This window comes from Burkholderia sp. SIMBA_051 (assembly GCF_046534915.1).
In the GTDB taxonomy this organism is placed as follows: Bacteria; Pseudomonadota; Gammaproteobacteria; order Burkholderiales; family Burkholderiaceae; genus Burkholderia; species Burkholderia ambifaria.
The window spans coordinates 1-460325 of record NZ_JAWRXS010000007.1 but is presented as its reverse complement, the minus strand read 5'-3'; the positions used below and the strand labels follow the sequence as shown (position 1 = coordinate 460325).

The 460325-nt window shown below is 66.9% G+C and carries 416 protein-coding genes, 6 tRNA genes, 1 other RNA gene, 3 pseudogenes and 1 riboswitch (1 of these 427 running past the window's edge); of the genes and pseudogenes, 240 read left to right on the top strand and 186 right to left on the bottom strand.

Features of this window, described 5'->3' with window-relative positions; genetic code table 11:
* The 10 genes from murD to lpxC all read left to right on the top strand — a co-directional run.
* Positions 1-327, top strand: the 3' portion of a protein-coding gene (gene murD, locus SB771_RS20250) for a UDP-N-acetylmuramoyl-L-alanine--D-glutamate ligase (RefSeq protein ID WP_011655891.1). 1182 nt of this gene lie to the left of the window's left edge; 327 of the gene's 1509 nt are visible here — the last part of the coding sequence; its start codon lies off the left edge, out of view; the stop codon is at positions 325-327.
* Entirely contained in the window at positions 324-1607 is a 1284-nt protein-coding gene (gene ftsW / locus SB771_RS20245) for a putative lipid II flippase FtsW (protein WP_006752441.1), read from the top strand. Before murD ends, ftsW begins: the two co-directional genes overlap by 4 nt.
* Entirely contained in the window at positions 1604-2707 is a 1104-nt protein-coding gene (murG, locus tag SB771_RS20240) for an undecaprenyldiphospho-muramoylpentapeptide beta-N-acetylglucosaminyltransferase (protein ID WP_011655892.1), read from the top strand. The genes ftsW and murG overlap by 4 nt, the downstream gene beginning before the upstream one ends.
* 79 nt (positions 2708-2786) lie before the next feature.
* Positions 2787-4184, top strand: coding sequence for a UDP-N-acetylmuramate--L-alanine ligase (gene murC / locus SB771_RS20235; RefSeq protein ID WP_175661554.1), 1398 nt, complete (start codon positions 2787-2789; stop codon positions 4182-4184).
* A 1-nt stretch (position 4185) separates the two neighbouring features.
* On the top strand, positions 4186-5127 hold the full coding sequence (locus SB771_RS20230) for a D-alanine--D-alanine ligase (protein ID WP_126227109.1): 942 nt from the start codon (positions 4186-4188) through the stop codon (positions 5125-5127).
* 19 nt (positions 5128-5146) lie between these two features.
* Positions 5147-5899 carry a cell division protein FtsQ/DivIB gene (locus SB771_RS20225; protein ID WP_006752446.1) on the top strand — a complete coding sequence of 251 codons (753 nt, stop codon included), beginning with the start codon at positions 5147-5149 and terminating at the stop codon, positions 5897-5899.
* Between the two features lie 26 nt (positions 5900-5925).
* Positions 5926-7158, top strand: coding sequence for a cell division protein FtsA (gene ftsA, locus SB771_RS20220; RefSeq protein ID WP_006752447.1), 1233 nt, complete (start codon positions 5926-5928; stop codon positions 7156-7158).
* A 191-nt stretch (positions 7159-7349) separates the two neighbouring features.
* Positions 7350-8546, top strand: coding sequence for a cell division protein FtsZ (ftsZ, locus tag SB771_RS20215; protein ID WP_006752448.1), 1197 nt, complete (start codon positions 7350-7352; stop codon positions 8544-8546).
* A 198-nt stretch (positions 8547-8744) separates the two neighbouring features.
* Positions 8745-9251, top strand: a complete 507-nt coding sequence (locus tag SB771_RS20210) for a peroxiredoxin (RefSeq protein ID WP_011655895.1) — start codon at positions 8745-8747, stop codon at positions 9249-9251.
* Between the two features lie 240 nt (positions 9252-9491).
* A complete protein-coding gene (gene lpxC, locus SB771_RS20205; RefSeq protein WP_006756824.1) occupies positions 9492-10409 on the top strand; it encodes a UDP-3-O-acyl-N-acetylglucosamine deacetylase in 918 nt (305 codons plus the stop codon).
* Positions 10410-10488: 79 nt separating this feature from the next.
* Here the strand turns inward: lpxC and SB771_RS20200 are convergent, their stop codons facing one another.
* On the bottom strand, positions 10489-10968 hold the full coding sequence (locus SB771_RS20200) for a DUF721 domain-containing protein (protein WP_006756825.1): 480 nt from the start codon (positions 10966-10968) through the stop codon (positions 10489-10491).
* A 267-nt stretch (positions 10969-11235) separates the two neighbouring features.
* Here SB771_RS20200 and secA point away from each other — a divergent pair, with 267 nt between their 5' ends.
* The 4 genes from secA to SB771_RS20180 all read left to right on the top strand — a co-directional run bounded on the left by secA (position 11236) and on the right by SB771_RS20180 (position 16760).
* Positions 11236-14031, top strand: coding sequence for a preprotein translocase subunit SecA (gene secA, locus SB771_RS20195; RefSeq protein ID WP_165750833.1), 2796 nt, complete (start codon positions 11236-11238; stop codon positions 14029-14031).
* A gap of 143 nt (positions 14032-14174) precedes the next feature.
* Positions 14175-15416: a bifunctional glutamate N-acetyltransferase/amino-acid acetyltransferase ArgJ gene (argJ, locus tag SB771_RS20190; protein WP_165750834.1), complete on the top strand. Its 1242-nt coding sequence runs from the start codon at positions 14175-14177 to the stop codon at positions 15414-15416.
* Between the two features lie 19 nt (positions 15417-15435).
* Entirely contained in the window at positions 15436-16305 is an 870-nt protein-coding gene (locus SB771_RS20185; protein WP_175661553.1) for an ATP-binding protein, read from the top strand.
* A complete protein-coding gene (locus SB771_RS20180; RefSeq protein WP_175661552.1) occupies positions 16302-16760 on the top strand; it encodes an NUDIX domain-containing protein in 459 nt (152 codons plus the stop codon). Before SB771_RS20185 ends, SB771_RS20180 begins: the two co-directional genes overlap by 4 nt.
* 58 nt (positions 16761-16818) lie before the next feature.
* Here the strand turns inward: SB771_RS20180 and SB771_RS20175 are convergent, their stop codons facing one another.
* The 9 genes from SB771_RS20175 to SB771_RS20135 form a co-directional block, all read right to left on the bottom strand.
* Positions 16819-17022 carry a DNA gyrase inhibitor YacG gene (locus SB771_RS20175; protein WP_006754989.1) on the bottom strand — a complete coding sequence of 68 codons (204 nt, stop codon included), beginning with the start codon at positions 17020-17022 and terminating at the stop codon, positions 16819-16821.
* A 28-nt stretch (positions 17023-17050) separates the two neighbouring features.
* On the bottom strand, positions 17051-17806 hold the full coding sequence (zapD, locus tag SB771_RS20170; RefSeq protein ID WP_165750835.1) for a cell division protein ZapD: 756 nt from the start codon (positions 17804-17806) through the stop codon (positions 17051-17053).
* A 109-nt stretch (positions 17807-17915) separates the two neighbouring features.
* Complete coding sequence (gene coaE / locus SB771_RS20165) at positions 17916-18524, bottom strand: dephospho-CoA kinase (protein WP_175661551.1); 609 nt, start codon at positions 18522-18524, stop codon at positions 17916-17918.
* Positions 18525-18608: 84 nt separating this feature from the next.
* Complete coding sequence (locus SB771_RS20160; RefSeq protein ID WP_175661550.1) at positions 18609-19520, bottom strand: prepilin peptidase; 912 nt, start codon at positions 19518-19520, stop codon at positions 18609-18611.
* A gap of 44 nt (positions 19521-19564) precedes the next feature.
* Positions 19565-20770, bottom strand: a complete 1206-nt coding sequence (locus tag SB771_RS20155) for a type II secretion system F family protein (RefSeq protein ID WP_175661549.1) — start codon at positions 20768-20770, stop codon at positions 19565-19567.
* A gap of 5 nt (positions 20771-20775) precedes the next feature.
* Positions 20776-22053, bottom strand: a complete 1278-nt coding sequence (locus tag SB771_RS20150; RefSeq protein ID WP_175661548.1) for a GspE/PulE family protein — start codon at positions 22051-22053, stop codon at positions 20776-20778.
* Positions 22054-22135: 82 nt separating this feature from the next.
* Positions 22136-23425: an HlyC/CorC family transporter gene (locus SB771_RS20145; RefSeq protein WP_165750840.1), complete on the bottom strand. Its 1290-nt coding sequence runs from the start codon at positions 23423-23425 to the stop codon at positions 22136-22138.
* Between the two features lie 149 nt (positions 23426-23574).
* Positions 23575-23651: transfer RNA gene (locus tag SB771_RS20140), tRNA-Pro, on the bottom strand.
* 146 nt (positions 23652-23797) lie between these two features.
* On the bottom strand, positions 23798-24793 hold the full coding sequence (locus SB771_RS20135; protein ID WP_006752232.1) for a polyprenyl synthetase family protein: 996 nt from the start codon (positions 24791-24793) through the stop codon (positions 23798-23800).
* A 210-nt stretch (positions 24794-25003) separates the two neighbouring features.
* On the opposite strand from SB771_RS20135, the gene rplU reads away from it, so the two are divergent.
* The 4 genes from rplU to proB all read left to right on the top strand — a co-directional run bounded on the left by rplU (position 25004) and on the right by proB (position 28115).
* Complete coding sequence (rplU, locus tag SB771_RS20130) at positions 25004-25315, top strand: 50S ribosomal protein L21 (RefSeq protein ID WP_006025184.1); 312 nt, start codon at positions 25004-25006, stop codon at positions 25313-25315.
* 24 nt (positions 25316-25339) lie between these two features.
* Positions 25340-25603, top strand: coding sequence for a 50S ribosomal protein L27 (gene rpmA, locus SB771_RS20125; protein WP_006476999.1), 264 nt, complete (start codon positions 25340-25342; stop codon positions 25601-25603).
* A gap of 190 nt (positions 25604-25793) precedes the next feature.
* Entirely contained in the window at positions 25794-26906 is a 1113-nt protein-coding gene (obgE, locus tag SB771_RS20120; RefSeq protein ID WP_012363039.1) for a GTPase ObgE, read from the top strand.
* A gap of 90 nt (positions 26907-26996) precedes the next feature.
* Positions 26997-28115 (top strand): glutamate 5-kinase, encoded by a 1119-nt coding sequence (proB, locus tag SB771_RS20115; protein ID WP_006752234.1) that lies wholly within the window; start codon positions 26997-26999, stop codon positions 28113-28115.
* 121 nt (positions 28116-28236) lie between these two features.
* Here proB and SB771_RS20110 read toward each other — a convergent pair whose 3' ends face one another.
* Positions 28237-28845, bottom strand: a complete 609-nt coding sequence (locus tag SB771_RS20110; protein WP_175661547.1) for a CNP1-like family protein — start codon at positions 28843-28845, stop codon at positions 28237-28239.
* Positions 28846-28858: 13 nt separating this feature from the next.
* On the bottom strand, positions 28859-29509 hold the full coding sequence (locus SB771_RS20105; RefSeq protein ID WP_011655908.1) for an RNA pyrophosphohydrolase: 651 nt from the start codon (positions 29507-29509) through the stop codon (positions 28859-28861).
* 218 nt (positions 29510-29727) lie between these two features.
* Here SB771_RS20105 and SB771_RS20100 point away from each other — a divergent pair, with 218 nt between their 5' ends.
* Both SB771_RS20100 and SB771_RS20095 read left to right on the top strand, forming a co-directional pair.
* Positions 29728-31464, top strand: coding sequence for a proline--tRNA ligase (locus SB771_RS20100; protein ID WP_175661546.1), 1737 nt, complete (start codon positions 29728-29730; stop codon positions 31462-31464).
* 21 nt (positions 31465-31485) lie between these two features.
* Entirely contained in the window at positions 31486-32088 is a 603-nt protein-coding gene (locus SB771_RS20095) for a MarC family protein (RefSeq protein WP_105834688.1), read from the top strand.
* A gap of 79 nt (positions 32089-32167) precedes the next feature.
* Here SB771_RS20095 and SB771_RS20090 read toward each other — a convergent pair whose 3' ends face one another.
* Positions 32168-32719 carry a hypoxanthine-guanine phosphoribosyltransferase gene (locus SB771_RS20090; RefSeq protein WP_006756843.1) on the bottom strand — a complete coding sequence of 184 codons (552 nt, stop codon included), beginning with the start codon at positions 32717-32719 and terminating at the stop codon, positions 32168-32170.
* 94 nt (positions 32720-32813) lie between these two features.
* The gene (ffh, locus tag SB771_RS20085; RefSeq protein WP_006752240.1) at positions 32814-34181 is read right to left on the bottom strand and encodes a signal recognition particle protein; all 1368 of its coding nucleotides are present in this window, start codon (positions 34179-34181) and stop codon (positions 32814-32816) included.
* Positions 34182-34270: 89 nt separating this feature from the next.
* On the opposite strand from ffh, the gene SB771_RS20080 reads away from it, so the two are divergent.
* From SB771_RS20080 to SB771_RS20050, 7 genes are all read left to right on the top strand, one after another.
* Positions 34271-35164 (top strand): inner membrane protein YpjD, encoded by an 894-nt coding sequence (locus SB771_RS20080; protein ID WP_105834690.1) that lies wholly within the window; start codon positions 34271-34273, stop codon positions 35162-35164.
* 13 nt (positions 35165-35177) lie between these two features.
* Positions 35178-35486, top strand: coding sequence for a PP0621 family protein (locus SB771_RS20075; protein ID WP_175661545.1), 309 nt, complete (start codon positions 35178-35180; stop codon positions 35484-35486).
* Positions 35483-36073 carry a 1,6-anhydro-N-acetylmuramyl-L-alanine amidase AmpD gene (gene ampD, locus SB771_RS20070; RefSeq protein ID WP_175661544.1) on the top strand — a complete coding sequence of 197 codons (591 nt, stop codon included), beginning with the start codon at positions 35483-35485 and terminating at the stop codon, positions 36071-36073. Before SB771_RS20075 ends, ampD begins: the two co-directional genes overlap by 4 nt.
* Before the next feature lie 465 nt (positions 36074-36538).
* The gene (locus SB771_RS20065; protein WP_175661543.1) at positions 36539-39538 is read left to right on the top strand and encodes a ribonucleoside-diphosphate reductase subunit alpha; all 3000 of its coding nucleotides are present in this window, start codon (positions 36539-36541) and stop codon (positions 39536-39538) included.
* A gap of 359 nt (positions 39539-39897) precedes the next feature.
* The gene (locus SB771_RS20060; protein WP_175661542.1) at positions 39898-41109 is read left to right on the top strand and encodes a ribonucleotide-diphosphate reductase subunit beta; all 1212 of its coding nucleotides are present in this window, start codon (positions 39898-39900) and stop codon (positions 41107-41109) included.
* An 83-nt stretch (positions 41110-41192) separates the two neighbouring features.
* The gene (locus SB771_RS20055) at positions 41193-41519 is read left to right on the top strand and encodes a hypothetical protein (RefSeq protein WP_165750844.1); all 327 of its coding nucleotides are present in this window, start codon (positions 41193-41195) and stop codon (positions 41517-41519) included.
* Between the two features lie 28 nt (positions 41520-41547).
* Positions 41548-42210, top strand: coding sequence for a histone H1-like DNA-binding protein (locus tag SB771_RS20050; RefSeq protein ID WP_006758914.1), 663 nt, complete (start codon positions 41548-41550; stop codon positions 42208-42210).
* A gap of 230 nt (positions 42211-42440) precedes the next feature.
* Here the strand turns inward: SB771_RS20050 and SB771_RS20045 are convergent, their stop codons facing one another.
* The 10 genes from SB771_RS20045 to SB771_RS20000 all read right to left on the bottom strand — a co-directional run bounded on the left by SB771_RS20045 (position 42441) and on the right by SB771_RS20000 (position 50788).
* Positions 42441-42914 (bottom strand): glycine zipper 2TM domain-containing protein, encoded by a 474-nt coding sequence (locus SB771_RS20045; RefSeq protein ID WP_006752247.1) that lies wholly within the window; start codon positions 42912-42914, stop codon positions 42441-42443.
* Between the two features lie 19 nt (positions 42915-42933).
* On the bottom strand, positions 42934-43872 hold the full coding sequence (locus SB771_RS20040; RefSeq protein WP_012363046.1) for a carbohydrate kinase family protein: 939 nt from the start codon (positions 43870-43872) through the stop codon (positions 42934-42936).
* A 94-nt stretch (positions 43873-43966) separates the two neighbouring features.
* The gene (gene tpx, locus SB771_RS20035) at positions 43967-44470 is read right to left on the bottom strand and encodes a thiol peroxidase (protein WP_175661540.1); all 504 of its coding nucleotides are present in this window, start codon (positions 44468-44470) and stop codon (positions 43967-43969) included.
* Between the two features lie 72 nt (positions 44471-44542).
* Positions 44543-45991 (bottom strand): DUF3426 domain-containing protein, encoded by a 1449-nt coding sequence (locus SB771_RS20030; protein WP_175705056.1) that lies wholly within the window; start codon positions 45989-45991, stop codon positions 44543-44545.
* Positions 45992-46036: 45 nt separating this feature from the next.
* Complete coding sequence (prmA, locus tag SB771_RS20025) at positions 46037-46939, bottom strand: 50S ribosomal protein L11 methyltransferase (RefSeq protein WP_105834694.1); 903 nt, start codon at positions 46937-46939, stop codon at positions 46037-46039.
* Between the two features lie 2 nt (positions 46940-46941).
* On the bottom strand, positions 46942-48309 hold the full coding sequence (gene accC, locus SB771_RS20020; RefSeq protein WP_006752252.1) for an acetyl-CoA carboxylase biotin carboxylase subunit: 1368 nt from the start codon (positions 48307-48309) through the stop codon (positions 46942-46944).
* Positions 48310-48394: 85 nt separating this feature from the next.
* Positions 48395-48868, bottom strand: coding sequence for an acetyl-CoA carboxylase biotin carboxyl carrier protein (gene accB / locus SB771_RS20015; protein ID WP_011655921.1), 474 nt, complete (start codon positions 48866-48868; stop codon positions 48395-48397).
* Between the two features lie 66 nt (positions 48869-48934).
* Positions 48935-49387: a type II 3-dehydroquinate dehydratase gene (aroQ, locus tag SB771_RS20010; protein ID WP_006756005.1), complete on the bottom strand. Its 453-nt coding sequence runs from the start codon at positions 49385-49387 to the stop codon at positions 48935-48937.
* A 194-nt stretch (positions 49388-49581) separates the two neighbouring features.
* A complete protein-coding gene (locus tag SB771_RS20005) occupies positions 49582-50136 on the bottom strand; it encodes a TlpA family protein disulfide reductase (protein ID WP_175661538.1) in 555 nt (184 codons plus the stop codon).
* 7 nt (positions 50137-50143) lie between these two features.
* Entirely contained in the window at positions 50144-50788 is a 645-nt protein-coding gene (locus SB771_RS20000; protein WP_165750847.1) for a UDP-N-acetylmuramate--alanine ligase, read from the bottom strand.
* Positions 50789-51010: 222 nt separating this feature from the next.
* Here SB771_RS20000 and mpl point away from each other — a divergent pair, with 222 nt between their 5' ends.
* The 18 genes from mpl (at position 51011) to SB771_RS19910 (ending at position 70951) form a co-directional block, all read left to right on the top strand.
* The gene (mpl, locus tag SB771_RS19995) at positions 51011-52396 is read left to right on the top strand and encodes a UDP-N-acetylmuramate:L-alanyl-gamma-D-glutamyl-meso-diaminopimelate ligase (protein WP_175661537.1); all 1386 of its coding nucleotides are present in this window, start codon (positions 51011-51013) and stop codon (positions 52394-52396) included.
* The gene (locus tag SB771_RS19990; RefSeq protein ID WP_175661536.1) at positions 52393-52962 is read left to right on the top strand and encodes a YqiA/YcfP family alpha/beta fold hydrolase; all 570 of its coding nucleotides are present in this window, start codon (positions 52393-52395) and stop codon (positions 52960-52962) included. Before mpl ends, SB771_RS19990 begins: the two co-directional genes overlap by 4 nt.
* Before the next feature lie 81 nt (positions 52963-53043).
* The gene (locus tag SB771_RS19985; RefSeq protein ID WP_175661535.1) at positions 53044-55134 is read left to right on the top strand and encodes an RNB domain-containing ribonuclease; all 2091 of its coding nucleotides are present in this window, start codon (positions 53044-53046) and stop codon (positions 55132-55134) included.
* Positions 55131-55997, top strand: coding sequence for a shikimate dehydrogenase (aroE, locus tag SB771_RS19980; protein ID WP_175661534.1), 867 nt, complete (start codon positions 55131-55133; stop codon positions 55995-55997). The genes SB771_RS19985 and aroE overlap by 4 nt, the downstream gene beginning before the upstream one ends.
* A 14-nt stretch (positions 55998-56011) precedes the next feature.
* Positions 56012-56749, top strand: coding sequence for a monofunctional biosynthetic peptidoglycan transglycosylase (gene mtgA / locus SB771_RS19975; protein WP_175661533.1), 738 nt, complete (start codon positions 56012-56014; stop codon positions 56747-56749).
* A 434-nt stretch (positions 56750-57183) separates the two neighbouring features.
* The gene (locus SB771_RS19970; RefSeq protein WP_175661532.1) at positions 57184-58794 is read left to right on the top strand and encodes a S10 family peptidase; all 1611 of its coding nucleotides are present in this window, start codon (positions 57184-57186) and stop codon (positions 58792-58794) included.
* 82 nt (positions 58795-58876) lie between these two features.
* Complete coding sequence (locus SB771_RS19965; RefSeq protein WP_175661531.1) at positions 58877-59281, top strand: EF-hand domain-containing protein; 405 nt, start codon at positions 58877-58879, stop codon at positions 59279-59281.
* 336 nt (positions 59282-59617) lie between these two features.
* The gene (locus tag SB771_RS19960; RefSeq protein ID WP_006755792.1) at positions 59618-60517 is read left to right on the top strand and encodes an IclR family transcriptional regulator; all 900 of its coding nucleotides are present in this window, start codon (positions 59618-59620) and stop codon (positions 60515-60517) included.
* Entirely contained in the window at positions 60514-61539 is a 1026-nt protein-coding gene (locus tag SB771_RS19955; RefSeq protein ID WP_175661530.1) for a 2-dehydro-3-deoxygalactonokinase, read from the top strand. Before SB771_RS19960 ends, SB771_RS19955 begins: the two co-directional genes overlap by 4 nt.
* Positions 61540-61561: 22 nt before the next feature.
* Positions 61562-62239, top strand: a complete 678-nt coding sequence (locus SB771_RS19950) for a 2-dehydro-3-deoxy-6-phosphogalactonate aldolase (RefSeq protein ID WP_175661529.1) — start codon at positions 61562-61564, stop codon at positions 62237-62239.
* Entirely contained in the window at positions 62239-63018 is a 780-nt protein-coding gene (locus SB771_RS19945; RefSeq protein ID WP_041491315.1) for an SDR family oxidoreductase, read from the top strand. The genes SB771_RS19950 and SB771_RS19945 overlap by 1 nt, the downstream gene beginning before the upstream one ends.
* Positions 63019-63120: 102 nt before the next feature.
* Positions 63121-64116, top strand: a complete 996-nt coding sequence (locus tag SB771_RS19940) for an arabinose ABC transporter substrate-binding protein (protein WP_006755510.1) — start codon at positions 63121-63123, stop codon at positions 64114-64116.
* A gap of 68 nt (positions 64117-64184) precedes the next feature.
* Positions 64185-65696 (top strand): L-arabinose ABC transporter ATP-binding protein AraG, encoded by a 1512-nt coding sequence (araG, locus tag SB771_RS19935; protein WP_175661528.1) that lies wholly within the window; start codon positions 64185-64187, stop codon positions 65694-65696.
* Positions 65697-65786: 90 nt separating this feature from the next.
* Positions 65787-66803 carry an L-arabinose ABC transporter permease AraH gene (araH, locus tag SB771_RS19930; protein WP_012363061.1) on the top strand — a complete coding sequence of 339 codons (1017 nt, stop codon included), beginning with the start codon at positions 65787-65789 and terminating at the stop codon, positions 66801-66803.
* A gap of 23 nt (positions 66804-66826) precedes the next feature.
* On the top strand, positions 66827-67642 hold the full coding sequence (locus SB771_RS19925; protein WP_175661527.1) for an SDR family NAD(P)-dependent oxidoreductase: 816 nt from the start codon (positions 66827-66829) through the stop codon (positions 67640-67642).
* An 80-nt stretch (positions 67643-67722) separates the two neighbouring features.
* A complete protein-coding gene (locus tag SB771_RS19920; RefSeq protein ID WP_175661526.1) occupies positions 67723-68784 on the top strand; it encodes an aldose 1-epimerase in 1062 nt (353 codons plus the stop codon).
* Between the two features lie 39 nt (positions 68785-68823).
* On the top strand, positions 68824-69651 hold the full coding sequence (gene pyrF / locus SB771_RS19915) for an orotidine-5'-phosphate decarboxylase (RefSeq protein WP_011655939.1): 828 nt from the start codon (positions 68824-68826) through the stop codon (positions 69649-69651).
* 241 nt (positions 69652-69892) lie between these two features.
* The gene (locus SB771_RS19910; protein ID WP_126227140.1) at positions 69893-70951 is read left to right on the top strand and encodes a haloacid dehalogenase-like hydrolase; all 1059 of its coding nucleotides are present in this window, start codon (positions 69893-69895) and stop codon (positions 70949-70951) included.
* 74 nt (positions 70952-71025) lie between these two features.
* On the opposite strand, the gene SB771_RS19905 is transcribed toward SB771_RS19910, so the two are convergent.
* From SB771_RS19905 to thiL, 3 genes are read right to left on the bottom strand one after another with little or no spacing between them, the layout of a single operon-like run.
* The gene (locus SB771_RS19905) at positions 71026-71526 is read right to left on the bottom strand and encodes a CinA family protein (RefSeq protein WP_012363065.1); all 501 of its coding nucleotides are present in this window, start codon (positions 71524-71526) and stop codon (positions 71026-71028) included.
* A 32-nt stretch (positions 71527-71558) separates the two neighbouring features.
* Positions 71559-72104, bottom strand: a complete 546-nt coding sequence (locus SB771_RS19900) for a phosphatidylglycerophosphatase A (protein ID WP_011655942.1) — start codon at positions 72102-72104, stop codon at positions 71559-71561.
* Positions 72094-73128 (bottom strand): thiamine-phosphate kinase, encoded by a 1035-nt coding sequence (gene thiL / locus SB771_RS19895; protein ID WP_175661525.1) that lies wholly within the window; start codon positions 73126-73128, stop codon positions 72094-72096. Before thiL ends, SB771_RS19900 begins: the two co-directional genes overlap by 11 nt.
* Positions 73129-73228: 100 nt before the next feature.
* Between thiL and SB771_RS19890 the strand changes: the two genes are divergently transcribed.
* From SB771_RS19890 to SB771_RS19875, 4 genes are all read left to right on the top strand, one after another.
* Positions 73229-75571: an NADP-dependent malic enzyme gene (locus SB771_RS19890; protein ID WP_279607089.1), complete on the top strand. Its 2343-nt coding sequence runs from the start codon at positions 73229-73231 to the stop codon at positions 75569-75571.
* A 376-nt stretch (positions 75572-75947) separates the two neighbouring features.
* Positions 75948-76379 carry a ribonuclease gene (locus SB771_RS19885; RefSeq protein WP_006753299.1) on the top strand — a complete coding sequence of 144 codons (432 nt, stop codon included), beginning with the start codon at positions 75948-75950 and terminating at the stop codon, positions 76377-76379.
* Between the two features lie 16 nt (positions 76380-76395).
* A complete protein-coding gene (locus SB771_RS19880) occupies positions 76396-76959 on the top strand; it encodes a barstar family protein (RefSeq protein WP_006753300.1) in 564 nt (187 codons plus the stop codon).
* Positions 76960-77183: 224 nt separating this feature from the next.
* Positions 77184-77891, top strand: a complete 708-nt coding sequence (locus SB771_RS19875) for a hypothetical protein (protein WP_175661523.1) — start codon at positions 77184-77186, stop codon at positions 77889-77891.
* A gap of 106 nt (positions 77892-77997) precedes the next feature.
* On the opposite strand, the gene SB771_RS19870 is transcribed toward SB771_RS19875, so the two are convergent.
* The 3 genes from SB771_RS19870 to speE form a co-directional block, all read right to left on the bottom strand.
* The gene (locus tag SB771_RS19870) at positions 77998-78765 is read right to left on the bottom strand and encodes a 16S rRNA (uracil(1498)-N(3))-methyltransferase (RefSeq protein WP_175661522.1); all 768 of its coding nucleotides are present in this window, start codon (positions 78763-78765) and stop codon (positions 77998-78000) included.
* A gap of 17 nt (positions 78766-78782) precedes the next feature.
* Positions 78783-79199, bottom strand: a complete 417-nt coding sequence (locus SB771_RS19865; protein ID WP_175661521.1) for a VOC family protein — start codon at positions 79197-79199, stop codon at positions 78783-78785.
* Positions 79200-79401: 202 nt separating this feature from the next.
* Positions 79402-80259, bottom strand: coding sequence for a polyamine aminopropyltransferase (speE, locus tag SB771_RS19860; RefSeq protein WP_175661520.1), 858 nt, complete (start codon positions 80257-80259; stop codon positions 79402-79404).
* Positions 80260-80476: 217 nt separating this feature from the next.
* Between speE and tkt the strand changes: the two genes are divergently transcribed.
* Positions 80477-82549 carry a transketolase gene (gene tkt / locus SB771_RS19855; protein WP_175661519.1) on the top strand — a complete coding sequence of 691 codons (2073 nt, stop codon included), beginning with the start codon at positions 80477-80479 and terminating at the stop codon, positions 82547-82549.
* An 88-nt stretch (positions 82550-82637) separates the two neighbouring features.
* Positions 82638-83648: a type I glyceraldehyde-3-phosphate dehydrogenase gene (gene gap, locus SB771_RS19850; protein WP_175657212.1), complete on the top strand. Its 1011-nt coding sequence runs from the start codon at positions 82638-82640 to the stop codon at positions 83646-83648.
* A 77-nt stretch (positions 83649-83725) separates the two neighbouring features.
* Here gap and SB771_RS19845 read toward each other — a convergent pair whose 3' ends face one another.
* Entirely contained in the window at positions 83726-84445 is a 720-nt protein-coding gene (locus tag SB771_RS19845) for a FadR/GntR family transcriptional regulator (protein WP_126227148.1), read from the bottom strand.
* 245 nt (positions 84446-84690) lie between these two features.
* Between SB771_RS19845 and SB771_RS19840 the strand changes: the two genes are divergently transcribed.
* From SB771_RS19840 to SB771_RS19830, 3 genes are all read left to right on the top strand, one after another.
* Positions 84691-86013: a C4-dicarboxylate transporter DctA gene (locus SB771_RS19840; protein WP_011655952.1), complete on the top strand. Its 1323-nt coding sequence runs from the start codon at positions 84691-84693 to the stop codon at positions 86011-86013.
* A gap of 105 nt (positions 86014-86118) precedes the next feature.
* Positions 86119-87126, top strand: a complete 1008-nt coding sequence (gene alc / locus SB771_RS19835) for an allantoicase (RefSeq protein WP_175661518.1) — start codon at positions 86119-86121, stop codon at positions 87124-87126.
* A 14-nt stretch (positions 87127-87140) separates the two neighbouring features.
* Positions 87141-87665, top strand: coding sequence for an ureidoglycolate lyase (locus tag SB771_RS19830; RefSeq protein WP_012363078.1), 525 nt, complete (start codon positions 87141-87143; stop codon positions 87663-87665).
* Positions 87666-87890: 225 nt separating this feature from the next.
* Here the strand turns inward: SB771_RS19830 and fur are convergent, their stop codons facing one another.
* Entirely contained in the window at positions 87891-88319 is a 429-nt protein-coding gene (gene fur / locus SB771_RS19825; protein WP_006753314.1) for a ferric iron uptake transcriptional regulator, read from the bottom strand.
* A gap of 141 nt (positions 88320-88460) precedes the next feature.
* Between fur and SB771_RS19820 the strand changes: the two genes are divergently transcribed.
* From SB771_RS19820 to SB771_RS19780, 9 genes are all read left to right on the top strand, one after another.
* A complete protein-coding gene (locus tag SB771_RS19820) occupies positions 88461-89258 on the top strand; it encodes an outer membrane protein assembly factor BamE (protein WP_105834717.1) in 798 nt (265 codons plus the stop codon).
* 65 nt (positions 89259-89323) lie between these two features.
* Positions 89324-90121: a 4-hydroxy-tetrahydrodipicolinate reductase gene (gene dapB / locus SB771_RS19815; RefSeq protein ID WP_175661517.1), complete on the top strand. Its 798-nt coding sequence runs from the start codon at positions 89324-89326 to the stop codon at positions 90119-90121.
* 19 nt (positions 90122-90140) lie between these two features.
* Complete coding sequence (locus tag SB771_RS19810; RefSeq protein ID WP_006755943.1) at positions 90141-90809, top strand: MotA/TolQ/ExbB proton channel family protein; 669 nt, start codon at positions 90141-90143, stop codon at positions 90807-90809.
* Positions 90810-90831: 22 nt separating this feature from the next.
* On the top strand, positions 90832-91284 hold the full coding sequence (locus tag SB771_RS19805) for an ExbD/TolR family protein (protein WP_126227153.1): 453 nt from the start codon (positions 90832-90834) through the stop codon (positions 91282-91284).
* Between the two features lie 280 nt (positions 91285-91564).
* A complete protein-coding gene (gene leuS, locus SB771_RS19800) occupies positions 91565-94159 on the top strand; it encodes a leucine--tRNA ligase (RefSeq protein ID WP_175661516.1) in 2595 nt (864 codons plus the stop codon).
* Positions 94160-94197: 38 nt separating this feature from the next.
* Positions 94198-94749: an LPS assembly lipoprotein LptE gene (lptE, locus tag SB771_RS19795; protein ID WP_011655959.1), complete on the top strand. Its 552-nt coding sequence runs from the start codon at positions 94198-94200 to the stop codon at positions 94747-94749.
* A gap of 18 nt (positions 94750-94767) precedes the next feature.
* Positions 94768-95862 carry a DNA polymerase III subunit delta gene (gene holA / locus SB771_RS19790; RefSeq protein WP_011655960.1) on the top strand — a complete coding sequence of 365 codons (1095 nt, stop codon included), beginning with the start codon at positions 94768-94770 and terminating at the stop codon, positions 95860-95862.
* 133 nt (positions 95863-95995) lie between these two features.
* Positions 95996-97267: a glutamate-5-semialdehyde dehydrogenase gene (locus SB771_RS19785; RefSeq protein ID WP_175661515.1), complete on the top strand. Its 1272-nt coding sequence runs from the start codon at positions 95996-95998 to the stop codon at positions 97265-97267.
* Positions 97268-97284: 17 nt separating this feature from the next.
* On the top strand, positions 97285-97707 hold the full coding sequence (locus tag SB771_RS19780) for a CopD family protein (RefSeq protein ID WP_011655962.1): 423 nt from the start codon (positions 97285-97287) through the stop codon (positions 97705-97707).
* Positions 97708-97812: 105 nt separating this feature from the next.
* Here the strand turns inward: SB771_RS19780 and SB771_RS19775 are convergent, their stop codons facing one another.
* Positions 97813-98661 carry a MurR/RpiR family transcriptional regulator gene (locus SB771_RS19775; protein ID WP_050013824.1) on the bottom strand — a complete coding sequence of 283 codons (849 nt, stop codon included), beginning with the start codon at positions 98659-98661 and terminating at the stop codon, positions 97813-97815.
* A 292-nt stretch (positions 98662-98953) separates the two neighbouring features.
* Between SB771_RS19775 and edd the strand changes: the two genes are divergently transcribed.
* The 4 genes from edd to SB771_RS19755 all read left to right on the top strand — a co-directional run bounded on the left by edd (position 98954) and on the right by SB771_RS19755 (position 103554).
* Positions 98954-100810 carry a phosphogluconate dehydratase gene (edd, locus tag SB771_RS19770; protein ID WP_105834723.1) on the top strand — a complete coding sequence of 619 codons (1857 nt, stop codon included), beginning with the start codon at positions 98954-98956 and terminating at the stop codon, positions 100808-100810.
* 19 nt (positions 100811-100829) lie between these two features.
* Positions 100830-101456, top strand: coding sequence for a bifunctional 4-hydroxy-2-oxoglutarate aldolase/2-dehydro-3-deoxy-phosphogluconate aldolase (gene eda / locus SB771_RS19765; RefSeq protein WP_175661514.1), 627 nt, complete (start codon positions 100830-100832; stop codon positions 101454-101456).
* Positions 101457-101674: 218 nt separating this feature from the next.
* Positions 101675-103036 carry a GntP family permease gene (locus SB771_RS19760; RefSeq protein WP_011655965.1) on the top strand — a complete coding sequence of 454 codons (1362 nt, stop codon included), beginning with the start codon at positions 101675-101677 and terminating at the stop codon, positions 103034-103036.
* A gap of 14 nt (positions 103037-103050) precedes the next feature.
* The gene (locus tag SB771_RS19755) at positions 103051-103554 is read left to right on the top strand and encodes a gluconokinase (protein WP_006753807.1); all 504 of its coding nucleotides are present in this window, start codon (positions 103051-103053) and stop codon (positions 103552-103554) included.
* 69 nt (positions 103555-103623) lie between these two features.
* On the opposite strand, the gene SB771_RS19750 is transcribed toward SB771_RS19755, so the two are convergent.
* Positions 103624-104271 (bottom strand): TetR/AcrR family transcriptional regulator, encoded by a 648-nt coding sequence (locus SB771_RS19750; RefSeq protein ID WP_175661513.1) that lies wholly within the window; start codon positions 104269-104271, stop codon positions 103624-103626.
* Between the two features lie 267 nt (positions 104272-104538).
* On the opposite strand from SB771_RS19750, the gene SB771_RS19745 reads away from it, so the two are divergent.
* Complete coding sequence (locus tag SB771_RS19745; RefSeq protein WP_175657201.1) at positions 104539-105960, top strand: NAD(P)/FAD-dependent oxidoreductase; 1422 nt, start codon at positions 104539-104541, stop codon at positions 105958-105960.
* A 115-nt stretch (positions 105961-106075) separates the two neighbouring features.
* On the opposite strand, the gene purB is transcribed toward SB771_RS19745, so the two are convergent.
* On the bottom strand, positions 106076-107464 hold the full coding sequence (gene purB / locus SB771_RS19740) for an adenylosuccinate lyase (RefSeq protein WP_105834726.1): 1389 nt from the start codon (positions 107462-107464) through the stop codon (positions 106076-106078).
* Between the two features lie 345 nt (positions 107465-107809).
* Between purB and SB771_RS19735 the strand changes: the two genes are divergently transcribed.
* The 6 genes from SB771_RS19735 to SB771_RS19710 all read left to right on the top strand — a co-directional run bounded on the left by SB771_RS19735 (position 107810) and on the right by SB771_RS19710 (position 113697).
* Positions 107810-108763 (top strand): LysR substrate-binding domain-containing protein, encoded by a 954-nt coding sequence (locus SB771_RS19735; RefSeq protein ID WP_006755145.1) that lies wholly within the window; start codon positions 107810-107812, stop codon positions 108761-108763.
* Between the two features lie 265 nt (positions 108764-109028).
* Entirely contained in the window at positions 109029-110315 is a 1287-nt protein-coding gene (locus SB771_RS19730) for a Glu/Leu/Phe/Val family dehydrogenase (RefSeq protein ID WP_011655970.1), read from the top strand.
* Positions 110316-110579: 264 nt separating this feature from the next.
* On the top strand, positions 110580-111473 hold the full coding sequence (locus SB771_RS19725; RefSeq protein WP_166726363.1) for a glutamate/aspartate ABC transporter substrate-binding protein: 894 nt from the start codon (positions 110580-110582) through the stop codon (positions 111471-111473).
* An 84-nt stretch (positions 111474-111557) separates the two neighbouring features.
* Positions 111558-112298, top strand: a complete 741-nt coding sequence (locus SB771_RS19720; protein ID WP_175661512.1) for an amino acid ABC transporter permease — start codon at positions 111558-111560, stop codon at positions 112296-112298.
* Positions 112298-112975, top strand: coding sequence for a glutamate/aspartate ABC transporter permease GltK (gltK, locus tag SB771_RS19715; protein WP_011655973.1), 678 nt, complete (start codon positions 112298-112300; stop codon positions 112973-112975). Before SB771_RS19720 ends, gltK begins: the two co-directional genes overlap by 1 nt.
* A complete protein-coding gene (locus SB771_RS19710) occupies positions 112972-113697 on the top strand; it encodes an amino acid ABC transporter ATP-binding protein (protein ID WP_006755150.1) in 726 nt (241 codons plus the stop codon). Before gltK ends, SB771_RS19710 begins: the two co-directional genes overlap by 4 nt.
* Before the next feature lie 111 nt (positions 113698-113808).
* On the opposite strand, the gene SB771_RS19705 is transcribed toward SB771_RS19710, so the two are convergent.
* Positions 113809-119064, bottom strand: coding sequence for an autotransporter outer membrane beta-barrel domain-containing protein (locus SB771_RS19705; RefSeq protein WP_175661511.1), 5256 nt, complete (start codon positions 119062-119064; stop codon positions 113809-113811).
* Between the two features lie 45 nt (positions 119065-119109).
* Between SB771_RS19705 and SB771_RS19700 the strand changes: the two genes are divergently transcribed.
* Positions 119110-119385 (top strand): hypothetical protein, encoded by a 276-nt coding sequence (locus SB771_RS19700; RefSeq protein ID WP_175661510.1) that lies wholly within the window; start codon positions 119110-119112, stop codon positions 119383-119385.
* A gap of 335 nt (positions 119386-119720) precedes the next feature.
* Here the strand turns inward: SB771_RS19700 and SB771_RS19695 are convergent, their stop codons facing one another.
* Complete coding sequence (locus tag SB771_RS19695) at positions 119721-120638, bottom strand: class II glutamine amidotransferase (RefSeq protein ID WP_175661509.1); 918 nt, start codon at positions 120636-120638, stop codon at positions 119721-119723.
* Positions 120639-120841: 203 nt separating this feature from the next.
* Between SB771_RS19695 and pyrC the strand changes: the two genes are divergently transcribed.
* Together pyrC and rnpB are read left to right on the top strand one after the other, a co-directional pair.
* Positions 120842-121906: a dihydroorotase gene (gene pyrC / locus SB771_RS19690; RefSeq protein ID WP_175661508.1), complete on the top strand. Its 1065-nt coding sequence runs from the start codon at positions 120842-120844 to the stop codon at positions 121904-121906.
* 65 nt (positions 121907-121971) lie between these two features.
* Positions 121972-122383, top strand: an RNA gene (gene rnpB, locus SB771_RS19685) — RNase P RNA component class A.
* A 70-nt stretch (positions 122384-122453) separates the two neighbouring features.
* Here rnpB and SB771_RS19680 read toward each other — a convergent pair.
* Positions 122454-122918, bottom strand: coding sequence for an OsmC family protein (locus tag SB771_RS19680; protein WP_072465471.1), 465 nt, complete (start codon positions 122916-122918; stop codon positions 122454-122456).
* Between the two features lie 435 nt (positions 122919-123353).
* Positions 123354-123653, bottom strand: a complete 300-nt coding sequence (locus tag SB771_RS19675) for a hypothetical protein (RefSeq protein WP_175661507.1) — start codon at positions 123651-123653, stop codon at positions 123354-123356.
* A 313-nt stretch (positions 123654-123966) separates the two neighbouring features.
* Between SB771_RS19675 and rplM the strand changes: the two genes are divergently transcribed.
* The 3 genes from rplM to erpA all read left to right on the top strand — a co-directional run bounded on the left by rplM (position 123967) and on the right by erpA (position 125375).
* Positions 123967-124395 (top strand): 50S ribosomal protein L13, encoded by a 429-nt coding sequence (rplM, locus tag SB771_RS19670; protein WP_009687896.1) that lies wholly within the window; start codon positions 123967-123969, stop codon positions 124393-124395.
* Between the two features lie 11 nt (positions 124396-124406).
* Entirely contained in the window at positions 124407-124799 is a 393-nt protein-coding gene (rpsI, locus tag SB771_RS19665; protein ID WP_006751887.1) for a 30S ribosomal protein S9, read from the top strand.
* Positions 124800-125003: 204 nt separating this feature from the next.
* Positions 125004-125375 carry an iron-sulfur cluster insertion protein ErpA gene (erpA, locus tag SB771_RS19660; RefSeq protein WP_006751888.1) on the top strand — a complete coding sequence of 124 codons (372 nt, stop codon included), beginning with the start codon at positions 125004-125006 and terminating at the stop codon, positions 125373-125375.
* 107 nt (positions 125376-125482) lie between these two features.
* On the opposite strand, the gene SB771_RS19655 is transcribed toward erpA, so the two are convergent.
* Positions 125483-126631, bottom strand: coding sequence for an anhydro-N-acetylmuramic acid kinase (locus SB771_RS19655; protein ID WP_175661506.1), 1149 nt, complete (start codon positions 126629-126631; stop codon positions 125483-125485).
* A 142-nt stretch (positions 126632-126773) separates the two neighbouring features.
* Here SB771_RS19655 and tyrS point away from each other — a divergent pair, with 142 nt between their 5' ends.
* The 3 genes from tyrS to SB771_RS19640 are packed head-to-tail and all read left to right on the top strand — an operon-like array spanning position 126774 to position 129156.
* Positions 126774-128015, top strand: coding sequence for a tyrosine--tRNA ligase (tyrS, locus tag SB771_RS19650; RefSeq protein WP_006759920.1), 1242 nt, complete (start codon positions 126774-126776; stop codon positions 128013-128015).
* Positions 128012-128470 (top strand): D-aminoacyl-tRNA deacylase, encoded by a 459-nt coding sequence (dtd, locus tag SB771_RS19645; protein ID WP_012363101.1) that lies wholly within the window; start codon positions 128012-128014, stop codon positions 128468-128470. The genes tyrS and dtd overlap by 4 nt, the downstream gene beginning before the upstream one ends.
* A gap of 23 nt (positions 128471-128493) precedes the next feature.
* Positions 128494-129156 (top strand): histidine phosphatase family protein, encoded by a 663-nt coding sequence (locus SB771_RS19640; protein WP_175661505.1) that lies wholly within the window; start codon positions 128494-128496, stop codon positions 129154-129156.
* Between the two features lie 121 nt (positions 129157-129277).
* On the opposite strand, the gene SB771_RS19635 is transcribed toward SB771_RS19640, so the two are convergent.
* The 9 genes from SB771_RS19635 to SB771_RS19595 all read right to left on the bottom strand — a co-directional run bounded on the left by SB771_RS19635 (position 129278) and on the right by SB771_RS19595 (position 138582).
* Entirely contained in the window at positions 129278-130222 is a 945-nt protein-coding gene (locus tag SB771_RS19635; protein WP_175661504.1) for an oxygenase MpaB family protein, read from the bottom strand.
* A 24-nt stretch (positions 130223-130246) separates the two neighbouring features.
* The gene (ruvB, locus tag SB771_RS19630) at positions 130247-131311 is read right to left on the bottom strand and encodes a Holliday junction branch migration DNA helicase RuvB (RefSeq protein WP_175661503.1); all 1065 of its coding nucleotides are present in this window, start codon (positions 131309-131311) and stop codon (positions 130247-130249) included.
* A gap of 120 nt (positions 131312-131431) precedes the next feature.
* A complete protein-coding gene (gene ruvA / locus SB771_RS19625) occupies positions 131432-132013 on the bottom strand; it encodes a Holliday junction branch migration protein RuvA (protein WP_011655984.1) in 582 nt (193 codons plus the stop codon).
* 153 nt (positions 132014-132166) lie between these two features.
* Positions 132167-132718, bottom strand: coding sequence for a crossover junction endodeoxyribonuclease RuvC (ruvC, locus tag SB771_RS19620; RefSeq protein ID WP_006751896.1), 552 nt, complete (start codon positions 132716-132718; stop codon positions 132167-132169).
* Positions 132719-132869: 151 nt separating this feature from the next.
* On the bottom strand, positions 132870-134435 hold the full coding sequence (purH, locus tag SB771_RS19615; protein ID WP_011655985.1) for a bifunctional phosphoribosylaminoimidazolecarboxamide formyltransferase/IMP cyclohydrolase: 1566 nt from the start codon (positions 134433-134435) through the stop codon (positions 132870-132872).
* 45 nt (positions 134436-134480) lie between these two features.
* Positions 134481-134714: a Fis family transcriptional regulator gene (locus SB771_RS19610; RefSeq protein ID WP_006476892.1), complete on the bottom strand. Its 234-nt coding sequence runs from the start codon at positions 134712-134714 to the stop codon at positions 134481-134483.
* Positions 134711-135778 (bottom strand): tRNA dihydrouridine synthase DusB, encoded by a 1068-nt coding sequence (gene dusB / locus SB771_RS19605; protein ID WP_012363107.1) that lies wholly within the window; start codon positions 135776-135778, stop codon positions 134711-134713. The genes SB771_RS19610 and dusB overlap by 4 nt, the downstream gene beginning before the upstream one ends.
* A 159-nt stretch (positions 135779-135937) precedes the next feature.
* Positions 135938-137116: a UbiH/UbiF/VisC/COQ6 family ubiquinone biosynthesis hydroxylase gene (locus SB771_RS19600; RefSeq protein WP_175661502.1), complete on the bottom strand. Its 1179-nt coding sequence runs from the start codon at positions 137114-137116 to the stop codon at positions 135938-135940.
* Between the two features lie 71 nt (positions 137117-137187).
* Positions 137188-138582 carry an aminopeptidase P N-terminal domain-containing protein gene (locus tag SB771_RS19595; RefSeq protein ID WP_175661501.1) on the bottom strand — a complete coding sequence of 465 codons (1395 nt, stop codon included), beginning with the start codon at positions 138580-138582 and terminating at the stop codon, positions 137188-137190.
* Positions 138583-138767: 185 nt separating this feature from the next.
* On the opposite strand from SB771_RS19595, the gene SB771_RS19590 reads away from it, so the two are divergent.
* Positions 138768-139382: a glutathione S-transferase family protein gene (locus SB771_RS19590; RefSeq protein ID WP_041489763.1), complete on the top strand. Its 615-nt coding sequence runs from the start codon at positions 138768-138770 to the stop codon at positions 139380-139382.
* 105 nt (positions 139383-139487) lie between these two features.
* Here SB771_RS19590 and SB771_RS19585 read toward each other — a convergent pair whose 3' ends face one another.
* From SB771_RS19585 to SB771_RS19570, 4 genes are all read right to left on the bottom strand, one after another.
* The gene (locus SB771_RS19585; RefSeq protein ID WP_165750885.1) at positions 139488-141107 is read right to left on the bottom strand and encodes an FMN-binding glutamate synthase family protein; all 1620 of its coding nucleotides are present in this window, start codon (positions 141105-141107) and stop codon (positions 139488-139490) included.
* 112 nt (positions 141108-141219) lie between these two features.
* The gene (gene mnmA / locus SB771_RS19580; RefSeq protein ID WP_175661500.1) at positions 141220-142374 is read right to left on the bottom strand and encodes a tRNA 2-thiouridine(34) synthase MnmA; all 1155 of its coding nucleotides are present in this window, start codon (positions 142372-142374) and stop codon (positions 141220-141222) included.
* The gene (locus SB771_RS19575; RefSeq protein WP_006751904.1) at positions 142371-142880 is read right to left on the bottom strand and encodes an NUDIX hydrolase; all 510 of its coding nucleotides are present in this window, start codon (positions 142878-142880) and stop codon (positions 142371-142373) included. Before SB771_RS19575 ends, mnmA begins: the two co-directional genes overlap by 4 nt.
* A 382-nt stretch (positions 142881-143262) precedes the next feature.
* Complete coding sequence (locus SB771_RS19570) at positions 143263-144183, bottom strand: LysR family transcriptional regulator (RefSeq protein ID WP_175661499.1); 921 nt, start codon at positions 144181-144183, stop codon at positions 143263-143265.
* A gap of 85 nt (positions 144184-144268) precedes the next feature.
* Between SB771_RS19570 and SB771_RS19565 the strand changes: the two genes are divergently transcribed.
* Positions 144269-145192: a carbon-nitrogen hydrolase family protein gene (locus SB771_RS19565; protein WP_126227175.1), complete on the top strand. Its 924-nt coding sequence runs from the start codon at positions 144269-144271 to the stop codon at positions 145190-145192.
* 83 nt (positions 145193-145275) lie between these two features.
* On the opposite strand, the gene SB771_RS19560 is transcribed toward SB771_RS19565, so the two are convergent.
* From SB771_RS19560 to SB771_RS19525, 8 genes are all read right to left on the bottom strand, one after another.
* Positions 145276-145962, bottom strand: coding sequence for a helix-turn-helix transcriptional regulator (locus tag SB771_RS19560; protein ID WP_006751907.1), 687 nt, complete (start codon positions 145960-145962; stop codon positions 145276-145278).
* Positions 145963-146035: 73 nt separating this feature from the next.
* Positions 146036-146446: a VOC family protein gene (locus tag SB771_RS19555; RefSeq protein ID WP_165750890.1), complete on the bottom strand. Its 411-nt coding sequence runs from the start codon at positions 146444-146446 to the stop codon at positions 146036-146038.
* Positions 146447-146742: 296 nt separating this feature from the next.
* Positions 146743-148041: a class I SAM-dependent RNA methyltransferase gene (locus SB771_RS19550; protein WP_175661498.1), complete on the bottom strand. Its 1299-nt coding sequence runs from the start codon at positions 148039-148041 to the stop codon at positions 146743-146745.
* 167 nt (positions 148042-148208) lie between these two features.
* Positions 148209-150332 (bottom strand): site-specific recombinase, encoded by a 2124-nt coding sequence (locus tag SB771_RS19545; protein ID WP_175661497.1) that lies wholly within the window; start codon positions 150330-150332, stop codon positions 148209-148211.
* Positions 150333-150831: 499 nt separating this feature from the next.
* Positions 150832-151566 (bottom strand): membrane integrity-associated transporter subunit PqiC, encoded by a 735-nt coding sequence (locus SB771_RS19540; protein WP_175661496.1) that lies wholly within the window; start codon positions 151564-151566, stop codon positions 150832-150834.
* Positions 151563-153182, bottom strand: coding sequence for an intermembrane transport protein PqiB (locus SB771_RS19535; RefSeq protein WP_011655999.1), 1620 nt, complete (start codon positions 153180-153182; stop codon positions 151563-151565). The genes SB771_RS19540 and SB771_RS19535 overlap by 4 nt, the downstream gene beginning before the upstream one ends.
* Positions 153175-153804 carry a paraquat-inducible protein A gene (locus tag SB771_RS19530; protein WP_012363120.1) on the bottom strand — a complete coding sequence of 210 codons (630 nt, stop codon included), beginning with the start codon at positions 153802-153804 and terminating at the stop codon, positions 153175-153177. The genes SB771_RS19535 and SB771_RS19530 overlap by 8 nt, the downstream gene beginning before the upstream one ends.
* A complete protein-coding gene (locus SB771_RS19525) occupies positions 153801-154463 on the bottom strand; it encodes a paraquat-inducible protein A (protein ID WP_175661495.1) in 663 nt (220 codons plus the stop codon). The genes SB771_RS19530 and SB771_RS19525 overlap by 4 nt, the downstream gene beginning before the upstream one ends.
* Positions 154464-154721: 258 nt before the next feature.
* Between SB771_RS19525 and SB771_RS19520 the strand changes: the two genes are divergently transcribed.
* The 4 genes from SB771_RS19520 to SB771_RS19505 all read left to right on the top strand — a co-directional run bounded on the left by SB771_RS19520 (position 154722) and on the right by SB771_RS19505 (position 157933).
* A complete protein-coding gene (locus SB771_RS19520) occupies positions 154722-155282 on the top strand; it encodes a cytochrome b (RefSeq protein ID WP_175661494.1) in 561 nt (186 codons plus the stop codon).
* An 8-nt stretch (positions 155283-155290) separates the two neighbouring features.
* Positions 155291-155851: a YceI family protein gene (locus SB771_RS19515; protein WP_175661493.1), complete on the top strand. Its 561-nt coding sequence runs from the start codon at positions 155291-155293 to the stop codon at positions 155849-155851.
* A 65-nt stretch (positions 155852-155916) separates the two neighbouring features.
* Complete coding sequence (locus SB771_RS19510) at positions 155917-156498, top strand: YceI family protein (RefSeq protein WP_041491319.1); 582 nt, start codon at positions 155917-155919, stop codon at positions 156496-156498.
* Positions 156499-156655: 157 nt separating this feature from the next.
* On the top strand, positions 156656-157933 hold the full coding sequence (locus tag SB771_RS19505; protein ID WP_175661492.1) for an MFS transporter: 1278 nt from the start codon (positions 156656-156658) through the stop codon (positions 157931-157933).
* Between the two features lie 98 nt (positions 157934-158031).
* On the opposite strand, the gene secF is transcribed toward SB771_RS19505, so the two are convergent.
* The 5 genes from secF to queA all read right to left on the bottom strand — a co-directional run bounded on the left by secF (position 158032) and on the right by queA (position 164140).
* Positions 158032-158982, bottom strand: a complete 951-nt coding sequence (secF, locus tag SB771_RS19500; protein ID WP_011656006.1) for a protein translocase subunit SecF — start codon at positions 158980-158982, stop codon at positions 158032-158034.
* Between the two features lie 18 nt (positions 158983-159000).
* The gene (gene secD / locus SB771_RS19495; protein ID WP_011656007.1) at positions 159001-161022 is read right to left on the bottom strand and encodes a protein translocase subunit SecD; all 2022 of its coding nucleotides are present in this window, start codon (positions 161020-161022) and stop codon (positions 159001-159003) included.
* A gap of 118 nt (positions 161023-161140) precedes the next feature.
* Positions 161141-161464, bottom strand: a complete 324-nt coding sequence (yajC, locus tag SB771_RS19490) for a preprotein translocase subunit YajC (RefSeq protein ID WP_006476868.1) — start codon at positions 161462-161464, stop codon at positions 161141-161143.
* Between the two features lie 258 nt (positions 161465-161722).
* A complete protein-coding gene (gene tgt, locus SB771_RS19485) occupies positions 161723-162910 on the bottom strand; it encodes a tRNA guanosine(34) transglycosylase Tgt (protein WP_175661491.1) in 1188 nt (395 codons plus the stop codon).
* A gap of 162 nt (positions 162911-163072) precedes the next feature.
* Positions 163073-164140, bottom strand: a complete 1068-nt coding sequence (gene queA, locus SB771_RS19480) for a tRNA preQ1(34) S-adenosylmethionine ribosyltransferase-isomerase QueA (protein WP_175661490.1) — start codon at positions 164138-164140, stop codon at positions 163073-163075.
* Between the two features lie 167 nt (positions 164141-164307).
* Here queA and recG point away from each other — a divergent pair, with 167 nt between their 5' ends.
* From recG to ubiA, 6 genes are all read left to right on the top strand, one after another.
* Complete coding sequence (gene recG, locus SB771_RS19475) at positions 164308-166683, top strand: ATP-dependent DNA helicase RecG (protein ID WP_175661489.1); 2376 nt, start codon at positions 164308-164310, stop codon at positions 166681-166683.
* A 148-nt stretch (positions 166684-166831) separates the two neighbouring features.
* Entirely contained in the window at positions 166832-167791 is a 960-nt protein-coding gene (locus tag SB771_RS19470) for a LysR substrate-binding domain-containing protein (protein WP_012363132.1), read from the top strand.
* Positions 167792-168224: 433 nt separating this feature from the next.
* Positions 168225-170411 (top strand): catalase/peroxidase HPI, encoded by a 2187-nt coding sequence (gene katG / locus SB771_RS19465; protein ID WP_175661488.1) that lies wholly within the window; start codon positions 168225-168227, stop codon positions 170409-170411.
* A 104-nt stretch (positions 170412-170515) separates the two neighbouring features.
* Positions 170516-170689 (top strand): hypothetical protein, encoded by a 174-nt coding sequence (locus SB771_RS19460; RefSeq protein ID WP_175661487.1) that lies wholly within the window; start codon positions 170516-170518, stop codon positions 170687-170689.
* A gap of 119 nt (positions 170690-170808) precedes the next feature.
* Complete coding sequence (gene dpsA / locus SB771_RS19455) at positions 170809-171297, top strand: non-specific DNA-binding protein DpsA (protein WP_011656014.1); 489 nt, start codon at positions 170809-170811, stop codon at positions 171295-171297.
* 280 nt (positions 171298-171577) lie between these two features.
* Positions 171578-172450, top strand: a complete 873-nt coding sequence (gene ubiA / locus SB771_RS19450; RefSeq protein ID WP_011656015.1) for a 4-hydroxybenzoate octaprenyltransferase — start codon at positions 171578-171580, stop codon at positions 172448-172450.
* A gap of 93 nt (positions 172451-172543) precedes the next feature.
* On the opposite strand, the gene proC is transcribed toward ubiA, so the two are convergent.
* The 6 genes from proC to SB771_RS19420 all read right to left on the bottom strand — a co-directional run bounded on the left by proC (position 172544) and on the right by SB771_RS19420 (position 179681).
* Positions 172544-173356 (bottom strand): pyrroline-5-carboxylate reductase, encoded by an 813-nt coding sequence (gene proC, locus SB771_RS19445; protein ID WP_175661486.1) that lies wholly within the window; start codon positions 173354-173356, stop codon positions 172544-172546.
* Positions 173357-173406: 50 nt separating this feature from the next.
* Entirely contained in the window at positions 173407-174105 is a 699-nt protein-coding gene (locus SB771_RS19440; RefSeq protein ID WP_175661485.1) for a YggS family pyridoxal phosphate-dependent enzyme, read from the bottom strand.
* Between the two features lie 134 nt (positions 174106-174239).
* A complete protein-coding gene (gene glcF / locus SB771_RS19435; RefSeq protein WP_011656018.1) occupies positions 174240-175466 on the bottom strand; it encodes a glycolate oxidase subunit GlcF in 1227 nt (408 codons plus the stop codon).
* Positions 175467-176555, bottom strand: coding sequence for a glycolate oxidase subunit GlcE (gene glcE, locus SB771_RS19430; RefSeq protein ID WP_126227188.1), 1089 nt, complete (start codon positions 176553-176555; stop codon positions 175467-175469). It lies immediately after the preceding gene.
* A 185-nt stretch (positions 176556-176740) separates the two neighbouring features.
* Positions 176741-178234 (bottom strand): FAD-linked oxidase C-terminal domain-containing protein, encoded by a 1494-nt coding sequence (locus SB771_RS19425; RefSeq protein WP_011656020.1) that lies wholly within the window; start codon positions 178232-178234, stop codon positions 176741-176743.
* Positions 178235-178271: 37 nt separating this feature from the next.
* Positions 178272-179681 carry an FAD-binding oxidoreductase gene (locus SB771_RS19420; protein WP_175661484.1) on the bottom strand — a complete coding sequence of 470 codons (1410 nt, stop codon included), beginning with the start codon at positions 179679-179681 and terminating at the stop codon, positions 178272-178274.
* 140 nt (positions 179682-179821) lie between these two features.
* On the opposite strand from SB771_RS19420, the gene SB771_RS19415 reads away from it, so the two are divergent.
* Both SB771_RS19415 and hmpA read left to right on the top strand, forming a co-directional pair.
* Positions 179822-180367, top strand: a complete 546-nt coding sequence (locus tag SB771_RS19415) for a cob(I)yrinic acid a,c-diamide adenosyltransferase (RefSeq protein ID WP_175661483.1) — start codon at positions 179822-179824, stop codon at positions 180365-180367.
* 94 nt (positions 180368-180461) lie between these two features.
* Complete coding sequence (hmpA, locus tag SB771_RS19410; protein WP_175661482.1) at positions 180462-181670, top strand: NO-inducible flavohemoprotein; 1209 nt, start codon at positions 180462-180464, stop codon at positions 181668-181670.
* Positions 181671-181748: 78 nt separating this feature from the next.
* Here the strand turns inward: hmpA and SB771_RS19405 are convergent, their stop codons facing one another.
* From SB771_RS19405 to SB771_RS19380, 6 genes are all read right to left on the bottom strand, one after another.
* Positions 181749-182138 (bottom strand): type II toxin-antitoxin system VapC family toxin, encoded by a 390-nt coding sequence (locus SB771_RS19405; protein WP_105831906.1) that lies wholly within the window; start codon positions 182136-182138, stop codon positions 181749-181751.
* Positions 182135-182404 carry a type II toxin-antitoxin system Phd/YefM family antitoxin gene (locus tag SB771_RS19400; protein WP_059574295.1) on the bottom strand — a complete coding sequence of 90 codons (270 nt, stop codon included), beginning with the start codon at positions 182402-182404 and terminating at the stop codon, positions 182135-182137. The genes SB771_RS19405 and SB771_RS19400 overlap by 4 nt, the downstream gene beginning before the upstream one ends.
* Before the next feature lie 123 nt (positions 182405-182527).
* Positions 182528-183601 (bottom strand): 3-deoxy-7-phosphoheptulonate synthase AroG, encoded by a 1074-nt coding sequence (gene aroG / locus SB771_RS19395; protein ID WP_006752725.1) that lies wholly within the window; start codon positions 183599-183601, stop codon positions 182528-182530.
* 445 nt (positions 183602-184046) lie between these two features.
* Entirely contained in the window at positions 184047-185513 is a 1467-nt protein-coding gene (gene tldD, locus SB771_RS19390) for a metalloprotease TldD (RefSeq protein WP_012363145.1), read from the bottom strand.
* A 93-nt stretch (positions 185514-185606) separates the two neighbouring features.
* Complete coding sequence (locus SB771_RS19385; RefSeq protein WP_126227194.1) at positions 185607-186434, bottom strand: carbon-nitrogen hydrolase family protein; 828 nt, start codon at positions 186432-186434, stop codon at positions 185607-185609.
* 51 nt (positions 186435-186485) lie between these two features.
* On the bottom strand, positions 186486-190682 hold the full coding sequence (locus SB771_RS19380) for a YhdP family protein (protein ID WP_175661481.1): 4197 nt from the start codon (positions 190680-190682) through the stop codon (positions 186486-186488).
* A gap of 227 nt (positions 190683-190909) precedes the next feature.
* On the opposite strand from SB771_RS19380, the gene glnE reads away from it, so the two are divergent.
* Positions 190910-193711: a bifunctional [glutamate--ammonia ligase]-adenylyl-L-tyrosine phosphorylase/[glutamate--ammonia-ligase] adenylyltransferase gene (gene glnE / locus SB771_RS19375; protein ID WP_175661480.1), complete on the top strand. Its 2802-nt coding sequence runs from the start codon at positions 190910-190912 to the stop codon at positions 193709-193711.
* A 118-nt stretch (positions 193712-193829) separates the two neighbouring features.
* On the opposite strand, the gene recN is transcribed toward glnE, so the two are convergent.
* Positions 193830-195479 carry a DNA repair protein RecN gene (recN, locus tag SB771_RS19370; RefSeq protein ID WP_011656032.1) on the bottom strand — a complete coding sequence of 550 codons (1650 nt, stop codon included), beginning with the start codon at positions 195477-195479 and terminating at the stop codon, positions 193830-193832.
* Positions 195480-195498: 19 nt separating this feature from the next.
* Positions 195499-196401, bottom strand: a complete 903-nt coding sequence (locus SB771_RS19365) for an NAD kinase (protein ID WP_006752731.1) — start codon at positions 196399-196401, stop codon at positions 195499-195501.
* Between the two features lie 130 nt (positions 196402-196531).
* Between SB771_RS19365 and hrcA the strand changes: the two genes are divergently transcribed.
* The 3 genes from hrcA to SB771_RS19350 all read left to right on the top strand — a co-directional run bounded on the left by hrcA (position 196532) and on the right by SB771_RS19350 (position 199270).
* Positions 196532-197554, top strand: coding sequence for a heat-inducible transcriptional repressor HrcA (gene hrcA, locus SB771_RS19360; protein ID WP_011656033.1), 1023 nt, complete (start codon positions 196532-196534; stop codon positions 197552-197554).
* Positions 197555-197691: 137 nt separating this feature from the next.
* Positions 197692-198756, top strand: coding sequence for a ferrochelatase (hemH, locus tag SB771_RS19355; RefSeq protein ID WP_175661479.1), 1065 nt, complete (start codon positions 197692-197694; stop codon positions 198754-198756).
* 106 nt (positions 198757-198862) lie between these two features.
* Complete coding sequence (locus SB771_RS19350) at positions 198863-199270, top strand: RNA-binding S4 domain-containing protein (protein WP_006761205.1); 408 nt, start codon at positions 198863-198865, stop codon at positions 199268-199270.
* Here the strand turns inward: SB771_RS19350 and SB771_RS19345 are convergent.
* Positions 199242-199403 carry a hypothetical protein gene (locus tag SB771_RS19345; RefSeq protein WP_006752735.1) on the bottom strand — a complete coding sequence of 54 codons (162 nt, stop codon included), beginning with the start codon at positions 199401-199403 and terminating at the stop codon, positions 199242-199244. The two genes, SB771_RS19350 and SB771_RS19345, sit on opposite strands and share 29 nt — an antisense overlap.
* Positions 199404-199756: 353 nt before the next feature.
* Here SB771_RS19345 and grpE point away from each other — a divergent pair, with 353 nt between their 5' ends.
* From grpE to SB771_RS19320, 5 genes are all read left to right on the top strand, one after another.
* The gene (gene grpE, locus SB771_RS19340) at positions 199757-200302 is read left to right on the top strand and encodes a nucleotide exchange factor GrpE (protein WP_006752736.1); all 546 of its coding nucleotides are present in this window, start codon (positions 199757-199759) and stop codon (positions 200300-200302) included.
* A 10-nt stretch (positions 200303-200312) separates the two neighbouring features.
* Positions 200313-200753, top strand: a complete 441-nt coding sequence (locus SB771_RS19335) for a thioredoxin family protein (protein ID WP_175661478.1) — start codon at positions 200313-200315, stop codon at positions 200751-200753.
* A gap of 146 nt (positions 200754-200899) precedes the next feature.
* Positions 200900-202852 (top strand): molecular chaperone DnaK, encoded by a 1953-nt coding sequence (gene dnaK, locus SB771_RS19330; RefSeq protein WP_011656038.1) that lies wholly within the window; start codon positions 200900-200902, stop codon positions 202850-202852.
* A gap of 253 nt (positions 202853-203105) precedes the next feature.
* Positions 203106-204242: a molecular chaperone DnaJ gene (gene dnaJ / locus SB771_RS19325; RefSeq protein WP_011656039.1), complete on the top strand. Its 1137-nt coding sequence runs from the start codon at positions 203106-203108 to the stop codon at positions 204240-204242.
* A 4-nt stretch (positions 204243-204246) separates the two neighbouring features.
* On the top strand, positions 204247-206166 hold the full coding sequence (locus tag SB771_RS19320) for a chorismate-binding protein (RefSeq protein WP_175661477.1): 1920 nt from the start codon (positions 204247-204249) through the stop codon (positions 206164-206166).
* 150 nt (positions 206167-206316) lie between these two features.
* Here SB771_RS19320 and panB read toward each other — a convergent pair whose 3' ends face one another.
* From panB to hda, 6 genes are read right to left on the bottom strand one after another with little or no spacing between them, the layout of a single operon-like run.
* Positions 206317-207132: a 3-methyl-2-oxobutanoate hydroxymethyltransferase gene (gene panB / locus SB771_RS19315; RefSeq protein WP_175661476.1), complete on the bottom strand. Its 816-nt coding sequence runs from the start codon at positions 207130-207132 to the stop codon at positions 206317-206319.
* 42 nt (positions 207133-207174) lie between these two features.
* Positions 207175-207861 carry a deoxynucleoside kinase gene (locus SB771_RS19310; RefSeq protein WP_175661475.1) on the bottom strand — a complete coding sequence of 229 codons (687 nt, stop codon included), beginning with the start codon at positions 207859-207861 and terminating at the stop codon, positions 207175-207177.
* Positions 207858-208400, bottom strand: coding sequence for a 2-amino-4-hydroxy-6-hydroxymethyldihydropteridine diphosphokinase (gene folK, locus SB771_RS19305; RefSeq protein WP_006750662.1), 543 nt, complete (start codon positions 208398-208400; stop codon positions 207858-207860). The genes SB771_RS19310 and folK overlap by 4 nt, the downstream gene beginning before the upstream one ends.
* Positions 208401-208435: 35 nt before the next feature.
* Complete coding sequence (gene pcnB, locus SB771_RS19300) at positions 208436-209986, bottom strand: polynucleotide adenylyltransferase PcnB (RefSeq protein WP_175661474.1); 1551 nt, start codon at positions 209984-209986, stop codon at positions 208436-208438.
* A gap of 5 nt (positions 209987-209991) precedes the next feature.
* Positions 209992-210669, bottom strand: coding sequence for an HAD family hydrolase (locus tag SB771_RS19295; protein WP_011656045.1), 678 nt, complete (start codon positions 210667-210669; stop codon positions 209992-209994).
* Positions 210670-210680: 11 nt separating this feature from the next.
* On the bottom strand, positions 210681-211415 hold the full coding sequence (gene hda / locus SB771_RS19290) for a DnaA regulatory inactivator Hda (protein WP_006760485.1): 735 nt from the start codon (positions 211413-211415) through the stop codon (positions 210681-210683).
* 247 nt (positions 211416-211662) lie between these two features.
* Here hda and purM point away from each other — a divergent pair, with 247 nt between their 5' ends.
* Positions 211663-212718: a phosphoribosylformylglycinamidine cyclo-ligase gene (gene purM / locus SB771_RS19285; protein ID WP_006750666.1), complete on the top strand. Its 1056-nt coding sequence runs from the start codon at positions 211663-211665 to the stop codon at positions 212716-212718.
* 106 nt (positions 212719-212824) lie between these two features.
* Positions 212825-213220 (top strand): YybH family protein, encoded by a 396-nt coding sequence (locus SB771_RS19280; protein ID WP_175661473.1) that lies wholly within the window; start codon positions 212825-212827, stop codon positions 213218-213220.
* 39 nt (positions 213221-213259) lie between these two features.
* Here the strand turns inward: SB771_RS19280 and tet are convergent, their stop codons facing one another.
* On the bottom strand, positions 213260-214453 hold the full coding sequence (gene tet / locus SB771_RS19275) for a Tet(A)/Tet(B)/Tet(C) family tetracycline efflux MFS transporter (RefSeq protein WP_175661472.1): 1194 nt from the start codon (positions 214451-214453) through the stop codon (positions 213260-213262).
* A gap of 62 nt (positions 214454-214515) precedes the next feature.
* Here tet and tetR point away from each other — a divergent pair, with 62 nt between their 5' ends.
* On the top strand, positions 214516-215151 hold the full coding sequence (gene tetR, locus SB771_RS19270; protein WP_175661471.1) for a tetracycline resistance transcriptional repressor TetR: 636 nt from the start codon (positions 214516-214518) through the stop codon (positions 215149-215151).
* Positions 215152-215169: 18 nt separating this feature from the next.
* Here tetR and miaA read toward each other — a convergent pair whose 3' ends face one another.
* Entirely contained in the window at positions 215170-216144 is a 975-nt protein-coding gene (gene miaA, locus SB771_RS19265; RefSeq protein WP_175661470.1) for a tRNA (adenosine(37)-N6)-dimethylallyltransferase MiaA, read from the bottom strand.
* A complete protein-coding gene (mutL, locus tag SB771_RS19260; protein WP_175661469.1) occupies positions 216141-218126 on the bottom strand; it encodes a DNA mismatch repair endonuclease MutL in 1986 nt (661 codons plus the stop codon). The genes miaA and mutL overlap by 4 nt, the downstream gene beginning before the upstream one ends.
* Positions 218127-218299: 173 nt before the next feature.
* Between mutL and SB771_RS19255 the strand changes: the two genes are divergently transcribed.
* Positions 218300-218983 (top strand): DedA family protein, encoded by a 684-nt coding sequence (locus tag SB771_RS19255; RefSeq protein WP_041491321.1) that lies wholly within the window; start codon positions 218300-218302, stop codon positions 218981-218983.
* A gap of 78 nt (positions 218984-219061) precedes the next feature.
* Here the strand turns inward: SB771_RS19255 and SB771_RS19250 are convergent, their stop codons facing one another.
* Positions 219062-219874, bottom strand: coding sequence for a mechanosensitive ion channel family protein (locus SB771_RS19250; protein ID WP_126227209.1), 813 nt, complete (start codon positions 219872-219874; stop codon positions 219062-219064).
* A 331-nt stretch (positions 219875-220205) separates the two neighbouring features.
* On the opposite strand from SB771_RS19250, the gene SB771_RS19245 reads away from it, so the two are divergent.
* From SB771_RS19245 to SB771_RS19145, 21 genes and pseudogenes are all read left to right on the top strand, one after another.
* On the top strand, positions 220206-221009 hold the full coding sequence (locus SB771_RS19245; protein ID WP_175661468.1) for an ABC transporter permease: 804 nt from the start codon (positions 220206-220208) through the stop codon (positions 221007-221009).
* Entirely contained in the window at positions 221006-221668 is a 663-nt protein-coding gene (locus SB771_RS19240) for an ABC transporter ATP-binding protein (RefSeq protein WP_006750676.1), read from the top strand. The genes SB771_RS19245 and SB771_RS19240 overlap by 4 nt, the downstream gene beginning before the upstream one ends.
* A gap of 4 nt (positions 221669-221672) precedes the next feature.
* Positions 221673-222767, top strand: coding sequence for a lipopolysaccharide biosynthesis protein (locus SB771_RS19235; protein WP_233465671.1), 1095 nt, complete (start codon positions 221673-221675; stop codon positions 222765-222767).
* Between the two features lie 127 nt (positions 222768-222894).
* Positions 222895-224685: a polysaccharide biosynthesis/export family protein gene (locus tag SB771_RS19230; RefSeq protein ID WP_175661467.1), complete on the top strand. Its 1791-nt coding sequence runs from the start codon at positions 222895-222897 to the stop codon at positions 224683-224685.
* Between the two features lie 134 nt (positions 224686-224819).
* Positions 224820-226004 (top strand): non-hydrolyzing UDP-N-acetylglucosamine 2-epimerase, encoded by a 1185-nt coding sequence (gene wecB / locus SB771_RS19225; RefSeq protein WP_341770293.1) that lies wholly within the window; start codon positions 224820-224822, stop codon positions 226002-226004.
* A 45-nt stretch (positions 226005-226049) separates the two neighbouring features.
* Complete coding sequence (wecC, locus tag SB771_RS19220) at positions 226050-227363, top strand: UDP-N-acetyl-D-mannosamine dehydrogenase (protein WP_244096812.1); 1314 nt, start codon at positions 226050-226052, stop codon at positions 227361-227363.
* Between the two features lie 71 nt (positions 227364-227434).
* A complete protein-coding gene (locus tag SB771_RS19215; protein WP_175661464.1) occupies positions 227435-231658 on the top strand; it encodes a glycosyltransferase in 4224 nt (1407 codons plus the stop codon).
* A gap of 132 nt (positions 231659-231790) precedes the next feature.
* Complete coding sequence (locus SB771_RS19210) at positions 231791-235195, top strand: heparinase II/III family protein (RefSeq protein ID WP_175661463.1); 3405 nt, start codon at positions 231791-231793, stop codon at positions 235193-235195.
* Between the two features lie 3 nt (positions 235196-235198).
* The gene (locus tag SB771_RS19205) at positions 235199-236602 is read left to right on the top strand and encodes a hypothetical protein (RefSeq protein ID WP_175705055.1); all 1404 of its coding nucleotides are present in this window, start codon (positions 235199-235201) and stop codon (positions 236600-236602) included.
* A 27-nt stretch (positions 236603-236629) separates the two neighbouring features.
* On the top strand, positions 236630-240022 hold the full coding sequence (locus SB771_RS19200) for a heparinase II/III family protein (RefSeq protein WP_244096811.1): 3393 nt from the start codon (positions 236630-236632) through the stop codon (positions 240020-240022).
* A 22-nt stretch (positions 240023-240044) separates the two neighbouring features.
* Positions 240045-242567 carry a DUF6270 domain-containing protein gene (locus SB771_RS19195; RefSeq protein WP_175661461.1) on the top strand — a complete coding sequence of 841 codons (2523 nt, stop codon included), beginning with the start codon at positions 240045-240047 and terminating at the stop codon, positions 242565-242567.
* A 64-nt stretch (positions 242568-242631) separates the two neighbouring features.
* On the top strand, positions 242632-243633 hold the full coding sequence (locus tag SB771_RS19190; protein ID WP_175661460.1) for a glycosyltransferase: 1002 nt from the start codon (positions 242632-242634) through the stop codon (positions 243631-243633).
* A complete protein-coding gene (locus SB771_RS19185; protein WP_244096810.1) occupies positions 243630-244430 on the top strand; it encodes an SGNH/GDSL hydrolase family protein in 801 nt (266 codons plus the stop codon). Before SB771_RS19190 ends, SB771_RS19185 begins: the two co-directional genes overlap by 4 nt.
* The gene (locus tag SB771_RS19180) at positions 244331-246631 is read left to right on the top strand and encodes a capsular polysaccharide biosynthesis protein (RefSeq protein WP_244096809.1); all 2301 of its coding nucleotides are present in this window, start codon (positions 244331-244333) and stop codon (positions 246629-246631) included. The genes SB771_RS19185 and SB771_RS19180 overlap by 100 nt, the downstream gene beginning before the upstream one ends.
* 227 nt (positions 246632-246858) lie before the next feature.
* A complete protein-coding gene (locus tag SB771_RS19175; RefSeq protein WP_175661458.1) occupies positions 246859-248082 on the top strand; it encodes a capsule biosynthesis protein in 1224 nt (407 codons plus the stop codon).
* Positions 248069-248854, top strand: coding sequence for an SDR family NAD(P)-dependent oxidoreductase (locus tag SB771_RS19170; protein ID WP_175661457.1), 786 nt, complete (start codon positions 248069-248071; stop codon positions 248852-248854). Before SB771_RS19175 ends, SB771_RS19170 begins: the two co-directional genes overlap by 14 nt.
* A 1-nt stretch (position 248855) precedes the next feature.
* Positions 248856-250391, top strand: coding sequence for an LTA synthase family protein (locus SB771_RS19165; protein WP_175661456.1), 1536 nt, complete (start codon positions 248856-248858; stop codon positions 250389-250391).
* Positions 250388-257948: pseudogene (locus tag SB771_RS19160) on the top strand (type I polyketide synthase). The gene SB771_RS19165 and the pseudogene SB771_RS19160 overlap by 4 nt, the downstream one beginning before the upstream one ends.
* A 47-nt stretch (positions 257949-257995) precedes the next feature.
* The gene (locus tag SB771_RS19155; protein WP_175661560.1) at positions 257996-258913 is read left to right on the top strand and encodes a UDP-3-O-acyl N-acetylglycosamine deacetylase; all 918 of its coding nucleotides are present in this window, start codon (positions 257996-257998) and stop codon (positions 258911-258913) included.
* Between the two features lie 66 nt (positions 258914-258979).
* Positions 258980-260305 carry an aminotransferase class I/II-fold pyridoxal phosphate-dependent enzyme gene (locus SB771_RS19150; protein ID WP_175661454.1) on the top strand — a complete coding sequence of 442 codons (1326 nt, stop codon included), beginning with the start codon at positions 258980-258982 and terminating at the stop codon, positions 260303-260305.
* Positions 260305-260982, top strand: a complete 678-nt coding sequence (locus SB771_RS19145) for a GNAT family N-acetyltransferase (protein ID WP_410721195.1) — start codon at positions 260305-260307, stop codon at positions 260980-260982. Before SB771_RS19150 ends, SB771_RS19145 begins: the two co-directional genes overlap by 1 nt.
* Positions 260983-261003: 21 nt before the next feature.
* On the opposite strand, the gene SB771_RS19140 is transcribed toward SB771_RS19145, so the two are convergent.
* Positions 261004-261837, bottom strand: a complete 834-nt coding sequence (locus SB771_RS19140; protein WP_175661452.1) for a class II glutamine amidotransferase — start codon at positions 261835-261837, stop codon at positions 261004-261006.
* Between the two features lie 157 nt (positions 261838-261994).
* Entirely contained in the window at positions 261995-262324 is a 330-nt protein-coding gene (locus tag SB771_RS19135) for a carboxymuconolactone decarboxylase family protein (RefSeq protein ID WP_105831886.1), read from the bottom strand.
* Positions 262325-262454: 130 nt separating this feature from the next.
* On the opposite strand from SB771_RS19135, the gene SB771_RS19130 reads away from it, so the two are divergent.
* The 8 genes from SB771_RS19130 (at position 262455) to SB771_RS19095 (ending at position 269695) form a co-directional block, all read left to right on the top strand.
* The gene (locus SB771_RS19130; protein WP_175661451.1) at positions 262455-263405 is read left to right on the top strand and encodes a cupin domain-containing protein; all 951 of its coding nucleotides are present in this window, start codon (positions 262455-262457) and stop codon (positions 263403-263405) included.
* Positions 263406-263509: 104 nt separating this feature from the next.
* Positions 263510-263953, top strand: coding sequence for an inner membrane protein YiaA (gene yiaA, locus SB771_RS19125; RefSeq protein WP_175661450.1), 444 nt, complete (start codon positions 263510-263512; stop codon positions 263951-263953).
* 139 nt (positions 263954-264092) lie between these two features.
* Entirely contained in the window at positions 264093-265157 is a 1065-nt protein-coding gene (locus SB771_RS19120) for a glycosyltransferase (RefSeq protein ID WP_165750940.1), read from the top strand.
* A 63-nt stretch (positions 265158-265220) separates the two neighbouring features.
* On the top strand, positions 265221-266237 hold the full coding sequence (locus SB771_RS19115) for a hypothetical protein (RefSeq protein ID WP_244096808.1): 1017 nt from the start codon (positions 265221-265223) through the stop codon (positions 266235-266237).
* Positions 266234-266983 (top strand): hypothetical protein, encoded by a 750-nt coding sequence (locus SB771_RS19110; RefSeq protein WP_011656061.1) that lies wholly within the window; start codon positions 266234-266236, stop codon positions 266981-266983. The genes SB771_RS19115 and SB771_RS19110 overlap by 4 nt, the downstream gene beginning before the upstream one ends.
* A complete protein-coding gene (locus SB771_RS19105; protein WP_175661448.1) occupies positions 266980-268137 on the top strand; it encodes a hypothetical protein in 1158 nt (385 codons plus the stop codon). Before SB771_RS19110 ends, SB771_RS19105 begins: the two co-directional genes overlap by 4 nt.
* Positions 268134-268751 (top strand): phosphatase PAP2 family protein, encoded by a 618-nt coding sequence (locus tag SB771_RS19100; protein WP_126227216.1) that lies wholly within the window; start codon positions 268134-268136, stop codon positions 268749-268751. Before SB771_RS19105 ends, SB771_RS19100 begins: the two co-directional genes overlap by 4 nt.
* Positions 268748-269695, top strand: a complete 948-nt coding sequence (locus SB771_RS19095) for a fatty acid desaturase family protein (protein WP_011656064.1) — start codon at positions 268748-268750, stop codon at positions 269693-269695. Before SB771_RS19100 ends, SB771_RS19095 begins: the two co-directional genes overlap by 4 nt.
* Positions 269696-269855: 160 nt before the next feature.
* On the opposite strand, the gene SB771_RS19090 is transcribed toward SB771_RS19095, so the two are convergent.
* The 9 genes from SB771_RS19090 to SB771_RS19050 all read right to left on the bottom strand — a co-directional run bounded on the left by SB771_RS19090 (position 269856) and on the right by SB771_RS19050 (position 276429).
* Positions 269856-269932: transfer RNA gene (locus SB771_RS19090), tRNA-Lys, on the bottom strand.
* A gap of 109 nt (positions 269933-270041) precedes the next feature.
* Entirely contained in the window at positions 270042-270791 is a 750-nt protein-coding gene (ybgF, locus tag SB771_RS19085; RefSeq protein ID WP_175657152.1) for a tol-pal system protein YbgF, read from the bottom strand.
* Positions 270792-270810: 19 nt separating this feature from the next.
* Positions 270811-271320 (bottom strand): peptidoglycan-associated lipoprotein Pal, encoded by a 510-nt coding sequence (pal, locus tag SB771_RS19080; protein ID WP_006753270.1) that lies wholly within the window; start codon positions 271318-271320, stop codon positions 270811-270813.
* Between the two features lie 17 nt (positions 271321-271337).
* A complete protein-coding gene (gene tolB / locus SB771_RS19075) occupies positions 271338-272633 on the bottom strand; it encodes a Tol-Pal system beta propeller repeat protein TolB (protein WP_006753269.1) in 1296 nt (431 codons plus the stop codon).
* A 108-nt stretch (positions 272634-272741) separates the two neighbouring features.
* The gene (tolA, locus tag SB771_RS19070) at positions 272742-273809 is read right to left on the bottom strand and encodes a cell envelope integrity protein TolA (protein WP_175661446.1); all 1068 of its coding nucleotides are present in this window, start codon (positions 273807-273809) and stop codon (positions 272742-272744) included.
* On the bottom strand, positions 273806-274255 hold the full coding sequence (gene tolR, locus SB771_RS19065; RefSeq protein ID WP_006753267.1) for a protein TolR: 450 nt from the start codon (positions 274253-274255) through the stop codon (positions 273806-273808). Before tolR ends, tolA begins: the two co-directional genes overlap by 4 nt.
* Before the next feature lie 10 nt (positions 274256-274265).
* On the bottom strand, positions 274266-274943 hold the full coding sequence (gene tolQ, locus SB771_RS19060) for a protein TolQ (protein WP_006753266.1): 678 nt from the start codon (positions 274941-274943) through the stop codon (positions 274266-274268).
* A gap of 144 nt (positions 274944-275087) precedes the next feature.
* Entirely contained in the window at positions 275088-275573 is a 486-nt protein-coding gene (gene ybgC, locus SB771_RS19055; RefSeq protein ID WP_011656070.1) for a tol-pal system-associated acyl-CoA thioesterase, read from the bottom strand.
* Between the two features lie 109 nt (positions 275574-275682).
* Positions 275683-276429: an SDR family NAD(P)-dependent oxidoreductase gene (locus SB771_RS19050; RefSeq protein WP_175661445.1), complete on the bottom strand. Its 747-nt coding sequence runs from the start codon at positions 276427-276429 to the stop codon at positions 275683-275685.
* Between the two features lie 180 nt (positions 276430-276609).
* A riboswitch (ZMP/ZTP riboswitch) is annotated at positions 276610-276710 on the top strand.
* A gap of 137 nt (positions 276711-276847) precedes the next feature.
* Here SB771_RS19050 and glyA point away from each other — a divergent pair.
* From glyA to SB771_RS19015, 7 genes are all read left to right on the top strand, one after another.
* Complete coding sequence (gene glyA / locus SB771_RS19045) at positions 276848-278095, top strand: serine hydroxymethyltransferase (RefSeq protein WP_269016571.1); 1248 nt, start codon at positions 276848-276850, stop codon at positions 278093-278095.
* A 6-nt stretch (positions 278096-278101) separates the two neighbouring features.
* Positions 278102-278581: a transcriptional regulator NrdR gene (nrdR, locus tag SB771_RS19040; RefSeq protein ID WP_006754597.1), complete on the top strand. Its 480-nt coding sequence runs from the start codon at positions 278102-278104 to the stop codon at positions 278579-278581.
* 153 nt (positions 278582-278734) lie between these two features.
* Positions 278735-279295: a GspH/FimT family pseudopilin gene (locus tag SB771_RS19035; protein WP_175661071.1), complete on the top strand. Its 561-nt coding sequence runs from the start codon at positions 278735-278737 to the stop codon at positions 279293-279295.
* Positions 279292-279708: a hypothetical protein gene (locus SB771_RS19030; RefSeq protein ID WP_175660898.1), complete on the top strand. Its 417-nt coding sequence runs from the start codon at positions 279292-279294 to the stop codon at positions 279706-279708. The genes SB771_RS19035 and SB771_RS19030 overlap by 4 nt, the downstream gene beginning before the upstream one ends.
* Positions 279692-280531, top strand: coding sequence for a PilW family protein (locus SB771_RS19025; RefSeq protein ID WP_175660899.1), 840 nt, complete (start codon positions 279692-279694; stop codon positions 280529-280531). Before SB771_RS19030 ends, SB771_RS19025 begins: the two co-directional genes overlap by 17 nt.
* A gap of 106 nt (positions 280532-280637) precedes the next feature.
* A complete protein-coding gene (locus tag SB771_RS19020) occupies positions 280638-281186 on the top strand; it encodes a pilus assembly protein (protein WP_175660900.1) in 549 nt (182 codons plus the stop codon).
* Complete coding sequence (locus SB771_RS19015; RefSeq protein ID WP_175660901.1) at positions 281183-281638, top strand: type IV pilin protein; 456 nt, start codon at positions 281183-281185, stop codon at positions 281636-281638. The genes SB771_RS19020 and SB771_RS19015 overlap by 4 nt, the downstream gene beginning before the upstream one ends.
* 102 nt (positions 281639-281740) lie before the next feature.
* Here the strand turns inward: SB771_RS19015 and SB771_RS19010 are convergent, their stop codons facing one another.
* The 3 genes from SB771_RS19010 to SB771_RS19000 form a co-directional block, all read right to left on the bottom strand.
* A complete protein-coding gene (locus SB771_RS19010) occupies positions 281741-282184 on the bottom strand; it encodes a DUF3318 domain-containing protein (RefSeq protein ID WP_175660902.1) in 444 nt (147 codons plus the stop codon).
* 43 nt (positions 282185-282227) lie between these two features.
* Positions 282228-282617 carry a phage holin family protein gene (locus SB771_RS19005; protein ID WP_105832615.1) on the bottom strand — a complete coding sequence of 130 codons (390 nt, stop codon included), beginning with the start codon at positions 282615-282617 and terminating at the stop codon, positions 282228-282230.
* Positions 282618-282740: 123 nt separating this feature from the next.
* The gene (locus tag SB771_RS19000; RefSeq protein WP_006754606.1) at positions 282741-283043 is read right to left on the bottom strand and encodes a YqjD family protein; all 303 of its coding nucleotides are present in this window, start codon (positions 283041-283043) and stop codon (positions 282741-282743) included.
* Between the two features lie 315 nt (positions 283044-283358).
* Here SB771_RS19000 and SB771_RS18995 point away from each other — a divergent pair, with 315 nt between their 5' ends.
* On the top strand, positions 283359-283997 hold the full coding sequence (locus tag SB771_RS18995) for a peroxiredoxin (RefSeq protein ID WP_012363183.1): 639 nt from the start codon (positions 283359-283361) through the stop codon (positions 283995-283997).
* 122 nt (positions 283998-284119) lie between these two features.
* Here the strand turns inward: SB771_RS18995 and SB771_RS18990 are convergent, their stop codons facing one another.
* Positions 284120-285307, bottom strand: coding sequence for an acyl-CoA dehydrogenase (locus tag SB771_RS18990; protein ID WP_175660903.1), 1188 nt, complete (start codon positions 285305-285307; stop codon positions 284120-284122).
* A 212-nt stretch (positions 285308-285519) separates the two neighbouring features.
* Between SB771_RS18990 and SB771_RS18985 the strand changes: the two genes are divergently transcribed.
* Together SB771_RS18985 and SB771_RS18980 are read left to right on the top strand one after the other, a co-directional pair.
* A complete protein-coding gene (locus tag SB771_RS18985; RefSeq protein ID WP_175660904.1) occupies positions 285520-286311 on the top strand; it encodes an IclR family transcriptional regulator in 792 nt (263 codons plus the stop codon).
* Positions 286312-286439: 128 nt separating this feature from the next.
* A complete protein-coding gene (locus SB771_RS18980; protein WP_006754610.1) occupies positions 286440-286850 on the top strand; it encodes a GFA family protein in 411 nt (136 codons plus the stop codon).
* 171 nt (positions 286851-287021) lie between these two features.
* On the opposite strand, the gene SB771_RS18975 is transcribed toward SB771_RS18980, so the two are convergent.
* Positions 287022-287825, bottom strand: a complete 804-nt coding sequence (locus SB771_RS18975; RefSeq protein WP_012363186.1) for an EAL domain-containing protein — start codon at positions 287823-287825, stop codon at positions 287022-287024.
* Positions 287826-288210: 385 nt separating this feature from the next.
* Here SB771_RS18975 and SB771_RS18970 point away from each other — a divergent pair, with 385 nt between their 5' ends.
* Genes SB771_RS18970 through fahA form a run of 5 tightly spaced genes read left to right on the top strand, consistent with a single transcriptional unit; the run spans position 288211 to position 294173 of the window.
* Positions 288211-289887, top strand: a complete 1677-nt coding sequence (locus SB771_RS18970; RefSeq protein WP_175660905.1) for an FAD-dependent oxidoreductase — start codon at positions 288211-288213, stop codon at positions 289885-289887.
* 46 nt (positions 289888-289933) lie between these two features.
* Positions 289934-290164, top strand: a complete 231-nt coding sequence (locus SB771_RS18965; protein WP_006760629.1) for a DUF2783 domain-containing protein — start codon at positions 289934-289936, stop codon at positions 290162-290164.
* A complete protein-coding gene (locus tag SB771_RS18960) occupies positions 290161-291522 on the top strand; it encodes an MFS transporter (protein ID WP_175660906.1) in 1362 nt (453 codons plus the stop codon). The genes SB771_RS18965 and SB771_RS18960 overlap by 4 nt, the downstream gene beginning before the upstream one ends.
* A gap of 15 nt (positions 291523-291537) precedes the next feature.
* Entirely contained in the window at positions 291538-292872 is a 1335-nt protein-coding gene (gene hmgA, locus SB771_RS18955; RefSeq protein ID WP_175660907.1) for a homogentisate 1,2-dioxygenase, read from the top strand.
* The gene (fahA, locus tag SB771_RS18950) at positions 292869-294173 is read left to right on the top strand and encodes a fumarylacetoacetase (RefSeq protein ID WP_175660908.1); all 1305 of its coding nucleotides are present in this window, start codon (positions 292869-292871) and stop codon (positions 294171-294173) included. The genes hmgA and fahA overlap by 4 nt, the downstream gene beginning before the upstream one ends.
* Before the next feature lie 138 nt (positions 294174-294311).
* Here the strand turns inward: fahA and SB771_RS18945 are convergent, their stop codons facing one another.
* The 5 genes from SB771_RS18945 to SB771_RS18925 form a co-directional block, all read right to left on the bottom strand.
* Complete coding sequence (locus tag SB771_RS18945; RefSeq protein ID WP_175660909.1) at positions 294312-295472, bottom strand: MFS transporter; 1161 nt, start codon at positions 295470-295472, stop codon at positions 294312-294314.
* 217 nt (positions 295473-295689) lie between these two features.
* Positions 295690-296460 carry a 5,6-dimethylbenzimidazole synthase gene (gene bluB / locus SB771_RS18940; protein ID WP_175660910.1) on the bottom strand — a complete coding sequence of 257 codons (771 nt, stop codon included), beginning with the start codon at positions 296458-296460 and terminating at the stop codon, positions 295690-295692.
* Positions 296461-296584: 124 nt separating this feature from the next.
* A complete protein-coding gene (locus tag SB771_RS18935; RefSeq protein WP_126227232.1) occupies positions 296585-297583 on the bottom strand; it encodes a 2-hydroxyacid dehydrogenase in 999 nt (332 codons plus the stop codon).
* Between the two features lie 30 nt (positions 297584-297613).
* On the bottom strand, positions 297614-298600 hold the full coding sequence (locus tag SB771_RS18930) for a LysR family transcriptional regulator (RefSeq protein WP_126227233.1): 987 nt from the start codon (positions 298598-298600) through the stop codon (positions 297614-297616).
* 348 nt (positions 298601-298948) lie between these two features.
* On the bottom strand, positions 298949-299149 hold the full coding sequence (locus tag SB771_RS18925) for a hypothetical protein (RefSeq protein ID WP_175660911.1): 201 nt from the start codon (positions 299147-299149) through the stop codon (positions 298949-298951).
* 211 nt (positions 299150-299360) lie between these two features.
* On the opposite strand from SB771_RS18925, the gene SB771_RS18920 reads away from it, so the two are divergent.
* A complete protein-coding gene (locus SB771_RS18920) occupies positions 299361-300572 on the top strand; it encodes a pyridoxal-phosphate-dependent aminotransferase family protein (RefSeq protein WP_175660912.1) in 1212 nt (403 codons plus the stop codon).
* 60 nt (positions 300573-300632) lie between these two features.
* Here the strand turns inward: SB771_RS18920 and SB771_RS18915 are convergent, their stop codons facing one another.
* Complete coding sequence (locus SB771_RS18915; RefSeq protein WP_175660913.1) at positions 300633-301568, bottom strand: helix-turn-helix domain-containing protein; 936 nt, start codon at positions 301566-301568, stop codon at positions 300633-300635.
* 133 nt (positions 301569-301701) lie between these two features.
* Between SB771_RS18915 and SB771_RS18910 the strand changes: the two genes are divergently transcribed.
* Complete coding sequence (locus SB771_RS18910; protein ID WP_175660914.1) at positions 301702-302598, top strand: DMT family transporter; 897 nt, start codon at positions 301702-301704, stop codon at positions 302596-302598.
* 330 nt (positions 302599-302928) lie between these two features.
* Here the strand turns inward: SB771_RS18910 and SB771_RS18905 are convergent, their stop codons facing one another.
* Positions 302929-304143 (bottom strand): MFS transporter, encoded by a 1215-nt coding sequence (locus SB771_RS18905; RefSeq protein ID WP_011656096.1) that lies wholly within the window; start codon positions 304141-304143, stop codon positions 302929-302931.
* 348 nt (positions 304144-304491) lie between these two features.
* Here SB771_RS18905 and xdhA point away from each other — a divergent pair, with 348 nt between their 5' ends.
* The 4 genes from xdhA to SB771_RS18885 all read left to right on the top strand — a co-directional run bounded on the left by xdhA (position 304492) and on the right by SB771_RS18885 (position 309698).
* Positions 304492-306072, top strand: coding sequence for a xanthine dehydrogenase small subunit (xdhA, locus tag SB771_RS18900; protein ID WP_175660915.1), 1581 nt, complete (start codon positions 304492-304494; stop codon positions 306070-306072).
* A 17-nt stretch (positions 306073-306089) separates the two neighbouring features.
* Positions 306090-308453 carry a xanthine dehydrogenase molybdopterin binding subunit gene (gene xdhB, locus SB771_RS18895; RefSeq protein WP_175660916.1) on the top strand — a complete coding sequence of 788 codons (2364 nt, stop codon included), beginning with the start codon at positions 306090-306092 and terminating at the stop codon, positions 308451-308453.
* An 84-nt stretch (positions 308454-308537) separates the two neighbouring features.
* On the top strand, positions 308538-309200 hold the full coding sequence (gene xdhC / locus SB771_RS18890) for a xanthine dehydrogenase accessory protein XdhC (protein ID WP_175660917.1): 663 nt from the start codon (positions 308538-308540) through the stop codon (positions 309198-309200).
* A gap of 96 nt (positions 309201-309296) precedes the next feature.
* Positions 309297-309698, top strand: a complete 402-nt coding sequence (locus tag SB771_RS18885; protein ID WP_105832631.1) for a polyketide cyclase — start codon at positions 309297-309299, stop codon at positions 309696-309698.
* 42 nt (positions 309699-309740) lie between these two features.
* Here SB771_RS18885 and SB771_RS18880 read toward each other — a convergent pair whose 3' ends face one another.
* The 3 genes from SB771_RS18880 to SB771_RS18870 form a co-directional block, all read right to left on the bottom strand.
* Entirely contained in the window at positions 309741-310688 is a 948-nt protein-coding gene (locus tag SB771_RS18880; RefSeq protein ID WP_126227245.1) for a LysR family transcriptional regulator, read from the bottom strand.
* A 68-nt stretch (positions 310689-310756) separates the two neighbouring features.
* Positions 310757-311395: a 2-hydroxychromene-2-carboxylate isomerase gene (locus tag SB771_RS18875; protein ID WP_006752404.1), complete on the bottom strand. Its 639-nt coding sequence runs from the start codon at positions 311393-311395 to the stop codon at positions 310757-310759.
* 91 nt (positions 311396-311486) lie between these two features.
* Positions 311487-312959, bottom strand: a complete 1473-nt coding sequence (locus SB771_RS18870; protein WP_011656102.1) for a TAXI family TRAP transporter solute-binding subunit — start codon at positions 312957-312959, stop codon at positions 311487-311489.
* A 464-nt stretch (positions 312960-313423) separates the two neighbouring features.
* On the opposite strand from SB771_RS18870, the gene SB771_RS18865 reads away from it, so the two are divergent.
* The 3 genes from SB771_RS18865 (at position 313424) to SB771_RS18855 (ending at position 316297) form a co-directional block, all read left to right on the top strand.
* Positions 313424-313789 carry a BON domain-containing protein gene (locus SB771_RS18865; RefSeq protein ID WP_006759602.1) on the top strand — a complete coding sequence of 122 codons (366 nt, stop codon included), beginning with the start codon at positions 313424-313426 and terminating at the stop codon, positions 313787-313789.
* Between the two features lie 245 nt (positions 313790-314034).
* Positions 314035-316122 (top strand): D-(-)-3-hydroxybutyrate oligomer hydrolase, encoded by a 2088-nt coding sequence (locus tag SB771_RS18860; protein ID WP_175660918.1) that lies wholly within the window; start codon positions 314035-314037, stop codon positions 316120-316122.
* 22 nt (positions 316123-316144) lie between these two features.
* Positions 316145-316297 carry a hypothetical protein gene (locus tag SB771_RS18855; protein ID WP_175660897.1) on the top strand — a complete coding sequence of 51 codons (153 nt, stop codon included), beginning with the start codon at positions 316145-316147 and terminating at the stop codon, positions 316295-316297.
* Positions 316298-316477: 180 nt separating this feature from the next.
* On the opposite strand, the gene SB771_RS18850 is transcribed toward SB771_RS18855, so the two are convergent.
* The 4 genes from SB771_RS18850 to SB771_RS18835 form a co-directional block, all read right to left on the bottom strand.
* Entirely contained in the window at positions 316478-317266 is a 789-nt protein-coding gene (locus SB771_RS18850; protein WP_011656104.1) for a sulfite exporter TauE/SafE family protein, read from the bottom strand.
* A gap of 344 nt (positions 317267-317610) precedes the next feature.
* Positions 317611-318345, bottom strand: coding sequence for a DsbA family oxidoreductase (locus SB771_RS18845; protein ID WP_175660919.1), 735 nt, complete (start codon positions 318343-318345; stop codon positions 317611-317613).
* Between the two features lie 93 nt (positions 318346-318438).
* Positions 318439-319233 carry a transcriptional regulator gene (locus tag SB771_RS18840; protein WP_175660920.1) on the bottom strand — a complete coding sequence of 265 codons (795 nt, stop codon included), beginning with the start codon at positions 319231-319233 and terminating at the stop codon, positions 318439-318441.
* Positions 319230-320192, bottom strand: a complete 963-nt coding sequence (locus tag SB771_RS18835) for an ornithine cyclodeaminase family protein (protein WP_175660921.1) — start codon at positions 320190-320192, stop codon at positions 319230-319232. The genes SB771_RS18840 and SB771_RS18835 overlap by 4 nt, the downstream gene beginning before the upstream one ends.
* A 380-nt stretch (positions 320193-320572) precedes the next feature.
* On the opposite strand from SB771_RS18835, the gene SB771_RS18830 reads away from it, so the two are divergent.
* The 10 genes from SB771_RS18830 to groL all read left to right on the top strand — a co-directional run bounded on the left by SB771_RS18830 (position 320573) and on the right by groL (position 328655).
* Positions 320573-321352, top strand: coding sequence for an ABC transporter substrate-binding protein (locus tag SB771_RS18830; protein WP_012363209.1), 780 nt, complete (start codon positions 320573-320575; stop codon positions 321350-321352).
* A 67-nt stretch (positions 321353-321419) separates the two neighbouring features.
* The gene (locus tag SB771_RS18825; protein WP_175660922.1) at positions 321420-322664 is read left to right on the top strand and encodes an NAD(P)/FAD-dependent oxidoreductase; all 1245 of its coding nucleotides are present in this window, start codon (positions 321420-321422) and stop codon (positions 322662-322664) included.
* Between the two features lie 277 nt (positions 322665-322941).
* Positions 322942-323301, top strand: a complete 360-nt coding sequence (locus tag SB771_RS18820; RefSeq protein WP_175660923.1) for a hypothetical protein — start codon at positions 322942-322944, stop codon at positions 323299-323301.
* Between the two features lie 58 nt (positions 323302-323359).
* On the top strand, positions 323360-323875 hold the full coding sequence (locus tag SB771_RS18815) for a sigma-70 family RNA polymerase sigma factor (RefSeq protein ID WP_006753920.1): 516 nt from the start codon (positions 323360-323362) through the stop codon (positions 323873-323875).
* Positions 323875-324657, top strand: coding sequence for an anti-sigma factor family protein (locus SB771_RS18810; protein WP_175660924.1), 783 nt, complete (start codon positions 323875-323877; stop codon positions 324655-324657). The genes SB771_RS18815 and SB771_RS18810 overlap by 1 nt, the downstream gene beginning before the upstream one ends.
* A 28-nt stretch (positions 324658-324685) precedes the next feature.
* Positions 324686-325120: a quinol oxidase gene (locus SB771_RS18805; protein ID WP_175660925.1), complete on the top strand. Its 435-nt coding sequence runs from the start codon at positions 324686-324688 to the stop codon at positions 325118-325120.
* Positions 325117-325749 carry a LolA family protein gene (locus tag SB771_RS18800; RefSeq protein ID WP_175660926.1) on the top strand — a complete coding sequence of 211 codons (633 nt, stop codon included), beginning with the start codon at positions 325117-325119 and terminating at the stop codon, positions 325747-325749. Before SB771_RS18805 ends, SB771_RS18800 begins: the two co-directional genes overlap by 4 nt.
* 44 nt (positions 325750-325793) lie before the next feature.
* Positions 325794-326303, top strand: coding sequence for an SRPBCC family protein (locus SB771_RS18795; RefSeq protein ID WP_175660927.1), 510 nt, complete (start codon positions 325794-325796; stop codon positions 326301-326303).
* Positions 326304-326674: 371 nt separating this feature from the next.
* Positions 326675-326968 carry a co-chaperone GroES gene (gene groES / locus SB771_RS18790; protein WP_004186661.1) on the top strand — a complete coding sequence of 98 codons (294 nt, stop codon included), beginning with the start codon at positions 326675-326677 and terminating at the stop codon, positions 326966-326968.
* A 46-nt stretch (positions 326969-327014) separates the two neighbouring features.
* Entirely contained in the window at positions 327015-328655 is a 1641-nt protein-coding gene (groL, locus tag SB771_RS18785; RefSeq protein ID WP_006759587.1) for a chaperonin GroEL, read from the top strand.
* Positions 328656-328825: 170 nt separating this feature from the next.
* Here the strand turns inward: groL and SB771_RS18780 are convergent, their stop codons facing one another.
* The gene (locus SB771_RS18780; protein WP_011656116.1) at positions 328826-329692 is read right to left on the bottom strand and encodes a hydroxymethylpyrimidine/phosphomethylpyrimidine kinase; all 867 of its coding nucleotides are present in this window, start codon (positions 329690-329692) and stop codon (positions 328826-328828) included.
* 256 nt (positions 329693-329948) lie between these two features.
* On the opposite strand from SB771_RS18780, the gene SB771_RS18775 reads away from it, so the two are divergent.
* From SB771_RS18775 to SB771_RS18740, 8 genes are all read left to right on the top strand, one after another.
* Positions 329949-330119, top strand: a complete 171-nt coding sequence (locus SB771_RS18775; protein ID WP_004186709.1) for a rubredoxin — start codon at positions 329949-329951, stop codon at positions 330117-330119.
* 105 nt (positions 330120-330224) lie between these two features.
* Positions 330225-331550 carry a hypothetical protein gene (locus SB771_RS18770; protein ID WP_175660928.1) on the top strand — a complete coding sequence of 442 codons (1326 nt, stop codon included), beginning with the start codon at positions 330225-330227 and terminating at the stop codon, positions 331548-331550.
* Between the two features lie 182 nt (positions 331551-331732).
* Positions 331733-332311, top strand: coding sequence for a YqgE/AlgH family protein (locus SB771_RS18765; RefSeq protein ID WP_006751106.1), 579 nt, complete (start codon positions 331733-331735; stop codon positions 332309-332311).
* Complete coding sequence (ruvX, locus tag SB771_RS18760) at positions 332308-332757, top strand: Holliday junction resolvase RuvX (protein ID WP_011656118.1); 450 nt, start codon at positions 332308-332310, stop codon at positions 332755-332757. Before SB771_RS18765 ends, ruvX begins: the two co-directional genes overlap by 4 nt.
* Positions 332744-333271, top strand: a complete 528-nt coding sequence (gene pyrR, locus SB771_RS18755) for a bifunctional pyr operon transcriptional regulator/uracil phosphoribosyltransferase PyrR (RefSeq protein ID WP_175660929.1) — start codon at positions 332744-332746, stop codon at positions 333269-333271. The genes ruvX and pyrR overlap by 14 nt, the downstream gene beginning before the upstream one ends.
* Positions 333272-333345: 74 nt before the next feature.
* A complete protein-coding gene (locus SB771_RS18750; RefSeq protein ID WP_006751103.1) occupies positions 333346-334377 on the top strand; it encodes an aspartate carbamoyltransferase catalytic subunit in 1032 nt (343 codons plus the stop codon).
* A gap of 61 nt (positions 334378-334438) precedes the next feature.
* The gene (locus tag SB771_RS18745; protein WP_175660930.1) at positions 334439-335716 is read left to right on the top strand and encodes a dihydroorotase; all 1278 of its coding nucleotides are present in this window, start codon (positions 334439-334441) and stop codon (positions 335714-335716) included.
* Positions 335717-335735: 19 nt separating this feature from the next.
* The gene (locus tag SB771_RS18740) at positions 335736-336593 is read left to right on the top strand and encodes a lysophospholipid acyltransferase family protein (protein WP_175660931.1); all 858 of its coding nucleotides are present in this window, start codon (positions 335736-335738) and stop codon (positions 336591-336593) included.
* A gap of 31 nt (positions 336594-336624) precedes the next feature.
* Here SB771_RS18740 and SB771_RS18735 read toward each other — a convergent pair whose 3' ends face one another.
* Positions 336625-337464 (bottom strand): symmetrical bis(5'-nucleosyl)-tetraphosphatase, encoded by an 840-nt coding sequence (locus tag SB771_RS18735; RefSeq protein ID WP_175660932.1) that lies wholly within the window; start codon positions 337462-337464, stop codon positions 336625-336627.
* Positions 337465-337809: 345 nt separating this feature from the next.
* On the opposite strand from SB771_RS18735, the gene rfbB reads away from it, so the two are divergent.
* The 19 genes from rfbB to SB771_RS18640 all read left to right on the top strand — a co-directional run bounded on the left by rfbB (position 337810) and on the right by SB771_RS18640 (position 364206).
* Positions 337810-338871 carry a dTDP-glucose 4,6-dehydratase gene (gene rfbB, locus SB771_RS18730; protein WP_175660933.1) on the top strand — a complete coding sequence of 354 codons (1062 nt, stop codon included), beginning with the start codon at positions 337810-337812 and terminating at the stop codon, positions 338869-338871.
* An 11-nt stretch (positions 338872-338882) separates the two neighbouring features.
* Positions 338883-339776: a glucose-1-phosphate thymidylyltransferase RfbA gene (rfbA, locus tag SB771_RS18725; RefSeq protein WP_138848164.1), complete on the top strand. Its 894-nt coding sequence runs from the start codon at positions 338883-338885 to the stop codon at positions 339774-339776.
* Complete coding sequence (gene rfbC / locus SB771_RS18720; protein WP_175660934.1) at positions 339761-340312, top strand: dTDP-4-dehydrorhamnose 3,5-epimerase; 552 nt, start codon at positions 339761-339763, stop codon at positions 340310-340312. The genes rfbA and rfbC overlap by 16 nt, the downstream gene beginning before the upstream one ends.
* Entirely contained in the window at positions 340305-341207 is a 903-nt protein-coding gene (gene rfbD, locus SB771_RS18715) for a dTDP-4-dehydrorhamnose reductase (protein ID WP_175660935.1), read from the top strand. The genes rfbC and rfbD overlap by 8 nt, the downstream gene beginning before the upstream one ends.
* A 140-nt stretch (positions 341208-341347) precedes the next feature.
* Entirely contained in the window at positions 341348-342793 is a 1446-nt protein-coding gene (locus SB771_RS18710; RefSeq protein WP_175661072.1) for a mannose-1-phosphate guanylyltransferase/mannose-6-phosphate isomerase, read from the top strand.
* Entirely contained in the window at positions 342793-343587 is a 795-nt protein-coding gene (locus SB771_RS18705) for an ABC transporter permease (RefSeq protein WP_126228789.1), read from the top strand. Before SB771_RS18710 ends, SB771_RS18705 begins: the two co-directional genes overlap by 1 nt.
* Positions 343587-344807, top strand: a complete 1221-nt coding sequence (locus tag SB771_RS18700) for an ABC transporter ATP-binding protein (protein ID WP_126227265.1) — start codon at positions 343587-343589, stop codon at positions 344805-344807. The genes SB771_RS18705 and SB771_RS18700 overlap by 1 nt, the downstream gene beginning before the upstream one ends.
* A complete protein-coding gene (locus SB771_RS18695) occupies positions 344804-346219 on the top strand; it encodes a class I SAM-dependent methyltransferase (protein WP_175660936.1) in 1416 nt (471 codons plus the stop codon). Before SB771_RS18700 ends, SB771_RS18695 begins: the two co-directional genes overlap by 4 nt.
* Before the next feature lie 58 nt (positions 346220-346277).
* Positions 346278-347747 (top strand): PfkB family carbohydrate kinase, encoded by a 1470-nt coding sequence (locus SB771_RS18690; RefSeq protein ID WP_341770289.1) that lies wholly within the window; start codon positions 346278-346280, stop codon positions 347745-347747.
* Between the two features lie 389 nt (positions 347748-348136).
* Positions 348137-351793, top strand: coding sequence for a glycosyltransferase (locus SB771_RS18685; protein WP_175660938.1), 3657 nt, complete (start codon positions 348137-348139; stop codon positions 351791-351793).
* Positions 351794-351853: 60 nt separating this feature from the next.
* Complete coding sequence (gmd, locus tag SB771_RS18680; protein WP_126227269.1) at positions 351854-352888, top strand: GDP-mannose 4,6-dehydratase; 1035 nt, start codon at positions 351854-351856, stop codon at positions 352886-352888.
* Positions 352866-353783 (top strand): NAD-dependent epimerase/dehydratase family protein, encoded by a 918-nt coding sequence (locus tag SB771_RS18675; RefSeq protein ID WP_175660939.1) that lies wholly within the window; start codon positions 352866-352868, stop codon positions 353781-353783. Before gmd ends, SB771_RS18675 begins: the two co-directional genes overlap by 23 nt.
* Complete coding sequence (locus SB771_RS18670; protein ID WP_175660940.1) at positions 353780-354931, top strand: glycosyltransferase family 4 protein; 1152 nt, start codon at positions 353780-353782, stop codon at positions 354929-354931. Before SB771_RS18675 ends, SB771_RS18670 begins: the two co-directional genes overlap by 4 nt.
* Positions 354932-354956: 25 nt before the next feature.
* On the top strand, positions 354957-356033 hold the full coding sequence (locus SB771_RS18665; protein WP_175660941.1) for a glycosyltransferase family 4 protein: 1077 nt from the start codon (positions 354957-354959) through the stop codon (positions 356031-356033).
* A complete protein-coding gene (locus tag SB771_RS18660; RefSeq protein ID WP_175660942.1) occupies positions 356030-357220 on the top strand; it encodes a glycosyltransferase in 1191 nt (396 codons plus the stop codon). The genes SB771_RS18665 and SB771_RS18660 overlap by 4 nt, the downstream gene beginning before the upstream one ends.
* Positions 357221-357670: 450 nt before the next feature.
* Complete coding sequence (locus tag SB771_RS18655; protein ID WP_175660943.1) at positions 357671-358636, top strand: UDP-glucose 4-epimerase family protein; 966 nt, start codon at positions 357671-357673, stop codon at positions 358634-358636.
* Between the two features lie 5 nt (positions 358637-358641).
* The gene (locus SB771_RS18650) at positions 358642-359658 is read left to right on the top strand and encodes an MraY family glycosyltransferase (RefSeq protein ID WP_175660944.1); all 1017 of its coding nucleotides are present in this window, start codon (positions 358642-358644) and stop codon (positions 359656-359658) included.
* A 12-nt stretch (positions 359659-359670) separates the two neighbouring features.
* The gene (locus SB771_RS18645; protein WP_175660945.1) at positions 359671-361554 is read left to right on the top strand and encodes a polysaccharide biosynthesis protein; all 1884 of its coding nucleotides are present in this window, start codon (positions 359671-359673) and stop codon (positions 361552-361554) included.
* 303 nt (positions 361555-361857) lie between these two features.
* A complete protein-coding gene (locus SB771_RS18640; protein ID WP_244096793.1) occupies positions 361858-364206 on the top strand; it encodes a protease pro-enzyme activation domain-containing protein in 2349 nt (782 codons plus the stop codon).
* Between the two features lie 118 nt (positions 364207-364324).
* Here the strand turns inward: SB771_RS18640 and SB771_RS18635 are convergent, their stop codons facing one another.
* The 5 genes from SB771_RS18635 to SB771_RS18615 form a co-directional block, all read right to left on the bottom strand.
* Positions 364325-365431 (bottom strand): MraY family glycosyltransferase, encoded by a 1107-nt coding sequence (locus tag SB771_RS18635; RefSeq protein ID WP_012363239.1) that lies wholly within the window; start codon positions 365429-365431, stop codon positions 364325-364327.
* Between the two features lie 27 nt (positions 365432-365458).
* Positions 365459-366481, bottom strand: coding sequence for a UDP-glucose 4-epimerase GalE (gene galE, locus SB771_RS18630; protein WP_105831558.1), 1023 nt, complete (start codon positions 366479-366481; stop codon positions 365459-365461).
* Positions 366482-366495: 14 nt separating this feature from the next.
* Positions 366496-367632, bottom strand: coding sequence for a glycosyltransferase family 4 protein (locus tag SB771_RS18625; protein WP_175660947.1), 1137 nt, complete (start codon positions 367630-367632; stop codon positions 366496-366498).
* 62 nt (positions 367633-367694) lie between these two features.
* Positions 367695-368519, bottom strand: coding sequence for a glycosyltransferase (locus SB771_RS18620; protein WP_175660948.1), 825 nt, complete (start codon positions 368517-368519; stop codon positions 367695-367697).
* Positions 368516-369772, bottom strand: a complete 1257-nt coding sequence (locus SB771_RS18615) for an oligosaccharide flippase family protein (RefSeq protein ID WP_126227281.1) — start codon at positions 369770-369772, stop codon at positions 368516-368518. The genes SB771_RS18620 and SB771_RS18615 overlap by 4 nt, the downstream gene beginning before the upstream one ends.
* A gap of 242 nt (positions 369773-370014) precedes the next feature.
* On the opposite strand from SB771_RS18615, the gene SB771_RS18610 reads away from it, so the two are divergent.
* The 4 genes from SB771_RS18610 (at position 370015) to waaA (ending at position 374930) form a co-directional block, all read left to right on the top strand.
* Positions 370015-371409 (top strand): phosphomannomutase/phosphoglucomutase, encoded by a 1395-nt coding sequence (locus tag SB771_RS18610; RefSeq protein WP_012363244.1) that lies wholly within the window; start codon positions 370015-370017, stop codon positions 371407-371409.
* A 174-nt stretch (positions 371410-371583) separates the two neighbouring features.
* A complete protein-coding gene (gene waaC, locus SB771_RS18605; RefSeq protein WP_011656151.1) occupies positions 371584-372579 on the top strand; it encodes a lipopolysaccharide heptosyltransferase I in 996 nt (331 codons plus the stop codon).
* 61 nt (positions 372580-372640) lie between these two features.
* The gene (locus SB771_RS18600; RefSeq protein ID WP_175660949.1) at positions 372641-373525 is read left to right on the top strand and encodes a Kdo hydroxylase family protein; all 885 of its coding nucleotides are present in this window, start codon (positions 372641-372643) and stop codon (positions 373523-373525) included.
* 37 nt (positions 373526-373562) lie between these two features.
* A complete protein-coding gene (waaA, locus tag SB771_RS18595; protein ID WP_175660950.1) occupies positions 373563-374930 on the top strand; it encodes a lipid IV(A) 3-deoxy-D-manno-octulosonic acid transferase in 1368 nt (455 codons plus the stop codon).
* A gap of 60 nt (positions 374931-374990) precedes the next feature.
* Here waaA and ureG read toward each other — a convergent pair whose 3' ends face one another.
* From ureG to hemN, 17 genes and pseudogenes are all read right to left on the bottom strand, one after another.
* Complete coding sequence (gene ureG, locus SB771_RS18590) at positions 374991-375638, bottom strand: urease accessory protein UreG (RefSeq protein WP_011656154.1); 648 nt, start codon at positions 375636-375638, stop codon at positions 374991-374993.
* Between the two features lie 14 nt (positions 375639-375652).
* Positions 375653-376333, bottom strand: a complete 681-nt coding sequence (locus SB771_RS18585) for an urease accessory protein UreF (protein ID WP_175660951.1) — start codon at positions 376331-376333, stop codon at positions 375653-375655.
* Positions 376320-376940 (bottom strand): urease accessory protein UreE, encoded by a 621-nt coding sequence (gene ureE, locus SB771_RS18580; protein ID WP_175764168.1) that lies wholly within the window; start codon positions 376938-376940, stop codon positions 376320-376322. Before ureE ends, SB771_RS18585 begins: the two co-directional genes overlap by 14 nt.
* A gap of 17 nt (positions 376941-376957) precedes the next feature.
* The gene (gene ureC / locus SB771_RS18575; RefSeq protein WP_011656157.1) at positions 376958-378664 is read right to left on the bottom strand and encodes an urease subunit alpha; all 1707 of its coding nucleotides are present in this window, start codon (positions 378662-378664) and stop codon (positions 376958-376960) included.
* A 29-nt stretch (positions 378665-378693) separates the two neighbouring features.
* Positions 378694-378999 (bottom strand): urease subunit beta, encoded by a 306-nt coding sequence (locus tag SB771_RS18570; protein WP_012363251.1) that lies wholly within the window; start codon positions 378997-378999, stop codon positions 378694-378696.
* Positions 379000-379013: 14 nt separating this feature from the next.
* Complete coding sequence (gene ureA / locus SB771_RS18565) at positions 379014-379316, bottom strand: urease subunit gamma (protein ID WP_006406310.1); 303 nt, start codon at positions 379314-379316, stop codon at positions 379014-379016.
* Between the two features lie 245 nt (positions 379317-379561).
* On the bottom strand, positions 379562-380437 hold the full coding sequence (locus SB771_RS18560; RefSeq protein WP_175660953.1) for an urease accessory protein UreD: 876 nt from the start codon (positions 380435-380437) through the stop codon (positions 379562-379564).
* Positions 380438-380641: 204 nt separating this feature from the next.
* Positions 380642-380731: pseudogene (locus tag SB771_RS18555) on the bottom strand (ABC transporter ATP-binding protein); the annotation flags it as partial.
* 18 nt (positions 380732-380749) lie between these two features.
* Positions 380750-381442, bottom strand: coding sequence for an urea ABC transporter ATP-binding subunit UrtE (gene urtE / locus SB771_RS18550; protein WP_006752107.1), 693 nt, complete (start codon positions 381440-381442; stop codon positions 380750-380752).
* A 4-nt stretch (positions 381443-381446) separates the two neighbouring features.
* Positions 381447-382304 carry an urea ABC transporter ATP-binding protein UrtD gene (gene urtD, locus SB771_RS18545; protein ID WP_175660954.1) on the bottom strand — a complete coding sequence of 286 codons (858 nt, stop codon included), beginning with the start codon at positions 382302-382304 and terminating at the stop codon, positions 381447-381449.
* The gene (gene urtC / locus SB771_RS18540; RefSeq protein ID WP_175660955.1) at positions 382301-383485 is read right to left on the bottom strand and encodes an urea ABC transporter permease subunit UrtC; all 1185 of its coding nucleotides are present in this window, start codon (positions 383483-383485) and stop codon (positions 382301-382303) included. The genes urtD and urtC overlap by 4 nt, the downstream gene beginning before the upstream one ends.
* A gap of 1 nt (position 383486) precedes the next feature.
* Complete coding sequence (gene urtB, locus SB771_RS18535; RefSeq protein WP_175660956.1) at positions 383487-385106, bottom strand: urea ABC transporter permease subunit UrtB; 1620 nt, start codon at positions 385104-385106, stop codon at positions 383487-383489.
* Positions 385107-385247: 141 nt separating this feature from the next.
* Entirely contained in the window at positions 385248-386555 is a 1308-nt protein-coding gene (gene urtA / locus SB771_RS18530; protein ID WP_105831568.1) for an urea ABC transporter substrate-binding protein, read from the bottom strand.
* Between the two features lie 367 nt (positions 386556-386922).
* Positions 386923-387246: a rhodanese-like domain-containing protein gene (locus SB771_RS18525; protein ID WP_410721813.1), complete on the bottom strand. Its 324-nt coding sequence runs from the start codon at positions 387244-387246 to the stop codon at positions 386923-386925.
* An 11-nt stretch (positions 387247-387257) separates the two neighbouring features.
* The gene (locus tag SB771_RS18520; protein ID WP_011656163.1) at positions 387258-387914 is read right to left on the bottom strand and encodes a protein-L-isoaspartate O-methyltransferase family protein; all 657 of its coding nucleotides are present in this window, start codon (positions 387912-387914) and stop codon (positions 387258-387260) included.
* A gap of 104 nt (positions 387915-388018) precedes the next feature.
* The gene (locus tag SB771_RS18515) at positions 388019-388276 is read right to left on the bottom strand and encodes a hypothetical protein (RefSeq protein ID WP_006752100.1); all 258 of its coding nucleotides are present in this window, start codon (positions 388274-388276) and stop codon (positions 388019-388021) included.
* Positions 388277-388348: 72 nt separating this feature from the next.
* Positions 388349-389740: an oxygen-independent coproporphyrinogen III oxidase gene (hemN, locus tag SB771_RS18510; RefSeq protein ID WP_175660957.1), complete on the bottom strand. Its 1392-nt coding sequence runs from the start codon at positions 389738-389740 to the stop codon at positions 388349-388351.
* A gap of 170 nt (positions 389741-389910) precedes the next feature.
* Between hemN and SB771_RS18505 the strand changes: the two genes are divergently transcribed.
* From SB771_RS18505 to SB771_RS18495, 3 genes are all read left to right on the top strand, one after another.
* Positions 389911-390228, top strand: coding sequence for a YkgJ family cysteine cluster protein (locus SB771_RS18505; protein WP_043173643.1), 318 nt, complete (start codon positions 389911-389913; stop codon positions 390226-390228).
* 134 nt (positions 390229-390362) lie between these two features.
* Entirely contained in the window at positions 390363-390944 is a 582-nt protein-coding gene (locus SB771_RS18500; protein ID WP_006752097.1) for a DUF1439 domain-containing protein, read from the top strand.
* A gap of 80 nt (positions 390945-391024) precedes the next feature.
* A complete protein-coding gene (locus SB771_RS18495; RefSeq protein WP_175660958.1) occupies positions 391025-391855 on the top strand; it encodes an undecaprenyl-diphosphate phosphatase in 831 nt (276 codons plus the stop codon).
* 115 nt (positions 391856-391970) lie between these two features.
* Here SB771_RS18495 and trmB read toward each other — a convergent pair whose 3' ends face one another.
* The gene (gene trmB / locus SB771_RS18490; RefSeq protein WP_175660959.1) at positions 391971-392738 is read right to left on the bottom strand and encodes a tRNA (guanosine(46)-N7)-methyltransferase TrmB; all 768 of its coding nucleotides are present in this window, start codon (positions 392736-392738) and stop codon (positions 391971-391973) included.
* A gap of 356 nt (positions 392739-393094) precedes the next feature.
* Here trmB and SB771_RS18485 point away from each other — a divergent pair, with 356 nt between their 5' ends.
* From SB771_RS18485 to SB771_RS18475, 3 genes are all read left to right on the top strand, one after another.
* Entirely contained in the window at positions 393095-394456 is a 1362-nt protein-coding gene (locus tag SB771_RS18485; protein ID WP_175660960.1) for a P-loop NTPase fold protein, read from the top strand.
* Positions 394457-394894: 438 nt separating this feature from the next.
* The gene (locus SB771_RS18480) at positions 394895-395050 is read left to right on the top strand and encodes a recombinase family protein (RefSeq protein ID WP_175660961.1); all 156 of its coding nucleotides are present in this window, start codon (positions 394895-394897) and stop codon (positions 395048-395050) included.
* A 99-nt stretch (positions 395051-395149) separates the two neighbouring features.
* On the top strand, positions 395150-396208 hold the full coding sequence (locus SB771_RS18475; protein ID WP_175660962.1) for a hypothetical protein: 1059 nt from the start codon (positions 395150-395152) through the stop codon (positions 396206-396208).
* Positions 396209-396648: 440 nt separating this feature from the next.
* Here SB771_RS18475 and SB771_RS18470 read toward each other — a convergent pair.
* Positions 396649-396723 (bottom strand) — tRNA-Gly (locus SB771_RS18470).
* A 294-nt stretch (positions 396724-397017) separates the two neighbouring features.
* On the opposite strand from SB771_RS18470, the gene SB771_RS18465 reads away from it, so the two are divergent.
* Positions 397018-397362, top strand: a complete 345-nt coding sequence (locus SB771_RS18465; protein WP_175660963.1) for a cupin domain-containing protein — start codon at positions 397018-397020, stop codon at positions 397360-397362.
* Between the two features lie 63 nt (positions 397363-397425).
* Here the strand turns inward: SB771_RS18465 and SB771_RS18460 are convergent, their stop codons facing one another.
* The 4 genes from SB771_RS18460 to SB771_RS18445 all read right to left on the bottom strand — a co-directional run bounded on the left by SB771_RS18460 (position 397426) and on the right by SB771_RS18445 (position 398726).
* On the bottom strand, positions 397426-397638 hold the full coding sequence (locus tag SB771_RS18460; protein ID WP_341770290.1) for a helix-turn-helix domain-containing protein: 213 nt from the start codon (positions 397636-397638) through the stop codon (positions 397426-397428).
* Between the two features lie 83 nt (positions 397639-397721).
* Entirely contained in the window at positions 397722-397928 is a 207-nt protein-coding gene (locus tag SB771_RS18455; protein ID WP_006752092.1) for a hypothetical protein, read from the bottom strand.
* Positions 397929-397937: 9 nt separating this feature from the next.
* Positions 397938-398150 (bottom strand): 30S ribosomal protein S21, encoded by a 213-nt coding sequence (rpsU, locus tag SB771_RS18450; protein WP_175660965.1) that lies wholly within the window; start codon positions 398148-398150, stop codon positions 397938-397940.
* A gap of 291 nt (positions 398151-398441) precedes the next feature.
* Complete coding sequence (locus SB771_RS18445) at positions 398442-398726, bottom strand: hypothetical protein (RefSeq protein WP_011656171.1); 285 nt, start codon at positions 398724-398726, stop codon at positions 398442-398444.
* A 484-nt stretch (positions 398727-399210) separates the two neighbouring features.
* On the opposite strand from SB771_RS18445, the gene SB771_RS18440 reads away from it, so the two are divergent.
* A complete protein-coding gene (locus SB771_RS18440; RefSeq protein ID WP_175660966.1) occupies positions 399211-400371 on the top strand; it encodes an enolase C-terminal domain-like protein in 1161 nt (386 codons plus the stop codon).
* 4 nt (positions 400372-400375) lie between these two features.
* Here the strand turns inward: SB771_RS18440 and SB771_RS18435 are convergent, their stop codons facing one another.
* The gene (locus tag SB771_RS18435) at positions 400376-401131 is read right to left on the bottom strand and encodes a DeoR/GlpR family DNA-binding transcription regulator (protein ID WP_126227298.1); all 756 of its coding nucleotides are present in this window, start codon (positions 401129-401131) and stop codon (positions 400376-400378) included.
* 81 nt (positions 401132-401212) lie between these two features.
* Between SB771_RS18435 and SB771_RS18430 the strand changes: the two genes are divergently transcribed.
* Positions 401213-401818 carry an NUDIX domain-containing protein gene (locus SB771_RS18430; RefSeq protein WP_175660967.1) on the top strand — a complete coding sequence of 202 codons (606 nt, stop codon included), beginning with the start codon at positions 401213-401215 and terminating at the stop codon, positions 401816-401818.
* A 79-nt stretch (positions 401819-401897) separates the two neighbouring features.
* Positions 401898-402791: an SIR2 family NAD-dependent protein deacylase gene (locus tag SB771_RS18425; RefSeq protein WP_175660968.1), complete on the top strand. Its 894-nt coding sequence runs from the start codon at positions 401898-401900 to the stop codon at positions 402789-402791.
* A gap of 34 nt (positions 402792-402825) precedes the next feature.
* Here the strand turns inward: SB771_RS18425 and SB771_RS18420 are convergent, their stop codons facing one another.
* A complete protein-coding gene (locus tag SB771_RS18420; protein WP_175660969.1) occupies positions 402826-404037 on the bottom strand; it encodes a S53 family peptidase in 1212 nt (403 codons plus the stop codon).
* A gap of 160 nt (positions 404038-404197) precedes the next feature.
* Positions 404198-404422: a hypothetical protein gene (locus tag SB771_RS18415; RefSeq protein WP_105831579.1), complete on the bottom strand. Its 225-nt coding sequence runs from the start codon at positions 404420-404422 to the stop codon at positions 404198-404200.
* A 25-nt stretch (positions 404423-404447) separates the two neighbouring features.
* Between SB771_RS18415 and crcB the strand changes: the two genes are divergently transcribed.
* Positions 404448-404834 (top strand): fluoride efflux transporter CrcB, encoded by a 387-nt coding sequence (crcB, locus tag SB771_RS18410; RefSeq protein ID WP_041491104.1) that lies wholly within the window; start codon positions 404448-404450, stop codon positions 404832-404834.
* A 24-nt stretch (positions 404835-404858) separates the two neighbouring features.
* A complete protein-coding gene (locus tag SB771_RS18405) occupies positions 404859-405209 on the top strand; it encodes a DUF190 domain-containing protein (protein WP_011656179.1) in 351 nt (116 codons plus the stop codon).
* A gap of 10 nt (positions 405210-405219) precedes the next feature.
* Here the strand turns inward: SB771_RS18405 and SB771_RS18400 are convergent, their stop codons facing one another.
* Both SB771_RS18400 and SB771_RS18395 read right to left on the bottom strand, forming a co-directional pair.
* A complete protein-coding gene (locus SB771_RS18400; protein WP_011656180.1) occupies positions 405220-405783 on the bottom strand; it encodes a YggT family protein in 564 nt (187 codons plus the stop codon).
* Between the two features lie 76 nt (positions 405784-405859).
* On the bottom strand, positions 405860-406789 hold the full coding sequence (locus tag SB771_RS18395; protein WP_175660970.1) for a Rossmann-like and DUF2520 domain-containing protein: 930 nt from the start codon (positions 406787-406789) through the stop codon (positions 405860-405862).
* 511 nt (positions 406790-407300) lie between these two features.
* On the opposite strand from SB771_RS18395, the gene SB771_RS18390 reads away from it, so the two are divergent.
* Positions 407301-407591 carry a hypothetical protein gene (locus tag SB771_RS18390; protein ID WP_041491105.1) on the top strand — a complete coding sequence of 97 codons (291 nt, stop codon included), beginning with the start codon at positions 407301-407303 and terminating at the stop codon, positions 407589-407591.
* Positions 407592-407694: 103 nt separating this feature from the next.
* On the opposite strand, the gene SB771_RS18385 is transcribed toward SB771_RS18390, so the two are convergent.
* Both SB771_RS18385 and SB771_RS18380 read right to left on the bottom strand, forming a co-directional pair.
* On the bottom strand, positions 407695-408366 hold the full coding sequence (locus tag SB771_RS18385; protein ID WP_011656183.1) for a LysE family translocator: 672 nt from the start codon (positions 408364-408366) through the stop codon (positions 407695-407697).
* Between the two features lie 34 nt (positions 408367-408400).
* Positions 408401-409957, bottom strand: a complete 1557-nt coding sequence (locus SB771_RS18380) for a UbiD family decarboxylase (protein WP_126227305.1) — start codon at positions 409955-409957, stop codon at positions 408401-408403.
* Between the two features lie 596 nt (positions 409958-410553).
* On the opposite strand from SB771_RS18380, the gene SB771_RS18375 reads away from it, so the two are divergent.
* Positions 410554-411672 (top strand): transglycosylase SLT domain-containing protein, encoded by a 1119-nt coding sequence (locus tag SB771_RS18375; RefSeq protein ID WP_011656185.1) that lies wholly within the window; start codon positions 410554-410556, stop codon positions 411670-411672.
* A gap of 108 nt (positions 411673-411780) precedes the next feature.
* Here SB771_RS18375 and SB771_RS18370 read toward each other — a convergent pair whose 3' ends face one another.
* From SB771_RS18370 to SB771_RS18330, 9 genes are all read right to left on the bottom strand, one after another.
* Positions 411781-412977: a pyridoxal phosphate-dependent aminotransferase gene (locus SB771_RS18370; RefSeq protein WP_006754955.1), complete on the bottom strand. Its 1197-nt coding sequence runs from the start codon at positions 412975-412977 to the stop codon at positions 411781-411783.
* Between the two features lie 70 nt (positions 412978-413047).
* Positions 413048-413485 (bottom strand): transcription antitermination factor NusB, encoded by a 438-nt coding sequence (nusB, locus tag SB771_RS18365; RefSeq protein WP_006754954.1) that lies wholly within the window; start codon positions 413483-413485, stop codon positions 413048-413050.
* The gene (ribH, locus tag SB771_RS18360) at positions 413482-413997 is read right to left on the bottom strand and encodes a 6,7-dimethyl-8-ribityllumazine synthase (protein WP_006754953.1); all 516 of its coding nucleotides are present in this window, start codon (positions 413995-413997) and stop codon (positions 413482-413484) included. The genes nusB and ribH overlap by 4 nt, the downstream gene beginning before the upstream one ends.
* A gap of 52 nt (positions 413998-414049) precedes the next feature.
* Entirely contained in the window at positions 414050-415192 is a 1143-nt protein-coding gene (gene ribBA / locus SB771_RS18355) for a bifunctional 3,4-dihydroxy-2-butanone-4-phosphate synthase/GTP cyclohydrolase II (protein ID WP_011656189.1), read from the bottom strand.
* Positions 415193-415379: 187 nt separating this feature from the next.
* Positions 415380-415898, bottom strand: a complete 519-nt coding sequence (locus SB771_RS18350; RefSeq protein ID WP_012363273.1) for a DUF1993 family protein — start codon at positions 415896-415898, stop codon at positions 415380-415382.
* 182 nt (positions 415899-416080) lie between these two features.
* Positions 416081-416710 carry a riboflavin synthase gene (locus SB771_RS18345; RefSeq protein WP_175660971.1) on the bottom strand — a complete coding sequence of 210 codons (630 nt, stop codon included), beginning with the start codon at positions 416708-416710 and terminating at the stop codon, positions 416081-416083.
* A 14-nt stretch (positions 416711-416724) separates the two neighbouring features.
* Positions 416725-417846 carry a bifunctional diaminohydroxyphosphoribosylaminopyrimidine deaminase/5-amino-6-(5-phosphoribosylamino)uracil reductase RibD gene (ribD, locus tag SB771_RS18340; RefSeq protein ID WP_175660972.1) on the bottom strand — a complete coding sequence of 374 codons (1122 nt, stop codon included), beginning with the start codon at positions 417844-417846 and terminating at the stop codon, positions 416725-416727.
* Between the two features lie 12 nt (positions 417847-417858).
* Entirely contained in the window at positions 417859-419142 is a 1284-nt protein-coding gene (gene hemL, locus SB771_RS18335; protein ID WP_011656193.1) for a glutamate-1-semialdehyde 2,1-aminomutase, read from the bottom strand.
* 186 nt (positions 419143-419328) lie between these two features.
* On the bottom strand, positions 419329-419781 hold the full coding sequence (locus SB771_RS18330) for a hypothetical protein (protein WP_011656194.1): 453 nt from the start codon (positions 419779-419781) through the stop codon (positions 419329-419331).
* Between the two features lie 268 nt (positions 419782-420049).
* Between SB771_RS18330 and SB771_RS18325 the strand changes: the two genes are divergently transcribed.
* Entirely contained in the window at positions 420050-421267 is a 1218-nt protein-coding gene (locus tag SB771_RS18325) for a Bcr/CflA family multidrug efflux MFS transporter (protein WP_105831586.1), read from the top strand.
* Between the two features lie 91 nt (positions 421268-421358).
* Here the strand turns inward: SB771_RS18325 and SB771_RS18320 are convergent, their stop codons facing one another.
* From SB771_RS18320 to zwf, 3 genes are all read right to left on the bottom strand, one after another.
* Entirely contained in the window at positions 421359-423287 is a 1929-nt protein-coding gene (locus SB771_RS18320) for a bifunctional transcriptional regulator/glucokinase (protein WP_105831589.1), read from the bottom strand.
* The gene (gene pgl / locus SB771_RS18315; protein WP_175660973.1) at positions 423265-423945 is read right to left on the bottom strand and encodes a 6-phosphogluconolactonase; all 681 of its coding nucleotides are present in this window, start codon (positions 423943-423945) and stop codon (positions 423265-423267) included. The genes SB771_RS18320 and pgl overlap by 23 nt, the downstream gene beginning before the upstream one ends.
* Before the next feature lie 87 nt (positions 423946-424032).
* Positions 424033-425502: a glucose-6-phosphate dehydrogenase gene (gene zwf, locus SB771_RS18310; RefSeq protein WP_012363282.1), complete on the bottom strand. Its 1470-nt coding sequence runs from the start codon at positions 425500-425502 to the stop codon at positions 424033-424035.
* 429 nt (positions 425503-425931) lie between these two features.
* Here zwf and SB771_RS18305 point away from each other — a divergent pair, with 429 nt between their 5' ends.
* From SB771_RS18305 to SB771_RS18290, 4 genes are all read left to right on the top strand, one after another.
* Entirely contained in the window at positions 425932-427179 is a 1248-nt protein-coding gene (locus SB771_RS18305) for an ABC transporter substrate-binding protein (protein WP_011656199.1), read from the top strand.
* Positions 427180-427317: 138 nt separating this feature from the next.
* The gene (locus tag SB771_RS18300) at positions 427318-428256 is read left to right on the top strand and encodes a carbohydrate ABC transporter permease (RefSeq protein ID WP_011656200.1); all 939 of its coding nucleotides are present in this window, start codon (positions 427318-427320) and stop codon (positions 428254-428256) included.
* The gene (locus SB771_RS18295) at positions 428246-429103 is read left to right on the top strand and encodes a carbohydrate ABC transporter permease (RefSeq protein ID WP_006750821.1); all 858 of its coding nucleotides are present in this window, start codon (positions 428246-428248) and stop codon (positions 429101-429103) included. The genes SB771_RS18300 and SB771_RS18295 overlap by 11 nt, the downstream gene beginning before the upstream one ends.
* A 112-nt stretch (positions 429104-429215) precedes the next feature.
* The gene (locus tag SB771_RS18290) at positions 429216-430331 is read left to right on the top strand and encodes an ABC transporter ATP-binding protein (RefSeq protein WP_006750822.1); all 1116 of its coding nucleotides are present in this window, start codon (positions 429216-429218) and stop codon (positions 430329-430331) included.
* 85 nt (positions 430332-430416) lie between these two features.
* Here the strand turns inward: SB771_RS18290 and SB771_RS18285 are convergent, their stop codons facing one another.
* From SB771_RS18285 to trxB, 3 genes are all read right to left on the bottom strand, one after another.
* The gene (locus SB771_RS18285; RefSeq protein ID WP_175660974.1) at positions 430417-431040 is read right to left on the bottom strand and encodes a trimeric intracellular cation channel family protein; all 624 of its coding nucleotides are present in this window, start codon (positions 431038-431040) and stop codon (positions 430417-430419) included.
* On the bottom strand, positions 431027-431806 hold the full coding sequence (locus SB771_RS18280) for a Smr/MutS family protein (protein ID WP_175660975.1): 780 nt from the start codon (positions 431804-431806) through the stop codon (positions 431027-431029). Before SB771_RS18280 ends, SB771_RS18285 begins: the two co-directional genes overlap by 14 nt.
* A 135-nt stretch (positions 431807-431941) precedes the next feature.
* A complete protein-coding gene (trxB, locus tag SB771_RS18275; RefSeq protein WP_006750825.1) occupies positions 431942-432904 on the bottom strand; it encodes a thioredoxin-disulfide reductase in 963 nt (320 codons plus the stop codon).
* A 301-nt stretch (positions 432905-433205) separates the two neighbouring features.
* Between trxB and SB771_RS18270 the strand changes: the two genes are divergently transcribed.
* The 3 genes from SB771_RS18270 to SB771_RS18260 all read left to right on the top strand — a co-directional run bounded on the left by SB771_RS18270 (position 433206) and on the right by SB771_RS18260 (position 437821).
* Positions 433206-435515, top strand: a complete 2310-nt coding sequence (locus tag SB771_RS18270; RefSeq protein WP_175660976.1) for a DNA translocase FtsK — start codon at positions 433206-433208, stop codon at positions 435513-435515.
* A 46-nt stretch (positions 435516-435561) separates the two neighbouring features.
* Positions 435562-436251: an outer membrane lipoprotein chaperone LolA gene (gene lolA / locus SB771_RS18265; protein WP_006750827.1), complete on the top strand. Its 690-nt coding sequence runs from the start codon at positions 435562-435564 to the stop codon at positions 436249-436251.
* A 259-nt stretch (positions 436252-436510) separates the two neighbouring features.
* Positions 436511-437821 (top strand): replication-associated recombination protein A, encoded by a 1311-nt coding sequence (locus tag SB771_RS18260; protein ID WP_012363288.1) that lies wholly within the window; start codon positions 436511-436513, stop codon positions 437819-437821.
* A gap of 37 nt (positions 437822-437858) precedes the next feature.
* On the opposite strand, the gene SB771_RS18255 is transcribed toward SB771_RS18260, so the two are convergent.
* On the bottom strand, positions 437859-438125 hold the full coding sequence (locus SB771_RS18255) for a DUF2164 domain-containing protein (RefSeq protein WP_006750829.1): 267 nt from the start codon (positions 438123-438125) through the stop codon (positions 437859-437861).
* Between the two features lie 252 nt (positions 438126-438377).
* Between SB771_RS18255 and serS the strand changes: the two genes are divergently transcribed.
* The 4 genes and pseudogenes from serS to SB771_RS18235 all read left to right on the top strand — a co-directional run.
* Positions 438378-439679, top strand: a complete 1302-nt coding sequence (gene serS / locus SB771_RS18250) for a serine--tRNA ligase (protein ID WP_175660977.1) — start codon at positions 438378-438380, stop codon at positions 439677-439679.
* A gap of 114 nt (positions 439680-439793) precedes the next feature.
* A tRNA-Ser gene (locus tag SB771_RS18245) sits at positions 439794-439884 on the top strand.
* Positions 439885-440275: 391 nt separating this feature from the next.
* A complete protein-coding gene (locus SB771_RS18240; RefSeq protein WP_244102780.1) occupies positions 440276-440977 on the top strand; it encodes a phosphatase PAP2 family protein in 702 nt (233 codons plus the stop codon).
* Positions 440976-441188 (top strand): annotated as a pseudogene (locus tag SB771_RS18235) (methyl-accepting chemotaxis sensory transducer); the annotation flags it as partial. The gene SB771_RS18240 and the pseudogene SB771_RS18235, both read left to right, overlap by 2 nt.
* A 30-nt stretch (positions 441189-441218) precedes the next feature.
* Here the strand turns inward: SB771_RS18235 and SB771_RS18230 are convergent.
* Complete coding sequence (locus tag SB771_RS18230; protein WP_175660978.1) at positions 441219-442379, bottom strand: alkane 1-monooxygenase; 1161 nt, start codon at positions 442377-442379, stop codon at positions 441219-441221.
* A gap of 539 nt (positions 442380-442918) precedes the next feature.
* On the opposite strand from SB771_RS18230, the gene SB771_RS18225 reads away from it, so the two are divergent.
* The 5 genes from SB771_RS18225 to SB771_RS18205 all read left to right on the top strand — a co-directional run bounded on the left by SB771_RS18225 (position 442919) and on the right by SB771_RS18205 (position 446206).
* On the top strand, positions 442919-443572 hold the full coding sequence (locus SB771_RS18225) for a GNAT family N-acetyltransferase (RefSeq protein ID WP_229061854.1): 654 nt from the start codon (positions 442919-442921) through the stop codon (positions 443570-443572).
* A gap of 157 nt (positions 443573-443729) precedes the next feature.
* Positions 443730-444494 (top strand): septum site-determining protein MinC, encoded by a 765-nt coding sequence (minC, locus tag SB771_RS18220; RefSeq protein WP_105831597.1) that lies wholly within the window; start codon positions 443730-443732, stop codon positions 444492-444494.
* 59 nt (positions 444495-444553) lie between these two features.
* The gene (gene minD / locus SB771_RS18215; RefSeq protein WP_006750835.1) at positions 444554-445369 is read left to right on the top strand and encodes a septum site-determining protein MinD; all 816 of its coding nucleotides are present in this window, start codon (positions 444554-444556) and stop codon (positions 445367-445369) included.
* Positions 445370-445381: 12 nt separating this feature from the next.
* Positions 445382-445636 (top strand): cell division topological specificity factor MinE, encoded by a 255-nt coding sequence (gene minE / locus SB771_RS18210; protein ID WP_006750836.1) that lies wholly within the window; start codon positions 445382-445384, stop codon positions 445634-445636.
* A 168-nt stretch (positions 445637-445804) separates the two neighbouring features.
* Complete coding sequence (locus SB771_RS18205; protein WP_175660979.1) at positions 445805-446206, top strand: YXWGXW repeat-containing protein; 402 nt, start codon at positions 445805-445807, stop codon at positions 446204-446206.
* A 117-nt stretch (positions 446207-446323) separates the two neighbouring features.
* On the opposite strand, the gene SB771_RS18200 is transcribed toward SB771_RS18205, so the two are convergent.
* Complete coding sequence (locus tag SB771_RS18200) at positions 446324-447901, bottom strand: chloride channel protein (protein ID WP_175660980.1); 1578 nt, start codon at positions 447899-447901, stop codon at positions 446324-446326.
* A 169-nt stretch (positions 447902-448070) separates the two neighbouring features.
* Between SB771_RS18200 and waaC (SB771_RS18195) the strand changes: the two genes are divergently transcribed.
* Positions 448071-449069, top strand: a complete 999-nt coding sequence (gene waaC, locus SB771_RS18195; protein ID WP_175660981.1) for a lipopolysaccharide heptosyltransferase I — start codon at positions 448071-448073, stop codon at positions 449067-449069.
* Between the two features lie 48 nt (positions 449070-449117).
* Here waaC (SB771_RS18195) and SB771_RS18190 read toward each other — a convergent pair whose 3' ends face one another.
* The 9 genes from SB771_RS18190 to rph form a co-directional block, all read right to left on the bottom strand.
* Entirely contained in the window at positions 449118-449297 is a 180-nt protein-coding gene (locus SB771_RS18190) for a hypothetical protein (protein ID WP_006750841.1), read from the bottom strand.
* Between the two features lie 104 nt (positions 449298-449401).
* Entirely contained in the window at positions 449402-450715 is a 1314-nt protein-coding gene (locus SB771_RS18185; RefSeq protein ID WP_175705036.1) for an MFS transporter, read from the bottom strand.
* 311 nt (positions 450716-451026) lie between these two features.
* Positions 451027-451515 (bottom strand): TonB family protein, encoded by a 489-nt coding sequence (locus SB771_RS18180; protein WP_041491108.1) that lies wholly within the window; start codon positions 451513-451515, stop codon positions 451027-451029.
* A 242-nt stretch (positions 451516-451757) separates the two neighbouring features.
* Positions 451758-452051 carry a hypothetical protein gene (locus SB771_RS18175; RefSeq protein ID WP_126227322.1) on the bottom strand — a complete coding sequence of 98 codons (294 nt, stop codon included), beginning with the start codon at positions 452049-452051 and terminating at the stop codon, positions 451758-451760.
* A 157-nt stretch (positions 452052-452208) separates the two neighbouring features.
* Entirely contained in the window at positions 452209-452610 is a 402-nt protein-coding gene (locus SB771_RS18170; RefSeq protein ID WP_165751030.1) for a hypothetical protein, read from the bottom strand.
* A gap of 151 nt (positions 452611-452761) precedes the next feature.
* Positions 452762-452849: transfer RNA gene (locus tag SB771_RS18165), tRNA-Ser, on the bottom strand.
* Positions 452850-452891: 42 nt separating this feature from the next.
* Positions 452892-454106, bottom strand: coding sequence for a radical SAM family heme chaperone HemW (gene hemW, locus SB771_RS18160; protein WP_126227324.1), 1215 nt, complete (start codon positions 454104-454106; stop codon positions 452892-452894).
* A gap of 34 nt (positions 454107-454140) precedes the next feature.
* The gene (gene rdgB, locus SB771_RS18155; protein ID WP_175660983.1) at positions 454141-454779 is read right to left on the bottom strand and encodes an RdgB/HAM1 family non-canonical purine NTP pyrophosphatase; all 639 of its coding nucleotides are present in this window, start codon (positions 454777-454779) and stop codon (positions 454141-454143) included.
* Positions 454772-455512 carry a ribonuclease PH gene (gene rph / locus SB771_RS18150; RefSeq protein WP_006756186.1) on the bottom strand — a complete coding sequence of 247 codons (741 nt, stop codon included), beginning with the start codon at positions 455510-455512 and terminating at the stop codon, positions 454772-454774. The genes rdgB and rph overlap by 8 nt, the downstream gene beginning before the upstream one ends.
* A 174-nt stretch (positions 455513-455686) precedes the next feature.
* Between rph and SB771_RS18145 the strand changes: the two genes are divergently transcribed.
* The 4 genes from SB771_RS18145 to SB771_RS18130 all read left to right on the top strand — a co-directional run bounded on the left by SB771_RS18145 (position 455687) and on the right by SB771_RS18130 (position 460067).
* Positions 455687-456610: a YicC/YloC family endoribonuclease gene (locus tag SB771_RS18145; protein WP_006750849.1), complete on the top strand. Its 924-nt coding sequence runs from the start codon at positions 455687-455689 to the stop codon at positions 456608-456610.
* Positions 456611-456691: 81 nt separating this feature from the next.
* Positions 456692-457375: a guanylate kinase gene (gene gmk / locus SB771_RS18140; protein ID WP_006750850.1), complete on the top strand. Its 684-nt coding sequence runs from the start codon at positions 456692-456694 to the stop codon at positions 457373-457375.
* A 58-nt stretch (positions 457376-457433) separates the two neighbouring features.
* On the top strand, positions 457434-457637 hold the full coding sequence (gene rpoZ / locus SB771_RS18135; RefSeq protein ID WP_006756189.1) for a DNA-directed RNA polymerase subunit omega: 204 nt from the start codon (positions 457434-457436) through the stop codon (positions 457635-457637).
* Between the two features lie 63 nt (positions 457638-457700).
* Complete coding sequence (locus tag SB771_RS18130; protein ID WP_126227327.1) at positions 457701-460067, top strand: RelA/SpoT family protein; 2367 nt, start codon at positions 457701-457703, stop codon at positions 460065-460067.
* A 181-nt stretch (positions 460068-460248) separates the two neighbouring features.
* Here SB771_RS18130 and SB771_RS18125 read toward each other — a convergent pair.
* A tRNA-Arg gene (locus SB771_RS18125) sits at positions 460249-460325 on the bottom strand.

Genomic DNA, 460325 nt, shown 5'->3' with positions numbered 1-460325 from the left:
GTGCTGATCGCGGGCGGTGACGGCAAGGGGCAGGATTTCGCGCCGCTCGTCGCGCCCGTCGCGCGGTGGTGCCGCGCGGTGATGCTGATCGGCCGCGATGCGCCGGCGATCCGCGACACGCTCGCCGAGACGGGCGTGCCGCTTGCCGATCACGCGACGCTCGAGGCGGCGGTGCATGCGGCGGCCGAGCTCGCGGAGCCGGGCGACGCGGTGCTGCTGTCGCCCGCGTGCGCGAGCCTCGACATGTTCAGGAACTACGCCCACCGCGCTGACGTGTTCCGCGCGGCCGTGGACGAAATCGCCATCGACAAAGGAGCGACGACATGAGCTGGTCCGATCGCCTCGTCTCCCGTTTCAACGACCGGCGCGGCACCGGCGGCAATGCCGCGGGCGGCCGCGTCGCGTCGGCCACGCGCGCCGCGACGGGCGGCCTCGCCAGCGTCGTCAACGGCGTGCGGCCGAGCCGCTCGCGGATGCTCGATTTTGACTACTCGCTGCTGTGGGTCGCGATCGCGTTGCTCGGGCTTGGCGTCGTGATGGTGTATTCGGCGTCGATCGCGATGCCCGATTCGCCGAAATACGCGGCGTATCACGATTACGCGTTCCTGATGCGTCACTGCGTGTCGCTCGGCGTCGCGTTCATCGCGGCGGTGATCGCGTTCCGCGTACCGGTGTCGACGTGGGACAAGTACGCGCCGCATCTCTTCCTGATCGCACTCGTCGGGCTCGTGATCGTGCTGATTCCGCACGTCGGCAAGGGCGTGAACGGCGCGCGCCGCTGGATTCCGCTCGGCATCACGAACATGCAGCCGTCGGAAATCATGAAGCTCGCGGTGACGATCTACGCGGCGAACTACACGGTGCGCAAGCAGGAATACATGCAGAGCTTCGCGAAGGGCTTCCTGCCGATGGCGTTCGCGGTCGGTCTCGTCGGCGCGCTGCTGCTGCTCGAGCCGGACATGGGCGCGTTCATGGTGGTCGCCGCGATCGCGATGGGCGTGCTGTTCCTCGGCGGCGTGAACGGCAAGCTGTTCGGCGGCCTCGTCGCGACGGCGGTCGGCACGTTCACGATGCTCGTGTGGCTGTCGCCGTGGCGTCGCGAGCGGATCTTCGCGTATCTCGATCCGTGGGACGAGCGCTATGCGCAAGGCAAGGCATACCAGCTCACGCACTCGCTGATCGCGTTCGGCCGCGGCGAGTGGTTCGGCGTCGGCCTCGGCGGCAGCGTCGAGAAGCTGAACTACCTGCCCGAAGCGCATACCGACTTCATCCTCGCGGTGATCGGCGAGGAACTCGGCTTCGTCGGCGTGCTGGTCGTGATCCTGCTGTTCTACTGGATCGTGCGCCGCGCGTTCGAGATCGGCCGCCAGGCGCTCGCGCTCGACCGCACGTTCGCGGGCCTGACGGCGAAGGGCATCGGCATCTGGTTCGGTGCGCAGACGTTCATCAACATGGGCGTGAACCTCGGCCTGCTGCCGACCAAGGGCCTGACACTGCCGCTCGTGAGCTACGGCGGTTCGGGCATTCTGCTGAATTGCGTCGCGCTCGCGGTGCTGCTGCGGGTCGATTATGAAAATCGCGTATTGATGCGCGGAGGGAAGGTATGACCGCGTCGCGACGCACGCTGATGGTGATGGCAGGCGGCACCGGGGGCCACGTGTTCCCGGGGCTCGCTGTCGCGCACCGGATGGAAGCGGCGGGCTGGCGCGTCGTATGGCTCGGCAATCCGGCCGGGATGGAAGCGACGCTCGTGCCGAAACACGGCATTCCGATGGAATACGTGCGCTTCGGCGGACTGCGCGGCAAGGGCCTGAAGACCAAGCTGACGCTGCCGTTCAACCTGCTGCGCGCGTGCTGGCAGAGCCTCGGCGCATTGCGCCGCGTGCGGCCCGACGTCGTGCTCGGGATGGGCGGCTACATCACGTTCCCGGCGGGCGTGATGGCCGCGCTGTCGGGCCGTCCGCTCGTGCTGCACGAGCAGAATTCGATTGCCGGCCTCGCGAACAAGGTGCTCGCGAAATTCGCGAAGCGCGTGCTCGTCGCGTTCCCCGGCGCACTGCCGCACGCGGAATGGACCGGCAACCCGATTCGCGCGGAACTTGCGCGCACGGAAACGCCCCAAGCACGCTATGCATCGCGCAGCGGCCCGCTGAACCTGCTGGTGGTCGGCGGCAGCCTGGGCGCGGCCGCACTGAACGAAGTCGTGCCGCGCGCGCTGGCGCTGCTGGCGCCGGGCGAGCGCCCGCGCGTCGTGCACCAGGCCGGCGCGAAGCACATCGACGCGTTGAAGGCGAATTACGAAGCGGCCGGTTTCGCGGGCGGCGACGCCGTGCGGCTCGTGCCGTTCATCGACGACATGGCCAGCGCGTACGCGGCGGCGGATCTCGTGATCTGCCGGTCCGGCGCGATGACGGTGTCGGAGATCGCGGCGGTGGGCGTGGCGGCGCTGTTCGTGCCGTTCCCGTACGCGGTCGACGATCACCAGACGACCAACGCCGCATTCCTCGCCGATGCGGGCGCGGCGGTGCTGGTGCAACAACGCGACCTGTCGGCCGAGTTGCTCGCCGACTGGCTGCGCAGCCAGTCGCGTGCATCGCTCGCGGACATGGCGGAACGTTCGCGCTCGCTGGCCAAGCCCGAGGCCACCGACGAAGTCGCGCGCATCTGCGCGACGGTGGCCGGCGCGAACCTGGAAGAAATCAAATGAAACAACCCCTACGCTCACTTCGTTCGCTGTCACCCAAGGGGGCGGTCAGCCTTCTTGGGGCGGCCCGGCGGAGGCTGACATGAAACACATCGTCAAACAGATTCATTTCGTCGGGATCGGCGGCGCGGGCATGAGCGGCATCGCCGAAGTGCTCGTCAACCTCGGCTACGAGGTCAGCGGCTCGGACCTGTCGCGCAACGCGGTGACCGATCGGCTCGAGGCGCTCGGCGCGCGGATCTCGATCGGCCACGACGCGGCGAACATCGCGGGCGCGAACGCGGTCGTCGTGTCGACGGCCGTGCGCTCGGACAATCCCGAAGTACTGGCCGCACGGCACCAGGGCGTGCCGATCGTGCAGCGCGCTGTGATGCTCGCGGAGCTGATGCGCCTGAAGCAGGGGATCGCGATTGCCGGCACGCACGGCAAGACCACGACGACGAGCCTCGTCGCGAGCGTGCTCGCGGCGGGCGGCCTCGATCCGACCTTCGTGATCGGCGGCCGGCTGATCAGCGCCGGCGCGAACGCGCGGCTCGGCACGGGCGACTTCATCGTCGCCGAGGCCGACGAGTCGGACGCGTCGTTCCTGAACCTGTATCCGGTGATCGAAGTCATCACGAACATCGACGCCGACCACATGGACACCTACGGCCACGATTTCGCGCGGCTCAAGCAGGCGTTCATCGAATTCACGCAGCGCCTGCCGTTCTACGGCAGCGCGGTCGTGTGCGTCGACGATCCGAACGTGCGGCAGATCATCCCGTTCATCTCGAAGCCGGTCGTGCGCTACGGCCTGTCGCCGGATGCGCAGGTGCGCGCCGAAGACATCGACGCGCGCGACGGCCGCATGCACTTCACGGTGATCCGCGAAGGCCGTGCGCCGCTCGCGGTGGTGCTGAACCTGCCGGGCCTGCACAACGTGCAGAACGCGCTCGCGGCGATCGCGATCGCGACCGATCTCGGCGTGTCGGACGACGCGATCCAGCAGGCGCTGGCGGAATTCAACGGCGTCGGCCGGCGCTTCCAGCGCTACGGCGAGGTGCCGAGCGCGGACGGCGGCCAGTACACGCTGATCGACGACTACGGCCACCACCCGGTCGAGATGGCCGCGACGGTCGCGGCCGCGCGCGGCGCGTTTCCGGGCCGCCGCCTCGTGCTGGCATTTCAGCCGCACCGCTACACGCGCACGCGCGACTGTTTCGACGATTTCGTCAACGTGCTGTCGACGGTCGACGCGCTGGTGCTGACGGAAGTCTATGCCGCCGGCGAAGCGGCGATCGCGACGGCCAACGGCGACGCGCTGTCGCGTGCGCTGCGTGCGGTGGGGAAGGTCGACCCGGTGTTCGTCGCGTCGGTCGACGACGTGCCGGACGCACTGGCGGGGGTCGCCCGGAACGGCGACGTGGTGATCACGATGGGCGCGGGTTCGATCGGCGGCGTGCCGGCGAAGATCGTGCAACACATTCAACAGAAGGCATGACATGAGCGGGATCGATCCGAAACGTTTCGGCAAGGTGGCAGTGTTGTTCGGCGGCGAATCCGCCGAGCGCGAGGTGTCGCTCACCTCGGGCCGCCTCGTGCTGCAGGGCCTGCGCGACGCGGGCATCGACGCGCATCCGTTCGACCCGGCCGAGCGGCCGCTGTCGGCGCTGAAGGATGAAGGCTTCGTGCGCGCGTTCAACGCGCTGCACGGCGGCTATGGCGAGAACGGCCAGATCCAGGGCGCGCTCGATTTCTACGGGATCCGCTACACGGGCAGCGGCGTGCTCGGCTCGGCGCTCGGCCTCGACAAGTTCCGCACGAAGCTCGTGTGGCAGCAGACGGGCGTGCCGACGCCGCCGTTCGAGACGGTGATGCGCGGCGACGACTACGCGGCGCGCGCGACGGACATCGTCGCGAAGCTCGGCCTGCCGCTGTTCGTGAAGCCGGCGAGCGAAGGCTCGAGCGTCGCGGTGCTGAAGGTCAAGACGGCTGACGCGTTGCCCGCCGCACTGTCGGAAGCCGCGACGCACGACAAGATCGTGATCGTCGAGAAGAGCATCGAAGGCGGCGGCGAATACACCGCGTGCATCGCCGGCGATCTCGATCTCCCGCTGATCAAGATCGTGCCGGCGGGCGAGTTCTACGACTACCACGCGAAGTATGTCGCCAACGACACGCAGTACCTGATTCCGTGCGGGCTGCCGGCGGCGCAGGAAACCGAACTGAAGCGCATCGCGCGCCGCGCGTTCGACGTGCTCGGCTGCACCGACTGGGGCCGCGCGGATTTCATGCTCGACGCGGCCGGCAACGCGTATTTCCTGGAAGTGAACACGGCCCCCGGGATGACCGACCATTCGCTGCCGCCGAAGGCCGCGCGCTCGATCGGCATCAGCTATTCGGAGCTGGTCGTGAAGGTGCTGTCGCTTACGCTCAACGATTGACGCAGGAACGGAACGACGTATGTGGAACAACGTTCGCCAACTCAACCTTGCCGCCAGCGCGCTGTACGCGCTGCTGCTGCTCGTGTTGGCGGCGGCCGGCTGCTACTGGCTGATCCAGCGTCCGACGTTCGCGTTGCGCGAGATCCGGATCGACGGCGACACCGAGCACATCAACTCGCCGACGGTGCGCGCGGGCGTGGTCGGCCGGCTGAAAGGCAATTTCTTCACGGTCGATCTCGACTCGGCGCGGGCCGCGTTCGAGCAGATGCCGTGGGTGCGTCACGCGAGCGTGCGCCGGGTGTGGCCGAATGCGCTGGCTGTCACGCTCGAGGAGTACAAACCGCTCGGGACCTGGGGCAGCGCGCAGCTCGTGAGCGTCGACGGCGAGCTGTTCACCGCGAACCAGGGCGAGCTCGATCAGGAGCTGCCGGCGTTCGACGGCCCGGAGGGCAGTGCGAAGGAAGTCGTCACGCGGTATCGCGACTTCGCGAATTGGTTTGCGCCGCTGAAGGCGGCGCCGGAAGAAGTGACGCTGTCGGCGCGCTACGCGTGGACGGTGAAGCTGTCGAACGGCATGCAGGTCGAACTGGGCAAGGAGCGCACCAGCGAGACCCTGCATGACCGGAGCCAGCGCCTCGTCGCCGCATGGCCGGCCGTCACGGAGCGTTGGGGCAACGACATCGAGTACGCGGACCTGCGTTATCCGAACGGATTCGCGATTCGTGCGGCAGGCATGCGGTTCCTGACCGATACCGACAAGCGCAAGAAGTAACGAGAGATCACACGCAAGAGCACTTTATGAGCAAAGACTACAAGGATCTGCTGGTTTCCCTCGACATCGGCACGTCGAAGGTCGTGGCCATCGTCGCCGAGCTGAAGGGCGAAGGCCATTACGAGGTCATCGGCCTCGGCCAGAGCGAATCGAAAGGTCTGAAGAAGGGCGTGGTGGTCAACATCGAGGCCACCGTGCAGTCGATCCAGCGCGCGCTCGAGGAAGCCGAGCTGATGGCCGACTGCAAGATCACCAACGTGTTCACGGGGATTGCCGGCAGCCACATCCGCAGCTTCAACTCGAGCGGGATGGTCGCGATCAAGGACAAGGAAGTCACGCAGACCGACGTCGCGCGCGTGATCGAGACCGCGAAGGCGATCAACATCCCGACCGACCAGCAGGTGCTGCACATCCTCACGCAGGAATTCATCATCGACGGCCAGGAAGACGTGCGCGAGCCGATCGGGATGAGCGGCATCCGCCTCGAGGTGAAGGTGCACATCGTGACGGGCGCGGTCAGTGCCGCGCAGAACATCGTCAAGTGCGTGCGCCGCTGCGGGCTGGAAGTGAACGACCTGATCCTGCAGCCGCTCGCGTCGTCGCTGGCCGTGCTGACGGAAGACGAGAAGGATCTCGGCGTGGTGCTGGTCGACATCGGCGGCGGCACGACCGACATCGCGATCTTCGCCGAAGGCGCGATCCGCCATACCGCGGTGATTCCGATCGCCGGCGACCAGATCACGAGCGACATCGCGATGGCGCTGCGCACGCCGACGCCGGACGCGGAAGACATCAAGGTCGGCTACGGCATCGCCAAGCAGGCGCTCGCCGATCCGGACGAGATGGTCGAAGTGCCGGGCCTCGGCGAACGCGGTCCGCGCACGCTGTCGCGCCAGGCGCTTGCGGCGGTGATCGAGCCGCGCGTCGAGGAACTGTTCTCGCTCGTGCAGCAGGTCGTGCGCGAGTCGGGTTACGAAGAACTGCTGAGCTCCGGCGTGGTCATTACCGGCGGGGCTTCGATGATGCCGGGCATGGTCGAGCTCGGCGAAGACATTTTCCTGAAGCCGGTGCGCATTGGCGCGCCGGAATACGCGGGCGGCCTCGCCGACGTCGTGCGCAATCCGCGCTATTCGACGGCGATGGGCCTGCTCGTCGAAGGCAGTGCGCAGCGCATGCGCGGCCGCAAGGTCGCCGTGCAGTCCGGCAACGCGGGGCAGATCTTCTCGCGGATGAAGGAATGGTTCCTGAGTAATTTTTGAGTACCCCACGGCTCGGTACGCCGAGCCTGCCCCCGACGGGGGCCAGGAAAACGCGGGGCGGCCCGACGTTGTCCTGAGGATGAACCGAATCGAAATTCGCGCCGGTGCCGGCGGCTGGCGCGCGACAGGGGGTTGCCCGATCTCCTGCCGAATAACGGCCGAGTAGTCTTATTTTCTTGACGGAGGCAACAATGGAATTCGAAATGCTGGAAACCGAAACCAACGGCACCATCATCAAGGTGGTCGGCGTTGGCGGCGCTGGCGGCAATGCCGTTCAGCACATGATCAACCGCGGCGTGCAGGGCGTCGACTTCATCGTGATGAACACGGACGCCCAGGCGCTGTCGCGTTCGCGCGCATCGTCGGTGATCCAGCTGGGCAACACGGGCCTGGGCGCCGGTGCGAAGCCGGAAATGGGCCGTGCCGCGGCGGAAGAAGCGCGTGAGCGCATCGCCGATGCACTGCGCGGCGCGCACATGGTGTTCATCACCGCTGGCATGGGCGGCGGCACGGGCACGGGCGCGGCGCCGGTGGTCGCGCAGATCGCGAAGGAGATGGGCATCCTGACGGTTGGCGTCGTCAGCAAGCCGTTCGAATTCGAAGGCGGCAAGCGCATGCGCGTCGCGGAGGCAGGCTCGCAGCAACTGGAGGATCACGTCGACTCGCTGATCGTCGTCCTGAACGACAAGCTGTTCGACGTGATGGGCGATGACGCCGAGATGGACAAGTGCTTCCAGTGCGCGGACGACGTGTTGAACAACGCGGTCGCGGGCATTGCCGAAATCATCAATGTCGATGGTCTCGTGAACGTCGACTTCGAAGACGTGAAGACGGTGATGGGCGAGCAGGGCAAGGCGATGATGGGCACGGCGACGGTCGCCGGCGTCGATCGCGCACGCCTCGCGGCGGAACAGGCCGTGGCGAGCCCGCTGCTCGAAGGCGTCGATCTGTCGGGCGCGCGCGGCGTGCTGGTCAACATCACGTCGAGCCGTTCGCTGCGCCTGTCGGAAACGCGCGAAGTGATGAACACGATCAAGAGCTACGCGGCGGAAGATGCGACGGTGATCTTCGGTGCGGTGTACGACGACGCGATGGGCGATGCACTGCGCGTGACGGTCGTGGCGACGGGTCTGGGCCGTGCGGCGAAGAAGCAGCAATCGGCTCCGATGACGCTGCTGCGCACGGGTACCGACAACCAGCCGGTCAGCGCGGTCTCGCACGGTTACGCGCAGCCGCAACACGTCAGCACGGCCGACTACGGCGCGCTCGATACGCCGGCGGTGTGGCGCAATTCGCGCGAAACCGCGGCATCGCACGTGCAGGCGCTGCAGGAGAAGGGTGTCGATACGTACGACATCCCGGCTTTCCTGCGCAAGCAGGCTGACTGACGACGCACACAGGCGAAGCCGCGGCGCAATCGCTGAGATTGCCGCGGTAACGCCGGCGTGACGGATGCCACGGACCACGACAGGCCGCGTCGGATGCGACGCCGGGCCGGGAAACGTGCCCTCTTCGCATGAGCGGAGCGGGATGGGACGTGCTGTCCGCAATACGCTGAAAAACCGTATCGCTATGAGGGACCAGCCATGATTCAAGTGGGCGACGCGCTGCCCGACGCGCAATTGTTCGAGTTCATCGACGACGCGCGCGCAGGCTGCACACTGGGGCCGAACGCCTTCAGCGTGCGCGACCAGGTGGCGGGAAAGCGGGTGGTGATCTTCGGATTGCCGGGTGCTTTCACGCCGACCTGTTCGGCGCAGCATGTGCCGGGCTATGTCGAGCACGCCGAGCAACTGCGCTCGGCGGGCATCGACGAGCTCTGGTGCGTGTCCGTCAACGACGCATTCGTGATGGGCGCATGGGGACGTGATCTGCACACCGCGGGCAAGGTGCGCATGATGGCGGACGGCAGCGCTGCTTTCACTCATGCGCTGGGACTGACGCAGGATTTGTCCGCGCGTGGCATGGGAATCCGTTCCCTGCGCTACGCGATGGTGGTCGACGACGGTGTGGTCAAGACGCTGGCCGTCGAAGCGCCGGGCAAGTTCGAAGTGAGCGATGCGGCGAGTGTTCTCGCGACGTTGACGTCCTGATCGTGCGGTGCGCCGTTGCCTGCCGGCAACGCTGCTCACCGCCGTCGGGGCAGTTGTAACACGGGCCGATGACCGGAAACGCCTCCGTTCCGGGCATTGGCCCGTCCCGTATCGGCGCGGGTAAACAGTCGAAACAGATTGATACGCAGTTTCCAACAGCGTTGAATAGGGAATTACGCTATAATCTCACCTATCGAATATAACTCCTGATTGATATTCTCAATCAAGTTGAAGAAGACCATGCTGAAGCAGCGCACCATCAAATCGATCGTGAAGACCGTGGGTATCGGTCTGCACTCGGGCCGCAAGGTTGAACTGACGCTCCGTCCGGCCGCGCCGGGCACGGGGATCGTTTTCTCGCGCGTCGACCTGCCCACGCCTGTCGACATTCCGGCATCCGCGATGTCGATCGGCGACACGCGGCTCGCGTCGGTGCTGCAGAAGGATGGCGCGCGCGTGTCGACCGTCGAGCACCTGATGTCGGCGTGCGCCGGCCTCGGCATCGACAACCTCTATGTCGACGTGACGGCCGAGGAAATCCCGATCATGGACGGCAGCGCCGCGTCCTTCGTGTTCCTGATCCAGTCCGCGGGCATCGAAGAGCAGAACGCGCCGAAGCGCTTCATCAAGGTGACCAAGCCGGTCGAAATCCGCGACGGCGACAAGTTCGCGCGTCTCGAGCCGTATTTCGGCTTCAAGCTGAAGTTCACGATCGACTTCCGTCATCCGGCGGTCGACAAGACCGGCCAGGAACTCGAGGTCGACTTCGCGAACACGTCGTACGTGCGCGAGATCGCGCGCGCGCGCACGTTCGGTTTCGCCCACGAAGTCGAAATGATGCGCGAGCTGGGTCTTGCACGCGGCGGCAGCATGGACAACGCGATCGTGCTCGACGAATACCGGATCCTGAACAACGACGGGCTGCGCTACGACGACGAGTTCGTGAAGCACAAGATGCTCGACGCGATCGGCGACCTGTACGTGGTTGGCCATCCGCTGCTGGCGTCGTACACGGCATACAAGTCGGGTCACGGGCTGAACAACGCGCTGCTGCGCGAACTGCTAGCCCACGAAGACGCGTACGAGATCGTCACGTTCGACGATCCGCAGGCCGCGCCGAAAGGGTTTGCGTTCGACGCGCAGACGGCCTTCGCCTGATCGGCGTTCGTCACGGGCGAATAAAAAAAGCGACCTTCGGGTCGCTTTTTCGTTGGGCGGTGCGCGGTCGACGGAGCGCTCAGCGCGACGACTTCGCGCCGTGCCGCGCGGCCATCCGCGCGAGCGCGGCCTGCAGCGGCGACGGCTCGAGGTGATCGGCGAGTTCGCGCAACGCGGCGGCGCCGACGGTCGTCATGCGCGCCTGCTTCACGTGCGGCGGCTCCGGCGCATCTTTCGGTCGCACGCGCACGCGCAGCGCCGACACCGGCCAGCCGCGTTTCTGCAGTTCGGCGAGCAGCCGCGGCTCAACCTGCCGCAGCCGGGCAGCGAGCGCATTGTGCGCGGCAAAGAGGGTCAGGGTGCCGTCCTTGATCGAGCCCGGTTCGACATGATTCGCAAGATAGTCGGGCAGGAGCGCGGTGAGGTCGCGCTGCAGCGAGGCCACCTGTTCGACGCCGGCGCGCAGCGCGGCGAACGCGTCGGTGCGGTTGAGCACTTCGGACACGGGTTGGGGGCGATACGCGGAGAGCGGGCCGAAACGCTTGGAAAATCGGTTCATCGAGGCATTGTTCGGGCGCGCACGTGCGCGGACGTTGACGCCGATTGTACCCGCGCCGGCGCGCGCACGGGCGGCTTTCGGGCCGTGCGCCCGGCGGCCCGCGCGGGTTCGCCTGGCGGCGCGCGTCCAGCCGGCACACGGGCGCATGCGTCCCCGCGTGCTAAAATTCCTCGTTTGATTCCACTAATTCGCTAAGCCGCCGAGGCTCGGGCGTCGGGGCGCGCAACACGCGCCGGGCGCCGGTGCTGCGACGCAGGATCCGATCCGATGACAACCGGTTTTCTCCAGAAAATTTTTGGCAGCCGCAACCAGCGGCTCGTCAAGCAATATCAAAAGACCGTCGAGACGATCAATGCGCTCGAAACGCAGATCGAGCAGCTGACGGACGACCAGTTGCGCGGCAAGACGGACGAGTTCCGCCAGCGGGTCGCGGCCGGGGAGTCGCTCGACAAGCTGCTGCCCGAGGCGTTCGCGGTCTGCCGGGAGGCGAGCCGCCGCGTGCTGAAGATGCGCCACTTCGACGTGCAGTTGATCGGCGGCATGGTGCTCCACTACGGCAAGATCGCGGAAATGCGCACCGGCGAGGGCAAGACGCTCGTCGCGACGCTGCCCGTGTACCTGAATGCGCTGGCTGGCCGCGGCGTGCACGTCGTGACGGTCAACGACTACCTCGCCCAGCGCGACGCCGAATGGATGGCGCGTCTGTACAACTTCCTCGGTCTGTCGGTCGGCATCAACCTGTCCGGCATGGAGCACGAGCAGAAGCAGCAGGCCTACGCGTCGGACATCACCTACGGTACGAACAACGAGTTTGGCTTCGACTACCTGCGCGACAACATGGTCTACGAGACCGAAGCGCGCGTGCAGCGGGCACTGAACTTCGCGGTCGTCGACGAAGTGGACTCGATCCTGATCGACGAGGCGCGTACGCCGCTGATCATCTCGGGCCAGGCCGAAGATCACACCGAACTGTACGTGCGGATGAACGCGCTGCCGCCGCTGCTCGAGCGCCAGATCGGCGAGGAGAAGGCCGACGGCACGGGCGTCGAGAAGCCGGGCGACTACACGCTGGACGAAAAATCGCGCCAGGTGTTCCTGACGGAGTCGGGCCACGAGAAGGCCGAGCGACTGCTCGCCGAGTGGGGCCTGATCGGTGAGGGCGAGAGCCTGTACGCGCCGCAGAACATCACGCTGATGCACCACGTGTACGCGGCGCTGCGCGCGCACACGCTGTTCTACAAGGACCAGCACTACGTCGTGCAGAACGGCGAAGTGGTGATCGTCGACGAATTCACGGGCCGCCTGATGGCGGGCCGCCGCTGGTCCGACGGCCTGCACCAGGCGGTCGAGGCGAAGGAACACGTGAAGATCCAGAGCGAGAACCAGACGCTCGCATCGATCACGTTCCAGAACTACTTCCGGATGTACGCGAAGCTCGCGGGCATGACGGGGACGGCGGACACCGAAGCGTACGAATTCAACGAGATTTACGGCCTCGAGACGGTCGTGATCCCGACCAACCGCCCGCCGAAGCGGATCGACAAGCAGGACCAGATCTACAAGACCGCCAAGGAGCGCTACGACGCGGTGATCCGCGACATTCGCGAGTGCTACGAGCGCGGTCAGCCGGTGCTGGTCGGCACGACGTCGATCGAGAACTCGGAACTGCTGTCGCACCTGCTGAAGCAGGCCGGGCTGCCGCACGAAGTGCTGAACGCGAAGCAGCACGAGCGTGAAGCCGCGATCGTCGCGGAAGCCGGCCGTCCGAAACGCATCACGATCGCGACCAACATGGCCGGCCGCGGTACCGACATCGTGCTCGGCGGCAACGCCGAGAAGCAGGCGGCGTTCATCGAAGCCGACGAAGCGATCCCGGCCGACGAAAAGGCGCGCCGCATCAAGCAGCTGCACGACGAGTGGGAGACGCTGCACGAGCAGGTGAAGGCCGCGGGCGGCCTGCACATCATCGGCACCGAGCGCCACGAATCGCGCCGGATCGACAACCAGCTGCGCGGCCGTGCAGGCCGTCAGGGCGACCCGGGTTCGTCGCGCTTCTATCTGTCGCTGGACGACCCGCTGCTGCGCATCTTCGCGGGCGACCGCGTGCGTTCGATCATGGATCGCCTGAAGATGCCCGAAGGCGAGGCGATCGAGGCCGGCATCGTCACGCGTTCGATCGAATCCGCGCAGCGCAAGGTCGAAGCACGCAACTTCGACATCCGCAAGCAGCTGCTCGAATACGACGACGTGTCGAACGACCAGCGCAAGGTGATCTACCAGCAGCGCAACGAACTGCTCGAAGCCCACGACATCACCGAGACGATCTCGGCGATGCGTCACGGCGTGATCACCGAAGTCGTCCGCCAGTTCGTGCCGGAAGGCAGCATCGAGGAACAGTGGGACGTGCCCGAGCTCGAGGAAGCGCTGCGCAACGACTGGCAGCTCGACCTCGCGATCCAGGAAATGGTGAACGAGTCGTCGTCGATCACCGCCGACGAGATTCTCGACGCCGTGACGACCGCCGCCGACGAGCAGTACGAGGCCAAGGTCGCGATGGTCGGCCGCGAATCGTTCAGCGCGTTCGAGCGTTCGGTGATGCTGCAGACGGTCGACCGCCTCTGGCGCGAGCACCTCGCGGCACTCGACCACCTGCGCCAGGGCATCCACCTGCGCGGCTATGCGCAGAAGAACCCGAAGCAGGAATACAAGCGCGAAGCGTTCGAGCTGTTCGCCGCGATGCTCGATGCGATCAAGCAGGAAGTCACGCGCATCGTGATGAACGTGCAGATCCAGTCGCCCGAGCAGCTCGAGGAAGCCGCCGAGCAGATCGAGGAGCGCAGCGGTCATCTCGAGAACGTCGAGTACCAGCACGCCGACTACGCGGAATCCGGCGCGCCGGTGGCGAACGTCGCGGCCGCCACGGCGGCCACCGCGACGGCGGACATGGTCGGCAGCGCGATGACCCACGGCCACGCCGGCGAGCTGCCGAAGGTCGGCCGCAACGACCCGTGCCCGTGCGGCAGCGGCAAGAAGTACAAGCAATGTCACGGGAAGCTGTCATGATCGGCGGCGGCGCGCATCGGCGTGCCGCTTCATCCGCAGCTTTCGAGTCAGTGAAGTGAGTTGCGGCGGCCGCTCGTGCGGCCGTCGGTTCTTCCAATCAATGCCGGCGCGTGCCGGCATTTTCCATCCGGCAGGTGTGCCCCATGGCTGTCAATTTTCCGTCGATCGATCCCGCCCAACTGCATCCCGTCGCCGGCGTCACGCTCGGCTGGGCGGAAGCGAACATCCGCAAGCCGAATCGCAAGGACGTGCTGGTCATTTCCGTCGACGAAGGGGCGACGGTCGCCGGCGTATTCACCGAGAACCGCTTCTGCGCCGCTCCGGTGATCGTATGCCGCGAGCACCTGGCCATCGTGCGTGCGGGCGGCGCGGGCATCCGTGCGCTCGTCGTGAATACGGGCAATGCGAATGCGGGCACCGGCGAGCCGGGCCTCGCGCACACGCGCGAAACCTGCGCGGAACTCGCGCGCCTCGCGGGCATCGACGCTGCCCAGGTGCTGCCGTTCTCGACCGGCGTGATTCTCGAGCCGCTGCCGATCGACCGCCTGAAGGCAGGGCTGCCGGCCGCGCTCGCGAACCGCCAGGCCGCGAACTGGTACGACGCCGCGCAGACGATCATGACGACCGATACGCTGCCGAAGGCCACGTCGCGCCAGGTGACGATCGACGGTCACACGGTCACGCTGACGGGCATCAGCAAGGGCGCGGGCATGATCAAGCCGAACATGGCGACGATGCTCGGCTTCCTGGCGTTCGATGCGAACGTCGCGCAGCCGGTGCTCGACACGCTCGTGAAGGAAGTGGCCGATCGCTCGTTCAACTGCATCACGATCGACGGCGACACGTCGACCAACGACTCGTTCATCCTGATCGCGTCGGGCAAGAGCACGCTGCCCGCGATCACGTCGACCGACTCGCCGGCCTATGCGGCGCTGCGCGAAGCGGTCACGCAGGTCGCCCAAGTGCTGTCGCAGCTGATCGTGCGCGACGGCGAAGGCGCGACGAAATTCATGACGGTGCAGGTCGAAGGCGGCAAGAGCGTCGCCGAGTGCCGCCAGATTGCCTACGCAATCGGTCATTCGCCGCTGGTGAAGACGGCCTTCTACGCTTCCGACCCCAACCTGGGCCGGATTCTCGCGGCGATCGGCTATGCGGGCGTCACGGATCTCGACGTCGACAAGATCGATCTCTATCTCGACGACGTGCTCGTCGCGAAGGCCGGCGGCCGCAACCCGGCTTACCAGGAAGAGGACGGCCAGCGCGTGATGAAGCAGAGCGAAATCACGATCCGCGTGCTGCTCGGCCGCGGCGACGCGCAGGCTACCGTCTGGACGTGCGACCTGTCGCACGATTACGTGAGCATCAACGCGGATTACCGCTCCTGATCGGGAGCGCTCGGACGACATGGACAAGCTCGAACAGTTTCTGACGCGTGCCGAAGCGCTGCTCGGCCGCCTCGAGGGGATGCTGCCGCCCGCACCGGCGGCTGTCGACTGGAATGCCGCCACCGCGTTCCGCTGGCGCAAGCGCCAGGGGCGCGGCTATCTGCAGCCGGTGCCGGCCGCGTCGTCGATCACGCTCGACGACCTGCACAACATCGATCGGCAGAAAGGGCTGATCGAACAGAACACGCGACAGTTCGTGCAGTGCAAGCCGGCGAACAACGTGCTGCTGACCGGTGCGCGCGGTACCGGCAAGTCGTCGCTGATCAAGGCGTGCCTGAACGCCTATGCGAAGGACGGGCTGCGCCTGATCGAAGTCGACAAGGACGACCTGCACGATCTCGGCGACATCGTCGACCTGATCGCGAAGCGTCCGGAGCGGTTCATCGTGTTCTGCGACGATCTGTCGTTCGAGGAAGGCGAATCGGGCTACAAGGCGCTGAAGGTCGCGCTCGACGGCTCGATCGCCGCGCAGTCCGACAACGTGCTGATCTACGCGACGTCGAACCGCCGCCATCTGCTGCCCGAGTACATGAGCGACAACGAGTCGTACAAGCATCTGCCGGACGGCGAGATCCACCCCGGTGAAGTCGTCGAGGAAAAGATTTCGCTGTCGGAACGCTTCGGCCTGTGGGTCAGCTTCTACCCGTTCAAGCAGGACGACTATCTCGACATCGTCGCGCACTGGCTGCGCCATTTCGGCTGCGCGGACGGCGAGATCGAGACGGCGCGCGGCGACGCGCTCGTGTGGGCGCTCGAGCGCGGTTCGCGCTCGGGACGCGTCGCGTGGCAGTTCGCGCGCGATTGGTCGGGTCGCAAGGAGCAGGCATGAGCACGGATTCCGCAGTGGGCGCCGTGCGCGCGCCTGACGGCCGCAAGGTGACGGAAGTCGCGGTCGGCGTGATGGTACAGCCCGGCGAGCCGGTCGGCCGCTGCCGCTACCTGCTTGCGCAGCGGCTGCAGGGCAAGCCGTACGAGGGCTACTGGGAGTTCCCGGGTGGCAAGCTGGAAGCCGGCGAGAGCGTCGAGGACGCGCTGGCGCGCGAGCTGCACGAGGAACTCGGCATCGTCGTTACCGCCAGCCACCGCTGGCATACGCTCGAGCACGACTATCCGCATGCGTACGTGCGGCTCTATTTCTGCAAGGTGACGGGCTGGACGGGCGAGCCGCACAGCAAGGAAGGCCAGGCGTTCGTGTGGCAGCAACTGCCGGTCGACGTCGCGCCGCTGTTGCCGGCGGCGCTGCCGGTGCTGGCATTGCTCGAGAAGGAAGCGGCGTCGCAATGACGCCGCGGCGGCTCGCCTGAAAAGCGGGCCGCATCCGCCTGCGGGTGCGGCGCGCCGCTCAGCTGTCGCGGCGGCCGTCGGTGCCGTCTTCTTCCTCGGACGACGGACCTTCGTCGGAGGACCCGCCGATCCGGTACTTTTCCGCGGCCCAAGCGCCGAGGTCGAGCTGCTTGCAGCGGGCCGAACAGAACGGGCGGAACTTGTTTTCAGGTGTCCAGCGCACTTCTGCGCCGCACGAAGGACATTTCACAACGGTAGTCATACGAAAGCGTCGAACCGGCGCGGGGCCGTTACAGATTGCAGAGTGTCAGATGGAACGGCACGTCGATGTCCACCGCGCGCGGCCGCACGTCGCCGTCCTGCATGGTGAACCGTACCCACAGCATGTATTTGTTGGCGCTCGCTTCGGGGATCACGCGCAGTTCCGGCGGCACGCGCACCTGCATCAGCTGGTAGCTGCGCCCCGACAGCATCTGCTGGTAGCTGCCCTGCATCGCCATCACCTTCGACGCCTGACCCGATTCGCGAGCGAGCCGCAGCACGATTGCCGCCGCGTCGCGCAGCGGCAGCAACGGCATGATCCATTTCGCGATGTCGTGGCGCCGCTGTTCCGCGGGCCATTGCTGCCACGCATAGTACGACGGTAGATCGAACTTGCACGTGCCGCCGGGAATTACCGCGCGGCTGCGGATGCTGGCGAGCCACTCGTTGTCGACCAGGTGCTGCCCGGTCTTGCCCTGCATCTGCGCAAGATTGGCGAGCGTCTGCTCGATTTCACCGAGCACGGCTTCGAGCGCATTCTGTTCGATGCCCGGATTGCCGCGAAAGGGAGCGAGCGTCTGGCGCTGACGTTCGAGCTCCTTCATCAGATCCGATTTCAGGTCCGCGCGGCCCGTGACCTCGGCGATTTCGAACAGCGTCGTCAGCGCGACGTGATGTTCACGCGGGTCCTCCTGAGCCAAAAAGAACGCGAAGCGCTCGAACAAGTCTTCGAGGCGCAACAGCGTGCGAATTCGCTCGTTGAACGGATACTCGTAAAGAATCAAGCGCGCTCGCCTCTCGGGGTAGGAATTGAAACAATGCAGGACATTCTAATGCTCACTCTCTACCCTAGCAACGCGCCAATTTCGTACACCATCACGATTGCGGCGGCGGTCAGTGCGCGGCGGCCGCGAATCCGAGATAGCGTTGGTGCAGTGCGTCGACCTGCGCGGCAAGCATATCGGGCGCCGTTGCATCGTTGACGATCACGTCGTCGGCCGCCGCGAGACGCGCTTCACGCGTCGCCTGTCTTGCGATGATCGCTTCGACCTGTTCGCGCGTGAAACCATTGCGCCGCATCACACGTGCGATCTGCGTTTCGACCGGACAGTCGACGACCAGCACGCGATCGCAGCGCGCCTTCCAGTTACCTGACTCCACGAGCAGCGGTACGACGAAGATCACGTACGGGCCCCGCGCTTCACGGGCCTCGCGATCGGTCTCCGCGCGGATCAGCGGATGCGTGATCGCTTCCAGGCGCCGGCGTGCGTCGTCGTCGCTGAAAATCAGTGCGCGCATCTTCGTGCGATCGAGCGAACCGTCGGCCGCGACGAAGTCCGGCCCGAATGCGCGTTCGATCGCCGGCATCGCGAGACCGGCCGGCGCGGTGATGCGGTGCGCGATCAGGTCGGTATCGACGAGTGATGCACCGCGTGCGGCGAACAGGTCGGCGACGGTCGTCTTGCCGCTGCCGATGCCGCCGGTGAGTCCTATTGCAAACATGTGAGCCTCCGCCGGGCCGCCACGAGGAAACGAACCTCCTCCCCGCGACGCAGCGAACGAGTCGGACGGGATCGGTGCGTCATGTCAGCCGCCGAGCGCCAAATAGAAAGGGGTGCCGAAAAACAGTGTCGCGACGCCGCCGGCCGCGAGGAACGGGCCGAACGGAATCGGCTCCTCGAAGCGCATGCGCCCGCGCCAGGTCGCGACGAGCCCGACGATCGCGCCCGTCACCGCGGCGAACAGCACGACCTGCGGCAGCGCGGCCCAGCCCATCCATGCACCGAGCGCGGCGAGCAGCTTCAGGTCGCCGAAGCCGATGCCCTCGATGCCACGCAGCCATTTGAACAGCCAGTAGATCGACCACAGGAACAGGTAGCCGGCCATTGCGCCGACCACGGCTGAACGCAGCGACGTGAACGTGCCGCCGAGGTTCAGTGCGAGCCCTGCCCACAGCAGCGGCAGCGTCATCGAATCGGGAAGGTAGCCGGTCTGGATGTCGATCGCGCTCATCGCGAGCAGCGCGGCGCAGAGCCCGAACGCGGCGAGTGCGGCGGCGGTGGGGCCGAACGCGGCGAGCGAGCCGGCGGCGAGCAGCGCACCCGCGACCTCGACGAGCGGATAGCGCACGCCGATCGCATGGCCGCACTGGCGGCAGCGTCCGCGCAGCATCAGGTAGCTGACGAGCGGGATGTTTTCCCACGCGCGCAGCACGTGGCCGCAGTGCGGACAGGCGCTGCGCGGGCGCCACAGATCGTAGTGCGGCGGATAGCCGTCATCGGGCGCCGCGTTCGCGCTGCCCGTCGCTTCGGCGATTTCGGCCTGCCATGCGCGCTGCATCATCACCGGGATCCGGTGCGCGACGACGTTCACGAAGCTGCCGACGCACAGCCCGAGCACGACGGCGAATGCGTACTGCACCGCGGGCGGCAGCATCGCCAGCGCGAGCAACGTGCTGTCGGGCGAATCAAAAACGGTGGTCAGGGGCGCGGGCGTCATGGGCTCGGGTTCGGGCTTGAAAGGCGACAGAATCGGTTGCGATGCTACACCACGTTGCCCAGCTGAAGGATGGGCAGATACATCGCGATCACGAGGCCGCCGACGAGGGCACCCAGCACGATCACGATCAGCGGCTCGCCGAGCGCGGCGAGCGCATCGAGACGCGCATCGAGCTGACGCTCGCAGAGCGCGGCGATGTCGGCGAGCATCGTGTCGAGTGCGCCGGTTTCCTCGGCGACGGCGATCGGCTGTACCACGTCGTCCGGGAAGCAGCCTGCCGCGTGCATCGCATCGGCCAGCCGCGCGCCGCGCAGCACGCGCGCGGCGATTTGCGCGGTGGCCTGCTCGAACACCGGGTGGCCGGCCGTGCGTTCGAGCGTGGCGAATGCATCGGCGAGCGGTACGCCGGCACCGAGCAGCGTGGCAAGCGAGCGGCACCAGCGCGCGGCCGCGAACCGCGTGAGCGCGCTGCCGACCAACGGCGCATTCAGCACGTGCCGCGCAGCCCTGTAGCGCAGCGACGGCGAGCGCCGCAGCGCGTGGCGTGCGACGAGCCCCGCCACCGCGGCGCCGGCGACGAACGTGCCGCCCCACGCCGATGTCGCGGAGGACAGGGCGAGCAGCGCGCGGGTCGGCGCCGGCAGTGCTGCGCCGAAGCCGTCGAAGATCTGCCGGAACGTTGGCACGACCCAGACCATCAGCGCGGCCGAGATCGCCAGCGCGAACACGATGACGGCGACCGGGTACGCGAGTGCGGCCCACAGCTTGCGCCATTGCGCGTCGGCGCGTTCGCGGTGCTCCGCGACGCGGGTCAGCACGATGCCGAGCGCTCCCGATGCTTCGCCGACCTCGATCAACTGGCGATACAGCGTGCCGAACTGGGACGGATAGCGTGCCAGCGCGGCGGCGAAGCGCTGCCCGCCGACGATCTCGCGTGCGAGACCCGCGGCGATGCGCGGGAGCCCGTCGCGCGTGCGGGTGCGGGCAAGCATCTCGAGCGACGGAGCGAGCGGCAGCCCGGCTTGCAGCAGGCTCGCGAGCTGACGCGTGAAGCGCGTGACCTCGCGTGTGCCGGCCGCCGGCGGCCGGGCCGTGCCGCGGATGTCGAGCGACAGCACCGCGACGCCGTCGCGCGCGAGCGCCGCACGTGCGGCGGCTGCATCGAACGCGATGACGTTGCCGCGGCACGGCGTGCCGTCGCGACGACGGCCGCGCCACGCGAAGCGGGTTTCGTGAGGCGGCGCATGCATGGCGATTACGCGTCGGGCGTCGCGGCCAGGGCTTCCGCGACGCTCGTCGTGCCGTCGCGAACGTGCGCGAGTGCCGCGTCGCGCAGACTGCGCACGCCTTCGGCCGCCGCGCATTGCGTGAGCGTACCGACGCTTGCGCGCGCGACGATGCGTTCGGCCATCTCCGGTGAAACCGGCATCGTCTGATGCAGGCCGATGCGGCCTCGATAACCGATACCGTGACAGGCGGCACAGCCGCGTGCGACGAACGGGCGCCATCCGGATGCCAATGCCGCCGGATCGCAACCCGCATCGCGCAGCGCGTGCGCCGGCGCGTCCGAACGCGCGCGGCAGCTCACGCATAGACGCCGCACGAGCCGTTGCGCGGTGACGAGGCGCAATGCGGCGGCTAGGTTGTACGGCGCGACGCCGATATCGAGCAGTCGCGCGACAGCGGCCGGCGCATCGTTCGTATGCAGCGTCGACAGCACGAGGTGCCCGGTCTGCGCAGCCTTGATCGCAACGTCGGCCGTCTCCGCATCGCGAATCTCGCCGACCATGATGACGTCCGGATCCTGCCGCAGCAGCGCGCGCAGCGCCGTGGCGAAGGTCAGCCCGGCTTTCTCCGCCACGCCGACCTGGTTGATGCCGTCGAGCTGAATCTCGGCCGGATCCTCGACCGTGCATACGTTGTGCGCGTCGCGATCGAGCATCTGCAGCGCGCAGTAGAGCGACAGTGTCTTGCCGCTGCCGGTCGGGCCGGTGACGAGCACGAGACCGTGCGGCGCGCGTATCGCGGCCTCCATCGCCGCGGCCTGTCGCGCGTCGAAGCCGAGGCGCGCGAGCGTGAGGTCGGGCGGCAGCGTTTCGAGGCGGCGCAACACGAGTTTCTCGCCGAACAGCGTGGGCAGCGAACTGACCCGGTAATCGCCTCGCAGGCCTGCGTCGACCGCGATGCGCAGCCGGCCGTCCTGCGGAAGCCGGCGCTCGGCGATGTCCATGCGTGCGAGCACCTTGATGCGCGTCACGAGCGCGTCGCGCAGATGGACGGGCGGTCGCGCGTGTTCATGCAGGACGCCGTCGATGCGCAGGCGAATGCGCCAGCCTGCTTCGAATGGCTCGACGTGGATATCGGACGCGTCGCGCACGCGGGCGGCGTGCAGCGTGTCGGTCAGCAGCCGTACGGCGGGCGAGTCGTCGAGTTGCGCCGCATCGAGCGAATGGGGCGGGTCGGCGGCCGATGCGTCGGTGGAGGCAGGGGGCCGCTGCATGTGTAGCGGCGCCCCGGGAGGTGGGAAGTGCATGTGAGCCGGCGCTCGGCCGCCTGTTGATCGTGACCGGTCAATGGTCGCGTATCGGGGGCGGCGCCGACAGTCGGCCGTTCGGCTAGCGCGCGACGGCGCGTGAGCGCGTGCTGCGCGGCTTGAAGAGCTTGACGGTGCGCACGGCCTGGTCGTCGCTGCGCATGACTTCGAGCATCACGTCGCGGATTTTCAGGCAAACGTCGCCGTCGGGAATTTCCTCGAGGATCTCGAGGATCAGGCCGTTCAGCGTCTTCGGCCCGTCGGTCGGCAGTTGCAGATGCAGCCAGCGGTTCAGTTCGCGCAGCGGCATCCTGGCGGCGACGATGCATTCGCCGTTTTCATCCCAGCCGCCCGCGCGTTCGCCGCGCGGCATCGACGTCGTGAATTCGCCGATCAGTTCCTCGATGATGTCCTCGGGCGTGACGAGCCCTTCGAGCTCGCCGTACTCGTTGACGACGAGCGCGGTGCGCTGCCGGCTTTCCTGGAAATACTGCAGCTGCTGGACGACCGGCGTGCCTGACGGCACGTAGTACGGCTCCGCGAGCAGCGTGCGCAACGTTTCGCGGTCGAAATCCTGGTTGTGCAGCGCGGTGAGCGTCTTGCGCACGTGCAGCACGCCCAGCACCTTGTCGATGTCGCCTTCATAGACGACCAGTCGGTTGTGATAGCAGGTCTCGAGTTGATGCAGGATGTCGTCGAGCGGCGCGTAGAAGTTGAGCGACTCGATCTGGCGGCGCGGCACCATCACGTCGTCGACCGTGATGTTCTCGAGGTCGAACAGATTGAGCAGGATGCTGCGGTGCTTGGTCGGCATGAAGCTGCTCGACTCGAGCACGATCGCGCGCAGTTCGTCGGCCGACATCCGTTGGTCGCGGCCCTTCTTCGTATTAATGCGCAGCACCCAGAGCACGCCGTTCGCGAGCGCGTTGACGAACCAGACGATCGGCTTGAACACGCGCATCAGCGGCGCGATCACGAGACTCGCGGGCAGCGCGATGCGCTCGGGAAAGGTCGCGCCGACGATCTTCGGCGCGATTTCCGCGAACACGATGATCAGGAACGCGACGATGCCGGTCGCGATCGACAGCGCGAGGTTGTTACGGCCGAACGTGTGGAGCGCGAGCGACGTCGTGAGGACCGGGATGATCGTGTTGAATAGGTTGTTGCCGATCAGGATCACGCTGAGCAGCAGGTCGGTGCGCGTGAGCAGACCTTGCGTGGTCTTCGCGCCGAGCACGCCCTGGCCGGCGAGATGCTTCAGCCGATGACGGTTGAGCGCCATCATCGCGGTCTCGGAAATGGAAAAGAAGCTGGAGCAGAGGAGAAGCAGGAAGACGGCGCCGATTTGCGCCCATAAGGGAATTTGGTCCACGCGTCAGAATGGGCAGTGAAGGACAGGGATGGAGGGAATATAGCAGAGGCCGGCGGCCGTGATGTGTCGCGCGCGGCACGAGGGCCCGCGCGATCAGGCTAAAGCAGGCAAAAAAAAACCGTGCACGCGGTGCACGGTTTTTTTAAATCTGGTCGGGGTGAGAGGATTCGAACCTCCGGCCTCTACGTCCCGAACGTAGCGCTCTACCAGGCTAAGCTACACCCCGATTTGGACTCTTCCGACTTCGCCGTCTTCTTCAAGACCGCTGCGTCGTCGAGCAAGAACATAACTATAGCGATGTTTTTTTAAAAAGGGAATACCTTGGCGAAGAATTTTTTCGAGGCAGGATATCGCCTCGTGTTTTCCGCGAGCTTACGACTGCCGCGACGTCGAGTACGAGCACAACGCGAGCAGGCTTTCCTTGTAGATCGAATCCGGGAACGCGGTGATCGCGGCTGCAGCGGCCTGTGCTTCCTGGCGCGCGCATTCGAGCGTATGGTCGAGCGCGCCCGAGCGCGTGATCGCATCGAAAATCGTGTCGAAGCGATCGGTGCCGCCTTGTTCGATCGCCTCGCGGGCGAGCGCCGACTGTTCGGGCGTGCCGCGTTCGATCAGATAGATGAGCGGCAGCGTCGGCTTGCCTTCGCGCAGGTCGTCGCCGGCGTTCTTGCCCATCGCTTCGGCCGTGCCCGCGTAGTCGAGCCAGTCGTCCATGATCTGGAACGCGGTGCCGATCCGGCGGCCATATTCGGCCGCGGCGGCTTCGGTCGGCGCATCGGCGCCCGCGAGCACCGCACCGAGGCGGGCCGATGCTTCGAACAGCTTCGCCGTCTTGTAACGGATCACCTGCATGTAGCGTGTCTCGTCGACGTCCGCGTCATGCATGTTCAGCAACTGCAGCACTTCGCCTTCGGAAATGATCGTCGTCGCTTCCGACAGGATTTCCATCACGCGCATCTTGCCGACGCCGACCATCATCTCGAACGAGCGCGAATACAGGTAGTCGCCCACCAGCACGCTCGCCGCGTTGCCGAACAGCGCGTTGGCCGTCTGGCGGCCGCGCCGCAGCTCGGATTCGTCGACGACGTCGTCATGCAGCAGCGTGGCCGTGTGGATGAACTCGACGACGGCGGCCAGCACGTGCCGCTGGTGCGACGTCTCGCCGAGCGCGCCGGCGACGAGCAACAGCAGGGCCGGACGCAGCCGCTTGCCGCCCGCGCCGATGATGTACTCGGCGATCTGGTTGATCAGCAGCACGTCGGACGCGAGGCTTTGCCGGATAACGCGATTCACCTGCTCCATGTCGCTTGTGATCGGGGCGAGCAGGTGGGCGGCGCTGAGGGTGGGGGAGGCGGTGGACGACGACATGATGATCGAAATGGGTGATGCGGCGGATTATAAGTCCAATCCGCGATATCCCGGTCTGTCGGACGCGCGCGCACCGTGATTTTGGCCGTCCGGCCAGGGCCTGCGCGCGGCAATCGCGGATCGGCTTTGACTTGGGTGCTAAGCCCATGTATAATCACGTGTTTTCCGCGCGTGGTGTGCGGAAAATTTGGATCCAGAGTGAGGTTCTCAATGTACGCGGTCATAAAAACCGGCGGCAAGCAGTACAAGGTTGCCGTTGGCGAAAAACTCAAAGTAGAACAGATACCGGCTGACATTGACGCTGAAATCACGCTCGACCAGGTTCTCGCAGTGGGCGAAGGCGAATCGATTAAGTTCGGTACGCCGCTGGTCAGTGGGGCTTCCGTCAAGGCCACCGTTGTGTCGCACGGTCGTCATGCCAAGGTCACCATCTTCAAGATGCGTCGCCGGAAGCACTACCAAAAGCACGGCGGCCACCGCCAGAACTACACTGAGCTGCGCATCGACGCGATCAACGCGTAAGCGCCTCGGTAAAGGAGCAATCAGATGGCACACAAAAAGGCAGGCGGCTCTTCCCGGAACGGCCGCGACTCCGAGTCGAAACGTCTCGGCGTGAAAGTGTACGGCGGCCAGGCGATCAACGCTGGCGGCATCATCGTGCGTCAGCGCGGTACGCGCATGCACGCTGGCGAGAACGTCGGCATGGGCAAGGATCACACCCTGTTCGCGCTGGTCGACGGTCACGTCAAGTTCGCGACCAAGGGCGCGGACAAGAAGCATCTGGTCATCGTTGTCCCGGCGGCTGCCTAAGTTAGTTAGGCACCCACGGGCTTCGTAGCCGAAAGGCCCCGCAGTCTTCGCGGGGCCTTTTTTTATTTGGCCGCCGGGCGCATGTGCGCGCCGGCGGCTGTCGCGAAGCGGCGGGCAATCGGCCGAACGGCAGATTGTTCAAGCGTGCCGGCGCGCGGCACAATAGCGGAAATACTGGTCGGAGTAACGAATGAAGTTCATTGACGAAGCACGAATCGAAGTCATCGCCGGCGACGGAGGTGATGGGAGCGCGTCGATGCGCCGCGAAAAGTTCGTTCCGTTCGGCGGGCCGGACGGCGGCGACGGCGGCCGGGGCGGCAACGTCTACGCGATTGCCGACCGCAACATCAACACGCTGATCGACTACCGTTACGCGAAGAAGCACCTGGCGCGCAACGGCGAGAACGGTCGCGGCTCGGATTGCTATGGCAAGGGCGGTGACGACGTCACGCTGCGCATGCCGGTCGGCACGGTCGTGACCGACATGGATACCGGCGAGCTGATCGCCGACCTGACCGAGCACGGCCAGCAGGTGATGCTTGCGCAAGGCGGTGCGGGCGGTCTCGGCAACCTGCATTTCAAGTCGAGCACGAACCGTGCGCCGCGCCAGAAGACCGACGGCAAACCGGGCGAACGGCGCATGCTGCGGCTCGAGCTGAAGGTGCTCGCCGACGTCGGGCTGCTCGGCATGCCGAACGCCGGCAAGTCGACCTTCATCTCGTCGGTGTCGAACGCGAAGCCGAAGATCGCCGACTATCCGTTTACGACGCTCGCGCCGAACCTCGGCGTCGTGCGGGTCGGCCCGAGCAAGAGCTTCGTGATCGCCGACATCCCGGGGCTGATCGAAGGCGCCGCCGAAGGCGCGGGCCTTGGCCACCAGTTCCTGCGACATCTGCAGCGCACCGGCGTGCTGCTGCATCTCGTCGATCTGGCCCCGTTCGACGAAAACGTCGACCCGGTCGCGGAAGCGAAGGCGATCGTCGGCGAACTGCGCAAGTACGACGAGGCGCTCTACGAGAAGCCGCGCTGGCTCGTCCTCAACAAGCTCGACATGGTGCCGGAAGACGAGCGTGAAGCGCGCGTCGCCGATTTTCTCGCCCGCTTCGAGTGGGACGGCCCGGTGTTCGAGATTTCGGCGCTGACGGGCCAGGGCTGCGAAGCGCTGTGCTACGCGATCTACGATTACCTCGCCGAGCATTCGGACGCGCATCGCGCGGCGGAAGAGGAAGATCTGGCCACGGACGTGCGGTTCCGCGACGCGCCGCCCGCCGATGGCGGGGCCACGCCCGGCGGCGACGCCTGAGCGGACCCGAAACGCACCGGGCATCGCGCCCGGTGCCGGAATTCAATCGCGCCCGGCCGGGCAGGCATCAGATACAGGAGACGGCGCACGATGCGTTCGATCATCGCGGATTCGAAGCGATTGGTGGTGAAGGTGGGCTCGAGCCTCGTGACCAACGACGGCAAGGGGCTCGATCATGCTGCAATCGGCCGCTGGGCGGCCCAGATCGCCGCGCTGCGCGCGCAGGGCAAGGAAGTGGTGCTCGTCAGTTCGGGTGCGATTGCCGAAGGGATGCAGCGGCTCGGCTGGAGCAAGCGTCCGCGCGAGATCGACGAGCTGCAGGCTGCCGCCGCGGTCGGCCAGATGGGGCTCGCGCAAGTCTATGAAAGCCGCTTTACCGAGCACGACATCCGCACCGCGCAGATCCTGCTCACGCACGCCGACCTCGCGGATCGCGAACGCTACCTGAATGCGCGCTCGACGCTGCTGACGCTGCTGCGGCTCGGCGTCGTGCCGATCATCAACGAGAACGACACGGTCGTCACCGACGAAATCAAGTTCGGCGACAACGACACGCTCGGCGCGCTCGTCGCGAACCTGATCGAAGGCGATGCGCTGATCATCCTGACCGACCAGTCGGGGCTGTTCACCGCCGATCCGCGCAAGGATCCGAACGCGACGCTCGTCGCGGAAGCCAGTGCGGGCGCGCCGGACCTCGAGGCGATGGCGGGTGGCGCAGGTTCGAGCCTCGGCCGCGGCGGGATGCTGACGAAGATCCTCGCGGCGAAGCGCGCGGCGCATAGCGGCGCGAACACCGTGATTGCGAGCGGCCGCGAAACCGACGTGCTGGTGCGGCTCGCGGCCGGCGAGGCGATCGGCACGCAGCTGATCGCGCGCACCGCGCGGATGGCCGCGCGCAAGCAATGGATGGCCGATCACCTGCAGGTGCGCGGGCACGTCGTGATCGATGCGGGCGCGGTCGAGAAGCTGACGGCCGGCGGCAAGAGCCTGCTGCCGATCGGCGTGATCGGCGTGCAGGGCGCGTTCGCGCGCGGCGAGGTCATCGCCTGCGTCGGCCCCGACGGGCGTGAAGTGGCGCGCGGCCTCACGAACTACAGCAGCGCGGAAACGAAGCTGATTCATCGCAAGCCGAGCGGCGAGATCGAGACGGTGCTCGGCTACATGCTGGAGCCGGAGCTGATTCACCGCGACAACCTCGTGCTGGTGTAACGGTTCGGCCCGGCGTCGCGAGACAGCCCAAAAGCCAAAAAGCAAAAAAGCCCGCATTTGCGCGGGCTTTTTCGTTGCGACGGGGCGGCGCAGGACCGGCCAGGCGGCCTGCGTTGCGCCGTCAGCGCAGCTGGCTCATCGCCGTGCGGTGGAACTTGATGTTCTCGATGATCTGCTTGGTCGTGCCCTGCGGCATCTTGTTCGAGCAGAAGTAGTCCTGGTACAGCGCCGAGTGATACGAGTTCAGTTCGCCGTTCTCGATGCGACGCCAGTCGTTCTCGACCGTGCGGTCCCAGCCGTCGTGATCCGAATTCAGGCCTGCATACTGACGCCATTCGTAGGTGTCGCAGCGGATGCCTTCGTAGTTCACGTTGCGCGCGCCGGCCGGGCTCGTGATGACGACTGCGTAGCGCACGATGCCGTCGGTGCCGACCGCGAGCGACTTCGCATCCACGAAGAACTTGAGCGGCGTGTTCTGCGACACGGTGAAGGGCAGCAGGTCGCCCGCTTGCGGCAGGGCCGGCAGCGTGTCGACCGGGTTTTCCTTCCACTCACCCTTACGGTCGAGCAGATAGACGAACTCGCTGTCGTCCTTGTTGGACGGCGCTTTCGAATTGGCGCAACCGGCCAGCGTGGCCGCAGCGACAACCGATGCGAGCGCGAGAGCAATCGCTTTCAATATGCATTCCTCGTAAAAAAAGGGCGCGACACCAAGGTCGCGCCCGGTCATGCAGTCCGACTCGTCATTTGCCGACGATCACGCGGGGCGGCATCTCATCGAGCGTGCTCGCCTCCACTTCGATCTCCGAACAGACCACCGATGTGTCGACAATCGTCAGCGTCTGCTGGGACTGCGTGCCGATCACGCGCGGATAGCGCGACGACGGACGCGGCCCCTGCGGCTTGTCGGCTCGCTGCGCCGGGCGGCGCAGGAAGCGTGACAGTTCCGTCAGCGCCAACTGATAGACATCCCGCTTGAACTCGATCACCGCATCGAGTGGCACCCAGTACTCGTTCCAGCGCCACGCATCGAACTCCGGGTGATCGGTCGCGCGCAAGCAAATGTCGCAATCGCGTCCGACCATCCGCAGCAGGAACCAGATCTGCTTCTGGCCGCGGTAATGGCCGCGTACTTCGCGTTTGATGAACTTGTCAGGCACCTCGTAACGCAACCAGTCGCGGGTGCGGCCGATTATCTTGACGTGTTCCGGGTGCAGGCCGGTTTCCTCGTGCAGCTCCCGGTACATCGCCTGCATGGGGGTCTCGCCGTACTTGATCCCACCTTGAGGAAACTGCCAGGAATGCTCGCGGAGCCGCTTGCCCCAAAACACCTCGTTGCGCGCGTTCAAGAGGATGATGCCGACGTTCGGGCGAAAGCCTTCACGATCCAGCATACAACCACCTTCGAATCCTTTAAAATTGCTTTGATTATAAACAGATAACGGGCGCTGCGCACCGTGACGGAGCGAATCCGCGCGGGGTACGGCGGCTGAATTGTCCCTGATTTGTCTGCTACGTCATCTGCGCCATCGTCGTTCGTCGCGCGCAGCTTTTTCACCTTGAAACTTTTTCGGGCGCCCCGCCTGGGGGCGCCGTATTTGGAACCGTCCGCATGAAAGCTTCCCGTTTCTTTATCGGCACCCTCAAAGAAGCACCGGCCGACGCAGAGATCGTCAGCCACAAGCTGATGGTGCGCGCCGGCATGATCCGTCGTGTCGCCGGCGGCATCTATAACTACCTGCCGGTCGGCCTGCGTTCGATTCGCAAGGTCGAAGCGATCGTGCGCGAGGAAATGAACCGGGCAGGCGCCATCGAGCTGCTGATGCCGGCCGTGCAGCCGGCCGAGCTGTGGCAGGAGTCGGGCCGCTGGGAGCAGTACGGCCCCGAGCTGCTGCGCTTCAAGGACCGCAAGGACAACGACTTCGTGATCGGGCCGACGCATGAGGAAGTCGTCACCGACATCGCGCGCAACCAGATCAAGAGCTACCGGCAGATGCCGGTGAACTTCTACCAGATCCAGACGAAGTTCCGCGACGAGATCCGTCCGCGCTTCGGCGTGATGCGCGGCCGCGAATTCCTCATGAAGGACGCGTATTCGTTCGACAAGGACACGGCCGGCCTGAACGAGTCGTATCGCAAGATGTACGACGCGTACGTGCGCATCTTCACGCGCCTCGGCCTCGAGTTCCGGGCGGTCGCGGCCGACAGCGGCTCGATCGGCGGCAACTTCTCGCACGAGTTCCACGTGATCGCCGATACCGGCGAGGACGCGATTGCCTACTGCCCGACGTCCGACTTCGCGGCGAACATCGAAGCGGCCGAAGCGCTGCCGTTGATCGCCGAGCGTGCCGCGCCGGCCGAAGCGATGGAGAAGGTCGCGACGCCCGGCAAGGCGAAGTGCGAAGCGGTCGCCGAACTGCTGGCGATCCCGCTCGAGCGCACGATCAAGTCGATCGTGCTCGCCACCGAAAACGAAGGCGCCGAGCCGACCATCTGGCTCATCATGCTGCGCGGCGACCACGACCTGAACGAGATCAAGGTGTCGAAGCTGCCGGGGCTGAAGAACCACCGCTTCGCGACTGAGCAGGAAATCGTCGACTGGTTCGGCACGCCGCCGGGCTATCTCGGCCCGGTCGGCACGAAGAAGCCGGTGAAGGTGATCGCCGATCGCACGGTCGCGAACATGAGCGATTTCGTCGTCGGCGCGAACGAGGTCGACTATCACATCGCGGGCGTGAACTGGGGCCGCGACCTGCCGGAACCGGAAGTCGCCGATGTGCGCGACGTGAAGAAGGGCGATCCGTCGCCGGACGGCAAGGGCACGATCGACATCTGCCGCGGCATCGAAGTCGGTCACGTGTTCCAGCTCGGCACCAAGTATTCGGAAGCGATGGGCGCGACGTTCCTCGATGAATCGGGCAAGCCGCAGCCGATGCTGATGGGCTGCTACGGCGTCGGCATCACGCGGATTCTCGGCGCGGCGATCGAACAGAACTTCGACGACCGCGGCATCATCTGGCCCGAGTCGATCGCGCCGTTCGAGGTCGTGCTGTGCCCGATGGGCTACGATCGCAGCGACATGGTCCGCGAGGCCGCCGACAGGCTGTACGCGGAACTGGCCGCCGCCGGCATCGACGTGATCCTCGATGATCGCGGCGAGCGCCCGGGCGTAATGTTCGCCGACTGGGAACTGATCGGCGTGCCGCATCGCCTGGTGATCGGCGAGCGCGGCCTGAAGGAAGGCAAGATCGAGTACCAGGGCCGCCGCGACGCGGAGGCGACGCTGCTGCCGGCGGACGAGGCTGCGGCGACGGTGACGGAGAAGATCCGCGCCGCGCTCGCGCACTAAGCGCCGCGACCGGGGGACACGGTGGAATACACCTTCCTGTCGGCCACCGTGCTCCTCGTGCTGATTACGGATCCGCTCGGCAACATCCCGCTGTTCATCACGGCGATGCGGGACGTGCCGCGCGAGCGGCGCGTGAAGCTGATCCTGCGCGAGGTGGGGATCGCGTTCGTGATCCTGCTGTTCTTCATGGTGGTCGGCGACCGCTTCCTGCGGATGATGAGCCTCACCGATCTGTCGCTGCGGCTCGGCGGCGGGATCGTGCTGTTCCTGATCGCGCTGCGGATGATCTTTCCGCATCCGGACGGCGCGCTCGGCACCGATCCGCGCGCGGGTGGCGAACCCTTCATCGTGCCGCTCGCGATTCCCGCGCTTGCCGGGCCGTCCGCGCTCGCGACGGTGATGCTGCTGACGTCGCAGGCGCCGGGCAAGATGTTCGAGTGGGTCGGCGCGCTGACGGTCACGATGATCGTCTGCGCGATCACGCTGGTGCTGGCCGAACGGATCCAGCAGTGGCTCGGCGAGCGGACCGTTGCGGCGTTCGAGCGGCTGATGGGCCTCGTGCTCGTCGCGATCTCGGTCGAGATGCTGCTGGCCGGCATCCGGGCGTTCGTGCACCAGCTGTAGCACGGGTGGCGCGGCCGATGAAAAAAAGCGGCGCTCCGGGAAACCGGAGCGCCGCTTTTCTTTATTGCAGGCCGGGCGGTCAGACGTTCGCGGTCAGCGCGCGGATCGTCGGCAGGTTGCGCCAGTAGCCTTTCGCGTCCATCCCGCAGCCGAACACGTAGCGGTCCGGCACCGGGAAGCCGCAGAAGTCGGGATGCAGCGGTTTCGCCTTCGCGAGCGTCTTCTCGCACAGCACGGCGGACATGAAGCGCGTCGCGCCCATGTCGAGGATGCGGTCGCGGATCGCGGCCATCGTCTCGCCTTCGTCGAGGATGTCGTCGAGCACGAGCACGATCCGGTCCTTCACCGATTCGCGCGGCGCGACGCGCCAGTGCATCTCCGGGCTGCCCTGCGTCGTGTTGCGGTAGCGGGTCAGGTGGATGTAGTCGAATTCCAGCGGGAAATCGAGGCGCGGCAGCAGCATCCCGGTAAACACGGCGGCGCCGCCCATCACCGAAAGAACGAGCGGGAACGCGTCACCGATCTCGGCGCGGATCGCGTCGGCCATCCTGGAGATCGAAGCATTGACGGCGTCTGCCGAGACGATCTCTTCGGAGTGGTCGAAAATGTGGAGGGCTTCTTCGCGGTTCATGTGTTCTGGCGAGCAGTCGGTATACAAATAAGAATGAAGCAGAACGGACGGCGCGCGCTACAGCAAAAACCCGCGCGCCGGCCGATGGGCGCGATCAGCGCATGCCGGGCATCATGCCCTTCAGGCCGCGCATCATCTTCTGCATGTTGCCGCCCTTCAGCTTCTTCATCATCGTACGCATCTGGTCGTACTGGTTCAGCATCCGGTTGACTTCCTGCACCGGCACACCCGCGCCGGCCGCAATGCGGCGCTTGCGCGTCGCCTTGATGATCTCGGGTTTCGCGCGCTCGGCGGGCGTCATCGAGCTGATGATGCCTTCCATCCGGCGGATCGACTTCTCGGCCTGGCCCATGTCGGCACCGGCCGCTGCCTGCTGGAATTGCGCGGGCAGCTTGTCCATCAGCGACGACAGGCCGCCCATGTTCTTCATCTGCGAGATCTGCGCGCGGAAATCGTTCAGGTCGAAGTCGCCGCCTTTCTTTACCTTGTCGGCGAGCTTCTGCGCGGCCTGCACGTCGACGCCGCGCTGCGCTTCCTCGACCAGCGCGAGGATGTCGCCCATGCCGAGGATCCGGTTCGCCATGCGATCCGGGTGGAACACCTCGAGGCCGTCGAGCTTTTCGGCGACACCGACGAACTTGATCGGCTTGCCGGTGATGTGGCGCACCGACAGCGCGGCACCGCCGCGCGAATCGCCGTCGAGCTTGGTCAGCACGACGCCGGTGAGCGGCAGCGTGTCGTTGAACGCCTTCGCGGTGTTGACCGCGTCCTGGCCGAGCATCGCGTCGACGACGAACAGCGTTTCAGCCGGCTTCAGCGTGCCGTGCAGCGCGGCGATTTCCTGCATCATCGCCTCGTCGATACCGAGCCGGCCGGCCGTGTCGACGATCAGCACGTCATGGTAGTGGCGCTTCGCCCAGTCGACGGCCGCGACCGCGATGTCGACGGGCTTCTGGTCCGGCGTGGACGGGAAGAAGTCGGCGCCGACCTGTTCGCTCACCGTTTTCAACTGCATGATGGCGGCCGGGCGATACACGTCGCACGAGACCGTCAGCACCTTTTTCTTGTGCTTCTCGCGCAGCAGCTTCGCGAGCTTGCCGACGGTCGTGGTCTTGCCGGCGCCCTGCAGACCCGCCATCAGGATCACGGCGGGCGGCGTGACCGCGAGGTTCAGCTCGGCGGCCTTGCCTTCGTAGTCGCCGCCGATCACGGCGGTCAGTTCCTTCTGGACCACGCCGACGAGCGCCTGACCCGGCGACAGGCTGCTGATCACTTCCTCGCCGAGCGCCTTTTCCTTGACCTTGGCGATGAATTCGCGCACGACGGGCAACGCGACGTCGGCCTCGAGCAGCGCGAGACGCACCTCGCGGAGCATTTCCTGGGTGTTCGCCTCGGTAAGCCGGGCCTCGCCGCGCAGCGTCTTGACGACGCGCGCCATCCGTTGAGTGAGATTGTCGAGCATGGGGAGCGTTGGACAGTGGGGCCCGAAGGCGCAACGGAACCGAACAAAGGGAGCCGTCGCGGGAAGGGGGCCTAGTGTAAACTTCGAACATGGATATTGTACTGTATGCCCTCACCGCATTCCTGTACGGCGGCCTCGCCGTCGCAGGCTGGCGCACGCACCGCCAGGGCGCGACGCCGCTCGTCGCGAGCGTGCCCGCCGTGCCGGTTCCGGCGTCCGCCGCGTCGGGGATGAGCGCGGCCGGCCGCGCGCTGCTGTTCGCGGCGCTCGTCGCGCACGGCGTGCTGCTGCACATGACGATCTTCCCGCACGACGCGATGATCTTCGGGTTCGCGTTCGCGTTGTCGGCGATGTTCTGGCTCGGCGCCGGCATCTACTGGATCGAGAGCTTCTTCTTCCCGCTCGACAGCCTGCGCCTGCTGGTGCTGCCGCTCGCGTGCGGCGCGTCGCTGCTGCCGCTGCTGTTCGGCGGCGTGCGGGTGCTGCCTTATGCCGCGGCGCCGCTGTTCAAGATGCACTTCCTGATCGCGAACATCGCGTACGGCCTCTTTGCGATCGCCGCGCTGCACGCGGTCCTGATGCTGATGGTCGAGCGGCGCCTGCAGTCGCTCAGGAGCGGCGGGCGCGACGGCTCGACCGGCTGGATCGCGAGCTGGCTCGAAACGCTGCCGCCGCTGCTCACGCTCGAGAAGCTGCTGTTCCGCCTGATCGGCGCCGGCTTCGTGCTGCTGACGCTGACGCTCGCATCGGGGATCCTGTTCAGCGAGCAGGTCGATGCACGCGCGATGCGGCTCGATCACAAGACCGTGTTTGCGGTGCTGTCGTGGCTGATGTTCGGCGGCCTGCTGGTCGCCCGCAAGACGTCGGGCTGGCGCGGGCGCGGCGCCGCGCGCTGGGTGCTCGTGTCGTTCGCGGCGCTGCTGCTCGCGTATGTCGGCAGCCGGTTCGTTTTCGAGGTGCTGCTGCACCGCTCCGTGGTTTGAACGCAGGTTTCCGATGCGACAGATTCTTCTCCTGATTCTTCTTCTCTTCGCGGGCTCGTGGCTTGCGCGCAAGCTGCGCCAGGCCCAGGAGCAAGCGCACGCGCGCACCGGCCGCGGTGACGGCGCCGACGCGCCCGGCGGCGCGGGTGCGGCACGCCCGAACGGCGGCACGCGCTCGCTACCCGAGCCGATGGTGCGCTGCGCCGAATGCGGCGTGCATGCGCCGAAGGGCGACGCCGTCGCCGCGGGCGGCGAATACTTCTGCAGCACCGACCATGCGCGGCGCCACGGCGCACGCGCGAGCGGCCACGACGCGCGATGAGCGACGCAGCGCTGCTGTCGGTCGACGCACACGGCTGGGTGCGCGAAGCGCGCCACGCGCCGTCGCCGAATTTCGAGGCGCGGCCCGCGGGCGCGGTGCCGACGCTCGTCGTCGTCCACAACATCAGCCTGCCGCCCGGCGAGTTCGGCGGCGACGCGATCGAGTCGCTGTTCCTGAATCGCCTCGATTGCGATGCGCATCCCTATTACCAGAGCCACCTGCGCGGCGTGCGCGTGTCCGCGCACTTCCTGATCCGCCGCGACGGCGAACTCGTGCAGTTCGTGTCGTGCGACGAGCGCGCGTGGCATGCGGGCTCGTCGGAATTCTTCGGCCGGCCGCGCTGTAACGACTTCTCGATCGGCATCGAGCTCGAGGGCGCGGACGACGTGCCGTTCGACCCGGCGCAGTACGCGACGCTCGGCGTGCTCGCCCGCACGCTCGCCGCGCGCTACCCGATCGATGCGGTGGCCGGGCATTCCGACGTCGCGCCGGGCCGCAAGACCGACCCGGGTCCGCATTTCGATTGGCAACGCTTCGCAGGCGATGCCGGCTTTTCGGCCGAATACTTTCCTTTCCGTCAGCACTGAGCGCAGGGTTTTCGAGCCCGCGAAAAAAATTTTTCCGACCAATGCCTTGTCACGTCTGCGCCTGCGCGGGGCGGGGGTGATGTCAATACCTTCAGCGCAAATTATCCGTTTTGACCTCGTCCGAATGTCCACTATACTTGGTGCCAGTTGAGCGGTTCTGTACTAGATATAGTGTGTGTCGCAGGGGAAACCCGAGCGGCACCGGCCGGCGGCCAACGCCGGCGGACAGGGTTCTCAGGGCGGCGCGCCAGGGCCGGGCGGTCCGGGCGTCGCGATCAAGCGCAGCGAACTTCGACGGGGCAGGGGTACACATGACGAAGCACACGACCGGCTCGGTTGTCGCGCATCGACCGCACCGGCGTCCCCGCCGCATCGCTCGCCTCTTACCGCTCGCGCACTCCATCGCGCAGCGTTCGTTTTAATCCGCGGTTCTCTCCGCACCATCCAACACCAGGAGCTTTGCACATGCAAACCACCGACAACGCGACGTCCCAGTACGAGAGCGCCTCGAGCCGTCCGCTCGGCGGGACCGAACAGGGCGCGAAGGCGCTCGCGCCGCAGGCCACGTTCGCCGACTACAAGGTGATCCGCCGCAACGGCAGTGTGGTGTCGTTCGAGCCTTCGAAGATCGCGATCGCGGTGACCAAGGCTTTCCTGGCCGTCAACGGCGGGCAGGGCGCGGCATCGGCGCGCGTGCGCGAGCAGGTCGAGCAGCTCACGCACAACGTCGTGCGCGCGCTCGTGCGCAGCCGTCCGAACGGCGGTACGTTCCATATCGAAGACATCCAGGATCAGGTCGAACTCGCGCTGATGCGCGGCGGCGAGCACAACGTCGCGCGTGCGTACGTGCTGTATCGCGAGAAGCGTCACCTCGAGCGCCAGCACGCAGGCGAAGAAGCGGCCGCAGCGGGCGGCGAGGCGAGCGCGGGCATCAACGTGGTCGACAACGGCGTCGCGCGCCCGCTCGACATGAACGCGCTGCGCGAGCTGATCGTGTCGTCATGCGCCGGTCTCGGCGCTGCGGTTAACCCTGACCCGATCGTCGCGGAGACGGTGAAGAACCTGTACGACGGCGTGCCGATGAGCCAGGTCTACGACTCGGCGATCCTCGCGGCGCGCACGATGATCGAAAAGGACCCGGCGTACAGCCAGGTCACGGCCCGCATCCTGCTGCACACGATCCGCCGCGAGATCCTCGGCGAGGAAGTGCTCCAGGCCGAGATGGCGACCCGCTACACGGAATACTTCCCGCAGTTCCTGAAGCGCGGCGTCGATGCCGGCCTGCTCGACGACAAGCTGCTGCAGTTCGACCTGAAGCGTCTCGGCGAAGCGCTCGACGCGAACCGCGACCTGCAGTTCGGCTACCTCGGCCTGCAGACGCTGTACGACCGCTACTTCCTGCACGTCGAAGGCACCCGCATCGAAATGCCGCAGGCATTCTTCATGCGCGTCGCGATGGGCCTGTCGCTGAACGAGATCGACCGCGAAACGCGCGCGATCGAGTTCTACAACGTGCTGTCGAGCTTCGACTTCATGAGCTCGACGCCGACGCTGTTCAACTCGGGCACGCACCGCTCGCAGCTGTCGTCGTGCTACCTGACGACGGTCGCGGACGACCTCGACGGCATCTATGAAGCGCTGAAGGAAAACGCGCTGCTGTCGAAGTTCGCCGGCGGTCTCGGCAACGACTGGACCCGCGTGCGTGCGCTCGGCTCGCATATCAAGGGCACGAACGGCAAGTCGCAAGGCGTGGTGCCGTTCCTGAAGGTTGTCAACGACACGGCCGTCGCGGTCAACCAGGGCGGCAAGCGCAAGGGCGCGGTGTGCGCGTACCTCGAATCGTGGCACCTCGACATCGAGGAGTTCCTCGAGCTGCGCAAGAACACCGGCGACGACCGCCGCCGCACGCACGACATGAACACGGCGAACTGGATTCCCGACCTGTTCATGAAGCGCGTGATGGAAGGCGCCGACTGGACGCTGTTCTCGCCGTCGACCTGCCCGGATCTGCACGACAAGTTCGGCGCGGAGTTCGAGGCGGCTTACACGGCTTACGAAGACAAGGTCGCGCGCGGCGAGATCAAGCTGTTCAAGAAGATCCCGGCGCAGCAACTCTGGCGCAAGATGCTCGGCATGCTGTTCGAAACGGGCCACCCGTGGATCACGTTCAAGGATCCGTGCAACGTGCGTTCGCCGCAGCAGCACGTCGGCGTCGTCCATTCGTCGAACCTGTGCACGGAAATCACGCTGAACACGAGCGACACCGAAATCGCGGTGTGCAACCTGGGCTCGGTGAACCTCGTCGCCCACCTGGTGAAGCAGGCCGACGGCAGCTACGCGCTCGACCACGACAAGCTCAAGCGCACGATCAGCGTCGCGATGCGCATGCTCGACAACGTGATCGACATCAACTACTACGCGGTGCCGAAGGCGCGTAACTCGAACCTAAAGCACCGTCCGGTCGGCATGGGCATCATGGGCTTCCAGGACTGCCTGCACCTGCTGCGCACGCCGTACGCGTCGGAAGCGGCGGTCGAGTTCGCCGATCGCTCGATGGAAGCGGTCTGCTACTACGCGTACTACGCGTCGACCGAGCTGGCCGAGGAACGCGGTCGCTACTCGAGCTACCGTGGCTCGCTGTGGGATCGCGGCATCCTCCCGCAGGACACGCTGAAGCTGCTGACGGAAGCACGCGGCGGCTACGTCGAGGTCGACACGTCGGAGTCGCTCGACTGGACGACGCTGCGCTCGCGGATCGCGGCACACGGCATGCGCAACTCGAACTGCGTCGCGATCGCGCCGACGGCGACGATCTCGAACATCATCGGCGTGTCGGCGTGCATCGAGCCGACCTTCCAGAACCTGTACGTGAAGTCGAACCTGTCGGGCGAGTTCACGGTGGTCAACGAGTACCTCGTGCGCGACCTGAAGGAACGCGGCCTGTGGGACGAAGTGATGGTCGCCGACCTGAAGTACTTCGACGGCATGCTGTCGCGCATCGACCGCATCCCGGCCGACCTCCGCGCGATCTACGCGACCGCGTTCGAAGTCGACCCGACGTGGCTGGTCGAAGCGGCATCGCGTCGCCAGAAGTGGATCGACCAGGCGCAGTCGCTGAACATCTACATGGGCGGCGCGTCGGGCAAGAAACTCGACGAGGTCTACAAGCTCGCGTGGCTGCGCGGTCTGAAGACGACCTACTACCTCCGCACGATGGCGGCGACGCACGTCGAGAAGTCGACGGTCGCGCACGGCGCGCTGAACGCGGTGCCGACGGGCGGTGCGGGCGGCTCGAGCAGCGGCGGCGCGCAAGGCGCGGCAGGCGGTTTCGGTGCGGCAGGTGGCGATGCATCGTCGGGCGCGGTCAATGCGGCAGCGGCGCTGGCGCCGGTCGAAGCAGACGGTCCGGTATGCACGATGCGTCCGGGCGATGCGGGTTTCGACGAGTGCGAAGCCTGCCAGTAACGCAGCGCGTATGAACTAAGGTTCGTGCGGCGCGCACGACAACCGATGGAGGTTGAAGTGTGCGCCGCTCTCAACTAAAAAAATGATAAGGAATCTGTAACGCGGCATTCGCGTTGCAGGCAGTGACGAGCGATCGAAACATCCCCGACGACGTCGCGTTTCGATCAGCGTTCGATGCGTCGAGCGCACCTCGCGATACATGTGCGACACGCGTCGCGCTCTGCATGAACGACGATGCGTTGCTCAAAGTGTTGTATCGAGGTCGCAACGCGAATCGAAAAAAGGATTTTTCGTGAGCGAACCCTTTTATCGCTCAGGAAAAGATGGTACAAACCGTTCTAAATTGATGGTGAGAATTTATGCTCAACTGGGATGACGAGAAGACTGCCGTAACCCCCGCGAGCGGAGCGCAGCAGAACGCGTTGCGCACCTCCGCTGGGATGGCTGTCGGACTGCAGGCGACAGCGCCTGCCGCCCATCAGGCCCGCGACATTTTCGAAGGCGATCTCGCGGTGCCGCCGCAAGCATCGGCTGTTCCCGCTGCGGGTTCGGAAGCGCGGGTCAACGTTGCGGACAAGCGCATCATCAACGGCCAGACTGACGTCAATCAGCTGGTGCCGTTCAAGTACAAGTGGGCGTGGGAAAAGTATCTGGCCGGTTGCGCGAACCACTGGATGCCGCAGGAAATCAACATGTCCCGCGACATCGCACTGTGGAAGGACCCGAACGGTCTGACCGAGGACGAGCGCCGCATCGTCAAGCGCAACCTCGGCTTCTTCGTGACGGCCGATTCGCTCGCCGCGAACAACATCGTGCTCGGCACGTACCGCCACATCACGGCGCCCGAGTGCCGGCAGTTCCTGCTGCGCCAGGCGTTCGAAGAGGCGATCCACACGCACGCGTATCAATACATTGTCGAATCGCTCGGTCTCGACGAAGGCGAGATCTTCAACGCGTACCACGAGGTCACGTCGATCCGCGCGAAGGACGAATTCCTGATCCCGTTCATCCACACGCTGACGGATCCGGCCTTCAAGACCGGCACGCTCGAAGCGGACCAGAAGCTGCTGAAGTCGCTGATCGTGTTCGCCTGCATCATGGAAGGCCTGTTCTTCTATGTCGGCTTCACGCAGATCCTCGCGCTCGGCCGCCAGAACAAGATGACGGGTGCTGCAGAGCAATATCAGTACATCCTGCGCGACGAGTCGATGCACTGCAATTTCGGCATCGACCTGATCAATCAGATCAAGCTCGAGAACCCGCATCTCTGGACCGCGGAATTCCGCGCCGAGATCCGCGAGCTGTTCAAGCAGGCTGTCGAACTCGAATACCGCTACGCCGAGGACACGATGCCGCGCGGCGTGCTGGGTTTGAACGCGTCGATGTTCAAGAGCTATCTGCGCTTCATCAGCAACCGCCGTTGCCAGCAGATCGGCCTCGACCCGCTGTATCCGAACGAGGAAAACCCGTTCCCGTGGATGAGCGAGATGATCGACCTGAAGAAGGAACGCAACTTCTTCGAGACGCGTGTGATCGAGTATCAGACGGGCGGCGCGCTGTCCTGGGAATAACCCGCAGCAGCGAACCCGTCACATGATGTGAGCAGCCGGCGGCCTCTCGGCCCCGGCCCAAGGTTTAGGAGCAAGAACGCCTGATGCAAAGCATGCCCGGTGCCTTAACGGCCCAACGACATGATCGGCACTTTGCGAACCCTTCAGTGGGATGGGCAAACTTCCCTCCGGAAAAAGCGGACGGCCGTGTGGCGGTCCGCTTTATCAAGCGATTAGGGGTAGCGGCGCGAGGTGCGCCGGCTACCGACTTGATTTGGCGCGCGAGGCCATGGGGTCACGCGCGCCATACCGTATTCATTAGCGTAAGCGCGCGGTATCCGCGTACGCCGATGAATAGCCCGCTTCGAAGCGCACGTGCTGAACAGCGTCCGCGGGAAGCGGGTTTTGACGAAGGGTGTAGTTTGAACTGACTCTCATCTGAACCTGAAGGAGAACAACATGGCTACTGCCAAGAAAAAACCGGCTGCGAAGAAGGTTGCCGCCAAGAAGACCGTTGCGAAGAAGGCTGCTCCGGCCAAGAAGGCTGCCGCGGTGAAGAAGGTTGCTGCCAAGAAGGTCGCGGTGAAGAAGGTTGCCGCGAAGAAGGCAGCACCGGCGAAGAAGGCCGCTGCGAAGAAGGTTGCAGCCAAGAAGGTCGCAACGAAGAAGGTTGCAGCCAAGAAGGTCGCTGCGAAGAAAGTCGCGGTGAAGAAGGTTGCCGCGAAGAAGGCAGCACCGGCGAAGAAGGCCGCTGCGAAGAAGGTTGCAGCCAAGAAAGTCGCAGTGAAGAAGGTTGCTGCGAAGAAGGCAGCACCGGCGAAGAAGGCTGCTGCGAAGAAGGCCGCGCCGGCGAAGAAGGCTGCCGCCAAAAAGGCTGCGCCTGCGAAGAAGGCCGCTGCGAAGAAGGCTGCGCCTGCCAAGAAGGCTGCCCCTGCGAAGAAGGCTGCCGCACCGAAGGCTGCTGCCCCGGCGAAGAAGGCTGCTGCTCCGAAGAAGGCCGTCGTGAAGAAGGCTGCACCGGCAACCACCGCGTCGACCGCATCGGTTGCGCCGGCATCGGGCGTGAAGACCGCGCTCAACCCGGCAGCGGCATGGCCGTTCCCGACCGGCAGCCGTCCGTAATCGCGGCTGGCCAGTACCACCCGGACACTCATGCGGTGTCCGTGGGTTGAGTAGCGCTACTCAATCGATCCCGCCATCTGGCTCAGGTGGCGGGATTTTTTTCGTCCGTATTCATCGAAGCGCCGACCAGCGGCCGGCGGCCGGCAGCGAATAGCGGACGAAAAAAAAACGCATGTGCAGCTTCGCACATGCGTTCGACCGCGGCTTGCGCCGCGTGCTGAGGATGCTCGTTAGTGCGTGACGCGCGTGACGCCGCCGCTCGACAGCAGTCGCACACGCTCGCCGGCGCGGAACATTTCGCCGCTTGCCGCCTGCGTGATCGAGCGCAGGTCGCCGTTATCGAGGCGCACGGTGATTTCGACACCGTTCGCCGTGCCGAGGTTTTCGCCGACCGCGTTGCCCGCGACCGCGCCGACGAGGCCGCCCGCAATGGCCGTCAGGATCGACCCCTTGCCGCCGCCGATCGCGCTGCCCGCGACCGCGCCGAGTGCGCCGCCGCCGAGCGTGCCGATCGCGCTGCCGCCGCCGTCGGACTGGATGCGCACCGCACGGACGCTTTCGACCGTGCCCATGCGGACGGTCTGCTCGCGCTGCGCCTGGCCGACGCTATAGACATCCGCCGAGCCCGGCGCCGTGAAGCAGCCGGCGAGCGTCAGCGTGGCGGTCAGCATGGCCGCGAGCGTGAGGGTTTTTTTGGTCAACATCTTTGCTCTCCCACAATATTCATTTGAGACTGTACCCGAAGGCAGCCTCGAAGCGCGCGTCGATTTCGGCGCGCGTCAGTGCGTAAGTCTGGGGCCCCTGGTGGGCAATCTTGATCGAGCCCATCAGGCTCGCGAGACGGCCCGTGGTTGCCCAGTCGAGGCCATTCTCGATGCCGTACAGCAGGCCGCCCCGGAAGGCGTCGCCGCAGCCGGTCGGATCCACGACACGTTCTGCTTGCACGACCGGAATCTGTTCTTCGCCGTTTTTGTGAAGAATGGTCGAGCCGTGCTCGCCGCGCGTGATGATCAGCGCCTGAACCCGGCTGGCGATGTCCTGTTCGGACCAGCCCGTCTTGTCGCTGACGAGCTTGCCCTCGTAGTCGTTGACCGCGACAAAGGTCGCGAGTTCAATGATGCGGCGCAGCGTCGCACCGTCGAACAGCGGCAGGCCCTGGCCCGGATCGAAGACGAACGGGACGCCGGCCTTCGCGAACTGCTCGGCGTGCTGGACCATCCCGTCGAAGCCGTCCGGCGCGACGATGCCGAGCTTCACGCCCGCCACTTCGTCCGCGCGGTTCAGGTGCGACACCATCATCGCGCCCGGGTGGAATGCGGTGATCTGGTTGTTGTCGAGATCGGTCGTGATCATTGCCTGCGCGGTGTGCGTTTCGGGCACCACGCGCACGCTGGCCTTCGACAGGCCGAGGCTGTCGAGACGCTCGAGATAGCGATCGGCGTCGTTCGCGCCGACCGTCGCCATGATGCGCGCGTCGCCGCCGAGCATGTGCAGCGCGTAAGCGATGTTCCCCGCGCAACCGCCGAATTCGCGACGCATCGTCGGCACGAGGAAGCTCACGTTCAGAAGGTGAACCTGGTCGGGCAGGATGTGCTCGCGAAACCGGCCTTCGAAGGTCATGATGTTGTCGTAGGCGAGCGAGCCGCAAATCAGCGTAGTCAAGGCGTGCGTTCCTGTAGAGAGCAAAGGGGAGCGGCCACCCGAGCGGCGCGCGCAGGCCGTCCGGCCTCGCGCGGCAGGGTCGGGTGGCAGCGGATTACTTCAGTGCGGCGAGCGCTGCGTCGTAGTTCGGCTCGTCCTTGATTTCGTCGACGAGCTGCGCGTGGATCACCTTGTCCTGCGCGTCGAGCACGACGACCGCGCGGGCCGTCAGGCCGTTCAGCGGGCCGCTCGTCACGTCGACGCCGTAGGCGTTTGCGAAGGCGCGGCCGCTGCGGAACGTCGAAGCCGTCACGACGTTCGCGAGGCCTTCGGTCGTGCAGAAGCGCGTGGCGGCGAACGGCAGGTCGCCCGACACGACGACCACGACCGTGTTGTCGAGCGACGACGCGGCTTCGTTGAACTTGCGGGTCGACGTCGCGCAGGTCGGCGTGTCGAGGCTCGGGACGATGTTCAGCACCTTGCGCTTGCCGGCGAAGCTGGCGAGCGACAGATCGGCGAGGTCCTTGCCGACCAGCTTGAAGTCGGGGGCTTGCGAGCCGACGGCCGGGAACGTGCCGGCGAGATCGATCGGGTTGCCACCCAGCGTAACTTTGCTCATGTTCGTGCTCCGAAATAGCGCGCCGCTGCGGCGCGCGGGTTGAGACGGCGCGCATGCGCGCGCCGCGGGGCGTCACGGATAGAAGATCTGGACGCGGAAATTCGAGGCGGGCGTGCCGTTCGTGTCGAGGCGGACGACCATCGTCTGCGTCGTGCCGGGCGGCAGCCCGGCGTCGATCGGCGTGCCCGGGCGCACGTAGTCGCGCGGTGCGAGCACGCGGCGCACGGTCACGTGATTCGTGTCGTCGAGCAGCGTCAGCTCGAGCGACGGATAGGCGAGCGCGACGCGGTAGCGGTTCGTCAGCGGCACCTTCAGCTCGAGCGTGCGCGGGCCGTCGATCTGGCGCAGGTCGGTCGCGTCGAGCCGCAGGCCGTCAATCGCGCGCGGCGGCGTGAGTCTGCAGCCGAGCGGCGCGCACGCCTGCCGGAACCAGCTCTGCGTGACCGGCCAGTAGATCATCACGGTTTCGCGCTGCCACCACGCGAGCTGCGCGACAAGCAGCACCGCGAGCGCCGCGGCGACGAGCCCGCCGAAAAAGCCGCCGAGCATCCCGCGTCGCGGCGGCGCGCCCGTCTCCCGCGTCTCGCGCGTCACGGCGAAATGCGGGCGGTCGTCATCGGTTAGCGCGGCGGGGAAGGGGACGGCCGGTTGGACGACCGGTTGGGCGGCCGGTTGGATGTCCGGTTCGGCGGCCGGTTCGCTGGCGGCCGCGGTCGGTGCGGTCGGTGCGGGCGCGCGTTCGTCGGCGTGGATGTCGGGTTCGGATGCGGGTGCCGATTCGAGTTCGGATACGGCTTGCGCCGGCCTGAACGCGAAGCGCGGTTCGCGCGGTGCGTGCTCGTCGTCCGGTACTGCGAAGCGCGCATTGCCCACCGGTTCGGCGGGCTCCGCTGCGGCTGGTTCGGCCGACGGCGTGTGCGCGACGAAGCGCGGTTCGCGCAAGTCGGGCTCGGCAGTGGGCGCGGCGAACGACGTGCCCGACGCGTCGGTTTCGTGCAGCGTCGCGTCCGGCTCGGCCGCTTGCGTGTGCGCGGCGTCCAGCTCGGCAGGGGCGGAGGCAATCGGTGCGGGCGTGCCGGAAAGGCGCACGACACCGGCTTCCGTGGCCGGCAGCGCGAGCGGCACCAGTGGCTCGGCGCGCACGGTCTGCACCGTGTGCTGCAACGATGGATCGACGCCGGCATCGAGCCACGGCGCCCACATGTCCCAGCCTTCGGGCTTGTAGTCGATACCGGACGCCGGCTCGACCGGGGCGTCGGTGGCGAAGAGCCGCGAGGGTGCGGCGTCGGGTGCGGCGTCGGGTGCGGCGTCGGGTTGCGGGGCGGCGGCGCCCGGCCCGGCCGGTGCCGCTTCGGTCAGCGCCGGGTCGGGCTGCCGCGCCGGATCGGGTACGAGCGACTGCGAGGCGTTGAAGACCTGCTGGCAGTGTCCGCAGCGCACGAGCCCGTCATGCAGCGAGAGCTGTTCCTGCTGCAGCCGGAAGACGGTTTCGCAATGAGGGCAGCGCGTCGCAAGAAGCATGTCGAGCCGGGCGGCCTGCTGGCCAGAGTGAAGGACAGCGCTATTCTAATGGCTTTCGCGCCGGGTTCCGGCGAGGCATACCCAACCTTCGTGTTCGCGCCAGACCGAGATGTCGACGTAGCGCGCATAGACGGCCGCGACTTCGTCCGCCTGGCGCGCGAGCACACCCGACAGCGCGATGCGCCCGCCCGGTTTCACCTTCGACGCGAGCATCGACGCCATCAGCTTCAGCGGGTTCGACAGGATGTTCGCGACGACGATGTCGAATTCGCCGGCCGGGCACGCGTCGGGCAGCCCGTACGTGACTTCCGCATGGTTGCGTTCGCTGTTCTGCCGCGCCGATTCGACCGCCTGCGGATCGATGTCGATGCCCACCACGGGGTTCGCCCCGCATTTGCGCGCGAGGATCGCGAGAATGCCCGAGCCGCAGCCGTAGTCGAGTACCGACTGGCCGGGCTTCACCGACTGTTCGAGCCATTCCATGCACAGACGGGTGGTGGGGTGGCTACCGGTGCCGAACGCGAGACCGGGGTCGAGTTCGAGGATCAACGCGTCGGGGTCGGGCGCGTCGTGCCACGACGGCACGACCCAGATGCGCTCGCCGATCGGAATCGGCTCGAATTGCGACTGCGTGAGCCGCACCCAGTCCTGTTCCTCGACTTCGCGCACGTCGAACTTCGGGGTTTCGGCGACGCCGATGTCGTTCACGGCCGCCGCGAGCAGCACGGCCGGCTCGTGATCGGGCGACAGCAGCGCGATCACGCGCGAGTGCTGCCACGCGGTGCGATCGGGAACCAGGCCGGGCTCGCCGAAGAGCGGCTGTTCGTCGGGCGTGTCGGCGTCGGCGTCTTCGACGGACACCGACAGCGCGCCGAGTTCGAGCAGCGCGTCGGACAGCGCCTCCGCATGCTCACGGGCCAGTTCGACGACGAGTTCGCGATAGCTCATGCTTACGCTTCTTCCGGTGCGACCTGCTGCTTCTGGGCGAGCCGGTGTTCGAGGTAGTGGATGCTGGTGCCGCCTTCGACGAACTTCGAGTCGATCATCAGCTCGCGGTGCAGCGGGATGTTCGTGTGGATGCCTTCGACGACCATTTCCGACAGCGCGATGCGCATCCGGCGGATCGCCTGGTCGCGTGTCGCGCCGTAGGTGATCAGCTTGCCGATCATCGAATCATAGTTCGGCGGCACGAAATAGCCATTGTATGCATGCGAGTCGACGCGCACGCCGGGGCCGCCCGGCGTATGCCACGACGTGATCCGGCCCGGCGACGGCGTGAACTTGAACGGATCTTCCGCGTTGATCCGGCATTCGATCGCATGTCCGCGGAACTGGATGTCGCGCTGGCGCAGCGCGATCTTCTCGCCGGCCGCGATGCGGATCTGTTCCTGCACGATGTCGACGCCGGTGATCATCTCGGACACCGGGTGCTCGACCTGCACGCGCGTGTTCATCTCGATGAAGTAGAACTCGTTGTTCTCGTACAGGAATTCGAACGTGCCCGCGCCGAGGTAGCCCATCTTCTTGCACGCGTCCGCGCAGCGGTCGCCGATGCGCTCGATCAGGCGGCGCGGAATGCCGGGCGCCGGCGCTTCCTCGATCACCTTCTGGTGACGGCGCTGCATCGAGCAGTCGCGCTCGCCGAGCCAGATCGCGTTCTTGTGCGCGTCGGACAGCACCTGGATTTCGATGTGGCGCGGGTTCTCGAGGAACTTCTCCATGTACACCTGCGGGTTGCCGAACGCACGGCCGGCTTCCTCGCGGGTCATGTTGACCGCGTTGACGAGCGCGGCCTCGGTGTGCACGACGCGCATGCCGCGCCCGCCGCCGCCGCCCGCTGCCTTGATGATGACCGGATAGCCGATCGTGCGCGCAATCTTGACGATCTCCTTCGGATCGTCCGGCAACGCGCCTTCCGAGCCCGGCACGCACGGCACGCCGGTCTTGATCATCGTCTGCTTCGCGGTGACCTTGTCACCCATCATGCGGATCGTTTCCGGGCGCGGCCCGATGAACGTGAAGCCCGACTGCTCGACGCGCTCCGCGAAATCGGCGTTCTCCGACAGGAAGCCGTAGCCGGGGTGAATCGCTTCGGCATCGGTGACTTCCGCGGCGCTGATCAGCGCGGGCATGTTCAGGTAGCTCAGGTTCGACGGGGCGGGACCGATACAGACGGCTTCGTCCGCGAGGCGCACGTACTTGGCTTCCTTGTCGGCTTCCGAGTAGACAACCACCGTCTTGACGCCGAGTTCGCGGCACGCGCGCTGGATGCGCAGCGCGATTTCACCGCGGTTGGCAATGAGGATTTTTTCAAACATAGCGAGTATTCGTCTCTTCGAGGGGCGCGCGAACGGCGCCTGGCGAGCATCGGCGGCGCGCGGCCGGCAGGGCCGCGCGGCGGAGTTAGCCGATCACGAAAAGCGGCTGGCCGTATTCGACGGCCTGGCCGTTCTCGACGAGGATTTCCTTGACCACGCCGGCCTTGTCCGACTCGATCTCGTTGAGCAGCTTCATCGCTTCGATGATGCAGATCGTCTGGCCTTCCTTGACCGTGTCGCCCACCTGGACGAACGGGTCGGCGCCCGGCGACGGCGCGCGATAGAACGTGCCGACCATCGGCGACGTCACGACGTGGCCCTGCGGGACGGCCGGTGCGGCTGCCGCGCCTGCGGCCGGCGCGGCGGCGCCGTCGGTCGGCAGCGCGGCCGACGGAGCGGGCGCGCTGACCTGCGGGGCAAACCCAGCCGTCTGCTGCACGTAGACCGGCGGCGCGTTCTTGACGATGCGCACCTTGCCTTCACCTTCCGTGACTTCCAGCTCGGAGATGCCGGATTCGGAAACGAGGTCGATCAGAGTTTTCAGCTTACGAAGATCCATCGGGAATTCCCCTTTCAATACGTGAAAGCGCCGGTTAGGGGCCGGCGCTGAATCTAGATCGCGAAATCAGCCGCGCGACGCGCCTTGCAGCTTGTCCAGCGCGTACTCGAGCGCGTACAGATAACCTTTCCAGCCGAGCCCGCAGATGACGCCTTCGGCCTGGTCGGAAAAGTAGGAGTGATGCCTGAACGCTTCGCGGCGGTGCACGTTCGACAGGTGAATCTCGACGAACGGGATGCCTACGCCGGCGATCGCATCCCGGATCGCGACGCTGGTGTGCGTATACGCGGCGGGATTGATCAGGATGAAATCGGTCTGTTCCTCCCGCGCGGCCTGGATGCGGTCGACGAGCGCGCCTTCATGGTTGCTCTGGAACGACGACAGCTCGGCGCCGGCTTCCTGCGCCCGCGCGGCAAGCGCCTGATCGATCTGCGCGAGCGTGACGCGGCCGTACACCTCCGGTTCCCGGGTGCCGAGAAGGTTCAGGTTGGGGCCGTGCAGCACCAGCAATCGTGTCATGGTCGCTTCTATTTCTGCGGAATTGCGCGAACTTTAGCGCTATTTAGAGAAATTTGTCTAGTTTTGCCGAACGGCCGAGCGCGCCGGACCTGCAAGAATTACCGGCAGGACCGCAAAGTATCAGCGAATTTCCGTGAAATTGCGGCGATCCACGCACAAATCGCCGCCAACGTGCGGGCGGCCGTTCAGGGCGATCACAGCGCGTCGAGCGTCTTTCTCAGCTCGGCCGGCTGGATTTGTCCTAATTTTGTCTCGCGAATCTTGCCGGTTTCGTCGATGACGACCGTAAACGGCAGCGCGCCGGCCGTATTTCCGAAATTTCGGGCCAGATCGGCGCCCGCATAACCGCTGACGAAAACCGGATAGTCGACCTTCACCTTCTGGAGAAAGTTCTTCACGTTCTGGTCGGAATCGACGCCGATCCCGATGAAGCGAATGCCTTTCTGCTTGTATTGATGCGACAGCGCGACGAGCTCCGGCATCTCCTCCACGCACGGGCCGCACCACGACGCCCAGAAATTGACCACGACCTTCTGGCCCTTGAAGGAGGCGAGCGATGCCGGCTTGCCGTCGACGCCGGTCAGCGACGCGGCCCACAACTGGTCGACCGGGTTGCCCTGCGCGGCGGGTGCCGCGACAGCGATACCGTCATCGGCGCTGCCGCCGCGGAACCAATGGCCGGCGGCGAGCCCGCCGGCGACGGCGGCGGCCGCGACCACCGCGAGCGCCAACATGCGTTTCGTCATCATCGTTGAATCATTCCGGTTCGGAAGGAGCGTTGCTGGCCTCGAGCAGCGCGCGCAATGCGGTGGCGTCCGCGCGCGCGACCCGGCCGCGCGCGTCGGCCTTGACCGCGCCGCGCAGGTCGTCGCTCGCGTAGAGCGCGACGTGAATGCCGATCGCGTCCACGTCGCGCCGCGGGCGCCACAGGAAGCTGAGCGTCTCGACGTCGGCGCGGCCGGCGAAATGTCGCGTCTCGGACACGTCGTACTGAACGTTCTGGTTCAGCAGGTAGATCGCGACGTCCTTCGGGTTGTCGGTGAATATCTGCAAATGGATGTCCGAATGCTCGTTCGCGGTGCCGTGCAGCACCGCGCCCGTCACATACGGATTGAACTCGGCGAGCCGACGCATCCAGTCGAGCGCGAGCTCGCGCAGGCGGCGCAGTTCGTCCGGCTGCGTGTCGCTCTGGAACAGCGCGAGGTACTCGCGCAGTTCTTCTTCGATCAGATCGTTATCCGGCAGCCATTCGCCGGCAACGCGCGCATCGCCGAATAGCTGGCGCGCGGCCTTGCGCTTCGCGCTGGCGTAATCGAGGCCGTCCTCCGCGATCAGGCGGGCGGCGGACTGGGCGATTTCCTCGCGGGCGCGCCGCGGGTCGACAAGAGGTTTGCGAGACATGATCCGGCAATCATACTCGATCGCCGTCGCGCCCGAACGCGGTGCCGGTGCGTGCCGGGCGGCGTCCGCGATCCTCGTTCGGGCCGCCGGGCACGGCGGGGCGTCAGTTACAATGGCGGTCTTTGTGTCGCGGCGAAAGTCGTTGGCCGGGCGGCCTGTCCGGCGTGCCGCAGACCTTCCTTTCCGAATCGACGGCGCCCGGCGGCGCGAAAGCATTCATCTATGCACATCCACATTCTTGGCATCTGCGGCACCTTCATGGGCGGTCTTGCCGTGCTCGCGCGCGAGGCGGGCCACACGGTGACGGGTTGCGACGCGGGCGTCTATCCGCCGATGAGCACGCAGCTCGAGGCGCAGGGCATCACGCTGATCGAGGGCTACGGCGCCGAGCAGATCGACCTGAAACCCGACCTGTTCGTGATCGGCAACGTCGTCACGCGCGGCAACCCGCTGATGGAGGCGATCCTCGATCGCGGCCTGCCTTACGTGTCCGGCCCGCAATGGCTCGGCGAGCACGTGCTGGCCGGCAAGTGGGTGCTGGCGGTCGCGGGCACGCACGGCAAGACGACCACGTCGTCGATGCTCGCGTGGCTGCTGGAAGATGCCGGCCTGAACCCGGGCTTCCTGATCGGCGGCGTGCCGCTGAACTTCGGCGTGTCGGCCCGGCTGACCGATTCGAGCTTCTTCGTGATCGAGGCCGACGAATACGATACGGCGTTCTTCGACAAGCGCTCGAAGTTCGTCCACTACCGGTCGCGCACCGCGGTGCTCAACAATCTCGAATTCGATCACGCGGACATCTTCCCGGATCTCGCCGCGATCGAAACGCAATTCCATCATCTCGTGCGTACCGTGCCGGGCGTCGGCCGGCTCGTGACCAACGGCCGTTCCGACGCGCTGGAGCGCGTGCTCGCGCGCGGCTGCTGGAGCGAGGTCGAGCGCTTTGGCGTCGACGGCGGCTGGCAGGCGCTGCCGGCCGAGGACGGCGTGCCGGTCGACGAACGGTTCGCGGTGTATTCGCAGTCGGAGCGCGTCGGTGAAGTCGCGTGGCAGGTGCAGGGCGACCACAACCGGATGAACGCGCTCGCGGCGATCGCGGCCGTGCGCCACGTCGGCGTGCCGCCCGCGCAGGCCGCCGAATCGCTCGCATCGTTCCGCAACGTGAAGCGGCGCATGGAAGTGCGCGGCAGCATCGACGGCGTGACCGTGTACGACGACTTCGCGCACCATCCGACCGCGATCGAAACCACGATCGCCGGCCTTCGTGCGCGCATCGGCCGTCAAAATTCCCGCATTCTCGCGGTGCTCGAGCCGCGCTCGAACACGATGAAGCTTGGCGTGATGAAGGCGCAACTGCCGGCCAGCCTCGCGGACGCCGATCTGGTGTTCGGCTATGGCGCGCCTGCCGGGCGCGACGTGCTCGGCTGGAACCTGGCCGACGCGCTCGCACCGCTCGGCGACAAGGCCCGTGCGTTCGACGATCTCCATCTGCTGGTGAAGTCGGTCGTCGAGGCCGCGCGTCCGGGCGACCACGTGCTGGTGATGAGCAACGGCGGCTTCGGCGGCGTGCACCAGAAGCTGCTCGACGCGCTCGGGAGCCGCGCGTGATCCTGTACCTGCACGGGTTCCGGTCGTCGCCGGAGTCGCAGAAGTCGCGGCTGCTCGCCGCGCGCATGGCGGAGCTCGGCCGCACGCACGAGTGGCGCTGCCCGTCGCTGTCGGTGTCGCCGCTCGATGCGATCGCCGTGGCGGAAGCCGAGGTGGCCGGGGCGCGCGACGTGACGGTGATCGGCAGCTCGCTCGGCGGCTACTACGCGACCTGGCTGGCGGAAAAGCACGGCTGGAAGGCGGTGCTGCTGAATCCGGCGATCGTGCCGCAACGCGATCTCGAACAGTATCTGGGCGAACAGCCGTTGTGGCACGGTGGCGGGTCGATCGTCGTCGAACGCCGTCACCTGCAGGAGCTCGATGCGCTGCGCGTGCCGGCGATTTCGCTTCCGGAGCGCTACTATCTGTTCGCGGCGACGGGCGACGAAGTGCTGGACTACCGCGAGATGCTCGCCCATTACCCGGGCGCGAAAACGCGCGTGATCGAAGGCAGCGATCACGGAATCAGCGAATTTGCCGACTATGTCGACGACGTTCTCGCTTTTTGCGACGACACGACGTCATGAGCCCGGCGTCATGCCGATCGAATTCCCATCATCATGCGGCGCCGCCAATGCGGCGCCCGGCAGTCTGAACGAGAGTACTGAGTGAACGTTTTCTTCGAGGAATCGGGCAGTTTCAAGGCGGGCAGCGTGCTGTCGCGCCAGGGCGACGCGTTTCAGGTCGAGTTGCCCGGCGGGCGGCGGGCGAAGGTGCGCGCGAAAGACGTGCTGATCGAATTCGAGAAGCCGGCCGCGAGCGAACTGATGCAGGAGGCCGACACGGCCGCGCAGCAGATCGACCTGGATTTCCTGTGGGAATGCGCGCCGGCGGAGGAATTCACCTACACGGCGCTTGCCGCGGAATACTTCGGCGCGACCTACGGCGCGGTCGAGCGCGCGGCGCTGGTGCTGCGGCTGCACGGCTCGCCCGTCTACTTCCGCCGCAAGGGGCGCGGCCAGTACCAGCGCGCGCCGGAAGATCAACTGAAGATGGCGCTTGCGTCGCTCGAGCGCAAGCGCCAGCAGGCGCTCGTCCAGGTCCAGTATGAAGAGGAGCTGAAGGCCGGCAAGCTGCCGGAGGCGTTCGCGGGCAAGGTGCTCGGGCTGCTGACGCGGCCGGACAAGAATTCGATCGAATACAAGGCGCTCGAGGCGGCGGCCGGCGCGCGCGGCGTGTCGCCGGCGCGGCTGATGCTCGACTGCGGCGGCGTCGCGTCGGCGCGTGCGCTGCACGAGGCGCGCTTCCTCGCGGAATTCTTCCCGCACGGCACGGGCTTTCCGCCCGTCACGGTCGGCCCGCTGCCGGACGACCTGCCGCGCGCCGACGTCGAGGCGTTCTCGATCGACGACGTCACGACGACCGAAATCGACGACGCGTTCTCGGTCGAGCACCTGGCCGACGGTCGCGTGCGGATCGGCGTGCACATCGCGGCGCCGGCGCTCGGCATCGTGCGCGGCGACGCGGTCGATGCGATCGCGCGTACGCGCCTGTCGACGGTCTACATGCCGGGCGACAAGATCACGATGCTGCCGGACGACGTCGTCGACGTGTTCACGCTGAAGGAGGGCGACTACCGCCCGGCGCTGTCGCTGTACATCATCGTCAACCGCGAGACGCAGGACATCGTCGCGAACGAGACGCGGGCCGAGCTCGTATTCGTGAAGAGCAACCTGCGCCACAACACGCTCGACGAGCTCGTCAACGAAGAGACGCTCGCGGCCGGCACCGGCGACTACCCGCACAAGGACGACATCGCCGTGCTGTGGCCGCTCGCGCAGGCGCTGTTCGAGAAGCGCCAGGTCGCGCGCGCGGGCTATGGCCTGAAGCGCGAGGTGCAGCGCAACACCGACTACAACTTCTACGTCGAAGGCGAGCACGTGACGATCACGCCGCGTCGCCGCGGGTCGCCGCTCGACCTGATCGTGTCGGAGCTCGCGATCCTCGCGAACTCGACGTGGGGTGCGTTCCTGCACGATCACACGGTGCCGGGCATCTACCGCTCGCAGCGCGGCTTCGGCGCGCCGGGCCCGAAGCGCACGCGGATGCAGACGACGGCCGCGCCGCACGAAGGCCTCGGCGTCGCGCAGTACGCATGGAGCACGTCGCCGCTGCGCCGCTACGTCGACCTCGTGAACCAGTGGCAGCTGCTCGCGTGCGTGCAGCACGGCGTCACCGCGAAGCTCGCCGCGCCGTTCAAGCCGAAGGACGCCGACCTGTACGCGGTCGTGCAGGGCTTCGACGACACCTATACCGCGTACGCCGACTACCAGCGCCGGATGGAATACTTCTGGTGCCTGCGCTGGCTCGCGCAGGAGCAGAAGAAGCAGGTCGTGGCGAGCGTCGTGAAGGGCGATCTCGTGCGTCTCGAGGAAATTCCGCTGCTGCTGCACGTGCCGGGGCTCGGCGTGCATGCGCGCGGCACGCGCGTGCTGCTCGACGTGATGTCGCTCGACGAGCTGACGATCGAGGCGTCGGTGCGGCTGCTGAACGTGCTCGACGCGCCGACCGTGACGAGCGGCGACGCGGCCGAGGACGAAGACGAAACCGAAGGCGGCGACGACACGCTGGTCGATGCGGAAGACGCGTCGGCGCAAACCGAGGCCGAAGCGCTGGCCGAATCGGACGGCGCGGCGGCCGAAGGCGGCGATGCCGCGACCGGCAACGGCCAGGCCAGCGAAGAGGGCCGCGCATCATGACCGCGATCGCGCCGACGAGCGGCCCCGACCGCTACGTGGTGTTCGGCAACCCGGTGGCGCACAGCAAGTCGCCGTTCATCCATGCGCAATTCGCCGCGCAGACGGGCGAGGCGATCACTTACGAGCACCGGCTCGCGCCGGTCGATGGCTTCGAGGCCGCCGTGCGCGCGTTCGTCGCCGAAGGCGGGCGCGGCGCGAACGTCACCGTGCCGTTCAAGCTCGACGCGCATGCGCTCGCCGACACGCTGTCGCCGCGCGCGGCGGCGGCCGGCGCGGTAAACACGCTGCGTTTCGACGCCGACGGCCGCATTTACGGCGACAACACCGACGGTGTCGGCCTCGTGCGCGACATCGAGTCGAATCTCGGCGTGTCGCTCGCCGGCGCGCGCATCCTGCTGCTCGGCGCGGGCGGCGCCGCCCGCGGCGTCGTGCTGCCGATGCTCGAGCGCGCACCGCTGTCGATCACGATCGTGAACCGCACCGCGAGCAAGGCCGAGACGCTCGTCGGCCAGTTCACGCAGGCCGCGCACGATGCGGGCTGCGTGCTGGCGGGCGGCGGCCCGAACACCGTCCGTGCCGAACCGTACGACGTGATCGTCAACGCGACGGCCGGCAGTCTCGATGCGGCGCTGCCGGAGTGCGACGCCGCCGCGTTCGGCGCGGGCACGCTGGCCTACGACATGATGTACGGCGCGCAGCCGACCGTGTTCATGCAGCATGCGGCGTCGCTCGGCGCGCGCACGGCCGACGGTCTCGGCATGCTGGTCGAGCAGGCGGCCGAATCGTTCTTCATCTGGCGCGGCGTGCGGCCGGACGGCGCACCCGTGCTGGCCGCGCTGCGCCAGGCGCTCGCGGCGGCCTGAGCGGAGCGCGGCAGGTGGCGGCGGTAGGCGGCATGCGGCGCACGCGCACGGTCAGCCCGACCCGCTGGATCGTCTATGCGGGTTCGGTGTTCGCGGGCGCGTGGCTCGCGACGCAGCTGTTCTATCTCGTGCAGATCGCGCTGTGGTCGTTCATCAATCCCGGTTCGACCGCGTTCATGCGTACCGACGCATGGTGGCTGTCGCGCGACAAGCCGCCCGCGCAGGTCCAGCACCAGTGGGTGCCGTACGACCAGATCTCGCGCAACCTGAAGCGCGCGCTGATCGCGTCGGAGGATTCGACCTTCGCGACCAACAACGGCTACGACGTCGACGCGATCCTGCAGGCGTGGGAGAAGAACAAGGCGCGCGGCCGGATCGTCGCGGGCGGCTCGACGATCACGCAGCAGCTCGCGCGCAACCTGTTCCTGTCGCGCGAGAAAAGCTACATCCGCAAGGGGCAGGAGCTGATCATCACGTGGATGCTCGAGACGGTGCTCGACAAGGAGCGGATCTTCGAGATCTACCTGAATTCGGTCGAATGGGGCCGCGGCGTGTACGGCGCCGAGGCCGCCGCACGCTATTACTACAGGATTCCCGCGAGCCGGCTCGGCGCGTGGCAATCGGCGCGCCTCGCGGTGATGCTGCCGAAGCCGCGCTGGTTCGACGCGCACCGCGGCTCGGCCTACCAGGCGCAGCGCGCGGCCGTCATTGCCCGCCGGATGGGCGCGGCCGAGCTTCCGCAATCGCAGTGAGGCAGTGAGCGGCGCGCTCGCGCCGTTGCGTTGTCCATTCCGTCGCCAGCGCGCGATTGGTGCGCTGCAGCGCATGCGTATCGCCCGCATTTCGGGTCGCATTGTTTAGACGAAATCATCTATTTCGCTTTACTGAGCAATCCCCGCAGCCGCGCGGTTTTGTTTGCCGATATGGCACGAAATCCGCACGGTTTCTCCGTTTCAACGGTCACGCGCCACGCGCTGAAAGCCGGCTGAAAAACGATGGTGTGCGAATCGAAGCATTCCTGAAAGGTGTGCGCCGCACCGACCTTCGCTCGAATATTTCCAAATTTTTCAAAGCCGACCCGCTCGCGTATATTGGCCAGCGCCTCGGCTTATCGGCCGCAATCGAGGCGGGGGGCGGCGTACCCGGCTGCTCGACACAAAAAACATTCGAGAGAAGGAAAGCAACGATGCCAGCGAGCAAAGCGAAGCTGTTGTTGGGAGTTGTGTTCTCTTCGCTGATTCTGACGGCCTGTAACGACGACGTGACGTCGTCCGCCGCAACAGGTGCCGCCAACTCAGCCGATCCCGCCGCTCAGGTGGACAGGCCGTACAACGATCCCAACAGTTATTCGTCGAGCGCGACCGCGTCGCTCGACGCGTCCGCCGCGGTCGAGAAGGCCGCCGTCACCCATCACCAGATCACGCTGAACGGCCAGACGATCCGCTACACGGCCACCGCCGGCCACCTCGTCGCGCACAATCCGCAGACGGGCGCGCCCGAAGCATCGTTCTTCTACATCGCGTACACGGCCGACAACCAGCCTGCTGCGAAGCGCCCCGTCACGTTCCTGTACAACGGCGGCCCCGGTTCCGCATCGGTGTGGCTGCATCTCGGCTCGTTCGGTCCGAAACGGATCCAGACGGGCGACCCGAACGCGAACACGTCGACGTTCCCGTTCGTCGACAACGCGGAAAGCCTGCTCGATACGACCGACCTCGTCTTCGTCGATGCGATCGGCACCGGCTTCTCGGAAGCGATCGCGCCGAACACGAACCAGACGTTCTGGGGTGTCGACCAGGACGGCGGCGCGTTTCGCGATTTCGTGATGCGCTACCTCGCCGTGAACCAGCGCAACGATTCGCCGAAATACCTGTTCGGCGAATCGTATGGCACGCCGCGCACCGACGTGCTCGCGAACCTGCTCGAAACCGCCGGCGTGAAGCTCGCCGGCATCGTGCTGCAGTCGTCGATCCTGAACTACAACGCGAACTGCGACATGGCGAGCGACTACATCGGCAACTCGAACAATGGGTCGAGCCCGGTGAGCTGCGCGGGGTTCGTGCCGTCGTACGGCACCGTCGGCGCGTATTACCAGCTCGACAATCCGAACCCGTCGAGCCTGCCGCAGTATGCGGACCAGATGCGGCTGCTGACGGCCGGCAGCTACGCGCCCGCCGTGAACGCGTATCTCGCGAGCCACACGCCGCCTCCGCCGACGCTCGTCACGACGATGGTGAATTCGACCGGCGTGAAGCAGGCGCTGTGGAATGCGGACTTCAACGTGGTCCCGACGTTCTTCGACAACAGCTTCCAGGTGGCGCTGATCCCGGGCACGCTGATCGGCCGCTATGACGCACGCGTGAACGTGCCGTCGTCGAGCCCGCTCGCGGCCGACGGCGACCCGTCGAGCACGTTCATCACGAAGCCGTTCACCGACACGATCGGCAGCTACCTGCCGAACGTGCTGAAGTACAGCGCGCAGTCCGCGTATTCGCTCAGCAGCAACGCGATCAATACGTGGGACTGGTCGCACGACGGCCTCGCGATGCCCGACACGATCCCCGATCTCGCCGCGGCGCTGACGCTCAATCCGTCGCTGAAGGTGCTGTCGCTGAACGGGTATCACGACATCGCGACGCCGTTCTACCAGACCGAGCTGGACCTCGCGCGGCTCGGGTCGCAACCGAACCTGACGATCAAGGACTATCAGGGTGGACACATGGTCTATCTCGACGATACGTCGCGTCCGCAGGAGAAGGCCGACCTCGTGACCTTCTACAACGCGGCCGCGCATTGATGCGATGGGCGGGCCTGGCGACGCGCGCGTGGCCGCGCCGTTCGCCGGCCGTCGACGACCTCATTCCAGACTGGAGCCTGACATGAAGAAACGTTTCATCGTCGTTGCCGCGGCGCTTGCATGCGCCGGCGCTGCAACATCCGCATCCGTGTCCGCGTTCGCGCAGGCGAGCGACGCCGCGACCCCGGCGCGTGCGCGCCAGGCGCAGCTCGGCGATCCGTACGTGCCGCCGGCCGCGCGCAAGCCGACCGCCGGCACGCAGACGACGGGCGCCGCGCTGCACGCGCAGGTGGTGCGCAAGCTCGCGCAGCAGTTCGGCGCGGCCGATACGCAGAACACCGGTTCGATCACCGAAGCGCAGGCGCGCGCGGCGGGCCTCGGCTATGTGGCAAACCACTTCCGGCAGATCGACGCGAGCGGCAGCGGCCGCGTGTCGTTCTCCGACGTGCAGCGCTACATGCAGGCGCGCAGCACGACCCAGCAGTAGGCGCGGCGCGCATGGATAACGGGGGCGGAACCCGCAGCGCGTCGGGTTCCGCCCCCGTGCACGTGGCGCGGCCGTTTCGGCGCGATCGCCGGCTTTTCTCATTATCTGGACAACGCATTCAAATATTGGAGACGAGTGCGTGCGCTCCTACAATCCGAAGCACATCGACAGCTTCGGACCCACGCATCGCGCGGCGCCCGACGCACACGGAGACACCTTCCATGAAGTTCGCCGGGCGCTTTCCTCGGTGCATCGACCGCCGCGTTGCCGCGACGCCCGACCTCGTTCCGGCCTCGCGACCGCCGCTTCACCGATTCCGTTGAAGAAGCCCGTTCCATGACCAAGATGCCCGATTCCCTTGCTCTCGACGCCCGGCGTGCGACGCCGGACGATGCGCCGCTGACCGACAGCATCGGCGCGACCAGCACGCCGCTCGATCTCGCCGCGCAGCAGGCCGGCACGCAGACGCTGTTGCGCGGCCTCGCGATCCTCGAAGCGATCGCGAACGGCGCGCGCGACATGCGTGCGATCGGCGCCGCGCTCGGCACGACGCGCAGCACGACGCACCGTCTCGTCAGCAGCCTCGTGCAGGCGCGCTACCTGCGACAGGTGCAGGGCGGTTACCTGCTCGGCCCGAAGCTGATCGAGCTCGGCACGATCGCGCTTGAGCAGATGCCGCTCACGGCGGTCGCGCGGCCGCACCTCGAGGCGCTCGCGGAAGCGACGCTCGACACGATTCACCTCGGCGTGCGCGACGGCGACGACGTGCTGTACATCGACAAGATTCCCGGCACGCGCGGCCTCGAGATGCGTTCGCGCGTCGGCCACCGGATGCCGCTCGCATCGACCGGCATCGGCAAGGCGATGATGCTCGACCTCGATCCGGACGTGTGGCGCTCGCTGTTCGAAGCCGCGCGCCGCGCGCTGGCCGGCGTCAATTTCAAGCCGGACAACCGCCCCGAGACGAGCGCGTTCCTGCAGCGCATGGCGCACTACGCGGCCGGCGGCTACACGTTCGACCTCGAGGAAAACGAGGCGTCGATCCGCTGCGTGGCCGCGCCGATTCGCGACGCGTCGGGCGCGGTCGTCGCGGCCGTGTCGGTCGCGAGCACGATTCCGTACATGCCGCACGATCGGATGGATGAACTGATTCCGCTCGTGCAGCGTGAAGCGCGAGCCATTTCCGCTGAACTGGGCTGGAGCCCGCCGCAAGGTACCCGCAGGATCAAACGATGACCCATCCGACCCGGACCGCTCCGGACGCCAACTCCGCCGCCCCGTCGCTGATTGCGCTCGACTGGGGCACGACGTCGCTGCGCGCGTATCTGTTCGATGCGCACGGCGCGCTGCTCGACACGCGCAGCCGCGCGGCGGGCGTGATGCACGTGCCGGCCGGCGGCGCGCGTGCGTTCGACGTCGTGTTCGAGGAAGCGTGCGGCGACTGGCTCGACCGCGCGCCCGGCGTGCCGGTGCTGGCCGCCGGGATGGTCGGCAGCGCGCAGGGCTGGCGCGAGGCGCCGTACGTCGCGGTGCCGGCCGGCGCCGATGCGCTGGTCGCGGGCCTCGTCACGGTGACGACGGCGCGCGGCACGGCGGTGTCGATCGTGCCGGGCGTGATCGCGACGGGCGAATTGCCTGACGTGATGCGCGGCGAAGAAACGCAGATATTCGGCGCACTCGCTAACGATTCTCTGCTTGATGCTGATCGTTCAGGGCTACTGATCGGATTGCCGGGCACGCATGCGAAGTGGGCGTGGGTGAAGGACGGGCTCATCGAGCGCTTCCAGACCTTCATGACGGGCGAGCTGTTCGCGGCGCTGCGCGATCACACGATCCTCGGCCGCACGATGCGCGCGAGCCCGACGCCCGACCGCGCGGCATTCGCGCGCGGCGTCGCGGTCGCCCGCGGCGCGCAGCGCGCGGGGCTGCTCGCGACGATCTTCAGCACACGCACGCTCGGCCTGACCGACCGGCTCGCGCCTGATGCACAGGGCGACTACCTGTCCGGCCTGCTGATCGGCCACGAACTCGGCGCGCTCGACGCGATGCTCGCGGAACGCGGTGTCGCGCTCGCGAACCAGCCGCTGCTGCTGATCGGCGACGACGGATTGTGCGCGCGCTATGTCGATGCGCTGCAGGTATTCGGCTGCCTGCATGCGCGCGTCGTCGCGCAGGCGACCGAGCGCGGCCTGTGGTGGATCGCATCGCGTGCCGGACTCGTGCGCGCGGACGGCGAACCCGTCTGCGCCGATCAATGAACCGATTGAAGAGGAACTCTCGATGTCGTCCGAACTGACCTTGCCCGCGCCGTACACGCCGCATCCCGCGTTGATGCGGGCGTTCGACGCATGCCCGCTGATCGCGATCATGCGCGGCATCACGCCCGCCGAAGCGGCCGACCACGGCCTTGCGCTGCACGAAGCCGGCGTGCGGATCGTCGAGGTGCCGCTGAACTCGCCCGATCCGTTCGACAGCATCGCGGCGCTGCGCCGCGCGTTGCCGGACGACATGATCGTCGGCGCGGGCACCGTGCTGCGCGCCGAATTCGTCGACCGCGTGCAGGACGCCGGCGGCACGCTGATCGTGATGCCGCACAGCGACGCGGCCGTGATCCGCCGCGCGCGCGAGCGGGGGCTCGCGAGCGCTCCGGGCGTCGCGACGCCGACCGAGGCGTTCGCCGCGCTCGCGAACGGCGCCGACGTGCTGAAGATGTTCCCGGCCGAGCAGCTCGGCGTGTCCGTCGTGAAGGCGTGGCGCGCGGTGATCGACCGCGCGGTGCCGCTGCTTCCGGTCGGCGGGATCACGCCGGACAACATGCAGCCGTTCCTCGCGGCCGGTGCCAACGGCTTCGGCCTCGGCTCGGCGCTGTACCGGCCCGGCCAGTCGGCGGACGCGACGCTCGCGAATGCGCGCGCGTTCCAGGCCGGCCTGCGCGCGGCGCTGGGCGGAGCCGCATGATGGGACGTCTCGCGGGCAAAGTCGCGGTGGTGACGGGCGCGGGCCGCGGGATCGGCGCCGCGATCGCGCAGGCGTTCGCGCGCGAGGGCGCGGCCGTCGCGCTCGTCGACCTCGACTTCCCGCAGGCGCAGCGCACGGCGGCCGCGATCGCCGCCGGCATCGACGGCGCGCGCGTGCTCGCGCTGCACGCGGACGTCGCGCGGCAGGACTCGGTGCGCGACGCGTTCGCGCAGACCGAAGCGGCGCTCGGCCCGCTCGACGTGCTGGTGAACAACGCCGGCATCAACGTGTTCGCCGATCCGCTGACGATGACGGACGACGATTGGCGCCGCTGCTTCGCGGTCGATCTCGACGGCGTGTGGCACGGCTGCCGCGCGGCGCTGCCCGGGATGGTCGAACGCGGTCGCGGCAGCATCGTGAACATCGCGTCGACGCATGCATTCCGGATCATCCCCGGCTGCTTTCCGTACCCGGTCGCGAAACACGGCGTGCTGGGCCTCACGCGCGCGCTCGGCATCGAATACGCGGCGCGCAACGTGCGGATGAACGCGATCGCGCCCGGCTACATCGAGACGCAGCTCACGCGCGACTGGTGGGATGCGCAGGCCGACCCGGCCGCGGCGCGCGCCGAGACGCTCGCGCTGCAGCCGATGAAGCGGATCGGCAAACCGGAGGAAGTCGCGATGACGGCCGTGTTCCTCGCGTCCGACGAGGCGCCGTTCATCAATGCCGCGTGCATCACCGTCGATGGCGGGCGCGCGGCGCTGTACCACGATTGACGCAACGATTCGAAAGACCGCACGTGCGACGGCCGCGCGCACGCTGCGTCGAAACCAACAAGCGGCTGCATCCCGTTCGATGAAGACAAGGAGACACTGGAGATGAAACGCAGAACGTTCGTAACGCTGGCCGCCGCCGCGGCGGTGGTGATGGGCAGTCCGGTCGCGCACGCGGCCGATCCGGTCAAGATCGGCTTTCTGGTGAAGCAGCCGGAAGAGCCGTGGTTCCAGGACGAATGGAAATTCGCCGAGATGGCCGCGAAGGACAAGGGCTTCACGCTCGTGAAGATCGGCGCGCCGTCGGGCGAGAAGGTGATGAGCGCGATCGACAACCTGTCCGCGCAGAAGGTGCAGGGCTTCATCATCTGCACGCCCGACGTGAAGCTCGGGCCGGGCATCGTCGCGAAGGCGAAGTCGCACAACCTGAAGATGATGACGGTGGACGACCGCCTCGTCGACGGCGCGGGCAAGCCGATCGAGTCGGTGCCGCACATGGGCATTTCCGCGTACAACATCGGCAAGCAGGTCGGCGACGGCATCGCGGCCGAGATCAAGAAGCGCGGCTGGAACATGAAGGAAGTCGGCGCGATCGACATCACGTACGAGCAGCTGCCGACCGCGCACGACCGCACGAGCGGCGCGACCGACGCGCTGGTGGCGGCCGGCTTCCCGAAGGCGAACGTGATCGCGGCGCCGCAGGCGAAGACCGACACCGAGAACGCGTTCAACGCGGCGAACATCGCGCTCACCAAGAACCCGCAATTCAAGCACTGGGTCGCCTACGGCCTGAACGACGAAGCCGTGCTCGGCGCGGTGCGCGCGGCCGAAGGGCGCGGCTTCAAGGCGGACAACATGATCGGCATCGGCATCGGCGGTTCCGATTCGGCGCTCAGCGAATTCAAGAAGCCGCAACCGACGGGCTTCTACGGCACCGTGATCATCAGCCCGAAGCGCCACGGCGAGGAAACCTCGGACCTGATGTACGCATGGATCACGCAGGGCAAGGCACCGCCGGCGCTGACGCTGACGACGGGCATGCTCGCGACGCGCGACAACGTGTCGAAGGTGCGCGACGAGATGGGGCTCGCATCGAAGTAAGCGGCTTGCCGGCTGCCGCGGCGATGCGGCAGCCGGCGATCGATGGATCTGCAAAGTGGGGAGACGACGTGTCAGCGGCACTGCGTTTTGACAATATCGGCAAGGTATTTCCCGGCGTGCGCGCACTCGACGGCATCTCGTTCGACGTGCATGCGGGCGAGGTGCATGGCCTGATGGGCGAGAACGGCGCGGGCAAGTCGACGCTGCTGAAGATTCTCGGCGGCGAATACCAGCCCGACGCGGGCAGCGTGCTGGTCGACGGCCAGCCCGTGCATTTCTCGAGTGCGGCCGCGTCGATCGCGGCCGGCATTGCGGTGATTCACCAGGAACTGCAGTACGTGCCCGACCTGACGGTCGCGGAGAACCTGCTGCTCGGCCGCCTGCCGAACGCGCTCGGCTGGGTGAAGAAGGGCGAGGCGAAGCGCCATGTGCGCGAGCGGCTCGCCGCGATGGGCGTCGATCTCGATCCCGACGCGAAGCTCGGGCGGCTATCGATCGCGCAGCGGCAGATGGTCGAGATCTGCAAGGCGCTGATGCGCAACGCGCGCGTGATCGCGCTCGACGAGCCGACGAGCTCGCTGTCGCATCGCGAGACCGAGGTGCTGTTCAAGCTCGTCGACGACCTGCGCGCGCAGGGCCGCGCGCTGATCTACATCTCGCACCGGATGGACGAGATCTACCGGCTGTGCGATGCATGCACCATCTTCCGCGACGGGCGCAAGATCGCGTCGCACGAATCGCTCGCCGACGTGCCGCGCGAGCAGCTCGTCGCCGAGATGGTCGGGCGCGAGATTTCGGACATCTACCATTACGCGCCGCGCGCGCTCGGCGACGTGCGGTTTTCGGCCGAAGGCGTCGACGGCCCGGCGCTGCGCGAACCGGCGAGCTTCTCGGTGCGCGCGGGCGAGATCGTCGGGTTCTTCGGGCTGGTCGGCGCGGGGCGCAGCGAACTGATGCGGCTCGTGTACGGCGCGGACCGCCGGCGCGCGGGCGAGCTGACGCTCGACGGCAAGCGCATCGACGTGAAGCGCACCGGCGACGCGATCCGCCACGGCATCGTGCTGTGTCCGGAGGACCGCAAGGAAGAAGGGATCATCGCGATGGCGTCGGTCGCGGAGAACATCAACATCAGCTGCCGCCGCCATTCGCTGCGCGCCGGGCTCTTCATCGACCGCAAGGCCGAGATCGAAACGGCCGACCGCTTCATCCAGCGGCTGAAGATCAAGACGCCGAACCGCCGGCAGAAGATCCGCTTCCTGTCGGGCGGCAACCAGCAGAAGGCGATCCTGTCGCGCTGGCTCGCGGAGCCCGACCTGAAGGTCGTGATCCTCGACGAGCCGACGCGCGGGATCGACGTCGGCGCCAAGCACGAGATCTACGACGTGATCTACCGGCTCGCGGAGCGCGGCTGCGCGATCGTGATGGTGTCGTCGGAACTGCCGGAAGTGCTCGGCGTGTCCGACCGCATCGTCGTGATGCGCGAGGGCCGCATCGCGGGCGAGCTGTCACGCGCGCAGGCGAACGAGCATGCGGTGCTCAGCCTCGCGCTGCCGCAGACGAGCGTCGCCGAGGCGGCCTGACGCGGTGTCAGGTCGCCGCGGGCGATGCAGGATATTCGAATCGATCACGCGCGGCGCGGGCCGCGCGACGCAGGAGCAGGAGACACAACCATGCAAGTCCGGGAAAACCTCGCCAGCGCAGCCGTGAAGCCGTCGGCCGACGCGCTGGTTCCACAGCAGAGCGACCGCCAGAAGTGGTGGCAGCACCTCACCGAATACAGCCTGATCGCGATCTTCGCGGTGATGTTCCTGACGATGTCGCTGACGGTCGATCACTTCTTCTCGATCGACAACATGCTCGGCCTCGCGCTGTCGATCTCGCAGATCGGGATGGTCGCGTGCACGATGATGTTCTGTCTGGCCTCGCGCGACTTCGACCTGTCGATCGGCTCGACCGTCGCGTTCTCCGGCGTGCTGTGCGCGATGGTGCTGAACGCGACCGACAACACGTTCGTCGCGATCATCGCGGCAGTCGCCGCCGGTGCGGCGATCGGATTCGTGAACGGCGCGGTGATCGCGTACCTGCGCATCAACGCGCTGATCACGACGCTCGCGACGATGGAAATCGTGCGCGGGCTCGGCTTCATCGTGTCGAAGGGGCAGGCGGTCGGCGTGTCGTCGGACACGTTCATCGCGCTCGGCGGGCTGTCGCTGTTCGGCGTATCGCTGCCGATCTGGGTCACGCTCCTGTGCTTCATCGTGTTCGGCGTGCTGCTGAACCAGACTGTCTACGGCCGCAATACGCTCGCGATCGGCGGCAACCCGGAGGCGTCGCGCCTCGCGGGGATCAACGTCGAACGCACGCGCGTGTACATCTTCCTGATCCAGGGCGCGGTGACGGCGCTCGCCGGCGTGATCCTCGCGTCGCGCATCACGTCGGGCCAGCCGAACGCCGCGCAGGGCTTCGAGCTGAACGTGATCTCCGCCTGCGTGCTCGGCGGCGTGTCGCTGATGGGCGGCCGCGCGACGATCTCGGGCGTCGTGATCGGCGTGCTGATCATGGGCACCGTCGAGAACGTGATGAACCTGATGAACATCGACGCGTTCTACCAGTACCTGGTGCGCGGCGCGATCCTGCTCGCAGCCGTGCTGCTCGACCAGCTGAAGAACCGCGGCGTACGCGACTGACCGATTCCACGGAGACGATTCGCATGACCATCGAAACTTCCGCGCAGGATTCGCGCGCCGCGAGCGACGCGCGTTATGCGCGCTACCCGAGCCTCGCGGATCGCGCGGTGCTGATCACGGGCGGCGCGACCGGGATCGGCGCGGCGTTCGTCGAGCACTTCGCGCGGCAGGGCGCGCGCGTCGCGTTCGTCGATCTCGACGCGCAGGCGGGCCAGGCGCTCGCGGAGAGCCTCGCGCAGTTGCCGGAGGTACGCCACGCGCCGCTGTTCCTGCCGTGCGACCTGACCGACATCGACGCGCTGCGCCATGCGATCGACGCGCTCCGCGCGCGGATCGGCGCGATCGCGGTGCTCGTGAACAACGCGGCGAACGACACGCGCCACGCGATCGCCGACGTGACGCCCGCGTCGTTCGACGCAGGCATCGCCGTGAACCTGCGCCACCAGTTCTTCGCCGCGCAGGCGGTGATCGACGACATGAAGCAGCGCGGCGGCGGCGCGATCATCAATCTCGGCTCGATCAGCTGGATGCTGAAGAACGGCGGCTATCCCGTCTACGTGATGGCGAAGGCGGCCGTGCAGGGGCTCACGCGCGGGCTCGCGCGCGATCTCGGCCCGTTCGGGATCCGCGTGAATTCGCTGGTGCCCGGCTGGGTGATGACCGACAAGCAGCGCAAGCTGTGGCTCGACGACGCGGGCCGGGCGGCGATCAAGGCGGGCCAGTGCATCGACGCCGAGCTGCTGCCGGACGATCTCGCGCGCATGGCGCTGTTTCTCGCGGCCGACGACAGCCGGATGATTACCGCGCAGGACGTGGTGGTCGACGGCGGCTGGGCCTGATTGTAGGTATGGGTGTCGGGGTTCGCTCGGCACCGTGCGACGACCTGTATCGTTTCATCGACGAAGGAAAGGAGTTCACCATGACCGCCACGTCCTCGCGCACCTTGTCGTCCACGAGCCAGTCGCGCCGCGCGCGTCTGGCTGCCGCCGCGCAGCCGGTCAGCGCCGGCCCGCAGACCGCCGCGTTCGCGCAGGGCGTCGGCGCCGCGCATGCGGCGGCCGTCACGCTGTCGAACGCGGCGCTGCGGCTCGACGTGCTGCCGCACCTCGGCGGCGGCATCGCGCGCTTCGACTGGCGCGGCGACCACGGCGCGCTGGTGCCGGTGTTCCGCCGCTGCGAGCATCCGGAAACGGTCACGGACCCGAACGAACTCGCGTGCTATCCGCTGCTGCCGTATTCGAACCGGATCGGCAACGGCCGCTTCGAATGCGACGGGCGCAGCGTCGCGGTGCCGCGCAATCGTCGCGACGAGCCGCTGCCGATTCACGGCGACGGCTGGCTCGCGCCGTGGCAGGTGGACGACGCGACCGACACGACGCTGCAACTGTCGCTCGATCGCGCGAGCGGCGCGCCGTATGCGTTTCGCGCGATCCAGTCGTTCGCGCTCGACGACACGACGCTGTCGATCGCACTGACGATCGAGAATGCGGGGCGCGCGCGGCTGCCGTTCGGTCTCGGCGTGCATCCGTTCCTGGTGCGCGACGCCGTGACCGAGCTTGCCGCGGCCGCGGGCGGGCTGTGGCTGTCGGGCGCCGATTTCCTGCCGGTGCGGCACGTGAGCGTGCCGCCGGCCTGGCAGTTCGGCGTCGCGTATCCGTTGCCGGCGACGCTCGTCAATCATGCGTTCACCGGCTGGGGCGGCCACGCGGCGGTGAGCTGGCCGCGCCGCGGGCTGTCGCTGACGGTGGCGGCCGACGCCGATGCGTACGTGCTGTATACGCCGCCCGGCGAGGATTTCTTCTGCTTCGAACCCGTCGATCATCCGATCAACGCGGTGAATTTGCCCGGGGGTGCCGCCGCGCACGGCATGACGCTGCTCGCGCCGGGCGAGCGGCTCACGCGGCGTTTCGCGTTCACCGTCGAGCGGGCCGATACACGCGTCGATGCGGCCGCGCGCGAAGGGCGCCGGCGACGCGGGTAAAATACGCGGTCTACCAACGGTTTGCCGCGAGTATCCGCCATGTCTTCCCCGCTTACTTTCATCGAATCGCTGCGCGCCGCGTGGCAGCGCACGAATTCGCTGCTGTGCGTCGGCCTCGATCCCGAGCCGTCGCGCTTTCCCGTGCAGTTCGACGGCCAGCCCGACGCGATCTTCGAATTCTGCCGGCAGATCGTCGACGCGACCGCGCCGTATGCGAGCGCGTTCAAGCCGCAGATCGCGTACTTCGCCGCGCATCGCGCCGAAGACCAGCTCGAGCGCCTGATCGCGCACATCCACCTCCAGCATCCGGGCCTGCCCGTGATCCTCGACGCGAAGCGCGGCGACATCGGCAGCACCGCCGAGCAGTACGCGCGCGAGGCGTTCGAGCGCTATCGCGCGGACGCCGTCACCGTGAACCCGTACATGGGCTACGACTCGGTCGAGCCGTACTTCGAGCATGAAGGCAAGGGCGTGATCGTGCTGTGCCGCACGTCGAACCCGGGTGGCTCGGATCTTCAATTCCTCGACACGAACGGCCGGCCGCTGTACCAGGTCGTGGCCGATCTCGCGGCGAACAAGTGGAACGCGAAGAACGGCCAGCTCGGCCTCGTGGTCGGCGCGACGTTCCCGAACGAAATCGAGATCGTGCGCGGGATCGTCGGCGACATGCCGCTGCTGATTCCCGGCATCGGCGCGCAGGGCGGCGACGTGGAGGCCACCGTCAACGCGGGCCGCACGGCCGACGGCACCGGGATGATGATCAACTCGTCGCGCGCGATCCTGTATGCGAGCAAGGGCGAGGATTTCGCCGAAGCCGCGGCGCTCGCCGCGCAGAAGACGCGCGACACGATCAACGCGCATCGCTGACATACCGGCCGCCCGTCCGGGCGGCCTTTCACCGCCGCGCCCGCATTCGCGGGCCGCGCGCGTGCCTCCCGCGTGCCTCCCGCGTGCCGCCCGCGTGCCGCCTGCGCCTGCCGCATTGGCGCACGTGAACAACTTCCCGTCGCTTCCCACCGCATGCCCGCGCCGCAATCGCGCGATGCTGCCGGGGATCAGGCCCTCGTCATCGATTTGTCACCACACTGTCACGAAAGGGAGCGACGTCATGCCCAAGCTGTCCCGCCGTATTCTGAGCGCGCTTGCCGCGTCGTTGTGCATGTCGTTCGCCCACGCGGCGGACCTGTCGCACTGGCCGGCGGACAGCGCGAAGGCGCTGAACGCGATGATCGCCGCCCATGCGAATCGCGGCGACTACGCGGTGTTCGACGCCGACAACACGACCTACCGCTACGACCTCGAGGAATCGCTGCTGCCGTATCTCGAGAACCGCGGCGTGCTCACGCGCGACTCGCTCGATCCGTCGCTGAAGCTGATCCCGTTCAAGGATTCCGCCGACTACAAGGAATCGCTGACGAGCTACTACTACCGGCTTTGCGAGATCGACGACCTGGTCTGCTACCCGTGGATCGCGCAGGCGTTCGCGGGGCTGTCGCTCGCGGATCTGAAGCGCCACGTCGACGCGATGCTCGCTGACGGCAAGCCGGTGCCGATCCGCTACTGGCAGGGCGACAAGGTCGTCGACGGCGCCGCGAATCCGCCGCGCTTCTTCCGCGGCATGCAGGAGCTGTACAACGCGCTGCGCGAGAACGGGATCGAGGTCTACGTGATGACCGCCGCGCACGAGGAGCTCGCGCGGCTCGTGCTGTCCGATCCGAAGTACGGCTACAACGTGAAGCCGCAGAACGTGATCGGCGTGACGACGCTGCTGCGCAACCCGGCGACGGGCGCGCTGACGACGTCGCGACTGCAGATCAAGGCCGGCAAGTACGACGAGGCCGCGAACCGCAACCTCGTGATCACGCCGTTCCTGATGAACCCGATGACCTGGTACGAAGGCAAGCTCGGCTCGATCGTCGGCTGGATCGACCAGTGGAAGAAGCCGGTGCTCGTCGCGGGCGACACGCCGACGTCCGACGGCTACATGCTGCTGAATGCGACCGACGTCGCGCGCGGCGGCGTGCGCGTCTGGGTCAACAAGAAGGACAAGCAGATGGCGCAGATCCGCGCGTGGTCGGACGAATCGGCCGCGAAGCAGAAAGCGCTCGGCCTGCCGGTGACGGCGGACAAGAACTGGATCGTCGTGAAGCCCGACGCGATCCAGTAAGCGGGGAGGGCGCCGGCCGCCGCTGCCGTTGCGGCGGCAAATCGGCGTTGATTCGGCCTTTAATCAGCCTTCGCTCAGCCTTCGCGCTCGTCGAGCAGCTTCAGCAGCCCGCGCAGCGCATGCGCGGCGGCCTGCGTGCGAATCTGCTCGCGGTCGCCCTTGAACACGCGCGTCTCGACGTCGGTATGCAGCCGGTTGCTCCACGCGAACGACACGGTGCCGACCGGCTTTTTCTCGCTGCCGCCCGCCGGGCCGGCGATGCCGGTCACGGACAGCGCGACCTGCGCGCGGCTGTTGCGCAGCGCGCCTTCGGCCATCGCGCGCGCGACCGGCTCGCTGACGGCGCCATGTTTGTCGATCAGGTCGGGCGGCACGCCGATCATCTCGATCTTGGCCTGGTTCGAATACGTGACGAAGCCGCGCTCGAACCACTGGCTGCTGCCGGAGATGTCGGTGATTGCCGCGGCGATCATGCCGCCCGTGCAGGATTCGGCGGTGGCGAGCGACAGGTGCTCGTCACGCAGCTTGTTGCCTGCGCGGATCGCAAGCTGATGGACGACGGAATCGGTTGGCATGCGCGTCGGGAAACGGGAGTCGGGAACAACGGTCAGCTGACGGCGGAGCGCCACAGGGCGATCACGAGCAGCGTCATGAACGCGGCGATCAGGTCGTCGACCATGATGCCGAGCCCGCCTTTCACGCGACGATCGAAATAGCGGATCGGCGGCGGCTTGAGCATGTCGAAGAAGCGGAACACGACGAACGCCCACAACTGGCCGATGAAGGTCGCGGGCGTGACGAACAGCATCACGAGCCAGATCGCGACGATCTCGTCCCAGACGACGGCGCCCGGATCGGTCGTGCCCATCCTGCGCGCGGTGAAGCCGGTGATCCACGTGCCGGCGACGAACCCGACCGCGATCAGCGCCCACCATTCGGGCACCGTCAGGTAGCCGTTCAGCACGACGAACGTCAGCCACCCGAACAGCGAGCCGAACGTGCCGGGCATGAACGGCGCGAGCCCGCTGCCGAAGCCGAGCGACACGATGTGCGCCGGATGCGACAGCATGAAGCGCACGGTGGCGCGCTGCGGCGCGTTCCGGGCGGCGCCGGGTGCGGCCGCGTTCGGTGCGGTCGTCGGGTCAGTCTGCATGGAAGTGGTCGAAACCGTGCAACGTGAGAGTCAGGGGCGTGCCGGCGGCGTCGCGCCACGCGATCGCGGGCTGCTCCGACGGCGAGGACAACGCGTGTATTGTACCGACTCGCGTGACCCGAACGCCGCTGCTTGCACCCGCCGCCTCGACCGCCGCGCGGGCCGCAACCGGTGCCGTGAAGCACAGTTCGTAGTCGTCGCCGCCGGCCAGCGTGCAGCGCCGCTGCACGTCGGGCGGCAATGTCGCGAGCGCGGCCGAGCGCGGCACCGCGTCGGCGTCGATGTCGGCGCGCACGTTCGAGCGGGTCAGGATGTGCTGAAGGTCGCCGGCGAGGCCGTCCGAGATGTCGAGCGCCGCATGCGCGACGCCCGCGAGTGCCATCCCGAGCGCGATGCGCGGCTCGGGACGCTCGAGCGCCTGCCGGAACGCGGCGGCTTCGGCCGCGCCGGCGCTCCATTCGCCGCGCGCGAGGCCGAGCCCCGCGCGGGCGTCGCCGAGCGTGCCGGACACCCACACATCGTCGCCGTCGCGCGCGGCATCGCGCCGCAGCGCCGCATCCGGCGCGACTTCACCGAACACGGTCACGCACAGGTTCAGCGGCCCGCTCGTCGTGTCGCCGCCGATCAGCTCGCAGCCGAACCGTTCGGCGAGCGCGAACAGCCCGTTGCTGAACGCCTCGAGCCACGCGGCGTCGGCGCGCGGCAGCGCGCACGCGAGCGTGAACGCGCGCGGCTCGGCGCCCATCGCCGCGAGATCCGACAGGTTGACCGCCAGCGTCTTGTGGCCGAGCGCGTCGGGCGCGACATCGGCAAAGAAATGGCGGCCTTCGACCAGCATGTCCGTCGAAATGGCCAGCAATTTTCCGGATCGCGGCGCGATCAGCGCGCAATCGTCACCGATGCCGAGCGTCGACGCACGTGCGCCGCGGGCCGCGCGGCGCGCGAAGAAGCGATCGATCAGCGAAAACTCGGACAAGGCGGCTGGCACGGCGGATGGACCTGGAAGCGGTGAAAGGAACGGCATTGTACGCAGCGAACGGCGCCGTTCCTGCACCGTTCAGACCATTTTTGTCGCGGCTGTCGCACCCGAATCGCCGGTCTGGCGGCCTTGGATTGGCGCTACAATGCCGTCGAACAGTTATTCTAATCCGCCCGCCAAGAGACACATGTCGACCCAAGCCTCCTCCAAAGCCAAGCTCCGCGAAGCCGCTCTCGATTATCACGAATTCCCGACTCCCGGGAAGATCGCGATCGCCCCGACCAAGCAGATGATCAACCAGCGCGACCTCGCGCTCGCGTATTCGCCGGGCGTCGCGTATGCGTGCGAGGAGATCGTCGAGAACCCGCTGAACGCCGCGCGCTTCACCGCGCGCAGCAACCTGGTCGGCGTGGTCACGAACGGCACCGCGGTGCTCGGGCTCGGCAACATCGGCCCGCTCGCGTCGAAGCCGGTGATGGAAGGCAAGGCCGTCCTGTTCAAGAAGTTCGCCGGTATCGACGTGTTCGACATCGAACTGAACGAGTCGGACCCGCACAAGCTGGTCGACGTGATCGCCGCGCTGGAGCCGACCTTCGGCGGGATCAACCTGGAAGACATCAAGGCGCCGGACTGCTTCATCGTCGAGCGCGAAGCGCGCAAGCGGATGAAGATCCCGGTGTTCCACGACGACCAGCACGGCACCGCGATCGTCGTGGCCGCGGCCGTCACGAACGGCCTGAAGGTCGTCGGCAAGGACATCAAGAAGGTGAAGCTCGTCGCGTCGGGCGCCGGTGCGGCCGCGCTCGCGTGTCTGGACCTCCTCGTCGACATCGGGCTGCCGATCGAGAACATCCTGGTGACCGACCTGGCCGGCGTGGTCTACAAGGGCCGCACCGAGCTGATGGATCCGGACAAGGAGCGTTTCGCGCGCGAAACCGAAGCCCGTACGCTGGCCGAAGTGATCGAAGGCGCGGACATCTTCCTCGGCCTGTCGGCCGCGGGCGTGCTGAAGCAGGAGATGGTGAAGGGCATGGCCGAGCGCCCGCTGATCCTCGCGCTCGCGAACCCGACGCCGGAAATCCTGCCGGAACTGGCGCTCGAAGTGCGCCCCGACGCCGTGCTGGCCACCGGCCGCACCGACTATCCGAACCAGGTCAACAACGTCCTGTGCTTCCCGTTCATCTTCCGCGGTGCGCTCGACGTCGGCGCGACGACGATCACGCGTGAAATGGAGATCGCGGCCGTCAACGCGATCGCCGAGCTCGCGCAGCAGGAGCAGAGCGACATCGTCGCGACCGCATACGGCATTCAGGACCTGTCGTTCGGGCCCGACTACCTGATTCCGAAGCCGTTCGATCCGCGCCTGATCGTCAAGATCGCGCCGGCCGTCGCGCAGGCCGCGATGGACGGCGGCGTCGCGACGCGCCCGATCGAGGACATGGAGGCGTACCGCGTTCACCTGCAGCAGTTCGTGTATCACAGCGGCACGACGATGAAGCCGATCTTCCAGATCGCGCGCGCCGCGCCGGGCGAGAAGAAGCGCGTGGTGTTCGCGGAAGGCGAGGAAGAGCGCGTGTTGCGCGCCGTTCAGATCATCGTCGACGAGAAGCTCGCGACGCCGATCCTGATCGGCCGCCCGTCGGTGATCGAGCACCGTATCCAGCGCTACGGCCTGCGCCTCACGCCGGGCACCGATTTCACGGTCGTCAACACCGAGCACGACGAGCGCTACCGCGACTTCTGGCAGACATACTACAAGATGATGTCGCGCAAGGGCATCAGCGAGCAGCTGGCGCGCGTCGAGATGCGCCGCCGCACGACGCTGATCGGCTCGATGCTGGTGAAGAAGGGCGAAGCGGACGGGATGATCTGCGGCACGATCAGCACGACGCACCGCCACCTGCACTTCATCGACCAGGTGATCGGCAAGCGCCCGGGCTGCAGCGTGTACGCGGCGATGAACGGCCTCGTTCTGCCGGGTCGCCAGATTTTCCTGGTCGATACGCACGTGAACGTCGATCCGACGCCGGAGGAACTCGCCGAGATCACGATCATGGCTGCGGAAGAAGTGCGCCGGTTCGGCATCGAGCCGAAGGTCGCGCTGGTGTCGCACTCGAATTTCGGCACGAGCAACGCCCCTTCGGCGAAGAAGATGCGCGATACGCTCGCGATCCTGCAGGAACGCGCGCCGGAGCTGAAGGTAGACGGCGAAATGCACGGCGACGTGGCGCTCGACGCGGCGCTGCGCAAGGAAATCCTGCCGGAATCGACGCTCGAAGGCGACGCGAACCTGCTGATCCTGCCGAACATCGACGCCGCGAACATCGCGTACAACCTGCTGAAGACGGCCGCCGGCAACAACATCGCGATCGGGCCGATCCTGCTGGGCGCGGCGCAGCCGGTGCACGTGCTGACCGAATCGGCGACGGTTCGCCGCATCGTCAACATGGCGGCGCTGCTGGTCGCCGACGTGAACGCCGCACGCTGAGCCGGGATGAACGCGCGGCCCCGGTCAACCGGTGCCGTGCGTCGGGCGAAATTGTAAACAAAAGCAAAAAGAGGCGTGCCCGCACGGGCACGCCGTCAGGTAGGGCGCAAACGCGCTTCCTATAAGCAACAGCAGCATCTCTCCACTCCGGGTAGCGAGCGTGGCAAGGAGGCAGGGTCTTGCCATGCGAGAGATACCGCCGATATTTTATCCTATGCAAGATAAATGTAGTCTTATTTCGGTAAGAAATGCGCGATTTCGGGCTGCGCCAGGCTTTCGATTCCCAAACGAACATTGATTCGCAAGGACAATAGCGCTACGCTAACGCCTTTGGTTGGTCGTCAACTACTTGATTTAACAGCGGGAACCCTGGTTCATGGCACGCAAGTGGCTCCGCAACGGCGCGCTGGCGTCCGTCTTCGCGATGTTCGCGATGGGTATCGTCGGTACACCGACGGGCAGTCTGGTTTCCGCCGCTTACGCACGGCAGGCCGTTTCGGCCGACCTGGCCGTCGGCGGGGTCGATACGATCCCGACCGCCCGTCTGCCGCGCGAGGGCGTGACCACGCTTGGCCTGATCGGCGCCGGTGGCCCCTATCCGTACGAGAAAGACGGCGTCGTCTTCGGCAACCGCGAGCGGATTCTGCCGAAGGCGAAGCGCGGCTACTACCACGAGTACACGGTGCCGACGCCGCGCGCACGCAATCGCGGCGCGCGCCGCATCGTCTGTGGCGGGCCGTTGCGCCGGATCGACAACTGTTATTACACGGACGACCACTACAACAGTTTTAAACGTATTGTTGAATGACTTCGGGATGAATGGCATGAGCGACTCCATCTACGCGCACGACACGGCGGGGGCGGAACTGTTCGCGGCCGGCGACGGCAATCTGTTCCAGCGCGTGATGCAACTACACGCGGTGGCGCAGGCCGGCGGCGCGTCGGAGCAACAGGAAGCCGAGCCCGGGCTTTCATCGAACGAGGAGCCTATGAGCCTTTTCACGACCGTGCGACCCAACCTCGTGCAGTCGATCCGCGCGTTCCGCGTGCAGGATCTCGCCGACGAAGCCAGCCGGCTCGGCCAGCATTTCCTGTACGCGTATTGCGGCGCAGCGCAGTCGAAGCAGGAGGTGATGGAGACGATCGCGACGTCGTTCCTGTTTCCGAAGCATTTCGGGAAGAACTACGACGCGCTGTACGACTGCCTGACCGACCTCGTCGCGAAGGCCGGCGCGCAGCCCGGTTTCGTGATCGTCCTCGAAGGGCTGCCGATCGCGCAGAAATTCGACAAGGAAGGGCGCGAGACGCTGCTCGACGTGTTCCGCGAAGCCGCCGAGTTCTGGGCCGAGCGCAAGGTCGCGTTCCGCGTGTTCTATTCGTTCGCATAAGCGCGTATCCGTCGGCCGCGCACCTGCGGTCGATCTGCCGAAAAGCCCGCGTCGAGCGGGCTTTTTTGCGTCCGCGCGACGCCGGCGGCCCGGTGCGGCGCGTTGCGCATCGGCATCGGCCTTTCACCGGCCCCCTTTTTTCGAGACAATTCCCGCCGGCCCGGCTGCGGCAGCCGTCACGTCGGGCGCGTACAACAATCCATCGAGAGAGGGCCGTTTCCCCCATGAATATTTCCCGTTCCCTGCGCGTCGCCGCGTTGCCGCTGCTGATCGCCGCGGGCGCCGCGCATGCCGCGCCGCTGACCGCCGAGCAGACCGTCGATCTCTATATCGGCGCATTCGTCAACGGCGACGTGTCGAAGGCCCGCGCATTCAACGACGCGGTACGCAAGAGTTACGACGGCAAGGATGCGCTCGACGTCGGCGTTCTGTCGACGCTCGGCGAGTCGATGAGCAAGGATATGGCCGACGGCTTGCTGGCGCCGATGCCGCCGAAGATGAGTGCCGCGTTGCGTCCGTCGGTCGAGAGCATGGCCGCCGCGTATCAGCGCGCGCTCAATCGCTCGGCGTGCAAGGCGACCGGATCGTCGCAGCGACCGAACTCGTCCATCGAGGGCCAGACGATCGCGACGGTCGAATTCGCGTGTCGCGTCGCGGACCCGGGGCCCGGCGGGCGGGCGCTGCAGGCGAAGCTCGGTAATGGTCGCCTGAACAACGACGCGGCACGGATTGCCGCGTTCAAGGCGATTTTCTCGGGCATGGCGCAGGTCCTGGATGAGGCCCCGGTGACGCACGCCGTGACGGGCAAGATCGACCTTTACAGCCTGGAGGGCGGCTGGGCGACCGGCAGCCCGCAAGACGTGCTGACGCCGGTGCTCGAGGCGTTGTCCGACGCGCTGCCGGACGGGGCGCCGAGCGACAAGTCGCGATAAGCGGCAGCATGCCCGCGGGGGCGCCGGCCGCGTAGCGCGGCCGCGGCGCGGCGATGGGCGGATCGGGAAGCGCCGTGCCGCGTCGGGGCCCGGCACGGCCCGCTCGTCACCACCCCCCCCAGCGTGCCGCGAGCGCGGCGAGCACGGCCGCACCGGCCGTCTCGGTGCGCAGCACGCGGGGCCCGAGCGACAACGCGGTGAACCCGTGCGCGCGGGCCGCGTTTTCCTCGTCCGGCGACAGTCCGCCTTCCGGCCCGATCAGCAGCGTGACGGCTGCCGCGGGCGGCGCGTCGGGCAGCGACGCGAACGGGATGCTCGCGCGCGGCGACAGCAGCAACCGCAGTTCGCCGTCGGCCGGCGCGGCCGGCAGCGTGTCGAGCCACGCGCCGAAGCCGCGTACCGGCGCGACGTCGGGCACGCGGTTGCGTCCGCATTGTTCGCACGACGCGCGCACGACGCCGCGCCAGTGCGCGACGCGCTTGTCCGCGCGCTCGCCCGACAGTTTCACGACGCCGCGCGCGGTCGACAGCGGCATGACCGCCGCGACGCCGAGCTCGACGGCTTTCTCGATGACCCAGTCCATCTTGTCGCCGCCGGCGATGCCCTGCGCGAGCGTCACGCGATAGGGCGGCTCGGCCTCGGCCGGGTCGAACGCCTCGATCTGCGCGAGCGCGTTGCGCTTGTCGATCTCGACGAGTCGCGCGCGGTACTGTCCGCCGCTGCCGTCGAACAGCGCGAGCGTGTCGCCGGGCTGCAGCCGCAGCACCTGCGCGTGACGCGCGACATCGGCCGGCAGCGTGAGCGTCGCATCGGCGCGCAGCGCCGCTTCGACGAAAAAGCGCGGCACGGCCGCGGTGGTGGTGGCTTCACTCATGTTGGGCGCGGCTCCGTTCATGCGCTCAGGCGGCAACCGAGCGCCCACCGGTAGCCGTTGAGATCCTCGATCTGCGCGAAGCGGTCGCCCCAGAACTGGTCCTGCGGCGCGGTCAGCGACTTCGCGCCCGCGTCGAGCGCGCGCTGCCAGGTCGTGTCGACGTCGTCGACATACAGATAGAACGCTTGCGGGGCGGTTGCGTCCGCACTCTTCGGCGTGAGCGCGGTCGAGCCGAACGCGCCTTCGGGCGCGAACATCACGATCAACTGCCCGCGGTAGGTCATCTCGACGTGCATGATCGCGCCGTCTTCATCGTGGACGTCGCGCAGCTCGAAGCCGAATGCGGCCTGGAAGAATTCGATGGCCGCCTGCGCATTGCGCACGGCCAGATAGGGTGTCAACCAAGGCACGTTGGCCGGACGTGGATCGGTCATGAAAATCTCCTGTCGAACAGTGTTGGCGCTCGAGCGGCTACGCCGTCCCATGCTTTGCGGTCCAACGGGTATTGGCGGCCGGTCTCGCCCCATGTCGCGGACATTTGGGCGGGCCCCCGGAGTCGTTTCGGGCCTGAGCGTCGCAGGCCGAGCGCGGGAGAACGCGCGACCTGCCTGCAGAACGATGCGTTCGCCTGTCAGCTCAGCGGCGAGCGCCCAGTGTATCGCGCAGCGCGCACGGCAGGGCAAAGAGGGCCGCATGAAGTCGCGCATCGTAGTAGCGCAATCCCTGCACGTGGCGTTCGGCGAGGCGTTCGTCGACGTCGTGCGCGAACAGCGCGGCCGCATCGAGCGTATCGCTCGCGATCGCCATCAGCCATTGGGAGCCGTACAGCGGCACATGCGCGGACAGCGGATCGACGACCGCGAAGCTCGCACGCAGGTCGTCGAGCAGCGCGGCGATGCGCGCCGCGTGGAACTCCGGCGAGCCGAGGTGCATCGAGATCGCGCCGCACGGCGTGAGGATCCGCTTGAGTTGCGCGTAGAACTCGCGCGTATAGAGGCCGGCCGCGGGCGAATCGGGCGGCGTGAGGTCGAACACGACGAGATCGAAATGCTCGATGGTCGACGTGACGAAATGCGCGGCGTCGCCGATCACGACCTCGACGCGCGGGTCGTCGAGTGCGCCCTGGTGCACGTCGTCGAGATAGCGGCGCGCCATGCCGACCACTTCGTCGTCGAGCTCAGCGACGACGACCCGCTCGATGCACGCGTGCTTGAGCAACTGGCGCGCGGCGCCGCCGTCGCCGCCGCCGAGCACGAGCGCCTTCTTCGGGCACGGATGCGCGAGTGCGGCCGGGTGCGTCATGCACTCGTGATACACGAATTCGTCGCCGACCGACGTCATCGGCCGGCCGTCCAGCGTAAACAGGCGGCCGAGCTGCGGCGTTTCCCAGACTTCGATGCGCTGGTGCGGCGACGCGACGTGCGCGAGCCGGCGTGCGTTCGGGAATCCGTAGGCGGCGTTGGGCGTGGGATGGAAGAGAAGGGTCGTGCTCACGGGCGGGCGGCTCGGGGCGGGCAGTTCTGACGTCTGAATTATAGGAGGCGCGCGCTCGTGCGGAAAAGCGTGCCGGAACACCGCGCATCGACAAGGGAAATGTCAGCCCATCTGTTAAAATGACGAGCTTTGCAGCCCCGTCCGTAGGCTCCGTCCGCTTCGCGTCCGTCAGGCGCCGCACCGCGCGCCGGGGAACGATTGACGCTCGAGCTTCCGGATGCCGCCGTGCCCCCGTTTCCTCGACTCGTTCTCCGGACTCGACATGACGACTTCGTCTCCCGCCTCTACCACTCTGATGGCCAACGCGATCCGTGCGCTCGCGATGGACGCCGTCCAGCAAGCGAACTCCGGCCACCCCGGCATGCCGATGGGCATGGCCGAAATCGGCGTTGCGCTCTGGTCGCGCCACCTGAAGCACAACCCGACGAACCCGCACTGGGCAGACCGCGACCGGTTCGTGCTGTCGAACGGCCATGGCTCGATGCTGCTCTACTCGCTGCTGCACCTGACCGGCTACGACCTGCCGATCGAAGAGCTGAAGAACTTCCGCCAGCTGCACTCGAAGACGCCGGGCCACCCGGAATACGGCATCACGCCGGGCGTCGAGACGACCACCGGCCCGCTCGGCCAGGGTCTGGCGAACGCGGTCGGCATGGCGCTCGGCGAAGCGCTGATGGCCGACGAGTTCAACCGTGACGGCGCGAAGATCGTCGATCACCACACGTACGTGTTCCTCGGCGACGGCTGCCTGATGGAAGGCATCTCGCACGAAGCCTGCTCGCTCGCGGGCACGCTGAAGCTGAACAAGCTGATCGCACTGTACGACGACAACGGCATCTCGATCGACGGCGACGTCGTCAACTGGTTCCACGACGACACGCCGAAGCGCTTCGAGGCATACGGCTGGAACGTGATCCCGAACGTGAACGGCCACGACGTCGACGCGGTCGACGCGGCCATCGCGAAGGCTAAGCTGTCGGACAAGCCGACGATGATCTGCTGCAAGACGGTGATCGGCAAGGGCGCGGCGACCAAGGCCGGCGGCCACGACGTGCACGGCGCGGCGCTCGGCGCGGAAGAAATCGCGAAGACGCGCGAAGCGCTCGGCTGGAAGTGGGAGCCGTTCGTGATTCCGCAGGAAGTCTATGCGGCCTGGGACGCGAAGGAAGCCGGCAAGCGTGCCGAGACCGAATGGGACGCGACGTTCGCGCAATATCGCGAGAAATTCCCCGCGGAAGCCGCTGAATTCGAGCGCCGGATGGCCAACAAGCTGCCGGCCGACTGGGCCGAGAAGGCCGCGGCGATCATCGCCGGCGCGAACGAGCGCGCCGAGACGGTCGCGACCCGCAAGGCTTCGCAGCAGGCCATCGAAGGGCTCGCCGCCGCACTGCCGGAACTGCTCGGCGGCTCGGCCGACCTGACCGGCTCGAACCTGACCAACTGGAAGGCATCGAAGGCGGTGCGCGCGAATCCGGAAGGCGCGGGCGTGCTGCTCGGCAACCACATCAACTACGGCGTGCGCGAATTCGGCATGAGCGCCGCGATCAACGGCCTCGCGCTGCACGGCGGCCACAAGCCGTTCGGCGGCACGTTCCTGACGTTCTCCGACTACAGCCGCAACGCGCTGCGCGTCGCGGCGCTGATGAAGGTCCCGTCGATCTTCGTGTTCACGCACGATTCGATCGGCCTCGGCGAAGACGGTCCGACGCACCAGTCCGTCGAGCACGTGTCGAGCCTGCGCCTGATCCCGAACCACGACGTGTGGCGTCCGGCCGACACGGTCGAGACGGCCGTCGCATGGACCCACGCGGTCGCTGCCGACCGTCCGTCGAGCCTGATCTTCAGCCGCCAGAACCTCGCGTTCAACCCGCGTACCGATGCGCAGATCGCGAACATCGAGAAGGGCGGCTACGTGCTGAAGGACTGGGACGAAGAGATCGTCGCGCGCAAGATCATCCTGATCGCGACGGGCTCGGAAGTCGAGCTCGCGATGAAGGCCGTCGAGCCCCTCGCGCAGCAGGGCATCGCGGCCCGCGTCGTGTCGATGCCGTCGACCAACGTGTTCGATCGCCAGGACGCCGAATACCGTGAGCGCGTGCTGCCGCACGGCGTGCGCCGCGTCGCGATCGAAGCGGGCGTGACGAGCTTCTGGCACAAGTACGTCGGCCTCGAAGGCGGCGTCGTCGGGATCGACACGTTCGGCGAATCGGCACCGGCCGGCGTGCTGTTCAAGTACTTCGGTTTCACCGTCGAGCACGTCGTCGAGACCGCGAAGGCCGTGCTGGCCTGAAAGCATACGCGACGCGCGCCACCCCTCGCGCGCGTCGCACCGTGAAGCTGCACGTAACTAATTTTTTTCAGCCATCAGGAGATAGACCATGACGATCCGCGTCGCAATCAACGGCTACGGCCGCATCGGCCGCAACACGCTGCGCGCGTTTTATGAAAACGGCAAGAAGCACGATCTCGAGATCGTCGCGATCAACGACCTGGGCGACGCGAAGACCAACGCGCACCTGACCCAGTACGACACCGCGCACGGCAAGTTCCCGGGCGACGTGTCGGTCGACGGTGACTACCTCGTCGTGAACGGCGACAAGATCCGCGTGCTGGCCAACCGCAACCCGGCAGAACTGCCGTGGGGCGAGCTCGGCGTCGACGTCGTGATGGAATGCACGGGCTTCTTCACGACGAAGGAAAAGGCGAGCGCGCACCTGAAGGGCGGCGCGAAGAAGGTGATCATCTCGGCGCCGGGCGGCAAGGACGTCGACGCAACGATCGTCTACGGCGTGAACCATGACGTGCTGAAGGCCGAGCACACCGTCATCTCGAACGCATCGTGCACGACGAACTGCCTCGCGCCGCTCGTCAAGCCGCTGAACGACCGCATCGGCCTCGAAACCGGCCTGATGACGACGATCCACGCTTACACGAACGACCAGGTGCTGACGGACGTCTATCACGAAGACCTGCGTCGCGCGCGTTCGGCCACCCACAGCCAGATCCCGACGAAGACGGGCGCTGCGTCGGCCGTCGGCCTCGTGCTGCCGGAACTGAACGGCAAGCTCGACGGCTACGCGATCCGCGTCCCGACGATCAACGTGTCGATCGTCGACCTGTCGTTCATCGCGAAGCGCGACACGACGGTCGAGGAAGTCAACGCGATCATGAAGGAAGCATCGGAAGGCTCGCTGAAGGGCATCCTCGGCTACAACGACGCGCCGCTGGTCTCGATCGACTTCAACCACAACCCGGCTTCGTCGACGTTCGACGCAACGCTGACCAAGGTGTCGGGCCGCCTCGTCAAGGTGTCGAGCTGGTACGACAACGAGTGGGGTTTCTCGAACCGCATGCTGGATACGGCAGTCGCATTCGCGAACGCGAAGTAATCCCGCACGTTGCGTGACCGCCGCATGGCGGCCTGCGCGGCGAACGAGCCCGGCCCGGTTTTTCCGGCCGGGCTTTTTTATTTCGCGGGAAGGGCCGCGACGGTGCCGGCGGACGGCGTCGGAAAGAAGATGCCCGCGCGCTGCGCGGCATTCGCGATGTGCGTCTCGATCGCGAGGCCGGCCGCGGCCGCATCGCGGGCGATCAGCGCGTCGAGGATCGCGCGGTGCTCGTGCCACGTCGACAGCAGCAGCTCGCGCCGGTAGAACGGCATGCGCTGGCTTTCCTTCATGATGTCCGCGCTGCTGCGCAGCACCGACTCGATCGCCGCGTTGCCGGCGAGATGGATGATCCGCATGTGGAAGTCGAAGTCGAGCCGCGACGCTTCGTCCAGCTCGCTGTCGGTGAGCGCGACGTGCAGGTCGGCGAGGTTGTCCTCGAACCATGCGATGTCGTCGTCGCTGACGACGTGCGCGGCCATGCGCGCGGCGAACCCTTCGAGCGCATAGCGCATCTGGTACGTGTCGGGCGGCGACGACTGTTCGGCGAACTGCCATGGATGGGCGGCGCTCGCCTGCGCGCTTTCGACATAGACGCCCTTGCCGGCGCGGATGCGCAGCATCCCGAGCGCCTCGAGCGTGGAGAGCGCCTCGCGCAGCGACGCACGGCTGATCTCCAGCTCCTCGGAGAGCTGGCGCTGGGCCGGCAGCAGGCTGCCGACCGGATAGACGCCTGCCTCGATCCGGTCGCGGATCGTCGCGATGGCGGCGTCGGTCACGGTGTGCGGAACGTTTTTCATGATGTGAGCGTTTGGCCGGTCTGACCGGCATTGTAATCCGCACGCGTGCGGTGCATCGGCGCCCTACGGGTAAGCCACGATCGGCCCCCGTTTGGTGCGTCGGAAATTCGGGGCGAGGGGGGCGGGAAATCCCTATTTTGATCGTCCTTGACGCCACTATATCGGCTTCCTACTATCCACCATAACATCACTGGTCTTACCAGTATGAACAGACGAAACTGCAACCGTTGGATCGGGAGAGCGCCGTGTCGAAATTCCTCAATTCGCTGTTTGGCCGGGTAGTCGTCGCATTGATACTGGGGGTCGCGCTCGGCGCGTTCTTCCCGCATTTCGCCGAGTCGCTGCGACCGCTCGGCGACGGCTTCCTGAAGCTCATCAAGATGGTCATTGGCCCGATCGTGTTCTGCGTCGTGGTGAGCGGGATGGCCAATGCGGGCGACCTGAAGAAGGTCGGCCGGGTCGGCCTGAAGGCCGTCATCTACTTCGAGGTGATGACCACGCTCGCGCTCGGCATCGGGCTCGTACTCGCATGGCTCACGCGCCCGGGCGTCGGGATGAACATCGACCTGCGCTCGCTCGATGCAGCGTCGCTCTCGTCGTACGCGAAGAACGCCGAAAGCCTGAAGGACACGGCCGGCTACCTGATGAAGATCATCCCCGAGACCGCGATCGACGCGTTCGCGAAGGGCGACATCCTGCAGATCCTCGTGTTCGCGGTGCTGTTCGGCTCCGCGCTGTCGCTGCTCGGCGACAAGGCGCAGCGCGTGAACAGCCTGATCGAGGAACTGTCGCACGTGTTCTTCCGCATCATCGGCTTCATCATCAAGCTCGCGCCGCTCGGCGTGCTCGGTGCGATCGCGTTCACGACCGGCAAGTACGGCGTCTCGTCGCTCAAGCAGCTCGGCTACCTCGTCGCGGTGTTCTACCTGAGCTGCATCGTGTTCGTCACGGTCGTGCTCGGCGTGGTGATGCGTCTCGCGGGCTTCTCGGTGTTCAAGCTGATCCGCTACCTGCGCGAGGAGCTGTCGATCGTGCTCGGCACGGCATCGTCGGACGCGGTGCTGCCGCAGGTGATGAGCAAGCTCGAATACATGGGCATCAAGGATTCGACGGTCGGCCTCGTGATCCCGACCGGCTATTCGTTCAACCTCGACGGCTTCTCGATCTACCTGACGCTCGCCGTGCTGTTCATCGCGCAGGCCACCAACACGCCGCTGTCCACGCATGACCTGATCGTCGTGCTGCTCGTGTCGCTCGTCACGTCGAAGGGCGCGCACGGGATTCCGGGCTCGGCGATCGTGATTCTCGCGGCGACGCTGTCGGCGATTCCCGCGATTCCGGTGCTCGGCCTCGTGCTGATCCTGCCGGTCGACTGGTTCGTCGGCATCGCCCGCGCGCTCACCAACCTGATCGGCAACTGCGTCGCGACGGTGGTCGTCGCGGTGTGGGAGAACGACATCGACCGGGCCCGCGCGACGCGCGTGCTGAACCGCGAGCTGCGCTACGTGGCGGTCGACGCGCAGGGCAGCAGCGCACCGGTCGCCGGCGACCAGGCTCACGCGCTCTGAGCATCACGCGCGCGCAGCGGCTTTCCCTGGCCGCTGCGCGCGATCGCATTTCCCGCGGCCGGCGCCACGACGCGCCTGCCCATTTCGAAAAATAGTGGAGACGACATGGCAGCCCCCATCCTCGATCCGAACGCGCCGGCCTTCACGCGGCGCTACATGAACCTCGCCGATCCGCGCCTGGGCGCGCAGGCGCTCTTCGCGAGCGACGAATTCTTCGCGCCGAAGGAGCGCATGCTCAATCCCGAGCCGGCCGTCTTCATCCCCGGCAAGTACGACGATCACGGCAAGTGGATGGACGGCTGGGAAACGCGCCGCAAGCGCACCACCGGCCACGACTTCTGCGTGGTCCGGCTCGCGCGGCCGGGCGTGATCTACGGCGTCGATCTCGATACGAGCCACTTCACCGGCAACTTCCCGCCGGCTGCGTCGATCGACGCATGCGCGGTGGACGGCGACACGCCGCCGGACGACGCCGAATGGCGTACGCTCGTGCCCGCGACGACGCTGCAGGGCAATTCGCATCACTATGTCGGCGTCGATGACGCGCAACCGGTCACGCACCTGCGCGTGAACCTGTATCCGGACGGCGGCCTCGCGCGCCTGCGCGTGTACGGCCAGCCGCAGCGCGACTGGCGCCACGTGCCGGCGGGCGAGCTCGTCGATCTCGGGGCGATCGAGAACGGCGGCTACCTGGTGGCCGCGAACAACCAGCACTTCGGCCCAGCCTCGCAGATGCTGATGCCGGGGCGCGGCGCGAACATGGGCGACGGCTGGGAAACGCGGCGCCGCCGCGAGCCCGGCAACGACTGGGCGATCGTCGCGCTGGCGCGGCCGGGCATCATCCGGCGCGTCGAGGTCGATACGGCATTCTTCAAGGGCAACTTTCCCGACCGCTGTTCGCTGCAGGCCGCGCGGGTCGCGGGCGGCACCGACGACTCGCTCGTCACGCAGGCGATGTTCTGGGCCGAACTGCTCGGCGAGCAGAAGCTGCAGATGGACCACGTGCATACGTTCGACCAGCTCGCGGCACTCGGCCCCGTCACGCACGTGCGCTTCAACATCTTCCCGGACGGCGGCGTGTCGCGCCTGCGTCTGTGGGGCGAGCCGGCTTGAAGGAGGGCAACGGCATGAGCGGACCCCATATCCTGCGCGTCGAGCGCCTGACCCGCGAAGCGTTCGCGCCGTTCGGCGACGTGATCGCGCTCGAAGGCGCGCGGCATTTCCCGATCAACGGCGGCACGACCGAGCGCTTTCACGATCTCGCGACGATCGACGTCTGCGCGGACGGCGGCCGGCCGCTCGTCAGCGTGTTTCGCGCGCAGCCGCGCGCGCTGCCGGTCGCGATCACGCTGATGGAGCGCCATCCGCACGGCAGCCAGGCGTTCATCCCGCTCGCGGCTGTGTCGCGCTACGCGATCGTCGTCGCGCCGGCCGGCGAGTTCCGGCCCGACGCGATGCGCGCGTTCCTCGCCGAAGGCTGGCAAGGCGTGAATTACGCGAAGGGCGTCTGGCACCATCCGCTGCTCGCGCTCGATGCGGTGAGCGACTTCGTGATCGTCGACCGCGGCGGCCCGCAGCCGAACTGCGACGAGATTCCGCTCGACGACGCATGGGCGCTGGAGTTCGAGCCGGCCTGCGCGAGCGCGACCTGACGCACGGCGAAGGGCGGCATCGGGCGTTGATCGTCAGGCGTCAATCTCGGGCGTCGACGATCGCGCGGCGGCTGCACGGCCCGCCGCCGCACGCTCGATTGAAAACATCGTTCCGACCCGGCCCGCAGGCCACCCGCGGGCCGTTTTTCATTCCGGCGCCGAAAACAACACGGCCCGGGCGGCGGGATGCCGGCCGGGCCGTCGCATGGGGTGCGAAGGGTTCGATCAGTGCTTGCGGTGCGGGCAGTTCTCCGTCGTGCACGAACCGTACATCGCGAGCGAGTGTTCCTGGAGCCGGAAGCCGCGTTCCTTCGCGATGGCCTGCTGGCGGCTTTCGATCTCGGCATCGAAGAACTCCTCGACGCGGCCGCAATCGAGGCAGACGAGGTGATCGTGGTGCGAACCTTCATTCAATTCGAACACGGCCTTGCCGGATTCGAAGTTGCTGCGCGTGAGCAGGCCGGCCTGCTCGAACTGCGTCAGCACGCGGTAAACGGTGGCGAGCCCGATGTCGAGCTGCTCGTTGAGCAGGTTGCGGTAGACGTCTTCGGCAGTCAGGTGACGCACCGGGCTTTGCTGGAAGATCTCGAGAATCTTGAGGCGCGGTAGGGTGGCCTTTAGCCCGATATTCTTGAGATCCGTCGGATTGGTCATGGCTAGGCATCCCTAGAGTACAATGCAGGGCTTCATGTTACCGGCTTTTCGCCGTTCCAGAAACACGCGCGGCTCGCGACGCGGGCCTGCACGGTGACGGAAATGTTCCCGGAATCTCTTTCGCACTTTCAGAGGAGTCGCATGCGGAGTGCCATCATCGCTGCCGCCGCCGTTGCCGCGCTGGCTGGTTGTTCGTCGTACGACAGCGTGACGCAGCGTATCGCGCAGAGCATCACGCCCTATCGGATCACCGTCGTGCAGGGCAACTTCGTGTCGCAGGAGAAGGCCGCGCAGCTGCAGGCCGGCATGACGCGCGAGCAGGTCCGCGCGCTGCTCGGCACGCCGCTGCTGGCCGACATGTTCCATGCCGACCGCTGGGATTACCTCTTTTACTTCAAGCGCGGCTCGACGTCCGTCGTCCAGCAGCGCGATCTCGTGCTGACGTTCGCGAGCGATCGCCTCGCGAGCTGGACCGGCGCCGACAACCTGCCTTCCGAGCTCGACCTGCTGGCCGATATCGACGGCGACCGCGGCGGCAAGAAGGCGAAGGCCGCGGCCGAGGCGAAGCGGGCGGCCGAGGCGGCTGCCGCCGCGAGCGCCGCGCAGGCTGCCGAGGCCGCGAGCCCGTCCACCGGGCTGGCGTCCGGTGCGGTGGTCGACCAGGATGCGAACGCCCAGGCGGCGCGCGCGGCGAACCGCGCGACCAACCAGGTATCGGGGCAGGGCTCGGCCAGCCGCCGCTTCACGCCGTCCGCGCAGGCTTCGGGCGGCGCGCCGGTGCCGGGCGGCCAGCCGCCGGGCGCCGCGCCGGCGATCCAGCCGCAGTTCCAGTTCCATCGCCCGCCGCAGCCGAACGCGTCGAACGAAGCGGCGCCGCCGGTCGGCCCGCAAGGCTCCGACAACCTGCAGAACCAGCCGCTCACCGCGCCGGCCCAGTAAGCGTCCGGCGTGCGGAAACAGGGCGGCATGCGCCGCCTGCCTTTAGACCTGTCGTGTAGAAAGCCATGAAGATTGCGATTGCCGGTGCATCGGGCCGTATGGGCCGGATGCTGATCGAAGCCGTTCTCAACGATTCCGACGCGCAGCTCGTCGGCGCGCTCGACCGCGCCGGTTCGCCGTTCCTCGGCCAGGACGCGGGCGCGTTCCTCGGCAAGGAAACCGGAGTCAAGCTGACCGACGACCTCGATGCCGTGTTCGCGCAGGCCGACTACCTGATCGATTTCACGCGGCCGGAAGGCACGATCGCGCACGTCGCGGCCGCGCTGCGCCACGACGTGAAGCTCGTGATCGGCACGACCGGCTTCACCGCCGAGCAGAAGGCCGAGCTGCAGGCCGCCGCGGCCCGGATCGGCATCGTGTTCGCGGCGAACATGAGCGTCGGCGTGAACGTCACGCTGAAGCTGCTCGAATTCGCGGCGAAGCATTTCTCGCACGGCTACGACATCGAGATCATCGAGGCGCACCATCGTCACAAGGTCGACGCGCCGTCGGGCACCGCGCTGATGATGGGCGAAGCGGTGGCCGGCGCGCTCGGGCGCTCGCTGGAGGACTGCGCGGTATACGGCCGCCAGGGCGTGACGGGCGAACGCGATCCGTCGACGATCGGCTTTGCGGCCGTGCGCGGCGGCGACATCGTCGGCGATCACACCGTGCTGTTCGCCGGGATCGGCGAACGGATCGAGATCACGCACAAGTCGTCGAGCCGCGTGTCGTACGCGCAGGGCGCGCTGCGTGCGGTCCGCTTCCTGTCGGCGCACGACGCCGGCCTGTTCGACATGCAGGACGTGCTCGGCCTGCGCTGACCCTCACGGGGAAACTCCGATGGCGATTCCCACCGGCGTTGTCCACTACCTCGAAAGCGGCGATGCGATCACGCACGCCGTCGCCTATGTGCTGCTGGCGATGTCCGTCGCCAGCTGGTGCTTTCTCCTCATGAAGGCCTGGCTGCTGGTCCGCGCGAAGCGGCAGGGGCCGCGCGCGCTCGCCGCGTTCTGGCGTGCGGCGTCGCTCGACGCGGGCATCGACGCGCTCGCCGGCGCCGATCGCGAGCGCGTGTTCGTGCCGCTCGCCGAAGCCGCGCGCGACGCGGCCGACGAGCACGATCCGGCCGCGCTGGCCGCGCGCGTCGAGCGCAGCGAACGCGTGCTGCGCGCGCTGCGTCACGCGATGCTGCGCTCGCAGCGGCGTCTCGAGTTCGGTCAGGTGCTGCTCGCGTCAATCGGCAGCACCGCGCCGTTCGTCGGGCTGCTCGGCACCGTGTGGGGCATCTATCACGCGCTCGGCAGCATCGCCGCGAGCGGACAGGCGCAGATCGAGAACGTCGCGGGGCCGGTCGGCGAGGCGCTGATCATGACTGCGTTCGGGCTCGTCGTCGCGATTCCCGCGGTGCTTGCCTACAACATCCTCGGGCGGCTTGTGCGCCAACTCGCCGAGGAACTCGACGGCTTCGCGCGCGACCTGCACGTATTCGTGTGCGCGCAGGGCGCCTGACGCGCAGCCGGGAGGAGCGACCATGGCATTCGGCGGACTGGAGCACCACAAGACGTCCGCGCCGATGGCGGAGATCAACATGACGCCGCTGATCGACGTGATGCTCGTGCTGCTCGTCATCTTCATCATCACCGCGCCGCTGATGACGCACGCGATCCGGCTCGACCTGCCGAAGGTCGCGGCCGGTGTCGCGCGCGATACGCCGCAATCGGTCACGCTGTCGATCGACGACGCCGGCAAGCTGTACTGGGACGACACACCCGTCGCACTCGACGCGCTGCCCGCGCGCTTTCAGGCCGCCGCCGCGGGCGCCGCGCCGCCCGAGCTGCGGCTGCGCGCGTCGCGCGCGACCCGCTACGACGTAATCGCGCAGGTGATGGGCGCCGCGCAGGCCGCGGGCCTCACGCGAATCGGCTTCGTCACCGACGTGCCGCCGGCGGGCGCTGCGCCTGCCGCCGCGGGCGCGAAACCCTGACCTGCCGGCTGCCTGCGAGCCCGATGCAGGCAAGAATGCGCCGCAGCCCGCGACACCCGGCCGTACCGCCCGCCACGGACGGTATAATCATCGTTTCCGCCCGGTTGGCAGGGTTTCGCCGGGTAACCTGGAGACCTTCCGGGTTACCCGGCGAATATCCGGAACCATGATGCAGGCTCGAGAACCGTGAGCCTGCTCCCGCCGCCGGGCTGCCCGATTTCGTCCACTTCCGCGTGCCCGCCTCGTGGCGCGCTGCTTAAAGCCTAGTCCGAACCACACCATGCACGAGAGATACGTACCCGCCGACGTCGAAGCCGCCGCCCAGGGCGACTGGCGCGCAGCCGATGCCTACAAGACGAGGGAAGATTCGCAGAAGCCGAAGTTCTACTGCGTGTCGATGCTGCCGTATCCGTCCGGCAAGCTGCACATGGGTCACGTGCGCAACTACACGATCAACGACGTGATGTACCGCTATCTGCGGATGAACGGCTACAACACGCTGATGCCGATGGGCTGGGACGCGTTCGGGATGCCTGCCGAGAACGCCGCGATGGCGAACGGCGTGCCGCCCGCGAAGTGGACCTACGACAACATCGACTACATGAAGGGCCAGATGCAGTCGATGGGCCTCGCGATCGACTGGTCGCGCGAAATCGCGACGTGCAAGCCCGACTACTACAAGTGGAACCAGTGGCTGTTCCTGAAAATGCTCGAGAAGGGCATCGCGTACAAGAAGACGGGCACCGTGAACTGGGACCCGGTCGACCAGACCGTGCTCGCGAACGAGCAGGTGATCGACGGCCGCGGCTGGCGCTCGGGCGCGCTCGTCGAGAAGCGCGAGATCCCGATGTACTACCTGCGGATCACGCAGTACGCCGATGAACTGCTGAACGATCTCGACGGCCTCGGCTGGCCCGAGCGCGTGAAGATCATGCAGCAGAACTGGATCGGCAAGAGCTTCGGCGTGAACTTCGGCTTCCCGTACGAACTCGACGGCGAGAAGGCACTCCTGCGCGTGTTCACGACGCGTGCCGACACGATCATGGGCGTCACGTTCTGCGCGGTCGCGGCCGAGCACCCGCTTGCCACGCGCCTCGCGCAGGGCAAGCCGGAACTGCAGGCGTTCATCGACGAATGCAAGCGCGGCGGCGTGGCCGAGGCCGATGTCGCGACGATGGAGAAGAAGGGCGTCGCGACGGGCTTCTCGGTGTCGCACCCGCTCACGGGTGAGCCGGTCGAGGTCTGGATCGGCAACTACGTGCTGATGAGCTATGGCGAAGGCGCGGTGATGGGCGTGCCGGGCCACGACGAGCGCGATTTCGCGTTCGCGAAGAAGTACGGCCTGCCGATCAAGCAGGTGATTGCGAGCGAAGGGCAGACGTACTCGCTGGATGCCTGGCAGGAATGGTACGGCGACAAGGAAACCGCGGTCTGCGTGAACAGCGGCAAGTACGACGGCCTGCGTTATGCGGATGCGGTCGACGCGGTCGCGGCCGACCTGAAGGCCGGCGGCTACGGCGACAAGCAGGTCACGTGGCGCCTGCGCGACTGGGGCGTGTCGCGCCAGCGCTACTGGGGCACGCCGATCCCGATCATCCACTGCCCGTCGTGCGGCGACGTGCCGGTGCCGGAGCAGGACCTGCCGGTCGTGCTGCCGGAAGACCTCGTGCCGGACGGCTCGGGCAACCCGCTCGCGAAGTCGGAAGCGTTCCTGAACTGCTCGTGCCCGAAGTGCGGCGCGGCCGCGAAGCGCGAGACCGACACGATGGATACCTTCGTCGATTCGTCGTGGTACTTCTCGCGCTACACGGCGCCGGACGCCGACACGATGGTCGACGCGCGCACCGATTACTGGATGCCGATGGATCAATACATCGGCGGCATCGAGCACGCGATCCTGCACCTGCTGTATTCGCGCTTCTGGACCAAGGTGATGCGTGACCTCGGCCTCGTGAAGTTCGGCGAGCCGGCGAAGAACCTGCTCACGCAGGGGATGGTGCTGAACGAGACGTTCTACCGCGAAGACGCCTCCGGCAAGAAGACCTGGTACAACCCGGCCGACGTGACGGTCACGCACGACGACAAGGGCCGCCCGGTCGGCGCGACGCTGAACACGGACGGCCAGCCGGTCGTGCTCGGCGGCATCGAGAAGATGTCGAAGTCGAAGAACAACGGCGTCGATCCGCAGGTGCTGATCGACCAGTACGGCGCCGATACCGCGCGCCTGTTCACGATGTTCGCGGCGCCGCCCGAGCAGCAGCTCGAGTGGTCGGGCGCGGGCGTCGAAGGCGCGAGCCGCTTCCTGCGCCGCGTGTGGAGCTTCGGCGCGACGAACCGCGAGGCGCTCGCCGCGCGCGCGGGCTTCGACGCGGCCGCGCTCGGCGACGCCGACAAGGCGCTGCGCCGCGAAATCTACAGCGTGCTGAAGCAGGCCGATTTCGACTACCAGCGCCTGCAGTACAACACGGTCGTGTCGGCCGCGATGAAGATGCTGAACGCGATCGACGGCGCGAAGGGCGCGACGCCCGCCGTGCTGCGCGAGACGTACGGCGTGCTGCTGCGCGTGCTGTACCCTGTCGTGCCGCACGTCACGTTCGAGCTGTGGAAGGCGCTCGGCTACGCGGACGAATTCGGCCCGCTGCTCGACGCACCGTGGCCGAAGGTCGACGAGGCCGCGCTCGAGCAGGCCGAGATCGAACTCGTGCTGCAGGTGAACGGCAAGGTGCGAGGCGCGCTGAAGGTCGCGAAGGACGCGAGCCGCGACGCGATCGAAGCCGCGGCAGTGGCCGACGAAGCGTTCGCGAAGTTCAGCGACGGCAAGCCGGCGAAGAAGATCGTCGTCGTGCCCGGCCGCCTCGTGAACATCGTCGTCTGACGGCCATTGGCCGTCGGGCGCACACAGAAGGAGCGAAGGTGATCCGCAGATCGTTTTTGGGGCTCGTCGGCAGCGCGGTCGCGCTGTCGGCATGCGGTTTCCAGTTGCGCGGCCGGCAGGACTACGCGTTCAAGCGCCTGCTGGTGGCCGGCGCGCCGGCGCCCGTCGAGGCGCGGCTCGTGCGCCTCGTCGAGGCCGGCAGCGACACGAAGATCGTCAAGTCGATGGACGAAGCCGATGCCGTGCTGCGCATGTCGGAGTCGCGCGGGCAGAACACGCTGACGCTCAACAAGTACGGCTCCGCGCAGGAATATGCGCTCTACTACACGTTGAATTTCACGCTGACGAGCCAGGACGGCACGCTGCTGATCCCGCCGAGCGCGATCGCGCTGAACCGCGCGATGACGTACAGCGATCAGTACACCAACGCGAAGGCGCAGGAAGCCGAGATTCTGTACGCCGACATGCAGAACGACGCGGTTGACCAGCTGATGCGGCGTCTCGCGATCGTCCACTCGCTGACGCCGGCGCCGGAGGACGTGGTGCCGGGCGTCGCGCCGCGCGCGCCGCTGCCGCCGCCGCCGCTGTGATCGCCGGCGCACGCACCGATGCAATTGCGACTTGATGCGCTGGAGCCGCACCTCGCGAAGGGGATGGCCGGGCTCTACACCGTCTACGGCGACGAGCCGCTGCTCGCGCAGGAAGCGTGCGACCGCATTCGTGCGGCCGCGCGCGCGGCCGGCTTCACCGAGCGTTCGGTGCATACGGTCGAGCGCGGCTTCGACTGGAGCGTGCTGCTCGGCGCGACCCAGGCGATGTCGCTGTTCGGCGAGCGCCAGCTGATCGAGCTGCGGATTCCGTCGGGCAAGCCGGGCAAGGAAGGCGCCGACGCGCTGAAGACGCTCGCGGCGACCCCCAACCCCGACGCGCTGATGCTCGTCACGTTGCCGCGCCTCGACGCGGCAACGCAGAAATCCGCATGGTTTACCGCGCTGCAGAACGGCGGCGTCGCGCTGAAGATCGATCCGGTCGAGCGCGCGCAGCTGCCGAACTGGATCGGCCAGCGTCTCTCGATGCAGGGCCAGCGCGTCGCGCCCGGCGACGACGGGCGGCGCGCGCTGCAGTTCATCGCGGAGCGCGTCGAGGGCAACCTGCTCGCCGCGCATCAGGAAATCCAGAAGCTCGGGCTGCTCTATCCGCAGGGCGTGCTGTCGTTCGAGCAGGTGCACGACGCGGTGCTGAACGTCGCGCGCTACGACGTGTTCAAGCTGAACGAGGCGATGCTCGCGGGCGATGCCGCGCGGCTCGCGCGGATGATCGACGGGCTGAAGGGCGAGGGCGAGGCGATCGTGCTCGTGATGTGGGCCGTCGTCGAGGAATTGCGCACGCTGCTGCGGATCAAGCGCGGCACGACGGCCGGCAAGCCGCTCGCCACGCTGCTGCGCGAGAACCGCGTGTGGGGCCCGCGCGAGCGGCTGATCGGCCCCGCGCTGAACCGCGTGTCGGAACCCGTGCTCGAGAAGGCGCTCGCGTTCGCCGCGAAACTCGACCGGCAGGTGAAGGGGCTGTCGGCGATCACGCCGGGCCGCCGCTCGCAGGACGATCCGCCGCCCGACCCGTGGGACGGCCTGTTCCAGCTCGCGATGACGGTGGCCGGCGCCCGCGGCGAGCGACCGCCACCCGCGGGTCGCGTGCGGCGTTAAGCCGGGCCTTCAGCGCACGCATCGCAACCCGCTTACAATATTTCGATAAGCCGGCGCGGCCGGCCTGCCGCCGCGCCTCATGCTTCCCCACGAACTCACGCCGCGCCAAGCGGCTCGCTTCTCGAGTCACACGATGGATATCGACCAGTACATGACGGACCTGGGCCGCCGTGCCCGGCACGCTTCCCGCGCGATGGCGCGCGCCAGCACGGCCGCGAAGAACTCGGCGCTCGACGCCGTGGCCCGCGCGATCGAGCGCGACGCGCAGGCGCTGAAGGATGCGAATGCACGCGACGTCGCCCGTGCCCGCGAAAAGGGTCTCGACGCGGCGTTCATCGATCGCCTGACGCTGTCCGACAACGCGCTGAAGACGATGGTCGAAGGTCTGCGCCAGGTCGCGTCGCTGGCCGATCCGATCGGCGAGATCGGCAATCTCAAGTACCGCCCGAGCGGGATCCAGGTCGGCCAGATGCGCGTGCCGCTCGGCGTGATCGGCATCATCTACGAGTCGCGCCCGAACGTGACGATCGACGCGGCCGCGCTGTGCCTGAAGTCGGGCAACGCGACGATCCTGCGCGGCGGCTCCGAGGCGCTCGAATCGAACGCGGCGCTCGCGAAGCTGATCGGCGAGGGGCTCGAGGCGGCCGGGCTGCCGCAGGATGCCGTGCAGGTCGTCGCGACCGCCGATCGCGCCGCGGTCGGCAAGCTGATCACGATGACCGAATACGTCGACGTGATCGTGCCGCGCGGCGGCAAGAGCCTGATCGAGCGCCTGATCAACGAGGCACGCGTGCCGATGATCAAGCACCTCGACGGCATCTGCCACGTGTATGTCGACGATCGCGCCGATCTCGCGAAGGCGCTGACCGTGTGCGACAACGCGAAGACGCACCGCTACGGCACCTGCAACACGATGGAAACGCTGCTCGTGGCGAGCGGCATCGCGGCGACCCTGCTGCCGCCGCTCGGCAAGCTGTATCGCGACAAGCAGGTCGAGCTGCGCGTCGATGCGGCCGCGCGCGCGGTGCTCGCCGAAGCGGGCGTCGGCCCGCTCGTCGATGCGACCGATGAAGACTGGCACACCGAATATCTCGCGCCGGTGCTCGCGATCAAGGTCGTCGACGGCCTCGACGCCGCGATCGAGCACATCAATCACTACGGTTCGCATCACACCGATGCGATCGTCACCGAGGATCACGACCGCGCGATGCGCTTCCTGCGCGAAGTCGATTCGGCCAGCGTGATGGTCAACGCGTCGACGCGCTTCGCGGACGGCTTCGAATTCGGCCTCGGCGCCGAAATCGGCATCTCGAACGACAAGCTGCACGCACGCGGCCCCGTCGGCCTGGAAGGGCTCACGTCGCTGAAGTACGTCGTGCTCGGGCACGGCGAAGGCCGTCAGTAAAGCGAGGCGCACAACCGATGGCAATGCTCTGGGTCAAGACGTTCCATATCGTTCTGATCGCCGCGTGGTTCGCGGGGCTGTTCTACCTGCCGCGCATCTACGTGAACCTGGCCATGGAGACCGATCCGGCCGCGGTGCGGCGCCTGCTGCTGATGGCGCGCAAGCTGTTCCGCTTCATGACGATGATCGCGGTGCCGGCGCTGGCATGCGGGCTGTGGCTCTGGCTCGTGATCGGCATCGGCCAGGGGCAGGGCTGGATCCACGCGAAGGTGACGGTGGTGCTGCTGCTCATCGTCTACCACGCGTATTGCGGCCACCTGCTGCGCGTGTTCGAGCGCGGCGAGAACCGCCGCACCGACAAGTGGTATCGCGTGTTCAACGAGCTGCCGGTGCTCGGCATGCTCGCCGCGGTCGCGCTGGCCGTGATCAAGCCGTTCTGAACCCTTTCGGCGGCTCTTTCGACGAGCATGCCGGCTGTTGATCGACGTACACATGAAAACACGGCGCCCCTCGGGGCGCCGTTTTTCATATGCGCGTCGTGCGCGTCAATCCTTCGTCGGATCGTCGATCCGGCGGCGCGTGATCGCCTCCTTCGCGCGGCCGACGCGCTCCATCAGCGCGGGCCCGCGCGACAGCGCGACGCCGACCGCGAGGATGTCGCCGATCGCGAGATGCGACATCCGCGACGTCATCGGCGAGAACACGTCGGTTTCCTCGGCCACGTTCGACGCGAGGCTCACCGTCGCGAGTTTCGCGAGCGGCGAATGGCTCTGCGTGATCGCGACGACCTTCGCGCCGCACGCGAGCGCGGAGCGCGCGGCATCGACGATGTCGCGCGTGCGGCCGGTGTTCGAGATCGCGACGACGACGTCGTGCGGCCCGAGCAGCGCCGACGACATCGAGAACGTGTGCGGGTCCGAATACGCGACGCTCGGCACGCCGAGCCGGAAGAACTTGTGCTGGATGTCCTGCGCGGCGATGCCCGAGCCGCCGGCGCCGTAGAACTCGATGCGCGACGCGTTCGACAGCAGCGCGATCGCGTCGGCGACGCTGCCGGCCGACAGGCTGTTGCGCACCTCGATCAGCGCCCCGATCGTGCGGTCGAACACCTTGCCGATGATGCCGGGCGCGGGCTCGTCGGGCTCGACGTCGCGATACACCGACGACACGCCCGGCGCGACGCTCTGCGCGAGCCGGATCTTGAATTCGCGAAAGCCGCTGCAGCCGAGCGCCTGGCAGAAGCGCGCGATGGTCGGCTGGCTGACGCCGGCGCGGGTCGACAGCTCGGTCATCGCGAGGTCGAGCACCTCGCGCGGCGCGGCGAGGATGTAGTCGGCGAGCTTGCGCTCGGACGGGCGCAGTTCGGCGCGGATCGCTTCAATGCGAGGCAGCATGGGGCGGCGAATGGAAATGGGGTTCGGGTAGGGAGTGTATCGCAATCGAATTGTAGAAAATCTACATGAAAATGCTAGCTCCAATGCCGGTAATTTCTGCTTCAGTCGGGGTGGTGAATTAGGGTTTTCACTAGGTAAAGCCTTACTGGTGGCGGGAATGTGGGTTGCACGCCGGTTGATCTGCATTGCTTCTATGTAGTTTTTCTACTAGACTTGCTTCGTTCGTTCGACGTACTCGACCGTCCCCACGATTCCAACCGCCGGTGTCGTCCGGCATACAGGAGCGCCCAGCATGACGTCGCTGCACCCCACTCTGGCGAAAGTCACCGAACGCGTGATCGCCCGCAGCCAATCGACCCGTTCCGCCTATCTGCAGCGCATCGACGGCGCGCAAGGCAAGTTCCCGGCGCGCGGCGCGCTGTCGTGCGCGAACCTCGCGCACGGCTTCGCGGGTCTCGAAGGCAGCGACAAGTTCCAGATCAAGGCAATCCGCGAGCCGAATATCGGCATCGTGTCCTCGTACAACGAGATGCTGTCCGCACACGCGCCGTACAAGGATTTCCCCGACATCATCAAGGCCGCCGCGCGCGAGAACGGCGGCGTCGCGCAGTTCGCGGGCGGCGTGCCGGCGATGTGCGACGGCGTCACGCAGGGCAACCCCGGGATGGAGCTGTCGCTGTTCTCGCGCGAGGCGATCGCGATGGGCACGGCGATCGCGCTCACGCACAACATGTTCGACGCGGCGCTCTGCCTCGGCATCTGCGACAAGATCGTGCCGGGCCTGCTGATCGGCGCGCTGCAGTTCGGCCACCTGCCGACCATCTTCGTGCCGGCCGGCCCGATGACGAGCGGCCTGTCGAACGACGACAAGGCGAAGATCCGCCAGCAGTTCGCGACCGGCCAAGTGGGCCGCGACGCGCTGCTCGAAGCCGAATCGGCCGCGTATCACGGCCACGGCACCTGCACGTTCTACGGCACCGCGAACAGCAACCAGATGCTGATGGAGCTGATGGGCCTGCACCTGCCGGGCTCGGCGTTCGTCCATCCGCACACGCCGCTGCGCGACGCGCTGACGGCCGAAGCCGCGCGCCGCGTGCTCGACCTGACGGTCGAGCGCGGCCAGTACACGCCGATCGGCCATGTGATCGACGAGAAGGCGATCGTCAACGGGATCGTCGCGCTGCTCGCGACGGGCGGCTCGACCAACCACACGCTGCACCTCGTCGCGATCGCGCGCGCGGCCGGCGTGCTGATCGACTGGAACGATTTCGACGAACTGTCGGCCGTGGTGCCGCTGCTCGCGAAGATCTACCCGAACGGCAAGGCGGACGTGAACCATTTCCACGCGGCGGGTGGCGTCGCGTTCCTGGTGCGCAACCTGCTCGAAGGGGGGCTGCTGCACGAAGACGTGACGACGGTCGCCGGCCGTGGCCTGTCGCACTACACGAAGGAGCCGAAGCTGATCGACGGCAAGCTGACGTGGGTCGACGGCACGGCCGAGAGCCACGACACGAAGGTGCTGCGCGGCATTCGCGAGCCGTTCCAGCCGGACGGCGGCCTGCGCCTGATGCAGGGCCGGCTCGGCCGCGGCGTGATCAAGATTTCGGCGGTCGCGCCCGAGCACCGCAAGGTGACGGCGCCCGCGATCGTGTTCGATTCGCAGGAAGCCGTGCAGGCGGCATTCGATCGCGGCGAGCTGAAGCGCGATTTCGTCGCGGTCGTGCGCTTCCAGGGCGCGCGCGCGAACGGGATGCCCGAGCTGCATCGTTTGACGCCGCTGCTCGGCGTGCTGCAGGATCAGGGCTTCCACGTCGCGCTCGTCACCGACGGCCGCATGTCCGGCGCATCGGGCAAGGTGCCGGCGGTGATCCACGTGTCGCCGGAAGCGCTGCTGGCCGGCCCGCTCGGCAAGGTACAGACGGGCGACACGCTCGTGATCGACGCGGAAGCCGGCATCCTCGACATCGAGGTCGACGAAGCCGAGTGGCAAGCGCGCGCGGTCGCGCAGCCGCTGCACCAGGCCGACAACGAGACGGGTTTCGGGCGCGAACTGTTCGGCGTGTTCCGCGCGGCGGCCGCGCCGGCCGAGCAGGGCGCATCGGTTTTCGGGACGCTGGTCGGCGAAACGGCCGTCGGCGTCGCTGCATGAATTTCAAGGAGTGTCATCAATGAAGAGGATTGGCGAAATCGTGAAGCTGGGCCCGGTGATTCCGGTGCTCGCATTCGACTCGGTCGAGCAGGGTGAACACGTGTCCCGCGCGCTGCACGCGGGCGGCGTCAAGGTGCTCGAGATCACGCTGCGCACGCCGGCGGGCCTGGAGGCGATCCAGCGCGCGAGCCAGCTCGCGGAGGACATCGTCGTCGGCGTCGGCACGATCACGAAGCCCGAGCACTGCGCGCAGGCGAAGCGCGCGGGCGCGAAGTTCGGCGTGTCGCCGGGCCTGACGAAGGACCTGCACCTCGCGTCGCTCGACGCGGACCTGCCGCTGCTGCCGGGCGTGATGACGCCGAGCGACATCATCCAGGCGCTCGAATTCGGCTACGAGATCGTCAAGTTCTTCCCCGCGCAGCAGGCTGGCGGCGTGCCGATGCTGCAGGCGTTCCACGGCCCGTTCCCGGCGCTGAAGTTCTGCCCCACGGGCGGCATCACGGCCGAAAGCGCGCCGAATTTCCTGAAGCTGCCGAACGTCGTGTGCGTCGGCGGCTCCTGGCTCACGCCGAAAGCCGCGCTCGCCGCGCAGGACTGGGCCGAGGTCACGCGCCTCGCGCAAGTCGCGAGCCAATTGCCCCGTTAAGACTTGTACGAAATGATCGTTTGGCCCTCGGTAAGCAAGCGCTTAGTGCTTGTTTTACCGAGGGTTTTTGCTGATGGAACCGGTTCTATCCGTGGGTCGCAAAGATAAGTAAAATTCAGCGTCCTCACGGGGGGTACCCCCGTGTTCCGGAGACCTGCATAGCCGGGCATACTCGCAACACCTCGCCCGGTTCGAACAAATTCTAGGAGGAGTGCCACATGGGGGCTGTCCAAGGCAGCATGCTGCTCGTATTCACGCTGATCGCGATTGCCGCGCTGATCCTGATGATCGCGCGCTACAAGATCTACCCGTTCCTGGTGCTGATCATCGTTTCGCTGGGCCTCGGTCTCGTCGTCGGCATGCCGATGGACAAGATCGTCAAGTCGTTCGAAACGGGCACCGGCGGCACGCTCGGCCACATCGCGATCGTCGTCGGCCTCGGCACGATGCTCGGCAAGATGATGGCCGAATCGGGCGGCGCCGAACGGATCGCGACCACGCTGATCGACTGGTTCGGTGAAAAGAACATCCACTGGGCGATGATGTTCGTCGCGATCATCGTCGGCCTGCCGGTGTTCTTCGAAGTCGGCTTCGTGCTGCTGATCCCGATCGCGTTCAACGTCGCGAAGCGCACCGGCAAGTCGCTGCTCGTCGTCGGCCTGCCGATGGTGGCCGGCCTGTCCGTCGTGCACGGGCTGATCCCGCCGCACCCGGCCGCGCTGCTGGCCGTTCAGCAATACGGCGCCGATATCGGCAAGACGATCGCCTTCGGCCTGATCGTCGGCGTGCCGACCGCGATCATCGCCGGTCCGCTGTTCGCGCTGGCGATCTCGAAGTTCGTGAAGCTGCCGGAAAACAATCCGCTCGCCGCGCAGTTCGTCGACACGCACACGGAAGGCCGCAAGCGCGAACTGCCGAGCTTCGGCATCACGCTGTTCACGATCCTGCTGCCCGTCGTGCTGATGCTGGTCGGCAGCTGGGCCGACCTGGTGTTCGCGCCGAAGTCGCTGCCGAACAACCTGCTGCGCTTTGCCGGCAACTCCGACGTCGCGCTGCTGATCGCCGTGCTGGTGAGCTTCTTCACGTTCGGCAAGCTGCAAGGCTTCAACCGCGACCAGATCCAGAAGTTCTGCGGCGAGTGTCTGGCGCCGATCGCCGGCATCACGCTGATCGTCGGTGCGGGCGGCGGCTTCGGCGGCGTCCTGCGCGACAGCGGGATCTCGCAGCAGATCGTCGAGACCGCGAAGCACGCGCATCTGTCGCCGCTGCTGCTCGGCTGGTTCGTCGCGGCGCTGATGCGTCTCGCGACGGGCTCGGCGACGGTCGCGATGACGACGGCCTGCGGCATCGTCGCGCCGATCGCGGCGGCGTCCGGCGCGGCGGTCAGCCCGGAGCTGCTGGTGCTCGCGACGGGCTCGGGCTCGCTGATCTTCTCGCACGTGAACGACGGCGGCTTCTGGCTGATCAAGGAATACTTCGGGATGACGGTCGGTCAGACGTTCAAGACCTGGTCGCTGCTTGAAACCATCATCTCGGTGCTCGGTCTTAGCTTCACGCTGCTGCTGAGCCTGGTTTTGTAACAAAGGGGTAGTCAATGATTCTGATCGCAATGGGCGTGTCGGGCGCGGGCAAGTCGCGAATCGGCGAAATGCTGGCGGAACGCCTGTCGTGCAGCTATACCGACGGCGACGCGTTTCACAGCGCGGCGAACAAGGAAAAGATGCATCACGGCATTCCGCTCACCGACGACGACCGCTGGCCGTGGCTGCGCACGATCCGCGCGGCCATCGAGGAAAAGCAGCGCGCCGGCGAGACGGCCGTGTTCACGTGCTCGTCGCTGAAGCGGTCGTACCGCGACGTGCTGCGCGGCACCGACACCGACGTGCGGTTCGTGTATCTGAAGGGTTCGTTCGAGGTATTGCAGGAGCGCCTGAAGAGCCGCACCGGCCATTTCTTCGATCCGTCGCTGCTGAAGAGCCAGCTCGACACGCTCGAGGAGCCGGGCCCGGACGAAGCGATCGAGGTCAGCATCGAGTTGACGCCCGAACAGATCGTCGATGAAGTGATGGTGAAGATCGGCTTCGCGCAGCAGCACTGAGCGCGGTTTGCCGCAATCTTCATGAAAAAGGCGCCTTCGGGCGCCTTTTTCGTTGGCGGCGCGCGCCGGTCAGGTTGCGTGCGCGTGCCGCGCGATGCCGTCGAGCAGCACGTCGAGCATCGTGTCATGCACCACGGCCGGATCGAGCCGTGCATAGAGCGGGGCGGCCGATTTGACGAGCGGATGCGCGGTATCGGACAGCGCATTCATTTCCGCGAGCTCGACGTCGTTCGCGGGCCGCGTGAGGCCGCCGGCCTCGGCGGCGGCGAGCCCGATCACGCTCGCATACCAGCCGACGCACACGGCCGGCAGCGCGGTACGGGCGATGCCGGCGTCGGCCAGCGCGCGATGCACGGCCTCGATGTGCGCGAGATCGGCCGGCCCGGTGCTCATGTGCCGCTGCAGCAGCGCGAATGCGGCCGGGTAGCGCAGCGCGAGCGCGCGGTACTGGCGCGCGAGATCGCGCAGCCGCTCGCGCCATGGCAGCGTGTCGTCGACCGGTACCAGCGAGCGCGACAGCGCATTCGCGATCGCACGGGTCAGGCCGTCCTTCGACTTGAAGTGATATAGCACGCTCATCGGGTCGCAACCGACCGACTGCGCGAGCTTGCGCACGCTGAACGCGGCTTCGCCGACCTCTTCGAGCAGCGCGAGCGCGGCCGCGACGATCGCGTCCTTGTCGAGGCCGCGCGGGCCTTGGGCGGGTTTGTCTTTCATGGGGGCGGTGGTGGCGTGCGACTGTCAGCTTGACGAAAGCATATTCTACGCTGTAGAATTATTTCTGCGGTGTAGAAATTGGGTGTCCCGGCACCTTTCAATACGTGCTTTCGCACAGTCCCGGGATCCAGGCAGACACACACGTGCCTGCCGTCAACACGGGCCATCGCGCCCTTTATCTCGTTGACACCCAAGTGGAACCGGCTGCCCCACCCGCGAAGCCTCACGGCCCTTCGACTGGCGGCCCAAGACCATGCAAGTGCAATCATGACGACCTACAACAAACCCCTGATCCAGGGCGAATCGCGTTTCGACCAGACGCAACTGAACATCGAAAAGGACAACTGGAACTGGAGCGATCCGTCCCGCTACGACGGCGAACGTCCGGCCAACTGGTACGAGGCGTCGCTGTCGCGCCACGAAAACAGTGCGCCGCTCGCGCACGACGCCGTGTGCGACGTGCTGGTGATCGGCTCGGGGCTGCTCGGCGCATCGGCCGCGCTGCATCTCGCGGAAGCGGGCGTCGACACGATCCTCGTCGACAAGCATCACGTCGGTTCCGCGGCGTCGGGCCGCAACGGCGGCCAGCTCACGCCGGGCCTCGCGCGCTGGGAAGCCGCCGACATGATCGACTACCTGTCGCACGACGATGCGAAGCGGCTGTGGCGCTTCGCGTCGACCGAATCGATGGACCTGATCGATGAAATCGGCGCACGTTACGCGCTCGACCTCGATCGCAAGCGCGGCCACGTGACGGCGGCGGTCCACCCGGGCCACATGAGCGCGCTGCTCGACGGCGCGGACGCCCGCCGCCATCTCGGCGACGCCGGCGTGACGCTCGTCGGCCGCCATCAGCTGCACGACGAATACGTGCGCTCGGGCCTGTATCACGGCGCGGCGATCGACGCGCTCGGCGGGCAGCTTCATCCGCTCGCGCTGGTGCGCGGCCTCGTGCACGGCTTCCAGTTGAACGGCGGCGCGCTGTACGAGGGCACCGAGGTGCTCGAGCTCGACGAAACGCCCGCGGGCGTCGTCGCGACGACGCCGGGCGGCACGATCACCGCGCGTCGCGGCGTCGTGCTCGCGCTGCACAACACGACGTTCCGGCTGCTGGATGACGGCGGCGCGACCACCGTGCCGTTCTTCACGTACGTGAGCGTGACGGCGCCGCTCGACGTCGATGTCGCGACGCTGATGCCGGCCGGCATGCCGGTGTACGACACGCAGTTCCAGATCGACTACTACCGGCCGGTGCGCGGCAACCGGCTGCTGTTCGGCGGGCAGGGCACCGGCTCGTGCTGGCCGCAGCAGGACGTCAACGCGTATCTGCTGACGCGGCTGAACACGGTGTTCCCGCAGCACGACGGCCGCTTCGCGCTCGACTACTGCTGGAGCGGCGTCAGCGACTTCACGCTGAACGGCGCGACCGACAGCCGCAAGACCGACGGCCGCGTGCCGATGTACATGGTGCAGGGCTGGAGCGGGCACGGCGTCGCGCAGACGGTGCGGATCGGCAAGGCGATCTGCGACGACTTCGTCGGACGCAACGACGACTTCTCGATGCTGACCGGCATCGACCATCGCGAGATTCCGCTCGGCCGGCAGCTGTCGCCGATCGCGATTCCGGCCGCGAAGGCGGCAATGAGCGTGATGAGCGCGCTGAATCCGGGGCGGATGATCTCGTTCTGAGGTTCCGGTTTTCTGACGCACTGGCCGAGCGCCGGCCGCCAAGAAAAAAGCCCGATGCGAACTTGCTCGCATCGGGCTTTTTTTCCGTCCGTTTTCCGTCCGGTAACGGAGGCGCTTACGCGATTCGCTTCGCCAGTTCGACGGCCTTGCCGATGTACGACGCAGGCGTCATCGCGAGCAGGCGATCCTTCGCGTCCTGCGGGATCGCCAGCGTGCCGACGAATTCCTGCAGCGCTTCGCGCGTGATGCCCTTGCCGCGCGTCAGTTCCTTCAGCTGCTCGTACGGGTTCTCGATGCCGTAGCGGCGCATCACCGTCTGCACCGGCTCCGCGAGCACTTCCCAGCAGTTGTCGAGATCTTCGTTCAGGCGCTGCGGGTTCACTTCGAGCTTGTCGAGGCCGCGGATCAGCGAGTCGTACGCGAGCAGCGAGTAGCCGAGCGCGACGCCCATGTTGCGCAGCACCGTCGAGTCGGTCAGGTCACGCTGCCAGCGCGACACCGGCAGCTTGTCGGCGAGGTGGCGCAGCGTCGCGTTTGCGAGGCCGAGGTTGCCTTCCGAGTTCTCGAAATCGATCGGGTTGACCTTGTGCGGCATCGTCGACGAGCCGATTTCGCCGGCCTTCGTCTTCTGCTTGAAGTAGCCGACCGAGATGTAGCCCCACACGTCGCGGTCGAGGTCGAGCAGGATCGTGTTCGCGCGCGCGACCGCGTCGAACAGCTCGGCCATGTAGTCGTGCGGCTCGATCTGGATCGTGTACGGGTTGAACGTCAGCTTCAGGCGGTTCTCGATCACGTCGCGCGAGAACGCTTCCCAGTCGAATTCCGGATACGCGGACAGATGCGCGTTGAAGTTGCCGACCGCGCCGTTCATCTTGCCGAGGATCTCGACCTTCTCGATGCGGGCGATCGCGCGGGCGAGGCGCGCGGCGACGTTCGCGAGTTCCTTGCCGAGCGTCGTCGGGCTGGCCGGCTGGCCGTGCGTGCGCGACAGCATCGGCTGCTCGGCGTGCGCGTGCGACAGCGCGACGAGGCGCTGGTGGACCGTGCGCAGCGCCGGCAGGATCACGTGCTCGCGCGCGCCGGCGAGCATCATCCCGTGCGACGTGTTGTTGATGTCTTCGGACGTGCACGCGAAGTGGATGAATTCGCTGGCCTTTTCGAGCTCGGCCTGGCCCTTGACCGATTCCTTCAGCCAGTATTCGACGGCCTTCACGTCGTGGTTCGTCACGCGCTCGATTTCCTTGATGCGCGCGGCGTCGTGCGCGGTGAAGCGCTCGGCGAGCTGCAGCAGGAATTGTTCGGAGGCGTCGGAGAAGCGCGGGACTTCCGCGAAGCCGGCGCGCGACAGCGCGATCAGCCAGTGCACTTCGACGGTGACGCGGTGGCGCATGAAGGCGGCTTCGGAGAGCCAGTCGCGCAGCGCTTCGGTCTTGCTGGCGTAGCGGCCGTCGATGGGCGAGAGCGCGGTGAGGGCGAAAAGCGTATCGGGACGAGTGTCGGACATGATCGGGCGGGGCCTTGGAGCCGGGGCGAACGAGGGGGAGGAGAATCCGGCATTTTACCATTGGCGCGGGTCGATTCCGGCCGAACCGGTCCGGCCGGCCCTGCTGCGGGCGATCGGCGTGCACCCGGCGGCCGGCCGTCGCGCATCCGGCCTGGCGGCGGGCGCCTGGGCCGGCTCGGCGGGCCCCCTGTCACACCGCCGCCGCCCGCCGGCCCCGCCGCCGGCCCCGCCGTCGACCCCACCGTCGACCCCACCGCCGGCCACCGCCGCCACACCGCCGCCCCACGCCCGCCCGCCGGTAGAATGCAGGCTTCTTCCCGACCGCCGCCCGCCGCGCCCGCCTGCATGGAACTGAAATGGCTCGAAGACTTCGTCTCGCTCGCGGAAACGCGCAGCTTTAGCCGGTCCGCCGAACTGCGGCACGTGTCGCAGCCCGCGTTCTCGCGGCGCATCCAGGCGCTGGAAGCCTGGCTCGCGACCGAACTGATCGATCGTTCGGTCTATCCGACGCGGCTCACGCAGGCCGGCCAGATCTTCTACGAGCAGGCCCTGACGATGCTGTCGCAGGCGCACGAGGCGCGCACGCTGCTGCGCGGCCACGTCGGCGCGCCGGTGCCGACGATCGAATTCGCGGTGCCGCACACGCTGTCGCTCACGTATTTCCCGCGCTGGCTGCAGCGGATCGAGGCGAAGATGGGGCAGGTCCACACGCGGCTGCGCGCGCTGAACGTGCACGATGCCGTGCTGTCGCTCGTTGAAGGCGGCTGCGATCTCGTGATGGGCTACCACCACCCGAGCCACCCGGTCGCGCTCGACCCGGCGCGCTACGACATGCTGGTCCTCGGCAGCGAGCCGATCAGCGCGTTCTCGGCGCCGGGCCGCGCCGGCCGGCCGCGCTACACGCTGCCGGGCACGGCCGATGCGCGGGTGCCGTACCTGTCGTATACGCCGAACGCGTATCTCGGCCGGATGACCGAAGTCATCGTTGCGAACGCACCGACGCGGCTGTTCCTCGATCGCGTGTACGAAACCGACATGGCCGAAGGGCTGAAGGCGATGGCGCTCGCGGGGCACGGCGTCGCGTTCCTGCCGCACAGCGCGGTCGAGGACGCGGTGGCCGGCGGCCGGCTGATCCGGCTCGACCGTTCCGCGCGCGGCGGCACGCATCCGTACACGCTGACGATGGAGATTCGCCTGTACTGCGACAAGCTCGCGCTGCAGGGCGACGATCCGCGCCAGAAGCTCGTGCGCGCGTTGTGGGAAGTCGTGCGCGACGAATTGCGCGACACGGCCGAATGACGGGATCGAGCACGGCCGCGCGCGGCTGACGACGAGCTTGCCGCGCGTGTCGGACTGCTGCCCGGCGAGCGTCCCGCATATTTCGCCAACGATTCTCGCCCAACGCGATGCACGACCGATCGCGGGCGTTCTTGCGCAAATCGACCGCGGATTTGCGAAAAATCCCGATCATGCAAGAAACGCATAATCGAATAAGCAAACGGCATTGGATAAAAAAAATGGGTTTTTCGACAATGTGCGCAATCCGTTGAACGTTGGAGCATCCATGTCTTCGCAACTGCAGTCCATCCCGTCCTACCTGCACGCCGACGATCTCGGCCCGTGGGGCAACTACCTTCAGCAGGTCGATCGCGTCGCGCCGTACCTCGGTTCGCTGTCGCGCTGGCTCGAAACGCTGAAGCGTCCGAAGCGCATCCTGATCGTCGACTGCCCCATCGAGCTCGACAACGGCACCGTCGCGCACTTCGAAGGCTATCGCGTGCAGCACAACGTGTCGCGCGGTCCGGGCAAGGGCGGCGTGCGCTACCACCAGGACGTGACGCTGTCGGAAGTGATGGCGCTGTCGGCATGGATGTCGGTGAAGAACGCGGCCGTGAACGTGCCGTACGGCGGCGCGAAGGGCGGCATCCGCGTCGACCCGCGCAAGCTCTCGCGCGGTGAGCTCGAGCGCGTGACGCGTCGCTACACCAGCGAAATCGGCATCATCATCGGACCGAATACCGACATTCCGGCGCCGGACGTCAACACCAACGAACAGGTGATGGCGTGGATGATGGACACCTACTCGATGAACCAGGGGCAGACGTCGACCGGCGTCGTGACCGGCAAGCCGATCTCGCTCGGCGGTTCGCTCGGCCGCAAGGAAGCGACGGGCCGCGGCGTGTTCGTCGTCGGCTGCGAAGCGGCGAAGAAGAAGGGCCTCGAAATCGAAGGCGCGCGCATCGCGGTGCAGGGCTTCGGCAACGTCGGCGGCATCGCGGCGAAGCTGTTCCAGGAAGCGGGTGCGAAGGTGATCGTGGTGCAGGATCACACGGGCACGATCTACCGGCCGGCCGGCCTCGATTCGAACAAGCTGCTCGACCACGTGGCACGCACGGGCGGCGTCGCGGGCTTCGAAGGCGCGGAGCCGATGCCGAACGACGAGTTCTGGACGGTCGAGACCGACATCCTGATCCCGGCGGCACTGGAAAACCAGATCACCGAGAAGAACGCATCGAAGATCCGCACGAAGATCATCGTCGAAGGCGCGAACGGCCCGACGACGACGGCGGCCGACGACATCCTGAGCGCGAATGGCGTGCTCGTGATCCCGGACGTGATCGCGAACGCGGGTGGCGTGACCGTGTCGTACTTCGAGTGGGTGCAGGACTTCTCGAGCTTCTTCTGGACGGAAGACGAGATCAACCACCGTCTCGAGCGCGTGATGCGCGAAGCGTTCGCCGGCGTGTGGGCGGTTTCGGAAGAGCACAAGGTGTCGGTGCGTACGGCGGCGTTCATCGTCGCGTGCAAGCGCATCCTGATGGCGCGCGAAATGCGCGGCCTGTACCCCTGATCGGGCGTCGCCGATCGGCCATTGCCGATCGGCGATCGGTTGACTACGATCACAGCGTGACGCAATCCACCGATTGCGTGCATGATCCCTCGCGGGCGGTGCCGAATCCGGCACCGCCCGCGCGTGCATTCATGCGTCACAAGCGCGCCCGAAGCCGGGAGGAAGGCTTCGTACAGGGCGATTCGTAGTGCGGTAAACAACCAGTTCTTTCAAAAATATTACTTTGATACACTGGCGCGGGTTTTAGCAAAGGAGATGACCAAAATGAAATACCACAAGGCAGTCCTGATGGTCGCGGCGCTGTGCGCGTTCGCGAGCGGCGCGCATGCACAGGAGACCGGCACGCTGAAGAAGATCAAGGACACGGGCGTGATCGCGCTGGGGCACCGCGAATCGTCGATCCCGTTCTCCTACTATGACCAGAACCAGCAGGTCGTCGGCTATTCGCGCGAATTCCAGATGAAGGTCGTGGACGCGGTGAAGAAGAAGCTGAGCCTGCCGAACCTGCAGGTCAAGAACATCCCGGTCACGTCGCAGAACCGCATCCCGCTCGTGCAGAACGGCACGGTCGACATCGAGTGCGGCTCGACGACCAACAATACCGAGCGTCAGCAGCAAGCCGCGTTCTCCGACACGATCTTCGTGATCGGCACGCGCCTGATGACGAAGAAGGATTCGGGCGTGAAGGACTTCGCCGACCTGAAGGGCAAGACGGTCGTGACCACCGCCGGCACGACGTCCGAGCGCCTGCTGCGCAAGATGAACAACGACAAGCAGCTCGGCATGAACATCATCAGCGCGAAGGATCACGGCGACTCGTTCAACACGCTCGAGTCGGGCCGCGCGGTCGCGTTCATGATGGATGACGCGCTGCTCGCGGGCGAGCGCGCGAAGGCGAAGCAGCCGGGCGAGTGGGTGATCGTCGGCACGCCGCAGTCGGAAGAGGCTTACGGCTGCATGATGCGCAAGGGCGATACCGACTTCAAGAAGGTGGTCGACGACGCGATCTCGCAAGTCGAGAAGTCGGGCGAAGCCGCGAAGATCTACGCGAAGTGGTTCGAGAGCCCGATTCCGCCGAAGGGGCTGAACCTGAACTTCCCGCTGTCCGATTCGATGAAGAAGCTGTACGCGAACCCGAACGACAAGGCGCTCGACTGACCACACGGACGTTGACGCAGTAATGACGCTACTGAAACGGAAGAGGCCATGCTTCTTCCGTTTCTTTTTGCTGGAGTCTTGCCCATGTCTTACCACTGGAACTGGGGCATCTTCCTGAGCCCCGTCTCGACCGGCGAGCCGACGACTTATTTCGGATGGCTGATGTCGGGCTTCTGGGTGACGATCGAAGTGTCGCTCGTCGCCTGGGTCATCGCGCTGATCGTCGGTTCGCTGTTCGGCGTGCTGCGCACGGTGCCGAACAAATGGCTGTCCGCGATCGGCACCGTCTACGTGTCGATCTTCCGGAACGTCCCGCTGATCGTGCAGTTCTTCATCTGGTACCTCGTCGTGCCCGAGCTGCTGCCCGCGTCGGTCGGCACCTGGATCAAGCAACTACCGCCGACCACGCAGTTCTTCACCGCGTCGATCGTCTGTCTCGGCCTGTTCACCGGTGCGCGCGTGTGCGAACAGGTGCGCTCGGGCATCAACGCGCTGCCGAAGGGCCAGCGCGCAGCCGGCCTCGCGATGGGCTTCACGCAATGGCAGACGTACCGCTACGTGCTGCTGCCGGTGGCCTACCGGATCATCGTGCCGCCGCTCACGTCCGAGTTCCTGAACATCTTCAAGAACTCCGCCGTCGCGTCGACGATCGGCCTGCTCGACCTGTCCGCGCAAGCGCGCCAGCTCGTCGACTACACCGCGCAGACCTACGAGTCGTTCATCGCGGTGACGCTCGCGTACGTGGTCATCAACCTCGTCGTGATGTCGTTCATGCGCTGGATCGAAGGCCGTACGCGGCTGCCCGGCTACATCGGAGGCAAGTGATGCATCAGTTCGACTGGAGTAGTATTCCCGGCGCGATGCCGACGCTGTGGTCCGGCGCGATCGTCACGTTCAAGATCACGCTGATCGCGATCGTCGTCGGCATCGTCTGGGGCACGCTGCTGGCGCTGATGCGGCTGTCCGGCGTGAAGCCGCTCGCGTGGTTCGCGAAAGCGTACGTGACGGTGTTCCGCTCGATCCCGCTCGTGATGGTGCTGCTGTGGTTCTTCCTGATCGTGCCGCAGGTGCTGCAGGGCGTGCTCGGGCTGTCGCCGACGATCGACATCCGGCTTGCGTCGGCGATGGTCGCGTTCTCGCTGTTCGAAGCCGCGTATTATTCCGAGATCATCCGTGCCGGCATCCAGGCGGTGCCGCGCGGGCAGATGAACGCTGCGTTCGCGCTCGGCATGAACTACGCGCACGCGATGCGCCTCGTGATCCTCCCGCAGGCGTTCCGCGCGATGGTGCCGCTGCTGCTCACGCAGGCGATCGTCCTGTTCCAGGATACGTCGCTCGTGTACGTGATCAGTCTCGCGGACTTCTTCCGCACGGCCGCCAACGTCGGCGATCGCGACGGCACGACCGTCGAGATGGTCCTGTTCGCGGGTGCATGCTATTTCGTGATTTGCTCGGTGGCGTCTGCCCTCGTCAAAGGTCTCCAGAAAAAGGTCACAAGATGATTTCCATCAAGAACGTTTCGAAGTGGTACGGCCAGTTTCAGGTCCTCACCGATTGCACGACCGAGGTGAACAAGGGCGAAGTGGTCGTCGTGTGCGGTCCGTCGGGCTCGGGCAAGTCGACGCTGATCAAGACCGTCAACGGCCTCGAGCCGTTTCAGCAGGGCGAGATCCTCGTGAACGGCCAGTCGGTCGGCGATCGCAAGACGAACCTGTCGAAGCTGCGCTCGAAGGTCGGGATGGTGTTCCAGCATTTCGAGCTGTTCCCGCACCTGTCGATCACCGAGAACCTGACGCTCGCGCAGATCAAGGTGCTCGGCCGCGGCAAGGACGAAGCGAACGAGAAGGGCATGAAGCTGCTCGATCGCGTCGGCCTGAAGGCGCATGCGCACAAGTTTCCGGGGCAGCTGTCGGGCGGCCAGCAGCAGCGCGTCGCGATCGCGCGTGCGCTGTCGATGGACCCGATCGCGATGCTGTTCGACGAACCGACGTCCGCGCTCGATCCGGAGATGATCAACGAAGTGCTCGACGTGATGGTCGAGCTCGCGCAGGAAGGGATGACGATGATGGTCGTCACGCACGAAATGGGCTTCGCGAAGAAGGTCGCCCATCGCGTGATCTTCATGGACAAGGGCGCGATCGTCGAGGACGACCGCAAGGACGATTTCTTCTCGAATCCGCGGTCGGATCGCGCGAAGGACTTCCTCGCGAAGATCCTGCACTGAGCGTTCGTGCATCGCGCGCTTCGTGTGCGCGAATGCGGAAAACCGCCCGGCCGAACGCCGGGCGGTTTTTTTTCGTCGGCAGCGGGCCGGCGGACCGGCCCGCGTCGCGCGTTACCAGCTGTAGCGGTAACCGACCTGCCCGGTGACGCCGCGCCGGTAATCGCCACCGAGGTTGCGCGCATATTTCACGTTCGCGTACAGCTCGCCCGACTTGCCGAAGCCCGCGGTCACGCCAAGGCCCAGCTCGTACCACGTGCGGCCCAGGTGTGTCGCGAACGGTGTGCCGCCGACGACCGTCTGGCCCGGCGACAGGAAGTCGTGCAGCACGTCGGCCGTGAAGTACGGCGTCGCGGCGCCGCCGCCCGCGTTCGCGTCGAGGTTCGGCCGGAAGATCCGCACGCCGACGCGCCCGCGCAACGCGTTCGTCGTCGTGCCCGATACGGCCGACACGTTGTCGTTGAAGCCGTTCAGCTTCAGGTACTGATACATCAGCTGCGCCTGCGGTTCGACCGCGATCGGTGTGCCGCCGATCCCGAACGGCTTGCCGACTTCCTGCGACAGCGCGATGCCGAAGCCGTTCTGCGACGCCTCGTTGCCGTAGCTGTTGCGATACCGGTTGCCGTAGTGCGTGACCTGGCCGACGCTGTCGAAGTAGGTGCCGTCGGCCAAGTAGCGCGTCCAGTAGCCGCCGACGCTCTGCGCGTGCATCTCGACCGAGCCCGTCGACGTGGACAGGCCCGGCGTATCGGCACGGGCCATGTCGTCGAAGCTCGCGTTCGCGACGCCGATGCTCGCCGTCACGCCCGCATGCGTGGTGCCGCCGGCCGCAGCCTGCGCGAGCGTCCAGTCCTTGCCGAACTGCGCGAAGAACGTGCGCTCGTCCGCCGCGAAGCGGCCCGCGTTCGCGTCGAGGCTCTGTCCGCCGATGCGGCCCCACACGCCGTCGCGGTTGCCCGGCGCCTGCTTCTCGAGGTTGTAGATGTCGCCGACGCGTTCGTGCAGCTTGCCGAGCGTCGAAAAGCCGTAGTCGGCGTTCAGCAGCGGCGTCATCGCATAGCCCGTGACGCCCGGGCGATACGCGAGATTGCCGCCGTTGCCGTTGCCATTGCCATTGGCGTTCCCGTTGCCGGACGGATGAATCGCATCGTCAGGATCGGTCGGGTCGAGTTGCGAGCGCAGGTACCAGCCGTTCGCATCGCTCTGTCCGCCGCGATAGAGCCGGTATTCGTATGCGCCGGCCTGCACCGGCCCCGCCAGATGGAACGCCGACGCGGCGGTCGTGCCGCCGTTGGCCGTGACGACCACCGGAATCCCGTCGCCGGTCGTCTGCGCGCCGGTGCCGGCCGTGTTCGCGATCTTCAGCCCCGTCGTGCCGCTCGCGGTGCCGCCGTTCACGATCAGCCGGTCGGTCGGCGACGCATCCGCGCCGAGGTAGGTGTTCAGCGCGATCGTGCCGCCGTAGCCGACGTAGCTGCCGGTGGTCAGCGTCCGGTAGCTGCCTGCGGCCGTCGGCGCGCCGGACGGTGCGGCGAATGCAACGAGGCCTGCGTTGTTCAGGCTGCTCAGCACGGAGCTGCCGGTCATGCGCCACGTGCTCGTGCCGTCGACGGTCAGCGCGACCGGGTCGATCTTGCCGGTGAGCGTCGTGCCGTTCGTCAGGAGCACGTTGCCGTTGCTCGACGCGTCGGAGACGATGTCGCCGCTCAGGTTGACCGCCGATGCGTTGAAGGTCGCCGTGCTGCCGTTCGCGAGGTCCAGCAGCGTGCCGTTGCCGGCAGTCACGACGGTGCCGTTGCGCACCGCGATGTCGACTGTACCGCCGCGTGCGGCGAACGCCGGCCCGGCGACGGACGCGACGCTGCCGCCGTCGACGAGCACCGCGCTCGTCGCGCCGGTCGCGAGCGTGTCGGTGCTCAGCACGCCGGCGGTCGCGCCCTTGAGCGTCGTGCCGGTCAGCGCGAGCACGCCGCCGCTGTCGACGTTCGCGCCGTTGCCGGCCGCGCTCGCGATCGACGAACCCATGTCGCCGATGCGGCCGCCGTTCTGCGCGACGAGGCCGTCGGCCGCCGCACCGGCCGTGGAAACCTTCGCGCCCGACAGCCACGCGCTCGCGCCGCTGCCCGCGACGATCGCGTGCGCGCCGGCGCCCGTCGTCGCGACCGTCGTGCCGTTGGCCGCGAGCGTCGAATCCGCGCCCGCCACCACGACGCCGCGTGCGGTGTCGCCGGCGGTGCGCACGACGGTCGCCGCATCGGTCGCGATGCGCGCGCCGGCGCCCGTCGACGACAGCCCGTCGGCGCCGTTGCCGGTCGTGCCGATCTGCGTGCCCGACAGCGCGATCGTGGTGTTCGTGCCGAGGTTGTCGATGCCCTTGCCGGCGCCGCCCACCGCGATCGACGTCGCGCCGGCCGCGATCCCGCCGTCCGCGACGCTCGCATCGACCCGCACGCCGTCGGCACTGCCGTTGGCGATGACCGTGCCCGCGCCCGACAGCGCGACCGACGCGCCCGCGCCGGTCAGGTGCACGCCCGCGACGCCGTCGTCGGCCTCGATCGTGCCTGCGTTGGCGAGCGTCGCCGACGCGCCCTGCACGAGCGCGCCGGTGCCGTTCGACACGTGGATCGCCGATGCGTTGTTCACCGTGCCGAGCGCGCCGATCACGACGCCCGTCGAGCCGGCGCCGGTCAGCAGCACCGAGCCGCGGTTCTCGAGCGTGCCGAGGTTGCGCGCGACGAAACCCGTCACGCCCGCGCTCGACGAGGTGACCGCCGCAGCGTTGGCCAGCGTCGTCGCGACCGGCGCGCCGGCATTCGCGCCGGCGAGGTCGTGCGCCTGGCCGTCGACGACACCGGCGATCGCGCCGGCTGCATTCAGGTTGATCGTCGCGCCGGCGTCGATCGAGCCCTGCGCGCCACCTTCGACCGCCACCGCGATGCCGTTCGCGCCGTTGACGTTGTAGGTGGCGTTGCCGGTCGACAGCGTCGTGCCGGCGCCGGTCGCGAGCACGCCGCGCGCACGCCGGCCGGTCACGTCCGTCGTCAGCGTTCCGGCGGCCGACGCGCCCGTATAGGCCGCGCCGCCCGCGATCCGGAACAGCGTCGAATCGTCGGTATCGACGCTCAGGTGCTGCGCGGCGACGTTGATCCTCGAGCCCGCGCCATACGCATAGAAGCCGATCTGGTTCGTGCCCGACATGAAGCGGGGCACCGCGTTCGCGCCGACGTCGATGGTCGCGCCCGAGCGCGCATGGACGCCGATCGCGCCGTTGCCCGTCAGGTTGAGCGCGCCGTCGACCGTGGCCTGCGCGCGCGATCCTTCGGCCCACACGCCGTAGTTGCGCGTGTCCGAGGCCGGATCGAGCCCGCCGGCCACGTTGATCGTCCCGGTCGACGTCGCGGCCGTCGCGGTCGAGGTGCCCACCACCATGATGCCGATCCCGTTCACGCCGTTCAGCGTGATCGTGCCGGTGTTGGTGACGGTCGCGGCCGTGTTGGCCGCGAGCATGCCGACGTTCGCGAGCGGCGTGCCGGGCGCCGCGCCGTTCACGACGATCGAGCCCGCGTTGCGCAGCGTGCCGGACGACGAGCCGACGCTCGCCATCCCCGCGCCGTTCTGCGTCTGCGAGCCGATCACGATCGAGCCGAGATTGCTGGCCGTGCCCGACGCGCCGAGCAGGATCCCGTACGCGCGCGCGGACAGCGCGACGTCGTTCGCCGCTGCCCCGGGCGCGTACTGGGCCGCGCGGCCGAGCTGGATCGTGCCGCCGGCCTCGTTGGTGAAGGTGCCGCCGGCCGCGAAGCCGCCGATCACCTGGCTGTCGAGCGTCGTCGCGTTGACACCCACGTTGATCGTGCCGGCGTTCGATGCGGTCGCGCCGCCCGTCACGCCCACCGCGTAGTTCTGCAGGTCGGGGCGGTTGCCGTCGAGCGTCCAGGCGCCGACGTTCATCACGCCGTTGTTCACGAACGTCGTGCCCGTGCCGCTTGCGTACACGCCGTTGCCCTCGGTGTACGCGTGGAACCCGAAGTTGTCGGGCGGCGTGCTGCTGCTCGTGTCGACGTTGTCGCCGGACGCGTAGCCGGCCGAGATCACGCCGTTGTTGACGCCGCTCGCGCCGCTGAGCAGGCGCACCAGCGTGAAGTCGCCGGACAGGCGGCCGTCGTTGACGAAGTGCGCGCCGTTTTCCGCGAGGACGGCCGAACTCGATTCGATCGTGTTGGTGCCGCGGAAGTCGATCTGGCCGTCCTTGCCGATCTGCAGCGTCGCGTTCGCGCCCGTGCCGTGCATCACCGACAGATGGTCGATCGGCAGCGTGTTCTTGTCGCCGGACGACACGTTGTTCGCGTACTGGAAGGTTTCCTGCGTGAAGGTGACGGCCTGGCCGAACGCGGTGTCGTACGCCGCTTGCGAGCCGAGCGCGCCGCTGCGCACGGCGCGCGCGAGGAAGTCGTTGTACGCGGCGAGCGACGCGGCGTCGCTCACCGTCCACGTGCTGCCGTCGAACGCGGTGAAGGTGCCCGCATAGGTCGGCACGTCGAGCTGGACCTGGCCGACGGCGCCGCCGCTCGCGAGATAGTCGCCGGTGCCGAGCCAGATCTGGTTACGCGAATTCCAGTTGACGACGCTTTTTGCGGAACCGGTGCCGTCCGCGAAGGTCAGGTCGGTCTGCTTCGGCGCGATCGAGATCGCGTTGCCGGCCGCGTCGGGCGCGTTCGCCGGATTGCCGATCGACACGTTCAGCGTGCCGCCGGTGCTGTCGACGGTGCCGAGCCGAAGGTTCACGTACTGGTTGCCGTTCACGTCCTGGTAGACGGGCACGTTGGTCGCGCCCGCCGTCGACGCGGCGAACGCGGACGAGTCGTACGTGGCGATCGACGTATGGGTGCCCGTGATCGAGTCGGGCGTGCTGACGCTCTGCGTCTTGCCACCGAGCGACAGCAGCGGCTGGTTCGGGTTGCCCGACACGATCGACGTATTGCCGATCGGCGTGAGCGTATAGCCGGGGTCGCCGCCGGCGCTCGTCCATGCACCCGTCACGCCGACCGTGTCGCCGCCCGACACGGTCGTGGCGCCGGCCAGGTTGTCATTCACGGTCGGGCTGTAGCTGCCGAGCGCGCAGGTGCCGCCGCTCGTGACCGCGGAGCCGTCGCCGCACGTCGATGCGTACGCGGAGCCGGCCGACAGCGCGGCCAGCGCGGCGCCGAGCGCGACGACACGCAGCGGCGAGCAACGGGCCGCGATGCGGCCGGCACGGCGGCTTGCGCCCGATTCGCCGCCCGAACGCTTGCCGCGCGCCCGGGCCGTTTCCGCGACCGCCACCCAGCAGCCGGCGGCTTCGCTCCATATCGATCGAAATGAGTGATTCACGACAAGCCCCTCTCTCTTTTTTGAAGTGGTGTCCACCGCGGTACGGTGAAGGCGCATTCCACGGCGGGAAAATGGCTCGAATGGGCGTGCGGCGGCCGTTGCCGCATTGCGGATGTCGCGCCAATCGTGATCCGTTACACCGGGGATGAGGCGAGTCTACTAATGGAGTCGGCGGTCGATTATCAAAAAAATAACGAATGTGGTGATAATGCCGATTTCATTCGGTATTTTTTGATTGTGTGGTTAATCGAACTGAAGGCCTTGTGGGGTAAGGGTTTGGGGGATTTTAATGGGCCGCATGTTTATGCCGTGCGTCAGTAGCCTGCCGCACTGTTCGCGGAAAATTGCCGCGATAAAATGGGGCTTCCGGATTATGTTAATGTGATCGCTGATATTTATTTGTTTCGCGTATGTATTATTTTCGCTTGAACGTTAATAAAAGCAAGTGAATGTTGTGCGAAGCCCGCTTCGATACGCGCAAATGTGGTTCGGATGAAACGAAAGCCGGAGCGCGAATGGAAAAGCGGCGCGATTTTCCGCGAGGGCGGACGGCCGGATACCGCCGCGGAGAATCGGGCATGCCAGACCGGCGTGACCGGCGATCACGCCGTCGCGTGGTGACGGCAACGGAAGCAGGGTGCGCGAGCGCGCGTGGCTCAGAAATCGATCGCGTCGTCGCCGTCGTCCGCGGCACCGGCCGCCAGCGCTTCGCGAATGACACCGCCGCACGGCGCGGACGCCGATGCGTCGAGCGCCGGGTTGCGCAGCTTCTCGAGCACGCGCTCGGGCACCGGAATCTGCATCCGCGCGGCGACGTCGCCGCACTGGAACATGATCAGCTCGCCCGGTTCGAACGAGGTCCAGATTTCGTTGTCGGTCAGCGGCTGGGTGGCGATCACCGCGACGCGATCCTCTGGCGTCGTGTATTTCGCGAAGTCGATCGACAGGTCTTCGTCGACCAGATGCGCGGTCGAGAACGGCCAGCGCCGCACGAGGTAGTGCAGCCGCGTCGAGCAGTGCGCGAAGAGCGCCTGGCCGTTCGACATCAGGAAGTTGAACACGCCGTGATCGGTAATGCCGCGCGTCAGCTCGCCGACGCGCTCGAACAGCTCCGGCAACGGCGGCTGCGCGCCGGGGAACGCTTCGCGCAGCCCCTGCATCAGCACGCAGAACGCCTTCTCGCTGTCGGTCGTGCCGACCGGATGGTAGACGCTGCCGTCGAGATCGGGTTCGTAGTCCTGCAGATCGCCGTTATGCGCGAAGATCCAGTGCCGCCCCCACAGCTCGCGCATGAACGGGTGGCTGTTCTCGAGCAGGATGTGACCCTGCGTGGCCTTGCGGATGTGCGCGATCGTGTTCTTCGACTTGATCGGGTAGCGCTTCACCATTTCGGCGATCGGCGACGTGGCCGATGCCTGCTGGTCGATGAAGAGGCGACAGGCCTTGTCCTCGAAGAACGCGATTCCCCAGCCGTCGGCATGGTGATCGGTGAGGCCGCCCCGGGCCGCGAAACCTGTGAAGGAGAATGTGACGTCCGTCGGCGCGGCGCAGTTCATTCCTAGGAGTTGGCACATTTTACTTGGGGGCGGGGGCGGAAGCGGGGTAACCAACCGGGGGAACCCCGGTACAATGTGGTTTCTAGCATATCACCGAGCCTTGAGCGGTAAAAAGCGGATTCCGCCGGCCGAAGGCCTCGTGTTGCGGTTTGCCGTCAGTCGGTCCGCGCACGTGCGTTCCGGCCCCGCAGATGGCCAGCCCGTTCCTCACGACGCCTCCTATGACTGCCTCGAACGCTTCCTCTCCGGCGACGCTCACGCTCGCCCGTCCCGACGACCTGCACCTGCACCTGCGCGACGGCGACATGCTGGCCGCGGTGCTGCCGCATACCGCGCGCCAGTTCGCCCGCGCGATCGTCATGCCGAACCTGAAGCCGCCCGTCACGACCACCGCGCACGCGCAGGCCTATCGCGAGCGGATCCTGGTCGCGCTGCCGGCCGGGATGTCGTTCGAGCCGTTGATGACGCTGTACCTGACCGACAACACGGCGCCCGACGAAATCCGCCGCGCGCGCGACAGCGGCTTCGTGCACGGCGTGAAGCTGTATCCGGCCGGCGCGACGACGAACTCGGACCACGGCGTCAGCGATCTCGCGAAGTGCGCGAAGACGCTCGAGGTCATGCAGGAAACCGGCATGCCGCTGCTCGTGCACGGCGAGGTGACCGATCCGTCGGTCGACATGTTCGATCGCGAGAAGGTGTTCATCGATCGCGTGATGACGCCGCTGCGTCGCGATTTCCCGGGCCTGAAGGTCGTGTTCGAACACATCACGACGAAGGATGCGGCCGACTACGTGCGCGACGCCGACGCGGCGCCCGGCCTGCTCGGCGCGACGATCACCCCGCAGCACATGCTTTACAGCCGCAACGCGCTGTTCGTCGGCGGGATTCGCCCGCATTACTACTGCCTGCCGGTGCTGAAGCGTGAAACGCATCGCGTCGCGCTCGTCGACGCCGCGACGTCGGGCAACCCGCGCTTCTTCCTCGGCACCGACAGCGCGCCGCACGCGCGCGGCGCGAAGGAAACCGCGTGCGGCTGCGCGGGTTGCTACACGGCGCTGCACGCGCTCGAGCTGTATGCGGAAGCGTTCGACCAGGCCGGCGCGCTCGACAAGCTGGAAAATTTCGCGAGCCGCTTCGGCGCGGATTTCTACGGGCTGCCGCACAGCACCGAAACCGTGACGCTGCGTCGCGAGACCTGGGAATTGCCGCGCGAGGTGTTCGCGGGCGATACGCCGGTCGTGCCGCTGCGCGCCGGCGAGGCGATCGGCTGGAAATTCGCGTAACCGGTGCGCCGCCGCGTGACGCCGGCCAGACGGCCGGCGGCGCGCGGTGCTAGAATGCGCGTCGCAAAGCAGGCCAGGCAGTCGCGGCCTCGCCGCCTTCGGGCTGGCGGGGGCGAGGAAAGTCCGGACTCCACAGGGCAGGGTGATGGCTAACGGCCATCCGTGGCGACACGCGGAACAGGGCAACAGAAAGCAAACCGCCGATGGCCCGGCGCAAGCCGGGATCAGGTAAGGGTGAAACGGTGCGGTAAGAGCGCACCGCGGCGACGGCGACGTTCGCCGGCACGGTAACCTCCACCCGGAGCAATTCCAAGTAGGCAGGCGCGCATTTTCGGATGCAGGACGGGGCCCCCGTCTCGTCTGCGGGTAGGAAGCTTGAGCGCGTCAGCAATGGCGCGCCTAGAGGAATGGCTGCCACGCGCTGCTCGCTTCGGCGTGCAGCGTGCACAGAATCCGGCTTATCGGCCTGCTTTGCCGTTCGAATGCGAAAGGGTCGGCGCTCCACCAGGAGCGCCGGCCCTTTTTTTCATGCGTGGCTGCCGTGCGTTCAGTCCGCGACGATGTCGAACGAATGCGTGAGTTCGGCCGTCTTGGCGATCATGATCGACGCGGAGCAGTACTTGTCGTGCGACAGGTTGATCGCGCGCTCGACCGTGGCCGGGTTCAGGTTGCGGCCCGTGACGGTGAAGTGGAAGTGGACCTTCGTGAACACCTTCGGATCTTCGCTCGCGCGCTCGGCCTTCAGCGTGACCGAGCAGCCGGTGACTTCCTGGCGGCTCTTCTTCAGGATCAGCACGACATCGTACGCGGTGCAGCCGCCGGTGCCGACCAGCACCATTTCCATCGGGCGCGGCGCGAGGTTATGGCCGCCGCCTTCCGGCGCGCCGTCCATCGCGACGAGATGCCCGCTTCCGGTCTGGGCGGAAAACGCCATGCCGTCCTGACCCATCCAGCTTACTTTGCATTCCATGCTTGCACTCCAGCGTTGCCTGATTCGGATTCGATCCGGCATTGTAGCCCGCTGGGCAGCGGTCGGCTGATGCGCTGCACGACGCGTAAGGGCGGGCCGGGGCGTGCGGCGGCCAGTGGGGCCTAGGAGGCCGATTTCCTTGTGGGTTTTAGGGGTTTTACTCTAGGTTTGGTGGGCTTGGGCGCGTGCCATCGACAACCAACTGATTGATTTTAAATAGAAAAATTGGCTGGTCTTGCGAAATGGCCCGTATCCCACATTGTGGTTTCAGATTTCTTAATGCGAATTTTCTTGTGAAGTCGACGCCCCATTCGTATAATGAGCCTCATTGGTTGTCGCGGTGCGACAATCTCCGCATGTCTCCTCCACCCTCCTCCTGAGGTGGATTAAGCCCGAACCAGCCGTTCGGGCTTTTTTTCGTCCCATGCAATGAGCAGCGCGCAGTTTGCGCGCTCCGGCATCCGTTACCGGTGGTGATTACGCAGGCTGCCGTGCGGCCGGCCGCGACGCCGCGTCGGGTGGCGACTCCGCGGCACGAGTGGCAGGCGCGGGGGCGCCTGAGGCATCGCTGTAACCGCGCGCGCAGAAGTGCTGCACGCGCGCGCGTACCGCGCGCAGGCGGGCGACGCGTTCTTCGGCATGGGCGCCGCGGGCCTCCGCGATGCGGGCGTCGAGTGCGTCGAGCTTGGCTTCGCAGCCGGCCGGGGCCGCGATGGCGGGCGCGACGGCGGCCAGCCATCCGGCCGCGAGAATAGGCGTAAGTCGTTGTTTCATCATGCTTGTTGGTCGTTTTTCCGTGGTCGGCCGATCGGGCGCGGCAAGGTCTGGTGCCGCGCGTCGATGGGTGCCTCCCCAGGCGCTCGGTTCGCCTGGTCTGTCGGGGCACGACCGAATTCTGGCCCATTTCGGGCGCGGCCGGTGCGGGACGTGGATTCCCTTTGACCGCGTTGCCGTATTTCCTTTATAATTCAGGGCTTTTCCGCATTCATGCCCACGGAAAAAGAAACAGGGAGAGCCTGCACCGCGCCTCGAAGCGCACACAGACAAGCAGGAAGAACACATCGGGCAAAGCATTTTTTTTGGATCGATCATGAAGACGTTTTCCGCAAAAGCCCATGAGGTGACGCGCGAATGGTACGTGATTGACGCGACGGATAAGGTTCTCGGCCGTGTTGCCAGCGAAGTGGCACGCCGTCTGCGCGGCAAGCACAAGCCTGAGTTCACCCCGCACGTCGACACTGGTGATTTCATCATCATCATCAACGCGAGCAAGTTGAAGGTCACGGGCAACAAGACTCTCGACAAGAAGTACTACCGTCACTCGGGCTACCCGGGCGGTATCTATGAAACGACGTTCGGCAAGATGCAAGAACGCTTCCCGGGCCGCGCGCTCGAGAAAGCGGTCAAGGGCATGCTGCCGAAGGGCCCGCTCGGCTATGCAATGATCAAGAAGCTGAAGGTCTACGCTGAAGCCACGCATCCGCATTCGGCGCAACAGCCGAAGGCGCTCGAGATCTAAGGGGAGCCCATATGATCGGTAACTGGAACTACGGTACGGGCCGCCGCAAGAGCGCTGTCGCACGTGTCTTCATCAAGGCTGGCAAGGGCGACATCATCGTCAACGGCAAGCCCATCGCTGATTACTTCTCGCGCGAAACGTCGCTGATGATCGTGCGTCAACCGCTGGAACTCACGAACCACGGCCAGACGTTCGACATCAAGGTGAACGTCACGGGCGGCGGTGAAACGGGTCAGGCAGGCGCAGTGCGCCACGGCATCACCCGTGCACTGATCGACTACGATGCGACGCTGAAGCCGTCGCTGTCGACCGCAGGCTTCGTCACGCGCGATGCACGTGAAGTCGAGCGTAAGAAGGTTGGTCTGCGCAAGGCACGTCGCGCAAAGCAGTTCTCGAAGCGTTAATTCCGCTTCATGGCCTCGCCGCTTTCGGGCGGCGTCCGCCGAAAAAACCGCCAGCTTTCGCGCTGGCGGTTTTTTTATGCCCGCGCGACGGCCACCGGCGGGGCCACGCGATTGAAATCAACAAGAACCTATTGATTTCATGGACATCAGCACGATCTTCTGATCGGCCCTACAATAGCGGCTAAAGCTTTTTGGAGAGTTCGCATGAACGCTGTTACCGAATCCGCAGCAACGACGGCCGAAATGCCGGTACCGTTCGTCTTCACCGACGCCGCGGCCGACAAGGTCAAGCAACTGATCGACGAAGAGGGCAATCCCGACCTGAAGCTGCGCGTGTTCGTGCAGGGTGGCGGCTGCTCGGGCTTCCAGTATGGCTTCACGTTCGACGAGGAAGTCAACGAGGACGACACCGTGATGAACAAGAACGGCGTCCAGCTCCTGATCGACTCGATGAGCTACCAGTACCTGGTCGGTGCCGAGATCGACTACAAGGACGACCTCAATGGCGCCCAGTTCGTGATCAAGAACCCGAACGCAACGACGACCTGCGGGTGCGGCTCGTCGTTCTCGGTCTGAGCATCCGGCAGATCCGCGCCGGTTCGCCGATATGAAAAACGGGGCTTCATGCCCCGTTTTTTCATTCCCGTCTGCGATGCAGCGCCCGCCGCGCGGCGGGTATCGCGTCAGCGCGGATAAAGCGCGCCGAGCACACGGCTGCCGGCCGCGCCGGTCACCGTCGCAAGGTTGCCGGGCTCGCGCGCGGTGAAGCGGTACGCGAGCCACGCGAAGGCGAGCGCCTCGACCTGTTGGGGCGGCACGCCGAGCGCGGCGGTCGTATCGACCGAGGCCGGCACGCCGGCCTCGTGCAGCGCGTGCCTGAGCGCGTCGAGCAGCACTGGGTTGCGTGCGCCGCCGCCGCATACAAAGAGGGCCTTGCAGCCCGGTGCGTGCGTGGCGACCTCGCGTGCGACCGACACGGCAGTGAGTGCCGTGAGGGTCGCCTGCACGTCCTGCGGCGCAACCTGCGCGAACGCGGCGAGCTTCGCGTCGAGCCACGCGGGATTGAACAGGTCGCGGCCGGTGCTTTTCGGCGGCGGCGCGGCAAAATAGGGCTCGTCGAGCAGTGCGTCGAGCAGCGGCGCATGCACGGTGCCGCGCGCGGCGAACTTGCCGCCGTCGTCGTACGGCTTGCCGAGATGGCGGGTCGCCCATTCGTCGAGCAGCGCATTCGCGGGGCCGCAGTCGAAGCCGCGCACGTCGCCGCCTTCGCCGGGCAGGATCGTGATGTTGCTGATCCCGCCGAGATTGCAGACGACCCGCGTCTCGCCGGGCGCGCCGAACACCGTCGCATGGAACGCCGGCGCGAGCGGCGCGCCGTGGCCGCCGGAGGCCACGTCGCGGCTGCGGAAATCGGCGATCACGTCCACCTGGGTCAGCTCGGCGAGCAGCGCCGGGTTGTTGAGCTGTCGCGTATAGCCGCGCTCGGGGCGATGACGCACCGTCTGGCCGTGCACGCCGATCGCGCGAATCTCGTCGCGCGACAGCCCGGCCGTGCGCTGCAATTCATGGCAGCACACCGCGTAGCGCGCGACGAGCGCATTCGCCGCGAGCGATTCCCGGTCGATTTCGTCGTCACCCGGCTGCTGCAGCGCGAACAGCGCGTCGCGCAGCGATTGCGCGAAGCCGACGAACGCTTCCGCGAGCACGACCGGTGCGTGGCCGGTCTCGAAACGCACGGCGACGCCGTCGACGCCGTCCATGCTGGTTCCCGACATCAGCCCGAAGTAGATGCCGTCGGCCGGATGGGCAGGTTGCGGATGTCGTTGCGGCACGTTGGGTTCTCCTGGATCGAGCGGCGCGGGCCGGTGCCACGCGCCTTGCGCCCGATTATCCGCGCAACCTGGCGCATCGTTAAGCGATGCACGCGCAAGTTATGGGAAAATCCCTGTCTTTGCGACATTCTTCCCGGCACCGATGAGCACCGAACCCAGTTCCAAGCCTGTTTTCCCGATCACCGACGAAGTCCGCCATGCGCTCGCCGTCACGAAGCGCGGCGTCGACGAACTGCTGATCGAGGAAGAGTTCGCGCAGAAGCTCGCGCGCAGCGCGGCCACCGGCACGCCGCTGCGCATCAAGCTCGGCCTCGACCCGACCGCGCCCGACATCCACATCGGCCATACGGTCGTGCTGAACAAGATGCGTCAGCTGCAGGACCTCGGTCATACCGTGATCTTCCTGATCGGCGATTTCACGTCGCTGATCGGCGATCCGTCGGGCCGCAACGCGACGCGTCCGCCGCTCACGCGCGAACAGATCGAATCGAACGCGAAGACCTATTTCGAACAGGCCGCGCTCGTGCTCGACCGCGAAAAAACCGAGATCCGCTACAACAGCGAATGGTCGATGCCGCTCGGCGCGGACGGGATGATCAAGCTCGCGTCGCGCTACACGGTCGCGCGGATCCTCGAGCGCGAGGACTTCACGAAGCGCTTCCAGGGCGGCGTGCCGATCTCGATCCACGAATTCCTGTACCCGCTGATGCAGGGCTACGACTCGGTCGCGCTGAACGCCGATCTCGAGCTCGGCGGCACCGACCAGAAGTTCAACCTGCTGGTCGGCCGCGAACTGCAGAAGCAGTACGGCCAGGAACAGCAGTGCATCCTGACGATGCCGCTGCTCGAAGGCCTCGACGGCGTCGAGAAGATGTCGAAGTCGAAGGGCAACTACGTCGGCATCAGCGAGAAGCCGACCGACATGTTCGGCAAGCTGATGAGCATCTCCGACACGCTGATGTGGCGTTACTTCGAACTGCTGTCGTTCCGCAGCCTCGACGAGATCGCCGGCTTCAAGCGCGACGCCGAAGGCGGCCGCAACCCGCGCGACTTCAAGGTGCTGCTCGCGCAGGAAATCGTCGCGCGCTTCCATTCGCAGGCCGACGCCGAGCGTGCGCTGGAGGACTTCAACCACCGCGCGAAGGGCGGCGTGCCGGACGACATCCCGTCGGTCACGCTCGCGGGCGCGCCGCTCGCGATCGGCCAGTTGCTGAAGCAGGCCGGCCTCGTGCCGTCGACGAGCGAAGCGCTGCGCAACATCGAGCAGGGCGGCGTGAAGATCGACGGTGCGACCGTGTCCGACAAGGGCCTGAAGGTCGAGGCCGGCGAATTCGTCGTCCAGGTCGGCAAGCGCCGCTTCGCGCGCGTCACGCTGAGCGCATGATCGCGCTGATCCAGCGCGTGAAGCGTGCCGACGTGCGCGTCGGCGACCGCACGACGGGCGAGATCGGCGCGGGCCTGCTCGCGCTCGTCTGCGCGGAGCGCGGCGACACCGAGGCCGCGGCCGACAAGCTCCTCGCGAAGCTGCTCGGCTATCGCGTGTTCAGCGACGCGGCCGGCAAGATGAACCTGCCGGTGTCGAACATCGATGGCGCCGGTGGCGCTGGCGGCCTGCTGCTCGTGTCGCAGTTCACGCTTGCGGCCGATACCAACAGCGGGCTGCGGCCGAGCTTCACGCCGGCCGCGCCGCCCGACGAAGGCGCGCGCCTGTTCGACTATTTCGTCGCGGCCGCGCGCGAGCGCCATCCGATCGTCGAGACGGGCGAGTTCGGCGCCGACATGCAGGTGTCGCTCGTCAACGACGGCCCCGTGACGTTCTGGCTGCAAGTGCGGCCCTGACACTTTCCCGGAGACGCGCCGCGATGGCCACCACGCAGATTCTGTTCATTCGCCATGGCGAAACGGCCTGGAACCGCATCAAGCGCATCCAGGGCCATATCGACATTCCGCTGGCCGAAACGGGGCTCGCGCAGGCGCGGCGGCTGGCCGTCCGGCTCGCGCGGGAAGCGCGCGAAGGGCAGCGGATCGACGCGATCTATTCGAGCGACCTGATGCGCGCGCAGCAGACCGCGCAACCCTTTGCCGATGTGCTCGGGCTGCCGCTGCTGTTGCGCGAAGGGCTGCGCGAACGCGCGTACGGCGTGTTCCAGGGGCATGACAGCACCGAGATCGAGACGCTGTTTCCGGACGCCTACGCCGCGTGGCAGACCCGCGACCCGGGCTTCGCGCCCGACGGCGGCGAGTCGCAGCGCGAGTTCTATCACCGTGTGCTGCATGCGCTCGAGCCGATCGTCGCGGCGCATCCGGGCGGCCGGATCGCCTGCGTCGCGCACGGCGGCGTACTCGACTGCGTGTACCGCTTTGCAAATGGTCTCGAGTTGTCGGCACCGCGCAGCTATCAACTGCTCAACACGAGCATCAACGTCGTCGATTACGTCGATGGCCGCGCGCAGGTCGTGCAATGGGCCGACGTGTCGCATCTGGACGCCGCGAGCGACGACGACGGGTATCGCAAGGTGCTCTGATCCGATCGTATCGGCCCGGCCTGGCGTGATGGGCGGGGGCGCTTCGTACGACCGTGCGCGGAGGCAAGCTCGTCAGCTTGTCACCGTATTTCCCAGCAAATCGAAATGATCCGAAGGATCGTCAGGGCGGCGGATTGCCGTCGGGCGGTGGCGCTGTTGCGCGGCGGCGTGCGCGTTTCGACGCGCCGTTGACGAGCGCCCAGCGCAGCACGGGGGCGACCGCCCGGACTCCGGGCCGGACCACCGCACGCCGCAGCGGTGCGAACGTCGATACACCGAGCATGCGTTGCGCCCACGGCGGCAGCAGGTCGATACCCGCATGCATGATCAGCGACGCGGCCGGCCGCAGCGCGGGCGTCGCGACCGGCACATTCAGCAAGATGTCCATCACTTCGAAGGTGCGCGGCCCGGCCGCGAGCTCGGGCTGCATGCGCGCGAGATAGGCCGCCACCTCGACCCGCGAACGGGGAACGTCGCGGGCGCCGAGCAGCTCGGCGACCAATGCCGTTTCAGCGTAGTAGCCATCCTGCAACTCGCCCGGCAAGGATGGATTCACATAGCGCAGATGCGCGGCGAGGAAGCTCGATACTTCCGCGACATGCACCCAGGTCAGCAACGCCGGATCGTCGGCCCGGTACGGCCGGCCGTCGGGCGCGGTGCCCGATATGCGCGCGTGGATCGCTTTCACGCGCTCGATCAGCGCGAGTGCGTCCGCGCGGCTGCCGAACGTCGTGCCCGTGATGAACGTGGCGGTGCGCCGCAAGCGGCCGAGGATGTCGGTGCGAAACGACGAGTGATCCCAGACGCCCGCGAGCGCGAGCGGATGAAGCGCCTGCAGCAGCAGCGCGGCGATGCCGCCCGTCATCATCGACGTGAAATCGGCATGCACGCGCCAGCAGATGGCGTCGGGGCCGAACAGCCCCGGATCGCCGGGCGGCGACGACAGATCGAGCGACGGACCGCCGCCGCCTGCCGTCAGGTGCGTGACGCCGGCCACGAGCCGCTTGCGGATCGGCTCGGCCCAGCGCGGGCTGGGTGCGGGGCGAGGGCTGGGCGGCGTCGTCATGGCTGGCTTGGCGCGGGCGGCCGGCTACTTTCCGGCGGGGGTGTCCCACATCCCCCGTTCGTTGCCGGCGTCGGGCGCGGAGAGGCCGAAATGACGATACGTGAGTAGCGTCGCGACGCGCCCGCGCGGCGTGCGCTGCAGGAAGCCCTGCTGAATCAGGTACGGCTCGAGCACGTCCTCGATCGTGTCGCGTTCCTCGCCGATCGCCGCCGCGAGGTTGTCGATGCCGACCGGGCCGCCGTCGAACTTGTGCAGGATCGCCTCGAGCAGCTTGCGGTCCATCAGGTCGAAGCCGACCGGGTCGACGTCGAGCATCGCGAGCGCGGCATCGGCGACGGCCGCGGTGATCTGGCCGTCGGCCTTCACTTCCGCGAAGTCGCGCACGCGGCGCAGCAGCCGGTTCGCGATCCGCGGCGTGCCGCGCGAGCGCTTCGCGATCTCCAGCGCGCCGTTCGGATCGATGTGCGCGTTCAGCAGCGACGCCGAGCGCCGCACGATGCGCGCCAATTGATCGGCATCGTAGAACTCGAGGCGCGCGACGATCCCGAAGCGATCGCGCAGCGGGTTGGTCAGCATCCCCGCACGCGTGGTCGCGCCGACCAGCGTGAACGGCTGCAGGTCGAGCTTCACGCTACGCGCGGCCGGCCCTTCGCCGATCATGATGTCGATCTGGTAGTCCTCCAGCGCCGGATACAGGATTTCCTCGACGACCGGCGACAGCCGGTGGATCTCGTCGATGAACAGCACGTCGTTTGCTTCGAGGTTGGTCAGCAGCGCGGCGAGGTCACCCGCGCGCTCGAGCACGGGGCCCGACGTCTGGCGCAGGTTCACGCCCATCTCGCGCGCGATGATGTGAGCGAGGGTGGTCTTGCCGAGACCCGGCGGCCCGAACAGCAGCACGTGGTCGAGCGGCTCGGAGCGGCGCTTCGCGGCCTCGATGAAGATCTCGAGCTGGCCGCGCACCTTTTCCTGGCCGACGTAGTCGTCGAGCTGGCGCGGCCGCAGCGCGCGTTCGAACACCTCCTCGTGCGACGAGGTGGGCGTGGCGGCGATGATCCGCTCGGCGGCGAGTTTGTCGGTTTCAATCATGCGGCCATTGTACCGCGCGCCGCCACGCGCCCGAACTGGCCGAACGGCCGACTGGCGCGCGCCGCACGGCGGCGCGACACTGGTTCCGACAGCCGGTTCGGGCGCCTGCCCGGGCCGCCGTTACACCTTCGACAGTGCCTTGAGCGCGAGTTTGATGCCTTCGGACACGCCGGTGCCGGCCGGCACGTTCTTGATCGCGGCGAGGCCTTCCTTTTCGGAATAGCCGAGCGCGACGAGCGCGTTGAGGATGTCGGCCGCGTGATCGGACTGCGATGCGGCGCCAGCGAGCGCACCGAGGTCCGCGCCGAGCTTGCCCTTCAGCTCGAGCAGCAGGCGCTCGGCGGTCTTCTTGCCGATGCCGGGCAGGCGCGTGAGGCGCGCGGCGTCCTGCATCGTCACCGCCTGCGCGAGCTCCTGCACGCTCATGCCGGAGAGCACCGCGAGCGCCATGCGCGCGCCGATGCCCGTGATCTTCAGCAGTTCGCGGAAGGTCGTGCGCTCCTGCGGCGTCAGGAAGCCGTACAGCAGGTGCGCGTCCTCGCGCACGATCTGCTGCGTGAGCAGCACGACGCGCTCGCCCGTCTGCGGCAGGTTGTAGAAGGTGCTCATCGGCACGTCGATTTCATAGCCGACGCCGTTGCAGTCGACGAGCAGGTGAGGCGGGTTCTTTTCGAGCAGGATGCCGGCGATGCGACCGATCATGGATGGCGGGATGCGAGGAGGAAAGCGCGAGTGTAGCGCAGGTGCGGCGCGATGCCGATGGGTGGGCCGTCAGGTCGGGGCGATGCACCGCGCATGCGCGACGCGCGTGGCTGCGCCCCGCATCGGGCGATTGGGCGATTGCGTGCCGTCGCGTCAGCCGACGAGCCGTCCGCGCCGCACGCGCAGCCCCTTTTTCGCGAGCGCCGGCGCGAGGCCGCCGATCGCGCCGATGGTGCCGAGCGTACTGCCGCTGTGCGCATGGCAGATCGCCATCCCGAGCGCGTCGGCCGCGTCGCTGCCGGGCTGGCCGGTGAGGTTGAGCAGCCGCGTGACCATCTCCTGCATCTGCGACTTGGTCGCGCGCCCGTAGCCGACGACGGCCTGCTTCAGTTGCAGCGCGGTGTATTCGGCGACCGGCAGGCCGCCGGAGACGAGTCCGCAGATCGCCGCGCCGCGCGCCTGGCCGAGCAGCAGCGTCGACTGCGGGTTCACGTTGACGAACACCTGTTCGATCGCGGCCTGGTCGGGCGCGTGTTCGCGCACGAGCGTCGATACGCCCTGGAAGATCGTGCCGAGCCGCGTGGCCAGGTCGGCCGTCGGCGTGCGGATCACGCCGCTTGCGACATAGGCGAGCCGGTGGCCGCTGACGTCGATGACGCCGAAGCCGGTGACGCGCAGGCCGGGGTCGATGCCGAGAATTCGCATGAGTGAGGAGAAAAACCAGATGCAGCGATACTACAACGAATGGTGCGCGGCGCCGGCCGCATTGTCGCGTGCGCCGGCGGCGCGCAATAAAAAACCCGGCGGGTGCGATGCCGCCGGGTTTGCGTGCGGCGGCCGCGCGGGCCGCGTGCGATCAGTGACGGAAGTGACGCACGCCCGTCAGGATCATCGCGATGCCGTGCTCGTCGGCTGCCGCGATCACTTCGTCGTCGCGCATCGAGCCGCCCGGCTGGATCACGCAGGTCGCGCCTGCCGCCACGACGACGTCGAGGCCATCGCGGAACGGGAAGAACGCATCCGACGCGACGGCCGAGCCGGCCAGCGTGAGGCCCGCGTTCTGCGCCTTGATGCTCGCGATGCGCGCGGAATCGACGCGGCTCATCTGGCCTGCGCCGACGCCGAGCGTCATGCCGTTGCCGCAGAACACGATCGCGTTCGACTTCACGTACTTCGCGACGCGCCATGCGAACAGCAGGTCGTCCATTTCCTTCGCGCTCGGCTGACGCTTCGTGACGACGCGCAGCTCGCTCGGCTGCACGTTCTTCGAATCGAGCGACTGCACGAGCAGGCCGCCGCCCACGCGCTTCAGGTCGAAGGCGTTATGGCCGTCGCCCAACGCGATCTCGAGCAGACGCACGTTCTGCTTCGCGGCGAACACCTGCTTCGCGGCGTCCGAGAACGACGGCGCGATCAGCACTTCGACGAACTGCTTCGCCACCGCCTGCGCGGCCGCTTCGTCGACTTCGCGGTTGAACGCGATGATGCCGCCGAACGCCGACGTCGGGTCGGTCTGGAATGCCTTCGCGTACGCGTCGGCCGAATCATTGCCGACCGCGACGCCGCACGGGTTCGCATGCTTGATGATCACGCAGGCCGGTACGTCGAACGTCTTCACGCATTCCCACGCCGCGTCCGAATCCGCGATGTTGTTGTACGACAGTTCCTTGCCCTGCAGCTGGCGGTAGTTCGCCAGTGCGCCGGCCGGCGCCGCGAGGTCGCGGTAGAACGCGGCGCTCTGGTGCGGGTTCTCGCCGTAGCGCAGGTCCTGCACCTTGTCGAACGCCATGTTCAGCGTCGCCGGGTACGCGCTGCGCGACGCGTGCTGCAGCTCGTCGGTCAGGCTCGTCAGGTAGTTCGTGATCGCGCCGTCGTACTGCGCGGTGTGCGCGAACACCTTCGTCGCGAGGCGGAAGTTGGTCGCGTAGCCGATCGCGTTGCCGTTCGCCTTCATTTCGTCGAGCACGACCGCGTAGTCGGCCGGATCGACGACGACCGTCACGTCGCGGTGGTTCTTCGCGGCCGAGCGCAGCATCGTCGGGCCGCCGATGTCGATGTTCTCGATCGCGTCGGCGAGCGTGCAGTCGTCCTTCGCGATCGTCGCGACGAACGGATACAGGTTCACGACCAGCAGGTCGATCGTCGGGATGTCGTGCTGCTCCAGCGCCTGCATGTGCTCGGGCAGGTCGCGGCGGGCGAGGATGCCGCCGTGCACCTTCGGGTGGAGCGTTTTCACGCGCCCATCGAGCATTTCCGGAAAGCCCGTGTAATCAGCCACTTCGGTAACGGGCAGGCCCGCGTCGGCGAGGAGTTTCGCGGTGCCGCCGGTCGACAGCAGCTTGACGCCGAGGTCGGACAGCGACTTCGCGAAGTCGACGATGCCGGTCTTGTCGGAAACGGAAATGAGCGCTTGCTTGATCATGATGGAACCACCAATAGCCAGGGAAACGGGGACGGGACGGCCGGCCTACAGCAGGCCGTGCTGCTGCAGCTTCTTGCGCAGCGTATTGCGATTGATGCCGAGGTACTCCGCGGCGAGCGACTGGTTGCCGCCGGCCTGTACGAGCACGACCTCGAGCATCGGCTTTTCGACGCAGGACATCACCATTTCATAGACGTCGTGCGGATTGGAGCCGTCTAGATCCCGGAAATACACGTCCAGGCTCTCGCGGACACATTGTTCGATGTTGTGCTTGCTCATGCTGCTAACTGGTTATGGTCGTCCGACTCGCGCTGGCCGTTTTCCTCTTCGTCATCGACGTAGACGAGGTGGTCCGACAGCGCCTTTTGCGCCTCGAAGAATGCATTGACGGCGGCGAGCTGCTCGCGGGTGGAATCGAGCGTGTTCATCCTGTGCCGGAACCCGTTGGCACCGGAAAGGCCGCGAGTGTACCAGCCGATGTGCTTGCGCGCAGTACGGACTCCGGTGAATTCACCGTAGAACGCGTAGTGGTCTTCCAGGTGTTCGTTCATCACGTGCTGGATCTCGTCGATCCGCGGCGGGGGCAGCAGCTCGCCGGTTTGCAGGAAATGATCGATTTCACGGAACAGCCACGGCCGGCCTTGCGCGGCGCGACCGATCATCAGCGCGTCGGCGCCGGTTGCGTCGAGCACGGCCTTCGCTTTCGCCGGCGACGTGATGTCGCCGTTCGCGACGACCGGGATGCGCACGGCCGCCTTCACGGCCGCGATGGTGTCGTATTCCGCGTCGCCGCGGTAGAGGTCGGCACGCGTGCGGCCGTGCACGGTCAGCATCGAGATGCCGGCCGCTTCGGCGAGGCGCGCGACCGTGATCGCGTTCTTGTGCTCGCGATCCCAGCCGGTGCGGATCTTCAGCGTGACGGGCACCGCATCCGGCCCCGTGCCGACCGCCGCGACCACGGCCTCGACGATCCGCTGCACGAGCGGCTCGTTCTGCAGCAGCGCGGAGCCGGCCGCGACGTTGCAGACCTTCTTCGCCGGGCAGCCCATGTTGATGTCGATGATCTGCGCGCCGTTGTCGACGTTGTAGCGGGCCGCTTCGGCCATCATCGCGGGATCGGCGCCGGCGATCTGCACCGCGATCGGCTCGACTTCGCCTTCGTGGTTCGCGCGCCGCATCGTCTTCGCGCTTTTCCACAGCTGCGCATTGGACGCGACCATCTCGGACACGGCGTATCCGGCCCCCAGCCGCTTGCACAGCTGGCGGAACGGACGATCCGTCACGCCGGCCATCGGCGCGACGAACAGGTTGTTACGCAAAACGTGAGAGCCGATAACGGGCATCGCAATGGCACCGCCCGCGAGCGCCGGGCGTCGCGGGCAAAAAAGGCGGAGGGAAAACGCGCATTTTACCGTATTCCCATGCCCCGCCGATTTGACCCGGTTTGCGTGATCCGGCTGCGCGCAACTGACGTGCGCAACTCACGCGCGATGCGCCGCGCGTCAGTTGCGCTGGCCGAACATCATCTGGCGCGCGATCGCCTTCTTCAGCGGCGGCACGAATTCGAGCGCGGTGAGCGCCGCGCCGCGCAGGAGCGGAAGCGGGCCTGCCTCGACCGTGAACAGGCGCGCGAGCGTGTCGGTCGCGCCGATCGTGAAGCGCCGGTCGAGCGCGCGCCGCGCGTTGAAGGTCGCGAGCGCGGTTGCCTCGAAGCCTTGCGTGGACAGCGAGTCGACGAGCGTGTGCGCATCGCGCAGCCCGAGGTTGAGGCCCTGGCCGGCGACCGGATGCAGCGTTTGCGCGGCATTGCCGACGATCGCGATGCGTCCGTTGACGAGCGTCTGCGCCGCGGTCAGCCCGAGCGGGAACGATGCGCGCCCGGCGATCGCGACGAATTGACCCATGCGTTCGCCGAACGCGGCGCCGAGTTCGCGCAGGAACTCGGCGTCGGGAAGGGCGGCGCGGCGGGCTGCTTCGTCGGGCATGCAACACCACACGAGCGAATAGTCGGCGCCGCCAAGCGGCAGCAGCGCGAGCGGGCCTTCGTGCGTGAAGCGTTCCCACGCGACGTTCGGGCGCGGCGCCGAGACGGTGACCGTGCCGACGATCGCGGTCTGACCATAGTCCCGGCGATGCTTGCCGGTTTCGGCCTGCTGTTCGTGGAACAGCCCGCCTTCCGCGTTGATGACGATGCGCGCGCGCAGCGTGCGCTCGCCTTGCGGGCCGTCGAGCGTCAGCGTGACGCCGTCGGCGTCCTGTTGCGGCGCGCGCGCGGTGGTCGACGTGAGCCAGTCGACGCGTGTGCCGCGCACCGCCTGCGCGAGCGCCTGCACGATCGAGCCGTAGCGCACCACGTAGCCGAGCGCGGCGAGGTCGTGCTCGTCCCGGTCGATCAGCGTGCGGCCGAAGTGGCCGCGCTGCGACACGTGGATGTGTTCGATCGGCGTCGCATCGGCCGGCCACGCGAGCGTGTCGAGCAGCACGCGGCTGCCGTGCGACACGGCGATCGCGCGCGGATCGTTCGCGCTCGCGACCGGCTCGCGCGCGTCGATCAGCGCGATCGACGCGTGCTGCGTCGCGCTGCGTCGTGCGAGCCAGCCGGCGAGCGCGAGCCCGACGGGGCCCGCGCCGACGATGGCAAGGTCGTAGTCCGGCGTGGCCGGGGAGGAAGCGGTCGTCATCAGTGTTCGTGAAACGGGGTAACGGTCAACGGCGGGTCGACGAGATCGATCGATGGCAGCCTGCGGCACGCTCAGGCGGCGTGCGCCGCGCCCGCGCGCATCAGCGCCTCGATCTCGGCGGCCGCCACCGGCACGTCGCGCGTGATCAGCTCGCAACCGTGCTCGCGCACGATCGCGTCGTCTTCGATGCGGATGCCGATGTTCCAGTATTCGGACGGCACGTCGTCGGCGGCCCGCACGTACAGGCCCGGCTCGACGGTGAGCGTCATGCCGGGTTTCAGCGTGCGCCACGGCAGCGCGCCGTTGGCGTCGCGCTCGGCGAGCCGCTCGCGGTAGTCGCCGCAATCGTGCACGTCCATGCCGATCCAGTGGCCGGTTCGGTGCATGTAGAAGCGGGCGTACGCGCGCTCGGCGATCACGTCGTCGACGCTCGAGAAGCGTGTCTTCGGGATGATGCCGGTATCGAGCAGCCCCTGCGCGAGCACGCGCACGGCTGCGTCGTGCGGCGCCTCGAACGGCACGCCGGCGCGCGTTGCGTCGATCGCGGCCTGCTGCGCGGCGAGCACGATGTCGTACAGCGTGCGCTGCGCGGGCGAGAAGCGCCCGTTGGCCGGGAACGTGCGCGTGATGTCCGACGCGTAGCCGTCGAGTTCGCACGCGGCATCGATCAGGATCAGGTCGCCGTCCTGCGCGGCCGCGTTGCCGGCCGGGTAGTGCAGCACGCACGCGTTCGCGCCGGCCGCGACGATCGAGCCGTACGCGGGCGCCTGCGCGCCGTGCTTGCGGAACGTATAAAGCAGCTCGGCCTCGAGTTCGTATTCGCGGATCCCCGGGCGGCACGCTTGCATCGCGCGGCGATGCGCGAGCGCGGAGATGTGCGCGGCGCGCATCATGATCGCGAGCTCGTGTTCATCCTTCACGAGCCGCATGTCGTCGAGCAGCGGCGTGAGATCGAGCATCGCGTCCGGCGCGGCGACACCCGTGCGCGCCTGCGCGCGCACCGCATCGATCCAGCCGGCGAGCTGGCGGTCGAACTCGGCCGATGCACCGAACCGGTAGTGCACGGTGCCCGCATCGGCGAGCAGCCGCGGCATTTCGGTGTCGATCACGTCGACCGCGTAGGCCGTGTCGAAACCGAACGCATCGCGCGCGGCCTCGGGCCCGTAATGAAAACCTTCCCAGATCTCGCGGTCGGCATTCTTCGCGCGGCAGAACAGGATCGATTCCGGCGCGCCGTGCCTGGCCGCGTTCAGCACGAGCACGGCGTCCGGCTCGGTGAAGCCCGTCAGGTAGTGGAAGTAGCTGTCATGCCGGTACGGAAAGGCCGTATCGCGGTTGCGCAGCATTTCCGGCGCGGTGGGGACGATGGCGAGGCCGCCGCCTGCGGCGCGCAGTGCGGCAAGCACGCGTTCACGGCGCTGGCGGTAGACGTCGACGGCGATGGCGGTATCGAGGGGCGCATTCATTCGTGCGATTGTAGCGCCGCCGGGCGCGGCGCGTGAGGGCAGTGGCCGCAAGCCACGCCGGACGGGGCTCGGCGACGGCTGTTGCAAACCATCCACAGGCCGGACGGGCGATTTTCTACCCGGCCGCGCCGGCCGGTTATGATCGACGACAACGTATACTCTCGGCGGTTCCCTTAAAAAGGCAGATGATGAAATTAATCGGTTCGCTCAGCAGCCCGTTCGTCCGCAAGGCGCGGATCGTGCTTGCTGAAAAGAAGATCGACTACAAGCTGGAGCTCGAGAACGTGTGGGCGCCGGAGACGAACATTCATGCATCGAATCCGCTCGGCAAGGTCCCGTGTCTCGTGATGGAAGATGGTGCCGCGGTGTTCGATTCCCGCGTGATCTGCGAATACGTCGATACGCTGTCGCCGGTCGGCAAGCTGATTCCGCCGTCGGGGCGCGAGCGTGTCGAAGTGCGTTGCTGGGAAGCGCTGGGCGACGGCGTGCTCGACGCGGCCGTTGCGATCCGTCTCGAACACACGCTGCGTGAAGAAGCCCAGCGCAGCGCGAGCTGGATCGCGCGCCAGCAGCGCAAGATCGACGACGGCCTCGTCGCGATGTCGCAGGGCCTCGGCGGCAAGACGTGGTGCGTCGGTAATCATTACACGCTCGCCGACATCGCACTCGGCTGCGCGCTTGGCTACCTCGACTTCCGGATGCCCGAGCTCAACTGGCGCGAGCGCCATCCGAACCTCGACAAGTATTTCGTGAAGCTGTCGCAACGGCAGACGTTCGCCGACACGCTGCCGCCAGCCTGACCCGCTGCCGGCGGGCAGATCGAGCAGACAAAAGAAAAGCGCCCCGCGGGGCGCTTTTCTCTTTGGCGGATCGCCCGGGCGACGGGCGATCGCATGTCCGACGCGTCAGTCGATCGACGCGTAAACGGTTTCGCCGAGCACGAACGAATCGCTGCGCGCGATCGGCCACCACTTGTCGTACAGCGAATAGCCGCAGGTCTGGCCATCGAGCAGCGCGCCGGGCTTCAAATACTTCAGCAGCTGCGACATCAGCCGGACCTCGTGCGGCGCGACGCGCTGCACGATGTGATGCGCGCGCAGCTCGGACGGATGGCCGAGGCCGGCCGCCTGCACGAGCTCCTGCAGCGCATGCAGCGTATTGCGGTGGAAGTTGTACACGCGCTCGGCCTTGTCCGGCACGACGAGGGCGCGCTGGCGCACCGGGTCCTGCGTGGCGACGCCGGTCGGGCAGCGGTCGGTGTGGCAATGTTGCGCCTGGATGCAGCCGACCGCGAACATGAAGCCGCGTGCCGAGTTCACCCAGTCCGCGCCGATCGCGAGCGTGCGCGCGATGTCGAACGCGGTGATGATCTTGCCGCTCGCGCCGATCTTCACGCGGTCGCGCACGCCGATCCCGACGAGCGTGTTGTGCACCAGCAGCAGCCCTTCCTGCAGCGGCACGCCGACATGGTCGGTGAATTCGAGCGGCGCGGCGCCGGTGCCGCCTTCCGCGCCGTCGACGACGATGAAGTCGGGCACGATGCCCGTCTCGACCATCGCCTTCGCGATCCCGAAGAACTCCCACGGATGGCCGATGCACAGCTTGAAGCCGGTCGGTTTGCCGCCCGACAGCGTGCGCAGCCGCTCGACGAACTCCAGCAGCCCGCGCGGCGTCGAGAATTCCGAGTGTGTCGCGGGCGAGATGCAGTCCTTGCCCATCGGCACGCCGCGCGTCTCGGCGATCTCGGGCGTGATCTTCGCGGCCGGCAGCACGCCGCCGTGGCCGGGCTTCGCGCCTTGCGACAGCTTGATCTCGATCATCTTGACCTGCGGGTCGGCGGCCTGCTTCGCGAACTTGTCCGGGTTGAACGTGCCGTCTTCGCTGCGGCAGCCGAAGTAGCCGGACGCGATTTCCCAGATGATGTCGCCGCCGTTCTCGCGGTGGTACTTCGACAGCGAGCCTTCACCGGTGTCGTGCGCGAACCCGCCTTTCTTCGCGCCAAGGTTCAGCGAGCGGATCGCGTTCGCGGACAGCGAGCCGAAGCTCATCGCCGAGATGTTGAAGATCGAGATGTCGTACGGCTGCGCGCGGTTTGCGCCGACCCGGATGCGGAAGTCGTGGTTCGGCAGCTTCGTCGGCGCGAGTGAGTGGCTGATCCATTCGTGCGCGACGGCCTTCACGTTCAGTTCGGTGCCGTACGGGCGGTTGTCGGCGACATTCTTCGCGCGCTGGTAGACGAGGCTGCGCTGCGCGCGCGAGAACGGTTTCTCGTCGGTGTCGTCCTCGACGAAATACTGGCGGATCTCGGGGCGGATGAACTCGAACAGGAAGCGGAAATGGCCCCACAGCGGGTAATTCCGCAGGATCGCGTGACGGTCCTGTTTCAGGTCGTACAGGCCGAGTGCGACGAGGGCGACGGGGATGATGATCCACAGCCAGGAAAGCACGTGGATCGACGCGAGGGCGGCCGCTGCGACGAGCAACAGCACGGCACACCACATCGCGAGGTAGCGTCTGGAAAGCATGGGGACTCCGTAAGAGAATGCCGCCATGCGTACGCTGCGCGGCGGCGCACCGGCCGCGGCGGAATCGTGTTCCGCCGGGCGCGGCGTGCCGCAAGTCTAAACCGAATGGATGTCAGCGTGCTTCGGCCAGCGCGCCCGCGTGGCCCGCCGCCGCTGCCGGCGCCGTCTGGCCGGGCTGGCCGGTGGCCGCGAACTCGATGATGCCGCCGCCCAGGCAGATCTCGCCGTCGTACAGCACGGCCGACTGGCCGGGCGTCACCGCCCATTGCGCGTCTTCGAACGCGAGCGAGAAGCGCTCGCCGTCGGCCCGCCCGAACGAACACGCGGCGTCCGCCTGCCGGTAGCGCGTCTTCGCGCCGCACGAGAAGCCGTCAGCCGGCGGCTCGCCCGCGACCCAGCTCACGTTGCCGGCGACGAGCTGACGCGACAGCAGCCATGGATGGTCGTGGCCCTGCACGACGTACAGCGTGTTCGACGCGATGTCCTTCGCGGCGACGAACCACGGTTCGCCGCTGCCGTCCTTGCTGCCGCCGAGGCCGATGCCCTTGCGCTGGCCGAACGTGTAGAACGCGAGGCCGATGTGCTCGCCGATCACCTTGCCGTCCGGCGTCTTCATCGGGCCCGGTTTCGTCGGAAGATAGCGGTTCAGGAAGTCGCGGAACGGCCGTTCGCCGATGAAGCAGATGCCGGTCGAGTCTTTCTTCTTCGCGTTCGGCAGGCCGATCTGCGCGGCGATCTCGCGAACCTTCGTCTTCGGGATCTCGCCGAGCGGGAACATCGTCTTCGACAGTTGCGCCTGGTTCAGCCGGTGCAGGAAGTACGACTGGTCTTTCGTATGATCGAACGCCTTCAGCAGTTCGAAGCGACCGTCGCGCTCGCGCACGCGCGCGTAGTGGCCGGTCGCGATCATTTCGGCGTCGAGCGACATCGCGTGATCGAGGAACGCCTTGAACTTGATTTCGGCGTTGCACAGCACGTCGGGGTTCGGCGTGCGGCCGGCCGAGTATTCGCGCAGGAATTCGGCGAACACGCGGTCCTTGTACTCGGCCGCGAAGTTCACCGCTTCCACGTCGATGCCGATCAGGTCGGCAACCGACACGACGTCGATCCAGTCCTGGCGCGTCGAGCAGTATTCGCCGTCGTCGTCGTCTTCCCAGTTCTTCATGAACAGGCCGACCACGTCGTACCCTTGTTCCTTCAGCAGCCACGCGGTCACCGACGAATCGACGCCGCCCGACATGCCCACTACTACACGGCGCTTGGTCATTTGCTTACCGCCTGGCGGTCGAATGCGTCCGGACGCGGCGCGACCGAATGCGTATGCAGGAAATCGAGCGGGATGCGCCGCCCGGCGAGATAGTCGTCGACGCAGCGCATCACCGCGGGCGAGCGGTGGCGCTCGCTGCACGCGCGCAGTTCGTCGGCGCTCATCCACAGCGTGCGGACGATGCCGTCGTCGAGCACGTGGCCGGGCAGCGGCTCGCCGGCCGTGCCGCAGAACGTGAAGCGCAGGTAGGTCGCGCCGGCGGTGCCGGGGCGGTCGTAGTGCGCGAGATAGACGCCGACGAGCGCGTCGGGCACGAACGGATGCGCGGTTTCCTCGAGCGTCTCGCGGATCACGGCGTCGGCGAGCGTCTCGCCGGCTTCGAGATGGCCGGCCGGCTGGTTGATGCGCAGGCCCGTGGAGGTTTCTTCCTCGATCACGAGAAAGCGACCGGCGCGCTCGACGAGCGCTGCGACGGTCACATGCGGGGTCCAGATTTCGGGTTTCATGGTTCGGCATTTTACCGGTTGCGCCCGGACGCTGCCGGCCCCCTTCGTTGGACGGATCCGACCCTGGTCGTTCGGGTCGCCGCTACGGGCGGCCGATTTGCCGTGGTGTGGATCGGCGGCGCGGCCATTAGCGGCGAGCGGCCCGAGCGGACCGAGCGGCCATAGCGGCCACAGCGGCCACAGCGGCCCGGACGGATCGAGCAGCCCGGACGGATCGGACGGATGGAGCGGATCGACGGATGGAGCGGATCGAACGGCTCGAACGACCCGAACGACCCGAGACGAACGAGACGAACGAGACGAACGAGGCGAACGAGGCGAACGAAGCGAGCGGACCGCGCGGATCGAGCGGACCGAAGACGCCGAATCACGCCCCCATTTTTCACGGTGCGACGATCGCCGCGACACAGCCGGCGATCGTATCCCGCACGCGCACGATCGCCGGGTCGCGCTGCGTGCTCGTGCGCCAGCCGATCTCCACCGGGTAGCGCGGCAGCTCGACCGGGCACGCGAGTGCGCGCAGCGACGTCGACTGCGCGATCGCGCGTGCCGCGTGCGCCGGAATCGTCGCCACCGCGGCGGAGCCGGCGAGCAGGTACGGCAACGCCGCGAAGTGCGTGGTCGAGGCCACGACGCGCCGCTTGTGGCCGAGCGCGGCCAGCGCCTCGTCGACGATCCCGATCACGCCGCCCGACGACACGAGCAGGTGATCGCGCTGCAGGAACTCGGCGAGCGCGAGCGTGCGCGGCGCTCGCGCGCGGCCGGCCGGATCGATCAGGCACGCGTAGCCGCCCGTGGCGACCGCGCGCCGGCTGAGGCCGTTGGCCGAGAACCCGCCCGACGCGATCGCGAGATCGACGCCGTGCCGCAGCAGCGCGTCGCCCGCGATGCCGCTGTGCGTCTGCCGGAAGATCAGCCGGATGCCCGCGGCTTCCCGCGCGACCGCGTCGATCAGCGCGCGGCCGAGCGCGATCTCGAAGTCGTCCGACAAGCCGATCGAGATCGTGCGGCCGACCCGCTCGCCGCCGTCGGCCGCGATCGCGAGGCTTTCGCGGCAGCGGTCGAGCGCATCGGACAGGATCGGCTTGAGTTCGTCCGCGCGCGGCGTCGGCGCGAGCCCGCGGCCGGTGCGCACGAACAGCGGATCGGCATAGATCACGCGCAGCCGCGCGAGGGCCGCGCTGACCGCCGATTGCGTGAGGCCGAGCCGCAGCGCCGCGCGGCTCGCGCCGCCTTCCTCGTACAGCGCCTCGAACACCTTCAGCAGGTTCAGGTCGAGCCCGGCGATATCATCCGCATTCATGTCAGTTATCGTTGTATCGATTTGATCGATGAAATGATATCGATAAAGATGGCGTCACCCCACTCATTCACCCGGAGACGCCTTCATGTCCATCTCAGTCATCGCCGCGCTGCAGATCGGCGCATCGCCCGCCGGCACGCGCGCCACGCTCGACACGATCCTCGGCTACGAAACCGCGATCCGCGACAGCGGCGCGTCGCTCGTCGTGCTGCCCGAGGCCGTGCTCGGCGGCTATCCGAAAGGCGAGAGCTTCGGCACGCGGCTCGGCTACCGGTTGCCCGAAGGCCGCGACGCGTATGCGCGCTACGCCGCGCAGGCGATCGACGTGCCGGGGCCTGAAACCGACGAACTGGCCGCGCTGTCGCAGCGCACGGGGGCGAGCCTCGTGGTCGGCGTGATCGAGCGCGGCGGCAGCACGCTGTACTGCACGGCACTGTTCTTCGACCCGCGCGACGGGCTCGTCGCGAAGCACCGCAAGCTGATGCCGACCGGCACCGAGCGGCTGATCTGGGGGCAGGGCGACGGCTCGACGCTTCCGGTGGTCGACACGGCCGCGGGCCGCGCGGGTGCCGCGATCTGCTGGGAGAATCACATGCCGCTGCTGCGCTGCGCGATGTATGCGAAAGGCGTGCAGATCTGGTGCGCGCCGACCGTCGACGAGCGCGACCTGTGGCAAAGCTCGATGCGGCACATCGCGCACGAGGGGCGCTGCTTCGTCGTGAGCGCTTGCCAGGTGCAGCCGTCGCCGCGCGCGCTCGGCATCGACGTGCCGGGCTGGGATCCCGAGCGGCCGCTGATCCGCGGCGGCAGCGTGATCGTCGGGCCGCTCGGCGACCTGCTGACGGAGCCGCTGATCGGCGAGGCCGGCCTCGTGACCGCGCGCATCGATACCGACGAACTCGTGCGGGCGCGTTACGACTTCGACGTGGTCGGGCACTATGCGCGCGCCGACGTGTTTTCGCTGCACGTCGACGAGCGGCCGAAGCGGCCGGTGGTGTTCGAGGGCTGACGGGCGTTGCCGGGGGCGCCGACGTCCCGGCGCTCGAATGGCGGCTGGGCCGGCGGGGCGGCATCCGGCTGCCGCCGCGCGCGTCAGCGCATCGGCGCTTCCGCGATCCGCATGTAGTCGGCGATCCGCCGGCCTTCCATGTCTGGAAACTGCTCGTGCACGGTGATGTCGCCCATCCGCGCGATGTCGAAGGTGCGGAAGTCGCCGCGCAGTTCGCACCACGCGCCGATCGTCCAGCGTCCGCCCCAGTAGACGAGCCCGAGCGGCCACACGCGGCGCCGCGTGTGCGCGCCGAGCCGGTCGCGGTAGTCGAAGCTGACGATGTGGTGCGTGTCGACCGCCTGGTGGATCGCGTCGACCTTCGCGCAGAACGTCTCGTCGATGTGGAACGACGGTGCGAACACCGGCAGGCGGTCGAGCGCCGTGCGCTTGTCGGCCGGCATCGCCGACGCGATCTTCGCGAGCGCCGAGCGTGCGCCACCCGCGAAGCGTGCGCCGCCCCAGGTCTCGAGCATCCGCGCGCCGACCGCGAGCGCCGCGAGTTCCTCGGCCGTGAACGTGAGCGGCGGCAGGCTCGCGTTGCGGTTCAGCCGGTAGCCGATGCCGGCTTCGCCTTCGATCGGCACCCCAGACAGTTGCAGGTCACGCACGTCGCGATAGACCGTGCGCGGCGACACCGACAGCCAGTCGGCGAGCTGCTGCGCGGTCGTGAGACGCCGCCCGCGCAGCAGCTCGGCGATCTGGAACAGGCGGTCGGCACGGCGCGTCATGGGTGCACCTCGACTCCAACGGCGACGGGAATTTCGCGATGATAGCGCCGCGCCGGCAGGATCGTGGATGCGCTCAGTGGCATTTCGGCGCGTGCAGGCCGACGCGGTTGCCTTCGGTGTCGATCAGGTAGCCGATGTAGCCGTAGTTGTTCGGCAGCTCGATGACCGAGCCCTGCACGACGCCGCCCGCGCGTTTCGCGCGTTCGAGCGCCGCGACGACCGACTCGCCGGCGTTCAGATACACGAGCACGCCGTTCGCGCTCGGCTTCATCTGCTGCGGATCGAACACGATGCTGCCGCCCGTGCTCGACGCTTCGTGATCGAACATGGCCATCGGCACGCCGCCGATGACTTCGCGCTGCAGCGTCGTTTGCAGCACGGTTTCGTAGAAACGGATCGCCCGGTCGAAATCGAGGGACGGGATGTCGAACCACGCGATCGCGCGGTCGAGGGTGGCGGTGGCAGTTGCAGTTGCGGACGTCATGACGAGTTCCTTGTGTTGTTCGGGTTGTTGATGGAAACCAGCCTTGCATTGCGCCGGGATTGCAGTGTGATGGGGGGCTGCTGACAGCGTGCTGTCAGTAGTCGTGGCGGTGCTGACGAAAGGTGGCTTCGGCAGCTTCGCCGGCGTCCCGGCCGGGCGGCACCGTCCGGGACGGGCGGATCGAAGCGCGGCGGGCGCGGCCCCCGCATGCCTGGGCGCCCCGCAACGAAAAACGCCCGGCGGATGCCGGGCGTCGTCGGGGTGTCAGCAGGCGGCCGCAGCGGCCGCTTCGCGTGTCAGGCGTCGCCTTCCGGCGCGGCCGGGCGGGCCTTCACGCTGCCGGCGATCAGGTCGAAGCGGAACAGCCGGCATTCGAGCGCGCCGTTGAAGAGCGGCGTCTTCGCCGATTCGCGCAGCCGCAGCATGCCCGGCAGCGAACGGTCCGACGTCAACAGGAACGCCTGCCAGCCCGTGAAGCGCTGCTTGAGCGCATCGCCGAGCGCATTGAAGAACTCGCTGTCCGGCGCGTCGGTGTGGGTGCGGCGGAATGCGTCGTCGTTGTCGCGGTTGCGGCCGGTCTCGCGTACCTCGCCGCGTGCACTGCGGCCGCGCACCTCGATCCGCTCGCCGTACGGCGGGTTCGCGAGGATGATGCCCGGGCCGTCGCACGGCGGCGTCATGCCGCGCGCGTCGACCTGCTTGAGCCATACCGACGGCACGCCCGCGCGCTCGAGGTTCGCGCGCGCCTTCTCGAGCATGTCGCCGGAGATGTCGCTGCCGTACACGCCGAGTGCCTCGCGCTTGCCGCGCGCCGCGCGCTTCGCGTCGAGCGCCGGGACCTTCAGGCCCTGCCATGCGGTGATGTCGTACTGCTTGAGCTTTTCGAAGCCGAAGCGGCGCTCGACGCCCGGCGCGACGCCGAGCGCGATCTGCGCGGCTTCCGCGAGGAACGTGCCGCTGCCGCACATCGGGTCGTACAGCGCGGTGCCGGGCGTCCAGCCCGTCAGGCGCAGGATGCCGGCCGCGAGGTTCTCGCGCAGCGGCGCCGCGCCCTTGTCGAGACGCCAGCCGCGCTTGAACAGCGGCTCGCCCGACGTATCGAGGTACAGCGTGCACTCGGTGGCCGTCAGGAACGCGAACACGCGCACGTCCGGCGCGCCGGTGTCGATGCTCGGCCGCGAGCCGGTCTTCTCGCGCATCCGGTCGCAGATCGCGTCCTTCACGCGCAGCGTCGCGAATTCGAGGCTCTTCAGCGGCGACTTGATCGCGGTGATGTCGACGCGCAGCGTCTGCGTCGACGCGAACCAGCGTTCCCACGGCTGCTCGAGCGCGAGCGCGTAGACGTCCTGTTCGTTACGGTACGGGCGGTGTGCGATCTTCAGCAGGATCCGGCTCGCAATTCGCGAATGGAGGTTCGCGGCCATGCCGGCGGCCCAGCCGCCGCGGAAATGAACGCCGCCCGGCACCTGCGCGCCCGCGGTGAACGGCGCGCCGTTCAGATGGCGGCCGGCGATTTCGGCCAGCTCGGCGGCAAGCACCGCTTCGAGGCCGCGCGGGCAGGGAGCGAAGAATTCGTACAGGGTGGGCGAGGACATAAGGCGGGTGAGGGCGTGCAAAAGTCCACCATTGTACGCGGCGCGGGCGGCCGCGGCCGGTGTTGCGTCCGATTCGGGACGCCGGCGCGCGCGTGCCGATCGCGCCCGCGGGCCGGGCAGCCTGCGCGGCGGCGCCCTGGGCGGGGCGCCGCGCTACCGTCGCGCGGTCAGTGCGAGTCCGGCTGGCCGGCCCGCACGGCCGGGGCGCCGGCCGGCCAGAACAGCGCGGACGGCTTCGACAACACCGTGCGCACGATCGCGCCGACCAGCGCGCGCACCTTGGCGCGGCGCAGGCTGCGCGAGCGCACGGCCATCGTGAACGCGAGCGCGAAGCTCACGAGCACGTTCAGGATCGCCATGCTCAGCACGCCGGCGCAGGCCCACCACAGCTCCGGCGTACTCAGCGCGTCCTTGCCGAGCACGCCGAGCGCGACCCCGATCGAGCCGGCCGACAGCGTCACGTGCCGCACCTCGAACGGGAACAGGAACACGGTGACGATCGCCGGGACCAGGCCGAGCATCAGCCCGAGGCCGACGTTCGCGACCACGCCCGCGACGTTCGACCGGCAGAAATGCGCGAGCTTCGCGGCGCCCGAGGCGCCGAGCGTGAGCCGCAGCCGGCGGTTGTACGTGAGCGCGTCGCCGACCCGGTGCAGCACGAACCAGTTGTCGGCCCAGCCCGCGAGCAGGCTAGACGACCACAGCAGCACGCCCGTGAGCGCGGCATAGAACGGCGTCGGGCCCAGCAGCGAGAACGAATGCAGCGTGGCGTGCGCTTTTTCCGGCGAGATCAGGTTGCCGTGCAGCAGGTGGCTCGCGAACAGCTGCACGAGCAGGCACACGGGCAGCACGACGAGCACGTTGCCGGAGATCGCCGCCGCCTGCGTGCGGATCAGCGCGATCACCGACGCGACGAACGCCTTCACGCCTTCGTCGTGACCGGTTTCGTCGAGCTCGCGCGCGAGCGTCGGCGCGGTCATCGCGGGCTGCTTGGTCGCGAGCGTGAAGTGCAGGAAGTGCATCAGCATGAAGCTCGCCGCGTAGTTGATGCCCGCGAGCAGCCCTTCGAGCATCGACTGGAGATGCGCGCCGGTGATCGCGAACTTCACGCACACGGTCACGACGGTGACGAGGCCGCCGCCCGCGGCCATCCGCAGCATCTTCAGATATTCGGCGCGGCCGCGCGAGATGTAGTGCTCGCCGGTGTCCGCGTTGGTCTCGACCAGCTTGCGCGCGAACAGCGAGAAGTTGCTGCGCACGAGGTGCGACACGCTCTGGCTGTTCTGGTTCGCGTCGACGAGCTCGGCCGTCAGGCGCGCCATGCCGCGCAGGTCGTCGCGCGCCATCCACGCGTTGAGCAGCGTTTCGGCGCGCAGGATGCGCATGCGCATCCGCTCGACCTGGAACACGATGTCGACCGACACGCCGTTGCGGTACAGGTGCGTGAACACGTCGTCGACCGCGGTCCGGCATTCGTCGAGCAGCACGCGCAGGTAGTTCACCTCGTGCAGCAGCTTGCTCGGATCGCCGCCGTCGTCGACGGCCGCGTGCGCGGTCTCGACCGCGAGCATCGCACGCGTGAGGCGGTAGAACGGCTGCGTTTCGAGCGGCTTGCGCGCGTCGTCGTCGGACAGGCGGCTGCGCACCGTCTGCGACAGGCCGGTCGAGCTGATCTGGCAGGTCAGGTTGTGCAGCGCGGCCAGCAGGTCGCGCGAGAACGAGCCGGGCTCGTGGCGTTCTTCGTCGGTGACGTCGTACGAATTCAGGTCGGCGAGGCGGGCGAGCAGGTCGTCGGGCAGCGCGTCGATCCATTGCGCGTCTTCCGGCGCCGGGAACATCAGCGTGAACAGCGCGCTCAGCTCGCGGCGGTTCGGCGCGGGCGGGATCAGCGACGAGTCGATCCGCTCGAACAGCGCGCCGAAGAAGCCGGAATGCACCGGCATCCCCGCGTCGCACAGCAGCGAGATGCCGTCGCATTCGCGCAGGATCCCGCGCAGGATGCGCGCCGCGTGCGATTTCCACACGGGATTGCGGTCGAGCACGTGGAACAGGTAGCGCAGCCGCGCGTGTGCCGGATACGTGCGCGTGTCGGCGTCGTGCGCGGCGGTCGCGTCCGGCGCGGGCTGCACCGCGCCGTTGCGGCGCAGCCAGTGCGCGAGCTCGATCAGCCATTCGCTGCGCTCGGCGTACGACGCGTCCGCGTCGGCATGCGCGAGCAGCGCGTCGAGCTGGTGGCCCGTGCTGCGCGACGCGCGCCACTTCTTGATCAGGGTCGTCAGGGAACGAAACATAAACGGAATAGCGAAAGCCCTGGACGGGCGGGTTCGGGGTGCCGGCCGGGAACACGGCACTGCGCCGGGGGAACGGTAAGGCTGGTCAGGTGGCCGGAAATACGCGGCGACCCGCGATGCGGCTGCCCCGATGCGGTGCACGCGGTTCGCGCGCGGGCGCCCGGGGGACGCGGCGACCGGACCGAACAGGGGCGGATCGCCGCCGGCTGGCGCGCACGACAGGCGGCGCGAGCCGGAAAGTGCGTAGGATCGTCAATCGGGCGCGAAAACGCAAGCCGACCGAATGGCCTGGCGCCGGTTCCGGCGGATTTTGACAAACAGTGCAAAGCGGCCGTTTGGCCGATGGATGACGCGCGGGGGCGGCTGCTCGGGGATGGCGGCGGGTGCGCGTGCGCGGCGGCGCGCACGCGGATCGCCGCCGACGAGCGCTATCGGGCGGCGCGTGCCGAATCCGGTCGCAGGTGCGAATCCACCGGACGCCGGCCCGCGCGCCGCACGCTTACGCGCCGGACTTCCCGTTCGCGCCCGCGTCGCCGCCTGGCGTCGGATTGGCCGGGCAGGGCAGCACGGGCGCGGCGGCCGTTGCCTTGGCCGACGCGCTCCGCGTGGCCGTCGCCGTCGCCGTCGCATCACGCTGCGCGGCCATCGCGCGCACGCCGGCCGCTGCCTGCGACGCAATCACGTCGAGCGCGCGCCGGTGGCCGGCGACGAGCGCATCGTAGCCATCGCCGACCGGTTCCGCGACGCTCGTGCGGCACGTCATCACCGCCTGCGTGCCGAGCGCGCGCACGCTCCACACCGCATCGATCGCCGCCCGCTTGCCGGGCCACGAATCGAAGCGCTGCAGGTTCACGCTGATCCGATAGACGGGCACGCCGACCGGGTACGCCGAATTCACGACGTCGATCGTGTCGAGCTGCGTGGCGAGATCGTCGGACAGTGCGCGGCGGATCTCGTCGGCGGGCGGCGCGGCCCAGCGCTCCTGTTCGAGCACGTCGACCTGCGCGCCATTCTTCTGCACGACGAGCTGGTTCTTCGCGACCTGCTCGGGCACGCCGACGGACGGCACCTCGATCAGGAACGGCGGGTTGGCCGGCGCGGTGCGCACGGTGGCCGTGGCGCCGGCCGGGCTCAGCGTGTAGAACCGCGCGGGCGGCGAGCTGCACGCGGCGAGCGCGAGCACGGCGAAAGCCGCCGCCGCGCCGCTCGCGAAACCGTTCACGCGTGTCGTCATTGTTGATCTCCTGGCTTGCCCTTGAGCAGCGATTCGGGGTGGCGCTCCAGATAGTCGGCGAGCGCGTTCAGGGATTGCAGCGTGCGCGTGAGTTCCTTCAGCGCGCCGCGCACGTCCGACTGCAGCGGCGAATCCTGCTGCAGCGTCGCCTGGGCGGTCGAGAAGGTCTGCTGCGCGGCCGACAGCGTGTCGCGCGCTTGCGGCGCGATTTGCGTGTCGAGCTGCTTGAACAGCTTGTCGGCGTTCGACAGCGCGCTGTTCAGATTCGCGCCGATCTGGTCGAACGGCACCTTGTCGAGCTTCTTCGCGATGTCGGCGACCTGCAGCTGCAGCTCGTCGAGCGTGTTCGGCACCGTCGGCAGCTCGAGCGGCTGGCGGGTGGTGTCGATCTTCGCGGGCGGCGCCTTCGGGAAGAAGTCGAGCGCGACGTACAGCTGGCTCGTCAGCAGGTTGCCGGTGCGCAGCTGGCCGCGCAGCCCGTGCTTGACGAGGCGCTCGACGATGTCGCGGCGGGCCGGTTCGCCCTGGCTCTCGATCGTTTCGCGGAACCGCCGGCCAAGCCGCTCCGGATACACGTTCATCGTGACCGGCATCAGGAAGTTCTTGGTCTTCGGATCGTAGTCGATGCCGATGTTCGTCACTTCGCCGAGCACGATGCCGCGGAAGTCGACCGGCGCGCCCACGGCGAGCCCGCGCAGCGACTGGTTGAAGTTCATCACGACCTGCAGCGGCTGGCCGTCCGGATCGCGCATCGCGTCGCCCTCGTCGGAGCCGAGGCGGAAGGTCGTGTTGTTCGGCGCGGTCGCGCCCGTGCCCTGGTTCGGCGGCGTCTGGAACGCGATGCCGCCGAGGATCACCGTCGCGAGCGACTGCGTGTTCAGCTTCAGGCCGCTCGAATCGAGCCGCAGGTCGACGCCGCTCGCCTGCCACCAGCGCGAGTTCACGCCGACGTACTGGTCGTACGGTGCATTGACGAACACGTTGAAGGTGACGCCCGTGCCGTCCTTGTCGAGAGAGAAGCCGACCACCTGTCCGACCTGCACGCGGCGGTAGTAGACGGGCGAGCCGATGTCGACCGAGCCGAGCGAATCGCCGCGCAGCACGTACTGCGTGCCCTTCTGGTCGCCGGTCACGGCCGGCGGGGATTCGAGCCCGGTGAAGTCGGTCTGCGTATCTTGCCCGTGGCCGCCGTCGACGCCGATGTACGCGCCCGACAGCAGCGTGCCGAGCCCCGACACGCCGGTCGCGCCGACGCGCGGACGCACGATCCAGAAGCGCGAGCCCTTGACCGCGAAGTCCTCGGCTTCCTTCTTCAATTGCACCTGGACGAGCACGCGCGACAGGTCTTTCGACAGCTTGATCGTCTTGACCATGCCGATCTCGACGTCCTTGTACTTGACCTGCGTCTTGCCCGGCTCGAGGCCTTCCGCGCTGTGGAAGCTGATCGAGATTTCCGGGCCGCGTTCGCGCACGGACTTGACGACGAGGCCGATGCCGATCAGCGCGGCGATCAGCGGCACGAGCCAGACGAGCGACGGCAGCCAGCCGCTTTTCGTCGAGATCGACGGGTCGGGCGGCCGGGACGCGTCGTGCTGCGGGCCTTGCGGACTATTCATGGTGTTTCCCTGAGGTTTCGACTGGATCCCAGATCAGTCGGGGATCGAACTGCATCGACGCGAGCATCGTCAGGATCACGACCGAGCCGAACGCGAGTGCGCCGGGGCCGGCCGTGATGACGGCGAGCGAACGGAAATGGACGAGCGCGACGGTCAGCGTCACGACGAAGATGTCGAGCATCGACCAGCGGCCGATGCGCTCGACGATCCGGTACAGCAGCGTGCGCTGCAGCGGTCGCCACGTGGTGCGGCGCTGCGAACTGATCACGAGGATCAGCAGCACGCCGAGCTTGAGCATCGGCACGAGAATGCTGGCGACGAACACGACGACGGCGAGCGGCCAGTCGCCCGACGTCCAGAAATAGATGACGCCGCTCATGATCGTGTCTTCCTGCGAGCCGACGATCGACGACGTGCGCATGATCGGCAGCAGGTTCGCCGGGATATAGAGGATCGCGGCCGCGAGCAGCAGCGCCCAGGTGCGCATGATGCTGTCCGGCGTACGGAAATGGAGCCTGCTGCCGCAGCGCGCGCAACGCGCATGCGGATGATCGATGGTCTGCACGAGCCCGCACGCGTGACAGCTGGCGTAGCCCTCGCGGGCCGCGTTCGGCGTCGTCATCGGCGGGGGTCTTGCGGCGGCGCGGCGCCGTCGGGCTGCCCGGGCGCGCGGCCGGCGCGCAGGTCGTCGGCGATGTCCCACAGCGTGCGCGGATCGAACATCAGCACGACGGCCGTCATCAGCGTGAGCGCGCCGAACGCGAACAGCGCGGCGTCGGGCACGACGCGCGCGAGGCTCACCATCTTCACGATCGTCACGACGATGCCGAGCATGAGTACCTCGATCATCCCCCACGGCCGCACGAGCTGGATCGTGCGCAGCACCAGGTTGAGGCCCGGCGGCACGACGCCGCGGCGGATCGGCAGCAGCACGTAAAGCAGCGCGGCCATCTCGACGAGCGGAAACAGCACGGTGGAGCAGAACACCATGACGCCGACGACTTCCATGCCCTGGTGCCACAGTGACTCGATCGCGCCGAGCAAGGTGGTTTGCACGCGCGTGCCGTTCAGGTCCATCTCGAGGATCGGGAAGGTCTGCGCGATGATGAACGTGACCAGTGCCGCGACCGCGAGCGCGCTGATGCGCTCGATCTGCGTGGTGCTGTTGCGGTAGAGCAGCGCGTCGCAGCGCGGGCAGCGCGCGATTTCGCGACCGCTCAGGCGCGGTTTATGCAACAGTGCGTCGCATTCGTGGCAGGCAATCAGGTCGTATCGTTGCATGGAGGAGGCGGTTGCGTGACGGCGGAAACGTGTGCCGACGGGGCCGGAAGCCGCGCCAATCTTACCAAAACGGCCTTTTCGGCGCGTCAACGTTCCGTTATCGGGTGACCGATCGGTAACATGGCATCAACATGGCGGCCGGCTGGCGCGCCTGTCCTCAGAGTCCGCGCAGCACAAAAGGTTGCGGTAGCATGGCGGCCGTGGCAAGCGTCGGACGAATTTACCGGCGCGGCCGTTCGCTCAACTGAGGAAACCAAGATGGCATCGAATTCGCTGCCGGCCCGGCCGGCACGTTACACGCAGACCGCGATCGCGCTGCACTGGCTGATCGCGCTGCTGATCGTCTGCGGCTTCGCGCTCGGCTGGGTGATGACGGACATCCCCGGTTTCACGCCGACCAAGCTGAAGTATTTCTCGTGGCACAAGTGGATCGGCGTGACGGCGTTCGCGCTGGCCGTCGTGCGCGTGCTGTGGCGTGCGACCCATGCGTCGCCGGCGCTGCCGGGCAATACGCCGGCATGGCAGCGGGCGGCGTCGCACGGCGTGCACATCCTGCTGTACGTGCTGATGCTCGTGATCCCGGTGACCGGCTACCTGTACAGCTCGGCGTCGAACATCCCGGTCGTCTACCTCGGGATCGTGCCGTTGCCGCGCCTGATCGATCCCGATCCGGTGTTGAAGGAAACGTTCAAGACGCTTCACGTGTCTTTGAATTACATTCTGCTTGCGCTCGTTTCGCTGCACGTGCTCGCGGCGCTCAAGCACCAGGTGTTGGACCGCGACGGCCTGCTGTCGCGAATGCTTCCCTTTGCCAAATGAAGGATCCCATGAAAGTGTCTTTCTCCCGCTCCATGCTGACCGCGTTCGCCGCGGCGGCACTTGTCGCGTCGGGCGCGGCGCACGCCGACGTCGATCTCGCGAAGAGCAAGGTGTCCGCGGTGTCGAAGCAGATGAACGTGCCGACCGAAGGCGCATTCAAGAAGTTCTCCGCGCAGGTGAAGTTCGACCCGGCGAAGGCCGCGCAGGGCAGCGCGCAGATGTCGATCGACATCGCCAGCTTCGATCTCGGCGACAAGATGTACAACGACCAGGTCGCGGGCAAGGACTGGTTCGACGCGAAGACGTATCCGCAGGCGACCTTCGCGTCGTCGGCGATCGCGCCGGCGGGCGGCAACAAGTACAACGTGACCGGCAAGCTGACGATCAAGGGCAAGTCGGAGACCGTCACGGTGCCCGTCACGGTCACGCAGAGCGGCGCGACGCAGACCTTCGACGGCGTGCTGCCGATCAAGCGTTCGGCGTTCAACGTCGGCACCGGCGAGTGGAAGGACACGTCGATCGTCGCCGACGAAGTGCAGATCAAGTTCCATCTCGTCGCCACGAAGTAAGCGGCGCGCTGTTGCATTACCCGAATGCCGCGCGAGGGCGCGGCGCTGTTCACAGGAGAATGAGTTTGAAAAAGCATCTGATCATCGCCGCCGGCGCATTGGCCGCCTCGCTGTCGTTCTCGGCATTCGCCGACACCGCGACGTACCAGTTCGACCCGAGCCATACGTACCCGAGCTTCGAGGCCGACCACTTCGGCGGCCTGTCGGTCTGGCGCGGCAAGTTCGACAAGTCGAGCGGCACCGTGACGCTCGATCGCGCGGCGAAGACCGGTACGGTCGACGTGACGACCGACATCGCGTCGATCCACACGGGCAGCACGAAGCTCGACGAGCACCTGCAGACGGGCGAATTCTTCGACGCCGCCAAGTTCCCGCAGGCGAACTACAAAGGCACGATCAAGTTCGACGGCGACAAGCCCGTGTCGGTGGTCGGCAACCTGACGCTGCATGGCGTCACGAAGCCGGTCACGCTGAAGATCGACTCGTTCAAGTGCATGCCGCATCCGATGCTCAAGCGTGAAGTGTGCGGCGTCGACGCGATCGGCGAATTCAGCCGCGACGATTTCGGCCTCGACTACGGCAAGCAATACGGCTTCAAGATGAAGACGAAGCTGCTGATCACGGCCGAAGCCGTCAAGCAGCAGTAACGCGCCCGGCGGCACCGGCCGCCGCGTTGCGTGTACACCGCCGCGCCCCCGTTCCCGGGGTCGCGGCGGTTTTTTTTGCGCGCCTATAATCGTCGGCACAGCTCGCGGCGCGGGAACGGCGCGTCGGACAGAACGTACAACGACAAGGAGATCGCCGATGCACGCCGTCACGCAGTTCAGCTCCATTGCCTCGTCGCCGCGCGTGTGGCGCGCGGTGGTCGCCGCATCGATCGGCAACGCGCTCGAGTGGTTCGACCTCGTCGTCTACGGCTTCTTCGCGGTCACGATCTCGAAGCTGTTCTTTCCGGCCGGCAACGACACCGTGTCGCTGCTGCTTACGCTCGGCACGTTCGGCGTGTCGTTCTTCATGCGTCCGCTCGGCGCGATCGTGCTCGGCGCTTATGCCGACCGCGCGGGCCGCAAGGCCGCGCTCACGCTGTCGATCCTGCTGATGATGGCCGGCACGCTGGTCATCGCGGTGCTGCCGACCTACGGGACGATCGGCGTCGCGGCGCCGCTGATCCTCGTTGCCGCACGGCTGATGCAGGGTTTCTCGGCGGGCGGCGAATTCGGCAGCGCGACCGCGTTCCTGGCCGAGCACGTGCTGGGCCGGCGCGGCTTCTTCGCGAGCTGGCAGGTCGCGAGCCAGGGGCTCACGACACTGCTTGCCGCCGGTTTCGGCACTGTGCTGAACGCGCAGCTCACGGCCGACCAGATGGCCGCGTGGGGCTGGCGCATTCCGTTCTTCTTCGGGTTGCTGCTCGGGCCCGTCGCGTACTACATCCGCTCGAAGGTCGACGAGACGCCCGAATTCCTCGCGGCCGAAAGCACGGCGACCCCGTTGCGCGACACGTTCGCGTCGCACAAGGCGCGGCTCGTCGCCGCGATGGGCGTGGTCGTGCTCGGCACCGTCGCGACCTATCTCGTGCTGTTCATGCCGACCTACGGCGTGAAGCAGCTCGGCCTCGCGCCGTCGGCCGCGTTCGCGGCGATCCTCGTCGTCGGCGTGATCCAGATGGCGTTCGCGCCGCTCGTCGGCCACTGGTCGGATCGCTACGGCCGCGTGCGCGTGATGATCGCGCCGGCGCTCGGCATTCTCGTGCTGATCTATCCGGCGTTCGCGTACCTGGTCGCGCATCCGGGCTTCGGCACGCTGATCGCGCTGCAGGTGCTGCTCGCGTTCCTGATGACCGGCTATTTCGCGGCGTTGCCGGGCCTGTTGTCGGAAGTGTTTCCGGTGCAGACGCGCACGACCGGGATGTCGCTCGCGTATAACGTCGCGGTGACGATCTTCGGCGGCTTCGGGCCGTTCATCATCGCGTGGCTGATCCGCGCGACCGGGATGAAGACCGCGCCGAGCTTCTACCTGATGTTCGCGGCCGTGCTGAGCCTCGCGGCGCTGTTCGTGCTGCGGCGGCGGTTCGGGTTCCGGTGAAGTGGCGGTGACGCGGGTGGAGGGGCGATCGCCGCGTGCATGAAAAAAGGCCGGTCCAACAGGACCGGCCTTCTGGTATCAGCCGAAACGGCGCGGGCTCAAACCTGCGCGCCCGCGTTCGGATCGTCCGGATCGTGTGCGCCTTTCTTTTCCTTGATCAGGTCTTCGCGCTTGATGCCGAGCCACATCGCGAGCGAGCCCGCGACGAACACCGACGAGTAGATGCCGAACATGATGCCGACCGTCAGCGCGAGCGCGAAGTAGTGCAGCGTCGGGCCGCCGAAGAAGAACATCGACAGCACCATCATTTCCGTCGACGTGTGCGTGATGATCGTACGCGACATCGTCGTCGTGATCGCGTGGTTGATCACTTCCGACACGCTCATCCTGCGTTCGCGGCGGAACGTTTCGCGGATCCGGTCGAAGATGACGACCGACTCGTTGACCGAGTAGCCGAGCACCGCGAGGATCGCCGCGAGCACCGCCAGCGAGAACTCCCACTGGAAGAACGCGAAGAAGCCGAGAATGATCACGACGTCGTGCAGGTTCGCGATGATGCCGGCGACCGCGTACTTCCATTCGAAGCGGATCGACAGGTAGATCACGATGCCGATCACGACGCACGCGAGCGCGAGGAGACCGTCGGTCGCGAGCTCGCGGCCGACCTGCGGGCCGACGAACTCGACGCGCTGCAGCGACACGTCGGGGCTCTGCGCCTTCAGTGCGGTCATCACCTGATCGCTCTGCTGCGCGGACGTGAGGCCCTCCTTCAGCTGCAGGCGGATCAGCACGTTGCGCGACGTGCCGAAGTTCTGCACCTGCGCATCGGCATAGCCGAGCTTGCCGAGCGTCGCGCGCACGGGTTCGAGCTGCGCGGCCTGCTGGTACTGGACTTCGATCACCGTACCGCCGGTGAATTCGACGGACAGGTGCAGCCCGCGGTGGAACAGGAAGAACACGGCGGCGAGGAACGTGACCAGCGAGATCACGTTGAACACCAGCGCGTGCCGCATGAACGGAATGTCTTTACGGATGCGGAAAAATTCCATGGCTTCGTCTCCGGGGCCTTATTGGGTCGAGCCCGGTTTCTTCGGCGACACGCCTTGCTGCGCGCGGTTGCGCAGCTGCGGCTTGCCGGCGCGCGATGCGTTGCCCTTCGCGGGGGCGGCGAGCTTCGCGGCGCGCGCGGTGTCGGTCGATTCGTCGGCCGCGGTGAACGATGCGCCGGCCGTGGCGCCTTCCGGCCTCCACACCTGGCCGATCGCGAGCGACTTCAGTTTCTTGCGGCCGCCGTACCAGAGGTTGACGAGCCCGCGCGAGAAGAACACCGCGGAGAACATCGACGTCAGGATGCCGAGGCAGTGCACGATCGCGAACGCGCGAACCGGGCCCGAGCCGAACGCGAGCAGCGCGAGGCCGGCGATCAGCGTCGTGACGTTCGAGTCGAGAATCGTCGCCCACGCATGCGCGTAGCCGGACTGGATCGCGAGCTGCGGCGGCTGGCCGGCGCGCAGTTCTTCACGCACGCGCTCGTTGATCAGCACGTTCGAGTCGATCGCCATGCCGAGCGCGAGCGCGATTGCCGCGATACCCGGCAGCGTCAGCGTCGCCTGCATCAGCGACAGCACCGCGACGAGCAGCAGCAGGTTCACCGACAGGCCGATCACCGAAATCACGCCGAACAGCATGTAGTACGCGATCATGAACACGGCGATCGCGCAGAAGCCCCAGATCACCGAGTGGACGCCCATCTTGATGTTGTCCGCGCCGAGGCTCGGGCCGATCGTGCGTTCCTCGATGATGTCCATCGGGGCGGCGAGCGAACCGGCGCGCAGCAGCAGCGCGAGGTCGGCCGCTGCCTGCGGCGTCGGCTGGCCCGTGATCTGGAAGCGGTCGCCGAGTTCGGACTGGATCGTCGCGACCGTCAGCACCTCGCCTTTGCCCTTCTCGAACAGCACCATCGCCATCGGCTTGCCGATGTTCTCGCGCGACACCGCGCGCACCGAGCGGCCGCCCGCCGAATCGAGGCGGATGTTGACCGACGGACGCTGGTGTTCGTCGAAGCCGGCCGATGCATCGATGATGCGGTCGCCGGTGAAGATCACTTCCTTCTTCAGCAGCACGGGCGCCTGGTTGCCCTGCGTGAACAGCTCCTCACCCGGCGGCACGGGGTCGTTCGGGTTCGGATGCGTGTTGATCGGATCGGCGAGGCGCGCCTCGAGCGTCGCGGTGCGGCCGATGATGTCCTTCGCCTTCGCGGTGTCCTGCACGCCCGGCAGTTCGACGACGATACGGTCGCTGCCCTGCTGCTGCAGGATCGGCTCGGACACGCCGAGTTCGTTCACGCGGTTGTGGAGCGTCGTCAGGTTCTGCTTGAGCGCGGCGTCCTCGACGGACTTCTGCACGGCCGGCGTGAACGTGCCGACGACTTGCGTGCCGCCGCCGCCGGGCTGGGTCGCCCATTGCAGTTCGGTGACCGACGCGGCGAGCACCTTGCGGGCGTCTTCGGCCGTTTGCGCGTCGCTGAAGTTGACGACGACCGACTGGTCGACGCGGCTCACGCCGCCGTCGCGGATGTTCCGGTCGCGCAGCAGCGCGCGCGCGTCGGATGCGTCGGAGTCGAGCTTCTTCGTCAGCGCGCCCGTCATGTCGACCTGGAGCAGGAAGTGGACACCGCCGCGCAGGTCGAGGCCGAGATACATCGGCAGCGCGTGCAATGCGGTCAGCCAGCGCGGCGACGCGCTCTGCAGGTTCAGTGCGACGACGTACTGCGGATCGTTCGGATCGGCATTCAGCGATTTCTGCAGCAGGTCCTTGACGCGCAGCTGCGTATCGGTGTCCTTCAGGCGCACGCGGATGTTCGCGTTGGACGCCGTGTTCTCGAAGGTGATGTCGTCCGGCTTGATCTGCGCGGACGCGAGCGCGGATTCGACCTGGGTCAGCGTGGTCGAGTCGAGCTTGACCGTGGCCTTGCCGCTCGACACCTGCACCGCCGGCGCTTCGCCGAAGAAGTTGGGCAATGTGTACAGAAAGCCGATGGCGAGCGCCACGACCATCACGACATATTTCCAGAGTGGATAACGATTCATGAGGGGGCCGAACGGGTGGTTGGCGTGAAAGCGTCGCGTCCGGCGCCGCGGCGGCCCGCTCTCTCAGGCGGGCACGGCGCGGGGAGCCGGACGCTCGGTAAAAGCCTTACAGCGAGCCTTACAGCGACTTGATCGTGCCCTTCGGCAGAATGGTCGTGACGGCGGCCTTCTGCACGGTGATTTCGGTGCCTTCGGCGATTTCGACGCCGATGTAGCCTTCGGTGACCTTCGTCACCTTGCCGACGAGGCCGCCGCTCGTGACGACTTCGTCGCCCTTCGCCATGGCCGCGAGCATGTTGCGGTGTTCCTTCTGACGCTTCATCTGCGGACGGATCATGATGAAGTACAGCACCGCGAACATCAGGATGAGCGGCAGGAAGCTCATCAGGCTCGATTCGGCGCCACCGGCGCCTTGCGCGAAGGCATTGGAAATGAACGGCACGTTGGTCTCTCCGTAGGGGAAGATCGAAAAATAAGCCGGTTATTCTACCACCGGCCCCATGCGCAAACGGCGCGGGAAATGCGCTTTCGGATCAAGCTGTTAAAGCATGAACCCGCACCGTTGCAACTTGTTTGGAAAGGCAATTGTAATGTTTCGCGGTCGCGACCGGCACCTGGAACGCGTTATTTAGTACGTGTCCGATGTGACAGGCGCCGGCGCGGGCAGCGGGGCGGGCAGCGGCGCGGGCCGCCGGCCGCGTCAGTCGACCCCTCTCGCACGATCCTCCGCGAAGCGCTGGCGGAACGCGTCGAACGTATGGGTTTCGATCGCGTCGCGGATCTCGCCCATCAGCTGCAGGTAGTAGTGCAGGTTGTGGATCGTGTTGAGCTGCGCGCCGAGGATTTCGCCGACACGGTGCAGGTGATGCAGGTAGCCGCGCGAGAAGTTCTGGCACGTATAGCAGCCGCAGCTCGCATCGAGCGGCTTCAGCGAGTTCTTGTGCGTCGCGTTGCGGATCTTCACGTCGCCGAAGCGCGTGAACAGCCAGCCGTTGCGCGCGTTGCGGGTCGGCATCACGCAGTCGAACATGTCGATGCCGTTCGCGACGCCCTCGATCAGGTCTTCCGGCGTGCCGACGCCCATCAGGTAGTGCGGCTTGTTGGCCGGCAGCTTCGGGCCGACGTGCCGCAGCACGCGCATCATGTCTTCCTTCGGCTCGCCGACCGATAGCCCGCCGATCGCGAGGCCGTGGAAGCCGAGCTCGGACAGCCCCGCGAGCGATTCGTCGCGCAGATCCTCGAACATCCCGCCCTGGACGATCCCGAAGAGGGCGTTCGGGTTGCCGAGCCGGTCGAACTCGTCGAGCGAGCGCTTCGCCCAGCGCAGCGACATGCGCATCGAGTCGGCCGCTTCCTTGTGCGTCGTCGGCACGCCGTTGGTCGCGTACGGCGTGCATTCGTCGAACTGCATCACGATGTCGGAGTTCAGCACCTTCTGGATCTGCATCGACACTTCCGGCGACAGGAACAGCTTGTCGCCGTTGATCGGCGACGCGAACGTGACGCCGTCCTCGGTGATCTTGCGCAGGTCGCCGAGCGAGAACACCTGGAAGCCGCCCGAGTCGGTCAGGATCGGCTTGTTCCAGCCCATGAAGCCGTGCAGGCCGCCGTGCGCATCGATCGTGTCGAGGCCCGGGCGCAGCCACAGGTGGAACGTGTTGCCGAGGATGATCTGGGCCTTGATCTCGTGCAGCTCGCGCGGCTGGATCGCCTTCACGGTGCCGTACGTGCCGACCGGCATGAAGATCGGCGTCTCGACCACGCCGTGGTTGAGCTTCACGCGGCCGCGGCGTGCATGGCCGTCGGTCGTCAGCAGTTCGAATTCGAGCCCGTTGGCCGGGCGCGCCTGCACGGGCGCGTGCGTATCGTGGGATGAACCTTCGGTCATCGCGTCATTCTCCTTGCCACCGGAAAACAGTCCGGCGCATGTTGGACAGGCCGCCAGGAATCCGGCGGCGGGAAAAGCGGGTGCGGGCCGGCATGGCGCGCACAGCGGGAAATCGGGTGGGGGCGACGGGCATGCGGTGCGGCGCCGTCGCACCCGTCGCGCTTACGCTTGCGGTGCCTCCGGCGTGTCGCGCCGCGTGAGCAGCATCGCGTCGCCGTAGCTGAAGAAGCGGTAGCGTTGGTCGATCGCGTGCTGGTAGGCGGCGCGGATCGTCTCGACGCCCGCGAACGCGGACACCAGCATCAGCAGCGTCGACTTCGGCAGGTGGAAGTTCGTGACGAGCCGGTCGACGACCCGGAAGCGGTAGCCGGGCGTGATGAAGATGTCGGTCTCGGCCTGCGTCGCCGCGAGCGGGCGGCCCGCTTCGTCGGCGCTGCGCGCCGCGGCTTCGAGCGCGCGCATCGACGTCGTGCCGACCGCGATCACGTTGCCGCCGCGCGCACGGGTCGCGGCGATCTTGTCGACGAGCGACTGCGGCAGGTCGTACCACTCGCTGTGCATCCGGTGCTCGGCGATGTTCTCGACGCGCACCGGCTGGAACGTGCCGGCGCCCACGTGCAGCGTCAGCGTCGCGCGCTCGACGCCCATCGCGTCGAGCTTCTCGAGCAGCGGCAGGTCGAAATGGAGCCCGGCGGTGGGCGCCGCGACCGCGCCCGGGTTGCTCGCGTAGACGGTCTGGTAGCGCGTCTCGTCGTTCGCGTCGGCGTCGTGCTCGATGTACGGCGGCAGCGGCAGGCGGCCATGCTGCTCGATCAGCGTGAGGCACGGCTGCGGGAAGTGCAGCGTGAAGAACGGTTCGACGCGCTCGCCGACCGTCACGTCGAACGCGTCGGCGAGGCGCAGCGTCGTGCCGGCGCCCGGCGACTTGCTCGCGCGGATCTGCGCGAGCGCCGTATGCGTGCCGGTCACGCGCTCGATCAGCACCTCGATCTTGCCGCCGCTGGCCTTCTGGCCGAAGAAACGCGCCTTCAGCACCCTGGTATCGTTGAACACGAGCAGGTCGCCGGGCGCGATGCACGACGGCAGCTCGGTGAAGTTGCGGTCGACGAGGCGCGCGGGCTCGACGGTGTGGTCGACCTCGAGCAGGCGGCTCGCGGTGCGTTCGGGCAGCGCGGTTTGCGCAATCAGCTCGGGCGGCAGATTGAAATCGAAATCGGAAAGCGTGAACATGCGGGCTGGTTCGAAACGGCCGGCGGGCGCCGCCCACAAGGCGGAAACGCATAAATGGGGCGCGCGAGCCGCTATGATGGCGGGATGCGCGGCCTGGCCGGCGTCGTTCGTTCGGACGACGTGAAAGCCGCTATTGTACTTGCCTTGCGAAGCACCCAGACGATCCGATGCCTGTGTCACCACGCCGTTCCTCCGCTGCCATTGCCGATTCCGCCGATCCGTTCGACGCGGACGATGCCGCGTTACCCGCGCGAAGCGCGGGGGAGCGCGACTCCGACGCGCGCGCGGCGCCGAAGCGCGCGGGGCCGAAGCGCGGCGCCGACGGGCGGCTCGCGCAGCCGGCCGCCGCCGCGCCCGACGTCGAACCGGGCGCCGGCAGCGACGAAGCGGGCGCGGCGGCGTCGGGCGCATCCGACGCATCCGGCGCGAAGCGCAAGAAGAAGCCGGCCGCCGACAAACCCGTGAAGACCGCCGACAAACCCGTGAAGACCGCCGACAAGCTCGCGAAGCTCGGTCTCACGCGCTCGATCGATCTCGTGCTGCATCTGCCGATGCGCTACGAGGACGAAACCACGCTCACGCCGATCGGCGAACTGCTGCCGGGCGGCATCGCGCAGACCGAAGGCGTCGTGTTCGACAACGAGGTCGCGTACCGGCCGCGCCGCCAGCTCGTCGTGAAGATCCAGGACGACGACGGCGAGCAGCTCGTGCTGCGCTTCCTGAATTTCTACGGCTCGCAGGTCAAGCAGATGGCCGTCGGCCAGCGGCTGCGCGTGCGCGGCGATGTGCGCGGCGGCTTCTTCGGGATGGAGATGGTGCATCCGGCCGTGCGCGTGGTCGAAGCCGATGCGCCGCTGCCGCAGGTGCTCACGCCCGTCTATCCGAGCACGGCCGGCGTGTCGCAGGCGTATCTGCGCAAGGCGATCGAGAACGCGGTCGAGCGCACGCCGCTGCCCGAGCTGCTGCCGCCCGAGATCGAGCGCGACTACCTGAAGCCGCTCGGCGTGCCGACGCTCGCGCAGGCCGTGCGCATCCTGCATCACCCGGGCGTCGATTCCGACGAAGCCGCGCTGATGGACGGCTCGCATCCGGCGTGGACGCGCATCAAGTTCGAGGAACTGCTCGCGCAGCAGCTGTCGCTCAAGCGCGCGCACGAGGAGCGCCGCACGCGCACGGCGCCCGCGATGCCGCGCCGCACCGCGACCGATGCCGACGCGCTGACGACGCGCCTCTACGCGGCGCTGCCGTTCACGCTGACGGGCGCGCAGGCGCGCGTCGTCGACGAGATCGCGCACGACCTCACGCTCGCGCACCCGATGCAGCGGCTGTTGCAGGGCGACGTCGGCAGCGGCAAGACGGTCGTCGCCGCGCTGGCCGCGACGCAGGCGATCGATGCCGGCTACCAGGCCGCGCTGATGGCGCCAACCGAAATCCTCGCGGAGCAGCACGCCCGCAAGCTGCGCGCGTGGCTCGAGCCGCTCGGCGTGTCGGTCGCATGGCTCGCGGGCAGCCTGAAGGCGAAGGAGAAGCGCGCGGCGATCGAGGCCGCGGCGCTCGGCACCGCGCAACTCGTGATCGGCACGCACGCGATCATCCAGGACACCGTCGAATTCGCGCGGCTCGGCCTCGTGATCGTCGACGAGCAGCACCGCTTCGGCGTCGAGCAGCGTCTCGCGCTGCGGGCGAAGGCCGCGAACGCGGCCAACGGCGCGCGCGATTTCCAGCCGCACCAGCTGATGATGTCGGCCACGCCGATTCCGCGCACGCTCGCGATGACGTATTACGCGGATCTCGAGGTGTCGACGATCGACGAGCTGCCGCCGGGCCGCACGCCGGTGCTGACGCGCCTCGTCGGCGACGCGCGGCGCGAGGAGGTGATCGCGCGCGTGCGCGAGGCCGCGCTGACCGGCCGCCAGGTGTACTGGGTGTGTCCGCTGATCGAGGAGAGCGAGACACTGCAGTTGCAGACGGCCGTCGAGACCTACGAGACGCTGGCCACGGCCCTGCCCGAGTTGAAGGTCGGGCTCGTGCACGGCAGGCTGTCGCCGGCCGACAAGGCGGCCGTGATGGAAGCCTTCACGCGCAACGAGGTGCAATTGCTTGTCGCGACGACCGTGATCGAGGTCGGCGTCGACGTGCCGAACGCGTCGCTGATGGTGATCGAGCACGCGGAGCGCTTCGGCCTCGCGCAGCTGCACCAGTTGCGCGGCCGGGTCGGGCGCGGCACCGCGGCATCGGTGTGCGTGCTGCTGTACACGGGCCCGCTGTCGCTCACCGGCCGCGAGCGGCTGAAGACGATGCGCGAGACGACCGACGGCTTCGAGATCGCGCGGCGCGACCTCGAGATCCGCGGCCCCGGCGAATTCCTCGGCGCGCGCCAGTCGGGCGCGGCGATGCTGCGCTTCGCGAACCTCGAGACCGACGGCTGGCTGATCGACCCGGCCCGCGACGCGGCGACGCGACTGATCGCCGCGTATCCCGACGTGGTCACGCAGCATCTCGCCCGCTGGCTCGGCGCGCGGGAGCAGTATCTGAAGGCGTGATCGAAGCGCGAGCGATGCATTCAGGGACGGATCGGCAATCGTCATTCGCCGCCGGCTCGGCGCATCGAAATACTGAGAAACTTGGCGAATCGGTCCCAGTGGGTGTATAAATTAAACCTATCGCCTGTATATATCTGATTGACCCACAATGACCCTGACTGAACTGAAATACATCGTCGCGGTCGCGCGCGAGCGGCATTTCGGTCGCGCGGCCGAAGCCTGCTTCGTGAGCCAGCCGACCCTATCGGTGGCGATCAAGAAGCTGGAAGACGAGCTCAACGTGCAGATTTTCGAGCGCGGCGCGAGTGAAGTGAGCGTGACCCCGATCGGCGACCAGATCGTCACGCAGGCGCAGCGCGTGCTCGAGCAGACCTTCGCGATCAAGGAGATCGCGAAGCAGGGCAAGGACCCGCTCGTCGGCCCGTTCCGTCTTGGCGTGATCTACACGATCGGGCCGTACCTGCTGCCGACGCTCGTCAAGCAGATGATCCAGCGGGTGCCGCAGATGCCTTTGATGCTGCAGGAGAACTACACGCTGAAGCTGCTCGAACTGCTGAAGCAGGGCGAGATCGACGCCGCGATCATGGCGCTGCCGTTTCCCGAAACCGGCCTGATGGTGCGGCCGCTGTACGACGAGCCGTTCGTCGTCGCGCTGCCGGCCGGCCATCCGTGGGAGAAGCGCGACGAGATCGACGCCGAGGACCTGAAGCAGGAAACCATGCTGCTGCTCGGCAACGGCCACTGCTTCCGCGATCACGTGCTCGGCGTGTGCCCGGAACTGATGCGCTTCTCGCAAACAGCCGACGGCATCCAGAAGACCTTCGAGGGCTCGTCGCTCGAAACGATTCGCCACATGGTCGCGAGCGGGGTCGGCATCACGGTGCTGCCGCGGATGTCGGTCGCCGAGATCGGCCCGCGCGCGAACGGCCCCGACGCCGAACTGCTGTCGTACGTGCCGTTCAACGAACCGGTGCCCGATCGCCGGGTCGTGCTGGTGTGGCGCAAGAGCTTCACGCGGATGCCGGCGATCGACGCGATCAGCGACGCGATCGCCGCGTGCGACCTGCCGGGCGTCGCGAAGCTCGACATGCCGGCGACGATGAACTGAGCGCACGGCGGCATACGTGACCGCATGATGAACGGGGCTTGCGACCCCGTTTATTTTTGCCTATTGCATAGATTATTTTAATTAAATTACAAAAGTCGATAGATATCGATACACTCTTCTACATGGATCGGCGTCGGCTCGCCAGCCCGATTCGCACCCTCAATGCAAGCGTCAAAGGAGGATGTCATGATGCGGTCGGTATTGCAGCACGCGCAACGGAACATCCCGTCGCGCGATGAAGTCCTGAATCGTGCGAGGGCGGCGACCCGCAGCCTGCGCCCGATTGCGTTCGCATACCTGGCGGATCGTGTCTACGGCGGATGAGTGCCGCCGCACGCCGCTCCGGTGCCCCCGATTCCCGTTTCATCCCCCGCAATGCTCCACGAACCGCGCCCGGCAAGTGGGGGCTTACGAGCAAATAAAGGAGAAAAGCATGTCGACCGAAGCGAAATGTCCGTTCAACCACACGGCGGCCGGCGGCACGTCGAACAAGGACTGGTGGCCGAACCAGCTGAACCTGAACATCCTGCACCGGCACTCGGCGCTGTCCGATCCGATGGACAAGGATTTCGACTACGCGCAAGCATTCAAGAAGCTGGACCTCGCGGCGGTGAAGCGCGACCTGCAGGCGCTGATGACGACGTCGCAGGACTGGTGGCCGGCCGACTTCGGCCACTACGGTGGCCTGTTCGTCCGGATGGCCTGGCACAGCGCCGGCACGTACCGGATCGCCGACGGCCGCGGCGGCGCGGGCGGCGGGCAGCAGCGCTTCGCCCCGCTGAACAGCTGGCCGGACAACGCGAACCTCGACAAGGCGCGCCGGCTGCTGTGGCCGATCAAGCAGAAGTACGGCCGCAACATCTCGTGGGCCGACCTGCTGATCCTGACCGGCAACGTCGCGCTCGAATCGATGGGCTTCAAGACCTTCGGTTACGCGGGCGGCCGTGCCGACACGTGGGAACCGGACGACGTCTACTGGGGTTCGGAAAAGATCTGGCTGGAACTGAGCGGCGGCCCGAACAGCCGCTACTCGGGTGACCGTGATCTCGAGAACCCGCTCGCGGCCGTGCAGATGGGCCTCATCTACGTGAACCCGGAAGGCCCTGACGGCAACCCCGACCCGGTCGCGGCGGCGCGCGACATCCGCGACACGTTCGCGCGGATGGCGATGAACGACGAAGAGACGGTCGCGCTGATCGCCGGCGGCCACACGTTCGGCAAGACGCACGGCGCGGGCCCCGCGACGGACGTCGGTGCGGAGCCGGAAGCGGCGGGCATCGAGCAGCAGGGTCTCGGCTGGAAGAGCGCGTATGCATCGGGCAAGGGCCACGATGCGATCACCAGCGGCCTCGAAGTCACGTGGACGTCGACGCCGACGAAGTGGAGCAACGACTTCTTCAAGCACCTGTTCAGCTACGAATGGGAACTGACGAAGAGCCCGGCCGGCGCGCACCAGTGGGTCGCGAAGGGGGCCGACGAAGTGATTCCGGATGCATTCGATGCGTCGAAGAAGCATCGCCCGACGATGCTGACGACCGACCTGTCGCTGCGTTTCGATCCGGCCTACGAGAAGATCTCGCGCCGCTTCTACGAGAACCCGGCCGAGTTTGCCGACGCGTTCGCGCGCGCCTGGTTCAAGCTCACGCACCGCGACATGGGACCGCGTGCGCGCTATCTCGGCCCGGAAGTGCCGGCCGAGGAACTGCTGTGGCAGGACCCGATCCCGGCCGTCGATCACCCGCTGATCGATGACGCGGACGTCGCGGCGCTGAAGGCGAAGGTGCTCGCGTCGGGCCTGTCGGTCGCGCAGCTCGTGTCGACCGCGTGGGCGTCGGCCTCGACGTTCCGGGGTTCGGACAAGCGCGGCGGCGCGAACGGTGCGCGCATCCGCCTGGCACCGCAGAAGGACTGGGACGTGAACCAGCCGGTCGCCCTCGCGACGGTGCTCGAGACGCTCGAAAGCGTGCGCAAGGCGTTCAACGATGCGCAGACGGGCGGCAAGAAGGTGTCGCTCGCCGATCTGATCGTGCTGGCCGGTGCGGCCGGCGTCGAACAGGCCGCGAAGAACGCCGGTGTCGCGGTGACGGTGCCGTTCGCACCGGGCCGGATGGACGCGTCGCAGGAACAGACGGACGTCGACGCGATGGCCGTGCTCGAGCCGGTCGCGGACGGTTTCCGCAACTACGTGAAGGGTGCGTACAAGACGCCGGCCGAGGCGCTGCTGGTCGACAAGGCCCAGCTGTTGACGCTGAACGGGCCGGAGTTGACGGTCCTGGTCGGCGGCCTGCGCGTGCTCGGCGCGAACGTCGGCGACGCGAAGCACGGCGTGTTCACCGATCGTCCGGGCACGCTGTCGAACGACTTCTTCGTGAACCTGCTCGACATGGGCACGGAGTGGAAGCCGGTGTCGGCCGCGAACGACGTGTTCGAAGGGCGCGATCGTACGACGGGTCAGGTCAAGTGGACCGGCACGCGCGTCGACCTGATCTTCGGTTCGCACTCGCAGTTGCGCGCGCTGGCCGAGGTGTACGGCAGCGCGGACGCGAACGAGAAGTTCGTGCGCGATTTCGTCGCGGCCTGGAACAAGGTGATGAACCTCGACCGCTTCGACCTCGCGTGAATGTCGTGACGCGCTAGCGCAGTCACGTTGCAACGTGCAACGGCCGGTCGCGCGACCGGCCGTTTTTTCTTCCGATTCAAGGTCTTGTCGAAGGAGTGACGACCATGACGCAAATCATGCTGAACATGCGCGCCGCGTTCGCCGCGCCCGAGCTGCGCACGCCGGTCGGGCTGGCGCGGCACATCGTCGGTTTCGCGATCGTCGTCGGCGGTGCGGCCGAGCTGGTCGCGCAGGCGCTGCACGCGCTCGCGCCGATCGTCTCGAGTGCCGGCGGCTGAGCGCAGCGATTCGCTCGCCGCGCTAGACTGGCACGTGGCGACGGATGCCGCGCGGTGCGGCATGCCGATTGCTCGACGCATTTTCGCCGGTTCAACATTTCGAATGAGGAGTCCCGAAGATGGCCAAGAAAGGTAACGCCACGCAGATCAACATCGGCATCAGCGACAAGGACCGCAAGAAAATCGCGGACGGCCTGTCGCGGCTGCTGGCCGATACGTTTTCGCTGTACCTGAAGACCCACAACTTCCACTGGAACGTCACGGGCCCGATGTTCAACACGCTGCACCTGATGTTCGAAGAGCAGTACAACGAACTGTGGCTCGCGGTCGACCAGGTCGCCGAGCGCATTCGCACGCTCGGCGTCGTCGCGCCGGGCACGTTCGGGGATTTCGCGAAGCTGTCGTCGGTGCCGGAGGCGAACGGCGTGCCGGCGGCCGAAGAGATGATCCGCCAGCTCGTCGAAGGGCACGAGACCGTCGTGCGCACCGCGCGCGAAATCTTCCCGATCGCCGATGCGGCGAGCGACGAACCGACCGCCGACCTGCTGACGCAGCGTCTGCAGACGCATGAAAAGACCGCGTGGATGCTGCGGTCGCTGCTCGCGTAAGTCCGGTGCGGCCGGTCGCGCGCCGCGCGGCCAGCGTGAGCGGGTGTCCGGCGCCGAACCGGGGCCGTATTGCTGCCCGCGTCGGATCGAATTCTGGTGACAGCGCGGTACGCGCCTGCCACGCATCTGTCCCTTGATTGACGCGCGGACTGCCCGGCCCGCCAGCAGCGGGCCGGGCGGCCGGCACGCGGGTCGCGGCAACCGGCTGCGGGCCTGTCCGACATGACGTGACCCGCCGCTCGGCTCTAAAATGCCGGGGTTATCTTCCCGGTGCTTCGCCATGCTTGCCCGCTTTCCCCTGTATCTGCGGCTCGTCCGGATGGACAAGCCGATCGGCAGCCTGCTGCTGCTCTGGCCGACGCTCAACGCACTGTGGATCGCGTCGGACGGCCATCCGCGCTGGCCGCTGCTCGCGATCTTCGTGCTCGGCACGCTGCTGATGCGCTCGGCCGGCTGCGCGATGAACGACTATGCCGACCGCGATTTCGACCGTCACGTGAAGCGCACGGCCGACCGGCCGCTGACGTCCGGCAAGATCCGCGCATGGGAAGCCGTCGCGATCGCGGTGGTGCTGGCCTTCATCTCGTTCCTGCTGATCCAGCCGCTCAATACGCTGACGAAAGAGCTGTCGGTCGTCGCGCTGTTCGTCGCGGGCTCGTATCCGTTCATGAAGCGTTTCTTCGCGATTCCGCAGGCGTATCTCGGCATCGCGTTCGGCTTCGGCATCCCGATGGCGTTCGCGGCCGTGCAGGACACGGTGCCGATGCTCGCGTGGGTGATGCTGATCGCGAACATCTTCTGGTCGGTCGCGTATGACACCGAATACGCGATGGTCGACCGCGACGACGACATCAAGATCGGCATTCGCACGTCCGCGCTGACGTTCGGCCGCTTCGACGTCGCGGCCGTCATGCTCTGCTATGCGGCGACGCTCGGCATCTATGTGTGGATCGGCGTGACGCTCGGCTTCGGCCTCGCATATTGGGCCGGCTGGGCCGCGGCGGTTGGCTGCGCGCTGTATCACTACACGCTGATCAAGGACCGCGAGCGGATGCCGTGCTTCGCGGCGTTCCGGCACAACAACTGGCTCGGCGGCGTGCTGTTCGCGGGGATCGCCGCGCACTACCTGCTGGCGGGCACGGCAGGCAACTGAAGCGGCCGCGCGCCGGCGCGCGATGCCAACAAAAAAGCGGCCGAGGCCGCTTTTTTGTTGCCGGTGCCGGAAGCCCGGCGGAGCGTGCCGCGCTTACGCGCGGCCGAGCTCGTCACCCATTTCGTTCGCGCGTGCCTCGGCGGCCAGCGCGCCGCGCACAATCGCTTCCTTCACGCCCTGCGCGTCGAACGACGCGAGCGCGGCGGCCGTCGTGCCGCCCTTCGACGTCACGCGCTCGCGCAGCACGCTCGCCGGTTCGCCCGATTGCGCGGCGAGCTGTGCGGCACCCGCGAACGTCGCGACCGCGAGTGCGCGGCCCTGTTCGTCGTTCATGCCGAGGCGGCGCGCGGCTTCCTGCAGCGCTTCGATGAAATAGAACACGTAGGCCGGGCCGCTGCCCGAGATCGCGGTGACGGCGTCGAGCTGCGCTTCGTCGTCGAACCAGACGATCTCGCCGACCGCGCCGAGCACGTTCGACGCAAGCTCGCGACCGGCCGCCTCGACGCCCGGCAGCGCGGCGAGGCCCGTCACGCCCATGCCGACCAGCGCGGGCGTGTTCGGCATCGTGCGCACGACGCGCGCGTAGTCGCCGAGCCAGCGGGCGAGGTCGGTGCCGCGGATGCCGGCCGCGATGCTGATCACGAGCTGCGACGTCAGATGCGGGGCGAGCGCCTGCGCGACGTCCTTCAGGACCTGCGGTTTCACCGCGAGCACGATCGCGTCGTAGCCGGCGAGCGTCGCGTCGATGGCCGCGCCGGTGCGGATACCGAATTGCTGCGCGGCGCGCGCGCGGACGTCCTCGTTGACGTCGATGGCATACAGGCCGTCAGCGGCGACGCCGCGCTTGATCAGGCCGCCGATCAGGGCCGCGGCCATGTTGCCGCCGCCGATGAATGCGATTTTCATGATGTCGATTGAGCAGGAGAGTGAACGGAAAGGCGGAACAGGGGAGGCGCTCAGTGCGAATAGTCGCGTGCGCCGAAGAGCGCGGTGCCGACGCGCACGATCGTCGCGCCTTCGAGCACCGCGGCCTCGAGATCGGCGGACATGCCCATCGACAATGTGTCGAGCGGCAGGCCGTCGGCGCGCAGCGTATCGAACAGCGCGCGCAGCGCACGATGCGGCGCGCGCTGCGCGTCGGTATCGCCGGCCGGTTCGGGAATCGCCATCAGGCCGCGCAGGCGCAGCGTCGGCAGCGCGGCGACCGCGCGCGCGACCTCGGCCACGTCGCCCGGCGCGACGCCGCTCTTGGACGCCTCGCCGCTGATGTTCACCTGCACGCACACGTTGAGCGGCGGCAGGTGCGCGGGGCGCTGTTCGGCGAGGCGCTGCGCGATCTTCAGCCGGTCGACCGAATGGACCCAGTCGAACCGTTCTGCGACCGGGCGCGTCTTGTTCGATTGCAGCGGCCCGATGAAATGCCATTCGAGCTCGGTGCGCAGATCCGCGAGCGCATCGATCTTGTCGATCGATTCCTGCACGTAGTTTTCGCCGAACGCGCGTTGTCCGGCCGCATGCGCGGCGCGCACGTCGTCGGCGGGAAACGTCTTCGACACGGCGAGCAGCGAGACGGTGGCGGGATCACGGCCGGCCGCGCGGGCGGCGTCGGCGATGCGGCGGTGAACGGAGTCGAGACGGGCGGCGAAATCGGACATGACGGGCACGGAAGCAGGCACGAGAAGCGGATACCACGGCGGATACGGCAACGGATGCGGCACGGCACGCGCCGCATCGATGCGCCCATTATACGGACGCGATGCCATGCGCGACCGGCCGGGCCGGCGCCGCGCTAGCCGTACAGCAGATGCTCGACGAGCTGGATCCAGTGCGCGACCGGAATCTGCGTGCCGCTCTGCAAGTGCGCGATACAGCCGACGTTGCCGGACACGATCATCTGCGGCTCGAGTGCCTGCAGCTTCAGCAGCTTCTGCTTGCGCAGCCGGTACGACAGCGACGGCTGCGTCAGCGAATAAGTGCCGGCCGACCCGCAGCACAGGTGGCTGTCGGCCGGCAGCCGCACCTCGATGCCGAGCGTCTCGAGCAGGCGCTCGACCTTGCCGCGCGACTGCTGGCCGTGCTGCAGCGTGCACGGTGGGTGATACGCGACGGTATGGATCGCGCGGCGCCGCGCGAGCGTCGCGATCTCGGCCTCGAACGCGAGCAGCACGTCGGAGATGTCGCGCGTCAGCGCGACGATGCGCTGCGCTCTTTCCGCATAGGCCGGATCGTCACGCAGCAGGTGCGCATATTCGAGCACCGTCGCGCCGCAGCCCGATGCGTTCATGACGATCGCTTCGGCACCTTGCTCGATATACGGCCACCACGCGTCGATGTTGCGGCGTGCGTCGGCGAGCGCTTCGTCGTGATAGTTCAGGTGCAGGCGGATCGCGCCGCAGCAGCCCGCGTCGGGCGCGACGATCGTCTCGACGCCGAGTGCGTCGAGCACGCGCGCGGTCGCGATGTTGATGTTCGGGAGCATCGACGGCTGCACGCAGCCGCCGAGCATCAGCATCTTGCGCGGATGCGTGCGCTGCGGCCATTCGAGCAGCCGCTGGCGCGGCGGTACCTTGTCGCGCAGCCGTTTCGGCAACAGCGGCCGCACGTGCTGGCCGAGCCGCATGACCGGCGAGAACAGCGCCGCGTTCGGCACGAGGCTCGCGAGCACGCGGCGCAGGATGCGCTGCTGCACCGGGCGCTGCACCTGCGCCTCGACGTGCTTGCGGCCGATCTCGACCAGCCGGCCGTACTGAACGCCCGACGGGCAGGTCGTCTCGCAACTGCGGCAGGTGAGGCAGCGATCGAGGTGCTGCTGCGTGCTGCGCGTGACGGGCGCGCCTTCGACCATCTGCTTGATCAGGTAGATGCGCCCGCGCGGGCCGTCGAGTTCGTCGCCGAGCAACTGGTAGGTCGGGCACGTCGCGGTGCAGAAGCCGCAATGCACGCACTTGCGCAGGATCGCGTCGGCCTCGTCGCCGTCGGGCGTGTTGCGGATGAAATCGGCGAGGTTCGTTTGCATTTAGAGCTCGGGGTAGAGCCGGCCGCGGTTGAAGATGCGTGCGGGATCGAACGCAGCCTTCAGCCCGCGGTGAATCTTCATCAGCGGCGCGGGCAGCGGCGTGAACACGCCCGCGCTGCGGTCGTACGAGTCACCCGCGCGGAACAGCGTCGCATGGCCGCCGGCCTGCTTCGCGCTCATGCGCACCGTCTGCGCATCGGCGTCGGTGATCCACCAGCGCTGCGCGCCACCCCATTCCATCAACTGGGTGCCGGGCAGGTGCATCGGCTCGGTGATCGACGGCAGCGCAAGGCGCCATAGCGCATAGCCGGGCGGGATGCCGTTGAAGAACGGATCGGCATGCTCGCGCAGGCCGGCCCAGAAGCGTTCGGCCTCGACCGCGTCGACGACTTCGCCGCCGAGCAGCGTCTTCGCCGATTTCACGGCGGCCTCGGCGCCCGACAGCCGCAGCACCAGCGTGCCGTTGCGCCACGCGCTCGCGCTGACGGGCAGCGGATGGCCGCCCCATTCGTTGAGCTTGCGCACCGCGTCGGTCGCGGTCATCTCGAACTTCAGCGTGACTTCGGCGACCGGCACCGGCAGCACCTTGATCGACAGCTCGAGCATCAGCCCGAGCGTGCCGAGCGAGCCGGCCATCAGCCGCGACACGTCGTAGCCGGCGACGTTCTTCACGACCTGGCCGCCGAAGCGCAGCAACTCGCCGCGCCCGTTCATCAGCGTGACGCCGAGCACGAAATCGCGCGGCGCGCCGCAGGTCGCGCGGCGCGGGCCCGCGAGGCCGGCCGCGATACAGCCGCCGACGGTAGCCGTGCGGCCGAAGTGCGGCGGCTCGAACGGCAGCATCTGGCCGCACTCGGTGAGGGCGGTTTCAAGCTGCGCGAGCGGCGTGCCCGCGCGGACCGTGACGACGAGTTCGGCCGGGTCGTACGACACGATGCCCTGCAACGCGCGCGTGTCGAGTATTTCGCCGTCCAGCGCCTGGCCGTACCAGTCCTTGGTGCCGCCGCCGCGAATCCGCAGCGGCCGGCCGTCGGCACTGGCGGCGCGGATGCGCTCGGCCCATCCGGCGACGATGTCGTCCTCTTCCATGTTCTATTGCAGTCTCGTCTTGTTGTCCGGTCGATTGTACCGGGGTGGCGCGAATCCACATCGCGACTATCCCTAAGCCCCGTATCACGAACGCATGCAGGCGCCGCCGCGCGTATGGCCGGCGCGCGGGCAGGGCGGCACGTCGCGGCCCGCGCGTCGGCACGGGGCGCGCCGCCGCGCGGTGCTCAGAAGCGCGGCAGGTCGGGGTGCGGCAGCAGTCCCCCGCGCACGTGCTGGCGACCGTATTCCGCGCAGCGCGCACGGGTCGGAATGCCCTTGTCGGGGTTGAGCAGCCCGGCCGGATCGAACGCGCGCTTGACCGCGAAGAACGCGTCGCGCTCCTGCGGCGAGAACTGTACGCACATCGAATTGAGCTTTTCGATGCCGACGCCGTGCTCGCCCGTCACGCTGCCGCCGAATTCCACGCAGCATTCGAGGATTTCCGCGCCGAACTGCTCGGCGCGGTGCAGCTCGTCCGGATCGTTCGCGTTGTAGAGAATCAGCGGATGCATGTTGCCGTCGCCGGCATGGAACACGTTGATGCAGCGCAATCCGTATTGCGTCTCGAGCTGCTCGATGCGCGCGAGCAGCGGACCGATCGCGCGGCGCGGCACGGTGCCGTCCATGCAGTAATAATCGGGGGAAATGCGCCCGGCGGCCGGAAATGCGTTCTTGCGGCCCGACCAGTAGCGCAGCCGCTCGCTTTCGTTGCGCGAGACCTGGATGCGCGTTGCGCCATGCTCGCGCAGCACGGCCGTCATGCGCACGACTTCCTCCGCCACTTCCTCCGGCGTGCCGTCCGATTCGCACAGCAGGATCGCCTTCGCGTCGAGGTCGTAGCCCGCGTGCGTGAACGCCTCGACGGCCTGGGTGGCCGGCTTGTCCATCATCTCGAGCCCGGCCGGGATGATGCCCGACGCGATGATCGCGGCGACCGCCTCGCCGCCCTTCACGACATCGTCGAAGCTCGCCATCACGAGCTGCGCGGTCTGCGGTTTCGGGATCAGTTTCAACGTGACCTCGGTGACGATCGCGAACATCCCTTCGCTGCCGATCATCACCGCGAGCAGGTCGAGGCCCGGCGTGTCGAGGCCGAGCGAGCCGAATTCGACGATCTCGCCTTCGATCGTGACCGCGCGCACGCGCATCACGTTGTGCACGGTCAGCCCGTATTTCAGGCAGTGGACGCCGCCGGAATTTTCCGCGACGTTGCCGCCGATCGTGCACGCGATCTGCGACGAAGGATCGGGTGCGTAGTACAGCCCGTAAGGCGCGGCGGCTTCCGAAATCGCGAGGTTGCGCACGCCGGGCTGCACGGTGGCCGTGCGCGCGTACGGATCGACCTCGACGATGCGCGTGAAGCGCGCGAGCGACAGCACGACGCCGTTGCCGATCGGCAGCGCGCCGCCCGACAGGCTCGTGCCCGCGCCGCGCGGCACGATCGGCACTTCCATGCGGCGGCAGATCTGCACGATCCGCTGCACCTGCGATTCGGTTTCGGGCAGCGCGACCGCGAGGGGCAGCCGCCGGTACGCGGACAGGCCGTCGCATTCGTACGGCGCGGTGTCTTCGTCGCGGAACAGCAGGCAATGCGTCGGCAGCACGGCCATCAGCGCCTGCACGACTTCGCGCTGGCGCTGCGCGCGGGTCGCGCTCGACAGTTCGACGGAAGCGTTCATTGGGTCTCCTGCGGCCGCGCGGCGGCGCGCCGCCGTGTCAGCACGTGAAGATCTTGCCGGGATTCATCAGGTTGCGCGGATCGAGCGCGAGCTTGATCGCGCGCATCGCGTCGATCGCGTTGTCGCCGTGCTCCTTCGGCAGGAAGCGCATCTTGTGCAGCCCGACGCCGTGTTCGCCGGTGCAGGTGCCGCCGAGGCGCAGCGCGCGTTCGACGATCCGGTCGTTGATGCGCTCGGCTTCGTCGATTTCCTCGGGCTTGTCGGGATCGATCAGGATCGCGACGTGGAAATTGCCGTCGCCGACGTGGCCGACGATCGGGCAGGGCAGCGACGACGCGCGCAGGTCGACTTCGGTCTCCTCGACGCACGCGGCGAGCTGCGAGATCGGCACGCACACGTCGGTCGTCACCGCGCGGCAGCCGGGTTTCAACTGCAGCATCGCGAAGTACGCGTTGTGGCGCGCGGCCCAGAGCCGCGTGCGGTCCTCGGGGCGCGTAGCCCATTCGAAGCCCTGGCCATTGTTCTGGCCCGCGAGCGCCTGCACGAGCTCGGCTTGTTCCTTCACGCCGGCTTCGGTGCCGTGGAATTCGAAGAACAGCGTCGGCGCCTCGGCGAGCGTCAGGTTCGAGTGGCGGTTGATCGAGCGCACCGCGAGCGCATCGACGAATTCGACGCGCGCGATCGGCACGCCGATCTGGATCGTCTCGATCACGGTGCGCACCGCGTCGCCCATCGACGGGAACGTGCAGATCGCGGCCGACACGGCTTCGGGCAGCGGATGCAGGCGCAGCGTGATCTCGGTGATCACGCCGAGCGTGCCTTCGGAGCCGACGAACAGGCGCGTGAGGTCGTAGCCCGCCGCCGACTTGCGCGCGCGCGAGCCTGTCTTCACGACGCGGCCGTCGGCGAGCACGGCGCTCAGGCCGAGCACGTTCTCGCGCATCGTCCCGTAGCGCACGGCGTTGGTGCCGGACGCGCGGGTCGCGGTCATCCCGCCGATGCTGGCGTCGGCGCCCGGATCGATCGGGAAGAACAGGCCGGTGTCGCGCAGCGCTTCGTTGAGCGCCTTGCGCGTGATGCCCGGTTCGACCGTGACCGTCAGGTCTTCCGAGTTGATCGACAGCACGCGGTTCATTTCCGACAGGTCGAGCGATACGCCGCCGCGCACGGCGAGCAGATGGCCCTCGAGCGACGAGCCGGCGCCGTACGGAATCAGCGGTACGCTGTAGAGCGCGCACAGCGACACGACTTCGCGGACTTCATCCGCGCTGCGGGCGAATACGACGACGTCGGGGAGTTGCGGATCGAACGGCGATTCGTCGCGGCCGTGATGGGCGCGGACGGCCTCGGCGGTCGACACGCGCTCGCCGAAGGCGGCGCGCAGCGCATCGAGCATCGCGGGCGGGAGGGGGCGGCGCGTGGCGGCCGGCGTGTCGGGGTGATTCACTCGTGTCTCCTGACGGCTGCTTGTCGAACTTTCGGTTCATTCTACGCTGCAACGTCCGGTGCGGCCCTCGCCGCGGGCTGCGATAATCGCGTACCAACCCCACCTGGCCGCGCTGCGGCCGCGCACGAGAGGACATTCGCATGGGCCACCGCTTGAGCAAGATCGCCACGCGCACGGGTGACGACGGCACCACCGGCCTCGGCGACGGGCGCCGCGTCGGCAAGGACGACGTGCGCATCGCCGCGATCGGCGACGTCGACGAACTGAACTCGGCGCTCGGCGTGTTGCTCGCCGAGCCGCTTCCGGACGACGTTCGCACCGCGCTCGTCACGATCCAGCACGACCTGTTCGATCTGGGCGGCGAGCTGTGCATCCCCGGCCATGGGGTGCTCGACGACACGCATCTCGCGCGCCTCGACCGGTGGCTGGCCGACTACAACGCGACGCTGCCGCCGCTGAAGGAGTTCATCCTGCCGGCCGGCTCGCGCGCGGCGTCGCTCGCGCACGTGTGCCGCACGGTGTGCCGCCGCGCCGAGCGCTCGATCGTCGCGCTCGGGCGCACGGACACGCTCAATGATGCGCCGCGGCGTTACGTGAACCGGCTGTCGGATCTGCTGTTCGTGCTGGCGCGCGTGCTGAACCGCGCGGACGGCGGCTCGGACGTGCTGTGGGAGCGCGGGCGCTGACGCGCTGCATCGTTTTCCGCACTGCGACAATTTGTCCGAGGGGTGCTTGGATTTTAAAGATGTATCGTATGTGCATGTTTAACGGAGAACGCACATGACCCACATCACCGCTGACCAGATGGCCCGTGTGAAGGCCACCGCCCCTGTCCTTGCCGAGCACGGCGCGACGATCACGAAGCACTTCTATCAGCGCATGTTCGCGCATCATCCGGAGCTGAAGAACCTGTTCAACCAGACGCACCAGAAGACCGGCAGCCAGCCGGAAACGCTCGCGAAGGCGGTCTACGCGTATGCCGCGAACATCGACAACCTCGGTGCGCTGGGCGGCGCGGTGTCGCGCATCTCGCACAAGCACGCGAGCCTCAATATCCGTCCGGAGCATTACCCGATCGTCGGCGAGAACCTGCTCGCGTCGATCGTCGAAGTGCTCGGCGACGCGGTCGACGCGGAAACGCTCGAAGCCTGGCGCGTCGCGTACGGCCAGCTCGCGCAGATCATGATCGGCGCCGAGGCCGACCTGTACGCGAACGCCGCCTGGAGCGGCTTCCGCCCGTTCAAGGTCGCCCGCAAGGTGCGCGAAAGCGACGAGATCACGTCGTTCTACCTGACCCCCGCCGACGGCGGCGACGCGCCGAAGTTCGAGCCGGGCCAGTACATCTCGGTGAAGCGCTTCGTCGGCGACCTGGGTGTCGACCAGCCGCGTCAGTACAGCCTGTCCGATGCGCCGCACGGCAAGTGGCTGCGCATTTCGGTGAAGCGCGAGGCCGGCAGGCCGGAAGCGATCCCGGCCGGCAAGGTGTCGACGCTGATGCACGACGGCGTGGAAGAGGGGGCGATCGTCGAAGTGACCGCGCCGATGGGCGACTTCTCGCTGAAGCGCGATGCCGATACGCCGGTCGTGCTGATCTCGGGCGGTGTCGGCATCACGCCGATGATGTCGATGGCGTCGACGCTGATCGCCGAAGGCAGCAAGCGTGAGGTACGGTTCGTCCACGCATGCCGTTCGGGCGCGGTGCACGCGTTCCGCGAGTGGCTGAACGACGCGGCGCGCGAGCACGCGAACGTGAAGCGCACGGTGCTGTACGAGCTGGTCGGCCCGAACGACCGTGCCGGGGTCGATCACGACCTCGAAGGGCGCCTGACGCCGGAACGCGTGAAGCAGCATGCGCTCGTGCCGGATGCCGACTACTACATCTGCGGCCCGATCGCGTTCATGAAGGCGCAACGCGATGCGCTCGTCGCGCTGGGCGTCGCGCCGGAGCGTGTGAACACCGAGATCTTCGGCTCGGGTGCGCTCGAGTGATGCGCGAACGGACGGTCTCAGGCCAGTAAAAAAGCCCGGCGCGAGCCGGGCTTCGATTTTGTCGCGTGCATGACGATGTCAGGCACGCAGCATCAGCGTGGAGTGATAGCGCCACACCTTCGGATCGGCGCTGACGAGCGGCATGCCTTCATGGAGTGCCTGCGCGACCATCACGCGGTCGAACGGATCGGCATGGTCCGGGAAATCCGGCAACGCGGCGACTGCCTCGGCGTGATCGCTGCTGATCGGCAGCTCCGCAAAACCTGCAAGCCGAAATGCCGAACGCGCATCTCTCGGATGGACGGGCAGATTGCCTTTGCGATATTTGATCGCGATTTCCCAAATCGACGCGGCGCTGACGTACAGCGTGTTTTGGGGATGTTCGATCAATGCGGCCGCGGTTGCCGAAAGTTGCGGCGCGCCTTCAGCCGCCCAGAGCGCGATGTGCGTATCGAGCAGCAGCTTCACGGTGCAAGCCCTTGATCCGAGCTGGCATCGAAGTCGGCAGCGATCGATTCATCGCCGGCATTGAATGCCTCGACGCTTGTCGGAATGTTCAATCCGGCAAGCAACTGACGGGCTGCGCCGATCCGCTTCGGCGCGGTGTACGGAACGATCCGGGCGACCGGATGACCATTGCGGGCGATCACGACTTCGGCTTCGCGCCCCGATTCAAGCGCTTCCACGAGGCTGGAAAGCCGCGACTTGGCATCGTGCATGTTGACGGTCGACATGGTCAATCCTCTGGTTAGCTAGATGATGTTAGCTAGTCTAGCAGAGCACCACACCGACTGCAGGTTGGCCGCATGGCCAATTCGCCGCCAGGCGGGGCCATACGGTCAGCTTGTTGGCGTTCTTCAGTTCCCGCTGCCGCGCGCGACGCGGCGTGCCTTCACCGATTCCGCGAGGCCTTCGAGGACCTTCACGCTGTCGTCCCACGCGATGCACGCATCGGTGATGCTCTGGCCGTAGGTCAGCGGGCAGCCTTCCTTCAGGTCCTGACGCCCCTCGACGAGGTGCGACTCGATCATCACGCCGACGATGCGCTCGTCGCCGGCCGCGACCTGGCGGCCGATGTCCGCGCACACGGGAATCTGGTTCTCGTGCTTCTTCGAGCTGTTCGCGTGGCTCGCGTCGATCATCAGGCGCGCGGCGAGGCCGGCCTTGCCGATGTCCGCGCATGCGGCGTTCACGCTGTCCGCGTCGTAGTTCGGCGTCTTGCCGCCGCGCAGGATCACGTGGCAGTCCTCGTTGCCGGCCGTCGACACGATCGCCGAGTGGCCGCCCTTGGTCACCGACAGGAAATGGTGCGGCTGCGACGCGGCCTTGATCGCGTCGACCGCGATCTTCACGTTGCCGTCGGTGCCATTCTTGAAGCCGACCGGGCACGACAGCCCCGACGCCAGCTCGCGGTGCACCTGCGACTCGGTCGTGCGCGCGCCGATCGCGCCCCACGAGATCAGGTCGGCGATGTACTGCGGGCTGATCATGTCGAGGTATTCGGTCGCCGCCGGCAGCCCCATCTCGTTGATCTGCAGCAGCAGCTCACGCGCGGTGCGCAGCCCTTCGTTGATCTTGAAGCTGTTGTCCAGGTGCGGATCATTGATGAGCCCCTTCCAGCCGACCGTCGTGCGCGGCTTCTCGAAGTACACGCGCATCACGATTTCCAGCTCGCCCTTGAAGCGCTCGCGCTCCTTCACGAGCCGCCCCGCGTACTCGATCGCCGCCTTCGTATCGTGGATCGAGCACGGCCCGATCACGACGATCAGCCGGTCGTCCATCCCGTGCAGGATGCGGTGCATCGACTGGCGCGAGTGGTAGATCAGCTCGGACGCGGCCTCGGAGCACGCGAATTCGCGGATCAGGTGGGCGGGCGGCGTCAGTTCCTTGAGTTCGCGAATGCGGACGTCGTCGGTATTGTGCGGGGGCATGCTGTTTTCTCCTGTGTCGACCGGCTCGAGTGCTTCGGCACTTGCTCCGGCCCCATGCAAAGCTGTTGAGGGCGCCGCCCAATGACTACGCGTGCGGCAAATTCATCGATTCAGACAATTCAGTGGTGTCGATCGGGGCCGCGGGACCGCTGCGGCGGCGACCGGCTGGCGAAGGGCGAAAAAAAACCGCCGGGTTCGCCGGCGGTTTTTCGGGAATTTCGGTTGCGCTTCACGCGCCATCAACCCTCTCGATCCGCCAGCGGTCTGAGATGCCAAAAAAAGTAAAAATAAAACTTGGCGGACATGACGGAGATTTGGTTCGTCAAAAAAGTTGATTCGGAATTTATACCGTGTCGCCGTGCGGCTGGCAAGCCGGGGCGTCAAAAAATGCGGACAATCCGCGCGTTTTTGTCAAAATGCGCGGATTGTCTGCGTCGCGATGCGGTTATGCCGTACCGCCGACCGTCATCTTGTCGATCCGCAGGGTCGGCTGGCCGACGCCGACCGGCACGCTCTGGCCTTCCTTGCCGCACACGCCGACGCCCGAGTCGAGCGACATGTCGTTGCCGATCATGCTCACGTACTTCAGCGATTCCGGGCCGCTGCCGATCAGCGTCGCGCCCTTCACCGGGTAGGTGACCTTGCCGTTCTCGATCATGTAGGCCTCGGACGCCGAGAACACGAACTTGCCGTTCGTGATGTCGACCTGGCCGCCGCCGAAGTTCACCGCGTACAGGCCGTTCTTCACCGACGCGATGATTTCCTGCGGATCCTTGTCGCCGTTGAGCATGTACGTGTTGGTCATGCGCGGCATCGGCAGCGCCGCGTACGATTCGCGCCGCGCGTTGCCGGTGACGGGCATCTTCATCAGGCGCGCGTTCAGCGTGTCCTGGATGTAGCCCTTCAGGATGCCGTCCTCGATCAGCGTCGTGCACTGCGTCGGGTTGCCTTCGTCGTCGATGTTCAGCGAGCCGCGGCGGTTCGGCAGCGTGCCGTCGTCGACCACCGTCACGCCCTTAGCGGCGACCTGCTCGCCGATGCGGCCGGCGAACGCGGACGAGCCCTTGCGGTTGAAGTCGCCTTCGAGACCGTGGCCGATCGCCTCGTGCAGCAGCACGCCCGGCCAGCCCGGCCCGAGCACGACCGTCATCGCGCCGGCCGGCGCGGGGCGGGCGTCGAGGTTCACCAGCGCGGCGTGCACGGCGTCGTCGACGTAGCGCGACAGCACGTCGTCGGTGAAGTACGCGTAGTCGAAGCGGCCGCCGCCGCCGCCGGAGCCGATCTCGCGGCGGCCGTTCTGCTCGGCGATCACCGTGACCGACACGCGCACGAGCGGGCGGATGTCGGCCGCGAGCGCGCCGTCGCTGCGCGCGACCAGCACGACATCGTATTCGCCGGCGAGGCCCGCCATCACCTGCGTGACGCGCGGGTCGCGCCCGCGCGCCATCTGCTCGATGCGCTCGAGCAGCTTGACCTTGGCGGTGGCGTCGAGCGACGCGAGCGGATCGGACGGCAGGTACAGGTCGCGGCCCGAGATGCCCGTCAGCGACGTCGCGGCCCTGATCTTCTGGCGGCCGCCGCCGGCCGCCGCGATCGCCTTGGTGGCCGCGGCCGCCTGCGCGATGGCTTCCGGCGACAGGTCGTCCGAGTAAGCGAACGCGGTGCGGTCGCCCGCGACCGCGCGCACGCCGACGCCCTGGTCGATGCTGAAGCTGCCCGACTTCACGATGCCTTCCTCGAGGCTCCACGCTTCGCTGCGGGTCGCCTGGAAGTACAGGTCCGCGTAGTCGACGCGATGCGTGAAGATGTCGGCGATCGTGCGCGTGAGCAGGCTCTCGTCGAGGCCGTACGGCGTGAGGAGGATGTCCTTCGCCAGCGCAAGATTGCGGATGCCGGGTTCGATGATGTTCATGCGGGTATCGAGGGTTCTCAAAAAGTTGTCGGGTGCGTTCTGGGCAGATGGGTTGGCCGGGCGGCGTTTCAAGCGCCGGGACGGTTCAGCGGGTCAGGCCAGCACGCGATGTCGCCACGCGGGCAGGCTCTGGCGCACGTCGGCGATCCGCTGCGGATCGAGCGCGCCGGTCACGACGCTCGCGCCTTCGTCGCGGACCGCGACGACCTCGCCCCACGGGTCGACCAGCATGCTGTGGCCCCACGTGCGCCGGCCGTTCTCGTGCTTGCCGCCCTGCGCGGCCGCGAGCACGTAGCACTGGTTCTCGACGGCCCGCGCGCGCAGCAGCATTTCCCAGTGCGCGCGACCCGTCGTATACGTAAACGCCGACGGCACGACGATCAGCGCGCAGTCGCCCATCCTGCGATACAGCTCCGGAAAGCGCAGATCGTAACAGACCGACAGGCCGACCCGCCCGAACGGCGCGTCGAACGTGACGACCGTCTCGCCCGCGCGGATCGTGCGCGCCTCGTCGAACGATTCGTCGCCTTTCTCGAAGTTGAACAGGTGGATCTTGTCGTAGCGGGCCGCCTCCTGGCCGCTCGGATCGAACACGAGCGTCGTGTTCAGCACGCGATCGGGTTCCGGTGCCTTCAGCGGCAGCGTGCCGCCGATCAGCCAGACGCCGTGACGCTGCGCGGCCTGCGCGAGAAACTGCTGGATCGGACCGTCGCGGTAGGGTTCGGCGAGCGCGAGCTTGTCGGTGTCGCGGTGGCCCATGAAGCAGAAATACTCGGGCAGCAGCACGAGTTGGGCGCCGTCGCCGGCCGCTTCCGCGATCAGGCGGCCGGCTTCGGCGAGATTGCGCGCGACGTCCGGCGTGCTCACCATCTGCAGCGCGGCGACCCGAAAGGGCGTGGCGGAACGGGTGTGATCGGTCATCGCTGGATCGATTGCGTCATAAATAGGGTGCGGCCCGGCACCCTGCGCGCGTCAATGGCTCGCCGCATCGGCCGGACCGTGATTCATCTTACCCTGATCGCCCCGCACCCGCTCGATGTGCGGATGCGCCCACGAGCCCGTGATCGCGTAGTCGAGCGCGAACGCGTGCGACAGCGTCTCCGACAGCGCGTAGTTCGCGGCCAGCACGCCGACGCCGAGCAGCGGGTTGATGATCGCGGCCGCGATCGCCGCCGTGCCCGCGCCGATCTTCGGCGCGACGTGCGCGTGCAGGTCCTGCGTCTCGGCGCCGAGATCGACCGCGCCGCGCACCGTCACGTTCGCCGGCGCCGTCGTCATCGAGAAGTCGTCGGTGCGCGCGATCCCGTTCGAGATCCGGCTGGTGCCCGTGATCTTGTCGAACGGCAGCCCCTTGCCGACCACGTCGCGGAAATTCAGCGTCAGGAAGCGCGCGAGACTCTGCAGGCTCAGCACGCCGAGCAGTTTCGCGGCACCCGGATCGACCTTCAGGATCTGGCCGTGTTCGAGATCGACCGCGACCTGGCCGCCGAGCGACGGCAGATCGACCGCGGTCGGGCCGCCGCGCCAGCCGACCTTGCCGGTCACCGTGCCGTGGCCGTTCGCGACCGTGCGCGGCAGGCCGACGAGATCGAGCAGCGCGCCCGCGTTGCCGATGTCGAGCTTGAAGTCGAACACGCTGCGGCGCGGCGCATCGTTTTCGTCGACGCCGCGGGCGAGCGCGCGGCGCGAGGTGCGCCAGTTGCCGGTCGCCGTCAGCTTCGCGGCCGGGTTCGCCAGCTCGAGCTTGTCGAGCTGCCACACCGGCGCGCCGTCCTCGTCGATGTTGCGCGCATTGACGACGAGCCGGCCGATGTCGTGATCGCGCGCGACGACCTGGTCGACGATCAGGTCGACCGACGGCATCGGCCGGTCGGTCGGCGTCGGCAGGTTCATCGCGCGGCCGACGAGGTCGTGCTGCGCGCTTTGCGGAATCACGAGCTTCGCGAGCCGCGCGTTCAGCACGCCCGCGCCATTGTGGCCGCCGCCCTGCGCCCACGACAGATAGCCCGAGACCTGGTTCGACGCGATGTTCGCCTGCCACAGCTCGTCGACGTGCGACGCGCCGATGATCACGTTTTCCCAGTTGCGCTTGAGCAGCTTCAGCGTGCCGAAGTGCAGCGCGAAGCGCTTCGGCGTGAAGCTCGCGACGTCGACGCGCGGCGCGGCCGGCTCCGGTGCGCGCGGCGTGTCGTGCTGCAGCGTGCGGGCCAGCGCGAGCCATGCGTCGGCGTCCAGTTCGTCGACGTCGACGGCGGCGCTCACGCCGTCCTGCGGCAGGTCGGGCATCCGGTGGATGCCCATCGCGCCGCGCACCGCGCGCAGCGGCTGGCCGCGCGTCGCGTCGAGCAGGTAGGTCGCGGACACGGGGCCGAGCGTCAGGTCGGCATGTTCGAGGCGCTTGCCGTCCGCCTCGGCGGCCGGCTGCAGCGTGAAGCGGAACGGCATCGGCGTGCCGGCCGGTTTCGCGAACGGCGCGGGGAAGTTCAGCGCGACGCCCGTCAGGTCGGAATGCGCGGTGACCTCCGGCAGGCGGCCCGGCGCGCCGCGCACGGCGACGTGGTACGGCGCGTCGCCGACCACGTGCTCGAGCAGCGCCGCGGCGGTGCCGTGCAGGTTCAGGCCGCGCGTCGCGTCGAGCGCGAGCTTGCCGTCGACGTTCACCGCGTACGGGCCATGCGACTGGAAGTTGCCGTTCGCGCGCACCGGGCCGCCGAGGAAGCGCCCCGACAGGTCGTGCAGCGACGCGCCGGCCTCGCTGAATCGAACGCTGCCGCGCAGCGCGGACAGCGGCGGCACGCCGTCGGTCGACAGCGTGTTGCCGCCGAACGCGAGGGCGCCTTCGACGTGCGTATGCGGATGCGGCACGCGCTGCGGAATCGTGATCTTGAGCGCGAGCGACGCGGGCCCCTGCGCATCGATCCGCTGGCCGATGTGCCCGCTCATCGTGCCGAGCGAGCTGTTGTCCGCATAGTCGATCAGGTCCGCGAGCGGGCCGTGCGCATGGCCGTCGATGATGAGCGGCGACTTCGACGGGTTGCCGAGATCGTCGATCCGGCCGGCAACGTTGGTCAGCGCGACGCGCTTGTAGCGCGCGCGGGCGATGTCGAAGTGCAGCTTGTTCTGCGCGAGTTCGAACACGCCATCGATCGCGTCGAGTGCCGGCCAGACGCTCGGCGTGCCGTTCGCGAGCTTGCGCGGCGGGTACGGCGTCGGCTCGAAGCGCCCGCCGGTAAACGGCGCGACGATATGGAACACGCCGGCATCCGGCTCGTGTGAGAACGGGAATTTCTCGAGCGGGCCGCGCGCGACGATCGACGCGCCCTTGGTCACCTGGCCGTCCTGTAGCGCATGGCCGAGATACGCGCGCAGGCGTTCGGACATCCCGGTCGGCAGGTAGCGCGGAATGCGCGCCACCGACGCGCGCGCGAAATCCGCGCGCAGGTCGAGCGAGCCGCGGCCGTGGCCGGGGTTCGTGTACGAGCCCGACACCGCGATTTCGGCATCCGGGTTCGAGACGAACAGGTCGGGCAACGTCACGTCGACGCGCGCGTGCTTGTCGCCCGGCGCCGGCGTGATCACCCATTTCGCGTTGCCGCGCAGCCGGTCGAAGGTCAGGCGCGGCTGGTCGAATTCGCCGGGCACCGTGACCGCGGCGTTGACCGTGTCGAAGTGCGCGCTGCCGCCGGTCTCGTTCGCATCGACGCGGCCCCACAAATTCTCGACGCCCGGCCAGCCGGCGCGCGGGTGACCGCGCGGCGACAAGCCCGGCGGCGGCTCCTGCGCGGCGACGCTGATGCCCTGCAGATCGCCGAGGAAGCGGTAGCGCACGATCGGCGCGGCGCCCATGCGCCGCTCTTCGTCGGCGAGCTCGGGCCGCGCCGGCTTCGCGCGTTCGACCTCGATGTGGTAGTTCGACACCATCCCGCGCGGGTCGAGCTTGATCAGCTCGTTGCGCAGGCGTGCCGGCAGCGGCAGCCCGCGGATGAACTCGCTGAGGATGCCGAGATCGACGCGGTCGCCGACGACGCTCAGCAGTTGCCCCTGGTCGGCGGCCGGCACGCGGTAGCGGGCGGTCAGCGTCGACAGCGCGAGCGAGCGCGCGAGCGGCGTGCCGTCCGGCAGCGGCGGCTGGCCGAGCTCCGCGTTGAAGCGCGTCAGGTGCAGCGTGTAGTCGCGGCCGGCGTTCAGCGCCATGTCCCAGCCGAACCCGACCGTCGGCACGTCGAGGCGCGGCTGGGTCGGCCGCACGCGCAGCACGACGTCGGCGCCTTGCAGGTCGCCGCCCGCGGAGCGCAGGTGGCCGTCCTCGAAGGTCGCCCAGATCGCGTTGTCGATCCGGCCCGCATGGATCGTGAGCGGAATGTCGAGATAGCGGCCGAGGGTCTGCAGGTCGACCGGGCCGGTCGACAGGTATGCGTCGCCGGTCCAGTTCGTCGGCTTGCCGATCGGCTGGAGCGGCTTGTGCCGGAAGCGCGCGCGGAAATCGAGCGGGCCGAGCAGCAGCGTGCCGTTCGCGGGCGCCTGCAGCGCGGCCTTGTGCACGCGGCCGTGGTTGAGCACCGCGAGGCGAATGCCCGACAGCGCGAGCTCCGGTGCGTCGTGCTGCGCGTCGCGCCAGCGCAGCGTGCCGTTGCGCAGCACGATCGCTTCCTGCTTCAGCAGCCATGTGCTGAACGTGTCGTTGCCGCCGTGGGTGGTCGCGACGCCGACGCCCGCGACGCTCAGCGAGCCGTCGGCCGCGCGCGCGACGACGAGGTCGGGGTGGTCGACGATCAGGCTCGACAGCGCGGGCGACAGCCGCAGCAGCGACATCCACGACAGCGCGGCCGTCGCGTGCGGGACCGACAGCGCGATCCGGCCGTCACGGCCGCGAATCGTCAGGTTGGTGACTTCGACGCCCGGCTGCATGCCGGACCAGTGGGGAGACAGTCTGCCGATCGAGAGCTGCGCGTGGAGCTTGTCGGACACCGCGCGCTCGATGCGCGGGCGGAATTCGTCGATGCGCGGCAGCAGCACGTAGCGCAGCCCGAGGAACGAGGCGGACGCGACGAAGTAGGTGCCGATACCGACTGCCAGCGTCACCCTGAACACGCGACGCAGGACAGGATGATCGTGCTTCGGAGGTCCCGCTTCGGGCGCAGGTACGGCGGATTCCTGACGGTCGGACATGCGGCGGAAGGGCGGCGATATGGTAGTTTTGCAGACTGACGTTGAAATGTATCACAGGGGTTCGTGCCGGCGGCCGTTGGGGCAGCATGGCACGGGCTTTCCGGCGCGCGGTTTTCGCGGCGGCGCACCCGCGCCGCGATGCCGCGCCGAGTCCAAGGAGCCTGTCGGCAGCGGGGCGCGCATGCGTCGCCCGCGGCGGCGGGCCTTACCGCCAGGCCCGCTTTTCGATGACCGACGCTTCCGCCCTGATCAGCCCGTCCTACTCCCGCTATATCGCCCGCGCGGCCGCCGCGCGTCCCGCGCTGTCCGAGCGGATCGCCGCGTGGGCCGCCGCGCCGCTGTCCCGCGCGCAGCTCGACGCGCGCCTGAGCGAGCTGCTCGCGGCGCCGGCCGGCGCGGCCGCGCCGAGCGACGAGCAGCTCAAGCGCGCGCTGCGGCAGTTGCGTGTCGAAGTGTTCGGCGCGGTCGCGGAGCGCGACCTGCGCGGCCTCGCGAGCGTCGCCGAGGTGACGGGCGCGATGACCCATCTGGCCGAAGCGGCCGTGCAGCGCTCGCTCGCGCTGCTGTCCGCCGAGCTCGAGGCGATGTACGGCGAGCCGCGCGGCGCCGACGGCCAGCGCGTCGTGCTCGGCGTCGTCGGAATGGGCAAGCTGGGCGGCCGCGAGCTGAACGTGTCGTCGGACATCGACCTGATCTTCGTCTACGAGGACGACGGCGAGACGGCCGGCGGCACGCGCTCGCCGCTGTCCACCCAGGAATACTTCACGCGGCTCGGCCGGCGCCTGATCGGCGTGCTGTCCGAGGTCACGGCCGACGGCTACGTGTTTCGCGTCGACATGCGGCTGCGCCCGAACGGCGATTCGGGGCCGCTCGTCTGCAGCCTCGGGATGCTCGAGGAATATTTCTACGTGCAGGGGCGCGAATGGGAGCGCTACGCGTGGATCAAGGGGCGGCTCGTGTCGGAAGGCGACAGCGACGCGGCGCGGCGGCTCGAGTCGCAGCTCGAATCGATCGTCAAGCCGTTCGTCTACCGCCGCTATCTCGACTTCGGCGTGATCGGCGCGATCCGTTCGCTGCACCAGCAGATTCGCCACGAAGCCGCGCGCCGCGCGTCGATGCGGCCCGACAAGGCCGACGACATCAAGCTCGGGCGCGGCGGGATCCGCGAGATCGAGTTCAGCGCGCAGGTGTTCCAGCTGATCCGCGGCGGCCAGGATGCGGGGTTCCGCGTGCGGCCGACGCTCGCGGTGCTGCGCCATGCGCAGGCGCGCGGGCTGATCGGCGAGGACGTGCGCGAGCGGCTGACCGACGCGTACAACTTCCTGCGCACGCTCGAGCACCGGCTGCAGTATCGCGACGACGCGCAGACGCATGCGATGCCGGTCGATCCGGACGAGCGCGCGGCGCTGGCCGCGTCGCTCGGCTTTGCGGACTACGCGGCGCTGATGACGGTGCTCGATGGCCATCGCACGTTCGTCGAGGCGCAGTTCGACCAGATTTTCGCGGACAAGGTGAGCGGCGGCCCCTGCGCGGCCGGTGAGGACACGGCGGCCGCGTGGATCTGGAGCGGCGCGCTGGCCGACGACGGCGAAGACGACGCGCTGCTCGCGCGCCTCGACGGGCTGGGTTTCGCCGATCCGGCGGCCGTGCTCGCGCGGCTGCGCGCGATCTGGCAGTCGTCGCGCTACGCGGGCCTGCCGGAAAAGAGCCGGCAGCGCTTCGACAGCGTCGCGCAGCGCGCGCTCGAGGCCGCGCCGCGGATCGACGCCGCGCGCCGCGACGAAACCATCGTGCGGCTGTTCGACCTGCTCGAGACGGTCAGCCGGCGCGGCGTCTATCTCGCGCTGCTGACCGAGTACCCGGCTGCGCTCGACCGCGTGCTGTCCGTGCTCGGCGCGACGCGCTGGGGCGGCGGCTACCTGATCCGCCATCCGCAGCTGCTCGACGAACTGCTCGACGACGAAGCGATCGCGAGCCCGTTCGACTGGCCCGCGTTCAAGGATGCGCTGCGTGCGCGTCTCGCGGCGGCCGACGGCCCCGAGCAGCAGATGGACCTGTTGCGGCATGCGCAGCACGCGGAGGTGTTCCGCATCCTGCTGATCGACCTGGCGGGCCAGCTGTCGGTCGAACACGTCAGCGATCGCCTGTCCGAGCTCGCCGACGCGGTGCTCGACGTGACGATCGAAGTGGTCTGGTCGCAGCTCGCGAAGCGCCATCGCGACGTGCCGAAGTTCGCGGTGATCGCGTACGGCAAGCTCGGCGGCAAGGAGCTCGGCTACGCATCGGATCTCGACCTGATCTTCCTGTACGACGATCCCGACGAGCGCTCGGCGGACGTCTACACGACATTTACGCGACGGCTGATCACCTGGCTCACGACCGCGACCGGCGCGGGCGCGCTGTTCGACATCGACCTGCGGCTGCGGCCGAACGGCGAGGCCGGGCTGCTCGTGACCGATCTCGACGCGTTCCGCCGCTACCAGCTGCGCGAGGGCGATGCGGCGAACACCGCGTGGGTGTGGGAGCACCAGGCGCTCACGCGCGCGCGCTACAGCGCGGGCGACACGCAGATCGGCATGGACTTCGAGGCGATCCGCCAGCAGGTGCTGACGACGCCGCGCGATGGCGACGTGCTCGCGAAGGAAATCGTCGACATGCGCGGCAAGGTATTCGCGGGCCATCCGAACCAGACCGCGCTGTTCGACCTGAAGCACGATCGCGGCGGGATGGTCGACATCGAGTTCATCGTCCAGTACTGGGTGCTGCTGCATGCGTCGAGCGATGCCGAGCTGATCCGCAACACCGGCAATATCGCGCTGCTGCGCGAGGTTGCGCGCTTTGGGCTGATGGGCGAGGACGAAGCCGAGCGTGTCGGCGCGGCGTACCGCAAGTACCGGAAGCTGCAGCACAAGCTGCGGCTCGACGGGATGGAGAAGGCGCGGGTCGATCCGGCCCTGGTGGCCGACGAGCGGGCGGCCGTGACGGCGCTGTGGACGCGGGTGTTCGGGGCCGTCGAAACGGGCGTTTGAGTCGGACGTTCGAAGCCGCGGCTCGCGGCACTGGGCGGACGTGATCTAGCGCTCGCTCGCCAAAAAAAGACCGGCGCATGCGCCGGTCTTTTTGCATTCGGCCAACGGAGTGCCCGCGTCAGGCCGCCAGCATTTCCTTCGCGTGCTTGCGCGTCGTCGCGGTGATCTCGAGCCCGCCGAGCATCCGTGCGACTTCCTCGACCCGGCTCGCCTTGTCGAGCGGGATGACCGAGGAGACGGTGCCGCCGCGGTCGTCGGCGCCTTTCGCGACCTGATAGTGATGGTCGCCGCGCGCGGCCACCTGCGGCAGGTGCGTCACGCACAGCACCTGGCGGTCGCGCCCGAGCTGGTGCAGCAGGCGGCCGACCACCTCGGCGACGCCGCCGCCGATCCCCGTGTCGACTTCGTCGAAAATCAGCGTCGGCGTCGGGCTTGCCGCGCTCGCGATCACCGCGAGCGCGAGGCTGATCCGCGCGAGTTCGCCGCCCGACGCGACTTTCGCGAGCGGGCGCAGCGGCACGCCGGGGTGCCCGGCGACCCGGAATTCGACCTGCTCGAGCCCGTGCGGGCCGCCGTCGGCGAGCGGCACGAGCGCGACTTCGAAGCTGCCGCCCGCCATCGACAGTTCCTGCATGCCGGCCGTGACGGCCGTGCCGAGCGCCTTCGCCGCCTGCGTGCGGGCCTTCGACAGGTGTTTCGCGTCGGCGAGATAGGTTTCCCATGCCTTCGCCTGCGCGGCTTCGAGCGCGCCGAGATCGGCGGCCGCGTCGAGCGCGGCGAGCTGCGCGCGGCGTGCCGCATGTTCCTCGTGCAGCGTGCCGGGCGGCAGCCGGAACTTGCGGGCGGTCGTGTGCAGCGCGTCGAGGCGCGCTTCGACCTGCGCGAGCCGGGCCGGGTCGAGATCGAGGCGCTGCGCGTAGTGCGACAGCGAATAGACGGCTTCCTGCAGCTGGATCTCGGCCGGTTCGAGCGACGCGAGCGCATCGCCGAGTGCCGTGTCGTAGTCGGCCAGATTGCGCAGCTTCGACACGATCGCGCCGAGCTGCGGGAGCATCGCGTCGTCGGCCTCGGACAGCGCGTTGAGCGCGCCCTGCACGCCGGCGATCAGGTTCGCCGAGTGCGACAGCCGCTTGTGTTCGCTGCCGACTTCGTCCCATTCGCCCGGTTGCGGTGCGAGCTTGTCGAGCTCGGCGAGCTGCCACGCGAGCTTTTCGCGCTCGAGCTGCAGTTCGCGCTCGTGCGCCTTCGCGGCGTCGATCGCCTGCGTCGCGTCGCGCCATACGCGCCACGCGCGGGCGACGTTCGCGGCATCGGCGACGAGCCCCGCGTGCGTGTCGAACAGCTCGCGCTGCGCGTCGGGTCGCATCAGCAACTGGTGCGCGTGCTGGCCGTGGATGTCGACCAGCATCTCGCCGAGCTCGCGCAGTTGCGCGAGCGTCGCGCTGGTGCCGTTGATGAACGCGCGCGAGCGGCCGTTCGCGTCGATCACGCGGCGCAGCATCACGGTGTCCTCGGCGTCGAACGCGTGTTCGTCGAGCCAGCGCGCGACGCGGTCGTGCGGCGTGAATTCGGCGGTGATGTCGGCACGGCCGCAGCCGGCGCGCACGACGCTCGCGTCGGCGCGTTCGCCGAGCGCGAGGGCGAGGGCGTCGATCAGGATCGATTTGCCGGCGCCGGTTTCGCCGGAAAAGACGGTAAAGCCGCTGTCGAATTCGAGATCGAGCGCGGCGACGATGACGAAGTCGCGAATCGAGAGGTGGCGGAGCATGGTGTCGGGCTGTGGTGCGTCAGGACGCCGTGTCGTCTTCGTTCGATGCGTGTTCGTTCCAGTGCAGCTTCTTGCGCAGCGTCGCGTAGTAGCTGTAGCCGACCGGATGCAGGAACGGCACCGTGTGCTTCGAGCGGCGCACCTCGATCGTGTCGTTCAGTTCGAGCGCGGTGAACGACTGCATGTCGAAGTTCACGTTGACGTCGCGGCCGCCGACGATCTGGATCGCGATCTTCGAATCGTCGGGCAGCACGATCGGCCGGTTCGACAGCGCGTGCGGCGCGATCGGCACGAGCACGATGCCCTGGAGTTGCGGGTGCAGGATCGGGCCGGCCGACGACAGCGCGTACGCGGTCGAGCCGGTCGGCGTGGCGACGATCAGGCCGTCCGAACGCTGGTTGTACATGAACCGGCCGTCGACCGACGCGCGCAGCTCGACCATCCCGGAAAAGCCGCTGCGGTTCACGACGACGTCGTTGAACGCGAGCGCGTGGTAGATCGGTTCGCCGTCGCGCACGATCCGCGCCTCGAGCAGCGAGCGCTCCTCGCGCTCGAACTTGCCCGACAGGATCACCGGCACGCGCGCCTGCATGTCGGCGGCCGCGATGTCGGTGATGAAGCCGAGCCGCCCGTGGTTGATCCCGATCAGCGGGGTCTTGTACGGCGCGAGCTGGCGGCCGATGCCGAGCATCGTGCCGTCGCCGCCGAGCACGACCGCCACGTCCGCGCGCGCCCCGATCTCGGCCGGGGTGAGCGCCGGATAGCCGGAGATGCCGATCTCGCGAGCGGTGTCGACTTCGAACACGACCTCGAAGCCCAGCTTCGCGATGCAGCCGGCCAGCGTGGTGAGCGGCTCGGCGATGCCGGGCGTGTTGCTCCGGCCCACGAGCGCGACAGTGTTGAACTGATTACCGGTTTTCATGCCGGCATTACACCATAGCTCGTTGACGAAAAGAACCGGTTGTGCGCGGACGGGGCCGGATCGGCCGGCCCGCGCGACTGGGGCCGCTGCCACTCGCCGTGCTGGCGCGGTTGCGCTAAAATTTTCCACCATGCTAGATCCTCGCGCACGAACCCTCCTGAAAACCCTGATCGAACGGTATATCGCCGACGGTCAGCCGGTCGGATCGCGCACGTTGTCCCGTTACTCCGGGCTCGAGCTGAGCCCGGCAACGATCCGCAACGTGATGTCCGACCTGGAGGAGCTCGGCCTTGTGTCGAGCCCCCACACATCGGCCGGCCGCGTGCCGACGCCGCGCGGCTATCGCCTGTTCGTCGACACGATGCTGACGGTCGAGACGCCGATCGACGCCGAGGCCGTCGCGCGGCAGGTGCAGCACACGCTGCAGGCCGGCGAACCGCAGCAGCGGGTGGTGGCGGCCGCGGCGAGCGTGCTGTCGAACCTGTCGCAGTTCGCGGGCGTCGTGCTGACGCCGCGCCGCAGCCACGTGTTCAAGCAGATCGAGTTCATGCGCCTGTCGGACAAGCGGATCCTGCTGATCATCGTCACGCCCGAGGGCGACGTGCAGAACCGGATGCTCGCGACACCGCGCGACTATTCGCCGTCGCAGCTGACCGAGGCATCCAATTACATCAACGCACATTTCGCCGGGCTGTCGTTCGACGAGGTGCGCCGCCGCCTGCGCGACGAGATCGACCAGTTGCGCGGCGACATGACCACGCTGATGCATGCGGCCGTGACGGCCAGCACCGAGGTGCCCGATACCGAGGACACCGTGCTCATTTCCGGCGAGCGCAACCTGCTCGAAGTGGCGGATCTGTCGTCCGACATGGCACGGCTGCGCAAGCTGTTCGACGTGTTCGACCAAAAGACGGGCCTCCTGCAACTGCTCGACGTGTCGAGCCACGCCCAGGGCGTGCAGATCTTCATTGGCGGCGAATCGACGCTCGTGCCGATCGAGGAGATGAGCGTCGTCACCGCACCCTACGAGGTGAACGGCCAGATCGTCGGCACGCTCGGCGTGATCGGCCCGACCCGCATGGCTTACAACCGCGTGATCCCGATCGTCGACATCACCGCGCGCCTGCTGTCGCTCACGCTGAGCCAGCAATAACCTGACCGGCACCGTCCCGCCATCGTGCCGCGGCGGCGCGCGCGCCGCCATTCGGCCGAACGGCCAGCCGACCCGAGCGGGGCGGCCCGCTATAATTGAGGGCCGTCCGACTGCGTGCCCCGAGCACGTTCCTGCCCATGCGTTTCGATCTTGAGCCGCCTTCGAGCGTCGCGGCCGCCCATCGTACCGGCGTGCTGCTGATCAATCTCGGCACGCCCGACGCCCCGACGCCGCGCGCGGTGCGGCGCTATCTGGCCGAATTCCTGTCGGATCCTCGCGTCGTCGAAATCCCGCAGGTCGTCTGGCAGGTACTGCTGCGCACGCTGATCCTGCCGCTGCGCGGGCGCGCGTCCGCGAAGAAATATGCGGCCGTCTGGATGCCCGAGGGTTCGCCGCTGCGCGTCTACACCGAGCGGCAGACCGAGGCCGTGCGCCACCTGCTCGCCTCGAACGCCTATCAGGTGACGGTCGATTACGCGATGCGCTACGGCAGCCCGAACATCGCGCACGCGCTCGCGCAGTTCAAGCGCGCGGGCGTCGAGCGCGTGCTGCTGATGCCGATGTATCCGCAATACTCGGCGTCCACCACCGCGACGGCATTCGATGCCGCGTTCGCCGCGCTCGCGCGGATGCGCAACCAGCCGGAAGTGCGCACGGTGCGGCACTACGCCGACCATCCGGCCTACATCCACGCGCTTGCCGAGCAGGTGCGCCAGTATTGGGCGCAGCACGGCCGGCCCGATTTCGCGGCCGGCGACAAGCTCGTGCTGAGCTTTCACGGCGTGCCGAAACGCACGCTCGATCTGGGCGACCCCTATCACGACCAGTGCCAGCAGACGGGCGCGCTGCTGATGGCCGCGCTCGGGCTGTCGACGCTCGAATGCCGCGTGACGTTCCAGTCGCGCTTCGGCAAGGCCGAATGGCTGCAGCCGTACACGGCGCCGACGCTGCGTGAGCTCGGCGCGGCCGGCGTGCGGCGAGCCGACGTGTTCTGTCCCGGTTTTACTGCCGATTGCCTGGAGACGATCGAGGAAATCGGGATGGAGGTGCGCGACGAGTTCATCGCGGGCGGCGGCCAGGCGTTCCACCGGATTCCATGCCTGAACGGCGCGCACGCGTGGATCGGCGCGCTCGGCGAGATCGTCGCCGAGAATCTGCAGGGCTGGCCGGTGAAGGCCGCGCAGCCTGAAATGATGAACTGAAGGTGAACTGAAGGTGAACTGAAATGACGGCCCGCCCCCTGTGCGCACTGCGTTCACCGTTCGAGCGGGCGGTCAGCCGCGATGGGGCGGCACGGCGGAGGCTGGCATGAACTACAAGATTTCGACGGAACCCGGCGCGCGGCTGCGCATCGACAAATGGCTGTGGGCAGCCCGCTTCTTCAAGACGCGCTCGCTCGCGTCCGACGCGGTCGACAAGGGTCACGTGAAGATCGGCGGCGCGGCGGTGAAGCCGGCGAAGGACGTGCGCGTGGGCGACGAGGTCGAGATTGCGATCGACGGTGTCGTCTGGCACATTGCCGTGCTGGGAATTTGCGACGTGCGCGGGCCGGCGAGCATCGCGCAGACGCTCTACGCGGAAACGGAAGCCGGGCGCGTCGCGCGGCTCGCCGAACTGGAACGGCGCCGCACGTATCGGGAGCCAGCGGCGGAACTGCACGGCCGGCCGACCAAGCGTGACCGGCGCATCATCGACAGATTTTCGGGTGGAAGCTGAACATCTGGTCGAACGTCGCCCGCGCGCTTCCGTATTCGGTCGTGCGGTCGGTGACGGCTCCGGACAGGCAGATGGTGGTGGTGCCGGCAATCAGTACCAGCGCGACCACCGATATGGCAAAGGTCAGTTTCACGGTACTCGCCTCGTGGGACGGTTGAATGCGGCGCCAGGTGAATGTCAGGCGGCGGTCAGCTAGGGGTAAACACGCTTTCCGACGCTTGAGTTGGAGTGTAGTGCAGCCCCTCGAGCCGAGCTAGTACTAGTCAGGTAAGCGTTGTTACCGGCCGTTTCGTCCGGTTTGGCGGCAAATGCGCGCAATGGGGCGGCGCGCAGCGCGGTTGTTTCTCGGCATTGGCGAATGCCGGCGAATAACCCTCTTGAAGTCGCAGTTTTCGCCCTTATTTGCACCGTGAATGTGCGGTGCCGCCGGGTATACGGTCCGGCGGTTGCCGATTTGGCTTCAACCTCTAATCGACTTTCAGCGACATGGAAAACACGCAAGAGAACCCGGCTACCCCTTCGGCCGACGACATCGGCAGCGAGAAGCAGGCGGCGCAAGGCGCTGCTCCCGCCGCCGAAGCAGCCGACGCGGCGCTCGCGGAGGCTCAAGCCAAGGTCGCCGAGCTGCAGGAGAGCTATCTCCGGGCGAAGGCCGAGACGGAGAACGTCCGCCGCCGCGCGCAGGACGACGTCTCGAAGGCGCACAAGTTTGCGATCGAGAGCTTCGCCGAGCACCTGCTGCCGGTGCTGGACAGCCTCGAAGCGGCCGTCGGCGACACGTCCGGCGACATCACGAAGGTGCGCGAAGGCGTCGAGCTGACGCTGCGCCAGCTGACGAGCGCGCTCGAGAAGGGCCGCGTCGTCGCGATCAACCCGGTTGGCGAGAAGTTCGATCCGCACCAGCACCAGGCGATTTCGATGGTGCCGGCCGAGCAGGAGCCGAATACCGTCGTGACGGTTCTGCAAAAGGGCTACATGATCGCCGACCGCGTGCTGCGCCCGGCGCTCGTCACGGTCGCCCAGCCGAAGTAAGGCTGCCGCGATGATTCCCGCCGGCGTCGATCCGGCCGCGTTCAACGCGTTCGACATGCAGGCGCTGGCGCCCGACACGTTCGACGCCGGTGTCGCCGGCGCCGGCGATGCGCTCGCCGTGGTGTTCTTCTGGGGCGTCGACTGCTTCAATTGCGAGATCGCGAAGAAGGCGATGCTCGCCCAGCCGGACGCGATCCGCGCGCTGGGCCTGAAGTGGTTCCACTGCAACGTGTACGAATACCCGGAGCTTGGGCGCCGCTTCGGCCTGCACGGCGTGCCGACGTGGTTCTTCTTCCACCGCGGCAAGCGGCTCGGCCGCGCGACCGGCTGGCATGGCCTCGCGCAGTTCCAGGCAGCGGTGTCGGCGGCGCGCGCGAAGATCGCCGCGGCCGGCGCGCAGCCCGCGGAGCCCGACGGCGGCCCGCACGATCCAGCTACCGGCGCCGATTGAAAAAATTTAATATCCGCATCGCTGGGCGGGTCTTGAAAACGGGCCGGCCGGACGCATTTCGGGAACAGAGTTGAATTCAGGCGCGCGAAACCGCCCAAAAACGCGGGGTTTCGCGCAGCAAACAAGCATTTCTGGAGATTAGGAAAATGGGAAAGATCATCGGTATTGACCTCGGCACCACGAACTCGTGCGTCGCCATCATGGAAGGCAACCAGGTCAAGGTCATCGAGAACTCGGAAGGCACGCGCACGACGCCGTCGATCATCGCCTACATGGACGATAACGAAGTGCTCGTCGGCGCGCCGGCCAAGCGCCAGTCCGTGACCAACCCGCGGAACACGCTGTTCGCCGTGAAGCGCCTGATCGGCCGCCGCTTCGAAGAGAAGGAAGTCCAGAAGGACATCGGCCTGATGCCGTACGCGATCATCAAGGCCGACAACGGCGACGCATGGGTCGAAGCGCACGGCGAGAAGCTCGCGCCGCCGCAGGTTTCGGCGGAAGTGCTGCGCAAGATGAAGAAGACGGCCGAAGACTACCTCGGCGAGCCGGTCACGGAAGCCGTGATCACGGTGCCGGCGTACTTCAACGACAGCCAGCGCCAGGCCACCAAGGACGCCGGCCGCATCGCGGGCCTCGAAGTCAAGCGGATCATCAACGAGCCGACCGCGGCCGCGCTCGCATTCGGCCTCGACAAGGCCGAGAAGGGCGACCGCAAGATCGCCGTGTATGACCTCGGCGGCGGCACGTTCGACGTGTCGATCATCGAGATCGCGGACGTCGACGGCGAAATGCAGTTCGAAGTGCTGTCGACCAACGGCGACACGTTCCTCGGCGGCGAGGACTTCGACCAGCGCATCATCGATTACATCATCGGCGAGTTCAAGAAGGAGCAGGGCGTCGACCTGTCGAAGGACGTGCTCGCACTGCAGCGCCTGAAGGAAGCGGCCGAAAAGGCGAAGATCGAGCTGTCGTCGAGCCAGCAGACCGAAATCAACCTGCCGTACATCACGGCCGACGCATCGGGTCCGAAGCACTTGAACCTGAAGATCACCCGCGCGAAGCTGGAAGCGCTGGTCGAGGACCTCGTCGAGCGCACGATCGAACCGTGCCGCATCGCGATCAAGGACGCCGGCGTCAAGGTGTCGGACATCGACGACGTGATCCTGGTCGGCGGCCAGACCCGCATGCCGAAGGTGCAGGAGAAGGTGAAGGAGTTCTTCGGCAAGGATCCGCGCCGTGACGTGAACCCGGACGAAGCCGTCGCGGTTGGCGCGGCGATCCAGGGCCAGGTGCTGTCGGGCGACCGCAAGGACGTGCTGCTGCTCGACGTGACCCCGCTGTCGCTCGGTATCGAGACGCTCGGCGGCGTGATGACGAAGATGATCAGCAAGAACACGACGATCCCGACGAAGCACGCACAGGTGTATTCGACGGCGGACGACAACCAGTCGGCCGTGACGATCAAGGTGTTCCAGGGCGAACGCGAGATGGCGGCAGGCAACAAGCTGCTCGGCGAGTTCAACCTCGAAGGCATCCCGCCGTCGCCGCGCGGCGTGCCGCAGATCGAAGTGACCTTCGACATCGACGCGAACGGCATTCTGCACGTCGGCGCGAAGGACAAGGCGACCGGCAAGGAAAACAAGATCACGATCAAGGCGAACTCGGGCCTGACCGACGCCGAAATCGATCAAATGATCAAGGACGCGGAAGCGAACGCAGCGGAAGACCACAAGCTGCGCGAGCTGGCTGATTCGCGCAACCAGGGCGACGCGCTGGTCCACAGCACGAAGAAGGCGCTCACCGAGTACGGTGACAAGCTGGACGCGGGCGAGAAGGAGAAGATCGAAGCGGCGCTGAAGTCGCTCGAGGACGCGCTGAAGGATACGTCGGCCGACAAGGCGGCGATCGACGCGAAGGTCGAGGAACTCGGTCAGGTTTCGCAGAAGCTCGGCGAAAAGATGTACGCCGACATGCAGGCGCAGCAGGCCGGTGCGGCCGGCGCGGCGGGTGCAGCGGAAGGCGCGGCCCACGCGGGTGGTGCGCAGCAGGCCGCCGACGACGTCGTCGACGCCGAGTTCAAGGAAGTGAAGAAGGACTAAGCCAGGTTGCCATGGCACCGCACGCCGCGCGCGATACGCGCGCGGCGCGGTTGAACAGCGGTCTGTCTTTCCCTTCCGGATGGCCGGATCGACTCCACGCCTGGCGGGCTTCGCGGCCCTCCGGGCACATTTGTTTTTTGGCGGGTGCTGCGCGAGCCGTCCGCGGACGGCGCAGCGCCAGACGAGTCGAGAGACTTTACTGCGGGCGAAAGGAGCCGCCGCGCGTGCGACGCGCGAAGGCACATGAATCGATATGGCGAAACGGGATTACTACGAGGTTCTGGGCGTCGCGAAGAACGCGAGCGACGACGAAATCAAGAAGGCATATCGCAAGCTTGCGATGAAGTATCACCCTGACCGCAATCCGGACAGCAAGGATGCGGAAGAGCATTTCAAGGAGGCGAAGGAAGCCTATGAAATGCTGTCGGACGGCCAGAAGCGGGCGGCGTACGACCAGTACGGCCACGCGGGCGTCGATCCGAACATGGGCGGTGCGGGCGGCCAGGGTTTCGGCGGTTTCGCGGATGCGTTCGGCGATATCTTCGGCGACATCTTCGGCCAGGCCGCGGGCGGCGCCGCACGCGGCGGCCGCGGCGGCCCGCAGGTGTATCGCGGCGCCGACCTGCGCTACAGCATGGAAATCACGCTCGAGCAGGCCGCGCACGGCTACGACACGCAGATCCGCGTGCCGAGCTGGGTGTCGTGCGAAGTCTGTCACGGCTCGGGCGCGAAGCCCGGCACGAAGCCGGAAACCTGCCCGACCTGTCACGGCCAGGGCACGGTGCGCATGTCGCAGGGTTTCTTCAGCATCCAGCAGACCTGTCCGAAGTGCCACGGCACCGGCACCTACATCCCTGAACCGTGCGTGCACTGCCACGGGTCGGGCAAGGTGAAGGAAACCAAGACGCTGGAAGTGAAGATCCCGGCCGGCATCGACGACGGGATGCGGATCCGCTCGGCCGGCAACGGCGAGCCAGGCATCAACGGCGGGCCGCCGGGCGATCTGTACGTCGAGATCCACATCAAGCCGCATTCGGTGTTCGAGCGCGACGGCGACGATCTGCACTGCCAGATGCCGATCCCGTTCACGACCGCCGCACTCGGCGGCGAGATCGAGGTGCCGACGCTGGCCGGCCGCGCGTCGTTCCCGGTGCCGGAAGGCACGCAGTCGGGCAAGACGTTCCGCCTGCGCGGCAAGGGCATCAAGGGTCTGCGTTCGAGCATCGCGGGCGATCTGTACGTACACGTGCAGGTCGAGACGCCTGTGAAGCTGACCGACCAGCAGCGCGACCTGCTCAAGCAGTTCGAGAAGTCGCTGGCCGAGGGCGGTGCGCGTCATAGCCCGCAGAGCAAGAGCTGGTTCGACCGGGTGAAGAGCTTCTTCGAGTAACGGCATGACTGAAGGCAACGAGAGCGCGTCATTCGCGCTCTTGGACGATTGCGACTCGACCGCGGTTGCGCGGTCGAGTCGTTTGTATTCCGGTTTCGTGCGCGAACGCGTATGCACGGATCCGGCGCGGCTCGACGAAGTCGATGCGGCGGTGGCGCAGGATCTGCGCGACGGGCTGCATGCGGTGGTCGTCGGCGATTACGAATTCGGACGCAATCTGGAAAGAGCGCAGCCGGGCCATGCCCCGCTGCGCTTTTTGCTGTATGCGCGCTGCGAGCGCCTGTCGCGCGACGAAGTCGACGCGTGGCTCGCGCAGCAGGATGGCGGCGGCCCGCCGTCGATCGCCGGCGTCGCGCACGTCGCGAAGAGCGTGTCGCGCGACGCGTTCGACGCGGCGATCGCCGCCGTGCACGAAGCACTGCGTGCGGGCGACTCGTACCAGATCAACTACACGTACCGGCTGAATTTCGACATGTTCGGCACGCCGATCGCGCTGTACCGGCGGCTGCGCGCGCGTCAGCCCGTGCGTTACGGCGCGCTGATCGCGCTGCCTTGCGGCGCGTGGGTCGTGTCGTGCTCGCCGGAGCTGTTCGTCGAGAAGCACGGCGACGTACTGCGCGCGCGGCCGATGAAGGGCACCGCGCCGCGCTCGGCCGATCCGCGTGACGATGCGGCGGCCGCCGCGTTCCTTGCGAACGATCCGAAGAACCGCGCGGAAAATGTGATGATCGTCGACTTGCTGCGCAACGACGTGTCGCGGATCGCGCGCACGGGCACGGTCAAGGTGCCGGCGCTGTTCTCGGTCGAGCCGTATGCATCGGTGTGGCAGATGACGTCGACGATCGAGGCCGGCTGGCGCGACGGGACGACGTTCGCGCAGATGCTGCGCGCGCTGTTTCCATGCGGATCGATCACCGGTGCGCCGAAGCACAAGACGATGGAACTGATCGACGCGATCGAGTCGACGCCGCGCGGACTCTATACGGGCGCGATCGGCTGGCTCGATGCGCGGAAGGAAGGCCAGTCGACAGGCGGTGCGGCGCCCGACGGCGGGGCCGGCTGCGGCGATTTCTGCCTGTCGGTCGCGATCCGGACGCTCACGCTCGAAGCGGTCGGTATCGATGCTGTCGCAACGGTCGACGCGGGTGAGGCTGCGGCTCGCCGGGCCGGGCGTCGGCGCGGCACGATGGGGGTCGGCGCGGGCATCGTGCTCGACAGCGTGGCCGCCGACGAATATGCGGAGTGTGAATTGAAAGCACGATTCCTGACCGATGCCGATCCCGGCTTCCAGTTGTTCGAAACCACCGCGGCCACGCGTGTGGACGGTATCCGGTATTTCGAGCGCCATCTTGCGCGGCTGCAGGGTAGCGCCGACGCGTTCGGCTTCCGCCTCGACGCCGACGCGTTGCGTCGCGAGGTCGATGTGCGCTGCGCGGCGCTCGACGGCGACGGCCCGTACCGGATGAAGCTCGCACTCGCGAAGGACGGCGCGGTCGAGATCACGGCCGCGCCGCTGAAGCCGCTGCCTGCGGGGCCGGTCCGCGTGATGCTCGCGTCCGAGCACGGCTTCGCGCCGACCCGCAACGACGATGCGCTGCTGCTGCACAAGACCACGCGCCGCGCGGAATACGACCGTGCATGGCAGGCGGCCGAAGCGATCGGCGGCTTCGACATGCTGTTCGTCAACGAGCGCGGCGAGGTGACGGAAGGCGGCCGCTCGAACCTGTTCGTGAAGCTGGACGGCCAGTGGGTGACGCCGCCGCTGGCGAGTGGTGTGCTGCCGGGCGTGATGCGCGGCGTGCTGCTCGACGACCGCGCGTTCGGCGCGGTGGAGCGTATCGTCACGCGTGACGACCTTGCGCGCGCGCAAGCGCTGCTGCTGACCAACGCGCTGCGTGGCGCGCTCGACGCCGTATTGACATGACGCACTGAGGGTTCGGGCAGCGTGCCCGAAGGACCGGTGCCGCACACCTTCGGCAACCGGGCGTCCGGACAAAAAAGCGCGGCACCCCGCAAAGGGTGCCGCGCTTTTTTGTATCGAGACGGCGCCGGCGAACGAGTCGCCGGACGTGCGTCAGAACGAATGTTCCGGGCCGGGGAACGAACTGTCCTTCACCGCGTGCACATAGGCTTCGACGGCCGCCTGAATGGTCGGCTGGCCCTGCATGAAGTCCTTCACGAAGCGCGGACGCTTGCCGGGGAAAATGCCCAGCATGTCGTGTAGCACGAGCACCTGGCCCGAGCAGTCGGTGCCTGCGCCGATGCCGATCGTCGGAATCCTGAGCATATGCGTGACTTCGGATGCGACGAGCGTCGGCACCGCTTCGAGCACGACGAGTTGCGCACCGGCATCCTCGACCGCGCGCGCGTCGCGCAGCAGTTGCGCGGCGCCGGCCTCGGTCTTGCCCTGTACCTTGAAGCCGCCGAACGCGTGCACCGACTGCGGCGTGAGGCCGACGTGCGCACACACGGGCACCGCACGCTCGACGAGGAAGCGGATCGTTTCGGCGAGCCACTCGCCGCCTTCGAGCTTGATCATCTGCGCACCGGCGCGCATCAGCTTCACGGCGCTCGCGAATGCCTCGGCCGGCGTGCCGTAGGTGCCGAACGGCAGGTCGGCGATGATCAGCGCGCGCGGCTGCGCACGCGCGACACAGGCGGTGTGGTACGCGATGTCGTCGAGCGACACGGGCAGCGTGGTCGTGTGGCCCTGCAGTACGTTGCCGAGCGAATCGCCGATCAGCAGCACGTCGACGCCCGAGCGGTCGAGCAGCGCGGCAAAGCTCGCGTCGTAGCAGGTGAGCATCGCGATCTTCTCGCCGGCATCGCGCATTGCCTGCAGCTTCGGCACCGTGACGGCAGGCCGGCTCGATTCCTGGAGATAGGTCATGGGAAATCCGGTTCGATGGTGAAAACGACGGGCGAGGACGCGTCAGCGCGTCGTCTCGCCCTTGACGAAGGATTCCTTGCGGCCGCGCATCGTCTCGATGCGCTCGATCAGCAGCGCGAGGTCTTCGGGGGAATCCTGCGGGTTCAGGTGTTCGGCTGCGACCGTCAGTACCGGCGTGCGGTCGTAGTGATAGAAGAATTCGTTGTACGCGTCGACGAGCGAGCGCAGATATGCGTCGCTGATCTGCAGTTCCATCGGCAGCCCGCGCTTCTGGATGCGCGAGAACAGCACCTCGGGGCTCGCCTGCAGGTAGACGACGAGATCGGGCGCGGGCGCCTGCGGCACATCGAGGTGCGTCGCGATCGACCGATACAGCTGCCATTCGTCTTCCGGCAGGTTCAGCCGCGCGAAGATGTCGTTCTTCTGCGGCATGTAGTCGGCGACGACGGGCCGGCCCGTATCGAGCGCGCCGATCAGTTCGCGCGCCTGCTGCGCGCGCTGCAGCGCGAACGACAGCTGCGCGGGCAGCGCGTAGCGCGCGGTGTCGCGGTAGAAGCGTTCGAGGAACGGGTTGTCCTGCGGGCGTTCGAGCAGCGCCTGCATCGACCAGCGCTCGCCGAGCAGACGCGCGAGCGTCGTCTTGCCGACGCCGATCGGGCCTTCGATCACGAGATAGCGATGGGGGGCGCGCAGGTCGGGGGCGGTGACGGTCAGTGGAGTGGGGTTCATGGGCAGCGGTTCTTGTCGGCGTCTGCGCCGGCGGCCAGGGCCTTCTGCATCAGGCATTGACAGGTCTGCACCTTCTCGACGCGCTGGTCGGCGACGGCGGCGAGGAACGCATCGGCGCGGCCGCGCGCCGGAATGTCGAGCGCCGGCTCGATCTCGACGAGCGGCACGAGCGCGAAGGCGCGATCGGTGAGGCGCGGATGCGGGACGATGAGGTCGGGTTCGTCGATCGAGTCGGTGCCGAACAGCAGGATGTCGAGGTCGAGCGTGCGCGGCGCGTTGCGATACGGGCGCTCGCGCCCGAAGTGATGTTCGATCTTCTGGCAGAGCGCGAGCAGCTCGCGGGCCGACAGCGTCGTGTCGAGCTTGACGACGCAGTTGTAGTAATCGTCGCCGCCCGCCTCGAAGGGCGCCGTGCGATACAGGCTCGACTTGCCGAGGATCGAGATGGTGCGCTGCTGCGCAAGGCACACCACCGCGTCCTTCAGGGTCTGGCGTGCATCGCCGAGATTCGCCCCCAGTCCGATATATGCAACCGTCATGGCATCACTTCCTACGTCGTTCGCCGGCGCGCGCGTCAGTCGTCGGAACCGCTCGCGGTACCGCCTGCGGTGTCCGGCGCCTGCTCGGCTGCGCCTTCGTCCGGCTTGCGGTTTCGCACACCGCCGCGGCGGCGCCGCTTGCGGGGCGATTTTTCCTTCGAGCCACCCTGCGTGAGGAGTGCCTCACGAGCGGCTGCGTCGCCTTCGATGAAATCCGTCCACCACTGGCCGACAGCTGCTTCCAGCTCGCCGGATTCGCAGCGTAACAGGAGGAAATCATACCCCGCTCTAAACCTTTGGTGTTCCAGCAGCCGCATCGCGCTGCGGCCCGAGCGTTTTTCCAGGCGCAACTGCAGGCCCCAGATTTCGCGCATGTCGGCCGAGTAGCGCTTGTGGATCGCGAGCTTCTCGGTCTGCATGTCGATCACGTCGTCCATCGCGCGATGGAGCGCCGGTACCGGGATTTCGCCTTCGGCCGTGTATTGTTCGAAGCGCTGACGCATGTCGTGCCACAGCAGCGTCGCGAACAGGAAGCCCGGCGACACCGTCTTGCCGGCGCGCACGCGCGCGTCGGTATTGTTCAGCGCGAGCGTGATGAACTTCTCGCCCTGCGGCTGTTCGAGCACGACGTCGAGGAGCGGCAGCAGCCCGTGGTGCAGGCCTTCCTTGCGCAGCCGCTGCAGGCACGCGAGCGCCTGGCCCGACAGCAGCAGCTTCAGCATTTCGTCGAACAGGCGCGCGGCCGGCACGTTGTTGATCAGGTCGGCCAACGCGTTGATCGGTTCGCGCGTGTGCGTCTCGATCTCGAAGCCGAGCTTCGCCGCGAAGCGCACGACGCGCAGCATCCGCACCGGATCCTCGCGATAGCGCGTGGCCGGATCGCCGATCATCCGCAGCAGGCGGGCGCGGATGTCGGCCATCCCGTCGTGGTAGTCGAGCACTGTCTGCGTCGACGGGTCGTAGTACATCGCGTTGATCGTGAAGTCGCGGCGCGCGGCGTCTTCGTGCTGTTCGCCCCAGACGTTGTCGCGCAGCACGCGGCCGCTTGCATCCACCGCATGCGTGCGGCGATCGAGTTCGTCGCGCTTCAGCCGCTTCGGCGGCTCGGCAGCGGCGGCTTCGGGCGGCGCGTCGACCATGGCGCGGAACGTCGACACCTCGATCAGTTCCTGGCCGAACTGCACGTGGACGATCTGGAAGCGGCGGCCGATCAGGCGCGCACGGCGGAACAGGCGCTGCACCTCGGTCGGCGTCGCGTCGGTCGCGACGTCGAAGTCCTTCGGCGCGATGCCGAGCAGCAGGTCGCGCACCGCGCCGCCGACGATGAACGCGCGAAAACCCGCCTGCTGCAGCGTGTCGGTCACGCGCACCGCGTTCCGCGAGATCAATGACGGATCGATCTGGTGCACGCTGGCCGGCACGACGGTCGGTTCGTGATTGCCGCGCGGCTTTTTGGCGGCGGCGCCGCCGCGGCTAGCCTTCGCGGGGCGCGGAGCGGGGGCCGTTTCGACGGCGGGCGCCTCGACGGGTGACGTTTGTTCGGCATCGTCCTGGCCGAGCAGCTTGCGAATGAATTTTTTGATCACGACGTTCAGAAGAGATCCAGGATGCGCCAGCCGCGGTTGCTTGCATGCGCACGCAGCGTGTCGTCGGGGTTGGTCGCGATCGGGTCGGTGACTTTCTCGAGCAACGGAATGTCGTTGTGCGAGTCGCTGTAGAAGTAGCTGTGTTCGAAGTCGTCCCAGTGCTTGCCGAGCGACGCGAGCCATGCTTCGGTGCGTACGATCTTGCCTTCGCGATAGCTCGGCGTGCCGGTCGGCCGGCCCGTGTACGGCGAGTCGGGGTGCCCGTCGGTCGTTTCGACCTCGCACGCGATCAGCGTGTCGACGCCGAACGCGGTCGCGATCGGACGCGTGATGAATTCGTTGGTCGCCGTCACGACGCAGCACAGATCGCCGGCATCGACGTGCTTGCGCACGAGTTCGAGCGCGGCGGGCGTCATCGCGGGGCGGATCACCTCGTGCATGTACTGCTCGTGCCATTCGGCGAGCTGCGCGCGCGAGTACTTCGCGAGCGGCGTGAGCATCGCGCACAGATACGCATGGATGTCGAGCTTGCCGGCCTTGTAGTCGGCGAAGAACTGATCGTTCTGACGCGAGAAGCTTTCCGCGTCGACGATGCCGAGCTTCACCATGAAGCGACCCCATTCGTGGTCGCTATCGGTCGGGATCAGCGTGTGATCGAGGTCAAAGAGTGCCAGATTAGTCATGGATGCGCATTTTACTCGAAGCGGTTGGGGCCTGTGCCGGGCGGTGCGATGTCGTCGCCGGGGCGCGCCAGCATCCGGCGCAGCAAGGGCAGCGTGACGGCGCGTTTCTGCTCGAGCGAGAAGCGGTCGAGCGCGTCGAGCAGCGCCATCAGGCTCGGCATGTCGCGGCGGAAATGGGTCAGCAGATAGGCGGCGATGTCGTCGGTGAGCGCGATCCCGCGCTCCTTGGCCGCGAGCTTCAGCACGGCGATCTTGCCGGCGTCGGACGGCGGCGACAGGTGGAACACGAGCCCCCAGCCGAGGCGCGTGCGCAGATCCTCGCGCACGTCGAGCGCGAGCGGCGCCGCCGGGCCCGCCGCGACGAACGCGCTCGACGGGTGCGCGCGGACCTCGTTGAACAGGTTGAACAGCGCGACCTGCTGCGTGTCGCTCATCCGGTCGCAGTCGTCGATCGCGTAGATGCCGATGCGCGGGTCGAACGTGAACGCGCCGAGCGGGCTCTGCGGTGTGAGGTAGCGCGCGTAGCCGTACGACGCGTCGCTCACGAGCGCCTGCAGCAAGTGGGTGCGGCCGCTGCCCGGCTCGCCCCAGATATAGAACGACCGGTCCGGCACGGGCCCCGCCGCGAGCGCGAGGTCGAGCTTCTGAAGCCGCGAGATGAGCTCGTCGTTCTCTTCATTCATGATGAAGTTGTCGAACGTGGCGGGCGGCGGCGTGCCGAGATCGAGCGTCAGTTGACGGGACACAACAGTCACAATGCGGGTCGGTTGATGAAACGCGCGCCGTACGCCGGGCACGCGCGAGGGGCTGCTCCGGTGCCTGCACACGCGGCCGCACGCACGGCGGCGCGCGGGTTTCGGCGCGGCTCGCGGAGCGATGAAAACGGGGACGTGTCGACCAAGATGCAATCCCTGACGATTCGGTGCGGGGAATTCCGGCCAACGGGCCGGCTTCGGGTAAAATCGCATTTTACCGACCTTCTCGCATTCCCCCATGAATCCTCCGAAATCCGCTCCCGACGCTCAGGGTCTGTCCTACCGCGACGCAGGCGTCGACATCGACGCGGGCGACGCGCTCATCGACAAGATCAAGCCTTTTGCGAAGAAAACCCTGCGCGACGGCGTGCTCGGCGGCATCGGCGGGTTCGGCGCGCTGTTCGAAGTGCCGAAGAAGTACAAGGAGCCCGTGCTCGTGTCGGGCACCGACGGCGTCGGCACCAAGCTCAAGCTGGCGTTTCATCTGAACAAACACGACACCGTCGGCCAGGATCTCGTCGCGATGAGCGTGAACGACATCCTCGTGCAGGGCGCCGAGCCGCTGTTCTTCCTCGACTACTTCGCGTGCGGCAAGCTCGACGTCGACACGGCCGCCACGGTCGTCAAGGGCATCGCGCACGGCTGCGAACTGTCGGGCTGCGCGCTGATCGGCGGCGAGACGGCCGAAATGCCGGGCATGTACCCGGACGGCGAATACGACCTGGCCGGTTTCGCGGTCGGCGCGGTCGAGAAGAGCAAGATCATCGACGGCAGCACGATCGCCGAAGGCGACGTGGTGCTCGGCCTCGCATCGAGTGGCATCCACTCGAACGGCTTCTCGCTGGTGCGCAAGATCATCGAGCGCGCGAACCCCGACCTGTCGGCCGATTTCCATGGCCGCTCGCTGGCCGACACGCTGATGGCGCCGACGCGCATCTACGTGAAGCCGCTGCTCGCGCTGATGCAGAAGCTGCCGGTGAAGGGCATGGCCCACATCACCGGTGGCGGTCTCGTCGAGAATATTCCGCGCGTGCTGCGCGAAGGCCTCACCGCCGAGCTCGACCAGAACGCATGGCCGCTGCCGCCGCTGTTCAAGTGGCTGCAGGAGCACGGCGGCGTCGCCGACGCGGAAATGCACCGCGTGTTCAACTGCGGGATCGGCATGGCGGTGATCGTGTCGGCGGCGGATGCCGACGCGGCGATCGCCGACCTGACGGCCGCCGGCGAACAAGTGTGGAAGATCGGCACCGTGCGTGCGAGCCGCGAAGGCGAGGCGCAGACGGTCGTGGTCTGACGCAGCACACGCAGGATGCAGCAACGAAAGCCGCCCGGAGTCGATCCGGGCGGCTTTTTTTCTGGCGCGGGCAGGCATCTCGACGCGCCCCGAAGGAGGAACGACGATGACCGAAGACGAACGCGCGATTCGCGACCTGGTAGAAACCTGGTTCGTGTCGAGCCGGCGCGGCGATCTGGCGACCGTGCTCGACCTGATCGCCGACGACGCGATTTTCATGGTGGCCGGCAAGCCGCCGTTCGACAAGGCGGCGTTCGCGGCCGCGTCGCGCGACGCGAACGCGGCGGCCGGCAACGGGCCGAAGGTCGATGGCCGCTACCGGATCGACGAACTGCGCGTGATGGGCGACTGGGCGTACCTGCGCAATTTCATCGAGATCGACGTGACGCCGCCGGGCGGCGACACCGTGCGCCGCTCCGGCCATACGCTGACGATCTTCCGCAAGTCGGATGGCCGCTGGCAGCTCACGCGCGATGCGAATCTGGTGACGCCCGCGCAGTGAGCGAGGTGGCGTGAGCGCTGCCGGGCAGCTGGCCGCCGGTCACGTGGACGGCCGCGGGGCGCTCGTCGGGCGCGCGCCCACCAGCAACGGCGGCACCAGCAGATAGAGCAGCGCGGCCGCGGCCCATACGAGCCCCGGCCACGTGCCGCGGCTGGCCGCGTAGGTCGTCGTGACGACGAGCGGCCCGGCGACGCCGATGAGGCTCGCCACGCTCGCGAGCGTGCCCTGCAGTTCGCCTTGGCGGGCATCGTCGACCTGACGCGCGAGCATCGCCTGCAACGCCGGCAGCGTCATGCCCCCCGCCGCGAACAGCGGCAGCAGCGCGAACGGCACCCATGCGGCCGTCGCGAACGCGATCACCACCAGCCCGAGCGCGTCGCCCGCGAGGCCCAGCGCGAGTGCGCGGCGCTCGCCGAGCCGTGCGATCAGCGGCCCGATCGCGAAGGCCTGCGCGAGCGCGTGGCACGCCCCGTAGCCGGCGAGCGACAGCCCGGCGACGGGCGTGGACCAGCCGAAATGCTCCTGGCCGTACAGAATCCACAGCGTCGCGGGCGCCTGCGACACCAGCGCGACGATCACGTAGATGCCGATCAGCGGGCCGAGCGCGGGCGCGCCGCTCAGCCGGCGCAGGCCGGCGAACGGGTTGAGCGTGGCGAGCCCGCGACTTTCCCGGGCCGCGCGCGGACGTGATTCCGGCAGCGCGCGCCATACGAGCGCGAGGTTCAGCGCATTGAGCAGCGCGGCCGCGACGAACGGCGCGCGCAGGTGCAGCGCGCCGAACAACCCGCCGATCAGCGGGCCCGCTATGAAGCCGACGCCCATCATCGCGCCGAGCTGGCCGAAGCGCCGTGCGCGGTCGGGTTCGGCCGTGACGTCGGTCACGTACGCGGTTGCGACCGCGACGTTCGCACCGGTGATGCCGGCGATCAGCCGCCCGACGTAAAGCCACGCCAGCGTCGGCGCGAGCGCCATCAGCAAGTAGTCGAGCGCGGCGCCGGCAAGCGACGCGAGCAGCACGGGCCGGCGGCCGAAGCGATCGCTCAGCGTGCCGAGCAGCGGGGCGCACAGGAACTGGGCGAACGCGTACAGCGCGAGCAGGATCCCATAGTGGGTGTCGGTGCTGCCGGCGCCGGCGAGCGTGCGCAGCAGCCCGGGGAGGATCGGCATCACGATCCCGACGCCGATCGCGTCGAGCAAGACCGTGGCGAGGATGGCAATCAGGGACGGATTCAAGGCGACCACTCTATCGATGATAGAGTGACGATTATTCCATAGTTTCCCTATCGGTGATAGAGATGAAGGACACGGGTGCGCGGCTCACGCGCGACACGGTGATGCGCGCGGCGCTCGATCTGCTGAACGAGGTCGGTATCGACGGGCTGTCGACGCGGCGGCTCGCGGAGCGGCTTGGCGTGCAGTCGCCGACGCTGTACTGGCACTTCCGCAACAAGGCCGAGCTGCTCGACGCGATGGCCGAGGCGATCATGCTCGAGCGCCACGGCGCGTCGCTGCCGCGGCCGGGCGACACATGGGATGCATGGCTTCTCGAGAATGCGCGCGGTTTCCGTCGCGCGCTGCTCGCCTATCGCGACGGCGCGCGCCTGCATGCCGGTACGCGGCCGCGCACACTGCATTTCGATTCGATCGAACGGAAGGTGGCGCTGCTGGCCGCGGCGGGCTTTGCGCCAGACGAAGCGGTCGACGTGATGTATGCGCTCGGCCGCTTCGTGGTCGGTTGGGTGCTGGAAGAGCAGGCGGAAGCAGAACGCGAAACCGACACGACGCTGCCTGACACGGCCGAGCATCCGCTCCTCGCGCAGGGCTGGACTGCGCTGCGCGAGCGTGGCGGCGACGAAGCGTTCGAGCGTGGCGTTGCGTTGATCGTCGATGGCGCGCGCGCGCGTCTGGCGGCGCGCCAGCGCGGCGGTTGACCCGCGCCCGCGCCGGGCTCAGGTCGGCAGGCGGTCGTCCAGCACGCGCTCGAGCGTGTCGAGCGCGTGCGCGGTCGCATCCGGCGCGACACAGTCGACGACGATCCGCTCGGGCATCGCACGCAGCCATGTGATCTGCCGTTTGCACAGCTGGCGCGTCGCGAAGATGCCCTTGTCGCGCATGGTCCGGTAGTCGGTGTCGCCGTCGAGGAATTCCCAGGCCTGCCGGTAGCCGACGCAGCGCATCGACGGCAGGCCGAGATGCAGATCCTCGCGGCGGCGCAGCCGTTCGACCTCGTCGATGAAGCCCGCGTCGAGCATCGCGTCGAAGCGTTGCGCGATGCGCGCGTGCAGCACCGCGCGGTCCGACGGCTCGAGCGCGACCGGCATGAAGCGGTACGCGGCGGCCTCGTCGTCCGCGCGCCGCGGCGCGGCGAGCAGCACCGACATCGGCTGCCCGCTCAGCAGGAACACTTCGAGCGCGCGCTGGATCCGCTGCGAATCGTTCGGCGCGAGCCGCGCGGCCGTCGCCGGGTCGACCTGCGCGAGCCGCGCATGCAGCGCGGGCCAGCCGTCGCGCGCGGCGTCGGCGTCGAGCTCGGCGCGCACGGCCGGATCGGCGGTCGGCAGGTCGTTGAGACCCTGCGTCAGCGCCTTGTAGTACAGCATCGTGCCGCCCGCGAGCAGCGGCGTGCGGCCGCGCGCGGCGATCTCGCCGATCAGGCGCAGCGCGTCCGCGCGGAATTCGGCCGCCGAATACGCATCGGCCGGGTCGATGATGTCGATCAGATGGTGCGGCACGCTCGCGCGTTCGTCGCGTGTCGGTTTCGCGGTGCCGATATCCATGTCGCGATAGACGAGCGCCGAATCGACGCTGACGATCTCGATCGGCCGGCGCGCGGCCAGCGCCAGCGCGGCGGCCGTCTTGCCCGACGCGGTGGGGCCGAGCAGGCAGGCGATCGTCGTCGGACGGGACTGCGATGAAGCGCTCATTGGCCGCGCATGAAGAGGCGGTCGAGATCGTTCAGCGTGAGCTGATACCAGGTCGGCCGGCCGTGATTGCACTGATCCGCGCGTTCGGTCGCTTCCATCTGGCGCAGCAGCGCGTTCATCTCGTCGAGCGTCAGGCGCCGGTTCGCGCGCACCGCGTGGTGGCAGGCGAGCGTGCCGAGCAATTCGTGCTGGCGCTCGGTGAGCACGCGCGAGCCGCCGAACGCGTGCAGGTCGGCGAGCACCGCGCGCGCGAGCGACTGCAGGTCAGCATCCTTCAGCAGCGCGGGCACCGCGCGGATCGCGAGCGTCGTCGGCGACAGCACCGCGAGGTCGAAGCCGAGCGATTCGAGCGTGTCGCGCTCTTCCTCGACCGTGCCGATCTCGACCGGCGTCGCCGTCATCGAAATCGGCAGCAGCAGCGACTGCACGGCGATCGTGCGGTCGGCGAGCGCGTTCTTGAACTGTTCGTACAGGATCCGCTCGTGCGCCGCATGCATGTCGACGATCACGAGGCCGTGCGCGTTCTGCGCGAGCACGTAGATGCCGTGGATCTGGCCGAGCGCGAAGCCGAGCGGCTGCTCGTCGTGCGCGGTGGCCGCGAGCGGCGACGCGACGAAGCCCGGCGGCGTGTTCGGCGCGCTCGCCGAACCGTGCGCGATGACGGTCGTGCCGTCCGGCGTGCCGGCGCCCGTGTCCTTGCGGCCGAACAGCGCGTCGTAGAGCGCGAGCGGCTGTGCGACCGGCAGCGTGCCCTGCGTCATGCGCGCCTGGCGCATCCACGTGTTGCCGGACGACGATGAGGATGACGACGGCGACGAGAAGCCGCTGCCGCCCGTGCCGGTGGCCGCGCTCAGGCCGAGCGGCGTATTCAGGAACGACGCGGGGCCGCCCGGCGCCGGCGACAGTTGCGCGGCGTGGCCGCCCGCGGTGGTTTCCGGCGACGCACCCGCATGGCGGGCGAGGGCGCGCTGGACCGAGTGGAAGACGTACTGGTGGATCGAGCGCGAATCGCGGAACCGCACTTCGATCTTCGACGGATGCACGTTCACGTCGACGGCTTCGGGCGGCAGGTCGAGGAACAGCACGTACGACGGGTAGCGGTCGCCGTGGAGGACGTCTTCATACGCCGCGCGCACCGCGTGCGTGAGCAACTTGTCGCGCACGAAGCGGCCGTTGACGAAGAAGTATTGCTGGTCGGCGCGGCCGCGGCTCGCGGTCGGCAGGCCCGCGCAGCCGTAGACGGCGAGCGGCCCGGCCTGCTCGTCGAGCGGCAGGTGCGCGGTAGCGAAGCCGTCGCCGAGGATCTTCGCGACGCGCTGCGCGGGTTCGGTCGCGTTCCAGTGCTCGACGGCCTTGCCGTTGTGCAGCACCGAGATCGCGACGTCCGGCCGCGCGAGCGCGGCGCGGCGGATCATTTCGAGGCAGTGGCCGAACTCGGTCTGCTCACTTTTCAGGAACTTGCGGCGCGCGGGCGTGTTGAAGTACAGCTCGCGCACCTCGATCGTCGTGCCGACCGCACCGGCGGCCGGCGACAGCGCGCCCGTGGTCGCGTCGATCTTCGTCGCATGGGCGACCTCCGCCGTGCGGCTCGTGATCGACATTTCGGCGACCGACGCGATCGACGCGAGCGCTTCGCCGCGAAAACCCAGCGTCGCGACCGCCTCGAGCTCCTCGAGCGAGCGGATCTTGCTGGTCGCGTGGCGCATCAGCGCGAGCGGCAGTTCGTCGGGCGGAATCCCGCAGCCGTCGTCAGTGATCGAGATGCGCTTGACGCCGCCTTCCTCGAGCACGATGCGCAGCGTCGTCGCGCCCGCGTCCATCGCGTTCTCGAGCAGCTCCTTGACGACCGACGCCGGGCGTTCGACGACCTCGCCAGCGGCGATCTGGCTGATCAGCTGGTCGGGCAGGGGCTGGATCGCGCGCAGTGGGCGCGAAGCAGGGGCGGGCGCGGCGCCCGCGGCCGTTTCGGTGATTTCGGACATGGCCGAATTATAGCGAGGCGGCGGATGCATGCCGGGGCCGCGGCCGGTTACGTTTTTTCACGGAGCCTTAAGGTAGTTTCGGTATGATGGCTCCGTTCCGCGCGCCGCCTTGTCTGGCGGGCGCTTCCGCTTTTTCCGGCCGCTACGGCCTTTTCGCCTTCGAGGAATCGCATTTGGATACGCTGCTTCATTTCGTCAACCTGGTCCTGCATATCGACGCGTTCCTCGGCGACTTCATCCGGCAGTACGGCGCATGGGTGTATCTGGTGTTGTTCCTGATCGTGTTCTGCGAGACGGGGCTCGTCGTGCTGCCGTTCCTGCCCGGCGATTCGCTGCTGTTCATCGGCGGTGCGTTCGGGGCGACGGGCGACATGAACGTCGTCGTGCTGATCGTGCTGCTGCTGGTCGCGGCGATTGCCGGCAATACCTTGAACTACGTGATCGGCCGCTGGGTCGGGCCGAAGGTGTTCAATACCCATATCCCGGTGCTCGAGCGCTTCCTCGACCGCGCGGCGCTGGAGAAGACCCACTCGTTCTACGACAAGCACGGCGGCAAGACGATCGTGCTCGCGCGCTTCATCCCGGTCGTGCGCACGTTCGCGCCGTTCGTCGCCGGGGCATCGTCGATGAGCTTCGCACGGTTCCAGCTGTTCAACGTGATCGGCGCGCTGGTCTGGGTGCTGCTGCTGGTGCTGCTCGGTTACTTCTTCGGCAATATCCCGTTCATCCGCCAGTATCTGAACGTGATCGTGCTGGTGGGGATCGGCGCGGCGATCGTGCCGATCGCGTTTGGCGCGCTGTGGAAGCTGGTGCGCGGGCGGCACTCGGGCGATGCGCGGAAGACGGGCGGGCGCTGAGCCGGCACGTTTCGCTTCGGCGCAGTAAAAAGCGTGGCGGTCGCCACGCTTTTTTTTCGTCCGTGCGGTTCGTGCGGTTCAGGTGGTGCGATGCGCGAGCGGCGTTTCGGGCGTCGGGTATTGCGCGTCGCGGAACGTCTCGAGGATCACGCGGTTGGTATCGCAGTACACCTGCCAGTAATTCTCCGGCTGCGTCGACGGGCGCACGAACAGCAGCGGGCCTTCCGGCGTGAACTGCAGCACGCCGACGTCCGGCGCCGGCACCTTCAGCACGTTCGGGATCACCTGGATCTGCGTCTTCAGGCGGTTGATCGCGTCGACGGCATCGACGCTGTTGGCGATCTTCGCGGTCAGGTCGACGCGGCGATGCGGCGTCGCGCTGTAGTTCGCGATGTTGTCCGAGAAGATCTTGTTGTTGCCGACGATCGTCACGATGTTGTCGGCGGTGATGATCGTCGTGCCGAACAGGCCGAGTTCCTTCACCGTGCCCGTGACCCCGCCCGCGCTGATCACGTCGCCGATCTTGAACGGACGCAGCACCTGCATGAACACGCCGGCGGCGAAGTGGGCGAGCAGGCCGCCCCAGGCGGTGCCGATCGCGAGGCCGAGGCCGGCGAGCAGTGCGGCGAACGACGTGGTCTGAACGCCGAAGATCTGCAGGATCGCGAGGATCAGCAGGATCGTCAGCAGCACGCCGACGACCGAGGTCAGGTAGTCGGTGAGCGTCGGATCGACCTTGCCGCTGCGGCGCACGACCTTGCCGAGCAGACGGGTGCCGAGGCGGATCGCCCAGCGGCCGATGAACCACAAGACGACTGCGGCGAGGAGGTTCAGGCCGAGGTCGAGGCCGCGGGTCATCAGGAATTGCTGGGCGGTTTCCAGGTTCGGCATGGGGGCTCCGGGGTGAGATGAATCTGGCGGTTTCAGCCTGTATCCGGTCTGATTATTACCGGATTTTACAACACGCTGCGACAATAACTCGCAGGTCTGCATTGCGCGACAAAGGGGCGGCATTTTTTACTGCGGCAAGCAGATGTGTTGCGCAAATCGAAAGCATGTGTAGAAGCGTTAACAACGTTTAAAGGTAAGGAAGTTTTCTCGCATGTAAGCTGGTACAATGCGGCGCCTCGGTAGTTTGAGGTGATTTAAAAAATTAGGAGCGTGGGGCAAAAGTTTCACCACGCACGGGGCGCAAACGATAAAAGTGGGACCGGGGTTGGGTATGGTAGAGCCGCCAGACGAGGAGTCCAGGCTGGGCGAAGAATTTGCTATTCAGCGAAGAGTCGTTTATGCATTGTTTTTGCGCGAACTGAAGACCCGGTTCGGCAAGCACAGGCTTGGATATCTGTGGGTATTTCTCGAGCCTGTCGTTCACATGCTCGTATTGTTCGCAATCCTGGGGCTGATTGCGAAACATACGATGCCCGGTATTTCGTTTCCTGTATTTCTCATCTGCGGTCTGGTACCGTACTTCATGTTCATCAACATCGCGCTGCGATCGTTGAACGCGCTGGAGGCAAACCTCGGACTGCTGAGCTATCGTCCGGTGCATCCGCTGGATACACTGATTGCACGTGCGGGTCTCGAATGTATTATCAGCGCGGTCGTCCTGGTTGTATTGCTGGTTATTCTCGGCCTCGGTGGGCAGCCGGTTCAATTGGGTGATATTCCGGAACTCGCCGGAATCTGGACGATACTCGTGCTTCTCGGGCTGGGTATCGGGATCATCTTCATGGTTATTGGCCATGAGTTCCCGATCAGCGAGAAGGTCATCCCGTTGTTCATGCGGCCCCTTTATTTCACCAGTGCGGTGATGTATCCGTTGACAACCATTCCGGCGGAATACCGCAGCTGGGTATTGTGGAATCCTCTCGTTCATATTCTCGAGTTATTGCGGCACACGATCGTGCCGGCATACGCGGCTGAAAACGTCGGTCTCGCATACCCCGCGTTTTGCGCGCTTGTCGTTCTGTTCGCCGGTATGGCCCTGTACAAGGCACGTGAACCCTCCCTGCTGAGATCATGATTCGACTCGAGAATCTCACGAAATCGTATAAGACGCCGTCGGGTCGGCATTACGTGTTCAAGGACGTCAATGTCGAAGTGCCATCGGGGAAAAGTATTGGTTTGATCGGGCGTAATGGCGCTGGCAAGAGCACGCTGCTCAGCATCATTGGCGGCATTGATCGGCCCGATCGCGGCCGGGTCGTGACGAACCGGCGCATTTCGTGGCCGGTTGGTCTCGCAAACGGATTCCAAAGCAGCATGACGGGGCGCGAGAACGTCAAATTCGTCGCACGCCTGTACGCGAGCAAGGGCGAACTGGCGGAGAAGGTGCGGTTCGTCGCGGATTTCTGTGAACTCGGCAAGTTTTTCGACATGCCGATCCGCAGCTACTCCACCGGCATGCGGGCGCGATTGGGGTTCGGGCTGTCGATGGCGTTCGACTTCGACTACTACGTGATTGACGAGGTGACGGCGGTCGGCGATGCCGTTTTTAGAAAAAAAAGCGAGGCGTTGATGATGGCCAGGCGCGCCGTCAGCCAGTTCATATTTGTGTCGCACGGCCTCGACGAGGTAAGTCGGGTTTGCGACGTCGGGTTGCTGATCGGCGACGGGAAAGTCACGTACTACCCCGACGTGAATGAGGCGATCGAAGTTTACAAGCAAGAGAACAATGTCTGATTGGTTGGGGAAGCTGCGCGGGCATCGGCTGCAGGTGTCGCTTGTCGCGGTACCGCTCGTTGTGTGCGGGTTGTATCTCGGGCTGGTTTCCCGGGATCGCTACGTCAGTGAATCGCAGGTGCTGGTCAAAGACTCCGGACGTTCCGTCGGCACGGGGCTGAATATTCAGGCGCTGCTTGGCGGCGGCGGCGATGCATCGGCGCGGGACGACGCAGTCGTGCTCAAGCAGTACATCGAATCGCCGGACATGCTGGCGAAAGTGGATGCGCGGCTGAAGCTCAAGGAGGCGTTCGGGCATGTCGGGCTCGACTGGTTCAACCGGCTTTCGCCGCACGCCACGCGAGAGGAAACGCTGAAGTACTACATGCGGCGTGTCAGCGTCGATGTAGACGACAAGACGGGGCTGTTGACGATTCGGACACAAGGTCTGTCGCCGGCCTTCGCGCAGACGTTCAATCGAACGTTGCTGAGCGAAAGCGAAACTTTCCTGAACGAGTTGTCGCATCGCATTTCGCGTAACGACATGCTGTTTGCGCGTGAGGAAATCGATCGGTCGTATGACGAAGTCAAGACGGCACGCGATGCGGTGATCGCGTTCGAAAACAAGACCGGCATGCTGGATCCGACGGCGAGCGCCGAGGCGGGCGGACGCATGGTGGTCGAAATGCAGTCGAAGCAGGCGGAGCTCGAAGCGGAATTGCGCAACCTGCAGACCTACATGAACGACGACGCGCCGCCGGTCGTGGCGAAGCGCAACGCGCTATCGGCGCTTGTCGCGCAGATTGCCGTCGAGCGAGCCAAGCTCAGTGCGCCCGGCGACGGCAAGATGAACCGTACGGCCGCGCAGTATGCGGAACTCAAGTCGCGCCTCCAGTTTGCGGCCGACCTGTACAAGGTATCGCTGTCGACATTCGAAAAAGCTCGGATCGAATCGGGGCACAAGGCAAAGAGCCTGTCCGTGATCGTGACGCCCAACCTGCCGGAAGAGGCCGAGTACCCGCGCAGGCTGCACATCATGATGTCCCTGGTTGTCGGATTGTTGTTGTTGTTCGGTGTCGTGAGGCTGGCACAAGCGATCATCGAAGATCACCGGACGTAACGGACACGACTGCCGCCGGGATGTCGTATCGGGGTGGCAGTTCGCACGAACTTGAATGGCCGGTACAGCGTCGTTGCCGTGACGGGGTGGCGAATGCAAGCAGGCATCGACGAATGCAAATATTGAGATGATCAATCTATCAACAGGCCGAAAGGCATTGATTGCCCTGATGCTGGGCGCCGCGAGCACGGCGGGGTGGGCCGGGCTCAGCGATACGCTGTTCGGGCTCTCGGGAACCGACAGCGATAGTGGTTCGACGTCGTCCAGGGCCGCGGCTGACGGCGGACAGCGCGGTGCTGCCTCGACGGGTTTCGGGTACAACCCGGACGACGTCGCGGCCGGGGCGATGATGCTTCAGGGCGGCAAGGTGTCGCGTCAGCAAGGTGGATCCGGCGGGATGGCTCCGAGTCCGGTCGACGTCAGTGTCGCTCCGCAGGCGCCGAACAGCATGTTCGGCTCGCAGTTGTTCGGCGGGACGTTCCACAACAGTCGGGGGACCGGATTCAATCCGGCTTATCAGGTTGGCATTGGCGACACCGTTACGCTGCGGATGTGGGGTGCTTTCGTATTCGACGGGCAGCTGACCGTCGATCCGCAGGGAAATATCTTCGTGCCGAATGTCGGGCCGGTTACGGTCGCCGGTGTTCGAAATGCCGACTTGAACGGGCGTGTGCTGAATGAAGTGCGCAAAGTCTACAAGGCAAACGTGAACGTTTATGCCAGCCTGGACGTCGCGCAGCCGGTAAAGGTTTTCGTCACCGGATATGTCAAGCAGCCGGGCATGTATGGCGGCATCGCGTCGGAAAGCATCCTGTCCTATCTCGACAAAGCCGGTGGTGTCGACGTCGACCGAGGCAGCTATGTCGACGTGATGGTGAAGCGCGGCGGAGCGGTGCGCAAGCGCTTCAACCTGTACGACTTCCTGTTGAACGGTGAGATCGATCAACTGCAGCTGGCCGATGGCGACGTGATCGTCGTTGGGCCGCGCGAACACGTCTTCTCGGTGCGCGGCGAGGTCTACAACGCATACGACTTCGAGTTCGCCACGCCGGTCATTACGCTTCAGCAGGCGCTTGCGGTTGCGCGACCGAAACCGGGTGCAACGCATGTCAGCATCGTGCGTCGCCAGGGCACCGAACGGACCACCGAGTATTACCCGATTTCGAATGCTTCGAACGTCAGGCTCAACGACGGCGATCAGCTCGCGGTCACGTCGGATCGCTACGCCGGCACGATTCAGGTTCGCGTCGAGGGCGCCCATTCGGGAGAGCATGCGTTGGTGCTCCCGTATGGCTCCACGATGGCGCAGGTGCTGAGCCAGGTTCGCAAAAATCCATTGTCACGCGTGGACGAGGCCCAGTTGTTCCGCAAGTCGGTGGCGGATCGGCAAAAGGAAATGCTCGGCGTCGAATTGCAGAAGCTTCAGGAGGCGGCGTTGTCCGCGCCGTCCGCGACGAGCGAAGAGGCCAATCTGCGCTCGAAGGAAGCCGAGAACATCACGAAGTTTGCTGCGCTCGCGAGCAAGACCGAGTTCAAGGGGCAGGTGGTGCTCAACGAGCAGACGATGGGCAACGTGATTCTGGAGGATGGCGACGTCATCAACATCCCCGAAAGAACCAGTGTCGTCATGGTGCATGGAGAGGTGCTCTTCCCGAACGCGGTCGAATGGCAATCGGGCATGACGACAAGCGACTATGTCGCGCATGTCGGCGGATACACGCAGAAGGCCGACAACAGCAAGATCATCGTGATTCATCAGAACGGCAAGGCCGAACTGGCCGACAGCGGTACGAAGGTCGAGGCCGGCGATGAGCTCATGGTGTTGCCGAAGGTGAGGTCGAAGAGTATCGAGATCACGCGCGGGATTACGCAAATCCTCTATCAGATGGCAGTGGCCGCGAAGCTGATCTTCTGGTGATGGTGGCAGCACGTCACATGACGCGTAGAGGGCGCGTCACGTGACACCGAGAGGGCCGCGGGCGGCTCGTTGGCACGAACGCACCGGCAGATTGCTCCTTCGGGGGCTCGTAAAAAATAATAGCAACGATAATTATCATGAAAATTCTGACCGTGTTTGGCACGCGGCCGGAGGCGATCAAGATGGCGCCGCTGGTACACGCGCTTAGGGGGAGGTCGGGTGTGGATTGCCGCGTATGCGTCACCGCACAACACCGGCAAATGCTGGACCAGGTACTCGACCTTTTCGAGATAAAGCCGGATTACGATCTGAATCTGATGAAGGCGGGGCAAACGCTCCAGTCGATCACGTGCGACATCGTGAACGAGATCACGCCGGTTCTCGCATCGTATCGCCCGGACTACATGTTGGTGCATGGCGATACGACGACCACCTTCGCGAGCGCGCTGGCGGCGTTCTACCTGAAGATCAAGGTGGGGCACGTCGAAGCGGGGCTGCGTAGCGGCGACATGCACTCGCCGTGGCCCGAAGAGGGCAATCGGAAGCTGACGGGCCAGCTCGCCGACATTCATTTCGCGCCGACCGAGGCGTCGCGCGAGAACCTCGTAGCCGAACGGGTTCGCGACGAGGACATCATCGTGACGGGCAATACCGTCATCGATGCGTTGCTCTCGGTTACGCGCAGGCTCGAACACGATGAGGCACTCCAGCGTCAAATGCGCGACACGTTTCCGGCGCTTGCAGGCGGGCGTCGCATGGTGCTCGTGACGGCTCATCGCAGGGAAAATTTCGGAGAAGGGATCCGGAATATCTGTCAGGCGATCCGCCAACTGGCGGCGCACTACACGGACGTCGATTTCGTGTACCCGGTTCACCCGAATCCGCAGGTCAAGCAGCCGGCGGAAGAGATTCTCTCCGGCATCTCGAACGTTCATCTGCTGGCGCCTCAGGACTATCTGCCGTTCGTCTATCTGATGTCGCGCGCCGCGCTGATCCTCACCGATTCGGGGGGAATTCAGGAAGAGGCCCCGTCGCTCGGCAAGCCGGTGCTCGTGATGCGCGATACGACGGAGCGACCTGAAGCGGTGGCGGCCGGAACGGTTCGTCTGGTTGGCTCGGACAGCAGCCGAATTGTCGAGGCCTGTCGCCAATTGCTCGACGATGCGGTGCGCTACGAGGAAATGGCGCGTGCGCACAATCCGTATGGAGATGGGCGTGCGTGCGAACGCATCGTGCATCACCTCGTCGGCGAAAGCGATCGCAACGAACCACTGGCGTTCTCTTCGATTCCAGGTCCGGTTCGCGCGTTCGCCGGGTAATGCCGCGCACGATAAGGGCGATCAGTCAGCCCTGATTCGCGCGGCATGTCAAAGCGTTGCCGCGCCTCCATACATCATCAAGGACGTTCCGTGAAAAATGCCATCCAATCCATATCCGTCATCGGACTCGGATATATCGGTCTTCCGACCGCGGCCGTGCTCGCATCGCGCAAGATCAAGGTCGTCGGTGTCGATATCGATCAGCATGCTGTCGATACGATCAATCGAGGCGAGATTCATATCGTCGAGCCGGAACTCGATATCGTCGTGCACGCGGCGGTGAAAGAGGGATGGCTTCGCGCGACAACCCGGCCTGAAGCCGCAGACGCTTTCATGATCGCGGTGCCGACACCGTTTCACGGTAACTACGAGCCGGATCTGTCATACGTCAAGGCTGCGTGCGAATCGATTGCCCCGGTTCTCAAGAAGGGCGACATCGTCATTCTCGAGTCGACCTCGCCGGTCGGTACGACCGAGCAGATGGTGGAATGGTTGGCGCGCGCTCGACCGGACCTCGTATTTCCGGAGAAGGACGCGGGCGACTGCGACGTCTACGTCGCCTATTGTCCCGAACGTGTCCTTCCCGGACAGGTGATTCGCGAATTGATCGAAAACGATCGCGTGATCGGTGGCGTCAATCCGCTTTCCGCAGTACGTGCGCAAGAGGTCTACCGTACGTTCGTCAGCGGTCAGTTGCTGGTCACGGACGCGCGTACGGCGGAGATGTCGAAGCTCACCGAGAACGCATTCCGCGACGTCAACATCGCGTTTGCCAATGAGCTTTCCCTCATTTGCGACAAGCTCGACATCAATGTGTGGGAATTGATCGATATCGCGAATCACCATCCGCGCGTCAATATCCTCCAGCCCGGGCCGGGCGTCGGTGGTCACTGCATCGCGGTCGACCCGTGGTTCATCGTCAACAAAACGCCGGGCCAGGCGAAGTTGATTCGACAGGCTCGGGAGGTGAATGATTCGAAGCCGCAATGGGTGATCGACAAGGTGCGCGCTGCGGTCGATTCGCTGTGCGAAGCCGGAAAACCCCGACGCGACATCCGAATTGCGTGTTTCGGTCTCGCGTTCAAGCCGAATATCGATGACTTGCGAGAAAGTCCGTCGCTTGATATCGCGCACAAGCTCACCGACGCGTATCCGGAGCAAGTCCTCGTTGTAGAGCCGCATATCGACGCGATTCCGGAGAAGCTCGAGCTTGGCGGCGCGCGATTGATGGATCTGGACGACGCACTGGCACGCGCGGACGTCCTTGTCATGCTGGTCGACCACGCGCAATTCAAGACGATGAAACCGACTCTGCGCGAAACACAGCGACTCGTCGATACAAAAGGCATCTGGGGCTGAGTTGCTCCCGTTCGCGCTTCGGGCATGGCGCGGAAAAGCAAAGACGAATTTCAAAAGGCAGGGAAGTCGGGATGAGCGTGAATGTCGATGTCGGTGCGGGTGATGGTCTGGACGAGGTTGCCGCTTTGCGACGGGAGCGCGACCGTTATGCGGCGCTATGCGCGGCATTGCGGGCCGAACGAGCCGCGCAGGACGAACTCGTGTCGCTGCTCGAGGAGGAAGCCGCGCGGTTGCGCGAGCCTCGGGAGGCCACGACCGGTATCGACGCCGGCCTGACATCGCTGTGCGTCGACGGCGCGGCGGATGTCACCGGGTACCAGCGGACGATCACCGATCTCACGAGCCGATTCAACGGACTGAAGGCAATACGGGAACGGGAAGAGGAGACTTTCCGGCAGTACCGCGCGGACACCGGTGTCACGATCGACGCGCTCGCGGACGAGCTTTCACGGCACGGCGAGACGATCGGCAGCCTGACCAGCGAGGTCGATGCGGCAAGGGCCGTTGCGCGCCAGCAGGAGCAATTGCGGGCGACCGGTGTAGCGGCGCTCGAAAAAAAGATTGCGGCTTTGGAAGCAGAGCGCAGTGCGCGCGCGATCGAGCGCCAGGAGCTGGGCTCGATGCTCTCGGTGCTGCGCTCGGAAGCGAAGTCATCGTCGACGACCCTCGAGAAAATCAAGCTGGACGCCGTCCGCAACAAGATGGCACTCACCGAAGCGAACGCGCAGATCGAACGTTTGCGCCAACAACTGATTGCCGCAAATCAGCAGATACTCCGGACGAAGAACACACTGTCGTTTCAGCTTGGGCACGCGCTGATATTCGGCACCAAGTCGTGGAGCGGGTTCTTCGCCCTGCCGGGCAAGCTGCTGGCGATTCATCGTTTGTCGAAGCAACGCCGTGACGACAACCAAGCCAAGGGACTGAAGCGTCCCAACGTTCGACCGATGCTGCAAGCGGCGCCGATTTCATCGCGCGCAGACGCCGTCGAGCCTGTGGCGGTCGCTGCGCGTGCGCGGCTGCAGGGTTTGCACGACGATGACGGGCAGCAGCTTGCCCATCGGATGAAGCAACTCAAGGTGGCGGCCATCATGGACGAGTTCACGTTCGGCTCGTACGATCCGGAGTGCAACCTTCTGCAACTGACGCCCGCTCACTGGCAAACCGAATTGAATGCGTTCAATCCGGACATGCTGTTCATTGAATCGGCGTGGCGCGGGAAGGATGATCTTTGGGGCAGCAAGGTCGGCCACCTCAGTCAGGAAGTCCTCGGTATCGTTCTATGGTGTCGGGATCACAAGATTCCGACGATCTTCTGGAACAAGGAGGATCCGGTCCATTTCGAGACGTTCCTGACGACCGCGAAGTTGTTCGATTTCGTTTTTACGACGGACATCGACTGCATCCATCGTTACAAGGCCGCACTCGGCCACGACCGGGTCTATCTGCTGCCGTTCGCCGCTCAACCGCTCGTCAACAATCCCGTCGAGAAGTACGAGCGGAAAAACGCGTTCTGCTTTGCCGGCGCCTATTACGTCCGATATCCGGAGCGCACGCGCGATCTGGGGAACTTCATTGTCAATTTGCCCGAGTTTCGACCACTGGAAATCTACGACAGAAACTACGGAAAAAGCGACGCGAACTACCAGTTTCCGGAGGAATACCAGCCGTTTGTCGTCGGCAATCTGCCGTACGCGGAGATCGACAAGGCATACAAGGGCTATCGATACGCGATCAACCTCAACTCGATCAAGCAGTCACAGTCGATGTTCGCGCGTCGCGTCTATGAACTGCTGGCGTCCAATACGATCACGATCAGCAACTTCTCGCGCGGCGTGCGCCTCATGTTCGGCGATCTGGTCGTGACGAGCGATAGCGGCGCCGAGATTCGGCGACGTCTGGAGGCATTCGGCAACGACGAAGCAGGCGCGCGCAAGTTCCGTCTTGCCGCGCTTCGCAAGGTGATGCTCGAGCATACGTATCAGGATCGACTGGCTTACGTTATTTCGAAGGTCAGCGAGGAGACCTTGCCGTCGCTGCTCCCGCAGATCATTGTGGTTGCGTACGCCAAGGATCAGGCACAAGCCGACGGCCTGCTGCGCGCGTTCGAGCGGCAGCAATATCGGGCCAAGACGCTGGTATTGGTCGTGCCGGAGCAGTTCGACCCGGCCGGAGTGCCGGACGGACGCGCTGTGCGCGTGTTGTCTGCGCTTGAATCGGATACGGTCATGTTGCAGGCGCTGGCATCGCCTGCCGCGTGGCTCTCCGTCATGGTCGCGGACGACTACTACGGTGCCCACTATCTGACGGATCTCGCGCTGGCGACGCGCTACGCGCAGGCGCCAGCGATCGGCAAGGTTGCCCAGTATGTTTGGTCGGGCAGCAAGGGCCTGTCGCTGCTTCGGGATGACGCAGCGTATACGTTCGTTACCGAGATCGCTGCACGATCGGGTATCGCGCGTTTCGATACGTTGCCCGCGGTGTCGTTGCGCGACTGGGTGAGGGAACTGTATACCGCGCAGTTCAACCACGCTTCGTGCTTCGCTGTCGACGAATTCAACTACTGCCGAAGCGGTGTCGCGCTGGATGAGGCGGGCCGCTCGACCGTTGACGATGTGCTCCTGTCCGATCACGGACTGACGCTCGACGAAATGCAGCGTAGAGCGGAGGCAGTCGCTGCGGAGCGACTCGACAGCAATGCGCTTCCGCAATTGCGCGGTAGCGATTTGGCATCGCTGTTGACGAAGGCGCCGGCGAACAGTCGTGTATCGATGGTCGAGCGCGGCGGCTGTCTGCAGGTCGATTCGGCGTTGCCTGATGGCTCACACGAATATTGGTACGCCGATCGCGATTTTTCGCCGTCCGATCTGTCGGTCGATAACGGGAAGCTGCAACTCCATCTTGAAGTTTCGCCGGGTCTGAACGTGCAGGTTGTCGTGTTGTTTCTCGATGGCGAAAAGGCGCGGATCGGCCATGTCGTGAAGGCTTCGAATCGCAATCACGATATCGAGGTGCCGGCGGGCACGGTGTACTTGCGGATCGGCTTGCGGGTCTACGCCAGCGGCTCCGCGCGCGTGCAATCGTTGCTGCTCGGTCACCGCTCGCTCCTGCCGGCGGATATGTTTTCTCAGGGCGAACATCTCATCCTGACAAACCACTACCCATCCTACGACGACCTGTATCGCAACGCGTTCGTGCACAGCCGGGTGCGCGCCTATCGCGCACATGGTGTGCGATGCGACGTGTTCCGCTTCCGTGACGAACAGACAGTGGAGTTTCAGGAGTTCGAGAACGTTGATGTGATGACAGGCGGCGCTGAGGTGCTGGACCGACTGCTCCAGACGGGGCGATATCGCTCGGTCCTGGTCCACTTCCTCGACGATGCGATGTGGCGCGCGCTGCAGCCTTACGCTGATCGACTGAAGATCGTCGTCTGGGTTCACGGCGCCGACATCCAGCGCTTCGAGCGTCGCGCATTCCTGTACGACGATGCCGAACAACGTTCCGCCGCTGCGCTGAAGAGCGAGCGCCGCGCGCAATTCTGGGGGACTCTGCTGACGGATCGTCCGCCCTCATTGCACTTCGTCTTCGTCTCGAAGTATCTCGCGACAACCGCGATGGAAGACCTCGAGTTGATCCTGCCTGACGATGCGTACAGCGTCATCCATAACCCGATCGATACCACGCGATTCGACTATGTCGAGAAGGATGCCGAACTGCGCTGGAAGGTGCTGTCGATTCGGCCGTATGCGTCCAAGGTCTATGCCAACGATCTGAGCGTCGGGGCGATTCTTGAGCTATCGGGCCAGCCGGATTTCGACCGGATGCAATTCCACCTGATCGGCGACGGCGCGCTCTTCGATGAGACGGTAGCGCCGCTTCGCGGATTCTCGAATGTTCGAATCGAGCGACGCTTCCTGACGCAACGTGAAATTGCGGATCTCCACAAGGAGTACGGCGTATTTTTGTGCCCGTCGAGAATGGATACGCAAGGCGTTTCGCGCGACGAAGCGATGGCGTCGGGCCTGGTCCCGGTGACCAATGCGGTTGCCGCCATTCCGGAATTCGTCGACGCAACGTGCGGTGTGCTCGCGCCGGCAGAGGACGCGCACGAACTTGCCGAAGGACTGCTGGCGATCATTCGGGACCCGCGACTGTTTGCAAACATGAGTGCCGCCGCGGCGCAGCGTGTGCGACGGCAGAGTGCCCACGATGCGGTGATTCAACGGGAAATGGCGTGCTTTGCGAGGCACCCCGAAGAGGCTGGGTCGCGAGAGCCCTCGGTCTCGCGATGATTCGCAATGCCGTGCAGGGAATCGTGCATGCGTGAAAGGGGCGGGCCTGAAAAGGATAACGGTGCGGGTCGTTGACGATCGGAACCGCACCGTCGACAAGAACTGCTGCGGGGAATGATGGCTGACCAATACATGGATCGCGTCGTGTTGAGCGAGCGGCATTCGATGATCTACTGCGCAGCGAGCGTCGCAGCGAGGACCTCGGTCGAACTCAATGCGACGATCGCGGGGGGATTGCCGGATGGCACGAATCTGATTCTCGTCATCAACGGTAATGCACTGACCGAGCAACACGCGACGGAAATCGGGTTCGTGCCGACGAAAGGCGGCTATTACCAGTACCTGAAGCCGTCGGTGAAGGGCGAACGACTGTGCCACGCATTCGTCGTCCTGCCGGAAGTCACGTCGATCAATATCCGATTGTGGGGCATTGGCGTGCCGCCCGTCGTGCTGGACGACGTTCGCGTGACGGGCGTCGAAGAAGGCATTCGATTCCTGGCCGCGCGTCCGCGTCGCATCATCAAGAAATGGGAGTCGCTTACTGCGCAAGGGCAGCGGCCCGTTGCGGCGAATTTGCTCCTCGCGAAGCATGCGTGCGCCCCGGCATGCGTCGTACATTGCAATAAATGGTTCGACTCGATGGATGGGTACGAGCAGCGGACAGGGCGCTCCGAGTTCGGACGCGACGACGTTTATGTCGAACGCGACACCGGGGAACTGATCCCGGCGAGCATGCAACGCGCGCGGCCTGCGATGCTCGGGATTCCGGATTCGATCGACGCGTATTGGTCGGACATCGGTGATAAATCGCGCAATATGGTGCGAAAGGCGCGGCGGCTCGGCTACCAATTCCGTGCAATCGATCCTGACGAATATGGGCAGGACATTTACGAGATTCGAACATCGGATCCGATGCGCCAAGGCCGTCCGATTCCCGACTACTACTACACGAATCCGCCCGAGCATGTATTGCAGCCGAGTTCAGTCGGTTGCCGGCTGCATACCGAACGCTTCTATGGTGTGTTCAAGGACGATCGCCTGGTGGCGTACGTCACGCTTTTTCTCTTCGGCGAACTTGCGCAGGTCAATCACCTGCTGTGTCATCGGGATCACGCGAGCAGCGGTGCGATGAATCTCAACGTGTTTCACGTTGTGGACGAACTCATCAGGCATCAGCCGGAGGTACGCGTCCTCAACTATCTGTACATCGGACAATCCCAGGGCGGGATCAACCTTTTCAAGGAAAGTGTCGGCTTCCGGGATGTCGCTTTCATGACGTACGACAGCGTGGTCGAGCTGTACGCGCGGCATACGGAGATTCGGTCGTCGATCGACAGCGTGACGGCGCCCTTGGCGCCATCCTTCAAGCCGAAGGTGAAAGGCGCCAACCGGGCGTTCATGCGCGAGCAGGTGAGCGGCGACGTCATGCAGGCGATCGAGAGCCGCATTGGCCGGCGCGTTGCACGTTTGCCGATGCCCATCTATCACGAGTTCGAGCGCTATCTGTCGCGCGGATTGAGCGAGACGGTGATCGACTGGATGGATGGAAGCTGCTTCGCGGTGCCGTTCCCGGACCGTATCCCGGATGCCGATGACCGTCTCTGCAATTACATGCGACGGCGTTTCAAGCAGAGCCCCATCTCGAACGACGATTTCGAAACCGCGTTCAAGGGCAGCGATTTCCGCGTTCTGGGGTATTTCCAGGTCAGCGACGACGATGCTCTGTTTTTCCGCGGGTTATTGGTGGTCGAGAAATTGACACCGGTGGGAAAGAGCAGGGTCCGTGGTCTGACCGAGGCATTCGAGAAGTTCGGAAAAGCTGGCTTGCGTCCGGATTCGATTGTGCGGAACAAGCCGCAGGGAACATTCTTGACGCGAGATCGTTTCATGGCGTCTGTTCCGACGGATGGGGCGTCGCTGGACCGAGTGTGCCTTGCCGACGAGTATCAGCCGTTGGCCGACGGGTGGCGGCACGGGAACGTCGTGAAGATGTCGTTTCCGTATTCGACGGCGACTGTCGATGTCGAACTGAACAAGAAGTTCGCGTGGAACTCGGAGCTACCGAACAACTCGGTACGCATGTGGTACTACTCGCTGATTTATATCGGACGATTGCTGGCGACGTACCATAAGTCCAACGATGCCGCGTCGCTGGATCTGGCGTTGTCGTTGACGTCCGACTATCTCGACTACGTAGCCGTTGCCGAGCATCGTGCCGGCGTCAACGGCATTGCGTCCGCCGATCATGCCACGGCTGAGCGATTGAAGGTAATGCTGACGCTGCATCAGATCGTCAGGGAATCGAAGGATGTCCGAGGCGTCGCTCTGTTGCCGCGATTGCTCGATGAGATGCATTACTGCGCCGAGTGGCTGACCGAGGAGGCCAATCTCGGTGTCGGCAATCATCAGCTGATGGGCTGCATGTCCCTCATGTTCACGTATTCGCTTCTGACGAACGAGGCCGGTGCGGTTTATCTCGACACGGCCCTGCGCCGCGTGCGCTCGCTGCTGGGCGAGTCCTTCGACAAGGACGGGCTGTGTAACGAGAACACGATCGGTTACCACAACTTCAACCTGTCGTTGTACACGAAGATTCATGACGCGCTCGGAAAACTGGGGATTGCGGCATCGATGCGCGCCGACATCGAACCCGTGCTCGACAACGCAATGCGCGCGCTGCGGCTCGCCATTTTTCCGAACGGCATGATCCCCCCCATCGGCGACTCGCCTCGCTATGACTCGCACGTCACCTCCGTCAACGAGTCGTTCTGCTTCTTCGAATCCGGGTTCGCGGTCGTCAAGCGCGACGACTTCTATCTGTCGTTGATCTGCGGCGGGCGGACGAACTGGCACAAGCACATGGACGACACGGCGATTTATCTGCAGTACAAGGGGGAAGACGTGTTTGTCGATGGCGGCAGCTACTCGTACGACCAGCGCAATCCGCATACACGTTGCATCACCTCGTCGGCGGGCCATAGCGGCGTGTTTCTGTCCCAGTTCGACGGCCTTCCGAGATACGAACTGATCGCGAAGTACGGGCCGGTGTCGGGCAGCATCAAACGGTTCGAGGAAAGCGACGACGGCGTGCGCATCGAATGCGCTTACTCCGTTCCCGGCTGCTGGACCAGCTTCCGGAGATTCGTGTTTGTCCACTGGCTGGGCGAGGTTGTCATTGTGGACATGGTCAAGTCGCCGGATCCCGCGGCGGCCGTGCAGCGCTTTCTTCTTGCGCCGGACGTTTCGGCGCACGCGGAGCAAGGGATCATCCGCCTGCAGGGCGAGACGTTTGAAGGGGCCATCATTCATTCGTCGCGGCATGCCGATTTCTATCGCGGTGAACAGGATGGAAAAGTGCGGGGCTGGAGTACGTACGATTTCGGTGAAATCTCGCCGACCACGGGTGTCGATCTGAGCGGAGGACCGATTGCCGGGGAATTCTCGTCGATCGTCGTGTTGAACGGCACGGATCCGCAAGGCGGTTCCGACCGGGCACGAGCGTTTGCGAACAAAACCGACCCGTTCTTCACGAATTGATCGGTGTTGTCACCGATCCCGGCGCTGCATTTCCCAGATTTACTGTCTCGGCTTATGAACGATACTTCAAACTGCTACCACTCGACCGATGGCATTCAGCTATCCGGCGCAGGCGTGCAGTTTTCGCTCGACATCACGGACGTGCAGCGATTCTCGGTCTGCATGGATCTGGTCTGCGGGCCACATATCGGGACCAATTGCGCGTTGGTTCAGGTCGAATTCAGCGAGCCGCCGAATCAGCTCGAGCGACTGGGACTGGTACATTCCCATCATGGTTGGTGGTATCGATACGTGCCGACGCGTGCGGGACGTGTGTCAGTCGATTGGGAATTTTCCCAGGCTACACCCTTTGCGGGTACCGTCCGCTTCAAGATCGTCACGTGGGGGGCGGACGACTTCGTACGTCTTCACTCCTTCGTCGCCGTCACGAGTCCTTCCGCCCAGCAATTGACGGCACGGTACGCAGCTGCGCGCGATGCCGCGCGATATCCACCGAAAGTGTGGGCCAGCATCAGCGAATTTCTGTCCGCGACGGTGCTGCCCAATTCGGCGCACATCATCCCGGTCAACGATCTGTTGATCGAGTTCCTGCTCGTCGACCGGCGCAGCCCGGCGCTATTTTGCTTCCTTCACGGCAATGCACCGCGATCGGATGTGTTCAAGCTGCCCGTGTTCAGTGGCGTATCGATGATGAGTGACGTGAACAGTTCCGTCCTCATCTTCTCCGATCCCGCGTTGCTGCTGGATCCCGATTTGACGCTTGCCTGGCACGTCGGCACGTCGACCACGCCGCTGCAGCACCTGTATGAATTGATCACGGAGAAGGTCCGGTCGGTTCTTGCTCCGGAGAGGCTGGTGTTCTGGGGCGGATCGGGGGGCGGCTTCGCAGCGCTGTATCTGTCGACGAAGTTTGCCGATTCAACCGCCTTCGTGTGGAATCCACAGACTTCCATCCTGGCGTTCGAGGAGACGGCCGTACGGAATTTCGGCCGCGTTTGCTTTGGCACGGAGGATCTCGCGACGCTTCGCGAAAGGCTCGAGAAAGTGGCCGTGGCCGATGTGTGGCGGGTCTATCCGAGCGACGGGAATCACGTGGTTTATTTGCAGAACTTTACCGACTGGCATACCGATTACCACCTGAAGCCGTTCCTGTCGAATTCGAGATTGCCTCACGTTCGTGGAACCGAATTCTGGGGATGGCTGGAAGATCGATTCTTCCTGCATCTCGGCAGTCTTGCGCAAGGACACGAACCGCCGCCGAAAGAGGCGATCAATGCGTTCCTGGTCAGGCTCGCGCAGTCAGGGCCGGACGCGATCGAATCAGTCAGCGTGGTGCCGGGCCGAAGGACGAATCATGTCGGCGTGTTGCACGACTCGCATGTCAATGAAGAGGGGCCACGGGCCTGAGAATAATGAGCAAGGTGTGGTGCCGCCATGAATGAAGCATGGGTCGATCGAGTTGTACTGAATCGTGGGCGTGGGGTGCTGAGCGGTGTGTTCACCGTTGAGCGCAAGAGCGCGGTTCGTCTGTCCGCGAAGGTCGGATGGACGCTGCCCGAAAAGGGCAACATGCTTTTCGTGATCACCGGCGAATATCTGACCGAAGCAAAGGCGGCGGAAATCGGCTTCATTAAGACGTCGTCCGGCTTCTATCGCTATCTGCTTCCGTCCATCAAAGACGGAAAGCTCGCGTTCGACTTCGATGTGATTCCCGAGGTAACCGGATTTCAGATTCGGCCATGGAACATGACGACGCCTGTCGTGCTAGAGGACGTCGTACTGACAAGTGAAGACGCCGTTCCGGTGTTTTCCGGCCCATCGAGCAGGATCGTGAAGAAGTGGCACCCGCTGACCGCGGACGGCAGCCAGCCGCTTTCGGCCAATTTCCTGACTCGCAACGCGAGCTGTGGCTTCCATTGCGTCGCACATTGCAATCGCTGGTTCGAGTCGATGGACGAGTTCGCGATCCGGACGGGCAGTGATGCGTTCGGCCGAGAAGATGTGTATGTCGAAACAGGCACGGGGGAACTGGTTCCCGCTTCGCTGCAGCGCGCTCAACCCGCGTTGCTCGAAATCCCGGCGTCGCTCGACGCGTATCTGAAGTCGATCGGCGACAAGTCGCGAAACATGATCCGGAAGGCCCGGAAGCTGGGCTACGAATTCAGGCGCCTCACGCCCGAGATGCTGGGCCAGGACATTTACGAAATCAGGACGTCCGATCCGATGCGCCAGGGGCGCCCGATCCCGGAGTATTTCCATACCAACCCGCCGCAATACGTAGTCGCAGCGAATCCGGCGGGTTGCGAGCTACATACCGAGAACTTTGTCGGCATTTTTCTCGGTGATCGGTTGGTGTCCTATATCACCGTCCTCCTGTTCGGCGAGTTGGCGCAGGTCAATCATATTCTTTGCCACAAGGAGCATGCGACGCATGGCGTGATGAATCTCAACGTGCTGCATATGGTCGATGAGTTGATCACGCGTCATCCTCATGTGAGGGCGGTGAACTACATGTACATCGCCGGCCACGATAGCGGCATCGACAGATTTCGGCGTAGCGTCGGATTTTCTCCCCGCAGCTTGCTGACGTATGACGGTGCGCCGGCGACATTTGCCGGCACCCGTGCGCAATCGGTGTCTCCGGACCCGGGCGACGTGCGGAGCGGGCAGCACCCAAGCAAGGGAAAGGAAAAACTCCGGTTGTCGCAATGGACGTTCATTCGCGAATCGATCGGGGCAGAGGGGGCGCTTGCACATGTCGCCGACAGAATCGGGCGTGCCGTCATCGAGATGCCGAAGCCGATCCCGGAACAATTTGTCGAGTACATCGGCAAGGGATTGATGAGGTCTGTTGCGGTTCAGCCCGCGGGGACGATCATCGCTGTTCCGTTCCCCGCTCGGGCCGACGCGCAGACCGGTCACGGCGTCGCCGACTATCTCAATCGACGTTTCAAAGGAATCCCGGTCGGAAACCACGGCTTTCAGGCCGGTTTCAAGGGGGGCGAATTGCGTGCACTCGCGTTCTTTGAAATCACGGATTGGGCTGAACAGTTCTGTAACGGCATCCTGGTGCTCGAGAAGGTGACCGAGGCGCCCGGCGCCTCGCTGGATGCCGCCGAGACGACAGACGTTCAAGTCAAGGCCGAAGCCGATTTCCTGGCAGCGACGGCAGTCCGTCCATCCAGACTGGAGTGTGTGCGACTGGTCGATGACTACCAGCCACTTGCCGAGGATTGGCTGACCGCCGGCACTGCTCAGATGTCGTTCATGACAGGGGCCACGCGCATCGACGTCAAGGTCGGTGCACGGTTCCCGTGGAACCACACGTTCGCGCTGAATGCCGACCGGATGTGGTATTACTCGCTCGCCTATATTGGTCGTCTGCTCGCAACCTGGGCACAACGCAAGGATGCTGACGCAAGCAAGCTGGCAATCGATCTGATCTCCAACTTCATGGATTTCACGGCCATTGCCGAGAATCGGCTTGCGATTGGTCGTATTCCGTCCGCGGACCACTCGGCAAGCGAGCGGCTGAAGGTGTTGCTGACCTGCCATCAGATGCTCGACGAGGTTGGGGCGTCGACGGCGCTGCGGGTGCGTCTACTGCGCGAAATTCACCGCTGGGCAGAATGGCTTGCCGACGACCGAAATCTTGGCGTCGGAAACCACAAGCTGATGGGCGCGACATCGCTCATCTATGTGTGTGCGTTACTGGCCGATGGTGAAGGCAGCGGTTATCTGAAGGTCGCAGAGGATCGGATTCTGTCGCTTGCCGCGCAGTCGTTCGACAAGGACGGTCTGTGCAACGAGAACACGATCGGCTATCACAATTTCAATCTGTCGCTATACCGCAAGCTCCGCACCGTACTAGCGAACCTCCAGATCGCCGACGACCTGCGCGACAAAATCGATGCACTGATTGGAAGAGCGTCCCATGCGCTTGAACTGTGCGTGCTTCCCGACGGTAAAATTCCGCCGATAGGCGACTCGCCGCGCTACGATCTCGGGCTGCCGTCGCGGGATGGCGCGTTTTGCTTCTTCGAATCGGGATTCGCCGTGGTGAAGCGCGACGGCCTCTATTTTTCATTGGTGTGCGGCGGGCGCACGGAATGGCACAAGCAGATGGACGATTCGTCTATCTATCTGCAGTACAAGGGCGTGGACGTCATCGTCGACGCCGGCAGCTACTCCTACGATCAGAGCGATCCTTATTCACGCTGCATCACATCGACCACTGGCCATAGTGCTATTGTTCCGGCCCTGCTCGATGGCTTGCCGCGACACGAGGTCCAGTCGAAGTTCGGCCCCGTCTCGGGTTGCATCGAGCGCTTTGAAGAATCGGATGATGGCGTCCGGATCGCTTGTGCCTATTCGGTGCCCGGATGCGGCGCGATGCTCAATCGTTATGTGTTCGTGGGTCGATCGCATGAAGTCGTCGTGGTGGACACGTTCGACGCACCCGACACTGCCGATGTGGTGCAACGCTTCCTCCTCGGTCCGGGCGTTGAAGCGGCGAGCGACGGCGCGTGCCTCCATCTGAGCGCACAAAAATTTGCCGGCACCCTCATCCATCGGGGTTCAGATGCCGATATATACAAGGGCCAGCGTGACGACAAGATTCGCGGCTGGACTGCCTTCGAGTTCGGCAGGGTCACGCCGGCCACCGGCGTCGATCTTCGCTCGAGAGACGGGGAAAGGACGTATTCGACGATCGTTCGCCTCGAGGGAGGCGGATGGAGCGATTGCTCACCCGCCGCGGTGAACTTCGCAGGGCGTACGGACCCGTTCTTCGGGACAGGCGCTGCGCGATTGCGTGACGACAACTAAAAACAAGTACGAGGAAAAATGGATGGCGCGCAGTAAACCGAAGCTTCTGATTCATGGAAGTTGCGTGAGCCGGGACGCCTTTACCGACCGATTTCCGCAAGCCGAGCACTACGAGCTTGCGGGTTATCTTGCGCGCACTTCGCTGGCGACTGCATTCTCTTCGGGTGTGGTGGAGGACGTCGACTTTGACGCGATCGCGTCACCGTTTCAGCGCAGGATGGTTCAATCGGACGTCGAGCACGGGTTGGTGGCGGTACTCGCCGCGGGCGGATTCGATTTGTTGCTGATGGACCTGATCGATGAACGTTTCAGCGTGTTCGTTGATGACCGTGGCGCGTCCTGCACCGTATCGGGTGAACTGCTGTCGTCGGGATTCGATGCGCGGGCGCGTCGCGGCACGGTAATCAAGCCATTCACGGATGCGTTCTTCGACCGATGGGAAGCGGGTTGGCGCCAACTCGTCGCGGCGTTGAGCGTGCAGGGGCGGCTCGACGCGCTGATCGTGAACGAGGTGTACTGGGGCTCGGCCTGCTCGGACGGCACCGATTTCTCGCCGGCATATTCGCGCGACGACGTCGCGCAGGCGAACGCATTCCTGGCGCGGCAATATGCGCGGATGCGAGAAGATCTCGCCGACGAGCAATTCCTGCATTTCGACTCGACCTTGCTCGTCGGCGCAATCGACCATCAGTGGGGAAAGAGTCCATTTCACTATGTGGCCGGGTATTACACCCACTTGCTCGATGGTCTCGATCGATATGTGGCGCGGACCGGAGCGGCTGTCGCGGAAACTTCTGACGAGCAGGGGAGCAGCGTGGGTATCGTAAGGTATGTGCGGGACAAGCTGCGACTCGCCGGAAGCCGGTTTCGCCACGAAGACGCAACGCCGGTGACCGCGTGGTACAGCGATCGCGTGACATTGCAGAAAGGGATGCAAGGTCTCGAGGTTTCGGTACGCGCGACGGCAGCGACACGCATCCGTCTGAGCGCGACCGTCAACGGCGATTTATCGGGCAACCGCAACTTGTTGCTCGTCGTCGCCGGCGAAAATCTCGTCGATGCCGACATGCATGCGATGGGGTACATGAAGTCGTGGGTCGGTTACTTTCGTTATCTCAAGAGCGACATGCGCGAAAAGCGGCTGACGACGGAGATCGCAGTCGATAGCCGGATCACGTCGCTCAAGATGCTGACCTGGAACTTCGATGGTCCCGTCGTCCTCTCGGACGTCAGCGTGGATTCCGGTGGCGCCGTACTCGATAGCCCCTTGCTGATCGCGAAACGCAAGGACGGCAGCCAGTCGGTCAACATCACGCGCGAGCCGGCGATTCGCGCGAACCTGCTGCTTAAACGGCACCAATGCGGCCCGGAGTGCATTGTCCATTGCGACAAATGGTTCAGGTCGATGGATGCGTTCGCGTCGAGGCACGATGTCGATCGTTTCGGCCGGGAGCCCGTCTTTGTCGAGGCCGCGAGCGGGGAATTGATGCCTGCGAGCCGCCAGAAGGCGAGCCCGGCATTTCTGAGGATTCCCGATACGGTCGAGGAATATCTGCGGTCGATCGGCGACAAGTCCCGGAACATGATTCAAAAGGCGAATCGCCTCGGATACCGGTTCCATGAAGGTGGCCCCGCAGGTTTCGAGCAGGACATCTACGAGATTCGCACGTCGGATCCGATGCGCCAGGGGCGGCCGATTCCCGAGTACTACTATTCGAACCCGCCGATTTATGTGCTGAACCCGAGCGCCGCCGGGTGCGAATATCACACGGAACGATTCTTCGGCATCGTGCACGAAGGGCGCCTGGTCTCGTACATCACGCTCTTCATGTTTGGCGAGCTCGCGCAGATCAATCACATCCTGTGTCACAAGGAGCACGTGAAGAACGGGGTAATGAACCTGAACGTATTTCACGTCGTGAAGGAATTGATCGAGAAGTATTCGTGGGTCAAATCGATCAACTATCTGTACGTCGTGGATGACGGGATGGGGATCAACCTTTTCAAGCGCGGCGTCGGATTCCGGTCACAGCGCTTCATCGCATACGACAGTACGCTGGATGCGATTTCCTATATCGAGGCGGAGCGCGAGTGCCATCCGGACCCGGACCCAGCTCCGGCCGTCCCGCGCGAAAGCCAGAAGCCGCGTTTCAAGATGAAGAAGTGGGACTTCGTGCGGGACGCGGTGCAGCGGGAATCGCTGGCCGCGAAGCTTGATTCGCTTCTCGGCAGACCGTGGGTCGACGTCAAGTATCCGGCCGAAGCCGACTTTGCGCGGTTCTGTTCGGTCGGATTGGTGGAAAGCACGGAAACCCATCCGGTGGGTTCATGCTTTCTGGTGCCGTTTCCGAGCCGTGCCGCGGAAGACAGCCATCCGGACGTCGCGCAATATTTGGCTAAACGTTTCAAAGGTAACCCGATCCCGGACGACGGATTCTCGGTCGGGTTTCGTGGCGGAAATTTGCGTGCACTCGCCTATTTGAGTATCGAGGAAGATGCGGCGGATCTACTCGACGGCGTGCTCGTGCTGGAGAAGGTGGCGTAATGCGGCATCGAAGTGCTTCGGTGGCGCGCGGCGTTGCGCCGTGCGTCGATCGTCGGGAGTGGAATTGAGCATCAGAACGCATCCGACTGTCGCGCTGGTCGCGGACGGACTGACATCGTCGAGCCTCGTTTTCGATAGTCGAGTCATTTCGCTGGGTCCCCGCGGATTTCGCTGGCGGCTGGCATTTTCGCGCCCGGACTATTTGCTGGTCGAGTCGGCGTGGTCGGGCCTGCGCGATCGATGGAAGTACAAGATCGCCGCGTATCCCGAACACCCGGAACGAACGAATCACGCGCTGATTCGGCTCGTCGAAGCCGCGAAGGATCGTGGCATTCCGACGGTGTTCTGGAACAAGGAGGACTCGGTTCACTTCGATCGTTTCGTGGAAAGTGCGAAGCTGTTCGATCATGTATTTACGGTGGATGCCAATGCCGTGGCGCGGTACAAGGCGGTGATGGGTGAGCAGGCGTCGGTGCACACCTTGATGTTCGCGATTCAGCCCAGGACGCACGGGTTCACCGGCTTCGACTTCAAATTCCGGCGGGCGAATTTCGTCGGCAGCTACAGCAGCGAGAATCACGCGCGTCGCCGCGTGTGGCAGGACGCGTTGTTCGGTGCGGCATGCGGGAGTGGTTTGGGCCTGACCGTCGTCGACCGCAATTCGAGCCGCAAGGCGTCGCATTATCGCTTTCCGGCGCTCGACGGCCTGGATGTCCAGCATGCGGTCCGACACGAACAAACGGCCCAAATGTACCGCGACTACGTCGTGTCCCTGAACGTGAATACCGTCGAGGACTCGCCGACGATGTTCTCGCGGCGTCTGGTCGAGATTCTCGGTTGTGGCGGAATTGCCGTCACCACGCCGGCGCGATCGGTCGATGCGATGTTCGCGGACTTCTGTCATGTCGTGCGCAGCGGCGACGAGGCGAGCGAGCTATTTGCACGGCTGCGCGGTGGTCCGTCCAACAGTGATCTCGAGCGCGCACGAGCCGGTGCGGAGGATGTGGCGAAGCACCATACATGGCAGCATCGCCTCCGCCAGATTGCAGAGGTGTTGGGGCAGTGAGCGCGATCATGCAACGCGGGCGCGATCGTGTGCTGTTGCGCGTGTGGTGGCGATGCGCGGCGCTTGTAAGCGATCGACCGCCGCAGCGCGTACTGGTCCTTGGGGATTCTCACGTTCGTGTGTTCGAGCACGCGTGGTTCGCATTAGCGCTGCCGAACGTGCGATTCGATATCGAATACGTTCCGGGCGCGACCGCGATCGGCATCGACAACCGCCATTCGATTACGTCCGCATTGCTACGTTTCACGAACCGGCTTCAGTCGTCGAGACATGATTGGGTTCTGCTCAATCTCGGTGAAGTCGATACCGCCTATTCGCTGTGGAAACTAGTGGAATTCCGGTCGTGTCCGATCCCTGTATTGCTTGACGAGGCGGTTCGCAACTATTGCGACTTCATCGCCGAAGTGGTCGCGGCTCACCGCGTCGCAGTGCTGAGCGCGCCGCTGCCAACGCTGGCGAACCAGGCCGCGCCGCGCGACGAGACGGCCGCGGTACGTCAACAGGTGTCGGCCACCCAGCGCGAGCGGACAGAGCTGGCGCGGGAATTCAATGCCCGTATCGAACGATATTGCCGCGCGCGCGGGATTCCGTACCTCGATTCAAGTTCGCATGCGCTCGGGGCGGATGGCCTGGTAAAACGGTCCTGGCGCCATCCCCGCCGGTACGATCATCACTATGCGCGTCGGCCGTATGCACGTTGTCTCGTCCAACAGTTGAAGGTGCTGCTTGCGATGTCGCGGGTGAGTACCGAAGGTTCGATCGGGCACGGCGGGACGCGCGACGGGGGGGAATCATGAGCCATCCGCCGCGCTGGATCGTTCCCATTCAGAGCGTTGGCCTGTGGACATGGTGTGGCACCACCCCCTGGCTCGACGGTGTTATTTCGTGCGGCTTGCCATGGCAGCGATCCGGCATCTCCGGCATTCTCGGCTGGGGCCTTCGTGAAAGTGGCCAGCGCGCGCAGGCGTGGGCGCTGCGCGCCGGCGTGGACGTGCTGCGCATCGAAGACGGCTTCCTCCGCTCAGTCTCCCTGGGCGTTCTCGGCGATCCCGCCTTGTCGATCGTCATCGACGATCTGGGCATCTACTACGACGCCAGCAGGCCATCCCGTCTCGAGATGCTCGTGAAGGACGCCGCCACGCTGCAGGATGACCATGCCGATGAATCGCGGATCAAGGCCGACCACGCAATGTCCCTAATCGTTCGCCACGGCCTGTCGAAATACAACCACGCACCCGATTTCGTTCCCCCGGACGACTGGCATGACGACGCGGTCCTGGTCATCGACCAGACCAGCGGTGACGTCGCCGTCCGCCTGGGCGGGGCCGACGCGTCGTCGTTCCGCGCGATGCTTGCCGCCGCGCTCGCCGAAAACCCCGGCAAGCCGGTCTGGATCAAGACGCATCCCGACGTGATGTGCGGCAAGAAAGCCGGCTATCTCGTCGACGCTGCATTCGGTGATCCGCGCGTGCGCCTGCTGTCCGCCGATGTCAGTCCGCCTTCGCTGTTGAAGCGGGTCGGGAAGGTCTATGCCGTTTCGTCGCAAATGGGCTTCGAGGCGCTGCTGTGCGGCAAGCCGGTCGTGACATTCGGCTTGCCGTGGTACGCCGGCTGGGGGCTCACCGACGATCGCCATGTGCACGCACCGATCGTTGCCGCTCGTCGCGGCAGCGCGACGCTGCAGCAGCTGTTCGACGCAGCGTATCTGCGCTATTGCCGCTACATCGATCCGCAAACCGGCAGTCGCGGCACGATCTTCGACGTGATCGCCCATCTCGCGAAGCAGCGCCGGCTGAACGAAGTAACGAGAGGCGAGCTCGTGTGCGTCGGGCTGAGCCTGTGGAAGCGCAGCGTGGTCGCGCCGTTTCTACGGCACGGCGGCGCGCGCGTGCGTTTCGTCGACTCGCCGGCGGCGCTGCGGCGCCTGCCGCCCGACGCGTCGCGGCGCGTCGTGCTCTGGGGTGCCCGCCGTCCCGATGTCGCTGCGGCCGCGCAGGAACTGGGCTTGCCCGTGCTTCGCATGGAGGACGGGTTCATCCGGTCCGTCGGGCTGGGCTCGAACCTGGTCGCACCGCTTTCGCTCGTGATCGACGATCTCGGCATCTATTTCGATCCGCGCACGCCGTCCCGGCTGGAGGCGATCCTCGAGCGAGGCGGCTTCGACGATGCGGAACTCGCCGAGGCGCGCACCGTGCGCGCGGCGCTGGTCGACGCACGCATTGGCAAGTACAACGTCGGCAACGGTGGCGTCGCGCTGCCGTCGCCCCGTCCGGCGAAAGTGATTCTGGTGCCAGGGCAGGTCGAAGACGATGCATCGATCCGGACTGGCTCGCCGTGGATCTCCACGAATCTCGGCTTGCTGTCGAGGGTGCGGGCCGCCCATCCCGACGCGTTCATCGTCTTCAAGCCGCATCCCGACGTCGTCTGCGGCAATCGCGCGGGTGCCGTTGCGCTGCACGATGCGTGCCGACTCGCCGATGCCGTGGCGCCTGAATCCGACGTGATCGCATGCGTCGAGCAGGCCGACGAAGTGCATACGATGACGTCGTTGACCGGCTTCGAGGCGCTGCTGCGCGGCAAGCGGGTCGTCTGCTACGGTGCGCCGTTTTATGCAGGCTGGGGGTTGACGAATGACGTCTTCGCGAGCGTGTCGCCAGGCGCCGAGCACATGCCGGTCGGCGGCAATAGATCCGATATCCATCCGGTCTGGTCGCGTCGCAGTCGCCGGCTGACGCTCGACGAGCTGATTGCCGGGACGCTGCTGCGCTATCCACGTTATGTCCATCCGGTATCCCGCGCCGTGATCGACGCGCAACACGCAATCGGCTTGCTGCACTCGCAGCGACAGTCGACGGGGCAGGGCAAGTTGAAGCGAAATCGACTTGAGCAACAGTCCGGGAAAGTCAAGATGTGGATGCTGACGACTTACTCGGAATATCGGATTTCGGCGCGCAAGAAGCTTTACATGTCGCTGCAGCGCTGGCTCGCGAAGCTTTAGCCGGCAGCCATCGGGGGACGGTGCCGACGGGTTCGATAACGCAAATCAACGTTAGCGTTTTTCAAGCGACCAAGGTTGTATGGTTATCTCGTAAAACGATACAATCGTTCACCTATAAATCCGGGGCGAAAAATCGGGGCAGGGTGGTGATTTAAACTGCCGGCGCATTCAGCGTTCAATTCGTGTGCGTGCGTAAAAATATTGAAAAATGATAAATCATATTAATAATGCGACGCTCTTTTCTGGTTCTGCAGGGCACGGCATCGCCGTTCTTTAGCCGGTTGGCCGATGCGTTGCGGAGTCGCGGCCATCGCGTTCGCAGGATTAATTTCTGTGGAGGAGACCTGGTCTATTCCGGCAACGGTGCTGCGAGCGATTACACCGCGCATCCGGACGAGCTTGCCGCGTGGTATGCGGCAGCACTTCGAACCGGCGACGTGACGGATGTGATCCTGTTCGGCGACTGCCGGGCCATTCACCGGCCCGTGCATCCTGTCGCCCGCGATCATGGCGTTGCCGTGCATGTATTCGAGGAAGGATACGTGCGTCCGCATTGGCTGACACTCGAGCGCCATGGCGTGAATGGCCGCTCATTGCTGCCGCGCGATCCGGCGTGGTATCTGGATCAGCGCGGCGTAACGCCCCCGCGCGAGCTCGGGCAGGCCACCGGATATCGGCTGGCCGTGCGTGCCTATCACGACATGCGCTATCGGGCGGCCAATACACTGTATCGATCCCGTTTTCCGAATTACCGCAGCCATCGTCCGCGCAACGGTTTTGTCGAATACGCGGGACTGGCAACCCGCGCGTTGAAACAACCGATATTCGATCGCGAGTCCACGCGCGTGACGCAGGGTCTGCTTGGCCGGCGGCCCTATTATCTGTTTCCGCTGCAGGTCAATGCGGACGCGCAAATCGTCCACCATTCGCCATTCGGCAGCGTGCGCGCATCGATCGACGTCGTACTGCAATCATTCGCGCAGCACGCGCCCGACGGACACGACCTGCTGGTCAAGAACCATCCGCTGGATACGGGCGTGTTCGATTATCGCGGGCACGTCCGGCAGCTTGCGCGCTCGCTCGGGGTGGCGGATCGCGTGTCGTTCATCGACGCCGGCCACCTGCCGACGCTGCTCGATCACGCACGTGGCGTGGTGCTGGTCAACAGTACGACCGGGATGTCGGCGCTTTACCACCATTGCCCGCTGATCGCACTGGGCGTCGCGATCTACGACATGCCGGGGCTGACGTGGCAAGGCGGGCTCGACAGTTTCTGGGCGCATGCCGAGCGGCCCGACGAACGCCTGTTCCATGCCTTTCTGGATTATGTGATTCATCACACGCAGATCAACGGCGACTTCTACACGGATACCGGCATCGAGATGGCCGTGGCGGGTGCGGTGCGACGACTGGAGGCCACCCACGTGGAGATCGAGCATGCGTTCGCATGAACCGCGTCATGTCGTGATCACCGGCGCGACCGCCGGACTCGGGCGTGCGCTGGCGCTCGCCTATGCCGCGCCCGGCGTCGTTGTCGGGTTGATCGGCCGCGATGCCGCGCGCCTCGACGAGGTCGCGGCTGCCTGCCAGGCGCGTGGCGCGGCGGTCGAATGCGGACGCGTCGACGTATGCGACGCCGAAGCGATGTGCACGTGGCTGAACGCGTTCGACGACACGCATCCGATTGACCTGCTGATCGCGAACGCGGGCGTGGCGAGCACGCTGGCGCACGCCGACGATTGGGAGGAACTCGAGCGCACAGCCGTGGTGGTCGATACGAATCTGTACGGCGCGCTGCATGCGGTGCTGCCGGTGATCGCCCGCATGCGCGCGCGCCGTCGTGGCCACGTTGCGATGGTCAGCTCGCTCGCGGCGTTGCGCGGAATGGCGATTTCTCCCGCCTATTGCGCGAGCAAGGCGGCGATCAAGGCCTATGGCGATTCGGTGCGGCCGGTACTCGCACGCGACGGCATCAGGATGTCGATCGTGCTGCCCGGATTCGTGAAGACCGCGATGAGCGACGTATTCCCGGGTGACAAGCCGTTCATGTGGTCGGCCGATCGCGCCGCGCGGCATATCCGCCGCAGGCTGCACGCGGGACGAGCGGAAATCGCGTTTCCGGGCGCGCTCGCCTTCGGGATGCGTTTGCTGACGCTGTTGCCGGCGCTGCTCGCCGATGCGATTCTCGGCAAGCTGTCGTACTTGCCGCGCGAGGGGCGCTAGCATGTCCGGCACGCTGGTACTCGTCTACGCGATGGCATTGGCCGCATCGTTCGGCCTGGATGCCGTCGCGGTGCCGCGTGCGCCATTGCGCAGGCCCTGGCGTGCCGTGCTGCTGCATGTGGCGGCCGTGTCGTTCGTTGGCGCTTGCGTGCTGATCGCCACCTCGCGGCCGGTGTTTTCCGCTGGCATCGCGGCGGCGCTGGTGGCGCTGCTGGCCGCCATCAGCAACGCGAAGTCCGAATCGCTGCGTGAACCCTTCGTCTTTACCGATCTCAGCCTGTTCAGCCAGTTGTTTGCCCATCCGCGGCTCTATCTGCCGTTCCTGAGCGCCGGCAAGGTCGTCGCGATCGCGGCCGGCGTCGTGCTGCTCGTCGCGGGCTGCCTGCTTGACCATGCAGTGGCGCCCGCACGCGCGGCCGCCGCGGCTGTCGCGCTCGTCTGTCTACTGATCGGAGTGTGGCTGGCCGCACGCTTGCCATTGACGCTCGATGCGGCGGCGGACCAGCAGCGACATGGTTTCTTCGCGGTGTTCGTCGCCTATTTGCTCAATGGTTTGCGGCCCGCAACGCTGAAGACGTTCGACGCCGCAGCCCGTGCGAGCCGATTCTCGTCCGGCTCGCCGTCGCGTACGCCCGACGTCGTCGTGATTCAAAGCGAGTCGTTCTTCGATATCCGGCGCGCGACGTCCGCGATCGCGCCGTCGTTGCTGTCGGCGTTCGATCAAGCCCGGCGCGAAGCCATCGCGCACGGCAAGCTGACCGTTCCCGCATGGGGCGCGAATACGATGCGCACGGAGTTCGCGGTTCTCACGGGCATTCCCGCCGATCAACTTGGATACGCGCGCTTCTATCCGTATGCGTTTCTGCGCAAGGTGTGTCCGTCGCTTGCTGGGTGGTTCAGGCGCGGCGGCTACAGGACGCTCGCGGTGCATCCGTATCACGCGGATTTCTTCGGGCGCGATCGCGTGTTTCCGCTGATGCACTTCGACGCGTTCATGGACATTCGCAGCTTCGCCGGTCGTGCGTGCGTCGGGCCGTACGTCGCGGACGCGGCCGTCGCCGACGCGATCATCGACGTGCTGGACGCCTCGCGGGAGCAACCCGCGTTCGTCTTCGCGATGACGATGGAGAACCACGGGCCGCTTCATCTGGAGACGGTGGCCGCTGGTGAAGCGGCTCGCTACCATTCGCTCGGCGACGACGATGCGTGGCACGACCTGACCGCATACCTGCGTCACCTCGATAACGCCAACCGGATGATCGCGCGACTGCTCGATCATCTGAGGCAAAGCGACCGCGAGACGATCGTCTGCTTCTACGGAGACCACGTACCGGCCATGCGGCGCGTGTTCGACAAGCTCGGTGTGCTGCCCGATCGCAGCGACTATTTCGTCTGGAAGAATGATGCGAGCGCCATTGCCTGCGCACAGGATATCCGGGCAGAAGAACTGGGCCGAATACTGATGTCGGCCGTCACCCATTCGAACGAGCCGCGTGCGTGTGATCGCAATGCGCTGGCCAAATCAGAAAGAGCATGAACAAGCAAATAGCGATCATCGGGATGGCGTGTCGGTTCCCCGGTGGCGTCGAGAGTCCCGACGACTTCTGGCAACTGCTGCGCGACGAACGCGATGCCGTGACCGCCATTCCACCGGACCGTTTCGGCACGGCGTTTTATCAGCACCCGTCGAAACGGGAGCCGGGAAAGAGCTACACGTTCGCGGCGGGCGTCGTTGACGACGTCGCGGGCTTCGACGCCGAATTCTTCGGCATCTCGCCGCGCGAGGCGGCGCAGATGGATCCGCAGCAGCGGCTGTTGCTCGAACTCGCATGGGAGGCGTTCGAAGACGCCGGCGTGCGTCCCGCCGCGATGCGCGGACGCGACTGCGGCGTGTTCGTCGGCGTGGCGGGCATGGATTACGGCAACCGCAATATGGACGACATGAACACGATCGATCCATATTCGGCGACCGGCAACACGCTCAGCATCGCGTCGAACCGCGTGTCCTACCTGTTCGACCTGCGCGGCCCGAGCCTGTCGGTCGATACCGCATGCTCGTCCTCGCTCGTCGCACTCCATCAGGCGGTCCGCGCGCTGCAGTCCGGCGAGACCGCGATGGCGCTGGCCGGCGGCGTCAACCTGCTGCTGCATCCGTTCGGTTTCGTCAGTTTCTCGAAGGCGTCGATGCTGTCGCCGCGTGGCCGTTGCCGCGCGTTCGATGCGACCGGCGACGGCTACGTGCGCGCCGAAGGCGGCGCGTTCGTGCTGCTCAAGCCGCTTGACCAGGCGCTGGCCGATGGCGACACGATCCATGCGGTCATCGCCGGATCGGGCGTGAACTCGGATGGCCATTCGCACGGCGGCATCAACGTGCCGGCGGCGGCGACGCAGGCCGACCTGCTGCGCGCCGTCTATCGACGCGCAGGCGTCGACCCGCGCACGCTCGCCTATCTCGAGGCGCATGGCACGGGCACCGCGGTCGGCGATCCGATCGAGGCGCGTGCATTGATCGACGCGGTATCGGGCGGCCGGCCCGAGTCCGATCCGCTGCTGATCGGCTCGGTCAAGACCAATATCGGACACCTCGAAACGGCATCGGGCATGGCGGGCCTGCTGAAGGCCGTGCTGTGCCTGAAGCACCGCGCGGTGCCGCGCTCGCTGCATTTCGACACGCCGAATCCCGGCATCGATTTCGAAGGCGGCCGCTTGCGCGTGGTCGATCGGTTCACGCCGCTCGAGCGCGGCGATGCACCGCTGACGATCGGCATCAACTCGTTCGGCTTCGGTGGCACGAATGCACACGTCGTCATCACCGAAGCGGCGGCGCCGGCGCCAGTCGCGCAGCCGGTTACGACGATCGATGCGCCGCCGCTCGTGCTGGCCGCACGCACGCCGGCCGCGCTGGCAGCCGTCGCCGCACGTCATCTCGCACGCGTGCAGTCGGGTGTCGACTGGGCCGCGCTCGCCGCGGCAGCCGCACGGCGTCGCCAGTGGCTCGAGCATCGCGCGGTCGTCGCCCCGGCCGACCGGGCCGAAGGGCTGGCGGCGCTCGCGGCACTGGCCGAGCCGTCGGAGCACGGTTTGCCGGCGTGTGCCGTGCAGGGGCAGGCCGTTGAAGACGACGCGCCGGTCGCGTTCGTCTACGCGGGCAACGGCTGTCAATGGGCCGGGATGGGCAAGCGACTCTATGCCGAGGATGCCGTGTTTCGCGCGGCACTCGACGAAGTCGACGTGCTTTGGCGTGCGGACGGCAACGCATCGCTCGTCGAAGTCATGTGCGAAGGCGTCGACGCCGAATGGCTCGCCGCGACCGAGAACGCGCAGCCACTGTTGTTCGCGATGCAGGTCGGCATCACGCGCGTACTGACCGCGCGCGGCATCCGCTTCGATGCAGTGGTCGGCCACAGTGTCGGCGAGATCGCCGCGGCCTGGGCGTCGGGCGCGCTCACGCTCGCCCAGGCCGTGCGCGTGATCCGGATTCGCAGCGGCGCCCAGGGCCTGACGCGCGGCGCGGGCAGGATGGCGGCGGCTGGTATCGGCGAAGCCGCGGCGCGCGACTGGATCGCGCGTCTCGATCTCGTCGCGGCCATTGAAATCGCGGGCACCAACAGCCCCGACGCGGTGACGCTCGCGGGCTCGCAAGCCGCACTGGAGGCGATCGGTGCGGCATTGACGGGCGTGGGCCATTTCTACCAGCTGCTCGAGCTCGATTACGCGTTCCACAGCCGCCGCATGGACGCGATCGAACCGGTCGTGCGCGACGGGCTGGCCGATCTCGCGCCGCGCGATACCCATACGCGGTTCGTGTCGACGGTGACCGGCGACACGCTGCCGGGTACCGCGCTCGATGCGGGTTACTGGTGGCGCAACATTCGCGAGCCGGTCCGTTTCGGCGAAGCAATTGCGCGCCTGGCCGACGATCGCGTGCGCGTGTTCGTCGAGATCGCGCCGCACGCGATCCTGCGCACGTACGTGAAGCAGACGCTGGCCGCGCGCAACGCGCCGGGTGTCGTCGTGCCGACACTCAAGCGTCAGCACGATAGCGCGGAGATGCTCGCCCATTCGGTCCTGTCGGCGGTCGCGCAGGGTGCCCGCGTCGATCTCGACCGCTTCGTTCCCGACGCGCCGCATGCCGCGCTGCCGACCTATCCGTGGCAGCGCGAGCGTTACTGGCTGGTGCCGAGCGTCGAGGGCTACGGGCTCGTGAACCGGCGCGTCGATCATCCGCTGCTCGGCTATCGCCTGCACGAGCATGCGTTCGCCTGGGAGAACCAGCTCGATCCGCAGCGCGTGCCGATGCTCGCCGATCACGTCGTTGATGGTGGTATCGCGTTCCCGGGCGCCGGTTATGTCGAGATGGCGCTCGCGGCGGCGCGCACGTTGTTCGGCACACCGGATGTGGCCATCGAGAACGTCGAGATCCGCATGCCGGTGGTGTTCCAGCCGCAGCATGCGAAGCTGTTCCGGTTCGCGATCGACGTGCGCACCGCGTCGTTTACGATCGAGACGCGCGACCGGATGACGGAAGGCCCGTGGAACCTGAACGTGACGGGGCGCCTGCTCGAAAGCGGCAATACGCTCGACGCGGACAGCGCGCCGGATGCTTCCGTCATCGCGCACCTGCAGTCACGTCCGGCACTGTCCGGTGATGCGCTGTATGCGGGTACGACGGCAATCGGTCTGAGCTACGGACCGGCGTTCCGGTGGGTGCGATCGCTGCGCGTGTCGGGCGACGATGTGCTGGCCGAGCTCGAGGTGCCGTCGGTCCTTGCCGACGCGCGTGCGCGGTCGGACTATCTGCTGCATCCGGCACTGATGGACAGCGGCTTCCATCCGCTGTTCGCCGTGCTGGGGCAGGCCGGCGCCGCGCCGGACGATGCGCATGCGGCATTCGTACCGGTCCAGATCGGCCGTGTGGATTTCCTGAGCGGTGAAGCGATTCGCCGCGTGCTGGCGCGCATTCATCGTCGCAGCCCGCATTCGATCGTCGCGTCGTTCGAATTCATCGACGCGCACGGCAGAGTCGTCGCGCGCCTCGGCGCGTGCCGCTTCCGTCGCGTCGATCTCGCCGGGCGCCGTCATGGCGCGCCGGCGCGCTTTGCCTATGTGCTCGAAGCGCGGCCGCTGCAAGCCGGTTATACCGCCGACGCGTTGCCGCCGCCGGGTGTGCTCGTCGAGCGAGCGAACGCGCATGTCGCGGCACGTGAGGACCTCGCGCGCCGCACGCGGCATCTGACCGAAATGCTGCCGCTGCTCGACGTGCTGGCCGGTCTGCACGCGCTCGATGCGCTGGATGCGCTTGGCGCATTCGCCCAGCCGGCACGCCCGGCGCACGCAGCCTCGCGACTGGTCGCGCGACTGGCGGAGATCGTCGTCGAGGATGGGCTGGCCCGCTTCGATGGCGATCGTCTGGTTCGCGACGACGAGGCCTGCGTGGCGATGCCCGCGCGTGACGCGCTGTGGCGCGACGTGCTGGCGGCATCGCCGGCCCATGTCGCCGAACTGACGTTGCTGGCGCACGTCGGGGCGGCGCTGCCGCGCGTGCTGCGCGACGCGTCGCCTGCGGGCGCGCTGCTGTCGTCGACTGGGCGCAGTCTGGTCGAACAGTTCTTCGATGCCTCGCCGACGTGGGCGCATGCGCGCGCGCTGCTCGCCGCCTGCGTGACGCAGGCTGTCGCGGCGTGGCCGGATGCACGCCGCTTGCGTGTATTGGAGATCGGTACCGCGAACGGCGACGTGCTGCAACCGCTCGACGTGGATGTACCGGCCGGTCGCTGCGAATACATGCTGGCGGGTACGCAGCAGCAGCTTGCCGGGTTCGACGCGGAAGCGCATGCACATGTGCGGACGCTGGTGTTTGCGACCGACGCGCCGCTGTTCTCGCAATGCCGCGATACGACGCCGTTCGACATCGTGATCGTCAACCGGATGCTGGGCGATCACCCGAACCCGCTCGCCGCGCTGACGGCAATCGCCGAACGGCTCGCGCCGGGCGGGCTCGTCGTCGTCGCCGAGGCGCGCCGCAGCCGCTTCTCCGACATCGTGTTCGGTGCGGCCGGCGGCGAAGTTGCCGCCAGTGCGTATGGCGCGCTGGCGCCCGCCGCGCTCGCGTCGATGTGCGAACGCGCCGGGCTGGTCGACGTGGTGCGCGATACCGAGCAAGGCCTCGATCTCGAAGGCGTGCCGACCTTCATCGTCGCGCGCAAGCCGGGAGCCGACGCGCAAATGGCAGCCGCTTCGTCAGCCGACGATCGAGCGCATCGCATGGCCGGGAGCGACGGCGCGCACTGGCTGATCGTGCAGGACGATGACGACGCGTTCGGCACCGCCGTGGCGGGCGAACTCGAGCGGCTGGGTTGTCGCGCCGAGTCGGCATCGGTGCGTGACGCCGCGGCATGGTCGGCGCGCCAGCCGGCCGAACGTTCGGCGCATGTCGTGTTCGTTGCGCCGCTCGCGTCGCTGGACACGGCCGACGGTGCGGCCGTGATGCGCGCGCAGCAAGGCGGCGCGCTCGCGCTGGCATCGCTCGTGCGCGACCTCGATGCGGCCGGCGCCACGGAGCGCGGCAGACTGTGTGTCGTGATGCGCGGCGGTGCGCCGTTCGCAACCGATGCATCATCGTCACATCCCGAACACGGAACGTTGTGGGGTCTCGGCCGTGTGATGGCGAACGAGTATCCGACGCTGCCGATTCGTTTGATCGACGTCGATCAGGCCGTCGAACACCCGGCGCTGCAGCTTGCGATGGCGCTGCTTGGCGACGATGGCGAGGAAGAAGTGCTGCTTGCGCCGCAGGGTCGCTACGTGCCCCGCATGCTGCCGGCCGCGCACGCGGCTGGGCGCGAGCGTGCGCTGCCGAGCGCATCGGACCATCCGGGCGCACGACTCGCGTTCGACATGCCGGGTTCGTTGCGCAACCTCGAATGGTTCGCGATGCCGGCACGCGATCTCGCCGCTGGAGAAGTCGAGATCGAGCCGATGGCGACGGGGCTCAATTTCCGCGACGTGATGTACGCGATGGGGGCTGCTGTCGGACGAGGCCGTCGAGACGGGCTTCGCGGGCGCGACGATCGGCATGGAAATGTCGGGGCGGGTCGCGCGGGTCGGCCCGGACGTCGACGGCCTTGCACCGGGCGACGCGGTGCTGGGTTTCGCGCCGGCATCGTTCGCAACGCGCGTGGTCACGCGCGCAACCGCGATCGCACGCAAGCCCGAGTCGATGTCGTTCGAGGAGGCTGCCACCGTCCCGACGACGTTCTTCACCGCGTACTACGCCCTGTGCGAACTGGCACGGCCGCGGCGCGGGGAGCGCGTGCTGGTGCACGGCGGCGCGGGCGGGGTCGGCATCGCGGCGATCCAGATCGCGCGGCATCTCGGCGCGGAAGTCTTCGCCACCGCCGGCAGCGACGAGAAGCGCGAGTTCATTCGCCTGCTCGGTGTCGAGCACGTGTTCGATTCGCGCAGCCTCGCGTTCGCCGACGAGATCCGCGCGCGCACGAACGGCGAAGGCGTCGACATCGTGCTCAACTCGCTCGCCGGCGAGGCGATGGTGCGCAGTATCGATACGCTGCGTCCGTTCGGCCGCTTCCTCGAACTCGGCAAGCGCGATTTCTACGAGAACAGCCAGATCGGCCTGCGGCCATTCCGCAACAACATCAGCTATTTCGGCATCGACGCCGATCAGCTGATGGGGGTGCTGCCGTCGCTGACGACACGGCTGTTCGAGGAAGTGATGGCTCTGTTCTCGGACGGCGTGCTGCATCCGTTGCCGTACCGCGCATTCCCGGCCGCGCGTGCGGAGGAGGCGTTCCGCTACATGCAGCAGGCGCGCCAGATCGGCAAGGTGCTCGTCACCTATCCGTCCGGCACGCCGGTACCGACGCGTGGTGTCGCATTGCCGACGCTGCGGCTCGACCCGCATGCGGCGTACCTGATCGTCGGCGGCACCGGCGGGCTCGGATTCGCGACCGCACGCTGGATGATCGAGCGCGGCGCGCGGCATTTAACGCTCGCGAGTCGCGGCGGCGCACTGGGCGCGGAGATGCAGGCGGAAGCCGATCGCTGGCGCGACGCGCTCGGCGCGGACGTGTCGGTCGAGCGATGCGACGTGACCGACGGCGCGGCGCTCGACGGCCTCGTCGACGAGATCGAGCGTCGCGGGACGCCGCTCAAGGGTGTGCTGCATTCGGCGATGCAGATCGACGACGGGCTGCTGCGCAACGTCGACGACGCGCGCTTCGCGGCCGTGCTCGAACCGAAGGTTGCGGGCGCATGGAACCTGCATCGCGCGACGCGGCGTTGTGCGCTCGATTTCTTCGTCGTGTATTCGTCGGCGACGACCTTTCTCGGCAATCCGGGGCAGGGCGCGTATGTGGCCGCCAACGGTTTCCTCGAGGCGTTGGTCGCACATCGTCGCGCGGTCGGCCAGCCGGCCATGTTCATGGCGTGGGGGCCGATCGAGGACGTCGGCTTCCTCGCGCGCAACGCCGGCACGCGCGAGGCGTTGCAGTCGCGGATCGGCGGGGCGTCGATCACGTCGAACGAGGCGATGGCCGCGCTCGAACGCGCGCTGGTGCAAGGGGGCGCCGGCGAAGCCGTCGTGCGTCTGGACTGGGGCGCCGTCTCGCGCGGCATGCCGGCCGCGCACGCGCGGCGTTACGCGGCGTTGCAGGCGGGTGGCGCGGCCGAGACGACGAGCGAGGATCGCATGTTGCTGGAGCAGGTGCGTGCGTTGCCGCCTGCCGACGCTGTCGCGCTCGTCGAGACGGCACTGCGCGGCCAGATCGCGCGGATTCTGCACATGTCGCCAGAGCGTGTCGACGCCGGCCGGTCGGTCCTCGATCTCGGGATGGATTCGCTGATGGGCATGGAGCTCGGCATGGCAGTCGAGGAGACGTTCGGCGTCAAGCTGTCGATCATGGCGATCGCGGAAGGGGCGACGGTGCATACGCTGGCCGAGCGCATCGTCGAGTTGCTCGATACGCAGAGCGGCGACGAGAAAGTCACGGCGGCGGACGAACTGGCGCAAGCGCTGGTCGCGCGGCATGCGCTGGGTGATGAAGCGCGGGCCGAGCTCGAGCGGGGGTCGAATTGAACGAGCCAGGAAGCGAAGGCGTGCCAGTCGACGCGGAGATTCCCCGAATCAAGCTACCTCCGGGCTGGCAGGCGAGCGAGGGCACGCTTGCGCGGCCGCTGGCACTGTCGGGACATGGTTTGCATACCGGTCGGCGTGTGCAGGTGCGGATCCAGCCGATGACGCCGGCGGGCGGCCGGCGCGGGATCGTGTTTCGAAGAATGCGCAAAGGACGGGAGCTCGGTGTGCTCGAGGTCGATCCCGCCCTGCGCCGCGCACAGCCGCTTTGCACGATGCTGCGCAACGCCGATGGGGTCGGCGTCCGCACGATCGAGCATCTGCTCGCGTCGCTGCTGGCATGCGAAATCGATCATGCCGTCGTCGAGCTCGATGCGGAGGAAGTGCCGATTCTCGACGGCAGCGCGGCGCCGTGGGTCGACGCGATCCGTGCCTGCGGTCGCATCGCGCTTGACGCACCGAAGCGCTTCATTCGGGTGCTTCGGCCTGTCGTCGTCGCGGACGGCACCGGGGACCAGCGACGCGAAATGCGGATCGAGCCGGCCGCGCGCTACGAACTGAGCGTGCGCAACGATTTGCGCGGCTTCGGCGACATGCACTGGGATGGCGTGTTGACACCGGAGACGTTTGCCACCGAAATCGCGCCGTCGCGTTCGTACGGGCGCGTGAAATGGGCCGTGCCGGCGATCATCGCCGGGTATGTGCGCGGGGTGCCGATCCTGCGCGGCGCGCGGCCGTCCTGCACGGCGTCGATCGTCGGCAAGCGCGTGCTGGGCGGGATGCGGCTGCCGGAGGAGTTCGTCCGGCATCGCGTGCTCGATCTGGTCGGCGATCTCGCGCTGGCCGGTGCACCGCTGCTTGCGCGCGTCAGTGCATTGCGCCCGAGCCACGAGATGAATTTCCGGTTGATCGATGCGTTGCTGGCCGATACCGATGCATGGCGGTGGGCCGAGTTGTCCGACGCGTGATCCACGTCTTTTTTAAAAATATCTGGCGTAATATCGCGCCATTTTTGAGATAAAGCGAAGGCAGGAATGGCACTCGGAGAACACCTTCGCCAGCAACTGGCGGCGAAAGCCCTGAAACGGCAACTGGAGCGCGCGACGGAAGCCGCCGCGGCCCCCGGCGTGCCGGATACGCCGACGACACAGGCCGCATCGGCGCGCAGCCGTTTCGAATCGATGCCGCAGTATCAGCAGGTCAGGATTATGCGCGAGATGGGCGAAAAGCTGCGTGTCGACTCGCCGTTCTTCCGCGTGCACGATGGCGTGGCCGGTGCGACCACGCGGATCGGCGGCCGGGAATACCTGAACTTCGCGAACTACAACTACCTCGGTCTCGCGGGTGATCCGACTGTATCCGAACGTGCGAAGGCCGCGATCGACCGCTATGGCACGTCGGCGTCCGCGAGCCGGATGGTCGCGGGCGAGCGCCCGGTGCAACGTGACCTCGAGCGCGCGCTGGCCGCGTTCTACGAGACCGACGATTGCGTCGCGTTCGTGAGCGGCCACGCGACCAACGTGACCGTGATCGGCGCGCTGTTCGGGCCCGGCGACCTGATCGTCCACGATGCGCTCGCGCACAACAGCATCGTGCAGGGTGCGCAGCTGAGCGGCGCGAAGCGGCTGAGTTTCGCGCACAACGACTGGCAGGGGCTCGATGAACTGCTGTCGCGCGTGCGCCGTGAATACCGGCACGTGCTGATCGCGATCGAAGGGCTGTACAGCATGGATGGCGACTTCCCGGATCTGCAGCGCTTCGTCGACGTGAAGACGCGTCATGGCGCGTTCCTGATGGTCGACGAAGCGCATTCGCTCGGCGTGCTCGGCGTGACGGGCAAGGGCATCCGCGAACATTGCGCGGTCGCGCCCGACCAGGTCGACATGTGGATGGGCACGATGAGCAAGACGCTCGCCGGCTGCGGCGGTTTCATCGCCGGCTGTCAGCCGCTCGTGGACATGTTGCGCCATCTGGCGCCGGGCTTTCTCTACAGCGTCGGACTCGCGCCGACGCTCGCCGAAGCGTCGCTGGCCGCGCTCGAACGCCTGCAGGCCGAGCCGCAGCGGGTTGCGCAACTGCAGTCGCGCGGCCGGCAGTTCCTGACCGAGGCGCGCGCCGCCGGGTTGAACACAGGCACGAGCGCCGGGTATGCGGTCGTGCCGGTGATCACGAGTAGTTCGCTGAAGGCTGCGCAGTGGGCGAACGCGATGTTCGACGAAGGGATCAACGTGCAGCCGATCTTCTATCCGGCCGTCGAGGAGAAGGCCGCGCGCCTGCGTTTCTTCATCTGCTCGACGCACGAGCCGGAGCAGATCAGTCGGACGGTCGCCGTGCTCGCTCGCCTGGCGGGGCGGACATGATGCCGGCCGGGGCGCTCGCGTCGTCGTTCGGCGTGCCGCAAGCCGGTGCGTCGACGCCGTTTCGCGCGGCATGCGCGGAGGATGCGGCGGCATGTGCGCCGCTCGTATTCTCATCCGGCGTGCGCGAATTCGCTTTCTTCCTCGGGGAAAGCGACGCACGCTGCATCGCATTCCTGCAACGGGCGTTCCGGTCGCGTCACGGCCGGTTTTCTTGGCGCCGGCACCGCGTCGCGGTCGGCGCCGACGGCACCGTGCTTGCCGTGATGGCGGTCCATGACGGACGCCGGACGAGGTTCGACGACCTTCACCTCGTGTCGGCCCTGGCGCGCTTCTTCGGCGTGCGTCGCACGATCGGCCAGTTGCTGCGCGGACTGGTGCTGGAGACGGAAATTCCGGCGCCGAAGCGTTCGCAGATCCTCGTCGCGCATTGCGCGACCGACGAGCGCCAGCGGGGCACGGGCGTCTTCACCGCATTGTTTTGCGATGCGCTCGCTACCGGCGCGCTGCCGGACGACGGCAGTCGCGACATCGTGCTCGACGTGCTGACCCGCAACGCGCGCGCCCGCGCGCTGTACGAGCGGCTCGGCTTCGTTGCGCTGACGCCGCGCCGCGCTCGCTCGCGCCGACTGCCCGCCGAACTCGATTCCATACGCATGCGGCTTACGCGCCGCAGCTGACGGCGCAAGCGTGTTTGCGGCTTACGTGTGCCGCGGATTGAACGGCCGCTGCTGCACATCGGCGCCTTGCGCGACGATCGCCGTGCTTTCGGGCACTTCTTCCCATGCCCCACGCAGGTCGACGAGCGGCTCCGACACGACCATGAACGCATCGTCGCCCGCTTCTGCGATGCGCGGATTGTGCGGATAGAGTTCGTGCAGGTGCTTGAACGACGTCGTGTGGAACAGCGAGCGCGATTGCCGTTCGCTCGAGTAGCGCACCGCGATGATCCGGTCGCCGTCCGTCGCGCAGATCGTCATGTTGAGCGGCTCGTCGACGCGATACCGCGCGGCGGTTTCCTCGATCATGCCGACCATCCGCTCGAGCGCAGGCAGCGGCGTCTGCTCGAGGCCGTAGGTCAGCGCGAGTCGAAACATCAGCTCGGAGTCGGTCGAGCCTTCGAGCGTCGGGAACAGCGCCGGGTCGACCTTCATCGTCAGGTCGCGGCGCAGCTTGTGGAAATCGCGGATCAGCCCGTTGTGCGCAAACAGCCAGCGGCCGTGGCGGAACGGATGGCAGTTGGTTTCCTGGACAGGTGTATCGGTCGCCGCGCGGATATGCGCGACGAACATCCGCGAGCGAATCGCACGCGCGGCTTCGCGCAGGTTGCGATCGTTCCACGCGGGATGCACGGAGCGGTAGCGAAACGGCAGTTCGTCGGGGTCGCCGTACCAGCCGATACCGAAGCCGTCGCCGTTGGTGGTCGTCGCGCCCAGTTCCGAATGCAGGCTCTGGTCGATCAGCGAATGCTTCGCGCGAAACAGTACGGTCTCGAGATGGATCGGGTTGCCCGTATAGGCGAGCCAGCGGCACATGGAGCGCTCCTTCGCGATGCGTCTTCGCGCATGGTAGCCGAGTTCGTGGCGCCGTTATGCGCGAGCGCCGCGCACCCGCCGGCCGGCAGCGCCGGTCGCTCGACCGATCAGCCAGGAAGGATGCGGCGGGCGCCGCACCCTTCATGTGCCCTGCGCGTCAGTCGCCGAGCGCGTCCATCACGCGTGCCGAGTAGACGAGCGCAGCACCCGCGTTCAGCGCGATCGCGACGCCGAGCGCTTCGGCCACTTCCTCCTTGGTCGCGCCATGCTTCGCGGCTTCGGCCGTGTGCACCGCGATACAGCCGTCGCAGCGCGTCGTGACGGCCACCGCGAGCGCGATCAGTTCGCGCGTCTTCGCGTCGAGATGGCCCGTCTTGGCACCCGCGCCCGACAGCGCCTGGTAGCCGGCCAGCGTGTCGGGCGAGAGCTTGGCGATGTCGCCGATGCGCGTCGAGAGTTCCTTCCGGTATTCGTTCCAGTTCAGCATGATGCGTCCTTTCGAGAAGTGGTGGGTCGGTCGGCGGATGCCGCGATCTCGGGCGATGCAGGGCCTATTCTGATCGCTCGCACTGAGGGTTTCGATACGCTAGAATGTCAATTTTTAGCGCAAACGTCTCATGGATGCGTTGAGTCAACTGTTGTCGCTCGGCCGCAGCCATGTCGAACTCGACGTGCGCTGCCTGCTCGATGGCCCGTTCGCGATGCCGCACGACCCATTGCCGCCCGGCGAGGCGGCGTTTCACCTGCTGCTGTCCGGCACGTGCCGGTTGCGCACCGCCGACGGGCGCACGCTGCGGCTCGTCGACGGCGACTTCGTGCTGCTGCCCGCGGGCGACGCGCACGATTTGTCGGATGGAGGCGCGGGCGGCACCAGGTCGGTCGCGTTGCTGCGCGAACCGCGCGCGGCAGGCGGCGCGGTGCTGCCGGTCAAGTCGAACCGCGATCCCGCGGATGAGGGCGAGGCGGGCGTCGACCTGCTTTGCGGACGCTTCGTCTATGCACGCGGTGCCGGTGAATTGCTGATGCGCACGCTGCCGCGCGTGCTGCACGTCGGGCTGCGAGAGGCGTCGTCGGGGCTGGCGTCGCTGCAACTGCTGACGAGCGTGCTGCGCGCGGAGGCATCGAATGCGCAGCCGGGTGCACGTGCGATCGTGAACGCGCTCGGACAGGCGCTGCTCGCCTATGCGTTGCGCGCGTACGGTCGCGATGCGCGCGTGCCGGCCGGCTGGCTCGCGCTGGCTGCCGATATGCGGCTCGGCCCGTCGGTCCAGGCTGTGCTGCAGGCGCCGGCGAAACCGTGGACGGTCGAATCGCTCGGCGCGGCGTCGGCGATGTCGCGCGCGACCTATGCGCGGCATTTCCGCGAGAAGGCCGGGATGAGCGTCGGCGCGTTCGTCGCGCAGATCCGGATGATGCATGCGTGCGCGCTGCTGCAGGACACGCAGCGCGGGCAGGCGGAGATCGGGCAGGCGGTCGGCTATCAGTCGGAGGCGGCGTTCGGCAAGGCGTTTCGCGCGGTGCTCGGCACGACGCCGGGGCGCTGGCGGCGCGCGCAGCGCGGCATGTAAGACTGCAAGCGAGCCTGTCGTGGCACGCGCCAAAGCTGCTACCATGCGCGAAACGCAGTTCAACGAAAAACGATTTCGAACAAGAAGAAAGAGAGGGCAAAGCAATGAACCAGACCACCATCCAGCAGCCGTCGTTCGCATTCGTCGCGGCGTCGTGGGCCGCGCTGCTCGCCGGTTTCGCGGCATTTCTGATCGGCCTGTGGAACGCCGGCATGCAGCTCAACGAGAAGGGCTACTACTTCACCGTGCTGGTGTTCGGTCTCTATGCGGCAATCTCGCTGCAGAAGAGCGTGCGTGACCGCGCGGAAGGCATTCCCGTCACGGGCATCTACTACGGGCTGAGCTGGGTTGCGCTGTTGCTCGCGATCGCGCTGCTGGTCGTCGGCCTCTTCAACGCGACGCTGCAATTGAGCGAGAAGGGCTTCTACGCGATGTCGTTCGTGCTCGCGTTGTTCGGTGCGGTGGCCGTGCAGAAGAACACGCGCGACCTGCAGAACGCGAAGCCGCGCTATCCCGACGCCGAATCGGCGCCGTCCGTCCAGGAGTGACGGCATGCGAAGCGGGCGCCTTCCAGGCCGCCCGCTTTGCGACGACGGTCGCGGGCGACCCGCATTCGCCGATGCGCGGCGGGCTCCCCGCCCATTCGTTTCATCCATGCCGGTGCGCATGACGATGGAGATATTCCGGATGCCAGACTTCACAGAAGCCACGCGACACACCCGCGCGGCGGCCCGCGCCGTGGCGGCGCAGGCCGCGCTCGTGCTGGAGACGAACAACCTGCGCGGCGGCGCGGGGCTCGTGCAGGCCGTCGACAGCCTGAAGCGCCTCGTATCGGCGCTGTCGAAGCAGACCGTACCGCCCGCGGCACTCGCGCAATGGATCATCACGCACGACGGCCTGCCGGCCGATGCGTGCGCGGAGATCGCCGCGCTGGCCGGCCGCCCGATCGACTTCGTCGAGATCGGCGCGAGCACCGGCTACTACGATGCGAAGAACGACGGGTTCGACCACGTCGACGCGGCCCGCTGCGACATCGTCGTGTTCGGCGATGCCGATTGCCGGCCGGCCGACGACTGGCTCGAGCACCTCCTCGCACCGTTCGCGCGCGAAGCGGGCGATGCGCCCGCCGCGGTGGCGGGGCGCACCAGCTATGCGCCGAACGTGCTCGGCATCGCGCTGACGTCGATCGATTTCATGTATTTCCCGAGCCCGCTGCGTGATGGTGCGACACGCAATTTCTACGCGAACAACGTCGCGTTCCGGCGCGACGTATTCGCACGATTCCGCTACGAGCCGCTCGACGGCGTCTATCGCGCACATTGCCAGGTGATGGGGCTGCGGATGCAGGCGGCCGGCGTGGCCGTCGAGTTCGCGCCGGCCGCGCACACCGAGCATCGGCTGCCGGACACGCATCGCGAATCGCTGAAGCTGCGCTGGATGCGCGGCGAGGACAGCGTCGGGCTGACGCCGTATCTCGTGAACGCGTACCTGCCGCGCGGGTGGCAGTGGCTCGGCCGCAGCGGCCCGCTCGGCCCGTTCTGCGTGATGGCCATGCGGCTCGGCTACAGCCTGCGCGCGCTGAATCGCCAGCAGTTGCCGCGACTGGGCGCTGCCCGCTATCTCGCGGCCGCGGGCGTCACGATCGCCGCGTCTGCCATCGATACGCTCGGCGCGCTCGCGCGCGGTTTCGGTCTCGCCGGGCGTGCATCGGCGCGGCGCGATCTCGAAGCGCTCTCCTATCACCGTCATTGAGCCGGTGCCGCGCATCGCGCGTCCATGGCACGCCCACATCCTGCACCCATCCCGACAACGACCATGTCCTCTCTCGCCGCCCGTGTTGCCTGCCTCGCCCTGTTTGCCGCCAGCGCCGGCGCCCATGCCGCGCCGGTCGACCATGCGGGGCGCGGGATCTACCACTTCGCATCGCAAAGCGGCTGCCCGTTCGCGAACGCGGTCGCCGCGGACTGCAATCGCGTCGCGCTCGATGCGCCGGACGTTCACGCGAGCATCGATACCGATGCGCACGCGATCGTCTTCTCAAGCGACGAGACCCGCCGCACGAAGGACGTACTCGGCGACGTGCTGCTGCAGGGCACGGGCGTCGACGGCGACGGCCGGCGCGTGCCGCTGAGCGTGCATGTGCTGCTGCGTCGCAACGGCGCGAAATGGGACCGCGACGTGTACGTCCATGCGCCCGTGCACGGCACGTTCACCGATGTCCGGATCGATCCGTATCGCGTGCGGGTGAAGGAGGGCGACGGCGAGCGCGACGTGCTCACGCCGGACGAAACGCTGGCACTGTTCGCGCATCCGTCGCTTGCATCGCGGCTCGCGCGGCATCTCGTGAAGGTGAGCGCGACCGATCCGAAGCAGCCGTCCGCAGATGACATCACGATTGGGCTTGGCGTCGGCGGCCTGACGAAGTCGGTCGCGCGTGCGAGCTTTACGTCGAATGCGCCGCACGATGCCGACGTCGATCGCGCACTCGCAGCCGGCACGTGGACGATTCGTTTCGATGCGCTGAGCAATCACATTCCGGTGTGGGTCGCCCGGCGCGAGCTGTTCCTGTTCGGCCTGGACGGCAGCGCGCTGGTGAAGGACATGCGCACGCGCGGCTTCAGGAAGAACGACCGGATCGAATTCGGCGCGCGTGACGGAAGCGGCTATCTGCGCGTCAACGGCCGCGAGGAAGCATTTGCGGGGGCGACCGCATCCGCGCACGCGTTCATGCAGGAAAGCTTCATCGGCCTGATCCTCGGATGGCGTCGCGATCCTGCCGGCGCTGCGGCGGCTGCGACGAAATCTGCGTCTGTACGAGGCGAGCCGGCATGAGCGCGGCAGGCGAACTGCCGGCGTCGCCGCAGGCAGCGCACGATGCACGCTTCGACTGTCTCGATGCGCCCGTGCCGCGCGGGGCGGCGCGGGTGCGCGCGTACCTCGTCGATCGCCTCAAGCGAGCCGCGATTCGGCAGTTGCATCGCAGCGTGCATGGCGAGCGCTGGGTGCTGCGCATGTACCTGATCGGCGAGGAAGCGACTGAGTGCGCGTTGCACGAGGACTGGACCGGACGGCCACCGGACTGGCTTGCGCCGCGGATCGAGCAGCACCTCGCGGACGAGCGTCGCCACGCCGCGGCGTTCGCCGATGCGCTGCGCGAGCGCGGTGTCGCGCCGTCGACTGCACCGCATGAGCCCGACTGGTTGAGCCGGCGCAAGATCATGCGATGGCGCCGGCTCGCGCAGCGCCATGCACCGCATTTCTCGCAAGGCGTGCTCGTGCCGGCCTATGCGACGGGCCTGTGTGCGGAACAGATGGCGATGCGTGTGCTCGCGCGTCACTGCGCGACGATCGGCGATGCACATCCGTTGTACCCGCTGCTCTCGCGCGTGCTCGCCGACGAGACGCGGCATGTCCGGCTCTGCTCGGACACGCTGCGCCGTCTGGTTGCGCCGTCCGAGGCAGCGCATCTCGCCGCGTTGCTGAACGAGATCCGCGCGATCGAAGCCGGTTTCGGCGTGACGGGCGCGCTGGCGATGGTCGCGGCCGGCTGGTTCCAGTCGCTTCGTCCGCGCGCATGATGCCGCGGATCGTCTATCTCGCGACGGCCGACGCACGCGGCCACCTGATGCGCGCGCAACTGCTCGTGCATGCGCTGCGTGCGGCCGGCGCGCAGGTCGCCGTGCTGACGACGTCCGATGCGGGGCAGGCATTCCTGGCTGCGTTCGACATCGACGCGGCCGTGCTGTCCCGTCACTACGCGGTGCAGTTCGACGAACGGCAGAACATGCTGCGCGACGCGACCGATCGCAATGTCGCGCACTACGTGTTCAGGCCGACGCGCATGCCGCGTGACATCGCGCGGCTGCGTGCGATCGTCCGCGATGCCGATCTCGTGATCAACGACTCGTTTCATCCGGCGCTGTTGTTCATGGGCGCGATGCCGGGCTGGCGACGCCGCATCGTCCACGTATACGGCGGCAGCCTGCGCCGCGCGTTGACCGCGAATTTCGACGCACGTCTGCCGCGCGCACTGGCGCGTGCATTTGCACGGATCGTCGACTGGCAGATCGATTCGGCACGATGCTGCATCGAACACGATTTTGCATACGATGCAGCCGATGACGTCCGGCGATCGCGCACGCATTGCCGGCTGCCGACGCCGGTGCCGATCGTCGCCGAGCGGCCGGCTTCGGAGCCGGCTGCAGCCGCCATTTATCTGAACCCGCACTTTCGCGATATCGCGCTCGCCGATGCGTTGTCCGCCGGCATGCGCGACGCGGGGCTCGCCACCCATCGCGTGGGCGAGGGCTATGCCGGGCACGACGGCTGGACCGGCGTCGACGCCGACTGGGTGACGCGCGCCGCCCATGCTCCGCTGATCGTGTCGGCACCCGGCATGGCCGCGCTGTCGATCGCACATGTGTATCACCGCCCGATCCTGCTCGTGCAGTCCGATCAACCCGAGCAGGCGAGCAACGCCGCGCGCGCCGCGCAACTGCAACTCGTGCATCGCGTCGTCACGTGGCGCGGCGACGCGGCCGCGTTCCGGCGGGAAGTCGGGCAGGCTGCAGCCGAACTGATGCGCCATCCCGGTACGCGGGCAGGGACGATCGCCGGCCGCGAGCATGCACGTGCGCGCGTCGACGCATGGACGTCACGCCTTCTCGCGTTGTGTCCGCATGCGAAGGTGGTCGATAGGGAGACGCGATGCGAGGCGCCGGCACCACGATGAATTCGCTGTCGCTTCGTGACGATCGCCGGCCCGACATCCGGCAGATGCTGGCCGCGACGTTCGGCATGGCAGCCGGCCTCGCGATCTTCTTTCTGCTGGAGCGTAGCGTCACGCCGCGCTACGTGTTTGCCACGTCGATCGATGCGCGGATTCCGTTCATCGCGTGGTCGTGGCTCGTCTATGTCGGCTTCTTCCCGTTCGTGATTGCGCTTGCTGCGTATGCGCGGCCGCCCGCGTTCGCCGCGTTCAAGGAGGCCGTGCTGATCGCGTTCGTGCTCGGTGTCGTGTGTTTCCTGCTGTTTCCGGAGGCCGTGCCGCGGCCCGACGTCGCGGAGATCGGCAACACGTTCGTGCGTCACCGTCTCGCGCGCATGTGGCAGCTCGATCTCGCGGCCAATGGTTTTCCGAGCCTGCATGTCGCGGTGACGTGCCTTGCCTGCCGGATGCTGGTGGACCGACGACGGCTCGTGACCGTGGCGGTCGGCCTGCTGATCTGCACGTCGACGCTGACGCTCAAGCAGCATACGGTGGCCGATGTGCTGGGCGGCGTGGCACTCGCGATGGTCAGTGCGCTGTGGGTCGAGCGGCGATCGCTGCGCGGGAGGCTCGCGTGACGGATACCCGTGTTCACCAAGCCGGGCCGAATGCCGGGCTTGCGCGGTTCGTGCCCGATCCGGCGTTGTTTCGCGTGAGCGCCTCGCGCGTCGGCGCTGCGCTGGCAGGTGACTGGCTGATGATTGCCGCCGCGTTCGCGGTTGCGATCGCGTTTGCGCATCCGCTCGTGTACGCGTTGGCAGCGATCGTGATCGCGCGCAGCCAGCTTGCGCTCGCGGTCATGATGCACGAAGGTGCGCACGGTTTGCTGGCGCGGAACCGGCGCGTCAACGACGCGCTGGGCCAACTGTTCGCGGCCGGCCCGCTGTGGTTGTCGCTGCGGACGTATCGTGCCGGCCATCTGAAACACCATCGCGCACCGATGGAGCCGGACGATCCCGTAGCGCTGCTGTTCGGCGTGCACGACTATCCGGTGACGCGCGGGCGGCTGATCGGCCGCCTGCTCGCGTATGCGTGCGGGATCGGCTACGTGACGAGCGTCGTGAAGCTCGCCCGCGGCGAGTTTGCGCATGCAATGCCGAAGGTCGGGAAGTCGCGTGCGTACGCCGCGTGGGAAGTCGCGTCGATGCTGGCCGGCAACGGTGTGCTGTTCGGCGCGCTCGCATGGGCTGGGCATCCGCTGCTGTACGTCACGTTGTGGATCGTGCCGTCCGTCACGCTGCTGCCGCTCGCCGGGCAGGTGCGCGCGATCTTCGAGCATGCGGGGCTGCCGGCCTGTGCCGACCAGAGCCGCAACGCGCGCACGATCGTCCGGCGTTCGTGGCAGACGTTCCTGTTCGGCCCGCACGCGATTCATTTTCATATCGAACATCACCTGTTCGCGCGGATGCCGTTCCATCACCTGCCAGTCGTGCATCGGCAGCTTGCGCAGCGGCAGTTGCTGCCCGACGGCAATCTGTACACGGGATATGGTGACGTACTGCGCAACGTGAGCGTGCGCTGATGCACGGGCGGGGCACGGTGCGTGCCCTGTCCGGTAGCGGAGTCGGGAGGGTGCGGCTGAGTGCGTTGCAGACATCACCGGGATGCCGCGGCGATACGGATGCGACAGACGCAAAAAAGCCTCCACTTGGGAGGCTTTAATTTGCACTATCAAAGATAGTTGGTAGGGTGGGAGGGACTCGAACCCTCGACTCTCTGATTAAAAGTCAGATACTCTAACCAACTGAGTTACCACCCCACGTTCTTGAAACTTGTCAGCCCGTTGCGCTAACAACTCGCCCAACGACCTAAAGAGCAAAAAATTATAGCGGCGAATTTCAGGTCAGTCAACAACCCGGCACGCTAATTTATTTGATGCTCTCGATCTTGCCCTGCGCGGTCTGCGCAGCGTTCGATCCGGCGTACTGCGACACGACCTGCTCGAACGTCTTCTTCGCGGCCGCCTTCTGGCCTTGCTCGAGCTGGTTCGTACCGATTGCGACGAGCGCGTCGGCCGCGCGCGGATGCTGCGGATACTTGCTCACGACCGCTTGCCACGTCGCGGTCGAGCCGCGATAGTCGCGCAGCGCGTATTGCGCATTGCCGAGCCAGTACTGCGCGGTCGGCTGGTACGGGCTCTGCGGATACTTCGCGATGAAGCTGCGGAACGATGCCGCGGCCGCCTTGAAGTTGCCGTTGCGGAACTGCTGCTGCGCCGCATTGAGCGCATCCGTTTCACCCGGCTGCACGGTGCCTTCGACACCATCGATCGTCGCCTGCTGCGGCTCGAACTTCTTGAGTCGCGTGTCGAGATCCTGGTAGTACTCCTTCTGCTGCCGTTCGAGCGTCGTCAGCCGGTTCGTCAGGTCCTCATTCTCGCCGCGCAGCGTCGCGACCTGCTGGTTCAGCTGGTCGAGACGGCCGGATTGGTCGAGGATCGTACGCTGGGCGGCGGACAACTGGCTCGCCAGGTTGTCGGTTTTGCTGCGCAGATCGAGCACGGCGCGGCGCGCTTCGTTGTCGTCGAACACGCCGGCGTGCGCCGGCGCGGCCGACCACGCCGCGCCGACGACGCAGAATGCTGCGGCAACGCGCAGCCAGGTTACACAGTGCGTCATACGGCAACTCTTCCGTTACTTACTGCTGGTAGACGAGGTCGGCGCGACGGTTCTGCGCCCACGATGCTTCGTCGTGGCCCGATGCTTGCGGCTTTTCCTTGCCGAGGCTCACGGCTTCCATCTGCGAGTCGTTCACGCCGAGCAGTGCCATCGCGCGGCGGACAGCTTCCGCACGCTTCTGGCCCAGCGCGAGGTTGTACTCGCTCGTGCCGCGTTCGTCGGTGTTGCCCTGGATCAGCACGTGACGCTGCGGGTGGCTCTTCAGGTACTGAGCGTGCTGCTGCATCAGCGGCTGGTACTCGTCCTTCACCGAATAGCTGTCGAAGTCGAAGTAGATGCTGCGCTTCGCGAGCGGGCTGTTCGGATCGTTCAGCGGATCGACGTTCACTTGCGCGACGTTGTCGGCGCTCGGCTGCGTGCTCACCGCACCAGCGTTGGCCTTGTCGTCGAGCTTCACGCCCGACTTACACGCTGCGAGCGCGCTGATCATCATCACGGCCAGGGCCAGACGAGCTTTATTCGACATCATGGTTACTCTCCTTGTGGTCATTGCATGAAGGGCCCCCACGACGGCTCGCGAACGGAGCCGCCCTGGACGGACAGGATCTGAGGCGGCGCGCTGCCGTCGGAGGGCACAGCTGCCAGCACGTTGCGACCACCCGACTGGGTAGCGTAGAGAAGGTACTGGCCGTTTGCCGCGAAGCTCGGCGATTCGTCACGATTGGTATTCGTGATCGCGTTCGCCGCGCCGGTTTGCAGATCCTGAACGTACAGCTTGAAGCCCCCACCCGTGCGGGAGATGTAAGCGAGCAGCTTGCCGTCCGGGCTGATGCGCGGGCTCGTATTGTAGCTGCCGGTGAAGGTCACGCGTTGCGCCGCGCCGGCGCTTTCGCCCTGCGCGGGCATCCGGTAGATCTGCGGCGCACCGCCGCGATCGCTCGTGAAGTAGATCCAGCGGCCGTCCGGCGAGTAGTACGGCTCGGTGTCGATCGAGCTGCTCTGCGTGAGACGGCGCAGGCCGCCGCCGTTCGCATTGACCGTATAGATTTGCGTATTGCCCGTCAGCGACAGCGCGACGGCGAGCGTGTTGCTGTCCGGCGACCACGCCGGCGCGCTGTTGTTGCCCTTCTGGTCGGAGACCATGTAGCGGCGGCCGGTCGGCAGGTCGTGGATGTAGACGATCGGCTTCTTGCGCTCGAACGACACGTACGCGACCTTCGTGCCGCTCGGCGACCACGCCGGCGAGATGATCGGCTCGGTGCTCGACAGCGCGATGCGCGCGTTCTGGCCGTCCGAATCCGAGATCTGCAGCTGGTAGCGGTTGCCCGTCTTGATCACGTACGACAGGCGCGTGGCGAACACGCCGCGCACGCCGAGCAGTTTCTGGTAGATGTAGTCGGCGATCTTGTGGCCGGCCGTGCGCAGCGTCGTGTCGGTGGCCGTCAGCGACAGGCCGCCGAGGCTTTGCTGCTTCACGGTGTCGTACAGGATGAAGTTCACCTTGTACTGGCCGTTCGCCTCGCGGTTCACGCTGCCGGCGACGAACGCGTTCGCGCCCTTGGCCTTCCACGCGCCGAGATCCACCGAAGCGGTCTCGGGCACGGGCGTGCTGCCCGCATCGATGTTGGTGAATTTGCCGCTGCGCGCGAGATCCGCGCGGACGATCGACGTGACCTGCTGCGGCAGGCCCGCCTCGTTCGCGAAGTTCGCGGTGGCGATGGGGAACTGGGTCGAACCGACGCCGGTGATCAACACGTTGACCTGCGCGTTAGCGGCGCCGCCGGCCGCAATCAGACACGAGGCCACGAGTGCCCTGAAACCTAGTTTCGTCATCAATCTCATGCTTCTGCTTCCCATGTGACTTGGATCGCTGCGCAACCGCAGAGACAGTAAAAATACCCGATTCGTTCCCGTCCGGTAGCGACGCACGGAGTGTAAGCGCATTTGCGCTCACTCCGCCGCCTTGAAGGTAATCGTAATGCTGGACGGCGTATGACCGTCAGTATCGGGCGGTAACGGAACCGACGCCTGGATCGCATTGACGACCGCCTGATCCCACCCCGAATTGCCGCTCGGCCGCGAGACCGACACGCTCAGCAGGTCGCCCGAAGGCGTACAGCGGATCTTGACGATCGTCGTGAGCCCCGCACGCTCGCCGCCCCAGACGATGTTCGGCTTCACGCGGCGGCGCACCTTGTCGGCATAGCCGGGCGACGCGGCATTGCCGCCGGAACCCGTGCCGGTGCCGCTTTTCGCAAGCCCTTGGCCGCCGCCTTCGCCGGCACCCGCCAGGCCCTGCATCTGCGCGAGTCGCGCATTCCGTTCCCGGTCGAGCTTCGCCTTCGCCGCCGCATCGGCCTTCGCGTGCGCAGCCGCTTCGGCCTTGGCCTTCGCCTGGGCTTCCGCCTTCGCCTTCGCGGCCGCGTCGGCCTTGGCCTTCGCCGCCTCCTGGGCTTCCAGCTGCGCCTGCTTCTGTTGCTGCTGTTTCTGCTGCTGGGCCTTCTGCTGTTCGAGCTTCTGCTGCTCCACGAGCTGTTGTTGCTTGAGCTTGTCCGCCTGCTTCTGCTTGTCGCGTTCGGCGGCCTTCTGCGCGGCGAGCGCGGCGGCCTGCTGGGCCGCGAGCTGCTCGCGCCGGGCTTCTTCCTGCTGGGCCTTCAACTGCTGCGCGCGGCGCTGCTGCTCGAGCAGCGCTTCGCGCGCGGCCGCTTCCTGCTGTCGTTTCTTCTGCTGCAGCGCGATGTCCGCCTGCTCGTCCCGGACCGGGGGAGGGGGCGGTGCGAGCTTCGCGGGCGGCGCGGGCGTGACGACGGGCCGCGGCGCGGGGACGTCCGGCACCTCGGTCCACAGCTCGGCTTCGGCGCCGGCCGGCGTGCTGTTCTGCCACTGCACGCCGTGATAGAGGAACAGCGCGAGCAGCACGTGTATCAGCGCGGCAAGCGCGAACGCGCGCCAGGTGCCTCGCTCGCGAGGCGGCCGATACGGGTACGCGTTGCTGCGCGGGGATTGCTGCCGGTTCATTGCGATTTGACGAGGAGGCCGACGCGCTTGACGCCGCGCGCCTTCAAATCCGACATCACGGTCATGACCGCATCGTACTGCACGGTCTTGTCGGCCGCGATCACGACCGGCTGGTCGGGATGATCGGCCTGCCGGGCCGACATGAAGCTGTCGAGCTCGGCCTTGGTCATCGTGTCTTCCTGCGTCGCGCCGGAGTCGCCCTTGTACTTGACGCTCATCGTGCGGTCGGCCTTGATGTTGACGACGACGGGCGGCGTCTGTTCCTGCGGCGCCGCATTGCCGACGGTCGGCAGATTGATGATCGACGGGGCCACGAGCGGTGCCGTGACCATGAAGATCACGAGCAGCACCAGCATCACGTCGATGTACGGCACGACGTTGATGTCGGCCATCGCGCGGCGCGAGCGGCCGCCGCGCATGCTGGATCGAATGGGACTTCCTGCCATGGCGTGCTCCTTACTGGGCCTGACGCTGCAGGATGTTCGAGAACTCTTCGATGAAGGTCTCGAAGCGGATCGCGAGGCGGTCGATGTCGTGCGCGTAGCGGTTGTACGCGACCACCGCCGGAATCGCGGCGAACAGGCCGATCGCGGTGGCGACGAGCGCCTCGGCGATGCCCGGCGCGACGTTCGCGAGCGTGGCCTGCTGCACGTTCGCGAGGCCGCGGAACGAATTCATGATCCCCCACACGGTGCCGAACAGACCGATGTACGGGCTGACCGAGCCGACCGACGCGAGGAACGCGAGGTTCGCTTCGAGCACGTCCATTTCGCGCTGGAACGACGCGCGCATCGCGCGGCGCGCACCGTCGAGCACGAGGCCCGGGTCGGTGAGGCGCTTTTCCTTCGCCTTCAGGAATTCACGCATCCCCGATTCGAAGATCCGCTCGAGCGCGCCGATCGTGTGGCGGTTGTTGGCCGCGCTCTGATACAGCGCCTGCAGGTCGCCGCCCGACCAGAAATCCCGTTCGAAGCGTTCGGTCTGCGCGCGTGCGCGGCGAATCGCGAACCACTTGCGGAAAATGAAGGTCCACGACATCAGCGACAGCAGCAACAGCAGCCCCATCACGGCCTGGGCCAGCACGCTCGCGTTGAGCACGAGGGAAATGATCGACAGGTCTTGAGAAGTGTTCATAGAGTTTTGAGTAACGTCCCATCGGGGGTGCCCGGCGAGGGCGCACGGCATGCGTGCGGCGCGGCGCGCCGGCCAGCCCTGGCGCCGAACCTTGCTTAGTATCGATTCAGGAAGGCAAGTTCATAGGCTTTGTCTAAACGGGGCTCATGCGAGCTTCGTTGACAGTACAGTTTGCCCGGCATCGGTGACGGGCCCGCGTTGCAGCGCGTCGAGCACGACCGGCGGGATCGCCGCGGGCCGGATGCCGGTGCGGTCAACGCAGCCGAGGCGAATGTGTCCGGTGACGAGCAGCGTGTCGCCACGCCAGGCTTCCTGCGTGAATTCCACCGATGCGCGGCCGATGCGGCCGGGCCGGCTCGTGACCGTCAGCGCGTCGTCGAGTCGCGCCGGCGCGCGGTAGTCGAGCGACGTGCTGCGGACGATGAAGATCGCGCCCGTGTCGTCGGCGAGCCGACGCTGGTCGATGCCGCACGCGCGCAGCCATTCGGTGCGGGCGCGTTCGAAGAATTTCAGGTAGTTGGCATAGAAGACGATGCCGCCTGCGTCGGTATCCTCGTAGTACACGCGTACCGGCCAGGTGAAGCCGGAGGGCGCGTCCGGGGAGCGGGTAGGCTGAGTCATGGCGCGCATTCTACCGGAAGGGCAAGGCCGGATTCGTAACCGATTCGTAACGGAATGTAGTACGTCGCAGTACGCCGCGGGCCGGCTTCAGCCGTGCCCGCGGCGGCGCTCGGACAGGTCAGCCGCGATGGATCGCGAGGCCGGCCGGCGCCTGGGCGACCGGCATCATCTCGATCGTGTTGATGTTGACGTGCGCGGGGCGCGTCGCGATCCAGTAGATCGTGTCGGCGATGTCCTCGGCCGTGAGCGGCTGAACGTTCTGGTAGACGTTGGCCGCCTTCGCGTCGTCCCCACGGAAGCGGACGTTCGAAAACTCCGTGCCGCCGCACAGGCCCGGCTCGATGTCCGTCACGCGCAACGGCGTGCCGATCAGGTCGGCGCGCAGGTTTAGGCTGAATTGTCTGACGAAAGCCTTGGTTGCGCCGTATACGTTCCCGCCCGGATACGGATAGGTGCCGGCCACCGAGCCGAGATTGAAGATGTGGCCGCAGCCTCGCGCGATCATTCCGGGCAGCAACGCGTGCGTGACGGTCACGAGGCCCGAGCAGTTCGTGTCGATCATGGTCTGCCACTCGTCGAGGCTCGCCTTGTGCGCCGGCTCGACGCCGAGCGCGAGACCGGCGTTGTTGACGAGCACGTCGAGCGCGGCGAATTCGGCGGGAAGTGCGGCCGGCACGGCTTCGACGGCTGCGCGGTCGCGCACGTCGAGCTCGAACGGCAACAGCGCGTCGCCGAGTTCGGCCGCGAGCGCATCGAGACGATCCTTGCGGCGCGCGGTTGCGACGACGCGGTGGCCGCCCTTGACGAAGGCTCGGGCGATGGCGGCGCCGAAGCCGGCGGACGCGCCTGTGACGAACACGATCATTGCTGCTCCTGGTCGGTAACAAAGTAGCGGATAGTATCGCGCAAGCGTACTGAGATTGCCGCACCGCGGCAAGGCGCCAACGCATGGCGGCACGGGTGCGCGGAGTCCGGCCCTTATTATTTCGGGGCTGCTGGCGTGCGGTTGCCTATTCATGACGCATCCAATACACTAACGCGCTCATCACCCCTGCGTGACTGGCGATAGAACCCTTCGGGTTCAAGGTGGAGCATCCCACCGTGAAGCGCGGGGCGCCGTTTTTGCCGTTCGCCTGGGCAGCCGTTGTGCGCCGTTGCGTGCATCGCCGGTGGCTGTCCTGCCTCGCGTCATACGGATTCTTCCGCCACGTCGAGCTGGTCCCGCCAGCAACGCAATGTACTCGGCCGCACCGGTCAACCTGTACACACTTAACGGAAACCGTATGTTTGACAGAGCCCAAAGCACCATCGCGAACGTCGATCCCGAACTCTTTGCTGCGATCGAGCAGGAAAACCGCCGCCAGGAAGATCACATCGAGCTGATCGCGTCGGAAAACTACACGAGCCCGGCCGTGATGGCCGCGCAGGGCTCGCAGCTCACGAACAAGTACGCGGAAGGTTATCCGGGCAAGCGCTACTACGGCGGCTGTGAATACGTCGACGTGGTCGAGCAGCTGGCGATCGACCGTGTGAAGCAGCTGTTCGGCGCGGAAGCCGCGAACGTGCAGCCGAACTCGGGTTCGCAGGCGAACCAGGGCGTGTTCTTCGCGATGCTCAAGCCGGGCGACACGATCATGGGCATGAGCCTCGCGCACGGTGGTCACCTGACGCACGGCTCGCCGGTGAACATGTCGGGCAAGTGGTTCAACGTGGTGAGCTACGGTCTGAACGAGCAGGAAGACATCGACTACGACGCCGCCGAGCAGCTCGCACAGGAACACAAGCCGAAGCTGATCGTCGCGGGTGCATCGGCGTTCGCGCTGAAGATCGACTTCGAGCGTCTGGCGAAGATCGCGAAGTCGGTCGGTGCGTACCTGATGGTCGACATGGCGCACTACGCGGGCCTGATCGCGGCGGGCGTGTATCCGAACCCGGTGCCGCACGCCGACTTCGTGACGACGACGACGCACAAGAGCCTGCGCGGCCCGCGCGGCGGCGTGATCCTGATGAAGTCGGAATACGAGAAGCCGATCAACTCGGCGATCTTCCCGGGCATCCAGGGTGGCCCGCTGATGCACGTGATCGCGGCGAAGGCCGTGGCGTTCAAGGAAGCGCTGTCGCCGGAATTCAAGGCGTACCAGGAAAAGGTGGTCGAGAACGCGCGCGTGCTGGCTGAAACGCTGGTCAAGCGCGGGCTGCGGATCGTGTCGGGCCGCACCGAAAGCCACGTGATGCTGGTGGACCTGCGCGCGAAGAACATCACGGGCAAGGCGGCGGAAGCGGCGCTTGGCGCCGCGCACATCACGGTGAACAAGAACGCGATCCCGAACGATCCGGAAAAGCCGTTCGTGACGAGCGGCATCCGCCTGGGTTCGCCGGCGATGACGACGCGCGGCTTCGGCCCGGCGGAAGCGGAGCAAGTCGGCAACCTGATCGCCGACGTGCTCGAGAACCCGGAAGATGCAGCGACGATCGAGCGCGTGCGCACGCAAGTGGCCGAGCTGACCAAGCGTTTCCCGGTCTATCGCTGATCCCGCATGCGCTGCCCGTTCTGCCGGCATGAAGACACGCAGGTCGTCGACTCGCGCGTGTCCGAAGATGGCGCCGCGATTCGCCGGCGCCGTCGCTGCTCGGCTTGCGACAAGCGCTTCACGACGTACGAGCGGGTCGAGCTGAACCTGCCGGCCGTCGTGAAGAAGGACGGCAGCCGCACGGAATTCGACCGTCGCAAGATCGTCGCCAGCATGCAACTCGCGCTGCGCAAGCGGCCGGTTGCGGCTGACGCGATCGACGCGGCGGTCGCCCGCATCGAATATCAACTGCTCGCTACCGGCGAGCGGGAAGTGCGTAGCGAGAAGCTCGGCGAACTCGTGATGAACGAGTTGCGCGGTCTCGATACGATCGCCTATGTCCGTTTCGCATCGGTTTACCGCCGGTTCGAGGACGTCTCCGAATTTGCCGACGTGATCGAAGAGTTCCGTCGCGCGTCCCCCTCCAAGCCTTCGCGTAAGCGCTGACGCGCTGCGTCCGTTCATCGTCTTCTCCGTGGGTTCGATTCGCGCCGATTGTGTCGGTCGCGATCGCATGTCGCCAGTCGGCCGTTCGGCCAATGGCGCGCGTTCGCTCGCGTCGCTACAGTCATCGCATCACGTTGACGGAGGGCGATGGCGATGGAACTGCACCGGCAGGTCGTCAAAAAAGGCATGCGCTGCTGCGGCGGCTTCACGCTCGTCGAGCTGATGGTCGCGATCGCGCTGGCCGCGTCGATCGGACTTTTCGCAGCACCCGCATTCAATCAATGGCACATGCGCGAACGGGTGGATGCGCGCTCGCGCGCGCTCGTCGGTGCGCTGTCGTTCGCACGCACCGAGGCGACGCGTCTCGGCGTGCGCGTCACGCTGTGCCGGGCCGGGCGCGACGGCGCCTGCATGCGTTCCGGCGAGCGCTGCGACCCCGCGGAATGGTCGTGCGGCTGGATCGTCAGCGGGCAGTTCGACGGACAGTCGCGTGTGCTGCGGCGTTATCCGCGCGATGCCGACATCGCCGTCGCTGGCGTGTCGCACGATCTGGCGTTCGCGCCGCCGGCGGGCCAGGTGATCGGCGGGATCAGGCGTTTCGAATTGCGTCCGCAGCGCATGCTGTCCGGCGACGACGCACGCGTGTCGCGTTGTATCCGGATCGCGGCGGGCGGCCGGGCGCGCGTCGCCACCGGGCGTTGCGACGCGGCATGAAGCGCGTGCGCCGATCGATGCGCGGCACGTCGCTGCTCGAAGCGGTGCTGGCCGTCGCGCTGCTCGCGGTCGTGATGCTGGCCGTGGCCGGCAGCCAGCTTGCGATGACGCGCGCGCAGCGGGCGACGATCTGGCGTGAACGCGCGCTGTGGCTCGCCGATGCACGCATCGAGCGCCGGCACGCACCGGCAGGCGCCGACGACGGCATCGCGGCGTTCGTGGCCGCATCGTTGCCGGGTGGTGCGATGACGCTCGACCATGGGCCGGGTGGTGTCCGGTACATGATTGTCGGCTGGCGCGGTGCGGGCGCGGCGGTATCGACGCGATGCGAAGGCGCGGGGGCGACGGTGACGCCGCCGTCGTGCGTACGGATTCCGTTTCGGGAGGTCGACGTCGATGCCGTTGAACGCTGATCGCCGCAGCCGCGCGCATACGCTGCTCGAAGTACTGATCGCGATGATCGTCGGTCTGCTCGTGCTTGCCGCGGCCGGTGCGCTGTATCACGCGCAGCGCGTCGCGCAGCGGCGGGCGGAAGACGGATTCCGGATGCGCGATGCGGCCGCGACCGCATTGATGCTGATCGGCCAGCAGATCCAGATGGCCGGGTTTCGGCCGCTCGATGTCGAAGGCGCGTCGTCGTTGCCGCCGCTGTTCGGCTGTTCAGCGGGCCGCGTGCGAGGCGATGGCGCGCAGGTGCGCTGCGAACCCGTGCGCGCGGCGTCGGATGCGGTGCTGGTCCGGTATGTCGGCGATCCCGTATCGACGTGGCCGACCAGCGGCGCACAGGTGTCGGATTGTCTCGGGCAGGGTGTCGGCGCCCCTAGTGAGCGGGCACTCGTGGAAAACCGTTTCGACGCGCATGTCAGCCCGTCGACGGGCGAGCCCGAACTGTACTGCGAGGGAAGCGGGCGTCCGGGCACGCCGCAACCCGTCGTGTCCGGGATCGACCAGCTGCGCGTGCGTTACCTGCGTCGCGACGGCGCGCAGTTCATCGACGCGCAGGCGATGGGCGCTGACGGCTGGCGCGATGTCGTCGCCGTGCATGTGTGCGTGCGGGCGCGTGGCGAACCGATGCCCGAGGCCGCGCGTCATGTCGATTGCGACGGCCGCACGACCATTGCGCCGGAGGGGCGCGCGCATCTGGTGCTGCATCGAATCGTCGCGTTGCGAAATTCCGCGGACGCATTCGCCGATCCTGTTCGTGACGCGGCAACGGCCCACGAGGCGTTGCGATGATTCACGCAAACGGGTTCATCGGTGACCTTGCGATGCGAATAGCGGCCGGAGGTGCGAGAAGGCGCGTCATGGCGCCCTGCGGCATGCAACTCGCGGCGGAGGCTTCATGTTGAGCGGCGGAGCGACGCGCGCCCGCGTTCCGTGCGCTACTCGTGGCTGGCGTCGCGACGCGGGCCTTGCGCTGCCTGCCGTGATCGCGGTCGGTGCGGCGGTCGCCGCGCTGACCGGCACGTGGTTCGAATCCGCACTCACGGAATCGCGCCGCACGCGTGCGTTGTCCGACCGGCTGATTGCATTCCACGCGGCCGATGCGGCACTGGCGGCCTGCACCGCGCGATTGCTGCGCGGCGGGGCTCCGTACCTGGACGAACCCGCATCATCCGCCGAGCCGGATGCATGGCGACGCACGCCCGCGCTGGGTGCCGCCGAAGCGTTCGCCCCGTTCGCGGCCTGGCCGATGGCCGCGCAGCCGCCGCGTTGCCTGATCGAAGCCTGGCGAGGCGTCGGTCCGCAACATAGTCGTGCGTACCTCGTCACCGCGCGCGGCGTCGGCGGCCATGCGTCGAGCGTGGTCTGGCTGCAGAGCCAGGTCGCGCTGCGCGACGGACGCATCGTTGCGCAGCGCTGGCGTCGCGTCGCGGCGGTGCATCGATGAACGGGCCTGCGCTGAAGCGTCGAGCGGCGGCGTTCACGTTGCTCGAACTGATGATCGTGCTCGCGATCGTCGCCGTACTCGCCGGGTGGGGGATTCCGTCGTATCGCGAGCATGTCGCGCGCATGCATCGCGCGTCCGCGGTGGCCGCGCTGTATCGTGCAGCCCAATATCTCGAAATGCTCGATGGCCCACCGCCGCAGAGTTTGCCGGACGCCTATGCGCAGGCGCCGCCGGACGGGGCGGCGATCTATCGCGTCGCGCTGCGGCGATCGGTCGGCGACGATGCCGCGGTCGTCTATGAACTCGTTGCGAGTCCGCTCGATGCGGGCCCGATGCGCGACGACGCATGCGGTGCATTCACGCTACGTTCGGACGGGACGAAAGGCAATGCAGGATCGAATGACGGCGGCGAGGCCGATGCGCAGGCGCGCACATGCTGGGGCGTGCGTTGATCACCGCCGCCGCCGTCGCCGTCTGCTGCCGCCGCGGCAACCGTTGGAAGGCGCGCGGAAAACGCGCAACGGCCCAGAGCCGTGCGCGTTTGTCGTTACGAATCAGTCGTCGTTGACGGTCGTTGCGCGCTCCTCGCGCGACTGCTTCCAGATCCGGTAGACCTCCCACGCGGCGAAGCCGACGGTGCCCCACTTCAGCGCGGGGCCCGCGCTCGCGCGCAGAAGCGAGCGGATGGGTTTGGCCAGCACGAGCGATGCGAGCGAGCTCAACATCGGATACTGGTTCACGAGGTGACCGAGGCTCGCGTTCAGGTTCTTGGCGGACTGGCCGAACGTACCGCCCGACAGGCCGGGAATGAACATCTTGAGCCAGCTGAAGCGCGTGACGGCGTGGCGCACGTCGGCGGCGGCTTCGGCAAGCTCGAGCCGCTCGACCTCGGAGCGCAGGATCAGCAGTTCCTTGCGCAGCGCGCGATGCTGCGACGCGCTCCAGTGCGATCGCGACGAATGGGGGCGGCGGGAATGGCCCGTGACGTTCTGGCTCATGGCGCGTCGGCGAAGTAGGTGAGAGGGGCGAACACGACTGCGTTCACGACTTGCCGCGGAAAATTTCGCGGTCTTTCTCGAGCTCGGCGAGCGTGGACTCGAACACGGTCGGCGCTTCGCGCAGGCCCGAACGCGCCTTCAGCCCACACGCGAGGGCGGCGATCGTGTACAGCGCGGTAATGCCCGCGAGCGACTGCCAGCGATAGGTGTCCCAGAACGCGATCGCGACGAGCACGGTCAGGCTGATCAGCGCCATCGTCGCGAGCATCATGGCCGCGAGCCCGAGGAACAGCACGCCCATCAGGCGTTCCTTCTCCTCGGCGAGTTCGATGCCGACCAGTTCGAGGCGCGTTTGCAGCAGGCCGATCGCTGAGCCGACGAGGCGGCGCAGCGGTCCCTGGCCGGACGGCTGCGGGTGAGTGTCTGTCGTCATGGATAAGGCGCTTGCGCGCGCAGTAAGCGGCTAGGTCAAAGCCGGCCGGTGGCGAACCACCGGCAGCTTCGGCACCCATGCGCCGCACCGTGCGGCACATGGGTCGGAACGGCGCTGAGCGCGTTACTTGCGGTTGATCAGCAGACCGATCAGCACGCCCACGCCGGCGGCGACGCCGATCGACGTCCACGGATGCTCATGCACGTAATCGTCGGTCGCGCGGGCCGCCTTCTTGCCCTTCTCGACCACCACGACCTGAACGTCGGTTGCCTTTTCCTTGGCCTGCTTCAGACGCGACATGGCTTTCTCGCGCAGTTCGGCCGCACGGTCGCCCGTGCTGCTCGCAGCTTGCTTGAGCAGATCCTCGGCGTCCGCGAGAACGGTTTTGATATCCGACATCAGTTTCTCCTTGTTGATTTCCGACATTGCAACTCCCTTCATGCTGTCATGCTGCAGGTTCACATCGTAACGAAACCCCTGCCTGCTGGCGAGCCGGGAACACACGGCGGCGGTGCGATACCGCATGTTAAACGACTCGTAATCTTCAACAGAGCCGCAAACCGTGCAAAAAGTTCTATCGCCGCCGTCAGGCCTGCTTCGACGCAGGGTAAAAATGACAAAAAAGTATGAATATCAAACGGAATAATCGTTCGCACGGCCCATTGCTTCCCGTAAGCTGATGGACTGTCCCGCGCTATCCAGCGCGCGGTTTCAACCAGCATCGTTCGAGGAGGCAACATCATGAGTCTGCGTCTTGGTGACATCGCACCGGATTTCGAGCAGGAAACGAGCCTGGGCCCGATCAAGTTTCATGAGTGGCTGGGCAACAGCTGGGGCGTCCTGTTCTCGCACCCGGCCGACTACACGCCGGTGTGCACGACTGAGCTCGGGTTGACCTCGAAGCTGAAGGGCGAATTCGAGAAACGCAACGTGAAGGTGATCGCGCTGTCGGTCGACGACGTCGAATCGCACAAAGGCTGGATCAACGACATCAACGAAACGCAGTCGACGGTCGTCGGTTTCCCGATCATCGCCGACTCGGACCGCAAGGTCTCGCAACTGTACGACATGATCCATCCGAACGCGAACGAAACGCTGACGGTACGCTCGCTGTTCGTGATCGACCCGAACAAGAAGGTGCGGCTCATCATCACCTATCCGGCCAGCACCGGGCGCAACTTCGACGAAGTGCTGCGCGTGATCGACTCGCTGCAACTGACCGATAATTACAAAGTCGCGACGCCCGGCAACTGGAAGGACGGCGACGACGTCGTGATCGTGCCGTCGCTGCAGGATCCGGAAGAACTGAAGAAACGCTTCCCGAAGGGCTTCAACGCAGTGCGTCCGTACCTGCGCCTCACGCCGCAGCCGAACAAGTAAGCATCGGCCGCGCGTGACGCACGCGCGCACCGATGAAAACGGCCCGCCCGGCAGCGATGCCGGGCGGGCCGTGTCATTTCAGCGCATGCGGCGCGCGGGCGCCGCGCGTTATGCGCGTTTGATCAGAAGAATGCCTGGATGCCCGTCTGCGCGCGGCCGAGGATCAGCGCGTGGATGTCGTGCGTGCCTTCATATGTGTTGACCACTTCGAGGTTCACGAGGTGGCGCGCGACGCCGAATTCGTCCGAGATGCCGTTGCCGCCGAGCATGTCGCGCGCGAGCCGCGCGATGTCGAGCGACTTGCCGCACGAGTTGCGCTTCATGATCGACGTGATCTCGACGGCCGCCGTGCCTTCGTCCTTCATCCGGCCGAGACGCAGCACGCCCTGCAGGCCGAGCGTGATCTCGGTCTGCATGTCGGCGAGCTTTTTCTGGATCAGCTGGTTCGCGGCGAGCGGCCGGCCGAACTGCTGACGGTCGAGCACGTACTGGCGTGCGGTGTGCCAGCAGGATTCGGCCGCGCCGAGCGCGCCCCAAGCGATCCCGTAGCGTGCCGAGTTCAGGCACGTGAACGGCCCGCGCAGGCCGCTCACGTTCGGCAGCAGGTTCTCTTCGGGAACGAACACTTCGTCGAGCACGATCTCGCCGGTGATCGACGCGCGCAGCCCGACCTTGCCGTGGATCGCGGGCGCCGACAGGCCCTTCCAGCCCTTCTCGAGGATGAAGCCGCGGATCGCGTCCTTGCCGTTTTCTTCCAGCTTCGCCCACACGACGAACACGTCGGCGATCGGGGAGTTGGTGATCCACATCTTCGCGCCGGACAGCGAATAGCCGCCAGGTACCTTCTTCGCGCGCGTGACCATGCCGCCCGGATCGGAGCCGTGGTTCGGCTCGGTCAGCCCGAAGCAGCCGATCCATTCGCCGGTCGCGAGCTTCGGCAGGTATTTCTGCTTCTGCGCGTCCGAGCCGAATTCGAAGATCGGCACCATCACGAGCGACGACTGCACGGACATCATCGAGCGGTAGCCGGAGTCGACGCGCTCGACTTCGCGCGCGATCAGGCCGTAGCTGACGTAATTGAGGCCCGGGCCGCCGTATTCCTCCGGAATCGTCGGGCCGAGCAGGCCGACTTCACCCATTTCGCGGAAGATCTCGATGTCGGTGCGCTCATGCCGGAACGCCTCGGTGACGCGCGGCGCGAGCTTGTCCTGCGCGTACGCGTGCGCGGCGTCGCGCACCATCCGCTCCTCTTCGGTCAGTTGCTGGTTGAGCAGCAGCGGATCGTCCCAATGAAAAGTTGCAGCGCTCATCGTGTCATCTCCTGTCGGGGCGCTTCGCCGCTTGCTCTGCCTCGTGCTTCGCGGTTGGTCAGAGTTGGCGGATTCAGCGCTTTGCCTGATTCCATGCTTTGCGGTCGTCCCGGGTTGGCGCTTCGACGCCTTGCCCGATGTCTAAAGTTCGCTTGACTAGAGTTCCGCTGTGCGAAACAATGTTTTGCAAAACGAACCCAGTGTAGCATCAGATGACACTTTCAACCATCGACGAAACCACGATCGACGAGCGCAAGTTCGTCGTTGCGCTCGCGCGCGGGCTCGACCTGCTGCGCGCGTTCCGGCCCGGCGAGACGATGCTCGGCAATCGCGACTTCGCGGAGCGCACCGGGCTGCCGAAGGCGACGGTGAACCGGCTCGCATACACGTTGACCGTGCTCGGCTACCTGCGCTATGACGAAACGCTCGGAAAGTATGCGCTCGACGCCGGCGTGCTGTCGCTCGGCTACGCGCTGCTGTCCGGCTCGGGGACGATCGATCTCGCGCGGCCGCACATGCAGGCGCTCGCGCGCGAAATCGGCGCGGCCGTGTCGCTCGGCTGCCGCGACGGGCTCGACATGATCTACCTGGAGACGATCCGCAGCGAAACCGCGCTGACGCTCGGGCTTGCGCCCGGCTCGCGGCTGTCGATGCTGACGAGCTCGATGGGCCGCGCGTACCTCGCCGTGCAGCCGGAGGACGTGCGCCGCGCGCTTTATGCGGACCTGCACCGGGCGGCCGGCGGCGCGGCCGACGCGGATGCGCTCGTCGCGGCCGCGCAGCTTGCGGTGGCCGAATTCTCCGAGGGCGGATGCTGCTATTCGTTTCGCGCGTGGCACATGGACGTGAACGCGGCGGCCGTGCCGTTTCGCGAGCCGCGCGAGGGGCGCTGGCTGATTTTGAGTTGCAGCGGGCCCGCATCGTCGATGGACGAGGACGTATTCCGCACGCAGGTCGGCCCAAAGCTTAAGGCGCTCGCGCAGCGGCTCGGGCAGACGGTCTGAGTCGGGTGCCGCGAACTCGCGCGTCGCCCGGGTTCCGCGGAACGGGGAAGCGCGCAGCCGCCGGTTGCACCGCGTGCGAACCGCGCTCATCATCGTTCGCCAGCTTCCCTACGACGACGAGGTTCGCGATGCCACACCCGGAAACGATGGAAGGCGGTTGCGCGTGCGGTGCGATCCGCTACCGGATCGCCGGCATTCCGGCCGACGCCGGTTTCTGCCATTGCCGGCTTTGCCAGCGCACGACGGGCGCGGCGGTCGTCGCGTCGGCATCGGTGCCGATCGACGCATTCGAATACCTGCAGGGCGAGCCGACGGTCTATGCGTCGAGCGCGTGGGGCGAGCGGCGCTTTTGCGGCCGCTGCGGCGCGCAGCTCGAGTACCGGCTGGCCGATGCACCGACGACCGTGGAAATCAACAGTGCGACGCTCGACGAGCCGTCGCGGCTGCGGCCCGCGTGGCACGTGTGGTACGGAGATCGTTTCCCGGGCGTCGAAATCGGCGACGATCTGCCCAAATATGATGACGGTGGAAGGGCGTAGGCGCCCGTCGGCATCGATGCGCCGGCATCGCATCCCGCGCGCAAGCGCGTCCGACCATTCCGCCTGAACGAACGCGAAACCGTGAGCCAGCGCGCGACGCCCGCTGCCCCGATTCCGCAGCAATACGACATCGAGATCCGCCATCCGGCGCGGCCCCGTCGCCCGCCCGCTTCAGGCCGTGACGACCTTCGCGAACACCGGCCCCTGCATGAACCGCACGTCGTGCTGGCGCAGCAGCTCGCACTGCGTCTCGTCGACGACACCATCGAAAATCAGCGGTATCCGCACGCGCTGCGCATACGCGACCAGCGCCTTCACCATCCCGTCGCGCAGCGCGATGCCCGCATCCATCTTGATGTAGTCGGGCCGCGCCATGTCCGATTCGACCGCGAGGATCCGGCCCGGGTCGGGCAGCTTGTCCGCGACCTTGAAGCCGTGATGCTGGTAGCTGCGCGTCAGGTAGCCGAGGAAGGTCTTGTGCGCGACCGCGACTGCCGGCAGCTCGATCACGATCCGCTCGGTCGGCAGCCCGAAGCGCTGCAGCACCGACGAGAAATGCTTGCCGTGGTCGTACTTCACGCTCTTGAGCAGCCGCTCGTGCACGCGCAGGAACAGCAGCCCGTGGCGTTGCGCGCCGAAGAAATTGATCGCGTGCAGCGCGCGCGACAGCCGGTCGATCGCCACGAGCGCCTGGTCGTCGACGGCCGAGTCGACCGGGTCGTGCGGGGCGCCCGTGACCAGCGTGACGGCCTGGAAGCCGAGCTCGTCGCCGTAGCGCTCGATCGCATCCGTGAACGACGTCGACTGCGGTGCGCCAGGCATCGTCACGTCGTAGATGGGTTCGTAGGCGCTCGCGAGCGTGCGCTCCGGCAGATTCGCGCACGCGGTGCCGCCCTCGGCGAGCGCAAGGTGTTCCCGCAGATACGGTAGTTGCCCGGCACGAACGACCAGCTCGGGAATGTTGGGCGGAATCATCGGCGTAGGAAGGAAAAATGGCGGCCGAACGGGCCGCCTCATGTCTTGATATTAGCAGTGCGCGCCCGCGTCGGCTTGGCGTTTCGCTCATATCGTTATCCCGTCCCCGGGTCGATGGCTAGGGTTTACGTTGATTTCACTATTCGTAATTGGTTTTACTATTCGTAAATCCAAGGATTTGTCGCCGATCAAGAAAAGCGGCGTTCGGGCGCCGGCAACGGCGCCGTTTCCCGAATCGAATCAACAGGCAGCAAGGAGCGAGACGTGGCGGTTGACAGCAAGTGGGCGCAGCAGCGCGGGCCGCGGCAGCGGCACCGACAGGCAAAGGACATGGGCGCAACGACGCGGCACGCGCGGGCGTGCGCGCGGCAAGGTTGACGAGCGGATGGCGACCATGAGCATCGATTACCAGACGCTGAAGTTCGAGTACCGGCCGCGCGCGGCGCGCGCCGCCGGCGATGACGCCGTCATCCACCCGGTGATCGTCGTCGGCGCGGGCCCGGTGGGCCTGTCGGCCGCGATCGACCTGGCGCAGCAGGGCGTGCCCGTTGTGCTGCTGGACGACGACGACACGCTGTCGACGGGCTCGCGCGCGATCTGCTTCGCGAAGCGCACGCTCGAGATCTTCGACCGGCTCGGCTGCGGCGAGCGCTTCGTCGAGAAGGGCGTGAGCTGGCACGTCGGCAAGGTGTTCCTGCAGGACGAGCAGCTGTACGCATTCGACCTGCTGCCCGAGGAAGGGCATGCGCGCCCCGCGTTCATCAACCTGCAGCAGTACTACGTCGAAGGCTATCTGGCCGAGCGCGCGTTCGAACTGCCGAACCTGGAGATTCGCTGGAAGCACAAGGTGACGGGCGTCGCGCAGTCGGCGGAGCACGCGGCGCTGACCGTCGAGACGCCGGAAGGCATCGAGACGCTGCATGCGCGGTACGTGATCGCGGCCGACGGCTCGCGCAGCCCGATGCGCGCGGCGATGGGCCTCGAGAGCCGCGGCCGCACGTTCAAGGACCGCTTCCTGATCGCCGACGTGAAGATGAAGGCGGAATTCCCGACCGAGCGCTGGTTCTGGTTCGATCCGCCGTTTCACCGCAACCAGTCGGTGCTGCTGCACCGCCAGCCCGACAACGTGTGGCGCATCGACTTCCAGCTCGGCTGGGACGCCGATCCGGTCGCCGAGAAGCAGCCGGAGCGCGTGATTCCGCGCGTGCGTGCGCTGCTCGGGGCGGACGTCGAGTTCGAGCTGGAATGGGTGAGCGTCTATACGTTCCGCTGCCAGCGGATGGATACGTTCCGGCACGGCCGCGTGCTGTTCGCGGGCGATTCCGCGCACGGCGTGTCGCCGTTCGGCGCGCGCGGCGCGAACAGCGGCGTGCAGGACGCGGACAACCTCGCGTGGAAGCTGAAGCTCGTGCTCGACGGCCGCGCGGACGATCGCCTGCTCGACACCTATGCGAGCGAGCGCGAGTTCGCGGCCGACGAGAACATCCGCAATTCGACGCGCTCGACCGACTTCATCACGCCGAAGAGCGCGGTGTCGCGCGTGTTCCGCGACGCGACGCTGAAGCTCGCACGCGACTGCGAATTCGCGCGCAAGCTCGTGAACAGCGGCCGCCTGTCGGTGCCGGCCGTGCTGGCCGATTCGCCGCTGAACACGCCGGACCGCAATGGCGACGCGTTCGCGTGCGCGATGCGCCCGGGTGCCGCGGCGGCCGATGCGCCGGTGCGCGCGCAGGGCGCGTCGGGCTGGCTGCTGCAGCATCTGGGCGACAGCTTCGCGGGCGTGCTGTTCGGGCTGCCGGCCGACGCACCCGCGCTCGTGCAGGCGGTCGACGGCCTCGCGCTGCCGGTGCGGCCGGTGCTCATCGTGCCGGCCGGGCATGCGCAACCGGTGGCCGGGGTCGACGTCGTGGAGGACGTCGACGGTTTCGCCGCGCAACGCTACGACGCGCAGCCCGGCACGTTCTACCTGCTGCGCCCCGACCAGCACGTGTGCGCGCGGATGCGCACGCTGGAGCGCCAGGCGATCGCCGACGCACTGGCGCGCGCGACCTGCGCCCGCTGAACCCCGTACCGACACGACAACGACACCGACACCGGAGACACCCGTCATGCCCCGACTCGACACCCGCCCGCGCCTGGCCGATCCGGACGCGTTCTACGAAGCGCTGATCGACATGCATCGCGACCTGTCGGACGCCGACAGCCAGCTCGTCAACGCGAAGCTGATCCTGCTGCTCGCGAACCACATCGGCGACGCCGACGTGCTGCGCGAAGCGATGGCGCTCGCGCGCCAGGGCGTGACGCCCGCCGTGCATCCGGCCGCCGAGGTCGCGCAATGAGCGCGGCGCCGGCCGACGCGCGCGTGCTCGAAGTCGAGCGCGTGATCGACGAGACCCATCGCCCGGGCTTTCACTGGATGCTGCTCGCGCTGTGCGGGCTGTGCCTCGTGATCGACGGCTTCGATGCGCAGGCGATGGGGTATGTCGCGCCCAGCGTGATCGCCGAATGGGGCGTGCCGAAGCAGGCGCTCGGTCCGGTGTTCAGCGCGAGCCTGTTCGGGATGCTGCTCGGCGCGCTCGGGCTGTCGGTGCTCGCCGACCGGATCGGGCGGCGCCCGGTGCTGATCGGCTCGACGCTGTTCTTCGCGGTGACGATGCTCGCGACGCCGTTCGCGGGCTCGATCCCGGTGCTGATGGCGCTGCGCTTCGTCACGGGCCTCGGCCTCGGCTGCATCATGCCGAACGCGATGGCGCTGGTCGGCGAGTTCAGCCCGGCCGCGCATCGCGTGAAGCGGATGATGATCGTGTCGTGCGGCTTCACGCTCGGCGCCGCGATCGGCGGCTTCATCAGCGCCGCGCTGATTCCGGCGCTCGGCTGGCGCTCGGTGTTCTTCGTCGGCGGAGCGGTGCCGCTGGTGCTGACGATCGCGATGCTCGCGCGGCTGCCCGAGTCGCTGCAGTTCCTGGTGCTGAAAGGGCGCGACGCGCACGCACGCGACTGGCTCGCGCGCTTCGCGCCGCAGGCCGGCATCGACGCGAACACGCGTCTGGTCGTGCGCGAGCGCGCGGCGAGCGGCGCGCCGGTTGCCGAGCTGTTCCGTCATGGCCGCCTGCCGGTCACGTTGCTGCTGTGGGCCATCAGCTTCATGAACCTGATCGACCTGTACTTCCTGTCGAACTGGCTGCCGACCGTCATGCGCGACGCGGGCTATTCGCCGGGCACGGCGGTGATCGTCGGCACGGTGCTGCAGACGGGCGGCGTGATCGGCACGCTGTCACTCGGCTGGTTCATCGAACGCCACGGCTTCGTGCGCGTGCTGTTTGCGTGCTTCGCGTGCGCGGCCGTGTCGGTCGGCCTGATCGGCTCGGTTGCGCATGCGCTGCCGTGGCTGCTGATCGTCGTGTTCGCGGGCGGCTTCTGCGTGGTCGGCGGGCAGCCGGCTGTCAACGCGCTCGCGGGCCAGTATTACCCGACGTCGCTGCGCTCGACCGGCATCGGCTGGAGCCTCGGCATCGGCCGGATCGGCTCGGTGCTCGGGCCGCTCGTCGGCGGACAACTGATTGCGCTCAACTGGACGCACGGCGCGCTGTTCCACGCGGCCGCGGTGCCCGTGCTGTGCTCGGCGCTGTTCGTGCTCGGGCTGGCCGGCGTAACGCGGCGCGGCGGTGCGCAGGCGCCGAACGCCGCCATGAATTGATGGAGAAAGGAAACGATGACGCTTGACCTGTCGAAACCGGCAACCGCCGGCTACCTGAGCGGATTCGCGAACGAATTCGCGACCGAGGCGCTGCCCGGCGCGCTGCCGCACGGCCGCAATTCGCCGCAGCGCGCGCCGTACGGCTTGTATGCGGAGCAGCTGTCGGGCACCGCGTTTACCGCGCCGCGCGGCCACAACCGCCGCTCGTGGCTGTACCGGATCCGGCCGGCGGCCGTGCATCGGCCGTTCGAGCCGTTCACGGGCCCGCAGCGGCTCGTGTCGGAATTCGGCGATTCGGCCGACGTGCCGCCGACGCCGCCGAACCAGCTGCGCTGGGATCCGCTGCCGATGCCCGTCGAGCCGACCGATTTCGTCGAGGGGCTCGTGACGATGGCCGGCAACGGCTCGGCGGCCGCGATGAACGGCTGCGCGATCCACCTGTATGCGGCGAACCGCTCGATGCAGGACCGTTTCTTCTACAGCGCCGACGGCGAACTGCTGATCGTGCCGCAGCAGGGGCGGCTCTTCATCGCGACGGAATTCGGCCGGCTCGACGTCGAGCCGTTCGAGATCGCGGTCATCCCGCGCGGCGTGCGGTTTTCCGTCGCGCTGCCGGACGGTGACGCGCGCGGCTACATCTGCGAGAACTTCGGCGCGCTGCTGCGCCTGCCGGACCTCGGCCCGATCGGCTCGAACGGGCTCGCGAACCCGCGCGATTTCCTGACGCCGCAGGCCGCGTACGAGGATCGCGAAGGTGCGTTCGAGCTGGTCGCGAAGCTGAACGGACGCCTCTGGCGCGCGGACATCGGCCATTCGCCGTTCGACGTCGTCGCATGGCACGGCAACTACGCGCCGTACAAATACGACCTGCGCCTGTTCAACACAATCGGCTCGATCAGCTTCGACCATCCCGATCCGTCGATCTTCCTCGTGCTGCAGTCGCAGAGCGACACGCCGGGCGTCGATGCGATCGACTTCGTGATCTTCCCGCCGCGCTGGCTCGCGGCCGAGGATACGTTCCGCCCGCCGTGGTTCCATCGCAATGTCGCGAGCGAGTTCATGGGGCTCGTGCACGGCGCGTACGACGCGAAGGCCGAGGGCTTCGTGCCGGGCGGCGCGAGCCTGCACAACTGCATGTCGGGTCACGGGCCCGACGCGGACACGTTCGAGAAGGCGTCGGCGAGCGACACGACGAAGCCTCACAAGGTCGACGCGACGATGGCGTTCATGTTCGAAACCCGCACGCTGATCCGTCCGACGCGCTATGCGCTCGACACCGCGCAGCTGCAGGCCGACTACTTCGAATGCTGGCAAGGCATCAGGAAACATTTCAATCCGGAGCAACCATGAGCGAACCCCAAGACTGGCGCGCGACACTCGATCCGGCTCGCAAGAGCTGGGTCGAGACGGCGAATGATCCCGCCTGCGATTTTCCGATCCAGAACCTGCCGTTCGGGATCTTCAGCGATGCGAAGCAGGCGGCGCGCCGCGCGGGCGTCGCGCTCGGCGATCAGATCGTCGACCTCGCCGCGCTCGCGCGGGCGGGCCTCGTGACGCTGCCGGCCGGCGCCGACGTGTTCGCCGCGCCGACGCTCAATCCGTTCATCGCGCTCGGCCGCGATGCATGGCGCAGCGTGCGCGTGCAGCTGTCGCAACTGTTCTCGCGCGACGACGCGCGGCTGCGCGATGATGCCGCGCTGCGCGCGCAGGTGCTCGTCGCGCAGCGCGACGCGACGCAGCATCTGCCGGTCGACATTCCCGGCTACACCGATTTCTATTCGTCGAAGGAGCATGCGACCAACGTCGGCTCGATGTTCCGTGATCCGAAGAATGCGCTGATGCCGAACTGGTTGGAGATGCCGATCGGTTACAACGGCCGCGCGTCGTCGGTGGTCGTGAGCGGCACGCCGGTGCGGCGCCCGAGCGGGCAACTGAAGCTGCCCGACGCGGAGCGTCCGGTGTTCGGCGCGTGCCGCAAGCTCGACCTCGAACTGGAGACGGGCTTCATCGTCGGCCGCGGCAACGCGCTCGGCGAACCGATCGCGTGCGAGGACGCCGAAGCGCATATCTTCGGGATGGTGCTGCTCAACGACTGGAGCGCGCGCGACATCCAGCAGTGGGAATACGTGCCGCTCGGCCCGTTCAATTCGAAGGGCTTCGCGACGACGATCTCGCCGTGGATCGTCACGCTCGATGCGCTCGAACCGTTCCGCGTCGCGCAGCCCGAGCAGTCGCCGCAGCCGCTCGCGTATCTGCGGCACGCGGGCAAGCATGCGTTCGACATCGCGCTTGAAGTGACGCTGCGCGCGCAAGGGGCGGCCGAAGCGACGTCGATCTGCCGCACCAACTTCAAGTACATGTACTGGACGATGGCGCAGCAGCTCGCGCATCACACGGTCGCGGGCTGCAACACGCGCGTCGGCGACCTGATGGGTTCGGGGACGATCAGCGGGCCGACGAAGGATTCGTTCGGCAGCCTGCTCGAACTGACGTGGAACGGCAAGGAGCCGCTCGCGCTGAACGGCGGCGGCAGCCGCACGTTCATCGAGGACGGCGACGAGCTCACGCTCGCGGGCTGGTGCCAGGGCGACGGTTATCGCGTCGGCTTCGGCGCGTGTGCCGGCAAGGTTCTGCCCGCGCGGAGCGCGTGACACGTCCCGTGTGATCCGCAAGGACAGGGCGGCCCGCATTGCGCGGGCCGTTTTCGTTGGGGCGGCGGGTGGCGGTGCGGATGCGCTCGCATGTACCGGTGTGGACGCTGTGCGACAGCGACAGCATCCGTGTCGGCATCAGACCGCGCGCGGCAACGCGGCGCGTCGTTCCCACAGCGCGGCCGCGACGAACGCGGCGACGCACGCGACCAGCACGCCGACCAGCGCGTTGCTGCCCAGTTGCTCCATCAATGCGCCGGCAACCAGCGGGCCGCCGAAGCTCGCGGCGCTCCACGACGCCGACACGAGCGAGCTCGCGGTGACGAGCGCGGCGCCGCGAAAGCGTTCGCCGCACGCGACGAGCGACAGCGTATAGATGCTGCCGGCCGCCGCGCCGAGCACGAACAGCAGCGGCCAGCACAGCCACGGATTCGCGATCACGAACGGCAGCAGCGGCAGGCCCGCGAGCACGATCCAGCCGGCGCCGAGGTGCACGCGTTCGCGACCGAGCTTGTCCGCGAGCCAGCCGATCGGGAATTGCATCGCGGTGTCGCCGAACAGCATGATCGACGCGAGCAGCACGGCGGTCGCGCTCGCGACGCCGTGATCCATCGCGTAGAGCGGCAGCAGCGACAGCGCGAGCGTATCGAACAGCGCGAAGAAGCCGGTGCCGATGATCAGCGCGGGCATGCGCGGCAGCACGGCGAGCCAGCTGTCGTGCGCGGCGTGATGCGCGTCGTCGCCGGCGAGGGGCGCGCGCCGGATGGTCGCGAGCGTCGGCAGCGCGAGCAGGAACAGCGCGCCGCACAGCGCGAAGCGGATGCTCGTCGCGCCGGCGATCTGGCTGACGAGCACGGGGCCCGCCATCTGGAACAGCGTGAAATTGGTCGCATAGATCGCGACCACGCGGCCGCGCGTCGAATCGTCGGCGAGCTGGTTGACCCACGCTTCGCCGATCGTGAACAGCAGCATCAGCGCCGCGCCGCACAGCACGCGCAGCACGCCCCACAGGATCAGGTTCGACGTGAACTGCATCAGCACGGTGGCCGCGGCGAGCAGCACGACCGACACGACGATGGCGCGGCGCGCGCCGATGCGCCGCGCGAGCGCGGTGACGAACGGGACGACCGCGAGGCCGCCGAGGGCCTGCGCGGCCGTCAGCATGCCGACGACGTTGGTGCCGTGTCCGGCTTCGGTCAGTGCGAGTGCGGTGAGCGGCAGCGTGGCACCGGTGCCGAGACCGACCACCGCGACGCTCAGGATCAGCGCGAGGAAATCACGATTGAGAATGGCTTTCATCGGGCGCGATGCTACACCGCGGCCCTTGAAAGGTCCATGAAGGCCATCAGGATCGGTCGGGGTTGCGTGCGCAACGAACGCCGCGGCGCGAGGCCGGGCTGCCGCGCGTCATGCGTGTTCGGCCGGATTCGGCGGTGGGTTCGATCGCAGCCGCCGTGGCTCGCTATCGGGGCGGTGCGACACGGTGTCGCGGCCGGTTCACGCGTCGTGCGCTCGGTCAGCGGCCGGGCGGCGTCGCGGCGGGTGTCGAGTCGGAGAGGTCGTCCGCTGCGGAAACGCCGGGCGACGGCGACGATCCGGCGCTCGTGCCGCCGCTCGCCGCATGATCGGCGGCCTGCGTGACCTGCGTGGCCGGCGCGTCCCAGCCGTTTTCGAACAGGCACGCGTCGATCGGCATCCGCGCGGCCCAGCGCTCCTCCTCGAGCATCGGCTTCGCATAGAACGCATCGACATGCCCGATGCACAGCACGGCGATCGGCTTCGCGCCGGCCGGCATGCCGAGCAGCGTGCGCAGCGCGTCGACGTCGAACAGCGACACCCAGCCCATCCCGAGCCCTTCGGCGCGCGCGGCGAGCCACATGTTCTGGATCGCGCACGCGGCGGACGCGAGGTCCATCTCCGGCAGCGTGCGGCGGCCGAACACATGGCGCTCGCGATCGTCGGTGAGCGCGACGACCAGCAATTCGCCGCATTCGCGCACGCCTTCGACCTTCAGCCGCATGAATTCGTCCTGCCGCTCGCCGAGCGCGTCGGCCGTCGCGCGGCGCTCGGCCTCGACCAGCGCATGGATCTCGGTGCGCAATGCGGTGTCGGTGATGCGGATGAAGCGCCACGGCTGCATGAAGCCGACGCTCGGCGCGTGGTGCGCGGCGCGCAGCAATCGCGCGAGCGTGGCCGGATCGACGGGCGCCGGCGTGAAGTGGCGCATGTCGCGCCGTTCGAAGATCGCGCGGTAGACCGCGGCAATGGCGGAGTCGTCGAAACGCATGGGCGGCAGAAAGCAGGGGAGGTCGGCGCAACGATAGCAGACGCGGCGCGTGCGGCGTTACATCAGTCGAAACAAAATGGCGAATCGTTGACGATCGCGCGCGCCGAACGCGCGATGCCGTGGGTCAGCGCCCGGCCGTGACGACGTTGGTCGGCGTGCCGGCGTGCCATGCCTCGATGTTCAGCAGCGTCGTGTGCGCGATCTCGGCGAGCGCCTCGCGCGTGAAGAACGCCTGGTGCGACGTGACGATCACGTTCGGGAACGTCAGCAGGCGCGCGAGCACGTCGTCCTGCAGCGGCAGGTCGGAGTGATCCTCGAAGAAGAGGCCGCTTTCCTCCTCGTACACGTCGAGCCCGAGATGGCCGAGCTGGCCGCTCTTGAGCGCGTCGACCAGCGCCTGCGCGTCGACGAGGCCGCCGCGGCCGGTATTGATCAGCATCGCGCCGTGCTTCATCCGCGCGAGCGTCTGCGCGTTGATCAGATGGTGCGTCGACGGCAGCAGCGGGCAATGCAGGCTGACGATGTCGGCGTGGTGCAGCAGCTCGTCGAGCTCGACGTAGCGCGCGCCGAACGCGATCAGCTCGTCGTCGTACGGCGGCATCGAGTGCGCGAGCACGTGCATTCCGAAACCCATCATGATCTTCGCGAACACGCTGCCGATCAGGCCGGTGCCGATCACGCCGACGGTCTTGCCGTGCAGGTCGAAGCCGAGCAGGCCGTTCAGCGAGAAGTCGCCTTCGCGCGTGCGCGCGACCGCGCGCGGCAGCCGGCGGTTGAGCGCGAGGATCAGCGCGACCGCGTGTTCGGCCACCGCATGCGGCGAATAGGCCGGCACCCGCACGACCGCGATGCCGAGCCGCTCGGCGGCGGCCAGGTCGACGTGGTTGAAGCCGGCCGAGCGCAGCGCGATCAGGCGCGTGCCGCCGTCGGCGAGCCGTTCGAGCACGGCCGCGTCGACGGTGTCGTTGACGAACGGACACACGACTTCATAGCCGTGCGCGAGGATCGCGGTTTCCGCGTCGAGATGGGACGGCTGGAAGTGCAGCCGATAGCCGAACTGCCGGTTGGCGGCGGTAAACGATTCGTCGTCGTACTGCCGGCTGCTGAACAGGATCACGCGCACGCTGCACCTCCAAGGGCTGACGCGTGCAGTTTACTGCAGGCCCGTCTGCCGGCCCGTGACGAGATCGACGCGATCGGGCGTGCGCAGGAAGCTGTAGCCGGTCGCCTCGCGGGCCGCCTGCACGCCGAAATGCTCGAGCGCGTGTTCGATGAAGCTGCGCGTGCGGGCCGGCACGTACTGCCGGTTCGGGTAGACGAGCGACAGCTGCGCGTCCGGGTCGTCGATCTGGTAGGTGGGCAACAGCCGCACGAGCGCGCCGGTGGCGAGCGCGCCGGCGACGCACGGCTCGGGCAGCACCACGATGCCGGACCCGGCGACGGCCGCCGCGTGCACCAGCGCCAGCTGGTTGACCGTGCAGGTCGGGCGTACCGTGATCGAATGCGTTGCGCCGTCGTGGCCGACCAGCCGCCACGCGGGCGGATGCTGGTGCGGCGCGAGTGCGACCCAGTCGTGGCCGGGCAGATCGTCGGGCGCGCGCGGCTCGCCGCGCCGTTCGAGATACGCGGGCGCCGCGCAGGCGACGAACGGGGCCGACGGGAGTGCGTGGCCGATCAGCGTCGGGTTGCCGTCGAGCCGGTTGCCGGTCACGATGCCGACGTCGTAGCCCGAATCGAGCACGTCGAGCGGCCCTTCGGCGACGGTGAGCTGCACGCGCAGCTCGGGGTAGCGGTGCCGGAAGCTGCTGACGAGCGGCGTCAGCGCGAGCGGCGACAGCAGGCCCGACGCGACGACCCGCAGCGTGCCGGCCGGTTCGCGCACCGCATGTGCGACGGATGCCTCGAGATGATCGAATTCCTCGAGCAGCGCGCGGCAGCCGTCGAGGTAGCGCAGCCCGGCCTCGGTCAGCGACAGGTTGCGCGTGGTGCGGTGGATCAAACGCGTGTTCAGGTGAGACTCGAGCATCGCTATTGAACGCGTGACGAGCGCATTGGACACGCCTAGATGGTGCGCCGCGCGGCGGAAGCTCTGCTGCTCGGCGACGCAGACGAACACACGCATGGTCTGAATCTGGTTCATGGCTCGCGAATTTCTGGCCCGGTTGATTGATATCGATTGTGATTTTTCGTTGCACGACCTGGAAAACCGTCGCGCGACACCCGGTTCTCCTTCGTATCGAAAAATCGGTTTTCCATTCTGCAGACGATTGTTCATTATGGAAGCGTTATCCGTCAACCTGCGAGAAAGGTCGGCTTGCGTAAAATCGAAATCACGGGTATCGCTTTAACGAATCGGGGTCGCGCGGGTGCGGCCGGGATAGTCGGTGGCGTATTGAATCCGGGTGCCGGTGATTTGAAATATTTGTCATTTAAATCAGGGCGTTATGCGTGAAGCGTGGCGACCGGATCGGGTAATGGGTGAAATCGCTCACCAATAGATGCCGCGATAATGGATGTTTTTGCGCAGATCGCGCTTTTCGTGGGTCGATTCCACCTGAGCGATTTTTGGGCGTGATGGCCGGTATTCCGGCCGATACGTGCACCATGCTGAAGCCGGGAATCCGGCACTCGTCTCGATATTGCCGGGGAAAATCGCGGCGATCGAACCCCCGATGGAACCGTTTCGCATGTGCACGGCAATGCCGCGGCAATATGGAAGCCGGTGGTCGTTCGACGGGCGCGCGGACGGTGGCCCGGTCCGTCCACCGGGCCACCGGCACGCTGTCCGCCCGCCGGTGCCTCTTGCGCGCGGCCGCGGAACACGGAATGATCGATCAGTTCGCCATGCCGTGCGGCGGACGACCCGTCCGTGCGTTTTCTTCCCTCCACTTTTGCCTGCCATGTCCATCGATTACTCGCCGATTCCCTGTCCCGTCGTCGTGCCGCTCGACGCGATCCTGCCCGAAGAACCGCTGCTGATGATGGGGGCCGGCCCGGTCCCGATCCCGGCCGCCGTCGCGAAGGCGAACACGATCGTGATCAACCACCTCGGCGCGACGATGGCGAAGATCATCGAGCAGGTGAAGGAGATGGCGCGCTACGTGTTCCAGACCCGCACGAAATGGGTGCTCGGCGTGGCCGGCCCCGGCTCGGCCGCGATGGAAATGGCGATCTCGAACCTCGCGTGGCGCGGCACGCGCGTGCTGTCGATCCGCAACGGCTTCTTCAGCGCGCGGATGGCCGAGATGGCGACGCGCGTCGGCGCCGACGTCGCGACGCTCGAAGTGGCCGACCGCGCGGTCGCGAGCCTCGACGAGATCGCGGACGCCATCGCGCGCGAGCGGCCCGAGATCGTCACGATCGTGCAGGGCGAAACGTCGAACACTGTATGGAACCGCGAACTGCGCGAGATCGCGGCACTCGCGAAGGCGGCCGGCGCGCTGGTTGTCGTCGATGCGGTGTGCACGCTGTCGACGATGCCGCTCGAAATGGACGCGTGGGGCATCGACGCGGTGATCACGGGCGGCCAGAAGGGGTTGTCGTCGATCCCCGGCGTGTCGCTGATCGCATTCTCCGACGCCGCGTGGAACCGGATGAAGCAGCGTCCGGAACCGAACGCGCACTGGTGCCTCGACATGGCGCTCGCGGAGAACTTCTGGCACAACGCGGGCTATCACTACACGGCGCCGGTGTCGGGCGTGCTCGCGCTGCACGAGGCGCTGCGCCTCGTCTGCGCGGAGACGCTCGAAAGCCGCTTCGCGCGCCACCTGCGCTGCTCGCTCGCGCTGCAGGCGGGCGTCGAGGCGATGGGGCTCACGCTCTATGCGCCGAAAGAGTGCCGGCTCAATTCGGTGGTCGGGATCGAGACGCCCGAGGGGCTTACGCCCGGGATGGTGTGCGGCCATATCTCGAAGCAGTACCAGGTCGAGATCTCGGGCTCGTTCGGGCTGCCGATCGTGCGGATCGGGCAGATGGGCGAACAGTGCCGCGAACACAACCTGTTCCGCACGCTGCATGCGTTCGGCCGCACGATGGACGATCTGAAGGTGCCGGTCGACCTGCCGGCCGGCGTGGCCGCGCTCGAGCAGGAACTGTCGCGGCGGGGCACGTAAGCGGGAGGCGAAGGGGCCCGATGCGCGCGGCGGCATCGGCCGTCGAAACGCGCGCGGGCCTCAGCCGCCCTGCATCGCGCGCCGGTACGCGTTCGGTGTCGTGCCGTGCGCGTCGCGAAAGCGATGGCTGAAGTGGCCGGCGTTCGCGTAGCCGCATTCGGCCGCGACCTGCGCGAGCGGCAGGGCCGTCGTGCGCAGCAGCAGGCGCGCCCGCGCGAGCCGCTGCTCGGCCACCCATGCGTGCGGCGCACGGCCGAACGACAGCCGGAACATCCGCGAGAAGTGGTATTCGGACAGCGCGGCGACGTTCGCCAGTTCGCCGAGCGTCAGCGGCTGCGACAGATAGCTGTCGATATAGTCGCGCACGCGGCGGCGCACGGCCGGCGCGAGTCCGCCGCGGAACGGCACGTCGGTGCGCGTCGTGCTCTGGCCGCGCAGCAGCAGGCTCAGCACGTCGTGCGCGGCCTCGTTCGCGCGCAGCCGCCCGTCGGCATCGTCCCAGCGCTCCAGCGCGAGCGAACGGAACTGGGCCGCCACGCGCGCATCCTCGAAATAGGTGCGGTCGGCGAGCTTCAGCTCGCGCGGCTCGCGATCGAGCTCGCGGATCGCGCGCTGCGTGAAATGCTCGGGCAGGAAGTACAGGTGGATGAAGTGCATCTCGCCGCGCACCCACCAGCGCGATTCATGGTCGCCCGGCAGCGCGCACAGCAGGCTCGGCGCGCCGTAGCGCGGCACGCGTTCGCGCTCCGTCCGGTAACCGCCGTCGAGATAGCACGACAGCGTGTGGTGGCCGGGCTGTTCGTAGATCGTCTCGCTTTCGTCGGTGATGCGTGTCCATTCGGCGATCGCGAGATGGTCGCCGAGCCACGTGAAGCGCTCGAGCGTCGCGTTCGCCTCGGCCAGCGTGCGGCACACCGACTGCAGGCCGAACGGCATCGCGCCGCCGGCAGGGGCGGCCGAGTGATCGACGGGTGGGGCGTACAGGGGCGAACTCATGATGCGACGAGTATAAGCGGGCACGCCGCGCGCCGTGCGGCGCCGCCCAAAAGACCGCAATTCCGGACAATCCGCACGGGCGGGGCGGCGGCATAGTCGGGGCCCGTTCCACTCGTTTCGCGTCGTTGCCGCCATGAACCTGTCGCTTTATTTCGTCACCGTGCTGATCTGGGGCACCACCTGGATCGCGATCAAATGGCAGCTCGGCGCCGTGCCGCCGCCCGTGTCGATCGCGTGGCGCTTCTGGCTCGCCGCCGCCGTGCTGTTCGCGCTGCTGCGCGTGATGCGCCGGCCGGTGCGTCCGCCGCGCGAAGCGTGGCGCTACCTCGTCGCCCAGGGCATCGCGCTGTTCTGCGTCAATTTCCTGTGCTTCTACTATTCGGAGCAGGTCGTGCCGAGCGGCCTCGTCGCCGTGATCTTCTCGACCGCGCCGCTGCTGAATTCGATCAACGGCCGGCTGTTCATGGGCCGCCCGCTGCGGCCGTCGGCGATCGCCGGCGCGCTGCTCGGACTGACCGGCATCGCATGCCTGTTCTGGCAGCAGATGGCCGGCCATCTCGACGATCACGCGACCTGGACGGGCCTCGCGATCGCGTTCGCCGGCACGATGTGCTTCTCGGCCGGCAATCTGCTGTCAAGCCGGATGCAGTCGATGGGCCTGCACCCGCTCGCGACCAACGGCTGGGCGATGCTGATCGGCGCGGCGATCCTCACGGTCGGCAGCGCGGCGGCCGGGCTGCCGTTCACGATCGACCCGAGCCCGCGCTATCTCGGCGCGCTCGTCTATCTGGCCGTGCCGGGCTCGGTGATCGGGTTCACTGCATACCTGACGCTGGTCGGGCGGATCGGGCCGGAGCGGGCCGCATACTGCACGGTGCTGTTCCCGATCGTCGCGCTGGCCGTGTCGACTGTTTTCGAGGGCTATCAATGGTCGCCGCTCGCGGTAATCGGGCTGCTGCTCGTGCTGGCCGGCAATCTGGTCGCGTTCGATTTGACGCGGCGGTTGTTTCCGAGGACGGCGCGAGCCTGAGCGCGTGGTCGCGGCGCCGCCTGATCGGGTTGGCGCGGTAGGCTCTGATTTCGCTTCAGGGCTGCGCTTGATCCGCCGGTTGGGTCAGGAGGGGATGAGGGGCACGCAGGCGCATGCGGGGGAAGGCGCGGCTGCTGCGATTCTTGATGTCGACACGGCCGGAGGCGCAGTGCCGTCGGCGCGGCGACCGTGCCTGGCCCCGATCGCGCGGAATCGAACCGCGCGCTCAGGGAGGCCGCCGCGTTCCGGCGTCATCCCCAAGCTACCCGCGTATGGCGGGACTTCAATCTATTGTCGCGTTGAACGGCATTGCCGGTGCCGCGCCACGGTTCACGCCGCCGCGCCGCTCCCCGCGACCCGCGCCTGCCGCTGATACAGCACCATCGACAGCGCGACACCCGCCGCGGCGGCCACGGCCGCGAACAGGAACACCTGCGGATAGCCGAACGCGCCCGCGATATAGCCGGCGAGCGGGCCGGTAATGCCGAGCGACAGATCGAGGAACACCGAGTACGCAGACAGCGCCGCGCCGCGGCTCGCGGGCGGCACGAGCGCGACGGCCTCGACGCCGAGCGCCGGGAAGATCAGCGCGAAGCCGAAGCCGGTCAGCGCGGCGCCGGCGAGCGCGACGTGCGGCACAGGCGCGAGCCACAGCAGCAGGAGGCCCGAGCATTCGAACGCGAATGACACGATCGCGACGCGGAAGCCGCCGTAGGTCTTGATCGTGTTCGCGAACAGCAGGCGCGCGCCGATGAACAGCGTGCCGAACACGGTCAGCGACAGTGCGGCGTTCGGCCAGTGGCGCGCCGCGTAGTACAGCGTGACGAAGGTCGCGATCGAGCCGAAACCGGCCGAGCCGAGCGCGAGGCCGAGGCCGTGCGGCAGCACGCGGGTGAACACGCTCGCATACGACATCCGCTCGCCATGCACGAGCGGCACGGCATCGATCAGGCGTGCGAGGTAGAAGCCGATCGCGGCGAGCGCGATCACGATCACGCCGATCAGCGCCGGGTTCAGCGTATGCGCGATCGCCACGCCGACCGGCGCGCCGAGCGCGAGCGCGCCGTAGGTCGCGATGCCGTTCCACGAGATCACCTTCGCGTTGTGCGCGACGCCGACCCGGCCGATGCCCCACAGGATCGCCCCCGTGCCGCACAGGCTTTCGCCGACACCCAGCACGAGCCGGCTCGCGACCAGCAGCACGAGGCTCGCGACCGGCCAGTGGGCCAGCAGCAGCGCGACGAGCAGCAGCACGCCCGACACGCCGCAGCCGATCAGCCCGCGCAGCACCGTCTGCTTCGGCCCGAGCGTATCGGCGAAGCGCCCCGCGAGCGGGCGCGACGCGAGCGTCGCGAAATACTGGACGCTGATCGCACCGCCCGCGACGATCGCGGAAAAGCCGAGATCGTCGTGGACGAAGCCCGGCAACACGGCGAGCGGCAGGCCGATGGTCAGGTAGCAGATGAACGTGAAGCTGACGACGGACACGATTTGCAGCGTGACGGCGAACCCGCTGCGCGGCGGTGTGGCGGAATCGGTTGACATGGGGTCGGAACGAATGAGCGAAGCGGAGCGGAAGTTGGCGTAAAACGGAATCGGGATTTTCCCATGGAACCGGTTTTCACGCAGGTACCGCTTAGTTAAGCGCGACCCGTTTCGTCGCCAACGGAGCGCCGGCGGATCGGCGCGGCCCGACCCGAAGCGCAAGCGGGGCAACGCCGGAGCGGGGCGGCCGGGCGGCTTTGTCGCTCATATCGCGGCAGTTATATGGGCCGCATGCGTGATGGGCTATGGGTTGGGAAATTTGATGGTGATAGCGTGCAAACTGTCAGATAAACGTCGGTCGAGCGCCCTGCGCAGGCCGCCTTGCCCCCCTTGAAGAACGACAGAGACATGAGTGAGCCGATCCGCTTCTACCATCGTCACGCGGTCCGCGAAGTCAGCGGCGCGGACGTCACCCGCACCGTGCTGCAGTACCTGCGCGAGGATGCGCACTGCACCGGCACGAAGGAAGGCTGCGCGGAAGGCGACTGCGGCGCGTGCACGGTCGTCGTCGGCGAGCTGACCGACGCGGGCACGGTCGCGTTCAAGGCGGTCAACGCGTGCATCCAGTTCTTGCCGACGCTCGACGGCCGCGCGCTGCTGACGGTTGAAGACCTGCGCCAGCCGGACGGTTCGCTGCACCCGGTACAGCAGGCGATGGTCGATTGCCACGGGTCGCAATGCGGGTTCTGCACGCCCGGCTTCGTGATGTCGATGTGGGCGCTGTACGAGAAGCACGGCCACGAAGGTTGCGGCAGCGCGTGCGCGAAGGCGAAGGACGTGCCGACGCGCACCGAGATCGCCGATGCGTTGACGGGCAACCTGTGCCGCTGCACCGGCTATCGCCCGATCGTCGACGCGGCCGTGCGGATGTTTGACGCGACCGGCGAAGGTGCGACCGGCGAAGGTACGTCCCAGCCCGTGGCCCCCGTCGACACGGCCGCGCTTGCCCGCACGCTCGCGTCGCTCAAGCGTGACGACACATTCGACTACACGACGAGTGACGGCGCGCGCTTCGCGGCGCCGCGCACGCTCGACGCGCTGGCCGCGCTGAAGCTCGAGCGGCCCGACGCGCGCATTCTCGCCGGCAGCACCGACATCGGCCTGTGGGTCACCAAGCAGATGCGCCGGCTCGACGACCTGATCTACGTCGGCCAGATCGTCGAACTGCAGACTATCGCGCACGGCGACGACTGGATCGAGATCGGCGCGGGCGTGACGCTCGAGAACGCGTATGCGGCACTCGCCGGCACGTATCCGGAGCTGACCGAAATGTGGAAGCGCTTCGCGTCGCTGCCGATCCGCAACGCGGGGACGATGGGCGGCAACGTCGCGAACGGCTCGCCGATCGGCGACTCGATGCCGGGCCTGATCGCGCTCGGTGCGCGCGTCGTGCTGCGCGGCGGCGACACGGTGCGCGAGCTGCCGCTCGAGGCGCTCTACACCGGCTATCAGCAAAAGGACATGGCGCCGCACGAATTCGTCGTCGGCCTGAAGGTGCCGACCCGCACCGGCGCGCGCGCGAAGCTGCAGTTCCGCACCTACAAGGTGTCGAAGCGGTTCGACTCCGACATCTCGGCTGTGTGCGCGGCGTTCGCGTTCATCGCGGACGGCGACACGATCCGCGAGCCGCGCGTCGCGTTCGGCGGGATGGCCGCGACGCCGAAGCGCGCGACGCACACGGAGGCCGTGCTCGACGGCGCGCAATGGCACGAAGCCACCGCGCAGGCCGCGATGCAGGCGCTCGAGCGCGACTACCAGCCGCTCTCCGACATGCGCGCGACGAGCACGTATCGCCTCGATACCGCGAAGAACCTGGCGTATCGATTCTGGCTGGAGACGCGCCCGCACGACCCGCTGCCGCCGCAAGCCGTGAATGTGCGTGAAGTGGCCGCCGAAGCCGGCGCCGACGCCGACGCGGCGCGCGTCTGAAGACGGAGAACACCGACATGAACCAGCAAGCAGAACCGTTCCTGAACACCCTCGACCAGCAAGCCGACGCCGCGCAGGTGCACATCTCGCGTCCGCACGAATCCGCCCATCTGCACGTGAGCGGGCGCGCGACCTACACCGACGACATCCCGATCGTCGCCGGCACGCTGCACGCGGCGCTCGGGTTGTCGGCCAAGCCGCACGCGAAGATCGTGTCGATGAACTTCGACGCGGTGCGCGCGACGCCGGGCGTGGTCGCCGTGTTCACGGCCGACGACATCCCGGGCGTCAACGACTGCGGCCCGATCATCCACGACGACCCGGTGCTCGCGAAAGGCATCGTGCAGTTCGTCGGCCAGCCGATGTTCATCGTCGTCGCGACGTCGCATGACATCGCGCGGCTCGCCGCACGCCGCGCGCAGGTCGACTACGAGGAGCTGCCCGCGGTCCTGACCGCGCAGGAAGCCCGCCAGGCCGAAACCTACGTGATCCCGCCGCTGAAGCTCGCGCGCGGCGACGCGGCCGCGCGCCTGGCCGCCGCGCCGCATCGCGAGTCGGGCGAGATGCTGCTCGGCGGCCAGGAGCAGTTCTATCTGGAAGGGCAGATTGCCTACGCGGTGCCGAAGGACGACGACGGGATGCACGTGTACTGTTCGACGCAGCACCCGAGCGAAATGCAGCACCTCGTCGCGCACGTGCTCGGCGTCGCGTCGCACAACGTCCTGGTCGAATGTCGCCGGATGGGCGGCGGCTTCGGCGGCAAGGAATCGCAGTCGGGCCTGTTCGCATGCTGCGCGGCGCTCGCCGCGTGGAAGCTGCTGTGCCCGGTGAAGCTGCGCCCGGACCGCGACGACGACATGATGATCACCGGCAAGCGGCACGACTTCCATTACCGCTTCGACGTCGGCTACGACGACGACGGCCGCCTCGACGGCGTCGCGCTCGAGATGACGTCGCGCTGCGGCTTCTCGGCCGACCTGTCGGGCCCGGTGATGACGCGCGCGGTGTGCCACTTCGACAACGCGTACTGGCTCGGCGACGTCGACATCGCCGGCTACTGCGGCAAGACCAACACGCAGTCGAACACCGCGTTCCGCGGCTTCGGCGGCCCGCAGGGCGCGTTCGCGATCGAGTACATCCTCGACGACATCGCGCGTGCGCTCGGCCGCGATCCGCTCGACGTGCGCTACGCGAACCTGTACGGCAAGACCGAACGCAACGTGACGCCTTACGGGCAGACGGTCGAGGACAACGTGCTGCAGGAACTGCTCGGCGAACTCGAGACGACGAGCGACTACCGCGCGCGGCGCGCGGGCGTGCGCGACTTCAACGCCCGCAACACGGTGCTGAAGAAGGGCATCGCGCTCACGCCGGTGAAGTTCGGCATCGCGTTCAACGTCACGCACTTCAACCAGGCCGGCGCGCTGGTGCACATCTATACCGACGGCTCGGTGCTCGTGAACCACGGCGGCACGGAGATGGGGCAGGGGCTCAACACGAAGGTCGCGCAGGTCGTCGCGCACGAGCTCGGCATTCGCTTCGGCCGGATCCGCGTGACGGCGACCGACACGAGCAAGGTCGCGAACACGTCCGCGACGGCCGCGTCGACCGGCTCCGACCTGAACGGCAAGGCCGCGCAGGATGCGGCGCGCCAGCTGCGCGAGCGGCTCGCGGTGTTCGCGGCGAAGCAGTTCGGCGACGGCAAGGTCGATGCGGCCGACGTGAAGTTCGGCAACGACTTCGTGTGGGTCGGCGGTGCGAGCGTGCCGTTCGGCGAGGTGATCGCGAAGGCGTATCTCGCGCGCGTGCAGCTGTGGTCCGACGGCTTCTATGCGACGCCGAAGCTGTACTGGGATCAGTCGAAGCTGCAGGGCCGGCCGTTCTACTACTACTCGTACGGCGCGGCCGTGTCGGAAGTCGTGATCGATACGCTGACGGGCGAGATGCGCACGCTGCGCGTCGATGCGCTGCACGACGTCGGCGCGTCGCTGAACCCGGCGCTCGACATCGGCCAGGTCGAAGGCGCGTTCATCCAGGGGATGGGCTGGCTCACGACCGAGGAGCTGTGGTGGAACGCGGGCGGCAAGCTGATGACGCACGCGCCGTCCACGTACAAGATTCCGACGGTCAACGACACGCCGCCCGAGTTCAACGTGCGGCTGTTCCAGAACCGCAACGTTGAGGACAGCATCCATCGTTCGAAGGCCGTCGGCGAGCCGCCGCTGCTGCTGCCGTTCTCGGTGTTCTTCGCGGTGCGCGACGCCATTGCCGCGGTCGGCGACTACCAGGTGAATCCGCCGCTCGACGCGCCGGCCACCGGCGAGTCGATCCTGCGTGCGGTGAACGCGGTGCGGGCGGCAAGCGCGGCGCGGGCAGGTTGAGATGAAACGACGCCCATGCTCACTTCATTCGCTGCTTCCCGAGGAGGCGGTCAGCCACCTTGGGCCGGCTCGGCGGAGGCTGACATGAACGCACCTGTTCCCTCGCCGAATGCCGCGTCGCATGCACCCGCCGCCGGGTGCGACGGCGCGTGCGGCGCGTCACCCGCGCAGACGTTCGCGCAAGGCACCGGCCGGCGCAACCGCGCGAGCGCCGCGCCGCCGCCGATGCACATCGTGCTGTTCGGCGCGGGGCATGTCGGCCACGCGCTCGTCACGCTGCTCGGCGCGTTGCCGTGCGTCGTGCAGTGGGTCGACACACGCGACGAGCTGTTCCCGGACGAATGTCCGCCGAACGTGCAGCCGGAGCCGACCGACACGCCGGAGGCCGTCGTCGACGCGGCGCCGCCCGGCGCGTACTTCCTCGTGATGACGCACAACCACGCGCTCGACTTTTCGCTCGCCGCGCAGATCATGCGGCGGCGCGACTTCGCGTACTTCGGGATGATCGGCTCGCGCACCAAGCGCGTGAAGTTCGAGCGCCGGCTCGCCGCGCGCGGCGTCGATCCGGCCCGGCTCACGGAGATGGTGTGCCCGATCGGCATCGCGGGCATCGTCGACAAGGCGCCCGGCGCGATCGCGGTGGCCGTTTGCGCGGAACTGCTGCAGGCGCGCTCGGGGACGCCGGTGGCCGACGTGAAGGCGACCGCGGCCGGCCGCGTGCGCGACGACGTAAGCTGCGCGCGGTAACGACGAGGGCCGCTGCACCCGACGCGCGCTCGCGCGTTTTTGCCTACACTGCACGGATCGCGCGGCATCGGGCCGCGCATCTTTCGTGCGGGTTCCATGTCCGATCATCAGGTCTATCTCGACGCGCTCCATTCGAGCCTCGTCGCCATCGAGCGCTGGCTGTCCGGCGCCGATACCGCGCCCGCGGCGCTCGATGCGCTGCTCGCGCCTTTCTCCGCCGATTTCACGATGACCATGACCGACGGTCGCGTATTCGACCATGACGGCACGCGCGCGCTGTTCGCGAAGCTGGGCGGCGCCAAGCCGGGGCTGCGCATCGCGCTGTCGGATATCCGCGTGCTCGCGGCCGACGCGTCGCATGCGGTGCTTACCTATCTCGAAGCGCAGCAGGCGGCGTCGGGCGAGCTGCCCGCGCGCCGCGCGACCGCCGTGTTCGAACGCGACGCGGCAGGCGTCGTGCGCTGGACCCATCTGCAGGAAACCTTCTGCACGGCCTGAGCGGCCGCGTCGCATGAGTTCGCGCGGGCCGCACCGCGCGAGTCAGCGCTTGCGACCGCGCGCGGCGGTCAGCTCGTCGGACACGCTCTGCATCAGCGCGCACAGCCACGCGATGTCGGTCGGCCGATCGGGCTGCGGGTGCGTGAGCAGGTAGCTCTTGATGCGCGGGAACGGCACGGGCGGCGCGACGACGACGAGCGGCAGCAGCTGCGCATAGTGCGTCGCGAAGCGGCGCGTCGTCGTGAAGATCAGGTCCGACTGCAGCAGCACCTGCGGCACGATCCCGAAGTACGGCAGCGTCGTCACGATCCGTCGCGTGAGGCGCGCGCGTGCGAGGCCGATCTCGATCGCGTTGCGCTTGTCGCCGGTGTACGGCGTCGGCGCGACGTGCGCGGCCGACGCGTACGCTTCGCGCGTGAGCGGCTCGCGGGCGAGCGGATGCGCGTCGCGCATCAGGCACACGATCGTGTCGGAGAACAGGTCCTGGCGCGCGAAGTGCGGGTCGGGCTTCGGCCAGTTGCCGATCACGAGGTCGAGCGCGCCCGATTCGAGCGCGCCCGCGTGGTCGAGCGCGGGATTCAGCGAATCGATTTCCAGATGCGCATGCGGTGCCGCGTCGCGAAAGCGCTCGATCAGCGTCGGCATGAAGAAATCGTTCAGGTAGTCGGGCGCGGCGACGCGAAACGTGCGCCGCGCGGACGACGGATCGAAGTCGCCATGCGGCGTCGCGATGAAGTCGACCTCGCGTAGTGCGCGCGACGCCGCACCGAGCAGCGACGCGCCGTATTCGGTCGGCACCATCCCCGACTTGCCGCGCACGAGAATCGGGTCGTTCAGCGTCTCGCGCAGCTTGCGCAGCGCGGTGCTGATCGCGGGCTGGGTCTGGTTCAGCCGCAGCGCGGCCTGCGTGACGCTGCGCTCGAGCAGCAGCGTGCGCAATACGCGCACGAGCCAGATATCGAGCGAGGCGGTACGGTCGTCGTCTTCCATCGGGGCGGGCTGATTCGGGGAAGCGTAACCTTACCGCAGCCGCGCGTCGCCGTGCGTGATACCGGCCATCACACGCGGCCCTTCGGCAGCGTGCTGATCCGCTTGACCTCGCGCGACTCGAGCCAGTTCGGCGTGCGCGCGCAGTACAGCACCATCGGCAGCGCGTCCTCGCCCCAGAACAGCTGCTGGTTCATCCAGAAAGTCGGGACGCCGAACACGCCGAGCGCGATCGCGTCGTCGGTGTTGCGGCGCAACTGCGCGCTCGTTTCCTCGAATTCGATCAGCTCGTCGCCGTGGCTCACGCCGACGCGTTCGCACAGCGCGGCGAAGCCGTCCGGCGTCGACGGATCGTTGCCGTCGTGCCAGATGAAGCGGAACATTTCCAGCACGGTCGCGATATCGGCGCGCAGCGCGAGCGCGAGGCGCAGCACCTTGTCGGAATCGAACGGATGGGCGGGCGGCATCTTGAAGCGGATGCCGAGCTGTTCGGCGCGAAACAGCGCGTGGCGGTACGTGAACACGCGCTTGGCCGGTACCTCGGCGCTCGGGCGTTGTCCCCAGTGACGCTGCAGGTCGAGCAGCGACACGGCGACGGGTTCGAACGGCACGTCCGGCCATTTGTCGAGCTGTTCGAGCAGCAGATAGGAGAACGGCGACACGAAGTCGTAGAACCACGCGGGTTGGGCAGTATCGAGGCCGGTTGTCATGGCGATCTCCAGAGGGTGGGGCGTGCGCGCCTGGCGGCGGCCTTCATGTTGCGCGGTGGCGCGGATGCAGCAATGATCGCGGATCGGCCGCTTACGCGGAACCGGGAGTCGCCCGGGGGGGCGCGCCGGCCGGCGGCGACGCCTCCGCGGTTCGCGCCGTCGTGGGCGGGCCGGCGCCGGGCGTGCCCGACGTGCCTGACGTGCCGGATGCGCCCGACGCGGCGTCGTGCTCGTGCGCGGTGAGGCGCTCGCGCACGAAGCCGATGTGCTCGCGCAGCACGTAGAACTGCCCCGCGTATGCGAGCGGCATCTTCATCCGGTTCACGGCTTCCTCGATGTCGTCGAGCTCGTCGAGCAGCTGCACGCGCTCCTCGGCCGTGTGCTCGCCGAGCGCGCGGCGCTCGAGCGCGATCAGCGCGCCGTACCAGCGGTAGATGCGCGAACGCACGCGCCAGCCGTACAGCGACGGCACCAGCCGCAGCCCGGGAATCAGCACGACGATCAGCGGCACCAGCACGACGAGCATCCGGTCGACCAGACTCGCGACCCAGAACGGCAGCCGCCGGTACAGGAAGGTCTTGCCCGACTTGTAGTAGCGCGCCGCGTCGTCCGACAGCGGGAAGCCGCGCGTGACCGCGGACGGGAATTCGCCCGCGTGCTGCAGGATCGTCGCGTGGCCGTGCACCTCGCGCGCGGCCTCGATCAGCAGGTCGGACAGCGCGGGGTGCAGCGTGTCGCGCGCGACCAGCTCGATCGTCGGCGCGACGGTGTGGATGTCGGCGGGCGGCAGGTTGCGGCCGAGATCGTAGACGCCCATCGGCAGCGTGATCGCGGTCAGGTACGGAAAGCGCCGCGCGTACGCCTCGGCCTGCGTGAACGAGTACACGTGCACGCCCGGCGCGCGGAACAGCTTCGCCATCACCGGAATCTGGGTCGAGTCGCCGGACAGGAACGCGGCGTCGATCTTGCCGTCGAGCAGCGCGGTCGCGGCGTCCTCGCCGGCGGTCGGTAGCAGCTCGGTCGCGCCGCCCGGCACGATGCCGTTCATCTTCAGCAGCGCCAGGCTCAGTTCGCGCGCGCCGCTGCCCTCCGCGCCGAGCGCGAGCCGCTTGCCCTTGAAGTCGGACAGGCGGGCGACGATCGGGCCGCGGTACATGATCGCGAGCGGCACGTAGCCGATGCTGCCGAGTGAAACCAGGTGCTCGTCGCGCTCCTTCGGCCCGATGCCGCTCTGCACGAAGCCGACGTCGACCGGCGCGTTCGGGTTCGACAGCCGTTCGAGGTTCTGCGCCGATCCTTCGGACGACTCGACGTCGAGCGTGACGCCGTTCTTCGCGAGGATCGCCTTGTATTTCTGCGCGGCGTTCCAGTAGGTGCTGCCGGGCGGCCCGGACGAAATCACGAGCGTGGACGGCGGCGCCGGCTGGATCAGCTTGACCGCGAGCCAGACCGCCGTGCCCGCGAGCAGCACGGTGGGGCCGATCGACAGCGCGAGGTCGCGCCACGACACCGCGACGAAGCGGGCGAGGATGCGGCGGGGCGGGCGAGGGCTGGCTGGCTTCATGGCGGCGGCGGATGACACGGGCGTGACGCATCGATGACGGCGGGCTCGGACGCTGCACGCGATGCATGTTCTGGCGGCGATGGTACCCGGTTTCCCCCGACGTGCGCGAATCCGCCGCCGTGTCGCGCGGGCTTGCCCGGCCGGCCCCGACGGCCGGCGGTGTGCGGCGGCGCTCGCCCGCGCTTCAAAAGCTTTGCGCTTCGGCGGGCGCTGGATTACATTGTGCGACGCAGCCGCGCCCGATTCGCGCGCGACCCGGCACGCAATGAGACCGGGCGCGTCCGGCCGGCGGCTGCCCGGCCCGGCCGGCCCGCATTCGCGCGCGCCGGTTGCCGGCCCGTGTCGCCTCTCTCGCATCGCCGTGGAAATCATCGGCCGTCCCGCCCGTTCGCGCGCGGGCCGGCTGCCATTGGGGGTATCCGGCCGTACTGTGCACGGCCGTTCAGGAGTTACAAGGAGATAGCATGAAGTCGATCGTGTTGAGAGCGTTGGGTGTTGCGGCCGTGGCGGCCTGTCTGACGGGCAGCGTATACGCGCAGTCCAGCGATACGGCGGCCACCGAAGCGCCGGCCGCGGCAGCGAGCTCGCCGAAGGCGGCGGCCAAGACCGCGAAGAAGGCGAACCGCAAGCTCGGCTACGCGGTGCGCAAGGCAATCACGAAGGCAGGCGGCATCGACGTGGCGAACCTCGTCGTGCGCTCGAAGGGCGGCGCGATCACGCTGGAGGGCACGGTGCCCGACCAGGCACAGATCGACAAGGCGGAAGAGGCAGCGAAGGGCGTGAGCGGCGTGACGTCGGTCTCGAACAAGCTGACGGTTCAGCAGCAATAATGCCGGGCGGGCGGCGCGCGAGCGCCGCCCGCGCCTGCTTTCAGACGGGCCCCGGCATGCCGGGGCCCGTTTGCGCCGCAGCGTGCCCCAGCTGTCGCTGCGTGCCAGCCCTCCGGGAGCATCTCCCAGGGGACTGCCTTCGGGGCGGAATATCAGGAGCGGCCCGGTGTTTTCCCGACAGGCCGCGAGCCGCGCACGACGCAGCGGCGCAGCGATAGCGATATCCATACTGATAGGGGGCGGCAATGACGACGCACGGGTGGGGCACTCGGATTCTTCTCGGCGCGGCGCTGGCCGCGCTCACATTGCTCGGCGCCTGCAACGACGCCGATTCGGGCGAGCGCAACCGGTTGCCCGGTTTCGTGTCCGGCAGCGTGCGCACGACCGCCTATGACGGCACGAGCGACGACCTGCTGACGGCCGGCCTCGGCAAGACGGGCCTCGCCTCCACGGCGCCCGCGTTCGCGAATCCGTCCCGGCCGACGAGCGCCGAGCTGCGCCGGCTCGCGATCTGGTCGAACTACCGCGCGCTCGTCGACATGAGCGCGAACGGCGGCTACGGCCGCTTCTGGGGGCCGAACGTCGACCTCGACGGCAACGCCACGCTCGGCGAAGGCAAGATCCCCGGCACCGAATATCTCGCGTACTCCGACGACGGCAGCGGCCGCAAGAACGTGACGCTGCTCGTGCAGGTGCCCGCCAGCTTCGATCCGAAGCAGCCGTGCATCGTCACCGCGACTTCATCGGGTTCGCGCGGCGTGTACGGCGCGATTTCGGCGGCCGGCGAGTGGGGCCTCAAGCGTGGCTGCGCGGTCGCATACAACGACAAGGGCGGCGGCAACGGCGCGCACGAGCTCGGCTCCGACACGATCACGCTGATCGACGGCACGCTCGCCAACGCGGTGCTCGCCGGCAATGCCAGCCTCTTTACCGCGAACGTGACGAGTGGCGACCTGGCCGCGTTCAACGGCCGCTTCCCGAACCGCTACGCGTTCAAGCACGCACATTCGCAGCAGAATCCCGAGCAGGACTGGGGGCACGCGACGCTGCAGGCGGTCGAATTCGCGTACTGGGCGCTCAACGAGCAGTTCGGGCCGGTGCTCGACAGCTCGCATCACGGCGTGCGCTACCACCCGGGCGACATCACGACGATCGCCGCGTCCGTCAGCAACGGCGGCGGTGCGGCGCTCGCGGCGGCCGAGCAAGACACGCGCCGCTGGATCACCGCGGTCGTGGTCGGCGAGCCGCAGGTCAACGTGCGGATGTCGCCGAACGCGATCGTGCGCGAGGGCGGCCAGCCGGCGCCGTCGTTCGGCCGGCCGCTGGCCGACTACGCGACGCTCGCGAACCTGCTGCAGCCGTGCGCGGCCGCGTCCGCGTCGCTCGCGGGCGAGCCGTACCTGAGCGGGCTGCCGGCCGCCACCACGCAGTCGATCCGCACGCAGCGCTGCGCGACGCTCGCCGCGGCGGGGCTCGTGTCGGGCGCCGACACGCAGAGCCAGGCCGCCGACGCGCTCGCGCAGCTGCATGCGGCCGGCTATCTCGCCGATTCCGACTTGCTGCAGGCGTCGATGTGGGATTCGCAGGCGATTCCGGCGATCGCGGTCACCTATGCGAACGCGTACACGCGCTCGCGCGTGACCGACAATCTGTGCAATTTCAGCTTCGCGACCACCAGCGCGCCGACCGGCACGGTCGCGGCGCCCGCCGCGTCGCCGATGCCGGCCATCTTCGGCGTCGGCAACGGCGTGCCGCCGACGGGCGGCATCGACCTCGTGTTCAACACGGGCGCGGGCGTCGATCACCGGCTCGCGACCCCCGACGCGAGTTTCGCGGGCGCGCTGTGCCTGCGCCAGCTGTGGACCAACGGGATGCTCGACATGCCGGCGAACGTCGACGCCGTGCGCGTGAACGCGAACCTGCAGGGCAAGCCCGCGATCATCGTGCAGGGCCGCAGCGACGCGCTCGTGCCGGTGAACCACGCGTCGCGCGCATACGTCGCGCAGAACAGCATCAGCGAAGGCAGCCGCAGCCAGCTCGTGTTCTACGAGGTGACGAACGGGCAGCACTTCGACGCGTTCTTGCCCGTCGCGGGCTTCGATACGCGCTTCGTGCCGGTCCACTACTACAATGTGCAGGCGCTGAACCTGATGTGGCGCCATCTGAAGAACGGCGCCGCGCTGCCGCCGTCGCAGGTGATCCGCACGGTGCCGCGCGGCGGCACGCCGGGCGCCGCGCCCGCGCTGACGAGCGCGAACCTGCCGCCGATCGCGACGTCGCCCGGCGCGAACGCGATCACGGCCGGCGCCGGCGCGATCGACGTGCCGCTCTGACGGCATCCGGCGCGCCGCGGTCATGAAGCCGGACGGTCGTCCGGCTTTTTCTTTTTCCGCGTCGGGAATCGGCGACGGCATCCTCGCGAACCGTACCGTGCTGCAGCGCGTGCTGAAGCTGCAGGCGCGTACGCAGCAGCTCAAGCAGCAGCAATTGAAGCAGCAGGGGCAGTAAGCGTTGCGTTACGGTCCGCGCGGCCCGGCCTTGCGCCGGGCGGTGCGGGTTCACGTGGCCCTGGATGGACGACAGCCCGATCGGCGCAGGCCGGTCGGGCTGTTTTTTGTGGAGAGGGTGTCGGCGCGCGAGGCGCCGCAAGCAGCGCGTCCCGCGGCGCGGAAACCGCCGGCCGCGTCGTTACGCGAGCACGAGCCGTATGCCGACCGCGACGAGCGTCGCGGCGAGCAGGTTGCGCAGCAGCCGCTCGGGTGCGCGCGCGGACAGCAGGCTGCCGAGCACGATGCCGGGCAGCGAGCCGAGCAGCAGCGACAGCAGCATCGACCAGTCGACCGAGCCGAGCAGCCAGTGGCCCATGCCCGCGACGAGCGTGAGCGGCACCGCGTGCGCGATGTCGGACCCGACGATGCGGGTGGTCGCGAGCGCCGGGTACAGCAGCAGCAGCACGGTGACGCCGATCGCGCCGGCGCCGACCGACGTCATCGACACGAGCACGCCGAGCACGGCGCCCGTCAGCACGGTCGACCACAGCGTGCGCGCGGGGCTCGGCGCGAGCGGGTTGCGCGCGGCGAGCGCGGTGAGTTGCGGGCGGAAGATCAGCGCGAGCGACGTGAGCAGCAGCGCGATGCCGAGCACCAGCTGGATCATCCGCGCGGTGCCGGGCGAATTCACGCCGTGCGTGTGCAGCACCCACAGCGTGACGGCCGCGGCCGGGACGCTGCCGGCCGCGAGCCGGCCGGTGATGCGCCAGTCGATCGACCCCTTCAGCCCGTGGACGAGCGTGCCGGTCGCCTTGGTCGCGGCCGCGTACAGCAGGTCGGTGCCGACCGCCGTCGCCGGGTGGACGCCGAACAGCAGCACGAGGATCGGCGTCATCAGCGAACCGCCGCCGACGCCCGTCAGGCCGACGAGAATGCCGACGAACAGGCCGGACAAGGAGTACAGCAGATCGATATGGGGGAGCGACATCGGAAGCAGGCGGTTATGCGGCGTTCGGCGGTGCGCGCGGCTGCGGCGCGCGCATTCAAAGTCCGCCATTGTCGCAAAAGTGGCGCGTTGGTGTACGACTACGTTAAAAATCGGCCGGGGAGGGCCGCCGGGCGGGCCGTTCGCGGTGGATGAAACGTGCGTTTGAACGGGCGCCGGGCCCGACAGGGCCGCGCGCCGGTATCCGCGAGCGGGTGGCCCGACAGCCTTCTGATAGTGCGTTGAGAGACTGAATTGCAGGCATCATTCGCGCGCGCTTCCTGCCGGTTCTGACAGGAGCGACGCGTAGCGGCCGCGCGTGTCGCGCGGCGCCCGACGCCCGGATGTCAGCCCCGCGGCGGCAGTTCGCAGCCGTCGGGGCCGCACGCGGCCGCGTCGTCGCCGGCCAATTCGACGATCGCGCCGTCGCGCCACGCCTGCTCGAGCGCCTGCGCGAACACGTCGGCCGGCTGCGCGCCCGACACCGCGTAGCGGCCGCCGAACACGAACAGCGGCACGCCGCGTCCGCCGATCTGCGCGGCCCGCGCGATGTCGGCCTCGACTTCGTCACGGTATGCGTCGCTGCGCAGCACGGCTTCGACGGCCGAGCGCTCGAGCCCCGCTTCGACCGCGAAGTCGATCAGCGCCGCGTGGTCGAACAGCGAGCCGTGCTCGCTGAAATACGCGCGGTACAGGCGTTCGGTCAGCGCATGGGCGCGGCCGGTCGCTTCCGCGAGCTTCACGAGCCGGTGAGCGTCGAGCGTGTCGCCGACGGACGTGCCGGGCAGGTCGTAGTGGAGCCCGACGCTCGTGGCCGCGTCGGTCACCTGGCGCAGCATCTGGTCGACCTGCGCGGGCGACATTTGGTACTTGCCCGCCAGCATCGCCTCGACCGGCTCGACCGGCTGGCCCGGCATCAGCCGATACGCGCGCAGCACGACGTCGACGTGCTCGGCATGGGCGAACGCAGCGAGCGCCTCGTCGAAGCGGCGCTTGCCGATCCAGCACCACGGGCAGATCAGGTCGGACCAGATCTCGACGGTCAGGGTCGGTCGGTCAGTCGGGGCAGCGGTGGTCGTCATGGGGAAGTAGCGGCAGCAAATAAATGTAACCGCGACTATATCACTTTATGCTTCGACGCTTCGTCGTGGCCTGGCACGGGCGGTATGGGCCGTTTACGCGTCGCCCTGCGTTTCCTTCAGATGCTTCAGGTGCTTGTAGACGGTCGCTCGCCCCATCCCGAGCACGTTCGCGACGTAGTTCGCGGCGCTCTTGCCGCGGAACGCGCCTTCCGCATGCAGTGCCTCGACGAGTTCGCGCCGGTGCTCGCGCGTGAGGCCGTTCAGGCCGACTTGCCGTTCGCGCAGCCAGCCGTGCAGGAACGTGTTGATGCGCTCCTGCCAGTCGTCGCGGAACAGCTCGTCGGGCTGCGCGACGATGCCCGCGCCCTTGATGAACACGTCGAGCGTCGCGCGGACGTCGTCGAACACCGCGATGTTGAAGTTGATGCACATCATCCCGGCCGGGCGGCCTTCGTCGTCGAACAGCACGTTGCTCACGCAACGCATCCGCCGGCCGTCCCAGTTCAGCTTCTCGTACGGGCCGATCACGCGCTCGCGCGCCGAATGATCGATTTCCTCGAGCGCCGAGTCGTCGCCGACCTCGCGCTTCGACAGGTTGTTCGCGAGATACAGCACGGTCTGATCGTGCAGGTCGTGAATCACGACTTCCGCGTACGGGAAGAACAGCGCCGCGATGCCATCGGCGATCGGTGCATAGCGGGTGAGCAGCAGGTCTTTGACGGGGGATTGCTTCTTGCGCATCGGAATCGCCATCTCGGGTGAGCGGGGGCCGGGCGGAGCGTGGGCGCGGCGCGCCGGCGTACCGTCGACCGGCATGTCCGTGCGCCCGCGCGCTGCCGCCGCGGCGGTTGCGCCATTGTATCGGCCCCGCGTGCGCGTGCTGCTCATGCGCGCGTCAGATGCACGTACAGCGCGTGCGCGAGCGCGATGTCCTCGAGGCCGAGGCCAATCGAGCGGAAGAACGTATGACGCGTGCGCGACGGTGACGCGCAGGTGCCGGCGACGAGCGCGGGCAGGTCGCCGACGATCCGCTCGGGCGTCCAGCCGTGCGCGGCCGCCGCGATCTGCATCTCGCCCGCGCTGGCGGGTGTCGTGTGGCGGTAGTCGCAATACACGTCCATGTCGGGCAGCCACGTGGGCGGGATCTCGTGCGCGCGCGCGACGTTGGTGCTGATCGACGTGACGAGCGCGGGACGCGTGAGCATGCCGTCCGCGAGCACCGGCGTGCCCGACGACGTGCACAGCATCACGACATCGGCGTCGCGCACGCATGCTTCGACGCTGGCAGCCGCACGGGCGCGCGGATCGATCCGCGCGAGCGTCGCCTGCAGCGCCGGGTCGCCGGCGAGCGCGGGCGAATGCACGCTGATCGAGGCCCAGTCGCGCAGTGCCGCGGCGTGGCGCAGATGCGCGAGGCCGACCGCGCCCGTGCCGATCACGGCGAGCCGGCGCGCGTCGCGCGGCGCGAGGCAGTCGACCGCGAGCGCCGTCGTGCCGGCCGTGCGCTCGACCGTCAGCAGTCCCGCGTCGCACCACATCAGCGGCTGGCCGGTGCGCATCGACATCAGCGCCGTCCACGCGGTCACGATCGGTTTGCCGCCCGTCACGACGTACGGCGACAGCTTCGCGCCGAACACCTGCTCGTCGGCGAGCGCGCCGAGATACGTGATGAAATCGCCGGCCTGTTCGGGGAACAGCGTGAGGGTTTGCGGCGGCTGCACCGCGCGAGCCGACGCGAGCGACGCGAACATGCGGCGCAGCGTGCCGAGCACGTCGAGCGACGGCAGCGCGGCACGCACCGCGGCTTCGTCGACGGTGAGCGGCAGGGTCGGGGCGGGTTGCGTCATGGGACTTCTCCGGTCGGGGCCGGACAGGACAGTCTCGATTGAGCGCGTCCGGCAGTGTTCGTGATGGATTAAAAGTCTAATATAGACATAGGTAGCCAGGTGAGTTTTTCTTTGCAGGACGCGTGCGCAAGGAAAAACATAGATAAATCAAAGGGGTTTTGCGCCAGCGACGGTATGGCGACGGACAGCGTCAGCACCGCGATTATCGTATCCCCTATAGTCTATAGTAGACTAAGAGTCTATATTTTGCGTGCGGACCACCGTGTCGCCGCACGGCGGCCGGCTGCATCGCAAGCCGATCCGGCGCGGGCGCAGCGCCCGGCAACGGCGTCGCGCGACCGGTCTTCATCGCCTCAATCCGGAATCGAAGGACATCCGTCATGAACTGGAAGCTTTCCCTCTGCGCCGTCGCGGCGCTCGCGTGCGCGGCCGTCACGGCCCACGCGGAACAGACCACGCTGCGCTTCGGGATCGAAGCCGCCTACCCGCCGTTCGAGAGCAAGTCGCCGGCCGGCCAGCTGCAGGGCTTCGACGTCGACATCGGCAACGCGGTGTGCGCGAAGCTGAACATGAAGTGCGTGTGGGTCGAGAATGCGTTCGACGGGTTGATCCCGGCGCTGCAGGCGCGCAAGTTCGACGCGATCAATTCGGCGATGAACATCACCGCGAAGCGCAAGCAGAGCATCGACTTCACGCCGGCGATCTACGTCGTGCCGATCGTGATGGTCGCGCACCGCGGCTCGCCGCTGCGGCCCGATGCCGCGAGCCTGCGCGGCAAGCACGTCGGCGTGCTGCAGGGCTCGTCGCAGGAGGATTTCCTGAAGGCGCACTGGGCGAATGCGGGCGTGGCCGTCGTGTCCTATCCGGACCAGGACCAGATCTACGCCGATCTCGTCGCCGGGCGTCTCGACGCGGCCGTGCAGGAAGCGCAGACCGCGCAGGACGGCTTCCTCGACAAGCCGGCCGGCCGCGACTACCAGATCGTCGGCGAGCCTTTGAAAGATCCCGCGACGCTCGGCGAAGGCACCGGCTTCGGGATGCGCAAGGGCGACAAGGCGCTGCAGACGAAGATCGTCGGCGCGCTCGACGCACTGAAGAAGGACGGCACGCTGAGCGCGCTGTCGCAGAAGTACTTCAAGCGCGACATCGTCGCGAAGTAAGCCTGGCCGCGCGCCGGCCGCTATGCCGGCGCGCGTCGCACCGAATCTCGACGCAGTACGGGGAAGCATGGATTTCGACGTCATCGTTCTGGGGGCCGGCATCGTCGGCGTGTCGTCGGCGCTGCATCTGCAGGATCGCGGGCTGCGTGTCGCGCTCGTCGACCGGCGCGCGCCCGGCGAGGAAACGAGCCACGGCAATGCCGGGCTGATCGAGCGCTCGTCGGTCGTGCCGTACGCGTTCCCGCGCCGGCTCGGCACGCTGCTGCGCTACGCACGCAACCGCTCGGTCGATCTCTATTGGGACTACAAGGCGCTGCCCGCGTACGCGGGCTGGCTCGCGCGCTTCTGGCGCGAATCGTCGCCGCAGCGGCTCGCGGCTGCCGCGCGCGACATGCTGCCGCTCGTCGCGGCGAGCGTCGTCGAGCATGACGCGCTGCTCGCGCGCACCGACGCGCAGCCGCTCGTGCATGACGGCGGGTGGCTCGAGGCGTTCCGTTCGCCCGCGCTGTTCGATGCGGAAACGCGCGCGCATCAGCAGGTGGCCGACGCGCACGGGTTGCGGATGAGCGTGCTCGACGCGCGCGCGCTGCGCGAGCGCGAGCCCGGCATCGGCGACGCATTCTGCGGCGCGTTCCACTGGCAGGATCCGAAGACGGTATCGAGTCCCGGCGGCCTCACGAAGGCGTACGCGCGGCTGTTCGAGCGCGACGGCGGCACGTTCGTGCACGGCGACGCGACGACGCTCGCGCAGGTGCGCGACGGCTGGCAGGTCGATACCGACCATGGGCCGATCTCGGCGCGGTCGGCCGTGGTCGCGCTCGGGCCGTGGTCCGATCACGTGTTCGCGCCGCTCGGCTACCGGATTCCGCTGCGCGCGAAGCGCGGCTATCACATGCATTACCTGCCGACCCGCGCGCCGCTGAACGTGCCGGTGTGCGATACCGAGGAAGGTTTCGTGGTCGCGCCGATGGAGGGCGGCCGCCTGCGGCTCACGACCGGCGTCGAGATCGCGTTGCGCGATGCGCCGCCGACCGGCGTGCAGCTCGCGCGCGCCGAGCCGCTCGCGCGCGACGCGTTCGGCATCGGCGAGCGGCTCGATCCAGCGCCGTGGCTCGGGATGCGGCCGTGCACGCCCGACATGCGGCCGGTGATCGGGCCGGCGCCGCGCCACCGTCATCTGTGGTTCGCGTTCGGTCATTGTCACCACGGGCTCACGCTCGGCCCCGCGAGCGGACGGCTGCTCGCCGAAATGATCACCGGCGCGCCGACCTACATCGATCCCCATCCGTACCGGCCCGCGCGTTTCGGCTGAGCGAGGCGGCGGGCGACGGCCGCGCGCGTGCGGCCGTTGCAGTGCACAACGCGGCATGACGGCAAGGTCATGCCGCGTTTTTCTTTGGATTCCCGATGGGCTTGTTGGACGAATGGCGGGCGATCGGCGCGCTGCATGGAATAACCGCCCGCGGCCGTCCGTTTATATACCGAGTCGCGGCGCAATCGGGCAGCGGGATAATGACCATGACGAAGTTTTTCGACGCCCGTCCGGCGGTGCCGTGCCGTGCCGTAATGCCATGCCAAGGAGAACGGGAATGAAAACGATGCTGTTCGCCATCGCGCTGACGGTCGCGATCGCGCGGCCCGCGGCCGCCGAGCCGCCGCAGGCCGGCAACGGGAAACTGGTCGACGAAGATCACATGACGCTGTACGTGTTCGATCACGACGCGCCGGGCAAGAGCACCTGCACCGGCACCTGCGCGGCCAACTGGCCGCCGGCGCTCGCCGACGCATACGACAAGGCGTCGGGTGCGTTGAGCCTCGTCACGCGCGACGACGGCAAGAAGCAATGGGCGTACAACGGTCGCCCGCTGTATCGCTGGAAAATGGACCACAAGGCCGGTGACGCGGGCGGCGACGGAGTCGGCGGCATGTGGCACGTCGCGCGTCCCTGAAAACTGAGTGACTGACGGACGGATCGATTGACGGCGCGGCGACGCGCGAGGCATCCGGATGAGCTACGAATCGGACCTGCTGGTGTGGCTGCCGCATCTCACGCGCTATGCGCGTGCGCTGACGGGCGACCGCGCCTGGGCGGACGATCTCGTGCAGGACACCCTCGAGCGCGCGCTGAACCGGCCGCCGCGCGACGGCGGCAACCTGCGCGCGTGGCTGCTGACGCTGCTGCGCCACCGTTTCATCGACCAGTTGCGCGCGCGGCACGAGATCGCGGTCGACGACGCGACCGCGCCGTGGCAGACGATGGCCGCGCCCGCCGACGAGATCAGCGGCCTGATGCTGCGCGACGTGCAGCGCGCGCTGTACCGGCTGCCGGTCGAGCAGCGCGAGGTGCTGCTGCTGGTCGCGCTGGAGGAGTTGAGCTATCGCGACGCCGCACAGGTGCTCGGCGTGCCGGTGGGGACGGTGATGTCGCGGCTGTCGCGGGCGCGTGAACAGATGCGTGCGTTGCTGTCCGGCGAGCCGCCGGCGCACGGCACGGCCGCGTTACGGGTGATCGGGAAGACATGATGGACGACGATCCGCGCAAACCTTCGGACGATCGGGACGATGCTGCATCGGCCCAGCTGCTGTCGGCGCTGCTCGACGGCGAGCTGTCCGGGCAGGAGCGCCGCGAGGTGCTCGAGCGGCTGCAGTCCGATCCGCGGGAAGCCGAGCGCTTCGCGCATTACGGCGCGCAGCGCGACGCGTTGCGCGCGCTGTTCCCGCTGCCGGGCGCCGCGTCGGCATTGTTCGTGCAGCGGCGCGCGTCGCGCCGGCGCGTGATCGCCTATGCGTTCGCCGGGCTGGCGGCCGGGCTGGTGCTCGGCATCGCGCTGCACGTGGGCTGGACGGCGTTCGGCGTCGAACCGGCGTTCGCCGCGCGCGCGGATGTCGCGTATGCGGTGTACGCGGCCGATCGTGAACACCCGGTCGAAATCGACGCCCGCGATCCGGCGCGCCTGGCCGGATGGCTGTCCGCGCGTCTCGGCCGGCCCGTGCGCGCGCCATCGCTCGACGAATACGGCTACGCGCTGCTGGGCGGGCGGCTGCTGCCGGGCGACGCGGGGCCGGCCGCGCAGCTGATGTACCAGCGCGCGGACGGCGCGCGCGTGACGCTGTACATGACGGCCTACGATGCGCGGCGCCTCGCGCCGCAGGCGATGTCGGCGGACGGACGCTACACGTATTTCTGGTCGGATCGCGGCATGGGCTACGCGCTGTCCGGCCGCGGCGACGAACGGCGCCTGCGCGAGCTCGCGATCGACGCATGCGGCGCGCTCGGCGGGCCGACCGACGCATGGAAGGGGTGACCCGCTCGGCATCGGCAAGGAGCAGAAGATGAACGCGAAGAAGACGGCGATGATGGCGACGGTGGTGGCGGTGGTGGCGGTGGTGGCGGCAGGCGCCGGGCTCGCGCGGGCGCAAGGCGACGCCCCGGTGCGCATGCCGGTCGACGCCGACGGCGTGCAGCGGGTGACGATCGTCGGCGGCAGCTATTTCTTTCGGCCGAACCACGTGATCGTCCGCGCGCATGTGCCGGTCGAGCTGACCGTATCGGCCGAACCGGGCCATGTGCCGCACAGTTTCGAAATCGACGCGCCGCAGGCGGGCATCGCGGTGCACACCGAACTGGCCACGACCCCGCGCACGTTCCGCTTCACGCCGACGCAGGCCGGTCGCTTCGCCTACTATTGCACGCATCGGCTGCTGTTCTTGCGCAGCCATCGCGAACGCGGCATGGAGGGCGTGCTCGACGTCGAGGCGGCGCCATGATCGCCGCATTGCTGGCCGCGAGCCTGATAGGAGCGAGCATGACAGCCGACCCGGTGACCGTTGCGCAGGCACATTTCGACCAGGTCCGCTCGTACCGCGCGACGATCCGCTCGGCGGCGCGAAGCGGCGAGCGCACCGAATTCCACTATGCGTATCTGAAACCCGGTTTCGTCCGGATGGACTTCGTGTCGCCCCATCGAGGCGCGGTGCTCGCGTACGATCCCGGCGACGGCAAGGTCCGGCTGCGCCCGTTCGGCGAGCATGCGCCGCCCGCGCTGAGGCTGTCGCCGGCCAATCCGCTCGTGCGCGACCGCAGCGGCCATCGCGTCGACCGCTCGGACGTCGGAGAGCTGCTGCGCAACGTGCATGCGCTGCAGCAGGGCGGCGCGACGGTCACGGAAGGCGAGGAGACCATCAACGGGCGGACCGCGCTGCGCGTGTCGGTGACGGGCGCGCCCGCGCACGCGGTCGACGGCGTGCATCGCTACCGGCTGTGGCTGGACACCGAGGACGGTTTTCCGCTGAAGGTCGTCAGCTTCGCGGATGGTGACGGCGACCCGCTCGAAACGGTGACGCTCGACGACGTCGAGATCGACGTCGCGTTTCCCGCCCGCTTTTTCGCGCCCTGATCCCTCATCCCTGATCCCTGATCCCGACTCGTGCCGGAGGCTGCATGGCGGAATACCGGTTTTCGACGACGTGGCGCGTGGACGCGCCGCTCACGGCGGTCTGGGACGCGATCTACCAGGTCGACCGCTGGCCCGACTGGTGGAAGAGCGCGGTAAGGACCGTCGAGATCGAGCGCGGCGACGCGCGCGGCGTCGGCGCGCTGCAGCGATACACGTGGAAAGGCGCGCTGCCGTACCGGCTGACCTTCGACATGCGCGTGCTGCGCGTCGAGCGCCCGCATGTGCTCGAAGGCCGCGCGAGCGGCGGGATCGAAGGCGACGGCCGCTGGTCGTTCAGCGGCGACGGCACGCGCACCGTCGTGCGCTACGACTGGCACATCCGCACGCGCGAGCGCTGGATGAACTGGCTGGAGCCGCTCGCCCGCCCGCTGTTCATCTGGAATCACGACGTCGTGATGCGCGAAGGGGCGAAAGGGCTCGCGCGCCTGCTCGGCGCGACGGTCCAGACCGACGGCCGGACGTACCAGCCGGTCGCGGGCTGTCCCGACATGTGACGATCCGGCCCCGGATAGGGGCCGCGGCGACGCCCAAGCGGATCTTTTTATGTGGTGTCAGACGATCGCGGGAACTCGGTGCTTACCCCGTGTCAAATCGGTGCGCGGGTCGGGAAATCCCGCATCCGCATGCGGCCGGAGCGCAGTATTGATGCCTACTTGATTGTTTCAAAAGGATTTTTCAATTCCATCCCCGTTTTTCCGTCGTTTCGGCCCCCGCGAAAAAACCTCCGGTCTCCCTTCTTGAATTTGTCAAAACCCGTCCATATAATTAGCACTCGCTGCACGAGAGTGCTAACAATTCTCTGCCGGGCGAATTGCCGGGCAGATTCCCTAAGCGTTCTTCAATCTCAGTCAAGAGAGGAGTGAATATGAACCTTCGTCCTTTGCACGATCGCGTGATCGTCAAGCGCCTGGATCAGGAAACCAAGACCGCCTCGGGCATCGTGATCCCCGACGCAGCAGCTGAAAAGCCGGATCAAGGCGAAGTCCTGGCCATCGGCCCGGGCAAGCGCGACGACAAGGGCGCACCGATCGCACTCGACGTGAAGGTCGGCGATCGCGTCCTGTTCGGCAAGTACGCAGGTCAGACCGTCAAGGTCGACGGCCAGGAACTGCTGGTCATGCGCGAAGAAGACATCATGGCCGTGGTCAACGCGAAGTAAGCGTCCACTGACGGTACATATTCCCAAGAATTCAAGGAGTTAGAAGATGGCAGCTAAAGACGTCGTATTCGGCGATTCCGCCCGTTCGAAGATGGTCGAAGGCGTGAACATTCTCGCCAACGCGGTCAAGGTCACGCTGGGTCCGAAGGGCCGCAACGTGGTGCTCGAGCGCAGCTTCGGCGGCCCGACGGTCACCAAGGACGGTGTGTCGGTCGCGAAGGAAATCGAGCTGAAGGACAAGCTCCAGAACATGGGCGCGCAAATGGTCAAGGAAGTCGCTTCCAAGACCAGCGACAACGCAGGCGACGGCACGACGACGGCAACCGTCCTCGCGCAATCGATCGTTCGCGAAGGCATGAAGTACGTCGCATCGGGCATGAACCCGATGGACCTGAAGCGCGGCATCGACAAGGCAGTCGCAGCGGCTGTCGAAGAGCTGAAGAAGATCAGCAAGCCGTGCACGACGAACAAGGAAATCGCGCAAGTCGGCTCGATCTCGGCGAACAGCGACACGTCGATCGGCGATCGTATCGCTGAAGCGATGGACAAGGTCGGCAAGGAAGGCGTGATCACCGTCGAAGACGGCAAGTCGCTCGCCGACGAACTCGACGTCGTCGAAGGCATGCAGTTCGACCGCGGCTACCTGTCGCCGTATTTCATCAACAACCCGGAAAAGCAAGTCGCCGTCCTCGACAACCCGTTCGTGCTGCTGCACGACAAGAAGGTGTCGAACATCCGTGATCTGCTGCCGGTGCTCGAGCAAGTCGCGAAGGCTGGCCGTCCGCTGCTGATCATCGCTGAAGACATCGAAGGCGAAGCGCTCGCAACGCTGGTCGTCAACAACATCCGCGGCATCCTGAAGACGGTTGCGGTCAAGGCACCGGGCTTCGGCGATCGTCGCAAGGCGATGCTGGAAGACATCGCGATCCTGACCGGCGGCCAGGTGATCGCGGAAGAAACCGGCCTGACGCTCGAGAAGGCAACGCTGGCAGAACTGGGCCAGGCGAAGCGCATCGAAGTGGGCAAGGAAAACACGACGATCATCGACGGCGCAGGCGAAGCCGCGAGCATCGAAGCACGCGTGAAGCAAGTGCGCGCGCAAATCGAAGAAGCGACGTCGGACTACGACCGTGAAAAGCTGCAAGAGCGCGTGGCCAAGCTGGCCGGCGGCGTGGCAGTGATCAAGGTCGGCGCGGCGACCGAAGTCGAAATGAAGGAAAAGAAGGCACGTGTCGAAGACGCACTGCACGCAACGCGCGCAGCTGTCGAAGAAGGCATCGTGGCAGGCGGCGGCGTTGCGCTGATCCGCGCTCGCACGGCAATCGCCAGCCTGACCGGCGCGAACGCCGACCAGAACGCCGGCATCAAGATCGTGCTGCGCGCGATGGAAGAGCCGCTGCGTCAGATCGTCACGAACGGCGGCGAAGAAGCCAGCGTCGTGGTGGCGGCAGTTGCTGCAGGCCAGGGCAACTACGGCTACAACGCAGCAACGGGCGAGTACGTCGACATGGTTGAAGCCGGCGTCGTCGACCCGACCAAGGTCACGCGCACCGCACTGCAGAACGCAGCTTCGGTTGCTGGCCTGCTGCTGACGACGGACGCAGCTGTCGCAGAACTGCCGAAGGAAGATGCACCGATGCCGGGCGGCATGCCGGGCGGCATGGGCGGCATGGGCATGGACATGTAATCGACTTCGGTCGATGGTGTCCGGAGCGCGCAGCGATGCGCGCTCCAGCCAAAAGAAAAGACCCGCAGCGATGCGGGTCTTTTTTTATGCGCGAACGAAAGGGGCGGACCTGCCGCCCCGAGGCGATGGCGAGCCGCGCGCGACGGCGGCCGAGGGCCGCCGTGCGGGCTTCAATGCCGGTGGGACGTCCTCGGCACCGGGTCGGCCTTCACGGCCGGCGGCGTGTCCGCATCGTCGTTGCTGCGGGCCCAGAAGAACCGGTCGGGCAGGTACGCGCCCATGCCGGGCCGGAACGCGTCGCGCACGGCCTGGTACAGGTATTCCTGCGCTTCGCGCACCGCTTCGGGCGGCTCCTGGCCGTTCGCGAGCAGTGCCGCGATCGCCGCGCCGAGCGTGTCGGTGATGCCCATCAGCCGGTGCGGCGAACGATCCCACATGTCTTCGCGGAGCTGGCCTTCCTCGCCGTACAGCGTGTTGACGAGCCGGTGCGAGCCTGTTTCCGATGACAGGATGTACTCGCAGCCCTGCGACAGCAGGTGCGACACGGCCGCGTCGAGATTCGGCGCCTCGGCGTCGCCGTCCGGCTGCGCGAGCGCGAGCAGCGTCGCGTGGTCGGCGACCAGCAGCGTCGTCTGCGGCGCGAGGAGGTCGGCGATCGATTCGCGCAGGTCGTCGGCGGCGAGCACGTGCTCGTCGTCGAGCGTGAAGTCCGGCGCGAGCACGAGCGGCACGCCGTCGTAGTCGGCGACCACTTCGGCGATCGCGCTCACGACTTCCGCGCGCGTCGCCGCGCCGATCTTGAACGCGGCGATCGGCATGTCCTCGAGCAGCATGCGCGCCTGGGCGGCGACGACATCGGGATCAAGGCCGGTGACTTCGTCGCAGGCGGCCGAGTCGCGCACGGTATAGCCCGTCAGGACGGACACGCCGTGACAGCCCATGCTCGCCAGAGTCATCAGATCGGCTTGGATGCCGGAGCCGCCGGTGGGATCGGACAGGCCAAAGGTGAGGACGATCGGAGGGGCGTTGCTGGACATGTAAAAAAAGGGCAAGAAAAAACGGGGAAGCGACGGAATTGCGGACGGCGAGGCGAAGGGGGCGGTTTGGCCCGGTGTTGCCCCGGCAGGCCGCACTTTTTAGGCATTATGCGGCGGAAATCCGGCCCGCACGACGGATTTTTTAGCCCAACGCAACGTAGTCGCTGTACTCCAGTGCGATTGCTAGGCAGTCCGGCCCCGACACGGTACCATCATGGCTCCCGAATTTACCGACTTTTCCCCGACGCGGCTTAAGATGGAATACAAGAGCTGGATGTGCCTGATTTGTGGCTGGATTTATGACGAAGAAGCCGGACTGCCCGAAGAGGGCATCGCCCCGGGCACGCGCTGGGAAGACGTCCCCATCAACTGGACGTGCCCCGAATGCGGTGCCCGCAAGGAAGACTTCGAGATGGTCCAGATCTGATCGGACCCTCGGCCCACGGACACACCGCTCGCGGCCTCGCGGTTGCCCGGCGCTTGCGCGCCGCGGCCGGCGCGAGCGACTAGACGATGACAGGCGCGCGTGTCCATGACGTCCGATCCGGCGAACGTTCCCCTCCCTGACGCACTGCCCAACCCGCGTGGCGGGGCCGTGCGCGCGGCCGACGCATGGCTCGCGGCGGCCGCCGACGCCTTCGAGCGTCGCGACGACGCGGCCGCGCCGGTGTCGGCCGCCGCCGCCGTGCTGGCGGAGGCCGGCTGGTTGCCGGCCGCCCGTTTCGCGGGGCAACTCGCCGCCGCGGCGCCGCTCGCCGCCGCCGAACCGACTTCCGCGGGCTGGCGCATCGCGCTGCGCGATTTCCGCGCGGCGGTCGGGCGCCACAATCTGCGCGAGCTGGCCTGCTCGCCGCTCCTGTTCGACCATTTCCGTGCGCTGCGTGCCCAAGGCGCGGCCGACCTGCACGCGAGCGTGCCGCTCGACGTGCTGGCCCTCGTCGGGCGCGCAGTGCCGCCGGCGACGCTGCGGGCGATGTCCGACGCGTTCGCGAGCCGGGCGCGGGCCCGCTACGAGCAGGCGCTGCTCGGCGTGCTCCGCACTGCCAACGGCTCGTCGAACGGCTCGCCGAATGGCACGCCGAACGCCGCGCTCGACGAACTCGATGCGATCGTGACCGCGCTGGCCGCCGACGGCCCGTACGACTTCTGGCGGCTCGCCGCCGCGTGCCTGCGCGCGCTGCGCGCCACCAATGCGCCCGAACTGAAACGTTTCCTCGCGCGGACCAACCTGCTGCTCGGCGAGCACGCGCAGGGCAGGCGCCATGCGCCGCCGGCGCTCGTGCGCGAGACGGTCGCCTTGCTATGGCGCGATTTCGCGCTGTTCGGCGCGGCGGCCGAGGATGTCGCGCTCGTCGACGTGCTGCACGACTATGGACTGACCGTGGACTGGCACGTCGCCGGCACGCCCGCGTCCGAGGCGCTGTGGGAAGCCGGCGCCGCTCAGGCCGAGCATGATGCGGTCGCGGTGGCGCCCACCCGCATGCTCGGGGTCGTGACCGTCAACGCGCATGCGTACGAGGATTTCCTGCAGACCGCCGATGCGTCGATGGCCGAACTCGCGCTCGATCCGGCCGCGGCCGATGCGGGGGCCGCATGGCGCGCGTCCGCGGCCGCCTATCGGGTCGGTACGGCCGCGTGCGCGCTCGGGCTCGGCCACGCGGCGCTGCTGGCCGATACGCTCGGGCTGGCGTGGCGCCGTGCCGCGCACGGCGTGCCGCTCGCCGGCGACGGGCTCGGTGCGCACCGCCGCGCGTCCGACCTGCTGCGCGGCGCGCTGCTGAAGATCGCCGCGGGGGTGGCGCCGCCGGACCTGACCGCGGCGTCCGGCGCGCTCGGCGAGGCGCTCGGCCGGACCTGACGCGCAACGGGGCGCGTACACGCCGGCAGCCCTTGTCGCGCGGGCCGGCAACACGCTGCCGACAGCGCCCGTGCGCGTGTTAGAGTGCCGTGTGATCCGCGTGCGTCGTTGCCAGCGTCGCGCGGCGTTGCTTGTTGATCGCGGCCCGGTCAGGTCGCGGCGTCTTTGCTAAAATTCAAACCATGTCAAAGCCTTCCGATCGCATCAATCTCACCAACCAGTTCCTGATTGCCATGCCCAACATGGCCGATCCCACGTTTTCAGGAACGGTGGTCTATCTTTGCGATCACAGCGAGCGCGGAGCGCTCGGCCTCGTCATCAATCGTCCCACCGACATCGACCTCGAATCGCTGTTCAACCGCATCGACCTGAAGCTCGACATCGAGCCGCTGCTGCACATTCCCGTGTACTTCGGCGGCCCGGTGCAGACCGAGCGTGGCTTCGTGCTGCACGAGCCGGTCGAGGGCGCGAACTACAACTCGTCCATGTCGGTCGAGGGCGGGCTCGAGATGACGACGTCGAAGGACGTGCTCGAGGCGGTCGCGACGGGCACCGGCCCGAAGCGCTTCCTGCTGACGCTCGGCCATGCAGGCTGGGGCGCGGGGCAGCTCGAGGAAGAAATTTCCCGCAACGGCTGGCTGACGGTGGCCGCCGATCCGCGCATCGTGTTCGACACGCCGGCCGAAGAGCGTTTCGAAGCCGCGCTCGGCCTGCTCGGTGTCAGCTCGTCGATGCTGTCCGGCGAAGCAGGGCACGCATGAGTGGCGCGAGTGCGCGCGATGCGACGCTGCTGGGGTTCGACTACGGCGAGAAGCGGATCGGGGTCGCAATCGGCAATGCGCTGACGCGCTCGGCCCGCGCGCTCGTCGTGATTCCCAACCTGAACCGCGAACACCGCTTCAAGGCGGTCGGCGACCTGCTGGCCGAATGGCGGCCGGACGCGCTCGTCGTCGGCCTGCCGATGCATCCGGACGGCACGCCGCACGAGATGACGCAGCAGGCGAAGCGCTTCGGCAACCAGCTGAACGGTCGCTTCGGGCTGCCCGTCACGTGGGTCGACGAACGCTATTCATCGGTCGAGGCCGAGGCCGGGCTGCGCGAGCGCAACGTGCGCGGGCGCGCCCGCGCCGAGATGCTCGATGCCGAGGCCGCGCGCGTGATCCTTCAACAGTATCTCGATCAATTGTCCGACCATGAGCACCATTGATGCCGACGCGCTCTACCGCGTCCTGCTCGACCAGATTCGCGACGCATATGGCACGGCCTTCGCCGAGCCGGGCGGCCCGCGGCTCGCCGGCATTTACAGCGGCGGCGCGTGGCTCGCCGAGCGCCTCGCGCGCGATCTCGGCGCGCCGGCGTTCGGCGTCGTGAACGTCGCGCTGCACCGCGACGACTACGCGAAGAAGGGGCTGCACAGCCAGGCCAGCCCGACGTCGCTGCCGTTCGAGGTCGGCGGCGCGCGCATCGTGCTCGTCGACGACGTGCTGTACACCGGCCGCACCGTGCGCGCCGCGCTCAACGAACTGTTCGACTACGGCCGTCCGGCCGCGGTCGAGCTGGCGGTGCTCGCCGATCGCGGCGGCCGTGAGCTGCCGGTCGCCGCGCGCTTCGCGGGCGGCACGCTCGACGTGCCGGCCGACGCGACGCTCGTGCTCGCGCGCGACGAAGCCGCCCAGCTCACGCTGCATATCGAGGCCCACAGCGAGGCGCACGGCGCCTGAGCGAACCGCGAAACCGTATCCCGGGCCGCCGGTTCGCGCCGCGGCCCGTTTGCATAGTTGGAATCACGCACACCATGACCACCGACACCACTGGCCGCACCGGCAATCCCGCCGCGGCCGCGAGCCCCGAGCGGTTCCGCTACGGTTTCCTGAAGGGCAACCCGCAGCTCACGAAAAACGGCGAGCTGAAACACCTGCTGTCGATCGAGGGCCTGCCGCGCTCGATCGTCAATCACATTCTCGATACGGCCGAGCAGTTCGTCAGCGTGACGGACCGCGAGGTGAAGAAGGTGCCGCTGCTGCGCGGCAAGTCGGTGTTCAACCTGTTCTTCGAGAATTCGACCCGCACGCGCACGACCTTCGAGATCGCCGCGACGCGCCTGTCGGCCGACGTGCTGAACCTGAACATCAACGCGTCGTCGACGAGCAAGGGCGAGTCGCTGCTCGATACGATCAACAACCTGTCGGCGATGCATGCCGACCTGTTCGTCGTGCGTCACGCATCGAGCGGCGCGCCGTACCTGATCGCCGAGCACTGCGCGCCGCACGTGCACGTGATCAACGCCGGCGACGGCCGCCATGCGCACCCGACGCAGGGCCTGCTCGACATGTACACGATCCGCCACTACAAGCGCGACTTCACGAAGCTGCGCGTGGCGATCGTCGGCGACATCCTGCATTCGCGCGTCGCGCGCTCCGACATCCACGCGCTCACCACGCTCGGTGTGCCGGAAGTGCGCGCGATCGGCCCGCGCACGCTGCTGCCGGGCGGTCTCGAGCAGATGGGCGTGAAGGTGTTCAACAACCTCGACGAAGGGCTGAAGGGCGTCGACGTGATCATCATGCTGCGCCTGCAGAACGAGCGGATGAGCGGCGCGCTGCTGCCGTCCGCGCAGGAGTACTTCAAGACCTGGGGCCTGACGCCCGAGCGCCTCGCGCTTGCCGCGCCCGACGCGATCGTGATGCACCCGGGCCCGATGAACCGCGGCGTCGAGATCGACTCGCAGGTCGCCGACGGCCCGCAGTCGGTGATCCTCAACCAGGTCACGTTCGGCATCGCCGTGCGGATGGCGGTGATGGGTATCGTCGCCGGCAACAGCGACTGAGCCCGCTTTCGCGCATCCTGATCCAGGCATTCAACGCAATCAACGCATTCACAGACAGCGCATGAAGATTCATATCCAAGGCGGCACGCTGATCGATCCGGTCGCCGGCACCGAGCGGCAGGCCGACGTATTCGTCGCGGACGGCAAGATCGCCGCGCTCGGCACCACGCCGGCCGGTTTCAACGCGGAGAAGACGATCGACGCGTCGGGCCTGATCGTCGCCCCCGGCCTCGTCGACCTGTGCGCGCGGCTGCGCGAGCCCGGCTACGAGCACAAGGCGACGCTCGCGTCCGAGATGGCCGCGGCCGTCGCCGGCGGCGTCACGACCCTCGTGTGCCCGCCGGACACCGACCCCGTGCTCGACGAGCCGGGTCTCGTCGAGATGCTCAAGTTCCGCGCGCGCAACCTGCACCAGGCGAACGTCCATCCGCTCGGCGCGCTCACCGTCGGCCTGAAGGGCGAGGTGATCACCGAGATGGTCGCGCTGACCGAATCGGGCTGCGTCGGCTTCACGCACGCGAACGTGCCGGTGCGCGACACGCAGGTGCTGCTGCGCGCGCTGCAGTACGCGAGCACCTACGGCTACACGACGTGGCTGCGTCCGCTCGACGCGTTCATCGGCCGTGGCGGCGTCGCCGCGAGCGGCGCGCTCGCGTCGCGGCTCGGGCTGTCCGGCGTGCCGGTCGCGGCCGAGACGATCGCGCTGCACACGATCTTCGAACTGATGCGCGTGACAGGCGCGCGCGTGCACCTCGCGCGCCTGTCGTCGGCGGCCGGCCTTGCGCTCGTGCGCGAGGCGAAGGCCGAGGGGCTGCCCGTGACGTGCGACGTCGGCGTGAATCACCTGCACCTGATCGACATCGACATCGGCTACTTCGATTCGCAGTTCCGGCTCGACCCGCCGCTGCGCGGCGAGCGCGACCGCGAAGCGATCCGCGCAGCCCTCGCCGACGGCACGATCGACGCGATCTGCTCCGATCACACGCCGGTCGACGACGACGAGAAGCTGCTGCCGTTCGGCGAAGCGACGCCCGGTGCGACGGGGCTCGAACTGCTGCTGTCGCTCACGGTGAAGTGGGCCGATGAAACGAACACGCCGCTTGCGCAGGCGCTGCGCCGCATCACGGCCGCGCCGGCCGACGTGCTGCAACTGCCGGCCGGCCGCGTGGCCGAAGGCGCTGCGGCCGACCTGTGCGTATTCGACCCGCGCGCGCACTGGCGCGTCGAACCGCGTGCGCTGAAGAGCCAGGGGCACAACTCGCCGTTCCTCGGCTACGAACTGCCGGCCTGCGTGCGCGCGACGCTCGTGGCGGGGCAGGTCGCGTTCGAGCGCCACTGAACCACGCCGGATCCTCGCCATGACCGCTCTTCGCAAGCTGCGTCTCGTCTTTCATCTGCTGCGCGGCATGACGATCGTCGCGCTGCGCTTTTCGCATGTCACGCCCGCGCGTCGTGCCGAGATGACGCGCCGCTGGTCCATCAAGATGCTGCGCATCTGCGGGATGCGTCTCGTCGTCCACAACGACGGCGCGCGGCTCGACGCGAGCGCGCTCGTGGTCGGCAATCACGTGTCGTGGATCGACATCTATGCGCTCAACGCGTGGCGGCCGACGCCGTTCGTGTCGAAGGCCGAGGTGCGGCAGTGGCCGGTCGTCGGCTGGCTCGCGGAGAAGCTCGATACCGTGTTCCTGCAGCGCGAGAAGCGCACCGAGGCGATGCGGATCATGCACGAGATGGCCGAGCGCCTGCGCAACGGCGGGCTGATGTGCGTGTTTCCGGAGGGCACCACGTCGGACGGGCAGGCGCTGCTGCCGTTCCATGCGAACCTGTTCCAGGCCGCGGTGTCGGCCGGCTGCGCGGTGCAGCCGGTCTGCCTGATGTACGAGGACGCGCAGCGGCGGCAGTCGGTCGCGCCGGCCTACACGGGTGAGCTGTCGCTCGGGAAGTCGCTCGACATGGTGTTGCGCGGCGGCCCGCTCGTCGCGCACCTGTACGTGTGCGAGCCGATCCCGCCGGGCGGCGACCGCCGCGCGACCTCCGCGGCGGCGCGCGACGCGATCGCGGCCGCGCTCGAGACGCTGCAGGCAAAGGTCGGCAAGCCGTCGCCCGAGTCGCTGGCGGAGCTCGAGCGGCATGCGTATCCGGCAACCGAAGTCGGCGCCGGCGCGGCGGACGGAGCCGCGGCCGAGGAGGCGGTGCCGGGGCGCGAGGGGTGATGTTCTTTCGCCCGCGCGCGTCGCGTGCGGGCTATTCGCCATCCTGCGTGCGGCACGCTTCGCACTGCACCTGCGTGACCGTGCGCTGTGCCGGGTCGGCCGTCAGTCGCACGGCCGACAACTGGTTTCCCCACACGCATCCCGAATCGAGCGCGACGACGTTGTCGCGCAGCATCAGGCCGAGCGCCGCCCAGTGGCCGAACACGAGCGTCACGTCTTCGGTGCGGCGGCCCGGCGCGTCGAACCACGGCAGGTAACCGGGCGGCGCGCTGTCGGGGCCGCCGTTGGCCTTGAAGTCCATCGCGCCGTCGGGCGTGCAGAAGCGCAGGCGCGTGAACGCGTTGAACGCGACGCGCATCCGGTCGCGTTTCTTCAGGTTCGGACTCCATTGGTTCGGTTCGTTGCCGTACAGGCCTTGAAGCGTGTCGCGCCAGTCGGGGGCGCGCAGCGCGCGCTGCAGTTCATCGGCGAGTTCGAGCGCGAGCGACGTGTCCCATTGCGGCAGCACGCCCGCGTGCACGAGCAGCATCCCGTGTTGGAAATGCGCGAACGGGCGGTGACGGACCCATTCGAGCAGGGCGTCGGCGTCGGGCGCGTCGAGGATTTCGCCGATGGTGTCGCCCGGGCGTTCGGTGCGGATGCCTGCGGAAACCGCGAGCAGATGGAGGTCGTGGTTGCCGAGCACGACGGTCGCGCGCGGGCCGAGATCCACCAGCGCACGCAGCGCGGCGAGGGACTCGGGGCCGCGGTTGACGACGTCACCGGCAACCCAGAGCGGGGTGTCGGCGGGGGCTGAAAGCTTTTCCAGTAGCGACTGGAAAGCGGAATGACAGCCTTGGATGTCGCCGATGGCGATGGGGGTGGGCGGCATGAGAGGTGGATATTGCAAGTCTTGACGCTGATTGGAAAATGGCGCGGGCGCCACAATACGCCCGGGCACAACTTTGTTCCATCTTAACAGGTTGATTTAAAACATAATTTCACTCGTGTCGACGAGTATGGGGTCACTGTTTCAAGTTGTTAGCACCATGGATTTTGAAGCCACTTGCTTCCTATAATTGCCGCTTCCTCGACAAAATTAGCATTTCATGACTTTGACGGTCACGGTGAGAAGTTAGAATGCCCGCCTTGAGCGACGCGCACCTTGACGTTGTCGCTGTTCGAAATGGGGGCGGCTCGTGCTCGAGGCCTGCCGCGGACGACTAAAGGGAGCCTCATGATCCTGGTGACGGGTGGCGCGGGTTTTATCGGCGCAAATTTTGTACTCGACTGGCTGCGTCAATCCGACGAGGTCGTGCTCAATGTCGATAAGTTGACCTACGCTGGCAACCTTCGCACGCTGCAGTCGCTGGACGGGAGCCCGAAACACGTGTTCGTACGCGCCGACATCTGCGATCGCGCTGCGCTCGACGCGCTGTTCGCCGAATACCAGCCCCGCGCTGTCCTGCATTTCGCTGCTGAAAGCCATGTCGATCGCTCGATTCACGGGCCCGCGGAGTTTGTTCAGACCAATGTGGTGGGCACGTTCACGCTGCTCGAAGCCGCACGGACATACTGGAACGGTCTGAACGAAGCCGACCGGTCGGCCTTTCGTTTTCTGCACGTATCGACGGATGAAGTGTTCGGCTCGCTGTCTGCCACCGATCCGCAGTTCTCGGAAACCACGCCGTACGCGCCCAACAGCCCGTATTCGGCGACCAAGGCGGGCTCCGATCATCTGGTGCGCGCCTATCATCATACGTATGGCCTGCCCACGCTCACCACGAACTGCTCGAACAACTACGGTCCGTACCAGTTTCCCGAGAAGCTCATTCCGCTGATGATTGCCAATGCGCTCGCCGGCAAGGCGCTGCCCGTCTACGGTGACGGGCAGAACGTGCGCGACTGGTTGTACGTCGGCGACCACTGCAGCGCGATTCGTGAAGTGCTCGCGCGCGGCGTGCCCGGCGAGACTTACAACGTCGGCGGCTGGAACGAGAAGAAGAACCTCGAGGTCGTGCATACGCTGTGCGATTTGCTGGATCAGGCGCGCCCGAAGGCCGCGGGTTCGTACCGCGACCAGATCACCTATGTGACGGACCGTCCCGGCCATGATCGTCGTTATGCGATCGATGCGCGCAAGCTCGAGCGCGAGCTCGGCTGGAAGCCCGCGGAGACGTTCGAGACCGGTCTGGCGAAGACGGTCGCGTGGTATCTCGACAACCAGGTGTGGGTCGACGAAGTGGCCTCGGGTGAATACCGCAAGTGGGTTGAAACCAACTACGCAGCGCGCGCTTGAGGAGTTCATCGATGGCACGTAAGGGCATCATTCTCGCCGGCGGTTCCGGCACGCGTCTGTATCCGATCACGCATGCGGTCTCGAAGCAGCTGCTGCCGGTCTACGACAAGCCGATGATCTATTACCCGCTCTCGACGCTGATGGTCGCGGGCATTCGCGACGTCCTGATCATCTCGACGCCGCAGGACACGCCGCGCTTCGAAGCCATGCTCGGCGACGGCAGCCAGTGGGGAATGAATATCCAGTACGCCGTGCAGCCGTCGCCGGACGGTCTTGCGCAGGCATTCATCATCGGCAGGGAATTTGTTGGCCGGGATCCGTCGGCGCTGATCCTTGGCGACAACATCTTCTATGGTCACGACCTGGCGAAGCAGCTCGAGCGCGCGGACGCGCAGGATGCGGGCGCGACGGTGTTCGCCTATCACGTGCACGATCCGGAGCGTTACGGCGTCGTCGAATTCGACCAGGACTTCCGTGCCGTGTCGATCGAGGAAAAGCCGGTGAAACCGCGTTCGCACTATGCGGTCACGGGCCTGTACTTCTACGACAATCGCGTGTGCGATATCGCGGCGGACATCAAGCCGTCGCCGCGGGGTGAGCTGGAAATCACCGACGTCAATTCGCGCTATCTCGCTGCGGGCGCGCTGAATGTCGAGATCATGGGGCGCGGCTACGCATGGCTCGACACCGGCACGCATGATTCGCTGATCGAGGCGGCCACTTTCATTGCGACCCTTCAGAAGCGTCAGGGTCTCATGGTCGCTTGCCCCGAGGAGATCGCGTACCGCCGCAACTGGATCGATGCGGAACAGGTACAGAAACTGGCCGAGCCATTGTCGAAGAACGCCTACGGGCAGTACCTCACGAGCCTTCTCACGAGTCAGGTCGCATGGCAATCCAAGTAACGGCAACGGCGCTGCCCGACGTCAAGCTCATCGAGCCGAAGGTGTTCGGGGATGCGCGCGGGTATTTCTACGAAAGCTTCAACGGGCGGGAATTCGCCGAGCATATCGGGCCCGGCATCGAATTCGTGCAGGACAACCACTCGCGTTCGGCGAAGGGCGTGCTGCGCGGGTTGCACTATCAGGTTCAGCATGCGCAGGGCAAGCTCGTGCGGGTGGTGGAAGGCGAGGTATTCGACGTTGCCGTCGACATCCGGCGCAGTTCGCCGAACTTCGGCAAGTGGGTCGGCGTGACGCTGTCGGCGGACAATCATCGCCAGCTCTGGGTGCCGCCCGGCTTCGCGCACGGCTTCGTCGTGTTGTCGGAGGCCGCGCAGTTCCTGTACAAGACGACCGACTACTGGTATCCGGAGCACGAGCGCTGCATCGTGTGGGACGATCCCGAAATCGGGATCGAATGGCCGATCGATGCGGCACCGGTCTTGGCTCCGAAGGACGCGGCGGGCAAGCGTTTGAGCGAGGCGGAAGTCTATGCGTGAGGGTGGCGTGCGTCCTGAACCGACGATCCTCGTGACTGGCGCGAACGGCCAGGTCGGGTTCGAATTGCTGCGGTCGCTCCAAGGGCTCGGACGGGTGGTGTCGTGCGATCGGTCGACGCTCGATCTTTCGGATCTCGATCGAGTGCGCGCGTTCGTACGGGAGCTGAAGCCATCCCTCATCGTGAATCCGGCGGCTTATACGGCGGTGGACAAGGCCGAGAGCGAAGTCGATGCCGCGCGGCGCCTGAATGCAGACGTGCCGCGCATCTTCGCCGAGGAGATGGCGCGCACCGGCGGCGCGCTGATTCATTATTCGACCGATTACGTGTTTGATGGCACGAAAGCGGGCGCGTATACGGAAACCGACGCGACGAATCCCGTGAATGCTTACGGCGCGACCAAGCTTGAGGGTGAGCAGGCGATCGCGGCGACGGGGTGTGCGCATCTGATTCTCCGGACGAGCTGGGTGTACGGGCGGCGCGGGAAGAACTTCCTCCTGACGATGCTGAAGCTCGGCAAGGAGCGGCCGGAGTTGCGCGTCGTGTCTGATCAGGTTGGTGCGCCGACCTGGGCCCGGACGATCGCCGTCGTCACCTCGCACATCATCGCGCAGCAAGCCGCCGCGGATGACGTTGCCGATTGGTGGGCGAAGCGTTCCGGCGTCTATCACTTCACGTCGTCCGGCGCGACGTCATGGCACGGCTTCGCGCAAGCGATTCTCGAGCACGCGATGGGCGAGTTTGCGCCGAAGGTATTGCCGATTCCGGCGAGCGAGTATCCGGTTCCAGCGAAGCGCCCGGCGAATTCGCGGATGGCGCTGGAAAAACTGGCGCGGACGTTCGGCGTGACGATGCCGGCATGGGACGATGCACTGAGGCTCTGCCTGGGCGAGTAGGGTGCGTCGGCTATAATTCTGTCCCAACTAAGTTGGCCTCAGCGGCCGATATTTTTTGCTGACGGACTGTTGAATCAAACGGCGAAAGGCGGTGAAAGCCGTCCTTTCGCGGTTGGAAAACCAAATCTGGAGTGAAAGTGATATTGATCCCCGTCATCCTGTCTGGTGGCGCAGGCACACGACTTTGGCCGGTCTCCCGTGAAGGGCACCCGAAACCATTCATGAAGCTTGCCGACGGCGAGAGCCTGCTCCTGAAAACCTATCGCCGCGCGGCAGCCGTGGTCGGCGGTGGTACGGGGTCGCAGCAGCGGGAGATCCTCACGGTCACCAATCGCGACTACTACTTCATGAGCAAGGACGAGTTCGCAGGCGTGAAGCTTGGCGAATCTCTGTCCGGCGCATTCATGCTTGAACCTGCCGGTCGCAACACCGCACCCGCGGTCGCAATGGCGGCCCATCACGTCGCGGAAAAGTACGGGCGCGATGCGCTGATGCTGATTCTCGCGGCCGATCATCTGGTTCAGGATCAGCAGGGATTTTCCGCCGCGGTCGCGAGTGCCGTCGAACTGGCGAATCAGGACAAGCTGGTGACGTTCGGCATCGTGCCGACCCGCGCGGATACAGGCTTCGGTTACATCGAGGCCGGCGAGACGATCGGCGCAGGTCGGGCCGCGCTGCGTTTCGTCGAAAAGCCGGATGCCGACAAGGCGGCCGAATATCTTGCCGCGGGCAACTATCTGTGGAATTCCGGGATGTTCTGCTTCAAGGCAGGGGTCATTCTGGACGAAATGGCGCGCTATGCGCCGGACGTCGCGACGGCAGCCGACGCATGCTGGTCGGCGCTGAAGGCGAACAACACGTCGGAGCAGATGCTCGAGATTCCCGCGGAGTCTTTCGCAAAGATGCCCGATATCTCGATCGACTACGCAGTGATGGAGCGCTCGACGAACGTGGCGGTCGTGCCGTCCAGTTTCGGGTGGAGCGATATCGGTTCGTGGGGCGCGGTTCGTGATCTGGTTTCGCCGGACGCGGATAGCAATCGCGTTATCGGCGAAGCAATCTTCATCGACAGCCGGAATACCTATGTGCAGAGCCACGATCGCGTGGTCGCGGCCGTGGGCGTGGCTGATCTGATGATTATCGATACGCCGGATGCGCTCCTCGTTGCCCACCCCGATTGCGCACAGGACGTGAAGCGGGTCGTGGCTCGCCTCAAGAAGCAGAATCACGAAGCGTACAAGCTGCATCGCACCGTGAGTCGTCCCTGGGGGACCTACACCGTGCTGGAAGAGGGGCCCCGCTTCAAGATCAAGCGCATCGAGGTCAAGCCGGGCGCCAGCCTGAGTCTGCAAATGCACCATCACCGGAGCGAGCACTGGATTGTCGTGTCCGGCATGGCCAAGGTCGTGAACGGAGATCAGGAAATCTTCGTGCGCACCAATGAGTCCACTTACATTCCTGCCGGCCACAAGCACCGACTCGAGAACCCGGGCGTGCTGGATCTCGTGATGATCGAGGTACAAAGCGGCGAGTATCTCGGGGAAGACGACATCGTTCGCTTCCAGGACGTTTACGGGCGGGCGTGATGCTAGGGATGTTGAAAATCCTTTGGTCCTATCGCGGTTTCATTCTGGGCAGCGTCAAACGGGAATTCCAGTCCAAGTACCGTAATTCCCTGCTCGGCGCGGCGTGGACCGTGCTCAATCCGCTTGCGATGATCGTCGTGTACACGGTGATCTTTTCGCGCGTGATGCATGCCCGCTTGCCCGGGGTGGACAGCACGTTTGCGTACAGCATCCACCTGTGCGCCGGTGTGTTGCCGTGGGGCATGTTTGTCGAAATCGTCAGCAATGGACAGAACACATTCGTCAACAATGCGAACCTGCTCAAAAAGCTGAGCTTTCCGCGGTTGTGCCTGCCGATCATCGTCGTGATCAACGCGATGGTCAATTTCGCGATTGTGTTCGGGTTGTTCACGGTGTTCCTGGTGATGACGGGTAATTTCCCCGGTTTGACCTATTTCGCCATCATTCCCGTGTTGACCCTGATGACGTTATTTGCGATCGGACTGGGTATCACGCTCGGCGTGTTGAACGTGTTTTTTCGCGACGTCGGGCAGTTCTTCGGGATCGTGCTGAATTTCTGGTTCTGGCTGACGCCGGTCGTCTATGCGGCCAACATCTTGTCGAAGTCTGCACAAGAGGCGTTGCGCTTCAACCCGATGGCGCCCGTAATCGAAGCGTTCCAGGTCACGATGGTCCAACACGTGTGGCCGGACTGGTCGACGCTGTTGTATCCGCTCGTATTGAGCATCGTGCTGTGTCTGGCCGGCTTCAGTTTGTTCCGCAAGCATGCGGGTGAAATGGTGGATGAACTCTGATGGGCACCATTACCGTTACCAATCTTGGCAAGGCGTACAAGCAGTATCCAACGCGGTGGTCGCGTCTTATCGAGTGGCTGGATCCGCGTCGCAAGCCTCATCACACGCTGCACTGGGTGCAGCGTGACGTCAATTTCTCGGTTCGCTCCGGCGAGGCGCTGGGTATTGTCGGCATTAACGGCGCCGGCAAAAGCACCCTGTTGAAAATGATCGTCGGCACCACGCAGCCGACCGTCGGCAGCGTGACGCGGACTGGCCAGATCGCAGCATTGCTCGAGCTGGGAATGGGGTTCCATGCGGACTTCACCGGGCGCCAGAACGTGATGATGGCAGGGCAACTGCTCGGTTACAGCGTCGAAGAGATCGTCGCGTTGATGCCGGAAATCGAGGCGTTCGCCGAAATCGGCGAATACATCGACCAGCCGGTGCGCGTTTATTCGAGCGGGATGCAGGTGCGTCTCGCGTTCAGTGTCGCGACGGCTCGTCGTCCGGACATCCTGATCGTCGACGAGGCGCTCTCGGTCGGTGACGCCTATTTCCAGCACAAGAGTTTCGATCGCATCCGCGAGTTTCGCAAGCAGGGCACGACGTTGTTGATCGTCGCGCACGACAAGGCCGCGATTCAGGCCATCTGCGATCGCGCGATCCTGTTGAATGCCGGGCGGCTGGAGATGGAAGGAACGCCCGAGGCGGTCATGGACTACTACAACGCGATGCTGGCGGACCACCAGGATCAGCAGGTCCGTCAGGAAGTGCTCGAGACCGGCAAGGTCCAGACCATTTCCGGCACGGGCGAAGTCACGATCGATCAGGTTACGTTGCTGAATCGAGATGGCAGACCGATCGAAGTCGCTCACGTCGGGCAGCCGGTGAGGCTGCGGATATCCGCCGAATGTCGTGAGTCCGTGCAGGATCTGGTCATGGGCTTCATGATCAAGGACAGATTGGGGCAGACCGTCTTTGGCACGAACACGCACAATCTCAAGTCAGAGATCGGCGACGTGGCTGCCGGGGCGAAGGCGACGGTCGATTTCGAATTTCCGGCGAATATCGGGCCGGGCAGCTATTCGGTTGCCGTGGCGCTGCATACGGGCAGCACGCACATGCAGAACAATTTCGAGTGGAGGGATCACGCCCTTACATTCAGCATGGTGAACGGCAACGAGAGCGAATTCGTCGGGATGACGTGGATGCCGACACAGGCGAAGGTGGTGTCGTGAGCGACAATTTCTACCGGGCATTCGAAGAGCGCTATTACGCGCCCCGGGACCTCATCAAGCGCATCCGCAGGCAGTATTTGCCGTTCGTCGAACCGCTGGCATCGATCTATCCGGGGGGCCGCACGTTCGACCTCGGATGTGGTCGTGGCGAGTGGCTGGAGTTGATGGCCGAACAAGGGTTGACGCCGTTCGGCGTCGACCTGGACGCCGGCATGCTGCAAGCGTGCGAGGAGCGTGGCCTGCCCGCGACGCAGGGCGATGCGGTGGCCTATCTGAAGACGCTGGAATCCGAGAGCCAGGTCGTCGTGTCGGCTTTCCACGTCGTCGAACACATTAGCTTCGAGCAGTTGCAGACGGTCGTTTCCGAGGCGTTACGGGTATTGCGGCCCGGCGGCTTGCTGATCCTCGAAACGCCGAATCCGGAAAATATCGCCGTCGCGACCAACAACTTCCACCTGGATCCCACACATCAGAAGCCGATTCCGTCGCTGCTGTTGTCTTTCGTGGTCGAGCACGGTGGATTCGAGACGGTGAAGACGCTCGGGTTGCAGGAATCGCCGGCGTTGCGTAATCCTGATCATTCGGTGTCTCTGCTCGAGGTGATACGCGGTGCAAGCCCCGACTATGCGGTCATTGCGCAGAAGGCGGCCGATCCGGACATCAAGGAGAAGTTTGCTCAGGTGTTCGCGGCTGAGTATGGCTTGTCGCTGGAGCGGCTGGCTGACCGTTACGAAGCGCGAACCGAGTCCGTCCGACTCCGGGTGGAAAAAGCCGAGGCCGGCGTCGAGCGGCTGGACGAACTGTGTCGTGCGCTCGACGCGCAGCTACAACGGGCCGAGGCGCGGCTTCAGTCTGTCGAAGCTGATCTGGATGCAGGGCAAAGGCAGGTGACCGAAGACCGGCTCCAGCTTGCAGACGAGCGGTGTCGGCATGCGGAGGAGTTGCGCCAGCACGCAGAGGCGTTGCGCCAGCATGCGGAGAACCAGCTCGGCGCGGCGGAGGCGCGGGCGCAACACGCCGAAGCGCAGGCCCGGCAGGCGAATGAGCTGCTGCATGCCGTGCTGCACAGCACGTCGTGGCGTGTGTCGAAGCCCGTGCGCATGGTCGGCTTTCCGCTGCGCAGATTGACCTCTGCAATCCGTGAACGCAGGTTGCTGCCCGGCATCAAGGAGCGAATCAAGGGCGTACTCAAGATCGGGGCGGCTGAACTGGCGAAGCGGCCGGCATTGAAGCGCGCGGCGCTCAGGTTGGTGCGGATGAGTCCGGCGCTGGACCGTCGACTGCGCGCCGTCGTGACACAGTCGGCCAGCGCTGCAGTCGGTTCTCCTGCGTCTCAACGCGCGTTGCCCGAGTCGGCCCGTGAGGTGCTCGACGCGCTTCGGGCCGCCGCGCGTGCGTCCGAATCCCGGTGACGATGCGCGTAACCGAATAGATGGAACTGCCGCGCACGCGAACAGTGTGCCGGTAACAATGGTAAGTGCTGCTTTGGAAACAACATCCCCCATGCATAAACCCCAGCGCGCTAACGCAATCGGACCACGAATCCTGGTGGTTGGCGACATCATGCTTGACCGCTACGTCATTGGCAGCGTCTCTCGCATTTCTCCTGAGGCACCGGTTCCCGTTCTGGCGGTCGGTCGCGACGAGAATCGGCCAGGCGGCGCGGCGAACGTCGCCGCCAACGTCAGTGCCATGGGCGGGGACGCGACACTGCTGGCGGTGGTCGGTCACGACAGCGCGTCAATCGAACTTCAAAAGTGCTTGCAGGAATACGGTGTACAGACGCGATTCGTGTCGGACCCTGAGGGCGGCACGACGCAAAAGACCCGCTTGATGGCGGGCACGCAGCAGATCGCCCGGGTGGATCGCGATGTGCGGCCGACGGCACATACGCAGGCGTTGCTGCTCGAAGAATTCAAGCGGGTCGCACCCGACCATGACCTCATCGTGTTTTCCGATTATGCGAAGGGTACGCTGGACCACCTACCGGAATTTCTGGCGGCGGCCGCGGCATTGAATGTTCCCACGCTGGTCGATCCGAAACGGACTGATCCCGCGTTCTATCGCGGCGCGACCTTGCTCAAGCCGAACAATTCCGAGTTCATCGGGCTGTTCGGCGACTACACGTCCGAAGAGGAACTGCTGGAACGGGCACGTCACGCGTTGACGGAGCTGAACTTGCGGCATCTCGTCGTGACCCGTGGCGCGAAGGGCATGGTCTATGTGAGCACGGACGGCCATCAGGGCAGCATTCCCACGCACGCACGCGATGTCTTCGACGTTTCGGGCGCCGGCGATACCGTGCTCTCGGCACTCGCACTGGCGCTGGCCCGCGGTACGCCGGTATCCGAGGCGGTGCATATCGCTAATGTGGCGGCGGGCATCGCTGTGTCGCATTCCGGCACCTATGTGGTCACGGCGGACGAAGTTCGCGATCAACTGAATCCGTCACGCCAGCGTGCTCCGAAGCTGGTGGATGAGGACACACTCGGGAAGCTGCTGCTGACGCATCGGCAGCGAGGGGAAGTCATCGTGTTCACCAACGGCCGTTTCGACACGCTGAACCCTGGCCATATTCGCTTCCTCAATGAAGCGCGTGCGCAGGGCGACATTCTGGTCGTGGCGCTCAATTCCGATGCTTCGGTGCACGAACTCGACGGTTCCGGGCGCGCGGGCAATTCCGTCGCCGATCGCGCCGAAGTGCTGGCCGGCCTGGCAGCAGTGGATTACGTCGTGGAGTTCGACGCGCCGACGCCGTTGCAATTGATCGAATCGCTCGAACCCGACGTTCTCGTGAAGGGCGGTGATTACGACGTGAATGACATCGTGGGCCGTGACGCGGTAAGCGCTCGCGGAGGCCGCGTTGCCGCGCTCGCATTCCACGACGGCTACCCGACCGCCCGTGTCGTTCGGAAGGTCGGCACGGTGCGTGATCAATGACCTTGCGTTGTGTTGAATGGAAGCAGGGCCTGCGCCGGTCGTGCGAAGCGGGCATGCCGCGACGGGTGGTCCCGGGTCACGACGCCGGTGTAGGCCTGTTTCGCGAGCGGCTCGGCTTTTCAGGTCATCCGTGGAGCGCGCCGCCTCGTCGCTTGATGGTGCAATGCCGCCGGCTCGACGTTGTGAGCCGCACGAGTTTCGAAGGCTTGTTTGACGGTAGTTCTCTGATTGAACGAACCGGGAGCAAGGTTCAGCGCCGCTTTTACCACTCGAGGGTGCCTGCTGGACGGCCATTTTCCGTCCGCGCACCGCGATGCACTGCAGCGCCGGATTGTTCCGGGATCGAGACGGCCTCGCGGGCGTCGGTAGCCAAGTAAAGTAGGACAACCATGCGAATCGTTATTGACATGCAGGGAGCGCAAACCGAGAGCCGCTTCCGGGGCATCGGGCGCTATTCCCTTTCCTTGGCGCTTGCCATTGCCCGCAACGCGGGCGACCATGAAGTGTACCTGGCGCTCAGCGGGCTTTTCCCCGAGACCATCGGGCCAATCCGTGACGCATTTCGAGGGCTGGTGCCGCAGGAACGGATTCGGGTCTGGCAGGCGCCGGGGCCGATGCGCTGGATCGACGCAAACAATGCGTCGCGTCGCGCCATTGCGGAACGGGTGCGTGAGGCGTTTCTGGAAACGCTCGATCCCGATATCGTGCTGGTCACCAGTCTGTTCGAGGGGCTGGGGGACGACGCGATCATCAGCATTGGGGCACTCGGTGAGCCGCTGCCGACCGCGGTCATCCTTTACGACCTGATTCCGCTGATCAACCCGGACGAGCAATACCGGACGAACCCCGTTTATCGCGGCTATTATGCTGACCGCATCGAGAACCTGAAGCGTGCACGCCATCTTCTTGCGATCTCGGAAAGTGCCCGGCAGGAGGCATTGGGTGCATTGCCGTTTTCGGCCGAGAAGGTGACCAATGTGTCGGGCGCGTGCGATGAAATGTTTACCCGCGTCGTGCCCGATGCAGACTCGCTCGCAACCCTGAAGCGGCGTTTGGGGGTAACGCGACCTTTCATCATGTACACGGGGGGAGCCGATGCTCGCAAGAATCTCCCACGGCTGATCGAGGCGTTCGCCCATTTGCCTGATACGTCGCGCCACCACCATCAGCTCCTGTTTGTCGGTCGAATGCCGCAGTCGGAAGTGAGCGCGCTTCGTGCACATGCGCAACGCGCCGGCCTACGTGCCGACGAGCTGTTGTTCAGCGATTACATCTCTGATGAAGAGCTGCTGGCGTTGTTCAGTACGTGCCAGCTGTTTGTCTTCCCTTCTCTGCACGAAGGTTTCGGCTTGCCACCGCTCGAAGCGATGGCATGCGGCGCGGTGGTGATTGCCGCCGACGCCGCCAGTCTTCCGGAGGTCATGGGCAGCCCCGAGGCGCTGTTTGATCCGCAGTCGGTGCCGGCCATCAGCGCCAAGATGCATCAGGCGCTGACTGACGAGGGCCTGCGTGCACGGCTGCTGGAGAACGCCAGGATTCAGGCGCAGGCATTTTCGTGGGATCGCAGCGCCAAGCTCGTGTTGCAGGCCATCGCGCCCTTCGAGCGCACCCGTGAGTTCCGGGCGGCACGGCCCGTGACCTTCGAGCGCACCACACTGTTCGAGCCGAAAATCAACAGGATCCTGCTGCTCAAGCTGGATCACATGGGCGATCTGCTGCTGGCGGTGCCGGCTATTTCCCGTCTGCGCGCGCGATACCCGAAGGCCAGTATCGATGTCGTGGTGGGTAGCTGGAATCAGGCGTTGGCTCAGACGCTGCCATTCTTTGACCGGGTGTTGACGCTCGACTACTTCAAGCGCAAATCGTCGTTGCAGGCAGAACTGTCCGATGGGTCGTTGACCGAATTCGTGAAGCAACTGGGTTTCTACGACCTCGCTATCGATTTCAGGCGACAGCCTGATACGCGGTTCGTCCTGGCACAAGTCGACGCGGGCCTCAAGGTCGGCTATGGCAGCCTCGATCCGGCCATCGATGCCAAGCTCGACATCGCACTGCCCACGTATCAGGATCTGCCGTTCGTGGAAACGCCGCTGAATCGCATTTCGATCAGCGAGCAGATGCTGGCTCTGGTCGACGCACTGCCGGCTCATCCGTCGGACTATGTGGTTTTGCCGCCGATCGCCACCCCTTTGCAGCAGCATACTCGTGCGGTTGCGCTGTTTCCCTACGCCGGTGGCGATGCCAAGGAATGGCCTGTCGCGCGATTCCATGAATTGGCACGCCGGCTGGCTGCGGATCCCGCGGTCGAACTCGTCAGCGTTTTCTTTGCCAGCGAAAAAGAAGCCCAGCGTTTCAGCTTCGACGGCATTGATAAAGTGGTGATTCAAGCGGGCCTCAGCATCCCCGAACTGATGCGGCATCTCGCCGGCCACCAGCTATGCGTCGCCAACAATTCCGGTGGTGCGCACATGGCGGCCTATCTGGGCGTGACGGCGCTGGGGGTCTATGGCGGGCTGGAAACCGCGCACGAATGGGCGCCGGTGTTCGGCAACAGCTATGTCTTGCATAATGAGGCAGCGTGCTCGCCCTGCCACATTCCGGCGCGACGCGATTGCCCGCACAACTTCTTTTGTCTCGATGACATCACGGTGGACGAAGTGTTTGCCCGCTGCCGTGAGCTGCTGGCCCAGAACGGTGCGGCGGTGTCGACGGCACCGGCGCGTCCGAGCGTCAAGTCGACGCGCAAGAAGTTGTTCCAGGCCCTCGCGCGTTTGGTGCGTCAATGCAATGAAGACGAACTGGCTCAAGTCGCGCAGGGCATAGCGCTCAGCTTGCCCACGCGAACGCGTCGTGCGCTGTTTGTCGATGTGTCGGAGCTGGTCAGCCATGACGCGCGGACCGGAATTCAACGGGTCGTGCGGAGTATTCTGAGCGAACTGCTCCAGGATCCGCCGAAAGACTTCGAGGTGTGGCCGGTCTACTCGACGCACGATCGCACGGGGTACTTTTACGCGAAGCGCTTGCGGTCGCGATTCCTGGGGCAGGGTGATCCCGGCGCGGTGCAGGAAGATCCCATTGATTTTCAGGCGGGCGATGTCTTTTTGGGTCTCGATCTAAACCCGTACGGCATCGGCGTTCAGGAACCATTTCTGGATGAAATGTGGCGCCAGGGCGTTCGCATCGAGTTTGTCGTGTACGACCTCTTGTGCGTACAGATGCCCAGCTACTTTGCGCCGGGCAGCGGGGAACTGTTCGAGAAATGGCTGAATACGGTCTCCCGTTACGACGGTGTCGTGTGCGGCTCCCGGACGGTGGCGGACGAATTCACGCAGTGGTTGCGGGAGCATCATCCCCAGCGCGAGCGCGCGCTCGAGGTCGGCTGGTTCCATTACGGCGCGGATGTACAGAATTCCCGACCGAGTACCGGCATGCCGAGCGATGCACCTCGTATACTCAAGGCGCTGCGCGCGGCTCCCAGCTTCCTGATGGTAGGGACGGTCGAGCCGCGTAAAGGGCATGCACAGGCGCTGACCGCTTTTGAGCAGCTCTGGCAACAAGGTACTGCGGTCAATCTGGTGATCGTCGGCAAATCCGGGTGGCTGGTCGAGAAGCTGGTCGCACGACTGCGCGCGCATCCCGAGCTTGGAAAGCGGCTATTCTGGCTGGAGAGCATCAGTGATGAATACCTGGAGCAAGTCTATGGCGCTTGCAGTTGTTTGCTTGCAGCGTCGGAAGGAGAAGGCTTCGGGTTGCCGCTGATCGAGGCGGGGCGCAAGCATCTGCCTATATTGGCGCGGGATTTGCCCGTGTTCCGTGAGGTAGCGCTGAGCCATGCTGATTATTTCCATGGCAACAGTGGCGAAGCGTTGGCGCAGGCCGTGACACACTGGCTCGAGCTGTATCGGCAAGGCACTCACCCGAAGTCCGAGGGAATGCCGACGCTGACTTGGCAAGCCTCTGTTCAGCAATTGCTGGACAACGTATTGCCGACGCGCCAGGTCATCAAGGTGGTCCGCCGCATGGAGGTCCCTGCGGAGACCGAGTGACATTGCCGTCAATCATTCGATAAAGATTTTGCAAGAGAACTTAAGATGAATTCTCAAACTATGAAAGTTTCCCTCATTACCGGCATCACTGGCCAAGACGGTGCCTACCTCGCCCAGCTCCTGCTCGAGAAGGGCTATCAGGTCTACGGCACCTATCGCCGCACCAGCTCGGTGAACTTCTGGCGCATCGAAGAGCTTGGCATCGCCAAGCACCCGAACCTGCACCTGATCGAATACGATCTGACGGACCTGTCGTCGAGCATCCGCCTGCTGCAGACGACGGGCGCCACGGAGGTGTACAACCTCGCCGCGCAAAGCTTTGTCGGCGTGTCCTTCGACCAGCCGGTCACCACCGCGGAAATCACCGGTATCGGTCCGCTGAACCTGCTCGAGGCGATCCGTATCGTCAATCCGAAGATCCGCTTCTACCAGGCGAGCACGTCCGAAATGTTCGGCAAGGTGCAGGCGATCCCGCAGATCGAATCGACGCCGTTCTATCCGCGTAGCCCGTATGGTGTGGCCAAGCTGTATGCGCACTGGATCACGGTGAACTACCGCGAAAGCTACGATATCTTCGGCTGTAGCGGCATCCTGTTCAATCACGAATCGCCGCTGCGCGGCCGCGAGTTCGTCACGCGAAAGATCACGGACTCCGTCGCGAAGATCAAGCTCGGTCAGCTCGACGTGCTCGAACTGGGCAATATGGATGCGAAGCGCGACTGGGGTTTCGCGAAGGAATACGTGGAAGGTATGTGGCGCATGCTGCAGGTCGACGAACCGGACACCTACGTCCTCGCCACGAATCGAACGGAAACCGTCCGCGACTTCGTCCGCATGGCGTTCAAGGCTACCGGTGTCGATCTGGAGTTCAAGGGCAGCGACGTGAATGAAATCGGTGTCGATGTCGCGACCGGCAAGACGGTCGTGCGCGTCAATCCGAAGTTCCACCGCCCGGCCGAAGTCGACCTGCTGATCGGCAACCCGGAGAAGGCGAAGCAGAAGCTGGGCTGGGAGCCGACGACGACGCTCGAGCAGCTGTGCGCAATGATGGTTGAAGCGGATTTGCGTCGCAATGAACTCGGCTTCTCGTTCTGACGCGCCGCGGGCCCTGGTGACAGGGCTGGGCGGCTTTACCGGCGACTTCCTGGCGCAGTCGTTGCGCGCGGCCGGCTATCGCGTGTTCGGCACGACGCACGGTTCCGAAACGACGGGGCCCGATATGTATCGGGTCGATCTGTGCGACCGCGCGGCGCTCGCACAGGTTGTCGCCGACGTGCAGCCCGACGTGGTCGCGCATCTCGCCGCGATCGCGTTCGTCGCGCACGGTGACGCCGATGCGATCTATCGCACCAACGTGGTCGGCACGCGCAACCTGCTCGACGCGCTCGCGAATCTGCAGAGCCGCCCGAAGGCGGTTCTGCTGGCGAGCAGTGCCAACATCTACGGCAACGCGGCGGTTGAAGTCATCGACGAATCGGTCGAGCCCAATCCGGCGAACGATTACGCGGTGAGCAAGCTCGCGATGGAGTACATGGCGCGCCTCTGGTGCGACAAGTTGCCGATCGTCGTCGCGCGTCCGTTCAACTACACGGGCGTCGGGCAGTCGCAGCAGTTTCTGCTGCCGAAGATCGTCAGCCACTTCCAGCGCGGCGAGCGCGTGATCGAACTCGGCAATATCGACGTCGAGCGTGATTTCTCCGACGTGCGCCGCGTGGTGGACGCCTATCGACGCTTGCTGCAGCTCGCGCCGGCCGGCGGCGTGTTCAACGTATGCTCCGGTCGTGCGGTGTCGCTGAAGGCGGTGATCGCGATGATGGAGAAGATTGCCGGCTACACGATCGAGGTGCGCGTGAACCCGGCTTTCGTGCGCGCGAACGAAGTGCGCCGGTTGCAGGGCGACGGGACGCGACTGCAGGCCGCCATCGGCCCGCTCGACGATATTCCGCTGGAGAGCACGCTACGCTGGATGTTTGGCGGAGGGCGTGGGTGAAGGTCGGTTTTGGCACGACGGCGCTGGCACGAAGCCGTGCGCACGGCGGCGTAGACGGCATTGGTTCGTATACACGCGAATTGGGGCAGGCGCTGATCGCGCGAGGCGGGGTCGACCTGGTCCCCGCCGGTTTCGGCGTGACCGTCGGGGACGACGTATTCCCGGGCGCCCGGCCCGCAGTGAATCTCGGTCGGCATGAAATCGCGACGGTGCTGGGTGCCGTGACGCCGTGGACGTCCATCGACGAGACGGTATTGCGTGCGGAACGCGTCGACGTGTTTCATGCGACGGATCACCTGATTCCGAAGCTGTCCTCGACACCGGTGATCGCGACGCTGATGGACGCGATCCCGCTGTCGCATCCGGAATGGACGACGATCCGGCTGGCGGCACTGCGGCGTTGGCTGCTGCGTCGCTCGGGCGCCTGGGCCGACCATGTGATCACGATCTCCGACTACTCGAAACAGGAAATCGTCGAGCATTTCGGCATCGCACCGGAGCGGATTTCGGTGGTTCCGCTGGGTGTCCATCCCCGGTTCTTCGAACGGATCGAGCAAGCCGAGCGCGATGCGGTACGGGAGCGTCTCGGCTTGCCGACGCAGTTCTTCCTGTGCATCGGGACCCTGCAGCCGCGGAAGAATCTCGAGCGAGTGGTTGATGCCCATGCGAGCCTGCCTGCGGGCCTGCGTCGCGATTTCCCTCTGGTGATCGTCGGACGGGCCGGGTGGGGCTGCGAGCAACTCGTCGCGCGCCTGCGCGCGGACGAGAGCAGTAGTGTTCGCTGGCTCGAGTATCTGCCTGATCATGACGTGCGCGCGCTGTTGCAGTCGGCAAGTGCGCTCGTGTTCGCGTCGCTGTGCGAGGGTTTCGGGTTGCCGGTCGTGGAAGCTTTTGCTTCGGGTTTGCCGGTCGTTGCATCGAACACGACGTCCGTTCCCGAAGTCGCGGGCGACGCGGCGATCCTCGTCGATCCCACCCGGACCGGTGACATTGCCGACGGCATGAGAATGGTGGTCGAGCAGCCCGGGCGGGCCGACGCGCTTCGCGAGGCCGGGCTGGCACGGGCGCGAGCATTGAATTGGCCGGCTTGCGCGGAGAAGACGCTGGCGGTCTACGAAGCTGTCCTGGGCGGAACACGTCGTCAATGAATCAATTCGCTTCAAGGAGCACCGCGTGAAGTTGGGGGTGGACATCACCTGGATGGTCGGCAACTACCGCGGCATGGGGCGTTTTGCCCGTCAACTGGTGGCGCCGATCGGCGAGTCGGTGCTGGGCTTCGCGCCAGACGGCGTGACCACCGACGAATGGCCGTGCGTCAGCCAGGGGCGCCGTTTCTTCCCGTGGTGGGAGCAGGTCGAGTTGCCGCGGTTGTGCCGCGAGCATAAACCGGACTATCTGCTGTGCCCGTACAACACCGGGCCGCTGCGCGCCACCGGCAACACGCCGTTGATCGCGGTCATTTACGATCTGATCTACATGCAGCCGTGGAGCGTGCTGCCGCCGGCGAGGTCGCTGTATCAGACCGCCGGGCGTGTATATCGCCGCCATGTAGTGCCGCGGCTGGCGCGCCGCGCCGACGTCGTGCTGACCATCTCGCGGTTTACGCAACGGGAGCTGGTCGAAACGTTCGGGCTGAACGAGGCCGACGTGCACGTCATCCCGTGCATGATTTCGGACGACTGGTTCGACGCGCCGGTGAGCGCGGCGGCACGTCGGCCGTACCTGTTCACGGTCGCGGGCGAGGTGCCGAGCAAGAACGTCGATCGCCTCTTGCAGGCGTTCGCGATCGCGCGGCCGGCGCTCGGCGATGACGCCACGCTCAGGATCGCCGGGATCAAGTCCGACCATCACGCGCATTTTCTCGGGCGGGCGGCAGCGCTCGGCCTCGCGGGTGCGGTCGAGCTGCTCGGCTATATTTCGCGCGACGAGCTGCGCGAGCAGTATCGGCACGCACACGCGTTCATCTTTGCTTCGTTGTTCGAAGGGTTCGGCATTCCGCTGCTGGAAGCGATGGCGTCGGGCACACCGGTTGCGTGCAGCAATACGACGTCGATGCCCGAGGTCGTCGGCGACTGCGGCCTGCAGTTCGATCCCTTTTCGGTGGACGACATGGCCGAGCAGATTCGCAGGGTATGGAACGACGGCGCGCGATTCGACGTCGCGATCGGCGACGGTGTCGCCCGCGCACGCACGTTCTCGGAGTCGGCCGTGCGTCCGGCGATTCAGGATTTCTGGGCGCGTCTATCATGAACCAGGACAAGAAGAAGCTGCTGGTGCTGACGCCGCGGTTTCCGTATCCGGTGATCGGCGGTGACAAGCTGCGGATCTACCATCTCTGCCGTGTGCTGTCCCGTCGATTCTCGCTGACGCTGCTGAGCATGTGCGACAGCGACGACGAAATGCACGCCGCGTTGCCGGACGACGGCGTATTCGATCGGGTCGAACGGGTCTTTCTGTCGCGTCGGCGATCGTACCTGAATACGTTGCTCGCGTTGCCCACGCGCACGCCGCTGCAGGTGGCGTACTACCGGAGTCACGCGTTTGCGGCGGCGGTGGCGCGCTTGCTGCCGTCGCACGACGGCGCCTTCGTGCATCTCGTGCGCTGTGCCGAGTATGTCCGCAAGTCGGACAAGCCGCGCGTCCTGGAAATGACCGATGCGATTTCGCTCAACTACAGCCGGGTGAAGCAGTTGCGGCGCGCACGGGGGCTGAAGTCGCGCGTGTTCGGCATCGAGGCGAAGCGCCTGCTCGACTACGAGCGCACGATCGTCGACGATTTCGACCTGTCGGTGCTGGTGTCGCGGACCGATCGCGACTACCTGTTTCCCGGCCAGCCCGGCAAGAAGGTGATGGTGTGCTCGAACGGCGTGGACCTGTCGGGCCTGCCGTACACCGCACGCAGCATGGCGAGCCGGATCCTGATTTTCATCGGCGACATGCGTACCGTGCAGAACCAGGACATGTGCCACTATTTCGCGGAGGCCGTGCTGCCGTTGCTGCGCAAGCGTGCCGACTACCGCTTCCGGATCGTCGGGTCCATCGCGCCCGCACTTGCAGAACGATTCCGCGCGTATGACGGCGTCGACGTGACTGGCCGCGTCGAGTCGGTCGCACAGGCCGCATCCGACGGCGCAATCGGCGTGTGCCCGATGCGCATCGGTGCAGGTGTGCAGAACAAGATTCTCGAATACATGGCGCTCGGGCTGCCCGTGGTCACCACGTCGCTGGGCCACGAAGGCCTGGGCGCGCAAAGCGGGCGCGACCTGCTGATCGCGGATACGCCGGAGGAATTCGTTGATCGGATCGAACAGCTCGTCGCCGACGAGGCCGCGGCGGTCGAGATGACGGCGCGAGCGCGAGCCTTCGTCGAGCACGAGCACGGTTGGGAGCGGATGCTCGCGCCGCTCGTCGACGAGGTGGGCGCGTTGCTGGCCTGAGCGGCGGCACGTCCGGCGCTCGTGGCGCCGGTAGTCGCGGGGCCGGGCCAAGCTTGGTTGCTGCCGATCGGCAAGGTTACAATGTTCGCGCACCGATGCGGCCCCATCGGCATGCCGCCGCCAAAGGCCTTCCGCCGGTATTGCGTGGCGGCGACGCCGCTGTCCCGCAAGCGGAGCGAGCCGGGCCGCGCGACGCCTTCATCTAATACGGAACCCGGACATCGACGTGTCTTTCCATAGGGTTGCATCCGGCAGCACATGCCTTGATGCATCGTCAGATGCCGGCGAGCGGCATGCTTTACGTCTTCGAGATCCCGACGTGTTTGTGTCAATTCCCCTTTCCGTTTCCCCGTGTCGTTCCAGCGTGCATCGGCCCGCGCCGCGTGCCGGCGCGACACGCGGGTTCACGCCGCTTCGTCGAACTGTCAGCCGATCCGGCCGGAGGGGGCGATGACTCATCTCGTCATCACCGGCGCGAACGGTTTTGTCGGCCGTGCACTGTGCCGCCGTGCGCTGCAGGCCGGTCACACGGTGACCGCACTGGTAAGGCGACCGGGCGGCTGCATCGATGGCGTGCGCGAATGGGTACACGGCACTGCTGATTTCGATCAACTGGATGAAGCGTGGCCGGCCGATCTGGCCGCCGACTGCGTGATCCATCTTGCCGCCCGTGTGCACGTGATGCGCGACGAGTCGCCCGATCCCGATGCGGCGTTTGACGCCACCAACGTCGTCGGCACGCTGCGGCTCGCCCAGGCGGCGCGCAATCACGGCGTACGCCGCATCGTGTTCGCGAGCAGCATCAAGGCGGTCGGGGAGGGCGACGACGGTGTGCCGCTGTCGGAAGCGGTCGAACCCGATCCGCAGGATGCGTACGGCCGCTCGAAACTGCATGCGGAGCGACAACTCGCGCAGTTCGGTGCGTCGGCGGGGCTCGACGTCGTCATCGTTCGTCCGCCGCTCGTTTATGGCCCGGCCGTACGCGCCAACTTCCTGCGGATGATGGATGCGGTCGCACGCGGGATCCCGCTGCCGTTCGGCGCCGTTTCGGCGCGCCGCAGCATCGTCTACGTCGAAAACCTCGCGGATGCGCTGCTGCGTTGCGCGATCGATCCGCGCGCGGCCGGCGAATGCTTTCATGTGGCCGACGACGACGCACCGTCGGTCACGGGCCTGCTGCGCCTCGTCGGAGACGCGCTGGGCAAGCCGGCGCGGCTGGTCGCGGTGCCGCCGGTGCTGCTGCGCGTGCTCGGCAAGCTGACGGGCCGCAGCGCGGCCATCGATCGCCTGACCGGTAGTCTGCAGCTCGATACCGGCCGGATCGGGCGCGTGCTTGGCTGGCATCCGCCCTATACGACCCGCCAGGGCCTCGCAGCGACCGCCGCATGGTATCGTTCGCGCGATACACAACAATAGTCCACATGCATTTCCCGATCTCCACAGGGCCCTACGCGGTCGTGGTGGCGCTGGTCGCCGCCATCGCGACGACGGCCATCCTGCGCACGCTGCTCGCGACCGGCCTCGCATGGCGCCTTGCCACCGATATTCCGAACGATCGTTCGCTCCATACGCTGCCGACGCCGCGCGTCGGCGGATGGGGGATCGTGCCGGTCTGCGTTGTCTTCCTGCTGGCCCTTGCGCCGGCGTTGTGGCTGATTGCAGTCGGCGCGGCCGGGCTGGCGGCGATGTCGCAAATCGACGACCGGCGCGGGCTGCCGGCCCGCGTGCGGTTTTCGGCGCATCTTGTGGCCGTGGTTGCGCTGATCGTCGTCTATCCGGCCGGTGCGCCCTGGTGGCTGCTCGCGGGCGTCGGCTTCGTGATGGTCTGGCTGACGAACCTGTACAACTTCATGGACGGCGCCGACGGCCTCGCGGGCGGTATGGCGCTGTTTGGCTTCGGTGCATACGCGGCCGCGGCGCTGACCGGCCCGAACCCGTCACCGGATCTCGCCGTGGCCGGCGCGGCCATTGCCGGCGCGGCGCTCGGCTTCCTGTTGCTCAATTTCCATCCGGCTCGCCTGTTTCTCGGCGACGCAGGCTCGATTCCGTTGGGATTCCTTGCCGGCGCGCTTGGCTACTGGGGATGGCGTGCCGATGCGTGGCCGATCTGGTTTCCGGCGCTCGTCTTCGCGCCCTTTATTGCTGATGCATCTGTAACACTTTTGAGACGCCTGTTACGTGGAGAAAAGTTCTGGCAGGCGCATCGGGAGCATTATTATCAAAGGATGGTCCGTTCGGGCGTAGGTCACCGCCGGACTGCTCTTTATTGGTACCTCATCATGCTCGCAGGCATAATCATCGCCGTGTGGGCAAAAGGCCGCCCTGAACAGCAGCAATGGCTGTTGTTTGTCGCATGGTATGGCGTCCTTGCATGTATCGGGTTGGTGATCGACATGCGTTGGCGCCGGTTTCAGTCGGCCGCCGAAAACAACTCTTGAGGTTTCCTGCCGATGTTGCGATCCAAAGCATCGTGGCTGTCGCTGAGTGCTTTCCTGTTCGACCTGACGGCGGTGGTCACGTCGTGGTTGTTCGCTTATCTCGTTCGTTTCAACGGTAGCGTTCCGGCTGATTTCCTCGGCGGCGCGGTGACCGCGCTCGTCTGGACGCTGCCGGTCTACGCGCTGATGTTCCATGTGTTCGGCCTGTATCGCGGCCTCTGGGTATTCGCGAGCCTTCCCGACCTGATGCGGATCTCGAAGGCGGTTGCCGGCGGCAGCGTGATCGTGATGATCGGCGCCGTGATGTTCCAGCCGACACCGATCATCCCGCGCTCGGTGCTGCTCGTCTCGCCGCTGATGCTGTTCCTGTTGATGGGCGGCGCCCGCGCGTTGTACCGCGCGACGAAGGAGTTCTACCTGTACGGCGGCCTCGTCGGACAGGGCAAGCCCGTGCTGGTGCTCGGCGCCGGCACGGCGGGCGCCAGCCTCGCGCGCGAGTTGTCGCGTTCGGGCGAATGGCGCCTCGTCGGCCTGCTCGATGACGACGTCACCAAGCATGGGCGCGAGATCTACGGCTACAAGGTGCTCGGCTCGTTCAACGACCTGAAGCACTGGACCGACGCGATCAAGGTCGAATACGCGATCATCGCGATTCCATCGGCGTCCGTCGAAACGCAGCGGCGCGTCGCGACGCTGTGCGTGCGCGCCGGCATCAAGGCGATGGTGCTGCCGTCGCTGACCGCACTGATGCCCGGACAGGGGTTCCTGTCGCAGGTGCGCAATATCGACCTCGAGGATTTGCTTGGCCGTGATGCGGTGACGATCGACACGCCGCACGTCGAGGCGCTGCTGCGTGGCCGCGTCGTGATGGTGACGGGCGCGGGCGGTTCGATCGGCTCCGAGCTGTGCCGCCAGATCCTGCGTTTTGCACCTGCGCAGATCGTCGCGTTCGATCTGTCCGAATACGCGATGTATCGGCTTACCGAGGAGTTGCGGGAACGCTTCCCCGACCAGCCCGTCGTGCCGATCATCGGCGATGCGAAGGATTCGTTGCTGCTCGACCAGGTGATGTCGCGCCATGCGCCGCACATCGTGTTCCATGCGGCCGCATACAAGCACGTGCCGTTGATGGAAGAGCACAATGCGTGGCAGGCGCTGCGCAACAACGTGCTCGGCACGTATCGGGTCGCGCGTGCCGCGATTCGCCACGATGTTCGCCACTTCGTGCTGATCTCGACCGACAAGGCCGTCAACCCGACCAACGTCATGGGCGCGAGCAAGCGTCTCGCCGAGATGGCGTGCCAGGCGTTGCAGCAGACGAGCGGCGGCACGCAGTTCGAGACCGTGCGGTTCGGCAACGTGCTCGGCAGCGCGGGCAGCGTGATCCCGAAGTTCCAGCAGCAGATCGCAAAGGGCGGCCCGGTGACCGTCACGCATCCCGAGATCACGCGGTTCTTCATGACGATCCCGGAAGCGTCCCAACTCGTGCTGCAGGCTTCGAGCATGGGCCGCGGCGGTGAGATCTTCATTCTCGACATGGGCGAGCCCGTCAGGATCGTCGATCTCGCGCGCGACCTGATTCGTCTGTACGGCTTTTCGGAGGGGCAGATTCGGATCGAATTCACGGGGCTGCGACCCGGCGAAAAGCTCTACGAGGAATTACTCGCGGACGACGAGACGACCACGCGCACGCCGCACCCCAAACTGCGGATCGCGCGTGCACGGGAAGTGCCGGATCACTTGCTCGACGAATTGCTGCCGTGGCTGATGCAGAATCGGGTGCTGAGCGACGACGAAGTCCGGCGCGACCTGCGCCGCTGGGTGCCTGAATACCAGACGACGGTTGCTCCCGTGCTCCAAAGTGTGCCGGATGTGCGGGCGGCCTCGAGCAAGTAGACGCACCGCCGCGTGCGTGCGTCGCTGTCCCCCAAAAGCGCCCGTGAGGCGCTTTTTTTATTCCGTGCCGCGGGTCGGGCCGGTATCGGCTGTGGCACGCGCGTGGCGCCACCGTGTCGCTCGGGCGCGTGAATCGGCCCCTTCCCGTTCCCCCCCATCGATTGGCCGCATTCATTTGACTACCGGCCGAATACTTCCTATGTTTCCCTCAAGGTTGCCGTGCGATTGCCGTAAAAGAACGAAAAGCCAAATACGAGATCTACGGTCCATACCAATCCAATGAAGCAGCATATTGCAAGGGGAATGAGCGCGGCCCTCATGGTGTTCGCGCTTGCGGGGTGCGGCGGGGACGATAGTCCGACGGCCGCTGCTACCAATGTCGCTGCGCAGACGGGCAAAGTGTCCGCACTGCGCGCCACGGGCAACGTGGTGAGCGCGGCGCCAATGAGCGCGACGGCGCCGATCCATGTCGCGCTCGTGCTCAAACTCAACGACGAAGGCGCGTTGCATCGTTTCGTGCAGGATGCGCGAACGCCCGGCAGCGCCAGTTTCGGCGCCGTGCTGACCTCCGCGCAGATCGCCGCGCGATACACGCCCTCCGCCGGCCAGGTCGCCACCGTGAAGGCCTATCTGCAAAGTAAGGGCTTCACGAACATCAACGTCGCCGGCAACAACATGATCGTCGAGGCGGACGCGCCGGCAGGCGTGGTCTCCGGCGTGTTCCAGACGACCCTGGTACCGGTCGCGATGGCGGACGGCACCAGCGCCCATATCAACACCGCCCCGGAGACGCTGCCCGATGCGCTCGGCGGGGTCGTTCAATCGGTACTGGGGCTGGATACGGCGACCCGCCTCCATCCGCATTTCGTTCGCGCCTCGCTTTCGGCGGCGGCGCCGCAAGCGAATGCGTCGCCGACAACCGCGGCCGTGACGGTCGCGCATAGTCCGACGGACTTTCCCGGCATCTATTCCGTGGGCAGTACGCCGACGGCAAGCAACATCACCGTGGGCATCATTGCGGAAGGCAATGTGACGCAGCCCGTCATCGACCTGGCCACCTTCGCAAGCAACCACCAGTTGCCTCCCGTACCCGTTTCGGTGATCAACGTCGGCTCGCCAAGCGCCGACACCAGCGCGAACACCGAATGGTCGCTCGATAGTCAGACCATCGTCGGGATGTCCGGCGGCGTCAGGCAACTCAATTTCTATGTCGCGCCATCGTTCGCGTGGAGCAACATGGCGCTCGCGATCAATCGGGCCGTGACCGACAACACCGCGCGCGTCGTGAACATGTCGATCGGCGGTTGCGAGAACTGGGCGCCGACGGCCGCCATCGACACGCTGTTCGAGCTCGCCGTCGCGCAGGGACAGACGTTCGCGGTCAGCTCCGGGGATTCGGGCAGTGTTGCATACGGCTGCAGCGGCACGTCGGTGCAATACCCGGCGACTTCCCCCTACGTGGTAGCCGTGGGCGGCACATCGCTTTATACGAACGGCAACGGCAGCTACGCGGGCGAGACCGCGTGGGACGGCAGCGGCGGCGGCATCAGCGGCATCGAGCCGATTCCGTCGTGGCAGTCGAACGTTCCGGCGCTCAAGGGCCGTTTCTTCCGAGGCATGCCGGACATCGCGTTCGACGCCGATCCGTACAGCGGTGCACAGGTCGTCGTCGGTGGGCAACTCCAGATCGTGGGCGGGACGAGCCTGTCCGCGCCACTGTTTGCCGCGACCTGGGCGCGCATGCTGTCCGGTGGTTGCGCGGCCAGCCTCGGTTTCGCGGCGCCCACGCTGTACAGCGCACAGGCGACGACCCCCTCCATCTTTCGCGATGTCACCAACGGGTCGAACGGTGCATACAGTGCGGGTTCGGGATGGGATTTCGTGACCGGCTGGGGCACGCCGAACGTCAGCGCGCTGCATTCGGCGATATGCGTGCCGACCTCGCCGATCTATGGCGGCGAGGTAACCGAAGGCACGACGCTCAGGCCGTCGCAAATCGTGTACTCGGCGTCAGGAAGTCATCGACTGGCCATGCAGGATGACGGCAACCTGGTGCTGTACAACACGGCCAACGGCGCCGCGGTGTGGAATTCGGGGACCAACGGAAATGCCGGTGCCTATGCCGTGTTCCAGACCGACGGCAACTTCGTGATCTACAGCGTGAGCGGCAAGCCATTGTGGTTCTCGTCGACCAACGGCGCCACCTTCGGCCATAGGCTCTCCGTGCAGGACGACGGCAACATGGTGATCTACCGGGTGTCCGTGCCGGTATTTGCCACGTCGACTTCCGCGGCGGGCATGGCGAATTCATCGAGCGGCCCGGCCGTCTGGAACGGTGGCATGACGCTGAGCAGCGGCCAGAGCCTGACTTCAGGCAACGGCGCGAACGTGCTCGTCATGCAGGGCGACGGGAATCTGGTGCTGCTTCGCCAGGGCGTGCCGCAGTGGAGTTCGCGTACTTACAATCACCCAGGTGCGTATGCGACGATGCAAGGGGATGGCAATCTGGTCGTCTACAGTTCCGCGGGTGCTCCGCTCTGGTATTCCGGCACCAGTGGAAATCCGGGGGCGACCACGTATTTGCAGGACGACGGAAACATCGTGATCTATGCGCGGATACCGAGCTGGAGCTCGAATACCGCGGGAAGCTAGCAGTTCGTTGGTCGAGTCGCCGGGGCGCCGTCATTGATCCAGTCGGCAACGGCGACTCATCCGTCATCGGGGCCACGCGTCGTCGCGTGAACCGGCAACACGCCGGTCATCCACCCCCTCAATGCCCGCGCCTTTCCTTCCTCACGACCATCCACCTAGGCACCTTGAACCTTACGATGCTGAGATAAAGCCACACATAAGTGAGCGCGAATAGCACGACGAACACGAACAGGTGCACGGTGTGCCGCCAGAACAGCGTCGCGGGAATCACCGCGACGAGGCACAGCAGCCAGAGATAGGGTGACGTCAGCGAATTCCGCCGGGTGAGATCATGCGCATGCTTGGTGCCGACGGCCCAGCGCATCAGCCGCTTGTACACGAGCATGTGCAGGTGCACGCCATCCGGAATCCCAGGCGACATCCCGCGGATGAACTTCTTCCGGTAGATCGAGAAGCAAGTCTCGAAGATCGGATACATGAACAGCAGCACCGGATACCACGCGGACACTTCGCGGTTGCGCATCACCAGCATGATCGCGAGTTCGGCGAGCATGAAGCCGATGAAATACGCGCCACCGTCGCCGAGGAAAATCAGCCCGGCCGGGAAATTCCACAGAAAGAAGCCGAGCACGGCGCCCATCATGATGATCGACGCGGACATCACGACCGGATCGTTGACATGAAACGCGACGTACGCAAGCGACGCGAACATCATGAAGCTGACCATCGACGCGAGCCCGTTGAAGCCGTCGATGATGTTGATCGCGTTCGCCAGCGCCGCGACCGCGAGCACGGTGATGAAAGCCGAAATGGCGACGTAGTGGAGCAGGAAGTCGAGAGGCGGCACGCTGATGCGCGTGACCGCGATGTTCAGCAGCCAGAACGCCAGCGCGGCGGCGCCCATCGTGCACAGCAGCCGCGCGCGCGGCGACACGCGCTTGGTCAGGTCCTCGACGAGCCCTGACAGGAACGCCGGCAGCCCGCACGCGACGATCCCGAGAATGCTGCCGGAGATCGTCGGGTAGCGCCGGGACAGCACCAGCGCGGCAACGACGACGCCGGCGAGGATCCCGATGCCCCCGACGCGCGGCACCGGCCGCACGTGGAATTTCTGCACGCCGGCCAGGTCGCTGTCGATCGAGAATTTCTCGTGCAGATGCGCATAACGCACGATGAACAACGTGACGAGCAGGGAGACGATGAAGCCGGACGCGAAGCTGAGCATGGGATCGCTCGAAAAATGGACAGCGGATTATACAAAACCGCGCGGGTTCGCCTCCTGCCATTTCCAGTGGTCGGCACACATCTCGTCGATTCCGAGCGTCGCGCGCCAGCCGATGAGGTCGGCGGCGGCCTGCGGATTCGCGTAGCACTCGGCGATGTCGCCCGGGCGGCGCGCGACGAGTTCGTACGGCACCGGGCGGCCCGACGCCTTCTCGAACGCGCGCACGACTTCCAGCACGCTGTAGCCCTGGCCGGTGCCGAGGTTCACGACGAAGCTCGCGTCGCGCGTCGCGAGCGCGTCGAGCGCGGCGATGTGCCCCTTCGCGAGATCGACGACGTGGATGTAGTCGCGCACGCCGGTGCCGTCCGGCGTCGGGTAGTCGGAGCCGAACACGCGCAGCTTCTCGAGCTTGCCGACCGCGACCTGCGCGACGTACGGCATCAGGTTGTTCGGGATGCCGGCCGGATCCTCGCCGATCAGCCCGCTCGCATGCGCGCCGACCGGGTTGAAGTAGCGCAGCGTCGCAATGCGCCACGACGGGTCCGATACCTCGAGATCGCGCAGGACCTGCTCGGCCATCAGCTTCGACTGGCCGTACGGGTTGGTCGCGGACAGCGGGAACGATTCGTCGATCGGCGAGCGCTCGGGCACGCCGTACACGGTCGCCGACGAGCTGAACACGAACTGCCTGACATTGCGCTCGCGCATCACCTTGAGCACGGTCAGCAAGCCGCCGATGTTGTTCTGGTAGTACTCGAGCGGCTTCGCGACCGATTCGCCAACCGCCTTGAGCGCCGCGAAATGGATCGTGCCGGTGATCGGATGCGCGTCGAACACCTTCGCGAGCGCGGCTTCGTCGCACACGTCGACCTGGTGGAACGCGGGCGTCCTGCCCGTGATCTTCTCGATGCGCCGCACGGACTCGGCCTTGCTGTTGACGAGGTTGTCGACGATCACGACATCGTAGCCGTTGTCGAGCAGCTCGACGGCCGTGTGCGAGCCGATGTAGCCCGCACCGCCGGTAACGAGGATGGTGCCTTTAGCGGTCATGCTGATGCGCTCCTTCAGAGTGTGATGCCGGTCAATGTATGAATGGTCTGCCGGTAACGTTCGACGACCTGCTGCTCGTCGAATTCCTCGGCCACCTTGCGGCGGCCGCGCGCGCCCATCGCGTCGCGTCCGCCACTCCCGAGTTCGATCATGCGGACCAACTGCTCCGCGAGGCTCGCGCTGTCGCGCACGCGGCACAGGAAGCCGGTTTCGCCGTCGGCGACCACGTCGCGGCAGCCCGGCACGTCGGTCGCGACGATCGGGCGGCCCATCGCGGACGCTTCCATCAGCGTGCGCGGCACGCCTTCGCGGTACGACGGCAGCACGACGCAGTCGGCCGCCGCGATGTGCGGGCGCACGTCGTGCGCCTCGCCGAGATACTCGACCACGCCTTCGCTAACCCACGCGTCGACGTCCGCGCGGCTGATCGCGCTCGGGTTGTCGACGCCGAGCGGGCCGAGCAGCTGGAAGCGCGCGTCCGGATAGCGTGCACGCACCACGCGCGCGGCCTCGACATACTCGCGCACGCCCTTGTCCCACAGCAGCCGGCCGATCAGGATGAACACCGGGCCGTTGCCGCCGGGCAGCGGCACCGGCGCGAACTGGTCGAGATCGACGCCTTCGCCGTGCAGCAGCCGCGCGCGATCCGGGTGCGCGAGCAACTGCTCGTCGGTGAAAGTCGCGAGATCGTCGCGGTTCAGGAACCAGACTTCGCGCGGGAAGCGGAACGCGAACCGGTACAGGCGTTTCGCGACGCTCGCCGCGCGGCTTTTCTGGATGAACACGTAGCCGAGGCCGGTGGTGACCGCGATTGACGGCACGCGCGCGAGCCACGCGGCGACCGATCCGTAGATGTTCGGCTTGATCGTGTAATGAAACACGAGCGCGGGCCGCAGCGCGCGGTAATGGCGCACCAGCGCGGCGAGCGTGCCGAGATCCTCGCGCGGGCTCGTGCCTTTCGACGCGACGGCGAGCGCGACGTAGCGGCAGCCCATCTGCTCGAGCAGCGGCACCGTGCGGTCGTGCGGCGCGATTACGACGACCTCGGCGCCGCGCGCGACGAGCGCACGGATCAGCCCGTGGCGGTACGTATAGATCGCCCAGGCCGTGTTGCAGACGAGCGCGATGCGCAGCGAGGAGGTAGCGGACATGAAAATAAAGAAAAAATAAAGCGTCGAAAATGCCGGGTGTGAACAGACCGCGTGAACAGACCCTAAGCGGACGGCCGCGCCGCGAACAGCGTCTGCTTGATCCGCTGCAGCGTACGGTACGGCGTCACGAAATGCAGCAGGTTCTTGGCGAGACCGGCCCAGTCGTACGGGTTCAGCGCGTTGAAGTGACGCAGCAGCAGCGACAGCGTCGAAATCAGCTGGCGGCGGCGCCGGGTCGCGCTGATCCCGCCCTCGTTGAGCTCGTAGTAGAGGCCGAGCTCGGGCAGGTTCGCGCAATCGTAGCGTTGCATTAACCGTAAAAAAAGATCGAGATCCTCGGCCGCACGGTACTTCGCGCGGTAGTTGCCGACTTCGCGCACCGCGTCGATGCGCAGCATGACCGACGGATGCACGAGCGGCGAGCGCAGGAAGCGCGTGCGGCGCAGCATGCGCGGATCGGCCGGCGGCGTCAGCATGAAGCGCGGCTCGCCGGCGCGCGACACGACCTGGGTCCACATGCCGACGCAAGCCACGCGCGGATGGGCGTCGAGATACGCGCGCTGTTTCGCGAGCCGCCGCGGCGCGGCGAGGTCGCCGGCGTCGATGCGGGCCGCATAGCGGAAGCCGCGCGCCGCGAGCGCGTCGATGCCGGCCTTGAGCGCGCGCTCGATGCCGCCGTTTTGCGGCATGCGCAGCACGTCGATCGTGAGGCCCGGCAGTTCCGGCGCGACGATCGGCGGCGTGCTGCCGTCATCGACGATCAGCACGTGCACCGGCGCGTCCTCGCTGAACGACGCGAGGGTGCGGGCGACGTCGTCGTGCCCGTTGTAGGCCGGCATGAGCACGGCCACGTCGTCGAGCGGGAGCGGGCAATCGGGAGACGTCATGGGCGCAGCCTGAAACGAATGTAATAAAAATTAACGGCGATGGCGGCGACATAGCCGGCCGCCAGCCCGACGAGCGCCCCGTACAGGCCGAGCCGGGGGATGGCGAACACGTTGACGAGCGCGGCGATCGCGAGCGCGAGCACCCATTTCGCCAGCAACACGAATTTTGCTTGATATTTGAGAACGATAAGATTGCCTATCGCCTCGATGCCGGCCGGCACGGACAGCCAGACGGCCCAGCGGAAGATGTCGACCGACGCCTCGTAGCCGTGGCCGAACACCTTGCCGACGATGAGCGGTGCGGCCGCGTCGAGCACCAGCGCGCCGGCCGTCATCAGGCCGGCGGTCATCGCGGTCAGCCGGACGATGTTGCGGCGCAGCCGCGCGACGTCCTGCACGCGGTACACGAACGCGGGCGCGATGGTCTGCGCGAGCATCAGCGCGAGCGTGATCCAGTTCTCGTTGAGCTGCTGGGCCGCCGCGTAGCGGCCGAGGTCGGCGAACGACACGTGACGCTCGAGCATCAGACGATCGAGCTTCAGGAACAGGTACATGCAGATCAGGCCGAGCCAGAACACGGTGCCCGCGGTGGCGAAGTGCCTGAACAGCGGTTTGTCGAACGTCCAGCCGAGCGTGCCGCCGTTACGATGGCGGTAGTACAGCACGAGCGCGAAGCCGATCGCGGCGGCCTCCAGCGCCCACAGCCACGCGAAGCGGGCAGGGCCGGCGGCCGCGCGCACCAGCAGCCAGACGAGCAGCGCCTTCGCCAGCGCGGTGACCATGCTGGTCATGAGCTGCGGCTTGCTGTAGGTCATGCTCTGCAGCCATGCGTTGATCACGCCGACGAACGGCTCGCGGAACACCATCGTGACCGCGAGGCCCGCGAGCATCGCGCCGACGAGCGGGTCGAACGCGCCGGCGCCGATCGCGATCCAGGTCGCGACGAGCGCGACGGCGGACACGCCGATGCGCAGCGCGAACGCGCTGCCGAGCACCGCGCCGAGTTGCGCGGGCGGGCGCTGGACGATGGTCGGAACCAGGATTTCGGCGCCGCACACCCAGGTGAGCGGCGCCAGTACGAGGAGAAGCGTATTCGCATACTGCCATTTGCCGAACACGTCCGGCCCGAAATAACGGGCCAGAAGGCCGCTGATCGCGATCGCGACGCCGATCTGCGTAAGCCGTTCGAGCCCGAGCCAGACGAGATTCGCGACGGCCTTCGCGACGTCCGGATTGCCGAATCGCTTCAGCATGCGGGGCGCCCACACGCGCTGGCGGTGGCCGGCAGGGGGCCAGGAGGCGGGAGGTTGGCGGCAGCGGAACGGCTAGGCATTAAAATGGACAGAATGCGCGTCATCAAAACCCGCGATTATAAGTTGGATCGCGGCCGCACCAGCCGCCCGGCTCCTTGTCGCGCAAGGCCCGCATGTATGATGCCGGGCACGCGCGAAAGGCGGCCAGATTATTTTCCATGCACGCAACCGAGAGAGAATCGATGATCTCCCAATCCATCTTCAAGGCATATGACATTCGCGGTGTGGTCGGCAAGACGCTCGACGCCGACACGGCGCGCGGGATCGGCCGGGCATTCGGCAGCGAAGTGCGCGCCCAGGGCGGCGACGCGGTCGTCGTCGCGCGCGACGGCCGCCTGTCGGGGCCCGAACTCGTCGGCGCACTCGCCGATGGCCTGCGTGCGGCCGGTGTCGACGTCGTCGACGTCGGCATGGTGCCCACGCCGGTCGGCTATTTCGCGGCGAGCGTGCCGCTTGCACTGAAGGGCGGCGAACGCCGCGTCGATTCGTGCATCGTCGTCACGGGCAGCCACAACCCGCCCGACTACAACGGCTTCAAGATGGTGCTGCGCGGCGCCGCGATCTACGGCGAGCAGATCCAGGCGCTGTACCGCCGCATCGTCGACGAGCGTTTCGAAACGGGCAGCGGCACGTTCGAGGAATTCGACGTCGCGGACCAGTACATCGCGCGCATCGTCGGCGACGTGAAGCTCGCGCGCCCGCTGAAGCTCGTCGTGGACGCCGGCAACGGCGTCGCGGGCCCGCTCGCGACGCGCCTGTTCAAGGCGCTCGGCTGCGAACTCGTCGAGCGCTTCACCGACATCGACGGCACGTTCCCGAACCACCACCCCGATCCCGCGCATCCGGAAAACCTGCAGGACGTGATCCAGGCGCTGAAGGACACCGACGCCGAACTCGGCTTCGCGTTCGACGGCGACGGCGACCGCCTGGGCGTCGTCACGAAGGACGGCCAGATCATCTACCCGGACCGCCAGCTGATGCTGTTCGCGGAGGAAGTGCTGTCGCGCAATCCGGGCGCGCAGATCATCTACGACGTGAAGTGCACGCGCCATCTCGCGCAGTGGGTGAAGGCGAAGGGCGGCGAGCCGCTGATGTGGAAGACGGGCCATTCGCTCGTGAAGGCGAAGCTGCGCGAGACGGGTGCGCCGCTCGCCGGCGAGATGAGCGGCCACGTGTTCTTCAAGGACCGCTGGTACGGCTTCGACGACGGCCTCTACACGGGCGCGCGCCTGCTGGAGATCCTCGCGAAGACGGCCGATCCGAGCGCGCTGCTGAACGGCTTGCCGGACGCGATGAGCACGCCCGAGCTGCAGCTCTGGCTCGACGAAGGCGAGAACTTCCGCCTGATCGACAAGCTGCAGAAAGAGGCGAAGTTCGACGGTGCAGAGGAAGTCGTGACGATCGACGGCCTGCGCGTCGAGTATCCGGACGGTTTCGGCCTCGCGCGTTCGTCGAACACGACGCCGGTCGTCGTGATGCGGTTCGAATCGGAGACCAAGGAAGGGCTCAAGCGCATTCAGGAGGACTTCCGCCGCGTGCTGACGGCCGCGAAGCCGGACGTCAAGCTGCCGTTCTGAACCCCGGCGGCCTGCGGGCCGCCGCCGGCGCGACGCTCGAACGAGCCGTCGCGCCATCCCCGAAAAGCGGCGCACGCTCACGCGTGCGGCCGCTTTTTGTCTGTCTGACGTCCCGGGCGCGATAAAATCGCGTCTTTATGCCTGTCGCCGGCTATCCGCCGGCGTTTTTTCAGCGTGCAAAAGATCCTGATCGTGCGCGTGTCGTCGCTGGGCGACGTCGTGCACAACATGCCGGTGATCGCCGATATCCGGCGCCGCCACCCCGATGCGCAGATCGACTGGCTCGTCGAGGAGAGCTTCGTCGACCTCGTGCGGCTCGTCGACGGCGTGCGCAACGTGCTGCCGTTCTCGCTGCGCCGCTGGCGCAAGAAGCCGCTCTCGGGCGCGACGTGGCGCGAGATCCGCGCGTTCCGCAAGCGGCTCGTGGCCGAGCAGTACGACCTCGTGATCGACTGCCAGGGTCTGATCAAGACGGCCTGGGTCGCGAGCTGGGCGCGCGGCCCGCTCGCCGGCCTCGGCAACCGCACCGACGGCGCCGGCTACGAATGGCCGGTGCGCTTCTTCTATCGCCAGCGCGTGCCGATCGCGCCGCGCACGCACGTGGTCGAGCGCTCGCGCCAGCTGGTCGCGGCCGCGCTGGGCGACCCGGCGCCGACGCCGGCCGATCCGGTCGATTTCGGCCTCGATACGCGGGCGGCGGCGCTCGCGGTCGCGGCGCTGGGCCTGAACCTGCCGGTGCCGTACGTGGTGTTCGTGCATGCGACCTCGCGTGCCGACAAGCAGTGGCCGGACGCCGCATGGATCGAGCTCGGCCAGGCGCTCGTGCGGCGCGGCGCGTCGCTCGTGCTGCCGTGGGGCAACGATGCGGAGCGCGCGACCAGCGAGCGGCTCGCGAAGGAGTTCGGCGCGGCGGCGATCGTGCCGCCGAAGCTGTCGCTGCCGGCCGTCGTCGGGCTGATCGACGGCGCGGCCGCGACCGTCGGGGTTGATACAGGTCTGGTTCACATCGCGGCCGCGCTCAAGCGCCCGACGGTCGAACTGTACAATTTCGCAACGGCCTGGCGCACCGGTGGCTACTGGTCGCCGAACGTCGTCAATCTCGGCACGGCGGGGCAGCCGCCGTCGATCGCGCAGGTGAAGGCGGCGCTCGCGGGCTTCGGTCTGCTGTGATGCACGTCACGCCTGTCCTGTCTCTCCCGCCCCTCCTGCACGTCACGCACGCGAACCGATCATGAGCGAATCCCAGATCATCGAAGTCCCGTCCGCCGACTGGAGCGGACACAACCTGTCGGCGCCGCGCGAGCAGCTGCTGGCCGCGGTCGAGGAAGGCAAGGTGCTGTATTTCCCGCACCTGCGCTTCGCGATCGAAGGCGGCGAGGAAGCGCTGCTCGATCCGTTGCTCGCCGATCCGAAACGCAAGAACATCAGCCTCGCGCCGAACGGCGGCGTGCTCGCCGGCGTGCTCGGCGACAGCGTCACGCAGTCGGCCGTGCGCGCGCTCGTCGCGCGCTTCCAGCAGCAGGCCGGTACGCTCGTCGACGGTCTCTTTCCCGAATACCGCGGCAAGCTGCGCGTCGCGCCGACGAGCCTGCGGCTGATGCAGGTCGAGACGCGCCAGACGTCCTGGCGCAAGGACGACAGCCGGCTGCACGTCGACGCGTTCCCGTCGCGGCCGAACTACGGCGAGCGGATCCTGCGCGTGTTCACGAACGTGAACCCGGCCGGCCAGCCGCGCGTGTGGCGCGTCGGCGAGCCGTTCGAGGACGTCGCGAAGCGCTTCCTGCCGAAGATCCGGCCGCAGTTGCCGGGCTCGGCGTGGCTGCTGAACCTGCTGCACGTGACGAAGTCGCCGCGCAGCGCGTACGACCACCTGATGCTGAACCTGCACGACGGGATGAAGGCCGATCTCGATTACCAGAAAACCTGTCCGCAGCAGACGATGCCGTTTCCGCCCGGCAGCGTGTGGATATGTTTCTCGGATCAGACTTCGCACGCTGTGATGTCCGGCCAGTTCATGCTCGAGCAGACCTTCTTCCTGCCGGTCGACGCGATGGTGCGGCGCGAATGCGCGCCGCTGGGGATTCTCGAGCGCCTGACCGGCCGGGCGCTGGTTTGAGCGCGCCCCGCATTCTTCGCGGTGACGGAGCCCGTTCATGCTGAGGGCGATCTATCGCGCGCTTTGGTGGCTCGTCGCGCCGATCGCCGTGATCCGGCTCTTTGTGCGCTCGCGCAAGGAGCGCGGCTACCGCGAGCACATCGCCGAGCGCTTCGGCCAGGTCGCGGGCCGTTCGCCGGACGATCGCGCGCCGCTGATCTGGGTGCATGCGGTGTCGGTCGGCGAGACGCGCGCCGCGCAGCCGCTGATCGACGCGCTGATGCGTACGCGTCCCGACGCGCGCATCCTGCTCACGCACATGACGCCGAGCGGCCGCGCGACCGGCGAGCAGATCTTCGGCGACCGCGTGCTGCGCTGCTACCTGCCGTACGACATGCCGGGCGCGGTGCGGCGCTTCCTGCGCGCGTGGCGGCCGACGCTCGGCCTCGTGATGGAAACCGAGGTGTGGCCGACGCTGATCGACGAGTGCCGCCGCGCGGACGTGCCGCTCGTGCTGACCAACGCGCGGATGTCCGCGCGCTCGCATCGGCGCGCGGCGAAGTTCGGCGCGGCCACGCGCGACGTGTTCGGCGGTTTCTCGCGCGTGCTCGCGCAGAGCCCGGCCGATGCGGAGCGGCTGACGTCGCTCGGCGCGCGCAACGTGACGGTGCTAGGCAATCTGAAATTCGACATGACGACGCCGCCGGAGCTGGCCGCGCGCGGCCATGCATGGCGCGACGCGATCGGCACGCGGCCCGTGTGGGTCGCCGCCAGCACGCGCGAGAACGAGGAGGCGCTGGTGCTGCAGGCGTTCGCCGCGATGCGCACGCCGGGCGCGCTGCTGATCCTCGTGCCGCGCCATCCGCAGCGTTTCGGCGAAGTCGAGGCGCTCGTCGAGCGCAGCGGGCTCAAATGCGTGCGGCGTTCGGTGTGGGGGGCGGACGCGGCGGCGCTCGCGGCTGGCCGGCCCGCTGCGGCCGAGCCGTTGCCGGCTGACGTGACGGTGTTGCTCGGCGATTCGATGGGTGAGCTCGGCGCGTACTACGCGGCCGCCGACGTCGCGTTCATCGGCGGCAGCCTGCTGCCGCTCGGCGGGCAGAACCTGATCGAGGCATGCGCGGTCGGCGTGCCGGTGCTGATCGGCCCGCATGTGTTCAACTTCACGCAGGCGACCGCCGATGCGGTCGCGGCCGGCGCGGCGATGCAGGTCGCGGATCCGCTCGATCTCGCGCACGTGCTCGACGCGCTGTTCGCCGACAACGCGCGGCGCATCGCTATGGGCGCGGCGGGGGCCGCGTTCGCGGCGCGCCATCGCGGCGCGACCGCGCGCTCGGTCGACGTGCTCGCGGCGTTGCTGCCACCGGTCGAGCGCGGCGGCGGCGCGATGCGCGGCACAACCGACGCGTCGGAACCATCCGACGACTGAGCGGGCGGCGCGAAGCCGCCCTTGGGCAGGCGAGGCGGCAGCGGGCCGCCGCGCCGCCGCTCACACCGTCAGCAATCCTTTCTTCTCGATGAATGCGACGACGTCCGCGACGCCGTCGAGCGCCTTCAGGTTCGTCATCACGTAAGGCCGCTCGCCGCGCATCTTCTTGGTGTCGGACGCCATCACGTCGAGGTTCGCGCCGACGAGCGGCGCGAGATCGGTCTTGTTGATCACGAGCAGGTCGGACTTCGTGATCCCGGGGCCGCCCTTGCGCGGAATCTTCTCGCCGCCGGCGACGTCGATCACGTAGATCGTCAGGTCCGACAGCTCGGGGCTGAACGTCGCCGCGAGATTGTCGCCGCCCGATTCGATGAACACGATGTCGGCATCGGGAAAGCGCGACAGCATCCGGTCGACGGCTTCGAGATTGATCGACGCGTCCTCGCGGATCGCCGTGTGCGGGCAGCCACCCGTCTCGACGCCCATGATGCGTTCCTCGGGCAGCGCGCCCGCGACGGTCAGCAGGCGCTGGTCTTCCTTCGTATAGATGTCGTTCGTGATCGCGACGAGGTCGTAGCGCTCGCGCATCGCCTTGCACAGCATTTCGAGCAGCGTGGTCTTGCCGGAGCCGACCGGGCCGCCGATGCCGACGCGCAGCGGCGGCAGTTTCTTGGTGCGGCGGGCGGGGGAGAGTGCGGGTGCATTCATGGCGTAGGTCGGGTTCAGGAGCGGAACAACCGCGAATACTGGGTTTCGTGCCGCGCGGACAGGATGCCGAGCTGCGGCGCGAACGTGTTGACGGCGTCGGGCGGCGTGGCGAGCGCGCGGCGCACGGCCGCGTCGATCGCGCCGCGCAGCGCGACGATGATGCGTTGCCCGGCAAGCTGGCCGAGCGGCACCGCTTTCAGCGCGGCCGACGTCTGGTTTTCGACCCAGCCGAACGCGTACGCGGCGAGCACGGCATCGGCGCTCGCTTCGTGCGCGGCCGCCGCGTAGGCGAACGCGGTCGGCAGCGCGATCGGCGAAATCGTCGAGAGCGTCGCGCGGCGCGCGGCATCGCCCCATTCGAGCGACGTGCAGAGCTGCGCGAGCGACCAGCCCATCTGCTCGGTTTCGCGGCGCAGCTCCGCCGATTCACGGCTCGCGATGAACCACGCGTTCTCGCGCGCGAGCGCATCGGCGTCGTGAGCGTGCCAGCGTGCGAGCTGGTGCGCGAGAAACGGCAGTTCGCCGTGCGCGAGCACGTCGGTCAGCCCGCTCGCGATCCAGTCGCGCGCGGTGTCGGCGTCGCGGATCAGGTTCGCGTCGAGCGCGGCTTCGAATCCCTGCGAATAGCTGAATGCGCCGATCGGCAGCGCGGGCGACGCGAGATGCAGCAGCGCGACGAGCTCAGTGGTGGTCATGGCCGTGGTGCCCGTGCGTGCAGCCCGGACCATGCTGGTGATCGTGATCGTGATCGTGCGAGTGCGAGTGCGAGTGCGAGTGCGAGTGGCCGTGGTGCTCGCCGAATACCTGCTGCGCGAGCGCGTAATCCTCGGCGAACGTCGCATCATGTCCGTGCTTGTGGCCGCCGCCGTACGCACCGGCTTCCGGCTGGAACGGTGCGCTCGTGGGTTCGACCTGCGTGCCGAGCCGGCGCAGCATGTCCGCGAGCACCGGATCGGCTTCGAGCTTCAGGTAGCCGTCGCCGATCTCGACCGGCGTGTGACGGTTGCCGAGGTGATACGCGGCGCGCATCAGCGTGAGCGGATCGCCCGCGCGGACGAGCAGCACGGTCTCGGGCGCCGCGGCGATGCGCACGAGCGCGCCGTCGTCGGCGACGAGCACGTCGCCGTCGCGCAGCACGGTGCCGCGCGGCAGCAGGACCGCGACGTCCTCGCCGGTATCGAGCGTGGCCGCGAGGCGGCTCTTGCAGCGGGCGTCATAGGCGAGCGTGAGCGTCGGCGCGCGCGCGACGAGCGACGCGGCGAGCTTCACGTTCGGGGCAATGCGTTTGTCGAGGGTGCGCATGGAACGAAAACCGGAAATCAGAACAGGAAATAGCGCTGCGCCATCGGCAGCACCGACGCCGGCTCGCAGGTGAGCAACTGGCCGTCGGCGATCACGTCGTAGGTTTCGGGGTCGACGCTGATCGACGGGCGCCATGCGTTGTGGATCATGTCGGCCTTCGTCACGTTGCGGCAGTTGCGCACCGGCACGATGCGCTTCGCGAGCCCGTAGCGTTCGGCGATGCCCGCGTCGGCCGCCATCTGCGACACGAAGGTCAGCGACGTGCGCGCGAGCGCGCCGCCGCGGGTCGCGAACATCTCGCGGTAGTGGACCGGCTGCGGCGTCGGGATCGACGCGTTCGGGTCGCCCATCTGCGCGACCGCGATCATCCCGCCCTTCAGGATCATCGACGGCTTGATCCCGAAGAACGCCGGTTCCCACAGCACGAGGTCGGCCCACTTGCCGGGTTCGATCGACCCGACTTCATGCGCGATCCCGTGCGTGATCGCCGGGTTGATCGTGTACTTCGCGACGTAGCGTTTCGCGCGGAAGTTGTCGTTGCGGGCGCCGTCTTCCGGCAGCGCGCCGCGCTGCACCTTCATCTTGTGCGCGGTCTGCCAGGTGCGGATGATCACTTCGCCGACGCGGCCCATCGCCTGCGAATCCGACGACAGCATCGACAGTGCGCCGAGATCGTGCAGGATGTCCTCGGCCGCGATCGTCTCGCGGCGGATCCGCGATTCGGCGAACGCGAGATCCTCGGCGATCGACGGATCGAGGTGATGGCACACCATCAGCATGTCGAGATGCTCGTCGAGCGTGTTGATCGTGTACGGGCGCGTCGGGTTGGTCGACGACGGCAGCACGTTCGCCTCGCCGCACACCTTCAGGATGTCGGGTGCATGGCCGCCGCCCGCGCCTTCGGTGTGGTACGTGTGGATCGTGCGGCCCTTGAACGCGGCGACCGTCGATTCGACGAAGCCGGCTTCGTTCAGCGTGTCGGTGTGGATCGCGACCTGCGTGTCGGTGTCGTCGGCGACCGACAGGCAGTTGTCGATCGCGGCGGGCGTCGTGCCCCAGTCTTCATGCAGCTTCAGGCCGATCGCGCCGGCCGCGATCTGCTCGACGAGCGGCTGCGGCAGGCTCGCGTTGCCCTTGCCGAGGAAGCCGAGGTTGATCGGCCAGCCGTCGGCCGCCTGCAGCATCCGCTCCATGTGCCACGGGCCCGGCGTGCAGGTTGTCGCGTTGGTGCCGGTGGCCGGCCCCGTGCCGCCGCCGAGCATCGTCGTGACGCCCGACGCGAGCGCCTCGTCGATCTGCTGCGGGCTGATGAAATGGATGTGCGTGTCGATGCCGCCCGCGGTGACGATCAGCCCTTCGCCGGCGATCACTTCGGTCGCGGCGCCGATCGCGATCGTCACGCCGGGCTGGATGTCCGGGTTGCCGGCCTTGCCGATCGCGGCGATGCGGCCGTGCTTGATCGCGATGTCGGCCTTCACGATGCCCCAGTGATCGAGGATCACCGCGTTCGTGATGATCGTGTCGGGCACGTCGGCGGCCACGCGCTGCGACTGGCCCATCCCGTCGCGGATCACCTTCCCGCCGCCGAATTTCACTTCCTCGCCGTAGATCGTGTAGTCGCGTTCGATCTCGATCAAGAGTTCGGTATCGGCGAGCCGCACGCGGTCGCCCGTCGTCGGCCCGAACATTTCCGCGTACGCGCGGCGGCTCAAGCGTAATGTCATGGTGCTGTTCCTGAAGAGTGGGGCGCGGCTTACAGCGGCCCCATCACCTTGCCTTGAAAACCGTAGACGGCGCGCTCGCCGGCCAGCTCGACGAGCTCGACGGTGCGCGTCTGGCCCGGCTCGAAGCGCACGGCGGTGCCGGCCGCGATGTTGAGCCGGAAGCCGCGCGCGGCCGCGCGGTCGAACGACAGCGCGTCGTTGGCTTCGAAGAAGTGATAGTGCGAGCCGACCTGCACCGGCCGGTCGCCGGTGTTCGCGACGACGACCGTCAGCGTCGGGCGGCCTGCGTTCAGTTCGTGCTCGCCGTCGTCGGTGAGGATTTCGCCGGGGATCATGCGGGGGGCCTCGATCACGGAATCGGGTGGTGGACGGTCACGAGCTTGGTGCCGTCCGGAAAGGTCGCCTCGACCTGGATGTCGGGGATCATCTCCGGCACGCCATCCATCACGTCGTCGCGCGTGAGCAGCGTCGTGCCGTAGTGCATCACCTCGGCGACGGTCTTGCCGTCGCGCGCGGCTTCCATCAGCGCGGCGGTGATGAATGCGACCGCCTCCGGATAGTTGAGCTTCAGACCGCGCGCGCGACGGCGCTCGGCCAGCAGCGCCGCCGTGAAGATCAGCAGCTTGTCCTTTTCTCGGGGAGTCAGTTTCATGAAGGCAATCGTTCAGGAAAACGTAATTTTTTATCGGGGCGCGGGGTTCCGGCACAGGCGCGTGCGCGGGCCATCGTAGCACCGCGCGATTTTGCGTGCGTCGTGTATCCGTTATGTAAGACGCAAGGTGCGTGCCATGCCGATAAAACGTGCGGCGATGCGCGTTCGTGGTGCGCGATGCATGAATGGCGGGCAGCGCGGGCGACGGCGCTGCGCCGAAACGGTGCGCGCCGGGCGGCGCGCGTTCAGGTTTGCCAGAGGCGCAGCGGCCGCGCGTCGACGCCGTGCACGATCGGGCGCAGGTAAAGCCAGCAGTCGGCGAAATGACGCTGAAGCGCTTCCATCGAGGTCGACAGCGCGCGCACCAGCACGACGCCGGGCGTCACGCAGGTCGCGCCCGCGCGCAGCGTGTCGTCGAACGGCATCCGCGCGGCGAGCGCCTCGGCCAGTGCCGCATCGCACGCGGCGCCGGCGGCCCACAGCGTGCCGTACACCGGAAAGCCGGCGAGACCCTGCAACGCGCCGCGCAGCGGATCGCGCGCGTCGAGCAGCGCACGCTCGGTCCACAGCGGCCGTCCGTCGGCATCGACGAGTGCCGAGCGCGACGCGATGCGGCCGGCCGACCACGTTTCGCCGGCCGCCTGCCTGCCGAGTTGCGTCGCGTCCCAGCCGATCGCGCTCGCGCCTGCGCCGAGCGTCACCGTGAAGTCGAGCGCGGCGTGGGCCGCGTCGAAGAACAGGTTGTTCTGCGGCAGCCAGTCGAGCTTCGCGTGCGCGCCGACCGTGATGCCGATGCGTTGCGTTGCGTCGAGACCGTTCGACTTGTACCACTTGGTCGCACCGGGCGTCGTCAGCACCGCGTGCGTGCCGTCGCCGAGCGCAATGTCGATGTCGAGCCGATCGCCGCCCGCGACGCCGCCCGGCGGGTGAACGATGACCGCGTGGCAGATCGCGTCGCCCTCCGGATACAGCGGCCGCTGCACGCGCAGCGGGCCGTCGTGCAGCCGATGGACGAGCGTCGTGCGCGCGCCGTGCCGTTCGAAGCCGAGTTCGAGGCGACCGCGCCACGATTTGGCGACGGAGGGGCGGGACAGCGAGGCGTGAGAATCAGGGGCGGACATCGGTGCAAGGCAGGGGACGGGGCGCGGTGAACGAGGATGCTACCGCAACAATATACGCTTCGGCGCTCGCAGTGCAGGCTGACGCAACGCCGCTCGCAGGCCGTGCCGTTGCGCCGGCATGGGCCCGACATGCGCTGCTCGGCGAGGCGCCGGATCGATGCGTCGGAGCGGTAACCGCAAGCGTCGCCGCCCCGCGCCCGCCTGCTACACCGCGATCAGCTCGCGCACGCCGTTCGCCTCCATGTCCCGCGCATCGCCGCCCGCGACGATCTCGCCGCGGCTCATCACCCAATAGGGATCGGCGCCCGCCTGCTACACCGCGATCAGTTCGCGCACGCCGTTCGCTTCCATGTCCCGCGCATCGCCGCCCGCGACGACCTCGCCGCGGCTCATCACCCAGTAGTGGTCCGCGATCGAGCGCGCGAAGTCGTAGTACTGCTCGACGAGCAGCACGGTCATCTTCGATTCGTCGACGAGCTGGCGCAGCGTGCGCCCGATGTCCTGGATGATTGACGGCTGGATGCCCTCGGTCGGCTCGTCGAGGATCAGCAGCTGCGGCTCGCTCATCAGCGCGCGGCCGATCGCGAGCTGCTGCTGCTGGCCGCCCGACAGGTCGCCGCCGCGCCGTGCGCGCATGTCCTTCAGCACCGGGAACAGGTCGTAGATGCGGTCGGGCACCGACGACCGCGCCTTGCGGCTTGCCGCGCCGACGAGCAGGTTTTCCTCGACGGTCAGCCGCGGAAAGATGTCGCGGCCCTGCGGCACGTAGGCAAGCCCGGCCGCGACACGTGCATACGGCGGCAACGCGCCGAGCGGCGTGCCGCGCCACGACACGCTGCCGCTCTTCGCGGCGACGACGCCCATCAGGCAGCGCAGCAGCGTGCTCTTGCCGACGCCGTTGCGGCCGAGCAGCACGGTGAGCTTGCCGTCTTCGGCGGCGAGGTTCACGTTGCGCAGGATATGGCTGCCGCCGTAGTACTGGTTCAGTGCGTCGATTTTCAGCATCGCATCATCTTCCGAGGTAGGACTCGATCACCGCGTCGTCGCGCTTGACCTGGTCGAGCGTGCCGTGCGCGAGCACGGCGCCGTTGGCCATCACCGTCACGCGGCCCGTGTCGCCCGCGAGCGCCGCGACGAAGTCCATGTCATGCTCGACGACCATCATCGAGCAGGTGCCGCGCAGCGTGTTCAGCAGCGCGGCGAGTTCCATCGTCTCGTGGTCGGTCATCCCGGCCGCCGGTTCGTCGAGCAGCAAGAGGGCAGGGCGCTGCATCAGCAGCATGCCGATCTCGAGCCGCTGCTTCTGCCCGTGCGACAGCTCGCCGGCCGCGCGATACGCATCGCTTTCAAGGCCGATCAGCGCGAGCGTTTCCTCGATCTTCCCCTGCGCGGTGCGGTCGAGCCGCGCGCGCAGCGACGCGAGCCAGCCCTTGTCGGTCTGCATCGCGAGTTCGAGGTTTTCCCACACCGGATGCTGTTCGAACACGGTCGGCTTCTGGAACTTGCGGCCGATGCCCGCACGCGCGATTTCCGGCTCGTTCATCCGCGCGAGATCGATCGTCTGGCCGAGAAACACCTTGCCCGCATCGGCGCGCGTCTTGCCGGTGATCACGTCCATCATCGTGGTCTTGCCCGCGCCGTTCGGGCCGATCACGCAGCGCAGCTCACCGGCGTCGATCGCGAGCGACAGCTTGTTCAGCGCGCGAAAGCCGTCGAAGCTGACCTCGATGTCCTCGAGGTAGAGGATCGTGCCGTGCGACGTGTCGATGCCGGGCGGCACCACGCGGCCCATCGATGCGGTGCCGCTGACGGTCAGCAGCTCGTCTTCGGCCGGTGGCGTGAACTGGTAGAGGGCCGTGCCGTTCATCCGCGTTTCCCCTTCGCAAGCAGCGTATCGACGAGGCCCATGATTCCGCGCGGCAGCAACAGCGGCACCAGCACGAAGATCAGGCCGAGAAAGAACAGCCAGTATTCGGCGAAGTACGCGGTGAAGAAACTCTTCGCGCCGTTCACCGCGAACGCGCCGACGATCGGCCCGATCAGCGTGCCACGCCCGCCCACCGCGACCCAGATCGCCATTTCGATCGAGTTGCCGGGTGACATCTCGCCAGGGTTGATGATGCCGACCTGCGGCACGTACAGCGCGCCCGCGATGCCGCACAGCACGGCCGACAGCGTCCACACGAACAGCTTGTACGCGAGCGGGCTGTAGCCGAGGAACATCAGCCGCGTCTCGCCGTCGCGCACCGCGGTGACCACGCGCCCGAGCTTGCTCGTGACGATCGCGCGCGCGGCGATGAACGCGAGCACGAGCGTCGCGAAGGTCAGCAGCAACAGCACCGTGCGCGTGCCGGGCGACGTGATCGCAAACCCGGCGATGCGCTTGAAGTCGGTGAAGCCGTTGTTGCCGCCGAAGCCCGTCTCGTTGCGAAAGAACAGCAGCATCGCGGCGAACGTCAGCGCCTGCGTGATGATCGACAGGTACACGCCCTTCACGCGCGAGCGGAACGTGAAGAAGCCGAACACCCACGCGAGCACGGCCGGCACGAGCACGACCAGCGCGAGCGCCCACGCGAGATGCTGCGTGCCGCTCCAGTACCAGGGCAGCTGATGCCAGTCGAGGAACACCATGAAGTCGGGCAGGTCGCTGCCGTACTTGCCGTCGCGGCCGATCTCGCGCATCAGGTACATGCCGATCGCATAGCCGCCGAGCGCGAAGAACAGCCCGTGGCCGAGACTGAGGATGCCGCAGTAGCCCCACACGAGATCGAGCGCGAGCGCGGCGATCGCGTAGCACATCAGCTTGCCGCCCAGCGTCATCGCATACGCGGACAGATGGAACGCGCTCGACTCGGGCGCGACTAGCGCAGCCAGCGGCACGCCAACGCCGATCGCGATGCACAGCGCGACGAGCGCGAGCCATGCGCGGCGCGACAGCAGCGCGGGGCGCGGCGGCAGGCCGAGCGCGAAGCCTTCCTTCGCGGGCACGGCGGCGGGCTTCGGCGCGCCGGCGACCGGGTTCGACAACGAATCGGTGAATGAAGTCATGTCACGCCTCCGCGCTGCGGCCCTTCGGGGCGAACATGCCCTGCGGACGTTTCTGGATGAACAGCACGATCATCACGAGCACCGCGATCTTCGCGAGCACGGCGCCCCAGAACGGTTCGATCGCCTTGCTGACGAGACCGAGCCCGAAGCCGCCGAGCACGGTGCCGGCGATCTGGCCGACGCCGCCGAGCACCACCGCCATGAACGAATCGATGATGTAGTTCTGCCCGAGATCGGGGCCCACGTTGCCGATCTGCGACAGCGCGCAGCCGCCGAGGCCCGCGATGCCCGCGCCGAACGCGAACGCATACGCATCGACGCGCGCGGTCTTCACGCCGACGCACGCGGCCATCCGGCGGTTCTGCGTGACCGCGCGCACGAACAGGCCGAGCCGCGTCTTCGTCAGCACTGCCCACGCGACGAACACGACCGCGAGCGCGAACGCGAGGATCGCGAGCCGGTTGTACGGCAGGATCAGGTTCTGCATCACGGTCACGCCGCCGCTCATCCACGACGGGTTCACGACCTGCACGTTCTGCGCGCCGAACAGCATGCGCGTCGCCTGGATGAGGATCAGGCTCACGCCGAACGTCGCGAGCAGCGTCTCGAGCGGGCGGCCGTACAGGTGCCGCAGCACGAGACGTTCAAGCACGATGCCGACCAGCGCGGCCGCCGCGAACGACACGGGCACCGCGACGAGCGGATACCAGTCGAACGCGGCCGGCGCATGGCGCTGGATCAGCGTCTGCACGACATAGGTTGCGTACGCACCGATCATCAGGAATTCGCCGTGCGCCATGTTGATCACGCCGATCAGCCCGTACGTGATTGCGAGGCCGAGCGCCGCGAGCAGCAGCACGCTGCCGAGCGACAGGCCCGCGAACACGGTGCCCACGATCTCGCCGCGGCGCTGCAGCGCGTGCAACGTGTCGAGCCCTTGCTGCGCGGCTGCGCGTACGCGCGCGTCGGGTTCCGTGTAGCTGCCGTCGGCGTTCTTCGCGACGAACGGGCGCAACTGCTCGATCATGTCGAGATCGCTGCGCGCGGCCACCACCTGCACGGCGTCGAGACGCTTCGCCGGATCGGCATCGTGCAGCGCCGCGATGGCCCACAGCGCGTCGAGGCGGCGCTTCAATGCCGGGTCGGTTTCCTTCGCGCGTGCACGCTCGATCATCGGCTTGAGTGCCGGGTCGGGCGACTTCAGCAGCGCGTCGATCGCGTCGCGGCGCGCGGCGACATCGGGCGATGCGAGCGCGAGCCCCGACAGCGCGGCGGCGATCTTCGTGCGCAGCAGGTTGTTCAGCATCACGGGCTGCGCGTCGCCGGCCGGCGTCGCGGCCTGCGTCAGCGCATCGTGCGCGGTGTCGCCGGTCTGGATCAGCAGGCGTCCGTCGCCGGTCGCGAGCGCGTCGCCGGTCGACAGCGCATTGAGCAGCGCGACGGCGCGCGGATCGGCATCGGCGGCGATCCGTTCGATCGCGGTCGTTTTCGCGTCGAAGTCGTCGCCGGCGAGCGCGGCGGTATCGGCGGCCGTCAGGGCGAACGCGGCGCGCGGCAGCGCGCAGGCCAGCGCGGCACAGGCGACGACCGCGACGGCGGCGCGGCGAAAGCGGGTAGGCATCGGGAGATCCTGTGGGGCGTAGAAAAGCGAATGCGTGCGGCGGTGCGCGGGCGCGTGCGGTTCGTCACCGCCCGCGCGGCGGCATGCCCGCGGCAGCCTGCGAGCGGAGCGCCACGCCGGTGCGCGGCGCTCCGCATCGCATCAGGCGAGCGCCGCGCGCTGCCGCCGCAGGAATGCCGGGATCGAGCTGACGACGTCCGGCTTGCCCTGGTTGCCCGCGATGAACGGGCTCCACGGCTGCGCGCGCACGGCCGTCTTCGTCTTCCACACGACGTTGAATTGCCCGTCGCCGCGAATCTCGCCGATCATCACCGGCTTGTGCAGGTGGTGGTTGCCGTCCATCGACAGCGTGAAGCCCGACGGCGCGACAACGCTCTGGCCGATCATCGCGACGCGCACCTTGTCGACGTCCGTGCTCTTCGCCTTCTCGACGGCCTGCTTCCACATGTGGATGCCCACATAGGTCGCCTCCATCGGGTCGTTGGTCACGCGCTTCGCGCCGCCCGGCAGGTTGTTCGCCTTCACCCACGCGGCGAACTGGTCCTTGAACTTCGTGTTCGTCGGATTCTTCACCGACATGAAGTAGTTCCACGCGGCGAGGTGGCCGACGAGCGGCTTCGTGTCGATCCCGCGCAGTTCCTCCTCGCCGACCGAGAAGGCGACCACCGGCACGTCGGTCGCCTTGATCCCCTGGTTGCCGAGTTCCTTGTAGAACGGCACGTTCGAATCGCCGTTGATCGTCGAGATCACGGTCGTCTTGCCGCCCTGCGCGAAGGTCTTGATGTTCGCGACGATCGTCTGGTAATCGCTGTGGCCGAACGGCGTGTAGACCTCCTGAATATCGGCGTCCTTCACGCCCTTCGATTTCAGGAACGCACGCAGGATCTTGTTGGTCGTGCGCGGATACACGTAGTCGGTGCCGAGCAGGAAGAAGCGCTTCGCGCCGCCGCCTTCCGCGCCCATCAGGTACTCGACGGCCGGTATCGCCTGCTGGTTCGGCGCGGCGCCCGTGTAGAACACGTTGCGCGACATTTCCTCGCCTTCGTACTGCACCGGGTAGTAGAGCAGGCCATTCAGTTCCTCGAACACCGGCAGCACCGACTTGCGCGACACCGACGTCCAGCAGCCGAACACGCACGCGACCTTGTCCTGCGTGAGCAGCTGGCGCGCCTTCTCCGCGAACAGCGGCCAGTTCGATGCGGGATCGACGACCACCGGCTCGAGCTTGCGGCCCATCACGCCGCCGCTCTTGTTGATGTCGGCGATCGTCATCAGCGCCGTGTCCTTCAGCGACGTTTCGGAGATCGCCATCGTGCCCGACAGCGAATGCAGGATGCCGACCTTGATCGGGCCCGTGCCCGCATCGGCCGCTTGCGCGAACGGACTCTTGCCCGCCAGCGCGAGTGCACCGGCCATCGAACCGAACTTCAGCAGACTGCGACGTTTCATCGGGTTCCCCTTGACGTGTTGGATTTGCGTGCGCCGTGGTGGCGCCGGCATCCCAGTAACGCAAGGCATGTGCCAGTCGCGCGGATGCACGCTGGGCGTGCCTGGCCGGGGTGGCTCGAGGGGCGCAGGCGGTGCACGTGACGCGTCGTGCAGCATGCGCGATCCGTTGCGGTGCAGTCGCGCGGGCGCAAATGGTGCACGGCGCGCTCGCCGAGGCACCGAAGTCAATGGAACGAGGGTGAAACACGGAAGCAGAAACGCAAACGGGCGCGCAAAGCGCGCCCGTTCGGCGGGAACCGGTGCGACCGGCGGCAATGGGCCGGTCGGCGTGGCGGCGCGCAATGCGCCGCCGGGGTAGGCCGATAACTCAGTAACGCGGCACGGACGGATCGACGTCACGCGACCACGCGTCGATGCCGCCCTGCAGGTTGTACAGCTTCGTGAAGCCGCGCGATTCGAGGAACATCGCGACCTGCGCGCTGCGCATGCCGTGATGGCACACGCAGACGATTTCGGCTTCGTCGTCGAGCTCTTCGCTGCGCGCGGGGATTTGCTGCATCGGGATCGACACGCTGCCGGCGATCTGCGCGGTCGAGATTTCCCACGGTTCGCGCACGTCGAGCACGACCGGCGCAGGACGCGCCGGATCGCGAAGCCATTCGGTGAGCATCGCGGCAGTCAGGATCTGCATGGGGCCGCCGCTCAGAACTTGAAGCGCGACGGTTCGATCGCGTTCACGAGGTGGTCGACGTAGGTCTCGAACACGTCGGCGACACGGTACTGCTTGTCGTCGATGCGCGTGATGATCTGCGCCTTCATCACCGGACGGCCGCCGACGAACGCCGACAGGCGGCCGCCGATCTTCAGCTGTTCGAGCATCTGCTGCGGCACGACCGGCAGGCCGCCCGCGACGCAGATCACGTCGTACGGCGCCTTGTCGGGCCAGCCGAGCGAGCCGTCGCCGAGCACGACTTCCGCGTTCGTCACGCCGTCGTTGCGCAGGTTGTCGGCCGCGAACTTCGCGATGGCCGGATCGATCTCGACGGCCGTCACGTGCAGCGTGCGATGCGCGAACAGCGCGGCCAGATAGCCGGAGCCCGCGCCGATCACGAGCACGTTCTCGTGCTTCTTGACCGCCAGTTCCTGCAGCATGCGCGCTTCGACGCGCGGGAACAGCATCTTGCCGCGGCCGCCGGGCAGCGGCAGCTCGAGGTCGGCGAACGCGAGATCGCGATGTTCGGGCGACACGTAGTTTTCACGCTTGACGATCGACAGCAGGCCCAGGACGTCCAGATCCAGCACGTCCCACGGCCGGATCTGTTGTTCGATCATGTTGAAACGCGCGTTTTCGATATTCATGGTGTGGTCACGCAGCCAGGTCGGCCATCAGCGGGGATAGAGAAACTTCGTGATTGTACCAAACGGGGCGCCGGCGAAGCCTTCAGACGGCCTGCAACAGACCTTTACCCCTTGCTCTTCTTGATCTGCGCTTCGAACGCGAGGTCGAGCTTGCTCGCCTTGCGCGGCTTTTGGGGGCCGAACTGGTCGACGAATTTGACGAACTCGTCGAGCGGCAGCGGCTCGCTGCGCTTCTCGGCGGTGCCGCCCGAGCGGTCGACCAGATAGAACAGGCCGCCCGCCATCGCGACGGCCGCGAACTGCGGGTTGCCGGACCGGGTCTTCAGGCGTTCGACCGCGTGGGTCGCTTTGGTGGTGCGCATCGTGCGGGTTCTTGCAGGGGCGTTGAGCCCATTACTTTAGCAAACCGGCCGCCCGCATGCGGCCGCGCGGCGTCAGACGGTGCGCGAGTAGCGCTGGTGTGGCGTCCGGCCGAGGTAGGCGTCGAACGCCATCGCGATGTTGCGCACCACCATCCGGCCGGCCGGCTGAATCGTCAGGCGGTCGCCGGCGATCGTCAGCAGCCCGTCCTGCTCGAACCCGCGCAGCGCGTCGAGCTCGCGCGCGAAGTGATCGGCGAAGCGGATCCCGTGCGCCGCCTCGATATGCGAGAACGGCAGTTCGAGGTTGCACATCAGTTGCGTGATCACGTCGCGGCGCAGCCGGTCGTCGGCCGTGAGCCGCACGCCGCGCGCGATCGGCAGCTGGCCCGCGTCGAGCGCGGCGCCGTAGGCCGGCAGGTCCTTCGCGTTCTGCGCGTAGACGTCGCCGACCTTGCCGATCGACGACACGCCGAAACCGATCAGGTCCGTATCCGCGCGCGTGCTGTAGCCCTGGAAATTGCGCTGCAGCGTGCCGTTGCGCTGCGCGCGCACGAGTTCGTCGGTTGGCCGCGCGAAGTGATCCATCCCGATGTACACGTAGCCGGCCGACGTCAGCATGTCGATCGCGAGGCCGAGCAGCGCGATGCGCGTTTCGGGCGGCGGCAGCGTCGCGTCGTCGATCTGCCGCTGCATCTTGAACAGATGCGGCATGTGCGCGTAGCCGAATACGGACAGACGGTCCGGCGCGAGTTCGATGATCGTCTCGAGCGTGCGCGCGAACACGGCGACCGTCTGGTGCGGCAGCCCGTAGATCAGGTCGACGCTGACCGAATGGAAGCCCGTCGCGCGCGCGGCCGACATCAAATCGGACGTCATCGCGAGCGGCTGGACCCGGTTGATCGCCTGCTGCACGGCCGGATCGAAATCCTGCACGCCGAGGCTCAGCCGGTTGAAGCCGATGTTGCGCAGGTGGACGAGCCGCGCGGGCGTGACCGTGCGCGGGTCGATCTCGATCGAGAACTCGGCGTCGGCGTCCGGCGCGAGCACGAAATAATCGCGGGTGGTCGCCATCAGTTCGGCCATTTCGGCGTCGGACAGGAAGGTCGGCGTGCCGCCGCCCCAGTGCAGCTGCGTGACCGGGCGCGCGGGATCGAACAGCGCGGCCTGCAGCGCCAGCTCGCGTTTCAGTTGCTCGAGATACGGGCGCGCGCGGCGATGGTTGTTGGTCGCGATCTTGTTGCAGCCGCAATAGAAGCAGGCCGTGTTGCAGAACGGGATATGGAAGTACAGCGACAGATCGCTCGATGACGCGCCGGGATCGCGCGCGGCACGCAGGTAGTCGGCCGGGTCGAAATCGTCGCGGAACTGCAGCGCGGTAGGGTAGGACGTATAGCGCGGCCCGTTCGCGCCGTACTTCGCGAGCAAATCGGGACGGAACATCGTATCGGCAGAACCGGAACTCATGGCGGCCTCGCGCTTTTCAGATGGTTTCGAGTATATAAACGCGCGTTTCGGCTGCATTGTGTAATAACGTCGCAGCCGGCGATGGCACAATGCGCGGTGGGCCGCCGCACGCCGCGTCCGGTTGCCGCACCGTTTTTTGTCGTTCTTGAGAGAGCCGAGTGTCCGTCGAAATGCCTGTCCGTCCGGCGCCCGCCGATGCCCCGCCGCCGCATGCGTGCCGCGAGGGGTGCGGCGCGTGCTGCATCGCGCCGTCCATTTCGTCCCCGATTCCGGGGATGCCCGACGGCAAGCCGGCCGGCGTGCGCTGCGTGCAGCTCGGCGACGACCTGCGCTGCCGGATCTTCGGCCGGCCGGAGCGTCCCGCGTGCTGTTCCGGGCTGCAGCCGTCCGCCGAGATGTGCGGTGCGTCGCGCGACGACGCGCTCGCGTGGCTCACGCGCCTTGAGGTCGCGACCCAGCCGTCGCCCGGCACCGGCGCTTCCCGTTGACGCATGGTCGTGCATCGGCTCGCGCATGGAACCGGCGGCGTGTGCGCAAGCACTAACTTCGGTCCACGGCCCCGCTGCGGCGGCCGGGCCGATGGCACGATTGCCGCTTCGCCCGATACAGGAGATTGTCCAGCATGACCGCATCTTGCACGCCCGGCCGGCGCCGTTTCCTCGCCGTCTGCGCCGGCGCCATCGGCGTGTCGGTATCGCTCGCCGCCTGCGCGTCGACGTTCCCGTTCATCCCCGATCACTACACGTTCTCGCGCGGCGACGTGCAGAAAGCCGTCGCGCGCAAGTTCCCGTACCAGAAGACGGTCGCGCAGGTCGTCGACGTGTCGCTCGCGAATCCGGCCGTCAACCTGCTGCCCGACCAGAACCGCGTCGCCGTACAGCTCGACGCGCATTTCGCGAGTCCGTTCCTGAGCGAGCCGGTGAGCGGCAAGTTCACCGTGTCGGGCCAGCTGGCGTACGACGCGCCGAGCCGCTCGGTCGTGTTGAGGGCGCCGGCCGTCGACAGCCTCGTACTCGACGGCAACGCGCAGATGTATGCGCAACAGGTCGGCGCGGCCGCCGGCCTGCTCGCGACGCAGGTGCTGACCAACTATCCGATCTACACGTTCAAGCCCGAGCAACTGCAATTTGCCGGAGTGAACTACGAACCCGGTACAATTACGATTCTTACAAACGGCATACGCGTGGCGATCGTCGAAAAGTGACGACGTACCGCGCGCGGCCGGGCGGGCCGCGGCGGTGACGCGGCCCATTCTCTTTCGACTACTTCGGAGTTGGGCCACGGATGGACTGGATCCTGATCTGCAAGGCATTGATCCTCGGCGTCGTCGAGGGGCTGACGGAATTCCTCCCGGTGTCGAGCACCGGCCACCTGATCGTCGCGGGCAGCTTCCTGAATTTCAACGATGCGCACGCGAAGACCTTCGACGTCGTGATCCAGTTCGGCGCGATCCTCGCGGTTTGCTGGGAATACCGGCAACGGATCGTGTCCATCGTGTCCGGTCTGCCGAGCCGGCCCGACGCGCAGCGCTTCACGCTGAACGTCGTGATCGCGACGATTCCCGCGATCGCGCTCGGCCTGCTGTTCGAGAAGAAGATCAAGGCCGTGCTGTTTTCACCGGTGCCGGTTGCATTCGCGCTCGTGGTCGGCGGCGCGATCATCCTGTGGGCCGAGGCGCGGCAGCGCGAACGCAGCGAGCCGCCGCGCGTGCAGTCGATCGATGCGCTCACGCCGCTCGACGCGCTGAAGGTCGGCATCGCGCAATGTTTCGCGCTGGTGCCGGGCATGTCGCGCTCGGGCTCGACGATCATCGGCGGGATGCTGTTCGGCCTCGACCGGCGCGTCGCGACCGAATTCTCGTTCTTCCTCGCGATTCCGATCATCTTCGGCGCGACGCTCTATGAAACGGTCAAGGACTGGCAGGCGTTCACCGTCGACTCGCTCGGCCTGTTCGCGCTCGGGCTCGTTGCCGCGTTCGTCAGCGCGTTCGTGTGCGTGCGCTGGCTGCTGCGCTTCGTCGCGACGCATGACTTCACCGTGTTCGCGTGGTACCGGATCGCGTTCGGCCTGTTCGTGCTGCTCGTGGGTTACAGCGGGTGGCTGAACTGGGCGTGATGCCGGTGCGCAGGCGAGGGCGCTTCCAACGAAGAACGGCCCGATCGGCAGATGCCGGTCGGGCCGTTCTTCATTGCGTGGCGCGCAGCGTGCGGTGCGCCGTCGCGGCGGGGATTCAGCCGGCGCGCTTGCGGAACACCAGGTCCCACACGCCGTGGCCAAGCCGCAACCCGCGCCGTTCGAACTTCGTGACGGGGCGGTAGTCGGGACGCGGCGCGTAGTCGGCGGCCGTGTTTTCGAGCGACGGTTCGGCGCCGAGCACTTCCAGCATCTGTTCCGCGTAGTTCTGCCAGTCGGTCGCGCAATGCAGGTACGCGCCGGGCTTCAGGCGCGACGCGAGGTGCGCGACGAGCGGCGGCTGGATCAGCCGGCGCTTGTGGTGGCGCGCCTTGTGCCACGGATCCGGGAAGAAGATGTGCACGCCATCGAGGCTTTCCGGCGCGAGCATGTGCTCGAGCACTTCGACCGCGTCGTGCTGGATGATGCGGATGTTCGGCAGGTCCTGCTCGCCGATCAGCTTCAGCAGCGCGCCGACGCCCGGCTCGTGCACCTCGACGCCGAGGAAGTCGTCGCCCGGGCGGTGCGCGGCGATTTCCGCGGTCGACGCGCCCATCCCGAAGCCGATTTCCAGGATACGCGGTGCGCTGCGGCCGAACACGGCGTCCCAGTCGGGAATTTCAGCTGTGTAGGGGACGACGAAGCGCGGGCCGAACTCGTCGAGCGCGCGGCGCTGGCCGGTCGACACGCGACCGGCGCGCGTCACGAAGCTGCGAATGCGGCGGTGGTGCAGCGGATTGACTTCGTCGGCGCCGTCGGCGGCTTCGTCGGGGAGGGCGGCGTCGTCCGGCGGCAGGCCGGCTTCGTTCGGATCGTCGTGCATCATCGGTGACAGAGAAAGGCTCGGTTCGGGGCGGGGGCCCGTTACGCGCAGCGGTGCGCCGGATGAACGGGCACATGGTACAAAAAAGCCGCCTTCGACGAGGCGGCTCTTGCGCTGGCTGCCGTGCAGCCGAAAGTGGAGCGGGCGATGGGAATCGAAGGCTCCTCCACGCGCATCCGCAACACTTTGATTCAAAAGGAACAAGGAGCAGGCAGCGCTACTCCATGTCGGATACTTCTGTGGGAGCGCATTGTATCAGAACTCAGAGGGCCGGTTCGTGATTGAACCAGAGCAGGTGGTTGCTGCTTTCGCTTCCCATGGTAGTGTTCATGACATATCAATGCCGAAACGAAAAAACGATGACAGGCATAAACCATCCGCCGCTGGCCTTTTCCGCGTGGCAATTCGATCCCGAACGGCCGCCATTTCACGATGATCGGCTCAACCGACAGCGATACGCTGCTCGCCTAACAGACTTTGTCGGGCGCTTGGGAGCGGGCGGCGCGATCGCCATCGATGCACCATGGGGTGGCGGTAAGACTTGGTTTGGACGGAATTGGGCTGCGCAGTTGCGTGCGGCCGGGCACAAGGTTGCCTTCATCGACGCCTTCGAACAAGACTACATCGAAGACCCGTTCATGGTCATCGCGGCAGAGTTGGCAACCTTGCTCGATGATAGTGAGGGCAGTGGTCGCCTGTTACGCGGGCGGGCCGCAGCGGTTATGAAGGCCATCCTGCCGCTCACTGCGAGGATGCTTGTTGGGGCCGTCGGACGTTTGGCACTCGGTTCCGCTGACCTCTCTGAAGATATCAAGGAAGTGGTTGACGCGGCGCAGGACGGCGTAGCGGACCGGGCGGAAAAGTCCATTGAGAAAAAGCTCGAAGAGCACGACGAAGAGAAACGGTCGTTTGTTGAATATCGACGCGCGTTGGCCGAGTTCGCGGCAAAACAAGCTAAGCCAGTCGTCGTGTTTGTGGACGAGCTTGACCGATGCAATCCTATGTTCTCCGTTCGGCTGATCGAGCGCGTGAAGCACTTCTTCGAAATTCCGAACGTTGTCTTCGTCTTGCTGTTGAACCGCGAGCAGCTTGAGCAGGCAGTGAAGGGAATGTTCGGACGCGAGACCGACGCTGCGGCATATCTCTCGAAATTTGTGCGCTTTTTCTTTCGTTTGCCTGCGCCGTCTGCGGAACGGCATTCACAGTATCCCTCGCAAGCTACTGATTTTCTTACGCAGGAGCTATTGCGTTATGGTTTCGAGCCTCCGCAGAATCGCGCTGTAGAGGGCTTTTACGCGGCCGCGCTGGTTTGGGTGCGTGCCGCCCGATTGTCATTGCGCGATATGGAGAAACTGTGCGCGCTGTTTGCCTTATCCGGACCCATCCGGCCCGCGGGACTTCTCGCATACCTGATAACGCTCAAGTTGCGGGAACCGTCGATTTTCGATGGTTTGCTCGGCGGTAATCGCGACGCTCATAAAGCTGCTGCTGAGTGGATTAACGGTTGCGCCGGCAGCGCTGGCTTTGCAAGTGAATCGACACAAGCAACTTATCTGGCCGCTCTTCGAGAGCTGCATTTTGGTTCTCTCGCGCCGGACAAGACAGAACGCAAGTATTTGACGGGGCCCATTGCCAATTGGATCGTGGGCGAAACGGGGCTTAGCCTTGACCGGGCCTTTGCGATTGTTTTGGCTCGCATAGACCTGTCGCTTGAAGTCTGAGCGGCGTGCCGAGAACGACTCGGCGACTGTCGTGGCCAATTCGTGTCGATTCGCTTGAACAGGTGCGGGTAACACTTTGCGTCGCATGTCAGCGTTTGTGATGCGACGATCTATTTGCCGCCCTGTAGGGATTCACGGCCCGCGGGCTCGATGAAGGGTGCGATCCTTGGACCGGTCGCCGCAATCATAGGACTTCCTGTTTTTGTGAGGGCGGCCCGCGCAATTTGTGCAGCCCACGGGGTCAGCGGCAAGACATGCGCGAACGAGCGTCCGTTCGGTCGATTGATGGAAACGATTCGCGCCGGGGGAAACGTTGGTCGCTACGAAACTTGATCGACTCGGCGTGGACGCGCTGCAAACCATTCGTGCGCTTGAGCAGCGGTCGATGGTGATCACGAGGCCGATCTAACGTCACCCGCCGGGAAGCTGCTGCTGTCGATGTTGACGGCGGTTGCAGAAATGGAGCGTGACTTGCTGGTCGAACGCACGCAGAGCGGGCTTGCTCGTGCTCGGGCCGAAGGGGAACGGCTTGGCAAACGTCCAAAACGCGCCAGAGCAGCGCGGAGATTCTCCGTAAGCTCGGGTCAGGGGTGAATCGGTCAGCGCGTGCGCGCGCGTATTCGGTTTCAAGAGCCAACGTCATCAACGTTCGGGCAAGTGCCGTCGCGAGTTAGCAGGCAAGAAGGAGGGGAATTGATTGACGACGCGAGCAAAGAACTAAGAGAGCGCTTCCAGCGCGATGTTGATGATATTGTTGAGTCGCTAATCAGCTTTGTCGGTCTCAAGCATTCAAAGGATATTCCACACCTCAGTGAGGGCCTCTACCGGTGGCTTGATTTTCGTATGAGATATATCGACCCGGTTCCTCGGCGAATCGTTGCATCGAATCGCTTCCCGATGCGGCTCACTGGAGCCGCCGAAACAGGTTTGCGAGCGATTGAGAAACGTATGGTCGACGGCAGTGATCTGAATCCGTTTCAAGGCAAGAGGTTAATTGGGCTTCACGACACGAGCGCAGCGAAGCGCCAGATGAGGACGGATTTGCTCTGGGCAGATTGGGGTATTCATCACTTGCATCTGACCAATGCGCCGATTTCCGAGGGGGCATCGCTCGCGTCGAAGGACTACTTCACAGAGCGTGGTGATTATTTACTCTACGTGATGTTTATTGACGATGTGGCGTGTCTTATCGATGTCCGACCACATAGTGAAGAGTTGCCGTTCTGCCAGCAATCTCTTATAGAGACGGTTGTGAGAAGCTGGCCCGGACTGCTCCGTCCCCTATTCGGAACCTTGGCCCGCAGCACCCCGCATACGGCTCAAGAAATCGACATGGGGCGTCGCGGCGGGGTGTCTGGGTTCATGGTTGTGGATGGCGTTGCATATTGTCCGCCCGGGTTGGGAGTAACGACTGCGTCAACTGCTACCCGTGTAACCCTAGCCAGAGATGCCTTGCGAAAGGAAGTCGATCACTTGGTTCAGATCGTCAGCTATCCTGATGGTCAATTCCAAACAAGCTATCGAGTGGGGAAGACCGGTCTAGACTTCTCTCTTGCAGTTACGGAAAGAGGTCTCGCAGTTTACGAAGCAAGTGCGGATACGGCGTGGGTCTTGGGTGGTTCGGCGGAGCCTGTCGCCGGGCCATACACACGATTGACTCATCAGCTAACCCCAGCGTGGTTGCTGAGCGCGATGAAACGAGCTGGGGCATGGTCCGGCGGGAGGCAGTCAGTCTCCTCGACTCGGGCTTGAGCACGGGGCGTAAATCAGGCGGCGCGTGCGGCGCGATGCCATCCCGGTCGCATGTCGATTATCGGTGTGCGCCTGCTCTTTGCTGGCAATCGCCCGTCTCCCCGCTTGTAGTCCGAGGCCGGATTGACGCTGACCATGTGCTTCCGCTCTCAGTTGTTCGATGTCCAATGTCATGAAATGCTCGCGCCAATGCTACTGAATTCGCTGAGCGACGAGTTTCACGGCGCCCCAATCCCGAAGTGAGATGGACGCACGAACCTCGTTCTTGCCGACTGTGCGCACAACCGATGCGGGACGACGAGACGAACAACGCAAATACCGCTAGGGCGACGATAGAGACAGGAGATTTGAGCCACCGTAGGAAACCACTGTAGTAGTGGTGCGGCTAAGCTCGCGAGACACGCACATAACCCAATGGAAACAACGGGCTAGTTGGTGTGTGGAGCGGGCGATGGGAATCGAACCCACGTCATCAGCTTGGGAAGCTGAGGTAATGGCCATTATACGACGCCCGCAGAACGGATGATTGTACAGGGTTTGGTCGAGATGTTGCAAGCGAGGCGTTTTGGCCGGTGGTATCGAAGCCGGCATCGCTTGGCGTGGAGGCGATGACACCAGCGGGAAAAGTGAATAACGATCCGCCGGAAGCCGTCAGTCAATGCAACGCGAAATGGAATGCGCGCCGCAGCGCCCCACCACGCGAGCCGGTGTCGAAATTAGACGAGTCGGTGTCGGAACCATACAAGCCCCGGTGCGGCATTCGAACTAACGTGACAGACCTCTCATCCGATTGTAAGTCTGGAGCTGACATGTCCGATTTCATCACCGTTTTGCGCGAAACCTGCCCGACCCCGGTCCTTGATGCCACCAAATGGAAGCGCATCGGCGGCGATCCGCACACCGTGAACCTCAACGCCTACCTCTCCAAGGACGGCAGCAAGATCATGGGCACGTGGATCTGCACGCCAGGCAAGTTCGAGGTGAACTACGAGAAGTGGGAGTACTGCCACTTCCTCGGCGGCTACTGCATCATCACGCCGGAAGGCGAGGAGGCGGTGCACCTGAAAGCCGGCGACGTGTTCGTCATCGAGCCCGGCATGAAAGGGACCTGGGAAGTGGTTGAGACTGTGCGCAAGTATTTCGTGTTCGCCTGACGCCGGCATGACGCGTCATTCCACGGGGCTTTCGGCAGGAATGGCGGTCCGGCGGATTCCGGTTCAGTAAGACTCGTTCCGGTTCGGGAACAGCTCGCCGAGCGTGGTCGCACGCTCGGCCGGTCCCGCTATCCCGCTGAGCGCGCCGGGCGCCTGACGCTCACGATACGCGCGCGGCCACATCCCGTACGCGCGCCGAAACCTGGGCCCGAGACGCGACGCGTCGGCAAATCCGCAGCCCGCCGCGATTTCGGAAATGTTCTTTCGCGGATGCATCAGCATCCATGCAAATCCGTATTGCCCGGAAGCAGCAGCCGGCCCGCGCTACGCGATGCGATTCGACCACTCCCAGCCCAAGCTCACTTCTCGACGCTCAGCGCCTTTTCGATCGCGGCAATCAATTTGAACGCATCATCGCGGCCGATCAGCAGGCCGCGACTGGTGTACTCGCAGCCAAACGCGTAGAAGCTCGGCAAAAGCGTGATCGCATCGTTCTGTCGATCGAAATCGACTTCGCATTTCGTCAACGGAAAGAACGGCGGGGCTTCGACGGGCGGCTGGTACATGGCGTTCTCCTAGTACGGCTTGCGAGGCGGCAACATGCGCTTGGCGCGCAGGCGCTGTCTCGCGACGGCGCTGGCCTTCTCGCCCTTGCGCTGCGTCGTCCGCTTTTCATAACCGGTGCGACTGCGCAACTCGCGGATCAGGCCTGTCTTTTCGATGTCTCGCCGAAAGCGCCGAAGCGCGACATCGACCGGTTCGTTGGGCTTGAGGACGATCGTCGTCATGCAGATCCCGTTTTCAAACAATGCATGAAGGAACGCTGGTCGAGCGAAGTTGTGACGGCACTCGCCATCTCGTCGGATCGCATTCGAACTAGCCGACGCGGATCGACGGTGTGCGCGCGGCCGAAAGCATCTGCGACGCCGGGTGATGACGCAACGCCGAACTGGCGAGGCCGTTATGCGGAGCTGCGTCGGATTCGGCGATCTCGTGCCGCGCGATCGGGACGATGCGCGCGCCGATTATCGCTTCGTGATCCGAAGTGATAGGCGACCGCGCTACCGCTGCAAGATACGTCAGTGGGAGTTGGCGAAGAGCGGCTGCTCGCCGCGATTGCCGTCGATGATCTCCTCCGCATAGCGAAGGGACGCCCGGCGCGCTTCGCCCGCCGATTCGAACGGCGCGTTGCCGAGCAGCCGGAATGTTTCGCTGCGGGTCACCGTGTCGGCAGTGCCGCGCTGGCAAATCTTCACGGCCGCGTCGAAGCCGCCGTCGTAGTTGTGCGGGTTGCCGTTCTGGGAAGGCACGTGCGGATAAATCAGCGGATAGATTTCGAAGCCACGATAGAGATGCATGCTCATGATGAACTCCTGAGTTCGGTCGCGACAAATCGCGTGGACGAACACTTCCGACCGGTATCACCGCTGCGCGGCGCGACGGGTAGGGTGAAAAAGGCAGCGACGCGTGCTGATGAACGCACGACGCAGCAATGAGGAAGATGGCGGGGCGAGCGGCCAGCAACTCGACCACCCGTGCTCGGACAAATTCATCATACGCGCTTGGTGTTGGTTGTCCATCTCATTCACTGCCAGCGCGGTGCGATGCGCGGATTCGACGCACGCAACGCGCGTCGCGCATCGAGCATGACAGAGCATTCATCGGTATTCCGACGCCGAGCAGCGCCATTTGGGCGATGCCGATGGAGCCGCATGACGCCGCGTCGTCGTGATGATCGCGAGCCTGCAAGACTTCGCGCAAGCACCTATGATGCAGCGATCCGCCAGCGCGCCGGCCGCATCGCGTGCATGGCCCGCGAACGCAGAACGTTTCCTCCGGAACCCGACCATGCGCATCACCGACATTCGCGAGCAAGCGATCCCGGTTTCCCGTTACGCCGACCCGGCGATTCCGTCGGGCGGCCTGACGACGAGCGTCGTCGCGATCGTCACGGATGTCGTGCGCGACGGCCGCCCGGTGACGGGTTACGGTTACGCGTCGGTCGGCCGCTATGCGCAGGGTGGGCTGATTCGCGAACGGTTCGGCCCGCGCCTGGTGGCCGCCGCGGACACCATCGCCGACGACGCCGGTACGAACCTCGATCCGTTTCGCGCATGGCGCGCGATGATGGCCGGCGAGAAGCCGGGCGGTCACGGCGAACGCTGCGTGGCGATCGGCGTGCTCGACATGGCGATCTGGGATGCCGCCGCGAAAATCGCCGGCCTGCCGCTCCATCGCTTTCTTGCCAACCGGCTCGCGCGCCACGCAGCGCGTCGCGTGCGCGTGTACGCCGGCGGCGGCTACCGTTATCCGCACGACGATCTCGCACGCCTGTCGGACGAGATGCGTCGCATCGCCGATCTCGGCTACACGCATGCGAAGATCAAGATCGGCGGCCCGGATCTCGACGATGACAAAAGACGCATCGAAGCCGCCGCTGCCTGCCTTGCCGACAGCTCGCACCTCGCGGTCGACGCGATGAACACGTACGACGCGGCGAGCGGGCGCGCCGCCGCCGCGATGCTGGCACCGTTCGCGCTCTGGTGGTTCGAGGACCTCTGCGATCCGCTCGACCTGCCGCTGCATGCGGACCTGACTGCGCAATACACGCCGCCGGTCGCGGCCGGCGAGGCGCTGTTCTCGCTCGCGGAAGCGAAGCTGCTCGCACGCTACGGCGGCCTGCGAGCAGACCGCGACTTCCTCGTGTTCGATCCGGTGCATTGCTACGGCCTGCCGGGCTATCTGCAGATCGTCGATCATTTCGTGTCGAACGGCTGGCGGCGCGATGCGTTCTGGCCGCACGGCGGTCATCTGTTCTCGCTGCACGTCGTGGCCGCGCTCGGGCTCGGCGGCGCGGAAGTCAATCCGTTTGCGTTCCATCCGTTCAGCGGGCTGCCGGACGGCGAAACGCTCGACGCCGGCTGCGCGGCCGTGCCGCAGGCGCCGGGCATCGGCTTCGAGCTTCACGCCGATGCCTATCGCGCGTTTCGCTCGGTAGCGGCCCGCTGAGCGCCTAGGCGCGTACGACCGTCACGCCCGCCGCCTCGATCGGCTCGATCAGCGCCGAGTCGGTTTCCTGCTCGACCACGATGGTTTGCGCGAGTGCAAGCTCGCCGATCACGAACTGCGACGCAGCACGTAATTTGGATTGCGAAGCAAGGACGACCGTCTCGGCCGCGCGTCCGGCGAGTGCGCGCTTGATCGCCGCTTCCTCGAAATCGCCGGTGCTCAGCCCCGCGACCGGATGGACGCCGGTCACGCCCATGAAGTACAGGTCGGCATGGATACGCGAGATGCCTTCCATCGCCGCGGCGCCCACCGCGACGATCGAATGCTTGTACAAGCGTCCGCCGATCAGGATCACGTCGATCGACGGATGCGCGGCCAGCGCGACGGCGACGCTCGGGCTGTGCGTGACGATCGTCGCGCGCAGGTCGGGCGGCAACTGGCTGACGAGCAGCGCCGACGTCGTACCGCCATCGACGATCGCGACCTGACCGGGCGCGATCATCTGCGCGGCCCGACGGGCAATGCGCCGTTTTTCGGCGGTTTCGAGCGTCTCGCGCTGTGCGAACGGCGCGACGGCGGGTGACGCCGGCAGCGCGCCGCCGTGCACGCGTTGCAGCAGGCCTTCGGCCGCCAGTTCGCGCAGGTCGCGGCGGATCGTGTCCTCGGACACGCCGAATTGCACGCTCAGTTCGGTGGCCAGCACTTGGCCGTCGCGGGCGAGCGCATCGAGGATCGCTTTCTTGCGTTGGGTCGTCAGCATCGGTTATGCACGAAATTTCTTGAAATTGCACGAATATGCACGTTACCATGGGCGCCGTCATATGTCGAATGGGAGGCCGCCATGGCCGCAACGCAGGACCGCGTGCGCATCGTCGATACGACGGTGCTATCCGATGACTGGTATGTGCTGAAGAAGGTGACGTTCGATTTTCTGCGCCGCGATGGCACGTGGCAGCGGCTGAGCCGCGAAACCTATGACCGCGGCAACGGCGCGACCATCCTGCTGCGCAACGCGGCGACGGGCGACGTGCTGCTCACGCGGCAGTTCCGGATGCCGGCGTTCGTCAACGGACACGACGGAATGCTGCTCGAAGCGGCCGCCGGCCTGCTCGACGACGCGACGCCCGACGCACGCATTCGCGCGGAAGCCGAAGAGGAAACCGGCTATCGCGTGCGCGGCGTGCGCAAGGTGTTCGAGGCGTTCATGAGCCCGGGCTCGGTGACGGAGAAGCTGCATTTCTTCGTCGGCGAATACGATGCGTCGCTGCGCACGGGCGACGGCGGCGGCATCGCGGAAGAAGGCGAGGATCTGGAGGTCGTCGAGATGCCGCTGCACGCGGCGCTGGATGCCGTCGAGCGCGGTGAAATCGTCGACGCGAAGACGATCATGCTGCTGCAGTACGTCGCGCTGCGGGAGCCCGAGGGCGTGCGCACCGCGACTGCGTGATGCCGCGTCACGGTGCTCGAACGGGCGTAAGATCGCGCGATGCCCGTCCGGCACCGTTCGACGCCACCACCGCGCCATCATGCCGCTTTCCGATTCACCCGAATTACCCGATTCGTCCGGCTCCACCGATTGCAGCGCTGCTGGCGCGCAATTGCCGGCGCATCTCGTCGCGTCCGCCGTCGACGCGCTCGCGCGCGCCGATGCGCTGCTGGTGACGGCGGGCGCCGGCATCGGCGTCGATTCGGGGCTGCCCGATTTCCGCGGCACGGACGGCTTCTGGCGCGCGTATCCGGCGCTGCGCCACGAGCGTTTCGCGTTCCACGAAATCGCGTCGCCGCACGCGTTCCGCGCGCATCCGCAGCTTGCCTGGGGATTCTATGGGCATCGTCTCGCGCTCTATCGGGAGACGGTGCCGCACGCGGGCTTCGCGATCCTGCGGCGCTGGATGGACGCGATGCCGAACGGCGGCTTCGTGCTGACGAGCAATGTCGACGGCCAGTTCCAGAAGGCGGGTTTCGATCCGGCGCGCGTCGTCGAGATCCACGGTTCGATTCATTCGATGCAGTGCCTGCGACCGTGCTCGGACGACACCTGGGACGCCGCGCCGTTCACGCCCGACGTCGACGCAGCCGCGTGCCGGCTGGTCGGCGAGCTGCCGCGCTGCCCGCGTTGCGGCAGCCTGGCGCGGCCGAACATCCTGATGTTCGGCGACGATGGCTGGCTCGGCGAACGCTACGACGCGCAGGAGCGGGCGCTGCAGGACTGGATCGCACGGGCAGGACGGGTGAGCGTCGTCGAGATCGGCGCGGGCACCGCGATTCCGACCGTGCGGCTGCTGAGCGAACGCCTCGGCGCCGACGTGATCCGCATCAACGCACGCGAAGCCCATGCGCGCCGCGCGGACGTGATCGGGCTGCAGGGCGGCGCGCTCGCGACGCTGACCGCGCTCGATCGCGCGTGGCGCGGCGGCTGAGCGCCGCGCGACGAACCGGCCGGCGACCGCGCGGTTACGGCTGTCCGACGAGCGCCTGGACGAGCGCCGGCGCGATCGGCGAACCGAGCCCCGTCACATAGTCGTAGCCGCCGGCCGCGTTGCAGACGCTGCCGCAATTGCCGTTGGATCCGGTCGTCACGTCGTGATAGTCGCTGCCGTAGGCATTTTTCCCGACCGTATAGAGCGTGTCGTAGGTGCCGCTCAGCGCGTGTTTGCCGGCTGCCGCGCGCAGCGAATTCGCGATCGCGACGAGCGCCGACCATTGCGGCGCGCCGGCGCTCGTGCCGCCGACCTGGAACCAGCCCGCCTGCCCCTGATAGCTGACCGAGTCGTACACGGCGAACCCGCTGGACGGATTCGCGTCGTAGCTGACGTCGGGCACGCCGCGCTTGCCGGCCACCGGCACTGGCCAGCCGGTCTGCCCGGCCGGCTCGGCCTCGATCGTGCTCACGCCGCCGCCGCTGCCGCTCCACGCGGCTTCGCCGATGTAGTTGCCGGATGTGTCGGTGGACAACGTCGTGCCGCCCACCGCGACCACGTACGGCGATGACGCCGGGTACTCGGTGCCGGTGCCGCTGTCGCCCGACGACGCGACGAACGTGACGCCCGGCACGTTGAAGTGCCTGTCGAAGCCCGACTCGGTGTTGAACTCGTTGCCGCCGAAGCTCATCGACACGACCGACGCGCCGCGCTTGACCGCGATGTCGACCGCGGCCAGCAGGTCGTTGAAGCTGGCGGACGCCGCCTCGACCAGCAGGATCCGCGCCTTCGGCGCGATCGCATGCACCCATTCGACGTCGAGCGATATCTCGAGCGACCAGCCCGCGTCCGTCCTGGGCCGTGGGCCGCGCGCGTACACCTTCGTGAAGCAGCCGTTCGCCGTGGTGCAGGCCGGCAGCGAGAACGTGTTGCTGAACACGCCGAGATCGGCTTCGATCTTCGGGTCGTCGTACGCGTCGACGATCGCGACGACCATCCCGTCGCCCTGGTTCGCGAGCGCGTCGAATCCGTAGGCATGCCGTGCGAGCGAGGGCGTGAGGCCGGCTACCGCGGCGGTACTGGCGCGCGGCTTGGTATGGAACGGCGGCCGCGCATACCCCTTCGGTGCGCGGTTGCCTTCGACGAAGGACGGGATGCCGTTACCTTCGGCGAGCGCAACCGTCGAGGCGAGCAGCGACGCGCACAGTGCCGGAATCAACATGGAGGACACGCGGATATTGTTCATTTTTCGAATCTCCATGTCGATGGAGTAGGGGGCGAAATGATTTTACGAAATCGGTGAAGCCGATTGCATCGAATATCGTCCGGATGCGGGAATGTCTGATGAGGGAAAGTACGCGGATCGCCCGTAAGACGTGGGTTTTGAGCGCGAGCGCGTGGCGGGATCAATTCGCATTTCGATTTTTAAAGGCGAATAAATAATCAATCGGCGTTTGATTTGGTTTGTAATGGTCTGCGTAATGCGCCGGAAATATCGATTGCGGCAGCCGCGTGAAAATCATGAAATGCGCGGATACGGTGCGGCCCGACTCCGCGCATGCCGACCGCCCGGCGGCATTGCCGCCGCGGCGCGATTCCGCATACAGTTCGGCGTAGGCCGCGTCCGCCATGCGGCCTCGTCAGCGAGGAGCTCCCTTGTTCTATTCGATCGTCGCGATCTTCGTCGGCGCCGGGTTCGGCGCAGTGCTGCGCTGGTTCCTGGCCCTTGCGCTCAACGAATTCTTTCCCGCCGTGCCGCTCGGCACACTTGCCGCGAACCTGATCGGCGGCTACGTGATCGGCGTGGCCGTCGTCGTATTTACCGCACGCGTCGGGCTGCCGCCCGAGTGGCGGCTGTTCGTGATCACGGGCTTTCTCGGCGGCCTCACGACGTTCTCGACCTATTCGGTCGAAGTGATGACGCACGCGGTGCAGGGCGAATTCGGATGGGCGATCGCGGTGGCTGCCCTACACTTGACTGGATCGTTCACGCTGACGGCGCTCGGCATGTGGACCGCGCGCGCGTGGTTCGCGGCGGCCTGAGCGCGCCGGCACCGGGAGGGTGCGATGGACAGGGTCTTCTTGCGCTTCTATGTGCACGAGCAGCACCGGCTGCACTGGAAGCCGCTATGGGAGTGGTTGCTGGAGGAAGGCAACCGGATGGGCATCGCGGGCGGTTCCGCGTTTCGCGCGATGGCCGGCTTCGGCCGGCATCGGGTGCTGCACGAGGATCGCTTTTTCGAGCTGCAGGGGTCGCTTGCGATCGAGGTCGAATTCATCGCCACCGAGGACGAGGCGCAGCAGTTGCTCGAGCGGCTGTCGCGCGAGAAGGTGCGCGTGTGCTACGCGATGATTCCGGCGCGCTTCGGCGTGATCGACACGCTCTCGGCGCCGCCGGCGCAGGGGCCGGCAGCGTAGCGTCGCTCCGTCAGATGCCGAACATCGTCAGCGACACGGCGGCGCGCGTGACGACCATCAGCAGCACCTGCACGATCACGAACAGCAGGATCGGCGACAGGTCGATGCCGCCGAGGTTCGGGATCACGCGGCGCAGCGGGTTCAGGAACGGCGCGGTGAGCTGGTAGAGAATCGGCATGGCCGGCGAGCGCGGGTTGAGCCACGACAGCAGCGCCATCAGGATAGTCATCCAGATCACGAGATTGAGCGCCCACTTCACGACGGTGAGCAGTGCCACCGCGACGAGCGTCGGAATCACCGAGGCCGGATCGAAGCCGGCCATCACGACCATCAGCACCACATAGACGAGCGCGGTGAGCAGCGCGGCGACGACGCTCGCCCAGTCGATGCCGCGCACGCCCGCGATCACGTGGCGCAGCGGCAGCACGAGCCAGTTGGTCGCCTGCAGCACGGCCTGCGTGACGGGGTTGTACGGCGGCACGCGGACGGCCTGCATCCAGACGCGCAGGATCAGCGCGGCGCCGAACAGCGTGAAGAGGGTATTGAGCAGAAAACGGGCGATCTCGCCGAACATCGTTGGCATCCTTTTTTTACAGTCGAGTAGCGTGCGGCCGCCAACGCCGGATGGCGGCGCATCGGCCGACACCTTATCACGCCTCGTCGTGCGGCGGGGAGGGGTGCCCGGTCGTGCGCGCGAGCGACGTTTCGACGGCCTGCGCGAGCGCCGGCAGCGCGGCCGGCGGCGCGGCGCGCTTGGCCGCGAGCGCGACCGCCCGGCGGGTCATCAGCGCATACAGCGTCGCATGATCGCCACCGCGCGCCTCGAGCAGCGCGAGCTGGCGCTCGACGATGCCGGTGTCGCCGCGCGACACCGGGCCCGCGAGGGCGTTCGCGAGGCCCTTGTCGCGTGCGGTTTCGATCGTGCCGGCGAGCATCGGCAGCAGCGCGCGCAGCGCGGCGGCCTCGTCGAAGCCGAGGCCGCGCCATAGCTCGACCGCTTCCGCAAGCCCGCACAGCGCGAAGCTCGCCGCGTAATGTGCTGCCGCGTGATAGAGCATCCGGCCGCCGGCCGGAATCGACAGCGGATGGCAGCCGAGTGCGGCAGCAAGCCGCAGCAGCGTCGCGTGCAGCGCGCCGTCGGCTTCGAGCGTGACCGAGCAGCCGTCGATGCGGGCGAGATCGGCGTCGGTGCCGCCGAACAGGTAGAGCGGATGGAAGCCGCCGGTGGCCGCGCCTTGCCGTCTTGCCGGATCGAGCAACTCGACCGCCGACGCGCCGCTGCAATGGACGAGCGCCTGGCCCGTCGCGCGCGCGGCGTCGAACCGCAGCGCCGCGGCGGTCGACGCGAGATGGTCGTCGGGCACGGTCAGGAAGATCAGGTCGGTGGCGTCGACCACCTGCTGCGGCGTGTCGACCGCCCGGCAGCCATCTATATGCGCGGCGAGTGCCGCGGCCGAATCCGCCGTGCGGCTCGCGATCGCGACGACCGGAAAGCCGGCGGCCGCGAAACGCCGGGCGACGCAGCGCGCGAGGCGGCCGGCGCCGATGAAGCCGAGGCGGGGAGTGTCGGGGAGGGACATGACGGGCCACGAAGCGAAAACGGAGCAGCCGCCAGTATCGCAGGAATGACAGGGCGGGCGCGGATGGCGGGCGCCCGGCGGGACGATCGGGGCGGCGATGTTTCAGGCGAGCAGTGGATCACCGGATGCCGCGCTTTCGCTGCTCGATGACGACCGTCGCATCCGGCCCCGAATCGCCTGTGGGCCGCGTCCCTCTTGAATTGTCGGCGTCTTGTCTCGAATTTGTAATCGTTCATTACGGAAGCGCGGCGGCCGCGCTTACCGCATCCGGTAAGACTGACCGGCCAGCGTGTCGCTATTTCACTGGTCGGACGGAATCGCGCGACCGGCATGGGCAGCAGCGGATTCGCGCAGCCGGGCCGCACGCTGGCCGCGCCCGCGTTGAATTGCAATTTGCAACAAATGCGCAATACACGAGAGACGGGTTTTCGCTACATTGCTTGCATGCGACGTGCATGCCCGCCGTTGCCGTCAGGGGCGCACAAATTACCGCTCCAGCAGGAGAATCGAAGTGAAAAAGCTCATTCCGTTCATCGCCGCCGCCGCGTTGGGTCTGGGTGCCGCAGGCGCCGCACAGGCCCACGTGTCGATCGGGGTCGGCATTGGCGTCCCGGTTGCACCGGCATATCCCGTGTACGCAGCGCCGCCGCCTGTGTATTACGCGCCGCCGCCCCCGCCGGTGTATTACGCGCCGGCGCCCGCATACTATGCACCGCCCCCCGTGGTCGTCGGTGGCTACTACGGCCGTCCGTACTGGCGTCACGGTTATGGTGGCTGGGGTCACCACGGCTGGCGTCGTTGATGCAATAGTCCGCGCGGCCGTCTGAGCACGCGGCAAAACGGCGCAACGTCCCTCGCGGGGCGTTGCGCCGTTTTTCATTTCGGCGCGGCTAGGCGCGCGGCGGTCACACCGCGTGGACGATCAGGTCGCGATAGCCGCCGACGATCACGCTGTATGAGAAATACGCGAACAACAGTGCCGACGCGACATGGCACGCGCGCATCAGCCCGGCGCCCGCGCGCTTGCGGCCCTGGCTCGCGAGCGTGCACATGAAGAGGGTCCACGCGAGGCCGCCGAGGAAAAAGCCGGACAGGAACACCGACGCCGTCGCCGGCGTGGTCGCGCCGGCTTTCGCGATCAGCGCGCCGCCGACCGCCGCGAACCACAGGATCGCGCTCGGCGACGACATCGCGAGCAGCATCCCGCGCACGAAGCTGCGCCGCGCGCTGGCCCGCGGCTGCGGCGTGTCGTCGGCATCGCCCGCGTCGGCGCCGCCGGCCGGCGCGAGCGCTTCACGCGCCATCTTCCACGTGAGGAACAGCAGCACCGCGCCGCCGCCGATCCAGACGATCCAGCGCACGGCCTCGAACTGCAGCAGCACGGCCATGCCCGCGAGCGCGAGCGCCGCGTAGACGAGATCGCCGACGCACGAGCCGACGCCGAGCCAGAAGCCCGGCCGGAAGCCGTGCGACAGCGTCAGCGACAGCATCGCGACGTTGACGAGGCCGATGTCGAGACACAGCGATAGCGACAGGAAGAATCCGTCGGACATCATCGAGGCGGGGGCGAAGCTCATCGTCTTTCTTGCCGGATACGTTCAACGCGCGGACTCAGAGTCCGATCTCTTGCCAGAGGCGATCGACGCGCGCCTTCACGGCCGCGTCCATCTCGATCGGGCGGCCCCATTCGCGGTTCGTCTCGCCGGGCCACTTGTTGGTCGCGTCGAGCCCCATCTTCGAGCCGAGGCCCGCGACGGGCGACGCGAAATCGAGATAGTCGATCGGCGTGCTGTCGACCATCACGGTGTCGCGCACGGGGTCGACGCGCGTCGTGATCGCCCAGATCACCTCGTTCCAGTCGCGGATGTTCACGTCCTCGTCGACGACCACGATGAACTTCGTATACATGAACTGCCGCAGGAAGCTCCACACGCCGAACATCACGCGCTTCGCATGGCCCGCGTAGCTCTTCTTCATCTGGACGATGGCCATCCGGTAGCTGCAGCCTTCCGGCGGCAGGTAGAAGTCAGTGATCTCGGTGAACTGCTTCTGCAGCAGCGGCACGAACACCTCGTTGAGCGCGACGCCGAGCACGGCCGGCTCGTCGGGCGGCTTGCCCGTGTAGGTCGAGTGATAGATCGCGTCGCGGCGCATCGTGATGCGCTCGACGGTGAACACCGGAAACCACTCCTGCTCGTTGTAGTAGCCGGTGTGGTCGCCGTACGGGCCTTCGAGCGCGTGCTCGTACGCGGCGGACGCGTTGCCGGCCGGACGCGGCGGTGCGCCGGCCGGAGCAGGGGCGGGCGCGCCTTCCTGCGGGTGAATGAAGCCCTCGAGGACGATCTCCGCGCGGGCGGGCACCTGCAGCGTGTCGACGCCGGGCGTCAGGCACTTCGCGAGTTCGGTGCGGCTGCCGCGCAGCAGGCCGGCGAACTGGTACTCGGACAGCGAATCGGGCACGGGCGTCACCGCGCCGAGCGTCGTGGCCGGATCCGCGCCCAGCACGACCGCGACCGGATACGGCTTGCCCGGGTTCTGCAGCGCGAATTCGCGGAAGTCCAGCGCGCCGCCGCGATGCGCGAGCCAGCGCATGATCAGCTTGTTGCGGCCGATCAGCTGCTGACGGTAGATGCCGAGGTTCTGGCGCGGTTTGTTCGGCCCGCGCGTGACGGTAAGGCCCCACGTGACGAGCGGCCCCGCGTCGCCGGGCCAGCAGGTCTGGATCGGCAGCTTGTGCAGATCGACGTCGGCGCCTTCCCAGACGATCTCCTGGCACGGCGGCGACGACACCGATTTCGGCGCCATGTCCCACACGGCCTTCGCGAGCGACAGCAGCTTGCCGGCGTCCTTCAGGCTCTTCGGCGGATCCGGCTCCTTCAGCGCGGACAGCAGCCGCCCGAGGTCGCGCAACGAGCCGAGCGCGGCGTCGTCGCCCGCATCGACGCCCATCCCGAGCGCGACGCGGCGCGGCGTGCCGAACAGGTTGCCGAGCACCGGAAACGCATTGCCGGGCGGGGCGTTGAACAGCAGCGCCGGGCCGCCTGCGCGCAGCACGCGGTCGCACAGCTCGGTCATTTCGAGCACGGGCGACACGGGTTGCGTGACGCGCCGCAGTTCGCCGAGCGCCTCGAGGCGCTGAATGAAATCGCGTAAGTCTTTGTATTTCATGAAGAAGGTCCGGGCCGCCCGCAAAGCGGGCAGCGGTGGGCGGGCGCAGCGGCCAGCTGCGGCCCCGAATCGATCGCCGATTTTACCCGGGCGGCCGCGCGCACGCCCGGCGGTGAAAAAAGTCGATCGCGCGCGGAGCCCCTACGGCAAGGGGCTCGCGATCTGAAGGGCGATTCAAAATTACTTTTTGTTATGATTTTGAGATTTCATAGTGTTGACGATCTATAAAACCCTGCTAGAATCCGCTCACATTGGCTGCAGGGTAAAGGGCTTCGAGCCGCCAATCACCGATCTTTGACGCAGCGCGTCACCGTCCGCCGATACCTGCACGGCGTATTCGACGGCTTTTGTAGTAGTCCCAGCCAGCGCTACCACACGCTGGTTTTTTGCGTGGGTGCCACCGCGTATGCCCGCCTCGCCCAATGTGCGAAGGTGCCGGCCCCCTTACACCGTGGCCTCGAACGGTACTTATACCGTTTCCCCGATGCTTGCGCGTCCCAACCAAGGCGGGCGGCATCGTGATTCCGCGGCACGTATTCTGTCTCGCCATCGAGCTGAGCGAGCCGCACGAGTCATGTTCATGGGAGATGATCTGAATGAACGCTTGGTTATCGTGGCGTCCCAATGAGCAGCATGCGCAGATCGTGCGCGACATGCTGCGTCGCGGGACGCGTGTCAGTCACCATTTATTCAGCGTTGTCGGCTGTTTCGCCGTCGCAATCGCACTGGCCCTGTGGCTGCTGCCGACCGTGCGCGGGAACATCGCCGCGAAGCTGATGCCGGTCGTATCCGCGGCCGTGCAGGCCGGTCCGGCCCGTCTGCTGACCGGTCATCCGCTGCCGAACTTCGCGCCTGCCGGCGCGCAGCCGCAGCAGGAAGACACCCCTGAACCGGATGCGCTCGCCGTCGGTCTCGACGTCGCACCGGAAACCGCCGCGCAGAACGATGCGTCCGATCCGGCCCGCAACGGCCCGTCGCCCGTCGCGCTCGCGAAACTGATCCCGACCCAGCGGGTTCCGGCCGATGCGCGCGACGATCGTGCGCTCGCGTCGAACCGCGAACAGGCGCTCGTCGCCACCTACCTGTCGCGCCGTTACCGGGTCGCGCAGGAGCCGCTCGGCCAGCTCGTCAAGGCTGCGTTCCAGACCGGTCGCGACGTCGGCCTCGATCCGCTGCTGCTGCTGTCCGTGATGGCGATCGAATCGGGCTTCAACCCGTACGCGGAAAGCGGCGTCGGCGCGCAAGGCCTGATGCAGGTCATGTCGAAGGTCCATTCCGACAAGTTCGAATACTTCGGCGGCACCGACACCGCGCTGCAACCGCTCGCGAACCTGCAGGTCGGCGCGCTGGTGCTGAAGGACTGCATCGCCCGCGGCGGCTCGCTCGCGAACGGTCTGCGCATGTACAACGGCTCGACCAACCCGGACGACACCGCCTACGGCTCGAAGGTCATGGCCGAGCGCGCCCGCCTGCGCGACGTCGCGCATGGCCGCAGCGTGCCGCTCAATGCGCCGGCCCAGCCGTCGAAGCCGATCGTGACCGCGTCCGCGACGGCAGCGGCCGGCGGCGCGAAGCGCGTGCACGCGACGCTCGACGCCGCACAGCCGATCGCCGCGAAGGCTGCCGCCGTGCCGAAGGGCGCGCCGCAGCAGGACGCCGCCAGCGTCGACACCGCGAAGCAGTCGCACGGCGACCACCCGGAACTCGGCGCGTAACGCCGCGCGGTTCCAGCCGGCTCCAAGCAAAAAGGCACCCGATCCGGGTGCCTTTTTCTTTTTGCGCGGCCGCAAGGGCCGCCGCGCGCCGGGACGGCCGGCCGGACGTCAGTGCTGGCCGAACAGCGCCGCCAGCCGCTCGACGGCCTCTTCGAGGCGCGTGTACGCGGTCGCATAGGACAGCCGGATATAGTCGCGCGGCGCATGTACGCCGAAGTCCATGCCCGGCACCAGCACGACGCCCGCGTCGTGCAGCATCGCCTGCGTGAGCGCCGCGCTGTCGCCGGCCGCCGGATGAGCGACGCCGCCACAGTGCGCGTACACGTAGAACGCGCCGTCCGGCATCACGGGGACCGTGAAGCCGAGCCGTTCGAGCGCCGGCGCGATGAAGTCGCGGCGACGCTTGAATTCGACGCGGCGCGCTTCGTAGATGTCGAGCGCGGCCGGTTCGAAGCATGCGAGCGCCGCGTGCTGCGCGAGCGCGGACGGACAGATGAACAGGTTCTGCGACAGCTTTTCGAAGGTGCCGACGAGCGACGGCGGTACGACCAGCCAGCCGAGTCGCCAGCCGGTCATGCTGAAGTACTTCGAGAAGCTGTTCACGGTGACGACATCGTCGCCGAACGACAGCGCCGACACGGGCGCCGCGTCGTAGCTGAGCCCCTGGTAGATCTCGTCGACGATCGTGAAGCCGCCGCGGGCACGCACGGCCTCGACGATCCGCTTCAGCTCGTCCGGCTCGAGCGACGTGCCGGTCGGGTTCGACGGCGACGCGAGCAGCACGCCGCGCGTGCGGCTGCCCCAGCGCGTACGGACGTCGTCCGCAGTGAGCTGGAAACGGGCTTCGGGGCCGCTCGGCACGAGCACCGGGCGGCCTTCGGCCGCCGCGACGAAGTGCCGGTTGCAGGGGTACGACGGGTCGGGCATCAACACCTCGTCATCACGGCCGACGAGCGCGAGGCAGGCGAGCAGCAGCGCGGCCGACGCGCCGGCCGTCACGACGATCCGCTCGGGGCTGATCGTGAGGCCGTACGCGCGTGCATAGTGCGCGGCGATCGCTTCGCGCAGCGGCGCGATGCCGAGCGCGCTCGTGTACTGCGTGACGCCGCGGCGCAGCGCGGCCGCGGCCGCCTCGACGACGGGCTCCGGCGCGGTGAAATCCGGTTCGCCAATGCCCATGTGGATAACATCGCGCCCGGAGGACTCGAGCCGCTGTGCCTCCTTCATCAGTTCCATCACGTAGAAGGGCTGGATCGCGTCGACGCGTGCGGCGAGCGTGACGAGCGAATCGGCGGTGGTATTCATCGGTCGGGCGGGGCGAGGAAGGGGAGGAAGAATGAAAAACGGGCGCTTGCGCGCCCGTGTACCAACGGAATCAGCCGTTGCGGCGCGCCTGCGTTTCGGCGGGGCGCAGCTTCGCGGCGAGCTTGTCGAGCACGCCGTTGACGTACTTGTAGCCGTCCGAGCCGCCGAACGTCTTCGCGAGTTCGACTGCTTCGTTGATGATCACGCGGTACGGCGTTTCGACATGATGCGTGAGCTCGAACGTCGCGATCAGCAGCACGGCGCGCTCGACCGGCGACAGCTGGTCGACCGGGCGGTCGAGCGACGGCGTGAGGGCTTCGATGAGCGTCGCATGCTCGCGAATCACGCCGTGCAGGATGGCATCGAGCAGCTCCTTGTCGGCCTTGTCGTAACCGAGCGCGCCGCGCAGTTGCGCGTCGATCTCGCCGGGGGCCGCGTTCGACAGCAGCCACTGATACAGGCCCTGCGTCGCCAGCTCGCGCGATTGTCGGCGGGCGCTCTTCTTCATGCGCGCTCCTCTTCGTCTTCTTCGTCTTCTTCTTCGTCCTCGTCGTCGCCGAGCTGGTCGAGCGCCATCGTCAGGTTCGCCATCTCGACCGCGACACGTGCGGCGTCACGACCCTTTTCGGTCATGCGCGCGACGGCCTGCTCGTCGTTTTCGGTCGTCAGGACCGCGTTCGCGATCGGCAGGTTGAAGTCGAGGCCGATGCGGGTGATGCCCGCGCCGCTTTCGTTCGACACGAGTTCGAAGTGGTACGTCTCGCCGCGGATCACCGCGCCGAGCGCGATCAGTGCGTCGAACTGGCCGCTTTCCGCGAGCTTCTGCAGCGCGAGCGGGATTTCCAGCGCGCCGGGCACCGACACGAGCAGCACGTCTTCACCGGAGACGCCGAGGCGCTCGAGTTCTTCGACGCATGCATCGGCCAGGCCGTTGCAGACGGGTTCGTTGAAGCGGGATTGCACGATGCCGATACGCAGGCCGTCGCCTTCGAGATTCGGTTGGTATTGTCCGATTTCCATGATCTGTCCGTGGTGTGGATGAACGGTTATAGGGCGAAAGCGCCGTGGCGGGTTACGCGTGGGACGCCGGGCAGGACTTGGCTTCGCCGCCGGGCATCGGAATGAAGCCCGTGACTTCGAGGCCGTAGCCGGACATGCTGCCCAGCTTGCGCGGATTCGACAGCACCTGCATCTTGCCGACGCCGACGTCGCGCAGGATCTGCGCGCCGATGCCGAACGTCTTGAAATCGACCGGCCGGCGCTTCAGCGCAGCGGCCTTTTCTTCCTCGTCGAACGCCTTGAAGACGTCGATCAGATGTTCCTTCGTGTCGCCGCAGTTGAGCAGCACGATCACGCCGAGGTCGCGTTCCGCGATGTCGCGCATCGCGGCGTCGAGCGTCCACGAGTGCGTCGAGATGCTCGTCTCGAGCAGGTCGAGGACCGACAGCGGCTCGTGCACGCGCACGGGCGTATCGACGTCGGGCGACGGCGTGCCGCGCACCAGCGCGATGTGCGGCGAGCCGGTCGGCTGGTCGCGGTACAGCACCGCGCGGAACGTGCCGTGCGCGGTCTGCATCGTGCGCTCGGCGATTCGCTCGATGATTGATTCGGTGCGGCTGCGGTAGTGGATCAGGTCGGCGATCGTGCCGATCTTCAGGTTGTGCTCCTTCGCGAACTCGAGCAGGTCGGGCAGGCGCGCCATCGTGCCGTCGTCCTTGATGACCTCGCAGATCACCGCGGCCGGCGTGAGCCCGGCAAGCGCGGTGAAGTCGCAGCCGGCCTCGGTGTGGCCGGCACGCACGAGCACGCCGCCCGGCTGCGCCATGATCGGGAACACGTGGCCCGGCTGCACGATGTGCTCGGGGCGCACGTCGTGCGCGACCGCCGTGGCGATCGTGTGCGCGCGGTCGGCGGCCGAGATGCCGGTCGTCACGCCTTCGGCCGCTTCGATGCTGACCGTGAACGCGGTGCCGTACTGGGTGCCGTTGCGGTAGGTCATCAGCGGCAGGTGCAGCTGCTTGCAGCGTTCCTGCGTCAACGTCAGACAAATCAGGCCGCGGCCGTACTTGGCCATGAAGTTGATCGCTTCCGGCGTGACGAATTCGGCGGCGATCACGAGGTCGCCTTCGTTTTCGCGGTCTTCTTCGTCGACCAGGATCACCATCCGGCCGGCTTTCAACTCCGCGATGATGTCGAGCGTGGAGGCGAGCGTCATAAGGGGGCGAGAAAGAGGAAAGTGCGTATTTTACGCCAGCCGGAGCGCGTTTCGGCTGGCGCCGGCCGCGCGCGGCCGGCGAGCACGCCGGAAAGCCGCGTGACCGCCCGGCGAGGCGCGCCTGCCGGGGCCGCCGCGGCCCGCCCGAGGACGGGCGGCCGCAGGTAGGCCCGGGCGCGGCCGGGCGTCACGCGTGCTCGTTGCGGCCGCCGAGGTAGTCGAGCTTGCCGAGTTCGACGCCGCCGTGGCGCAGGATGTCGTACGCGGTCGTCACGTGGAAGAAGAAGTTGGGCAGCACGAAGTTCAGCAGGTACGACTGGCCGGTGAACTCGATCGGGCCGGTGCGCATCTTGAGCACGACCTGGCGCGATTCACTGCCGTCGATCTGCGCGGGCTCGAAGCTCTTCAGATAGTCGATCGTCTTCTGGATGCGCGCATGCAGCTCGTCGAAGGTCTGCTCGACGTCGGGATAGCTCGGGATGTCGACGCCGGCGAGCCGCGCGGCGCAGCCCTTGGCCGTGTCGGTCGCGATGTACACCTGGCGGACGAGCGGCAGCATGTCCGGATAGAGGCGCGCGCCGATGAACACCGACGGGTCGATCTGCTTCTCGGCCGCATGCGCCTGCGCCTTGCCGAGGATGTGCTGCAGGTTGGTGAGCCCGCGGATGAGGACGGGCAGCGAAGCCTGGTACATCGAGATGGACATGGGACGACTCCTGGAGGAAAAGGGACAGCCGGTACGCGGCGCACCGTGTGTCGCGGCGCCGAAACCGCTGCCGTTGCATCTTAGCGCGACGCGATGACCCGTGCGCGTCGTTGGCCGTCAGGCCAGGTGTCGGGGCGAACCGCCGGCCGCCATTTCATGTCCCGGGGCACCGCCCCCCGCAATCAGTCCTGCTGCACGCCGTGCGATGCCGACAGCATCCGCTCGACATATCGCGCGATCATGTCGATTTCGAGATTGACCTTGTCGCCGGCCTTCACGTGGCGCAGCGTCGTGACCTCGACCGTATGCGGAATCAGGTTGATCGAGAATTCGCAGCCGTCCGCGCGATCGTCGACCGCGTTGACGGTCAGGCTCACGCCATTGACCGTGATCGAGCCCTTGTATGCGAGATAGCGGCCGAGCTCGCGCGGCGCGACGATCCGCAGCTCGTGCGATTCGCCGACCGGCGCGAACCGCGTCACGGTGCCGAGGCCGTCGACGTGGCCCGACACGATGTGCCCGCCGAGGCGGTCGTGCGCGCGCAGCGCCTTCTCGAGGTTCACTTCGCCGGGTTGCGCGAGGCCGACCGTGCGGTTCAGGCTTTCGCGCGACACGTCGACGTCGAAGCCGGTTTCGGTCTTTTCGATGACGGTCATGCACGCGCCCTGGATCGCGATGCTGTCGCCGAGCGCGACATCGGCCAGGTCGAGCCCGCCGGCCTGCACCGTCAGCCGCACGCCCGCGTCGGGCGACGCGCCGAGCGGGTTGATCGATTCGATGCGGCCGACGGCCGCGACAATTCCGGTAAACATCGTGACGGCTCCGTTCAGTGGGTGGCGGCAGGCGGCGCGACGCGCGCGAGAATCCGCAGATCGTCGCCGATCCGCTCGACGCTGTGGAACGCGAGCCGCGTGCGCGCGTCGAGGCTCGCCGGCGCGGCGAGGTCGAACATGCCGGCCGCGTCGCTGCCGAGCAGGCTCGGCGCGAGATAGACGAGCAGCTCGTCGACGCACTGCTCGCGCAGCAGCGAACCGTTCAGCTTGTGACCGGCTTCGACGTGCAGTTCGTTGACGCCGCGCGCGCCGAGCGCCGCGAGCATCGCGGGCAGGTCGACCTTGCCGTGCGCATTCGCGAGCGGCACGATTTCCGCGCCGCGCGACTTCAGCACGTTCGCGCGCACTTCGCCGGACGCATCGAGCCGGCCGCAGAAGATCAGCAGCGGCGCCCCTTCGAGCAGACGCGCATCGAGCGGCAGGTCGAGGCGGCTGTCGACCAGCACGCGCTGCGGCTGGCGCGGCGTGTCGATACCGCGCACCGTCAGGAGCGGGTTGTCCTCGCGCACCGTGCCGATCCCGGTGAGGATCGCGCACGCGCGCGCGCGCCATGCGTGGCCGTCGAGGCGCGCGGCCTCGCCGGTGATCCACTGGCTTTCGCCGGACGGCAGCGCGGTGCGTGCGTCGAGCGACGCGGCCGTCTTCATCCGCACCCACGGGCGGCCGCGCGTCATCCGCGACACGAAGCCGATGTTCAGTTCGCCCGCTTCGTTCGCGAGCAGCCCGCAGCGCACGTCGATGCCCGCGTCGCGCAGCATCCCGAGGCCGCGCCCCGATACCTGCGGGTTCGGGTCTTCCATCGCCGCGACGACCTTCGCGACGCGCGCGTCGATCAGCGCGTTCGCGCACGGCGGCGTGCGGCCGAAGTGGCTGCACGGCTCGAGCGTCACGTATACGGTGGAGCCTGCGACGTCATGGCCGCGCGCCCGCGCGTCCTTCAGCGCCTGCACCTCCGCGTGGTCCTGGCCGGCCGGCTGCGTGAAGCCTTCGCCGATGACGTGGCCGTCCTTGACGATCACGCAGCCGACGCGCGGGTTCGGCGCGGTCGTATACATGCCGCGCGCCGCGAGCGTCAGCGCGCGCTGCATGTGGGCGAAATCGGTATCCGAGAACATGCGTGGTTCCGGTCAGGCGGCGAGGGCCGCGAATGCGCGGCGCGCGGCCGCGAGCGTCGCGTCGATCACCGCGTCGTCGTGCGTGCTCGATACGAAGCCGGCCTCGTACGCGGACGGCGCGAAGTACACGCCTTCGTCGAGCATCAGGTGGAAGAAGCGATTGAAGCGTTCGGTGTCGCTCTTCGTGACTTCCGCGAAGCTGGTCGGCACGCGCTCGGCGAAGTACAGGCCGAACATCGCGCCGATCGAGTCGGCCGCGAACGGCACGCCGGCCGCGCGCGCTTCGGCCGCGAGGCCGTCGGCGAGGCGCTTCGTCTGCGCGGTGAGCGCGTCGTAGAAGCCCGGCGCCTGGATCAGCTGCAGCGTCTTCAGGCCGGCCGCGACCGCGATCGGGTTGCCCGACAGCGTGCCGGCCTGGTACACGCCGCCGAGCGGCGCGAGGTGGGCCATGATGTCGCGGCGGCCGCCGAACGCGGCGGCCGGCATCCCGCCGCCGATCACCTTGCCGAGGCAGGTGAGGTCGGCCGTGATCCCGTAGTGTTGCTGCGCGCCGCCGAGCGCGACGCGGAAACCGCACATCACCTCGTCGAAGATCAGCACGGCGCCGTGCTTCGTGCACAGCGCGCGCAGCGCGTTCAGGAATTCGGGCGTGCCGCGCACGAGGTTCATGTTGCCCGCAACGGGCTCGACGATCACCGCGGCGATTTCATCGCCGAACGCGCCGAACGCTTCTTCCAGCGCGGCGACGTTGTTGTATTCGAGGACGGTCGTGTGCTTCGCGATGTCGGCGGGCACGCCGGCCGACGTCGGGTTGCCGAACGTCAGCAGGCCCGAGCCGGCCTTGACCAGCAGGCTGTCTGCGTGGCCGTGGTAGCAGCCCTCGAACTTGACGATGCGGCTGCGGCCCGTGAAGCCGCGCGCGAGACGCAGCGCGCTCATCGTGGCCTCGGTGCCGCTCGACACCATCCGCACCTGTTCGATCGACGGCACGAGCTTGCAGATTTCCTCGGCGATCTCGATTTCCGCCTCGGTCGGCGCGCCGAACGAGAAGCCGTCGGCGAGCACGTTCTGCACGGCCGACAGCACTTCCGGGTGGACGTGGCCGACGATCATCGGGCCCCACGAGCCGATGTAGTCGATGTACTGCTTGCCGTCGGCATCCCAGAAGTACGGGCCCTGTGCGCGCGACACGAAGCGCGGCGTGCCGCCGACCGAACGGAAGGCGCGCACCGGTGAGTTGACGCCGCCCGGAATGGTCTTCTGGGCGCGTTCGAAGAGGATCTGATTGTTGGACATGAGCGAAACCTGCGAGAGAAGGGTGCGGGGCCTGTGCACGGGCCGCGGCGCCTGGGCGGAACTATCCGTCCGATTGTACCGGAGACGCGCGGGGCGGGCCCGCCGGGCGGTCTGCGGCCTTTCGGCGCGTTCGCAGGCGCGAGGTGGGCGCGCGGGAACGGCGAGGGCGGGCCGGCTCCGATCCGCTTATCGCGGCGACTTGCGCTTGCCGGTCAGCTCGGCCCAGCGTTTCTCCAGCGGGCCTTCGACCATCGGCTTGATCGACGTGCCGGAGCTCTGCGCATCCCAGGTCTGCACCGAGTACGGATGCACGCGCAGCGCGTCGCGCGGGATCACGACGTCCTGGTGGGCGTCGACCAGCCAGTCGTAGACGAAGTCGATGCACAGCCGGTAGCCGCGCCGGGTCGCCGGATCGGGCACCTCGTAAGGCGCGCGCGTCACGTAGCCGGAGCCGAACACGCCCTTCGGCTCCTTCGCGACACGGTGCAGGAACACGCGGTCGCCCGGCAGGATGCCGCGTGCGAAGCCGCAGCCCCACACGTCATGCACGGCCTCGCCGGCCTTCACGCGCGCGGCGACGTCGGGCAGCTCGGGCCACGGCCACTTCTTGGGGCTCCAGATCAGCAGGAAAGCGGTCATTGGTGCGGTCGTCGGGTCGATTTGGTCAGACGAGAAAAGCGGCGAGCAGCAAGCTTAATCGAATCCGCACGCGAATCCGCACGCGAACTCGCGCGACACCGGCCATACCGGCGCTTGCCGGCCATGCGCGCCACACGCGCCACACGCGCCGCCGGCACGCAAAAAAGTTGCGCGTACAATCATGGGCCTGAGCGCCGTCCGCGGCGCGGCCTCCCGTCTTCACCGCCACGCGCGCCCCGATGCGCGCGGGCCTCCATTGCGGATACCCATGTCCCACGTCGTCCGGCGCCGGCCCGATGCCCGGCTGATCCTGTTGCTCGGCGCGCTCGCCGCCTGCGGGCCGATTGCCACCGACATGTACCTGCCGAGCCTGCCGTCGATCGCCGACGGCTTCTCCGTGAGCCCCGGCGCCGCGCAGCGCACGCTGACGAGCTTCATGGCCGGCTTCTCGATCGGCATGCTGCTGTACGGTCCGTTGTCCGATACGTGGGGCCGCCGCCCGGTGCTGCTCGGCGGCATCGCGCTGTTCACGCTCGCGAGCATCGGCTGCTTCGTGTCGGGCTCGATCGACATGCTGATCGTCGTGCGCTTCCTGCAGGCGCTCGGCGCGGGCGCCGCGTCGGTGCTCGCCCGCGCGATCGCGCGTGACGCGCACGAACCGACCGACGCCGCGAAGGTGCTGTCGATGGTCGCGATCGTCACCGCGGTCGGGCCGCTGCTCGCGCCGCTGATCGGCGGTCAGATCCTGCGCTTCGCCGGCTGGCGCGGCGTGTTCGTCGTGCTGGCCGCGTTCGGCGCACTGTGCGCGGCGACCGCGTACCTGCGCGTGCCCGAAACCTGGCCGAAGGAGCGGCGCAAGAGCGCGGCCGTGCTTGCATCGTTCGCGTCGTACGGGCGCATCCTGTCCGATCCCGTCGCGTGGGGGCACATGCTGTGCGGCGGGATGGCGTTTGCGGCGATGTTCTCGTACATCACCGCGACGCCGTTCGTGTACATCGAGTATTTCCACGTGTCGCCGCAGCACTACGGGCTGCTGTTCGGGCTGAACGTCGTCGGGATCATGATCGGCAACTTCGCGAACACGCGGCTCGTCGGCCGGATCGGCTCGCTGCGCCTCATTTCCGCCGCGTCGCTCGTGAGCTGCATCGCGTCGCTCGCGGTCGCGCTCGTCGCGCTGACGGGGTGGGGCGGGCTATGGTCGATCGTCGTGTGCCTGTTCTTCGTGGTCGGCGTGGTCGGGATCCTGTCCGCGAACTGCACGACCGACCTGATGCATCGCTACCCGCACAACGCGGGCGCGTCGGCGGCCGTGTTCGGTGCGATGCAGCTCGCGCTCGGCGCGCTCGCGAGCGTCGCGATCGGCGCACTCGCGGACGGCACGCCGTTCGCGATGGGCGTGACGATCGGTGTGTCGGGCGTGCTGTGTTTCGCCGGGCGCTATCTCGTGCTGCGCTGGCATGGGCGGCCGGTGAAAGCGGGGGCGTGAGCGGAGGCCGCAATGGCCGCGGCATGAAAAAACGCCACCGCGCGATGTGCGTCGGTGGCGTTTTTTTCGGGCGGTCGGAAAGCGCCGCGCGTCAGTCGCGCGCGACGTCCTTCGCCGCCGGCGATGCGCCGTGGCTCAGCCAGTCGAGCACGTCGGCCGTTTCGTCGTCGCTCGCGCGTGCGCGCGCCTGCGCGACGGCCTCCGGCAACTCGCCGTTGGTCGACGCGCGACGAATCGCGACGCCGACCGCGAGGACGTCGATCATCAGCAGATGCAGGATCCGCGAGATCATCGACAGCTGCGACTCGCGCATCTCGATGTGGTCGGTCTCGAGCGCGACGGTCGCGCGCTTCGCGAGCGGCGTGTTGCTCGACGTGATCGCGATCACCTTCGCACCGGCCTGCATCGCGACCTCGAGCACGCGCAGCAGCTCGGGCGCGCGCCCCGACTTCGACACGGCGACGATCACGTCGCCCTTGCCGAGCAGCGCGGCCGACGCGGCCTGCATGTACAGGTCGCCGTACGCGATCGTCGGAATCCCGAAGCGGAAGAACTTGTAGTGCGCGTCCTGCGCGACGATGTTCGAATTGCCGAGCCCGTAGAACTCGATGCGGCGCGCGCCGTTCAGGATCTCGATCGCATTCTCGACGTGCTCGAAGTTCAGGTGTTCGCGCAGCTGCAGGATCGCGGACACCGTGTTGTCGAGCACCTTCGCGCCGAAGTCGGTGGCCGTGTCGCCGAGATGCACCTGGCTGTGGCTCATCGGAATCGTGCCGGTGAGGCCGGTCGCGAGCTTCAGCTTGAAGTCCGACAAGCCCTGGCAGCCGAGCGAGCGGCAGAAGCGGATCACCGTCGGCTGGCTCACGTCCGCCTTGCGCGCAATGTCGACGATCGGGTCGTTGATGATCGAGCGCGGATGGTTCAGCGCGAGATCGGCGACGCGGCGCTCCGCCGGCGTCAGCGCGTCGCGCATCTGGCGAATCCGCTCGAACACCGCCGACGACGCGCCGCCCGAACGGTTCGACAACTGCTCCGCGAGAATCGCCGACACGCCGAGGAACGCCGGATATTCGGCGGTGATCAGGTAGGTCGGGATGTTCTGCAGATAGTGCGTGAAACGGCCCTTCGCCTCGAAGCGCGCGCGGAACGACGAGCGCGTGAACAGTTCGCCGAGCTTCAGCGCGACGCCGCCGCCGATATAGACGCCGCCGAGCGCGCCGAGCGTGAGCGCGACGCTGCCCGCGAACGCGCCGAGAATTCCGCAGAAGCACTCGACCGCCTCGAGCGCGAGCGCTTCGCCGGCATGCGCGCGCTCGACGATCTCGACCGTGTCGACGTTCGCGGCGACGCGCTTCTTGTCGCGCGCGGCGAGCGCACGATAGATGATCTCCATGCCGGGGCCGGCGCACACGCGTTCGAACGACACGTGCGGAAACTTTTTGCGCGCGTACTGCAGCACGAGATCCTCGCGCTCGTCCTGCGGCGCGAACGATGCGTGGCCGCCTTCGCTGCCGAGCGCGATCCAGCGATCGTCGGCCGGAATCAGGCCGGACACGCCGAGCCCGGTGCCGGGCCCGAGCAGCCCGATCACGCTGTTCTGGCGGCGCGTGCCGCCGCCGATCTGCACGCGCTGCGCATCGGTGAGGCCGGGCAGCGCCATCGCGAGCGCGGTGAAGTCGTTGACGACGAGCAGCGTGTCGAAGCCGAGCGCGCGGCGCGTCGCCTCGATCGAGAAGCTCCAGTCGTGATTGGTCATCGTGACCTGGTCGCCGTCGACCGGGTTCGCGATCGCGATCGCCGCGTGGTTCACGCGGCTGATCTTCACGTCCTTCAGATACTTGCGGATCGCGTCGGTGATCGTCGGATAGTCGGCGCCGGGATAGACGCGGATCTGCGTGATCTCGCCCGGGCCGGTTTCCAGCGCGAAACGCGCGTTGGTGCCGCCGACGTCCGCGAGCAGGCGCGGGCCGTCGGCATGCTGGACCGCGACGACCGCCTTACTTTGCGCACCAGTAGACATCGAGCTGGGTCCCCTTGTCGTTGGCCAGGTGGGAAATCGCGTTCTTCTGCAGCGTGGCGGCCGCGGCGTCGAGCACGTCGCGTTTGCGGCTGCCCGCGATCAACAGGAAGAGCCGGTCGACGCGCTTCAGCGCATCGAGCGAAAAGCTCACGCGCGCATGCGGCGCGGCGCCGGGATGCACGGCGACGAAGCGCTCGGGCGTCGCGATCGCGTGGTCCCATTCGGGCGCGTCCGCGAAGATCGACGCGGTGTGGCCGTCCTCGCCCATGCCGAGCACGGCGACGGTCGGCACGCGGTAGTCGGCGTTCGCGTTCAGCGCGGCGACGTGCGCATCGAGCGCGGCGCGCGTGTCGACGAGCGGCAGGAAGCGGGCAGGGGCCGCCGCGTGCTGCAGCAGCGTGTCGCGCACGAGGTGCGCGTTGCTGGCCGCGTCGTCCTCCGGCACCCAGCGGTCGTCGACCAGCGTGACGTCGACGCCGGCCCAGTCGAGCGCCGCGTGCGACAGCGTTTGCAGGAACGGGCGCGGGCTCGTGCCGCCGGACACCGCGAGCGTCGGGCGCGCGGGGCCCGCGAGCGCGGCGCGCAGCGCATCGCCCACGGCGCGCGCGAGCGCCTCGCTTTGCGCTTCCTGGGTGTCGAAAGCGTGAATCTCGATCACATCTCCTCCGGACTGCTTTGTCTGTTCAATTCGTATGAATCGTGGGGCACGTTGCCGCGCGCCAAGCGCGCACGGCAACGGTTTGCATCAATTTTCTTCTTCGAGCCAGCAGGTGCCGTGCTGTGCGAGCATCGCGCTCGCCGCGGCCGGCCCCCACGTGCCTGCCGCGTACGGCTTCGGCGGCTTCAGCGAGCGCGCCCATTCGTTCAGGATCGGCTCGACCCAGCGCCACGCGGCTTCCTGCTCGTCGCGGCGCACGAACAGCGCGAGGCGGCCGTTGATCACGTCGAGCAGCAGGCGCTGGTAGGCCTCCATCTGGCCTTCCTTGAAGAACTGGTCGAACGCGAGGTCGAGGTGCACGCTCGCGAGGTTCATCCCTTCGCCGGGCTGCTTCGCGAGGCAGTACAGGCGAATCGTCTCGTTCGGCTGCAGCCGGATCACGAGGCGGTTCGCGCCGGCGCGCAGCGCGGTGGGCCCGAGCGCCGAGTGCGGCACCGGACGGAAATTGACGACGATCTCCGCGACGCGATCGGCAAGACGCTTGCCGGTGCGCAGGAAGAACGGCACGCCGGCCCACCGCCAGTTCTCGATCTCGACCTTCAGCGCGACGAAGGTTTCGGTCTGGCTGTCGGGCTTCACGCCCGGCTCGGTCGCGTAGGCAGGCACCTGCGCGCCCTTGATCACGCCCGCATGATACTGGCCGCGCACCGCGACCTTGCCGATGTCGCGCGGATCGATCGCTTTCAGCGCACGCAGCACGCGCAGCTTCTCGTCGCGCACCGAGTCGGAATCCATCGAGTGCGGCGGCTCCATCGCGACGATCGACAGCAGCTGCAGCAGGTGGTTCTGCACCATGTCGCGCAGCGCGCCCGTATTGTCGTAGAAATCGCCGCGCGCCTCGACGCCGAGCTCCTCGGCGATCGTGATCTGGATGCTCTCGACCCATTCGCGGCGCCACAGCGGCTCGAACAGCGCATTGCCGAAGCGCAGCGCGAGCAGGTTCTGTACCGGCTCTTTCCCGAGGTAGTGGTCGATCCGGTAGATCTGGTCTTCCGCGAAGATCTCGCCGACCGCGTCGTTGATCGCGTTCGACGAGCGCAGGTCGTAGCCGAGCGGCTTCTCGAGCACGATGCGCGCGCCTTCGTTCAGGCCGACCGACGCGAGCGCCTTGCAGATCGGCACGAACAGCGACGGCCCCGTCGCGAGATAGAACACGCGGATGCCGGGCAATTGCGCGACCGCGTCGCGCAGCACGGTGTAGTCCTCCGCGCGGCCGAGGTCGAGCTTCACGTATTCGATGCGCTCGAGGAAGGCTTGCCACGCGCTGTCGTCGAACGCCTTGCCGGCCGCCTTCGCCGCATGCGGCTTCACGTGCGTGTCGACCCACTCGAGATAGCCCGCCCGATCCGATTCGTGCCGCGCGACGGCAACGATCCGGCCGCTTTCCGCGAGCATGTTGCCGCGGTGCGCTTCGAACAGCGCGGGCAGGATCTTGCGCATCGACAGGTCGCCGGTGCCGCCGAAAAGTACGAAGGTAAAGCTGGAATCGGTATGCATGTGTCTCCGCCGGTTGGGGTGCTGGGAAGCGATCCGTAGTGCGATAAAAATATTTTTGACACTGAATTGTAGTTTAACTACAATCCGCCGCAAGGGGTAGCACCTGGGTGAAGAAAAAAAGAAGTGCGGTCGATGAACTGCGCGAGCTTCGCCTTCGGGAACGCCTTGTGCCGAATGTTATCGGACATTGACGGTGCGCATCGTCCGCGCGCCGTCGCCCCGGGCTCGCGCCGCGGCATCGCGGCGGGCCAGAAACACAATGAGGAGACACGCCGTTGAATCTCGATTCACGCTTTCTGTAAGAGCCCGGCCGGTCATCGGCCCCGTACGCTGCACGCGTCCCGCGGCTCGATTTCCCCGTCGTTTATCAAGAAGCCGGTTCCCGGTCAGGGAACCTCACGAGTTGATTCAGTCTGGAGGAGATAAGTAATGAAAGTTCGCTCGATCATGGGCGCGCTCTGCGCCGCGGGTCTGATGGCTGGCGCCGTGGCGGCGCAGGCGGCCGAGAACGTAACGGTGCTGCACTGGTGGACCTCGGGCGGCGAGTCGAAGGCCGTCGGCGTGCTGAAGGACGACCTCCAGAAGCAGGGCTACGTGTGGAAGGACTTCGCGGTCGCGGGCGGCGCGGGCGCGGCGGCCATGACCGCGCTGAAGACCAAGGTGATCAGCGGCGACTCCCCGTCGGCCGCGCAGATCAAGGGCCCGCTGATCCAGGACTGGGCCGACCAGGGCGTGCTCGTCAACATCGATTCCGCTGCCGGCGACTGGAAGCAGAACCTGCCGCCGGAAATCGACAAGATCATCAAGTACAAGGGCCATACCGTCGCCGCGCCGTTCTCGGTGCACCGCGTGAACTGGCTCTATATCAACAAGGCCGCGCTCGACAAGATCGGCGCGAAGGTGCCGACGACCTGGCCCGAGTTCTTCGCGGTGGCCGACAAGCTGAAGGCCGCGGGCATCCAGCCGGTCGCGATGGGCGGCCAGCCGTGGCAGGACCTGACGCTGTGGGAAGACGTCGTGCTGTCGCAGGGCCCGGCGTTCTACAAGAAGGCGCTCGTCGATCTCGACCAGGCCACGCTGAACTCGCCGCAGATGGTGTCGGTGTTCGACACGGTGCGCAAGATCCAGGGCTACTTCGACACCGGCCGCAACGGTCGTGACTGGAACCTCGCGACCGCGATGGTGATCAACGGCAAGGCCGGCATGCAGTTCATGGGCGACTGGGCGAAGGGCGAGTTCGAGAACGCGGGCAAGAAGGCCGGCAAGGACTATATCTGTGCAGCGGTGCCGGGCACGGCGAATTCGTACACGTTCAACGTCGACTCGTTCGTGTTCTTCCAGCAGAAGGGCCAGAAGGACGCGACGCCGGGCCAGCTCGCCCTGGCGAAGACGATCATGACGCCGGCCTTCCAGGAGCAGTTCAGCCTGCTGAAGGGTTCGGTGCCGGTACGCCTCGGCGTGAAGATGGACAAGTTCGACGACTGCGCGAAGAAGTCGTACGCCGACGAGCAGACCGCGATCAAGTCGGGCGGCTTCGTGCCGTCGCTTGCGCACGGAATGGCGCAGGGCGACGCGACGGCCGGTGCGATCACCGACGTCGTGACGAAGTTCATGAACTCGCAGCAGGATTCGAAGAGCGCGGTCGCCGCGCTCGCGAAAGCCGCGAAGGTGAAGTAAGGCGCAACGGGCGCCCGGCCGGAAACGCATCGTCGGCCGGGCGTTTTTGCATGTGCAGCAAACGGGCTCGCCGGCGGGCCCGCGCCGTACCCGGCGCCGGCCCGGCCTGCGCCGCCCTCGTTCCAGGAGTCGAATCAAGTGGCTGCCCCTCTTAGCGGAAACGGATCCGGCGCTGCCGTCGCGCGGCGCACGTCGCCGATGTCGGCCTTCGCCGATCGCTGGATTCCGAAGCTCGTGCTCGCGCCGAGCCTCGCGATCGCCGTGGTGTTCATCTACGGTTTCATCCTGATTACCGGCTATCTGTCGCTGACCAACTCGCGGCTGTTGCCGAACTACGAATTCGACGGCTTCGGCCGTTACTCGGACCTGTTCCAGAACGACGTGTGGTGGACCTCCGCCGCAAACCTCGGCTGGTTCGGGATTCCGTTCATCGCGATCTGCGTCGCGCTCGGGCTGTTCCTCGCGATCCTGCTCGACCAGCGCATCCGCAACGAAGGCGCGCTGCGCGCGATCTTCCTGTACCCGATGGCGCTGTCGTTCATCGTCACGGGCACCGCGTGGCAGTGGATCCTGAACCCGGGCCTCGGCCTGGAGAAGGTGATGCACGACTGGGGCTGGACGAGCTTCTCGTTCGGCTGGCTCGACGATCCGGACAAGGCGATCTTCTGTATCGTGATCGCCGCCGTGTGGCAGTCGACCGGCTTCGTGATGGCGCTGTTCCTCGCCGGCTTGCGCGGCGTCGACGCCGAGATCTTCAAGGCCGCGCAGGTCGACGGCGCGACGCTGCCGACCATCTACCGCAAGATCGTGATCCCGAGCATGCGCCCGGTGTTCTTCTCGGTGCTGCTGATCCTCTGCCACATCACGATCAAGACCTTCGACCTGGTCGTCGCGCTGACGGCGGGCGGCCCCGGCACGTCGTCGTCGCTGCCGGCCATGTTCATGTACACGTTTTCGTTCAACCGCGGCCAGCTCGGGCTCGGCGCGGCGTCGTCGGTGATGATGCTCGCGACCGTGGTCGCGGTGCTGGTGCCGCTGATGTATATGGAATCGAGGAGCACCCGCAATGCAGCCTAAGATGACGATCAGCCGGGCAGTGATCTATGCGGCGCTGATCCTGTTCGCGCTGTATTTCCTGTTCCCGATCTACGTGATGCTGTCGACGTCGTTCAAGGACCTCGACCAGCTGCGCACCGGCAACCTGCTGACGCCGCCGACGCACTGGACTTTCGATCCGTGGGTGAAGGCGTGGAGCGGCGCGTGTACCGGCGTGCGCTGCGACGGGATGAAGCCGTTCTTCCTGAATTCGCTGCAGATGGTGATTCCGGCCGTGCTGATCTCGTCGCTGATCGGCGCGTTCAACGGCTACGTGCTCACGCACTGGCGCTTTCGCGGCGCGGATGCGCTGTTCACGATGATGCTGGTCGGCTGCTTCATCCCGTTCCAGGTGATCCTGCTGCCGATGGCGCGCCTGCAGGGGATGCTCGGCCTCGCGAATACGATTCCGGGCCTGGTGTTCGTGCACGTCGTGTACGGCATCGCGTTCACGACGATGTTCTTCCGCAACTTCTACGTGAGCGTGCCGGCCGAGCTCGTGAAGGCCGCGCGCATCGACGGCGCGGGCTTCTTCACGATCTTCACGAAGATCCTGCTGCCCGTGTCGCTGCCGATCTTCATGGTGTGCCTGATCTGGCAATTCACGCAGATCTGGAATGACTTCCTGTTCGGGATCGTGTTCTCCGGCGTCGACTCGATGCCGATCACGGTCGCGCTGAACAACCTCGTCAACACGTCGACGGGCGTGAAGGAGTACAACGTCGACATGGCGGGCGCGATCATCGCCGCGCTGCCGACGCTGCTCGTCTACGTGGTCGCCGGCCGCTACTTCGTGCGCGGGCTGACGGCGGGCGCGGTGAAGGGGTAAGCGCGGTTTCATCCGATACGACGAACCGGCCGCGCGCGAAGCGCGGCGCATCGAAACGAACCCGACGCGGCGCCGCAGTGCGCCGCGCGAGACGAGACAGAGGATTCACAGCATGGCAAGCCTTTCCATCCGTGACGTGTACAAGACCTACCCGAACGGGGTGCCGGTCCTGAAGGGTGTCGACATCGAGATCGAGGACGGACAGTTCCTGATCCTGGTCGGCGGGTCGGGCTGCGGGAAGTCGACGCTGCTCAACATGATCGCCGGCCTCGAGACCGTGACGAGCGGCGAGATCTGCATCGACGGCAAGGTCGTCAACGACCTGTCGCCGAAGGACCGTGACATCGCGATGGTGTTCCAGTCGTACGCGCTGTATCCGTCGATGACGGTGCGCGAGAACATCTCGTTCGGCCTGAACATCCGCAAGGTGCCCAAGAGCGAGCAGCAGCAGATCGTCGAGCGCGTGTCGGCGATGCTGCAGATCCAGCATCTGCTCGATCGCAAGCCGGGCCAGCTGTCGGGCGGCCAGCGCCAGCGCGTCGCGATGGGCCGCGCACTGGCGCGCGATCCGTCGCTGTTCCTGTTCGACGAGCCGCTGTCGAACCTCGACGCGAAGCTGCGCATCGAGATGCGCGCGGAAATCAAGCTGCTGCACCAGCGCCTCGGCACGACGATCGTCTACGTGACGCACGACCAGATCGAGGCCATGACGCTCGGCGACCGGATCGCGGTGATGAAGGACGGTGTGGTCCAGCAGTTCGGCGCGCCGCAGGACATCTACGATTCGCCGTCGAACCTGTTCGTCGCGGGCTTCATCGGCGCGCCGCCGATGAACTTCATCAACGGCAAGCTGGTCGAGCAGGGCAGCGGGATCGCGCTCGAGATCGACACGGGCGTCAAGCGCGGCGCGCTGAACCTGCCGTTCGATGGCCAGCTGAAGTCGCACGTCGGCCGCGAGGTGATCCTCGGCCTGCGTCCGGAGCGCATCACCGACGTGCGCCACGCGCACAACGGCGACGCGTCGCACCTGCAGCCGTTCGACGTGCGCGTCGACGTGACCGAGCCGACCGGCCCCGACACGCACGTGTTCGCGCAGGTCAATGGCAAGCGGATCGTGAGCCGCGTGCATCCGGCCGCGAACCCGCAGCCCGACCAGACGCTGTCGCTGCTGTTCGACGTGTCGAAGGCGGTGCTGTTCGATCCGGCGTCGGAAGAGCGGATCGCGTGAGGCGGCGTTTACGCTGAACGAAAGAGAAGGGGCCGTCTGTGTGAACGGCCCCTTTCATTTTTGCATGTGGCGATGTGTGGCGGCGTCAGTGCGGCAACCGCACGTCGAACTTGAACGTCGCGAGCCGCGCGACGAGGATGAAACCGGTCGCGAACAGCACGCTGTACACCGAGTCGAACTGCAGCCATGCGAGCAGCAGGTAGAACCAGCAGCCGACGAACGCGCAGGTCGCGTACGGCCGCGAATCGCGCAGGATCAGCGGGATGTCGTTGCACAGCACGTCGCGGATGATGCCGCCGACCACGCCGGTGATCACGCCCATCATCACCGCGATGAAGCGCGGCATCTCGGCATCGAGCGCGATCGAGGTGCCCGAGATGCTGAAGATGCCGAGCCCGATCGCATCGGCGACCAGCAGCAGCCGCTCGGCCGACAGCCGCGACAGCATCCGCAGCACGATCGGCGCGAACAGCGCGAGCACGAAGATCGCGATCACGTAGTCGTCGTGGATGACCCAGTAGAACGGCCGGCGTTCGAGCAGGATGTCGCGCAGCGTGCCGCCGCCGAACGCGGTGGCGAGCGCGACGACGAACGTGCCGACCGAGTCGAGGCGGTTTTTGCGCGCCTCGATGAAGCCCGAGATCGCGAAGGCGAGCGTCGCGATCGCTTCCAGTATCGAGATCGCGAGCGTCAGCCTAGGATGCGGCACGCGGCCCCCGATCGGCGGGGGCCGGCAGCGGCTGCAGCAGCACGAGCACCGCGCCCGCGCCGCCGTCGTGGCTGCGCGCCTCGCAGAACGCGATCACTTCTTCCTTCTGCACGAGCCACGCGCGCACCTTGCCTTTCAGCACGGGCTCCTTGCCGATCGAGCCGAGCCCCTTGCCGTGGATCACGCGCAGGCAGCGCAGCCCCTTCTTGCCGGCTTCGCGGATGAATTCCGCGAGCGCGTCGCGCGCCTCGTCGCGCCGCATCCCGTGCAGGTCGAGCTGCGCCTGCACGATCCACGCGCCGCTGCGCAGCTTGCGCACGACTTCGCGGCTGATGCCGGGGCGGTGGTAGTACAGCGATTCGTCGCTGTCGAGCAGCGTCTCGGGATCGAATTCGTCGGACAGCGTCGCGTTCAGCACATCTTCCTCGTCGCGCTGCGTCTGCTTCGGCACGGGGTCGGGCGGCGTGCGGCCGGGCTTCGCGCGCGGCGGCGCGTTCAGCGGCTGGATCGCGCCGATTTCGTTGCGGAACAGGTTCGCGTCGGCTTCCGCCTGGCGCGCGACCTTCGCGGTTTCGACGCGGGCGCGCTCGCGGCGGTCGGCTTCGCCTTGCAGCGACTTGCGCAGCGCGCCGAGGCCGGCCAGGCCCTGGCCGCGCAACGTGGCGGCATCGGGTGCGGGCGGGGGCGCGGCGGGCGCCGGGTTCGCGGGACGGGCGGCGATCTGCCGCTTCGCGGGATCGCTCGGATGGGGCTGGTTCTTCGCCATGATTCGGTAACCGGGGCAGGCGCGTCGGACGCGCGGGCACAAAAAAGCCGCTGCACGGCGGCAGCGGCTTTCCGGTCAAGCCTGCTTCGCGGCAGCGGACGCCATTGTAGCGCCCGGCGGCCGAACGCTTGACGCTTACTTCTTGTCGTGCAGGCCTTCGAGGTAGCGCTGCGCGTCGAGCGCGGCCATGCAGCCCGTGCCGGCGCTGGTGATTGCCTGGCGGTACACGTTGTCCTGCACGTCGCCGGCGGCGAACACGCCCGGCACGCTGGTCGACGTCGCGTTGCCGTGCAGGCCGCTCTTCGTCAGGATGTAGCCGTCCTTCATCTCGAGCTGGCCCTGGAACAGGTCGGTGTTCGGCTTGTGGCCGATCGCGACGAACACACCCTGCACGTTGAGGTCCTGCGTCGCGCCGGTCTTCACGTTCTTGATGCGCAGGCCCGTGACGCCCGACTGCTCGCCCGTCACTTCGTCGAGCACGTGATCCCACTTGATGTCGACGACGCCTTCCTTTTCCTTCTCCAGCAGGCGGTCGATCAGGATCGGCTCGGCGCGGAACTTGTCGCGGCGGTGAATCACCGTGACCTTCTTCGCGATGCCCGTCAGGTAGAGCGCTTCCTCGACGGCCGTGTTGCCGCCGCCGATCACCGCGACTTCCTGGTTGCGATAGAAGAAGCCGTCGCACGTCGCGCAGGCCGACACACCCTTGCCCATGAAGGCTTCCTCGGACGGCAGGCCGAGATACTGCGCGGACGCGCCGGTCGCGATGATCAGCGAGTCGCACGTGTATTCGCCCGAATCGCCGATCAGCCGGATCGGCTGTTCGTGCAGTTTCGCGGTGTGGATGTGGTCGAATACGATTTCGGTGTTGAAGCGCTCGGCGTGCTCCTGGAAGCGCGCCATCAGTTCGGGGCCTTGCACGCCCTTTGCGTCCGCCGGCCAGTTTTCGACATCGGTCGTCGTCATCAGCTGGCCGCCCTGCGCGATGCCGGTGACGAGCACCGGGGACAGGTTGGCGCGTGCCGCGTAGACGGCAGCCGTGTAGCCGGCGGGGCCGGAACCGAGAATCAGGACTTTGGCGTGTTTGGGCGTGGACATGTGCGAATCCGTAAAAGGCGGCCGCGGCGGGCGGGATAAGGCTCGCCGGACGGTCTGGGTTGACCGGGATGCCGTCATAGATGGGTATCAGACGCGCATTATAAAGGCCCCGTTGCTGCACTGCCGAACGAGAGTTTCAATCGTCGCGATAGCGTTTGCCGGGAGGCGGCGCGCGGCCAGGCTTCATGCACCCGGCCCTCTTATGTAACCGTCATTTACACTTGGCGGCCCGGTGCAGCGTTTACAATGAGCGCGATCGAACGACAGGCGGGCCCGCGGCCCGTCCTCTTTATACGGATTCATGGCAAAAGCTCCTTATTCCGCCCAGGCACAGGCGTTGCCGCACCGGATGTCGAAGCTCCTCACGGAGATCCGCTGGATTCTCCAGGTCGCGCTCTGCGCTTTTCTGGTGATGGCCCTGTTGAGCTACAGCCGGCGCGATCCGAGCTGGACGCACGCGGCGCAGGTGGACCACATCTCGAACTGGGCCGGCCGCGTGGGCGCGTGGACGGCCGACATCATCCTGCTGCTGTTCGGCCTGTCGGCCTACTGGCTGATCGTGCCGCTCGGACGGCGCATCGCGGTCAACTACCGGCGCATCACGCGTCACGAGGCGGTCGTCGACGAACCCGAGCGGCCGATCGGCTGGCTCACCGAGATCTTCGCGTTCGTGCTCGTCGTGCTCGCGTGCGACGGCATCGAGGCGCTGCGGATGTGGTCGCTGAAGGTGCAGTTGCCGCGCGCGGCGGGCGGCGTGATCGGCGAGGCCGTGGCCGGCGCGATGTCGCACGCGTTCGGCTTCACCGGCGGCACGCTGCTGCTCCTGATCGCGCTCGCGATCGGCCTGTCGCTGTATTTCCGCTTCTCGTGGCTGTCGGTCGCCGAGCGCGTCGGCGGCGCGATCCTGTCCGCCGTCAACGTCGCGAAGCTGCGCCGCGAGGCCGAGCGCGACCGCAAGCTCGGCGAGGCCGCGGCCGTGCGCCGCGAAGGCAAGGTCGAGGAGGAGCGGGTGCGCATCGAGGATCACGAGCCCGTCACGATCGTGCCGCCGGTCGTCACGCCGGCGAAGTCCGAGCGCGTCGAGCGCGAGCGCCAGGTGCCGCTCTTCACCGACCTGCCGGGCGATTCGACGCTGCCGCCGGTGTCGCTGCTCGATCCCGCGCCGAAGACGCAGGAAGCGATTTCCGCCGATACGCTCGAATTCACGTCGCGGCTGATCGAGAAGAAGCTGAAGGATTTCGGCGTGGAGGCGAGCGTCGTCGCCGCGTATCCGGGCCCGGTCGTCACGCGCTACGAGATCGAGCCGGCCACCGGCGTGAAGGGCAGCCAGATCGTCAACCTCGCGAAGGATCTCGCGCGTTCGCTGTCGCTCGTGTCGATCCGCGTGGTCGAGACGATCCCCGGCAAGAACTACATGGCGCTCGAGCTGCCGAACCAGCGCCGCCAGACGGTGCACCTGTCCGAGATCATCGGCTCGGAAGTCTATGCGGCCGCGTCGTCGGCGCTGACGCTGAGCCTCGGCAAGGACATCGGCGGCAAGCCGGTGTGCGCGGATCTCGCGAAGATGCCGCACCTGCTGGTCGCCGGCACGACCGGTTCGGGCAAGTCGGTCGGGATCAACGCAATGATCCTGTCGCTGCTGTACAAGGCGACCGCCGAGCAGGTGCGCCTGATCCTGATCGATCCGAAGATGCTCGAAATGAGCGTCTACGAAGGCATTCCGCACCTGCTGTGCCCGGTCGTCACCGACATGCGCCAGGCCGGCCATGCGCTGAACTGGACGGTCGCGGAGATGGAGCGCCGCTACAAGCTGATGAGCAAGCTCGGCGTGCGCAACCTCGCCGGCTACAACAACAAGATCGACGACGCGGCGAAGCGCGAGGAAAAGATTCCGAATCCGTTCAGCCTGACGCCGGACGATCCTGAGCCGCTCGGCCGCCTGCCGAATATCGTCGTCGTGATCGACGAGCTCGCCGACCTGATGATGGTCGTCGGCAAGAAGGTCGAGGAGCTGATCGCGCGGATCGCGCAGAAGGCGCGCGCGGCCGGCATCCACCTGATCCTCGCGACGCAGCGTCCGTCCGTCGACGTGATCACCGGCCTGATCAAGGCGAACGTGCCGACGCGGATCGCGTTCCAGGTGTCGTCGAAGATCGACTCGCGCACGATTCTCGACCAGATGGGCGCCGAATCGCTGCTCGGGATGGGTGACATGCTGTACCTGCCGCCGGGCAGCGGGCTGCCGGTGCGCGTGCACGGCGCGTTCGTCGCCGACGACGAAGTGCATCGCGTCGTCGAGAAGCTCAAGGAGCACGGCGAGCCGAACTACGTCGAAGGGCTGCTCGAAGGCGGCACCGCCGATGGCGACGAGGGTTCGGCCGGCGCGGGAACCGGCGAAGGCGGCAACGAGTCTGATCCGCTGTACGACCAGGCGGTCGAGATCGTCATCAAGAACCGCCGCGCGTCGATTTCGCTCGTGCAGCGCCATCTGCGGATCGGCTATAACCGCGCGGCGCGGCTGCTCGAGCAGATGGAACAGTCGGGGCTCGTGTCGGCGATGTCGTCGAGCGGCAACCGCGAAATTCTTGTGCCGGCGCGCGACGCGGAATGAGTCCGCGGCGCCCGCGGCGCCGGCCACCCACGGAGAAAACCGCAATATGCAGCAACATTCGTTCGCATTGTCCCTTCGCTCGACGCGGCGCTGGCTCGGCGCGGCGCTCGCCGGTGCATCGCTGATGCTCGCGGCGACGCACGCGTTCGCGAGCGGCACCGAGCAACTGAAGGCCTTCGTGTCGCAGGTGCGTTCGGCGAAGGGCGAATTCACGCAGCAGATCGTCAAGGCGCCGAGCAAGGGCGCGAGCGCCGCGCAGGCCGCGCCGAAGCCGAACGACAATTCGAGCGGCACGTTCGTGTTCTCGCGTCCGGGCAAGTTCATCTGGACGTACCAGAAGCCGTACCAGCAGGTGCTGCAGGCCGACGGCGACAAGCTCTACGTGTACGACCGCGACCTGAACCAGGTCACCGAGCGCAAGCTGAACGGCGCGCTGGGCGCGAGCCCGGCCGCGATCCTGTTCGGCAGCAACGATCTCGACAAGAACTACACGCTGCGCGATGCGGGCGAGAAGGGCGGGATCGACTGGCTCGAGATGCTGCCGAAGGCGCAGGACACGCAGTTCCAGCGGATCGGCATCGGGTTCCGCAACGGCACGCTTGCCGCGATGGAGCTGCACGACGTGTTCGGCAACGTCACGCTGCTCACGTTCACGAACATCCAGACGAATCCGCCGCTGAAGGGCGATACGTTCAAGTTCGTCGTGCCGAAGGGCGCGGATGTGATCAACGGCTGACGGCGTCGCACCGTTGTCCCGACACGGGCCTGCCGGCAACGGCAGGCCCGTGTTGTTTGGGGGCGCGGGCACTGGGCGTGGGCACCGGCGCGGGCACCGGGCGCCGGGCACTGGGCGCGGGCACCGGGCGCGGGCACCGGCGCCGGGCACCGCGCGCGGGCGCCCGGCCCCCGCCCCCGGCGGCGCAGTCGCGCGGCTGTCATAATATTGGGTCCGGCGGCCCGTTCGGCCGCCATTGTCTGATCTGGAGCGAGGGTTCATGTCCGACCTGTTTCAAGTCGAGCCGCGCCGGCCGCTCGCCGAGGCGCTGCGGCCCAAGACGCTCGCCGAGGTGATCGGCCAGACGCATCTGCTGGGCGAAGGCAAGCCGCTGCGGCTCGCATTCGAATCCGGCAAGCCGCATTCGATGATCCTGTGGGGGCCGCCCGGCGTCGGCAAGACGACGCTCGCGCGCCTCACCGCGCTCGCGTTCGACTGCGAATTCATCGCGCTGTCCGCGGTGCTCGGCGGCGTGAAGGACATCCGCGAGTCGATGGAGCAGGCGAAGGACACGCTGAACCGCACCGGCCGCCACACGATCCTGTTCGTCGACGAAATCCACCGCTTCAACAAGGGGCAGCAGGATGCGCTGCTGCCGTTCGTCGAGTCGGGGCTGGTGACCTTCATCGGCGCGACGACCGAGAATCCGAGCTTCGAAGTCAACTCGGCGCTGCTGTCGCGTGCGCAGGTGTACGTGCTGCAGTCGCTGAACGACGACGAGATGCGTCAATTGCTCAAGCGTGCGCAGGAAATCGCGCTCGACGGCCTCGCGTTCGACGACAAGGCGGTCGATACGCTCATCGGTTACGCGGACGGCGACGCGCGGCGCTTCCTGAACCTGCTCGAGCAGGCGCAGACGGCTGCTGCTTCCTCGCGAATCACGACCATCGATGCCGATTTCGTCAGCAGCGCGATGACGCTGAACGCGCGGCGCTTCGACAAGGGCGGCGACAATTTCTACGACCAGATCTCGGCGCTGCACAAGTCGGTGCGCGGTTCGAGCCCGGACGGCGCGCTGTACTGGTTCTGCCGGATGATCGACGGCGGCGCGGATCCGAAATATCTGGCGCGACGGATCGTGCGGATGGCGTGGGAAGACATCGGCCTGGCCGACCCGCGCGCGCTGCAGGTGGCGAACGACGCGGCCGAGACCTACGAGCGGCTCGGCTCCCCCGAAGGCGAGCTGGCGCTCGGGCAGGCGGTGATCTATCTCGCGTGCGCGGCGAAGAGCAACGCGGGCTACAACGCGTTCAACCAGGCGATGGCGTTCGTGAAGCAGGACAAGTCGCGCGAGGTGCCCGTGCATCTGCGCAATGCGCCGACCAAGCTGATGAAGGAACTTGGCTACGGTCATGCGTATCGCTACGCGCACGACGAGCCGAACGCCTATGCGGCCGGCGAGACCTACCTGCCGGAAGGCATGCGCGAGCCGCGCTGGTACAAGCCGGTGCCGCGCGGGCTCGAAGCGAAGATCGCCGACAAGCTCGCATGGCTGCGCGAGCTCGACCGCGAGGCCGGCAAGAAGGACTGACCGGCCGCACGCGGCGGCGCGCGCTACGCCGGGTGCGTCAGCGCTTGCGGCCCGGCTGCTTCTTCCAGTACTCGAACGGCTCAGCGTGGCATTCGATGTCGAGTTCGGCGACGCGTGCGTGCAGGCGTTCCTGCGCATCGGCGATCGCGAGGTTGTAGATCGCCGGCGCGATTTCCTCGACGAAGAAGTGCAGCAGCGCGCCAGCCTGAATGTTGCCGATCGGCTCGTCCATGTTTTCTGTGAAATAGCGTTGCAGCGACGCGATCGCGCGGTCGCGGACATCCTTGTCCAGCTCGATGGCCATCGGGGTTCCCTCGGGTGATGGTGATGCGAAGGCGGGTGCGTGACCCGCCGCTTTGCGCCCGCCCGGCGCGGCTGTCGCGCGCTGCGCGGCGGCGCTGCACGATATGCTTCGCCGGCTGCCGACGCGCACGCCGACAATGCGATACTGCCACGTCAGTCGCGCGTTTGCGCCACTGTCCGTCCGGCCAATGCCGTGGCGAGCGCGCGGTGCGTTAGAATTCCCGTCTTACACAACGATTTCCCAAGTCCTCCCATGCTCGACATCCAGTTGCTGCGCAAAGACCTCGACGGCGTCGCGAAGCGCCTCGCCGATCGCGGCTACACCCTCGACGTCGCCGCGTTTTCCGCCCTCGAAGCGGAACGCCGCGCGATCCAGACCCGTACCGAAGAGCTCCAGGCGCGCCGCAACAGCCTGTCGAAGCAGATCGGCGCGATGAAGGGGAAGGGCGAGGACACGTCGGCCGTGATGGCCGAAGTCGGCGGCATCGGCGACGAGATGAAGGCGTCGGAGGCCAAGCTCGGCGAGATCCAGACGCGCCTGTCCGACCTGATGCTGGGCATGCCGAACATCGCGCACGAAAGCGTGCCGGTCGGCAAGGACGAAGCCGACAACGTCGAGGTGCGCCGCTGGGGCACGCCGCGCGAGTTCGACTTCGCGGTGAAGGATCACGTCGACGTCGGCACGCCGCTCGGTCTCGATTTCGAAACCGGCGCGAAGCTCGCCGGCGCACGCTTCACGATGCTGCGCGGCGCGATCGCACGCCTGCACCGCGCGCTCGCGCAGTTCATGATCGACACGCACACGCTGCAGCACGGCTACAGCGAGACGTACACGCCGTACATCGTGAATCCCGAGATCCTGTACGGCACGGGCCAGCTGCCGAAGTTCGCGGACGACATGTTCCGCGTCGAGAAGGGCGGCGGCGAGAACACGATCACGCAATACCTGATCTCGACGTCCGAGATTTCGCTGACGAACACCGTGCGCGACTCGATCGTCGAAGGCTCCGCGCTGCCGATCAAGCTGACCGCGCATTCGCCGTGCTTCCGCTCGGAAGCCGGCTCGTACGGCCGCGACACGCGCGGGATGATCCGCCAGCACCAGTTCGACAAGGTCGAGATGGTGCAGGTCGTCGCGCCCGACGCATCGTACGCGGCGCTCGACGAGATGGTCGGCCACGCGGAAGCGATCCTGCAGAAGCTCGGCCTGCCGTACCGCGTTGTGGCGCTGTGCACCGGCGACATGGGTTTCTCGGCCGCGAAGACGTTCGACCTCGAAGTGTGGCTGCCCGCGCAGAACACCTATCGCGAGATCTCGAGCTGCTCGAACACCGAGGCGTTCCAGGCGCGCCGGATGCAGGCGCGTTTCCGCAATGCGCAGGGCAAGCCGGAACTCGTGCATACGCTGAACGGTTCGGGTCTCGCGGTCGGCCGCACGCTGGTCGCGGTGCTGGAGAACTACCAGAACGCGGATGGCTCGGTCACGGTGCCGGAAGCACTGCGTCCGTACATGGGCGGCATGGAGCGAATCGACGCGCCTGCACAGGCGTCGTAACGCGGCCTTCAAACCCTTCGCAAAAAATTTGCAGAAAGGGCTTGTCAGCGAGGAAACGATCGTCTTATAATCTTTTTCTCGCGGAAACGACCAGCCGCGAGATGCAGCAAGGAAGGAGAGGTGGCAGAGTGGTCGAATGTACCTGACTCGAAATCAGGCGTACGGTTTCCCCGTACCGTGGGTTCGAATCCCACCCTCTCCGCCAAAATACGAAGCCCCGTGATCCGAAAGGATCACGGGGTTTTTCGTTTTGGTCGTTCAGTTTCATGAGCGTTGCTGTGCCGATGCCGGTGTACGATAGCGCGCTGGCGCATGGGCCGGCCGACACACGTTGAACCATAAAAGCCACAATGAGAGCGAGCACGGGGATCTGGGGAAAGCTGACGGGCGCTGTCTTGCTGACAGCGCTCGCTGCCTGCATGTGTGTCACGCGCGCGGATTGGGTCGTGAATCCCGACAGCGTCGTCGAGCTCGTGAAGAACGTCGCATTCGGGTTCGCGGCAAGCGGGTTCCTTGCAGTCCTGTCCTGCGTACGCCGCTATCGCGACATCACGCGAATGCTGCGCTGTCGCGAATTTGCATTTGCGCTACTGAGCGTGGCGCTGCTCGCAACGCTCAGTGCGGCCGTCGCCGTGCTCGATTATCTCTGCGTGGCGCTCGCCCCGCCCCCGGTCGAAAACCATCTCGTTCGCTTCGATGCGATGCTTGGTTTCCATTGGCCGGACCTGTACCGATGGGTGATGGCGCAAACGGACCTGCACCGTGTGCTCGATCTCGCGTATCGCAGCGGCATGCCGCAACTGATTGCTGTGCCGTTCATCCTGGCGGCGGCCCGCCGCGTCGACGATCTTGCAGAGTTCGTCGCGCAGTTCATGTTTGCGGTGATCGTGGTCGTGCTCGTCTCCACGCCGTTCCCGGCTGCCAGCGCATTCATCCATTTCGGTATCACCGACCCGGGCACCGCATCGACGGTGACACACTACGACCTGCTGCGCAGCGGGCAATTCCATCAATTGAACCTGGCCGAATCGCAGGGGCTCGTGTCGTTGCCGTCGTTCCATGTGATGCTGGCTCTGCTGTTCGCGTATGCGGTGCGGCATGTCCGCTACGTGTTTCCAGCCGGGGTCGTGCTGAATGCGGTAATGATTGCATCGACGCCAACGCAGGGCGGTCACTACCTGGCTGACGTGATTGCCGGGATCGTGGGCGGTGTGCTGTCGATCGTCGCGGTGCGTCGCTGGATGGCCGGCCGGCGCACGACCGAGGCGGCCCGACCGCACGCGGCAAGTCCGACCTGATCGCGCGACGACCGGCGGGATCTCCTCCGCATCGCAGGAGCAGAGCGGCGGCATCCAGCAGGTGAACGTCGCGGTCACGCAGATGGATGAAGCGACGCAGCGCAACGCGGCGCTGGTCGAACAGGCGTCGGCCGCAACGCAGGCGCTGGCCGAGCAGGCGAGCGCGCTGCGGCACGCGGTCGCCGTGTTCAGGCTGCCGCAAGCCGCCTGACGATATCGCCGGCGACCGCGCAGCCCGGCATCACGGCGCCGCCGAATACTGCGCGAGCACGCGAGCGCGGATCGACGGCTTGATGTTCGATTGCGCCATGTTGCCGCCATAGTGCGCGACGACACGCGGATTCATCACGCGATACCAGAGCGGCGGCACGTACGCGAACAGGATCATCGTCGCGTAGCCGGCAGGCAGTTGCGGCGAGTCGTCGAAGTGGCGCAGCGCCTGGTACGAGCGCGTCGGGTTCGCGTGATGGTCGGCGTGCCGCTGCAACTGATACAGGAACAGGTTGGTGACGACGTGATTGCTGTTCCACGAATGCTGCGGCGTGCAGCGTTCGTAGCGGCCGCTCGGCAGCTTGCGGCGGCCGAGCCCGTAGTGCTCGACGTAGTTGACGACTTCGAGCAGCGACGCACCGTACACGGCCTGGATCACGAGGAACGGGATCACGACCTTGCCGGCCATCGCGATCGCGATGCCCCACACGACGACGGTCATCGCCCATGCATGCAGTACCTCGTTGCGCCAGGTCCACGGCGAATGCCCGAGCCGCTCGAGGCGCGTCTTTTCGAGCCGCCAGGCCGAGCGGATGCTGCCCGTCACCGTGCGCGGCAGGAAGGCCCAGAACGATTCGCCGTAGCGCGCGCTCGCCGGATCCTCGGCCGTCGCGACGCGCACGTGATGGCCGCGGTTGTGCTCGACGAAGAAGTGCCCGTACGCAACCGGCGCGAGCGTGACTTTCGCGAGCCAGCGCTCGAAGCGGCTGGTCTTGTGCCCGAGTTCGTGCGCGGTGTTGATCGAGATGCCCGTCGCCGCGCCGAGCGACAGCGCGAAGCCGACGTAGTCGTACCACGCGAGCGCATGCGTGCCGACGATCCACACGCACATGAAGAACGCGATGTATTCGACCAGCGTCGCGAGATAGACGATGTAGCGGTAATACCGCGCCCGTTCGAGGTCCGGGACGACGGCTTCGGGCGGATTGTCGCGATCGTCGCCGATCAGCGTGTCGAGGATCGGAATCACGCCGAACGCGAACAGCGGGCCGAACCACCAGAACACGTGAAGACCCGTCGACAACGCAAGCTGGGCCGAGAAGATCGGCAGCGTGATCGTCACCGCACCGAGCAGCCACAGATAACGCTTGCCATCCGACCAGCCCGAGGCCGATTCGTCGGTCGTTGCCATTGTCTCCCTCCTTTCGGGGCCGGCTCCTGCGCTTGCGGGCGCGGCGGCCACACGTGCACGTTTATCGTCGTTCGAATCGTCGTTGGTCCGCGACACGGCGCGCGGCACCGGATCGGTGTCCGGTTGTGCCAGTTATACGACCGCCGCGCACGCTTTCCAAACCCCGGCGCTAGGCATGAAACTCCAAACGGCGGCCGGTGGGTGACGCGTGTCGGGAAGGGCCGGCACGCGGGTGATTGAAACAGGCCAACGCAGGCCCGATCCACCCGTGCGGCCGGGGTGTCGTCAGAGGAATGTGTGTTGTGATGCTCGCGGCTCTCCAGCGGTGAGCTTCGCAACGAATGTTGCAATGCAATAAGCGCGGCTCAACGACGTGCGGCGCGCCAGTCCTTTTCCGTACATATGTTACGAACGATTACGGCCGTGGCGCTCAAATAACGGACGCGCGCTGCATGAATCCCATACATGACAAGGCGAGAAGGGCGACATGTCTGACCTTGTGGCTCGCCCGCCATGCATCACTGCGCATCGCCGCGCCAATGCTGCATCTGCACACCCGCGCGAGCGCGACCTCCGTTGCCTTTCGATCCGCGCTGTCATTTGAAAATAACGATTTGACTCATGCCCCGCTTTCGGTTGAAGCTAGTAGCTTGCTGTCCGAAGGGGGCTGTGCCTGCATGAGTTCGACCTTGACCGTTCGTCGTATCGCTGCCGACCAAGGCCGCGTGTATCGCGAACTCCGCGCCGCGTCATTGCGTGAGCCCTACGCGCCCGGCGAAGCGCCGGAGGCCGAATTGCTGAACGTCGATGCCGACGCGGCGGCGGCCATCGCCGCGCTGCGCGCCACGTCCGACGAGTCGACGACTTTCCTGCTGTACACCGAAGGCCATCCGGCCGGCATGATCGGCGCGTATTTCGACAATACGCCCGAGCGGCGCGCGTTCGTCAGCGAGCTGTGGGTCGCGCACGCGGTCCGTCATCTGCGCGGCGGCGTGCTGTTGCTGGAAACGGCCACCGCGTGGCTGGCCGAACGCGGTGCGCAGGACGTCTATGCATGGATCGCCGACGCAAACCGCAACGCCATCCGTTTCTACGAACGCGCGGGTTTCGGCAACACGGGCGAGCATGCACCAATCGCGCGCATGCCCGGCGCGATGAAGTCGTTGTTCGTGTCGCACTTCAACACACCCTGACGCATGAACGCGCGGGCCGCACGGCGCAATGAAGGCCCGGTCGCCCGTCCCACTGCCCCCCTTCTGGTCGCGCGTTCGCCGCGACCCGGTTTCCCAAAAATGATGGCTGCACGCGTGGACGCCTGTAAAATACGCAAAAATTTTTTGCAGAGTGTCCATGTCGCTTAAAAAATCGCCATTCTTCGAGCTGCGCAGCGGATCGGTCGATACGTTGCTGTTCACCGTGAAGACGACCGATCTCGATGCGTTGCGTACCGAACTGGTCAAGCGCTTCGAAGCGACTCCCGAGTTTTTCGCCGACGATGTCGTCGCGATCGACGTCCGCCGCCTCGCGGACGGCGAACGCGTCGCGCTCGCCGACATCCGCCAGATGCTGAACGACGTGCGGATGCGCCCGGTGGGCGTCGTGGCGCTGGCCACGCAGGGCTGGGCGGGGGAAGCCGGTCTGCCGTTGCTGGAGGCACGCGATCGCCGCGTGTCGGCCGCGAAGCCGGCCGACGAAGCGGAGCCAGCGCCTGTCGTTGCCGAGGCCGTTGCGGCAGCCGAACCGGCGCCGGAGCCTGCACCGACGCAGATTTCGGCGGGCGGCCAGACGCTGGTGATCGATCGGCCGCTGCGTTCGGGGCAGCAGATTTACGCGAAAGGGGACCTCGTGGTGCTTGCGCCGGTCAGTCACGGCGCCGAGATCATCGCGGAAGGCAACATCCACATCTACGCGCCGTTGCGCGGCCGCGCACTCGCGGGCGTGCACGGCAATCACGACGCGCGCATTTTCTGCACGTGTCTCGAACCGGAACTGATTTCAATCGCGGGTATCTATCGAACGACCGAGAACCCGTTGCCCGCCGACATACTGGGCAAAGCGGTGCAGATCCGGCTCGAAGAGGAAAAACTGATGATCGAACCGCTGCGCCTGACGTGATTCACGCGGCGCACGCCGGATCGATCGGCTCTCATTGACGAACACAGGGTATTGGGTAAATGGCAAAAATCATCGTGGTGACTTCGGGCAAGGGCGGCGTGGGCAAGACGACGACCAGCGCGAGCTTCGCGTCGGGCCTCGCGCTGCGTGGCCACAAGACGGCCGTGATCGACTTCGACGTTGGCCTGCGCAACCTCGATCTCATCATGGGCTGCGAGCGGCGCGTGGTGTACGACCTCGTCAACGTGATCCAGGGCGAAGCGAACCTGAACCAGGCGCTCATCAAGGACAAGAAGTGCGAGAACCTGTACATCCTGCCGGCGTCGCAGACGCGCGACAAGGATGCGCTCACGCGCGACGGCGTCGAGAAGGTGCTGAACGACCTGGTCGCGATGGACTTCGACTTCATCGTCTGCGATTCGCCGGCCGGGATCGAAGCCGGTGCGCTGCATGCGATGTACTTCGCCGATGAAGCGCTGATCGTCACGAACCCGGAAGTGTCGTCGGTGCGCGACTCGGACCGCATTCTCGGCATCCTGTCGTCGAAGACGAAGCGCGCGACCGAAGGCAAGGATCCGATCAAGGAGCACCTGCTGATCACGCGTTACAGCCCGAAGCGCGTGAGCGAAGGCGAGATGCTGTCGCTCGAGGACATCAGCGAGATCCTGCGCATCAAGCTGATCGGCGTGGTGCCCGAATCGGAAGCCGTGCTGCACGCATCGAACCAGGGTCTGCCGGCCGTGCATATCGACGGCACCGACGTGGCGGAAGCGTACAAGGACGTCGTCGCTCGCTTCCTCGGCGAGGACAAGCCGCTGCGCTTCACCGATTACCAGAAGCCGGGCCTGCTGCAGCGCCTCTTCGGCAGCAAGTAACGGAGGCCGCCCATGTCCATCCTTTCGTTTCTCCTCGGTGAGAAGAAGAAGTCCGCATCGGTCGCGAAGGAGCGCCTGCAGCTCATCATCGCGCACGAGCGGGTCGGCGGCCGGCCGCCGGCCGATTACCTGCCGGCGCTGCAGAAGGAGCTGGTCGCGGTCATCTCGAAGTACGTCCGTATTTCGAACGATGACATCCGCGTGAGCCTCGAGCGCCAGGACGATCTCGAAGTCCTCGAAGTGAAGATCGAGATCCCGCAAGCCTGACGTTTGTCGGCCTCTCTCCGCACGGCGGCGCATGCCGCCGTGCGCGTCTTACGCCCTGTTGCACTTTCGGGCTCGCCGTAACACGGTGTCTGTCGGCCGTTGGTCGACCTCCCGCATTGAACGAATACGCTCGCGTCGCTCGCGTCATTTCTCAATCAGGAGGTTGTGATGGCTGTCTCTGTTGTTCAACGTCGTATCGTTTCGCTCGCGCTATTCGCCGCGGGCCTGTCAGCCGTCGCCGCGCCGCTCGCTGCACGCGCGGACGAGATTCTCGTCGGCGCGCCGGTGTTGGTGCAATCGGGCCGAATGGTCGTCGCCGAACCGGTGGCCGCGCCCGCCGAGGAAATCGTCGTCGTCGCGCCGAACGCGCCGCCGGCCGTGCGCTACGAAGTCGTGCCCGACGCGCGCGTCGGCTATGTGTGGGAGCGCGGCCACTGGCGCTGGGATCACGGTCGCTACGTGTGGATCGGCGGCCACTGGGAAGCCGAGCGTGTCGGCATGCACTGGGTGCCGGGCCACTGGAATCAGCGTGGTCCGAACTGGTTCTGGACCCGCGGCCACTGGGCTTGACGGAGCGCGTGCGATGAAACGAACCGCCATTGCCATCGCGCTCGTCGCGATCACGCTCGCCGGCTGTATCGTCGTGCCGGCCCGGCCTGTCTACTATCGGCCGGCGCCGGTGGTGATCTACTGAGTATCGCGCGGGCCCGGTTGCGCCGGGCCGTTCGCGCCGGATGCCGGCCGGCCGCCGTCATGCGGCGTCGCCGGCGTGTGCGCGGCGCCGGTGTCCGTGTCGGTGTCGGTGTCGATACCTGCCGCCGCGGTGTCTGGCTCGCGACCATCCCCTTCGCGCAGCGTGTCGAGCGGATCGGCGGGCGCTGCGGCCGCGTCCTGCGGCTCGGTGACGCCGGTTGTCGCCGCCGGCGCCGCTGCGCGCGCGGGTTCGACCGCGGCCGTGGCCGCGGGCGGCGCGAGATAGCGCTGCGCGAGCGTTTCGTAGAGCGGCGGCGCGAAGAAGCGCGCCATGCGGCTCGACACCAGCGCGGTCGCCATCAGCGAAATCACGAGCGCGTGGCCGTTGATCATCTCCATCACGATCACGAACGACGTGATCGGCGACTGCGTGACGGCCGCGAGGTAGCCGACCATCGCCAGCGCGATCAGCATCGGCAGGCTCATGTGGCTGAACACGATGTGCAGCACGTTGCCGAACCCGGCGCCGATCGACAGCGACGGCGCGAAGATCCCGCCCGGGATGCCCGGCAGGTACGACGCGACCATCGACACCATCTTCAGGAACGGATAGAACACCGACAGCTGTTCGTGGCCGTCGAGCAGGCCGCGTGCCTCGGCATAGCCGCTGCCGAACGTCGTCCCGCCCGACACGATGCCGACGACGGCGATCACGAAGCCGCACACCGCCGCGAACGTGATCGGGCGCTCGCGATACAGGCCGAGCAGGCGCGCGGGCAGCCAGCGCCCGGTATTGAGCAGCAGCCAGCTGAAGAGGCCGCCCGCGACGCCGGTCACGAGCGCGGTGACGAGCACGGCGACGGCGAGCATTTTCGGGAAATGCTGGCCGGCGTCGATCGTGCCGAAGTACGTGTAATTGCCGTTCAGGCCCAAGGCGACGACACCGGCGAGGATGATCGCGGTAATCAGCACGCCGCTGGCGCGCGCGGAGAAGCTGCGCGTCAGTTCCTCGATCGCGAACACGATCCCGGCGAGCGGCGTATTGAACGCGGCCGACAGGCCGGCCGCCGCGCCGGCGAGCACGAGTTGCCGCTCGATCTGCGCGTTCGAGCGCGGGTAGAAGCGCCGCAGGTTGAACATCAGCGCCGCGCCGACCTGCACGGTCGGGCCTTCGCGGCCGATCGTGAAGCCGCCGAGGATCCCCAGGAACGAGATCAGGACCTTGCCGAACAGGATCCGCAGCGTGAGCAGCCGCGCGCCGAACGCGCCCGGGCTCGCATGCAGCGTCGCGATGACCTGCGGGATCCCGCTGCCCTCGGCGCCGCGAAAGAAGCGGCGCGTCATCCACACGGATGCGGCGGCGATCGACGGCGTGAGCAGCAGCGGCAGCCATGCGGCGTGCTCGCGCAGCGTGCGGAACGTGTCGTAGCCCCAGTCGATCAGCCGCGCGTACAGCACGGCCGCGAGGCCCACGGCAATCGCGCCGAGCCAGAACACACCGTACTGCCGCCAGATCCGCAGCGAGCGGCGGGTGAGGGCGGGAAACAGGGGGGGAAGGGTGGGGCGTTGCATCGGCGGGGGCCGGGAGGCAAAGGACACATTATAAAAAGAACCGGATGCCGATCTCGACAAACCTTCACAAAAACGATGCATTTTGTTGCAAATGTAATGTCGGTGTAATGTTTGTACCCGCCAAGCGTCGTTAGCATGGCGCAATGGTCCGATATATCCCACAAAGAACGTGAAACGCATCCTCATCGTGAAAGTGACGTCGCTCGGCGACGTCGTCCAGACGCTGCCCGTCGTCGCGGACCTCCATCGCGCCTTCCCGGGCGTGACGGTCGACTGGGCCGTCGACGAATCCTGCGCGGAAGTCGTGCGCTGGCACCCGGGCGTGACCAATGTGCTTTGCGCGCCGCTGCGGCGGTTCAAGAAGATGCGCAACGGCGGCGACCTGAAGGCGATCTCCGCGTCGATCGGCGCGCTGCGAGCGCATCGCTACGATGCGGTCATCGATCTGCACGGCGTCTACAAGAGCGCGATCATCTCGGTACTCGCGCGCGCCGCGCGCCGCGTCGGCTACCAGACGCAGGATCTCGGCGAGACGGGCGCCCGTTTTGCGTATTCGCATCGCTTCGGCCCCCGGCCCGACTGCGACGCATGGCACGGCATGCGCGTGAGCGCCGGCGAGGCGCTGGGCTATGTGCCCGAAGGTATCGCCACGTACGGGATCGTCCCGCCGCAGGATGCGAGCCTGCCGCCCGCCGTGACCGACGGCACGCCGTTCATGCTGCTGTTTCACGCGACGTCCAATCCGGACAAGAAATGGCCGGCCGACCACTGGGCCGCGCTGGCCACCCGGATGATGGCGCGCGGCGTGCGCGTGCTGTTGCCGTGGGGGTCACCGGCCGAACATGGCGACGCGCAGGAGATTGCCGCGCGCGCGCCGGGCGCGATCGTGCTGCCGGCGATGTCGGTGCGCGAACTCGGCGCGGCCCTCGGCCGGGCCGCGCTCGTGGTGGGCGTCGACACCGGCTTCGTGCACATGGCGCACGCGCTGCAGCGGCCGACCGTGATGATCTTCGTCGCGACGTCTCGCCACCATTGCGGGATCGGCGGGGCACCGAATGCGCTGTCGATCGGCGAGCCCGGCGCGCCGCCGTCGGTTGCGCAGGCACTCGATGCGATCGACGCGGTCGCACCGGCCTATGCCGCACGGCCCGCGCAGCTGACGGCCTGAGCCTCGCGATTCGCGTGACCCGGCCGCGCGGAAGCGAAGCCGGCCGGTTCAGGCGAGCAGCGCTTCGAACGCGACCACCGCAGCGATCGCCGCCAGATTGGCGAGCAGCGCGTCGAGCAGCAGGCCGCGCCAGGTTTTCGGCCGGAAGCGCGCCGCGAGCAGCAGCGCGCCACCCAGCGCGAGCGCCAGGATCAGGATGAGGTCGGCGTTGTCGAGGCGGATGTTCATCGCGGCGGCTCCTTCGGGGAGGGTTCCCGTGGGCGCGCAACGGCGCCCCCGCGGTCGAGTATAGGCAGCGCCGCCCGCCGCACAACCCGCTGCGCCCCGAAGGCTCAGACGAGCGATGCGTCGCGGGTTTCGCGCATCAGCAGCACGCCGATCAGGCTGATTGCCGCCGCGACCGACACGTACCCGCCGACCCATGACAGGCCGCCGTGCGCAGCGAGCAGCTGCGCGATGTACGGCGCGATCGACGCGCCGAGGATCCCGCCGAGGTTGTACGCGACGCCCGCGCCCGTATAGCGGACGTTGGTCGGGAACAGCTCGGGGAGCAGCGCGCCCATCGGCGCGAACGTCACGCCCATCAGAAACAGCTCGAGCGTCAGGAACAGCGCGACGAGCGGCATCGAACCGCTGCCGAGCAGCGGCTCCATCGCGAAGCCGGACAGCAGCGCGGCGATCGCGCCGACGATCAGCACCGGCTTGCGCCCGAAGCGGTCCGACGCCCATGCCGACAGCGGCGTCGCGAGCCCCATGAACACCACCGCGAAGCACAGCAGGCCGAGGAAGCTCTGGCGCGGAATATGCAGCGTCGCCACGCCGTACGACAGCGAGAACACCGTCGAGATATAGAACAGCGTGTAGCAGACCACCATCGCGAGCGCGCCGAGCAGCGTCGGCCGCCAGTGTTGCGAGACGAGCGTCGCGACCGGCACGCGCACGCGCTCGTTGCGATCGAGCGCGGCCTGGAACGCCGGCGTCTCGGTGATCTTCAGCCGCACGTAGAGGCCCACCGCGACGAGCACCGCGCTGACGAGAAACGGGATGCGCCAGCCCCAGCTGCGGAATTGTTCATCGGACAGCGACAGCGCGAGCGCGAAGAACAGCCCGTTCGACATCAGGAAGCCGACCGACGGCCCCAACTGCGGGAACATCCCGAACCAGCCGCGCTTGCCTTGCGGCGCGTGCTCGGTCGCGAGCAGCGCCGCGCCGCCCCATTCGCCGCCGAGGCCGATCCCCTGGCCGAAGCGCAGCACGCACAGCAGCACCGGCGCGAGCGCGCCGATCGTGTCGTAGCCGGGCACGAAGCCGATCGCGGTGGTGGACACACCCATGACGAGCAGCGACGCGACGAGCGTCGATTTGCGGCCGATGCGATCGCCGAAGTGGCCGAACAGGAACGAGCCGATCGGCCGTGCGATGAGCGCGATGCCGAACGTGACGAACGCAGACAACGCCTGCGCGGTCGCGGAGCCATGCGGAAAGAACACCGGGCCGATGACGAGCGCCGCGGCGGTCGCGTACACGTAGAAGTCGTAGAACTCGATCGCGGTGCCGATGAAGCTCGCGAACACGATGCGCCGGTGGCTGACGGCGGCGCCGGCCGAACCGGTTGCGTGTGCAACGGCCGGGGGAGATGCGGACATGGATGTCTCCGATTTGTCGTTGGGGCGATCGGCTGGGCGTGCGCTCGGGCAGGCGGGCGCCTGCCGGGCGAGCCGCCGAGCGGATGATGCGGTAGCGGTGTCGACGCGCGCGCCGTGGCGCGGACGTCGCCCGCCGGTCGACGATGGAGACGGATAGGTCGCCGCCGCCCGGTGCCGGCATGGTCGGCTCGCATGCCGGGTGCGGCGTACGAACGCGCGCGCGGGAGGATGGCCGCGCGATTGCGGAAAATTATAGCCAGCGCCGCGACATAGCGGCAATCAAGGAGCGGCAATCACGGCGGGGCTCAGCCTCAGTCGAGCGTTTGCGCCTGCGCCGATGCGGTGCTCTGCAACTGGAAGCGGCCGTCGTCGTTGAACAGCCAGCCTTCCATCATCTCGATCCGGCCGTTGCCGTCCAGCAGTTTCGACGGCGGCACCGGCAGCGGCGCCGAGCGGCGCAGCGACGCGAGCGCGAGCGCTTCCGCTTCACTGTCGCCGTTGCTGCGATAGACGGATGCGTTGACGAGGCGGCCGCCGCGATCGACGGTGAACGAGACGACGACGAGCGAGCGCAGCATCGCCTGCGGCCCGCGCGACACGGCGGACGGATTGTGCTCGGCGACGCACCGCGCGACTTCCACGCGGTACTGCGCGAGATTCCCGCTGCGTGTAATCGACGGGATGGTCACGACCGAGTGCACCGACGGCGGCGGCGTGATCGTGCAGGCGGCAAGCATCATGGCGGCGACCAGCGCGACAACGCGCGGCCGGTCGACGCGAGGGCGGGGAAGAGAGCACATGGGAGGTGCCGGCATGGGGAAGCGCCGGAGGGTGACGATAAAAAAATGATAGACGCCCGTGCACGACCTGATATCGGGAGAAACGCATAAGGCGCGCGCCGCGACGTAGCGATTCGCGGATGACGGCGCGCGGCGGCCCGCCGCATGCCGCGATGTGACGTGACATGTGACGCTGCGGGCGCGCGGTGCGCGTGCCCGCGAGTCGCGCGCGCCGGCAGCGATGAATGCGGCGGGGGCCCGGCTCAGTAGCCGTGCGTCACGAGCGACAGAACGGACAGGTCCGGATGCGTGCCGTCGATGATGCTCTTGCCGATGTGCACGGCTTCCCGAACCGCTTCGTCGACGCTCGCGTAGCTTTCCTCGCCGTCCGCGTGGAACGGCACCGCGTGATCGGGCAGCGCGGGATTCGCGCCAGGATGGCAGACATAGCCGGTGTAGGTGTAACGCGAGTCGCTGCCGGGGGCGAGGCCCGGCACGACGTGGATCTCGAAGCCTTCGTAATCGACGTGATCCGTCGCTGTCGACAGTTCGGTCATGGCGGTCTCCGTGTGCCGCTCGCACGGGTGGCGCGGGCGGCCTCGAGTCGCGGCGGCGGTCGTGTCGCCGTGCTGATCGAATTCTAGGCGATGGCAGCGCGGCCCGTGAGGCTCCAGCGCATGGCCTGCGGCGACGTCGAGCGCGCCGGCTCGCGCGTTACCGCGCGCAGCGCGCGTCCTTGCGCTGCACGACGAGGATCACGGGATACTTCTGGCCATGTTCGAGTTCCACCGGCGCGACGACCGTCAGCGTCGTTGGGTCGGAATCGTCGTACACGCTGACCTGCTCGTTGCGGATATACGTCACGCCGGTGCAGTTCGACGCGCGCCCGTCATCTGACACCTTGCACTGGAGCTCGTTTTCCTTCAGGTAGTTGTACGGCGTCGGGCTCGCGAGATATTCGCGCAGGCCGCGCGGCGAGCCGCCGACGCCCTTCACGTATGCGATCGCGCACGACGGCGTTTGCGCGTCGGCGCCGGAGGCGGAATCGGCGGCCGCCGCGTGCGTGCCGACGGTGGCCAGCAGGGCGACGAGCGACGAGGCGATGAAGGGCTTCATGACGTGGGTTTCCCGTTTCGCGGATCGGAGCGCCGGATTGTAACGGCATCCGGCGGCATGCGTCGGCTGGCGGGGCGTGCGTCGCGTGCATCATGCGGCGCACAAACAAAAACCCCGTCATTCGAGGAATGGACGGGGTTTGGCGAACGCTTGGCGGAAGCGGTGAGATTCGAACTCACGGACAGTTTCCCGTCGCCGGTTTTCAAGACCGGTGCCTTAAACCGCTCGGCCACGCTTCCACACGAGGCGGCATTGTAACCGAAATGCCGCGTCGTTCCGCTTCAGTCGTCGCGCAGGAACAATTCCTGCAGGTCGTTGAGAAAACGCTGGCCGAGCGGCGTCGGCGCGATCTGCGCGAAATCGCGCGTGATCAGCCCGCGCCGCTCCGCTTCCTTGAGTGCCGGCTCGATCGTGCTGATCGGCAGGCCGGTGCGCTCGACGAAGCTGTGCACGGGAAAGCCCTCGACAAGCCGCAGCGTGTTCAGCATGAACTCGAACGGCAGGTCGCGCGGGCCGACTTCACGTTCTTCCTGCACCGGCGTGCCGGCCATCGCCTGTTCGATGAAGGTCGCCGGATGCTTGTAGCGCGCTTGCCGCAGGATCCGGTTCGGGAACGACAGCTTCGTGTGCGCGCCCGCGCCGATCCCGAGATAGTCGCCGAAGCGCCAGTAGTTCAGGTTGTGCTTGCACTGATGATTCGGCTTCGCGTACGCGGACACCTCGTAGCGTCCATAACCGGCCTCGGCCGTGCGTTCGTGAATCCATTCCTGCATGTCGGCGGACGCGTCGTCGTCGGGCACCGCGGGCGGAAACTTCGCGAACATCGTGTTCGGCTCGAGCGTCAGGTGATACAGCGACAGATGCGGCGGCGCGAACGACAGCGCGGTCTCGATGTCGGTCCGGCATTCGTCGAGCGTCTGGTTCGGCAGCGCGAACATCAGGTCGAGGTTGAAGTTGTCGAACGTCTTCGCGGCGATCTCGACGGCCGCGCGCGCCTGCGCGGTGTCGTGAATGCGGCCGAGCGCTTTTAGATGGCCTTCGTTGAAGCTCTGGATGCCGACCGACAGGCGGTTCACGCCGCTCGCGCGAAACTGCGCGAACTTCGCGGCCTCGAACGTGCCCGGGTTCGCCTCGAGCGTGATCTCGGCGTCCGCATCGAGCGGCAGCAACGCGCGCACGTCGGACAGCAGCCGGTCGAGCCCGCCCGCGGACAGCAGGCTCGGCGTGCCGCCGCCGATGAACACCGTATGCACCTGCCGGCCCCAGACGAGCGGCAGCGCCTGCTCGAGATCGGCACGCAGCGCGTCGAGATATTCGGCTTCCGGAAAGCGCTCGCCTTTCCACTCGTGCGAGTTGAAATCGCAGTACGGGCACTTGCGCACGCACCACGGAAAATGCACGTACAGCGCGAGCGGCGGCAGCGACGTGAGCCGCACCTGCCCGGGCGACGTGAACGTCGCGACGACGCGCGCGCCGGTTTCCGCCGCCTGGCTCATGCGGCCTCCGGCTGCGAATGCGTGACGAAGACGATCATGCGGGTTCCTCTGCGAGCCGCGCGAGCAGCGCCTTCAGCGCGAGCGCGCGATGGCTGTGCGTGTTCTTCACGGCCGGGTCGAGTTCGGCCGCCGTCGCGCCGAGCGACGGCAGGTAGAAATACGGGTCGTAGCCGAATCCGTGCTCGCCGCGCGGCGTGTCGACGATCTCGCCCGCCCAGCGACCTTCGGCGAACAGCGGTTCGGGATCGTCCGCGTGGCGCACCAGCGCAAGCACGCAGCAATAGTATGCGCGCCGGTCGTCGACGCCGCGCAACTGCTCGACAAGGTACGCATTGTTCGCCGCGTCGCCCGCGTCGCCCGCGTCGCGACCCGCGCGCTGCGCGTAGCGCGCCGAATAGACGCCCGGTGCGCCGCGCAGCGCGCGCACGCACAGACCGGAATCGTCGGCGATCGCCGGCAGGCCGGTGAGCCGCGACGCATGCCGCGCTTTCGTCAGCGCATTCTCGATGAACGTGCCGAACGGCTCGTCCGCCTCGGGCACGGCCAGCTCGCCCTGCGGCACGATCTCGATGCCGACCGTGGAGAACAGCGCGGTGAATTCGCACAGCTTGCCGGCGTTGTTCGACGCGAGCACGATGCGCGAGAACGGCGCGAGGGTGCGATCGTCAGACATGGCCGGCGCCCAGCACGTCCTTCTGCAACTGCACGAGCTGGCCGATCCCGCTTTGCGCGAGGTCGAGCAGCGCGTTCATCTCGGCGCGCGAGAACGGCACGCCTTCGGCGGTGCCCTGGACTTCGACGAAGCCGCCGGCGCCCGTCATCACGACGTTCATGTCGGTGTCGCAGCGCGAATCTTCCGCGTAGTCGAGGTCGAGCAACGGCACGCCTTCGTACACGCCGACCGAGATCGCGGCGACATGATCGGTGATCGGCGAGCGCGCGAGCTTGCCGGCCGCGATCAGCTTCGACACGGCGTCGTGCGCGGCGACGAACGCGCCGGTGATGCTCGCCGTGCGCGTGCCGCCGTCGGCCTGGATCACGTCGCAGTCGATGTGGATCGTGCGCGGGCCCAGCGCCTCGAGATCGAACACCGCGCGCAGCGCGCGGCCGATCAGGCGCTGAATTTCCTGCGTACGGCCCGTCTGCTTGCCGCGTGCGGCTTCACGGTCGCTGCGCGTGTGCGTCGCACGCGGCAGCATCCCGTATTCGGCCGTCAGCCAGCCCTGGCCGCGATCGCGCAGGAATTCGGGCACGCGTTCGGCGACGCTCGCGGTGCAGATCACCTTGGTGTCGCCGAATTCGACCAGGACCGAGCCTTCGGCGTGTTTCGTGTAGTGGCGCGTGAGGGCGACCTTGCGCAGTTCGTCGGCGCGACGGCCGCTCGGGCGGGACAGGGAAGACGTCATGGGGGAATCGTGGACGGGAGAGGAAACCCCGATTTTAGCGCCGAACGGCAGCGTTGCCCGGCGGGGTAGGGTGCAAAAATGGGATAATGCGCGCTTCCCGCCCCGCGCCTTGCAATGCGCCGGGCGCCTCGACTTATTCCCGCCCGCAAGGGCACCCAGACGGCGAGACGAACCATGATCTACAGCATGACGGGCTATGCGAGCGCGACGCGCGAACTCGCGACGGCCACCGGCAACGGCGGCACCAGCGTGTCGGTCGAACTGCGCACCGTGAACTCGCGCTTCCTCGACCTGAATTTCCGCATGCCGGACGACGTGCGCGCGTGCGAATCCGCGCTGCGCGAAATGCTGATGAACAAGCTGTCGCGCGGCAAGGTCGACGTGCGCATCAACCTGCAGCGCGGCGAGCAGAGCATCGGCGCGGGCGCGCTGAACCAGTCGGCGCTCGGCCAGCTCGCCGAGCTCGAGCGCTCGGTGCTCGACGCGTTCCCGGGTGTCGGCCGCCTGCGCGCGGGCGAGATCCTGCGCTGGCCCGGCGTGCTCGCCGAGAGCGGCGTGTCGGCGGATGCGATCCGCGAGGCCGTGCTCGCGTGCGGCAAGGAAGCGATCGGCGAACTCGTCGTCGTGCGTTCGCGCGAAGGCGCGCAGCTGGCGACGATGCTGCTGGCGAACGTCACCGAAATGGAAGCGATCGTCGCGCGCATCACGCCGCTCGTGCCGGAGCTGATCGCGAAGCATCAGCAGAAGATCGTCGAGCGGCTGCAGGAAGCGCTCGGCCTCGCGGCGCCCGAAGGCAGCGCGGCGATCGTCACGCGCGAGGAAGCGGCGGAACGCATTCGTCAGGAAGTGACGATGTACGGCATCCGGATCGACATCGCGGAAGAGCTGTCGCGACTCACCGCGCACCTGAACGAAACGCGTCACGTGATCGAGAAGGGCGGCCGCGTCGGCAAGCGTCTCGACTTCATGATGCAGGAACTGAATCGCGAAGCGAACACGCTCGGCTCGAAGGCGGCGGCGAAGGAACTGGCCGACGCATCGATGGCGCTCAAGCTGTTGATCGAGCAGATGCGCGAGCAAGTGCAAAACCTGGAGTAAAGAGATGAAACAACCCTCACTACGTTTGCTGTCCCTCGACGGGGCGGCGAGTGTTATCGGGGCGGCACGGCGGAGGCTGACATGACCGAATTCACCCGCGACGGCCACGCGTCGCATGCGCTGCACGGCGGCGTCTATCCCGGCAACCTGTTCATGGTCATCGCACCGTCGGGCGCCGGCAAGTCGACGCTCGTGAACGCGCTGCTGTCGAAGGACAGCGACATCTGTCTGTCGATTTCGTACACGACCCGCAAGCCGCGCCCGGGCGAGCAGGACGGCCAGCACTACCACTTCACGACCGTCGAGGATTTCCGCGCGCGCCACGCCGCGCACGAATTCCTCGAGAGCGCGGAAGTGCACGGCAACTACTACGGCACGTCGCGCGTCTGGATCGAAGAGCAAATGATGAACGGGCACGACGTGCTGCTCGAGATCGACTGGCAGGGCGCGCAGCAGGTGAAGAAGCAGTTCCGCAACGCGGTCGGCATCTTCATTCTGCCGCCGTCGCTCGATGCGCTCGAGGAGCGTCTGAAGAAGCGCGGACAGGACGAGCCGAACGTGATCACGCGACGCCTGCTCGCCGCGGGCAGCGAGATGGCGCACGCATCCGAGGCGGAATACGTCGTGATCAACGAGAATTTCGATCGTGCGCTGGCCGAGCTCGAATGCATCGTCACGGCAACGCGCCTGCGCTTTGCTTCGCAGTACGCGCGACACACGGAGCTGTTCATCGAGCTCGGCATCCATCTGCCCCACGCGGAATGACGCGAGGGTAGAGGGACATAAGGTAGAATAAGGACTATATTCAGAAGGAATTACCAACATGGCTCGCATTACTGTCGAAGACTGCCTGAAGCAAATCCCCAACCGCTTCGAACTGGCGCTCGCCGCCACCTACCGCGCGCGGCAGCTCGCGCAAGGCCATACGCCGAAGATCGAGAGCCGCGACAAGCCGACCGTCGTCGCGCTGCGCGAAATCGCTTCCGGTCACGTCGGCGTCGAGATGTTGAAGAAGGTGCCGGTGTAACGCGCATCCGGCCCGTTCCAGCCATGTAATCCACGCGCGCAACGACTCGACCTGGAGGCGAATATGAGCACCACCCCATCGTCCGCCTCCGCGGATTCGACCACCGAAGCCACGGCCCGGTCGCCTGCGCGCCAGTACATCGACGCGGTCCTCGAACAGTCCTTCCGGCATCTGTTCGGGCCGACCGCCACGCCGGAGCAGCCGCGCAAGCACGGCGTCGTTTCGATCGCGAAACTGACCGCCGCGCTTGCCGAGTATCTCCCTCCGGAAGAAATCAAAGAGGTCAAGGCGGCGTTCCACTTCAGCGACGAAGCCCACCTCGGTCAATATCGCCAGAGCGGCGAACCCTACATCACCCATCCCGTCGCCGTCGCGGAAATCTGCGCCGGCTGGAAGCTCGACGCGCAAGCCGTGATGGCCGCGTTGCTGCACGACGTGATGGAAGACCAGGGCGTGACCAAGAGCGAGCTGGCCGAACGTTTCGGCCCGAAGGTCGCCGAACTGGTCGACGGCCTGTCGAAGCTCGACAAGATGGAGTTCCGCAGCCGCGAGGAAGCGCAGGCGGAAAACTTCCGCAAGATGCTGCTCGCGATGGCACGCGACGTGCGCGTCATCCTCGTCAAGCTCGCCGACCGTCTGCACAACATGCGCACGCTCGGCGCGGTGCCGATGGAAAAGCGCCGCCGCGTCGCCCGCGAGACGCTCGACATCTATGCGCCGATCGCGCACCGCCTCGGGTTGAACAACACGTATCGCGAGCTGCAGGACATGAGCTTCGCGAATTTCAACCCGCATCGCTACGCGACGCTCGAGAAGGCCGTGAAGGCCGCGCGCGGCAACCGCCGCGAAGTGATCAGCAAGATCCTCGAGTCCGCGCAGCGCGCGATGACCGACGCGAAGATCGACGCCGAGATCACCGGCCGCGAAAAGACGATCTACAGCATCTACCGCAAGATGCGCGACAAGCAGCTGTCGTTCTCGCAGGTGCTCGACGTGTACGGCTTTCGCGTCGTCGTCGATAGCCCGCTCGACTGCTACACGTGCATCGGCGCGCTGCACGCGCTGTACAAGCCCGTGCCCGGCAAGTTCAAGGACTACATCGCGATCCCGAAGATCAACGGCTATCAGTCGCTGCACACGACGCTCGTCGGCCCGTTCGGCGCGCCGATCGAGTTCCAGGTGCGCACGCGCAAGATGCACGAGATCGCCGAGGCCGGCGTCGCCGCGCACTGGCTGTACAAGAACGGCGGCGCCGATCTGAACGACGTGCAGAAGCGCGCGCACCAGTGGCTGAAGTCGCTGCTCGACATCCAGAGCGAAGCCGGCGATTCGAGCGAATTCCTCGAGCACGTGAAGATCGACCTGTTCCCGGATGCGGTCTACGTGTTCACGCCGAAGTCGAAGATCATGGCGCTGCCGCGCGGCGCGACGGCGCTCGATTTCGCGTATTCGATCCACAGCGATCTCGGCAACCAGTGCGTGGCCGTGAAGATCAACAACGAGCTGCTGCCGCTGCGCACCGAGCTGAAGAGCGGCGACATCGTCGAGGTGATCACCGCGCCGTATTCGAAGCCGAACCCCGCGTGGCTCGGTTTCGTGCGCACCGGCAAGGCGCGCTCGGCGATTCGTCACTATCTGAAGACGATGCGCCTGAACGAGTCGGTGCAGCTCGGCGAGCGGCTCGTCGATCAGAGCCTGAAGGGTTACGGGCTTGCGCTGGCCGACGTGGCGCCGGAAGTGTGGGAGAAGCTCGTGCAGTGGACGGGCAACAAGAGCCGCCAGGAAATCTTCGCGGACATCGGCCTCGGCCGCCGCGTCGCCGCGGTGATGGCCAAGCGCATCGAGGTGCTGACGAGCGGCCGCGATGCGGACGACGATCTGCCGAAGTCCGAGCGGCATCCCGCGCACAATGCGCCGCCGGTCGTCATTACCGGCACCGAAGGGATGTCCGTGCAGCTGTCGGCATGCTGCCGGCCGATTCCGGGCGATGCGATCATGGGCTATATCGGCATCGGCCTCGGGATGGCGATTCATACGACCGATTGCCGTGTCGCGCAGCGCATCCATCGCCGCGATCCGGGCCGCTGGATCGACGTCGAGTGGGCGCCGCAGCCGGGCCGGCTGTTCGACGTCGCGGTGAAGGCGCTCGTGAAGAACACGAAGGGCATCTTCGCGCGCGTGGCGGCGGACATCACGTCGGCCGACGCGAACATCGTCCACATCGCCATGGATGAGGATCTGACGCACGAATCGACGGTGCTGCGCTTCGTGATCCAGGTCAGCGATCGCGTGCACCTGGCGAACGTGATGCGGCGCGTGCGGACCAATCCGGATGTAATGCGGATCATGCGCGAGCGCTCGACCGACGACAGCGTGCATGCGCGTCACGACGGCGGCATGCGCATCGAGCGCGAACGACAGGATTACTGACGCGACGCATTGCCTGAGCGGGATACGACGGCGGCCACGGGCCGCCGTTTTCATTGGTCACACAGGCGAGGTGCGGTGGTGGCCCGGCTCAAGTGTCGAGAGGGAACGGCGATCGCCGGGAAGAAGCCGAGAAGGGAGGGGCAAAGAAAAAGGGCCTTCCCGGAGGAAGGCCCTTCTAAGATGGCGCGGCTGGCAGGATTCGAACCCACGACCCCTTGGTTCGTAGCCAAGTACTCTATCCAACTGAGCTACAGCCGC

Coding starts and splice junctions, on each gene's coding strand:
- ftsW (WP_006752441.1), top strand. CDS start 324: ATGAGCTGGTCCGATCGCCTCGTCTCCCGTTTCAACGACCGGCGCGGC.
- murG (WP_011655892.1), top strand. CDS start 1,604: ATGACCGCGTCGCGACGCACGCTGATGGTGATGGCAGGCGGCACCGGG.
- murC (WP_175661554.1), top strand. CDS start 2,787: ATGAAACACATCGTCAAACAGATTCATTTCGTCGGGATCGGCGGCGCG.
- SB771_RS20230 (WP_126227109.1), top strand. CDS start 4,186: ATGAGCGGGATCGATCCGAAACGTTTCGGCAAGGTGGCAGTGTTGTTC.
- SB771_RS20225 (WP_006752446.1), top strand. CDS start 5,147: ATGTGGAACAACGTTCGCCAACTCAACCTTGCCGCCAGCGCGCTGTAC.
- ftsA (WP_006752447.1), top strand. CDS start 5,926: ATGAGCAAAGACTACAAGGATCTGCTGGTTTCCCTCGACATCGGCACG.
- ftsZ (WP_006752448.1), top strand. CDS start 7,350: ATGGAATTCGAAATGCTGGAAACCGAAACCAACGGCACCATCATCAAG.
- SB771_RS20210 (WP_011655895.1), top strand. CDS start 8,745: ATGATTCAAGTGGGCGACGCGCTGCCCGACGCGCAATTGTTCGAGTTC.
- lpxC (WP_006756824.1), top strand. CDS start 9,492: ATGCTGAAGCAGCGCACCATCAAATCGATCGTGAAGACCGTGGGTATC.
- SB771_RS20200 (WP_006756825.1), bottom strand. CDS start 10,968: ATGAACCGATTTTCCAAGCGTTTCGGCCCGCTCTCCGCGTATCGCCCC.
- secA (WP_165750833.1), top strand. CDS start 11,236: ATGACAACCGGTTTTCTCCAGAAAATTTTTGGCAGCCGCAACCAGCGG.
- argJ (WP_165750834.1), top strand. CDS start 14,175: ATGGCTGTCAATTTTCCGTCGATCGATCCCGCCCAACTGCATCCCGTC.
- SB771_RS20185 (WP_175661553.1), top strand. CDS start 15,436: ATGGACAAGCTCGAACAGTTTCTGACGCGTGCCGAAGCGCTGCTCGGC.
- SB771_RS20180 (WP_175661552.1), top strand. CDS start 16,302: ATGAGCACGGATTCCGCAGTGGGCGCCGTGCGCGCGCCTGACGGCCGC.
- SB771_RS20175 (WP_006754989.1), bottom strand. CDS start 17,022: ATGACTACCGTTGTGAAATGTCCTTCGTGCGGCGCAGAAGTGCGCTGG.
- coaE (WP_175661551.1), bottom strand. CDS start 18,524: ATGTTTGCAATAGGACTCACCGGCGGCATCGGCAGCGGCAAGACGACC.
- SB771_RS20160 (WP_175661550.1), bottom strand. CDS start 19,520: ATGACGCCCGCGCCCCTGACCACCGTTTTTGATTCGCCCGACAGCACG.
- SB771_RS20155 (WP_175661549.1), bottom strand. CDS start 20,770: ATGCATGCGCCGCCTCACGAAACCCGCTTCGCGTGGCGCGGCCGTCGT.
- SB771_RS20150 (WP_175661548.1), bottom strand. CDS start 22,053: ATGCACTTCCCACCTCCCGGGGCGCCGCTACACATGCAGCGGCCCCCT.
- SB771_RS20135 (WP_006752232.1), bottom strand. CDS start 24,793: ATGTCGTCGTCCACCGCCTCCCCCACCCTCAGCGCCGCCCACCTGCTC.
- rplU (WP_006025184.1), top strand. CDS start 25,004: ATGTACGCGGTCATAAAAACCGGCGGCAAGCAGTACAAGGTTGCCGTT.
- rpmA (WP_006476999.1), top strand. CDS start 25,340: ATGGCACACAAAAAGGCAGGCGGCTCTTCCCGGAACGGCCGCGACTCC.
- obgE (WP_012363039.1), top strand. CDS start 25,794: ATGAAGTTCATTGACGAAGCACGAATCGAAGTCATCGCCGGCGACGGA.
- proB (WP_006752234.1), top strand. CDS start 26,997: ATGCGTTCGATCATCGCGGATTCGAAGCGATTGGTGGTGAAGGTGGGC.
- SB771_RS20110 (WP_175661547.1), bottom strand. CDS start 28,845: ATGACCGGGCGCGACCTTGGTGTCGCGCCCTTTTTTTACGAGGAATGC.
- SB771_RS20105 (WP_011655908.1), bottom strand. CDS start 29,509: ATGCTGGATCGTGAAGGCTTTCGCCCGAACGTCGGCATCATCCTCTTG.
- SB771_RS20100 (WP_175661546.1), top strand. CDS start 29,728: ATGAAAGCTTCCCGTTTCTTTATCGGCACCCTCAAAGAAGCACCGGCC.
- SB771_RS20090 (WP_006756843.1), bottom strand. CDS start 32,719: ATGAACCGCGAAGAAGCCCTCCACATTTTCGACCACTCCGAAGAGATC.
- ffh (WP_006752240.1), bottom strand. CDS start 34,181: ATGCTCGACAATCTCACTCAACGGATGGCGCGCGTCGTCAAGACGCTG.
- SB771_RS20080 (WP_105834690.1), top strand. CDS start 34,271: ATGGATATTGTACTGTATGCCCTCACCGCATTCCTGTACGGCGGCCTC.
- SB771_RS20075 (WP_175661545.1), top strand. CDS start 35,178: ATGCGACAGATTCTTCTCCTGATTCTTCTTCTCTTCGCGGGCTCGTGG.
- ampD (WP_175661544.1), top strand. CDS start 35,483: ATGAGCGACGCAGCGCTGCTGTCGGTCGACGCACACGGCTGGGTGCGC.
- SB771_RS20065 (WP_175661543.1), top strand. CDS start 36,539: ATGCAAACCACCGACAACGCGACGTCCCAGTACGAGAGCGCCTCGAGC.
- SB771_RS20060 (WP_175661542.1), top strand. CDS start 39,898: ATGCTCAACTGGGATGACGAGAAGACTGCCGTAACCCCCGCGAGCGGA.
- SB771_RS20055 (WP_165750844.1), top strand. CDS start 41,193: ATGCAAAGCATGCCCGGTGCCTTAACGGCCCAACGACATGATCGGCAC.
- SB771_RS20050 (WP_006758914.1), top strand. CDS start 41,548: ATGGCTACTGCCAAGAAAAAACCGGCTGCGAAGAAGGTTGCCGCCAAG.
- SB771_RS20045 (WP_006752247.1), bottom strand. CDS start 42,914: ATGTTGACCAAAAAAACCCTCACGCTCGCGGCCATGCTGACCGCCACG.
- tpx (WP_175661540.1), bottom strand. CDS start 44,470: ATGAGCAAAGTTACGCTGGGTGGCAACCCGATCGATCTCGCCGGCACG.
- SB771_RS20030 (WP_175705056.1), bottom strand. CDS start 45,991: ATGCTTCTTGCGACGCGCTGCCCTCATTGCGAAACCGTCTTCCGGCTG.
- prmA (WP_105834694.1), bottom strand. CDS start 46,939: ATGAGCTATCGCGAACTCGTCGTCGAACTGGCCCGTGAGCATGCGGAG.
- accC (WP_006752252.1), bottom strand. CDS start 48,309: ATGTTTGAAAAAATCCTCATTGCCAACCGCGGTGAAATCGCGCTGCGC.
- accB (WP_011655921.1), bottom strand. CDS start 48,868: ATGGATCTTCGTAAGCTGAAAACTCTGATCGACCTCGTTTCCGAATCC.
- aroQ (WP_006756005.1), bottom strand. CDS start 49,387: ATGACACGATTGCTGGTGCTGCACGGCCCCAACCTGAACCTTCTCGGC.
- SB771_RS20005 (WP_175661538.1), bottom strand. CDS start 50,136: ATGATGACGAAACGCATGTTGGCGCTCGCGGTGGTCGCGGCCGCCGCC.
- SB771_RS20000 (WP_165750847.1), bottom strand. CDS start 50,788: ATGTCTCGCAAACCTCTTGTCGACCCGCGGCGCGCCCGCGAGGAAATC.
- mpl (WP_175661537.1), top strand. CDS start 51,011: ATGCACATCCACATTCTTGGCATCTGCGGCACCTTCATGGGCGGTCTT.
- aroE (WP_175661534.1), top strand. CDS start 55,131: ATGACCGCGATCGCGCCGACGAGCGGCCCCGACCGCTACGTGGTGTTC.
- SB771_RS19970 (WP_175661532.1), top strand. CDS start 57,184: ATGCCAGCGAGCAAAGCGAAGCTGTTGTTGGGAGTTGTGTTCTCTTCG.
- SB771_RS19965 (WP_175661531.1), top strand. CDS start 58,877: ATGAAGAAACGTTTCATCGTCGTTGCCGCGGCGCTTGCATGCGCCGGC.
- SB771_RS19960 (WP_006755792.1), top strand. CDS start 59,618: ATGACCAAGATGCCCGATTCCCTTGCTCTCGACGCCCGGCGTGCGACG.
- SB771_RS19955 (WP_175661530.1), top strand. CDS start 60,514: ATGACCCATCCGACCCGGACCGCTCCGGACGCCAACTCCGCCGCCCCG.
- SB771_RS19950 (WP_175661529.1), top strand. CDS start 61,562: ATGTCGTCCGAACTGACCTTGCCCGCGCCGTACACGCCGCATCCCGCG.
- SB771_RS19945 (WP_041491315.1), top strand. CDS start 62,239: ATGGGACGTCTCGCGGGCAAAGTCGCGGTGGTGACGGGCGCGGGCCGC.
- SB771_RS19940 (WP_006755510.1), top strand. CDS start 63,121: ATGAAACGCAGAACGTTCGTAACGCTGGCCGCCGCCGCGGCGGTGGTG.
- araH (WP_012363061.1), top strand. CDS start 65,787: ATGCAAGTCCGGGAAAACCTCGCCAGCGCAGCCGTGAAGCCGTCGGCC.
- SB771_RS19925 (WP_175661527.1), top strand. CDS start 66,827: ATGACCATCGAAACTTCCGCGCAGGATTCGCGCGCCGCGAGCGACGCG.
- SB771_RS19920 (WP_175661526.1), top strand. CDS start 67,723: ATGACCGCCACGTCCTCGCGCACCTTGTCGTCCACGAGCCAGTCGCGC.
- pyrF (WP_011655939.1), top strand. CDS start 68,824: ATGTCTTCCCCGCTTACTTTCATCGAATCGCTGCGCGCCGCGTGGCAG.
- SB771_RS19910 (WP_126227140.1), top strand. CDS start 69,893: ATGCCCAAGCTGTCCCGCCGTATTCTGAGCGCGCTTGCCGCGTCGTTG.
- SB771_RS19905 (WP_012363065.1), bottom strand. CDS start 71,526: ATGCCAACCGATTCCGTCGTCCATCAGCTTGCGATCCGCGCAGGCAAC.
- SB771_RS19900 (WP_011655942.1), bottom strand. CDS start 72,104: ATGCAGACTGACCCGACGACCGCACCGAACGCGGCCGCACCCGGCGCC.
- thiL (WP_175661525.1), bottom strand. CDS start 73,128: ATGCCGTTCCTTTCACCGCTTCCAGGTCCATCCGCCGTGCCAGCCGCC.
- SB771_RS19890 (WP_279607089.1), top strand. CDS start 73,229: ATGCCGTCGAACAGTTATTCTAATCCGCCCGCCAAGAGACACATGTCG.
- SB771_RS19885 (WP_006753299.1), top strand. CDS start 75,948: ATGGCACGCAAGTGGCTCCGCAACGGCGCGCTGGCGTCCGTCTTCGCG.
- SB771_RS19880 (WP_006753300.1), top strand. CDS start 76,396: ATGAGCGACTCCATCTACGCGCACGACACGGCGGGGGCGGAACTGTTC.
- SB771_RS19875 (WP_175661523.1), top strand. CDS start 77,184: ATGAATATTTCCCGTTCCCTGCGCGTCGCCGCGTTGCCGCTGCTGATC.
- SB771_RS19870 (WP_175661522.1), bottom strand. CDS start 78,765: ATGAGTGAAGCCACCACCACCGCGGCCGTGCCGCGCTTTTTCGTCGAA.
- SB771_RS19865 (WP_175661521.1), bottom strand. CDS start 79,199: ATGACCGATCCACGTCCGGCCAACGTGCCTTGGTTGACACCCTATCTG.
- tkt (WP_175661519.1), top strand. CDS start 80,477: ATGCCGCCGTGCCCCCGTTTCCTCGACTCGTTCTCCGGACTCGACATG.
- gap (WP_175657212.1), top strand. CDS start 82,638: ATGACGATCCGCGTCGCAATCAACGGCTACGGCCGCATCGGCCGCAAC.
- SB771_RS19845 (WP_126227148.1), bottom strand. CDS start 84,445: ATGAAAAACGTTCCGCACACCGTGACCGACGCCGCCATCGCGACGATC.
- alc (WP_175661518.1), top strand. CDS start 86,119: ATGGCAGCCCCCATCCTCGATCCGAACGCGCCGGCCTTCACGCGGCGC.
- SB771_RS19830 (WP_012363078.1), top strand. CDS start 87,141: ATGAGCGGACCCCATATCCTGCGCGTCGAGCGCCTGACCCGCGAAGCG.
- fur (WP_006753314.1), bottom strand. CDS start 88,319: ATGACCAATCCGACGGATCTCAAGAATATCGGGCTAAAGGCCACCCTA.
- SB771_RS19820 (WP_105834717.1), top strand. CDS start 88,461: ATGCGGAGTGCCATCATCGCTGCCGCCGCCGTTGCCGCGCTGGCTGGT.
- dapB (WP_175661517.1), top strand. CDS start 89,324: ATGAAGATTGCGATTGCCGGTGCATCGGGCCGTATGGGCCGGATGCTG.
- SB771_RS19810 (WP_006755943.1), top strand. CDS start 90,141: ATGGCGATTCCCACCGGCGTTGTCCACTACCTCGAAAGCGGCGATGCG.
- SB771_RS19805 (WP_126227153.1), top strand. CDS start 90,832: ATGGCATTCGGCGGACTGGAGCACCACAAGACGTCCGCGCCGATGGCG.
- leuS (WP_175661516.1), top strand. CDS start 91,565: ATGCACGAGAGATACGTACCCGCCGACGTCGAAGCCGCCGCCCAGGGC.
- holA (WP_011655960.1), top strand. CDS start 94,768: ATGCAATTGCGACTTGATGCGCTGGAGCCGCACCTCGCGAAGGGGATG.
- SB771_RS19785 (WP_175661515.1), top strand. CDS start 95,996: ATGGATATCGACCAGTACATGACGGACCTGGGCCGCCGTGCCCGGCAC.
- SB771_RS19780 (WP_011655962.1), top strand. CDS start 97,285: ATGGCAATGCTCTGGGTCAAGACGTTCCATATCGTTCTGATCGCCGCG.
- SB771_RS19775 (WP_050013824.1), bottom strand. CDS start 98,661: ATGCTGCCTCGCATTGAAGCGATCCGCGCCGAACTGCGCCCGTCCGAG.
- edd (WP_105834723.1), top strand. CDS start 98,954: ATGACGTCGCTGCACCCCACTCTGGCGAAAGTCACCGAACGCGTGATC.
- eda (WP_175661514.1), top strand. CDS start 100,830: ATGAAGAGGATTGGCGAAATCGTGAAGCTGGGCCCGGTGATTCCGGTG.
- SB771_RS19760 (WP_011655965.1), top strand. CDS start 101,675: ATGGGGGCTGTCCAAGGCAGCATGCTGCTCGTATTCACGCTGATCGCG.
- SB771_RS19755 (WP_006753807.1), top strand. CDS start 103,051: ATGATTCTGATCGCAATGGGCGTGTCGGGCGCGGGCAAGTCGCGAATC.
- SB771_RS19750 (WP_175661513.1), bottom strand. CDS start 104,271: ATGAAAGACAAACCCGCCCAAGGCCCGCGCGGCCTCGACAAGGACGCG.
- SB771_RS19745 (WP_175657201.1), top strand. CDS start 104,539: ATGACGACCTACAACAAACCCCTGATCCAGGGCGAATCGCGTTTCGAC.
- purB (WP_105834726.1), bottom strand. CDS start 107,464: ATGTCCGACACTCGTCCCGATACGCTTTTCGCCCTCACCGCGCTCTCG.
- SB771_RS19735 (WP_006755145.1), top strand. CDS start 107,810: ATGGAACTGAAATGGCTCGAAGACTTCGTCTCGCTCGCGGAAACGCGC.
- SB771_RS19730 (WP_011655970.1), top strand. CDS start 109,029: ATGTCTTCGCAACTGCAGTCCATCCCGTCCTACCTGCACGCCGACGAT.
- SB771_RS19725 (WP_166726363.1), top strand. CDS start 110,580: ATGAAATACCACAAGGCAGTCCTGATGGTCGCGGCGCTGTGCGCGTTC.
- SB771_RS19720 (WP_175661512.1), top strand. CDS start 111,558: ATGTCTTACCACTGGAACTGGGGCATCTTCCTGAGCCCCGTCTCGACC.
- gltK (WP_011655973.1), top strand. CDS start 112,298: ATGCATCAGTTCGACTGGAGTAGTATTCCCGGCGCGATGCCGACGCTG.
- SB771_RS19710 (WP_006755150.1), top strand. CDS start 112,972: ATGATTTCCATCAAGAACGTTTCGAAGTGGTACGGCCAGTTTCAGGTC.
- SB771_RS19695 (WP_175661509.1), bottom strand. CDS start 120,638: ATGTGCCAACTCCTAGGAATGAACTGCGCCGCGCCGACGGACGTCACA.
- pyrC (WP_175661508.1), top strand. CDS start 120,842: ATGACTGCCTCGAACGCTTCCTCTCCGGCGACGCTCACGCTCGCCCGT.
- SB771_RS19680 (WP_072465471.1), bottom strand. CDS start 122,918: ATGCCGGATCGAATCCGAATCAGGCAACGCTGGAGTGCAAGCATGGAA.
- SB771_RS19675 (WP_175661507.1), bottom strand. CDS start 123,653: ATGATGAAACAACGACTTACGCCTATTCTCGCGGCCGGATGGCTGGCC.
- rplM (WP_009687896.1), top strand. CDS start 123,967: ATGAAGACGTTTTCCGCAAAAGCCCATGAGGTGACGCGCGAATGGTAC.
- rpsI (WP_006751887.1), top strand. CDS start 124,407: ATGATCGGTAACTGGAACTACGGTACGGGCCGCCGCAAGAGCGCTGTC.
- erpA (WP_006751888.1), top strand. CDS start 125,004: ATGAACGCTGTTACCGAATCCGCAGCAACGACGGCCGAAATGCCGGTA.
- tyrS (WP_006759920.1), top strand. CDS start 126,774: ATGAGCACCGAACCCAGTTCCAAGCCTGTTTTCCCGATCACCGACGAA.
- dtd (WP_012363101.1), top strand. CDS start 128,012: ATGATCGCGCTGATCCAGCGCGTGAAGCGTGCCGACGTGCGCGTCGGC.
- SB771_RS19640 (WP_175661505.1), top strand. CDS start 128,494: ATGGCCACCACGCAGATTCTGTTCATTCGCCATGGCGAAACGGCCTGG.
- SB771_RS19635 (WP_175661504.1), bottom strand. CDS start 130,222: ATGACGACGCCGCCCAGCCCTCGCCCCGCACCCAGCCCGCGCTGGGCC.
- ruvB (WP_175661503.1), bottom strand. CDS start 131,311: ATGATTGAAACCGACAAACTCGCCGCCGAGCGGATCATCGCCGCCACG.
- ruvA (WP_011655984.1), bottom strand. CDS start 132,013: ATGATCGGTCGCATCGCCGGCATCCTGCTCGAAAAGAACCCGCCTCAC.
- ruvC (WP_006751896.1), bottom strand. CDS start 132,718: ATGCGAATTCTCGGCATCGACCCCGGCCTGCGCGTCACCGGCTTCGGC.
- purH (WP_011655985.1), bottom strand. CDS start 134,435: ATGATCAAGCAAGCGCTCATTTCCGTTTCCGACAAGACCGGCATCGTC.
- SB771_RS19610 (WP_006476892.1), bottom strand. CDS start 134,714: ATGAGCAAGCACAACATCGAACAATGTGTCCGCGAGAGCCTGGACGTG.
- dusB (WP_012363107.1), bottom strand. CDS start 135,778: ATGCCCGTTATCGGCTCTCACGTTTTGCGTAACAACCTGTTCGTCGCG.
- SB771_RS19600 (WP_175661502.1), bottom strand. CDS start 137,116: ATGACGACCGCTTCCTCCCCGGCCACGCCGGACTACGACCTTGCCATC.
- SB771_RS19595 (WP_175661501.1), bottom strand. CDS start 138,582: ATGAATGCGCCCCTCGATACCGCCATCGCCGTCGACGTCTACCGCCAG.
- SB771_RS19590 (WP_041489763.1), top strand. CDS start 138,768: ATGATGAAATTAATCGGTTCGCTCAGCAGCCCGTTCGTCCGCAAGGCG.
- SB771_RS19585 (WP_165750885.1), bottom strand. CDS start 141,107: ATGCTTTCCAGACGCTACCTCGCGATGTGGTGTGCCGTGCTGTTGCTC.
- mnmA (WP_175661500.1), bottom strand. CDS start 142,374: ATGACCAAGCGCCGTGTAGTAGTGGGCATGTCGGGCGGCGTCGATTCG.
- SB771_RS19575 (WP_006751904.1), bottom strand. CDS start 142,880: ATGAAACCCGAAATCTGGACCCCGCATGTGACCGTCGCAGCGCTCGTC.
- SB771_RS19570 (WP_175661499.1), bottom strand. CDS start 144,183: ATGAATGCGGATGATATCGCCGGGCTCGACCTGAACCTGCTGAAGGTG.
- SB771_RS19565 (WP_126227175.1), top strand. CDS start 144,269: ATGTCCATCTCAGTCATCGCCGCGCTGCAGATCGGCGCATCGCCCGCC.
- SB771_RS19560 (WP_006751907.1), bottom strand. CDS start 145,962: ATGACGCGCCGTGCCGACCGCCTGTTCCAGATCGCCGAGCTGCTGCGC.
- SB771_RS19555 (WP_165750890.1), bottom strand. CDS start 146,446: ATGACGTCCGCAACTGCAACTGCCACCGCCACCCTCGACCGCGCGATC.
- SB771_RS19550 (WP_175661498.1), bottom strand. CDS start 148,041: ATGTCCTCGCCCACCCTGTACGAATTCTTCGCTCCCTGCCCGCGCGGC.
- SB771_RS19545 (WP_175661497.1), bottom strand. CDS start 150,332: ATGTTTCGTTCCCTGACGACCCTGATCAAGAAGTGGCGCGCGTCGCGC.
- SB771_RS19540 (WP_175661496.1), bottom strand. CDS start 151,566: ATGACGACACGCGTGAACGGTTTCGCGAGCGGCGCGGCGGCGGCTTTC.
- SB771_RS19535 (WP_011655999.1), bottom strand. CDS start 153,182: ATGAATAGTCCGCAAGGCCCGCAGCACGACGCGTCCCGGCCGCCCGAC.
- SB771_RS19530 (WP_012363120.1), bottom strand. CDS start 153,804: ATGACGACGCCGAACGCGGCCCGCGAGGGCTACGCCAGCTGTCACGCG.
- SB771_RS19525 (WP_175661495.1), bottom strand. CDS start 154,463: ATGCAACGATACGACCTGATTGCCTGCCACGAATGCGACGCACTGTTG.
- SB771_RS19520 (WP_175661494.1), top strand. CDS start 154,722: ATGGCATCGAATTCGCTGCCGGCCCGGCCGGCACGTTACACGCAGACC.
- SB771_RS19515 (WP_175661493.1), top strand. CDS start 155,291: ATGAAAGTGTCTTTCTCCCGCTCCATGCTGACCGCGTTCGCCGCGGCG.
- SB771_RS19505 (WP_175661492.1), top strand. CDS start 156,656: ATGCACGCCGTCACGCAGTTCAGCTCCATTGCCTCGTCGCCGCGCGTG.
- secF (WP_011656006.1), bottom strand. CDS start 158,982: ATGGAATTTTTCCGCATCCGTAAAGACATTCCGTTCATGCGGCACGCG.
- secD (WP_011656007.1), bottom strand. CDS start 161,022: ATGAATCGTTATCCACTCTGGAAATATGTCGTGATGGTCGTGGCGCTC.
- tgt (WP_175661491.1), bottom strand. CDS start 162,910: ATGACCGAAGGTTCATCCCACGATACGCACGCGCCCGTGCAGGCGCGC.
- queA (WP_175661490.1), bottom strand. CDS start 164,140: ATGTTCACGCTTTCCGATTTCGATTTCAATCTGCCGCCCGAGCTGATT.
- recG (WP_175661489.1), top strand. CDS start 164,308: ATGCCTGTGTCACCACGCCGTTCCTCCGCTGCCATTGCCGATTCCGCC.
- SB771_RS19470 (WP_012363132.1), top strand. CDS start 166,832: ATGACCCTGACTGAACTGAAATACATCGTCGCGGTCGCGCGCGAGCGG.
- katG (WP_175661488.1), top strand. CDS start 168,225: ATGTCGACCGAAGCGAAATGTCCGTTCAACCACACGGCGGCCGGCGGC.
- SB771_RS19460 (WP_175661487.1), top strand. CDS start 170,516: ATGACGCAAATCATGCTGAACATGCGCGCCGCGTTCGCCGCGCCCGAG.
- dpsA (WP_011656014.1), top strand. CDS start 170,809: ATGGCCAAGAAAGGTAACGCCACGCAGATCAACATCGGCATCAGCGAC.
- ubiA (WP_011656015.1), top strand. CDS start 171,578: ATGCTTGCCCGCTTTCCCCTGTATCTGCGGCTCGTCCGGATGGACAAG.
- proC (WP_175661486.1), bottom strand. CDS start 173,356: ATGAAAATCGCATTCATCGGCGGCGGCAACATGGCCGCGGCCCTGATC.
- SB771_RS19440 (WP_175661485.1), bottom strand. CDS start 174,105: ATGTCCGATTTCGCCGCCCGTCTCGACTCCGTTCACCGCCGCATCGCC.
- glcF (WP_011656018.1), bottom strand. CDS start 175,466: ATGCAAACGAACCTCGCCGATTTCATCCGCAACACGCCCGACGGCGAC.
- glcE (WP_126227188.1), bottom strand. CDS start 176,555: ATGGAAGAGGACGACATCGTCGCCGGATGGGCCGAGCGCATCCGCGCC.
- SB771_RS19425 (WP_011656020.1), bottom strand. CDS start 178,234: ATGAACGCTTCCGTCGAACTGTCGAGCGCGACCCGCGCGCAGCGCCAG.
- SB771_RS19415 (WP_175661483.1), top strand. CDS start 179,822: ATGGGCCACCGCTTGAGCAAGATCGCCACGCGCACGGGTGACGACGGC.
- hmpA (WP_175661482.1), top strand. CDS start 180,462: ATGACCCACATCACCGCTGACCAGATGGCCCGTGTGAAGGCCACCGCC.
- SB771_RS19400 (WP_059574295.1), bottom strand. CDS start 182,404: ATGTCGACCGTCAACATGCACGATGCCAAGTCGCGGCTTTCCAGCCTC.
- aroG (WP_006752725.1), bottom strand. CDS start 183,601: ATGCCCCCGCACAATACCGACGACGTCCGCATTCGCGAACTCAAGGAA.
- tldD (WP_012363145.1), bottom strand. CDS start 185,513: ATGAACATCATCGAACCCGGCATCCGCAATCTTGCGCTGGCGAAGGAC.
- SB771_RS19385 (WP_126227194.1), bottom strand. CDS start 186,434: ATGACCGATCACACCCGTTCCGCCACGCCCTTTCGGGTCGCCGCGCTG.
- SB771_RS19380 (WP_175661481.1), bottom strand. CDS start 190,682: ATGTCCGACCGTCAGGAATCCGCCGTACCTGCGCCCGAAGCGGGACCT.
- glnE (WP_175661480.1), top strand. CDS start 190,910: ATGACCGACGCTTCCGCCCTGATCAGCCCGTCCTACTCCCGCTATATC.
- recN (WP_011656032.1), bottom strand. CDS start 195,479: ATGCTCCGCCACCTCTCGATTCGCGACTTCGTCATCGTCGCCGCGCTC.
- SB771_RS19365 (WP_006752731.1), bottom strand. CDS start 196,401: ATGAAAACCGGTAATCAGTTCAACACTGTCGCGCTCGTGGGCCGGAGC.
- hrcA (WP_011656033.1), top strand. CDS start 196,532: ATGCTAGATCCTCGCGCACGAACCCTCCTGAAAACCCTGATCGAACGG.
- hemH (WP_175661479.1), top strand. CDS start 197,692: ATGCGTTTCGATCTTGAGCCGCCTTCGAGCGTCGCGGCCGCCCATCGT.
- SB771_RS19350 (WP_006761205.1), top strand. CDS start 198,863: ATGAACTACAAGATTTCGACGGAACCCGGCGCGCGGCTGCGCATCGAC.
- grpE (WP_006752736.1), top strand. CDS start 199,757: ATGGAAAACACGCAAGAGAACCCGGCTACCCCTTCGGCCGACGACATC.
- SB771_RS19335 (WP_175661478.1), top strand. CDS start 200,313: ATGATTCCCGCCGGCGTCGATCCGGCCGCGTTCAACGCGTTCGACATG.
- dnaK (WP_011656038.1), top strand. CDS start 200,900: ATGGGAAAGATCATCGGTATTGACCTCGGCACCACGAACTCGTGCGTC.
- dnaJ (WP_011656039.1), top strand. CDS start 203,106: ATGGCGAAACGGGATTACTACGAGGTTCTGGGCGTCGCGAAGAACGCG.
- SB771_RS19320 (WP_175661477.1), top strand. CDS start 204,247: ATGACTGAAGGCAACGAGAGCGCGTCATTCGCGCTCTTGGACGATTGC.
- panB (WP_175661476.1), bottom strand. CDS start 207,132: ATGACCTATCTCCAGGAATCGAGCCGGCCTGCCGTCACGGTGCCGAAG.
- SB771_RS19310 (WP_175661475.1), bottom strand. CDS start 207,861: ATGAACCCCACTCCACTGACCGTCACCGCCCCCGACCTGCGCGCCCCC.
- folK (WP_006750662.1), bottom strand. CDS start 208,400: ATGACGGTTGCATATATCGGACTGGGGGCGAATCTCGGCGATGCACGC.
- SB771_RS19295 (WP_011656045.1), bottom strand. CDS start 210,669: ATGACTAATCTGGCACTCTTTGACCTCGATCACACGCTGATCCCGACC.
- purM (WP_006750666.1), top strand. CDS start 211,663: ATGAATCCTCCGAAATCCGCTCCCGACGCTCAGGGTCTGTCCTACCGC.
- SB771_RS19280 (WP_175661473.1), top strand. CDS start 212,825: ATGACCGAAGACGAACGCGCGATTCGCGACCTGGTAGAAACCTGGTTC.
- tetR (WP_175661471.1), top strand. CDS start 214,516: ATGAAGGACACGGGTGCGCGGCTCACGCGCGACACGGTGATGCGCGCG.
- miaA (WP_175661470.1), bottom strand. CDS start 216,144: ATGAGCGCTTCATCGCAGTCCCGTCCGACGACGATCGCCTGCCTGCTC.
- mutL (WP_175661469.1), bottom strand. CDS start 218,126: ATGTCCGAAATCACCGAAACGGCCGCGGGCGCCGCGCCCGCCCCTGCT.
- SB771_RS19250 (WP_126227209.1), bottom strand. CDS start 219,874: ATGCCGAACCTGGAAACCGCCCAGCAATTCCTGATGACCCGCGGCCTC.
- SB771_RS19245 (WP_175661468.1), top strand. CDS start 220,206: ATGGTAGAGCCGCCAGACGAGGAGTCCAGGCTGGGCGAAGAATTTGCT.
- SB771_RS19240 (WP_006750676.1), top strand. CDS start 221,006: ATGATTCGACTCGAGAATCTCACGAAATCGTATAAGACGCCGTCGGGT.
- SB771_RS19230 (WP_175661467.1), top strand. CDS start 222,895: ATGATCAATCTATCAACAGGCCGAAAGGCATTGATTGCCCTGATGCTG.
- wecC (WP_244096812.1), top strand. CDS start 226,050: ATGTCAAAGCGTTGCCGCGCCTCCATACATCATCAAGGACGTTCCGTG.
- SB771_RS19215 (WP_175661464.1), top strand. CDS start 227,435: ATGAGCGTGAATGTCGATGTCGGTGCGGGTGATGGTCTGGACGAGGTT.
- SB771_RS19210 (WP_175661463.1), top strand. CDS start 231,791: ATGGATCGCGTCGTGTTGAGCGAGCGGCATTCGATGATCTACTGCGCA.
- SB771_RS19200 (WP_244096811.1), top strand. CDS start 236,630: ATGAATGAAGCATGGGTCGATCGAGTTGTACTGAATCGTGGGCGTGGG.
- SB771_RS19195 (WP_175661461.1), top strand. CDS start 240,045: ATGGCGCGCAGTAAACCGAAGCTTCTGATTCATGGAAGTTGCGTGAGC.
- SB771_RS19175 (WP_175661458.1), top strand. CDS start 246,859: ATGCGACGCTCTTTTCTGGTTCTGCAGGGCACGGCATCGCCGTTCTTT.
- SB771_RS19170 (WP_175661457.1), top strand. CDS start 248,069: ATGCGTTCGCATGAACCGCGTCATGTCGTGATCACCGGCGCGACCGCC.
- SB771_RS19165 (WP_175661456.1), top strand. CDS start 248,856: ATGTCCGGCACGCTGGTACTCGTCTACGCGATGGCATTGGCCGCATCG.
- SB771_RS19150 (WP_175661454.1), top strand. CDS start 258,980: ATGGCACTCGGAGAACACCTTCGCCAGCAACTGGCGGCGAAAGCCCTG.
- SB771_RS19145 (WP_410721195.1), top strand. CDS start 260,305: ATGCCGGCCGGGGCGCTCGCGTCGTCGTTCGGCGTGCCGCAAGCCGGT.
- SB771_RS19140 (WP_175661452.1), bottom strand. CDS start 261,837: ATGTGCCGCTGGCTCGCCTATACGGGCAACCCGATCCATCTCGAGACC.
- SB771_RS19135 (WP_105831886.1), bottom strand. CDS start 262,324: ATGCTGAACTGGAACGAATACCGGAAGGAACTCTCGACGCGCATCGGC.
- SB771_RS19130 (WP_175661451.1), top strand. CDS start 262,455: ATGGATGCGTTGAGTCAACTGTTGTCGCTCGGCCGCAGCCATGTCGAA.
- yiaA (WP_175661450.1), top strand. CDS start 263,510: ATGAACCAGACCACCATCCAGCAGCCGTCGTTCGCATTCGTCGCGGCG.
- SB771_RS19120 (WP_165750940.1), top strand. CDS start 264,093: ATGCCAGACTTCACAGAAGCCACGCGACACACCCGCGCGGCGGCCCGC.
- SB771_RS19115 (WP_244096808.1), top strand. CDS start 265,221: ATGTCCTCTCTCGCCGCCCGTGTTGCCTGCCTCGCCCTGTTTGCCGCC.
- SB771_RS19110 (WP_011656061.1), top strand. CDS start 266,234: ATGAGCGCGGCAGGCGAACTGCCGGCGTCGCCGCAGGCAGCGCACGAT.
- SB771_RS19105 (WP_175661448.1), top strand. CDS start 266,980: ATGATGCCGCGGATCGTCTATCTCGCGACGGCCGACGCACGCGGCCAC.
- SB771_RS19100 (WP_126227216.1), top strand. CDS start 268,134: ATGAATTCGCTGTCGCTTCGTGACGATCGCCGGCCCGACATCCGGCAG.
- ybgF (WP_175657152.1), bottom strand. CDS start 270,791: ATGACGCACTGTGTAACCTGGCTGCGCGTTGCCGCAGCATTCTGCGTC.
- pal (WP_006753270.1), bottom strand. CDS start 271,320: ATGATGTCGAATAAAGCTCGTCTGGCCCTGGCCGTGATGATGATCAGC.
- tolB (WP_006753269.1), bottom strand. CDS start 272,633: ATGAGATTGATGACGAAACTAGGTTTCAGGGCACTCGTGGCCTCGTGT.
- tolA (WP_175661446.1), bottom strand. CDS start 273,809: ATGAACCGGCAGCAATCCCCGCGCAGCAACGCGTACCCGTATCGGCCG.
- tolR (WP_006753267.1), bottom strand. CDS start 274,255: ATGGCAGGAAGTCCCATTCGATCCAGCATGCGCGGCGGCCGCTCGCGC.
- tolQ (WP_006753266.1), bottom strand. CDS start 274,943: ATGAACACTTCTCAAGACCTGTCGATCATTTCCCTCGTGCTCAACGCG.
- ybgC (WP_011656070.1), bottom strand. CDS start 275,573: ATGCGCGCCATGACTCAGCCTACCCGCTCCCCGGACGCGCCCTCCGGC.
- SB771_RS19050 (WP_175661445.1), bottom strand. CDS start 276,429: ATGATCGTGTTCGTCACAGGCGCGTCCGCCGGCTTCGGCGCCGCCATC.
- glyA (WP_269016571.1), top strand. CDS start 276,848: ATGTTTGACAGAGCCCAAAGCACCATCGCGAACGTCGATCCCGAACTC.
- nrdR (WP_006754597.1), top strand. CDS start 278,102: ATGCGCTGCCCGTTCTGCCGGCATGAAGACACGCAGGTCGTCGACTCG.
- SB771_RS19035 (WP_175661071.1), top strand. CDS start 278,735: ATGGAACTGCACCGGCAGGTCGTCAAAAAAGGCATGCGCTGCTGCGGC.
- SB771_RS19030 (WP_175660898.1), top strand. CDS start 279,292: ATGAAGCGCGTGCGCCGATCGATGCGCGGCACGTCGCTGCTCGAAGCG.
- SB771_RS19025 (WP_175660899.1), top strand. CDS start 279,692: ATGCCGTTGAACGCTGATCGCCGCAGCCGCGCGCATACGCTGCTCGAA.
- SB771_RS19020 (WP_175660900.1), top strand. CDS start 280,638: ATGTTGAGCGGCGGAGCGACGCGCGCCCGCGTTCCGTGCGCTACTCGT.
- SB771_RS19015 (WP_175660901.1), top strand. CDS start 281,183: ATGAACGGGCCTGCGCTGAAGCGTCGAGCGGCGGCGTTCACGTTGCTC.
- SB771_RS19010 (WP_175660902.1), bottom strand. CDS start 282,184: ATGAGCCAGAACGTCACGGGCCATTCCCGCCGCCCCCATTCGTCGCGA.
- SB771_RS19005 (WP_105832615.1), bottom strand. CDS start 282,617: ATGACGACAGACACTCACCCGCAGCCGTCCGGCCAGGGACCGCTGCGC.
- SB771_RS19000 (WP_006754606.1), bottom strand. CDS start 283,043: ATGTCGGAAATCAACAAGGAGAAACTGATGTCGGATATCAAAACCGTT.
- SB771_RS18995 (WP_012363183.1), top strand. CDS start 283,359: ATGAGTCTGCGTCTTGGTGACATCGCACCGGATTTCGAGCAGGAAACG.
- SB771_RS18990 (WP_175660903.1), bottom strand. CDS start 285,307: ATGAGCGCTGCAACTTTTCATTGGGACGATCCGCTGCTGCTCAACCAG.
- SB771_RS18985 (WP_175660904.1), top strand. CDS start 285,520: ATGACACTTTCAACCATCGACGAAACCACGATCGACGAGCGCAAGTTC.
- SB771_RS18980 (WP_006754610.1), top strand. CDS start 286,440: ATGCCACACCCGGAAACGATGGAAGGCGGTTGCGCGTGCGGTGCGATC.
- SB771_RS18975 (WP_012363186.1), bottom strand. CDS start 287,825: ATGATTCCGCCCAACATTCCCGAGCTGGTCGTTCGTGCCGGGCAACTA.
- SB771_RS18970 (WP_175660905.1), top strand. CDS start 288,211: ATGGCGACCATGAGCATCGATTACCAGACGCTGAAGTTCGAGTACCGG.
- SB771_RS18965 (WP_006760629.1), top strand. CDS start 289,934: ATGCCCCGACTCGACACCCGCCCGCGCCTGGCCGATCCGGACGCGTTC.
- SB771_RS18960 (WP_175660906.1), top strand. CDS start 290,161: ATGAGCGCGGCGCCGGCCGACGCGCGCGTGCTCGAAGTCGAGCGCGTG.
- hmgA (WP_175660907.1), top strand. CDS start 291,538: ATGACGCTTGACCTGTCGAAACCGGCAACCGCCGGCTACCTGAGCGGA.
- fahA (WP_175660908.1), top strand. CDS start 292,869: ATGAGCGAACCCCAAGACTGGCGCGCGACACTCGATCCGGCTCGCAAG.
- SB771_RS18945 (WP_175660909.1), bottom strand. CDS start 295,472: ATGAAAGCCATTCTCAATCGTGATTTCCTCGCGCTGATCCTGAGCGTC.
- bluB (WP_175660910.1), bottom strand. CDS start 296,460: ATGCGTTTCGACGACTCCGCCATTGCCGCGGTCTACCGCGCGATCTTC.
- SB771_RS18930 (WP_126227233.1), bottom strand. CDS start 298,600: ATGAACCAGATTCAGACCATGCGTGTGTTCGTCTGCGTCGCCGAGCAG.
- SB771_RS18925 (WP_175660911.1), bottom strand. CDS start 299,149: ATGCGAAACGGTTCCATCGGGGGTTCGATCGCCGCGATTTTCCCCGGC.
- SB771_RS18920 (WP_175660912.1), top strand. CDS start 299,361: ATGTCCATCGATTACTCGCCGATTCCCTGTCCCGTCGTCGTGCCGCTC.
- SB771_RS18915 (WP_175660913.1), bottom strand. CDS start 301,568: ATGAGTTCGCCCCTGTACGCCCCACCCGTCGATCACTCGGCCGCCCCT.
- SB771_RS18910 (WP_175660914.1), top strand. CDS start 301,702: ATGAACCTGTCGCTTTATTTCGTCACCGTGCTGATCTGGGGCACCACC.
- SB771_RS18905 (WP_011656096.1), bottom strand. CDS start 304,143: ATGTCAACCGATTCCGCCACACCGCCGCGCAGCGGGTTCGCCGTCACG.
- xdhA (WP_175660915.1), top strand. CDS start 304,492: ATGAGTGAGCCGATCCGCTTCTACCATCGTCACGCGGTCCGCGAAGTC.
- xdhB (WP_175660916.1), top strand. CDS start 306,090: ATGAACCAGCAAGCAGAACCGTTCCTGAACACCCTCGACCAGCAAGCC.
- xdhC (WP_175660917.1), top strand. CDS start 308,538: ATGAACGCACCTGTTCCCTCGCCGAATGCCGCGTCGCATGCACCCGCC.
- SB771_RS18885 (WP_105832631.1), top strand. CDS start 309,297: ATGTCCGATCATCAGGTCTATCTCGACGCGCTCCATTCGAGCCTCGTC.
- SB771_RS18880 (WP_126227245.1), bottom strand. CDS start 310,688: ATGGAAGACGACGACCGTACCGCCTCGCTCGATATCTGGCTCGTGCGC.
- SB771_RS18875 (WP_006752404.1), bottom strand. CDS start 311,395: ATGACAACCGGCCTCGATACTGCCCAACCCGCGTGGTTCTACGACTTC.
- SB771_RS18870 (WP_011656102.1), bottom strand. CDS start 312,959: ATGAAGCCAGCCAGCCCTCGCCCGCCCCGCCGCATCCTCGCCCGCTTC.
- SB771_RS18865 (WP_006759602.1), top strand. CDS start 313,424: ATGAAGTCGATCGTGTTGAGAGCGTTGGGTGTTGCGGCCGTGGCGGCC.
- SB771_RS18860 (WP_175660918.1), top strand. CDS start 314,035: ATGACGACGCACGGGTGGGGCACTCGGATTCTTCTCGGCGCGGCGCTG.
- SB771_RS18855 (WP_175660897.1), top strand. CDS start 316,145: ATGAAGCCGGACGGTCGTCCGGCTTTTTCTTTTTCCGCGTCGGGAATC.
- SB771_RS18850 (WP_011656104.1), bottom strand. CDS start 317,266: ATGTCGCTCCCCCATATCGATCTGCTGTACTCCTTGTCCGGCCTGTTC.
- SB771_RS18845 (WP_175660919.1), bottom strand. CDS start 318,345: ATGACGACCACCGCTGCCCCGACTGACCGACCGACCCTGACCGTCGAG.
- SB771_RS18840 (WP_175660920.1), bottom strand. CDS start 319,233: ATGAGCAGCACGCGCACGCGGGGCCGATACAATGGCGCAACCGCCGCG.
- SB771_RS18835 (WP_175660921.1), bottom strand. CDS start 320,192: ATGACGCAACCCGCCCCGACCCTGCCGCTCACCGTCGACGAAGCCGCG.
- SB771_RS18830 (WP_012363209.1), top strand. CDS start 320,573: ATGAACTGGAAGCTTTCCCTCTGCGCCGTCGCGGCGCTCGCGTGCGCG.
- SB771_RS18825 (WP_175660922.1), top strand. CDS start 321,420: ATGGATTTCGACGTCATCGTTCTGGGGGCCGGCATCGTCGGCGTGTCG.
- SB771_RS18820 (WP_175660923.1), top strand. CDS start 322,942: ATGAAAACGATGCTGTTCGCCATCGCGCTGACGGTCGCGATCGCGCGG.
- SB771_RS18815 (WP_006753920.1), top strand. CDS start 323,360: ATGAGCTACGAATCGGACCTGCTGGTGTGGCTGCCGCATCTCACGCGC.
- SB771_RS18810 (WP_175660924.1), top strand. CDS start 323,875: ATGGACGACGATCCGCGCAAACCTTCGGACGATCGGGACGATGCTGCA.
- SB771_RS18805 (WP_175660925.1), top strand. CDS start 324,686: ATGAACGCGAAGAAGACGGCGATGATGGCGACGGTGGTGGCGGTGGTG.
- SB771_RS18800 (WP_175660926.1), top strand. CDS start 325,117: ATGATCGCCGCATTGCTGGCCGCGAGCCTGATAGGAGCGAGCATGACA.
- SB771_RS18795 (WP_175660927.1), top strand. CDS start 325,794: ATGGCGGAATACCGGTTTTCGACGACGTGGCGCGTGGACGCGCCGCTC.
- groES (WP_004186661.1), top strand. CDS start 326,675: ATGAACCTTCGTCCTTTGCACGATCGCGTGATCGTCAAGCGCCTGGAT.
- groL (WP_006759587.1), top strand. CDS start 327,015: ATGGCAGCTAAAGACGTCGTATTCGGCGATTCCGCCCGTTCGAAGATG.
- SB771_RS18780 (WP_011656116.1), bottom strand. CDS start 329,692: ATGTCCAGCAACGCCCCTCCGATCGTCCTCACCTTTGGCCTGTCCGAT.
- SB771_RS18775 (WP_004186709.1), top strand. CDS start 329,949: ATGGAATACAAGAGCTGGATGTGCCTGATTTGTGGCTGGATTTATGAC.
- SB771_RS18770 (WP_175660928.1), top strand. CDS start 330,225: ATGACGTCCGATCCGGCGAACGTTCCCCTCCCTGACGCACTGCCCAAC.
- SB771_RS18765 (WP_006751106.1), top strand. CDS start 331,733: ATGTCAAAGCCTTCCGATCGCATCAATCTCACCAACCAGTTCCTGATT.
- ruvX (WP_011656118.1), top strand. CDS start 332,308: ATGAGTGGCGCGAGTGCGCGCGATGCGACGCTGCTGGGGTTCGACTAC.
- pyrR (WP_175660929.1), top strand. CDS start 332,744: ATGAGCACCATTGATGCCGACGCGCTCTACCGCGTCCTGCTCGACCAG.
- SB771_RS18750 (WP_006751103.1), top strand. CDS start 333,346: ATGACCACCGACACCACTGGCCGCACCGGCAATCCCGCCGCGGCCGCG.
- SB771_RS18745 (WP_175660930.1), top strand. CDS start 334,439: ATGAAGATTCATATCCAAGGCGGCACGCTGATCGATCCGGTCGCCGGC.
- SB771_RS18740 (WP_175660931.1), top strand. CDS start 335,736: ATGACCGCTCTTCGCAAGCTGCGTCTCGTCTTTCATCTGCTGCGCGGC.
- SB771_RS18735 (WP_175660932.1), bottom strand. CDS start 337,464: ATGCCGCCCACCCCCATCGCCATCGGCGACATCCAAGGCTGTCATTCC.
- rfbB (WP_175660933.1), top strand. CDS start 337,810: ATGATCCTGGTGACGGGTGGCGCGGGTTTTATCGGCGCAAATTTTGTA.
- rfbA (WP_138848164.1), top strand. CDS start 338,883: ATGGCACGTAAGGGCATCATTCTCGCCGGCGGTTCCGGCACGCGTCTG.
- rfbC (WP_175660934.1), top strand. CDS start 339,761: ATGGCAATCCAAGTAACGGCAACGGCGCTGCCCGACGTCAAGCTCATC.
- rfbD (WP_175660935.1), top strand. CDS start 340,305: ATGCGTGAGGGTGGCGTGCGTCCTGAACCGACGATCCTCGTGACTGGC.
- SB771_RS18705 (WP_126228789.1), top strand. CDS start 342,793: ATGCTAGGGATGTTGAAAATCCTTTGGTCCTATCGCGGTTTCATTCTG.
- SB771_RS18700 (WP_126227265.1), top strand. CDS start 343,587: ATGGGCACCATTACCGTTACCAATCTTGGCAAGGCGTACAAGCAGTAT.
- SB771_RS18690 (WP_341770289.1), top strand. CDS start 346,278: ATGGTAAGTGCTGCTTTGGAAACAACATCCCCCATGCATAAACCCCAG.
- SB771_RS18685 (WP_175660938.1), top strand. CDS start 348,137: ATGCGAATCGTTATTGACATGCAGGGAGCGCAAACCGAGAGCCGCTTC.
- gmd (WP_126227269.1), top strand. CDS start 351,854: ATGAAAGTTTCCCTCATTACCGGCATCACTGGCCAAGACGGTGCCTAC.
- SB771_RS18675 (WP_175660939.1), top strand. CDS start 352,866: ATGAACTCGGCTTCTCGTTCTGACGCGCCGCGGGCCCTGGTGACAGGG.
- SB771_RS18660 (WP_175660942.1), top strand. CDS start 356,030: ATGAACCAGGACAAGAAGAAGCTGCTGGTGCTGACGCCGCGGTTTCCG.
- SB771_RS18655 (WP_175660943.1), top strand. CDS start 357,671: ATGACTCATCTCGTCATCACCGGCGCGAACGGTTTTGTCGGCCGTGCA.
- SB771_RS18650 (WP_175660944.1), top strand. CDS start 358,642: ATGCATTTCCCGATCTCCACAGGGCCCTACGCGGTCGTGGTGGCGCTG.
- SB771_RS18645 (WP_175660945.1), top strand. CDS start 359,671: ATGTTGCGATCCAAAGCATCGTGGCTGTCGCTGAGTGCTTTCCTGTTC.
- SB771_RS18640 (WP_244096793.1), top strand. CDS start 361,858: ATGAGCGCGGCCCTCATGGTGTTCGCGCTTGCGGGGTGCGGCGGGGAC.
- SB771_RS18635 (WP_012363239.1), bottom strand. CDS start 365,431: ATGCTCAGCTTCGCGTCCGGCTTCATCGTCTCCCTGCTCGTCACGTTG.
- galE (WP_105831558.1), bottom strand. CDS start 366,481: ATGACCGCTAAAGGCACCATCCTCGTTACCGGCGGTGCGGGCTACATC.
- SB771_RS18625 (WP_175660947.1), bottom strand. CDS start 367,632: ATGTCCGCTACCTCCTCGCTGCGCATCGCGCTCGTCTGCAACACGGCC.
- SB771_RS18620 (WP_175660948.1), bottom strand. CDS start 368,519: ATGACGTCTCCCGATTGCCCGCTCCCGCTCGACGACGTGGCCGTGCTC.
- SB771_RS18615 (WP_126227281.1), bottom strand. CDS start 369,772: ATGCTGAAGCGATTCGGCAATCCGGACGTCGCGAAGGCCGTCGCGAAT.
- SB771_RS18610 (WP_012363244.1), top strand. CDS start 370,015: ATGATCTCCCAATCCATCTTCAAGGCATATGACATTCGCGGTGTGGTC.
- SB771_RS18600 (WP_175660949.1), top strand. CDS start 372,641: ATGAGCGAATCCCAGATCATCGAAGTCCCGTCCGCCGACTGGAGCGGA.
- waaA (WP_175660950.1), top strand. CDS start 373,563: ATGCTGAGGGCGATCTATCGCGCGCTTTGGTGGCTCGTCGCGCCGATC.
- ureG (WP_011656154.1), bottom strand. CDS start 375,638: ATGAATGCACCCGCACTCTCCCCCGCCCGCCGCACCAAGAAACTGCCG.
- SB771_RS18585 (WP_175660951.1), bottom strand. CDS start 376,333: ATGACCACCACTGAGCTCGTCGCGCTGCTGCATCTCGCGTCGCCCGCG.
- ureE (WP_175764168.1), bottom strand. CDS start 376,940: ATGCGCACCCTCGACAAACGCATTGCCCCGAACGTGAAGCTCGCCGCG.
- ureC (WP_011656157.1), bottom strand. CDS start 378,664: ATGACATTACGCTTGAGCCGCCGCGCGTACGCGGAAATGTTCGGGCCG.
- SB771_RS18570 (WP_012363251.1), bottom strand. CDS start 378,999: ATGATCCCCGGCGAAATCCTCACCGACGACGGCGAGCACGAACTGAAC.
- ureA (WP_006406310.1), bottom strand. CDS start 379,316: ATGAAACTGACTCCCCGAGAAAAGGACAAGCTGCTGATCTTCACGGCG.
- SB771_RS18560 (WP_175660953.1), bottom strand. CDS start 380,437: ATGTCCGCCCCTGATTCTCACGCCTCGCTGTCCCGCCCCTCCGTCGCC.
- urtE (WP_006752107.1), bottom strand. CDS start 381,442: ATGCTGAAAATCGACGCACTGAACCAGTACTACGGCGGCAGCCATATC.
- urtD (WP_175660954.1), bottom strand. CDS start 382,304: ATGAACGGCACGGCCCTCTACCAGTTCACGCCACCGGCCGAAGACGAG.
- urtC (WP_175660955.1), bottom strand. CDS start 383,485: ATGACTTCATTCACCGATTCGTTGTCGAACCCGGTCGCCGGCGCGCCG.
- urtB (WP_175660956.1), bottom strand. CDS start 385,106: ATGCCTACCCGCTTTCGCCGCGCCGCCGTCGCGGTCGTCGCCTGTGCC.
- urtA (WP_105831568.1), bottom strand. CDS start 386,555: ATGAAACGTCGCAGTCTGCTGAAGTTCGGTTCGATGGCCGGTGCACTC.
- SB771_RS18525 (WP_410721813.1), bottom strand. CDS start 387,246: ATGCAGATCCTGACTGCCGCGATGCTCACCGAATGGCTTCGCGATCCG.
- SB771_RS18520 (WP_011656163.1), bottom strand. CDS start 387,914: ATGAATATCGAAAACGCGCGTTTCAACATGATCGAACAACAGATCCGG.
- SB771_RS18515 (WP_006752100.1), bottom strand. CDS start 388,276: ATGCGCACCACCAAAGCGACCCACGCGGTCGAACGCCTGAAGACCCGG.
- hemN (WP_175660957.1), bottom strand. CDS start 389,740: ATGAGTTCCGGTTCTGCCGATACGATGTTCCGTCCCGATTTGCTCGCG.
- SB771_RS18505 (WP_043173643.1), top strand. CDS start 389,911: ATGCCTGTCCGTCCGGCGCCCGCCGATGCCCCGCCGCCGCATGCGTGC.
- SB771_RS18500 (WP_006752097.1), top strand. CDS start 390,363: ATGACCGCATCTTGCACGCCCGGCCGGCGCCGTTTCCTCGCCGTCTGC.
- SB771_RS18495 (WP_175660958.1), top strand. CDS start 391,025: ATGGACTGGATCCTGATCTGCAAGGCATTGATCCTCGGCGTCGTCGAG.
- trmB (WP_175660959.1), bottom strand. CDS start 392,738: ATGATGCACGACGATCCGAACGAAGCCGGCCTGCCGCCGGACGACGCC.
- SB771_RS18485 (WP_175660960.1), top strand. CDS start 393,095: ATGACAGGCATAAACCATCCGCCGCTGGCCTTTTCCGCGTGGCAATTC.
- SB771_RS18480 (WP_175660961.1), top strand. CDS start 394,895: ATGTTGACGGCGGTTGCAGAAATGGAGCGTGACTTGCTGGTCGAACGC.
- SB771_RS18465 (WP_175660963.1), top strand. CDS start 397,018: ATGTCCGATTTCATCACCGTTTTGCGCGAAACCTGCCCGACCCCGGTC.
- SB771_RS18460 (WP_341770290.1), bottom strand. CDS start 397,638: ATGCATCCGCGAAAGAACATTTCCGAAATCGCGGCGGGCTGCGGATTT.
- SB771_RS18455 (WP_006752092.1), bottom strand. CDS start 397,928: ATGTACCAGCCGCCCGTCGAAGCCCCGCCGTTCTTTCCGTTGACGAAA.
- rpsU (WP_175660965.1), bottom strand. CDS start 398,150: ATGACGACGATCGTCCTCAAGCCCAACGAACCGGTCGATGTCGCGCTT.
- SB771_RS18445 (WP_011656171.1), bottom strand. CDS start 398,726: ATGAGCATGCATCTCTATCGTGGCTTCGAAATCTATCCGCTGATTTAT.
- SB771_RS18440 (WP_175660966.1), top strand. CDS start 399,211: ATGCGCATCACCGACATTCGCGAGCAAGCGATCCCGGTTTCCCGTTAC.
- SB771_RS18435 (WP_126227298.1), bottom strand. CDS start 401,131: ATGCTGACGACCCAACGCAAGAAAGCGATCCTCGATGCGCTCGCCCGC.
- SB771_RS18430 (WP_175660967.1), top strand. CDS start 401,213: ATGGCCGCAACGCAGGACCGCGTGCGCATCGTCGATACGACGGTGCTA.
- SB771_RS18425 (WP_175660968.1), top strand. CDS start 401,898: ATGCCGCTTTCCGATTCACCCGAATTACCCGATTCGTCCGGCTCCACC.
- SB771_RS18420 (WP_175660969.1), bottom strand. CDS start 404,037: ATGAACAATATCCGCGTGTCCTCCATGTTGATTCCGGCACTGTGCGCG.
- SB771_RS18415 (WP_105831579.1), bottom strand. CDS start 404,422: ATGGCGGACGCGGCCTACGCCGAACTGTATGCGGAATCGCGCCGCGGC.
- SB771_RS18405 (WP_011656179.1), top strand. CDS start 404,859: ATGGACAGGGTCTTCTTGCGCTTCTATGTGCACGAGCAGCACCGGCTG.
- SB771_RS18400 (WP_011656180.1), bottom strand. CDS start 405,783: ATGTTCGGCGAGATCGCCCGTTTTCTGCTCAATACCCTCTTCACGCTG.
- SB771_RS18395 (WP_175660970.1), bottom strand. CDS start 406,789: ATGTCCCTCCCCGACACTCCCCGCCTCGGCTTCATCGGCGCCGGCCGC.
- SB771_RS18385 (WP_011656183.1), bottom strand. CDS start 408,366: ATGAGCTTCGCCCCCGCCTCGATGATGTCCGACGGATTCTTCCTGTCG.
- SB771_RS18380 (WP_126227305.1), bottom strand. CDS start 409,957: ATGAAATACAAAGACTTACGCGATTTCATTCAGCGCCTCGAGGCGCTC.
- SB771_RS18375 (WP_011656185.1), top strand. CDS start 410,554: ATGAACGCTTGGTTATCGTGGCGTCCCAATGAGCAGCATGCGCAGATC.
- SB771_RS18370 (WP_006754955.1), bottom strand. CDS start 412,977: ATGAATACCACCGCCGATTCGCTCGTCACGCTCGCCGCACGCGTCGAC.
- nusB (WP_006754954.1), bottom strand. CDS start 413,485: ATGAAGAAGAGCGCCCGCCGACAATCGCGCGAGCTGGCGACGCAGGGC.
- ribH (WP_006754953.1), bottom strand. CDS start 413,997: ATGGAAATCGGACAATACCAACCGAATCTCGAAGGCGACGGCCTGCGT.
- ribBA (WP_011656189.1), bottom strand. CDS start 415,192: ATGACGCTCGCCTCCACGCTCGACATCATCGCGGAGTTGAAAGCCGGC.
- SB771_RS18350 (WP_012363273.1), bottom strand. CDS start 415,898: ATGTCCATCTCGATGTACCAGGCTTCGCTGCCCGTCCTCATCCGCGGG.
- SB771_RS18345 (WP_175660971.1), bottom strand. CDS start 416,710: ATGTTTACCGGAATTGTCGCGGCCGTCGGCCGCATCGAATCGATCAAC.
- ribD (WP_175660972.1), bottom strand. CDS start 417,846: ATGTTCTCGGATACCGATTTCGCCCACATGCAGCGCGCGCTGACGCTC.
- hemL (WP_011656193.1), bottom strand. CDS start 419,142: ATGTCCAACAATCAGATCCTCTTCGAACGCGCCCAGAAGACCATTCCG.
- SB771_RS18330 (WP_011656194.1), bottom strand. CDS start 419,781: ATGACCGCTTTCCTGCTGATCTGGAGCCCCAAGAAGTGGCCGTGGCCC.
- SB771_RS18325 (WP_105831586.1), top strand. CDS start 420,050: ATGTCCCACGTCGTCCGGCGCCGGCCCGATGCCCGGCTGATCCTGTTG.
- SB771_RS18320 (WP_105831589.1), bottom strand. CDS start 423,287: ATGTCTACTGGTGCGCAAAGTAAGGCGGTCGTCGCGGTCCAGCATGCC.
- zwf (WP_012363282.1), bottom strand. CDS start 425,502: ATGCATACCGATTCCAGCTTTACCTTCGTACTTTTCGGCGGCACCGGC.
- SB771_RS18305 (WP_011656199.1), top strand. CDS start 425,932: ATGAAAGTTCGCTCGATCATGGGCGCGCTCTGCGCCGCGGGTCTGATG.
- SB771_RS18295 (WP_006750821.1), top strand. CDS start 428,246: ATGCAGCCTAAGATGACGATCAGCCGGGCAGTGATCTATGCGGCGCTG.
- SB771_RS18290 (WP_006750822.1), top strand. CDS start 429,216: ATGGCAAGCCTTTCCATCCGTGACGTGTACAAGACCTACCCGAACGGG.
- SB771_RS18280 (WP_175660975.1), bottom strand. CDS start 431,806: ATGGCGAAGAACCAGCCCCATCCGAGCGATCCCGCGAAGCGGCAGATC.
- trxB (WP_006750825.1), bottom strand. CDS start 432,904: ATGTCCACGCCCAAACACGCCAAAGTCCTGATTCTCGGTTCCGGCCCC.
- SB771_RS18270 (WP_175660976.1), top strand. CDS start 433,206: ATGGCAAAAGCTCCTTATTCCGCCCAGGCACAGGCGTTGCCGCACCGG.
- lolA (WP_006750827.1), top strand. CDS start 435,562: ATGCAGCAACATTCGTTCGCATTGTCCCTTCGCTCGACGCGGCGCTGG.
- SB771_RS18260 (WP_012363288.1), top strand. CDS start 436,511: ATGTCCGACCTGTTTCAAGTCGAGCCGCGCCGGCCGCTCGCCGAGGCG.
- SB771_RS18255 (WP_006750829.1), bottom strand. CDS start 438,125: ATGGCCATCGAGCTGGACAAGGATGTCCGCGACCGCGCGATCGCGTCG.
- serS (WP_175660977.1), top strand. CDS start 438,378: ATGCTCGACATCCAGTTGCTGCGCAAAGACCTCGACGGCGTCGCGAAG.
- SB771_RS18230 (WP_175660978.1), bottom strand. CDS start 442,379: ATGGCAACGACCGACGAATCGGCCTCGGGCTGGTCGGATGGCAAGCGT.
- SB771_RS18225 (WP_229061854.1), top strand. CDS start 442,919: ATGCTGCATCTGCACACCCGCGCGAGCGCGACCTCCGTTGCCTTTCGA.
- minC (WP_105831597.1), top strand. CDS start 443,730: ATGTCGCTTAAAAAATCGCCATTCTTCGAGCTGCGCAGCGGATCGGTC.
- minD (WP_006750835.1), top strand. CDS start 444,554: ATGGCAAAAATCATCGTGGTGACTTCGGGCAAGGGCGGCGTGGGCAAG.
- minE (WP_006750836.1), top strand. CDS start 445,382: ATGTCCATCCTTTCGTTTCTCCTCGGTGAGAAGAAGAAGTCCGCATCG.
- SB771_RS18205 (WP_175660979.1), top strand. CDS start 445,805: ATGGCTGTCTCTGTTGTTCAACGTCGTATCGTTTCGCTCGCGCTATTC.
- SB771_RS18200 (WP_175660980.1), bottom strand. CDS start 447,901: ATGCAACGCCCCACCCTTCCCCCCCTGTTTCCCGCCCTCACCCGCCGC.
- SB771_RS18190 (WP_006750841.1), bottom strand. CDS start 449,297: ATGAACATCCGCCTCGACAACGCCGACCTCATCCTGATCCTGGCGCTC.
- SB771_RS18185 (WP_175705036.1), bottom strand. CDS start 450,715: ATGTCCGCATCTCCCCCGGCCGTTGCACACGCAACCGGTTCGGCCGGC.
- SB771_RS18180 (WP_041491108.1), bottom strand. CDS start 451,515: ATGTGCTCTCTTCCCCGCCCTCGCGTCGACCGGCCGCGCGTTGTCGCG.
- SB771_RS18175 (WP_126227322.1), bottom strand. CDS start 452,051: ATGACCGAACTGTCGACAGCGACGGATCACGTCGATTACGAAGGCTTC.
- SB771_RS18170 (WP_165751030.1), bottom strand. CDS start 452,610: ATGAAGCCCTTCATCGCCTCGTCGCTCGTCGCCCTGCTGGCCACCGTC.
- hemW (WP_126227324.1), bottom strand. CDS start 454,106: ATGAGCCAGGCGGCGGAAACCGGCGCGCGCGTCGTCGCGACGTTCACG.
- rdgB (WP_175660983.1), bottom strand. CDS start 454,779: ATGTCTGACGATCGCACCCTCGCGCCGTTCTCGCGCATCGTGCTCGCG.
- rph (WP_006756186.1), bottom strand. CDS start 455,512: ATGACGTCTTCCCTGTCCCGCCCGAGCGGCCGTCGCGCCGACGAACTG.
- SB771_RS18145 (WP_006750849.1), top strand. CDS start 455,687: ATGATCTACAGCATGACGGGCTATGCGAGCGCGACGCGCGAACTCGCG.
- gmk (WP_006750850.1), top strand. CDS start 456,692: ATGACCGAATTCACCCGCGACGGCCACGCGTCGCATGCGCTGCACGGC.
- rpoZ (WP_006756189.1), top strand. CDS start 457,434: ATGGCTCGCATTACTGTCGAAGACTGCCTGAAGCAAATCCCCAACCGC.
- SB771_RS18130 (WP_126227327.1), top strand. CDS start 457,701: ATGAGCACCACCCCATCGTCCGCCTCCGCGGATTCGACCACCGAAGCC.